The following is a 385,974-nucleotide window of genomic DNA, read 5'->3' as shown; positions in this document are numbered from 1 at the left end:
GTACACGGCCTTCATTCCACTCGCCTATAGGCTTTGCAGCTTTATCTTTGGCTGTGATCAGATCATACAAGGAACCAACTGTACGATTGCCATCTCGGCCTTTTTTAGCATCCGGATGTTTATCGTCGTCCAGTACCTGAAACTCAAGTCCAAAAGCAGACCCTTTGGGTTTAGGTTGTTGTTCTACTACAAAATATTTAACACCACTATTGGCACTGTCTGTTAATTTAAATTCAAAACGAAGGTCAAAATTGGTATACTCATCATTTGTCACAATGTCCCCTCCATGTTGGGACTCTGCTCCATCTGATGCTTCCACAGTGAGTGTCCCATCTTTTACTGTCCAGCCTTTTTCTGGAAATGTTGTCATATAAGCTCCGCGCCAGCCATTCGTTGTTTTTCCGTCAAACAATAATTTCCATCCTTCTTTGGTTTCCTGTTCTGTTAGCTGATTAAAAGAATCGTTGGAGGCCGTGGTCGTTTGTGTTACTGTATCAGCAGCTGCCTGTGTTGTATCTTCTTCCTTTTTTTCATTAGAAGAACAGGAAAACATGCTGATAACACTCAATGAGAATACAGTGATTTTAATGCCGTTGATAAGATACATAGTGAATTAGGGAGTATAGCGTATATTAAAACTGAGCACCTACTTTTGATTGCAGATACTCTTTACTGATTTTGTTGCATTGCAATGCTGTTCGGGAGGGATCAGGTACTGAATCTAGTTCTATCACAGCCCATCCTTTGAACTTAATATCATTCAATGTTGAGAAAAAGGCTGGCAGATCCATATTTCCCTGGCCTAATTCTACAAACTGATACGATTTGGGATCGTCTGTATGATTCGGATTAGGACGCTTTACATCTTTAATATGTAGAGTGTGTAAGATACTTTTATAGTCACGGGCTGCTTTAGCCGGATCTCCGCCTCCTTGCCAGTAATGGGCAATGTCTAACAGGAATTTGATATACTTGGGATTGGTATTTTGAAGAATAATATCTACTTCTTGAGGTGTTTCTCCTAACTGGTGCATGTGATTATGATACACAGCTTGTATACCTTCATCTGCTGCCCGTTTACCTACTTCATTCAAAAGCTGAGCATATCGCTTGAGTTGCTCAGTAGTTGGCTGGCGATCTTTAGGACGGGAGCTGTTGGTAAGCTGGATCGCATGACCTCCCAAAGCTTTTACAAAACGGGCATGATTCACATGCATCTCCAACTGGCTTTTCTCTACTGCCGGATCTATATCTACGTTGCCACTTGAAAACATGGCTAGCTGGAGTTTGTGCTGTGTCAACAGTGCTTTTAGTTCGTCAACCTTATCTTTATACTCTTTGTATGAATTGGCTCGTATCTGAATTCCTGTAAGCCCCAATGAAGAAATATCCTGAATAGCTTGTTTATCGTTTCCATTCCAGGTAATGGCTGAGCAGGCAAATGAATACAAAGGTTTGGGTGCTGCAAGCAGGGACGGCGATATAGCACCTACTGCGGTGTATAGTCCTGCCTGTTTCAGAAAATTTCTACGGGAAATAGATTGAAGTGTCATGGGTAATGAAGGGTATGAATTAAATAAACTTAGACTATGAAAGATTCTAAAAAATATACTGTATAGTGAATTACTACCTTTTGTCTCTTAGTGCATGATTTGCTGGTAAAAGAATAGTTTTAACGGTTTTCACCTTTATCCATAGTATGTAGTCTGTTTTGCTACATTTTTACCAAACCTTTGATTTCGCTAAATGAGAAAAACAGGTGTATTGGACAATTGAATACTAAAAATTGCAATTATCCTGTAAACAACAAATGATTTATTAAAATTATTATTTTTTATTGGATAAATAGCGGAGTTTCAGAGTGTAATTTTATAAGGAGCCAGTTATATAAAAAAACAACGCCCTCTTCCAGATGAAAAGGGCGTTGTCTATATGTTATTCTACGTTGTTATTTCATATTATCGTAAAATTCCCTCAGTTTGGGACTAGTCTCTTTCGAACGAATATCATTGCGTATTTCCTTTACACCTTCAACTTCTTCAAACAATCCCAATGTTTGATAGGCATTAAAGCGTACAAATTCATTGCTGGAGTTACGGGCAATGTTTTCCAGATAGCTGATACCTTTTTTCTGAACATCTCTAGATTGTTTTTGCAGATAGTCTCCATATAGTTGGGTGAATGGATACAGGAAGTTCATATCTGTACGATTGAATTTCTCTGTAAACCAATCAAATAGTTCCGGATTGCCTGTTTGTGAGTAATAAGATGCCAGAGCCAATACAATGTCATTGTTGGTATACTTCCTGAAACTAGCCAGTTGTTGCTCAGCATCAGCAGGTTGGGTGCGCAGATAGCCAATAAGGGCTGTGGCTACTACATAATAGGATTTGTCGGCAAGTGCCTGGCGGAATACATCCTGGTATTTATCTGCCTGCCATTTGATTAGCTTGCCCAAGGCTTCTGCACGAACATACGAACGGGTGTCCTGTATTGCAATCTTTTTAGCCAGCGTCTCAAAATCAGGGCTGACTTCTGACGGAATGTTTCGCACTGCCATTTGGCGGATTACCCATGATTTGTCGTTTAGGGCATCTTTGGCTAATTGTTGTATAGCCTGACTTCTGCTACTCAGAGCAGGGGTTTTGGATTTTGTTTCAGCATCCTCTTCTTCCTCGTCTGTCAGGATTTTAAACAATTCATTGAATGATTCATACCGAGCCAGAAACTTGTCTGAATGATAATACTGATATACCAGTTCACTTTCTGATTTAGGATGAGTAACCTGAGCTGCTAGAAGTTGCGTTTCTGCATCAAACAAAACAAGGTCTGGTTTGGCTGCTGCCGGAAACTCGAATACCTGCTCAGATTGATTGATGGTGATTTCATGTGTAGTCTTTTTACCTCCAGTCCAGATTTCTACCTGCACTGGAAGGCGGTAAACTTGAGATACATCTTCATCGCTAGGAGATTGGCTTACCTGTAGCTGCACTTTTCCATTGGCATATTGATGGGCTACTTTTACTTTAGGATGACCTGCAGTCAGAAACCATTGATCAAAAAACCAGTTTAGATCTTCTCCTGTTACTTCTTCAAATGCTTTGCGCAGGTCATGAATTTCTACTTTAGTGAAAGCATTACGTTTCAGATACAGGTTCAATGATTTAAAAAAGGCTTCGTCTCCTACATATTTGCGAAGCATATGCAGTATAAGCCCTCCTTTCTGATAGGAATGAGCATCAAACATGTCTTCTTTATCTGCATAATAATAGCGAATCAGTGATTCCTGTTTGCCTTCTGCTTCTGCCAGATACTGTTCCTGATCTGCCTGCAAATGGTAATCTGCTTCATTCCGACCTTGTTTGTGTTCGATCCATAAATACTCCCCATAAGTAGCAAACGACTCATTAAGAGGTAAGTTAGACCAGGATTCGCAGGTTACCAGATCCCCAAACCAATGATGAAACATTTCATGGGCAATCACATCATCATTAGTGTCGTCAATAAGTTCGCGGTCATCTTTTTGTACATAATCTCCAAATACTACAGCTGTGGTATTTTCCATAGCTCCTGATACATAATCATGCACAACCACCTGAGCAAATTTGTCCCATGCATAGGGATAATCCAGTACTTTGGAGAAGAACGTAAGCATCTCTGGTGTACGGCCAAAAATATCTTTGGCATATTTGCCGTACGATTTGTCGACCCAGTAGCTAAGTTCAATATTGTTCCACTTGTCTTTAACTACTGCAAAATCACCTACAGCCATCATAAACAAATAGGGTGCATGTGGTTTATCTTGTTTCCAATAATCGGTACGCGTACCATCCGAATTTTGTTTGGATGAGATCAGAAGCCCATTGGACAGTGTTGCATAGTTTTTGTCAACAGTGATATAAATTTCCTCTGTACAGCGTTCGTTAGGTGAGTCAATAGTCGGAAACCAGCAGGAAGAAGCCTGAGTTTCCCCCTGTGTCCATAACTGACGGGGTTTATTGGGATCTTTGCCATCCGGATTGATAAAATATAATCCTTTGTCCTCTGTAATAGCCGCACTACCTCCTTTGGGTAAATCATTGGGTTTGGCTACATATTTGATTTGTATTGTAAACTTATCATTTCGTGTTACAGGCTTAGCCAGTTTTATTCCTATGATTTTTTGGTCATAGCCATAGTGAAGTCGGATAGCTTTTCCTGCTTCCAGTAAATCAATACTTTGTATATCAAATCCTTTGGCATCAAGATACAAAGAGTCCTGTGTATAGAAATGAGGTTTAAGTGTAAGTGTCGCGGTTCCCAGCAGGTGTTGTTTGTTCCAGTCAAATCGTACATCCAGGCGTGTGTGAAGCAAGTCGTGTTTGCGCGTACGTTCGGGTTGATAAGGATACATTTCCTCTGGTTCTTTTTTCTCTTCGGCTTCCGCTGAATCAATTACGGCAGATGCCACCGAGTCAATAGCTGCTGTATCAGATTGCGTTTCTTTGGTAGAAGCGGAAGGTTGTTGTGAAGATTTGCAGGCGTCAAAATAAAAAATCAGCGATAGAAAGCTGATTGTAACAAACAGTTTTTTGTGCATTGGATTTCTTTCATTTATTTGGCGTAAATATAGTAAGGAGACTGAAGACCAAAGCCAAACCACTGCCTAAAATAGAAAAAATGTGTCTATAGCTTCGGAAAATGTCATATAGACAGACAAGTAATGCGTTTATCTATCTTTTTATCAACAGGAAAACCGATTTTATGCTGAAAATTGTCGTTAACAGCCAACATACATTTGAACTGAATGAAAATGCAGCACAGGATATGGATCTTATGGAGACCCATCCGGGGATCTTCCATATTCTCAAAGATAATCATTCCTATAATGTAGAAGTAGTAAAGGCTGACTATGCAGAGAAAACCTTTGCTGTAAAAGTGAATGGGCAGGTATATGAAGTGAAAGCCCAGGATAAATTTGATCTGTTATTACAGCGGCTTGGTATGGGCAATGGAAGCAATAAACAGATTAAAGAACTGAAAGCTCCTATGCCGGGCTTGATTCTGGATATCAAGGTAACGGAAGGACAGTCGGTTCAGAAAGGCGATCCTCTGATTATTCTTGAAGCAATGAAGATGGAGAATATTATAAAAGCCCCAGCAGATGGCGTCGTAAAGTTAATCAAGGCAAAGAAAGGAGAAACTGTAGAGAAAAATCAGATTTTACTTTCCTTCTAACGTTCTTACTTATTTTTTTGATACAGGATGACAGATAGCAATAGAAAGAAATTACCTTTTTCTGCCCATTAAAAAACACGCAACCGACTTTCAACTTTTTTATTATCTTTGCGCGGCTTTATTGGAAGCTATTCTGCAACCTTATTATCTCTTACTTCATCTTAAGTCATTCCAGACCTCACAGGTCAAAACTAATTGATCGAATGAAATACAAACGGATTCTACTGAAACTAAGCGGCGAAGCTCTGGCCGGTGAACAAGGCTATGGTATTGATTCTAAACGGTTAACCCAATATGCACTGGAAGTTAAAAAAGTAGTAGATGCAGGTGTGGAAGTGGCTATTGTAATTGGAGGTGGTAACATTTTCAGAGGTGTGGATGGTGAAAACTCTGGCATTGATCGTGTTCAGGGAGATTATATGGGGATGCTGGCTACTGTGATTAATGCTATGGCTGTACAGAGTTCTATGGAGAGTCATGGTATTTACACACGGTTAATGTCTGGTATTCGTATTGATCAGGTATGTGAGCCTTTTATTCGTCGTCGGGCTGTACGTCACCTGGAAAAAGGTCGTACTGTAATCTTTGGGGCAGGGATTGGTAACCCTTATTTCACGACAGATACTACTGCCAGCTTACGGGCTATCGAAATCGAAGCCGATGTAGTGTTGAAAGGAACCCGTGTAGATGGGATTTATACAGCTGATCCTGAAAAAGACCCCACAGCAACCCGCTATGCACATATTTCGTTTGAAGAGGTATATGCAAAAGGGCTTAATATCATGGACATGACTGCCTTTACACTTTGCAAGGAAAATAACCTTCCTATCATTGTATTTGATATGAATAAAGCTGGTAACCTGTTTGATCTGGTAAGTGGAAAAGATGTAGGTACCTTAGTGACCATGAACGGAGAATAACTAACTATCATTGCAAATTACTTATACAAGGACTTAAAACCTGGTTTTTAAATTTATAACTAATAAAAATGGAAGAGATACAGTTTTATCTGGATGAGGCCAAAACTGATATGGAAAAATCCATGCAGCATACAATCATAGAACTATCCCGTATCCGCGCAGGCCGGGCTACAACCAATATGCTTGATGGTATTGTGGTAGAATACTATGGTAGTCCTACCCCTCTGAATCAGATGTCATCTGTAACTGCACCAGATGCCCGAACTATTGCTATTAAGCCATTTGACAAAAAGATGATTGGCGAGGTAGAAAAAGCAATCCGTAATAGTGATCTGGGGGTGAATCCGCAGAATGATGGAGAAATGATTCGGATTAACATTCCTCCCTTGAGTGAGGAACGCCGGAAAGAGTTGGTAAAACGTTCACGGAATGAAGTGGAAAGTGGTAAAGTAAGTATTCGTAACGTGCGGAAAGAAACGAATGAGGCCTTACGGAAATTATTAAAAGAAGGTGCCTCTGAAGATGATATCAAACGTGCTGAGGAGAAGGTACAGGCATTGACTGATCAGTATATTGCTAAAGCTGATGAGTTGTCTGCAAAGAAAGAAGCCGAAATAATGACTATCTGATGGTATTTCGATCTATGGATACATACAAAGAGCCAGTGTATACTGGCTCTTTGTATGTATAGCAATGAGGTAATTAACAATATTTTGCCAGCATTGTTGCCATTTGCTGTTGTAGTTTTTGCGCTTCAGCAGCAGCCTGGCTGGCGAAGTCTTCACCTGAAGATGCATATAGAATAGAACGGGACGAATTTACCAGTAGTCCACATTCTTTATTTAGTCCGATACGGGATACTTCCTCCAGATCCCCTCCCTGAGCACCTACGCCGGGTACGAGCAAAAAATGACCTGGTAATAGTTGTCGGATACGTCCAAACTGTTCTGCTTGGGTAGCACCAATGACATACATCATTTTATCAGCACCTGCCCATTTCTGAGAGGTTTCAATAACTTGCTCAAAAAGAGGCTGGCTACTTTTTAGTGGAAGCGTCTGAAAGTCGTGACTGCCTGTATTGGATGTTAAGGCAAGAAGTATGACCCATTTGTCTTCAAATGCCAGAAATGGTTCTACAGAATCTTTTCCCATATACGGTGCTACCGTAATAGAATCAAAATTCATCTGTTCAAAGAATGCCCTTGCATAGAGTCCGGATGTATTGCCAATATCTCCCCGCTTGGCGTCTGCAATCGTAAAAAACTCTTTGGGAATATATTCTATCGTTTTTTGCAAGCTTTCCCAGCCTTTGGCTCCATGTGCTTCATAGAAGGCTATATTGGGTTTATAGGCAACACAATAATCAGCTGTAGCATCTATAATTTGTTTATTGAATTCAAAAATAGGGTCGCTGGTACGTTGTAAATGGGAAGGAATTTTCTGGATGTCTGTATCCAATCCTACACATAGGTATGACTGTTTTTGTTGTATGTGGCGAAATAAGTCTGATTTATTCATGTTGCTACTTGGATGTTATCTACTGAACTTAAAAAAAACGTTGCCACAAAAATAAAAAGTCCGGCGTTGCGACCGGACTTTTTCAGAATAATATTACTATTTATTATGGAGAGCACCCCGGATTAGTTACGTAGGTCTTCTACTTCTACTCCTTTGTATTTTGTTTTGTCAAATACAAAAGTCTTATCATCTACAGCTGTAGGAGTAAAATTGGTAATAGTATAGTTATATTTATTACCATTTCTTTCAAATGTCTTAAAGCTTTTAATGCTTTTGTCTTTTTTGTTAACGATTATTCTGATTTTATTTACCTGACTGTTTTTATTATCAGGAGTCAAATCAATTACATCATCTACTTTGTTACTTTCTTTGGCTACCAACGTATATTTGTAGCCTTTTTTATACACGTTATAGATGTTAGATGGTGTAATATCATCTTCATCTGGTTCGTAATCTGTAATAGTTACTTCATTAGCATCTTTCAAATAGGTCCATACAGTACTACCATTGTTTATTACTTCCTGGCTACCTAGTTTCAGATAAAATTTGCTGTCTTTAACAACAATTTCGCCTGTTGCGTTCTCTTTTATACCACTACCTGGGCTTTCCATAGAATAGGAAAAAGTCGCTTTGAAGCCTTTAACAGATTTATATTTACTGCTCATTGCTTCTAATATCTCCCCAGCTTTAGGATCATTGTTTTGTGCCTGAGCTACCGAGAAGCTCATCCATACACTCACTGCGAATAAGAATAAACGTTTCATTTTTTTCGAGTTTTACTGCGCAAATATACTACGTTAGATAAGAAAGTAGTGAATTGGTTTAGTTAGATATATTATTTGTGTTACAAAAAGCTTGCCGTTATTTTAACAGGTACTAAAAGTTGGCTTTTATTTCCTATCATCATTCATTTTGTTTAGTAGTTGTTCCAGTGAGTATTCATCTGAGATAAGTACTTCGCGTGCTTTACTACCTTCAAACGGACCTACTATACCTGCGGCTTCTAACTGGTCAATTAACCGGCCTGCACGGTTATACCCCAGTTTCAGACGACGTTGTAATAGTGAAGTACTTCCCTGCTGATGCTGAACAATAATCCGGGCAGCCTCTTCAAACATGGAATCCCGGTTTGCCAGGTCTATTTCTTCTTTTCCTCCGCTGTCATCACCCTCAAATTCAGGAAGCTGATAGGCATTTGGATACCCCCGTTGTCCGCCTACGAAATCACAGATTCTCTCTACTTCTTCTGTTTTTACAAAAGGACATTGTAAACGAATAATTTCCGAACCCATCATTAACAACATATCTCCCTGGCCAACTAGCTGATCTGCACCACCTGTATCCAGGATTGTACGTGAGTCAATCTTTGATGTAACCTTAAACGATAAACGTGCCGGAAAGTTCGCTTTGATAATACCAGTAATAACATTAACAGATGGACGCTGAGTTGCAACAACTAAGTGAATACCAATAGCACGGGCTAATTGGGCCAGACGCGCAATAGGTTGTTCTACTTCTTTTCCTGCTGTCATCATCAAATCTGCCAACTCGTCAACTACCAATACGATATAGGGTAAAAAACGATGCCCTTTCTCCGGATTTAACCGACGTGTCACAAACTTTGTGTTATATTCTTTCAGATTCCGGCATTCTGCATCCCGCAATAGGTCATAGCGAAGGTCCATTTCTACACAAAGCGAATTCAATGTATGAACAACTTTCTTTGTATCTGTAATGATGGCATCTTCATCACCTGGAAGCTTTGCCAGGAAATGGCGTTCTATTTTATTAAATAGAGTTAATTCTACTTTTTTAGGGTCAACAAGAACAAACTTGAGCTCCGAAGGATGTTTTTTGTAAATTAATGAAGCCAGCACAACATTTAATCCCACAGACTTACCCTGACCAGTAGCTCCTGCCATCAGCAAGTGTGGCATCTTGGAAAGATCCGTTACAAAGACTTCATTTGAGATAGTTTTTCCCATCACAACGGGTAAATCCTTGTCACTTTTCTGGAAGGCTGGTGATAGCATAACAGACTTGATACTCACCATTTCCCGCTTTTTATTTGGAACCTCAATACCGATGGTTCCTTTACCTGGAATCGGAGCAATAATACGTATACCCAAAGCCGCTAAGCTAAGTGCAATATCATCTTCCAGACTTTTGATCTTCGAGATCCGGATACCCGCTTCCGGAATGATCTCATACAGTGTTACGGTTGGTCCAATGGTTGCTTTGATTGAGGCAATCCCTATTCCATAGTGGCCTAAGGTTTCAACAATCTTATCTTTATTCGCTTCCAGTTCTTCAACAGACACATGGGCTTTTTCTATAGGTTGTTCGTCCAACAGATCTAATGATGGATATTGGTAATGTGCCAGATCCAATGTTGGGTCATAGTTAGGCAAGTCTGGAGGAAGAGCATCCTTATCAAATGGAAGGACAGGAATATTCTCTGTGATTGGAAGCGAGTCTTCTATCTTAAAAGGTATCTCCGTTTTGATCGGACTTCCTGTTGTAAGTGGTATATCTGCTATATTGGGTTGTTCAATGCTAAATGCGACTTCTGTTGTCGGCTTGCGGGGAATATCCCGTTTAGGTGTGGTAAGGTTGGTTTCAAAATGCATAGACTGTCCAACTGGTTCCACCTCTGGTTTTTCTACAGCTATCTTTTCTACCTTATCTACTGCCACAGCAAACTTTGCCAAATCCGGATCATTGTTCGTAGGGATGCTATTCCATTGGCTTGGCACTACAACAGGAACTTCAGGTATATGTACCTCTTCTTTTCCAGCTTCTTCAATTTCACGAATCGTTTCATTGATTTTTACATTGAAGCTGCGAATCGTTGTAACATTAAAGAAGTAAATGATAAATACCACCAGTGCAAAGGCAATTAGCAGGAGAGTGCCCCATCCCAGCAGATCATGGCTAAACGAGGCTAATTCGTATCCTATCCCACCACTCAAAAAGCCTAGCCACTCCTGTTGTTGAGTTGTCAGAACCAAATAACCTAACAACGAACTAAGCCAGATGGCTGTAAACAAGGAAAATTGAGTCATCCGTCCAATCGGGAACAACTCACGTTTGAATACAATTTTGTATCCACCAAGAAACAGGATAGGAATAAGCAGAAAGGCTGCTATACCAAACCATTTATAAATAAGCCAGTGCGCCAGGAATGCTCCTGTAACCCCCAGCCAGTTTTCGGTTTCGGCTCCAGCTTCACGAATAGGGGTTTCGTTGACTGATCCTACCATGCTTTGGTCTGCTTTGCCTGTAAACAAATACGAAATGAATGCAATCGAGAGAAAAAATGATAGAAACAGTAGCAACAGACCGAGTGAAAGCTTCATTCGGGGATCACTAAAGGCTGCTGTCATTCGTTCCCAACGGTTGTTTCCACGACGTTTGGGGGTGCTTTTTTTCTCTTCAGGCTCTTTCTCTTTGCGATAAGAGTTTCCGTTATTGCCTGACTTGTTGTAAGTGTTTTTTGCCATCTGTCCTCACTCCAAAATCTTTTTCTACAAAAAGAAGTTTGTTATATAGTATTAAAATATTCTTTGAAATCTATCTTTCTATAAAGAGATCCATTGTCATCAAAAGAGCTATTATAGATTTTTATATACATCCGGATTGTGCTTTTCCATCCAGTTTTCGGGACGGGCAGCTACTTTAAATCCGTATTTTTCATAAAGTGTATGTGCATCTGATGTAAGTAATACCCACCGGCGAAGACCCTGCAATTCAGGATGAGAAGTTATCGTTTCTACCAGCCATTTGGATAAACCATTTTTTCGGTATTCCTCCTGTATGAATACATCGCCTAAATAGGCAACTGTGGCAAAGTCTGTAATGACACGTGCAAAACCTACCTGTTGTTTCCCCTGATATACACCAAAACAAAGTGAATTCTCAATAGATTTTTGAACGGTCTGATAGGGAATATTAATGGCCCAGTAAGATTTCGTACTCAGAAAATGATGGATTAAAGGAATATCCAATCTGGTTTTGTCTGTACTGATGGTGTACTCACCATTTTCAAGTTGCATAGATTTGGTTTCGGTTTGTGTATGTTGGTTTGTGCTCTTCTGATATAAACAAAATTACATATTATTTTTTAGGATTGCCCGATTAATCTTCTTGGCAATGCCCGGCCCTTCATAGATGAATCCTGTATATAACTGAATCAGTGAAGCACCCGCTGCCAGTTTCTCCTGTGCATCTTCTGGAGATGCAATACCACCCACACCAATAATAGGAAATGTTCCTCCGGATTTTTGATGCAGGTAACGTATTACTTCTGTGGCTCGTTTGGTAAGTGGCTGTCCACTTACTCCTCCAGCCTCAGGGCTAGGTATAGCTGAAAGATCTGATTGTAAGCCTGAACGGCTAATCGTTGTATTGGTTGCAATTACACCGGCAATTTTGGTTTGCTGTACAATATCAATAATGTCGTCCAGCATTTTTTCTGTTAAATCTGGCGCTATCTTCAATAAGATTGGTTTAGGTGTTGGCTTACGATAATTTTTATCTTGTAAGGTTTGTAATAAGTTCATTAACGGTTCTTTATCCTGTAAATCCCTTAGGCCAGGTGTATTAGGTGAACTTACATTTACTACAAAGTAATCTACTTCATCAAATAAAACGTCAAAACAGATTTCGTAGTCTTTAACGGCATTTTCGTTTAGTGTATCTTTATTCTTTCCAATGTTCCCGCCTATAATTACCCGTTTACGTTGAGGGTTTTGTGCTTCTGCTTTGCGAATTTTTCGGATACGGGTTGCTGCTGCCTGTGCACCTTCGTTATTGAAGCCCATTCTATTAATCAATGCTTTGTCTTCCTTAAGACGAAACATGCGGGGTTTAGGATTACCTGGTTGAGCAAGGGGAGTAACCGTTCCGATTTCAATAAATCCAAACCCCAGATCTGCCAGTTCGGTGATTAGTTCGGCATTTTTGTCGAAGCCTGCCGCAATACCCACTGGATTGGGAAAACGAATACCAAATAGTTCTCTTTCCAGTTTGGGATGGGCTATATGATACAGTCCCCGGAAGATAGATGGTACCAAAGGTATCCGGAATAAGAACTTAACCAGATTAAAAACAGTATGATGCGCTTTTTCTGCATCCAGTAAGAAGAAGAGGGGTTGGAGAACATATTTGTACATGCCTGCAAAGATAATATTCCTTTGTGTTTATTGATGGGTGTGTGATCAGCTTTTGAGAAAAAGCTGATATTTTTAAAAACAGCACTATTTTGGTATGGTACAAAATAGCCCGGTATTATTTTTGAGGAAATTTAGATTTACATTTGTGTTTTCAGATAGACTATACGATTCGAATGAAAATCCTTGACTGGTATATTATTAAGAAATATCTCTCCACATTTATATTTGTAGTAGGGATTCTGATGGCGATTATTGTGGTGATTGACTTAGTGGAGAAAATGGATGATTTTATCAAACGGAATGCGCCATTAAAAGCTATTATTTTTGATTATTATCTGAATTTTATTCCATACTATGCCAACTTGTTGAGTCCGATTACGGTTTTTATTGCGACTGTATTTGTGACGGCACAGCTGGCTGCGCGTACAGAAATAATTGCCATACTCAGTAGTGGGGTAAGCTTTCGAAGAGTACTAGTTCCCTATCTGATTGGTTCTTGTGTGGTAGGCGCAATGATTTTCTACTTTACTGGGTGGGTGATCCCGAATGCAAATAAAACGAGACTGGCATTTGAGAAAAAATATACCAAAGACCAGTTTTATTTCAGTGGACGAAATATTCATCGTAAGGTTGCACCAGATCTGTATGTATACTTAGAAAGCTATGATAACAGTCGTGATATAGGCTATCGATTCACAGAAGAGAAAATTATAGGAACCGAAATGAAAGCAAAGCTTTTTGCTCAATCGGTTACCTGGATTCCTGAAAAGAATAAATGGAAGCTGACAGATTATCGCATTCATACCTTCGATGGTTTGAAAGAGACAATTTCTTCTGGAATACAGAAAGATACCATTGTTCCTAATCTGGTGCCTGCCGATTTTGGCAACAACTACATGCAATATGAAACCTATACCCTGACAGAACTGGAAGACCTGATTGGAGAATTAATTAAACGGGGAGATGATGGAGTAGAGATTTATCAGATTGAAAAGTATCTGCGTTTTACCAGTCCGTTTGCCATTATGATTCTGACTATGATGGGGGTAATTGTATCTGCCCGAAAAAGTCGGCAAGGTGTTGGTTTCCAGATTGCATTTGGGTTTGTACTGGCTTTCGCATACATTCTGATCTTTATTATGGGTAAAACACTGGCGCAGATTGGTTCTATTCCACCTATGGTGGCTGTATGGATTCCGAACTTTATATTTGCGGTCTTGAGCTTTATCTTGTATTTTGTTGTTCCAAGGTAGTATCTGATTTCTTTCATGAGATATATTGGAAACCCCTCTCTGTTGAGGGGTTCTTTTTTGGCTTTTAGCTATACAGTTATGGTAAAATATTTTCACAATAAATAATCTATGCAAGAATCTCCTGGTACATCTGGAACTCCATCACTACAGGACTATCTACAGTTGCATTTTCTGGTCATTATCTGGGGATTTACTGCTATTCTTGGCCGATTGATAACAATTCCTGCTGTGGAGTTGGTTGTATATCGTACATTGCTGGCTTCTATTTTGTTAGGAATTATTTGTGTCTATAAAAAGAAAGAGGTAAGAGTAGGATCGTCTGTTACTGTTCAATTCTTATTGACCGGAGGTGTAATTGCCCTTCACTGGATTTTATTTTTTGCTGCAGCAAGAGTGGCTAATGTGTCGGTATGTCTGGCTGGCATGGCAACCGGATCACTGTGGACTAGTTTATTGGAGCCGCTAGTACAACGTCGTAAAGTTAGATTGCTGGAAATAGGTCTGGGAATAATTGCCATAGCAGGCTTATATGTCGTTTTTCGTTTTGAGTTTACTCATGCATTGGGATTAGGAATGGCTGTAGTTTCTGCTATGCTGGCTGCTTTATTTTCTGTGATTAATTCCAGATTTGCTCATATATATGATGCGCAGGTAGTTACTTTTTATGAAATGATGGGTGCTTGTTTGAGTGCCTCAGTCTTGCTGCCTGTTTTTTCTGTACTTTTCTACAAGGGAGAACCCATCAATCTGATTCCTGTAGCATGGGACTGGTTATGGATTGTACTACTTGCCTGGGTGTGTACAGTATATGCGTATTCAATGGGAGTGAGCTTGTTACGTAAATTTACCCCATTTGCAATTAATCTGACTATTAATCTAGAACCTGTATATGGAATTGTTCTGGCAGTATTAATCTTTGGAGAAAAGGAGCGAATGACCCCTGGATTTTATGCTGGTACCGCTATCATCTTACTGGCAGTCTTGATTTATCCGTTACTAAAAAGATTTCAAACAAAGAATCTAACGCAAAATGTCTGAGTCGTTGGGATAACGAGAAAATAGTATCATTTTTGTGCCGCATTTTGCTTCCTAGTAATTATATATCTTTCTATTTTATGTCTCGCATTCTTACAGGCATTCAATCTTCTGGTCGTCCCCATCTGGGAAACATTCTGGGAGCGATTGCACCTGCAATCAAGCTTTCCAGCCAACCGGAGAACGAATCATTTTTCTTTATTGCTGATTTGCATTCGCTGACTTCGCTAAAAGACGGAGAAAAACGAAAAGAATATACATATGCCATTGCTGCCGCATGGCTTGCATGTGGATTTGATACCGAGAAAAATGTTTTGTGGAGACAGTCAAGAGTACCTGCTCATACCGAGTTAGCATGGTTTCTGAATTGTTATACACCTATGAACTGGATGTATACAGGCGCATTTGAAGAAAAGTCAGGTAGAGCCGAAACCAGTGCCAATGTCGGATTGTTTACTTATCCCATCTTACAGGCAGCTGATATACTATTATATGATGCCAATTATGTTCCTGTTGGAAAAGACCAGCAACAGCATCTTGAAATCACCCGGAATATCGCTAATACATTTAATTATCAGCATGGTGAGGTTTTTGTTGTACCTGAGGCAAAGATTAGCGAGGATGTAATGGTAATTCCAGGTGTTGATGGACAGAAAATGAGTAAATCCTATAATAACTATATTGATATTTTTCTGCCAGAGAAAGAATTACTGAAGGTAATAAAGACAATCAAGACGGATAGCACTCCATTAGAAGAACCCAAGAATCCGGATACGGACATTGTATTTAAGTTGTATTCCCTAATTGCTTCATCAGAACAAACAGAGGCCTTACGGCAAAAATATCTGGCTGGAAACTTTGGATATGGCCACGCCAAACAGGAACTACATGCTGTGATGCTGTCTGTTTTCGAAGAGCCACGTCGCAAATTTGCCTATTACATGGAGAATTTACTCGAACTGGAAAAAGAACTTCAGAAGGGAGAAGAGAAGGCTAAGGAAATTGCTGTCCATACATTGGATAAAGTAAGAAAGGTATTAGGGTATATATAAGATAGTGAAACCTGTTGAAAATGAAACAGCTGTCGTGGATGCCCATGACAGCTGTTTTGTTAGGAACCAATCAAACTTTCCTGTTAATAAATCACTTATAAACCTTTATTTTTAATATCTTAGTTAAGATTTACTACACGAGCTGTAGTAGTCTCAATCTTGAATGTTTTGCTTTGAGTTTCTTTACCATTAGAAATCTGAAAAGTATATTCTCCATCTGCTAATGTACTGAAGTCAAATGTCCGGATATAGCTAGAATTGTTTTTCGTTACTTCTGAGTAAATAGCTTCGTTTTTAGCATTAAGAATAGTAATAAACACTTTGTTATTATTATTGGCTGCTATGATTGTTTTAAATTTCAGAGAGTTTGGTAGTTGGAACACTGTTGACTGCAATGATCCGGCTGCTGCTGGCTCTGGACCTGTAGCACCAAAAGTTACCTGAGTAGCTGCTACTGCAACGGCTGCAACCAATGTTAAGACAGCTTTACGGATAGCGAAACGAAGACGATTGTTAGTTACCTGAGTTTTCATAGTTGTAGTTGTTAAATTGTTAGTTGTAGTTGAGATAGTAGTGTTTGAATTTAAAGAGATACTAGTGTCAGCTTTCATAGTTGTAAAATAATTTTTAAAAGAGTATTTTAAAGTTTTCATAGTTGCTTTCGGTAATAGATGTTTTCCAATCTCTGTGCCAATTCATAAGAATCTTTGTTTTTAGCTTAATTTCAAGGTTTTTTAATTTCCTTACTTTTTCGCTTCTGTCCGGTTTCAAGATTACTTGTTCGTTTTCGGACACATTGTTTATATTTTGCTTCAGAGTTCAGATCCAATCTTCAACCTGTTTTGAATATTTATGGCTATATGATGCAGCTGTAACCCTGTTTATTAAAGATTTTAGGGTAAGTGGTATAAAAAAAGGATAGAAGGAGTGAATAACTAGATGGATGGATTAATTAAAAAACATTACTTTTAAAACAGAGAGTCTTTTAAACTAAAATTACTTTCTATGAGGAAATAGATTCAAAAATAAATACCCTAAAACAACAAAGCCTTCTAGTGAAGGCTTTGTTGTTTTAGGGTATTTATTAATTGGATATGCTATTAGTTGGCACTTACACTTTTAATGGTATATTTAGAGCCTGACTTAGTAATTGTTGCAAAAGGACGAATAGTAGTTCCTTCCTGAGAAGCAGTATAGGTAGAGTTTATCTTATACGTTTTATTAGTAGATACCCCTGTTGTTACTATATCAAGTGTCCCATTTGTATAAGATGAATATACTTTTACACCTAGTACATATGTACCATCTACAAGTTTTGTTTCATCTTCTAACGTCGTTAAATCATTTAAAGTGAATGATTCATAAGAATCTTCATTATAAGATCTTAACATGATATTTGTGTTGTTACCTGAAATTTCAATCGCAGGTTGTTTATACAAATAGAAGTCCAAATCTGTGTCAGAGAGAGAGGTTGACTGAGTAGAATTGGTTGTTGCAATTAGCCATTGTAATTCTACCTTAACACCACTTTGATCTTCAATGACATTAGCAGGTACTTCATCATCTTTCTTACAAGAAGAGAACCCGATAAGTACAAAGGCAAGAATAGCTAGTTGAATAAATAAGTAACCCTTTTTCATAGTGAGATAATAGTTTAATAGTAACTGTTTAAATTGATTTAGTGTTAGGAAATTTTAACATTAAAACAAAAGTAACAGACTGAGCTGATGTATAAAAAAAGCTCTGAAAATGAGGCAGAAACTCTATGTAATAAATGATAATTGAAATAAATAAACCTACTTAATAATCACCTTTTAGTTTCTTATAGCGATTATTAAGTAGGTTTATCAGATTAACTACATGTTTTTTAATTGTATATAGTAATATTTTGATTATCAAAAAATTAACTCATGTTCATAAATAGATCCATATATATTATTTGGCTTATTTATTGATGGTATATGGAGATTTTAATCTTTTTTGGCTGATTAAAGCAAAGAAGGTTATCTTTTTTGAATGATTTATACACACGAAAGAATTCCCGAATCCTTGTCTATTTTCACTAGATAACTAGTAGAGAAATATTAATCTGCATAATATTTTTCTAACCCAGAGGCCGGTTTCCAGTCTGAGGTAGGTTCAAAGTAATTCCACAATAGGCGTGATATATTTCGTATTAGTACATATCCTGCATTAGTGTATTTCCAGCTTGTATCCTGTAGATTTTTTGTGATTATACAAAAGACATAATCACCGGAAGGGCCATTGACCAAGACAACTTCTGAGCGGGATTCATTGACAGCCCCTTGTTTTGAGGCTACCTGTATATAAGGAGGAATTTCGGAAAGTGCTTCTTCGTCCCAGTAAATTCGAGTCAGATTGCGGTAGATGCGTTCACTAGCTGCCGGACTAATGAGTTTGCCTTCCCGAATATTAACAAGCAAATCAGCCATTTCTCTTGGTGTTGTTTGCCCCCAGCCATAAACTTTTCGTGCATTCTCTCTGCCTGGTGTTCGGGAGTTTACGCGGGTATGTCGAAATCCGTAGTCTTCAAGTATTTTATTGATAGCAGTTCCTGTTCCTGCCAAGGACTGACACCATAGACTGGCTGTATTGTCACTAGTCGTAATCATCAGCATCATTACTTTGCTTAAGGTAATAACAGAACTGTCTTTAAACGACCCCAGAATATCTTCTCCTGCATATAGTAGCGAATCTTTGTATACAAGTTTGTCATGGTAGTGAAGTTCTCCTTTTTCGATTTTATCCATGATGCCAATGGTAATCGGCACTTTGATCATGCTGGCTGTAGGAAAAATGCTATCTGCATTCAGATAGGCTGTCTGACCAGTTTTCAGATTTCGAACATATATTCCTACTGTTCCTTTGAAGTCCTTTACTGCATCGGATAATTTCTTTTGTAAAATAGGGTCATTCTTTGGCTTGCTAGTTTGAGCCAATAGGCAAATAGGTAAACAGAGACTAAGGAAAAGAGACAATAAAATAATTTTGGATTTCATAATGGTTGTTTAAAAGGGATGTATCCAAATATAGCTACATCTGGCTGTACCTAAAAATGAATCTGAAATACATATGGTGAGAGGAAAGTAAAAGACTCAACTATTTTAACGTATGAAGTGTTGAGGAGACATGGGACAAAAGATTAAACTAAGTGTACTGGATCAGTCACCTGTCAGAGCTGGTGGCACTGCATCGCAGGCTATCAAAGAAACTATAGAACTAGCTCGTCTGGCTGATAGGTTAGGATATACCCGCTATTGGGTGTCTGAGCATCATAATATTACCAGTTTGGCAGGATCTGCACCAGAAGTATTGATTGCTCATCTGGCAGGAGAGACAAAACACATACGTTTAGGATCTGGAGGTATTATGCTTCCTAATCACAGTTCACTAAAAGTAGCCGAAAACTTTCGGATGCTGGAAACATTGTTTCCCGGACGTATCGACCTGGGATTGGGTAGAGCTCCTGGTGGAGATCGTATTACATCCAGTTTACTTAACCCTTCTAATACATTTAGCGAACAGGATTTTATCCAACAGATTGTAGATTTACAGGGTTTTCTCACTGATTCTTCAGATCCGGCTTCTGTACAGGCACATATCAGGGCTATTCCTATCGCAGATACTGTACCCCATTTGTGGATGCTTACTTCCAGTGGACATAGTGGATTGGTTGCTGCACATTTTGGTATGGCATTGTCTTTTGCACAGTTTATTAATCCAGTTGGTGGACCTCAGGCAGTAAAGGCTTATCGGGAAAGTTTTCGTCCCTCAGATCAGTTTGCACAACCATACGCCACTGTAGGAATATTTGTGCTCTGTGCTGATACCGAAAAAAAGGCTAGAGAATTACAGGCTGTTATGGATTGGCGTTTTCTGAGTATAGAGAAAGGTATACGATCCGGATTAAGTACCTATGATGAGGTAAAGAATATTCAGTATACACAGGCTGAACTGTCACGGATTCAGTTTAACAGAGCTCGGATGATTGCGGGAACGCCTGAGCAGGTAAAACAACAAATTGAGCAACTGGCTATGGATTATGAGGTAGATGAAATCGTTGCTGCAACCATTACCTATGATTTCGCTGACCGGATTCGCTCCTATGAATTACTGGCAGAAGCCTTTGAACTCACTCCTTATGTTGAAAAGGCTGAATGTTTCTCTTCTTAGAAAATATATCAGATAGTCCATGAGGATATGACTTCTTTAAGCTACTCCTTTTATGCTGCCGATAGCTGAACGTGGTTCTATGCAAAAACTTTTTTGAAGAAGACAAGGCTGGTCAACTTATCAGTGATCAACTTGCATATAACTCCAATCAGTTTTAATTGTAACTGGAGTTCCGATTACTTTTAGTTTGCGCATTGTTCACAGCAAGGCTCTTGTTTGGGTTTGTCTCAGTTGCCCCACCATAAAAGAAGGTTTTGACCATAACTCACGGCAGTTTTGAGTTTGACCGGAGTTCCAATCATTTTTTGTTTTGCGCATAACTCACGACAAAAATTTTTTTGACTAGAACTCTGGTCACTCTGGCTCTTGCGTATTATTCACCGCAACCAACAAAAGTGATCGGAATTCACCGCAAACAATCGGCTGTCGTGAATTAAACGCAAGGATGTTTTTGTTATAAATCCATACCTATTACTCCTCCACATCTATATTGCTAGAGAATACAGGTTAGTTCCAGATATGGTTTGCTTCCGTTAAAATGATAGGTTTCCCATCTGTTATCAGAATAGTATGTTCATGTTGTGCCACAAAGCTTTTATCCTTTGTGACCAGCGTCCAGCCGTCACCTTTATCATAGGCATGGGAGGCTTTTGTTGAAATGAATGTTTCAATAGCCACAACTGAATTCTTTTTAAATCGGGTTTTATTAAACCGATCGTAATAACATACAATATCACTAGGTTCTTCGTGCAGGCTCCGTCCAATGCCATGACCCGCCAGATTCCGAATAACTTTATACCCTGACATATGGGCTTCTTTTTCAATTAGGTTTCCAATATCTGCGATTTTAACCCCTCCCCGAATGTGTTGAATCGCCTTGTATAAAATCTTGCGGGAAGCCTCTACCAAATTGGTGTGATTGTGAATATCTTGTCCCAATACAAACGATCCTCCGTTATCTGACCAATACCCATTCAATTCAGCAGATACATCAATATTTACCAGATCACCTTCCTGCAATATGGTTTTCTCTGACGGAATCCCATGAGCTACTTCATTGTTGACACTAATACACGTCCAACCTGGAAATCCATAGGCAAGATTAGGTGCAGATCGGGCATTATAGTGCGAAAGAAGTGAACCGCCATACTCGTCCAGTTCTTTGGTTGACATGCCTGGTCTGGCATATTCCCGCATTTTACGAAGTGTGATACCTACCACTTCACTGATTTTTTGCATTCCGGCTAATTCACTCTCATTGGATATTGACATAAGGCTGGACGTTTGTTGAAAAAAAAGGAAAATGAAAAGATTATGAGTGTCTAATTTGATTAGTATACTGCTCAAAGCAGAAGATGAGCAAAATAACGGTCAAAATTAAAAACGACCACTATTCTGTTCAAAACCAAAAATGAACTAGATTCAGTTCAAAAGCTATTTGTAATTACATAAGTCATTCTGAATTTTGGATGAGAGTTTGTTTTACAAAACCAGCATCTATTCTTTTGAGAAATCTCTTTTCCTAGATTAGTCGATAGTCCCTTACATTCCTCTTCCCTAGGCTTCTTCATTTTTTGCTTGCCCAAAAAACGAAGCAAAAAAGGGCAAAAAATTCCAAAGCTTCGCCCCGCAGGGCTAACGCTAGGCCCGCGGAATTTTTATCCCTACGCACCTACACTGCCACACACGATTGAAGTCAACATAACTCTCTTTGTAAACTAACCATTGTTCTTACTTTTTCAATGACATCTTTTCCTCAAAATTCGGGATAACTCATATTGAACAGTATAGGGGGCAGTAGACAAGGTATTTCTCCTGTGTGCTTTCTTCCATAAAAAAGACCTAATCCATCCAGATTAGGTCTTTTTTATAAGGAGAATTAAGAGTTAGCTAAGTTTCTCCAATACACGTTTGAAGGAAACTTCTTCACTTATGATGGAACGCAATTCGCTGATGTGAACACGCTTTTGTTCTGTAGTATCACGGTAACGGATAGTTACTGTATCATCTTCTAAGGTTTGATAGTCAACTGCAATACAGAATGGAGTACCAATCAGGTCCTGACGAGTATATCTGCGTCCAATCGCATCACGTTCTTCATAAATGACATTAAAGTCATAACGCAGATCTTCCAGAATTGCTTTGGCTTTTTCAGGAAGACCATCCCGTTTTACTAATGGGAAGATAGCTGCTTTGATAGGTGCAATTGATGGGTGAAACTTCAGGAAGATACGTGTTTTCGGATTGCCATCTGCATCTACACCTTCGTCTTCTGTATAGGCATTGCTCAATACTGCCAGGAATAAACGGTCTGCACCTACAGAAGTTTCCACTACATAGGGAATGTAATTTCCATATGGCTTGCCATTTTCATCCAGATCATTATCGAAGTACTGTTGTTTCTTTTTCGAATACTCCTGATGTTTGCTCAAATCATGATTGGTACGAGAATGAATACCTTCAATTTCTTTGAAACCAAATGGGAATTCATACTCAATATCAACGGCAGCATCTGCATAAAAGGCTAATTTTTCATGAACATGCCACTTTAACTTTGCAGCTGGCAAGCCTAATGCTTCATGCCATTTGCGACGGGTTTCTTTCCAGTATTCGTACCATTGTTGCTGTGTTCCAGGACGTACAAAGAACTGCATCTCCATTTGTTCAAATTCACGCATACGGAAAATGAACTGGCGTGCTACCACTTCGTTTCTGAAAGCTTTACCAATCTGAGCGATACCAAATGGGATTTTCATCCGGCCGGTTTTTTGTACATTCAGGAAGTTTACAAAGATACCCTGAGCAGTTTCCGGACGCAGGTATATAGTGTCGGCATCTTCTGCCACAGCACCCATCTGAGTAGAAAACATCAGGTTAAACTGACGCACATCTGTCCAATTAGCTGTCCCAGAGACTGGACAAACGATTTTTTCTTCCAGAATCAGATTACGTACACCTTCCAGATTATTTGCTTCCAGCAAACGAGCCAGGCGATTACGCAAGTCTTGTCCACGGGTTTCATCACCTGCTTTTTCATATTCGGCTGCCTTATCTTCAATCAGCACATCTGCCCGATAGCGTTTTTTGCTGTCCTTGTTATCAATCATTGGATCACTGAATCCATCCACGTGACCAGATGCTTTCCAGGTTAATGGATGCATGAAGATAGCCGCATCTACCCCTACAATATTTTCGTTTAGCTGAGTCATGGCTTTCCACCACAACGCTTTCAGGTTGTTTTTCAACTCCACACCGTATTGACCATAGTCATATACAGCAGCCAGACCATCATAAATTTCACTGGATGGAAACACAAAACCATACTCTTTGGCATGTGAAATAATTTTTTGCAATGTACTTTCTGTAGTAGATTGTGCTTGCGGTTTTTGCATGTATGTAAAAAATTAGTAGTTTACGAAACCAATTGTATCTTTTGCCAAGAAAACATAGGGCGCAAATTTATAGACTTTGCGACAACATATTCTAATAATAAAGTAGCAATATTTGTGTTTCAGGCATTTTATTGTATTTTAGGGTATTCATAACCCAGTTCAGCGAAATTATTTTGCAGAATTATTTTGAGCATCGATAAAACCTTCCTAAATTTGCAGTCCTTTTTTGGAGGGAGGTTTTTATTCACATATTTATATACTGTTTGTCATGAGTGAGATTATTAAATCTATCGAGGCTGAATATACAGGACGCAAGGCTACTTTTCCTGAGTTTAAAGCTGGGGATACTATAAATGTTCACGTAAAAATCCGTGAAGGTAACAAAGAGCGTATTCAGCAATTCCAAGGTACTGTGATTCAGCGTCGCAACACCAGCACTACTGGAGAGACTTTTACTGTAAGAAAAGTTTCTAATGGTATAGGTGTTGAGCGTATTTTCCCAATTTTATCTCCAAGTATTGAGAAGATTGAACTGGTTCGTCAAGGTAAAGTGCGTCGGGCACGTCTGTTCTACCTGCGTGGTAAGCAAGGTAAAGCGGCTCGTATTAAAGAGAAAAAAACCGTAGTGGGGCAAGCATAGAAAAAAAATATTTGTATATTTGGGAAATTTCACCTAAGTTTTTTGCATAGTTTTCATAGTTGTAGTAGCAAAGAAGCCGTCTGATGGACGGTTTTTTTGTTTATATGCCTCATAGCCAGCCAGTTCTGTAGGAAGTAAACTGATTATGTATATTTTACCGGATACAGACTTTTGGATAAAATTGGCTTATTTTTAGTCTACAGGAATATTTTGCACCTTTGCGTACGAAATTTTTTTTCAGATTTTATGTTGCTTCATTTTTATAAATATCAGGGGACAGGAAACGACTTTGTGATCATAGATGACCGCAAACAAACCTTTCCAATAAGTCAGGAACTTGTTGCCAAATTGTGTGATCGTCGTTTTGGCATAGGGGCAGATGGGTTGATGTTATTGCAGAACCATCCGGAGTATGATTTCCGAATGGTGTACTTCAATTCAGATGGAAATGCCAGTAGTATGTGTGGCAATGGAGGACGTTGTCTGGTACGGTTTGCACATGCATTAGGGATCTTTAAAGAGACAACTACCTTCGAGGCTGTCGATGGATTGCATGAAGCATCTGTGAAGGATAATCTGGTGTATTTGAAGATGAATGACGTCCGCTATGTACAACGTGAAGCCGGATATGATTTCCTGAATACGGGATCTCCTCACTACGTCACCTTTATGGAACAGGTGCAGGCGATGACCCATGAGGAAGTTGTAAAACAAGGACGTGCTATTCGTTATAATGATTATTTTGGACCCAAAGGAGGCACAAACGTAAATTTTGTAGAGTTTCTGCCAGACAATAGTCTGTTTGTACGTACCTACGAACGAGGTGTAGAAGATGAAACCTATTCCTGTGGTACGGGTGTGACAGCCTGTGCGCTGGCAGCCAACTTTCATCAGTTAAAAAGTCCTGTGCAGATTCGTACAAAAGGAGGAGATTTACAGGTGGCCTTTAATCAGGTAGGAGAGCAGGAGTTTACAGATATTTATCTGATAGGTCCTGCAGAGAAGGTGTTTGAGGGTATGATTGAAATATGATTCTATAACAGTATAGATTGTTGTAAACGGGTTGATTTCTTTCCATGGTGAAGAAGTTAACCCGTTTTTTCGTTAAGAGTGGTCATTGTTTACATTCAGCTTAAACAGTTACTAATGGACAAACTCTTAATTTATGAAACTATTCGTCTATATCTTTGGAGGTGTCGGTGTGGCACTAGTAATTGGTTCTGTATTTAGTCTTATCCATTCCCGAAATTTCATTACAAATTCAGAGACATCAGAAGGCATTGTTACTCAGTTGAATTATCACAGAGATAGTGATGGAGGAGGTACATATTATCCGATGGTTCAGTTTAGAACTCAGACCGGAAATATTTTTACCGTTGCTGGAAACACAGGTTCTAATCCTGCTGCTTATTCTATTGGTGAAACGGTGAAAGTGTACTATGATCCTGAGAATCCAACTGATATTATGCTGCCTGACTTCTTTTCGATGTGGGGTGTTACACTTATTCTAGGAGGACTTGGGCTGGTGTTCTCTACAATAGGAGGAGCAGTTGGTTTCTCCATTTATAAGCAAAAAGTAAATACAGAATGGTTACAACAACATGGCGAGTCCGTTCAGGCGCAATTCAGTTCTATATCACTGAATACTAATTTGACAATTAATGGACGAAATCCTTTTGTTATCTACTGTCAATGGGTAGATACTTTATCTAATAAGGTTTATGTATTTCAAAGTAAAAATATCTGGTTTGACCCTGCCCCTTATATTTCTCAGACACAGTTAAAAGTATTGATAGATCCCAAAAATCCTAAAAAGCGACATTATGTAGATCTTTCTTTTCTGCCACAGGAAGCCTGATCGCTTATGTATAGTACCCCATTCCAGCAGAGGAAATGGGGTATTCTAATTACTTCTATTTTGACTCTCTAACAAAAACTTTTTTATCTTTTGAACCTAGCTTTCTTCATTTACTTTGATACAACAAACCTTGAAAGAATATTTTTGTCCTTCCATTTCGACACCTTTACTATCATCAATCAGGACATCTATTCCAAACGTAGGTGGATATTTGGAGCTACGAACTGAAACTTTTCTTTCATGTATGGATTGGTTAATAACTCCATCCAATCGAATACCGTAAAGCCAGAAAATCCGACGAATATAACCTGGAGTGCGATAGGAGGTTGTATATATCCAAGTTTGCCAGCCTTGAGCTTTACAAAACTCAAAGAGTTCTTTGGTTCCTTCTCTCAGTTGTTCATACGATATAACTCTGGCAAAAAAAGATCTTGTAGGCAACTCTGTCGGAAATCGGTATCTGGAACAGAGTAAGGTATCATCCAGATCAAAGGCGATGCGCATACAAATAGCTTTGTTATTTTTTTGTACTTACAAGCAATACTCCTGCCAAAACCAGAACAGTACCGATTCCCTCTCTTAATTCAACAGTTTCATTTAAAAAGAAATAACCCAGCACAATAGTAGAAACCGGACCTATGCTGGCTACAATGGCAGCTCTACCTGCGCCAATAATCTTTATTCCTGCGGTTACCAGAAAGGTAGGGATAACCGTCGAAAATATAGCCAGGGCCATTCCGTAATAATAAACCTGTGCCGGAAAATGCCATAACGATTCCGGATAAGAGATCAGATAGTGTAGAATCACTGCGAAAGAGGATACTATCATGGCATAAGCATTGAATCGAACGGCACCAAAGCGGGGAATCATACGACCACTACCTACCAGATAAATCGCATACGTTAGCGCACTTCCAAAGATCAGAAAGGCCCCCATCCATATATTAGTCTGCCTAAGAAAAGATTGTCCTGAAAACACGACCAGCATACCGGCATACGTAAGGACTAATGCAAACACCTCAGTACGGCCTATTGGTTTTTTGAATACTGACCAGGAAATCACAACAACCAACGTAGGGTATACAAACAAAATAAGCCTTTCCAGACCTGCACTGACATATTGTAATCCCCAAAAATCCAGAATACTGGCAGCATAATATCCAAGTACACCCAAGCCAGCTAACTTTCCATAGTCTGCAAATGTGAGTCTGGAATGAATCTTGGAGCCAATATCTTCGGTTAAAGCTGTTTTTTCTGCAACGCCACCTAGTTCTCTGCCTAACAAAGGTAGTTTGGGTAGCCATGTTTTTCGATTGATATATAAGGCAATGCCTAAAAAGAAAGGCAAAGAAAACACCATACGTAAACAAAGCAGAGAAACCGGATCTACAGGATATCGAAATGCCAGTTTGATCATCACCGCCTTTGCTGAAAAAAGCAGAGCTGAAAAAAAGACTGCAATGATGCCCAATAGGGGGTTTACAGAGGTAGTAGCAGACGCTGATTTAGTTGTCAAGGAAAAAGTATTTCAATGAATAAATTTGATAATTAGGTTACAAAAGGATTATTTCCAAAGTTCCAATATTTTTTTACTATTTTCGCCCCTTGCTACAAAGTGTTGTTTATAACAAAAATATTTGTTTTATCATGTGCTTCGTTGCACAAACCGAATAACCATTAATCTTGTACTTCATGAGTTTTAAGCGAATTAATGACATTACTGGCTGGGTAGTGTTTCTCATTGCGGCTGTTGTGTACACTCTCACCGTTGAGCCTACGGCTAGTTTCTGGGATTGTGGCGAGTTCATTGCTGCATCATACAAACTGCAGGTTCCTCACCCTCCCGGAGCACCTATATTTTTGATGGTTAACAGGGCATTTGCCTTGCTGGCTGGATCTGATGTAACTAAAGTTGCATTCTGGATTAATATGCAGTCAGTATTGACCAGTGCCGGAGCTTCTTTGTTTTTATTCTGGACTATTACTTTGCTAGGTCGTAAAGTCTTTAAAAAGTCCGCAGAGCAACTCGTATTTGGTGAAACTTTCCTTTTAATGGGAGCAGGTGTTGTGGGTGCTTTAGCCTATACTTTTTGTGACTCCGCCTGGTGGTCTGCTGTAGAAGCTGAAGTATATGCGATGTCTTCTTTCTTTACAGCGTTTGTTTTCTGGGCTATTCTGAAATGGGAGTTAATAGAAGATGAGGCAGCTGCTAATCGCTGGCTTATCTTTACAGCTTACATGATTGGTCTGTCAACAGGCGTTCACTTACTAAACCTTGTTGCCTTACCTGCTCTTGGATTAGTCTACTACCATAAAAATTATAAGTTCAGTGTTATGGGTCTGCTGGCTGCTCTGGCAATCAGTGGTGCTGTAATTCTGTTTATCATGCTGGGAGTTATCCCTGGATTACCAAGTCTGGCAGGAAGTCTTGAAATCTTCTTTGTTAACAGTTTAGGATTACCATTTAACTCAGGTATTATCTTCTTCGTCCTTTTGTTTGTTGGAGCCTTGATCTTTGGCATTTATTATACTCAAAAGCACCAGAAAGTACTTTGGAATACGGCTATCCTTTCATTTACGTTTATTATTATTGGCTACTCCTGTTACATGCTGGCATTGGTTCGGTCAAATTTTAATCCGCCAATCAACGAAAATGACCCCAGCAACGTAATTGAGTTCGTAAAATACCTGAAACGTGAACAGTATGGTGATCGTCCTTTGTTCTTCGGACCTACTTTCATTACACAATTAGTAGACACAAAACGTACTACTCCTGTATACCTGAAAGGTAAAGACAAATACGAAATCTATGATTATAAGATTGAGTATGTGTATGAAGATCGTGGACAGATGTTATTCCCTCGTTTGTTTAGCCGTCAGGACAATCACCCTCAGTTATATCGTCAGAAATTAGGGCTACGTCCGGATGAACGCCCTACCTTTGCTGATAATATTAAGTTTCTGTTCACTTATCAGATTGGATATATGTATTTCCGCTATTTCGGCTGGAACTTTATTGGTCGGGAGAGCGATATTGAAGGCGCAGGTACATTAACACCTGTAATGGTAGGAAAAGCAGTTCCTGCTGAAGTAGAGCATAACAGAGCTCGAAACAATTTTTGGGCATTGCCACTGATTTTAGGTGCTGTTGGATTGGTATTTCAATTTAATCGTGATAAGGAAGGTTTTGGTGCAACCTTTATTTTGTATTTCCTTACTGGAATAGCGTTGGTATTGTATCTGAACTCACCTCCTGTAGAACCTCGTGAGCGGGATTATATTTATGTAGGGTCGTTTTATGCCTTTACCATATGGATCGGACTGGGAGTAATTGCTTTTGGTGATGCACTACTTAAGTACCTGAAAAATTCCACTACAGTTGCTTTTGCTGCTACGGCTGTTTCTCTGATTGTACCAGGAATTATGCTTCAACAGGGATATGATGATCATGACCGTTCTGGACGCTATATGCAGGTAGATTGGGCAAAGAACTTGTTGAACTCCTGTGCTCCTAATGCAATATTGTTTACAGGTGGAGATAATGATACCTTCCCTCTATGGTACGTTCAGGATGTAGAAGGTTTCCGTACAGATGTACGGGTATGTAACCTAAGTTTGTTGGGAACAGAATGGTATATCAGTCAGATGAAGCGTAAGGTGTATGAATCAGAAGCATTGCCAATCTCTCTGGAAGAGAAAAACTACAAAGGGAAAAATGAGCAAATTCCAGTAATGGAGAATGAGGCAGTAAAAGGCGGTATAAATCTGAAACAATATATGCAACTGGTAAAGGATGAAAATCCAGCTATCCAGTATGCTTATGGCAGCGAAAAACTGACTATTCTACCTTCCAGAACACTGGTATTGCCTGTAGATGTAAATAAAGTACGTAGTATGGGGATAGTGAAAACTGAACTACAGGATTCTATTAAGTCTGAAATGGTGTGGAGTGTGAATCGTGGTGATTTGTTGAAACCAGATCTGATTATGCTTGATATGATTGCCAATAACAATTGGGAACGGCCTATTTACTTTAATACAACATTATCTCAATCCAGCTATCTGGGATTGCGTGAGTATATGCAGCAGGAAGGATATGCTATGCGTTTATTACCTGTTCGGGTACAGGGAGCACGTGATGGCTATGTAAACTCTGACATTATGTTTGATAATATGCTTAAAAAGACATTCTGGCGTAATACAGACAATCCTAAAGTGTATTATGATGCAAACTATCGTGCACTTCCTACTATTGTTCCTCGTCGTGCATTCCTTGAACTGGCAGAGCAATTAATGATGGAAGGTAAGAATGATAAGGCTCGTGAGGTTGCATTGTTCTGCTTGAAGGTATTACCAGATCAGACTATCCCATATGATCTATACACTACACCTTTGGTTTCTGTACTGTTAAAAACTGGAGAGGAGAAAAAAGGCATGGAGGTCGCAAAAATCATGGGAGATCGTGCTGTGAAAAATTTGGATTATTATATGCAGAATGATCCACAGAATGATGACTCTCGGTTAAGTATGTACATTCTGAGCCAGGTTGCCAATGCCTTAAAAGAAGCTGGGAAAAAAGAAGCGGATGCTTATGAAAAAGTATTAAATCGTTATGCTCCTGCTTTTGGCGGACAATAAATACAAGATTATAAATGATAAAAAAGCCCCTGATCTCAGGGGCTTTTTTATTTATCATCGCCGGAAAATGATAGCTAATCAGGTATGGGTAAAACGAAAGGCTTGCATCCTGCGTATAGCAGGAGCACAAGCCTTTGATATAAATGAATTTTTAGTTTATGAATCGCTGAATTAATTAATCATAATTCAGATTTGGGGCCAACCATTTTTCAGCTTCTTCTATGGTCATATTCTTACGTTGGGCATAATCTTCCAATTGATCCTTAGCCATCTTGCCAACTGGAAAATATTTTGCCTGTTCATGAGAGAAATACCATCCACTTACGGAACTTGCCGGATACATAGCAAAGCTTTCTGTTAATGTAATTCCAATCCGTTGTTCTGCGTCCAGCAGATCGAACAAGGTACGTTTCTCTGTATGGTCCGGACAGGCTGGATAACCAGGCGCTGGACGAATACCCTGGTATTCTTCTGCAATCAGATCTTCATTGCTAAGTTTTTCATTGGTTGCATATCCCCAGAATTCCCGACGAACACGTTCGTGCATGAGTTCTGCAAATGCTTCAGCCAGACGATCTGCCAATGCCTTAATCATGATAGAGTTATAGTCATCATGATCTTTCTCATATAGTTCGAGGAGAGCTTCGATACCAATACCTGCCGTAACTGCAAAGGCACCAATGTAATCTGTCTTGCCTGTCTCAAGAGGGGCAATAAAGTCAGATAGACAAATATTTGGGACATTAGATGCTTTTTGACCCTGCTGACGAATAAAGTGAAGCTTGTTTATGATAGCCTCTTGCTTCCGAACCTGAGCATCTTTTACTACATATTTTACATGTTTATGAGATCCATGTTTTTCACAAGGTACCTCTACCACTTCTTCTGCATAATCATAAAGAATCACATCATCACCAACCGCATTTGCCGGATAGAAACCTACTACAGCTTTTGCTTTGAGTGATTTATCTTTTATGATTTTTTGAAGCATTTGTTGTGCATCTTCATAAAGACGTTTCGCTTCTTCACCCACAACTGGGTTATCAAAGATTTTAGGATATTTGCCTTGTAGCTGCCATGTCTGGAAGAATGGAGTCCAATCTATGTATTTAGCAATTTCTGCAAGATCATAATCCTCAAAATAACGGTTGCCTAAAAATTTAGGTTGGTACATAGGAGATGCTTCCCAATCAATTTTCAGACTATTCTCACGAGCTTTTTCGATAGATACATAGTTCTTGTCTTTCTGACGATTCGCATGATCTGAACGAAGTTTGGCATATTCTCCTTTTATCTCCTGGAATATTTCTTCACGGGTTTGTTCATTCTGTACTAGCTTTCCTGCTACTGGCACAGAGCGACTTGCATCCAGCACATGGATAACCGGACCTGAGTAGTGAGGGTCAATTTTAACAGCAGTATGGATACGTGATGTAGTGGCACCGCCAATCAGTAATGGTATGGTAAATCCTTGGCGTTCCATCTCTTTTGCAACGCCTACCATCTCATCCAGACTTGGAGTAATCAAACCACTCAAACCAATGATGTCAGCATTTTCTCTACGAGCGGCTTCCAGAATTTTGTCTGTAGGTACCATTACACCAAGGTCAACGATTTCGTAGTTATTACAACCTAACACCACACCTACGATATTCTTTCCGATATCATGCACATCTCCTTTAACTGTTGCCAATAAGATTTTACCTGCTGAAGAACTTCCACCACCGCTTTTTTCTGCCTCTATAAATGGTAGCAGATAGGCTACCGCTTTTTTCATTACCCGCGCCGATTTTACAACTTGAGGAAGAAACATTTTTCCAGCGCCAAACAGATCGCCCACCACATTCATGCCATCCATTAGCGGTCCTTCAATAACTTTTAATGGACGATCTACTTGCTGACGAGCCTCTTCTACGTCCTGATCGATATAATCTACAATACCTTTTACAAGACTATGAGTCAGACGTTCACCTACTGTTCCGTTACGCCATGCAAGGTCTTCAACTTTTTCCTTGCCTTGAGCTTTTACTGTTTCTGCAAATGCGATTAGTCTTTCTGTTGCATCCTGACGGCGGTTAAGCAACACATCCTCTACGAGTTCCAGTAAATCTTTAGGAATGTCATCATATACTGCCAGCTGACCAGCATTGACAATGCCCATATCCATTCCAGCCTTAATTCCATGGTACAGGAAAGCAGAGTGCATAGCTTCACGTACATGGTCATTACCTCTGAAACTAAACGATATATTGGATACCCCACCTGATACTTTTGCATAAGGAAGGTTTTCTTTTATCCATTTGGTTGCATTAAAAAAATCAACCGCATAGTTGTTGTGTTCTTCAATACCTGTTGCAACTGTCAGAATATTAGGGTCAAAGATGATATCTTCAGGTGGGAAGCCTACTTCTTTTACGAGAATGTTGTATGCTCTTTCACAAATCTGAATCCTGCGTTCATAGGAATCTGCCTGTCCCTGTTCATCAAAAGCCATTACTACAGTCGCTGCGCCATAACGCAGTATCTTATGTGCATAGTCTTTGAATTTTTCTTCTCCTTCTTTTAGAGAGATAGAATTTACAATCGCTTTGCCCTGTACACATTTCAATCCTGCTTCAATAACCTCCCATTTGGAAGAGTCTATCATGATTGGAACACGGGAAATATCAGGTTCGGCTGCTATCAGATTCAGAAAAGTGGTCATCACTTCTACAGAATCAAGCATCCCTTCATCCATATTAATATCTATGACCTGGGCTCCACCTTCTACCTGCTGACGTGCTACACTCAGGGCTGCTTCATAATCCCCTGTTTTAATAAGTCGTGCAAATGCTTTTGAACCTGTTACATTGGTTCGTTCCCCAACATTGATGAAGTTAGTTTCTTTGGTTACCCTTAATGGCTCCAGACCTGACAGTTTCATTGTCTTGTCAAACTGAGGAAGAGGACGTGGCTGATAGTTGGCTGCTACTTTTGCAATAGCCTGAATATGATCAGGCGTAGTACCACAGCAACCACCTATTATATTGACAAAGCTATCTGACAGAAACCCTTCTACAATGGCTGCCATCTCATCCGGAGATTGATCATATTCTCCAAATTCATTGGGGAGTCCTGCATTAGGGTATGCAGAGGTAAAGAAAGGAGATTCTTTTGCTAATGTTTGGACATACGGACGCATTAAGTCTGCACCTAGTGCACAGTTAAGTCCTACAGAAAGCAACGGCAGATGTGATACAGAAGTTAAGAATGCTTCCGTTGTCTGCCCGGATAGAGTACGTCCGGATGCATCTGTGATGGTTCCGGAAACCATGATAGGCAAAGGCTGCTTATCTTTGTTATTGACAAAGAATAAATCAATGGCAAATAAAGCTGCTTTAGCATTAAGCGTATCAAAAATGGTTTCTACCAATAGTATATCCGCTCCACCATCAACAAGTCCGCGTACCTGTTCATAATAAGCGTCAACCAGTTGATCAAACGTAATAGCACGATAGCCAGGATTGTTAACATCTGGCGACAACGATGCCGTACGGTTGGTTGGCCCCATAGCACCTGCTACAAAGCGAGGCTTTTCAGGGTATTTTGCATTAAATTCTATAACAGCTTCTTTCGCTACTTTAGCCGACTCATAGTTTAATTCATATACCAGATCTTCCATATGGTAGTCTGCCATTGCGATAGAAGTACCCGAGAAGGTATTAGTTTCAATGATATCCGCTCCTGCTTCCAGATATTTGGTATGGATTTCCTTGATGATTGCTGGTTGTGTAATAGATAATAGGTCATTGTTACCTTTCAAATCATGGGGGAAATCCTTAAAGCGTTCTCCTCTGTAGTCTTCTTCTGTCAGATGATACCGTTGAATCATGGTTCCCATGGCTCCATCAAGTATGAGGATACGTTGCTTGAGAATATCGCGAATGTCAGTCATGTAGGTATAGGTATATGTTAATGTCGATGTATGGTATATATTCTTAGTATATTGGTAGAGGTTATTTCTTATGTAGGAATCCAATCGTTAGTGTAAAAGGCAGACATATAACTCTTAAAATTGTAAATCTCATAGGGGGCGAGTCCTTTCTGCTGATTATCATAGGGTATTTGCTCTTCTCTATCCAGACGCAAACCTAGTGTTTTAGAATTGAGTATATAGGCATCCAAAGCAAGTCCAGATTGTGGCCTGTATAAATACTTGTTCTGATCAAAAAGGTCAATAGGATAATTAGCTAAAATACCTCCATCTACCATCACGTTTACCTTCTGGCCAGGCGCAGGTTTTGCTATAGTATTACCAAGAGAATCTATAAACATGGCTTTAAAATACAGAGGTATCGACATGGAAATACGAACTGCATCTGATACTTTCATGGCTGGATAGATTTCGTATGACAACGCTTCGACCTTTTGTTGGGTAAGATTGGTGCCTGTGACATATAAATCCCTCATACCGTTTGGGCCTGCCATAGTATGTAGCTGGTCCAGTGTAATATTGTCAAGTCCTGTTTTGGCCTTTAGTTGTTCTTCCAGCCATTTTGTAAACTTTTCACTCCTGTACCAGTTATAATATTTAACAAGGCTATTACTATCACCTATAAATACGAAACGGCCATCGTTCATTTTTTTTACAGGCATAGCATAGATGAGTTGTCTGATTTCATCTGCCGAATATCCTACAGCCAGAAGAGCGGCCTGTATAGCTCCCGCTGATGTGCCACCTACCCGAGTAATCGAATCCAGTATACCCCTCTGCTCCGGTTCCTTAATAGCACCACTATAGGCTATACCCCGAATACCGCCTCCTTCCATTACCAGATTTCGATAAACGGCTGTGGCCTGGCCAAAGCATTGACCAGTTACATAATATGCAAAGAATAGGAAAAAGAGATATCTCATTCCAGTTATTTTTAGCGCCTATACGTATGCAGTTCCAGAGAGGAGGATCATTTGATGGGTTGCAAATGAGGCTTCTTCCTTATCTTTCCCCAAAAAATAGTTTGTTCTGGGGTGGAAAGTAGCACCTTTTTTTACGTTTCAGAGATGCAATTCTGGTAGTAGTAAGATATCTGAAACGAAAAACGGTTGCCAAGACATCATTGGGTCCATTCCCTCCGTCTTTCTGGATAAGCATTTGTGTACAAAGGTATATAATTAAAAGGAAGATAAAAAATAGATACATAGTGATTCATTTATACAAAAAAATCATGGTATCCACAGGAATAAGAACTATCTATGGGAATGTATCCAAAACAAAGGTGCTATTTTTGTTCTGATAGATGGCAAAGAATAGTGTGGATACATGTTGTTACATTTTAAACATCCTTCATTTTTTTTATTTATGAAATTAGGTGCCATCGATATAGGGTCAAATGCTGCCCGTATGCAAATCAGTCTGGTATTATATGATGGAGATAAAGTGTCTTTTAAACAGGTAGAGTACATTCGATTTCCACTTCAATTAGGGAAAGATGTTTTTCATTCTGGCGTAATTGGTCCTCAGCGCGAAGCAAATCTGACCAAGTTTATACATGCCTGTAAGTTGTTGTTTGAATTGCATGAAGTAGATCAGTTTCGTCTTTGTGCTACATCTGCTATGCGTGAAGCAGAAAACGGACCCGATATTGTAAAGCGGATTCAGGAAAAACTGAATATGCGTATTCAAGTCATCACAGGCAATCAGGAGGCTGAGTTGGTCAATAATGTAGTAGTACGTGAATTGGATACAGCTACTTATGTGCACATTGATGTAGGAGGAGGGAGTACTGAATTGAATGTATATGTAAATCAGAAAAAAATTGCAGCCCGGTCTTTCAAGATTGGCTCAGTACGATTACTGGAAGAGCCTAAAAAAGCTGCGCGTCAATGGAAGTCCATGAAAGAATGGTTGGAAGAAGAACTTAGAGGGCTTTCAGAGCCTATCTATGCTGTAGGAACAGGAGGGAATATCAGTAAAATTTATGAGATGGCTAAACTTTACCAGTTCACACAACAGAGTGTAAGTGGAATGGTAAGTCGGGACGATATTGCAACCATTCATGATTTTGTAATGCGGCATTCTGTAGAAGATCGGATCAATAAACTACGTTTGAACCCTGATCGGGCGGATGTTATTGTACCTGCAGCAGAAATATATTTATATGTAATGCAGTGTGCCAATGCTGATCTGATCAAAGTGCCTGAAATAGGTCTGATTGATGGGATTATACAAGGACTCTATGAGAAAATAAAAAAGTTAAGAGTATAAAAAAGTAAAAGCCCGTTTATTCTTCTTTACAAACGGGCTTTTACTTTTTGATAATAAGGTCTTATCGTCTTTTCCACTGGAGGAGTTTCAGTTTCCAGTAGAACCATGAATCTACATCGCCATTGTGTACATGGAACTCACTACGATAAATCTTGTCGAAAAGCTTAATCGCATCATCAAGCTGATTGTTTTTTAAATACGACCATGCTAGGTAATATTCAGCTTCCTGATAATAATCATATGTGTTTTCTTTTGCAGATAGATATAGAACTTGCTTAAAACAATAGATTGCAGCAGAGGCTTGATTTATGGCAAGGTATGCATTGCCTGCAAGAAACGTTTCTGTAAGACCTTTCTCTTTGCTTCCCTTATATAATTCTACTACACGCACATAGTTAGCATTAGCGTACTCTGTGTGAATAAGATATTCTGTTTTGGGATGTTTGGGGCCTGCTTCGCCACGAACTGCATCGGAGGTAAAACTACTAAAGTCATCGCTATACAGGCTATTGGGAGTCAGTGACATAAAACCAATAGCTGACCAGGCAACGATAAGGAACACAATAATAGCTGCTATTCGTAAATAAAAGCGTATATTTTGTGTAGATGTATCCTGATTCTTTTTCTGTAAGCTTACCATTTTCTTATGGATTTCTTTTAATTCTTCACGTTGTCCATAGCTGCGAATCAACGTGCTGGCTGTACGTATTGATGTTACTTCTTCCTGTAAAGAAGAGTTAATTGAGAGTTGGTCTTCAAACTTGGCTTTCTCTCCGGTATTGAGTTCATTACGCAGGTATGCATCTATGTATTCCCAGCGTTCTTGTTGTGTGTTATTCAGTTCCATATGCCAGTAGTTCTTTAACTGTGTTTTTCATACCCGGATTCGTATCAATCCAATCAATTAGCTTCTTCATGCACTTGTACTTCTGATTACGAACTACTTGTTCACTTTCATAATGCATACGTTCGTAGATTTCTTTCATAGAAAGGTTTTCGTAATAGTAGTAGACTAAAATCTTTTTACATGTTTCACCTAGCTGCTCTATTAATTCTAATACCTTCTGCTTAGACTCGTTTTTGATCAGTGCTTCCTGTAAATCTTCTGACTCTTTAGACTGGGGTTCGTATGATTCTGTATCACGGATAAACATACGGTCTCTTTTTTTAAGTTCATTAAGCCATATATTGCGGGCAATGGCATATAAAAAAGTCTTGATACTTGACTCTCCTCTGAATTTTTCACGTTCTACGAGATCAACAAAAGTGATGATCGTTTCCTGAAAAATATCTTCGGCATCTTGCTGACTCCCTTTATTCTTTCTAATGAAGTTAGTTAGATTCTCAAAGTGCTCCGTATATAAATAACTAATAGGTTGTTCAAGATTTCTTCCGAACTTGACTAGCTGTATAATTTCCTCATCCGAATATCGTTTACCGATTTTCATTGTGTCGGGTATAAGTTTGTAAATAGTGCTTAGTTAAATGTAACCCAAATTTTGAAAAAAAATTAAAAAAATCATGGAATCCTGTTTACTTTTTAGGCTAGACCCTCATTAAAACCTACTGGTTTTTGTATCTGAATTTTCTTTGAGTCTATTTTAACTTTGTTGGTTACAATTTGGAGCGGGTATTTTACCAATGTAGTATGATAAGAATGAATGAAGGGAAAAAAAGGATTTTCGAAGATTTGGTAAAATAACTATGAAAGCAAAAAATAATTCAGGCAAAGTTCGTGTGTTTTTGATTATTCTATTGGTGTGTTTCTGGGGTATTATGATTCGTCTTGTGATGATTGAAGATACATGGGTAATTGCACTTTTGGGATTTTTATCATGGACAGCGTTTTTACTTTTCTCAATGCGCAGGACTTTAATACAATGGATACAGCAGCCGCCTTCTCATCCACATAGAAATATTCGTGCAGACCGACCCTATCCTGCTAGATAAGGTATTACAGATCTGACAAGACAAATAGATTTCTTCATGCTTGATCAAAAAAATGCAAAGTCATTGACCTTGCATTTTTTTTATGGTTATATTTCGGCAAGATAGCTTTATCCGCCTTTTACCTGTTATTCTGAAACCTCTTATATCAGAATAGAGATATTTTTGCTGTGTTGAGGTAAAAGCCATGGATATTGTATAGCAAGTATATCCGACTGAATATTTTGCACTATATAATCTACTACTCATGTTTGTATTGTCAGAGACCCCTTCCATTGCTAATCACTTTATTGCTGAACTTCGGGATATTGATATTCAAAAAGACAGAATGCGTTTTCGGCGCAATATGGAAAGATTAGGCGAGATGCTGGCATATGAGGTCTCCAAGTCGTTGACTTATGAAACTGCTCAGATTCAAACTCCTCTGGGAGTATCTGAAACATTACTATTAGAACAGCAACCGGTTCTGGGAACTATCCTTCGGGCTGGATTGCCCATGTATCAGGGGTTTGTCAATGTATTTGATAAAGCAGAAAGTGCATTTATAGGAGCATATCGCGGAAAACCTAACGATGACTATTCGTTTGATATTGAAATGCAGTATACGGCCATGCCTGATCTTGAGGGAAAAGTGTTGATTCTGATAGATCCTATGTTGGCAACTGGTAAATCTGTGATCAGGACACTGACTTCATTACGTACATTTGGGAAGCCTGCCTCGGTGCATCTGGTATCTGCTATTGCTACTCATGAAGGTGTAAGTTATGTGCAACAATATTTCCCTGAAGCAAAATTCTGGATTGGGGCACTGGATGAAAGCCTGAATCACAAATATTATATTGTACCTGGACTGGGTGATGCTGGTGATCTGGCTTTTGGTGAGAAAATGTAAAATGTTATAAGTTTGTGAATTCTTGAAGTAAGAAAAGTCCATGACTAACAATCATGGACTTTTGCTACTGTCAGTTACTCAGATTGCGGTTCCTTTCACTGGCAACTACAACTAAACAAACGCTTAGTTTTTACCGTCTTTCCTATCTTCTTTTCTGTCACGTACATTTTCTCTGCGATCTCTTCTGTTTTCCGCTCTGTCTCGTACGTCTTCTCTACGATCTTTGCGATCCTCTGCTTTGTCTACTTTATCTTCTAATTTGTCAAGTTTGCCTCCATTGTGTTTGGCATCACGTACATCCTCTCTTTTATCTCTTTTGTCTTCTCTACGATCTGCACGATTTTCACGTCTGTCGGCTCTGTTTTCTTTCCGATCTGCTACATCTTCTGCCCGATCTATTTTGTCTTCAATCTTGTCTTTATTTATAGGTGTTGTTTGCGCCTTTAGTTCATTGGTAAAGAAAAACAATGCGATTAGTGCAAAACCTGTAATTAAAGATTTCATAAGGAGTGAATGTGTTTTCATAATTGTATTTTGTTAAATGATATCTGTTAGAGTGGTTTCAGCTAATAAGGTTTAATCAGAAGGTAAAAATTTAGTATACCCAAAAAACTATGGATATATAGTGCATTGTCATTTGGTCTGAAATGGCATGAGTCGGTTAGGCTTGTAAGAAAAGTGTACTCAGGTAAAAATTAGTAAGGTTGACGTCTAAGAATAGTAATCCCGGATATTGCTAATAATATAGTCCTGTGCTTCTGATGAAAGGCCAGGATAAAGAGGAAGACTAAGACAGGTATCTGCAATTAGCTCAGCAATAGGAAAGGAACCGGATTGGTAACCAAGATTCTTATAAGCTTGTTGTAAATGAGGTGGAACAGGGTAATGTATCATTGTACCTATTCCTTTTTCTGTTAGGTAGGATTGGAGGTCCTGGCGGTCTGATACCTTTATGACAAATAGATGCCATACTGTATGAGCTTCAGGAAGTATTACCGGAAGGGTGATTGAGGGGAGGTCAGCAAGATAGCGGATATAATAGTGGGCTAATTGCTGACGTTGTTGATTCCATTCTGACAAATAATGGAGCTTTACATGCAATAAAGCCGCTTGTAGCTCATCAAGACGAGTATTAAAACCCTGTATATCTGAGTAGTATTTCTGGCTGGAACCATAATTTTGTAGTTTACGCACCATTTCTGCCAGTTCTACATCCGGAGTAGTAATTGCTCCTGCATCTCCCAATGCTCCCAGATTTTTAACAGGATAAAAACTGGTGGCATTTATATGTCCCCAACTGCCAACAAGCTTGTTGGCATATTTCGCTCCCTGGGCTTGAGCGAAATCTTCGACGATCCACAGTTTATACTTACCTGCAATACCAGTAATAGCTTGCATATCACAGGGCTGTCCATACATATGAACTGCCATAATCGCTTTTGTGCGTGGAGTAATGGCTGCTTCAATGGCTGTTGGATTGATATTGTATGTATAAAGATCTGGTTCTACAAAGACAGGTGTTGCCCCAGTATGAGTAATGGCTAATACACAAGCTATGAAACAGTGGGCAGATACAATTACTTCGTCTCCTGGACCAAGCGCAAGTGCCCTTAGACTAACGTGTAAAGCATCTAATCCATTAGATATACCTATACAGTGATTCGTTTGACAAAATGCTGCAAATTCAGATTCAAAAGCCTTGACCTGCTCACCCTGAATATACCAGTGTGAATCAAGTACCAGAGTCATTTGTTCAATTAGCTGTTTTCGAATGTTCTGATGTTGATAAGCTAGAGAATAAAAGGGGATTTGCAAATCGTTTGTATTGGATTAAAAATAAAACAAAGAATAAATAGGCTACGATATACTAACGAAAGTGTACAAATTCAAGCATTTAGATAGCCTATAAAAAAGAGAAAGGAGGCAAAACCTGCGTTTTCCTCCTCTCTGAATATAGGGTAAGAATACCTTATGCTTGTTCTTCTGTAGCAGGTTCTGAAGATTCTGCAGACTCTTCGGCTGCTGGAGCTTCTTCCACAACAGTATTTTTTTTGATGATAGCTTCGGCACGAGCTTCTTTTTTCTTCGTTTCTTCTGCCAGACGAGCTTTCGCTGCATCATCTTTCTTCTTAACAATGCCTGCAACTTTGTTCTCAACCTGTTGTTCTTTCGATTTTTTCCAGTCTTCGAACTTTGCATCTGCTTGTTCCTGAGTAATAGCTCCTTTCAGTACGCCTACTTGCAGGTGTTTTTTCAACAATAAACCTTCATGAGAAAGAATAGTGCGAGCAGTGTCTGTAGGCTGAGCCCCTTTTAGCAACCAATCCAATGCGCGGTCTGTATTTAGTGTTACAGAAACCGGGTTAGTGTTAGGATTGTAGTTACCAATTTTTTCAATGAAGCGACCATCCCGTGGTGCTTTAGCGTCAGCAACGATGATATCATAGATTGCTAACTTTTTACGTCCGCGACGTGTTAATCTGATTTTTACTGCCATGTGTGTATTTATGGTTATCGACGGAACCCGTCCGTCATTTTTCGGGACGCAAAGATAGAATATTAAACTTATAAATTAAACTATATACCCTGAAAAAATATTTACAAGGTTGATATTCACTACTTTTGACTTCTGTAAATATCTGTTAATGCCTTTGTCTGAGCAATGGTGAAATCTACATTTTCAAAATACTAAATTTGATTGTTTAATAGAGTGAAATGGCAGGGGTATTCTGAAGCCATTTTTCTCTACTCTCATTTTCCTGTACAGGAGTAATAAGAATTTCTACACAACCGGATTTATCCACCAATGGGAATATCTGTAATACACAACCTATATATGCAAGTACATTGGCCAGGTAGTTTTGTAAAGGCTCTGTTCCTGTAATACAAGCGGCAAAATAATCTGTCAGTGAATGGCCTGTTACTTCTTCGGCAATGGCTATATAATCATCATGTGTATAGCCAATACCTGTTTTTCCAAATCGTTGCCAAAGCAATTGCATGACTGTATCAAGTGACTTCTGATCATTTGTGGATCTGCGTATTTCCATATCCAGAATAAAGGCAGCAAGGGCTCCTTTGTGATAAATAGATACTTTTCGATTGGGCACACCTGCACTATAGCCATCTACCCACAGATCAAAAGACGACTCAATTAAAGACAAGCGAGCTGCGTTACTTTGCATAAAATGCCGGTTAAAAGTACGGGTAATTTCGGCATAGTAACGGGAAGGATCGAAGAATCCGGATCTTGCCAGAAATAAATCTCCATAATAGGTGGTAACTCCTTCTGCTACATAGCCCGTTGGAAAATAGTTTTCCTGTGTGAGATCATAGGGTAATAATTCCTTAGGGCGTATTGTACAGATATTCCATGCATGGAAAAGTTCATGAGAGGCTAAGCCCATCAATTCTTCATAAAGTGAGTGGCCTATCTGTTCGGCAGGCCCTAGGGTCATCACTGTAGAGTTTCGATGTTCTACACCATGATAGTGTTGGTAAGGCAGTAGAAATAGTAAGAAATGATAATCTCTCTGGGGAAATTCGCCCATTGTATTAATTTGTACTTCTGTAAACTGACGAAAATCTTCCAGTGCTTTTTCCCAGTTTAACATTCCTTCGCCTCCTTGTACCCATATATGGAAAGGTATCTTATCTACGTGATATGTATAATGTTGCAGGCTGGCAGAGGCCATCATTGGACTGTCTGCAAGCTCATAATAATCTTTTGCATACAATGAATGAGGCTCTATAGCTTTTAGTCCACACCCAATTGTATAGGAGTTATTGAAAATGAGTTTAACCTGGCAAGGCTCATCCATTCGTTCTGTCACATAAAACAAACAGTTGATAAAGTTAATGTATACCAGATTTTCGTCAAGCCACGAATTACCTGCATCCATCTGTTGTGCATAATATTCATAGTTAACTGTAGCTTCTGTGTGACCATTCATATGGATGCGCCAGCGTTCACGGGTAATCTTTTCTATAAACAATGGCTCCTGGTTAGTAGTGTAGCTTCGGACAGATAAAATATTCTTAGCATAGTTAGATAGTTCATATCTACCCGGACGCCACGCCGGAAGTTGCAAATCAACTACAGGTGTATCTATCTGTTCAATGTGTAGGGTAATGTTTAGTATGTGTTCCGAGGCATTCAGGCAGTCAATAGTATAGTGCATAGAAGATTGGTTTTGAATAGGAAAGACAAAACAGAAAACAAAGATAAGGAGGTTTATGAACAAGGTGATACAGATGGAATAATAGATCTGATTACTAGCAATAACTTTTCCCAATTTTTAAAGGTTACATAATGTCTGATTATCCACTAATGAATAAAGAAGATCTCATTTTATTAAAACTATATTTCATCTCATAAACCCTATGTTTTTACTAATCCTTGGTTTAATCATTCTCATTATTGGATTTTCTCTTCCTGCTAAAAATCCTCGTGTTGCCGGAACCAGCATTGTACTAAAATGGATTGCGGCTGGTATGATCTTTATTGGAGTTCTTACCTCAACTATCAAACAAATTGATGTAGGGGAAGTAGGTGTTAAAAGTTTGTTTGGGAAGGTGCAGCCGGATATTCTGGAAAGCGGCCTGCATATGGTGAATCCATTTGTAGATATTACAACATTTGATATCAAAACCCAGAATTATACTATGTCAAGTGTACATGATGAAGGAGATCAGGCAGGAGGGGATGCTATCAGAGTACTTACTGCAGATGGTTTGGAAGTTGTGATTGACCTAACTGTACTCTATCGGGTAATGGATAAGGAGGCTCCCCGGATTCTGCGTGAAATGGGTACAGACTACCGGAATAAAATTGTACGTCCTATTACCCGTACCAAGATTCGTGACAATGCTGTTTATTATGATGCAGTATCGCTGTATTCTGTAAAACGTGATGAGTTTCAGGATCGTATCTTTAAGACAATCGAAGCCGACTTCAAGGCTCGCGGACTAATGCTTGAACAGCTACTGGTGCGAAATATTAACCTGCCTGAATCTGTAAAGCTGGCAATCGAATCAAAAATTAATGCGGAACAAGAATCACAGAAGATGCAATTTGTATTGGCTAAAGAACGCCAGGAAGCAGATCGTAAGAGGGTAGAAGCTCAAGGTATTGCTGATTATCAGAAGATCTTGTCTACTGGTTTAAGTGACAAACAACTGCAATATGAATTAATAAAGGCACAAAAAGATATTGCATTGTCTCCCAATGCGAAAGTGATTATACTGAATGGACGCAACAATACTCCTATTATGCTGGGTGATAAATAACTAGTTAATAAGCCTATAGCCAGAAATGAGAGAGTCTGGCTATAGGCTCTAATAGAAGCATATTTATTTTGATCCTGTATAGCTCAATCCAAGAGTAGAATTCAACTGAGAACTTTTTACTCCTGCTACATTATAACTCTCATAGGAATTATCCAGTGTTGAGGTAAGTGAAAAATGTTTGTTGAGTTTGAATACAAGTTGTGAGATGGAATTCCATCTCAGGTTTTTCTTATTGATTGCAGGCTGGAAGAATACAGTGCTTTGAATAGTTAATTTGTCCTTGATAATTTCTACCCGAAACCTGAAACGTGTTGAATTTCGTAATACGTTTAAATCTTCTGTGTCACCGGAAATAAAATCCGTTGCTTCACGCAGAAATGCATTACTTATAGAAACCTGGACTCGTGAGCTGGGTAACCGTTTGCCTCCAATAATCCGCCAGCCTACACCTACACCAATATTCAATCGATCATTGATTTGTCGCAGATTGCTTTGTTCATAAATGCCAAACAATAGTCCATACACATCATGTTGACTATAAAACCAGGTATTATTAAAATCAAAAAAAACTTCACGTTCCTGTAATACCTCATTGTTAGTACCATATTGAAAGCGGGGGGATGAGTAAAATCCCCAGATAGAATTTGGATTTTCATGATTTAAACCTAATCGTAATGTTAACAGTTTCCGGTTAACATTACCTGAATTAATCATCCCATCCAGACCTAAAACATAGGTCCAGCTAGGAGGTGGAGGGGGAGTTGGCTTTGCAGGAGGTTTGACTGTATCACGTTTGATAGTGTCAATTTTTATTGTATCTTTTTTGATAGTAGCATTTTTCTTAATAGACGCACTATCTATTTTGTATTGAGTACTGTCTACAATTTGTGCATGTGAGTAGGTAATAGCACTGCATATGCCGAGAAAGAGTATCAAAATAAATTTCATCTGAATAGGATAATTAAAGTCATGACTCCCTTGAGTGTATAAACTCAAAATGTCTCACAAAATAAATTAGAATGATTGATAACTATCTTAAAAATGACGACACAACTTTAGTGCCTGTTGATTTTATTTAGAAGAAAAGCCTGATTTACCGTTTGGAGGCAACTTCAACCCGTTTTCGTTTATAGAAAGATTCAGCTGTCATTTGCAGGTTGCGCAATGCTCCATAGATCTCTTCTGGCATACTGTTTCCATAAATGGCACGATCTGCGATCTGAAGCGAATCTGATAGCTTGGAATTAGAAATAATCTCAGTAATTTCTTTCGTAGTATAGGAACTATACGGCTTATCATGTAATAATTCCATATACTGTTTCCATAATACAACTGTCATTTCGACCGCAGAGGTTTCTTTTTGCTGGCGAACTTTACGGCGCAGTTTTTCATAATGACTCACAAAGCTGCGATGTTCTCTCCAGAGTCGATATAAACGGTATTGTCGTTTTATCTGACGTCCAAAAACTACATATAACAATAACAATAACAATCCTGATGCCAGGAAAATAACCAGTATCAAGCGATAATCAAGTGTTTGTGGTACTGGAATGTATTCAACATTGGTCTTGGGAGACAGAAAACGCGATGGTTGTCCAAGAAGTTGCTGTACAACAACTGAGTCTATGGTTGCATACACAGTTGTACAATCCTTTTGTTGAACAATATAAACAGGTAACTGGAGTTTTTGAATGGGCGCTATATTAAATGTGGTAAGGGTATATACTACACTGTCTATGCTGCCTTTGGCATCTGTACGTGTAGGAAAATAATCTTTATGATCCCATTCAAAAGGTGAGAAGTTGTATCCGGAATCTGGAAATATAACCTGCATTTCAGCTGGATGTCTGAAACTGAGTGTATATCTGATCGGGAGCCCGATTTTAGCACTGTCTACCAGAAACTTACCATGAGGTTTTAGCTCCTGAGCAAGACATGAGGGGAATAAGTGAAATAAGATTATAGTAACCGGGGCAATCCATTGTATTGATTTTTGATACTTGCCAAATAGAGATGTAATGGTATTTAGGTGTAACTTCTGCATAGACAAAAGGCCCTGACATTATGATTAGGTTGGAATATAAACTATTGATTTCGTACTCTAAATAGTCGCACTAGTGCTGGTACAAAGTCTTCATTGGTTTGTACTGCCAGATAATTTGCTTCATTCTGACGACAAATACGTTCCAGTTCCTGCTGCTGTTGCTGAAATGTACTACGCATACGTCTCTGAAAACGTGGAGATGAAGTATTTCTCCATACCATTTGTCCGGTTTCTTCATCATAAATAGGAATGATACCTAATTTAGGAAGCTCTGTTTCCCGTTTGTCCAATATATGGATCACGACCAGATCATGTTTTTTTGCCAGAGCTTTCAGCGTAGTTTCGTAATCACTATCAATAAAATCAGAGATAAGCACAATAACGCTTCTTCTGCGAATGATGTTCAAAACAAAGCCCATTGCACTACGGAGATTGGTTTTGGCAGAACGAGCTTCCAGTTTAAATAAGGTTGAGATCAGTAAATAACCTTGTTGAAGCCCTTTATCTGGTTTTACATATTTCTCTTTCTGATCTGAAAAACATACTACTCCCACCTGGCTTTGTTCCTGTAGGGCAGAGAGAGCCAGCACTCCACAGATTTCTTTGGCCAGATCTATTTTACTTTGTCCTTTTTTGCCAACTTGTTGTGACGCACTGACATCCAGGAGAAAAAATACGGTTTGTTCTCTCTCTTCCCGAAACAATTTTACAAATGTACCATGTCCTTTTGCACTGGAATTCCAGTCAATCGTACGTACATCATCACCATATTGGTAGGCTCTCAGATCATTAAATTCCAATCCGTTGCCTTTAAAAACAGAATGTAAGTCACCATGCATTTGTGTTGTTACAGCCTTTCGGATGCGAATCTGGAATTTACGGAGCCGGGATATAATGTCACGCATAGAATCGTCTGGATTTAAGCTGGCAAAGATAGATGGTTTTCATAGGTAAGAGATAGTATCGCAACGTAAATTTGAAGGAAATGGATATATAATGAAAAATAATATGCTTTACATGTTAAAAAATGCCTGTATCTGGAATAAAATTTGAGTGCGAATGCACGCGTCTATTCGCCAAATCTGAAATAGTATTTATAACTTTGTTGTATGAAGTATAAGAAAATAGTAGTAGGTATTACATTTTTGCTAAGTGCATGTGTTACAGATCCTAAGCCTCCTGCTGGAGCATTAAGTAAGGAGCAGATGGTTGCTATATTGGTAGAGGTGCATATTGCAGAGGCTAAAGCGCAGCAGGCTGGTTTCAGAACCAGTGACTCTACACAGTTTTATTACAAGTATCTGGAGAAAAAAATATTGAAGGATTTTAAAACAGACTCAACACAGTATCATGATAGCTATCGGTTTTATGTACAGCACATTAAGCTAATGAACGAAATTTATACAGCGGTAGTTGATACATTGACTGCAAGACAATCGGAAGGAAGGATGCCAGAAAAAATAAATCTGGATTCTGTACGAACCAAAAAAAAACTAAGAAAATATTTTAACTGAAACTATGTGAAAATCCCTGTTGTATGGGATAGGGAAGAATTATGTTATATCCTAAAAATTTAGAACAGAAGTTAGGCTTTGATCAGATTAGAGAATGGATCAAGCAAGAGTGTAGTGGAACATTAGGAAAAGCCTTTGTCGAAAAAATGCGTTTCTCCAATGACTACGATATGATAGATAAGTTGGTGCGGCAAACTGCAGAGATGAAGACAATCATGCTGCTTCATGTAGATGAATTTCCTTCCTCTAACTTTATAGATGCTGTACCGCATTTGGCAAAATCGGCTATCGAAGGGATGTTTTTGACAGAAGAAGAGTTCTTTGAGATAAAATTATCTTTACGTACAATTTATGATTGTCTGATTTTTTTTAAAAATCAGGAGGAAAATGTATTTCCTCAGCTTAAAGAACTAACTCAGGCTATTGATATTGATTCAACTTTACTAAAAGATATTGACCGGGTTATTGATCAGCGTGGTAAACTGCGCGATGATGCATCTCCGGAATTACAGGCTATTCGCAGACAGATTATTGCTGAACAGGCAAATCTGCGTAAAAAGCTGGAGAGTATATTGAAGCAATCCATCAATCAGGGATACACATCAGATGATGCTTCGGCAACAATTCGTAACGGACGTATGGTAATCCCGGTTGCAGCTGAACATAAACGTAAGATAAAAGGATTTATCCAGGACGAATCTGCTACTGGACAAACTATTTATCTGGAACCGGTTGAGATTTTCGATCTGAATAATGAGATTACCGAACTGGGGTATCGGGAGAAACGTGAGATAATTCGTATTCTAACACATCTGACAGATCGGTTACGCCCACATGTGCCTAATCTTAAGAAGGCTTATACATTTCTGGGACTAATAGATTTTATCAGAGCGAAAGCAAAATTTGCCCTTCGTACGCAGGCTAATCTGCCAATTTTCTCAAAGAAAACGATTTTGATTTGGGAAAACACGAGACATCCATTGTTGTATCTTTCATTTCAGAAACAAGGCAAATCAGTTATCCCGTTAAGTATCAAACTGGAAGAAAAGCAACGAATATTGGTTATCTCAGGACCTAATGCCGGAGGAAAATCCATTGCTTTGAAAACAGTAGGTCTGACTCAATATATGTTTCAGTGTGGCTTATTGGTATGTATGGACGACCATTCACAGATTGGACTGTTCCGTGATATCTTTATTGATATTGGCGATGAACAGTCGTTGGAGAATGACCTGAGTACCTATAGTTCACACCTGACAAACATGAAGTATTTTCTGCAACATGCAGACAAAAATACATTGTTCTTAATTGATGAATTCGGTACAGGTACTGAACCAGGTATGGGAGGAGCTATTGCTGAAACTATTCTGGATGCGTTGCAACAAAAGAAGGCTTTCGGTGTGCTAAATACACACTATGGTAATCTGAAAGCCTATGCTAATCGTACAGAAGGAGTTGCCAATGCTGCTATGCGTTTTGATGCAGAGCATCTGGAACCTCTGTACCAGTTGGAGATTGGCAGACCTGGAAGTTCGTTTGCTTTTGAAATTGCTCAAAAAATTGGATTGCCTCGTGAGATTGTCACAAAATCAAAGCAGAAAGTAGGCACTACGCAGGTTGACTTTGATAAGATGTTGCGTGAACTTGAAACAGAAAAACAAAAGTTTGCTGAACAGAATCGCGAATTGCAGGCCAAAGAAAAAACATTGAATGAAACTCTGGCCAAGTACAGTACATTGAAAAACGAGCTGGAGACAGGGCGCAAACAACTGTTAAATAAGGCTAAAGAGGATGCCCGCCGATTAGTCAAAGATGCCAACCAGAAAATTGAAACTACCATTCGGGAAATACGTGAAGTCAAAGCTGAGAAAGATCTGACTAAAATGCTGCGTCAGGATCTGGCAGATTTTGAGAAAAAATTGAAACCAGAAGATGTAGTAGTAGAACTGGAAACTGCACCTGAGATTAAAGTAATTGGAGGGACAATCGAAGAAGGAGACTTGGTGCGTATTAAAGGACAGAATACAGTAGGAGAAGTATTAAGCATCAAAGGAAAGGATGCTGAAATCAGAATCGGCGAACTAAAGTCCAATGTTAAAATCAATCGTCTGGAGAAAATAAGCCGGAAAGAATACCGTCAACAAACGGTGGAGAACCAGCCTCGGATGCAGGGAATTGATATGAATGAGAAAATGGCAAATTTCAGTACACAATTGGATTTGCGTGGCAAACGGGGTGAGGAAGCTTTGACCGAGGTTGATGCCTGGATTGATCAGGGTATTATGCTGGGGTCGTCAGAGTTACGTATTGTACATGGGAAGGGTGATGGTATTCTGCGTAATCTGATTCGGAATCATCTACGCCGTTATCGCGAAATTGCCTCTATGAATGATGAACATGCTGACCGAGGTGGATCTGGTGTGACAATTATTAAAATGAAATAAGGTACAAAGGTGGACTTACAGGTTCACCTTTGTTGTTTTGTATGGTTATAGTTTACTCAAAGTCCATCGCCATCCGAATGTCCGCACGGGAATACGGTGTGTCCTGCATGGCTACTTCCTGAAAACCAACGGTGGTATACAAAGCCAGGGCAGGAGCAAGCTTTCGATTCGACTCCAGAAACAGATGCTTAGCTCCGGTTTGTCTGGCTTTTTCGATAGCTGCCAGACACAATTTTTTCCCAATACCCAAGCCTCTTACATTTTCATCTACTGCCATTTTTGCCAGTTCCATTGTTGTATCATCTACTTTGACCAATGCAACTGTACCTACAACTGTATTATCTTGAAGTGCAAAAAGAATCTGGCCTCCATCATGCAGTATATGTTCATGTGGATGATCCAACTGTTCCAGATCATGTGGCTCAACTACAAAATATTTGGAGATCCAGGCAATGTTAAGCCTTTTGAAATCTTCTGCAAACTGTGGTTGGTAATCGAGAATTCGTATGGTTTCCATAAACTGAAAGGGTTTGATTTTATAAATGATGAAATTCCTTGAATCGAAGCAGATATTCTTTTTCTGTCAGTAGATCTTCAACCTCAGTTATGGCCAGTATTAGATTGTGTTGTCGGTTATTGATGAGATCTTCATTTACCTGACGGATTTTTTCCCAGATATCCTGTAGTTTGGGTAATAGTAATTTTCCTTTTTTAGTGAGAGTAAGGATACGTTTTCGTGCATCTGTTTTGGATTTAGCAGATGTAATCCAGCCTTTTTTCTCTAGTTCTTTAGCTAATTGAATTACTCCCGGATGACTAATGCCAAGGTTATCAGCAATCTCCATGATGCCTAATTCAGACTTTTGGCTGAGTATATAAAATAGAGGAAACCACTTGGGTTCAAAGTCCAAACCATAATCCTGGTATACACTATTGGCTTGTTTCATGATTTTATCACTGAGTCGCTTGAGCCGACTACCAAATGCCAATGCGCCCAGATCTTTCATTAAATCCATATTCGTAATTAATTACGTAACTAGTTACGAATATTTGAAAAAATATAATCATTGTCAAGTATTTGTAAGATATTTTAAAAGAGAAAGCAAGTAGTGCAATACATTTCATTATCAGATGTTGGGAAAAATTATATTTTCAATGCAACCTTCCAGTAGAAAGGCGCATTGAAGCAATACAAACCTAAACCAATACCAATGAAAAAGGCTTTACTGGAGTCGTGTAGACAAGGCAATATGTTTGCTCAGCGGCAACTGGTCGAGCTGTATTCCAATCGGTTGTATCGATTGTGTCTACGATATATGCGTAATGAATTTGATGCAGAAGAAGTGTTGATGAATGGATTCCTACGTTTTTTTGAAACACTCCATTCCTTCGAATACCGGGATGATAATGGTCTGGAAGCCTGGTTGAAACGAATAATGGTCAATGCGGCACTTATGTATCTGCGCAAAACAAAAAATTTGTCTTTGCTGATGCATGAAGAAGATGTGATTATTCCAGAAAATGCTACTGTTGAATCACAGTTGAACTCTGAAATGATCTACAGCCTTATTTTACAGCTTCCAACTGGTTATCGAACAGTTTTTAATTTATATGCCATTGAAGGATATTCTCATGCTGAAATAGCAGAACAATTGGGAATCAGTGAAAATACATCCAAATCACAACTCAGCCGGGCAAGAGCTTTGCTACAGAGCTGGTTAATAAAACAAGGTTATGAACATACCACCCGAAGATATTGACCGTTTGTTTCGTGATGCTGTCCATCAGATGGAAGACACCCCTTCTTCAACTAGATTTCGTCAGGATCGGTTCTGGCAACAGCTACAGCCTCAATTAGAGCCTAAAAGAACTTCTCGTAAAGTACTGTGGTTTCGCATTGCTGCTGGAATCGGTGTCTTTTTGCTGGTAACAACTGTGGTATGGCAATTTTATTTGCAGCAACAACAGTTAAATGTATATGCTATGGAGTTGAACCAATTAAAGTCAGCTTATTCTAAAGCTACGCTTAAGCTTGAAAAGAGTAATGACTCAACCTATACAGAAAGAGTTGTAACTAATAACGTAGAGAAAAAGGATACGCTATACATTATAAAAACTACTTCTATACCTCTAATACAAAAACAATTTATTGAGACACCTCTGGCTTTGGTTGATACAACATCACTGAAGGGTAGCGATTCTATACCTCAGAATGTTATTAAACCTTCCCAAATGGCAAAAGCACATAAGCCTTTCAGAGTAGTTCATGCCAATGAAGTACCGCGTTCTACAAATTATTCAGACATGCAGGACGATCCATCTTTTGTGGTAAAACAACAGGCTACTGACGATCATACACCCAAACTCACTATTACTCTTACCAGAAAACAGAATTGATTTTATGAAACATCTTTTGTGTTGTACTATGCTCATGTTGAGCATAGCCGGGATTTCATTTGCCCAAACCACTACTGATGATTGGCTTACAGATAAGCCTTCCTCTATAAAAAAGACCCCTTTTGTGAAAGAAGATCGGCAACTCATTATTCCATTGGAAAATGAGAATAAAGTAATAATAGGCTTACAGGACAATGCAGATCTATTGCGGTTTCGTAATGTAGATTCTCTATTAACAATCTTTCTGCAGGATCTGAGTCAGATAAAAGATTCACTAAGTTCCTCTACAGAATCCCTAAAGGTTCTATACAGATTAAAGAAACAGGAACGAAACATGCGTTTCTGGAGATATCCTATGAGTCATACACAAATTGACTTCCAGACTGATGAAAATTTACTAGTCAAAGCGGCACAGGATACCATTGTGATTGAACAGGGATTTTCAGTAATAAAACCCTTAACGCCTGGTGAAATAAGAAATAATGCGAAAGGAGAAGCTATACAGACACCCGCATCTATCAGCCGGCATTTTCGAATCTATTTTTTAGTTAACTCTTTGGATGATCTGGAAAAAATTATTCAGGGAAAATTAAATCCTAAGATTGAAAAGCTGATCAGCGACATGAAGAACACAGAAAAGAGAAGTGTATTTGATTCGCATGTATGGGCTTCTGAAGTAACATATACCGGAATGCAGACTCCTGCATCTGTAAGGATAAATAAACAACTTAAACCTGATCAGATTTTAATTATACCCCGTTTTGGTATGGGACTAGTTGGCAATACCATTATGCCTAGTATAGGAGCTAATGTTATCTTTTTGCCACAGATTCTATATAAAAGAGGGCTTGCCCATAGCACTACACAATCGGATGGTTTTCTGATTGGCTGGGAACGGTTCTTTGCGTTTGGCAGAGATGGGGATAATCAGATAACAATTCATTCCAATGATTTTCTTTCTCTGGGTATAGCAGGATTCAAATCCAGCGATATTCAAAGAAATAACTGGAATAACCGGAAGATTCAATGGGCTGAATTTAAGGTAGGATATCTGATCCGTCGACAGGGAGATTTTTTTCGTCCAAATACTTTCAGGATTTCTACAGCATTTTCGCCTTATATGTCCAGCAAAGGGTTGCAACGTTTGAGGCTTGAACCTGAATTGTATTTTAATGATCTCTTCAGACATGTTTATCCTGGGTTAAGACTTACATTAGGCTTCTAGCTTAACAAGATTAACCTTCAGAATATAATTCCTGCCAAACTTTCACTACAAGAAGTCACTTTTGTAGTGAAAGTTTTTGTTTGCGCATAGTTCCGTGCAAGCTATTTTTTAGCAAGGGCAAGCCAATAGCATTAATCAACAGATATTTTGCATAGTATTCATGGCAGTTTTGATTTTATGCAGAACTCTGATCATTTTTTATTTTGACCGGAGTTCCGATCATTTTTTCGCTTGTGCATAACTCACGGCAAAACATTTTTTGATCGGAATTCACCGCAAAAGTTGCTTGCATAGAATAATCCACAACAAAACTTTTGCTCGATCATGTCATAGTGGTAGGCAAGTCTCAAGCTATAATTCGAGACAACTCAGAGTGTAGAAATAATGCGAAGCATATTTTTGAAAGTTACATATTGATTCGCACAGGCAATTTACTGTATCTTTCGGGCATGAACGAGAATACTACTTTTCATTACGAGCGAAATTGTTCGCTGAAACCCTTCAATACTTTTGGCATAGAAGCACAGGCTCACTATCTGGCTAAGGCAGAAGATATAGAAACGCTGAGAGATATCATAACGGCTGAGCAGTTTCAAAATACTCCTGTATTATTTCTGGGAGGTGGTAGCAATGTGTTGTTTACAAAGAACTACTTTGAAGGATTAGTAGTATTGATGCAAATAAAGGGAATTAGTGTGCTGAAAGAAGATGATACGCATGTTTGGTTACAGGTAGGGGCAGGAGAAGTATGGCATGAGTTTGTCTTAGAGTGTATTAAGCGTAATCTGGGAGGGGTCGAAAATCTTTCATTGATTCCGGGAACTGTAGGTGCTGCACCCATGCAAAACATTGGAGCCTATGGGGTAGAAATCAAAGACACATTTGATTCTCTGGAAGCCGTAGATCGTAAAACAGGACAACTCAGACTATTTACAAATGCTGATTGTAAGTTTGGGTATCGGGAGAGTGTTTTCAAACATGAATTGAAAGATCAATATATTATTACTTCTGTTACATTCCGTTTGGTAAAAAATCCGACGACATATACTATATCATATGGAGATATACAGAAAACCTTACAGGAGATGGGAATGCAGACACCTTCATTGCGTGCAGTAAGTGATGCTGTCATTCATATCCGGCAAAGTAAATTGCCTGATCCTAAGCAAATTGGCAATGCAGGCAGTTTCTTTAAAAACCCTGTTATTTCACAGGATTTATTTGAAAAAATAAAGCAGCAAAATCCGACAATACCCTCTTATCCGGCAGAAACTGGTTATGTAAAAATACCTGCAGGCTGGCTTATAGAGCAAGCTGGCTGGAAAGGCTTTCGTGTAGGAAATGTGGGAGTTCATACACGTCAGGCTTTAGTCCTTGTTAATTACGGAAATGGTACTGGGGAAGAAATACGACACCTTTCAGAAATCATACAGACATCGGTTAAAGAAAGGTTTGGTGTTTTATTACATACTGAGGTTAATTTTATATAGAATTATTACCTGAGTAGTATAATAGCAATTATGCTGTCGTATTATTTGACCCTATGAGAAAGAGGGGTGTTTTGGTTGGTAATGATACGTTTATCAGATAGATTTTCGTTTGATTATCACATCAATTCTAAGATTCTGATTGGTTAGTAAGATGGTTATTGATTCAAAAAGGTAACAAGGTATATAAGGCAGTTAGTTTGTGGATTATTTCCTTTCTTCTATTTTTTTATTCGCATCTATTTATTCTCTACTAAAAACTTACGTTGTGTAGCATTTGCCTGAAAATGCTCTATCCGAATGTTTTGTACATTTGAGCGTTATTCAGGGTATAGATTTTGTTTCGTTAGGGGGAAAATCATATGACATAATACTTGAAGTGCTCCTTTCTATTGTTATTACAATATTACTGCCATGCCTTATCCGGTATTTGATGACGTTGTTATTGACACACAACAAAGTTTGGGAAGAGAAACTAGCACTTCCTCACATGATTCGTCTATCTGGCGTTTTTTACGCCACTGGATGCAGAGCATTTCTTCCAATGGACTTCAACCTTTCTATAACAATAGATTAAGAATCAGTATTACATTAACAAATTGGATTATTGTAACCTGCGTATTATTTACAATTCCTTTTTTGTGTATTGGACTGGAAAAGTCCTATTTGTTAGTAGCACTGCCTTTACTTAGCTGTTTGATCAGCTTTCTTATATTACGACGGGGAAATCATTTAATTGCCAGAGTTTTTCTTGTCAATGCATTACCTCTTTCTATTTATGTAATCGCTCTGGTTGCACAATTGCCTGGTACTATCCATACCACTATTACCAAGCCTCTGTTTTTTGCCTCATTGATTATTCCTTTGTTGATTTTTCGTGCTATAGAAACAAGGTATTTTATTGGAAGTTTAGTTTTTATTTGTGCTCTTCTCTTTTCAGTTGATTTTGCATTGACTGTGTTTCCATTTAAATTATTAAAAATAAATAGTATAAACCTACCTTTATTGCGTACTATCATTACAGTAGAAGGTGTTGCTTTTATTGTAATTGCATTAATCTATTACAAATATTTAATGGATAAAATTGCCAGGCAGAACTATCGTTTGCTCCAGGATATGCGTGGACAAAATGAAAAGATTCAGCAAACCAATGAAGAGTTAAAGGCATCGGCTGTACAATTGAAAGAATTAAATGAGTCAAAGAATCGACTTTTCTCAATCATTGCCCATGATTTGCGATCTCCTATGAATTCATTCAGAGGATTTTCAGGCTTGTTGGCTAGCAACATTGATTCTTTATCCAAGGAAGACATAAAAGTGTTGGTAAAAGGCATGAGTAAGTCTTTTAATAATGTGAATACTTTATTAGAAAACTTGCTGCATTGGTCTCGGGTACAGATGAATACTTTCAGTAGTCAGGCAGAAGTGGTTGATCTGGCTGTTCTGATTACAGATAATCTGAGTCTGGTTGAACCTACTGCTGCAGATAAATTAATAGTAGTGAAAGGAGATGTTGCAGAAGAACTCTATGCTTTTATTGATAAAAATATCTTCAATATTGTATTACGCAATTTATTGATGAATGCAATTAAATTCACGAACTCCAAAGGAAAAGTGGAAGTAAGAGCAAAACGAACAGGAACACAAATAATAATTGATATAATAGATAATGGTGTAGGTATGAGTCCTACTACATTAGGCAACCTGTTCAATTCTCAAAATCACAATCATTCTACTACTGGTACTGCCAATGAAAAAGGAACAGGGTTGGGACTGATGTTATGTAAAGAATTTATTTCTCAATGGGGAGGAGATATTAAAGCTGTCAGTAGCAAAGGTGATGGCAGTACTTTTTCTTTTACTGTTCCTGCCTATCAAAAAAGCTTGTTTGAAAACTAGGATATAGAACATATCCTAGTAATTGTATTTAGTACCCCACTGATTTTTAAGCTGTTTTCTAAGTTCATTTTCCCTTGTATTATTACCGGGATCATACAGTTTGACTCCTGAAATATCTGCAGGTAAAAATTCCTGATTTACAAAGTTTCCTTCATAGTCGTGGGCATATTGGTAATTTTGCCCATACCCTTGTTGTTTCATAAGTTTTGTTGGTGCATTGCGTATATGTAAAGGTACAGGCAGGTCGCCTTTCATACGTATCAGTTCATTTGCTTTTTTTATGGCAACATAGGAAGAATTACTTTTCACAGAAGTAGCTAAAAAGACTACACATTGTGACAAAATGATTTCTGCCTCAGGCATACCCACCATTTGTATCGCCTGCATGCAACTGGTAGCCAGCAAAAGTGCATTGGGATTTGCATTGCCAATATCCTCGGAAGCAAGGATGACAAGACGGCGTGCAATGAACTTAATATCTTCGCCTCCTGCCAGCATGCGGGCCAACCAGTAAACTGCTGCATTGGGATCACTTCCACGGATAGACTTGATGAAAGCGGAAATGATATCATAGTGTTGCTCTCCGCCTTTGTCATATAAAGCTACCCGACGTTGGGCTATTTCCATGACTTTATCATCTGTAATGACTATGTCTTGTCCAGTGGGAAAAGCATTGATTACCAATTCCAACAGATTTAGTAATTTTCGGGCATCGCCTCCTGAAATGTTTAGTAACGCTTCGGTTTCATGTACTTCGACAGTCTTTTCTGCAAGCAGTTTGTCTTTTTTGAGAGCAATATGAATCAACTGGATAAGATCTTCAGGAGTAAGTGCTTTCAGGATGTATACTTGTGAACGAGATAACAAGGCGGAATTTACTTCAAAAGAAGGATTTTCGGTGGTTGCGCCAATGAGGGTAATAGTACCACGTTCTACTGCTCCCAGTAATGCATCCTGCTGACTTTTGTTAAAGCGGTGAATTTCGTCAATGAACAAAATGGCTTTGCCATGTGCCTTTGCTAGTTCAATTACCTCACGTACTTCCTTGACACCTGAACTTATTGCACTTAATGTGAAAAAGGGTAACCCTGCCTCATGTGCAATTAAAGTAGCTAATGTTGTTTTACCAACACCTGGGGGACCCCACAAGATCATAGAAGGAATATGACCGGAAGCTAGTACCCGACGTAATACACTATTTTCACCTACTAAATGCGGTTGCCCTATTACTTCATCAAGTTTTTTAGGACGTATTCGTTCTGCAAGAGGTTGGGAACTCATTGGTATAATCTGGTTTTAAAGTAGATGGGTGCAAAGATACTATTTTCTGTAAATGCCCTTATTCTGTTTTTATCAGTGAAAACCGTATCTTTGCACCCTGAAATTTTGATTTGGTACGTTTACCATTCATACTAAACTTTTATACTAACATGACAACAGAACAACTCAAAGAGTTGAAAGCCCGTATCTCGGCTTTAAGGGGGTATCTTTGACTACGATCATAAGAAAGAAGAAGTTCAAAGCCTTGAAAAAATAACACTACAACCTGATTTCTGGAATAATCCGAAGGAGGCTGAGAAAATACTCAAAAGTATCCGTTCACTCAAGTTCTGGACCGCTGATTATGATGCTGTTGAAACGGGATATGGAGATCTGGAAACATTGTATGAGTTCTACCAGATGGGAGATGTAGCAGAAGAAGAAATTGATGCTGAATACGCAAAAGTTTCCAGATCCATAGAAGAACTGGAATTCAAAAAGATGCTTGGTGCTGAGGAAGATCAGCTAAGTGCAGTTGTGCAGATTACAGCAGGAGCTGGTGGAACAGAAAGTTGTGACTGGGCAAGTATGCTGATGCGTATGTATATTATGTGGGGTGAGAAAAATGGATATAAGGTGATTGAGCAAGACTTTCAGGAAGGGGATGTGGCAGGTGTTAAGTCTGTGACATTGCAGTTTGAAGGAGATCTGGCCTATGGGTATTTAAAAGGCGAGAATGGCGTACATCGTTTAGTACGTGTTTCTCCTTTCGACTCTAATGCACGGCGCCATACATCCTTTGCCTCTGTCTATGTATATCCTTTGATTGATGATTCCATTGAAATAGATGTTAAGGATTCCGATATCGAATGGGAAACTTTTCGTTCCGGTGGTGCTGGTGGACAGAACGTTAACAAAGTGGAAACTGCGGTTCGTTTGTATCACAAGCCGTCTGGTATTGTGATCAAAAACCAGGAATCTCGTTCTCAGTTACAAAACAAGGAAAATGCTATGCGATTGTTACGTTCGCAGTTATATGAACTGGAGATGCGTAAACGTATGGAGGCAGTTGCTGAGATTGAGGCTGGCAAGAAAAAGATTGAGTGGGGATCTCAGATCCGAAGCTACGTTCTGGATGACAGACGTGTCAAAGACCATCGCACAGGGTATCAGACTTCAAACACAGAAGCTGTATTGAACGGAGAGATTGATGAATTTTTGAAAGCCTGGCTCATGGAGCAATAACAACAGATACATTGACTATGAATAGAGCTGGTCAGCTATAGATGTAAAGTGAAAACTTCTGTAGCTGACTTTATTTTGACAGAACAGTTACGATTTTTTGATTAGGTGTTAACAAAAAATCAGAAATCCCGTTAAATGCATGTGTTTGCTCTTAGCAAAAGAAGAAAAGCATTTTTACGTTCTAACTACACTGCTTGTATTTTACAAACAACCCGATTATGAATAAATCTATTCTTTATACTTTCTTTCTGGGGATATTCCTGTTTGGAAGTGTTCAATACATCAATGCACAAAGTTTTACAATGGGGCCTAAACTTGGAGGGAATATCAAAGACCTTCAGGGAAAAGGAGCAACAAATTATAATGTGTTACCTGATTTTAATGTTGGTTTTTCCTGGAATTATACTGGGAATAGTAGTTTAAACTTTGGAGGTGAAATACTATACTCCAGACAAGGTGGCCGATTACGCAATACTGTAAAAGTTACATCTCGTACAACGCTAAGCTATATAGCAGTACCTTTACTCTTTAAATATTACTTTTGGTCTAAGACACGCAGTACGCCATTTCTTTTTGCTGGTCCTCAGTTTAGCTATTTGCTCGGTGCTCACAACTCATTAGCAGGTGATATCACTCCGCAATTTAAAAAAACAGATGTAAGTGCTATTTTGGGTTTTGGTATCCGGATGCAACTGGAAAAAATTTGGTGGGTAGTGGATGCACGGGTCGCACCGGGTATTACTAATATCTCACAGGCAGAGCCTACGGTTCGAAACTCTGTTGTATCTGTAAATACCTCTTTTGAGTTTGGATCAAAAAAAAGAGCCAGAAGAGGATTGCATTAAGAACTTTTTTTGTGAAAAGTCAATTTTCTGATACGGGGCAAGGCTTTCTGATAAAAGTCTTGCCCCGTATATATTTTATGGGCATTTTTACTTTATGCTCTATCCTATAAATGGATGATTAATTTTTAAACCTATGATAAAATGAGTGAAATAGTAGATATACTAGTTGTGGGAGGAGGGCCTTGTGGATTGGCAGTTGCCATTGAAGCTGTAAAAAGTAAGCTTAGTCATATTATTCTTGAGAAAGGCAGTATTACAGAGTCAATCCGTCGATATCCACGCCGGATGCGTTTCTTTTCAACAGCTGAAAATATTGAGATTGGAGGTATTCCTTTTCCTATTTCCAATGTTAAGGCAAACAGAGAAGAAGCACTACAGTATTACAGAAAAGTTGCCGGATATTTCGATTTGAACTTCAAGTTGTTTACTGAAGTAATCGGCATTGAAAAGAAAGATGACATTTTTCATGTATTCACAGCAAAAGGTGAGACATATTATGCAAAGAATGTGGTGATTGCAACTGGCTATTTTGATGTTCCTCGTAAGTTGAATGTGCCAGGAGAAGAGTTACCTCATGTGTCTCATTACTACGATGAACCTTATAAATACTCATATTCAAAAGTTGTTATTGTTGGAGGAGCTAACTCTGCTGTGGAGGCTGCATTAGAACTGTATCGGCATGATGTAGATGTCACTATTGTGCACAGAAATGAAGATTTAAGGCAAACTGTAAAATACTGGTTGATACCCGATGTGAAGAATCGGATAAAGGAAGGGAAGATCAAAGCTATTTTCAATTCAACTGTAAAATCGATTGCTTCTGACTCGTTGATTATTCAGAATGTTCACACTCAGGAAGAATCTACCTTACCTGCTGATTTTGTATTCATACTGGCTGGATATGTTCCTGATGTTAAATTGCTTTTTCGGTCAGGGATTCAATTAAATGATGTAATGGTTCCTAGTTATGATAATCAGACCTTTGAGACTAATGTAAAGGGTTTGTATGTGTGTGGAACTGTGGTGGCTGGTATTCATACAGAAAAAGTCTTCATTGAAAATGGACGTGAACATGCTCAGGCTTTGGTAGATCATATTGCGGGTCGTCCTGTTCGTCCTGTTAAAAATCTGATTATGCGGATATAAAAGTCAGCTGCCAGTTGGATGTATACTTTCCAAACTGGCAGCTATTACTTTATTTATCACACACCTGATTATTTTTTACCTGGCCTTTGATACGTTGTTTCAGTTGTAGCCGCACCTGCTATAACCGGAATATCCTTACTACTGGATGCTACACGAGCATGAATCTCATTGATCACATGCACAATAAAATTATGAGGAAGCAATTGGTCAAACGCAGCTCTTGCCATCTGGCATTTTTCCTGAAACGTTTCTTCCGTTAGTTTTGCATGGAACTGTTGAACTATCTCTCCAATCTGATCCAGTTTTGTTAGTGGGACAAATACACAAAAGTCTTCCCATTTTAAACCTTGTAGTGGTGGTAACTGTAGTTTTGTATCTATGATGACAGGGATACGCCCGGCTGATAATACTTCATAGGTACGAAAATCACCATTTGCATCGCCTCGCATACAAAGTATATACGCATGTTCCTGTGTACTGCGCAAATATTCTGCACGTGCCTTTACTCGTTCCTCCTCTGCCAGTACAAAGAAATGATCTCGCTCTACAAGATGAGATTTTAGATTACTAGCTGCTCTTACTGCTTTTAATACACGCTGGCGTAACAACCTTGGAATCATAAAGCGATATTTGATATCCAGGGTACGTCCTAGCGTACGGCTTAAAGCCAGCTTATAGATTACTGCATCTGGTACAGGGATGGGTTTGGTCAACTTGTTTATGGTACTGGAATATTTTGTATTGCCATCAAAGGCAATAGTTGGAGTAGCTGGTTTGGTAATAGGAGTGATTAAATGCCCTATGTCATATATCCAGGTTGGTATAGGGAGCAACTTTTCTCCTGGATACTGATAAACAGAAGTTGCAAATACAATTTCTCCTGGTTGTGGTTCATATTCCATTCCACCTGCAAATGTTACAACTGTTCGGCCAGTTGCTAATACCCTACGTATATAGTTACGTAGTTCACCTAGTCTCTTTTGAAACATCCATTCTTTTGCATCATGAGGTATTACTACCAGATTACCAGCATCTTCAATGTTTTTGAATCGATGTACTCTGACCAATCCAGGTAACACAGCTCTCAGTGGATTCCAGAAAAGTGTTTGTGTACTTGTGTCTGCTTCTGAAAGATGCATTAATAAAGGACATGGTCGTGCTGAAGGATTAGGGGAAAGCAATTCATCGCTGACCCATAAATCTAAGGGTTTTGTAGTTGAGTTGTGGTGAAATGTTGTCATAAACGGAAAGGTGTAATCGTAAGTATAGTTTGTTCATTCTAAAAATGCTCAGGAATCATAATGGGCACATATACAGATACCTGTGGTAAGTGACAGCACAGAGTACATTGCTGGATTTACCAGAAATTTTGCTGAAAGGTTTATAAATGATAACTAGATAAAATTTTTAAATACTGAACACCTGGTACACTCTTGCTGGAATCCTGTGGAGGATTTTTCTAAATACTTCTGCTTGGCTATACTTATTAACTGGAAGTTTCTGTGCAATTCAGATACTTTTAACTTGGGTAGAGTAGAATTGGGACTACTATTTTTGCAGAAATTCCTGCAAAAAAGAACCAATTTTAGGTATTGGTTTGTATCCTTGTTGAAATGTAAACATCTATATTTGCATATTCTTGTTTATTTCTTAATTCTTTAAGCGAAAGCAGGATTTTTTGGAGTTAAATAATTGATAATTAGTGTTTTTAGGTATTTATCAAATCATTTACAGCATATGAAAAAAATCTTTGTATATGTGTGTGCACTTTGTGTAGGATATGGAAGTCTTATGAGTTGTCAACCTGCTAACGAACAACAGAAAGCAGAAGAGTCTGAAGAAATGGATTTGCCAGCACCCATTGTTGTGAAGCCATCACTCGCTGCTCCTGATCAGTTTGAAAGTGTATTAACTTCCTATTTTATGTTGAAGGATAGTTTTGTGAAATCTGATACCTCTGAAATTAATCAGAAAGCTACAGATCTAATTGAGGCTACTAATAAGGTAGATACTACCAAACTAAACACAGAAGTTCAGACTAAATGGAAAACATCCAAAGCAATGATCATTCGCTCTGTCACAACATTGCAAACTGAAAAAGGGTTAGAAGACAAAAGAGCTGGTTTCGAAGATCTTTCCAAGATTATGTATGAGGTTGTTAATACCTATGGTGCCAAAACCACAGTCTATAAACAATATTGTCCAATGGCGCTGAATGATAAAGGTGCCTATTGGTTAAGTGTAAATAAAGAGATCAAGAACCCTTATTTTGGAAATAAGATGCTTGAATGTGGAGAGGTACAGGAAGTACTTACATTTGAGAAATAATTGTGTAGAGGTAGTATTGAGACATAGGACTCAATACTGCTATCTATTTTAGGCTGGCAGGTAGATAGAGAAAATCGCTCCCTGAGCAGGCGTACTAATGGCCTGAATATAGCCTCCATGATTGGTGACAACCCGCTTGCATACGGCCAATCCAACTCCAGTCCCTTTATATTCTTCCTGAGTATGCAAACGTTGAAATATAGTAAATATCTTTTCTGCATATTCCTGTTCAAATCCAATTCCATTGTCTGCTATCTGTATTTTATAAAAGGATCGGCTAATCATATTTTCGCTGAGGTTGAGCTCCTGGCTATTTGAGATTTGTGAAGAAATCTGAATGATAGGAGGCACCCCTGGCTTAGCATATTTTAAAGAATTCAGGAGCAGGTTTTGGAACAATTGCTGGATTTGTACAGGTTGTACTCTTAGTGTAGGCAGTTTATCAATAGAAATCTGGGCCTGTTGTTGTTGAATAGGCTCTGACAGATCCTCAAGCACTTGTTTGAGAAGTAAGTTTAGATCTGTACTGACAAAAGATTGATTTTGATTGACAATACGTGAAAAGCTAAGTAAATCTTCAATCAATTGTTTCATTCTACGACTCAGATCCATAATAGTATCCAGTGTACGATTGCCTTCCTGATCAAGTTTATCTTTTTGTTTTGTCTTAAGCATCGATCCGAAGGTCATAATCTTACGCAGAGGCTCTTGTAAGTCATGAGAGGCTACATAGGCAAACTGTTCCAGTTCTTGGTTAGAGCGGTTTAAAGCTTCTACTTTTAATTCTAGTTCTATTTGAGTTGCCAGTCTTCTTCTTAGCTCTTTATTAAGTATCAGAAACGAAAATATTAACAGGAATAAGGTAATTATTGCCAGAATAAGAAGAAAAACAGGTGCTGCAGCTTCACTGGCGTTTTTGATAAGTGTACGTTCTTCTTTGAGTTTCTGTTCATGGGCACGAATGGATCTTAACTTTGCTAATAGTAACTCTGTGGTTTTCCGATCATAAGAGATGTCTCCTCGAAATACAGTACTAGTTGGGGTATAAGTAGCCTGGTAGACAGCAACAAGAGAATCCAGATTGGCAAATCTTTGGTCAAGCAGTTGACGTAATGTATCCAGATTGTGTGTTTGTATTGGATTGTCACTTGTTATACTATCTGTCTGATGTAATTTGCTGTATGTATCCTTTTTGTATTGGTGATAGTTTATCAGATGTAGAGAGTCTCCTGATAAAAGATAACCACGTTGGGCGTTAACTGCTGAACGTAGATTTGTAAACATTTCTTCTACATAGAGCAGTGTTTGGTAAGTATGTTCTACCTTCTCAGAAGAGTTTACCAGATTCTGAATACGGTTGTAAGCAAGAATACTGATATTGATAAGAATAGTAACGCTTAATATAAAAGCAATGGTATTATAAACGGCATTTCTTCTCATAGTAATTGTACTGAACAATCAATACAGCCTGATGGCAATAGCTGGTCTGGGATAATAGAGATTCGTAGGACCCAAAATACAAATATTTCTACATTTTGTGTTTTGAGAAGGGTAATATATACAAAAGCTTGCTGATTATTACTCACAGCAAGCTTAATGATAAGAATACCGATAAAACAAAACCGCCAGCTGTATTGTTTAGCTGGCAGTTGTAATAATTAAGAAAAAATCTTACGATTTACATCAAAGGCCTCCAGATAGTCGGCAACTCTACGTACAAACATACCTCCCAATGAACCATCTACTACTCTGTGATCGTAGCTGTGTGACAAAAACATCAGATGGCGAATGCCTAGTGTATCCCCAAATGGAGTCTCAATCACTGCTGGCTTTTTCTGAATAGCACCAAATGCCATGATAGCTACCTGTGGTTGCATAATGATAGGTGTACCCATAACATTACCAAATGATCCTACATTAGACATAGTAAAGGTTCCGTCTGCCAGATCATCAACAGTAAGCTTATTCTCGCGAGCACGACGTGCCAGATCATTTACCTTTTTTGTTAAGCCTACCAGATTTAGCTGATCAGCATTTTTAATGACAGGTACAATCAGATTGCCACTTGGTAAAGCTACAGCCATACCAATGTTAATATCTTTTTTTACAATTATCTTATCACCTTCTACAGAGGCATTGATCATCGGATAATCTTTGATTGCCTTAGCAATTGCTTCTATAAATACAGGTGTAAATGTAATGGTATCACCTTCCCGTGATTTAAATTCCTGTTTTACCCGGTTTCTCCAATATACCATGTTGGTTACATCTGCTTCTACAAAAGAGGTGACGTGAGGTGAGATGCGTTTGGAATCAACCATACGTTGCGCAATCATTTTACGCATCCTGTCCATTTCAATAATATCTGCTCGTCCACTATACGAAACTGCTGGTGTAGAAACTGGTTGCACAGGCTCTGTCACTTTTATACTAGGTTGAACAGGCTCTATTGTTTGAGTAACAGGTTGTTTTACTTCTGTAACAGATTGCTTTACCTCTGGAGTCTGCACCACAGATGGTTTTTCTTCAGAAGCTTTTTCAGGCTGCGGAATTGTTTTTTCAGGTTCTGGAGTTATTGTTTGGGCTTCTGTTTTTACTTCGGCCTCAGGTTGTTTTACTGTTTCCTGTATAGTTGGTGTTGAAACTTCAGGTGTTGGTATAACAGGTGTTGGCACTTCTTTGGGAATAGACTTAACCTGCTCAATCAAAGACAATGTTTCATCGGCCAGAGAGGTAGTGTTGGTATTTTCAGACTGAGGTTCTATAATTTCTCCAAATGTTGCTTTGACAGAAGCTACTTCTGGTATATCAACTGTCGCAGGCGTTAAATCAGGAGAGGTAAAACCTGGATTTTTACTTTGAATATATTGCAGAATATCCTTTTTCGTCACACGATTATCTCCGCCACTACCCGGAATGCGTTCTAGTTCAGACATAGAGATGCCTTCTTCCCGTGCTATTGTTAAAACGAGTGGAGAATAAAATCTCCCAGCAACAGGCGTATCCAATAGTTGGAAAGATGGTCTGGAAGATAAACTATTGATCTTGGACTCTATGATTTGTATATGTTGTTCTACTTCTTCCACTGGTTCTTCCTGCTCAATCTCTGTTGTTGGAGCTGTAGAAGGATTTGTAATGGCTTCTGCATCAGCTTCTGTCGCAATAATAGCTATAGGCGTTCCTACCTGAACAACCGCACCGGATTGAGCTAGTATTTGTTTTAAAACTCCTGAATGTGTAGCTGGTACTTCTGTATCCACCTTGTCTGTGGCAACTTCCAGTACTGCTTCATCTTGTTCTATAGTTTGTCCTTCTTTCTTTAGCCATGCCAGGATTGTACCTTCTATGATACTTTCGCCCATTTTGGGCATAACCATTTCAATCAATGCCATATTTCAAAAATTAAAAATGATAGATGTAAGGGTGTTCTTCAAATGTAGCTACCTTCCCGTCGCAGCAAAAATACTATTTTTTTAATGTACCTATATAGTTAAGTTGTTTTTTGACTCAATGATTAAATTTATGCCAAATCTATAAGGAGGACGCTTTAGTGTCTGGATAAATATACATCTTAGCCTTTAAGGTGTAACCGTTTTTACAGAAGCTGGCAGATTCTGGCGTAACAGGTTCAGGACTGCCAATGTTGTGTACTGAATGTTTAGCAGACGATCCCTGAACAACTGCAGTTTTTTTGTAACGGTCTTATCCTTGTCTGCATATGCTATCCATATAGTACCTACCGGTTTGTCGGGAGTACCACCATCTGGGCCAGCTATGCCACTTGTAGAAATGCCAATATCTGTGTTAAGCTTCTTCCGAACGTTTTCTGCCATTTGGCGTACTGTTTCTTCACTAACCGCTCCATGTTGTGTTAATGTATCCGGTATTACATCCAACTGGTTGATCTTCATGGCGTTGCTATAGGTGATCATACCTCCTGTATAGTATCGTGAGCTGCCGGGAACTTTGGTTATTGTATGGGCGACGTATCCTCCCGTACAGCTTTCTGCAGTGGACAGTGTAAGATTTTGGTCAAGCAAGAGTTTGCCAATGACAATCTCTAATTCATCTTCATCGTAGCCATATACATATTCTGGTATGATAGTAAGCAGAGTGTTTACTTGTTGCTGTACTTCTGCCTCAAGTTCATTTATGGATGCGCCTGTTGCTGTCAGACGTAGTTTCACCTGTCCCATACTAGGCAGGTAAGCAAGACGAATATGTGAAGGTAATGCATCTTCCCATGCCTCGATTTGTTCTGCCAGAAAAGATTCCCCAATATCAATAGTCCGTATGTTTTTATGATAGATGGCTGGTGTTTGAAAGAATGCACTAAGATGTTCAAGTACCCAGTTTTCCATGATCCATTTCATTTCGTAAGGAACACCTGGCATAGATACAAAAATTTTACCCTTGTGTTCAAACCACATGCCTGGAGCTGTGCCAGCTTTATTTACGATACAAGTACAATTGGTCGGAACCATTGCCTGCTGGCGATTGAGCTCTGTTAGTTCAAAACCACGACGTGCAAATATCTCAGTGACATTGGCTAGCGCGTCCTTATTCAGGACCATTCCTACACCAAAATAGTTAGCCAGTGTTTTTTTCGTAATATCATCTTTGGTAGGTCCCAGTCCACCTGTAATCAGAATGACATCTGCCCGTGATTCTGCTTCCTTCAATATCTGGAGGATCTGAGCTTCTGTATCACCAACAGATGATTTACGAACTGTTCGGATACCAATTTTGGAAAGTTCAGCACTCATCCATTGGGTATTAGTATCTGTAATTTGTCCATACAGAATCTCATCACCAATGGTTACAACTTCAGCTAAAATGCTTTTCATACAAATGTGAGATGAATAATTCGGGTTTTAAAACTGGTTTAAGAGGTTGTCTAAATTGTTTTTAAAATAACGAAAAGAGCAGGTTTTAGAGCAAACTAAGTTATTTACCTATAAAGCAATCACAATATATCCAGCGGCTATGGGTCGAAAAATAGGCGAAGGCACAGTCTAAAATATACCTTTGCAGTCTTTAAAAACAATTTAACAACCTCTAAGATAGAGAATGAAGTATTTCTATTTTGTAGAATGCTTTCCAAAAATAGTATCTTTTCCACTTATCCTGGTGTATTTCCAAATATTTTGCAGTAGTGTACAGGTGATTAGTGCTACTAATGAAATAGCAAATTAACATATATCATTTTTACCGATAAAAAATGACGATTTACCCCTTTGGATTAGTCGTTTTACCGGAGGTATATATGCTCTATACAGGAGCATCCTTATCTTTGATATACCCTTTGCAATTAAGCCATACAAGATTAATAATGAGTGAAATAATTAACTACAACTATGAAAATTCTTTCTCTGCGTTCACTCCTCAAAGGCCTTATGATTTTTCTATCTGTAGGTGTTGCTGCCTACGCCTTTTCGTATTTTACTTTCAAAGAACAGAATCTACTGGCATCCAAGGCTAAAGAACTTCTGGCAAGTATATTCTACAGGACATCTTTTTACATACATGCTGGTTTTGGAGCAATAGCACTTTTTATTGGTGGATGGCAATTTATCAAACGCTTCAGACGTCGCTATACTGCACTACATCGGAATGCAGGCAAGGTCTATGTCATTGCAGTTATGCTAAGTAGTTTGGCCGGACTTATTATTGCCTTTAATGCTAACGGAGGAATAGTACCTGTTATAGGATTTATTTCTCTGGCTATCTTATGGTTAATTACTGACATACAAGCTTACCAGACAATCAGAGGAGGAGATGTGAAAGGACATGAGCAATGGATGATTCGTAACTATGCCCTTACCTTTGCCGCAGTTACCTTACGTCTCTGGATTCCTGTTTTACAGATATTTTTCAAGTTAACATTTCTGGAAGCTTATCAGATTGTTGCCTGGCTCTGCTGGATTCCCAATCTGCTGGTTGCAGAGGCAATTATTTATTCACTGCGGAAACCAAAACTACAACTAGCTGAAAAATGAAAGTTTTGCTCTGATGAATCTACTCAATAATTGATATTTATTTGATAGGGTTTCCATTAGAAGAAGAAAATACTAATCAGAACTCATATTATCTGGTAGCATCAAATTCTGATTAGTATTTCTTTCTGACGTATATCACATAACTCACAGAATGTGTTCCCAGTTAATTCTAATCCTTTAGTAATTCAATTTTTATCTTATCTATCCGCAAGGCTTTTTCTTTGTCAATGTCTACTATAGCCTTTCGAAGAGTCTCAATTTTTATTGGAATTCCTACCAGATAATCATATTCAAACTGATTTGTATCATTTATATCTATTTTAGCGCTTTCCATTGTCTTATCTGTGATAGGAGCATTCATTTTTCTAAATAGTTCTGTGAGCATCCGTCGGGTATCCTGTGGATTGAGCTTCATCTCCTGTAAAAGTGTAAAAATTGAATTCTCCTCATCTACACTTTTGATATAGAGTTTGGTATCTCCTCTGACAGGTGCACCACCAAACATATTGGGAATGGATTGTTCATAAATAAGTGGTTTATTGCGGGAAAACTGATAACCAAAGGGAAAGTGGAAATATTGTAACTCTTTGAATACAAATTGTTCAACTCCTTCTTTGGTGCTATAAGCAGATTCCAGTATCTGGATAGCCTTTTTGAAAGCTTCTTTTTCTGCTGCTGGTTTGTCTTTGTATAGTATCTCAGTTATGTCTGCAAACAAATCTTTCATCATTTTGCTCACTTCCTTCCAGTTTTCAATACTAATAAACTGACCTGTCTCAGTCGTTGTATAAATGAGCTCAGTTAGTTGATATTTTGATAAGGTGCTGACAAGCTTTTCTGGTATGTTATAATCTCTTCCCAAGTTGTTTTTATAAGACCACTTAATTTTGTAGGAAGATGCAGTGGAGTCAACAACCAGAAAATTAACTATATAGGAAGATGAATCGTTTTTGGCTAGTTCTTCCTTCTTCCATTGTTGTTGTACTTTGGTAATTTTAAAATTAAATGAATCACCTTTAGACCAATAAGAAACAAGAGAGAGGACAGATGTGTCGTTTTGAGAGAAGCAGGTGAATGTGACAAGTAAGAAAAGACAAAGAGATAAAACAGATTTCATTTATGAGTTTCCAAGGTCTAAAATTATATTTGGCAAGATAAGAATTTGGAACAAGATGTATTTGATGCCCAACAAACTTTTAAAAGACTGAATCAATTTTCTAACATACTAGTAAAATCCACAAACTATAATTTTTACACAATCCATGACTAGAATCTTCCCAAGTCTGCTTTTAATTTTATTTCTTTTTTCCTGTAATGAAAACCGTACAAAGACAGACAATATTCAGGTTGATAGTGCTCATACAAGCAATGATAAACAAAAAAGTGCACTTGCAGACAAGTTAGATGGACTTTGGATTTCAGAAAGCTATCTGAAAAATATTGAAACCAGGCAATCAATATATAAAAGCAGAGAATATGATAGTAAAGTTTTAGGCTTCTCTCTTGATAAAAGGACAATGTTATCAGACACTGCCATGTTGGAAGGTTTTACCACACACGAAGGAGGATATAGTAGCCCTATTAAATATGATACATCAAAAGGAAAGTTTGTTAATAACTTGGAAAAGCTTCCCCAATATGCCGCATTTCCAGATCCATTTGAGTTGAACTATGATAATGGGAATATGCTGGAAATGTTTTTCCCAAAAACAAATAAAATAGATAAATATAGAAAGGTTGGAACAAATCTTGACACAGAACTCCGAAGAATCTTAATTGCCGGAGATTATAAACTAGCAACTGATGGCTCTGTAATTCACTTTGACAGCAATGGTAAAGTGCAAAATTTTCAAGACTTCAAATCCTATGAGTTAGTATACGATTTTGGTGAGGGAATTGAATATGATGCTATTATCTTCTTTAAGGATGCCAAAGGAGGTAACTGGGTAGATGGAACAACCTATAAATTTGAAAAAACGGCCAACTCGTTACGTTTGCAATATGTAAATACCAATTGGGATACTATGGAACATAAGATTAGTGATGAAGTATTGGTACTTGAGAAAAAATAGGAGTGCCAGTGATTTGGGCAATCTACATTCCCTGTCTTTAGAATGGAATGCAGATTGCTATATGTCCTTTTAATAACGTAAAGGGTCTTTAGATATAAAAAGTATGAACGTGATGTGGAATATTCTTAAATGAAAATGGATTTGTGGTTTAATTTTTCTTTAAGGAGCCGAAAAAAGGTTAGACTATGAACTAAATATCCTGACGAGGATACTTCTTTACTAAGAATAAAGGATATATAGATATTTTGATAGTTTCATGAAAAAGAGTTTGTTAAGAATATTTTTAATTTACTTCAGTATTTGGGGGGCTATGTGTTGTGTATTTGGTCAGTATGAAGCTTCAAGTGATGGCTTTAACGAAATAGGCTTTCCTTTTGTATTTTTAAGAACGTTTGCAGGTAAATGTTTAGAGTGTGAACAGCTGGATATAGGATTTATTTTCTTGGGATTTTTGGCAGATCTACTATTGTTGTCGGGACTTTCGCTACTCTCTTATTATGTCTGGAATATATATAAAATGATTATGTAAAATTTATTAAGATTAAAGATTGTTTTTCCTCCTTTATCAGTAACGATATACTTTCATCTCTGAACCTATTTATTTACTATTCACTGAATTCCTTATTTTTCATGGGTAATCATAAAATGGAACAAAGTTAAGTTATCATCCAGTCGGATTTTTTTGACACTGTCTCCTTTGTTGACTACTTCCGTCCGTTTTTTTCTACAACTGACGTAGAAATGGTAAATCTTTTAATCTCTTCCTGTTGTATAAGCTTTTTATATCAACTGGTTGAGAAATAGATTCTTCCTGTTTGGTAAATAATACTAAAAGACCTTCAAATGTAAGATAGTGGTAAAATGGTATCATTTTTTATCTAACTGTAGAGTAATTATTGCTGAAAAAAGCATTGTAAATCAGCCTTTGTATCTTTTATAGAAATTCAGAAGCAGCATTCTGGAGTTTATATAAACGGGATTTTTTACTATAATTAATAGACAATACTTTTATAATTATGCAACTTACTATGAAAAAACTCGCATTTAGTTTATTGACTTTGATTAGTCTGGGCTCCTATTCCTATGCTCAGGATGGAGAAAAAGCAAGATTTGGTATCAAAGGAGGATTAAATTTGTCCAACTTTTATAAGACAGAAGTAGGAGATGAAAATATTAAAGCTGGATTTAATGTAGGTGTTTTTGCCAAAGCTCCTATTATTGAAGATGTATTGTCCATTCAACCTGAGGTATCTTATACAGTGGTAGGATCAGAAACACAGTATCAGAACTTTTTGCAAGGAAGTGGAAAATACCGCTTTAATTTAGGTTATGTACAGATTCCAGTATTGGCAGTAGTTAACATTGGTGCGTTCAACATACATGCAGGGCCCTATGCTGCCGTCTTAACAAATGTGAATGTAAAAGATGTGGACGATGATGGCACTGTTGATGGAGTGAAAGATCTGGACAAAGACAAATTCAATGGATTGGATTATGGTTTAGCAGGTGGAATTGGATTTGACTTTAAAGGTGCATCTCTGGGATTTCGTTACAACTATGGACTTCGTGAGGTAGGTAAAGATGGTGGAATCAGCCTTAATAGCTCCACTAATAGCAGTACAATATTGCGGAATTCTAAAAATAGTGCTTTTCAGGTATATGTCGCAGTTGGATTCTAATGCTGAATTGCTTATTATAAGAAGAGCCTGACATAATCAGGCTCTTTTGTATTCGAAATGTAGGAGAGATTTTTATTTTCTTTCAGGCTTGCTGAGCTGCCTGATACATACGGTTAAGCCAGTTTCGTACTTCAGTAGTTGTTAATTCTTTTTCAATAAGAAGATCTGCTTGCAGGTGGTTAAACACTCTTTGTAAATTAGTACTTCTCTGATAGCTCGGCTCGCCAAGTAGCACAATCCGATACCCATCTAACACACCAATATCTGCAGGTTTACCTTCACCCCATATCCAGTAGGTGGAGGTTGAATAATCTTTAGCATCAGGAAGTGATAACTGTTCTGTTATCACAGGCCAGTTATAGAGATTCCAGTGGCAAACCATTGAGCCATCCAGTGACTGTGGACCTATACCTCTGAACAAATCAGCATGAGCTTTTGAGATTCTAGGTGCTCCTTTATGGGGGAAAGTGTCCATAATAAGTGCCTGTAGCTGAAAATTATCAACCACTCCACTCATATAGCCAATAACACCTGTACTTGTAGAGGGTTCTATGATTACTATGGGTTCATGATGCAACACTTCAAATAATTTATTGAGCCAATAACACCCCTGGTTATATTCTGCCATTTCCCCAATGTGTTCCAGTGTATTTTCTGCAATGATACATTGAGAACGATCCAGTGAAAATATCGAAACGGCGGGAGTATACTGTTGTTCCAATGTATTCCAGGATATAATAGAATCGGTCATTTCATCCCAATATTTCTCTTTCAACTCTTCCAGCAGGTCATAGCCATCTTCTTCATCACTTTCCTCCTCGTCTGTGACAGGTGATTGTTTTGCCAGTTCTATTCTAAATTTTTGATAAAAGGGATATGCTGACTCTGTCAGATAAGCTAACTTTTCAATAATCCGATCACTAACCAGTTGTGGATCATGTCCTTGTTCTATCAAGTAACCACAAATCATCATGGCTGTAGTGCTTCTGCTCTCTTCTGCCATAAAGAAAAGATCTGATAGCGAACGTATGGATGTCTGTATTTCCTCTTCCTGAGCCTTGGTTACTGCTTCAAAAAAAGAACTGATTGTTGCTTTTAATACCTCTCCAGTAGCTTCCAGATCTGTTAATTGTTCCTTTAACTGTTCGGTGATTTGGGTAAGTGTAGGTTTTGATGATCCACCCAGGAAAGATTTGAATAAATTGGCCATAGAAAATAGATACGCAAATAGTGAGGGATTTCCTGAAGTTGTGCAAATATATAACTCTGGGTAATGAATAAGGTATAGGACGAAACAACATCATCTGGTAAGACTTTCCTTGTAAAAGGTATTTACATCTTTTCTGAATTGGATCAAAGAAGGTTTGTGAATATACATCATATGCCCAGATTCATAGAAAGTCATTTTTATATTTTTTTGTAAGGATTTATCCAAAAACATATGATTGAATGTATAGTCTGTAGCAAAGTAGGGTGTTGCCAGATCATAATACCCATTACATACGAGTATTTTCAGAAATGGGTTTTTAGTCATTGACTGACGTAGTGTTTCTGTTACATTCAGATACCGGTTTTGTACATTTGTATAATTCCATGGATGTACCCGTCCTGTTAAAACCTCATATGGCAGATCGTTCTCATAATTTAACTCACGTCTTACATAATCGTTAATGGCTGTGGTGTATGGACCATAGATTGCTGCATTATAGCTGGGATCAAATTCAAAGTGTTCACCTGCATTATCGTAGTCAATGCCTTTGAAGCGTCCATCCAGACGTCCGGACATTCGGCCTTCATTTCTTAACAGTTCTTTGGTAAATCGTAAGATTTCAATCCGGTAATGTGTTTGTTGAATATACTCTTTCGATAAACCTGTATAGCGGTTAAGCTTCTCAGTAAGTGATTGTTTTTCAGCATCTGTTAGTTTGTCCCCTTTCATCAGTAAAATACTATATTCTCCCATAGCAAACTGTTCTACTTCAGACAGTAATTTTTTCAGATCAGTATATTCTGGAGATAATTTTTTGTGGTACCAGGCAATGGCTGAATAGGTGGGTAGATATAAGGCAAAAGGTAGTTCATTGCCTTTGTCAAATAAGATTGTTTGAAAGTTAAGAACGGAAGAAATAAGTACAATGCCATTGAGATACAAACCATGACGATCTTGCAGATATCCTGACAAACCTGCGGAGCGTGTAGTCCCATAACTTTCACCTGCCAGAAATTTTGGTGAGCTCCAGCGTTCAAATTGTGATGTATATAATCGTATAAAATCTCCGACAGATGCGATGTCTTCATTGTAGCCATGAAATTCTTTGCCCTCTACACCTTCTGCTGGACGGCTATAACCAGTTGTTACCGGATCAATAAAAACAAGGTCTGTTTCATCCAGCCAGGTATATTCGTTGTCAATAACCTTGTAGGGAGGCGCCTCAGATTCGCCTGTATCTGTCATTTGAATGCGCCGAGGGCCTAATGCTCCCATATGGAGCCATACAGAAGAAGAGCCCGGTCCACCATTAAATGAGTAAGTAATTGGACGGGTGGCAGGATCTGTTACACCATCTTTGGTATAGGCAACAAAGAAAATATTGGCACGTGCCTTGCCACTCTCTTCCCGTAATATGAGATAACCTGTTGTGGCAGTATAGTTTATTGTTTTTCCATTAATTGAAATCTTATGTTTGGTAACAGACAATGGGTCATCAGATTTTATTTTATCCTGAGCTATAACTTGATTGATGATAAGAACAAGTAGGAAAGTTTTGAATATTAATAAGTGTTTCTTCATATGGTTTAGGAAGGTGGATAAGAGAATAGAACAAAATTAGCAAAGTTTGGAAAGGAACATTTTGTCTCAGCATATTTTATACTCCGCGAGGTATTACTTTTGTTGTCTCTTTTATAAATGGATATGACACTACGCATTTTAGGTTTCGTTATATTGATCTTAGTGATTGCTGTTGTTTTATTTTGGGGATGTAAGCCCGCCCGTTTGGAACCAAAGCAACCAGAAGAGAAATATACAGATACACAGGTGACAATTCCCCGATTGATCTCTGTGGTAAATATTCCTGTGACAATTTCTGTAGAAGAAATAGAACGTCAGGTAAATGCTCAGGTTAAGGATTTAATTTTTGAAGATAATAGCCTGGACGATAATGGAAAGGATGATTTACTACTTAAGGTTTGGAAACGGGAACCTATTCAGATAGAATCAGGGAGTGAAGTTTTTAGAATTACTGTGCCTTTAAAGATCTGGGCAAAGAAAGGAATTAAAGTATTGGGAATAACTACCTATAAGGAAACAACATTCTCTTTAAATGCCCGATTCGTTTCCACACTCCATGTAAATTCAGACTGGCAGGTGGTGACTTCAACCATGGCCGATGGTTACGACTGGATTGAAAAGCCTTATGTCCGATTGGGATTCATTGAAATACCTATTACAGGTATTATTAGCCAGATCTTGGATAGAGAGCAACAGAACATTGCTGGTCAGATGGATAATCAGTTAAAAGAACAACTGGCATTAAAAACCTATGTTCAGCAGGTGTGGCAGGCGATGCAGCAACCATTGCAAATCTCAAAGCAGTATGACGCCTGGGTCAAAGTGACTCCTCTGGAAGTCTGGATGACTCCATTGCAGGCAAATGAGACTACTGTAAGAGCACAGGTAGGAATTAAAGCTTATACAGAAACAATTATAGGAAAGAAACCAGTTGTTTCTTCATTGGCTCCTTTGCCGGCCTTGCAAGTTCATGAGCAAGCTGAGGAAGATTTTCAGTTGGGGCTTACCGGGGAAATTTCACACCAGGCAGCTACACAGATAGCTATATCAGAACTGGTAGGCAAAACATTTGAATTCCAAAATGGAAGCCGCAAGATTACTATTACATCACTGGATTTGTATGGTAATAATAGCAATCTGGTAATTAAAACGGGAGTCACAGGAAGTCTTGAAGGTACATTGTATCTGGTTGGTAAACCTTATTTTAATCCACAAACTCAATCCATCGAGTTGAAGAATATGGATTTCTCACTAGATACGAAAAGTAGATTAGTGAAAGCAGCTAACTGGCTGGCACATGGTACACTGGTCAAAAAAATGCAGGAAAATATAAAGATCCCATTAAAGTCTCAGTTAGAACTGGCCAAAAAGAATCTTCAGGCACAATTGGAAAATAAGCAGTTGATGAAAGGTATTTCCCTTAATGGGACCTTGGAGGAGTTTAGCCCCGGAGATGTTATTATTACTCCGCAGACAATTGTTGCTGTTGTGACTGCCAAAGGTAAATTGGATGTGAAAGTTGATGGACTTTAGATTTTAGCAGAAGCAAAAGGGCCTTAATGCATTGTGTATTAAGGCCCTTTTGCTTTATAAGGATAATTTCTACAGATGTAAGGATCCTCACTTTCTGTGATTCTATCTTCAAATTATGACTTTTATTACGGAACATTACAGGCAACCTGTTTCCGTTAAGTGTGAATTTTTCCTTCAGATATGTCCCATTACTTTTATCTTATTAATTATTTATTAAACTAGCTTCTACTCGAATGCGCAATCCTATACGTAGTTTTTCGCAACACGTCAAACGGACTTTCATCTTTAGTCTGTGTTTGATCGCGTTAATTACTCTGTTGGGTCATATATATGTACAATTTATACTGGAAGACAATGTTCGTCTCAGCCAGATTATTGGTCTTACTGAACGGCAAAGGGTTAAGGGCCAAGATATTGCACAAGTGACAGAACTGCTTGAGAAAGAGACTCGTAGTGAATATAATAGCAAACAATCCAATAAGTTGAGCCAGCTGGTGAACAATTGGTATAAGGTTCAGATTGGCTTACAGTATGGGGACATCCGCATAGGAACAACCAGATCGAAGAGTGAAGCTGCCGATCAACTTTTTGAAAGTGCGGAAGAGCCATTTAAAATTATCTACTATCAGGCACAAAAACTGATTCATCCTGAGAAATACTCTGAGGCTCAGTTGTCAGAGGCAGTCACAGTATTACTGAAAAATGAACCGGTTTATCAAAAAAGAATGACTGCTATTACATTGCAATATGAGAAGGAGTTAAGAGAGCAGACAGTATACTTACAACGGGTACAGTTTACCTTACTTGGTATGCTTTGTGTGGCCTTAGGCCTTATTGGTTGGTTCTTATATAAACCTATCGTAGGTAAGATGCAGTTTTACTTTAGCCAGTTGATGGATACTACTATTCTAACAAATGAGTTAAATCTGGAGCTGGAAGAGAAAAAGCAAGAACTGGAAGAGCAGAATCAGAAGCTGGAGGAAAAAACCTATGAATCTGAGCAGGCTCAGATTAAACTGGAAGAATTGTTTCTGAAACAACGGTCATTGATCGCTCAAAAGAAAAAAGATGCTCATAAAATTGAAGAAAAAGAGAAGTTTATCCGTTCTGTAACACAAGCAATGCCTGATGTATTGTATGTGTTTGACCTACTGGAACTAAAGTATGTTTTTACCAATAAGCAGATATCTAATGTCCTGGGTTATTCTACTGAAGAGATTCAGGATATGCATGGTGAGTTTCTTACTGAGTTGATCCATACAGATGATATGCCTGCTGTATTGGCATTACACCGGGAAGTTGCTTTGGCCAGAGATAATGAGATTTTCCCAATAGAATACCGTGTTCGTCATAAGTTTGGACACTATGTGTGGTTACATGCTCAGGAAATGGTATTTGAAAGAGATGAGCAGGGAATTCCTATATTACTGATGGGAGTTGCAAAAGATATCACTGAACAAAAACAAAATCTTAAAGCACTCGAGGTAAGTGAGGCTCGTTATCGGGCATTAATCGAAACGGCAGAAGATATTATCTATGAAATGGATGCCGATTGGAATATTACCTATGTGAATCCTGTAGCGGAACGGATTCTGGGATATTCTAAAAACGATTTTGCGAAGAAACGCCTCTGGAATATTGTAAAGACTGAGTATCGCCGGGAAATGGAGGATATCTATTTGAGAGACAAAGAAACTCGTTCAGTTATACCTTATACAGAGTTTCCTGTACGTACAAAAAGTGGCGAAGAAATCTGGTTGGGACAGAATACAACTATTGAATATGATGGTGATCTGGTAAAAACTATACGTGTAATTGCCAGAGATATTACTGGGCGTAAATCTGCCGAACTTGAACTTCAACAGAGTGAATTAAAGTATCGTTCTGCTGTTGAAAATATTGCAGAAGCAGTATTTCAGATTGATCGCGAAGGAAAGTTTATTTTCTTGAATCCGGCCTGGAGTATCACAACTGGATTTACCGTAGAAGAAAGTCTTGGAAAACTGTATACGGAATTTGTACATCCCGATGACCGCAAACTGGATATGGAGCATTTTCAGCCAGTTAATCGTCAGGAATGTGAGTTTACAAAACATCAGATTCGCTATCTGACTAAAGATGGAGGATACAAATGGGTCGAAATTTATGCCCAAGCTGTAAAAAGTCCAAAACAACGCGTACAAGGAGTTATTGGTACTATTACAGATATCTCAGAACAACGTAATAAAGAACAACGACTGATACAGGCAAAAGAAGAAGCAGAAGATATTGCTTTGGCAAAGCAAAACTTCCTGTCTATGATGAGCCACGAGATACGGACGCCTATGAATGCAGTAATTGGGATTACCCATTTGCTGCTACAGGAAGATCCGCGTCGTGATCAGATTGAAAACCTGAATATTCTAAAGTTCTCAGCTGATAACCTGTTGGTTCTGATCAATGATATTCTGGATTATAGTAAAATAGAGGCTGGAAAAATCAATCTGGAAGAAGTTGAATTTAAGCTGAAAGATCTGATTGTGAGTATAGAGCAATCTATGTTACACAAGGCAAGTGAGAAAGATATTGATTTGGATGTGTATCTGGAAGAGGGATTGCCTGAAAATGTAATCGGAGATCCTGTTCGTATTAGCCAGATACTCAATAACCTGGTAAGCAATGCAATCAAGTTTACCAATAGAGGATTGGTGCGTATCGAAGCGAAAGTAAATGCTGTGACAGATGAGTATGCAGATATTGACTTTGCAGTGAGTGATACAGGTATCGGTATTCCTACAGATAAGTTAGAGTTTATTTTTGAGAGCTTTACGCAAGCCAGCAGTGATACAACACGCAAATTTGGCGGAACTGGATTGGGACTTGCCATTACTAGACGCTTGCTCCAGATGCAGGGCAGTGATATTCAGGTAACTAGTGTAGAGGGACTAGGTTCGAAGTTCTACTTTACCTTACGATTGAAAAAAGGAAAAGCCCAGCAGAAACGTTATTTGTCTGCTTATACTACAAATACTTTCAGTGACTTGAGTCATATCCAGTTACTATTAGTAGAAGATAATGAAATTAATTTGTTGGTAGCTACTAAGTTTTTGAGTCAGTGGGGAATCATTCCTGACTATGCACTGAATGGAGTTGAAGCTATTGAAAAGATTAAGACAAAGCAGTATCATATTGTGTTGATGGATCTACAGATGCCGGAGAAAGATGGTTATGATGCTACACTGGAAATCAGAGCACTGGAAGATCCTTATTTCAAAAAACTGCCAATTATTGCCCTTACTGCATCTGTTATGAGTGATGTGAAGAGCAGGTTACTGGAGATTGGAATGAATGAATATATTTCCAAACCATTTAATCCAAGTGAGTTGTATGGTAAGATTCTGCGTTTTGCAGAGGAAGTACAGGATTTGGATGTAGTACCTCATATGCCGATGATTACTGCTGAACTGGTTGAAGATCCTTCGCTTGTGTGCTTTGAACGATTGGAAGAACTGACTAATGATAGTCCGGATTTCAAGCAGGAACTTGTTGAAAAATGTATTGAAGCTGTGGGTGAATTATCAGCTGTATATAGTGAAATCCTGACGGAAATGAGTTATGTGAAACTACGTCGACTTGAACATAAGATGCGGCCAACTTTTCACTACTTTGAACCGAACGAGCTGATCGCAGAAATTAAGAGAGGGCTTGCATTGTTGGCAGTAGAGAAAAAAGATCTAGAAGCACTATCTGTTTCTGCTCAGCGGGTGGAGCAACTTTGTCTTCAGATTGCAGATGAATTGAAAGCTTACTTATACGAAGGTGACAAACAGGTCACAGAAATAAAAGGCTAATCATACGTAGAGATTTAAGCCTCTCCCTCAAGTAGAAAGGAGAGGCTTTTTTATTTTTTATTTGTACGTAAATAGGCAATGATTGCCTGACGTATATCATTATGGAGGTCTTTTGAGTCGTTTTTGTCCGGACTATATACAATCTTGATATCTGAATTTCTGGAAGAAAGGAAATCCAGGTTTTTTTCCTGTCCTGTAAGCAAAAAATCAGATATGGCAATTCGATAAGTTTTCTGAAGATCAATAGGTTTTTGTTTTAGGAGCCATTCCTTTTTTGACTCATCATAGGTAATCTGATTATATAAAAGATACCCTCCACTTCCTTCATTAAGCTTTCCTGTTTCGAGGATTTTTTTTAGTAATCCACCAGGCATTTCTACTTCTAGAATCTTTCCTCCAAAAGGCAGTGCACGTAAAATGTCGTATTGGGTAATACGTCCTGTTAACTGGTCATCAATACGAATAGAACCACTATTAAGTATAACGGCATCTGCTTTTGGTGCCGCCGCTGCCATAGATTGAGTTATTAATTGTGTAAGATTGGTGGTATGATGGCGTACACTGCTTTCCCTGCCATCCAATAACTCCTGTGTATCAAGTAATACCTCACCAGGAGAGAAACCTAACTCATTAAAACTACGATCTGCAATCGCTGTCCACTTGTCTACTACACGTTGCGTTGCGGAATCCATAGGGATAGTAGCATTGACAGGAACAAGTTGTGATTGTACAGTAAGTTTCTTCTGTAACTTATCATACAGGATTTTGTGAACATACACTGTTTTTGCATTGGCATCAGCTTTTGCTACAAATGACTCCCCAACCTGATGATACATATGGTCATGATCATGTCCGCCCATAATCAGCCGAAGGGCAGGCACTTGTTTACTAAGTTCCAGATCATCGGCAATATTTAAATGAGTGATAGCTACCAGATAATCACAATGGGATTGTAAAGAATCTGCTAGTTTTCGTGCTATGTCAAAATAATGGGCATCGTATTTTACAAATTCTTTAGGATTAGAATCAATAACAAGACCAATCATTCCAATACGTACTTGTGTGCCATCACCATCCTTAAATTCAAGAACTCGGGTTACAGGCATAGGTTCATGTGTGCTGCCACTGATAAAGGGAACCAAGTCGCTCGTTGTTTTATGCCAGGCATTGGAAGATATCCATTGAAATTGAGATTCTGTCAGGCGTTTTTCCAGATCGTTTTCAGAAAGATCAAATTCATGATTGCCAAAAATTGCCAGATCAACACCTGCCGTATTCATAACATCAACCATCTGTCTGCCAGAGATGCGCTGACCTTCATATTTGAGTGTCCCTACAACTGAAGGATTCAGAAAGTCTCCGGCAATGAGACAACGTACATTCGGATTTTGTGCTGCCAGTCTCTTACGAATGGTTGCTACCCGACTGAGGCCACCTGTTTTACCTCCTTCCAGTGGTGAAATCTCATAGACATCATTCATCTGGAGAAAAACAACTTCTATCTTATTGTCATCAATAGATTTGTTGATGGAACCCGATTTTGAAGATTTACAGGCAAGGAATCCTATAGTACAGATGAAAAGGAATATAATCAGGTATCTTTTCATAAGAAAAAACTTTGGATAAATACTTTATTTATACTTACTGTGGCTGGTGTAGCAGGAGAGAGGTATACTCTGGATGCCGATCAATATAGGATCTTATAAAAGGACATTGCAGGGATACTTTCAGATGATTGGCCTTTGCATATTCTAATACATATTTTGCCAAAGTTGAACCTATACCTCGGCCTTCCAATTGTGGAGGAACTTCAGTATGTAAAAAGGTGATAATATCACCGGATAGTGCATATTCTACAATAGCAGTCTTGCCTTCCATGGCAAGCTCAAACCGATTTTCTGTTGTATTCTGACTAATATTTTCGTTCATTTCAGTTTTGTATTAGGCTGTAAAATTATCTTGATGTGTTGTAATGTTACAAAAACATACAAATAGTATCTGACAAAGGCGTGATTTTTGAGCAGATAGTTAAACTAATGCATGAATCTATTCCTTAAGTAATCAAAATATAAGCCTCTGAATTAATCAGAGGCTTGATGTGATGTTAATTTTGTTTCTTAACAAGATCTGTTAGCAGGTCTATCCATAGCGGATGTGTATTCAGACTTTCAACCAGTTGCCAGTGTTCCCCACCATGTTCTTCAAAGAGTTCTTTGTATTCTTCTCCTACTTCAATGGTAGTTTCAAGACAATCTGCTACAAAGGCAGGGGAGAATGCGAGTACTTTTTTGATGTTCCGTTTAGCGAGGTCTTTTACTACATCTTCTGTATAAGGTTGCACCCATACTTCTTTTCCCAACCGGGATTGGAAACATACTGTATATTTATCTTGCGGTATACCTAATGCAGTTGCCAGTCGGCGTGTAGTTTCAAAACATTGGGCACGATAGCATTGTTTATTGCCTGCATGCCAGGTAGCGCAGCAATCTCCTATGAGACAGGTTGTTCCTGATGCATCTCCTTTGCGTATTTGTCTTTCTGGCAGTCCATGATAGCTGAATACATAATGCTCATATGTATCTTCCTGCATATACCGTTTTCCAATTTCTGCAAATGCTTCAATAAATTTGGGATGATCCAAGAAGTAACTAATGAAATGCAGAGACGGAATAATTTGCCAGTCCTGAATAAGTTCCATGACTTTCTGATGTACAGAGCCGCTCGTGGCTGATGCATATTGAGGGAAAAGAGGAATCACAATAATCTTTTCAAGTCCACTATCTTTTAAATTTTCTAATGCACTTTTAATACTTGGATTCTGATAGCGCATACCTAATACAACTTTATATCCATCTCCAAGTTGTTGCTGTAGCAACTGTACCACATCTTCACTATAGTATTTTAAAGGAGATCCACGCTTAGTCCATAGTTTCTGATAGACCTTGGCTGATTTAGGAGCACGAAATGTTGTAATAATTCCATTTACCAGTAAAAAACGAGGGATGTAAGGGTAATCTATGACCCTGCCATCCATCAGAAATTCACGCAGGTATTTGCGTACATCAGATACAGAGGGACTATCAGGAGTACCTAGTTGTACCAGGAGAACCCCCGTATGGAGTTGGGAGTTCTTCAGTTGGGGTAAAGTATTGTTTTTTGATACAGAAGCAGTTGTGTCAACCATGAAAGAAGCATTCAGTTTGTATTTTCAAAATAACTGCTTTTTCATGAAAAATGTTGCGAAAAAATGGGGTATCTATATTAAAGTAAATCTACAAATGGAGTGTAAACGTTTTGAAGAATCTGCTACTTTCAAAACGTTTACTTGAATTATTAACTTCCAGATCTGTGTTGACCAAAAACTGCATCCAGTAACTGATTTATTTTTGCCATACTCATGGGTTTTTCTATGTAGGCAACTACATCCTCATATTGTTTGGCATGAGCTATGTCCGCTTCGCGACCTGAACTTGTATACATGACTATTTTGGACTTTCCTGTAAGACCATTGGCTTTCCAACGTCGTAAAAATTCAAAGCCATCCATGAGAGGCATGTTGATGTCAAGTAAAATAAGTTCTGGCAATGCATTCATATGCTGCATAATAAATGCCACAGCTTCAACACCATTCATGCGTACATGAATCTGATCTGTGACATCTGCTTTTTCCAGAAACAACCTTGTAATCAAATTACTGGCCTCGTCATCATCTACAATTAGAATGTAATTTAGTCTTGCCATTACGTTTAGGGGATTACTACGTGAAAGGACTCAAATTTTAACGTTGAATTGCTCAGAAAAAATCAAATTTTTGCTATATATACGATAAAAAGTACAAATGGTAAATGAATATGCCAGTTAAAGTATGCATATAATACAAATGGATCTGATTTATACTCATCTATTGATGTGATTCCAGTGTAAAATAAAATGTTGCACCTTTGCCTGGCTCTGATTCTGCCCAGATTTGTCCACCATGTTTATGAATAATACGTTGAGTGACTGCGAGTCCAATGCCTAAGCCCTGGAACTCATGCTCCTGATGCAGCCGTGTAAATAAACCAAAAAGTTTATCATAATGTCGCATATCAAATCCGCATCCTTTATCCTTTACAAAGTATACCGTTGCCTCCTGTGACACATGTGCACCTACGGTTATCCATAAAGTATCTTTAAGTTCAGAGTATTTAATGGCATTGGATAGTAAATGCTGGTATACCAAACGTAGTAACTCATAATCACCTCTGGCATGAGGTAGTGTATTGATTTCTATCTGTGAAGTCTCTCTGATAAACTTTTTTAAATCAGAAAGTACTTGTTTTACAAGTTCATTCAGATTGATATGTTTATAAAGAATAGGTGTACGGCTTATCTTGATAAAACTTAACAGATCATCCGTAAGCTGTCCCATCTTCCATGTATTTTGCTGTAGGATATTCAACATCTGTGTACTTTCCTGATCTAGATGAATGTGATTCTTCTCTTTTAATAAAGATGTGTATCCATTAATTGCCCGTAAAGGTGTTCTCAGATTGTGGCTGATTGCATAAGAGAACTCTGTAATTTCCTGTGCACTTTCTTCGAGTTTTCTGGCATGATCTTCAACGAGTTCTTTTGCTTTTGTTAACTCTGCCTCTGCTAACATACGTGCTTCATCTGTGTGATTTAATGAACGTATCACATTTAACAGCACTGCTATCATAAGTGTAATTACTCCTAGTGTATGAAGAGCTATTCGAAAGTCAGATCCATACAAACGTGTCCAGGACCCTACCAGTAATAGTAATCCCATGCCCACAGGAATAATAACCATAGAAGGAATGAGCTTTCGTGCTAATACCCCACCTGTATATGGACTAAAGATTTCTTTCATATAACCCGTATCTTTTTGAGACAAGAGTAATGCAATGGCAATAAGAAGAAAATTTAATGCGGTATTTGGAGCCATTGGAAAACGTTGTACAACAGAATGATGAATGTCTACCTGATATATATAGCCTATTACAGATAATAAAGAAATAAACATCCCTACCGCTAATGCATAGTTGGCAAGAGATTGTTTCTGAAGAATTGGTTTGGTGTACAGATATAATGAGAGGCTATTGACTAAAAAGCTAATAGCTGTTATAATAGACATTCTATTAGGTATATTGTACTTTATGTCTTCTCTGAGGCGGTCTCCATAGAAAATACTATCTATCCCATCAGGTATATCTGCTATGTATTGTACTATTTTGATACATCCAATACATATCACTAATCCCAGGAGAATAACTCCTGTGAACTGATAAAAGTGAGATGTAGAGTGGATGCTGATAAAGGCAATTCCATAGAAGATAAACAACACTGCTGTTGTAGGATTCATCGCTACTAACCCAGGAATAATCCTTCGTAAAATATCAACATTAAGCTGCCAGCCAGCTAGAGTAGCTAGAGCAATTCCCATGACTATATACATATAAAACTGGGGCAAAATCAAAAGCGATTTTTTCATGGAATTGCTTTGCTCTTTGTCTGATTACAGGTAGATTCTCTGACTATCTGTATTACTATCCTGAGTATAATTGCTATGGTTATGTACAATATTTATTAGTTTGGTGATTTGGGTATTATTAATTGGCTTTTCCAGATAGCCTGCTACATCTTTATATTGACACATATGAGAAATGTCTTCTGTACGAGCAGAATAGGTATAAATAACTATCCTGGATTTCCCTGTGAAATTATTTTTTTTCCAATAAGTAAGAAATTCAAACCCATCCATAACAGGCATATTGATCTCCAGTAAAATAAGATCAGGAAAAACAAAGTTGGTATGTGATAAAAGTGCAATTGCCTCCTCTCCATTACGTGCTGTATGGATATGTTCTGCAACAGATGCCTTTTTTAACATAATTCTGGTAATGAGATTGCTGGCATCATCTGCATCTATAAGCAAGATGTGATTAAGTACTTCCATCTGAACAGATTGTTAAGTGGATACACTATGGATCTGAAATATTATTTATCTGCTCCTGTATTTTAACCTTTAATTAACTAATGTTTTAGAAAGTAAAGGCCTTAGAAAAAATGTCACACTCTACTGACAGAAAAATGCTCGTTGAAAAGTAAAAAATACTGATTTTTTACAGGTTTAACTGGGATGGATTTGTTAGTTTGACTTTAAAAATAAATTATTGTGATGGATAATTTATGGTATAAAAGGTAATAAAAATTTAATAAAAAAAAGAAAGTCAAACAAGAAAAATTAGTTTTGGTTAGGTATTTTTAGGGCTGGAACAATGAGAGTTTGATATAACGTATTGATTTCTAGTATTTTACGGTATGGATGTTACCACTTTAAACTCTGTAGCTTATACTTATAATAATCTACAGAGTTTAAAGCGATAAATATATCTTTTGTAAAAGGTTTATTTGAAGTGATTTTATACTACATTCTATTCTTCAGATCATTTATAAAACTATGTATTGGAAGGTGGCTCATTTAACACCAGCCAGTAGAGACCCACTTGTCGTATGGCTTCTGCAAAGTTTTGAAAATCGACAGGTTTTACAATATAACTGTTGGCTCCCAAAGCATATGCTTTTTTTATATCAACATCCTCATTAGAAGATGTTAACACAACAACGGGAATATGTTTTAATTGATCATCTGTTTTCATACGAGCTAAAACTTCCAAACCACTTATTTTTGGGAGTTTTAGATCCAATAACATTAATCGGGGAATTTTACCTCTGCCGGAAGAGGCATACTCTCCTTCTCCAAAAAGGTAGTCTAAGGCAGCTTGCCCATCTTCAAGCAATTTGACTTCATTAACCAGATTGTGCTTTCTTAGAGATCGTAGAGCTAAGTCTGCATCTTCAGGTGTATCTTCTATATATAATACTTCCATACTTGTACAGTGGATAAGCATTTGAAGTGTTTAAATAAATGAAAGTTTGGATTTAAATATGGCTAATGTCTTTAATTATTTGATAGTTATATTTGGAAATTTAGATCAAATAATGTGCCTTGTAAGAGATGTAAAAGTATGGTGTGATATTAACAGAATAGAAAAGGTATCATATAATTAGTATTATTTACAGCTACAGCTTAAGGTGGAATAGTAAAATAAAAGCAGGATCCTTCTCCTAAAGTACTTTCTGCCCATATTTTTCCTCTGTGTTTTTGAATAACTCTTTGCACAATGGCTAATCCAACACCTGTTCCTTCAAATTCAGTGTTTTTGTGCAGACGTTGAAAAAGTTCAAATAATTTGGAATGATGACGGGCATCAAAGCCTACTCCATTATCTTTAATAAAATAAACAGGTTCATTTTCAATGATTGTATTGCCAACATGAATATGGGTTTCTGTACGTGGTCGACTATATTTCAACGCATTGGAAAGCAGATTTATGATAACCTGTCGAAGCATTACGATATTACCTGTAGTAGGAGGTAATGCATCAAGTTCAAAGTGAATAATACGTGATGGTGATTCTGTTTTGATAAGTGTTTGAAATACTTCTTGTACAAGCATTTCCATATCAATGCTATCTAGCCCTATTTCCTGTTTGCTAATACGGGATAGTTCCAGAATGTCATCAATGAGCTGGCCCATACGAGTGGTATTTCGGATGATAATGTCAATAACTGATTTTGCATCATCACTGAGTTCTTTGTAGTGGTCTTCCAACAAGATATTGCTATAACCAACTATTGCTCTGAGCGGGCTTCGTAAGTCATGTGACACGGAATAACTGAATGACTCCAATTCACGGTTACTGGCTTCTAACTGCTGGGTTCTTATCTTTACTTTTTCTTCCAGTATGTTATTTAACTTTGCCAGTTCGTCAGTTCGCTCCTGTACTTTGTTTTCAAGTGCTGTATTCACATCCTGTAATTGTTGCCATATTTTCTTATTTTCAGATATATCCCGTATAGCTGCAACAGTAAATACTCCTTCCTCTATATGTAAAGGGCTTAGTGCAATTTCTACTGGAAATAAACTTCCATCTTTACAACGAGCTTGTAACTCAATTCCCTTACCCATCATGCGTACTCTTGGTTTCTGTTCATATTCCCTTCTATGATGTTCATGAATAGAAGCATATTGTTCTGGAAGAAGTATTTCTACTTTTTGACCAATTAATTCCTGATATTCATATCCAAATAAATCTTTTGTCCGGGTATTGCTTAATTCAATAATGCCAGACTGATTAACAATAACCATTGCATCTGGAGCAGCCTCTAGTATTGATCTGAATTTTTGTTCTGATTTTCGTAGGGATTCATTAGTAGATTGCTGCTGAGTAAGATCTCGTACCACCTTGATAAAATTGCTTGCTTTTCCTTCTTTATCATGTATAGTGGTAAGTACTACATTAGCCCAGAAACGAGAACCATCCTTTCGGATTCGCCATCCGGAATGTTCTATTTTACCTTTTTGTTTTGCTTCTTCCAGTAGTTTCTGAGGTAGATTAGATGCTTTATCTTCATCTGGATAAAAAAGTTGAATGTTTTTTCCTATAATCTCATCTTCTTTGTAACCTTTCATCTTCTCAGCGCCTACATTCCAATTTAATATATTTCCTTCCAGATCCAATATCAGGATCGCATAATCCTCTACTTCTCTGACTAGGTTCTGGAATATATTATTACTTCGATGAAGATCTTGTTCTATAGATCGCAAACCGGAAACATTCTCAGAAAAAACACTTACAGTATCTGTTGCTATTGGTGAAATGTGTACATTATAAAATTTTTGATCATGTGTGGATTTTCTGATGACATTGGTTAATAAATCCGCTTGTTTTTGGTGTAACACATTCATGCATTTTAAAAGGAATTCTGTACTAACATCCGGAAGGATATCTATCAGTCTTTTGCCTATAATTAGTTCCTGATTTTTCTCCAAAAAGTTAGCATTGGTTTTGTTCATGTATGTGATTCGAAATGAATAAGGATCATTGTTTTTTTCCAGTTGTAGAACAAGGACCCCAATGGGAACCTGTTCCAGAATATTTTCCGTAGGTAAGGAGGCTAAGCGCGAGTACATCTTCGTGAATATGTTAGTGAATCAAGCCGAACCGAATGTATGTATAGTTGCTCAAAAAATAACTTTTAGGGTATTGCTAATCAGTAAGTTATCTTGCTGTAAGTAACAAATAATATACGATAAAAAATGAATACTACAAAAAATGTTTGGAAAGTGCTTTGTTGAATTGTTGTTATAAGGCAGATAAATTCTTTTAAGAAGAAAGATAATATTAATGAAATGGATCTTCTATCTAAGGGAATAACTTTTCAAAATGAGTGGCTTTTAGAAATGATTGGTGTAGTTGTACAGTGTATCGGATTGTTAATTATTTTTGTGACAGATGTATTGGGTGAAAAAAGAAATTGAACAACTGTCCATCATTAAACACTTACTGAAATGGACAGTTCTGTTAATCCCGTTGGCCTGTATTACAGGTACACTTGTTGCGTTGTTTCTATGGCTACTTGATAAAGCTACTTTTTATCGCTGGCACCATAGTTGGGTGCTTTATTTTCTTCCTATAGCAGGTATTTTTATCCATTTCTTATACAAATTTTCAGGAAAGAATGCAGAAGCTGGCAACAATCTGATTATGGATGAAATTCATAATCAGGGAGGAGGTGTGCCGGCGCGCATGGCGCCGTTGGTATTGGTATCAACCATTATTACACATCTTTTTGGCGGGTCGGCTGGGAGAGAAGGAACCGCAGTGCAAATGGGAGGAAGCATGGCTAATCTGCTGGGCAGATGGTTTGGATTAGGTCGTACTGATATTCGCATCCTATTGTTATGTGGTATTGCTGCCGGATTTGGAGCTGTGTTTGGTACGCCTGTAACTGGAGCAATATTTGCCATGGAGGTGCTGGTAATCGGGCGTATTCGATATGATGCGTTGATTCCTTGTTTAATTGCCGGTATTTTCTCTGATGTAGTATGTTCTGCGTGGGGTATTCATCATACCCATTATTCTATATCTTATCAGGAAAGTTCACGAACGTTTTTGCCATATGTTTCTTTGGATTTCCTGTTAATTGGTAAAGTAATTGTCTCCGGTATTTTCTTTGGTCTGGCAGCATATATATTCGCAGAACTGTCTCATACCATTAAGCAACAGGCTAATAGGTTTGTCTCACAAAAATGGCTCATTCCTGTAATTGGAGGTATATTAATTATTGGGCTAACCTGGTTGCTCGGTACAGATGATTATCTTGGCTTGGGGGTAATGGCGCGTACTGCTGATGGTTCCTCTATTATTAATGCATTTCATTTGCATGGTGTGACTACATGGAGCTGGCTTTGGAAGCTGATTTTTACTGCTATTACCTTAGGTATGGGTTTTAAAGGCGGAGAGGTGACGCCTTTATTTTTTATTGGTGCTGCCTTAGGTAACACATTAGCTGTATGGCTGGGAGCACCAGTGGACTTACTGGCTGGGTTAGGGTTTATAGCTGTTTTTGCAGGTGCTACTAATACTCCTCTGGCATGCACACTAATGGGAGTTGAATTGTTTGGCGGTGAATACATACTTTATTATTGTATTGTATGTTTCACAGCTTATTACTTTAGTGGGCATAGTGGAATCTATCAATCACAACGAATTGCAATTTCAAAAACAACGGCTCAGGTTCCGGATGAAGAGAAAACATTGAAGTACTATAAACATACAGAATCTAATCCTTCATAACTGACAATAGTTTATTTCAGAAGTTATAAAGTCTAAAAGCCTATTTGAGCTGATCTGATAACTATCACTGGATTTTATTTGGTACGGGAGCTGGTTTTTCGGGTTGCTTCATTGCCTAATTCGGCACATGATTCACAATACAGGTTTCTGAGTTCTTCATCATCAAAAATCTGAAAATTGATACGACATTCTCCAACAAATAAATCGCACCACTGTACCTGAGTTAATTTCTTCTTTGCCTCAATCAATAATTGAGTATAGGCTCTGTTAACCTGATAGTCTGGATGCACAAAGGCTATTTTTAGAAATTGAGAGTATATTAATCCATCAAAGCCTGTTTGGCTCAAATAATCCATAAGAATATTCACTGCATATTCTTCTTGCATGATGTGTATGAAGAAATTGGCAAGAGTAAGAGACTTATCCCGACTATTTATAATTTCGGGTTTATTTTGGTAATACCTATAGATAATCTTTGCACCTTCTGTTACTTGCTTTCTTTGGCCCCTGCGAGCATACTCAGGAATCATATGAATATAATATAAGGCTATTAACTTTTGCGTCCTTGCTTTGTAAGCTGGATTGGTAGATAGTTGTCTGATTTGTCTCAGAATTTTTTCACCTCCATAGCCTAGACCCATTATGTAGTCTGTATTATTTAACATAAAACAAATTGCATAGTAGCGCAGCTCTGGAGTGATTCCTTTCATTGACAGACTAGCCTTTACAATCTTCCATTGTCTGGCCCTGTTTTGTGGCTCCATACGTCTGTTACCATCTTGAGTCAGGTATTCAAAAGCAAGAGCGTTGGCAATCAGATTGCTATACTCTTTTCGATTAGGATAATTTACTGCCCACAACAATGAGTCTGAAGGTAGGCGATGTTGTTGCCATAGTTGGTAGTAATAATTTTGTATGTTAGCGGCTTCTCTGAAATCTTCCCTCTTCTGATAGTTCTGAAGATAAACAAGTGTATCCCGTACCAATACGTGGGCTTTCACATATACATGCGCATTGCGCTGTTCATTGAGATTCTTTTCCCAAATAGTTAGAACTGCAGGCTTTTGTAATTCCTGTTTAATGTCTATTCGGGTACATGTTTTCCAGAATTCAAAGTCAGTACCTCGTAACTGTGTATAGAATAAAGGCCAGTTTTCACCTGTCTTGATTTGAATATGGGTTTTCTGATTGGTGTACTGTTTTATATATGCAAGAATATTCTCTCCACGGGTGTGATAAAGCTTTTCATTTAGCTCGTTCAGTCCTTCTATAGAAGCAAATGCTGTGATTTGTATGCTATCAATTTGATAATTAAGAAGAGTGTCCCGAATCGCTATCATCTTTAGAGAGTCAGGGAGTGTATTATTGCGGATAAAGGGAACCTGAAAGTCAAAATGTTTTTCTTCAGGTTTAAAAGTATTGAAATGAGGAGTTGAAAAATTTGTTTCAATATTTACTGTATCTGTAAATGAGAAATCCCCACATGCATTAGAAAAGTGGATGGGTGTGAGAATACGTTTCTTATGAATAAGCAGAAAATTGACAGCTAAATACATCCCTGAGTCCGCCTGAGACCAATCGCCAATTTTGACGGTTGTTTCATCTGGATGCCAACGGGTTGTCCGAATAAACTTTTTCTTTTGCCGGGCTGCTGCCGAGAATTGAAAGCGTAATGGTTTTAATTTCTTATGTTGTTCTTTTTTAAATGAACGCTTTTGTGCTTTCAGATCACTAAGAAGCGCTTTTCTATATAAAGGCTTGAGTATTTGTCCCGAGATAGAAGAATTGCGGTTTCGTCTGCTCTGAGCTGTGTAATAGGTAGGGTTTCCACAATGATAAGGTTCATAATCTATAAGTTCTACTACTATTCCATCTTTACGATGTTTTAATAATTTTTTGAATAGTTCAGGAGTAGATGAGTAGAGCAAGATATCGTTTGATCTATAATCAGGACGCAGGTCAAGCTGTTCTTTAAACACAGATTTGACTAGTTCACTGGATTGAGTGATCTCATTTTTGATAGGCTTTAATTTCCAGGGTAGCTTTTCTTTTTTGTTTGTAAGGTCATACTTATTCTGAGTTGGTTTTTCTGTATGTGCTCTTATCGTATCATACGGGAACAAAGATATACTGGTTTCAAATGTATATTTGAATAGTACCTTAGCAAATACCTGAACAGCTATTAGATTTCCATTTTTTTGGTGAGGCACAATAGCTACACCTGTAATCTGATAATCCGGAGTGATAATGTTTTTGTAATGTCCTGGAGAATTTACCCATCCTTTTACCATTTTGCGTGCTGTCTCAATATATGTATTTTCCAGAGGATAGGAAAGAACATTTTCTCCTGTAAGGTAATTGCTGGCACCATAAAAATTGACCCGGTCTTGTGGTGTTTTTTTGTTTGCAGAGCTTTGATAATGACTAATAGAAGGTTTATTTTTTAAATACTCCCCTTGGTCCTGAGCTGCCAGATAAGCAATGCTATCAGATACTAACGGAGAAAGTCCTTTGGTTCTGCGAACACTGTCAACTTGAGTCTTGACCAGAAATTCCAGGTATTTTACATTAATAGAGGAACGGTGAATATGATCGAAAGCTGTCTGTGCCTTTGTAGGTATATGGGAAAGTAGAAAATAAAGAAGAAAGGTAATTGTAAAATAATAGTTGAGGGAAAGCATATATATGACTTCTATCAAAGTTTTATTAGAAAAGTTACGAAAAATAATTCATCTCTTGTTTTACTTTTGGCTTTCCTATCTATCTAATGTATAGGCATAGGATTTTAACAGACATTGGTAAATGTCCATTGGAAGGTTGATAGATGCATATAATTACATGATGGATCGAAATATATTTAGTTGTAATGGTAAATCTGAGTAATTATATTCTTACTAATTTATATACAGATATAGCCGTGCTTGCGTTTAATAGACATATTACACCAGTTGTAAACAAACCTTTGGTATTTTATCGTTATCTATATAAGATTGAATTTTTTAATTTTTACCTATATCCTAAAACGTAAGAGAATTATGAGATCTTCGTTAGTTTCTATTTTTAGCTATTGTTTGTTGGCAGGGATTTGCTGGCTGGGCCTTGTAGGCTGCTCTCCAAATCCATTGAATGATCTGAGTGCAGAAGATTCAAAAGTTTTTATTACTAACTATGATGATACTGTCAACTTCAGTAATTATCGGACTTTTAGTATTCCTGATTCGGTAGAAGTGATTTATAATGATAGATATGGCTTATCTGCTGATAATTTTGATCTAGCCTTTCTAAGTAGGATCAGAGCCACTATGCAAGATCGTGGATACACAGAGGTAGAGAGGGTTGACACTCCTGAGTTGGGAATTAATGTGATGTATGTGCAGCAAGTACAGACAGGCGTTACAGTGAATCCTTACTATTATGGTTCTGGATATTGGGGGTACGGTGGCGGGTATTATTATCCTTCTTATTATTCGTATTATCAGGTAAGTGATAGTTACTGGTATATTGAGCTGTTGGATCTAAAGAATGCGGCCCGTAATGGAAATAAAGTTAAAGTAATCTGGGCTGCGCAAGTCCGGGGTGATGGTTTGGGGACAAACCCTAATGGTATGATTGACGCTATATTTGCTCAATCTCCGTATTTGAAGAAAGAGTAGGGTAGGGAGATTCCTTTAATTATTTTCTTTTTATTTTTAGCAACCATATACATATGAAAAATAGTAAATTATGGATAGGGATTGTTTGTACATTCCTTCTATCTGTTGCTGGTTTTGCTCAGGCACCTGTAGTGCCTCGTGAAGCACCTCAAAGTTCTCCTTACCAAAGATATACTACCTATCAGGTCACTTTCCGATATGGATTGTTTAAACCTCAAAGTGGTTTAAGTGATTACATTGATGATATGGGAACACGGAATTATTCACTTGCCGGAGAGTGGGTATTAAACAAAAGTTTTGCTTTTGGGGCTCAATACACAAGCAACTATTTTCAGAAGCGACTACCCCGACAGGTTTATGAAACAACATCCGGAGCCCAAATCTCTGCTGTTCAAACCAAAACGTTCAGCATTCAGTCTCTGCAAGCCACTGGTAAGTATTATTTTGCTGATGTGACTGCTATTGTGCGACCTTACGTGCAGGCTGGCTTAGGAATTGCTTATGCAGATTATACCTATTATCTGGGAAGTTTGGAAGGCGATAGCCAGGGTAAATTTAACTTTGCTGCACAAGCAGCTATTGGAACAAGAGTATTATTTGGTCGAGAAAGCCATTTTGGACTAGATCTTCAATTAAACTATCAACACATACCGTTTTCATATAATGAAGTTTCCAATGCTAGTGTAGCAGGTGGCTGGGTTGGTATCTTTTATCGATGGTGGTAATATAAGAGCTATTGAGAAGAGTAAAAAAGTCTGACTACTGTAAAAAGTGGTCAGACTTTTTCTTGAATAGAGCACTCTGGTTAGTGCTTTGCTACTTCTCTGTTTTATTTTTTGAGTAATTCCTTCTAATTTGCAACCGATTTTTCCATTTAACAATAACTGTCTTGAAACTGCGAATCGGACAAGGATACGATGTCCATATACTCGTTGAGGGTATTCCTCTGGTATTGGGTGGTGTGCAAATACCTCATACCCATGGTCTAAAAAGTCACTCTGATGGTGATGCCCTTACACATGCCATATGTGATGCATTGTTGGGTGCACTGAGTTTACGTGACATTGGCTACCATTTTTCGGATAAAGATCCTGCAAACAAAGGACGTAATAGTCTTGAGTTTCTAAAGATTGTAATGGAGATGATTCGGGAGGAAGGATATGAGGTAAACAATATAGATGTGACAGTAATACTGGAAGCACCAAAAGTAAATCCTCATGTACCTGCTATGAAAAAAGCCTTGTGTGAAACCATGGCGATCAGAGAGGAAGATCTTTCTATAAAGGCAACTACATCAGAAGGAGTAAGCTTTGTAGGACGTAAAGAAGGAATAGCTGTTTTTGCTGTATGCCTTCTGTATAAAGTGACAGATAATTTCGGTGGAATGTAAGCACATCGTAAAACAGATTATAGCTTCAGACCCCGTACTTGTACGGGGTTATTTTTAATAAGAAAATTAGAAGAATTATGTCTCAACCAAGTATACCTCAGGGAACGCGTGATTTTGGGCCTGTTCAGATGGCAAAGCGTACCTTTATTTTTGATACCATCAAGTCTGTTTTTCAACGTTTTGGCTTTCAACCGTTAGAAACTCCTACTATGGAGAATCTGTCTGTATTGATGGGAAAGTATGGCGATGAAGGTGATCAACTACTATTTAAGATATTGAATTCTGCTTTAGATAAGAAAAAAGATCATGAGAAAGTTGCTATAAAAGCAGCATTTGATAAAGTGCTAGAGCAGTCTTATACCTCAAACCTGATTACAGAAAGAGGGCTTCGTTATGATTTGACTGTGCCTTTTGCCCGATATGTAGTAATGAATCGCAATGATATTGCATTGCCATTTAAAAGATACCAGATTCAGCCTGTATGGAGAGGAGATAGGCCTCAGAAAGGGCGTTATCGGGAATTCTATCAGTGTGATGCTGATGTGGTTGGTACAACTTCATTGCTTTGTGAAGCGGAGATTGTATTAATGCTGAATCAGGCTTTAACTAACTTAGGAATCAAAGACTTCACGATTAAAATCAATAACCGGAAAATTCTTACTGGTATTGCTGAATCAGTAGGCGCTACAGGAAAAGAGGGAGATTTGGCTGTCGCTATTGATAAGTTAGATAAAATTGGAAAAGAAAAGGTAGAAGCTGAATTACTAGAACGTGGATTTTCCTCAGAAAGTATTCAGAAGTTACAGCCTTTCTTTGCCATGAAAGGCAACTTCGATGTTCAAGTAGCCTTATTGGCAGACTTATTTCAGGGAAGTGAAACAGGGCAGAAGGGACTTCAGGAATTGAGTGAAGTTATACAGTTAGTAACAGCTTTTGGACTAACAGATACACATCTGGAGTTTGATGTAACACTGGCCAGAGGGTTATCGTATTATACAGGTGCTATTTTCGAAGTGAAGGCTGGAGGGGTACAGATAGGAAGTATTTGCGGTGGAGGACGCTATGATAATCTAACAGGTGCATTTGGTGTACCTGGTTTGTCGGGTGTTGGAATTTCTTTCGGAGTAGATCGTATCTATGATGTTATGGAAGAACTGTCATTGTTTCCTTCCAAAGATACTATCTCAACCAGATTATTGATCACTTGTTTTGATAAGGAAGCTTTTACATATGCTTTACCCGTATTGGCTAAAGTTCGGGAAGCAGGTATCAATGCTGAAATATATCCTGATATAGCCAAAATGAAAAAGCAACTGGACTATGCTGACCGTAAAAAGGTACCTTTTGTAGTAATTATAGGTTCAAATGAAATGGCAACAGGGAGGCTGGCATTAAAAAATATGACGACTGGTGAGCAAAAGTCACTATCTGTAGAAGAAATTATTGAAGTTATCTTATACACAGAACAATAAAATATTCGTTGTAAAGGATATAACTTACTATAAAATGCTTATAGTACTCTCTTCACCATCCAAGAGAGTACTCTTTTATCTTGTTAATTTGGAATGCAACTAATTGAGAAAGTCTACAGAGTAATACTGGATTTTACTACTAGAAAAGGTTTTGTTAAAAACCATCTGTATATAATTTCTCTTACAGTATTCTTAAGCGTAGCAGGTTCTAATATATATGCACAGCAACCTTGTTTTACAATAAGTGCCACTAAGGGATGTGTACCATTAACTATAACTGCAGATCCCTCTTGCGGAAACTACGAACCCCCTCCCAATCCGCCTGATAGATATAATTATGGGGATACAATTTCTGGAGAACGTTATGCTATTAGAAATAGAACACATACATATAGCAAACCTGGGATATATGGAATTTATCTATATGGACAGTTTAATGGAAGCCTTGATTCTACCAAGACTCCAATTTTCGTAGAAGTGTATCCAACACCAAAGCCACTTTTCAGTATACAACAGTGTTCAGGATTTGGCATTGCTGTGCAGATTAGAGATTCTTCTTATGTGGTTGGTAGTAAAGCGTATATCTATGATTCATATGTGATTGAATGGGGAGATGGGAATATACAAACTGTTTCTGGAGCAGGAACTTATAGGCATACCTATACAGGAAATACTTTGAGGACGGTTAAGGTTTCCGGACGTTATACTGATATTAATTGTGGGGGTAATGAATCAAAAATTGTGATACCTGAATCCTCTCTTGCAGTACCCGAATTGGTAAGTCTGACAACAAATAACAGTAATTCTGCTTTATTACAATTCAGAGGAGAGGCAGGTGTTACTTATCAAATTGAAAAACGGAATGAAAATAATGGTACCTATACACAGGTTGCCTCACAGACCAGTTCTGTAACAGGAGTAGTAGGTCAGGTACTAAATGACCCTCAGCCTGCTGTTTATCGGGTTGTGAGAACAGATGCCTGTGGTAATAATCTTATTTCAGAAGAGATAAGTAGTATTTTGCTTAATGCTATTGCCTCAAATAATCAAAATCAAATATCCTGGACAACTTATTCAACTGGAGCTGTTGCTACAAGTACTTTGCTGAGAGACGAGCAGATAGTACAGGATAATAGTGCACAAACAACAAGAAACTATACAGATCTGGCTATTATCTGCGGAGATACAAATTGCTATCAATTGATTGTAACTCTTACTAGTGGAGCTAAAGCTTTATCTAATAGCCAATGTATAAAGGCAATTTCTAACTCTGTACCTGCCGCAGTACAAAACATTACAGGTACTATTGTTGATAACAAAGTTAGAGTAACCTGGGATTCCCCCACAGGTTTGTATGTACCAGCAGAATATATCATTTATCGATCAGAGGATGGGATAAATTTCTCTCCTGCAGCCCGGATTTCTACAAACAGCTACGAGGAGGTGGTTAGACGTATGGATATTGTCAAATATTGTTATAGAGTTGGATATATGGACAAGTGTGGCAATATGTCTGATATTTCAGTTAGTGCATGTCCTATTCAATTGAAAGTAACGGAAGTTACTAATTCTGCCAATGAAGGATATGCGTTGACCTGGAGTGCATACAGTGAATGGCCAGAAGGAGTACAAGCATATGAAGTTGAGAAACTAAATGCCAGCAATGTTGTGATAGAGCAGCAAACAGTGAGTGGTAATGATCTAACCTTTCCTCATGATACAATAAACCAGCTAATACGATTTAGAGTGCGTGCTATTGGTGAAGGGCGGACAAGTGAATCAAATATTGTAGAAGTACTGCAGACTGCTCAAATTTTTGCTCCTACAGCGTTTACGCCAAATTTCGATGGTGTCAATGATATTTTTAAGATTCACAGCTTATTTGTACAATCCTGGAAGATTCTTATTTATAACCGATGGGGAGAAGTTGTATATGCCTCTGATGATAAGAATAGTGGATGGGATGGTAAAAATAAGCGCTCTGCTATTGTGATGGGAACCTACTCCTATTCCATTCAACTTGTTGACCAGATAGGGCGTTCTGTTACAAAGCAGGGCGCTGTATTAATTGTTAATTAATTAAGTTAGTAGACAAAAAATGTCTATAATAGCTTAATCTCTTTTACTATTTTTCTTTTCCTGTTTGGCTGCGCGTTTTTCCTTCAATGTTTTCGCAGGCTCTTTCTTTTTTTCTTTGGTAGGCGATTTATCTTTTGACATACTGTTAGTTTGTTTAAGTAGTGAAGAAAAAGATATTCTATCATCCCCCTTACAACGAACCTATCTATTGATTTATTGAAAGTGTATATAGAATAATTGTGTTTTATAATCAGATAAATGTAGTTCTGGAAATTTGTTATCTACTTTCGTTAATTTGTTAGATTTCTGTGCAATAAAAAAGCGCTACCATTTCTGGTAACGCTTTCTATCTTCTGGATAAGAAGATTAGTGTGCAGTAGTATCATGAGCTGCAGTATCTACAGTAGTAGCAGCTGTATCTGTAGTTGTAGCAGTATCTACAGTAGCTTCAGTAGTAGTAGCAGTAGTATCAGAAGATTCTGTTGTGTCAGTTTTACCTCCACAAGCTGAGAATACAACTGTTCCTAATACGATAGCAGCGATTGCAAATAAATTTTTCATTTTGGAAAAACGGTTAGGTTTAAAGTTAAAATCCGCAGTTTAATACCACGAACTAAAGAAGGTAACCCAAGCCATCTAAAAAAAAATATATTTTATTACAAAAATCAGCTTTGTAATAAATAATACAGTTTATAATAGATTTAATGCAATTTATTTGTTGTTCTTAAACGTTGCTCAATAAGAAGTCCATATTATTCAAAGTCAAAGTTGCTTAGTTTCGAAGGTGGCTGAGTTTTAAATTGTACTCCTGTTGCCACACTTCCTTTCCTATCTTGTTGTGTATATAAATTCTGGGCAGTTTCCTCTGTGACTATTTGGATCTCAGAATAGGTTGTTTTACCTGAAATAATAGCAAAACCATATACCCGGTTAGTTGTGGAGCAGTTTATACAAGTCTTGGTATTGGGAAGTGCCTTCTGCCTTGCTTCTGGAATTTCATTACCACAATGAATACAGTTCATAATTTTAAGAACAAATAACTAGGTATGCAAAAAAGAAAACCTCAAAACGATTTGTCCTGAGGTTTAAATATATTTTTCTAATAAGAATGTACTAACCTACACTGCCTTCTAAGCTAATTGCCAAAAGTTTTTGTGCTTCAACCGCAAATTCCATTGGCAACTGATTCAATACCTCTTTGGCGTACCCATTAACAATAAGTGCCACAGCAGCCTCTGTATCTATGCCACGCTGATTACAATAGAAGATCTGATCTTCACCAATTTTGGAAGTAGTAGCTTCATGCTCAACACGGGCAGTTGGATTTTTTACTTCAATATAAGGGAATGTATGTGCACCACATTTGTCACCCATAAGTAAAGAATCACATTGTGTAAAGTTACGGGCATTTTCAGCACGGCGATGCACTTCTACCAGACCGCGATACGAGTTTTGGCTTTTTCCTGCAGAAATACCTTTAGATATGATACGACTTTTGGTATTTTTACCAATATGGATCATTTTGGTTCCTGTATCAGCCTGCTGGTAATTGTTGGTTACTGCTACAGAGTAGAATTCGCCTACTGAATTATCACCTTTAAGGATAACAGACGGATATTTCCAGGTGATAGCAGAACCCGTTTCTACCTGAGTCCAGGAGATTTTAGAGTTGTTTCCTAAACAGATACCTCGTTTAGTAACGAAGTTGTAGATTCCTCCAACACCTTCCTTATTTCCGGGATACCAGTTTTGCACAGTAGAGTATTTTACTTCTGCTTTTTCTAAGGCTACAATTTCAACAACAGCTGCATGTAACTGATTCTCATCACGCATAGGAGCCGTACAACCTTCCAGGTAGCTTACATAACTGCCTTCTTCTGCAACAATCAGTGTACGTTCAAATTGACCTGTTTCTTTTGCATTGATTCGAAAGTATGTTGATAATTCCATTGGACAACGAACCCCTTTTGGAATAAAAACAAACGAGCCATCACTAAAGACTGCTGAATTTAAAGCAGAGAAATAATTGTCTTGTACAGGTACAACTGAGCCCAGGTATTTCTTTACTAATTCAGGATGCTCCTGAATCGCTTCACTCATAGAGCAGAAAATAATACCTAGTTCACTAAGTGTTTTTTTATAAGTTGTTGCAATTGAAACGCTATCAATAACTGCATCTACGGCTACCCCTGTAATTCTTTTTTGTTCATTCAGAGAAATACCAAGCTTTTCAAAAGTCGCTCTTAACTCAGGATCTATTTCATCCAGACTTTTGGGTTTCGCTTTTTGCTTAGGCGCAGAATAATAAATTACATCCTGGTAATTAATAGGAGGAAAACTGATATTGGCCCATTCAGGGGATTTCATCTCCAACCATTGACGATACGCTTTCAGACGCCATTCCAACATCCACGCAGGTTCATTCTTCTTTTCTGAAATAAAACGGACAATATCTTCACTAAGACCTTTGGGAGCTGACTCCGTTTCAATCTGTGTCTCAAATCCGTACTTATATTCAGATTGGGTAATATCCTCTAATAATTGTGTGTCTTTGCTCATGGTTAGCTATTTAGACTGAATCTAATCCTATTACAAATATAGCTGAAAAATAGTTTCAGGAGTTCTGCTGTCTTTAATTATTTTATAAAAGTAGGCATAAATACTGTAATCTGTTTTGTAAGTGTCTGTATTTGTGAAGATATAGTAAATGGCACAAAGTATAAAAATTAAAATGTAATGGGTCTGCTAAACCGTTCTTCCAAGGATATAAAAGTTTCTGTACGTTGAATACCAGGTACTTTTTGAATTTTATCACTAAGTACTTCACGAAGATGCTGCGTGTCTCTACAAATAATACGCGCAAAGAGGCTATAGATACCAGTTGTATAATGAATGCTTAATATTTCTGGTATTTTCTCTAGTTCCTGAGCAGCAGCAACATAATTGGAGCTCTTTTCAAGATAGATGCCAAGGAAGGCATTTATGTCCCAGCCAAGTTTGGCATAATCAACAATAAGTTGTGAGCCTTTTACTACTCCCATTTGTTCCAGCTTACGCATTCGCACATGAACAGTACTTCCTGAAACAAAAACTTTTTCGCCTATTTCTGTGTAGGGCATAGTAGCATCTTGCATAAGAAGAGATAAGATCTTAAGATCTATATTGTCAATTTCTGAATTTTGGGGCATAAAAAAGTAATTGAATTGCTATTTTGTTAATAAAGTGGATGTTAAATTAATAAAAATATATTTTTTTAGGAAAAATGGTGCTAAATTTGCAAAGAATTGGAGCGTGTATTACTTTTGTATTGTCCAAAGCACAAGAAGGCAGTGGATTTATACTGTAGGGTGACGAAATTGGCAGCCGTGCCCTCCTGTCTCGGGGGTGAGGAATCTGGGATAAACGCAGGGTAAAGCCGTCCTGATGTCAAAATTAGGATGACTGGGATTGACCACCAAACTTTGCTCTGTCGCTAACTACCTCGTGGAGGTTCGACCCCTTCTCCTACAGCTAGCTTTCTAAACATAAGCAATTGGTTTTTAGTTTGTTGATGAAGTATTAAACGCCAGTTTCAGTAGGACTGGTGTTTTTTATTGCCTCAACAAAAATCCCCCTGATGTTGGCATCTGGGGGATTTGTTTTTTAAACAAAATTATAGTTTTGTTTGAGCCTTTCCAGATCTATCTTAACAGATTCCATAGGGGTTTTATCGCCATACGACTCCTGCTCTATTACCCAATATTTTACAGCTGTATTCTTTTTGGCAAAGTCTAATATCTCTTTCATTCTCAGGCGACCATCACCTAGCAGAGTACTTTCATTTTTTGTTTTGTCCAGATCTTTTACATGCAATAATTCAAAATGTTTAGGAAACATCTTTAACCAACGCATAGGATCTACATTTGCTTCGGCCATATTACAGATATCAAGTTGCTGACATACATATTTTAGATTCAGTTCTTTCAACATGATATCATACAAATATTCATTATTGAATTTTTGCTCAAATTCATCATGATGGTTATGAAAACCAAATCGTAATCCTGCTTTGGAACAGATTTCGCCTACTTTATTATATACATCAAATCCTTTGCGACATTCATCTAATTTTGTCTTGTCATAGGCAAACCAGGGGCTTATAAGATATTTCTGACCTAAGATGTTCGCGTCTTCCATTACTCCCTTCCATTCATCTGACACATCCTTTTTAGTTACTTGCCAATCTGTTAATCGAAATACAACATGACTGCTGGGTTGAGTTAATCCCAAATCATCGAGAATCTTACGCAACTCTTTGGATGAATACCCATATATCTTTCGATTTTGATATACGGATTGTTCTAGGTAAGCAGCTGGTTCTACCTCCTTATAACCTATAGATGCCAATTGTTTTAGAGTGCCAAGTGGATCTTTTTTCATTTCATCCCGCACTGAGTACAGCTGTAAAGGGATATGGAACTTTTCTTTTTGTAAAAAAAGCTGTCTTGAAACAGCAGTTCCAGCTAGAAGAAACGAACCTTTTTTTATAAAGTTACGGCGAGAGGAATATGAATTCATAGGTATAAAGTTGAATGAATAGAACAATAGATTATATATTCAAATCTATTATTTTTATCCAGTTTATACATATTGTAGTCCTATTTTTTAAGAGTAAATGAAGTGTATGGACAGATTTATAGAGTAGTTATACATAAAAGCCTGATTTGTAAAAAGTATCATTAGCTTTTACAAATCAGGCTCGTATTGACAGATAGATATCTTTGTCTTACTATATTTTATTGAAAAGCAGTAGAAATTTAATACCCTTCCTTCTCATTAGGAAATTCACGATTCTTAATATCTCTCACATAATGAGACACAGCATCCGTAATAGAAGTATATAGATCTGCATAACGGCGAAGGAACTTGGGACTAAACTCTTTGTTAATTCCAAGCATATCATGCAATACAAGTACCTGTCCATCTACATGAGGACCTGCCCCAATACCTATAACTGGTATTCTGACAGATTCGGCTACTTGTTTGCCTAAAGTTGCTGGGATTTTTTCCAATACAACTCCAAAACAACCAATGTCTTCCAGTAGTTGTGCATCTGCCATTAATTTTTGTGCTTCTGCTTCCTCCCTGGCTCTGACAGCATAGGTTCCAAACTTATAAATCGATTGAGGAGTAAGTCCTAAGTGTCCCATAACAGGTACTCCTGCACTTAATACACGAGTGATAGATTCCTTTATTTCACTGCCACCTTCCATTTTTACTGCATGGGCACCCGATTCTTTCATAATCCGAATCGCAGACCGGAGTGCTTCTGACGAATTACCCTGATAGGAACCAAAAGGTAAATCTACGACTACTAATGCCCGCCTGACTGCACGTACTACAGACGAGGCATGATAAATCATCTGATCAAGTGTGATTGGGAGGGTTGTTTCATGACCTGCCATTACATTGGAAGCAGAATCTCCAACCAGTATGATATCCATTCCTGCGCCATCTACGAGACGTGCCATCGAAAAGTCATAGGCTGTCAGCATGGATATTTTCTCACCCCGCAGCTTCATTTCCTGCAATATATGGGTGGTAATACGTTTGATCTCACTATGTGTAGACATTGTATTCTTGTTTTACGCTTGGTTTATATTCTGTTTTTGAAACAGAAATACTCTGTTTGAGAGCATAAAAATAGAATCTTTTTGAATACTCAGTCTGTAATACCTGTGATTTTAATACACAATAATAAGTAAACGATTGTCTTATAGACGAATATCGATGTCTTTAGCTGCTTTCACTGCGGGGAAGTATGAAGCAACAAATGTAATAAGAGCAATTGTAATACCTGTTGCTACAAAGTCTGGCAATTGCATCTTTACTGGATAAGCATCCACAATTGCGCTTTCCATACCCATCTTAAAGATCCCAAACATTTGTTGTGCAAGGCATATCAGAAAACCTGATCCCAGTCCTGCCAGTGTACCAACTGTAGCAATAATAGCTCCTTCTGTCATAAAAACTCTTCTGATAAAATGAGGCGCGGCTCCCATCGCTGATAGTACTGCTACATCCTTTCGTTTATCTATAGCAAGCATCGTGAGAGAGAAGAATATATTAAAAGATGCTACTGCCAGAATAACAGAGAATGTGATATAGACAAATAGCTTTTCAATACGAATAGCTTGTAGTAAACTTGCATGTTGCTCATCTCTGTCTTGTACAAGATAGTTTGCCCCCAGAACCTTTTTGATCTGAGCTTTGATCTGATCTACATCTTCTCCATCTTTAAGGCTGATTTCCAGAGAGTTTCGTTTGTTTCCCATTTGCAGTAAGTCTGCTGCAAATGAGAGTGGAACAAATATATAATCTTTATCATAACGTTGTTCCAGTGCAAAAACTCCACCTGCACGGATAGAACTTTTGCGAATAGATTCTGGCGAACTGACATTTATGGTTTTGCGCGAATTATCAGGATACCATATCTGGATGGGATTCATTTCATCTTTAAGTGCAATGGACAGAATATATTGTACACCACTGCCTACAATTGCATAAGATTTGTCATTATATTTTAATCTGGCGTTGCCTGCAATAATCGCTTGGTCAAGCCCATTTTGCCGGATAAACTGATCTGGTACCCCACGCATTCGTGCAGGCATATGTCCCTTTCTATAGGATAGAAATACATTATCTTCAATGATTTCTGCAATAAAACCTACTCCTTCTACTGCCCGAATCTTTGCTAATAGCTGTGGTGTAACAGTAAATGATTTGCCATAGGCTGGCTTGATATTAATTTCAGAGTCAAATGTGCCATGCAGACTACGAAACAGGTCCTCTAATCCATTGAATACTGACAGAACAATTACCAGTGCCATTGTGCCAACTCCAACTCCGATCATTGAGATAATGGATATGATGTTGATGAAATTGGTTTTCTTTTTGGATAGAAAATAACGCCGCGCAATAAAATAGGATAAGTTCATTTCAGCCATTGAGATGCATAGTGGACCTTAAACAAAAAATATTATTCCTCCTCGTCTTTATCTTTAGATGCTGCCGGAATATTAAGACCTGAAATCAACGCATCCATTTTGGCTGCATATTCAGCTGTGTCATCCAGATAAAAAATCAATTCAGGAATAATACGAACCTGATGACGTATCTTGGCTGCTAAAGTTTGGCGAATCGCTTTGTTTTTCTCGTTAACATCCGCCAGACTTTGCTCTTTATTATCAGTCATCAAAAAGCTAAGGTATACTTTTGCTACACTTAAGTCAGGACTTACACGTACCTGAGTAACGGTAATCCATACATTTCCAAACAGACTTTTACTGTCTCGTTGAAAAATTTCTCCCAATTCCTTTTGGATTAAACGGGAAAATTTCTGTTGTCTTTTACTATCCATAGTCGCAAAGATAATGAATCTGTTAAGGATTGACGGTTTTAATAGTCATATTTATTGAATAGTTGCAATAAATATGGATTTTGCCGTTAAATAGCAATTAGGAAAACTATCTTATTGTGATTCTCTTCTTAATTTTGCGATTATCTTTTACTAAAGAATTTTTCCTGTGTTCATTACACCTTGTATATATAGGTAGGGTGTGAATACATTATATTATAGATATGCTTCGTTTTTTACTTACAGGTGGGTTTAGCTCTGTTTTTGTAGCCTGGTTTTTTCTGGTAGTTATAAGACTACCCTTGCTTATACATGGATTACCAATGATACAGCCTGAATTAAACTGGCTGCTAATAGGGGAGCGGTTGCATCGGGGATTTATGATCTACACGGAAACCTGGGATAGTCTCAGTCCTTTGTCTGCAGGTGTATATGCATTAATTGACATACTATTTGGTCGGTCTCAGCTTGCCTATCATATTATTGCTATGTTTCTGGTTATGATCCAGTCAGCTTATTTCAGTATGTTCTTACAACGACATGAATTGTATAATGACCGTACCCATCTGCCTGCACTATTGTATTGTCTGTGTGGTACTTTGTTTTACGATTTCTATACATTGTCGCCTGTCTTGTTAGGACTTACCTTTTTGCTGATCGGTCTCAATGCTTTATTTACACAGCTTGATAGAGATGATGTAGATGATGAAGTGTTTGGTATCGGGTTTTATCTGAGTATGGCAACACTTTTCTATATACCTTTTGGTTGGTTTATTATTTTTGCTTTTGTTGCACTTCTACTGTTATCTGCTGTTCGACTTCGTAAATTTCTATTGTTGGCATTTGGTTTTACATTACCTATTGCTATTCTTTTACTATCTTTTTATTTGGTAAATGAATATGATGCTATTTATTTTAACTGGATCGCAGTGTTTTGGCAACGATATAGTGTCATTTATACCGATTTCAAAACTTTTCTTATTATCCTGCAACCATTAGGCATATTATTAGTGTTGGCTGCTAGTCAGTTAATAGGAGGAAATACACGTTTTATCAATTATCAGATTCGTTGTCAACAGGCTATGTTCATGTGGTTGTTGGCGGCTGGAGTGTCACTTTTCTTTGCAGATGATTTTGCGCCATACATCTTTCTGGTTTTTGTACCACCTGTTGCTTTTTTTGGGACTTACTATTTCTCTATGGTCAGAAAGGCATGGTTGGGGGAGTTGGTATTTTGGTTAATGCTTCTATACATAGGATTTAATAATGTAGGCAAATTTTATTTTCCCTTATCTGCTACACTTTGGAATGACACTGCTCTTATCGTCAAAAAAAATCCGGAACATTATAATTTTCGTCAGAAGCGCTTATTGGTAATCGGACAAGGTTTAGATGAGTATAAAGATAATATTCCTGCTACTCCCTATCTTACCTGGCGTCTGGCTCGAAGACATTTTGAAAATCTGGATAGTTATACTACTATAATAGATGTGTATAATAACTTTCTTCAGGATCCTCCAGAAGTTATTGTAGATAAACACAATATAGTTCCTACATTATTTAAAAGGTTACCTGCTTTGGGAAAAGAATATTCCAAAGGAACAGACCCGAATGTCTATTTTCGGAAGAGTCCTGTCAAAGCAGCAGTACATTGATCTGCTAAATAGAAACAATAAATATACATAGCAGAGATAGATGCTGGTCGTAGTCGGGTACCTAAAATAAACTCCTAAACTATATATAATGGTTTAGGCAACTACACATTCTGGTTTTACCAATAGAAATTATCTAACCATCCTGCTACTTTATCTGTACTTTTTTAAGTGTCTCTTTCACATTTTAGTTAATATATATATTACTATTATTCAATAATGAGTAGAAATGCTGAAAAATATTTGTATTAAATAAATATTAAATATAATTTATGTCAAAAAAAGGTTTTGTGTAATGGATCAATTATTTTTGTACTTAATGTGTTCAAAAATAGATGAAATTAAGAATTCTAAATGTATGGAATTAACTTCTTAATTTTCATCTTTGGCTCTACTAATATTACAAATTCAGTATACTTTCATTAGCGATGAATAGCAAGAATACAGAATTATCTGAACAGGAATTATTGGAAGCATTCTTGAATGGGGATAGAACCGCCTTTACAACTATCTATCAACTATACTGGCACAAAATGTACATTGTTGCCTATAGAAAGCTGAAAGACAAACAAGCTGCAGAAGAGATTATACAGGATATATTTGTGAAGTTATGGAAGAATAGAGCAACCGTACATATTACAAGGCTGGACTATTATCTATTTACTGCTGTTAGATATTCTGTTATAGATCACATACGTTCTGAGATAGTTCAGGGAGAATATGAAGAATATTACAAAACATTTTTATCGTTAGAAGACTCAAATACAGAAAATACCATAGCTTTTAATGAATTGATTTCTACTATAACCAATGGTTTGGACATACTTCCTGAAAAATCAAGAGAAGTTTTTAGGCTAAATAGACTAGAACATTGGCCTGTTGCACAAATTGCTGAACATCTGGACCTCTCTGAAAAAGCAGTTGAATATCACCTGACCAAATCACTGAAATCTATGAGGGTATACTTGAAAGATCACCTATTTATCTTTCTTATTCTATTTTCTTCTTTCTTGTAAGACTACTATCTTCTTCAGATATGTGAAGAAGGTACATCAATTAGTGATTAATCACTTCTCTACACAAAAAAGTGTCTTGTAAGAGTCTGGTATATTATTTATATATCATATACACGCCGTTAAGTCCGGTTAACTTTTATCAGATCTTCCCCTAGCTTCATCGCTTTCGTCTACTATCCCAATTGTTTACTTGTAATCCAGAGATTAGCTGTTTATATAACTAATCTTTCAACTAGCGCAATTAAGTTATATATTTTAAAGAAAGTAGCATATTTATAACCGGTATTATATAAACTTTCCAAGAAAATATAAAAACATTTAGGATAATATTCAAGTTGTACGACTTCTATATATGAAAGGATAATCTGCTTTGCTCATCTATAGCTTTATGAATAAAATAGAATTTCATCAATTGCTACATCGATATCTTCAGGGTAGCTGTACCAAAGAAGAAATGTTGAAGATACATCGGTGGTATTCTCTTTTAGAAAATCAATCACAGTTAGATTTAACATATGAAGAAAAAAACGAGTTAGAGCATAGATTGTGGAGTAATATCAATAATGAAATCGAAGATTCAGAAAACGTTATCCCACTAGAGACTGGCAAACGAAAGAATCGCACTCTTATATATACTGGAGTTGCTGCAGCTTGTGTTTTGATAACTATTGCTTCTTTCTTTTTTTTCACAAAAAAGATATCTACTGAAAAAGAGATCTGTACGTTTGAAAAAAATGTAGAATTGATCTCACAGCAAAATCAAAGCCAAATAGTAAAAAAAATAGTCTTACAGGATAATAGTGTAGTACACTTATCTCCCAACAGTAGTATTTTATATCCTAAAATTTTTAATTCCCATAAGAGGGAAATTCAACTAACCGGGGATGCATTTTTTGAGATTGCTAAAGATCCGGAGAAGCCATTTCTGGTATACACAGGTCGCCTTGTGACAAAAGTATTAGGAACAAGTTTCTGGATTAAAACAAAAGATCAATCAAATTCTATTGAAGTAGATGTTGCAACAGGTAAAGTATCTGTATACGAAAATTCAGCCTATGAAAAGTCCAATACATCAGATGTAAATACCATAGCTAGAGATAAGCTTAGTAACAATGGTGTAATTCTCACTCCAAATCAAAGAGTTGAGTTTTTTGAAAAAGGCCGCCACTGGGTAACAGGACTCGTTGAAAAGCCTATTGAAATCAAAGAGATTAAGAATACACCTTTACCAGAAAAGTTAGTTTATAATGACAGACCTATTCTGGAAATATTAGGTAGTCTGGAACAACGCTATGGGATAGAGATTGTTCCGGCTAGTGAAAAATTAAACGCCTGCACCTTTACGGGTGACATTACTGAGATGCCATTATACGAAAAACTGGATTTGTTGTGTCAGTCAATTGGGGCAACTTATGAAATCAAGGGAACTCGTATACTAATCTCTGGAAATGGATGTGACTAAGTATCGATTTGCCTCGTATCTGTTCAATCAACGTTTATTAATCCATCACCTCATTCCAAATGATAAAATAACCTTCAACTTACTAGTAATGATAAGCTAAAAAAGCCAATAGTGCGCTACCACCATTGGCTTTTATGAGCCTTGTCTCAAAAAGACACATTTATCCTGCTAAGATAAATGAACGGCTCCCCTTTGTCCTATTTTTTCCACAAAACAGAAACAGTTAAAAGTATGAAAAGAATCCGACAATTGCAACCGTATGCATTATTCTGCATGCTTATGAAGATCTCTTTAACGCAATTATGTATAGCCTTTGTTTTTGCATCGTTCTCATATGCGCATGAGATAAAGGCTCAGGATGTACTGGAACGAAGTATATCATTGAAAATGGAGAATACCAATTTAAGAAAGGTATTAAGTTCAATTGAGGATCAGACAGGAGTAAAGTTTGTATACAGCCGAAAAACTATTAAAGCAGATCGGTCAGTGTCTATTCACACAGTGGACCAAAAGCTTTCTACTGTATTAACAACTATTTTATCTCCTCTGGATATCTCATATCAGGTTGTATCAGGACGCATATTATTGACTGCTGATCAAATCACTGCTATTGATGGTGGTATTTTTGAAGCAAGCGCCAATGTTGCTCCGGCTCTTACCGTAACAGGTAAAGTTACAGACGACAAAGGAGAAGCTTTACCAGGTGTAAGTGTAGCATTAAAAGGCACCACTACTGGCACAGTGACTAATACAGAGGGACAATATAGTATTACAGTACCTGATGGAAGTGGAACTCTGGTGTTTTCTTTTATTGGCTACACCACTCAGGAAGTTGCTATTGGTAATCGCACGACAGTTGACATCACATTAGGTGCTGACGTTACCGCCTTAAGTGAAGTGGTAGTAGTAGGTTATGGAACTCAGCAGAAAAAAGATCTGACAGGTTCGGTAGCAGTTGTAAATATTGAGCAGGTTACTAAGCAACCTACTGCACAGGTAGAAAATATGCTACAAGGGCAGGCAGCAGGGGTAACTGTATTAGGATCTGGTCAACCAGGTCAATCTCCCAGAGTTCAAATTCGGGGTTTTAACACTTTTGGGAATAACCAGCCTTTGTATGTAGTAGATGGTGTACCCACCCAAAATATCAATGACATTAACCCAAATGACATTGCTACCATGCAGGTATTGAAAGATGCTGGTTCTGCGTCTATTTATGGATCTCGTGCTGCCAATGGTGTGGTTATTATCACTACAAGAAAAGGTTCAAGCAAGATTAAAGTAAGCTATGATGCTTATTATGGGGTACAGACACCTAAAGGAGGCAATGTATGGGATATCTTATCTCCTCAGGGAATGGCTGATTTAAAGCGCTTGGCAAAAGTAAACTCAGGAGTTGCTACAAATGATGATCCTCAATATCGTGAGAATGGTAATTCATATGTTTTGCCAGATTACCTTGTTGGAGGAAATCAATTTGGTTTACAAGAAGGTGATCCTGCAGTAGACCCTAGTTTATATAGAGTGAATCCTAATTATACCAGTTCTGGTGAGTATAATGGCTTTTACCGGATTGTAAAAGCAAATAAAGCAGGAACTGACTGGTTCCATCAGATTTTCAAAAATGCACCTATTACCAGCCATAATCTTTCTCTAAGTGGAGGTGGTGACCAGGGAAGTTATTTCTTCTCTGTAAACTATTTTAACCAACAGGGAACATTAATCAATACCTATAATAAACGATATACAATTCGTTCTAATAGTCAGTACAATGTTTCCAAGAAGATTAGAATTGGAGAAAATCTTGGATTTTCAGCGACGGATAATCCAAGAGTAGCTACATTGGACGAAGGTAGTGCTGTAGGTCACGCATTCAGAGAACAACCTATAATCCCTGTATATGATATTGCTGGAAATTTTGCTGGATCTTTTGCAAAAGATATGGGGAATGCACGTAATCCGGTAGCTATTCAGAAGCGTACTGCGAATAATAAAGGTCTATCAAATAGATTATTTGGAAACGTATTCGGAGAAGTTGATCTTTTCAACGACTTTACTGCACGTACTAGTTTTGGAGGTGAGTTATATAACTGGAATAGTCGTTCTTTTGCTTATCCAGAATACGAAAATGCTGAGAACAATACTGCCAACTCTTATACAGAGCAAAATGGAAGTGGGTTTAACTGGACGTGGACTAACACGTTAAATTATCACCATAACTTCAATGAAATACATGATATTAAAGTATTAGTAGGTACAGAGGCATATAATGCCGTAGACAAAACTCTAGGTGGAACTACACAAGGGTATTTCTCATTTGATCCTAACTATACCAATCTTACTACTGGGTCTGCATCTCCTACTAATTATAGCTCAAATGTATCTAACTCTTTATTCTCATTGATTGGACGTGTTGACTACAATTTAAAGGACAAATACCTTTTGGGCTTTGTTATTCGTCGAGATGGATCATCCAAATTTGTGGATAACCGGTATGGTTGGTTCCCTGCTGTAAGTGCAGGCTGGAGAATATCGCAGGAAAACTTTATGAAGAATATTGGCTGGTTAACAGATCTGAAAATCCGTGGTGGATATGGTGCAATGGGTAATCAGTTGAATGTAACGCCAAGCAATGCCTTTACAACCTATGGTTCTAACCGTTCTGGTACTTATTATGACTTTGGCGGTACAAACAATACAACTGTGTTTGGTATAAACCGTACTCAGATAGGTAATCCAGGTGCTAAGTGGGAAAGTGTAATCAATGGTAATATTGGTTTAGATGCGACATTATTTAGTGGCGCTTTGGATGTTACAGTAGACTGGTACAGAAAAGAGATCAGAGATCTTCTTTACAATCCTGAACTTCCAGGCACAGCAGGCGCTGCTACAGTTCCTTATGTGAATGTTGGTCAAATGCGGAACCAGGGTCTGGATGCAGCAGTGACAGGGCATATCAATCTTACTTCTGATCTGAAACTGAATATTACTGGTACAGTAACTACTTACAATAATAAAATACTTAAAATCTCAAATGGTGCCCAATACTTTGATCAGGAAGGACGACGCTTTAATGGAAGTTTTATTGTCCGCAATCAGGTAGGAAGTGCATTAGGCTCATTCTTTGGGTATAAATTGAATGGTTTCTGGGATGATCAGGCTGAGATTGATGCTGCTAATGAGCAAGCTCGTAGTACTACTGGTGATGCAAATGCTGTTTATCAAGCAGATGTGAAGGTTGGACGTTTCCGTTATGCAGATGTAAATGGTGATGGACGTATTACAGAGGCAGATCGTACTGTACTAGGTAATCCTAATCCTAAATTTACCTATGGTCTGAATATCTCATTGAATTATAAGAATTTCGATTTCTTTATATTCCTATATGGTTCACAGGGTAATAAAATCTGGAATAACGTAAAATGGTGGACAGACTTTTATCCTAACTTCTTAGGTGCGAAAAGTAATACTGCCTTAAATGACTCATGGACTCCTGAGAACCATAATGCAAAAGCACCTATTCAGGAAACTACAGGATCATTTAGTACTACTAACGTTCCTAACTCTTATTATGTAGAAAATGGTTCTTATTTAAGAGCCAAAAACTTGCAGCTCGGCTATACATTACCTACTAGCTTATTGCAAAAAGTTCGTGTTGAGAGACTACGGGTTTATGTACAGGCTGCTAATCTTTTCACAATTACAAAATATTCAGGTGTAGATCCTGAGGTTGGCTTCACTAATTCAGATCGGACAACAACCTTTAGTATTGACGAAGGTACCTATCCAAATCAACGTCAATTCATCATGGGACTGAACCTTACATTTTAATCACTGAAAACTGAATTGAAATGAAAAAAGCAAAATTTATAGTAACTCTGGTTATAGCTGCTTCGATTCCATTATTTTATTCTTGTGGCGATAACTTTTTAGATAAACCTGCACAAGGCGCATTAAATAATGTACAATTAGGAACAAGAGCAGGTGTTGATGCATTACTAACAGGAGCATATGCTGCGCTGGATGGGTCCAGACAGGACAACCAAAATTTTAGTGGTAGTAATTCCTGGGAGGCAGCGCCTGATAACTGGGTGTATGGGAGTGTTGCCGGAGGAGATGCTCATAAAGGTAGTAATGGTGCTGATCAGCCTGCTATTGATGGAATTGCCAAATTTATCACAGATCCAAGTAATGGTTATTTAAATAGCAAATGGAGAACTGTTTATGAAGGAGTAAGCAGAGCTAATTCTGTGCTTGTATTTTTGAAGGTAGCAACGGATGTTACACCCGATGAGGCTAAGAGTTTCGAGGCACAAGCACGTTTTTTAAGAGCTCATTATTATTTTGAGCTAAAGAAAATGTTTAATAATGTACCTTGGATAGATGAGAATACAATTGATTATACCAAACCTACCCCTGAGTCATTTAATGTACCCAATACAGAAGACATCTGGCCTAAAATTGAAGCTGATTTTTTATATGCATATCAGAATTTGCCAGAAACCCAGTCTCAAGTTGGTAGAGTAAACAAATGGGCAGCAGGTGCATATCTTGCCAAAGCATATTTATATCAAAAGAAATATACAGAGGCAAAGCCCGTATTTGATGATGTAATTACCAATGGAGTTACTTCGAATGGGTTAAAATATGGATTAACTGATAATTATGAAGATAATTTCAATCCAGCTGTGGAGAATAATAAGGAGTCGGTATTTGCCATTCAACAAGTAGCTAATGATGGAACCAATACAATTGGTAATGCTAATAATGGCGGTATGCTAAACTTCCCATATAATAGTCCTTTCCGTTGTTGTGGTTTCTATCAGCCATCACAGGATTTGGTAAATTCGTTCCGTACTAACGCTACCGGTTTACCTTTCTTAGATAACTATAATGGAAATGCCGTAAAAAGTGATATGGGGATAAAATCAGATCAAGCCTTTACACCGGATGAAGGATCTCTGGACCCCCGACTAGACTGGACTGTAGGACGGAGAGGAATACCATATTTAGACTGGGGTCTTCATCCTGGAGCTAACTGGGTACGTGATCAAAGTTATGGAGGACCCTATGCTCCAAAGAAAAATGTATACTGGCAGGCTACACAAGATAAATATGCAGATCAGCATACGTGGGCTCCTGGTACAGCTATAAATATTTTAGTTATTCGATTTGCTGATGTACTACTAATGGCTGCAGAAGTGGAAGCTCAGCTAGGTAATCTGGATAAGGCACAAACATATGTCAACCAGGTTCGTGCAAGGGCTGCGAACCCAGCTAGTTTTGTTTATCAGTATAAGAGTAATTCTGCCCCAATGACTGGTTTTTCAACTACACCTGCTGCTAATTATAATGTATCACAATATCCAGCAGGTAATTTTGCTACAAATGGGCAGGCATATGCGCTAAAAGCAATTTACTTTGAACGTAAACTTGAATTGGCAATGGAAGGACATCGTTTCTTTGACTTAGTACGTTGGGGAATTGCTGAAACAACGCTAAATGCCTATCTGACTTATGAATCCACAGTGACCAGTGATCTTACTGGTGGTAAATTTACAGCACCACAAGATGAATATTATCCAATACCTCAACGACAAATCGATTTGCAAACAGTTAATGGTACATCGACTTTGACACAAAATGAAGGGTATAGATAAACAATAAATCATCGATAAAAAGGTAGCTTTTAAAGCTACCTTTTTTTATAACATAGAAGTTAAATGCAGACAAGTAGTAGTCATTTCTTTTTTATAAAAGAAAATCTGTTAGCCCATTTTATAGGATTAAGTATTATTATCTTATCTATTGCCGGATGTCAATCCAGAAAGAGCTCATCACCTGAAACACAAAGTGAGTTAACAAATGAACAGATGGTTCAAAAATATTGCTCTGGTTGCCATCTTCCGGTTTCACCTCTGTTAGCAGATAAAGATTCCTGGGAAAATCATATCCTGCCTGCCATGGCTCCCAAACTCGGAATTCCTGTACTAAGAGGAAATCAGTATTATCAGGTGGCCAAACCACAAAACCAATCTGCTATATCTTTTGAAGATTGGTTAAGGCTGGTTGCTTATTTCAAATCCATGGCTCCTGAAAAGTTGGATTCTGCCGAATTGCCTGTTGCACTTGAGAAAACATGGTCACTATTTTCCCTACGAAAACCTGATTCTCTGAAAAATACTTCTTTAACCACTTTTGTAAGTATCAACCCTTATACTCACCATATATACACGAGTAATGAGGAGGATAATAACCTATCGGTTTGGGATACCCAATTAAAGAAGAAGCATTCTGTTATTCTTTCCTCTCCTGTCACACATTCCATCCACCTGAATAAATATCAATCAGCTTTTGTCTGCATTGGATCTATGCTGGCTGTTGATGTACCTAATGGTAGTATGGTACAAACACATTTTGATCAACAAAAAAAGCTTATCCCTGAGAAATTATTTTCCGGTTTACTACGGCCTGTGCAAGCTGACTCTGGTGATTTTAATAAGGATGGGCGTCTCGACTGGATAGTATGTAGCTTTGGACATAATACAGGTAGCTTAGATCTGTTTACACAGAATGCCGATCATACGTTTACAAAAACTGCTATTCGGGAAGTTGCTGGTGCTACACAAACGGTAATTAAAGACTTTGACCAGGATGGCTGGCTGGATATTATGGCTCTTTTTGCCAGTGGAGATGAAGGAATCTGGTTATTTTCTAATGATCAGAAAGGAGGATTTACTTCAAAAAATCTTCTTAGGTTTCCACCTGTTTACGGTTCAACCAGCTTTCAATTAGTAGATTTCAACAAAGATGGAAAACTGGATATTCTATATACCTGTGGAGATAACAGTGACTATTCCAGAATAATAAAGCCTTATCATGGCGTGTACATTTATCTGAACCAAGACAATTTTCAGTATAAGCAAACCTATTTTTATCCGGTTAATGGCTGTACCAAGGCAATAGCAACAGATTTTGATCAGGATGGAGATTTGGATATTGCCAGCATTGCTTTCTTTGGTGACCTTGTGAATAAACCTGAAGAAACATTTATTTATTTCGAACAGACTCAGAGCTTACAATTTAGACCTTATGCAATCCCTGTACACCAATATGGTCGCTGGATATGTATGGATGTGGGAGATGTGGATGCTGACGGAGATGCTGATATCGTATTAGGAAATTATTCAAGAGGCTTTATTAACCAGAAAGAAACGAAGCAATACTGGAGTAAAAATCTTCCTTTTATTGTACTGGAGAATACAAAACAAAAACGGAAAGACTGACAAAACTTTCCGTTTTGTTTAAAAACAAGTATTAACAAAATGCGATTTTATCTACTCTGTTCTGATGGCGTCCACCTTCGAATGACGCAGTAAGGAATGTATCGACACATGCTTTAGCGTCTTCTACACTGATGAAACGTTCTGGTAGGCATAATATATTGGCGTTATTATGCTGACGGGCCAAGCCTGCCAACTCTGTATTCCAGCACAAGGCTGCCCGGATGCCCTGGTGTTTATTGGCTGTAATCGCTACTCCATTGCCACTGCCACATACCAGAATGCCAAAATTGAATTCTTTGTTTTCTACTGCCGTAGCCAGTGGGTGAACAAAGTCTGGATAATCCACCGAAGAAGTACTATAGGGACCAAAGTCTTTTACTTCAATACCCTTTGCTGCCAGCATTTCCTTAATGGCTTCTTTGTAGGTAAAACCAGCATGATCACCACCAATTGCTATTTTCATAAAAATGGAATCTGATAAGTATGGAAATTATGTTTTCGATGAACAAAGATATAGTTTTTCCAGTAATGGAAACATTTCTTTGTTGACAGATAGCTATGTATGGAGTATGAAAGCACAAAAGCCAGCAGTAGTGCTGGCTTTGTAGTTGTTGTTTATAAAAGGAGAATTAATTGCCTCCTAATGGAATAGCCCAGAACAGACTAAACTGGATAACACTGTTTTTAAAGTCAGGGTCGATAGACTGTCCCGAAAAATTACCAACTTTTGATATACCAGCAATGTAGCGGCCTTCAACACCTAAACCGATGTTGGATTGGTAACCTATACCTACTCCTGCAGACAGATCAAGATTTTTGGCAAAGTTACGAATGGTTTGATCTGGTACATCTTGTGACGTAAGAAATCCAACCTGTGGACCTGCTGTAATAATGAAACCACCATTGGTTCTGAATTTCAACATTACCGGAACTGTAACATAGTTGATTTTGAAATCAGTTTTTTGTCCATCATTGTCGATCTTGGCACCTTGTGTGGAAAATAACACCTCTGGTTGAAGGGCGAAGTTCTTTCCAAAGCCAAAGCTTAGAATTCCACCCAAATGATAACCGACAAGAGCCTGTGATTTGATGTTACCTCCTGTATAGTTGCTTATATTCAATCCTGCTTTAGGACCAAAGCTAAATGTCTGAGCAAATGAGATTACACCTACTAAAAGGAGTATGGCAGTAAGGGCTGTTTTTTTCATTTTTTAAAAGAATATAGGTGATTGAATGTGTCAGGATAATACCTGTAAAAAACTTAGGTTTATTTTATGTAACTAAAATAGTATGCCAGAACTATCTGACATTTGATACATGCAGTTACAAATTCTTTGCCAGAGTTTAGACAGCTAACGTATTCCTGGTTATCATTCTCCAGAAAAATAGACGAAGTGCAGCATAAAAATGCTTTTGAAGCCTTCCTTTTACACTATCTGCTTTATTGTTTTCTGTCTTTGTGCATTAATCTGAGTCCATATAAAATATCCCATAAGCCACAAAGAAATTACTGAAGGACCTAGCTGGCTATAAGGATGCCAGTCGGGTAAGATGGTTCCCATGAATGCACTTAAGAGTGCACTGAATGCAGAAAACATTTTGTATATATGTTCATAAATCCAACAGTTTTTGAGTTGATTGTGTAGCCAGAAATATTTGATTAGATCATATACTGTTACAATAACAATGGCTGCCAGGGTAGAATAAATTATAGAAGATGGCCATTGGGTTTCGGATTGCTTCTGCCAGACTACATAGCCTATACCCACTAACAATACTGTCAGTGCAATCATAACATCGGGCAGCGAACTCCGTTGCTGACGTAAACGCACAGTGCGATAACCTGCATACCCCACATACCCTGAAAGAAGAGTAAGCATAACCAGAAATGCATTGATACGAAAGAAAGATAAACCTACAACAGCTGATCCGACCACAATAGATAACAACCAGAGGAAATATCGTCCGTATCGTTTGTGTATCGAAGCTTTTTTATAATTGATAATAGCAATAGTTCCTATTCCCAAGCCCAGAGTACCTGCTATAACATGGAGTATAATAAGAGTAGAATGAATGGGTGACATATGGTTTCAGATAAAAGTTGAGAAAAGAGACTGAATGAAAATTACGTGCTCTTGTCTGTGTTATCAATGATTTAGTGACCAGCTACCCTGGTCAGTGACAAACATCTTTTGTCACTGGGATTCCTATTCAATAAGTTTTTCTAAATTGCTGTATGCTTATTTCTTCGTTTCTGAATCATATTATCATTCGAAATATTCTAGGGCTTACAGCTTTGCTTACTGTACATTTTATAGCGGATCAGGAAAATTTTTTTCGGAGGGAAGGTTCCAATCAGTGGATGCCTTATTTGTTTTTGGTGATGTTATACGGAGGGATGATAGTACATCATCGCATCTTGTTTGATCAGTTTTATCTCAAACAACGAAGAAAGATATACTGGATAGGGTTGCTTTTAGCATTGGCAGTTAGCTCTGTTAATATGCACTATATCCTGCAAAAAGGATTTAGTGTCGAGAATACTTTACCAAAATTAATAAGCTTTTGGGTCTATGTGCTAACCGGACTGGGTGTATATGTTCTTTTTCGCTATGTAAGATTGGATCAGCAACCGTCAGTATTTATACAAACTTCGGATTCGACCTCTAAAAGCGCTGATTCATTTACTTGTACAGTGGATAGTGAGACGATAACTATTTCGCATGCCAGTATTATATACATGGAAAGCATGGAGAATTATGTGAAAATTTATACCCCTTCAAAAACTTATGTTACACGCCTAACACTGAAACAGGCAGAAGAACGGTTGCCTAAGCCTTACTTCATTCGTATTAGCCGATCACATATTATACATAGAGCTTATCTTAAAGATCATACTCCTGATAATATAAAGGTAGGTGGTGAGAATTTCTCAATTGGGAAAGTATATAAGCGTCATGTTGCAGAATTACTAAGCAGTAAGTTATAGGTTGGTTGCTGAGTATACATTGTCTCTATTTATAATCCTTACAGAATATAAATTCTATCAGGCGAGGAGTAAAAATCAGCAAACTTATAGTTGAATAAACATACTTATGCCATCTGGTAGGTATGATTTTTTGCACAATTCGTAAAATGTTAATTTAAAACAAGACATTCTATGAATTATATAAAAGCCTTAGGAAGCGGATTAGCAGGTGCTCTTTCCGTAACCTTGATTAATGAAAGTGTACGACGTTTTGTTCCCAATGCTCCTCGTTTGGATTTACTTGGCTCACGTGCTGTCGAGAAATCTGCTTCTGCCATGGGGTATTCTCTACCATCTTCTGCCAGATATCCTGTTGCCATAGCGGGTGATTTGCTTTCCAACAGTTTGTATTATAGCATGAGTGGTGTTGGAAAAGAGAAAAATACTTTATTAAAGGGAGCACTATTGGGATTGGCTGCTGGTGTAGGAGCTGTTGCCTTGCCTGACAAAATGGGATTAGGCGAACAACCAACTAATAAAACAGGGCAAACACAATTGTTAACCGTTGCTTATTATCTGATAGGTGGCTTGGTTACAGCTGCAACAGCCCGTTTTCTAACAGACAGGTTTTTCAAATAAGTTATTTTTCTGAGTATGTATTATCTACGCTAATAGATGGATGGTACATACTCATGCTGAACAATCTTATACCATTCTACTTTTTTATCTGGCTATGAGTGAAATAAAAAACGATTACCTCTGGTGGCAAACAGGTGTAGTGTATCAGATTTATCCAAGGTCTTTTCAGGATAGCAATGGCGATGGAATTGGAGATTTGCAGGGAATACTAAAGCGTCTGGATTATTTGCAGTGGCTGGGAGTAGATGCAGTCTGGATTTCCCCAATTTATCCTTCTCCAATGGCTGATTTTGGATATGACATCTCAGACTATATCGGCATCCATCCATTGTTTGGTTCGCTGGATGATTTTGATAGGCTTATTCAGGAAGTTCATGCACGAAAGATGAAGCTGATTCTGGATCTCGTACCCAATCATACGTCAGATCAACATCCCTGGTTTCTGGAATCTCGTTCATCGCGGGATAATCCCAAGCGAGACTGGTATATCTGGAAAAATCCCCGGCCAGATGGAGGACCACCCAATAACTGGCTGAGTGTATTTGGAGGTAGTGGTTGGGAATGGGATGAAAAAACAGAGCAGTATTATTATCATGCTTTCTTGAAAGAGCAACCTGATCTGAACTGGAGGCATCCGGAAGTGCAACAGGCTATGTTGAACGTGATGCGTTTCTGGCTTGACAGAGGGGTAGACGGATTTCGGATTGATGTGATGTGGCATATGATAAAAGATCTCCAGCTACGGGATAATCCTGTTAATCCGGATTATCAGAATCATATGGCGACTTATGAACAGTTATTGCCTGTTTATTCAACAGATCAGCCAGAAGTGCATGAGATTGTGCAGAAGATGAGGAAACTGCTTGACTCTTATTCGGATCGGATGATGATAGGGGAGATTTATCTTCCTATTCAGAAGTTGGTTACGTATTATGGAATTGATGGCAAAGGAGCACACCTCCCTTTTAATTTTCAGCTAATTTCTCTACCCTGGGAAGCAAAAGTGATTGCTGCTGCTATAGATCAGTATGAAGGTGCTCTTCCAGCTAATGGCTGGCCTAATTGGGTATTGGGTAATCATGATCAGCCCCGTATTACTAGTAGGGTTGGCATCCAACAGGCACGAGTAGCAGCCATGTTGCTCCTGACTCTTCGAGGTACACCTACTATTTACTATGGTGATGAAATAGGTATGCGTGATGTACCCATTCCGTTTCAGGAAGTGCAGGACCCGCAAGGGCTAAATATGCCGGATAAAAATCTCAGCAGAGACCCGGCACGTACACCGATGCAGTGGGATGCCAGTTTACAAGCCGGATTTACAGAAGGTAAACCCTGGCTGCGTTTAGATAGAGCGTTTCAACGAACCAATGTACAGCTTCAGAAAGAAGATCCGTATTCTATGTTATTGCTCTACAAACGGTTAATTGACCTGCGACACATTGAGCCATCACTGACTGTAGGAGACTATACCCCTGTTTGTTCTGACAATCAGATGTTGGCCTTTACCCGGCATGCGGAAGGGCATCCAAAATTTCTGATCATTCTGAATCTTAGTCATCGGCCATGTTATTTTAAGCCATCTACCTTAACCTTTACAGGGACAGTTGTAATGGCCACTTCTCCAGAGTTGGAAGGCTCTGTTGTGGATGAAAACATTAGCTTAAGCGGAGACGAAGGTGTTATTATTCGTATAACTGATACTGGATTGTAGTAGCGATTGCTGAAATAAAAAATAACTAAACGAATTGAAAAGATAAGCGATCACTTATACGATCTGTTTTAGAGGTTGTCTGGAATTATTATTAAGGGCTGCAAAGGCATCTTTTAGGCTGCACCTTCGCCTATTTTTCGGCCCATAGCCACTGGCTATGTTGCGGTTGGATTACAGATAAATATCTCGGTTCGCTCTAAAATCTGCTCTTTTCGCCTCTTTAATACTAATTTAGACAATCTCTTATTTTAATTTTTTGAACTATAAATTCCTTTTGGAAAATTTTTAGAGATGAAATTCGTAGGTGCGGAGTACTTAGGTAACAATCGCTGTGCATTTACTGTATGGGCTCCACAGAAAAAAAGTATGACACTGCATTTTGTGTATCCCAAGGAACGCAAGATTGAGATGAAAAAAGATGGGCAGGGCTATTTCAACGTATTGCTTGATGAGGTGTCTCCTAGCGATCGTTATTTTTTTGCTCCGGATGGAGACAAAATAGAACGCTATCCAGATCCCGGCTCCTATTACCAGCCTGAAGGAGTAACGGGACCCTCTCAGGTAATTGATCATACAGCTTATCACTGGCAAGATCAGCAGTGGAGGGGTATTCCTTTTAATGAGTTGATATTTTATGAACTACACGTAGGACTATTTACTTCTGAAGGTACATTCGAAGCTATTATTCCTTATCTGGATGAGTTGGTAGCTATTGGGATCAATGCTTTACAGCTGATGCCGGTAAATCAATTTCCTGGTAGCCGTAACTGGGGCTATGACGGCGTGTACCCATATGCTGTGCAACATTCGTATGGTGGACCTGAGGGATTAAAGAAATTAGTGGATACTTGTCATCAAAAGGGGATAGCTGTTTTTCTGGATGTAGTCTATAACCATCTGGGACCTGAAGGAAATTATTTTGACAAGTTTGGACCCTATACTACTAATGCGTACTGCACACCTTGGGGAGATGCTATTAATTTTGATAAAGAGTATTCTGATGGAGTACGTGATTTTTTCTCAAACAATCCTGTATTCTGGTTTGAATTGTATCACATTGATGGACTTCGCTTTGACGCCATCCATCTGATGTATGATCATAATGCAGTTACTATCTGGGATGAAATACATGCAAAAGTTCACATGTGTGAACAGCAACTGGGAAGGCCTTTGTATATGGTGGCAGAAAGCGATTTTAATAGTCCCAAAGTGATGCAGGTTCCGGAAGTAGGAGGGTTGGGTTTCCATGCTCAATGGCTGGATGACTTTCATCACGCTATGTATGTGCTATTGGATAAGAAAGGGCTTCAACGGTATGAAGATTTTGGACACATGGAACAACTTGCCAAGGCGTTTAAGGAAGGATTCGTACATACAGGAGAATATGTAAAGGCTCGTAAACGTAGATATGGAACTTCCGCTGCAGGATTATCCGGAGATAAGTTTATTGTCTTTACAATGAACCATGATCAGGCTGGCAACCGGGTAAAAGGAGAGCGATTGAGTAAGCTGATTGACTTTGAGCGACTAAAAGTAGCGGCAGCAGGGATGTTATTATCACCTTATCTGCCTATGTTGTTTATGGGAGAAGAATATGCTGAGGATGTGCCATTCTTTTATTTTATTGATTATTCTGAGAAAGAATTGATAAAAGCTGTACAGAAAAGTCGTAGAGAACAATTGGCTGGTTATGGTGATGTTGGTAATCCTCCTGATCCACAGGCAGAAACTACTTTCAAGGCTTGCATATTGCAATGGGACAAACGAAGAAGTGGTAAGCATGCCAGTATGCTGGAATGGTACAAAACGTTGATCGCGGTGCGAAAACAATATGAAGTATTGCAGAACTATACAAAAAATGATTTGACAGTTACTGTACTAGGCCAATCAGGTATTGCTTTACTCAGACAAAGTAAGGATGGACTGCAGAAATTAGTGTGTTTGCTCAATCTGAAAGATGTGACTATAGAATATACATTTCCTAGTCTATCTGGATCATGGGACAAGTTGCTGGATTCTAAAGATACTCAGTGGCTTGAAAAAAAGCAAAAAGTAAAGCAGGCTCCCGCAAGAGCTAAGGCTGAAGAAACTATTCAGATACCATCCCTTTGTGTATTACTATATGAACAAAAAGTGGATGAGTAGTCATAGATAGAATCAGAAGGACTTTTAGATTTATGCTACAATGGATGTAAACACTAGTTTCTTTCCATTGCTTACATGCAAATTATAAAACAGACTGTCCTGTAGTAATAGAAAAATACCCTGCATACAAACAGCTATCCCAAAGCCTTCCCATAAGTTCTGGTAAAGTTCTATGGCTGACTGTTGTTTATATAACAAAATACCAATAAGGACATACATTACATCAAGAAGACTATTTAGTAACAACATTTTCTTTACATGTTGTTGTAGCTGCATTCTTTTGACAATGGTTTTTTGTCTAGCTGCACTTTTCCGGGTGTGCCAGTAAACAAAAGCTGCTACACCCGAATTAATTACTCCCCATACCAGGTTCATAAGTGAGAAAAAGTACATTTCCTCCTGTGCAAAAATACTACATAAAATTCCTGAGGTGATATTTAAAATGGCCCAGGTTAAGAGAACTCCTGCATGTATTTTACTTAGTTTGTTCATTTGTTTGTCAAATGGTATCAGACTAGCAGTAGGAGTCGCAATAGATATATGTATTGTCCAGAATAGCGTAAAAGGCAGATGAAACATGGTGAGAATCTTTAGAAAATAAAATTAGTTCTCTACCTGATGAATCTATATGATAACAATCATGATTTACACTAGTATTAAGCAAGGTTGGTCCAGGAAATAATAACGGCTAGATAAAGAATATTTCATCCAGTAGTTCGAGAAAGAAATGTAAACTTGGATTAGGGTTGTGCCTATCCCAAAGAGCTGTGATTTCTGCCCGTTGAGGTATATTGGCTAACTCAATAAACTTAACAGCTGCACTGGTGATATCTTTAAAGGATGTAGGAAGTAATGAAATTCCTAAGTGATGGTCAATCAGTTTTAATACCGTATGACCATGTACAGTTTCATGGGCTATCTGGGGGAGAAATCCTGCGTCTTCGCAGATACTCCACTGTAACTGATAGTATTGTTCACCATCTGCACGGGTTGGTAAAATAAACTTCTCATGAGCCACCTGGTGCATTCCTTCGAAGTTATTTTGATTTAAGTGATGTTCCTCCGGTAAGACCAGCGCAAAGGTTTCCTGAAAGATTAACTTTTCACCAAATCGTTTGTTGGCTGGTGGATTTCTTAGAAAAGCTACATCCAGTTCACCCTTTTGTATTGCCTGTAACTGAGAAGCAGAAGTCATCTCAGAAAGATATGTCTGGATTTCCGGATGCCTTTCATTGAGTACAGTTAACAGATCTGGTAGAAATGTGTGAATGCACGATCCTACATACCCAATGCGTATTTCTCCTTTCTGACCTTCTTCTACAAGTCTAACCTTATTTTTGGCTTCTTCGAGTTTTTCCAATGCTTGAATTATCTCATTCCTGAAAAAATCGCCTGCTATAGTCAGCTTTACTTTGCGTTTGTTTCGCTCAAACAACTGTACACCTAGTTCTTTCTCCAGATCCTGAATCTGTTTGGTAAGAGCTGGCTGTACAATGAATAATTTCTCAGATGCCTTTTTGAAGTGCAATTCTTCAGCAAGAGTAAGGAAATATTTTAGCTGACGTATCTCCATTTGATCAATAAAAGTGATTACTAATGCAAGAAAATACTATTTTTTATTATTACTCAAAAAAGCGTATTTTGTTTTAGCTCACCACTGAGGTCTACGAATAATTGATATCCAACAGTAAATACATATAAGAATCATTTTAAAGTTGTTTACAATGGCTTTATTATCCGTTCAAGATAAGTTACATTATATCAATCCTGAGTTACTGACCAGAGACTTGATAGAAAAAATGATAGATCAGCAAGCTAAGTTGATACTTTCAGATGACTCTATTGAAAAAATAACACATTGCAGAGCTTATCTGGATGATAAGCTTTTGCATTCTGATACCCTTTTTTATGGTATCAATACTGGTTTTGGTTATCTCCAGAATGTACAGATTGACAAAGAACAAATAGCCCATCTGCAATACAATCTGCTCCAATCACATGCCTGTGGACTAGGTGAAGAAGTGCCTGCTTCCATTGTAAAGTTGATGCTCTTTCTGAAAATACAGTCTCTGGCTTATGGACATTCAGGAGTACAGTTGCAGACGGTACAACGCCTCATAGACTTTTACAATTATGACATTTTGCCTGTAGTATATACTCAGGGATCATTGGGCGCTTCTGGTGACTTGTCGCCCTTGTCACATCTGAGTTTACCATTGATTGGACTAGGTGAAGTCTATTTTCAGCGAAAGAAATACTCCTCACAGGACGTGTTGACTAAGTTTGGCTGGACTCCGATAGAGTTATCTTCCAAGGAAGGAATTGCTCTGATCAATGGGACTCAGTTTATGTCAGCTTATGGATTACATTGTTTGATGCAGGCTGCCCGACTGATCAAATGGGCTGATGTGATATCGGCTATTTCCGTGGATGCTTTTGATGGCTCTGCTGAACCATTTCATGAAAGAATCCATTCCGTCAGACCGCACAAAGGCCAGATACAGACTGCTACCCGCTTACGTAATCTGTTAAAGCATAGCCCTATTTGTAACCTTCCCAAGAAACAGGTTCAAGACCCTTATTCCTTCCGCTGTATCCCACAGGTGCATGGTGCTTCCAAAGATGCTTTTGCTCATGTAAATGATATTATTTTACAGGAAATAAACTCTGTTACCGACAATCCCAATATCTTTCCGGATGATGATCTGATTCTTTCTGGAGGAAACTTTCATGGGCAGCCACTGGCATTAGGGTTTGATTATCTCTGTATGGCTATGGCTGAACTGGGAAATATCTCCGAACGGCGTACCTATCAGCTACTATCTGGTCAGCGAGGTTTGCCGTTGTTTCTGGTGAAAAATCCAGGTTTGCATTCCGGATTGATGATTCCTCAATATACAGCAGCAGGCATTGTCAGCGAAAATAAACAGCTTTGTACTCCCTCTTCTGTGGATTCTATTACTTCATCCAATGGTCAGGAAGATCATGTAAGTATGGGAGCCAATGGTGCGACGAAATGTCTTCGGGTTATCAATAACCTTGAAAAAGTGCTGGCTATCGAACTTTTGACTGCTACTCAGGCATTAGAATTCCGAAGACCCTTACAGACATCCGCAGTACTGGAAGATATCGTTGGGAAGTTTCGGCAACTAGTGCCTTTTAATGAGACAGATCGTGTATTATCAACAGATATGCATCGGGCCATTGAGTTTTTAAGAGCTTATCCTTTATCTGCTATAGACTAATATTCTCCACTTTTTTCAGAATACCTATATGGCTACAATGGTTAAAAATTATGACCCTGTACGTTATAAGACACCAACAGGATCTCAATTGCACTGTAAAGGCTGGATACAAGAAGCCGCTTTACGCATGTTGCTGAACAATATCAATCCGGAAGTAGCAGAAAGGCCTGAAGAACTGATTGTATACGGAGGAAGAGGGAAGGCCGCCCGAAATTTTGAAGCACTGGATCTGATTATTAAGGCATTGAAAGATCTTAATGAAGACGAAACATTACTGATCCAATCCGGAAAGCCTGTAGGAATTCTGCCAACACACAAAGATGCGCCTCGCGTATTAATTTCTAATTCGCAATTGGTACCCAATTGGGCTAATTGGCAGCATTTTAATGAATTGGAGCAAAAAGGGCTGATGATGTATGGACAAATGACAGCTGGTTCCTGGATATATATTGGCTCGCAGGGAATCGTACAGGGAACCTATGAAACGTTTGCTGCTATTGCCAGAAAACATTTTAATGGAACGTTAAAAAATACGTTATCTGTGACAGCAGGCCTGGGAGGAATGGGAGGAGCACAACCATTGGCTGTTACTATGAATGAAGGTGTGTGTCTGATAGCAGAAGTAGAGGAATGGCGTATTCTGAAACGACTGGAGACAAAATACCTCGATGTATTCTACACAGATATAGATGAAGCCATTGACAAGGCATTACTGGCAAAGAAACAAGGAGATACTTTGTCTATTGGAGTTCACTGCAATATTGTAGACTTACTTCAGCGGCTTATAGACCGGAATATCACACCAGATATACTTACCGACCAAACCTCTGCACATGATCCATTGATTGGGTACTTCCCACAGCATCTTTCTGTTGAGCAAGCGAATATAGTACGTCAGGATAACCCGGAGAAATACCTTGTGCTCGCATATGAGTCTATCGTAAAACATGTACAGATAATGCTGGAGTTACAACAACGTGGAAGCATAACCTTTGACTATGGAAATAATATCAGAGGAAGAGCATTTGAAAAGGGATTGACCAATGCGTTTGATTTTCCAGGATTTGTGCCTGCCTATATTCGTCCATTGTTCTGTGAAGGGAAAGGACCTTTCCGATGGGCTGCATTATCTGGTGATCCGGACGATATTCGGGTAACAGACGAATTGATACTGTCGTTGTTTCCTGAAAATGAATCTCTTCGAAGATGGATTACACTGGCTCAGAAAAAAATTGCCTTTCAGGGATTACCTGCCCGCATTTGTTGGTTAGGACAAGGAGAGCGGGAAAAGGCAGGACTTGCCTTTAACGAGCTGGTACGAACCGGTAAAGTAAAAGCACCATTAGTGATTGGTCGTGATCATCTGGATACAGGCTCTGTTGCATCTCCTAACAGGGAGACAGAAGCTATGCTGGATGGTTCGGATGCAGTGGCAGATTGGCCTGTACTGAATGCGTTGATTAATACTGCTGGAGGAGCAAGTTGGGTATCACTGCATCATGGAGGTGGTGTGGGAGTGGGATATTCCATTCATGCTGGAATGGTGATAGTAGCAGACGGTACAGAGGATGCTGCTATTCGTTTAAAAAGAGTACTACATAATGATCCGGGTTTGGGTGTGATCCGTCATGCAGATGCTGGCTATGATATTGCAAAAGATACCTCTAGAACGCATCGGCTAGACCTAAAAGAAAGGTTGAAATAACGTATCTTGTCCTCACCCCTGTTATTTACGTTTCCATGCTTATTATTAATATTAAACAACTCGTCGGCATACGAGAAGAAACCTCCCTGCTGAAAGGTAAGGCAATGGCCGAATTACCTTATCTTGACAATGCATTTTTACGAATTATTGATGACCAGATTGTTGAGTATGGAGAGATGAAAGATCTGTCAGAGAAAGGGTGGGATAATGAAGAGCAGATAGATGTTGCCGGACAGTATGTATTACCTGCCTGGTGCGATTCACATTCCCATCTGGTGTATGCCGGAAGCAGAGAAACTGAGTTTGTTGATAAGATCAAAGGAATGAGTTATGAGACCATTGCTAAAAATGGGGGAGGGATTTTAAACTCAGCCCGATTGCTGAATAACACGCCAGAAGAAGAACTCTTTCACCTTGCTTGGCAACGTCTGGAAGAAGTGAAAAAACTAGGTACAGGTGCTATTGAAATCAAAAGTGGTTACGGGCTTACAGTAGAAGGTGAACTGAAAATGCTACGTGTAATCCGAAAGTTGCAGAAAGAGTCAGATGTATTAATCAAATCCACATTTCTTGGAGCACATACCTATCCATCTGTATTTAAAGACAATCATCAGGCATATATCCAGCAGATTATAGAAGAGATGTTGCCTGTTATTGCAGAGGAGCAACTGGCTGATTATATAGATGTTTTTTGTGAACAGGGATTTTTTAGCGTTCAGGAAACCGAACAGATACTGGAAGCCGGAATACGTTTTGGACTGAAGCCTAAGTTACATGCAAATCAGTTACACGTATCAGGTGGAGTACAAACAGGAGTAAAATACAAGGCTATTTCGGTAGACCATCTGGAAAGTATAGGGGAAGCAGAAATTGATTGTTTAAAAGAGAGTAATACCATTGCGACACTATTGCCTTCAGCTGCTTTCTTTTTGAGGATGAGCTACCCGCCTGCTCGCCAGATGCTGGATGCAAATTTGCCATTGGCAATTGCTACAGATTATAATCCGGGATCATCGCCCAGTGGAAATATGCCCTTGCTGATAGCACTAAGCTGTATACAACTTAAAATGACACCTGAAGAAGCTATCAATGCTGCAACTATTAATGGAGCTTTTGCCATGGAATTGCATAACAGTACAGGAAGTATTAGCCGGGGTAAAAAAGCCAATCTGATCTTGACAAAGCCTATACCTTCTCTTGCTTATCTGCCTTATTCGTTTGGCTCTACTCTGATTGATAAAGTACTGTTACAAGGCAAATGGGTATGAAACATTTTTATTCGTATGAGGCTGTCGATAGCAAGCCTTATATCAGATATCGGGAAGGGGAAACGAAACTGGGTGAACAAATCGTAATTTCAAAAGCTGGCATTGCCAACAATTGCCAGTTTGTGCTACTAGGTATCAAAGAAGATATTGGTGTAAAAGCTAATCTGGGAGTTGGAGGTGCCAATACTGTATGGGATAGTTTCCTGTCTGCCTTTCTCAATATTCAAAGTACAGATTTATTTACCGGAAACGAAGTTCAGTTACTTGGGTATTTTGATTTTACAGAGCCCCTACATTCTTCAGAACCATATATATATCGTAAGCAAGTAGAATACATCGATAGCGAGGTTGAGGCTCTGGTTATGGATATTGTGAAACAGAACAAGATCCCAATTGTTATAGGAGGAAGCCATGCCAATGCTTATCCTATTATAAAAGGTGTTTCTTTGGGACTTCAACACCTACATACATTCTCTAATTATTCTCTAAATTGTATTAATCTGGATGCTCATGCTGATTTCCGGCGAAAAGAAGGCCGTCATAGTGGCAACGGTTTCCGGTATGCTTATGAAGAGAAGTTCTTAAAGAAATATGCTATTGTAGGCTTGCATGAAAATTACAATCCCCAAACTATTATCGCAGAAATAAAGCAAAATGCAGCTATATGGTTTTGCTTCTGGGAAGATATATTTCTGCGGGAAAAGTTATCTTTCAAGGATGCTGTATACTCGGCTATAGAATTTACCAACGGTACTCTGACAGGGATAGAATTGGATCTGGATTGTATTGAAGATGTATTGTCAAGTGCCATGACTCCTTCTGGTATTTCGGCTACACTCGCCCGGTGGTATCTATATACAACAGCCTTACAGTGTATGGTGGCCTATCTGCATATTTGCGAAGGAGCTACTCAGTTGGCAGATGGCAGGAAAGATCTTACCACTGGAAAATTAATCAGCTATCTGGTATCAGATTTCGTGAAAGGTTATCTGGAAAAATAATACTCCTCACAAAGGTTCTCTTTGTGAGGAGTATAGTAAAGGTGTCTAAGTAAAAGTGATAGCAATTTTGATTACTGAATCTTCACCGGGAAGACTACTTCTACATCTGTTTCTCCTTTCGTAATAGTATCACCTGCTGCTTTTTCCCCTGGTTTATGTTTTAAGGTAATTTTTAATGTGCCTTTAGATGCTGTAGTAGTTGCAATGGTAGATTTTAGACCTAATGGCAAGTTATTACTGTCTACGTCTGTAGTTGTTACAGTCAACTGTGCTCCTGTTGCCTGATAATAAAACTGGTGAGCAATTGCTTCCTCTTCGATCTCGGCTGTTACATTATATCCTTCTGCTGTAGAAGAAAGCGTTTCATTTAGGATCGTTAAAGCTCCTGTATAGCTTGCGTTAGCTTCAAGCACCAGGGTATCCGGCGTAATAGTACCACTTCCATCACCTTCCGGATCTTTAAAGGAAATACTTACAGGAGTCGAACTACCTGACTTAGTTAGTGATAACGTAACTGTTGTAATTAACTCCTGTTCTAAAGGTTCTGGATCATCTTCTTTGGAACAACTGCTGAACACAGCCAATGAAGCGATACCCGTCCATAGTAGCATGGTTTTGAATGTGTGGTTTGTCATAGCAATCTGGATTAATGTGGAACTATTGCAATTGTGTTGCAAATGTAAGGAAAGTTTTTGTTTGTGCTACATTGTTGCAATAAAATTCTAAAGAATAATTGTCTCACTACTCCAAATTTCTCTGAGCAAAGGCTGTGATTAGAAACTGAATTTTAACCGTATGATTATATTTCGACCAATCTCATCTGAGAAGTAGCGAAAACGGTTTAAATAGTCCCGGTATCGGACGTTGGCCAAATTCTGACCTGATACTCCAATATCAGCTATATATTTCCCAATAGGCCATGCAAAGCCCATATCTGTACTCAGTAGCATATAACCTACTGGAGGAGGCGCAAAGTCTCCTACATAAATAGTACGGGTAGCTCCACCTTCAGTAGTAGTGGTTGTATAAGTAGGAGGAATTCGCCTTTGTTTAGACACATTCAGAACACTAATAGCTACATATACATTGGTAAGTTTCTTCCATTTTTTTTTCTCAAAGCGGAGGGTGTTTTCGATCCGATCTGTTGGTATCCAAGGCAAATACTCATCCGTGGTTCTGTTCAATGCCCGTACCATGGCGAGTTTGCCTTGCCAGGACAGGTAAGGCAGAAACTGATATTTCAGAGTAGCATCCAGGCCTTTAAAGAGTGCATTGGTCTGGGTATAGGTATAAGCTGGAAATGCTCCACGGATGGTTACAATCGGTACAGAATCCGGTTTGAGATAAATATAGCCTGGCATATAATTGGAATATACACCAATATCTACACTGAGTTTATCTGTAGGTTTCCAGTTAAGACTAACTGTAGTATGATACGACTGCTCAATAGAAAGCGCTGAGTCTCCTTTTTCATAGGCAGCTGCTCCATGATGTACACCTGCACTATATAGTTCTGCAGCAGTAGGTGGCCTCCAGGCAGAAGAAAAGTTCAGATTAATACTAAGATTTTGATGGGGTTGATAGGTCGTACCTAATGTACCTGAAAAACTTGTATATGTATAACCAGGAGAGATTACACTTTGACTCCCTTGCTTTCTGCGATACACATCAAGATGCCTATAATCGTAGCGGAGGCCTGCTTCTGCCTGCCACTGGTTTTTAGCCCATTTTTCGATGATAAATCCACCTATACCCTGATTGTTAAAGTTAGGGATTAAGTACACATTCCCACCTACATTATTACCCTGATAGACAGTAGATACTCCTATTGTTCCAGTTGTATTGGGTAGTAAAGATTTGTGTTCCCACAGCAACTCATAGGTGTAAGTGTACAAACGGAATCGGATATTGGTACTTCGTACAGAAGGTGCATCGTATTCCTGCCGGAAATTATACTGATACCCGAATAATAAACTGAATTTACCCAAGGCCGGACTGATGTAGAATGCATTGGCTTTAGCCAGATTGTGAGAGATGTCCTGATAAGGCCTGCCTATACTATAGGAAAATTTGGATGATACCAGTGGACGGTCTGCATTGATGGCATTTTCCAGATCCGTTTGGTTGCCGATATGTGATCCGGTGAATATGCCTATCTTGGTTGAGAAATGGCTGAAAAATACATCGAAGCCATACTTAGCGGTTTTATACCCTGTTGCTGCAGAAACGTTTGCTTCCTCAAATTGGGAATTGGTAAGATAATAGTCTGGAGTACGTGAAGTACCTGCCTTTTTATACGTTCCCTGTACACGCCATCCTAAGCCATTTATTTTTTTTAATCCACCTTCCATCAAACCTGATACTGTCCCTTGACGGTTATTACTAAATGCGTGAAGGTTTATTTCTCCTGAAATCTTATTGGTTTGTGGCAGAGGATCTGGTTCTACCATAATCACTCCCCCTATAGCATCAGCCCCATATCTGACACTGGAGGCTCCTTTGATAATTGTAATTCGTTTGGCTACAAACGGATCTATCTCAGGTGCATGTTCGCTACCCCATTGTTGACCTTCTTGCCTGATACCGTTATTGAGAATCAGTACCCGGTTGCTATGCAGACCATGGATAACAGGTTTGGAAATACTGGGACCTGTTTGAATAGAATTCAGACCTGGCAGTGTCTTGACCATTTCACCCAGCGCTATGCCTTGTATACGTTCCAGATCCTTGCCTTGTAACGATTGTTGTGGTAGTAAAGTCGCATTTTCCTGATGAGTGCCTTGTACCACAACGGTTTCCAGCGTTTCTTCCATCTCGTCCAGATGAAAGTTAAGATTACCTTGCGACTTGGTTATCTGAATATAGGTAGAGTCTGTGTGGTGGCCTACATATTGGCAAATAACTGTATAGGTACCTGGACAAACATGATCAATATGATAGCGCCCTTTCTCATCTGTAGTAGTCCCTTGCTTTAGCTCAACAATAAATACAACCGCCCCTGGAAAAGGTTGTTGCTGGGAATGTACTACTGTGCCACTAACCGATAATTGACAGTTCTCCTGAGCTTGCAGGCTGTTACCGAATATTCCTCCAATGAATAGTAGTAAGCTGTAGAGGGCTATTCTTTGAAGTATCTTGTACGTATTCATTACCTATTGAAAATGCTATGCTTGATGGTCTGCTTCTGAGTAATATACAAATATACTGGTTTTTGCAACATGATTGCAATTTTACTTTTGAATGAAAAGAAATTATCTGAATACCTACTCAGAGTCTAGCTAGTCGGGTGGTATACTATAGCGTAGATAGGAAAAAGGAGGTAAGCGAGCCTCAAAGACTAAATATGATTTTCAAAAACGATGGGGTAAGCTGGGGAATGATGGGGTAGCATACGGGGAAGGGTTAACTACCTGATACAGAAGCGGGGTAAGAGGGGGAGCATTTTTGGCCGGAAACTCTTCTGGAAGAAACGGGAATAGTGGGGTATGTATATACTATATATAGTATTTTTTATATTATTCTCTATATACATATATAAGGGAATCCTACCCCGCTTACCCCCACCTCTGTATCAGGCAGTTAATATCACCCCAAAATCTACCCCGAACTTACCCCATCTTACCCCAAAAGTAGAAGAGCTATATTTTATCAATGGAAAGATAAAATCGACATTGCAGCTAGCAGAATTACAAATTTAAGGGGATGACAGATGAAAGTTTTCAGAATCATGGATGTAATGGGTATACACAGATGTCACAGAGTTTCCTTCCCCCATTGCACATTAGAATCAACTTCAGTATTTGACCGGAACTCCAATCATTTTTTCGTTTGCGCATAAATTACTACAAACAATTTTTTGAGCGTTATTCACTGAAATGTTTTGTTTGCGGTTAGTTCAACGCATCCGAACTGTTGCGGTGTATTCCACGCAAAAACGTTTGTGATCGGAATACACCGCAAACTCTCTTAAAGGTGGGTTATATCTAAAGTTCACCACAAAGTTGTCAATGCGTTGAATACACCGCAAAAAAGTTTTTGCATAGAATTAACCGCAAGATTTTTTTCGACCTAAGAAAAGCTCAAGCATAGTTTATACATTAAATTCAGGAGCATAAAATGATGACTAATACTTGGCTTATCCTTCCTGGCCTTTCCATAAAATGATTCCAACTATTGCAAAAAGCAAAAAGGCCTTCCCTATAAATCAGGGAAGGCCTTTTTGCTATAAGAATGAGATATAATTATTTGCTACTTGCCAATTTGCCTTGTTCCAGTGCCGCTGCTTTAGGGAAAGACTGTAGGGCTTTCTGGAATACAGGATCTTGTTCCAGGGTAATCTGATAATATTCATTATTTAAACCATCTTTCTCTGAACGTCTCCATACTGTACGTGCTATCAGTGCTTTTAACTGATTGGATAAGAATGCTTTGGAGCGCTGAAAGTCTTTATCGTTATACGTAATGTTGGCTTGGTTGGCCATCTTGATTACATCCTGTAACATGGCATCTGTGATGGTAACTTTTTTGCGAAAGTCTGCAAAACTCATTTTGTCAAGTTCTTTGCGATGGTCTGTAGCATAGTTAAGTGCATATTCCCGAACAATATTGCTGTTATACAACTCTGCAAGGTATTTGGTATTGTAGTTGGTATCCAGACTTACAAATACATCAGGCATGATTCCACCTCCACCATATACTGTACGACCTTTAGCTGTTTTGTACGTTTTAGATGTATTAAATTTAATACTGTCTGCATTAAAGAACTCTCCATGTTCATAGCGTTTTTCTATATCACGATCATAGTCATCTGTACCATCATGCGTATATTCTTTTTGAATGCTACGGCCACTAGGAGTATAGTATCTGGAGATCGTAAGGCGTAACTCAGAACCATCTTCAAGAGGGATTGGAGCCTGTACGAGTCCCTTTCCAAACGAACGACGTCCTACTACCAATGCTCTGTCATTATCCTGTAAGGCACCTGCTACAATTTCAGAGGCAGAAGCACTTCCTTCGTCCAGTAACACAATGATAGGGCCTTTTTCAAAGATACCTGGTTGAGAGGCATTTACTTTCTGATCATAGCGTGACTCTTTGCCATCTGTATAGACGATTAACTTGTTTCCTGCCAGTAGTTCATCAACCATATTGGTAGCTCTATCCATATAGCCACCAGGATTGCCACGCAGATCCAGTACGAGTTGTTGCATTCCCTGCTTTTTCAGATTCCCAAGAGCTTTCTTGAATTCATCATAGGTATTGGCTGCAAAGCGGCTAACTTTGATATAGCCAGTACTATTGTCAACCATATGTGATGACTCGATAGAGAATTGAGGTATTTTATCTCTGGTAATGTTGAAATAGACTACCTCTTTTACACCTTTTCTGACAATTCCTATTTTAACTTTTGAACCTCTGGGACCTCTCAGAGAAGTAAACACAAGATTGTTATCCAGACTCTTACCTGTAAGTTTTACCCCATTGGCTTCAACAATCTTGTCACCAGCCCGAATCCCTGCTGATTCTGATGGACCACCGACAAGAGGAGCAATCACAGACACAGTGTCCCGAAATATATTAAATTCAACCCCAATCCCATCAAAGTCGCTTTCCAGTTGTGCACGAGCCATTTGAATATCGCTGGCAGGTATATAGGCTGTATGAGGATCTAGTTTTTCCAGCATCTTCTCAATGGAGTAATCTACCAGCTTTTCAATATTGACAGTATCCACATAATCCCGGTCAATTAACGAAAGTATCTCCCGATATTTCTGATAACTTTTGGCCACATTACCATTATTACTGTTTCCTCCGACTTTTGCTCCCAGAAAAATCCCTCCAGCCAGAGTTACGGCCAGCAAAATAGGTAAACGCACATAAAAGCTGGAATTTCGTATTGTACTCATGTGTTTAAATAATTAAAATTAATACTTAATATCTCTACCATCTATTAGGTAAGCAGTTTGTATACAGAGTATAGTCTATGCTATTTCCATTTTGCCTTCCATTGTAAGTAAGGCTTTTCCATTCCATACGTTCTCCAAAGAAGAATGATTCAGACCTTAATGGCAAACTTAAGGCTAAATTTTTTAAGCTTGCGAATGTGAGCTATAATGTATCTATAAAAATAAAGAAAAAAGTGCAATGATAGTGGAGAAATTTGATAGACGGGATTCGCACGTTTTTTGCTGGCAATAAAAATACATAAGCTGCGTTTTTTTTCAATTAAACAATAAAGATATACATACAATGATTTTTATCATTGGTAGTCTTTTCTGTATATTGTTTTTTTGCAGGCTAAACCACTTCATTAAAAGATTTTTTTACCTTTGTAAGAAAGACAAGTACTTATGGAACATACCATTCTTCGCCGTACGATTACTGAGCTTGTAGATGATAACTATGTGTATGCACATGTGTTGTATTATTTTGGTATTCGGTTTTATGAGTATGCAGATGATACACTAGAGCAGGTTTGTCGGCGTCGGGGATTGAATGTTTCTCAGGTAGTGCATAGTCTGGAATATGCTTTACAGCAAAAAAATACGAAGTCAATTACACTGGAAACACTTCCTGTAGATTTGATTATAGAGTTTTTGCGCCATACTCATGCCGTTTTTGTAAAGCAAACTCTACCTTATATGGCACATCTGGTAGAGACGTTACGCTATGAATCATACCCATGCATAAAGGATCTACAACTTTTGTTCCCTCTTTTTGTAGAAGATTTTATACTACATATTCACGAAGAAGAGGATACACTCTTTAACTATGTAGCCTTACTTCAAAAGGCACAGCAACATAAAGTTTCTCTGGGAAAAGTATTCTTCGAACTGGAGAATAAGTCTGTACAGCATTTTGCGGACGATCATGAAACACATGACGATGAAATGGCTGGTATACGCGAAATTACCAATAATTATACTCTGCCAGCCGGAAGTAGTCAACATCTGAAGGTTGTTTTTGCTGAGTTGAAATCCTTTGAGACAGAACTGCACACACATGCCCGTATAGAAAACGAAATTCTGTTTCCAAAGGTGCTTGAACTAGAAAAAGAGGTACGGGAAGTAGTGAAGCAGATTGCTGTTTTAAATTAAAAAAGACCTACATAAGATTCCAGTATATACATTTCCAGAATCTTATTGATATACTATATGCCACGTATTTTAGCAATTGATTATGGCTTGAAGCGAACAGGACTAGCTGTAACAGACCCATTACAGATTATCGCTTCTCCATTGGATACAGTTGCTACTCATCAATTGATGGATTTCCTCAAATCCTATATGGTACAGGAGGAAGTAGAGAGCTTCGTAGTTGGGCAGCCAAAACAGACAGATAATACACCATCCGAAATAGCCCCTCATGTGGAAGGTTTTGTTAAGCGATTGAAGGCACAATTTCCTGAGACACCTGTTCACCGGGTAGATGAACGCTTTACTTCCATCATGGCTCAGCAGACTTTAATAGCTGGTGGAATGAAAAAGAAAGATCGTCAGGATAAATCGAATATAGACAAAGTCAGCGCTGCGATTATTCTACAATCTTTTATGGAATCGAGAAAATAACAGACCTGTCTACTGATTTCCTTAAACAGAACTATCCTAAAATCTGTTGAAAGAAGAGAATGCTTATGAAAGACAGATTACTGAATCTTAATACATACCCATGTTGCTTCTGCTACCGGGACTTCATCCACATAAGCAACACCTGATTGTTTTACGATCTTAGTACTTATTTTAAGATTTTTAATAATCATCTTGACTGTCTTTCCAAATTCTACACCTGCGTGAAAACACGCCATTTCAATTCCTGCCAGGCCAAAAAGTCCTTCTGTTGCGTTTATTTTACGGGCTCCGGCTCCACCACATTGAGCCATTGACTCAATTAAAATCATTCCAGGTACATAAGATGTTTCCGGAAAGCTACTGTTGAGAAATGAATCAGAACTGTCGAATTGCTTTATTCCGATTACTTCTTCCAGTGTGGCCGAGATAATAGAATCTACATAGAGAAATGGATCCCTATGAGGTAATAAACTTTCAATTTCCTTCATATCAGTGTAGAGTATTAGTTGCTCATAAAAACAAACGAATACAGTAATATATCTAGCTATACCAAATATATTAAAAACATGCTGACTTTCAAATTATCCTTTTTTTTCCTGCCCGCCTTTTTTTGCCTATCTTTGCAAAAACGTTTTCTACTTATTTAGTTTATGATTTATCCTATTACAGCGTATGGCGACCCTGTTCTGAAAAAAGTCGCACAGCCAATTGAGAAAGGAACTGATATTAAAAAGCTGGTAGATGATATGTATGAAACCATGTACAATGCCAGTGGTGTAGGGTTGGCTGCCCCTCAGATAGGAATGAGCGTCCGAATATTTGTAACAGATGGTAGCCCTATGGATGAGGAAGATGAGGTATTACAGAAGTTTAAAAAGGTGTTTGTAAATCCAACAATTCTGGAAGAAACAGGTGACGAATGGGCTTTTGAAGAGGGTTGTTTAAGCATTCCGGGTATCCGTGCTGATGTAAATCGTCCCCCTAAAGTGAAGATTCACTATTTTGATGAGAACTGGAATGAGTATACAGAAGAATATGAAGGTATTCCTGCCCGGATTATTCAGCATGAATATGACCACTTACAGGGAGTATTGTTTGTAGATAAGGTGTCTGCTATGAAGAAGCGCTTGATTCAATCAAAGCTGGCTGACATTAGCAAAGGTAAGGCTCGGGCTGATTATCGCTTACGTTTTGCCAAATAATAATTCAGTATCTACCTTTATCTGTTGGTTGACACCTGGATAAAGGTAGATTTCTACTGTATGAGTATCATATGTATCGGTATGTATATAAGACCCAGGAGCTATCAGAACATCCATACTGTTTCAGGAGTGACACAATAGTCCAGAGGAATATCATATTGATCTATATCCTCTATTTTTTCTAGGGGAGAATTGTAAGATAATCCTATCTTTACTACATCCGGACGGCATTGTGCCAGAAACCGATCATAGAATCCTTTTCCATAACCTACACGATATCCTTGTCGATCATAGGCTAAGAGTGGGACTAATACATAATCTATCTGTGTGGTTTCTATTTTTTCAATAACTTCCGGCTCCTGAATACCCCAGTCTGATACTGTAAGAACTGTATCCTGTGCTAGCAAACAGCTAATTATTGAAAGGGATGCTGCATCTGTTTTGGGTATTACAATCTGAGTATTCGGAAAGTCTTGCTGGAGCCTTCGTATAATAAGCCAGGTATTTATTTCATTGTTTTTTACAATAGGTAAAAAGCAATGTATTGTCCGGATAGTCTGAAAGTTGAAAGTCAGAAATAACTGATCAGAAATTTGTTGACTTAAACTCTGTACCTCCTGCTGGGATAATTTTTTCTGATTGGTAAGATACGTACGACGTAAACTGGCTTTTGTATTAATGGCTGTAGTAGTTATCTTTTCTGGCATAGTGCAAATTTAATCTTTACTCTCCTCAATAGATAATTTGACAACATCAATATGTGAATCCTTCATTGACAGGATTGTAAATGTAAAAGGAGATAGATGAATTTGTTTATTTACAGAAGGAAGATCTTCATAGATAGAAATAATTAGTCCTCCTAATGTACCGTATTCGCCCGTTGGAAGGTTTAAAGTGTATTTATCATTCAGATAATCAATCTCATGACGTGCACTCAATAAATAGGTCGACTCGTTTAGCTTTTCCTCCACCCAGTCTTCACTTACATCGTATTCATCCTGGATTTCACCTAATAGTTGTTCAATAATATCTTCAATACTAACCAAACCAGAAGTACCCCCATATTCATCTACAACCACTGCCAGACTCTTTTGTGATTGTGTTAATTCTATTAACACATCTGTAACAGGAGTAGTTTCGGCTACAATTTTTACAGGTGTCAAAAGCTGTTGAATATCCTTCGGCTTTTTAAATAACTCTATCGCATGACAATACCCAATGATATTATCAATAGAGTCTTTGTATACCAACACCTTGGAATGTCCGCTCTCTACAAATTTCCTTTTTAACTCACTCATGCCCTCTTCGATATCTATTGCAGAAATTTCTGTTCTGGGAATCATGCAATCTCTTACCTTGATTCGTTTAAATGAAAGTGCGTTGTTAAAAATCTGAGTATCTACCTCATCTTCTTCTTTGGCTGTTTCCGTATAGTCCAGCTGTTCCAGATAAACAGTTAATTCTGTCTGGCTAAACAAGGGTTGTATGTCTTTTTCCGGAATACGTAGTACATGCTTGATTATCCATCGGGAGATAGTAGCCATACCTGTCATAAAAGGATACAGAAGAATATAGGCTACTCGAAAAGGAATGATCGCAATTTGTAACCAGTGATGAGGATTAACCAGAAACAAGAATTTTGTGAGGCACTCTACAACAAGATAATACCCTGTAAATATCAGAAGTAAGGATAGTGGTAATAGAATGTAACTGTGATTATATGAGGTAGTATGGAGAAAATCTTTTAACCAGGGATATAGTTGACCGAATGCTAGTATCGTATAGGCTACAGTTGAAAGAATCTTTCCTATTAATGTTGTACCAATCAATCCGGAAGTGTTCTTTACAAACCGGGATAATACCTTGCCTGAGTATAGACCCTGCTCTTCCTGTAACTCTATGTGAAGTTTGCTGGCAGAAACAAAAGCAATTTCAATACTGGTGAAAAAAACAGCAGATACTAATGCTAGAAATATACCCAATACAGAATTCATGAAGTGTCAGATAATATATTCTAAATACACTAGAGACAGCATATTAATTATTATTTTTTCTTTCTGGTAGTTTTTGATTTTAGCTGTGGTGGTTCTTTACTTGTCTGCTGAGCTGCCTGCTTTGTTCTACGCCATTGGTATCCATACAATAAGATCAGAGCCAGCATCAAAATCCAGTAACTCTGGGCAAAGCCTCTTAACAGGATTTGGTGCAGGCCAATAAGCAGAAGTGCAAATGCCGGATATAATAAAAGTACGTCAATAAGTTTCACTGTAGGTATTGATGTATAATGAATAAGGAAATAGATATTTGTACAATTACTGTTTACACAGATATCTATTTCTCCATTAAGATAAAGAGTATAGTATTATTGGTCTACTGAAAAGACTCCTGAAATTTTACGCATTTTATAAGAACTAAAATCCTGCTTTGCTTCCAGACCTGTTCCTTCTATCCGCTCTTCTGGAGTAATAATTGTAACAAACTTATCTGTGTATAGTTTTTTAGTATCTGGATTCCAATCAAGGCGTTCTGTTTTCAATGTCTGATTCTTTTCCAGATTGGTAACTATTACATTCCCAAGCGCAATATGTACATTAGTTGCCCGATATTGAACGCCCTTATTGGCTCGTAGTGTAGTAGTTTTAATACCATTTTTATTATAAAATTCAATAAAGATTCCTTTGGTAAAATGCTGATCCTCGTTTTGCATAACCAATAATTTAGGTGCCTGCAACCGAACACTTAATCGGGCCGAATCTGTCATAATCAGCTCCATGTTATCCTCTTCCCGTTTAGGCCCTTTGTATTTGCCTGTTTGCTGGGCAGGAGCCTCTTCTTCACAGGAAGTCATTAAAACACAAAATACCAACCCCAGGGTCAGTATTTTGCTTTTTGTTAGTGTATTTTTCATAGCGATATGTATATGGACGTAAATAGCACACCAAATACCATGCCTTAATCAATCTTATACCTGCGGAACCAGTCAAATGCGCTGATACTAAAGTCAAATACGATTTTGAAGTAGTTCTCTTTAACCATTGCTTTGTCTCCACGCTGACCCAGAACAAACGTTGCATTCAGATAGGAAAGCGCACTTCGATCCTGAGTAGTAACTGGGAAAGATGCCCCAAAACTTATGCTTCGGTCTGATAATTGTTTATCATTATATTTGATTGGCATCTGACTGTAGTTAAAACCTGCCCTGAGTGTTACACGTTTCAGATAACTGTTAACAGAGTTGATGTCGGGAGTATATTCGGCTCCTACGCCAAATCCATAAGCTGATGATAGTGAATCTGTATTATAGGAGATATCGTAACCTGACCAGTTTTTGTAATAAAAGTCTCCAGATACAGCCCATTTGAATGGTTTCTCGATATTAAATCCTGCTCTGAATCCCCCTGGCATCAATACCCTTCCTGATTCATTTTTTACCAGACTATCTTGTCCGAAGGGCCCTGATTCTCCATTGTCTGAACGATTTTCCAGTACTTGATCTCTTTTAAGATTAATTCTTCCCGGTATATCATAAGTACCTGCAAAACTCACATACACAATTTTTAAACTATCTCTCTTGTCGTAGTTAACTCGTTTACGATAAGCAAAACCTGGTTTGAAGGTAAATCCGGATGCTGTAATATTCTGAGTATACGCAGAGGTAAAAGGAAGTCCATGAACTTGACTGATATTCTCCTTAGTCGTAGCTCCAAAAATATAAGAGGTTTGCAACCCAAGATATAACTGGTTCTTTAATAGGCTAAATCCATTATTCCAGTTTAAACTGGTAAATCCTCCTTTACCTAGATAACGTGTGGTTGCAGTATAAGCCGTACCTGCTAATATTCTCGTGTCACTAATGTCATAGTTTACAGAACTAAGAGGAGACAAAACCAATCCAGTTGTCCAGTAACGCGCTACAGGAAGTGCCAATGCCAGATTATTTAGGGTACCGCCCGTTACTGTCTTGGATGCATCACTTGTACTCATTTTTTTATACTGACCTATCACGCCAACTTCCAGTGTAACACTTCTGTTTCTGGCCCATAAAGCAGGATTCATATTGTTGATAAAGAAACCATTGGAATAAGCCACACCCGCACTTCCCATCGCTTGCTGAGGTCCAAAGGCAGGGTTTACAATATCTCCGATTCCTAATTGAGAATAAGGAGAACTTCCCATATTCTGGGCCTGTAAAACAGTATTACAAAGAATAAAAGCAAAGACAAAAGATAATCTGAGAAAAAAACGCATGTGAAATAGGTTCAGAGTTCAGGATTTTAGAATAAAAGTATAAGAATCAATACTTTAGTAAGAAAATGAATCACTATACTTCTATGTTAGTATCTCTTTAAGTTGTCAATAGTATGATTTAGAATATGATTTAAACCAATCAGAACTAATTCCGAAACAACAAATATCGGAGTTTTAAGCTGCCTTTCAAAAAAATGTGCATCCCCCCCACAAATAATTACATTACTAACAGAATATTGCTGTTTGTATTGTTCAATAATACCTTCAATTTCTGCTGTCATACCCTTGATCACGCCACTTTGCATTGCTTCCAGTGTAGTAGTACCTGTAAGAAATACCTCTGGGGTTGGTTCCAACAAGGGTAATTTACGAGTAAACGTATGCATGGCTTGAAAGCGCATATGTAATCCAGGTGATATACTTCCTCCTCTATAATCTGTGCCATTTTCCAGCCATTCATATTTAATACATGTACCAGCATCAATAACCAGACTGGATTGATTAGGATAGAGTGCCTGAGCTCCAGCCACTGAGGCTATCCGGTCTGTTCCAAGTGTGTGTGGAGTTTTATAATGATTGGTAAATGGCAACGGCAACTGACTGTTCAGAACCCAAATAGCAGGAGTTATATCTGAAAGAGTTTCTTTCCATGTTTCAGCATCTCCTGTAACGGATGAGATTAATATAAAGTCGGGCTTCATCTCCGTTGCTATTGCTGGTAATTCGCTGGGATCAACCCTCTTATATATATAGTGAGAAGAGTCTGCTCCGAAATAACCTATTTTTGCAGAAGAATTACCAATATCAATAACCAGATTCATATATAATTTCAGGATCACATTTCAGTAGCAGATGATATGTGATTGTATGCTGAATGAGATCTTTCAATGAGACTACAACAATAAATCAGGCATGCCTTACTACTATTTTACCAGTTCTTAGAAAAAAACGAATTAAACTTTGAGTTACCTCACGCTTACCTGTTGTGAATCTTTTGTTTTATGTATTTTGCGCCTACTTTCACTGACAAAGCTACTACCTTTGTTCCGGATTTAAATAATTTTAACAACTTTTAACCTTGCACCTTATCTACATGAAAGTTCAGGTATACTGTTCTTATTTTTTACTATTGTTCTGTATTGGATTTTTTTCCTGTAGCACTGAGACCAAAAACGAACAAAAGGAGGATGTTGTTGCGGTTGACTCCATCTCCCATAAAGATTCAGTAAAGTCAGAACCTGTGATAGAGCCTATCTCTTTTGATCGTACAGATGACTATACCTCCCGAATTATTGCAGGTATGAAGGATGGAGATACTAACCCTTATAAAGCTGTGAGTGAATCAGCTTCCTGGAAGAAATTTGCTGCAACGATGGATAGCAGTTGGGCTCGTGTCAACAGACAACGCCTAGATAAGATGCGTAGCTGGTCAGAGGCCGAACTGGCAAACTTATCTGCTACAACTGTCTTCTATCCGTTTTCCGGGCCTGATTTTATTCACGCTACTACTTTTTTCCCTGGGGCAGATAAGTACTATTTATTTGGTCTGGAACCAATTGGTGATTTACCCAATCTCAACACTAAGTCAGAGAAGGAGGTTGCCGCCTATTGTGAAGCTATGCAGGGGGCCTTAAGAGATATTTTTCAACGCAGCTATTTTCTGACAAAGAAAATGTCGACAGATATGCCAAAGATAAATGGAGTAGTACCCATGATCTGTACCTTTCTTGTACGTACGAATCATATAGTTACAAAAATACAACCCTTATTATTGATGGAGAATGGGCAGACAATGAACTGGGTTGGTACAGCAAGCGATTCTCCTAAAAAGTTACCTCGTCTGGTTCGTATTGATTTCCTGGATACAGATATGCGGAAACCTAAATCCGTGTATTACTACTCTGGAGATCTTTCGGATAATGGAGTTAAGGTGAAACCGGCTATAAAAGCTTTTCTGGATGCTTTGCCTGAGGGATGTGTTGGGTATTTGAAGTCTGCCAGTTATCTGATGCATTATGAGTCATTTTCAACAATCAGAAATGCAATGCTTGAAAAATGTAATGCCATTTTGCAGGATGATACAGGAATTGCCTATAAATATTATGACCCTACCCAATGGAATGTACAACTATATGGAGTATATACACCTCCAATTGAAGAGTTTAAAGGTCGTTTCCAGAAAGAACTTGATCGTGATTACAAAGATAGCAGTCGGGTTAAATTCTTACCATTTGAAATAGGGTATCACTGGGGGACACATAAGGATAACCTACAATTGGCAACAAAGAAATGATTATAGTAAACTGCATAAAAAATCCATTGCACACCTGCGATGGATTTTTTTATGCATCGAGATCTTTATAAAAAATATTTTGTCTTTTGTTTATAAATAAACGAACATTCATTTATATTTGTATTCAATGAGAACAAGAGACGAAAATAAAGAAAGCATAGTAAAGGTAAAAGCATTAGAAATGCTTGTGAATGAGGGTTTTGATGGGTTTAGTATGCAGAAGCTGGCTAAAGCAGCTGGAGTATCGCCTGCTACTCTCTACATTTATTATAAGGATAAAGATGATCTGATTGTAAAGTTGGGGATAGAAGAAGGAAAGAAAATGATTGCCGCCACATTTGAGAACTTTTCTCCTGAGATGCCATTTGCAGAAGGATTACGAGTTCAGTGGTATAACCGGGTTCGGTATTGTATGGAGCAGGGTATTTCAACCTGTTTCTTTGAGCAGGCTAAGCATTCCCCTTATAGAGATAAAATAAGTGCATCTATTACAGAAGATTTTAAAGAAGTGATGGGGAAGTTTATACAGAATGCGATAGAGAACAAAGAATTAGTCACTGTGCCTGTTGAAGTGTTTTGGTCTGTAGCGTTTGCCCCACTTTATAATCTGATCCGATTTCACCAAAATGGTAAGAATATGGGGAACCGGGATTTTAGCTTAACGGATGATTATATTGAACAGACGCTTACCTTGGTCATAAAGGCATTAAAACCATAAATGTATTCAAGATAGAAATTCATTTATCCTGAATACCACTCATGAAATTTTTTTTTCAGATGAATAATAGTCAGAGTAAATTGAAATTTGATAGATAGGTGTGGTCTATCTACCATGTAGTTCAAAATAAGTAGCCTCAGTAAAATAAGTCAGTAGTTTATAAAGTAAAGCATCTATCTGATACGTCTTCCCAACAGACAAGTACTACCTGTTACCTATCAATATAGACTGATTGTTGATCAGATGTGATTTACATTTTTTATGTATACCAATGCCTCATTGTAAATTTTATCAGTTATGACTATCACTACAACGCAAAATGACATTTTAATTTTTCGGACCAATATCCGGAACAAAAAAGATCTGCTGACAATAACGCCTGTCCTGAATGCTGATACCCGAATCCTTCATTGGAATATAGCTCAGGATGATACAGACAGGGTATTACGTGTGAAATCCAATTCATCTGTTTTGTATCCGCAGGATATTATCTTCTTACTAAGAGAAGCTGGCTTCTTCTGTGAAGAATTGCCAGACTAAAAACTTAAATACACCTGTTCATGGAAAATAAAGCTACATCTAAGGAAAAAAAATTTACCAGCTATCAGATATTTATTATCGCCATACTAGCTATTCTTCAGTTTTCAATTATTCTGGATTTTATGGTGCTGTCACCTTTGGGTGCACAGCTAATGAAAGAGCTTACTATTTCGACCGAGCAATTTGGCTGGGTTGTCTCTGCCTATGCTTTTAGTGCAGGTGCTTCCGGATTACTGGCTGCAGGATTTGCAGATAAGTTTGATCGTAAAAAATTACTCCTGTTCTTTTATGCTGGTTTTATTATCGGAACGCTATTTTGTGGAATGGCACCTGATTATCCGGCTCTCTTGGCTGCTCGTGTTGTTACAGGCATTTTCGGTGGAGTAATAGGATCTATCGGGTTTGCTATTATTACAGACTTATTTCCATTGGAAGTGAGAGGACAGGTAATGGGATTTGTACAAATGGCATTTGCGTCCAGTCAGGTTATGGGTATCCCTGTGGGTTTGTATCTGGCCAATCACCTGGGATGGCATTCGCCCTTTTTAATGATTGTAGGAATAAGTATATTGATATGGATCGCTGTGTTTTTATATATGCAGCCAATAGACGTCCATTTAAAAAATCGGTCAGACAAGAACCCATTCCTACATCTGGCCCATACAGTCTCACAACCTGAATATCTGAAAGCATTTGCTGCTACAGCTCTTCTGGCAACAGGTGGATTTATGCTTATGCCATTTGGAAGCGCATTCAGTGTGCATAATCTTGGGTTATCGCTGGATGATCTGCCTATGATTTATATGGTTACAGGTATCTGTGCCATGATAGCCGGACCCGTTGTTGGAAAAATCAGCGACAAAATTGGTAAGTATAAAATGTTTTGTATTGGTTCTGCCATAAGTAGTGTGATGATATTTATTTATTGTCATTTAGGAATTACTCCTTTGTGGACAGTTATTCCAATCAATGTGATTCTCTTTGTTGGAATCTCTTCCCGTATGATTTCTTCCTCTGCTTTGGTGAGTGCAGTGCCCTTACCTCAGGATAGAGGTGCTTTTATGGGTATCAACTCTTCTATACAGCAGATTTCAGGAGGAATAGCCTCTGCTGTGGCAGGTTTAATCGTTTTTCAACCATCGGAGAATGCTCCTTTAGAACATTATGATCTTTTAAGTTATGTAGTGATTGGTTCTATTCTGGTTACAGTAGCTATGATGTATATGATTCATATATATGTTGCCAGGAAGCTGGCAATGGTTCCGGTGCCAAAACCTGCTTTGTAGTTAAGTAAAGAACTCTTTTCGCCACTCTGTTTTTGCTTATTCGTAGCAAAGACAGAGTGGTTTTTTGTGGGAAAGCTCTCTGTCAAGAGAGTGATTACTTATAAAAAACGTTATAGTTATATCTACATATATGTATTTATGCATGTAGTATGGTATCTTTGAGGTAGTAATTTTATTTTCTCAAAGATAGTTAAATCCGCAACATGCTAAGCAAAAACATTTTTTACCCAATTGCCTTATTACTACTCTTAAGTGGAACTTTATTAAATTGTTCCAAGTCAGATGAAGCACCATGTGTTACCTCACCGCCGACCTTGGTGTTTGCTCTGTTAGATAGTACAAATCAATCTATTATTACGGCAGATAATCGTGGATCTCTCAAGATCTCATATACAAATAAGGTTGGCTCCAAGGTCTATCTTTCTGATGTAACTGCTGTGAAACCTACCGATTCACAACTATTTTATGGCAGTAGTTATTTGATTATAACTACTGCCAGAGGAGAAAGTATTTCTTCATTTGATCTGGAAATTTCCGGAAAAGTTATAGGTACTCTTTCGGTTGATACTTATCAGAGTAGCAATAATTGTGGTAGTTGGGTATATGCTTCTGCTTTACGGTTTAATAATACTCCGGTTAGTCTTACAGATGGAATATATATGATCAAAGTTAACTAATTGATAGGTAGAGTATTTTGTTTTTAATTAAGTGGTTGTTTTATACATAGGGAACAAATAATATAATTGGAAGGGTTACCCTATTAATTCTTTGATTAGAAATTTGTTCTCTATGAGTAATTCCCCTACAGGCTTTCAGAAAATAACCGCTATTCTGCAAAAAGCTGGATTGGACGGTTTTTTGCTAGCACTGCTGTCAATGATTGGCTTGGCCTATCTGTTTCCTTATCCAGGTACCAAAGATAGCCCATTTCATCTGGATGAGATAGCAAATTATGGTGTGTCGTTGATTTTTTTCTTTTATGGTTTGCGTCTAAGCCCAGAAAAATTAAAAGCAGGATTAAGCAACTGGCGGTTACACACACTTATACACTTTACTACGTTTATACTTTTTCCCTGCCTGATTCTATGTTTGCAAAGCCTTTTTAAGGCTCAGCATGGAGCGGTGCTGTGGCTGGCTATATTCTATCTGGCTACTCTTCCTTCTACTGTTTCTTCTTCTGTTGTTATGGTATCAATTGCTGGAGGTAATATGCCGGCAGCTATTTTCAATGCCAGCATTTCAAGTTTACTGGGTGTATTTATTACCCCTTTGTGGATGAGTTCCTTCCTGAACGCCAATTCTGGAGAGTATCATTTAGGTGATGTGATTGCTAAGTTGGCTTTACAAGTATTATTACCTGTTGTATTAGGCGTATTGTTACATTCCCGATGGGGAGAGTTTGCTGAGAAGAATAAGCAAAAGCTTCGTATGATGGATCAGACCATTATTCTGATGATTGTCTATACTTCATTTTGCGAATCTTTTTCTGAAGGAATCTTCCATAGTTATACGTTGATAGATATTTTTCTGTTGGGAGTAGGCATGCTGGCTTTATTCTTCCTGGTATTTTCTGTAGTACATCTAATTAGCAAGTTATTGAAATTTTCGCCAGAAGACCGGATTACTGCTTTATTTTGCGGCTCAAAGAAATCACTGGTACATGGTACCGTTATGTCTAAAGTATTATTTCCGGATGTAGCAATGGCTGGCATTATGCTGTTGCCATTGATGCTTTACCATGCTTTACAATTGTTGGTAGCAAGTATTATAGCACAATCAATTGCTAGAAGTAGGGAAGATAAAAATAAAAAAGCTGCTTAAATCAATTCATTTGTATACTTTGCCTGCTAGTATTTTTTAGTTGGTTTTATTGGCTTTATTATAAACACACATTACTGTGAGCTTTGATTGATCAAAACTCATAGTAAATTAGCAAAAGCTGGCTTCGTATACTTTATTTTTATCTCGTGGTAGGGTAAAGGTAAATACACTGCCTTCTCCTGGTATACTTTCAATATGCAAATGGCCATTATTTAATGCCAGGAATTCCAGACAAAGATGTATTCCAAGTCCTGTACCTTTCTCTCCCGATGTGCCCAACGTAGAATAAAAACTTGTAGGATTTAATATTTTCTTTCTGACATCTTCATCCATGCCTTGTCCTGTATCGTGGACAGATATAGAAATATGACTTTCTTTCAAGATTGCACAAATTCGGATTGTATCATTTTTTTCGCAGAACTTGATAGCATTACTAACTAGATTACGTAGAATAGTTTCAATCATATCAGGATCTGCATAGCCTTTTAAGGAAGATTCTATCTCGGTCGTAATGCTGATTTTTTTCTGGCTAGCTTGGATTTCCAATATTTCAGTACTTCTATGTATAACTTCCGCTATATCAAATGTTTTAGGGTTTACCTGAAAGCCTTCAAGCTGACTTTTGGACCAGATCAATAATTTATCCAATAATTCTGAAGATTTGCTTACTTGTGCACCCAGTTTCTGAACAACAGTCTGCATTTCCTGAGGGTCTAGCAATTCTTCTTCAAATAAAGTGATGGTACCTTCAATAGACCGGAATGGGGCACGTAAATCATGTGCAATAATATTGAATAGTTTATTGAGGGCTGCATTTGCTTTTGTAAGGTCTTCTCTTTGAATAGAAATCTGATCATTTTGGGATCTGATTTCTTCATTTTGCGCTTCTATCTCCTGTTGTTGCAGAGCCATCGTCTGATTCATCTTTTTCTGACGTTTGTAGGTAATGCGATAGAAGACTGTAGTTGCAATAAACAGTAGGAGTAATCCCAGAATAAACCTACGCCTTGTCGTATTACGATCAAACTCTTCTTCTTTAAGCTTTTTGTCCTTTAACAAAGACTGATTAATAAGGTCTTTCTTTTCCAGTTGATAATTGTATTGTAATTTTTCAATCTGGAGTGCTTGTTGGACATTATTTAGGCTATCATTCAAAGAAATATACAGATCCTGAAAATGTACTCCTTGTTTGTAATTCTCCTGTAATGTAAATATGTGAGCCAGCTGTTTGTAACATTTTACCTGCCATCGGCTGGACTTTGTCTTTTTTGTGAATGATAAGGCCTCAAAAGCTTGAGCTAACGCATTTTGGAGTTGATTGTTCGCAAGAGAAATTTCGCTTTGATAATAGTATATCTGAGTAAGTATTGAATTACTATGATTTTGCTCTGCTATTACTGATGCTTTAGTAAGATAACTGGTTGCTTTTTTATATTCTTTTTGACGAATATATACATTGCCAATACTGGTTTGAGTGCCTGCTATCAACCAAGAGAGTTTTAGTTGCTGAGCTATTTCCAGTGACTGTTCATACATTTGCAAAGCATGCGCATACTGTTTTTGCTCAAGGTAGATATCTCCAAGGTTAGATAAGGCTATACATGTTCCTTCAGGGCCATCTGATAAAGGTTTCCATATATTGATGGCTTTGAATAAGTTACTTTGAGCCTTATCCCATTCTTTCAGATCCATGTATACACTTCCTATGTTGTTATAGCAAGCACCTACAAAAAATGACTCATGTATTCGTTCATATAAAGGAATAGCTTTTAGGTAATATTCAATAGCTTGAACACTTTTACCTTTATGTGCATAGGAAATTCCGAGATGTCGGTAGGCTGAGGCTTCTCCTAAAGTATATTTTAGTTGCAATGATAAACGTAATTCTTCCTGAGCAATTATTCTAGCCTGTTCATGGTCGGAATAACGGTATTCATTAAATAATAGCCGAAGCACCTCTACTTTGTTGGTATCTTCTGGCATAGTTTTCAACACGGTTTGCAAACTATCTGTGAGATGCTTGTTTTGTGCATAACCGGATATGTTGGATAAGAACAGAGCGAACAGGATAAAGCAGGTGAATCGTATAAGATTGACTATAATCCCTACTTCTGTCTTATATGGCAAGGTATAAGTTTGATATAAGGTGTATCTTTTAGAGGTCATTTCATTTTCAACAATGCTGTATTTCTTGCTCTATATTTATTTTCAGCTGATTGCTAATGATAGTTATCGATTTGGAACCTCATTAGTGGTATAACAAAAAAGATATGTATGTAATAATGCTGTTTGGAAAAACTTTCTGTAAATCCTTGTTCTCTTCTTTCCTGTATACTACACTTATTGTGATGAAGTGTAAGATCTACTACTGGATATATTCTATTGTTCTGGGAAAGAAGAGATAAACTTACTATTCTGTTCAATAAGATACTATTTAATACCTTCACTACTTAAATGGAAGTGTGGCTGGATTTTATAAGCTTTAGGTGAGTAGAATACCTGCTATACAAGTGCATTTTTGTGGGTGCTCACTCGGGTTGATATAACAAATAAACTCTATATTTTTATTTTATGCTAGTGTAAATCAGCGATTTACTGCCATAAGTAATATTAAATAGATTATCGATAAATTAGTAGGCATGCAGAGGGAAATTTTGGTGAAGTAAACCTGTTTTTATCCCGGAAAAAATAAGGATCACTAATAGTATATTTAGTGGATAGTAATGGTTAGACAGAGAAGATTGTTAAACTGATTTCCATTGACAAGTTTTGATTTCGGGAGACTGAGAGTCTTCCTGATAGAAAAAATTCGGTTTACGAACTGAAGTTTTCCATGTAGCATGAAAAACTTCAGTTGTAGATCCTGAAATAGGAGGAACAATCCAATCCCAATCTGCAAATACTTCACGCTGATTTTTTTGTTCCAGATCATTATGTGTCATAAATTGATCTGATGCTGTATGATGGTCTACTATTTTGACTCCAGCTTTTTGATAAGAGTGTAATATAGCAATATTAAGTTCGATTAGTGCACGATCTTTCCATAAAGTATGATTGGAAGAAGTATCCAGCCCCATTTTCTGAGCTATTGTAGGTAAAAGGTTATATCGTTGTGTGTCACCCAGATTGCGAGCTCCTATTTCGGTTCCCATATACCAACCATTAAAAGGAGCTGCTGTATATTCGATTCCTCCCATTTCCAACTTCATATTTGATACAACAGGTACGGCATACCAGCGAAGATGCATATCTGTAAACCATTTGTAATCAGGATGGGAGATTTGAACCTCCTTTATTTTTTCCTGTGGGATAGTAAACATACATGGTTGCTGATAGGGTAGTTGTATGATTATAGGTAAAACATCAAAAGGGGTTTGTGAACTTTGCCAGCCTAACTGTAGGCATTTTTTTGTGAAAGCATGTTGAGCCGGATCACCGATATATGTATGGGTATCCATTCTATAATATCCTGCATATCGGATTAATTGGTGGTTGAGTATACGAATACCTGCTTCTTGTGAAGGGTGTTTGGGAGGAAAGATGCTGATTACAGAACGGATATTACCATCATTAGTAGCATAATCAAGATGATCAAGTAAAGCAGTAAATATATCGTGTTCATGTTGCAGATGCCTCATATCTCGAACCTTAAGTGATTTCCAATATAGCCGGCCAATGCATCGGTTGCTATTCCGCCAGGCTAATTTGGCACCATACTCCAACTCCTCAAATGTATGGATATAAGTGCCTGTGGTATTTATATCATCAACCACCTGGTTAAGTCGTGTATTGAGATTTGCTGTTATTGCGAGTTCTGTATATGTCTGGGTAATAAATTCTACCGCTTCTTGTTTCAAATAATCGGGATGCATGCTTTATCAGTGGTATTCTGAGTGAAAACCAGAATAGTTTTGATATAGTTTCGAGACAGAAGGAGTGGCAAATATTGTTTGGAATAACTATTTGTTAATCAGATATAAATAGAAAAATAAATCTGGTGCTTCAGGCATAAGTTGTATTGCCAGAGAAAAAATCCTATTCAAACAATACATAATTACCAAATTGATCTGTTGGCTGAGATGGAAGTGTAACTTCAAGCGTATTAAGATCTAGTTGATTAATCTGGCCCGAAACAGGGAACAAACGGAGCTGATCACTAGAATAGGGTTTAATAAGAGGAAGTATTTCTTGTAGTGTAGTCTCTGTTTTTAACCAGGCCTTTTCCTGTTCAAGCGGAAGGATAAGAGGTATTTTGGTAGAGATAGGAGCAATTAGTTCATTGGCATCTGTGGTAATCATGGCACATGAGATCTGGTTGTTGTTTTGTGAGTCATATTGCCATACACCTGCAAAGGCAAATGGTATATTCCACTTAAGTGTAATACGGTAAGGAATACGACTTTTATAGGAGACTTTTTTCCAGAGATAAAATCCATCCGCAAGGATAATGCAACGTTGTGTGAGTAACTGGGTTGTTTGAGGAGTTGTCTTTTGAGTATCCTGTTTGATAAATACCTTGTGGATTGGTGTTTTTCTGTTCTCTGAAATACCCCATATCGCTTTTGTCAACTGTTTAGGCTGCAGATCAGTAATAACAGATATAGTATTTCCCGGAGAAATATTGTATTGAGGTTCTATGGTTCCTGGGACCTTTATCTCAAAACGACGTATAATTTTTTCTTTTGGAAGACTAAAGGAATAACGATCGTACATACACTCACAAATATTCAATAAGACACGGTTCAACAAAGCCATAAAAATACAGAAAATATGGATACCTCGTTGAATTAACAACTTCACTCATCGTAATAACTTTATTAACAAAATAATTTGTCTTTGGTTGCCATAAAAAGCGATTTACTTAAACTGTTTGTTTACATGAAGCGATGATTAAGTACTTATACTTGTTTTTTATATATGTAAGTTTTTCTAAAACTCAGCGGCTGGTAGTGTAAGCTAATTCATATAAACGAATGAAGTTTTACTAATGAGAATTTATCCTTTTTTCGGGTATATAGAGTATGCTTAGTTTTAATTAATTGATATACAGAGTGTTGTATTGGTATTTTTAACCTTTAATATGATAAAGTTATCTGGTATAAAACATGTTTATTGTACTAAAAAGAACAGTCTCATCGGAAAAACTTTTACGTTAATCGATAAGAAAGATAGTAAAAGCAGGATTTTTATACCGATTATTAGATGTTTAGATAGTTATAATGCACCTATCACGTATAGTCCAATTACTAGTTAACTACAACTTCTTACAATTTGTGAGATATTTGTCTACAGGAATAGACAAGAGTGAATCATATTATATTTTAACTATGAAAAAACTAGTACTGACAATTGGTATTGCTTTAATTAGCTGTGTAATAAGCATTGCTCAACACGCTGAGTTAATGATGTTTTCAGGAGAGATTAAGGTAGATAAGCTAGAAAAAGAGGAGATTTACAAACAATTATCTTCCTGGCAGCAAGAATATATGCCTAAAGAAACCATACGAGAATCTGATAGAGGAGCAGGAGAAATAAAGGGAACATCTTATCTGGTCTATAATAGTAATGTACACGCAGCAAGTGAAGTTACTAAAGGTTTTATTTTGTTTGACTTTAAGTTTGTGGCTATAGAAGATGGTTTTCGTTATCAGATAACAAATTTTAGACATGAAGGAAAGATACGATTTCATACCATTCTGATGACTCCTAGCTTTCCCTATAAGATTAATGCAGTAGAGAAACCTTGGTATGATCTGGTTTGGAAAGATATAAGGACACAAATAAATCAACAAATGCCCAAGATGGTAGCTTCTGTAAAGGATGTTGTAGAGAAAGCTGCGTTGTTGGCTAAAAACGAAAATGAAGCAAAGGATACTCTACTAACTCAGATGGGAAATTAATATATATGATTCAATGTTGATTAATATAATTAATTGGAAAGCTTTATAGTTTCTACTATAAAGCTTTTTTGCATTTGATAATGAGTGAGTTATGAGTGAATATTAAAATGGAATAAACTAATTCTGTAATGTCTATAAAAAAAGTAGACAAATTGTTTGTTATGTTATAAACTGACTATATATTTGTGACATAATCCTGCTAATTAATACCACCATTAATTAGTTAATTTATACAGAGGAAGGGAGAGAACAGGCTCGCAGAACTTCCAGCAACTTTCTGACCACCCGGAAACAGTGCTACATCCTGACCGAATAGGTAAATATAAATTAACAATCGTATGCTAAAAACAACTTATTACTCTACCTGCGGACGAATGTGTTGCTACTGAGATAGATACATTTTTTCTGTATCACATTAACAACACAAGAGGTTAGACCTCTACTCAGACACTATATCTATGTTTAGATAGCCTGAACATACTAACTCTTATGAAGAGAAAGTTCTATTATGTCTGTTCCATATCTTTTCACTTATTATTCTTTAGTACAACTTTATGGAAATATACTTCGATAATGCAGCTACAACACCTTTAGATTCGCAGGTATTAGAAGCTATGTTACCTTACTTAGGTAAGCATCATGGTAATCCTTCATCAACACATCAATATGGAAGACGGGCTAAAGACGCAGTAGAATCAGCCAGGAATACAATCGCTACTCTGTTACATGCTTCACCTGAAGAGATTTTCTTTACATCTGGAGCCACAGAAGCAAATAATCTGGCATTGGCAGGGAGTATTCACACGTTACGTTTCCGGCATTTTATAACAAGCCCTTTAGAACATGATTCAGTGTTAAAAAGCCTGGATTTTTATCGGAAGAATTATCAGATAAGAGTTAGTCTGGTTGAGACAGATGCATGGGGTAGAGTTAATCTTGGGCACCTTCAATACTTATTACAAAAGAATCCAGCATCCTTTGTAAGTCTGATGCACGGAAATAATGAAATTGGGAATCTGAATGAAATAGAAGAAATTGGAAATATATGTCGCACCTATAAAGCTGTTTTTCATTCTGATACGGTTCAGACATTAGGGAAAAGGCAGTTAAATCTATCAAAGGTCCCTGTTCATTTTTTAGTTGGTTCAGCCCATAAGTTTCATGGGCCCAAAGGAATTGGTTTTCTCTATGTAAATAAACAGATCCATTTGCAACCATTGATACATGGTGGCTCTCAGGAAAAAAGTTTGAGAGCGGGTACTGAAAATGTTGCTGGTATTGTAGGTTTGTCAACCGCCTTATCACTTGCCTATGAGAACCTGGATGACACACAGAAATATCTGCAAAAATTAAAAGGTTATCTTATCCGAAGATTGAAGGAAGTATTTCCTCAACTTACCTTTAATGGAGATAGCGATCAACAGGATAAGAGCCTTCCCTCTATTGTTAATATCGGGTTTCCTGCTTTAGGTGATAGAGCTTTGGTAGATATACTGAATGAAAAAGGAATATATGTATCAGGAGGAAGTGCTTGTTCAAATCTGGTAGAGCATGGTTCACATGTACTTAGACAGTTGGGGCGTAATCTGGAACTAGAGAATATTCGCTTCTCATTTAGTAAATACAATACCTTGGCAGAAGTGGATTACTTGGTTAAGGTTTTATCAAATATTTATGAACCCCAAAATGTATTACAGTATGCTGGTGCGGTTAAGTGATTGTTTTTTAGTGCTTTATATAAAAAGTGAAAATTTTTTATGATAATCTCTATAAAATCTATAGGAATTATGTATTTTTGTAAAGTGAGATGAAAAGATCTGTTTTAAATACCCTGAGCAATGGCTAAATAGAATAAAAAATATATGGTGGTAAATGTATTCTTCTTATTCTCAGGCTGTTGCCAGGGTATTAAAAACTGAAAGAAGATTATCCACTTATATTTCAATAAAGGTCTTGTTTACTATGAAATTAAATTATCTGGCATTTGCAATTCCCATTTTCTTATTGTTTACAGCATTAGAATATTGGGTCGCAAGAAAACAACAGAAAGAAGATTATTTCCATTTTGACAGGTCTATTGTCAATATAAGTATTGGCATTGCTGAAAGACTTGCAGATTTATTTACAGTTGGTATTTTCTATTATTTCTATACATACATACACACTCACTTTGCTTTATTTGATATCAAACCAAGCATATTATTGTGGCTGGCATTGTTCCTATGCACTGATTTTGTCTGGTATTGGTATCATCGTCTGGCTCATGAAATTAGCTTATTATGGAGTGTACATGTAGTACATCATCAAAGTGAAGATTTTAACTATACTGTTTCTGCACGTATTACTGTTTTTCAGGCATTGGTTCGGGTTGTTTTTTGGTCTGTACTACCCTGGATCGGGTTTCCACCAGAGATGATTACAAGTATTTTATTAATTCATGGTGCATATCCTTTCTTCATTCATACACGTACTATTGGCAAACTGGGAATACTGGAATATATATTGGTAACTCCTTCTCATCATCGGGTGCATCATGCTTCAGATGAGCATTATCTGGACAAGAACTATGGAGATGTTCTTATTATCTGGGATAAGATTTTCGGGACTTTTGTTGAAGAAAAGGAAGAACCTCATTATGGTTTAACGAAGCCATTGAACAGTCATAGCTTTTTATGGCAGCACTTCCATTTTATACTGGAACTAATGTATACAGTCAAACATACCCAAGGGTGGGGCAATAAAATAAAAATCATTTTTGGTGGTCCTGATCTGGTTCCTGAATATGTAAGAGAGAAATTGGAACAAAGATTCCTTTTTAATAAGTCAGTAAATGCTAGTGGTATACGATTTAAAAATTATGTCATATGGCAGATTGGAAGTGTACTTCTTAGTTTGTTTCTGGTTATTTTATTTGAGCATCAGATTTCACTTAGCCTACAGATAGGAGTAGCACTATTAATAGTATTGACACTCATTAATTGTGGTGCCATTCTAGAACAGCGGACATGGGTCTTTTACCTGGAATATACGCGGTTGGCAACAGCTACATTATTTGCCTATATATATTTTGGGCCAACAAGTATAGTTGTATTTGGTAGCCTGTTTGTAGTAACTCTGATCTGCTTCTTTACTTGGTTTGAAAAACAGTATCTGCGTTTGATCTATGGTTCTGCTGTTGCATCTTAATTCTTATGTGAGGTTTATGTTACATTATTTTGCCTCTTATGCATGCTATTGTTGTTGGTGATTGCCAACTAAATCTAGCATTATTTTAAACAGGAAATCTGAGGGAGTTGTCGGAGAACTGTTTTTCAGTCCTATATCTAAGGACATTATTTATAAACTTATCTGTAGACTTTAAAAAACGACATATATGCAATCTCATATAAATGCCCGATCTCTTCCTTTTATTCCTGATTTTCAACCTGAATTTGCATTTGAAAACTCAATAGCGGATTATTCAACACGTTTTTTTGCTGAAAAGACTCTTATCCCTCAACCACTAACAGTTGGCGAAAAAGCTCCTTCAGCTGAATTATCACGTCAACAAGGTGTATGGCAACAGCTACCTGGACACTTATTCTCTCATTCAACAGTATCTATTGCTGACTTGGTTGAGTACAAACCACTGGTTATTAGCTTTTATACTCCAGCGTGGGGAGAATATAGCAAGTTACATCTGGACTTATTAGATAGATCACATCAAAAAATTTCAGGGCTTGGAGGACAACTACTTGTACTAACTCCTTTGGAGACAGATGAAATATCCAAGCTTATCAAAGAGACCGGATTACAGTTTAACTTCATTCATGATCAGAATAATCAGGTAGCAGAGCGGTTTGGGGTATATTCCTCTATTTATCCTTTCTGGCAACGTATTTCTGGTATTAATGGAGAAGTACCATTTCCTGCTACATTTGTAATTGCCTCGAACGAAGTTGTCGTGCATAGTTTCTATACGGAAGATCTTAGTAATCTTTATGATATTCGAGAGGTCCTTACTGCTATCTATACAGTGAGGGATATTCGACAAAGTGCCTGATAAAAAGGGAATTAGGCCTTTTTATTTTTAGGGATGTTTTGCGCTTAGTAAAACCACAGATGCCTCATCTGTGGTTTTATTGTTTAAAAGCATTAAACGCTGTAAAATAGCTGGTTATAGTTCCTATTGAATTGATAAAAATGCGAATTTCTATGCATTATATTGTGGATGTGAACAATTGCACGTTTCTTTGAAAGTTGAAAGTCTGACAAATTGTTTGTCAGAATATAGTAACATAAAATTATCTGTGAGAAAATCAAACTAAAAACCACTATCAATTTTATTTCTGAGTCTTATTCTATGAATGCAGAATCGTATTTAAACTATCATCTGACGCAGCTTCCTGAAAGAGCTGTGAAACCTCGTGAGGCAGGTTTGACAATGGTTATGGATAAGGGAATGAGTTTGCGGGAGGCAAGTGATTTTATAGAAAAAGGATCTGAATTGACAGATCTTGTAAAATTAGGCTGGGCTACTTCTTATCTGACACCTAATTTAAGGAAGAAATTGGCTTTATACAGAGAGGCAGGATTACCTGTATATTTTGGTGGAACCTTATTTGAAGCATTTGTTATTCGTAATCAATTTGATGATTATCGAAGATTGCTGGATGAGTTTGGTATGACTCATGCAGAGGTATCAGATGGATCTATTGAGATGCCTCATCAGGAGAAATGTTATTATATAGAAGCTCTGTCTCAACAGGTAACAGTCATCTCTGAAGTAGGATCAAAGGATGGAGAAAAGATAATTCCACCTTATAAATGGATTTCTATGATGAATGCCGAAAAGCAGGCAGGAGCATGGAAAGTAATTGCAGAAGCCAGAGAATCTGGAACTGCAGGTATTTTTAGAAGTAATGGGGAGGTTCGTCCTGGTCTGGTAGATGAAATCTTATCTCAGATCCCACCAGAATATATCATCTGGGAAACGCCACAAAAAGCACAACAGGTTTGGTTTGTAAAATTGTTGGGGGCAAATGTGAATCTGGGAAATATTGAACCAAATGAAGTTATCTCTGTAGAGACAATCCGATTAGGGTTACGAGGTGATACTTTTCTTACGTTCATTAATTAGTATGAAATAATTACATTAAATGCAAAAGGTTAAGTAAACTCCTACTTAACCTTTTGCATTTAATGTAACTGATCAATCCATTTGGTAACAAAGAAAAATAGTGTACATGTAATCAGAGATATTGTCAGATTTAGAACAGCCATAATAATTGTGTACTGTATTATATTGGACAGTATATAGCTTTCAGATATATCCAGTGTAATTACCAGATTGTAGATCTGGAAGAACAACAGAGGTAATATTGAAAGTTGAATAGTGAACAATACTACTACCTCGTAGGTAAGAGCAATTCTTTCCTGTTTTTTTAGATAATATAATCCTATTAACAGAATTAGAGAGAATGAAGCCAGCATAATAATTAACCTGCTAGCACCTTCCATTTGAGCTAGAAATCCAGTTCTCAGATAATTGAATACAATAAGTACCACAGTATCTGCAAGAACAAATCCCCATCCTTGATTCAATACTTTTGCGGCAAGCAATTTACGCTCAGCTAAGAATTTCAAAACCAATCTGCGTTAAATAGTAGAGTATACCTATAAGGCCTTCTTTTTCTAAAACTTACGTATGAAACTTTGGGCTGGTTTTGTATGGGAAATATGTCTTTACAGACTAAAAGAATATTTCTTTGTGAAAAGTGTTTGTAGAGGTACTACAGACAGCAATTTCTATAGATATAGATGGATTTCCAACGTTATGTAAGATATTATTTCTTTTTTATGATTTTTTTGGAGAAAATAAGGATAGATGCTTGCTAACTGATATTGGTAACAGTACTAGTAATAGAGGAGATGTAAGGTGAGACCCTACTAATAAGCTAAAAAACAGTATATTGTTACTGCTGATGCTGATGTTGGTACACTATCAGCATCAGCAGTATAAGACTCTTATCTATCTTTTATATTAGCTATGTCTGTTTGAAGTTGATAGTCCATTGTCTGGTGTGAAATGGATCGTATCGAAAGTTGGTAGACAATGCTTTTTTGTTTTGCATGAATCAGAAGCGAGTATTCTCCGGCTGGTAAGGCGCTAATATCCAGTTTCTGATTATACGTAGTATCAAATAAAGATTTCTCAAAGAAGTATTCTTCCTTATCATTCATTAGCCTCATATAAATGCGCTTACTTGCAGGGTTTCTGATTTGAATATATAACTTTTTGTTTGATGCTAGAAGACATTCAATTTGTTGAGATCCTTGGAGTGTATCAGTCTTTTGTTGACTTAACGTTTTTAATCGTTCACTTGGCTTATGTCGTGCAGATGTAAGTTGATCGGACAATATATAGCCATGTAGTTGTTCTCCTAATAATTTATTTCTTATTAATTTATGAAGAGTACTATCCAGTAAACGAGTGTTTCGTGTGTTAAGTTTGATATACCGACCCTTCAAAATTTCTCTATAAATCAGATTATCATCCTCATCAAAGAATTTAATTGTTGTGGTAAGAGTTTGGGCATCTGTTCGTACTTCCCAATGAGCACCAGACGAATCGATACGAGCCCAATCCATATCTTTGTCCTGTGCATAAGAAACTTCCGGATAAACAAATAGGAATGCCAGTATAAACCAGCAATAGAGGAGTGTTTGTTTTATAGTTTTCATACAGTAAAATGATGGGAAAGTTGTAGATATTTACTGTGTAAGTTGTCAAAACATTTGCCAAAGGGTGGAGAAAATAAAAAAATGAGATAAAAAGTAATATTTAAAGAGTTGAATGAAATACTTTTCACTGAAAAGTAAATTTTACAATTTTTTTTCTTGTAAACTGTTTCTATTTTGAGAGATATAAATGGGAGGCCTAGTTTGTCTGTTTGAGAACTCCTTAGTTTAGTTGTCCGCTAGTGAACGCGTTGTTGTTCATTAGCGGACAATATTGTTTATATAATTTGCTGTATATGCGTGTTTTAGCCTTAATAGAAGGCTGTTTTCATTTTGGCAAGGCATTTGTTTAGCAAATATGAAGATAATAAATCTGGAGCCATGAATAGAGACTATCTGGGTGAATTTGAAGAACTGATATTATTGACTGTTGCTTTTATGGATGGAGCAGCCTACGGTGCAGCGATCCATCAGGACATTCGGCAACGAACTGGACGATCTGTTCAGTTAAGTGCAGTGCATATTGCCTTGTATCGGTTGGAAGAAAAAAAACTGGTTACCTCTGAGATTGGTGGAGCAACCGCTCAAAGAGGTGGTAGAAGGAAACGATTCTTTACAATTACGCACGAGGGGAGGCATATTCTGAGTGAAATCCGTCAGGTGCGTGAACAACTCTGGCAACTGATTCCCAAGATGATCTAAGCTGCTACTATGGAAGACATACCACAGCCACCTAAATGGATAGACCGCATCATCAGATGGCGTTTGTCTGACACCAACTATGAAGATATGTTGGGTGATTTGCATGAATTATATGAGATATGGGTTGCTGAAATAGGAGTAAAGAAAGCTCGCTATCAGTATATACGTCAGGTATTTGGGTTTATAAGGCCATTGCCAGTTAGAGAACAAAAACAATTATCAGAGCTTCCTCCCTCTCTGTTATACACATCATTTAATCCAAGTCCAATGAGTATGATTCGTAACTACTTTAAAGTCTCCTTTCGGAATCTGACCCGAAACAAAGGATATTCTTTTATCAACATTGGTGGACTCTCTATAGGGATGACTGTGGCTATGCTTATCGGACTATGGGTCTATGATGAAATATCATTTAATTCATATCATGAAAATCATGATTCTATTGCTCGAGTACTTCGAAATGGTACTGCCAATGGGAAACATTTACAGTACAATACTTACCCTATGCACTAGGAGAAGAACTTAGAACCAAGTATGGAGCAAACTTTAAACAGGTACTTATGGCTTGGCCTGTGCAGGATCATATTCTTTCCATCGAAGATAGAACTCTTTCACAGAAAGGTGAATTTATTGATGCTAGTGCACCTGAAGTATTTTCTCTGAAAATGCTAAAGGGAAACTACAATGGTTTGAAAGACCCTCATTCTATGTTGATCTCTGAGTCGTTTGCTAAGGCTTTATTTGGAGAGCAAGACCCTATGGGAAAAGTATTGCAGATCAAGAATTATAGTGCAATGGATGTAAAGGTAACAGGTGTGTATAAAGATCTGCCTCACAATTCACATTTTGCAGGAGTACAATTTTTTGCACCCTGGGATTTGTTTGTCTCTGTTAATTCCTGGATGACTACACAAGGGTTTAAAAATAACTTTCTGGACATTTATGTACAGCTTACTCCTCATACTACGTTTGAAAACGCCTCGCTTTCCATCAAAGATGCCATTCTAAATAATATCAGAGATGACAAAGAACATGTAAGCTTTAATCCTCAGATCTTTCTTCATCCAATGAACAAATGGCATCTGTATTCGGAATGGAAAAATGGAGCAAACATAGGAGGAATGATACAATACGTGTGGCTGTTTGCTATCATTGGTGTATTTGTATTGGTATTGGCCTGTATCAATTTCATGAACCTGTCAACTGCCAGAAGTGAGAAACGCGCTAAGGAAGTAGGCATCCGTAAAGCAATTGGTTCTGAGAGAACACAGCTAATCTGGCAGTTTTTTAGTGAGTCGTTTCTTGTTGTAGTATTGGCCTTTGTGATTTGCTTGGGTCTGGCAAGCATCGCGATCGGTTTCTTTAACGATTTGGCTGACAAGCAGATTGTCATGCCTTGGAGCAATACATGGTTTTGGCTGATCTCACTGATATTTATTCTGTTTACAGGCCTGATTGCTGGTAGTTATCCAGCCTTATATTTATCTTCTTTTCATCCGGTTAAGGTATTAAAAGGAACATTTCGGGTAGGTAGATTTGCCTCTATTCCACGTAAAGTCTTGGTTGTTGCACAGTTTACAGTTTCCGTCACTCTTGTTATAGGAACCTTGATTGTGTATCAGCAAATCCAGTATGCTAAGAACAGACCGGTTGGGTATAAGCGGGATGGTCTCCTGATGGTTCAAATGAAGACAACCGAATTCTATACTAAGTATGATGCAATTAAAGATGAATTAAACAGGACAGGAGTTGTTGCTGAAATGGCTCAATCTTCCAGCCCTGTTACAAATATCTGGTCAAGTAACGGCGGATTCTCTTGGCGAGGCAAAAATCCTTCTTTACAGACGGATTTTGCAACGTTGACAGTTGCTCCTGCCTATGGAAAAACAGTAGGATGGCAATTTGTAGCTGGTCGGGATTTTTCTCAGGAACTTGCCAGTGATTCTACCGGATTTGTGATCAATGAAGCTGCATTGAAGTTTATGGGCTTGAAACAACCCATTGGAGAAGTAGTTACCTGGGCACCTTCTGGTAGTGAAGCAAAGAACTATCGCATTATTGGTGTTATAAAAGATATGGTGATGGTTTCTCCTTTTGATCAAGCGGTCCCTACTGTTTTTTATCTGGATGGAAATCTGAACTGGATCAATATCAGATTTACCCCTTATGCAAATACCAGTGAAGCATTGAGTAAGATAGAAGCTGTTTTTAAAAAACTCGTTCCTTCCGCTCCATTCAACTATACATTCGCTGATCAGGAATATGCATTGAAATTTGCAGCAGAAGAACAAATAGGGACATTGGCCTCTGTATTTGCTACGTTAGCCATTTTCATTTCCTGTTTAGGTTTATTCGGATTGGCTTCTTTTGTAGCTGAACAACGGACCAAAGAAATAGGTATCCGCAAAGTATTAGGAGCCACTATCCTCAGTCTATGGCAATTACTTTCTAGGGAGTTTATTGTATTAGTATTGATTGCTTTTGCGATTGCTACCCCTTTAGCCTGGTATTTTCTGAATGATTGGCTGGCAAAGTATCAGTATCATACTCAGATATCCTGGTGGATTTTTGCAGTGACAGGTATGGGGGCTTTGCTGATTACTTTGATGACCGTGAGTTTTCAGGCTATCAAAGCAGCACTTATTAATCCTGTCAAGAGCTTGAGAAGTGAGTAAAAGAGAAATAATACTTCTTTAGCAAAATAACTTACTTATTTCTATGAGTTCCGAACAAAAAACACGGCCTCCTCGATGGGTACAGAGGTTGCTTCAGTATCGCTTACCTACAGGATTGTCTGAAGAGGTTCAGGGCGATCTGGATGAACTCTTTGACTTGTGGGTAGATGAATTCGGTATTCAAAAAGCTCGCTGGAAATACATTGGGCAGGTTCTCGGATTTCTCAGACCCTTGCCAGAAAGAAAACAATCCTATATACCAAGAGATGTTTTGCCACCATCTCTTTTAACTACACCTTCCACTATAACTCAGATAAGTATGTTCCGTAACTACTTTAAGATCGCCTTTCGGAATCTGACCCGAAACAAAGGATATTCCTTTATCAATATTGGTGGACTCGCTATAGGGATGGCTGTGGCTATGCTTATTGGGTTATGGATTTATGACGAAGTTTCGTTTGACAGATATCATAAAAACTATGATCGCATTGCACAAGTAGTACAAAATCAGACTATTGATGGACGAGTGCAAACCTGGTTGGGACAGGCAATGCAATTAGGGCCTGCCATTGAAAGTTCTTATGGAAATTACTTCAAACATATAGTCCGAACTTCATGGCCTGGCGATCATATCCTTAAGGCTGGAGATAAGACACTGGTGAAGAGTGGTATTTATATGGAACCAGGTGGTCCGGAAATGCTTAGTCTGATCAAGATAAAAGGATCAATAGATGGTTTAAAAGACCCCTCTTCGGTTTTATTGGCTGAAACTGTTGCTCAAGCTATTTTTGGAGATTCAGATCCTATAGGGAGGTTAATAAAGATTAACAATAAGATGGATGTAAAGGTAACAGGAGTATACAAAGACCTTCCTGTCAATTCTACGTTTGCTAATATAACATTTATTGCTCCCTGGGATCTGCTTATTAGTAGTGAGAACCTGAAAGATAAGGTAGGCTGGGGTAATAGCTGGTTTCAGACATTTGTACAAATTGCGGATCACACAGACATAAATCAGGTTTCTGAAAAAATTAAATATGTAAAACGTGATAATATAAAAGGTGAAGATGACCTTCGGTTTAATCCAGAGATTTTTCTACATCCAATGAGCCAATGGCACTTGTATTCTGAATTCGAGAATGGTGTCAGTGTAGGAGGAAAGATTCGGTTTATATGGCTGTTTGGTATTGTTGGGGCATTTGTATTGGTACTAGCCTGTATCAATTTCATGAACCTGTCAACTGCTCGCTCTGAAAAACGTGCAAAAGAAGTAGGTGTTCGAAAAGTTGTTGGCTCAGATCGTGGTCAGTTAATCAGCCAGTTTTTAGGTGAATCACTATTGGTGGCATTTTTAGCTCTGGTTATTGCAATACTTTTGGTAGTCCTTACTTTGCCTTTGTTTAATGAGATAGCAGATAAAAAAATATCCATTTTATGGGTAAGTCCCTGGTTCTGGCTGTCATGTATAAGCTTTTGTTTGTTTACAGGGCTATTAGCAGGTAGTTATCCAGCCTTATATTTATCTTCTTTTCATCCGGTTAAGGTATTAAAAGGAACATTTCGGGTAGGTAGATTTGCTGCTGCTCCACGTAAAGTACTGGTTGTAGTACAATTTACTGTCTCAGTATTTCTGATTGTAGGGACTTTGGTTGTATTTCGGCAGATTCAGTTTGCGAAAGATCGTCCACTGGGTTATGATCGAAAAGGGTTGCTGACTATTCCTATGAAAACTCAGGAGAGCCATGATCATTATAACGCTTTCCAAAATGACTTAATGAACACCAGAATGGTGAGCTCAATGGCTCAGTCCGAAAGTGCTATTACCAACGCATGGGTTACCAACGGAGGCTTTCAATGGAGAGGAAAAGATCCAGGTTTACAGGATGAGATTGTCACCGTAGGAGTTACCCATCAGTTTGGAAAGACAGTAGACTGGAAGATAAAGTCAGGAAGAGACTTCTCAGAGGCATTTTCTACAGATTCTTCCGGATTTATTCTCAATGAAGCGGCTGTAAAATACATGGGATTTAAACAACCTCTTGGAGAAGTAGTCAAGGCGTTTGGTGGGCAGTATACTGTTATAGGAGTGGTAAAAGATATGGTTACCCAATCTATCTATGATCCTATTCGGCCAACTATTTTCTATATTGATACCTTCAAACGACTAAGCTTGATTGATATTAAAATCAGCCCGCAGGCCAATACTTCTCAAGCTATTGATAAAATTAAAACGTTGTTCCTGAAACACAATCCAGCTACCCCTTTTGACTATCGATTCGCAGATGAAGAGTTTGCTGCTAAATACAAAGAAGAAGAACGTATAGGTAAACTAGCCTCTGTATTTGCAAGTCTTGCCATTTTCATTTCCTGTTTAGGTCTATTCGGCTTAGCGTCGTTTGTGGCCGAACAACGCACAAAGGAAATTGGTATTCGTAAAGTATTAGGAGCTACAGTAATCAGTTTGTGGCAATTACTTTCCAGAGAATTTGTATGGCTAGTGCTGATCGCCTTTATAATTGCAACTCCTATTGCCTGGTATTTCCTCAATAGTTGGTTGCAGGATTATCAATATCGTACCAACATTCCCGGATGGATCTTTGTCGCTACTGGGTTGGGTCTTCTCTTGATTACCTTATTAACGGTAAGCTTCCAGGCTGTTAAGGCGGCTTTAATCAATCCAGTGAAGAGTCTGAGAAATGAGTAATTACAGACACTGCTTCTAAGCTAATCGAACTGTCTTTATGGCGCATGAACAAAAACCACAGCCACCCCGCTGGGCTCAAAGAGTACTTCACTACCGTTTGCCAGAGGGCTTATCAGAAGAGATACAAGGTGATCTTGATGAACTCTTTGACGTGTGGGTGGAGGAAATGGGTGTTCCGAAAGCTCGCTGGAGATACATTAGGCAGGCACTTGGATTTCTCAGACCCTTACCGGAAAGAAAAGATTATTATATGCCAACCAGAGGTAATATATCTCCACCACTTTTAACTACATACTCATCCATAAATCAAATAGGTATGCTACGCAATTATATCCGCTTTGCCTGGAGAAATCTTGCAGGCAATAAAGTGTTTTCTGCTATCAACATTCTGGGATTAGCTTTGGGCATCGCTACTTGTCTGATAGTTGCTTTGCTGGTGATTCATGAAGAGAGCTATGACACCTATCATTCAAAAGGCGACAGAATTTATAGAGTGGAAAGCCGAAATATAAAAGAAGGGCATACCTATCCAGGTAACTATACTGGATTAGTGCATGCCTTGCGTAATGATATACCAGAAATCGAGGTTGTAGCACCTATGTACAAAAGGGGTGGTGTAACTATTCAGGAACCCATATCTGGAACATTGTTTAAGGAACCAGTTGTGTTTGCTGGAAATGAGTTATTTCAAACCTTTGACTATACATGGATTGCTGGTAATCCTAAAACTGGTTTGTCTCAGCCTAATACTATAATTGTAACCCGTTCACAGGCTGAAAAAATATTTGGCACAACTCAGGTATTAGGTAAGATACTACAATATGATAGCAAACACAATTTGATGATAGTAGGCATAGTGGAAGATTATCCTGTTACAACGAGCTTTCCATTTGATATGCTGATCTCATTTGCATCTATTTCAGAGATAATGCCTGATTTTGATCTTAACAAATGGAATGGGTGGGGCGATGATTTTCAGATATTTGCTCTAATGAAAGAGAGTGTTGACCCACAACAAGTGAGCCGACATTTTCCTGAGATCATTACAAAATATATGGGGAAAGAAGCTGTGGCTGAAAAACAGTTTTTATTAGCTCCTCTACATGAATTGCATTATACATCCAGTTTCAGTGGGCACACTGCAAATCCAACATTTCTTAAGACTTTACTTTGGATAGGTATTTTTGTTTTGTGTATTGCTTGCATCAATTTTATCAATCTGACTACTGCACAGGCTATTAAACGGGCTAAGGAAATTGGAGTACGTAAGGCTGTAGGTAGTAATCGCTTGGCTCTTATATATCAGTTTCTGATCGAAACTGCATTGATTGCATCAATTGCCATTCTGTTTGCAACTCCTATTGTATACGGCCTGTTACCTGTAATAAACTCCATTCTGGGTGTAAGGCTTTCGATTACAGATCTTTTCTCCTGGCAGACAGGCGCTATTGTAAGCTGCTTGTTTGTAGCAACCGTGTTGCTGGCAGGTGCCTATCCTGCATTTTATTTGTCGGCAATGGCTCCAATATGGGCTCTAAGAAGCAATAACAAGACGATTACAAATCGAGGATTTACTTTACGTCAGGGGTTGGTAATAGCTCAGTTTACAGTATCACTGGTTCTCATTAGTTGTACATTGTTGATCCGGCAGCAACTTTCTTTTTTTCAGAATGCAGATCTGGGATTTAATAAAAACGCCATCATTACAGTAGGATTACCTGATAATAGTCCTGCAAAGCTTCAATTGTTACGTACACGGTTACTGCAGTCAGCTCAGATTAAAAACGTGAGTTTTTCCTTCAACAGTGCCTCTGCAGAAAGTAACTGGATGCAAATGATGGAGTATCGACTGAAGGATACTGTGGTCCGGATTAAAACCCAGATGAAAATGGTTGATGCGAATTATATTGATACATATGGCATTCAGTTGCTGAAAGGAGAAGTTTTCCGTGAAGGAGATACATTGCCTAAAGTTATTGCTAACGAAATATTTCTTCATCGGATGGGCGTACAGCGGCCTCAGGATGCAATCGGACAGGTTGCCTTTTATGGCGACAGTCAAGAATCGGTGCCCATTGTAGGTGTAGTAAAAGACTTTCATGTCAATTCCCTGCACCAAAATATTGATCCTACCTTGATGATGGTGGTTCCCAAACATTTTTATCAGGGAAGTATCAAACTGCAAAGTGAACAACTGAGTAGCCAATCTATTAAGGAAACACTGGCGTATATTGAAAAGATCTGGACTGCCACTTTTCCCAATCACCTATTTGAATATAGCTTCTTGGATGACACACTAAATCAGGCTTACCAGAACGAAATACGTACTGAACAGATGATAGAGGTGTCTACCTTTCTGGCAATAGTGATTGCATGTCTAGGTTTGTTTGGATTAACTCTTTTTACTACACAGTCCAGAATCAAGGAAATCGGTATTCGCAAGGTGTTGGGAGCTACAGTATCCAGTATTATAGTGTTGTTATCCAGAGATTTTGTAAAATTGGTTGCTATTGCTTTATGTATTGCGACTCCGATTGCCTGGTATATGATGAGTCAATGGCTACAAAGCTTCGCTTTTAAGATTACGATTGTTTGGTGGGTATTTGTAGTAGCTGGTGGAGGTATACTGATTATCACACTTATAACCGTAAGTTTTCAGGCTATCAAAGCTGCCTTAACCAATCCTGTCAAAAGTCTGAGGACAGAATAACTCTTGGGAGCAAAGGATATTTTCAACCAAGTCCTCTTTATCTGTTTAACAGAACAGATAAAGAGGACTTGGCTTATTTAGAAGTGAAAATGTTTTCTTAATACTTATCGTGTTTACTTTGCAGTTCTCCCCATTCTGACATGTCATTTGGGATTGATTTCATTGTTTTCCCAGATCACTTAATTCGTATAACTACATCATAGCAAATGACAGGATAGTTGATTTTAAAATCTGCTCCTACCTTATGCCACAAGTAAAATCTGAGAAATAGTGAAAATAGTATTAAGACAGATTAATAATGTATCACTATTTTATCAGGTAAATATCTTTATTTGATAAGGATATATGTCTATCAAACCACTGCCTAAGTGGTATTTTTTAAGTCTGTATCTGACAGATGAATACGCTGACTACATTATAGGCTTTGGTTATACCTATTTCTTTATTCTGTTATCTTCATACTTCTAAAAGTCAGAGCATATAATCCAGCGACTAGTTTCTACCTGTTGTGGGATGAGTTTGACTGTTGTCACTTACTATGAGATATTTTATTGTTTGTATTGTTGTGTTGTGTGTACTTTTGGAGGTGCAGGCACAGCAAATTGGTAACCATCAGGCTCCAGGAGTGGGGAATCCTCTTATTCCTGGCTATTTTGCAGATCCTACCGTCAAAAAATTTGGTGATACCTACTACATCTATGCTACCACTGACGGAAATGGAGGTGGTTTTGGTCCTTCACAGGTATGGGTGTCAAAAGACTTTGTCAACTGGACTATGCAGCCTATGAACTGGCCTACTACTCCACATTTCTGGGCACCAGATGTAACACAAGGCAATGATGGAAAATACTATATGTATTATTGCCAGCCTACAGTTGAAATCTATGGAGCTTCCGGAAAAACGCCTGTAGGACCCTGGACACCATTGTATGAAGATGAGAAGCCTATTGTCAAAAACTATCAGGTTACAGATGTGATTACATTGGATGGACAAACTTTTCGGGACGATGATGGAAAATTTTATATGTTTTGGGGGACATGGGGCATTTACCCCAATAGTGGGTGTGGAATAGGCTTGCTGAATGATGATATGAAAAGCTTCAGTAAAATGATCAAGTTGCCTAATACTATCGCAAAAGATTTCTTTGAAGCCCCTTTTATGTTTAAACGTAATGGGATCTATTATTTACTGTATTCTTCAGGCCGTTGCGAAGACCATACCTATCGGGTACAATATGTTTTTAGCAAAACGGGACCTATGGGGCCATTTGAATATGGCAAAACAAACCCGATTCTGGTCACTAACACAGATGGTACAGTGCATGGACCGGGACATCAGTCTGTGATTGAGCATAAAGAAAGCTATTACTTAGTTTATCATCGGCATAATAATCCCCATTCCAATGGCGGATATCACCGTCAGGTATGTGCTGACAAAATGGTATTTGATGCTGAAGGAAATATTGAGAAAATAGTACCTACTCATACAGGCATTGGCCCTCTAGGGCCATTAGAAGAAACAGCTCCTAATCTGGCTTTTGCAAAGTCAGTAACAGCTTCCTCTTATTATGATGCAGATTTCAAACCAGAGTTTGCGGTAGATGATAACAACGGTACTTTATGGAAACCTCGTGATAATACCAGTGATACATGGTTACAGATTGATCTGGGAAGTATACAACCTGTAAAACGTATTCATACACAATTTGAATATGCGACATGGTATTATCAATATCTATGGGAGTATTCACTGGATGGAAAACAATGGACTGTGTATATCGATCAGCGGAAGAATACAAAGGTAGGTAGTCCAATGGTAGATGTAGGAAATGTAAAAGCCCGTTACCTACGATTAACCATTACAGACACCCAATATCCTGGTTTAAATAAAGCTGTCTGGAATATTAAAGTCTATTCTACAGATAGACAGGTAGTAGCACCTGGTCAGCAACCTGTTATGGCTGCTCATCAACCAGTGACCCGGAAAGGGTTGTTACTGGATTTAAGTGTAGACTCATTACCATTAGGAAAACTAGTCCATGAGTGGAGTAATACAGGAAATCTGGAAGGTACTATACATGTTGCATCAACCCGTATTCCGCATGTAGACCTGATTGCAGGACGAAAGGCTCTTATATTTTCAGGGAGAGAATATTTTCAATCAAGTGTGAATGCACTGCCCTCATTAGCTGGAAATAGTCCATGGACAGTAGCTATGTGGATATATAATCCGGAAATAGGAGAGGAGGAGCCTGTTGTTTGCTGGACACCACGAGGTGGACGTGACCTGAGTAACGTATCAATAGGGTATGGCCGTAACCGGAACTGGGGAGCTGTGGCACATTGGGGATGGCCGGATTTGCCTTATAAATCCTTGCCGGAAGCAACTCAATGGCATCATATAGCTATTACGTTTGATGGTACTATGGAACGTATATATGTGGATGGGAAGCAGGATCAGGAAGATCGCCGGATGTTATTTGTACAATCAGATCAACCATTGGTAATTGGTGCAAATGGAGATAAAACTGCTTTCTTTTCCGGTGCACTCTCTTCGTTGAAAGTCTATGATAAGCCTTTGTCTAAAGACGAGGTAATTGCATTGTCACAACAGGAAAATGAATCGCATGTATTGGTAAGTTTAATGGCAACCAAATTGGTTTATGGCTCTACCTCCAAGATTGTAAATGAAGGGTATGGAGCAAGTGAATTCATTGTGAATAAAGGATCTGTAGTTGTAAAAGATCTCAATGAAAAGATAGCCATTGTAATACCTCCTGGCATTTCTTTGGACTGGAAAGGACAGGCAGTCTCCAGATTACAGAAGAGCTATTCAACTATAATGGTTGCTATGTCTGGTAAAGGATGGATACAACAGATTGAAGTACATCAGAATCAGACAATAAAAAAATATATCAATGGAGTTCTTACTAAAACACAACCTATTTCTGGTAGTGAAAATTCTTTGTCGGGTATTTCACTAAGCAATCTAAATCTCACATCTTATCAGATATATGATTACCCGTTTGCTGAAGGAGAGATTAAAACATTCTTTACAGAATGGAAAAACTCTTCTGTTAAACTGGCAAAGCCATTCTTCCAATTAAAGCCGAAAGCCATCAGTCCTCAAATGGTTCAAATGTCTGCAGGTAATACAGCACCTGGAGTACAATACTGGTTTGAAGAGACTGGTACTAAAAAAGCCAGTGGCTGGCTGGATGACCCTGTGTATATGGTATATGGGTTACAACCTAACCAGAAATATAACTACACAGTGAAAGTACGGGATGCGTTTGGCAATGTATCATTGGCGTCAGATCCTGTTTCTGTAAATACGATGACTAACCAATTTATCATTAAACAGGATGTATTTGAGACGGAGAAAGATTTTCTGAAAGAAGGAGTTAATACTACTATATGGGATGGATATATAGGAAAGAACTTGGATGAGACTGCTTTGGCTATTACTAGTAAAGCCGATCACTTACATTTGGAATCAAGTGACTCCAGATGGGATGAAACAACTCCTAAGGGGCCATTTCTATATAAGAATGTGACTGGAGACTTTGTGGTACAAGTAGAGATTGTCGATGTGAGTGGATTAAAAGAGAAAAAAGCAAATGGAGCCAATGATGTAGGACTTATGGTCCGCTTACCTCAAGAAGACAGAAAGACTGGAGAAAGTCTGATTCAGAGCAGTATTTTTCCGGGGTGGGGAGTAGGAAATATGGTTACCAACCTTTCTGTTAAAGGACGAGAACAAACCAACAATCAGTCTGCCTGGGAATTTGACCAATATTTACAGATACAACGTATGGGGGACTCCTTTTATCTGCGTAGTAGTAAGGACGGTATTCTATGGAAGGATTTACCTGGGAGCCCAATACAACGTCCTGACTGGACTGGTAAGTCAGTTCAGGTTGGTTTATATCAGGCTACCTATGGAAAAAGGCAGGGATATGGGGAATTCCAGAAGTTTGAATTAATCATTCCTGTTAAGATTTCACGATAAGTAAAAATGACATATATATAACAGGATAGTCCATTCAACTGCCTTGTTTTTATATGTATGTTTATTTTTCATATTTTTTCAAAAACGTAAGTCGCTGGCTTACCTGCCTGATCCATTCTCGCGCCATAAGTTCATGTCCGGGTACTGTAGGGTGTATACCATCCCAGATCCAGTAATCTAGAGGCGCCCGCTTAACTGCCTGATCGAATACAGGCTGGAAGTTTACAAGAACTGCCTGATATTCATTGGCCAGCTTTTCCACTACTTTTTGCCGGGCCAGAACATCTTCATGCCATCGTATCCATTGTTCTTTTACTTTTTTGAGAGGTAGTACAAATGGAGAGCATAGTACAAAAATAACATCCGGAAATTTCTCTTTCGTTTGGGTTAGTAACATACGATATATACTCTCAAATTTATCTATCGTAATGCCTGGTTTCTGGCCAATTGCTGCATAGCTATCATTGATCCCTATTAGAATGCTGAGTACATCTGGCTGTAGATCCAATGTATCAGTTTGCCAGCGGAGGGCTAGATCTGCTACTGTATTGCCACTAATACCTCTATTGAAAAATAGCAGATTTTTGTCTGGAAAATCGGCCCCTACACGACTGGCAACCGAAAAAGCATACCCATGTCCCATGATATGATTAGGATCATCATTACGGCCACGATTGCCATCTGTAATCGAGTCTCCCTGAAATAGTATAACTAATCCTTTTTTAGGAGGTATATGTCTAAATGCGTTTTCAGATGCGAGAGAAATAGGCGAAAGGCCAGAGGTTAAACTTACTCCTGCAAAGGTTATTTTCTTAAGAAAGCTTCTTCTTGTATTGGTTGAAGTGGTACTAGTTATATCCATAAAGGTAGATTTTCTCTTGAGACAGAATCCTGAAATGTATTTTTATTCTTTATCTGCTTGGCAAACTTGTGTATACATATCATCAAAATCTTTATTTTTAAGTTCTACTGCCAGCTTGGAATGCTTTTCTTCTATACCTTTCAGTAAATGAATACAAAGTTGAATAGAATCCTCATCCAGATCTCCTAAAACCATCTCGCTGGCTTTTGAAGCATACTCATAGCAATCTGCCAGTGTTTTCTTTCCTTTCTCTGATAAACTAATAAGTTTAGCTCTTCCATCTCTTTCATCTGCACGTTCCTGAATCAGGTGTTCTTTCTGTAGGCGTGTTATAGCTTCCATGCCTGTTGTATATTCCATCAACAAATAATTGATCAGTTCTGTTTTACGTACTTCACCTAAAAATGCGAGCCCGTTAAGAAAATAAAACAAGTCAGGAGAGGGTAAATTTGTCTTGTTCATTGCTGCCTTGTGATAAAGGCTAAATGCACTGGTTATACGCCCTAGCGTTTTAAGCAGCAACCCTCTGCTTTGAACACCTGCTGGGTGGGATTGTTTATTTTGAGAAAGGTAGAATCTGCAAAAGTCATCCAGATTTGAATTTGGGTGCTTCTGTTCAAATGCGTCCCAGGCTATTAGAAGTTGTACTGCTTTATTCATATTACTAAAGATATATCGAAAACGATGTAAATATACAAAATAAATAGTGAAACTATTGTATTTTATATCTAAATGGATGTATATTTGTGTGTTATACATCTATTTAGATATAAATATGAGCCGTAAACTAATTTTTGGTATTTATCCGGGTGGGACTTCCGGTACAGAAGCAGGATTAACTATAGCAAAGCCAGATAATGCTATTCTAGTAAATGATGCTTTGGCAAAGTTGCAGGGTAGTCATTCTCTGTTTTTGGTAAGATGTTATACTAGCTTTGGTAGTGCTAATGAATGGACTCCAGCAAATCCCCTACAATATGTTAATAATGGAAGGAAGATGGATTTAGTAGTAGGATACCAATCCAAGGACGGTGATGTAGAGGGATGGATAGATTTTATAAGAAATATAATTAACCAGTATGGGAGATATTTAGCAAAAGTGCAGATTACAGAAGAGCCGAATCTGCACAATATCCCTGTTGTAGATGGGGACTATCCTAGAGTCAGGGAAGCGGTGGTTGAGGGGGTAATTGCTGCAAAAGAAGTAATTCGAAAAATAGGATTAAGTATTGAGGTTGGCTTTAATGCTGTTCCAACATTCGATCCTGCAAATGATTTTTGGAGAGAGATTGGCCGATTAGCTACACCTGCATTTTATGAATCGCTGGATTATGTGGGATTAGATTTCTTTCCGGATGTATTCCGTCCTGTGGCTCTCGATGAATTGAAAGAGGCTGTTTGGTTTGTATTGAATCATTTCAGGTATACCAGTATGGCAGAGGCAAATATTCCATTTACAATACCTATACATATTACTGAGAATGGATGGGCAACTTCTCCTGAACGTTCAGCAGAGAAACAGGCAAAGGTACTTGAATGTGTGATACGGGCGATTCATGAATACCAGATAGAAATGAATGTGACGCATTATGAGTTGTTTGGCCTCCGAGATGCAGATTCTCAGAACCCTAACATATTTCATCAGTTTGGTATTATGCAGGATGACTATTTACCAAAACCTGCCTTTGCTATGTATCAAAGACTTATAGCCGAATTGGGCAATAGAGATATTTCTTTGTGATAAGCATACTTGCCAGATAATTGTGTCTGACAAGTATACAGGCTGAGTTATGTAGTTGGACTCTGGTTAAATTTATCCAGCAGATAGGTATAAAAGTGATCTTTGTTAACTCCTGTCGCAATCGTAACCCACTGTCCGGAACCTGGTTTTCTATAAGTTCTACCCGCACCTGGTCCGGAAGATAAAATGTCTATTTCAATAGTTTCTGTAGTAAAGGCTTCCGGAATAGCCAGATAGCTGGTCGCTAATACATCCCACATAAAATAAGTATAGTCATAAGATGGGATGGTATCTATGGTAGTTGCCCAGAATTGTCCAGCCAGGTCTGAATAAAAGTGATTGGATTGTAATGCCAGACGTTTCAAAAAATCAAATGTTACAGGAACTGCATTCGTTGCATCCAATGGAATAAATGTAAGCGGCAAAGAATATTGCAGAAGCTTGGCAGAAGAAATAGGGTCCCAGAATACATTCCATTCGGCTGTTCCATCATGGTTAAAGGTTCTTACGTTTCCAACCACATCTATTGCTCCTGCCATCCATACTACACTACCTATTTTTTGTGCCAGAGATGGCTCTTGCGCCAGTACCTGGACTAAGTTGGTACAAGGACCTGTCAGCAATATGCTTACAGGAGCTTCTGCCTCTTTTAACTTTTGAGTGAGCAATACCTGGCTTGATACAACTGTAGATACAGAAGCCGTGGTATCAATATTGATAAGTAAAGGAAGCGCATTTAATATTTTGGGTCTGGCCCTCCACTCTGAAGGAAATGCATTAATACCATGTAAATTGCCCAAGCCAACAGGTATATCTAATCTACCTGCTTTTGACAATAGTTTTAATGTAGTTTCTACTGCATTTTCTCCATAACAATCTGCAGGTGTGATAGAAACCCCTATTAGGTCAACATGATCCATCAAAAGTAGTAATACCATAGATAGAAAATCATCAGCAGAGCCATCGTGATCTAATAGAACAGAAATTTTAGCAGAAGTTGTCATGCTCATTGAATAAGTTGGTTCGTAAAGTGGAATGGTATATCAATTAGTAATAGGCAGACGTAAATAACTTAGCTAAATAGGAAAAATAATTGATAGTATTCTTATCTTTTTCTATCTGTGGATCTGTATAAGGTTAATTGTAGATTCTCTTTTCTCTAAAAAATAAAATCGCCTTACCGATAATCCTTAAGTAAAGGGTGTTCCTGTATTTTCTATTGCAATTATTCTATAGATTATAGTATTTATTACTTGGCTGTAGAGAATAGCTATCTGAATAAGATCTAAATTCTATTAAGGCAGATTATTTATATACTATAAAGTTTGAGGTAAGATTTTATATGAATAAGAGGTTATTATTTATATAGAAAATATGAAATTGAAACATGAAAGAGTCTAATCTCTTTGTTGTACAGACAAATTAAGTAAATTTGCTAACAGTAACTGTTGGTATAGTAGTCCAAATGCAGTTGTTTTTTAAGTCACACTATCTTTCCTCGCTGTTACTATGATTATTATGCAGAAAATGACAATCCATCCGGGGCTGATCATAAAAAGTTATTTAACTCAGGGACAGATTTCTTCATCGTTCGCAGCTCAGAAAATGGGTATGCACGCAAGTCAGTTTTGTGATATACTGAATGGGAAGAGAGATTTGAATAGCCGTGTTGCCTTATTATTGGAACAGGAGTTCGGTTATTCGGCACGAGAGTTAATGCATTTGCAGGCTGAATATGATCTGGAAAAAGAACGGAACCTGTTGACTAAGCAGGGATTATTACCGTAACTTCATCTTTGTTTAAAAGAGAACCCTCCCTTATCCAGTCATATTGATCGGATAAGGGAGGATATAAATTTTGGGGATTATTTTAATTCTTTGATTTTAATATTTCTTAGATAGATAGGTGCTCCTGCATGTTTACCTTGAAAACCAATATGGCCTTTTAGTGGTAGTTCTGCCAGCGGATTGCTTAACCAGGATGGGATTTCGCTGCCATCTGGATTGGTTTTACCAGAAGTGAATTTGCTCATATCACATTCATTTACCAGTTCTCCATTTAATACTACCCAGATTTTTCTCTCCACACAGGTTACCGTATAGTGATTCCACTCACCTGCTTTCTTCACTGCTTTTTTGCTTGCTGCCTGGTGCCCAAATACAGCTCCACATTGCCAGTTGGCAGGGGCTTTAGACCATTGTTCTGAATAATCATCTGCTATTTGTATTTCTACGGAATTTGGTATCCAGTCTTCCAGATTACTGGTGTGCACAATTACTCCACTGTTAGTTCCGTCTGCATTTTTAAATTCGAGATCCAGTATAAAGTTCTCATACATATTTTTGCTCCAAAGGGCCTGATCTTCCGTTGCAGTAAATACTCCTTCTGATACACTCCATATTCCTTTAGGATAAATAGCATTGGAAAGGTCTGCTGTAAACAGATCATGCCAGCCTTTTTGAGTGATATTTGGATGTTTGGTGTAGGCTTTCTGCGCAAATGAGGTGTACACACTACATAGAATAAGAACAATAAGAAAGCTTTTTTTCATGAAAGTAAAGTAGAAATTAAGTTAGTGCAACAAAAATAGAACTCCTTTTACTATTTGAGAAAAGAGTTTACACTTTTGTATATAGCTTTTTAATTTTTGGCACTATTCCTGTGTAGACTTATATAATTTATTGAGGTATTGGCGATTTAAGTAGGTATTTGGTTTTTTATAGCGATCTGAGAAGAGATTCGAAGTGATTTTGGATTCACAAATAAGTAAATAAATGCAGCAATAATAATTACCTGAAAGTTGCTTGAGTATTTGTTTGGCAAGTTTGAGAGCTGAAGGAGAAAATACTATAAATAGGGATAATGCTAATAAAAAATATAATATTCTCTGAATAATTCTCCTATTTGATGTATCTTTCGGGGAAATAGGAAATTTTTTTGTTAACATCTTCTCTACCTTTTCAGATGAGGCAGGTAAGATTAACAAAAAAGGATATTTCTGTTACGAAAGACATTTTTGGAGTGTCTGAACAAGGCCTATATAAAACCAATCTCTTTATTACAACTCCTAAACAATGAAAAGAAGAGCAGCCCTGAAAAATGTGGCAGTGGCTTTTGGCGGACTGGTAAGCCTTCCTGCCTGGGCCGAAAATTGGAACGAAAGATCTGTATCCCTTAGTTCATCGTATTTTTCTCCTAAAGAAAGTGTGTTACTGGCGGAAGTTGCCGAGACAATCATCCCGGTTACAGATACGCCTGGTGCAAAAGAATTGGGCGTACACAATTTTATTCAGAAGATCGTAGCCGATTGTATGGATAAGAAGAACCAGGAATTTTTCGCCAGTGGTTTGGCTGCTGTAGATACAGCGGCGCAAAAGAAGTTTACCAAGTCATTTGCTTCCTGTGATACCGGACAACGAATCAGTGTATTAAACGAAATGGAAGCCAGCCCTGATCAGAAGGGTTTTTATTCAATGGTAAAAGGGCTGACCATTCGTGGATATCTGACTTCTGAATATGTGATGACTAATCTTACCCACTATGAAATGGTTCCCGGTCATTATTATGGCTGTGTTCCTGTTTCTCCTAAAAAATAATCTACCAAAGAAATGGCAAATATCGCAATAGATGCAATAAAAGAAGTTACCTACGATGCTATTGTAATCGGATCAGGTATTAGTGGTGGCTGGGCTGCAAAAGAACTAACAGGTAAAGGGCTTCGGACACTGGTATTGGAACGTGGAAGAGATGTAAAACATATAGTGGATTATCCTACTACAGTGACTAATCCATGGGAATTTGAGCACAGAGGACAATTGCCTCTTGAAATTCGTGAACAGAATCCTATTGTGAGTAAGTGTTACGCTTTTTATGAGGGTACTACACACTTTTTTGTAAAAGATGCTGAACATCCGTATGTACAGGAAAAACCGTTTGACTGGATAAGAGGCTATCAGGTAGGAGGGAAGTCTTTGCTTTGGGCTCGCCAAACACAACGGTGGAGTGACTTTGACTTTGAAGGCCCGGCTCGGGATGGATTTGCTGTAGACTGGCCTATCCGATATGCTGATCTGGCTCCCTGGTATAGTTATGTAGAGAAGTTTGCAGGTATCAGTGGAAACAAAGATGGATTGGCTACATTACCGGATGGCGAGTTCTTACCTCCTCATGAGTGGAACTGTGTAGAAAGCTATTTTCAGAAGCAGGTGGCTGGCCATTATAAGGATCGTCATGTAATTATGGGACGTGCGGCTCATATTACCAAGCCTCAACCTATTCACTTTCAACAAGGTCGTGCTCAATGCCAGCATCGTACCATTTGTGAACGTGGTTGTCCGTATGGCGGGTATTTTAGCAGCAATGCTTCAACTATTCCGTGGGCTGCTAAAACTGGTAAAATGACACTACGCCCTAATTCAGTAGTGCATTCCATTATCTATGATGAGAAAAAAGGCAAAGCGGTAGGAGTAAGAGTAGTAGATGCTACTACTCATAAAATGATGGAGTTTTATGCACGTATTATCTTTGTGAATGCTGCTGCATTAAACACCAACCTGGTTTTATTAAACTCTACTTCCAGTCGTTTTCCTAATGGATTAGGCAACGATAGTGGTGTATTAGGAAAATATGTAGCCTTCCACAATTACAGAGCACGTATCTCTGGCGAATATGATGGAATGCTGGAATCTACTACAGATGGTCGTCGCCCAAATAGCCCTTATATACCACGGTTCCGGAATGTATATAAACAGGAGATGGACTTTCTGCGTGGATATGCGGCAGGATTTAGTGCCGGACGTATGAGTCATACCAATCAGGATGGGATTGGTGCAAGCCTGAAAGCGAATCTGGTGAAACCTATTCTGGATGGATGGTATGTAGGCTCTCACATGATGGGAGAAACCATTCCAAAAGAAAGCAATTTTGTGGCACTAGATGGCAATCTGAAAGACCCATTTGGCATTCCTCAATTGCGTATTTCTGTAGGATATGATGACAATGATGATAAAATGGTGAAAGATTATATTGAGCAGATGACGGAGATGTTTACCATTGCTGGTTTCAAAAACATCAAAGCTACAGACTCCAAACAAGCTGCAGGATTGGATATTCATGAAATGGGAGGTGTGCGTATGGGAAAAGATCCTAAAACGTCTATCCTGAACAAATGGAACCAAATACATGCCTGTAAGAACGTATTTGTAACAGATGGAGCTTGTATGACTTCTACTTCCACACAAAATCCATCATTGACCTATATGGCTATGACTGCCCGTGCTGCTGACTATGCCGTAAAAGAAATGAAAAAAGGTACTATATAAGATAAATGTAAAATCCTTAACAAAGCGTCCTGCCAGTACTATAGTACTGGCAGGACGCTTTGTTTTATCTGTTTTTTCGTATAAGTTCCAGATGTATTTTTTTCTTGATCACAACTTTGTTTCGATCTCTTCTTCTCATCATTTACATAAATTTTATTCATGAAAGGAAAATATCAGAATTCTGATAATGCTTCTGAAATAGTAGCTTAGTGACTCCATCTCTGGATTATCAAAATTTCAGTCGTCTTGTCCGTTGAACAGAACTTTGCTCAACTACTTTTATGACCAGAATGTTTTTTGTATAAGCGCCTTGGTTGAAAAGTAAAGAAGTATTTTAACAAGATAGTTTGTTGGTCAGATAAAGGATGGATTCGTCCTTCTACTTGCCGGTTCGATAACAGATTCTCATTCCATACAAGGTAGAGATCGTGCCCATCTCCAAAATTATATCGGAAGCGGGCATTGGTAAAGAACTTTTGTTCATTGCTATTGTATTGAATATTTAGACTCGCTGAAAAATGAAGATCTAGAGCATAACTAACTTTCAATCTTCCAATGTGAATGGTATTGTATAAATCTTTATCTGGAAAACGAAGGTAGGTAAGATCATATCCTGTCTGTATCTCCAGATGTTTGCCCATGCTGAAAATAGGGCTGAAGCTGAAGAAAAATTTACGACCCCCATAAAAGCTACCTTCTCCTATTCCAACTGGTAACCTAATCTTATGGGCAAGTGGAGGTAAAATAAGCAAAGATGCTGAGGAGAAGTTATAACGCCCTGGTACAATAACTACCTTTTTGCCAAACTCTAATGTGTCTGTAAGATACTCGTAATAGGTTACAACAGATACATTCCAACTGGTTCCCAGAAATGTATTGGCATTCCATGACATTCCTGCTGTAAGACTTTCTAATTTCCCTGTTTGTGCATTCCAGTAGCTATTACCTTGAGCCAGTGTCCATCTCTGGTACTGGAACAGACCTTTTCGACCCTTGGAAAACTTGCCAAAATGAAGTGCACCAGCTATTGCGTGAAAGTTCGTTCGATCTACAAATCCAACTTCCGGATTAAAGTCTTTTCCTGAGAATATATAATTGAGACGGTGTATCCATCCTGTTCTCTTCCGATTTTCCCACAGTACAGATAATCGACTTTGGCCTATGGCATTTGCTTTTGATTTACCTGAAGTATAGGTTACTGTATTAGCCAGTGAAAATAAGAGATACTGATTTTTGACAATGTTGAGCAGTGCATCTGCTCCATAGGTATAATTCTGTTCTTTGGCACTAATACGACTGGTAAACATCATTCCTGCAAAGCTTCGATCATTTACTACTTTATGTCTGAGGCGAAATACACCAAAATTCTCTGTAGCTGATGTGTTGGCAGCCTCTGAGGAAGAAGATGTTGATTGCATTGTCAATAAACCAATATCTGTTCGAGTTCCTAACTTGCCTGTAAGACGAAGGCCGCCATAAATTTGAGTAAGCTTACCATCATCGATTCCAATGCGTCTGCTGTAAAATAATTGGCTTGCATCACCCAGATTAAATTCAAATAACCCTGCTTGTTCCTGAAAGAATAACCGTCGTTCGGGAAAGAAAAGGCTAAACCGACTTAGGTTTACCTGTTGTATATCTGCTTCCGCCTGGGCAAAGTCTGGATTAATAGTTGCATCAAGTGTCAGATAAGGCGAAACTCCAATTTTAGCATCAAGGCCAAGTTGTATAGTATTTTTTCGATCTGGTATAAAGTTATTTTTATTTTCATGCCATAGTTGTTGTCGGGAGGTACTTGTAGCTATGTATGGAGTGAGCAGAAAAAGAGAAGGATGGGGGAGATCCTTAAATAGGACGGGTTGTTTAACAGATGGTTTGGTAATCGCATCAATGACATTGCGTGAAATCGCAGGAAATTGATGATATTCCTGTATGTATTGAATGGCACGAGTAGCACTAATAGCCATTTTTACTTCCCCATTGGCTCCTTCACGAAAACGAAGATTATATAAAGGAATCTTTAATTCAAAGAACCAACCTTCTTTGTTTATTACTGTTTTTGCTTCCCAAATCATATTATAGGCACTGTTAAACGTACTGCTTCCCAGTTCGATTGCGTCATTTGAAACCGCCATATCATAGCGACTCCCCAAGGGATAAATAGAAAAAACGAGTGCATTCTGATGGTCGAAGCGAGAGTCAAACTGAATAGTTACCCAGTCATCTCCACGCCAGCCATCACGTGTTAATGTACGGGCTACAATGGTGCTGGAGTCTTTGGTGTAACATCTGCCAGCAACATAGACAAACTGGTTGTCGTGTGTAATAAGCAGTTCTGTTTTTTCAGTTGGCGAAGTACCCCATACAGGTTCAAACACTACAAATGGAAAGGGAGGAATAGTTTGCCAGGCAGCTTCATCACTGAGACCATCCAGTATAATGGATCCTTCCAGTTTTTGAATCTCTAAAGGAGGTTTACTAAAATAGGTTGTGTCCTGAGCATATAATACTCCTGTGAACCCTATTAGAAGGAGTGTAAGCAGATAAGTTGTAGTATGCATTGTTTTACCGTTTTTCAGCAAAAGAATGCGTCATTTATGGCTCTGAAAAATCAGACAGGGAGAGAGGTTGCAATTACAGGGTATTCGGTGAAGTGGTTTTATAACGACGGCTCATGCGAAGCTGATCACCGGTGGTTAGGGTGACTAGTGCATCTCCACTGGACTGGGCCTGTATTTTATGAACATACTTGCGATTGACAATTATAGAACGATGTATTCGTTGAAAATCGACAGGATCAAGTTGTGTTTCCAGTGATCGAAGAGATTGGTAATTGACAAATTTTCCAAGTTCGGACACAAATGTTACAGTGTTGTTGTCAGACTCTATCCAGAATATCTTCTGTGTAGGTATATGTGTGGTGACAGATCCATTTTTGACAGAAACGGTAGTTATAAAGGAAATGTTTTCAGAATAGGATTCTTCAGATTGAAAATTTATGGAAGAAGTTGTATCATAAGATGATTGAAATTGCAATGACATGTAGGTAAGTCCAACTATACACCAATAGCAAACGAAGTTAATCAGGATGTTATTTTGAAGTACATTAAATGTCCAACTTGTTTGATTGTCTGTGCACCCAAAGACTAAGCATAAAAATGCATTGATACTAAATCGCACAAAAATCTGATTGATAATGCATACCACAAGACCTGCCAGCAGACTTTTTACCCAAAGGAATTGTTTGCTAAAGTAGCGTTGGGTTTGTTTGCTAAGGAAGGGTATTGCTAGAGCCCAAAAGATCATACCACTAAGCCAGGTAACAAAGGTTCTGACTGTGCAGATATCACCTATTTTTACCTGAAAGATATACGCAAGTCCAGCAGAGAGAGACAAAAGAATGGCAATGATTCCCAGACAATTACGGGATATAATATTTGAAGGAACCAAGTGACTGTTTGCTAACATTGGCTGAATATAGAGTAGAACAAGGTAAAAGGAATACCCTTCAAAATAATAGAAAATAGTACTGGATTTTTGGAAAAATGAACAAACGGTGCAAACACAGGATGAGGAATAAATGGAGTGTCTGATCTCCAGATAATAGAATTATGAGGGAGCGGTTATTCAATAAAATGTAAGAAGTATTCTAACTTATTTATTTTATAACAAAAATAAATAAGTTAGAATACCTGTAAAAGAGAAAATGTCTACCCTATCACAAGGTAGAAGGACATATATAACTAGTCTTAGGTATGTTGGTTTGTGCAATGGCTTTAAATCCACCAGCCACATCAATGACCTGGTCATATCCTCTGGCTTTGAGAATCGAAGCAGCAATCATAGACCGATATCCTCCTGCACAATGAATATAAACGGGCTCTGCTTTGGAAAACTCAGCCATATGTTCACTCAGATAGGCTAACGGTACATTCTCCGCTCCTTCCATATGCTCTGCTTCATATTCACTTTGCTTACGCACATCTTTTACCTGTAAGTTACCGTTCTGAAAGCGGGAAGCAAATTCATCGGCAGAGATTGATTCAATCTGATCGATTTCTTTTCCAGCATCTTTCCATGCCTGTATTCCTCCCTGCAAATATCCCAATGTATGATCATACCCTACTCTGGACAAACGAGTAACCACTTCTTCTTCTCTGCCTGCTTCCACTACCAGCACAATGGGTTGATTGATGTCAGTGATCAATGTGCCTACCCAGGGCGCAAAATCGCCATCAATGCCAATGTTGATCGAATTGGGGATGAAATCGTCTTTGAATACCTGAGGCTTTCGGGTATCGAGAATCAAAGCATGCTGTTCGTTGACGACTAGTTCGAATGTATCTGCATTCAGAGGAGTCAATCCTCGCGATACAACCTTTTCTACACTTTCATACCCTTCTTTATTAAGCTGCACATTCTGTGGGAAATAGTAAGGAGGAGGCAATAATCCATCGGTTACTTCTTTGATAAACTGCTCCTTGTTAGTAGCTTTCAGAGCATAGTTGGTTTGTTTCTGATGGCCCAGCGTATCGGAAGTTTCCTTACTCATATTCTTACCACAGGCACTGCCTGCTCCATGGGCTGGATAGACAATCACGTCATCAGGTAAAGGCATCAGTTTAGTGTGTAATGAATCATACAGATACCCAGCCAGATCTTCCATGGTCAAACTTGATTTCTGAGCCAGATCCGGGCGTCCTACATCCCCAATAAAAAGGGTATCTCCGGTAAAGACTGCCTGATAGTTGCCTTGAGCATCAATCAACAGAAAACAGCTCGATTCCAAGGTATGTCCAGGGGTGTGAAGGACACGAATGGTCAGTTCTCCGAGTTGAAACTGTTGATTATCTTTAGCAATGACGGCTTCAAAAGCAGGATTGGCATTAGGTCCATAGATGATAGAAGCTCCGGTTTGTTTGGCCAGATCCAGGTGACCGGAAACGAAGTCTGCATGAAAGTGAGTTTCAAAGATGTATTTGATGGTAGCTCCGTTGCGTTTGGCTCGTTGCAGATAGGGTTGCACCTCCCGCAAGGGATCGATTACAGCCGCTTCTCCCTTGCTTTCGATGTAGTAAGCTCCCTGGGCTAAACATCCTGTATAGATTTGTTCTATTAGCATGGTTAGGTTTTGTTTGATGAAGAATGACACATTTGGATATCTATAAATACTATGACCGAAATACTCTCAAGCCATAGATAGCTACTCTCAAATTGGTTTATCGTTTACTAAAAGTCGTTATGATTCTATGATTGTAAGACTGTTTATGTAGTAATTATCATTATTTCAGAAATAACTCTTTTACAATTATATAAAGACCCATTACTAACACAAACCAGCCAAAAGCAGGTTTAAGCTGTGTACCACTAATTTTAAAAGAAAGCCGGCTCCCAATCAGAATTCCAACCAGTGAAATAGCTGAGAATACAAGTAAAAATTTCCAGTCAATTACATCGCCCCAATGAAGACTGCCTATAAAACCAACTAATGCATTTAATGCAATAATAACCAGAGAGGTTCCAATAGCTTGTTTCATGGATAGATGCGTTAACAAAACCAGAGCAGGTACAATAAGAAATCCACCACCTGCACCGACCAAACCTGTTATTCCACCTACCAGTATCCCTTCCAATATAATTACTGGATAACGCAAAGATGCCTCTTCCTGTTCCTCTTTTTGCAATAGCCTTGGTTTATGTATCATAGAATAAGAAGCTAGTAGCATAACTATAGCAAAGAATATGAGTAGAAAAATAGATTTTGTTACTATAAAGTGACCTATAGTTCCCAATGTTTCAGGGATCAGTGGTACTATTAGATGTCTGGTAGTATAAACACTCAAAAGAGAGGGAATACCAAACAGCACTACAGCTCGCCAATGAATATTGCCACGCGAAATATGACTAAATGAACCTATCAGACTGGTTAAGCCAACAATGAATAATGAATAAGAAGTTGCTACAACACTGTCTATGGCAAAAAGATATACTAGAATAGGAACAGTGAGAATCGATCCTCCCCCTCCAATCAATCCAAGAGACATTCCCATTAATAAAGCACCCAAATAACCAATGGTTTCCATGCTTATACAGCAATATAGTATCAATTAAAAAATAGACAGTATTATCTACACTAATTTTATAGAGATTATCGATTATATGAAGAAGTTTTCATATACTAAAGCAAAAAAACAGCTGTTTTTATAGCTGTTCTTTCGCTTTACAGATTACCTACAGAGAACAATCACAATTTTCAATACAAGCAATCAATTTCAGTATGTCCTTATTTTTAAGAGAATAATAGACATTCTGCCCTTCTTTTACATGGTGAAGAATTCCTCGTTGTTTCAGTACAATCAAGTGGTGAGATAAAAGTGATTGCTCACAGTCCAGAATCTCACACATGTCATTCACACTCATACGTTCCTGTGTGCCTAATAAATCGATCACTGCCAGACGTGTAGGATGCGCAACTGTTTTCAGAATGGTTGCCACTTTTTCCAGTCTTTCTCTATTGATCTGAATAGTTGGTTTCATCTGTGCCATAATAGTCTAGACAACTTCTTTAGCACAAAGGTATATAGTAAAGTGTATATGAAGAAACATTCATGTATATTTTATGAGAGATGGTTGTTGGCATAGTCTTTTATGTATAGTAGGCTAGAGAGTGATCGAGTTTTATAAAACAAAGAACGACTATGGCAGCAATTATTATTATTCTCTCTATACTCACTGTAGGTGTATATATAATAAACGTTAGTTTATTGTCCCACAAAGACAACTATAATCAATCAGATTTTAAAACATATTGGAATGGAATGCGGGAAAAGCAAGGCCGCTACACTACTGCTACTCGCAGAAGATAATACCCACAAAGAAATAAATATGGTAGAGGGGAATACTGGCAGTTTGACTCTTGTTAAAAGAGAGTCAACTGCCAGTTTTGTTTCCAGCGAGATTGAGTTGATAATTTTATAATGCCTTCTTTATAAGGCAGTTGCTGATTTGTTGATACAGGGTCTGCTATACCACACCAGGGTTCCAAGCACACAAAGTTCGCGTCTTTAGCTCCCCAGATTCCAAAGAAAGGAAATCCCTCAAATGCTATTTCCAGCCCATGTTCCGTTTTAGCAGAAAGTAACGATATGCGGGATGACTGCAAATGCTTGAATACCAGAGCATCTTTGTAGAATAAAGATTTTTTCAGAGGTAATGCATCAGTCTCTCCTAAAAATGGTTCGGGTCTGTCTTCTATTAAACCGTCAGCTGTGATAGGCCACACATTTAACATCTCTGTTTTTTCAAATTGCAGAAAATAATCCTCATATGTAGTGTCAGGAACCAAAGGGACATTAAAAGCGGGATGGCCTCCCACAGAAAAATACAGATCTTCACTTGCTGGGTTTACAACCTCATATGTAACAAGTACACGATTATCCTGAAGTTGATAGTGTATTAGAAACTCGAATACAAAAGGGTATATTTCCAATGACTCCATATCAGAAGTCAACGCGAACGTAATGGCATCTTCCTGTTGTTGGGATACAATAAAAGAACGATCTCTGGCAAACCCATGACGGGAGAGATGATATGCTTTATTATTAAAGTAGTAAGTGTTTTGTTTGAGTGTACCTACTATCGGAAACAATACAGGCGACTTTTTGGCCCAGTAGGCAGGATCTGCCTGCCACAGGTATTCCAGTTTATATTGTTTATGAAAAATACTGCTTAGCTCGGCACCTTTGGGATTAATAGTTATTTTGAGTAACTCATTTTCAATTGTATACATAGATAGTTAGTATTAGTGATAAAGACAGATTGGCGCTAAAAATAAGTAAATCTTTGAGCATCTATGCCACCTAACTGTATTTTTAACCACAATGAAGTGGATTTTTCAAGGTACGGCATATGAAGGGTATGTTTTTTTAATTGGTCTACAGACTGTACCTTTGCAGAATATTTGTGTCCTTCTCTTATTTGACTTTTATTTCCATTCCTGATTGTGAGTCGCTCTTTACTTTGGATTAAACGACTATTTCTTTATGGCGGTAGTACACTAATAGGATTAGCCGTACTGCTAACTATAATTATACAGGTTTATCAGGATGATATTATTCAGAAAATTATTGTAGAGGTTAACAAGGGTCTGAAAACCAGAGTTGAAATTGCGAAGATAGAAGTGTCTCTCTGGCAAAATTTTCCCCATCTTTCTATTGTTTGTCAGAATATTCGTATACAAGGATCTCTGCCTGCCCGTTCTCAACAACTGGCTCAGGCAGGAAACTTATCCTTTTTGTTTAGTTTAAGTAACTTGTTTGGAGATGATCTGGCTATAGACCAGATTATACTTCAGGATGCAGACGTACAGTTATATACAAATGCAAAAGAGGAAGTGAACTATGATATTGTTAAGTCTTCTTCTGATAAACAGTCTTCCTCTTCCAACGATGTACAATTTGATCTGAGACGTATTCGTCTTCAAAATGTGAAGTTCTCATATATAGACCAAAGTATAGCACAGGATCACAGGTTTCTTATCCAGAAAACAGATGCCCGTTTATTTGTAAAAAATGAAGATTATCTGATTTATCTTAAAGGAGATCTGCAAAGTCAGTACGTACGGACTGGAAAAGACGCTTATTTTGTAAATAAACAGTTACATCTTAACAGTGAGATGCAGTATGATTACAAAAAACGTAAACTTCTGATTCAGCCTTCACAAGTGTTTGTCAATTCTTCTGAGTTTCAGGTAATGGGTTATCATGCGGCCAAACCACACTCTTTTATTGATCTTCAGATTGAAGGAAAAAAGACAGATATACAAACTATAACCTCATTGCTACCTGAATCTATTTCTAAAACCTACGCATCTTATCAGAGTCAGGGTGAGATATACTTTAAAGGGTCTGTAATAGGATATATAGAAGGACGTTCTATCCCAAAAGTAGATGTGCAGTTTGGTTGTCGTAATGCATCTGTATATGAAACAAGGCTAAAGAAGCGAATAGAACAGGCAAACCTGACTGGTGCATATAGTAATGGAAATAAGCAAAACCGATCTTCTTCTTCACTAACACTGAAGAATATACACGGTAAACTGGATGGAAGATATTTCTCTGGAAATGTTTCACTGCAAAACTTCGATAATCCCCACCTGGCTTTTGATTTTAAAGGTGCCTTAGATGTAGGTGCAGTTACTGCATTTTTTCCTTATGGTATCAGGGATGGTTCCGGATTACTTACCGCTGATGTCAGATTTGAGGGAAATTTAAGTGATTTACGTAGCCAGTTACAGCGACGTTTTATCAGAACTTCCGGGACTATTCAGTTAAACAATGTGGCATTTACATTGACTCAGCGGCCGCTTCGTTTAACACAACTTACAGGTGATTTCTCCTTCAATCAGAGTGATCTGATTATTCAACATTTTTCGGGGTATGCTGGGAGCTCTGATTTCAAGTTAAAAGGTAGATTTGAAAATATCTTATCCTATTTGTTGCTGGATGATCAGGCACTAAGAATAGCTGCTGATCTGCAATCTGGATTATTGAATTTAGATGAACTACTTGCCGAAAATCCGGCAAAAGTTGCACAGTCTAATACTCAGTATCGTTTTCGACTTTCCCGCCAGTTAGATCTGGCATTGGCATATCAGGTAAATAAAATGCATCTTCGGCGTTTTCAGGCTCAGAATATACATGGAGATCTGGATGTGCATGACGGGATAGCCCGCAGTAAAGGTATACAGCTTCAGTTAGCCGATGGGACTATGAATCTGAGTATAGGTATGGATGCCAGAGAGCCGGAACAGGTACAACTGAGCACTAATGCAGAACTGAATAATATTCAGATTGATAAGGTCTTTTACATGTTTGAAGATTTTGGCCAGGATTTTATTCGGTCACAACATGTACGTGGGAAGGTAAATGCACATATACAAACATATCTGGTGTTAAATGAACATCTGATTTCTGACAACAAAAAACTGGTAGCAGAAGCCTTTACCACTATTAGGGAGGGGCAGTTGGTCAACTTTGAACCTATGCAAAAGTTGTCCCGATTCATTAAGGCAAGTGAACTGGCTAATCTGAGGTTTGGGGAGATGCAGAACAATATTCACATAGAAAAAGGGAATGTGTTTATTCCCTTAATGGAAATTAATTCCAACATCGCTAATATATCAGTACAGGGTACACATTCGTTTGATAATGTAATGGATTATCATTTACGTATACCTTTAAAAACATTTTTTCAAAAACGGAAGACAGTTGAAACATCTTCGCAGGCTTCTGGTGGCACCAATCTTTTTCTGCGTATTAATGGCACTGCCGATAATTATAAAATTGGGTATGATAGCAAAGCAATGCGGGACAAAATGAAATTAGACATGCAGGCCCGAACAACAACAGAAGAAAAGAGTAACACCCGCCAGAGTTTTCTGGCTCCAGCTAAACCTACTAAAGTTCCTCCTCCCAAACCTAAAGAGGAAGAATATTTTGATTTCTGATGGAATGTTTCTGAGTGATTAATTTTCAGGTTCTTACTGTTGATGTAAAAGATGAAATTTGACAAAACTGTCAGGTTACTGAAACTAAATTTGGCCATCAACCTGTGATATGATAGCTTTGCATACTATTCGAAAACTTTCGACCATTCAAAACCGTTTTTTTAAAGTCACATTTAATTTTCTCCAATGAACTTTGAAGTTCTGCTTACTACTGAAGGATTGGTCAGTCTGTTAACTCTGACAGCGTTAGAGATTGTACTAGGGATTGATAATATTATTTTTATTTCTATTCTGGCTGACCGTTTGCCTCGTGAAGAGCAAAAGAAAGCTCGGTCAACAGGTATTATACTGGCACTTTTTGTTCGTATCGCACTTCTTTTCGGCATATCCTGGCTGGTAAGTCTGAAAGACCCTATAATTACCTTATTAGGACACGGATTTAGTGGCAGAGATTTGATATTGTTATCAGGAGGATTATTTCTTCTGTATAAAAGTACAACCGAGATCCACGAAAAACTGGAGGGGGAGGAAGAAACCGTATCTGAAAGTAAGCGTAGGCTGAGTTTGGCTTCCGCTATAGTTCAGATTGTATTAATAGATATTGTTTTTTCATTCGATTCTATTCTTACCGCTGTTGGTTTGGTAGATCAGGTAATCATCATGGTTACTGCAGTTGTCATTGCATTAATCATTATGCTAATTTTCTCTGGTGCTATTGCCGACTTTGTGAATAAAAGGCCAACCATTAAAATGCTTGCTTTATCATTCCTTGTAATGATTGGCGTTTTACTGATTGCTGAATCTTTTGGGGCACATGTACCTAAGGGATATGTATACTTCTCTATGGCTTTTGCTTTAGGTGTTGAAATCCTGAATCTGCGTATGGCTAAGAAAAGCGGACGTCCTGTACGATTACACAGTCCGTACCGGCAAACAGCTCAAGAAGAGGAGGATAGCAGGGAGATGCCCAAAAAAGGTAAAGATCCAATTGAAGCAAAATAATATAAAAGATCCCTCTGAAAGTAAGTTTGGAGGGATCTTTTATATATGGGTAATTTTATTCCTCACTTTCAATTTTACCAATTTTGAACCGGAGTACTCCAAAAAGAGCTGATATATACGGATTTTTCTCTGTGAGCCAGCCATTGACACTCCGTGTCCCAAATCCAAATTCATAAGTGCCAAAGTCAAAGTTAATGCCAACTGGTACATTTATGCTATAGCCAGCTCCCGAGGTAACCCCAGTATTGATTCGAATAAAAGATACAGGTTTGTATCCAATGCCTATACCTGCATAGTATTCAGGCAGATTACCTGCTACATCATTTAAAGGAAGAGCAAAGTCAACTCCCATATCTATTTTTTCATTTGGCGAGAAACCTATTCCTGCACGGAGTTGTGTTGGCAACGAAGCCGTATAAGTACCTCCTGACTGATAAGTAAGCATCCCATCTCCTAAAACTGTAGCAGCCTGGCTAAAAATATTAAATGTTTGCATCCCATCAGATTGTATAGGTTGTAATGGTTGATCTTGTGCCTGTAACAAATTATTTTTCCATTTTATATTTCCTATATCTGTCACAGACAAACTGGCTTTCACTTTCTCTCCAATCTCTGCTGATAAACCAATATCAAATCCATGTCCTGCACCTGCGGGCTTGTAAAAAGGAAAGTTCCCTTTTTCTGAAACATAATTAAAGTTAGGATCATTTGTTGGCAGATCTCCATAATCAACGCCAAAGACAGCAGACATTGCATTGTAAGCCCGCAATTTACCATCCTGTGCAACAAAGTCCAGAACACCGATCCCTTGTACATACTTGTATCCTAGGCCAACTGCCAGTTTCCAGTCATCTTGGTCAAGTACAGTTACACCATATGCAAAATTCCATTCAGTAAATGCTGCAATTTGTAGCTTGCTTCCTGAAAATGCACTGGATACAAGAGGTTCATTGTCCAGTACCTTATCCTGAAAGGTTGGGTCCTGATAGATAGAAGCATTTTTTCCCAAAAAAAGGATTTCTGCAAATGTTTTGTTGAGGCCGATGTGAGTGAGTACTCTCTGTCTGTTACTAACCGCAACGCGACCAACTTTAGGTATTTGAATAGAGAAACCCCAAAGAGTTACATCTGTAGTTAAGTTGAGTGCATTTGTATTGGCAAAGGCATCTACAAACGATTGTCTTTCTTCAGATGTAGGAGTTTCATCAATAGCCGTAACAAACTTGTTGAGTTGAGACTGAGTCAATGACCTGGAGCCTAGACCTGCACCAAGTTCTCCAAATGAAAAGGCAATTTTATAAGTATGTTTGAGTCCGAGACTAGCAGGATTAATGCCGATACTTTGATAATCTCTGGTAAATGCATTTACAGCTCCACCATGAGTTGTAAATACGCTTTTTTCATTCTGAGCCCAAACAGTGACATGAGCAAAACTGAGAAAGATTACCGAAAGTAAAATTGATTTCATGGAAGAGGCAGTTAAAATGAGTGAGTAGTATTTGTTTTCTCTGCTCTGTAGGGTAAAGAAAGAGTACCTTTCTATTTTTGTCTGTGTTATTTTAAAAAGTAAACACAGATATAGAAAAGCAAAAGCCTCGCTTTGGGCGAGGCTTTTGAACACTTTAAAAGAGTGTGAGCACTATTGTGGGAACACAGGTTTTACATTCATGTTATAGAATATAAATGAATAGATATCTGCTGTAGTTTCAATATTCTTTTGTGTATTGGATGCTCCATGTCCTGAGTTTACATCTACACGAATAAGAACAGGAGCAGTTCCTTTTTGTTTTTCCTGTAGTGTAGCAGCATATTTAAACGAGTGAGCTGGTACTACCCGGTCATCATGATCTGCTGTTGTAATCAAGGTTGCCGGATAAGCTACTTCTTTTATATTATGGATAGGAGAGTAACCATATAATACTTTAAACTCTTCAGCATTGTCGGCAGAGCCATAATCTGCAATCCAGTTCCATCCAATCGTAAATTTGTGGAAGCGTAACATATCCATTACACCTACCTGAGGGATGGCAACTTTAAATAGGTCTGGTCTCTGATTAATTACCGCACCAACAAGCAAACCTCCATTTGAACCTCCCCGGATCGCCAGTTTTTCTTTTGATGTGTATTTTTCACTAATCAGATATTCCCCGGCACTGATAAAATCATCAAAAACATTTTGTTTTTTAAGCTTCATTCCTTGTTCATGCCACTTCTCTCCATATTCGCCGCCACCACGTAGATTAGCCTGTGCATACACGCCTCCCTGATCCAGGAAGGGGATTAAGAACGGACTGAATGATGGGTTAAGGGTTATATTAAAGCCACCATATCCATACAAAAGTGTCACATTGTTACCATCAAGTTTCATTCCTTTTTTATAGGTAATGAACATAGGTATTTTGGTATTGTCTTTACTGGGATAAAATACCTGTTTGGTCTCGTAATCTTCTGGATTAAATTGTATTTCTGGCTTTCTGAATACTTCACTCTTCTTAGTCGCAATATCATATTTGTAGATAGTGGGAGGGTAAGTAAAAGAAGTAAATGTGTAAAACACAAAAGTATCATCTTTGTCTCCTCCAAATCCACTTGCTGTACCAGGGCCAGGCAGCTGGATCTCATTTTCCAGATTACCCATTAGGTCATACACAAACACATGGCTGGTTACATCCTGTAGATAGGAAACAAATAGTTTACCTCCTGCAATGGTAGCATTGGTTAAAACTGCACTTCTTTCAGTGATAATAGTTTTCCAGGTACTGGTTTCTGTATTAAATCGGGCAATTTTGTAGTTAGGAGCTCCATCATTGGTTAATACAATCAATTCTTTGCCATCATTGTCAATTACATCATAACTGTTATTGGTAATTTCCTGAATCATAGGTTCAAACCGACCTTTGAAATCATCCATATAATAAACAGCATTTCCATCCAGCCCTTTGCTTCTGTCACTTATATTCAATATAACAAATTTCTCGTCTTCTGTTGTTTGGGTAATATGGAATCGCTGAAGATTGTTTTTGTCTTCGAATACAAGCTTATCTGCAGATTGATCTGTACCTACCTGATGAAACCATACCTGATGATTTTCATTTTTAGCAGCTAGTTCACTACCTTCTGGTTTCGGATAACGGCTGTAATAGAAGCCATTTCCCTGCCATGAAATTCCGGACACCTTTACCCATTCCAGCTTATCTGCCAGATTCTGTTTGGTCTTTGTATCCATTACATAGTATTCCTGCCAGTCAGATCCCCCTTTTGAAAGACCAACACCTGCATAGTTTCCATCTTTGGAAAGAGAAAAGTTAGTAAGGCGTGTAGTTCCATCCGGAGAGAGTTTGTTTGGATCAATTACCAGTTCTGGCGCACCTTCCAGTCCCTGCTGCCGATAAAGAACAGACTGATTTTGTAATCCATCATTTTTATAAAAGTAAAACCATTCACCTTTGCGAAATGGCGCAGAATATTTGGGATAGTTATATACCTTTTCAATTGCTTTTTGAAAGTCTTTTCGGTAAGGAATTTTATCCAGATAGCTGAAAGTTACTTTGTTCTCTGCCGTAACCCAATCCTTTACAGCTTTGGCTGTATCATTCTCAAGCCATCGGTAAGGATCAGCTACAGTTGTACCATGATATGTATCAGTATGTTCAATCTTCTGAGTTTTGGGATATTGAAGCTTATCGGAAGATACAGGAGTAGTCACAGGCGTTTTTTTAGTTTTTTTTGCAACTGGCTTTTTTTGTTGACTATGCACTGCAAATATAGTAGACAGCATTGCCAGAGTGAGAAAGAGTCGTTTCATATAGTTTGGATTAAAGATGGAATGCAGGCGGGAATATAAATAGCTTTGCCAGATTTGAAAAGGAAAATTATATGAAACTGCAAATATTTTCGATAGAGCAGGAGATACTAACCGACCTGCAAATTAATTGTTTTATGAAATATTAATTTGTAAAACAGAACTTGAGAAATATGAAAAATGCTGGTAGCATCAGATCTTTTCTTCCTGCTGAGTGGAAATGTTTCTACAGTTTTTCGGTGTAGTATACTAGCTATTTGTACAAATAGAAACAGAATACATGTGGTTGAAAATAGGATAAATGTATCCATAATGTGTCTTTTAGCTATGAATACAGGTAGTTTGAGGTAAGTAGAGAGCTCTGTGGGAATACTTTTTTCACAGATTTTTATGAAAGATTGAAAATACAATCTAGAATCGTTAATCTTAAACTAAGGAATAATTATGAAAACGCAAATCTTATTAACAATGGCATTGGGAGGGTTATTATTTGCATGTGATCCATCACCCAATCGTGAAGATACAAAGAAAACTACTGAAGATCAGAATGAAGAACGGATTGAGGCTACCTCTTCTGGAAATGTAGCTGATAAAAAAGAAGATGATGCAGAGTTTATGATAGAAGCTGCCAGTGGTGGAATGCTTGAAGTTCAATTAGCAAACATGGCACTTCAGAAAGGCTCTTCTCCTAAAGTGAAAGAATTTGCACAAATGATGATTAAAGATCATGGAAAAGCCAATAAGGAACTAAAGGCGTTGGCTGCTTCTAAAAATATTTCTTTACCGGAAGCATTGATAGACAAACATCAACAAGTAGTAAATGATTTGAAAGATAAATCTGGTAAAGACTTCGATGATGCTTATATCAGCAAAATGAAAAAAGATCATAAAGAAGATGTAGAAGAGTTTGAAGAAGCTTCTCAAGAAGCTACAGATCCTGAAATCAAAGCATTTGCAACGAAGACACTTCCTGTATTGAAGAATCATTTGCAACATGTAGAACAGATGGGTGTAACCAGAGAGAATATGTAGTGAATAGTAATTAGTTATAATTAATTTAGATCGCCTCTTGTACCTCTAGTATAAGAGGCGATATGTTTATAAGTGTTTCTAAAGTTACAGGTAAGAGATAGAAATATAGGTAAGACTGGATATTATTTAGGAAACGTATATATAATATAAAGAAATGGCTGCTCAGATTGATAAATTTCTCTCTGGCAGCCTGAAAAAATGGCAAAAGGATAATTAACTTAATTCTTAGAAAATATAGAATCTGTATCGTAGATGAAACCTGTAAAAATAGAATGTTTGCAGCCAGATACAGGTAGAATATGACCTTTTTCTGCACTAAGACTAGTAAATTGATTAGACATATCAGAAAATAACTCTGTTATATCCATATTAGTGTACTGATGGGCAAAGCAAAGTAGATCGAAATGTTTTGATAAATAGTTTGGTACATATAATAACCATAAACAATTTTCTCCCATTACCACTTCACTTACCAGAAAGTATACATGGAAACTCCCTTTCTCATATGTCACCAGTGATAACACATTGGCTTCCTGTTCCGAAGATTCAAGAATTTTTTTATAGAGAGAAGGGTGTTGAAACAACCAGTCTGCTATTTGTTCTTGATTCTCACAAGCATAATATCCTTCCTGAACTTCATATAAGTCCAATACTTTGTTACAGACTGCCATGTTTATACCTTTGGGAAAAGTTTTTTACACTAATGTATCTTTTATATATAAAAAACTGTGCCACGCATACGAAACAAAGGGCAATAAATGGTTTTTCTCTGCTGTTTGGTAAAATAAGTATGGTTTGTTTTTATAAATAATTGATTATGAGGTAAAAAAAAGTGTAGGTGAAATATGCTAATATCCTGATAACGTGGGATAGGAAAGATAAATAGATTAGTGTTAGACATCTTCTTCAAGGAATAATTTCTACACTCTACAAAAGTGATTTACTCCACACGTGGTATTTCTATAGCTGGTTAAAGCACTGCCTATCCGATCTTAACAGAATGAAAGTGACTATGAGTTATGATTTACTATAGGTAAGTTTTGCTAAGTTTATTGTTTTGTATCTACTTTGTAGCTGAGTATATATTCTTTTTCTGATACAGAAGCTTTTAACTGTCTAACTAGAGCTTTTGTATCAATTTCTGATCTTTTATGTCTTTATCTGCCAGAAGTGACTATGATGCGTATGTAGTTTTGCGCAATCATGACTTTAGATTATTTCTCGCCATGCGGTTCTTTTTAACCTTAGGAATTCAGATTCAAGGTACTGTTGTTGGCTGGCAAATATATGAAATGACAAAAGATCCTCTTTCTCTTGGACTCATAGGATTAACAGAAGCCATACCATTTATGGCCCTCATTTTATATGGAGGACATCTGGCAGATTTGTATAGTCGGAAAAAACTGATTGTGTATACTCTGATGGGGTATCTAGTAGGAGCAGGATTACTATTTTTATTTACATTACAACCGGGCGACTTCCTCCATCAATATGGCACATTTCCTATTTATGCCGTTATCTTTATGACAGGAATCGCCCGTGCCTTTAGTGGCCCGGCAGTAAGCTCTTTTATGCCTGAGCTGGTAGAAAAATCCCAGTATGCGAATGCTGCTACATGGAACAGTACTTTCTGGCAAACCGCCGCTGTTTCAGGACCTGCATTGGGTGGATTTATTTATGCCATTGCACAGAAGTGGCTTCCACATGTTTTTCATTCCAGTAAAACAGCCTCTAATTTTAATTATGGTACAGTAGTCTCCTATGGCGTAGTCGTTTTATTAGTGATTGTGTCTATTGCTTGTGTATTGTTTATCACTAAGAAGCCTATAGAACATAAGATTACGCAAGAGACTTTGCAGGAACGCCTTGGGGCTGGGTTGCGCTTTGTCTTTCGGAACCAGATTATCATGGGGGCATTATCATTGGACATGTTTGCCGTATTTTTTGGTGGAGCAGTTGCTCTCTTACCCATATTTGCCGAGAAGATTCTAACAGTTGGATCACAAGATTGGGGGATTCTTCAGGATGGTGCTACACGGTTAGGATTGCTTCGGGCTGCACCTTCTGTAGGAGCGGCAGTAATGGGATTAGTGCTTGCACATCGACCTCCTTTATATAATACCGGAAAAAGATTATTTGGATATGTAGCCGGTTTTGGTTTATGTATGATCTTATTTGCTTTATCTGAAAATTTCTATTTATCTTTTCTGATATTAATTGTGAGTGGTGCTTTGGATGCTATGAGTGTTGTTATCAGAGGTACTATTCTACAATTAATGATTCCCTATGAAATGAGGGGGAGGGTTTCTGCTGTAAACAGTATTTTTGTTGGGTCATCCAACGAAATTGGTTCTTTTGAATCAGGGTTAGCGGCCAAGCTTCTGGGTCTTGTTCCATCTGTTGTTTTTGGAGGAACTATGACTCTGGGAGTAGTTGGCCTAATGAGCCGGGTGCTACCTCAATTACGTGATTTTGAATTAGCTAAGTATACTGTTTCTGAGGCAGATGAAAATAAACAATCTACATGAAAGGTATTTTTACTTTTGGTAAACTAGTAATATTTTGGATTGTATACGTTGGACATATTGATTCGTTAAAGGCTGCTGATATCCCTATTGTTTTAACTAATACGGAGGAATCTGTCAGGATTTATAAGCATCTATCTTATCTGGAAGATGCAACTCATGTATTTACTATTGATAGTCTCTTGCAGTCCCCTCATTCTTTTTCTTTTACTCCCTTCACAACCGATCGACTTCCTGATCTGGGTTCTACCGCATCTGCGATCTGGCTGCGGCTTACAGTTGTAAATCAAAGTAACAAAGACTGGGCATTGGAGATTAGCAACCCTTTACTGGAGGAAGTTAACTTTTATAAAACTTCGGGAACTACTATTATAGGTGAAAGGCAGGCTGGCTTTTTCTATCCGGATGCAAAGCAGGATATTAAAAGTAACTTCTACATATTTTCTCTCTTTTCTCCTGAGTATTCATCGAAAGATACTATTACATGTTATATACGTATAGTGAATAGTATGCCAATGCAACTTCCGATGCAGATTGCAACTATCCGAACATTATATGAGGAAAATCATCCTATCGATGTGGCTAATGGGGTATATTTAGGTATTATACTGGTTATGGTATTATACAATCTGTTTATATATACCAGTGTTCGGGATAAGACTTATTTGTTTTATGTGGGGTATGTGTTATGTTCAGGTATAGTCATCGCTGATTTTCAAGGATATGTATTTGATCTGGTATGGAAACACACTTTTAAATTGTTTCCCGTGTTTGACTATGTACCTGTGATGTTGGCTAATATTCTGGGATTGTTGTTTGCCTGGAATTTTCTGGCTACACCATCCAATACACCCAAAATGCATAAAGGAATACAAATATTGTTGATTGGTACTGTATGCGTATTGATCATGGGGTTTGGAATTACAATTTTCAGACTTTCATTCTATAAAGTATGGTGTGAACTGGCTATTCAGGTAGTTGTTTTTTGTTCATCTGTGTATATGTTAGGAGTTGGTGCACTTTTGGTTAGCAGAAACAAACGCCCAGCAGTTTTTTATGTATTGGCCTGGACAGTTTTCCTGGTAGGTACAATAATTTTTATTCTGCAGATTGATGGTTTTATTCCTAATACCTTTTTTACTGAGCATTCTGTTCAGATAGGTTCAGCTGTAGAAACTATTTTGTTGTCGCTGGCTTTGGCAGATCGGATTAATACATATAAAAAAGAGAGAGAGGATGCGCAGCTACAATACATTAAACAATTGCAGGAGAATGAACATGTGAGAAACCGTATTGCCCGTGATTTGCACGATGACATTGGATCTACACTAAGCAGCATTGCCATACTTAGCCAGGTTGCCAGACAGCGGTCTCTGAAGTCTGAGTACTCTGGGGATATCCTGGAGAAGATGAGTAACAGTGCACAAAAAATGATGGATTCACTGCATGATATCGTATGGACAACACAACCAGCCAACGATTCGCTTAACAGCATTACAATACGTATGCGAGAGTTTGCAGGGGAGGTACTAGAGGCAAAAAATATTTTATATGAAATCAAGGTTGATGAAATTCTATTGCCCTTGAAGTTACCGACCAAGCGGCATTATGATTTTTACATGATTTTTAAAGAATCTATCAACAATGCAGCCAAGTATTCGGAAGCTACACACATATTGGTAAATCTGGATAAGGTTAACGGGCATCTCAGATTACAGATCCAGGACAATGGCAAGGGATTTGATATAGATCAGATAAAGCCAGGTAATGGACTTAAAAATATGCAGAAAAGAGCTTTTCAACTGGAAGGTAATTTACATCTGTCTTCTAATCTGGGTAAAGGGACTTTTATAGAGATTTCGATTCCAATCACCCAATGATGTGATGGATTGGTAATACGTAGATGTGTACTTTTGTAACCACAAACTTCTAATTGACCAAAGGTCCAAGGTTTGTAATTTTGCCTCTCTGATAGAAGAAAATATATAGTTGATTTTTATCTTTTTATTGTGCTACTGCCGAGTTTATCCACCGCTATGCCTGTTCGTGTCGTTTTATATGAAGATAACCTGGATTTAAGGGATAGTCTTACCGTCCTTCTAAAAGGAACAGATGGTATCGAATTCCTGGATGCGTTCCCTAATTGTGAACATGTAATTGCACAGATTGGAAAATTGCAGCCAGACCTGATCCTGATGGATATAGATATGCCTGTAGTAAACGGTTTGAGCGGATTACGAACAGTTAAAAAGCATTTTCCGGAAGTAAATGTACTGATGCTGACTGTCTTTGAAGACAATGAGTATATTTTTGATGCAATTTGTGCAGGTGCAGTTGGCTATCTTTTAAAAAAGACACCTCCCGCACGTTTGATTGAAGCTATACATGAAGCACAAAGCGGAGGTGCCCCTATGACATCAAGTATAGCCCGAAAGGTATTACAGATGTTTCCACAGACTCCTGTCAAAAGTGAGGTAGATAATCCACATAACCTCACAGATCGGGAAAGAGAAATACTGGCTTTACTAGTCAAAGGCAATAGCTACAAAATGATTGCTGCAGCTTGTTCAATTAGCCTGGATACAGTGCGGTCTCATATCAAAAAAATTTATGAGAAGCTACATGTGCATTCTCAAACTGAAGCAGTTGCAAAAGCAATTCAACAACGACTTGTGTAGGTTCGTACAGATTTTATTTTGTTCTGCGCAATATTATCCCCTTCTTTATATCCTCATTTATTACATATCAGGCAGAAGTATATTACTTTGAGACAATATACTTCTTAGCTCAATTATGAGTTATAGCATGCTATAATATCACCCGAATATGTGATTGACAGCCAGTAATTTTTGTTTTTGTTTTGTATTGTGCATGAAGGCGTTCAATTACCGGGACTATATCTGTATTCAGGATTTGCATTTGAGTTTGTTTATATAATGTTAATAAAGGCAAAAAAACTTACATAGATCAGGTTACATCTGTTGACGCTTTTTTTACCAACCTACATAAGCTATTTATCAAACACTCATTTCACTACACAAAAACTATGACCAGCCAACAACCCCTCTCAATAACAACAGAAATTGAACCGAGTTCTATGGACCTTCAATACTGGGATCAGTTCTATGTTTCACATAGAAGTGAATTCTTAAAATGGGCATACAAACACTATCACTTACTTCCTGAAGAAGCGGTAGATGTTTATCAGGATGCCATTGTAATTCTGTATGAAAATGCTACAAGTGGCAAACTGGACCATCTGCAATGCAGTGTGAAGACCTATTTCTTTGGAATTGCAAAGAATCTTATCAGTACTTACCTGAAAAAGAAAATCAAGGAAAAAGAAAAATATGAAAAACTGCCTGAAAACCTGAGTTTGCTGGAATCATTGGCTGTAACAGAACGCAACAATGACTGGATGGAATATTCTATTGAAGTAGTCGGAGATGCCATTAAAAAGCTATCAGGTAAGGGACAAGCTATTCTGCATTTGTTCTACTATGAGAAAATGTCTCTTAAGGAGATTACACAGGTATTGGGTTATAAAAGTGAGGATGTAGTGAAAACTACCAAGATGCGTTATATGAAGATTTTAAGAGAAATTATAGAATCAGAAATTCAATATTCATAAATAATCCCTAAAAATATAACAGTTGTATTGCTCATAAAGGATTTGGTCGAAAACACAAATTCAGCTTGAGTTGTATTTAGTGAATTTTATTACATTTGGTAGCTTAAGCGAAAGGTAACGCCAATCGTTTAGCTACCATTTTTATTTTAATTATGACTTACATAAGCCTTTGTTGTTGAGAAAATTAAATAAGCATATGTTTTGTATTGGCCTTTCCAATATCAAACAAACGGATGCGTTTTTATTATAAATGTTACATATATTTCCTAAGTCGTATCAATAATCAGCTTTGACTCTGTACTACCTAATGAGAAAACTCTACTTCCTCAGTTACTTCCTTACCTTCTTTCTTGTAGGGTTGAGTGCTTCTGCGCAAACAGTCTCCAATATCAGGGCCGAAAGTATTGGCAACCTGGTGATTATATTGTATGACCTTGCAGGTAGTATAAACGGGCAATTATATCGGGTAAGTGTATATAGTTCAAAAAACGATATGCAGGAAGCCCTCTTGTATGTGAGAGGTGATGTTGGAGAAAACATTGCTCCCGGTAAGAACAAGCGTATTGAATGGGGGGCCAAAAAGGAAATAGGAAATTTTGATGGGACTTTAAATTTTAAAATAGAGGCCGTACTAACCTTTTCTCCTATCGTACTCAAAACTCCTTCTAAAGAGACCATTGCCAGAAGAGGGCGTAATTATGAAATTACATGGGCAGGGGGAGTGGAAAAGGAAAATCTTCAATTGGAACTCTGGAAAGATAGTACCTTACGTTTTATTATAACCCGTACTCCTAATGAGGGAAAATACACTTGGGAGATTCCAATAGACCTTCTACCCGATGATGTCTACAAAATTCGGTTAATGAGTGTAAATGCTCCCACTAATTTTCGATTTAGTGAACCATTTGAAATCAGGCGAAAAATCCCTCTGGCATATAAGCTTGCTCCTGCTGGTGTACTAGCTGGAGTTGGAATCTATCTTTTGTTACAAAAGCCTGCAGAACTACCTCCTATTGATAAGCCAGATGGACCTCCTGATGATCCTAAATAACATACAAGTCTCGCTATAAAAATCTGATCAGAACCTATTGCCTGGCCATGGCCGCAACCTATGAAAAAGTATTTACTACCTATATTAATTTTGCTTTTGAGCTATATACCAGCTTTGGCTCAAAAGCCTGTTGTTTCAACCTATAGTCCTGCTAATGGTGCCACCAATGTGCTGACTTCTCAAAATCTGGTATTGACTTTCAATACTACAATGAAAAAAGGAAGTAGTGGGAAGGTTATACTGTATAATGGCTCTACTAAGGTAGATAGTGTCGATGTGCTCTCTTCTGCAGTTACTATATCCGGTTCCCAGGTTACCATTAATCCTGCCAATGATTTACCCAAAGGACAGACAATTGCTATCCAGATTACGACAGGTGCATTTTTGAGTGCTGTAGATTCTGTCTATACAGGTATTACAGATACTAATACCTGGAAGTTCACAACTGATGGAACTAACCCCACTGCTGTAACTTTTACTCCTGCAAATAGTTCGGTTAATGCTGCTGTGGATGCTAATCTGCGTATTGTTTTCAGTGAAAAGATTCGTAAGGGTACAGGTACTATTACTATCGGTCGACAGATATTATTGTTAAATCAGACGCTGGAAACAATCAATGTCGCTACTGCCCCGGATTCGGTGGTGAGTATTGTAAATGATAGTATTCTGGTAATTAATCCTGTGAATAATTTCCCGTCACTGGCTCAAGTTACTGTTGGAATTTCTGCCACTGCAATTCAGGACTTATCTAGTAATTCCTATGCAGGGCTCTCAGGTTTGCAATGGACTTTTCTGGTTGTAGATATCACTTCTCCTGGCAGATTGACCTATACTCCTAAAAATGGAGCAACTAATGTTGCCGGAACAGCTAACCTGATTTTATCTTTTGATGAAAAGGTTAAAAAAGGGACAGGCAATATTGTCATTCGCAATGGAGCTGCTATTGTTGAAACAATTAATGTAGCTAGCGCCCCTTCAACAGTTCTTTCTATCACAGACAGTATTGTTACAGTTAATCCTGTAAACAATCTGCCTGCTGCTGGAAATATTACAGTTTCTATTCCTTCTGGTGCATTTGAAGATTTAGCAGGAAATAACTATGGTGGGAATTTACTGGATAGTTGGAGCTTTACTGTAGATAACACAGTTCCTACTTTGATTACTGGTAGTTTATCTCCAGCTAATAGTGCAACCAACGTTTCCGCTAATGCTAATTTAATCTTCAGACTTTCGGAGAAGGTACAAAAAGGAACAGGTAATATTGTTATAAAAAGCGGAGCGACAACTGTTGAGACGATCGCAGTAACTGCTTCAAATGTAACTATTACTAATGACAGCATCATTACAATTAACCCTGCAACTGATTTTCCATCTTCTGGGAGTATGAGTATAACACTGGAATCTGGAACATTTGAAGATTTAAGCGGAAATAAGTTTGCTGGCATTTCTACTTGGGCATTCCAGGTCGCAGATATTGTGGCTCCTACTCTGATCGCTACTAGTTTGTCTCCTGCAAACAATGCAACCAATGTAGCGGCTAACTCTAATCTGGTTTTTCGTTTGTCAAAAAAAATACAGAAAGGGACAGGTAACATTGTCATCAGAAATGGATCAACTGTGGTTGAAACCATAGCTGTAACGGCATCGAATGTGACAATCACTAACGATAGTATTGTAACCATCAATCCTGCCAATGATTTCCCATCCTCTGGAAACATAAGTGTGAGCATTGGGGCAAACACATTTGAAGATTTAAGTGGGAATAAGTTTGCTGGTTTTTCTACCTGGTCATTTCAGGCTGCTGATATTATAGTGCCTACTTTAGTAGCAAACAGTTTATCTCCTGCCAATGGAGCTACAAATGTTGCTGCCGATGCCAATCTGGTTTTCAGACTTTCGGAGAAGGTACAAAAAGGAACAGGCAACATTGTCATCAAGCAAGGCAACACAATAGTAGAAACCATTGCCGTAACAAGTGCATTGGTGACCATTGCCAATGATAGTGTCATCACAATCAATCCAGCTAATAACTTCCCATCTTCAGGAAGTGTGAGTGTTGAAATTGCTGCTAATACATTTGAAGATTTAAGTGGAAATAAGTTTGCTGGTAATACTGCGGCTACCTGGACTTTCCAATCTGCACTTGTAGATGCTACCATTCCTGTCATTGTAGCGGGTAGTTACTATCCGGTACAAAATGCAATAGGTGTTCCAGTAGATACAATTCTCAGATTCCGTTTTAGTGAAAAAGTAAAAAAAGGAGCAGGAAAGATAACTATTTTCAATGGTGCAGCCATTTATGAAACAATCAATGTAACAGATCCGATTGTAACCATTTCCAATGACAGCATCATTGCTATCAATCCGATTAATAATTTTCCTTCACTGGCAAAGATTTCTCTTGTTTTGGATGCAGGATCATTTCAGGATCTGGCTGGTAATGCCTATGCTGGTAATAGTGCTTCTGCCTGGAGTTTCCAAACAAAAGATGTTCTGCCTCCAAATCGTTTAAGTTATACTCCAAGAGTTGGAGCAACCAATGTACTGGCAAGTTCAAACCTGATTTTATCTTTTGATGAAAAGGTTAAAAAAGGGACAGGCAATATTGTTATAAGAAATGGAGCTGCTATTGTTGAAACAATCAATGTTGCCAGTGCCCCTTCAACAGTTCTTTCTATCACAGACAGTATTGTTACAATTAATCCTGTAAACAATCTGCCTGCTGCTGGAAATATAACAGTCACAATTGCTTCTGGTGCATTTTCAGATCTGACAGGCAATGTTTATGGTGGCAATAGTTCAGATGCATGGAGCTTTACAGTGGATAATACAGTTCCGGCTTTGATAACTAACAGTTTGTCTCCTGCCAATGGAGCTACCAAAGTGGCTGTCAACGCCAATCTGGTTTTTAGACTTTCTGAAAAAGCACAGAAAGGCACTGGCAATATTGTTATCAGACAAGGGAGTACAGTGTTAGAAACCATTGCCGTAACTGCCTCAAATGTGACAATCACTAACGACAGTATTATCACGATTAATCCAGCTAACGATTTTCCTTCTTCTGGAAACATAAGTGTGAGCATTGGGACAAACACATTTGAAGATTTAAGTGGAAATAAGCTTGCTGGTTTTTCTACCTGGTCATTTCAGGCTGCTGATATCATAGCACCTACTTTAGTAGCAAACAGTTTATCTCCTGCTAATGGTGCAATCAATGTCGCTTCTGATGCTAACCTAGTGTTTCGTTTGTCTAAGAAAGTACAGAAAGGCACTGGTAACATTATTATCAGGCAAGGGAGTACCATATTAGAAACGATTGTTGTGACAGCATCGAACGTGACAATCACCAATGACAGTAGTATTACGATTAATCCAGTTACTACTTTTCCATCATTAGCTTCTGTTTCTGTAGTTGTAGAATCAGGTGCTTTTCAGGATTTATCTGGAAATGTTTTTGCTGGGATTGCTTCAGGTGCATGGAACTTCCAAGCAGTATATATTGATACTACACCTCCTTTTATTGTAGCGGGTAGTTACTATCCGGTACAAAATGCAATAGGTGTTCCAGTAGATACAATTCTCAGATTCCGTTTTAGTGAAAAAGTAAAAAAAGGAGCAGGAAAGATAACTATTTTCAATGGTGCAGCCATTTATGAAACAATCAATGTAACAGATCCGATTGTAACCATTTCCAATGACAGCATCATTGCTATCAATCCGATTAATAATTTTCCTTCACTGGCAAAGATTTCTCTTGTTTTGGATGCAGGATCATTTCAGGATCTGGCTGGTAATGCCTATGCTGGTAATAGTGCTTCTGCCTGGAGTTTCCAAACAAAAGATGTTCTGCCTCCAAATCGTTTAAGTTATACTCCAAGAGTTGGAGCAACCAATGTACTGGCAAGCTCAAACCTGATTTTATCTTTTGATGAGAAAGTTAAGAAGGGAACCGGAAATATTGTTATAAGAAATGGAGCTGCTATTGTTGAAACAATTAATGTAGCTAGCGCCCCTTCAACAGTTCTTTCTATCACAGACAGTATTGTTACAATTAATCCTGTAAACAATCTGCCTGCTGCTGGAAATATTACAGTCACAATTGCTTCTGGCGTTTTTTCGGATTTGACAGGCAATGTTTATGGTGGGAATAGTTCAGATGCATGGAGCTTTACAGTGGATAATACAGTTCCGGCTTTGATAACTAACAGTTTATCTCCTGCCAATGGAGCTACCAAAGTGGCTGTCAATGCTAACCTGGTTTTCAGACTCTCCGAAAAAGTACAGAAAGGCACTGGCAATATTGTTATCAGACAAGGGAGTACAGTGTTAGAAACCATTGCCGTAACTGCCTCAAATGTGACAATCACTAACGATAGTATTGTAACCATCAATCCTGCCAATGATTTCCCATCCTCTGGAAACATAAGTGTGAGCATTGGGGCAAACACATTTGAAGATTTAAGTGGGAATAAGTTTGCTGGTTTATCAAGCTGGTCATTTCAGGCTGCTGATATTATAGTGCCTACTTTAGTAGCAAACAGTTTATCTCCTGCCAATGGAGCTACAAATGTTGCTGCCGATGCCAATCTGGTTTTCAGACTTTCGGAGAAGGTACAAAAAGGAACAGGTAATATTGTCATCAAGCAAGGCAACACAATAGTAGAAACCATTGCCGTAACAAGTGCATTGGTGACTATTGCCAATGATAGTGTCATCACAATCAATCCAGCTAATAACTTCCCATCTTCAGGAAGTATGAGTGTTGAAATTGCTGCTAATACATTTGAAGATTTAAGTGGAAATAAGTTTGCTGGTAATACGACGGCTACCTGGACCTTCCAGATTGTCGATTACATAAATCCTACTGCCATTTCATATGACCCTGCTGATGGTGCAACAGGCGTTATGCCTACTGCTAAATTAAGGATTGTATTTAGTGAGAAAGTAAAAAAAGGGGCGAGTGGAACAATTGTCTTAGATAAAGGATCTGTTAGTCAGGGTATTCCCGTTACCGGAAATGCAGTAGTAGTACAAGATAGTATTGTAACCATTACTCCACCACTAGCATTGCCTGTTAATACCTATGTAAGTGTTCAGATTACATCAGGATCATTTCAGGATCTGGCTGGTAATGCCTATGCTGGAATTCCTGTGAGTGACACTACAACCTGGGGATTCAAAACAGTTTCAGATACGATACCACCTACTTATACACAATTACAGCCATTGGATAATACTACCAATGTAGCAGCCAATGCCAAACTAGTTATCACATTTAGTGAGAAAATAAATAAAGAGTCAAATGGCTCTATTCTCTTAGTCTCTTCTTCTGGTGATTCACAGACTGTGCCTGTAAATAGTTCCACTGTAGTAATTAGTGGTACTAACAGTAATATTGTCACAATTACGCCTCCTAAGGCTTTTAATTCTGGTGCTAATATATATGTGTTAGTAGTTCCTGGATCATTCTCGGACGATGCTGGAAATACTTTTGCAGGTATTACCGATGCCTCCAAATGGAATTTTAAAGTTGCAGATACTACTCCTCCTACTCTAAGTGACACGAACCCATCCAATGGTGCTACCAATGTAACAGCTAATACAAGTCTGGTGATGACATTTAGTGAGGCTGTTAAGAAAGGGACTGGAAATATTACTATTTCACAAGGTGTTGGTAATCCAACATTGACTATTGATGTCACAGACAGCAGATACGTTACGGTTACAGACAATACAGTTGTTATCACATTACCATCTGCTCTGGTTTCCGGCGCTACTGCTTCCATACAAGTTCCTGCTACTGCTTTTGCAGACCTTTCCGGAAATGCTTTTTCGGGTGTTGCTTCTGGGGCATGGAGATTTACTATTGCAGATACTCAGGCTCCGACAATTATTGCCAATGGATTAGATCCGGCAGATAATGCTACCAATGTTGCCCGCAATAAGACCCTGAGAATAATTTTTAGTGAAAAAGTTAAAAAAGGGACAGGCTCTATCCTTATCTCTGAAAATGGAACTCCAACCAGCATCGCAATATCGAATTCCAATATCACAATTGCTGACAATGTGGTATCTATAAATTACTCAGCTATAAAGTCAGGTGGTTTTGCTTCTGGTGCTTCTGTATTTGTTCTGGTACCTTATGGTGCCTTCGCCGATTCTACTGGTAATTTCTTTACAGGTATTGCAAATACAACAGACTGGAATTTTACAATTATAGATAATACCAAACCTGACTATACTCAATTATCACCAGCTAATACTGCAACGAATGTTGCTTCTTCCACTAATCTGGTTATTACCTTTAACGAAGCGGTAAAGGCAGGTACTGGAAGCAATAATAAGATCAGGATATATCAGGTAGGTATTTCCAATCCTATAGAAACTATCTCTGCTAATACTACAAGTAAAGTACTAATTACAGGTAGTACTGTAACAATTCTAAACAATGCACTTCCAACTTCGGGAGTCGAAATATATGTAACTATAGATGCAGGCGCATTTACTGACAATAATGGGAATTCGTTTGATGGTATTTCCTCTGCTACAGAATGGCGATTTAAAGTATCAGATGGCAAAGCCCCTGCTATTTCCACACTAAACCCTATAAATGGTAAAGGAAATGTGGGAGTAAATGATCCATTGATTATTGTATTTGATGAGGCTATTCAAAAAGGCACATCTGGTAAAATTCTGTTGTTCTCATCTAAAAATGCCAATCAGACTATTGACATAAGTCAGGTGACGCTAACAAATGCTACCACTGCCAGAATTCCACACAGTAGTTTTCTATCGAATGATACTATCTATGTGTTGATATTTCCTGGTGCATTTACAGATTTGGCAGGCAATAGTTTCGAAGGAATCAGTAGCGATCAGACATGGCGCTTTACTACTGCAGATATTGTTGCACCGGAAATTGCTTCTTTGAGTCCTATTACTACTGCTTCAGGAGTGGCAGTAAATACGAATCTGGTTATTACTTTTAATGAAGCTGTAAAGAAATCGGGTACAGGGGCTGTTTCTATTTACCAAGCCAGCAATAATACATTGCTACAAACTATATCTGTAGCTGATACGTCTTTGCTACAAGTAAATGGAAGTGTTGTTACAGTTAAATTGAGTGCTAATCTGCCTACAGCAACCAGTGTTTATGTATTGATAGATAGTGGTGCATTCACAGATCTGGCCGGAAATGCCTTTGCAGGAATAAAAGATCCGGGTAAATGGACATTTACTACTATTGATACCAATGCGCCAGTCATTACTGTATACTCACCAACGTTGGGTGCAACCAATCAACCCACCAATACTAATTTAAGCTTTACCTTTAATAAAGATATTCAGATTGGTAGTGGCAATATTCGATTAAAGGTTACAGGTATTACTAATGATGTGGTCATTCCTGTTTCAAATTCTGCTGTATCGGTTCGGAGTGATAAACGAATTGTGGATGTGATTCTATCCAGTTTCTTTCCCAATGGTATTCCTTCCGGAGCAACAGTGTCTGTTACAATGGATGAAGGTACATTCGTGGATCTGGCAAATAATAATAAGTTTGCAGGGATTGGCAGTGGAAGTCCATGGAAATTTACAGTAAATGATGTTATCCCTCCAACTCTGAATACCTTTACTCCTACAGACAATTCAATTAATGTCCCTGTTAATACCACTCTGAAACTGACATTTTCAGAAACAGTCAAAGCAGGAACCGGAAAAATCTCTATTTATCAGCAGAATAATTCCACACCGATAGTAACGTTAAATGCCAGTGCGGGTAGTGGTTTGCCAGGTAATACCATCACTTATACACTACCAACCTTACCTTCAGAAACATCTCTGTATGTTTTGATTGATGGAAAAGCATTTACAGATCTGGCTAACTTGCCTTATGCTGGTATTAGCAGTACTACGGTCTGGAACTTTACGACTGGCGATATTACTGCACCTACGGTAAGGACATATTCTCCAACACCTGGAGAAACAAATGTAGGTGTTAACAGGGAGTTAGTACTTACATTTAGCGAACAGGTAAAAAAAGGAGCAGATGGTGATATAACTGTAAACAATGGTGGTGAAATACAGCGTATCAATATCAACAATGTTACATTTGGTACAACCGGAATCGTAACGTTAAACAGAAGCTTCTCATTCAAGTCCGGACAGAAAGTATATGTATTGATTCCGGAGGGACTGATCACTGATTTGTCTGGCAACAGTTATGCTGGAATAACCAGTGATACAGTATGGTCATTTACAGTTATTGATAATGAAAAGCCTACTATTGTTTCACTTTCTCCAACTATTGGAGCAACTAATGTAGCACCCGCAACAAGGCTAAGTATTACTTTCAGCGAACCGGTCAAACAAAATAGTGGGACAATTACTATTTTATCTCAAGGTAGTATTATTATTCCCAATCCGAATGTTATTTTCTCTAACGATAATCGGACCATTACCTTACCCAATAATGACTTTATAGCTGGTACTGTTACTGTAATTATTCCTGCCGGAACATTTACAGATTTAACAGGGAATGCATTTGATGGTATCAACAACTGGAGTTTTACAGTAGCTGATATTGTGGCTCCTACCGTTACATCAACAGATCCAAACAAGAATGAGACCAATGTACAGCCTAATGTGACTATACTTGCTGCATTTAGTGAGGCGATCAAGAAAAATACAGGTAAGATCATTATTGAGCCTGCCGGAGGAACTGCCCAGTCTATAGATATCACTAGTAGTTGGGTTACCATAATTGGGCAAAATACGATCTCTATCCAATTACCGCAAAATTTGCCTTCAGGAGCTAAAGTGACAGTGACTATACCAGATGGGGCTTTCCTGGATGTAGAAAACAACCGATCTGTAGGGTATCAGTGGAGCTTTACTGTGGCAGATGTGGAACCACCTACTATAACTACACTTTCACCAGATAAGGAAGAGCAGAATGTAAGTCGGAACAAAATACTCACTATGACTTTTAGCGAGAATGTATTTCCTGGAGAAGATACAATTAGCGTGTATGTAAATCAGGTTAAAAAATATACAATCGCTGTGAGTTCTCTGAATCCTGCAGGGAAGATCGTTACTATCCCGATTTCTGCTTCATGGCCATCCAATGCTGATGTATATGTATTAGTACCTGCTGGGTCCTTTAAAGATGCTGCCGGAAATAAATTTGCAGGAATTACTACTTCCACAGGCTGGCATTTTACTATCGAGGATTATATCTTCCCAACTATTACTGACTATTCTCCTCAGAATCCTCCAGATGCGCCTGTAAACTCAAATGTGACACTTACATTTAGTGAAGCAATAAAAAGAGGTACTGGAGCTATAGTACTAAAGCCTGTTTCAGGAACAAGTCAGACAATTGATGTGACAAATACAACTAAAGTCAGGATATCCGGAAATACGGTGACCATTGATCCGGATGATTTTGGCTCTAATTCAACTATTGAAGTAACAATACCTGTTGGAGCCTTTACTGACCTGGCTGGCAATGCATTACAGACTGCAAAGGTCTGGACTTTTAAAGTAGTGGATACGGATGTTCCATTTGTTGTAAAATATTCACCTGAAGATGATTCTACCAATGTACCAGTAAATGCACTGTTAAAGCTAACATTCAGCAAACCGGTTAAGAAAAATACAGGTAGTATTCGTGTAGTTGTTAATGGTACAGCGTATCCGATTACAGTGAATGATCCAGCAGTTAGTATTTCTTCTGATAATAAAACTGTAACCATTAATCCATTCACAAGTAATCTTCCTTCATTCCCATCGGAAGCCTCTGTGTATGTTACGATGCCTGCCGGAGTGTTTGTGGATCTAAGCAGCAGTGCAAACCCATATTCTGGTATTTCAAGCCAGACTACTTGGAACTTTAAGGTAGTTGATATTATAGCTCCAACAGTGAAAACGCTTTCACCGGACAGACAAGCTACAGGTGTAAAAACAGATGAAGTGATCTCAATTACGTTTAGTGAAAGCATACGGGTTGGTGTTGCCACAGATACTATTACTATTACACAGAGTACAGGTAAGGTAGAGAAGATTTCTGTTACAGACTCCAGAGTTCAAATTAGTGGAACTGTAATGAAAATTTCACATACAACCCTATTTGATTCTGACGCTACAGTTACTGTACAGGTACCAGCTTCTGCTGTGGAAGATCTATCAGGTAATCGGTTAACAAGTCTGATTGGATGGAGCTTTAAGGCAGCAGATATGATCAGGCCTACAGTTGATCGATTGTCTCCAACTATTGGTCAGAGTGGTGTTGCTACAACTGCACCACTGATTATGATTTTTAGTGAGAGAATTAAAAAGGGAACTGGTAAGATTATTCTTACGCAAGTTAGCAATCAGCAAGGTGGAAGTACTGACGCAATATCTGTAACTAGCGATTCTGTACAGATTACTACCATTACCGTTGGAAATAAAACTGTATCTCAGGTGAGTATTTTGCACAAGGAGTTCTTGTCAGGTGCTACTGTAAGTATACTTATGTTTGATGATGTATTTACAGACCTTTCGGGTAATACCTATGCCGGACTAACCACAGCAGATAGTTGGAAATTCTCAGTTTCGGATGTTGTATTACCTTACATTGCCAACAAAACTCCTGAAGATGAAGCCACTCGGGTTGCTGCCAGTACTGAAATGGTCATTAATTTCTCAGAAGCTATGAAAAGAGGAAAAGGAGAAATTAATCTGTTCTTAAAAACCGCTACTGGTACTACTGGACGTGTTATCAATGTGGCTGATACTAATCTGGTGAGAATGAAAGATGGAGAATCTACTGTGATAATTCGTCAGTCAACCGCTTTCCCTTCCAATGCCAGGGTAACAGTATATATACCTGATGGTGCGTTTACCGACCTGGATGGAAATGCTTTTGGACTGAAAGATACATCTGCGTGGAACTTTACAATCGTAGATTACACCAATCCAATTGCTCTGACATTAGATCCACATAATACCGCATCAGATGTTGGTCAGGATAAAATACTAAGTATTACATTTGACAAGCCTGTAAAACCAAATATTGGATTTGTTCGAATCTTTAGAACAGGTGTGGCAGATGCCTTGTATACCATCAATGTAACAGATGCAACACAGGTTTCGATCAACTCTTCAAATCCCAATCAGATATTGATTAATCCAGGGCCTAATGGTTTGCTCCCTTCTGGTAGTACTTTATATGTAACTGTTGATGCGGCCTCTTTTGTAGACTTTAGTGGAAATGAATTTCTGGGTATAGGAGTAGATGCCTGGAAATTTACAGTTCGGGATGTGATACCTCCTCGGGTTCTTACTTATAGACCAACCAGCGGAACACAAAATGTTGCACCTGATACACCATTAGAGTTGACCTTTTCAGAAACTGTGAAAGCAATTGCTAACAAGCGTATTTATATTTATGTCAATGGTGTGGTGAGAGATAGCATACTTGCTACTGCAACACAGATTACTAATGGAACAAAAGTGACTATTCCGGTGCGTTCCTTCAACTCTGAAGACAAAGTATACATTCGTATGGCTGAAGGAACTTTTGAAGATTTGGTTGGAAATAAGTATGCGGGCATCAATGATGCATCTACCTGGAATTTTACAGTTGCAGATGTCAATGCGCCTACTGCCACTGCCTTTATACCTACCAATGGCAGTACATATGTTAAAATTGATGCTGTTCTTTCCATTACCTTTAGTGAGACAATTAAAAAAGGATCAGGAATCATTCTTCTGAACGAAGTAAGTAGCACCCTTTCCACAACACAAACTATTGCTGTGGATGATCCGGCAGTAGTGATTGCAGCCAATGGAAGAACTGTATATATTACACCTCCGGATGGGTTACCTTACAAAAGCAATATCTCTGTTCAAATACCTTCTGGTACTTTTATGGATCTGGCTGGCAACGCGTATAAAGGTGTTAACTCTGAGGCTACAGATAAGCAATGGAGCTTTACTACCGTTCCACCTCCAGATAATGATCCTCCTTTAGTGAGTAACCTTTCACCGAAAGACAATGCTGTAGATGTTCCTCTGAACTCTCAATTGATTATGACTTTCAACGAACCAATCTTCAATAATCAACAGGGATCTATTACTATAGGGACTCAGACATTGAATTTTAAAGATGCAGGATCATATCTGAAGTTTTCGAACAATCTTCAAACAGGATCTTATATACTGACTATCACACCTCCTGCAAAATTACCTCCTAATACGAATGTGTCTGTACAAATTAGCAAAGGTGCTATTGTAGATAGTGTGGGGAATCAATTTGCAGGGTATGTAAATGATCAGGAGTGGAACTTCCTTACTGCTGATCCTTCAGACACAATTGCGCCTATTGTTCAGATACTGGATCCAGATGATGGCTCTTCCAATGTAAAAGTCAGCCAGAATATGAAAATTGTATTCTCAGAGCGTATTCGTAAAGGGAAAGGTAATATCATTATTAACAACAACAGTGTAGAAAATGTGATTCCTGTGAGTAGTTCACAAATTACGTTGAATAATAATGTGGTGACAATAAATCCAGATCATGATCTGGCTCCTGGTGCTAACATAAACGTAATTGTTCCAAGTGATGCCTTTACAGATTTAGCGGGTAATCAATTTGTCTACAAAGGTAAGGCTGGGATTCCAGATCCACAGGACTGGAACTTTAGTACCTTTAACAGCACGGTAACAACTGCGCCTTTTGTAAAACAGCGGATACCTGATATCAATGATACAGTAAGTGCCAACACCGTGCGTCTGGCATTGATATTCGACAGAAAGATGAAGAAGTATGAAGGGGTAATCCGGGTTCTTGTAAATTCTACTGTTAATGCTATTGATGTAGAAGGTTCTGGTGTTGAAGTGGATGCCACTGATTCAACAAAAGTATACATCAACTTTCCGTCAGGTTTTCCTGTAGGTGCTACTGTAAAAGTTATTATTCCTTCCAGTGCGTTTGTTGATACCAATGACAATAGCTTTGCTGGTTTTAATGATAGCGATCCATGGACATTCTACATTGAAGACAAGGATGCGCCTACCGCTGGTATGTATTATCCTGCAGTTGGTAGTATAGCGGCACGTAATACAAATCTGATTTTGACATTTAGTGAATCTGTGAAAATAAACGAGGCACTTAAAAACTCTACAAATGTGACAATTATGCAGAGTGATGCCTCTCTATATCGTATTTCATTCAGTGATACACAGAGATTACGTGTTGTTAATAATACATTAATTATTAATCCGGCTAATGATTTACCTCAGACCAATGAGACCTTTGCTGTATTAATAGACCCCAATAGTATTACAGACCTGTCAGGTAATCCGTTTGCTGGTATTACGGATAAGAAAACATGGTACTTTACTGTAGGATCTTTTATTGATAATATTGCACCTGGACTTATATCCTTAAATGCACTGGACCCGGCTCCTAATGTAAAAGGTGTAAGCCGGACTGCTACCTTGAAGGCAACTTTCACAGAACCCATTCAGAAAGGAACAGGTTCTGTTACTTTAGTTGTTGATGGAGTTCCTACTGTACTTGATATAAGTAGCTCTCAGATAACTATTGCAGACAATCAGTTAATTATAAAACCATCTGCTGCATTTGAGCCTTTGTCTAAAGTATATGTTCTGATTGGAAATGGGGCTATAACCGACCGGGCCAACAATGCATATACAGGGATTTCAGATCCTACCTCATGGAGCTTTACAATAGAACAGGCTCCTCCAGTAGAGTTGACTGTGTCAGAAGAAGAATTGCTGGTTCCAGATACTGTTACTGCTATGGAGGTACAGGCTCAGTTGTCACAGAGATTACCTGGTATTAGTGCAAAAATGTATTATCGGGGAATTACAAGTGCTGATACAACTGCCTGGCAAACTCAGGAACTGACTTTACAAGGCCTGTCTTTTACAGGTACAATAACCCGTGAAATGATAGATCCGGATAAAATCGGATTAGAATATTATTTTGAGCTTACATTTGACAGTACACTTAATAGTAATCCTTCTCAGACTAATATCTTATACGCCTATCATAAGTTTACAAAATCTGGTCGCTTGTTCTCTGAGGGAGGAAGTTTGAAAGCTGGTAGTAAAACGAAAGAATATGATATTATCTCTATACCTCTGGAGTTGGAAAAAACAGATATAAGTGATGTATTTGGAGATGATCTGGGATTCTATGACATTAAGAAATGGCGGATCTTTCATTACAATACAACAACTATGGAGTCGCAGGAATATCAGAATGGTTTAACCCAAATTGAACCTGGGCTGGGATATTGGTTTTTGTCCAGAAATCAGGCTGGAATTGATACATTGGATACAGGGCCTGGTACGCCTGTACGTCGGAACCGAACTAACTTGTTCCCGATCTTTCTGACTAGAGGCTGGAATCAGATTGGTAATCCGTATCGTTTTGATGTTTCCTGGGATGATATACAAAATGCCAACAGCAGTCTGGATACAACAGTACAACTGTTCACGTATGATGATGGATATCTGAATAGTACGGTATTGCCTAAATATAGAGGTGGATTTGTATTTGTAGAAGAGGATACACGTATTGTAGTTCCAACTACGCTAAATCATGCTATTAATAGCGGACGGACAAGTTCGGAGGTAAAATCAGCCTTTACTCAGGGTGCTTTATGGGAAATAAACTTTTCTGTAAAAGCTAATGACATTTCGTATAATCTTGCTGGATTAGGTATGCATGAGCAAGCTGCAGAAGGAAAAGATAAACTGGATCGTATTGCATTGCCACGTTTACCGCAATATCTGGATATACGATTTGAGCATCCGGAATATTTTGCAAAGTATTTTACCAAAGATATGGTGTCTGTAAAGGAAAACTTTGTTTGGGAATTTACTGTAGGTTCGGGGCTGGGTAAACAGGATGTTATATTCTCGTGGACAAACAAACTGCCTGAGAATACCAATAAGAAATGGATCTTGTTTGATGTTCAGCAAAACAAAGTGATAGACCTTACCACCTGGAAAGAGTACAAGTTTGAATTGGGTAAGTCTGCTATATTCCGTATGTATTATGGTACTGCCGAATATATTCAGGAAAATATCAAACCTGAGTTTGGTTCTCTGGGTCAGATTTATCCGAATCCATTCCATCAGACTACAACTATTCCATTTGCCCTGGCTGAATCAGACCAATCTTATCAGGTTCGTATGGACATTTACACTATTACAGGGGTGAAAGTTGCCAGCTTGGTGAATAGTACATTTGAGACTGGTTTACATGAAGTGACTTGGAATGGAAAAGGAAATGATGGAAATCGGGTAGCTGCAGGTATGTATGTTTGTCAGATGGAGGTTATGAGTGTAACCGGCAAGGCTATATACCGTAAAAAGGTTATCGTGCAATAATATAAGCGGGGTTAGCCAGTTTGACTGATCCCGCATGATAGTTACTTTGCAACACTTTGGCTATAAATAAAGTCAGCGTGTTGCAAAATTTCAGGCTTACATACAATAAATAAGTATAGAATTCGTACCATATAGAACTCTATCTTCAGAAAGGAGATAGCCACAACAACCTGCATGAAAATTTATTACCTATTTATACTGATACTGGTCACTTTCATGGAAAGACTGCATGCGCAGACTGTTAGTGGAAAAGTTGATAATGTTGTGGTCAGTGTTGGAAAAGATCGGACAGCAGGAAAGCCTGCACTAGTTTATACAAATATTATGTATAAAGATGAAAACAGTAATCAGTTGCTGGAGGCTTGGGAAAAAGGGAACATTTCATTTACGATAAAGAATAACGGAAAAGGTACTTCCCAGCGTTTGATTGTAAGTGCCGAAACTGCTAATGCAGATGAAGTCAAAGGGTTAGTTTATCCTACAGTAATACAGATTGACTCAATGGCTCCTGGCAAACAGAATACTGTTAGTATTCCAATAGAAGGAAGCCTTAATCTGTCAGCAGGAATTGCGACAGTAACAGTAATGATTCGGGAAGAATATGAATATGACCCGGATGAGATTACATTGGATATCACTACTGACGAGTTTAAGGCTCCTAAATTACAGATTACAGCCTATCGGTTAGATGCTGAACAATACCTGAATCTGGCTAATGTACCTGTGAAGTTACGTTTGGTTTTACAAAACAAAGGTCAGGGCCCCGCATCGGATACACGTCTGGATATTTATTTACCCGACTATGCTAAACCTATAGACCGTCCTGCATTTGTACTAAACAATGTTGGACAAACGGAATCAAGAAATATAGAATTTAACTTTTCTGTTCGGGCAGACAGAATGATGGATGAGATACCTGTAAGAGTTGTCGTTATTGAGAGACACCAGAAATATGGATTGGATACGATATTGAAACTGCGGGTAAATACTATATCTGGAAATAGAAAGTAATCCTGACTAATCTGAATCTTTTCCATTGAAAGAGTAGTGTTTTTGCTACTCTTTTTTATTTATATTACATCCTGGTATACAAAATTGTATACTCTTTCAAAAACGATAATCGCTTAAAATGAATGTGTTATTTTCTGTAGCTATCCTATGCGTATAATTATTTGCTTTTGAATATTTTCAAAAAAAGTATTTTCTTACATGAAGTTTTCTCTTTTTAGGAAAATAACTAACAGTTTAGTCTCTTAAATCAAAACACAAAGATCTGCTCTCGCTCACTATGAAAAATGTATTCTTACTAGTAGTCACTGTATTTGCTGCTTTTGCCTGTACTACTGTAAAAGATTCTGATGATTATAAACTATTGGCCGCACGGACTGCATCTCTGGAAGAACAGATTCGGGATAGAGAAAAAGAAGTTGAAGAAGTAACTGCCTCCATTGGTAAAATTGACAGTAATCTTATGAAAATATCCGAACATGTAGAGATTATGGATGGCGTTAAACTACGTGAGATGGTTAAGAAGCCTGGTGAGATTGATCTAATGATAACAGAGATTGGAGATTATGTGAAGCAAAATAATGAAATGATAGCTACACTGGAGAAGAAAGTAAACGAATCCAAGACTATCAATTCCGGATTGAAAACTATGATCGCGATGAAAAATACGCAGGTAGAAGAGAAAGAGAAACAAATTCAGGAGTTATTGAGTACAATTGAGAAAATGCAAAGTGAGTTTCATGGACAACTGGCGCAACGTGATTCAACCATTGCCAGAGTCCGGAATGAAATTAATCAGACTCAGGTGCAACTCGAACATACCAAGGAAGATGTCAGGATAAAAGAAGAAGAGCTGAATACCGGATTTGTTACCTTCGGTTCAAAACAGGAACTGGCGCAGAAAGGGGTGATTCAATCAGGTGGAAAAGTTATTCTTAATAATCAACTGGATGCAGAGGATTTCACACCTGTAGACATTAAAAGTACCAACGAAGTAAAGATTGGGGTAACCAAACGCCAGAAATTAGTGACTTCACATCCAACCGATTCTTACTACTTTATTAAAACAGATGGAAGTACCTATCTGAAAATTGTAGAACAGGAAAAGTTCTGGAGTGTGTCCAAATATCTGGTAGTATTAACTGAGAATTAAACCATACTATTATTTCAAATAAATTTGAGATCCTTCTTGCCTGACGATGTAAGAAGGATTTTCTTTTTAATAGGGATACGCATTATTAGAATTGAATGGTTGTTGCATGAAAAGGGAACCAGAGACAAGAAAAGAAATGTTACAAAATATAAGCTAAGCTGTTCAAAATCTTAAATCAACATGAGGGCAGAGATACGTTAGTTTACATAGTCGGTGTGAGCAATGTATTTGTGAATGAGATATCAGAAAGCTTGGTGCGATGTTATATATTTGTCCTTTACTTTAGTAGAAACCAATTGCTGTTTATATTCAACAACTCATCATCAATGAAACCTCGTTTTTTGTTATTTTTCTTTTTGGTCGCTTATGGCTGGTGCCAGGCCCAGATTGAACGTCCTGTTACCTGGGAGTTTACGGCAAAAGCAACCAGTGCACAGGAGGCTACACTTACATTCACGGCAACTATCAAAGAAGGCTGGCACGTATATTCCCAGTTTATCGAAGATGGTGGGCCTGTACCTACATCCTTTACATTTACTCCCTCTAAAGACTACCAATTAGTGGGAAAAGTTGAAGAGAAATCAACTCCAATCAAGGCGTTTGACAAAACCTTCAATATGAATATTACCTGGTTTGCCAATAAAGCTGTATTTACACAGAAAGTTAAACTCAGCAAAGCTACCAAGGTACAAGGTTCACTTGAGTTCATGGTATGTGATGATACAAAGTGTTTACCTCCGGACCAGGTAGAATTTGCAATTGCTGTAGAACCTTTGAAAGGAACTTCTGATGAAAAAACAGCAGATACCAAAGTAACTACTGAGACTACTACCAATGCAGTTGCAAAACAGGCGGAACCCAAAGCACCGGAAAAAAATACAGTTGCAGAAAGTCAGACAGATACAGGTGCTGTAGTAACTACAGAATCTACAAACGGAGGAGCATCTACTTCAGAGGAAGTAGTAGAAAGCCAGCCTGTACAACAAACTCCAGTAGCAACTGTAGGGGCTCCACAGGAGCAATCTCTCTGGATTACATTTGTGGCTGGATTGCTGGGAGGGTTTGCTGCTATTCTGATGCCTTGTATTTTTCCATTACTACCCCTTACTGTAAGCTTCTTTACCAAACAAAGTGGTTCCAGAGCCAAAGGTATTCGCATGTCTATGCTGTATGGCATCTCTATTATAGTTATTTATGTATCACTAGGATTGCTGATTACAGTATTATTTGGGGCAGATGCTTTAAATGATCTCTCTACCAACGGTATTTTTAACTTTTTCTTCTTTGTACTGCTGGTTGTATTTGCAGCCTCTTTTCTCGGAGCATTTGAGATTGTCTTACCTTCTTCGTGGGTTAACAAGGCGGATATGCAATCTGAAAAAGGTGGCTTATTGGGAATATTCTTTATGGCTGCTACTCTGGCATTGGTTTCCTTCTCCTGTACAGGCCCTATTATTGGTACCTTGCTGGTACAGGCTGCTTCTATGGGACAATTGCTTGGACCTGCTGTAGGAATGTTTGGATTTGCTTTTGCATTGGCTTTGCCTTTTACATTGTTCTCTCTGTTCCCTTCCTGGTTAACTTCTTTACCAAAAGCAGGTAGCTGGCTGAATACTGTAAAAGTAGTATTAGGATTTCTGGAGTTAGCTCTTGCATTGAAATTTTTATCCAATGTGGATCTGGCATATCACTGGGAATGGTTTGATAGAGAAGTATTCCTGGTATTATGGATTGTAATTTTTGGTTTGTTAGGCTTATATCTGCTGGGTAAGCTAAAATTATCGCATGATGGAGAGCAAACCGGAATTTCTGCTGTTCGTTTATTTTTGGCGGTTGTGACGCTGGCATTCAGTTTATATATGATTCCTGGCTTATGGGGTGCCCCTTTAAAAGTAATTGCAGCTTTTTTACCTCCTCAACATACGCAGGACTTTGACTTATATACGAATAGCCTGGGGGGAGGAAGCCAGCCTTCAGTGGCTAGTCATGCACCTCGTAAATACAGTGAAATATTCCATGCTCCTCTGAAGCTCGATGCATTCTTTGATTATGACGAAGGAATGGCTTATGCCCGTCAGGTAAACAAACCCGTTATTATTGACTTTACTGGACATGCTTGTGTCAACTGCCGGAAGATGGAAGCTACTGTATGGCCTGATATGGCTGTATTGGGACGATTACGGGAAAAATATGTATTGATTCAGTTATATGTGGATGATAAGACAGAACTTCCTGCCAATGAACAGTATGTATCTAAATTTAGTGGCAAGAAGGTGAAAACCATCGGTAACAAATGGAGTGATATGCAGGCAACACGTTTTAATGCAAATTCACAACCTTATTATGTGTTGCTGGATGCACAGGAACAGGTACTAGTGACTCCACAAGGTGCAAATTATGATGTAACCAACTTTATAAACTTTTTGGATCTGGGATTAAAGAATTATTCAGAAAAGAAAATCGCCAGTCTGAAATAAGGTCAAAACGATCTTTTATAAGAAAGCCACATGTATCGTGTTACATGTGGCTTTTTTGTTAGATTGTGTGAACAATAAAGTTTAAGACAACGAGATTAGAAATATACCAGCTAATTGTATGATCCCTATTCGGAAGTTTATACAGGACGTTTCCTTTGATAGAATAGATAGTTATAGAATCAATCATCAGCCTGAAATACATTGTATACTAAAATTTGATAAATATGAGATTTTAGATTCTTTTGGAAATAAACTGCCCAATAGTATTGTGGGAAAGAATCTGATTAGTAATACAACTGCCGAACACATTACTTCATTAACAGACCCAAAGCTAATTGATAAATTCAGGAATTTGTTTGTGGAAGACTCAGTGAAACCGCTGAATCAGGAGACTCCTCTCTATAAAAATTCTCTCTTGTTCTACAAGGGTAATGTAGTTGTAGGTGGAATAAACGTTTCATTTAACCAAGGTATACTTTGTACTATCAATCATGAATTTCTGAGTATAACACAAACAGACTTTGGTAAGCTCCGGGCTTTCTTTTTTGCGGATTTAAAGCATAATCCATATGAAGCAGTATCGTATTTCGGTAATATAGCTAACAAATGGCAGGAACATCTCTTTCCTGACTTCTATTTTAATCCACATTGGAAATTGTACGAAACAACAATTGGTACCCCCATACTTTGTCTGAATACAAATCGTGCTAAGTTACAGATCGAGACTGAAGAGGGGGTATTAATTTCTCCCGCTCAGTTAAAAAGGGCGACTTATGTAAAATACTATCCTTTTGCTCAAAAACGAAAAATGTTTGAGATGATTTTTTCATTATATAATGAAATGCGTTCAGACTATGATTTGCCTGAAATTAAAGGTGATATTGAATCCATACTACCATTTTTTGTAAGATTAAATAGTGTAACTATTCCTGTTAATGACAAGGATGATATTTTACTGAGCTTCAGCAATTGGGATGAAGAACACGGGCTTTATATCAGAATAAATGAAGTAGGAGATAAAATGGAATTTGATTTTTAATAAACCCTTCTATCTGCCTTTTCAATAAAACCACTCCACATACTCTTCTAATTTCAGGAAGGTTCAATTAGGTATCAATAAACCTGTAATGCGCAAATTAACCAATTGGACTCACCCATTTTCAGGGATATTATCCTTGTATCCCTTGTTTGTAAGATTTTATGGCATTTTAACAGGATGTCTTTTACTAAAAAGGCTGTTTTAAAGTATATAAAGTCACTAACTCCTACCCATAATCTTACTAAGCAAAGACAGAGATTATATAAATCCTATTTTGTATTTCAATATTGAGCAGTATTTCTATTATAGAATGTGAAATTAATCACCATTGCGATGTAATGTATTACTACTAATGGAGAGATATGAGCTTTGTTAACAGAGTAAAATAGTTGATAATCATGTGAGTATGTAATTGTGTTACGGGCTTGTTTTAGGAAGGGATATAAAGAGCCGTATCTTTGATGATGAAAAGTCTCTAAAGAAACATGTAAAATAGTCGTTTTTATTTAAAACAAAGAATTACTCTTTTATGAGATCACTCCATTTTTTTCTCCTGCTATGTGTACTTTTATTGTTCAACGCCTGTCGAAAAGATGCCGTTGACAAGGAAATTGTTGATCCTGATCCGGTTACGCCAGATTTAGGTGTGAAAGTGACTTCAACTATTACAGGGTTTGTAGTAGATGAAACAAATAGTCCTGTTGGTTGGGCTACTGTTAACGTAGGTGACAAATATATCAAAACAGATGAGTATGGCTATTTTAAAATAGCTAACGTTTCTGTAGCACAGATTGCCGGTCTGATTAAAGTAACAAAAAGTGGATATATAGACGGATACAAGACAGTCATGCCTTCAGCGAACAAAGAAAGTTTTGTACGTATTAAACTGGTACCCAAAAAAGAAATTGGTACAGTAGAAGCTGTTTCTGGTGGTACTGTTACTACTACAGATGGAGGAAAAATTACTTTACCTGAAAATGGTGTTGTAAATGCTTTAAGTGGTGCCATATATAGTGGAAATGTACACATAACTGCTAGTTGGCTGAATCCTGCTAGTACAGAAGATTTACAAATGAACATACCAGGTGATGCAAGAGGTACAGACAGCAGTGGTTATTTAAAGGCATTAAAAGCATACAGTACAATTGCCGTTGAACTTACTGCCGATAATGGACAATTGTTACAGATTGCAGATGGCAAGTCTGCTACTATCAGTCTTCCAATACCTTCAGGTTTATCTGCTGAAGCACCAGCCACTATTGACTTATGGAGATTTGATACAACAACAGGATTGTGGAAAAAAGAAGGTTCGGCTACCAAAACAGGTGATGCCTACGTGGGTACTGTTTCTCACTTCTCTTTCTGGGAAGCAGCAGAAGGAGTATCGTTTGTCAATTTATCCGTACGAGTTGTAGATGCTTCGTCGCAACCTTTGGCGAATGTACCTGTTAGCATAAACATCGCCGGACTGCCTAAAAATGCAGGACATGGTCGTTTGGGATTTACAGATGCCAACGGATATATCAGTGGAGCTGTTTTTGCCAATAGAGATCTGGTACTGGATATTCTTACTCCTTGTGCTATTTCTGCTTATTCGCATGATTTTTCTACTACCTCTGTAGATCTGGATTTAGGTACACTAACAGGTAATCTGGGACAAAGCCAGGTAACCATTAGTGGTACTGTATCCAATTGCGAAAACCAACCTGTTGCCAGTGGACATGTACAAACCTATGATGGTGGCTTTTACAACCGGATCGCAATCAGTAATGGCAATTTTACCTATACAGGATTGGCCTGTACGAATACAGATGTCAATGTGGTAGTAGTTGATAATGCAAACTATCAGCAAAATACACCTAAAACAGTAACGCTGCATTCAGGAGTGAACAATCTGGGTGCATTAACTGCTTGTGGGACAAGCACACTGGGTGTTATTACTTACACCTATGATGGCATAACTACAACTATTGCAGAACCTACAGATACAATAGGCGCTTATCTGGCAACTCCACAAAATATCTGGACACAGATTGTTACATTGAGTGATGGGGTAAATAACAGTCAGAAGATGTCATTTCAGTTTGATGGTGGTACAGCCCTTAATTCACAACATGCTATAACTGATGTGTTCTGTAATGCTTTTCCAAGTGGAAGAGGCTATTGGGCTACTCCTATTCAGCTCACTATTACAGAGTATGGAAAGGTAGGTGGTTTTATAAGTGGTAACTTCAGTAGTCAGATGTTGGATTTTGGCGATAACTCTTTGCATACGCTAAGCTGCACCTTCCGTGTCAGACGAAATAACTAAAAGTTGAAATGAATAAAAAAACACTCTTTATTTAATACAAAGAGTGTTTTTTTTATATACATATATTACCCTGATTTCTGAAAATCCAAGATACAATAAGGTACAAAGAGAGCAAAGATCACCTCAATCACGAAAGGTAGTGTAGGTGCGCAGGGATAAAAATTCCGCGGGCCTAGCGTTAGCCCTGTGGGGCGAAGCTTTGGAATTTTTTGTCCTTTTTTGCTTCATTTTTTGGACAAGCAAAAAATGAAGAGGTCAGTGGAAGAACAATGATTGGCACAACAAGCAAACTTGGATATAGAAATCAATACTACTACATCACCTCAAACCTTCCATTCGTCAAAAATAATTGTGTGAGGCCATCCATAACATAGCTTTGTAACAAACACTGCTACTACACTATGAACTCACGACAAGTCTACCTGGATTGGTTACGTATCTTTGCCATTATTGGTATGTTATTCTTTCATTCTGCAATGGCTTTTGTGGCTGAAGAAGGTTGGCATATCAAAAATAAAGATACCAGTAATCTGTTACTCGAGTTTAACTTCTGGCTCAGTCGGTTTCGGATGCCACTACTGTTTTTTATTTCAGGTGCTGTCGCCTGGTGGATTATGGAAAGCAAAACGGTTTCCTCGTTTATTGGCTTGCGATTTAGACGGTTATTTCTGCCACTGGTTTTTGGGATATTGGTCGTTGTGCCACCACAAATATACATGGAGCGGCTTACCCAGGGGTTCAAAGGTAACTTCTGGGATTTTTATCCTACTATGTTTAGTGGCAACGTCTATCCTAAAGGCAATATCAGCTGGCATCATTTGTGGTTTGTAGCCTATCTGTTTGTGTATGATGTAATGCTGGCTCCTTTTTTTGGATGGTGTAAAAGGCCTGCTGGAAAAAGATTTCTCCAGAAACTGAATTGGTTTGCCTCAGGACTACGTATATATTGGTTAACTGTTCCTGTCATTGTCTTGTTTAGCCTGTATTGTATAGACTATCCCCAAACACACGATCTGATACACGATCCCTGTTATTTTGTATACTGGTTGTTCTTTCTGCTGGTCGGCTATCTGTGTATGGCTAATCCTGTGTTGCTGGGCTCGCTGGAGCGTAATCGCAGACTTTCCCTTACACTGGCATTTTTGAGTATTGTCTCTATTAATTACCTGCGTTGGAATGAACTGGAGCCATTTGACCTACTGCCTGGCTGGCGAGCAGATGTACGAACCTATCTGTATCTGGCACTTTATCCCTTTACTGCCTGGACATGGGTATTTGCTATTATTGGCTATGGCAAACGATATCTGAACAAACCGAATGCTGCCTTAAACTATCTGAATGAAGCAGCCTATCCGTTCTATATTCTGCACCAGACAGTTATTATTGTCATTGTTTATTATGTAGTACAGACTACTGATACTATTGGGTCAAAGTTTCTGTTTACTTCCTTTGTTTCTTTGCTGATTTGTATGCTGATTTATCATACTTTAATCCGACCATTTGGATGGATGCGATTTCTGTTTGGGATGAAACCTCAGAAATTATCTTCTAAGGAGCCTGTACAGACAAGACAATTGGCAGAAGCAGATTAGCAGATGTTGTATTATTAAAAATACCCAATGAAGTTTTTTCGGACATATCTTTTTCCTGCATTCTTTGGATTGTTGATTTACATCTGCATTCGGCTGGTGAATGATGTGATTTCAGATACGAAGTTCTGGAAGAGAGCCTGGGAAATTAATGCCATTGAGATCTTTTTCAGCATTGTGGTAGGGTATATTTATGATCTGATTGTCCGGCACTTTGTGCATAAGTTCAGCAGACAACAGTATGCTGCTTTTACTGCTGGTATTCTTCTTAAGGAATTTGCTGTTGTGTACTTGTATTGCTTCATGATTTTGTCTGTGACTATGATACCCATGGCTGCACTTACAGACGACGGGCTTCAGATGTATGATGTCATTAATATCAATCTCATTCCTGGGTTATTCGTTTTGCTATATTATGCAATCGCAAGAGGAATGGTATTACTAAAATATACCTATGAGCAGAAAGTGAAGATTGAAAAGATGCAGAACGATCAGTTACAAACAGAGTTGAAGTTCCTGAAAGCTCAATACCATCCACATTTTCTGTTTAATGCACTGAATACAGTGTATTTTCAAATGGATGAAGATGTGGCAGGAGCTAAAAAGACACTAGAGAAGTTTTCACAGTTGCTTCGCTATCAGTTATATGATCAGCAGGTAACTGTGTCTGTAGAACGGGAAATTGCCTATCTGCATAATTTTATAGAGTTGCAACGTATCCGCAGTAGTAGTCGTTTGCAGCTTCAGGTAGAGATTGACGAAAGTTTAAAAGAGCAACAGATCTATCCATTACTCTTTTTACCTTTGGTTGAAAATGCATTCAAATATGTAGGAGGAGATTATCAGTTAGTCATTTGTCTGAGACAGCAAGTCAATGGAATTAGTCTTGAAGTTGACAATTCACTACCCTTGCTGGTGTCTTCTGTAGAAGGAGTAAAACAACGTTCTGGTGGAATAGGGTTAGATAATCTCCGCCGCCGCCTGGAATTATTGTATCCTAATGCACATGCATTGGAATTATCCCGGACAGACGCGTTATTTAAAGCCCGGTTATTTATTCAAACGCACTAAATACATTTCTATCATGCGATGTATCATCACTGACGATGAACCTTTTGCTCTTAAAGGAATAAAAAGCTATGTAGAGAAGATAGACTTTTTGCAATTGGTAGGTACCTGTGAAGATGCTCTTCAGTTAAACTCGTTGCTTAAACAGCAACCAGCAGATTTGTTGTTTCTGGATATTGAAATGCCTCTATTATCAGGTATTGACTTTCTACAACAATTGATCAATCCTCCAATGGTCGTTTTTACAACAGCTTATGAGCATTATGCATTGAAAGGATATGAATTGAATGTGGTTGACTATTTGGTAAAGCCTATTCCTTTTGAACGATTTTTAAAGGCTGCCAATAAGGCTTACGATCTTTTTCGTTCACAAAGTCAGGTAACACCAGAACCTGACTTTCTGTTTGTAAAAGTGGATGATAAACTCATTCGGGTAGAACATGATGCTATTTTATATATGGAAGCCCGTGAGAACTATGTAATGATTTATACTACTACACAGAAGCTGCTGGTACACATTACATTAAAATCCATAGCAGAACAACTACCTGCCAGTCAGTTTATACAATGTCATAAGTCATATGTAGTCAATACCCGAGCCGTAGTACAGGTAGAAGGAAATGTTTTATTTCTAGGCAATGCGCATATACCTATGTCTAAGATACTTCGTGATGAGGTAATCAATCGGATTGTAAATAATAGGTTAGTGAAGAAATAACTTTAGGGATTGAGAATAACGCCTTAGCACAAGAAATTATACATATCCAATAAGAACTTCTCCTTGTCCTCTTTAAAAAACTCCTTTCTCCGTCCTCCTGAAAGGATCTTCCCGCCCTGCCTGCCACACATCAGCGTGGGCGGGACAGGTGTGACAAATAGAGCCATCTCTGGTTTCTGTGAGAAAAAAATGCACTCCAAAAGTAAAATCCGTTGATCTTATCAAGAATAATAAAGGTAGAGGCATACACTTATTCTGATTGCTTTCTTTTCTGAAAAGTTATAAAATAGGCTAAGAGATATGATTATCTTTGAGTATAGGTAATATACACCTTCCTCCCATTTTTTACTAGAAGTACATACATACTTGAAAACACATTGGCGATGTTTATACATTCACCGACAGGATCACCCTTTCTTTCACTCCATGTGTCAAGTTTGGCAGAAGTGAATCTTCGGAATGATAAACGCTTTGTGGGCGAGGCGGATGTGCAAACAACATAAAACGTGGCGACTTTTCATTTATTCCTGATGAGGAATACGATCCAGTGAGAGGTTTCTCAGAAGCCTGGTTTGGTTGAGTACTGTTTATAGTTTGTACAGATGCTTTCTCTATCTGCTTTACAAAATTCAGAGCCTTGAATAGTTCAAAGTCCATGAATTCGTATTGCTCTTCCTGTTCAAGTCTTTTCCATATATCATAGGCTGTTTTAATGCGAATCCGTACCTGATCCCGCTTTAGTTCTTTTACTATATACTTAGCTGCATTGTCTTTATCCTTTTTCTTTTCCAGCACAGCCAGGTGGTACTCATTGCGTTTGTATTTCGCATTAACCTCTTTATACTCTTTTTCCGCTTTTTTGAGTTGCTTGTTACGTTCTTTGGAAACAGGCTGGGCTTCCAGTTCTGTTTTTTGCTGCGTTGCGTGTGCCAACAGTTTAGTCAGAAGAGTTTGATTGGCAAGTGATTGTTCCTCATCTTCCTGAATGGCTCGGATGCGTTGCTCCATCCGGAATAGTTCATGGTTAAGGCGGGCTTCATAGACCATCAGGCGGTAATATTCAGATTTGTATTTGCGGATAGCGGTTGTATTGGTATGATAACGAGGCATATCTTTATGTTAGAGTACTGATGTTTTTTACGTGATTTATTTATCCTAAAGATACAAAAAATAATAGTGCTATTGAAGGCGTTTTAGCCATTGCTTGATAATTTTTTATTTTTGATTATCAGTTTGTTATGTTTTTCTTTTTTTCTTTTTACTAGTAAGGGTTTGTATAGATATATTACTATCTTTGGAAAAGCTGTAATACCCTGCATGACAAGAGGATAGCCAACCTATGGCTATTTGTTTCGTATAAGCCTCAAAATCAGACTTTTATTAATGTGTCACCAAACCTGTAATTTTTTACAGGGTAAAATCCTTTTTACTACTATGGAGATGAACAGAACATTTCGGTTTGTACTTGCCCTTCTGATAGGAGGTGTAGTACTTTATTTGGCTTATCATTTTGGACTTATCGTAAATCCGTCTCCCAGGTAGTTCTTCTTTTGCTTGCTACAATTGCAAGTAGCATACAGTACCCTCTCAATGCTGGATTCCTGTATGCTGGCAAGTAGTTGGCTGTGTCTTAAGGCGTGTGATAGTTTGTAAGGATTGTCTTTAGTGTTCTGCCTTCTTCTTTTTGGATCATATCAGTAAATGCATCAGAAGGTATTTGCTTCAGAAGCTGGCTGCAATAGCCTGTGACAAGCTGAGTAATGACTTTGTAACTCTTTTTTGTCGGACAGCCTCCTGATTGCTTCACTATGGTAGGGAATGCTGAGAAATCGCCATGGGTGGTATTCAGGATTTTATAAATCTGTTTAGGGCCCTGTAACAATAAATTAAAATTATATACAGAATCGATAGTTGCCTGGCCTTCGGTTGAACTGCTTTCCAGACGCAGATAAGGAGTTTTGTTTGAAACAAAATCATGACTGATCTGATTAAAAAGGCTATCCTCTTTGGCATCTGTGCCATAATGGTGAAATTCTGACCCATCCAGAGATATCACTGCATCGATGTCGGTATATGTCATCCCTAGCACTACACCCGCCAGGCCTCCCCAGCTATAACCAACTACAGCTATTCGTGAAGAGTCAACCTCTGGCAGTTTTTTTAAATATTTTAGTCCGAAAGCTGCATCAGAAACCTGTTCCATCAGATCGGCTTGTTGCATGGTCATATCGCCTGGGTAGCGACCAATAGAATTGAATGATACAACAATATAACCATTCCTTGCCAGTTCTTCCAGTAGTTGGATGTTCTCATATCCCATTCCATTGTAACTAGCCATATATAACACCAGCGGAAACTTACCTGCGGCAGCTATAGCGTTTTTTCTGGAATGACTCGGTGAGGCAATGATCTTTTCGACAGAGGAACAATGGAAAAAATCAGCCAAACTTTTGGCTAACTGTGTGGAGAATCCATCACCTGCATGAGAATCTGTGTAAAAATTAGCCCGTTGCTCAAATAAGGAAAGCATGTTTCCAAACATCAGAATAGAATCTGCCCGTGAACTATCTGCGGGATACCAGATGTCCAGATCAACAGGACGATAATACAGATAGTGAGTTTGGGGGCCATCTGACTTATACAAACGAGAGCTATCTGTGATTCGTATAGTCTTAAAGCCTGAAACATAATAGATACGTTCCTGGGAAGTTTGACAGGCTGACAAAAAGATACTGATACATATAATTACACAGGAGGAAAATAACTTCATAGGGAAAAGGTTTGGAAAGTGTGTGAAAAGTAAAAACCGAAATTGCAAAATTGCCTGAAGGAGTGCCGGGTTTTAACTTTCTTTAACCTATGAGGCTATTTTTATACGGTTAATCAAGGTGAACTGTTAAAAAAATTAACCTTTTAATGGCTGTTTAGTTGTAATTGGCATGGCTTTTGGAGAAAGGATGAAGTTTTATGAAATGACTTTATATAGAATCGGGATTGGTTGAAAAGAGAGAATATTTGTGTTTATATAGGTAATAATTTATTGGGAGATTTAGACTAAGTTTCCAACTTAGCTAGATAATTAGTTATATTTGGGTATCAGTTTTGGCTGATTAATAATGTCTATTGAATATATTAATGTTTTTTGGGCGCTGAGCTACTTATGAATAACAAAGATTCTTTATTGGTCTATCTGGCCGATGATGACGAGGATGATCGGATGTTTTTTACTGATGCTGTAAAGCAAAACTCCCGGTCAATCCATGTAGATAGTAGTACCAATGGTGAGCAATTACTGCAAAAAGTGTTTAATCAGGATTTATTGCCCGACGTTGTATTTTTAGATTTAAATATGCCCAGAAAGAATGGTTTGGAGTGTCTGCAAGCCATTCGTGCCAATAGTACAACACAACATATCCCAATTATTATCATTTCGACTTCTTCGGCCATCGAAAATATACGAAAAGCTAACTCGTATGGGGCTAATTTCTATATACAAAAACCAGATGATTTCTTTGAGCTGAAAAGATTAATAGAGATAGGGATTCAATTCTCACTGGCAGAAAGAAAAGAAGAAGATGTCTTTTTACTCAACGAGGTACTTTCTGCTTAAATAATAGGGCAAATCAAACAATAGAATACACCTGCTGCGCAACCGTAAAAGTGGCATGGTTTTTTAAATACAGGGTGTATGAGTCGGATTTTATTTAGTGTTGTCCTGATCATAGAAGTGCTACAGCATAACTCAGATATAACTTATATAGAATTGATTTCCTTACATTATAACTAGAGAAGTCTATCATTTTTAGTCGAAGAGTATTGTTGTAAAGATAAACTACTTATCCTGCCTTTTTCTGATTGCTTGGGAATATACATATCCTGAGTTTGACAAAAATATCTGCTCTGAAATGAAAAAAGTATACAGAAGTTATGCCAGAAAATCTGGTTGCCTCTGCTTCAAAAAAGAGGCTTAGATGTATAGACAATAATTCAATCAGGAATGAATAAAAAAATAATTGTAGATATTCAGAATAAGACTTCTGTCTCTATCGACTCTTGTGAAAAAGAACCTATCCATATTCCGGGAAGTATACAGCCTCATGGGTATTTACTGGCAGTTACAACCGATACACATATAATTACCCATTGTAGTGCCAATGTTGAAAAATTCCTTCACCAGTCAGTAGAACAGGTGCTGGGGGCTTCACTGGAGACTCTGTTTACAAGTCAATATGCATCTATCGTTTCCTTTCTGGAAAATGAACAGGCAAGGGCCAACAGTACTCTGTTGGTAGAGCATCACAATGGTTTTGGGTATTGCCATTTATCTGTTTACAAGAGTAACGAGTTATATATACTGGAGTTCGATCAGTGTTCTGACCTGGCAGAAGATCTGTCAGCCGCCAGAGCTGGTATCAATGAACTCCTTATGTTGGTACAGAAGCCACAAAGTATACAGGCGTTGTGTCAGGCTATGGCTGTTTATGTACAGAATAAGCTAGGATTTGACCGGGTTATGATTTACCGGTTTCATCCGGATTATACTGGTGAGGTGATTGCCGAAGCTGTACATGAAGGAATGGAACCTTATCTGGGATTGCGTTATCCGGCAGGTGATATTCCCCCTCAGGCCAGGGAGTTGTATGTACGTAATAAGATACGGATCATTGCCAATGTGCAATACCAGCCTGTCCCTCTTTTTACGTATGTGGAAGGGGATAAGACTCCTGAGCAACTGGACCTTTCTGATTCTTTTCTGCGAAGTGTATCTCCTATACACATTCAGTACCTGAAAAATATGGGAGTGGCAGCCTCTTTTTCATTGTCTATTATAAAAGATAACAAATTGTGGGGTCTCATTGCCTGTCATCACAACACACCTAAATATGTAAGTCCCAGCCAGCGACAAGCTGCCTTACTGTACGGTTTGGTGCTGAGTTCGCAGTTAGACGTATATGAGCGGGCTGAATCCCTGCAACTGATTGCCAGAGTAGACGAAGCACTGGATGTCTTGTTGAAGAAACTACAGCGGGAAGGTTTAGATGTGAACAGACTTATCATAGATCCCTCACTGGAACATATATCAGGTGCTACAGGAGTTATTGCACTGATCAAGGGCCGGGTTTATCGTAGTGGGCATACGCCTTCAGAGGAAGAGACATTGAATCTGCTTACCTTTCTGCATAGTCATGCTTCCAGTGGAACGTTGGTCACACAAAAACTGGTTGATATTTTTCCGGAAGCAGAATCTTATGCGAATCTGGCATCGGGAGTTATTTACCATCGGCTGACAAAATCAACGGATGATGCCATTGCCTGGATAAAACCTGGGCTGGATCATGTGATTACCTGGGCTGGTAATCCTGATAAAGCTGTAGAAAAAGACAGTGAGACACAACAGCTCAGGCCACGCACGTCTTTCGCTGCCTGGCAACAAATAGTAAAGAATGAAAGTGATCCATGGCATAACCATCAGATCAATGCTACCTATCTGTTTGCCTCTTCTTTGCAGAAATACCTGCATCTGTCATATCTGAAGAAAGAAGAAGAGAAACAGCGGTTGCTGGCTGAAGAGTTAAAGAAATCCAATGAAGAACTGGATAATATAAACTGGATTAATGCACATGATTTGAAGGAACCTCTTCGTAAGATCCGCGTATTTATTTCCAGAATGCTTCAGGCAGAAGATCTTCCAGAGAAAATTGGAGAGGATTTGATGAAAGTAAATAAGTCTGCCATACGTATGCAGGCACTGCTTGAGGATATTATGAATTATGCACGGGTAGCAGCACGAGAACAACTGCATAGCCAGGAAGCAGATCTAAATGTGGTATTACTTGATGCATTGGATAATTTTTCAGACGAAATACAGTCCAGAAATGCCATAGTATTTGTAAATCCTATGCCTGTGATCTATGGTAATGCCTTTCAGTTGAGACAGCTGTTTACCAACCTGCTTGGTAATGCCCTGAAATTCACTCCTTCAGATAAAACACCTGAAATTATTGTGTCACATCCGCAAAGTCCTACTGATGAAGTGACCGAAGCAGATCTGGCTCAATTTTTCATTGTCACTGTAACAGATAATGGTGTGGGATTTGATGAACAGTATAAGGAGCGCATTTTCAAGTTGTTTCAGCGACTGGATAACAACGTGCATGGTACAGGGATAGGGCTAGCCATTTGTCGTAAGATTATGGAAAATCATCAGGGAAAGATTGAGGTAAGTAGTGAGCCCGGAATTGGAACTACTTTCCGGTTGTATTTTCCCCTTGAGTTTGTCAAACCTACTACGCTTACTAGCTAATTTATAAAAGCTAAAGCCCTATCTGGGGCTTTAGCTTTTATATTTATATTATGGTTATTGACTTACTGCTTAATCACCTTCTCTATCTTAACACCCTTCGTTGTTAACACCTGAACGAAATAAAGTCCTGAAGGTAATCCGGATGTGTTTAGTTGAGTTTTCTGATTAGAAGGATAACTAGTTTGCAGGATTCTTCCCTGTCTGTCAAAAAGAGCAACCGATGTAATGAGATTGTTGCTGCTTATTATAAGCCGATCCTTTACTGGATTTGGATACATATGGGTACTGTGGTCAGAAGCAGACTCTGTAGCCAGTGGCAATGCATAGATTGTTCTTGCCAGATTGGTTTCAATCGGTGCATTGTAATCGAAAAAGATATTTGCCTTATTCGTTACCTGTGTACCTGTAGATAAAGTGGGCAATGTTTTAATCTTAAACAATATATTGCCTTTGCCTCCTGCTTTCGGATTACCGGAAGCAGCTGCCAGTTCAATATCCTTGAAAATAAATTCCACTGTATCTCCTTTAATCTGTGCCCGAAATGAATGTGAGGCATCCAAAACCTGAAGTGTATTAATATCAAACTTTGTAGGGTCAATGACATCTCTTACCAATACATGGACAGCTGACGCATTTCCGATATTTTCAAACTCAATGTTGTAATGCAGATAGTTTCCAATATTTTCCGGATCTACTCTATCTCCTTCCAGACAAGTTTTGGCATTTGGGTCCATTGAGTTGATTACCTTCTGATTTAAGATAAATAGGTTATCTTCTGGTGTGGTATCACCTTGTGGAGAGTCAATACTTGCTGTAAAACCAAGTATATCATCTGCGTTCAATGATGGAGTTTCCAGTGGTGAGTTCAGATTTAATCTAATTGAAATTCTTCGTATTTCGAATGGAGCCAGATTGGTGTAACTCCATACTAACTCATTATCTGACTGACTGCTAATAGCAGGATCTGCAGTGACAAAATCAGTTCTCTGGTTGTCAAATAGGAGATGGATATTACCCGAAAAGGATTGATTGCCTTTGTTTTTATATACGATTGTATAACCTGCATCAAAGCCCGGTCTGGCTGTTCCAAAAGGGGTAATTGCAATTTCCAAATCAGGATGGACGCCCTTGGCCGTCATACAGAAATCCTGCGTTTGTGTTGACTTGTTTAGTATCGGAAAATCAAAAGTTGCTGATGCTGGTGTGATCGTGAAGTAATCCGGATTTTCCAGTTCTGGTGTTACGGTAAATAGTCCTGCGCCAGTGTAAAAAGAAGAGTTTGCTGCTGGATTGATCAAAGATGCCTCACTCTGCCCATCACCAGAGAGACGGAACTTTACGCCCAATGCGGATAAATCTGTTATTCCACACCCATTGTTATCACTATCAAAGCGTGTGTGTACTGTAATAGTATTAAAGTTATCTTCTCCAGGAACGAAATAACAATGAGAGGTGGCAACAGTTGTTTTGTTTTCAGACGCTGTGATTTGTTCCAGTATCTGCGGCAACTGAGATTCATCTGCACAGATCGCTTCCAATTTGGGACTTTCCTCAAGTACGAGGCTTTCGTTAGCTCCATTTTTCATAAAGATAGAGGTAAGATTAGGGCCACCGCATTGGAGATAGGTCATCGCTATGTTTTTACTTACATCCAGTGTGATGAGTGGATTATCATAACAGATTAAGATGCCAAGTTCCAGATTCTTGGTTAGATCCAATGTTTTTAGCGATGTCTCTGCACAAAACAGACTTTTTAACTTTACCAGTTTGGAAATATTTAACGGCTTTGTGAGAGGATTATTCGTAATATCTACTCCTGTCAGAGACGTATTTACTGAGAAATCCAGAGAATACAATTTGTTGTTAGTAGAAACAAATGTCTGAAGGGCAGGTGATTGAGAAAGATCAATATTGGTAAGATTATTATTGTGACACCGCAAATGTTCCAGTTTTGGCAGTTCTCCCAAATAAAGAGAATATAGACTATTGTTAAAACAATGTAGCTCCTGTAAATTGATCAGTGTTTCTACATTGACATTGGTTAGTTTGTTGAATGAGCAATCCAGATAGTTCAGTGCATTTGTGTTTACTGGAAAATATATCTGCTCCAGTAAATTATTGTTACACTCTAATCGCTCAAGTTTAACAAGCTCCTGTATATTCAGTAGAGTTAAAGAGTTATATGAGCAATTCAGGTATTTTAGATTGATAAATGCTTCTATTCCTGTGAGATTAGAGATCTGCGCTGAATCAAGAGAAAGAGTAGTAACTGTCAATGCTTCTGTTGATTGAATTTCTCCATCCAGATTGGCATCTGCACCTGATAAAAATAACTGGGCTTTGAAGTTTTCATCCGGAATATTGACAATTTGTGCGTTTGCCATTCCGGCCAAAAGTAATAGAAATAGTAGTAGTTTTCTCATGTTTTTGATTTAAAATACCAGACTAAGTTCATCCGTTTTTGGGTAATGTGTAGGCTATTTATCTATTATAAGGAGTTGTTATGTTGCCTGTATGTTAATGCTTGTTGAATAGTAATAATATAAAAGTGATGTAGGATATACTATAGAACTGATACTAACTAAAAAAGCCTGGAAACATTCTTATTTACATCTTACCTTATATTGACAATCAATTTCTCTTCCATTTAAGATTGTTTTTAGCTGTTGTATCTCTATTAGACCTCTGTATATAACTGTTTTTAAAAGGCATTTGTAAAAATAGCCCTACGTGTACCTATCTGCAGCGAACAGCTTTTCGTTACAGGATGGATGTAAATATCTGATAATTTTCTAATTGTTTGTATGTTACTATGTGTATAAATACATAATGTGACTTCTACACATTTTCGCGTCAACTTTGGAGACCTGCTATAATAATAGATTGGGAGGGGGTAGGTTGGTAATAACATTTCTCAAGACGCTTGCATTAGATCAAAGCCAATTAATGAATAAATATTCAAGTCCCAGCCAGGTTACACAGGATACACATGGTTATACCTTAGGTTACACTTTAATTTGTTGACAATGAGATAGGTAACACTGGTTACGCATTTTTCCCATTTTTCGCAAAAGTTCCCAGAAACAATAGCGTAATAGCTATACTCCCTTTATATACTATTATATTATAATATATAAATACACGCGTATAGAGAATTAGTGTAACCAGTGTAACTGGCCTAATTCACAGATTTTTAGAAGTGTAACTATTAAGTGTAACCATGTGTAACTAGGTGTAACTTGCCTTATTGTCAATTATTTACCACATGCTGGGGATTGCTTATAAGACTCTTGTGTCTAATAACTTTGAAAGAAGTAGTCAGAATCGTAGGCAATAGGGAGAAGAGAGACTTTTAGTCTGTGACTCTGACTATATAGAAGTACTTATAGACGCTTATTCTGATCGCAGGGACTTTACAGGATTCATTAAGGCCGCTTTGATAGACTGAAAGCTTACGGTTAGGAGTGCAATAAGAATTGCCAGGAGACTGGCTGCTGCAAATACCCACCATGAAAGAGCAATCTTATACGCAAAGTTTTCGAGCCAGTTGCTACAAACATACCATGCAATAGGGATGGCAATAAGAATAGCCACCATAACCAGTTTCAGGAAGTCAGAAGATAACAGTGTTACAATACTACTGATGGAAGCTCCCAGCACTTTCCGGATTCCAATCTCTTTTGTACGTTGTTCAGCAGTAAAGGCAGCCAATCCAAACAATCCTAAGCAAGCTATAAAGATGGCAAGGCCTGCAAAGAAAACCGCCAGTGTTCGTACAATTGTTTCACTTTGATACAGTCGGTTATATTCTGCATCCACAAAAGAATATGTAAAGGGGTATTTTGGATTCATTTTAGCACAGATAGCCTGCAAGCTTGCTAATGCCTGTTGGGTTTGCCCCGGTTGAGTACGAATCAGAATATTGTCATAGTTCCAGGTCTCTGCCAGTCGGATAATCAGTGGCCGGATAGGCACATGCAACGAATTAAAATGAAAATCTTCGATAAGACCTACAATCTTGCCAGGTTGCTTACCAAATGTTAGTGGTTGTCCAACAGGGTCTTTATATCCAATGCGTTTAGCAGCAGCTTCATTGATCAGGTAATTGGTCGTATCTGTGCCATAACTAGGTGAGAAATCCCTGCCCTGTAGTACTTTGATTTTCATGGTTTTGGTAAAATCATAGCCTATCCAGGTATTATTAAACTGAATAGCTGAGGTAGGGTCTTTTCCAATCCAATGTACACCATCTGTAGTATTTCCATTATACAAAGGATCAGTTTGCATATGGGTAACCGATTGGATACCCGGCATTGAAAGGAGCTCCTGTTTAAAGGCTGTATATTTTTGGGCAATCTCCCCTTCGCCCTGTATCCTGATCAGATTTTCGCGGTCATATCCCAGATGTTTGGTTTGGATATAGTCCAGTTGTCGATAAATGACCAGAGTACCAACAATAAGCAACATAGAAAGTACAAACTGAAATACCACTAAACCCCGACGAAACAATAACGCACCGGAACCAAACCGTAATTTGCCTTTTAATACATTGATAGGGTTAAGAGAGGAAAGGAAGAGTGCCGGATAACTACCCGCTAATAAGCCCATGACCAAAAGAATACCTGCTAGCACCAGACCAAAGGCCGGATCGTGAAATGGTAATAGTAATTCCTTGCCTGTTAACTGATTGAAAGCTGGAAGGATAATAGATACCAATACTAATGCAACAACCAAGGCTAAAAAAGTAAGAAACATAGCTTCTCCTAAAAACTGTGCAATCAATGCAGCACGGGGAGCACCTACTACTTTTCGTACGCCTACTTCACGGCCCCGGTTTACAGAACGGGCTGTTGCCAGGTTCATAAAATTGATAGAAGCAATTAGTAACAGGAACACTGCCACTATAGAAAACAATTGTACATATTCAATCCGACCACCAGCCCGATGCCCATCTTTAAAGTCAGAATACAGGTAGGCTTCTGTTTCAGGTTGCAGAAACAGCTCAATGTTAAACGTTGGCCCTATATCTGTATTCCGCCCTTTGAGAAATGTTTTGAGCTTGGCATTTAGCAAGGCAGGATTAGCATCCGGACGAAGCTGGATTCGAGTGCCTGGACCCGCATTACTCCAGTCCATGAGCCAGGTTTCGCGTTGCAAATACTGTTTCCAGTTGCGTAAGAAGTCATAAGGCTCAGGTGAGTTAGCAGGGAGGTTCTCAAATACAGCGGTGATCTGATGATCAGCATAGTTATCAAACCGGATTGTTTTTCCTACTGCTTTTTGTGGCGTGCCAAAATAAATCTCAGCGAGTTTACGGGAAATGGCTACGCTATTAGGGGTAGTTAGTGCAGTTGTTGCATTTCCGGCAAGAACAGGTATGCTATACATGATCAGCCAGTCTGCACCTACAAAATGCCCTTTTTGTTTGGTACTTTTGCTACCAACACTAAGCAGATGTGATTCTGGCCCAGAAAATCCGGCAGCATACTCTATTTCTGGAAACTGTTTTTTGAGTTCATCCGCTAATATACCGGGTGTATCTTCGTCTGTTACAATCCGCCCATCTGCAATCTCATGTTCCATAATCCGATACAGGCTGGCACCATTGGGATAGTGAGTTCCTATACTGACTTCATCCTGTATCCATAGAAAAATAAGCAGGCTGGATGCAATGCCTAATGCCAATCCCAGGATATTGATCACTGAGAAAGCTTTGTTCCGCAACAGATTGCGAAAAGCAACTTTGATATAGTTAGAGAACATACAGCAGCTTTATGGAAAAACAGGTGAAAAATCATCTTTATGATAGTATTGACTACGCAAACATTTTGCCAGAGCTTCTCTATGCGGTTTCAGGCCTAAATTGATTACTGATAGAAAGTCGAATGTTCACTTTCGGACATAGTATGTTCACTAGTGAACTAATAGGCTCAATGATAAACTATTGCATTTTTTGATGATATACTTTTGTGCTATTTATATAATTGTCTTTATAACCTATCTCTTAATTCACTTTATATATGAGAAAAACCCTTACAGTTTGTGTGTTATTTCTTTGTTGCTTATCTGGTTTTGCACAGTCCAAACCGTTAGATCAAATGACGATTGGTCAGATTGATTCAGTTAGAAGAAGTATAGATAAGAAATATACAGAGCTTGATTCTTTACGAAATGTATATAAGCTGGATTCCTTGTCGTATGAATTACATAAATTAGAACTGGAAGTCTCAGGGAAAGATAAAAATTATACGGCATTTATGGTGTTTACCCAAACATCATTTAACAAGGTATCTTCTTTTAATCAGGAATTGCAGGGATTAGGTTTTCCAACATTGACGACTCATTCAACAGGTATAGGATTTGGAATGGCTATTAAAAGAAAACGTCTCCTGCATGAAGGTTTTTTAGTGGTAAATTTTAATAATAAAGTAAGTAAAGGAGATGACAAAGTCTGGATGAGTGGAGAAAATATCTTTAATTATCAGCTAGGATTCGCTGTATTGAATAGGAAACGCTTTCAACTGTATCCTTTTGCCGGCATTAGTTATGGCCTTGTTTCCATCGAATTGAGAAAAAAAAGAAATATGACCGATCCAAATTCATTAGAAGGAATTGCACAGGCAATAAATGAGGCTCGTATTTCGAAAAATGAAATACAGATAAGTACAGGTCTGCAATTAGATTACCATTATAGTTTTAATAGTGGCTTATCTGGTTTGATCATTGGATTAAAATACGGACTTTCCCGAGATGTCTTATCGGATAATTATGCAGCCAATGGTACAAAAGTGAACTATAATCCTGATATAATTTATAGAAATACTTTTTTGGCGCTATCTCTTAAGATATATTGAAAATAAAAGACTGCCATTCAGTGATTGTAATTATATATCGCTGAATGGCAGACAAATCAATATAATGGCATAATACCTTTCAGATTCAGAGTGTATCTACTTTGGTTTTCAGCCATAAATCTAACTACAGATTTATGGAGTTACACTAAGAGCTATTTACTATACTGTACCTCTGTCAATGTTTCTGAAAAAGTTATTCACCGGTATTAAAGTCCTTAAATCCTCTGGGTACATAACGGATATCAAGAAAATCAACTACACACTTAGGGCCTTTGGGAGATTGAGCATAGAAGCCAATCTGCATGGGAGCTGTTGTTGCGTAAGCAAACGTGCGTAAGATGTTCCAGGTTTTGCCGTCTGTGGAATAATAAAAGCAGAATACTTTTCCTGCTTTGGCTACTTTCAGGTATATTTCCTTGGCAGCTACCTGTATATGGTAATTATCGTCAGTCTTTTTGTCTTTGATTACAGAAGAACCTACTCCGATGTGTTTCTCATCCAGTTTTTCGAACAAAAGTTTTGCCCAGTTTTCGCCATCACTGTACAGGAGAATAGCTCCTCCATCATACATCGAATTGAATGGAGTTTTAACTTTTGCTGAAAAAATAAAGTTAGAATCAGGTTTAAATAATAGCTTCGGTGCATTGTTGGTGTAGTAGGAGCCATCTACAAACGTATAAAGGTCTGTACCTTTGGCCGCAGTAATTTGTAGCGAGTTAGGTGAGGTAACTTTGTACAGCTCTGGTTTATCAACCCATGTCCAGCTATAAGGTACACTTTTGATTTTTACACTATCCCCAGGTGAGGATACAGGCAATGCATAAGATACCTGGCAATACAACAGCAACAATGTGCTGCAGATGCATACTAATTTGTTCATAAAAAAGATGTGTTGTAAGTGAGTGTGATCTATCTCTTATACCCTAATTGGGAGGGTACAAAACCCTTCGATTAGAAGGTTGACAAACATAGGTAAAGTTTTTGACAATGGATGATAGATTTTTGAGTGAATGACTAGTTTTTTTGCAAAAAAAAGCAGAAATAGGTTGTTTTATTGTGTATTTGACAATTAATAAGTTTGTTTTTTGTGAAAAGTCATTCGTTTTCTGATTTTTTCTATAAAAAGTGAATGGTTGAGAAATATGGTTGTAATTAACATTATAGACTCTATACTATGCTTTTTCTGAGGACTACTTCTCTTTTACTTCTTTTGCTTATTGTAGGTTCTTTTGCCCAGAGGGAAAATACCTGGACTATGTTGGATAAAGGTTTGGACTATGCTGAGCTGGCTGCTCCTGTCAAATCCATTTATGGGGATTCAAAGATTACTGTACTCAGGATTGATCCTAAGAGCTATGAGTTTTTTCTGGAGTGTGCTACCGATCCTAAAAATAAGCGTATTACCCACACCCTGGCCGAATGGTGCAAGCAAAAGAAGTTTATAGCAGCTATTAATGCAGGTATGTTTGATGGAAATGACCCTACACAGCCTGATCATACATTTATGTGTAACAGAGGGTATATGAAAAGCTTTGATCATGTGAATAGCAGCAAAATGACAAACGATAAAACAGTAATCTGTTTTAGTCCAAAAGGCAAATCAATGCCCGCTTTTCAGATTGCAGATATTCAGAATTGCGAAACTTTTGCCAACCTGAAAGCCAAATACAATTGCCTGATTCAGGGTATTCGTATGATAGACTGTAAACAGCAAATACGCTGGCAAAAGGATAAAAAGAAATGGAGTGTTTGTGTGATGGGAATGGACAAAGCAGGAAATGCATTATTTATTCACTCCCGATCCCCTTATACTATGTATGAGTTTATTAGTATGTTACAGCAACTACCTTTAAACTTAAAAACACTGATTTATCTGGAAGGAGGTCCGGAAGCATCCCTGTATGTATCTTCAGGGAGCAAAACCGTGCAGCGATTTGGTAGCTATGAAACGGGCTTTAACGAAAATGATGGGAACGATCATTTCTGGAAGCTGCCTAACATTGTGGGAATACGAAAGAAACCCTGAGACTTTGCCCACTAAACTGTACACAAAATCCTGGTGGTACAATTGTAGACTTAGCACTTCTTATCAAATGGTAGTACTTTATACATGAAACGATCTTTTCACTTTCTTACTCGCAAGCTACATCGGTATCTGGGTCTTGTATTAGGCATTCAATTCTTGTTCTGGACCATTGGCGGACTTTACTTCAGTTGGTCTGATATGGACGAGGTGCACGGGGATCATCAACGGAAAGCCGCTTCTCCGGTACCTGTTAATGGGGCAATCGTGTCTCCGGTACTGGCCTTGCAAAATCTTCGCAACGTTCGTCCCGTCGATTCTGTTACTTCACTTTCTCTTATTCAGATACTAGGCAAACCTGTCTATCAGATCAAATGCCAGGCACATGGCACACATCAAGCAAAGACCTATCTGGCAGATGCATTAACAGGGAAGTTACGAAGCCCTCTTTCAAAAGAAGAAGCGATACAGGTAGCTCAACGACAGTTTACTATGCCTGCATCTGTGGTTGCAGTTGAATACCTGACTACAACAAACGGCCATCACGAATACAGGGAACAACCCCTGCCTGCCTACGCCATTACCTTTGATCATCCTTCACAAACTACAGTATATGTTGCCGCCGAATTAGGCACCGTGCAAAAGTTCCGCAATAACAAGTGGCGTGTTTTTGATTTTCTCTGGATGTTACATACAATGGATTACCAGAGCAGAGACAATATAGGCAACTGGGCTTTACAGTTATTTTCGATCCTGGGTTTGCTTACTATTATTTCAGGCTTTGTTTTGTATTGGATAAGCTCCAAACAAATTCGAAAGCTAAAAATGGCTTGATGTAAAGGTTTCTGTTAGCTGCCAGTTTCTGGTAGTATGAGTCTATCCAAACCCTTTTCTGTAAAGGTTTGGATAGATTATTAATGTGTCGACAATTTTTTTATCATTTCATCTGAGACAGGATCTGAATAGACTCCAAATGCATTAATAAGAGTACCTTTTATAGTATCTTCTTTCGCTGATATGGCGTAAATAATATTCTCATCTCCAGGATCTGTTTGTCCTTCAAAACGAAATACCTTATCAATCTGAAAGTCGGCAGGCGTAAGTTTCTGATGGTTTTCACCAAATCGTATACAATCAGTATCTAGATTGAAATCGTGTTCATAACCTGCCTGTTTAAGCCAGGTCAATGCTTCTGTCATGGTATCAAAAGCAGGGGAAGTATTTTGTTGATCCATCATCGTAAATAGGTTGAAACTATGTATATGAATAACTCAAATTTTATGCCTATACGTGTAATATATTGATAGTCATTGTTTTTTTGTGATAAGGGTTATTTAGGAACTACGATATATCGTATTTTTATGCGTCTGTCTCATTCTTGTAGCGAGATTGTATACCTATATTGCGTCATATTGACATTTATTTGTATATTACAAGTTAGACATAAATGCATAGAGCCAGAAATGACTGAATTATAAATAAAAAAAGAAGAAGATTGTATATAGTAAGAATCTGTTTTCCTATGCATCTATTCAATCCCTGTTCTCGTAAAGTACAACTACATTGCAGGTAGGGACACCATTTATTTTTTTATCTTCCATAGACCACACAAAAACATGAAAGAAAAAGCTATCAGCCTTACTGATGGTTCAGAGCTATCTATTGCTTCTGAATCTCATATCCGAAAAAGAGAGGTATTGAAGATACAACTACCAAAGGAAGTTTCTGCTTCTTTTCTACTTAGATTTTCTCAGGATATGGCTGCTGTGCAGAGTAAAAGAGAATTTGTGGCAACCATGCACTCTTATCTAAAGCAGTTGTTGTCCTATGAAGATTTTCTGGTCTGTACTCTGATTGATGGGAATACACGCCATCGTACCTTTTTTTATTCTGTGTCAGCTGAATCCAATGAAGGATACCCCATAGAGGATGGTTTTTTTCCCATTGTACTTCGTGCCCAACAAATACTACAGTTTGATCTGGAAGAAATACATCAAACCGGGCAGGTTGTGCCTTCTTATATAAAGAATAAATATCAAAAAGGGATCAACCTGATTGTTACAGTACCTCTACGTGTACGAAAAGAGGAAGTGGGAGTCTTATTTCTGCTTTGTAAAGACACGAATAAACTTGATCCCACTGTACTTAATCTGTTGCAGGCAATGTCTTATTCCATTGCTTTTACAGTTGCAGGTATTTTAGCCAGTGAGGAAATTGAACGAAGAGAGAGGGAAAAGAGACTTTTGTTATCCTTTAGTCAGGAAATTGCGGCGATCCGTTCCAAAAAAGATTTGCTGGAAGTAGCGACTCAGCAACTTAAAGAAATGTTTTTCTGTAAGGATGCGACTATTTATAGTATTCCGGAAATCTTCAATCAAAAGCTTGCACACATTTCCTCTGTTGATTCTGAATGTATATTGGCTAGAATACTGGAATCAGAAAAGCCTGTCATTTTTTCTGTGCATGAACTCAATGCCAAAGATAAACTTTCGGACTATGGACATTCATTAGTCAGAGAAGGAGTAGATGGATGTATGGCCATGAGGCTTATCTATGGAAATCGTAGGATGGGTATAATTACATTGTTGGCAGAGAATAAAAAGATATTTCAGGAAGAGCAATATGGCCTGATGATAAGTATTGCGGCTCAACTGGCTGGTATGCTAGCCAATATAATGGCCAATGAACGAATCGAGAATCAATTGGTAGAGATCTGTCGCTATAAAGAACAACTAGAAGAGAATATTTATCTTCAGCTAGAAGAGAATATTTATCTTCAGCAAGAAGCCAACACTATCTGCAAGTTCTCTGAAATTATTGGAAACAGTGCACAAATGCAGCAAGTATATACACTAGTTTCTCAGGTTGCAGATTCAACGGCAACCGTTTTGCTGCTGGGTGAATCTGGAACAGGTAAAGAGATGATAGCCAAAGCTATCCATACTGCTTCTTCCCGGAGAGATAAGCAAATAATTAAAGTGAATTGTGCTGCACTGCCACTAACGTTAATAGAGAGCGAGTTATTCGGTCATGAGAAGGGAAGCTTTACAGGAGCAGTAAATCGCCGGATTGGTAAGTTTGAGCAAGCTAACCAGAGTACTATCTTTCTGGATGAGGTTGGGGAGTTGCCACCAGAGGTGCAGGTTAAGTTACTGCGTGTCTTACAGGAGAAGGAAATAGAGCGTATTGGAGGAGATGCTACGATCAAGGTAGATGTACGGATTATAGCAGCAACGAATCGTAATTTAGAGAAGGAAGTAGCGGAGGGTCGTTTTCGGTTGGATTTGTATTATCGGTTGAATGTATTTCCGATTACTCTTCCGCCTCTGAGAGAACGCAGAGAGGATATTCCACTTCTGGCAGAATATTTTATGGCACGTTATGCGAAAAAGGCAGGAAAACGTATTACAGGTATTGCAAAGAAAGTAATCGAATCTATGGTGTTCTATCCCTGGCCTGGTAATGTACGTGAACTGGAGCATATGATGGAAAGAACCGTATTGCTCACAAATGACTTTGTTATAAAACAAATGGATCTTCCTAGAATTATGCCTGAGGCTACGGGTATAAACACAGATTTTACACAGATAAAACCTTTACAGGAAATAGAGCGTGAATACATACTTCATGTTGTAAAAGTGTGCAACGGCCGTATTTCAGGCCCACATGGTGCTGCTATCAGACTGGGACTTCCTTCTACAACACTGCTATCAAAAATGCAAAAGCTTGGAATCAGGAAAGAACACTTTGTGGAAGAACAACGATAAACATGTGCCATCCTAAATTTTGAATGGCTTGTTTGTTCTTTTTCTAGCTCTCTTTCTGTTTCTTATGTCTCATGTTTTTCTGAAAAAAGGTCTATAGATAAAAAACACCCTAGAAAACCTCTCACTGAAAGAAACGCACCTCCTCGCTGTCCTCCTGAAAGGACCTCGTGACAAATAGAGACATGATTGGTATATGAGTGAAAGAATATTCTCCAGTCGGAAAAGCCGCCGGTCTTGTCACGAGATCTTTTCAGGAGGACAAAAGGGGTTGAGAAATGAAAAGCTAAGGACTTGAAAATTAAAAGGATATGGATGAGGTAAGAGACTGGCCTCGCAGCAGGAGGGGTATTAATGCACTTACACCACCTGCCACGATTAAAGGAAGCATCTCTCTTTTTGTCGATTTTATTTATTGCTTTTCTGAAACTTGAGTTCACTTCCTTTTATTTATATCCTTGTTTTATTCCTAACTTTTTCATTTTGGAATATAATGTTGCTGGCGGAAGATTTAATATTTCTGCAGCTCCTCCCAGTCCAAATACCTTTCCTCCGCAGATTTTTAGTGCATTCAGAATATGGTCCCGTTCCATCTCGTCCATAGTCTTTATGTGAGTAGGCTGTTCCTGTGATGGAAGAAAAGAGACTGCTGGTAAGGGGATTTCTTCGATCTGTGATCCAGTGGCAAGTAATACACTACGTTCCATTAGGTGTTCCAATTCACGAATATTGCCGGGCCATGAATAGTTGTTTAACTGATTCACGGCCTGAGGAGAAATTGTATCAATTCTTTTCCCGGTTTTTGCACTAAACTTTTCGAGAAAGTATTCTGCCAGAAGTGGAATATCCTCTCTGCGTTCTCGCAAAGGTGGAAGAGTAATCGGAAATACATTCAACCGATAATATAAATCCAACCGAAAACGACCCTCCGCTACTTCCTTCTCTAAATTACGATTCGTTGCTGCTATAATCCGTACATCTACCTTGATCGTAGCATCTCCTCCAATACGCTCTATTTCCTTCTCCTGTAAGACACGCAGTAACTTAACCTGCACCTCTGGTGGCAACTCCCCAACCTCATCCAGAAAGATAGTGCTCTGGTTAGCTAATTCAAATTTACCAATCCGACGATTTACTGCTCCTGTAAAGCTTCCCTTCTCATGACCAAATAATTCGCTCTCTATTAATGATATGGGTAATGCTCCGCAATTGATAGTAATCATGGGTTTCGAACTGCGAGCCGATCGCTGGTGTACTACTTGTGCAATACGTTCCTTACCTGTTCCAGATTCACCCAGGATGAGTACAGATGTATCTGTAGGGGCAACTATTCTAACTTTTTCAAGGCTATTCATAAAGGATGGACTAGTCCCTATAATCCCTTCAATAGATAAATTTTCAGAGAGAGAAGAGGCTGTTGGTTCTATTTCTATAGTGTATCGATAGCGTGCTATCTCAAGCATCACCAGCAGGTCCCGTTCCCGAAAAGGTTTTACCAGAAAGCCATATGGTTTCGTTTCTTTTACTTTTTCCAGTATAGATTGGTTGGTATTGGCAGATATATAGAGAAAAGGAATATTTTTTTGTTTTAGGTCTCTGGCCAGGTCAATGCCTGTCAGTTGACCTTTCAATATAATATCCAGTAATACCCAATCCGGTTTTTTCTGATCAATCAGTTTCTGTGCCTGTTCAACAGATGAGGCAATTCCACTGGTTTCATATCCTGCTTTCTGGAGAATCAGGCGGAGATCATTGGCAACAATAAACTCATCTTCTACAATTAATATCTTTTCTTTCTTTTTCATTTTACTGACTAAATAGGCTGATTCCCCCCATGTTCCAGTTCCCGATTGATTTCAAAAGTGATTTGTAAGGCTACCCCGTTCCGGGAATTTACCTGAAATGTTCCTCCCAACTGTTGAGTCAGTCCACGCATAAGGCTCATGCCCAGAGATTCTGTGTTTTCTATATCGAGGCCGGCTGGAAGTCCAATGCCATTGTCTTTAATGGTAAGCTGACAAAGGGACGGGTTAGTTGTTTTAAGCGAAATTCGAACCTCTCCACGCTTCTGATCTGGAAATGCATACTTAATAGTATTAGTTACAGCTTCATTTACGATTAGTCCTAATGGCACAGCTTGTACTACATCTATCTGAATGGAGTCAGTGTCCAGTATAAAATGAATCTTGCTATGGATACTGAAACATTCCTGCATGTATAATACTAATTCCTGTATATACCAGTGCATATCTATAGAAGCCATATTTTCGGACTGATATAGCTTCTGATGAATAAGAGACATGGCATACATACGGTGCTGACTGTTGCGAATGGCCTGGAGGGCATCTTCATTATTGAGATAGGCCGATTGCGTATTTAGCAGGCTAATTACAATCTGGAGATTATTTTTTACCCGGTGATGGATTTCTTTGAGCAGCCATTCTTTTTCTGACAGTAGTTTTTTCAAAAGCTCATTCTGTTCATTAATCTCTGCCTGTTTGATTTGTAGTTGAAGATTGCTGTGTTGTTTGAGCCGATATCGGTTGTAACTCAATCCCAGTAGCAGCAAAAGCATGACAGAACCTCCAATAACGATGTTTTTGGTTACCTTCTCCTTTTGTATGGTAGCATTCTGAATAATTCCTTCTTTTCTGAGTAATTGTATGTCTTTTTCTTTATTGTCCAGGTCATATTGTAGTTGTAATGCGGCCAGTTGTTTTTCTTTCTCTTCGCTATGGATAGAATCGGTAAGTGTTTTGTATAATTGAAAATGTCTGAGTGCAGATAGGTATTTGCCTGTTGAGGAATCAGTTTTTGCCCAATATAACTCCTTATCTGCCATCAGTTCCTTATTACTTTCTCTTGCTTCCAGGAAGGCATGATAGGCATTGAGATATTCATAGGTCTTTTCGTATTGAGTTGCTTCAAAATAAAATCGGATGGTTGCTTTATAGATGAACGGACCCGCAGTCCCCAGATCAGGCATCATCTTTCTGTAAGCAAGTAATTGATTTATGTATTTTTCCGCTTCTGCTGGCTTTTGCTCATCCAGATAGAGTTGAGCAAATGTATAATATGCTGCTATTTTTACTGAGGATTCTTTAGAGGGATAATCTGTTACTAGTTTATGCAGTATGGCTAGTGACTCTTTGGTCTTTTTTATTCTTCGTAAAAAGGTGATTTCATTAATTTTAATTTGTGTAATCGCAGCTGTATCCTTATATCTGGTAGCAACATCTACTGCTTTCTCAAAGAAAGTGTATGCAGATTCATTGTTATGCAGTATATAATATGACAGTGCAATACGATGATAAATAGTGAAAAGTTGGGGACTGGTATCATGATCATTTTCAGCTGCTTTTAAGGCCATCAATCCATATTTTAATGAAAGTACATGATTGCCTTTGTGACCATATACATAACCCAGTAAGCTATATAATCCCTGAATCTTCTTGTGTTCGATTGCTTTAAAAGTAGCAAGGGCTTTATGTAGATAAAACAATGAAGAGTCAAAATCTTCCTTCACATTGTAGAGGTCCCCAAGATATTCCAGTGCTTTTGCAGTCTTTAATCTTAGTTGAGTTGATTCCAATAGTAAGACACTGCTACGATAATAGTTGATTTTTTTCAGAAGGTCTTCTCCTTCAATAGTGTAAAAAGAAGCTAAGGACATATAAGAATCTGCTTCCTGCTCCTTTAGGTGATTTTTTTGCGAATATAGTAGTGCCTCCTGGGCTTTCTTTCTTGCCTTATCCAGTTGTTTTTGTTCATGAAAGATTTCTCCTTGTAGCCATAGGACAGTGCCTTTACCCTGTATATAGTTGAGTTTATCACTTACTATACTAGCTTGTTTCAGTAAGAGTTGAGCACTATCAATATCTATTGGTAGCTCTCCTGGCCTATGGAGGTAGTGCAAACTCAGTGCAAGCAGCAAATCAGCTTGTTCTGTACTGGTACTACTTTGGGTTAACTTTGCGTGTATGTCTGTACTATTTTCAGGTACCTGAGTGTAGGCCGTAAATTTACATGTCACTAACAGGATGGCTATCAGCAAAACTATTCTATAATATGGAAATGAGCCTGGATATGTCATCCTGTTATATACATGTATTGCTACAAAGTACTACGAGTTTTGGATTATTAGCAATAGTATCTAAAATAGCGGTAGAGATAATGGTATCAAAATACCCTGTCACGGGCTAGCAACAGGGTACGTAAACCTATAGTATATATTCTGAGATTACTCAAGATGAGCTCTGAGCATCCAGGCCATCTTCTCATGAGTTTCTAATAGACCTGTAATGTAATCACTGCTACCTACATCACGCAGTGTGTTGGCATAACTATTAATATTACCTCTCAGATGCATAAGAATACTTTCATGATCTGCCAGAAGTTCCCGGATATACCCAAGACTATCATTTTTCTCACGAGACTGCTCTGTTAGATGGGTAAGCTGAAGAAATTCTTTTAACGTGGCAGGTGGAAAATGCCCCAAAGTCCGGATACGTTCTGCTACCTGATCAATAATCTCGTCCAGTTGTGTGTATTGAGTCTCAAAGAACAGGTGTTTGCTGTGAAAGTCAGGACCTGTAACACACCAATGGGCTTTACGTGTTTTGGTGTACAATACATATTCATCTGCCAGGATCTTTGCCAGTGAATGAGCTACTTCTGCCTGATAGTCGGCTTTAATTCCAATTGTTGCTTCCATATGAGTATGAAAAGAGGTTTGGGTTAAATCTGCCTATCCTATTTTCAAATTGAATGCCATTAATGTAGTGTATTGGTAGCCAGTTATTTACTATCGGAAGAGGAATTCTATAGTGACGATATTTCGTAAATTTATGAAGAAGATATGAATTCAGTGCCTACCTATAGGTATTAGATATGATTGCCTAAAATGGCAATATCTGGTGATAATAGAAATGTATTTACCGGATCTAATTGTTTGATTTAGTAGATAATAGAATAGAGTTTAACTGCTGATAGCAGTGTAGCGTTTTTAGCAGAGAGGGAGACTAGTAAGAAGCTCATTGTGGATTATATAGACTATCTGATAATAGGGAAATGCTTTCACTGTGGCAAACAAAAAAGCCACGTGGCTTATGCGTGGCTTTTTTGTGTATAAAATTTGCTTTTCAAAGCTTTTTTAGTGGCATCCAGAATCAATTTAAAATCGATAGCCTTGTATGTGATGGCGTCAATAGCTACTACAGATACCAGCAAGAATAATACGGTTAAAACAGCTTCCATAATTGGAATAAAGTTATTGTGATAAATGATTAAAGTTTCTAATTATTTAACTAGAGCGTAATTGAAAAAGTTCAATTTTTGCTTTCCTGTTTTGATAATGCAAAATTATAATGTGTTTGACTAATTTCAAAATAGATGTAAGATTATTTTAAGTTGTAAAGTCTTTGTTTATTGTATTATTCTAATGTGGTGTGAATGTTATATGCTTTATATTGCTTTTTTTAAGCGTTTTTTGATTTGTTAGATTGTATAGAGATGCCTGATTTTTTACAATGGTTTTATTGGGAGAGTACAAGTTATTTTATGTTTATTGTATTAATCTAATTTGACGATGGGATTAAAATTAGTTTTTGTCGAGTATGATTTATTTGTATAGTTATATTTTAGCCGGTCTTGAGCCCCAAAAGTACAGGACAATTTTATGACTCAGGAGATAGATTTTTTTTGAAAAAAAAGTAGGAAATCAAAAAAAGTGGAAAGATGGAGACTAAAAAAGGTGAGAATTAGTAAGATTCTCACCTTTTTTAGTAGTCAATAGAATACTATATTGGTTTTTAACTTTTCTGAAGAATAGATTTGAGAGGAATAGCAAATCCAAATAATATAGATTTCTCTAGAAAGAAGAAGTGATGACCTGCTTTATCCACTCTGTGATTGGCTGTAGTAATTACATTAGGCATACTAATCAATCCTCCTTTAAGCTGCGGCATCAGAAAGACTCCATGAAAGTTGAAGCTTAAGCCCAGATTAGTAGATAACCCAAATCCTGAAACATGCCATTGATCATTACGGTCATAATTAAACAGCTTCACATTTGTTTTAGGAATCATTATGCCCGCACCCAATCCATTTACCAGATCAATAGACACTTTACCATTTTTGGATGAACTTAATCTGCGATAATGACTCAGTTCTGCATTGATGTAATTTAGTCCATCTGTGTGCTCAAATGTCAGGAAATCGTCAGTCAACTGAATAGGTTGATTAGTATATGTTCCGTTAAATTTAGGATCCTGGCCTGCAATAGATCCTGTAATATTTACGATCTGGTTCTGATCCATAACATATTTCATATGGTCAAAACCTACAGATATACTCCACTGATTGGATATAAAATAACCAATGCGGTAATCATATTGAGGAACTGTAAATGAGGCTGGATCAAAATATTCTTTCACATCAAAAGGAGTAGGACGGTCATGAGCTACTACTTTGTCCAGTGTAAAATTATAACCTGAACCACTAAAGTGGATATTGCTTTTTGTATAAGCCGCCCAGTTCCAGCCCCAGTAGCCGAAAATCCTTCCTTTTCGGGGAACTGCATCTTTAAAGATAGATTTTGTTTGTGCGTTAGCGTAAAGAGTAAGGATGCAAAGGAAGATGGTTAGAAATAAACTTTTTTTCATGATTTTGTATGGACGATGGTTAATGTAGTTATTCTGCAGCGACTGAGGCTAAGGCAGAAATAGAATAGTGGAAATTGTTGTGATATTGTATTTACAGGAAATACAAGTTAATTTGTTAAAGGTGCCTTGGAGCTAAGTAATAGAAAGGCTAGTATTTATTGGAAGGCAAAGAAAAAATATATTTTGGAGTCAGCCAAGAATGGATTTGTTTAGCAAATTTTACTTTGCAGATAAGTATTTGTCTGTGAATCTTCTATGTGATGAAAAAAAGTAATAAAAAAACAGAGGTCAGCATAACTCTACATTTGCTGACCTCTGTTTTTAAAGCTTTGAAGGGATTAAATAGATTTACTAAATACTTGTTGGGTAGATTGACTTTGCCAGTAATGTTCATCCAAATGCATGGCAATATTGCGTATAAATAGCTTACCTGTTTGAGTGACCTGTATATGATGAGAATTGAGTTCTACTAGTCCATCCTCTTCCAATACTTTGAGTCGTATGAGTGCATCTTTCATATAGGGAGGGGTCTCTTCTATCCAGGATGTGTTATGTTTGCACATTAGGTTTAGAATGTGTTTTCGGACTGCCAGATCTTCATCTGTAAGCATATGACCTTTGGATATAGGCAAACGGCCTTGTTCTACTTCATGCATATAGTCCTCTACCTCTTTGCTGTTTTGGGCAAATGCAGTCCATGTGTCAGAAATGCTGGAAGCTCCCAATCCTACAAGCAATTCAGTAGACTGAGTTGTGTAACCCATAAAATTTCGATGCAGAGTTCCTTTCTGATGTGCTTTGTATAATTCATCAACCGGAAGAGCAAAATGGTCCATTCCAATTTCGTGATAACCTGCTTGTAGTAACAATTCTCTGCCTAATTCATACAAAGCTCGTTTTTGATCAGACTGAGGTAGATCTGCTTCTGTATAACGACGTTGTGCCGGACTTTTCCAGGGTACATGCGCATAACTGTAAAATGCGATACGTTCCGGACGTAATTTCTGTACCCGATCAATTGTCATACGGATACTGTCTGCTGTTTGAAGAGGAAGTCCATAAATAATATCTGCATTAATTGCTGTATATCCTATTTGTCTGGCATCTTCAAATACACGTTTCGTTTGCTCAAACGTCTGTGGACGATTGATGATATACTGTACTTTTTCATCAAAGTCCTGGACTCCTACACTCAATCGGCAAAATCCTAAGTGATAAAGAGTTTGTAGTTGTTCTTTCTTTGTGTAATTGGGATGTACTTCCAGACTAAATTCAGGATGGGAAGGGATATAGGAAGTACTTAGTATATTTTCGATTAGGTATTGCAGATGAGATGCGGAGAAAAATGTTGGAGTGCCTCCACCTAGATGTATTTCACTTACTATAGGTTGTCTGCCAAATAACGTATGGTATAGTTGCCATTCTTTTAGTAATGTATCGATATATGGTTTTTCGACCGCATGATTGGCTGTGATACGTTTGTTGCATCCACAATACGTACATAGCTTCTCACAATAGGGGAGATGAATGTAAAGACTGATACCTTTGGAATAGCTACGATCAAACGCCTGTCTTACTGAATCTTCCCAATCTATATTGGAAGGTGTATCTTTCCAGTAAGGTACAGTGGGATAGCTAGTATATCGCGGACAAGGAATGTCGTATTTTTGAATGAGAGAACGAATGTCAGAGCTAATCATAGTACTATAGATTAATGATAATCAAAGGTACTGGTGAGGCACTTAACAAAGGATGAGAGAAGTCAGTAATTCTTATGATAATAACTAGCAAGATTACATTAGAAATGAAGAATCTGCTGATTGTGGGAAAGGGATAGAAATACAAAACCCTGCTTGCAGCAGGGTTTTGTATTCCGGGTATAGTTTGATTTATTATTTATTAACGCCTGTAACGCGAATCTCTGTACGACGGTTTTGCTGATGTTCTTCTTCTGTTTCTGCTTCCTTAATTAAAAGTGCTGTTTCTCCATATCCTTTAGCTACAATCCTATTAACATTAATTCCTTTGGAGATCAGATATTGCACAGCTGAGTTTGCACGACGTTGTGAAAGTGCCAGGTTATAATCATCTGATGCACGGGCATCGGTATGTGAACCTAGTTCTACAGAGATGCGAGGGTTGTCATTAAGGAACTGCACGACTTTGTCCAATTCAATTGCTGCATCTGGACGAATCGCATCTTTATCCAGATCATAATAGATATTCAATACCAGTGTAACTCCTTTTTCTTCACGATTAAGAGGCACTTTTACATAGAAAGTAGTATCTGTAACAGGTTTTATCAGCATCTCCTGAGGAATGGTACGACCTGACATAGAGAATGGTTCACGATTGGTTAGATAATCTGGCTTAGCTGCTATTATCATATAATTTTTACCTTCCTGTACTGGAAACTTAAATGTTCCATCATCTTTAGTGGTCATCTCACCAATCTGCTTATCTCCTTCCATGAACTGAATCTTAGTGTTTCCTAACACTACATCGCCCGTTGGTCCTTTAGTGATTGTAGTACCTGCTAAGAAGTAATTAACAATTTTGTAACCAGGATTTTTATCTTCAAAATAATAGATGTCATCATCCCCTTTACCACCTTCACGATTAGAGGAAAAGTACCCGGTAGTTGGAGTTTTAAATATAATACCAAAATCATCACCGGTAGAGTTCATGGGTACACCCATATTGGATAGGGTGATCTCTCCAGATTTACGAATGGCTACAAACATATCCAGTCGACCTAAGCCAGGGTGCCCATCTGATGAAAAGTATAATTTACCATCATCTGATACATATGGAAACATATCGTTGCCTGGGGTATTGATTTTGGTACCCATATTGGTTGGCTTACCGAAGCGTCCACTGGCATCGGCTGTTGCCCGCCACAGATCAACACCACCTAAACCTCCACTACGATTAGATGCAAAGTATAATGTTTTGCCATCTGTAGATAGAGTTGGCTGCGCATCCCATCCATTGGGATCACTTATTGGCATAAGTTCTGGATTAGTCCACTGGTTATCGCGGAAGTAGGAGATGTATAAATCCATGTCTTTACGTCCACGAGTACGTCCACCCAGATTGCCTCTGGCGAAGATCATCATTTTGCCATCTTTGGAGAAGGTTGGTGTACCTTCGTTTACATTGGCATCGTAAATTTTATCGCTAAATAACTCTGGTTTTTGTAGTGAAGTGGAATCTGCTAACTTGGATTTATACAGACCAACCATACCCAGTCCATTGGCTTCATAGGCCTTTTCCTTACGGGATGCTGTGAAAATGATATTTTCTCCTTGTAATACAGGTGAGAATTCCGAAGCAGTGGTATTTAACGCTTGTACATTCTGAATTTCATAGAATGTTTTTTGTGAAGCTGTTTTTTCTATCTCAGGAAGACTTTCAATTTCTTTTTTGGCTAATGCACGAAGTCTCAAACTTTTAGCTGTTTTCATATAATCTTCGAAAGCAGCCTGAGCTTCTTTGTATTTTCCATTTGCCTTCAACGAATAGGCATAATAATACTTAACAGTATCGTCCCTATTGCCAGCAGCGATAGCATCCTTATAAAAAGGTTCTGCTTCTTTGATTCTGTTGGAATACCAATACGCAGAAGCAATGGAAGTATTTATTTCCAGTGGTTTGAATGAAGCATTTTTCGCTTTGGCTTTTGTGAAGTTGTCAATGGCAGGTTGATATTTGCCGGCTCTCATCTGTTGTACTCCTTTTTTGTAGAGTCGGGACGCTGAATTACAACTGGCCAGTAACAGTATTCCAAAGACAAAAAATATAGGTATAGATTTGCGTAGCATAGCGCACTAGTAATTTTTTTCCGAAAAATAGGGTTTTATACCTGAAAAACGACGAATTAGGTTGTAAATTATATGAAGCTGATTTTTAAATTATTGCTTCGTCATTCTTCTCTTAGATAATCTAAAATTTCTGGAAATCCTTACCGCCAGGAATTCCAGAAATCTATCTATGCTGATACTGCTTTCGGCTTGAAATAACGGGAAAGCCAAGTATTGCCCGCTGGTTTTAACCATTCTGTTTGCAGTTGATCAATGGTATTTACCAGATTGTTGAATGATGGTGTGTCAGAGGTAATTTGCTCGGATTCTACAGCTTGCTTCATATCCTTCAACGCAATCAACTGAACTGTGTCGTTTATCAGAAATGCTTGTTGTGTACGATCAAAGAAGGAAATCTGGTACTGTTGTTCCATGTCCTGCATGAACCGAACTGATTTATCAATAGAACATCCACTGGCTGCATTGTATCCTTCATCAACAGCCAGAATCAAAAACTGATGGTGAACAATCTGACAAGATGCTTTTAATGTCTGGTTATGTACAGTCCAGGATACCAGAAAATTTTGTGTATCTGCCAATATATTTCTCTCCTCGTCACTTGTAAATGGACGACCTGCTTGATACACCCATACACGGGAAGTGTCAGGCATCTGATTGAATTCTATAAACATAAGACTTTTACTTTTTTGCTAATATATTGATTTTTCTATAGAATGAGAAAAATACATAAAGTGTTCCCGTTGCAGTTCGGAATGATCAGCAAATGAGTGATTCCTTGAGTTCATCTGAAAAAAAGCTTCATCACTAAACAGACATTTATTGCCTAATACTCTACTATCTGTACAAATAATTGACAATAGATTAAAGTAAATATCGCAAGAAATGGGTTTTTATCGAAAGCACGATGTCTGAATTTTGGCTCGTTCATTTTTCAAGTCAACCCTATGCATCAGATCTGTAATCCCTCTATTTTGTATTTTGGTACCCCGGTAGTTCTTATCAGTACGTTGAATGAAAACAATTCCTATAATCTGGCACCTATATCTTCAGCTTTTTGGTTAGGCTGGCGCTGTATGATTGGCATATCTGCTTTATCCAAAACCACTGAAAATCTTCTACGTACTGGAGAATGTGTTTTGAACCTACCTTCTGTGAATGAAGTTGCGGCTGTAAACCGTCTGGCTTTGACTACCGGGGCAAAGCCTGTTCCCGAAGGCAAACTAGCAAAAGGGTATCGGTTTGAACCTGATAAATTTGAAATTGCAGGACTTTCAGCTGTTGAGTCTGAGATTGTAGTCGCTCCAAGAGTATTGGAGTGTCCGGTACAAATGGAAGCGCAATTAGTAGCTACTCATCCCATTGCCGAAGAAAGCTCTACACAACGTGGAAAGATTGTAAGCATAGAGCTGAAAGTAGTTCGAGTATATCTGGAGGAGTCGATTCAGATGAAAGACAATCCTGATCGTGTTGACCCAGATAAATGGCGACCATTGATTATGAGTTTTCAGCAATTTTATGGATTAGGAGAACAGGTACATCCATCAATATTGGCTCAAGTTCCTGAACAACTTTATCAGAGTTCTGACTGGAAGGCAGCCCGAGAACTAAGTGTAGAATAAGAATTTACTTCCATATTCTTAAAAGTACCATGGTATAAATTCCTAACATTCCTGCAATAAATAAGAACAGTTCAAACTCTGTTTCTGGAAATCGGGCAGATTGTGCCAGGAAAGCTGCTGCCAACAGTAGTAGAATAATACCACTGCTAAAGGTCAAAATAATTTTCTGGGCATAATTGAGCCTTGTTGGTAAGGCTATGAAGGTAGGCTCTTTTGCTGGATTATGTGAAAATTCCTGAGAGGACCCTTCTTCTGCTTGAGCAAAATCCCATATAAAGTTTAATTGTTCAGAAAGAACTTTTACTGTATAGGCTCTGGGGAGTACATCCGCACTTTCGATTCGCTGAATAGACCGCAGACTGATACCTGTAAGGTTGGAAAGTTCTTGTTGGGTATAGCCTTTTGCCTGACGTCCGTCTCTTACCTTTTGGGCGATTGTTTCCTTGGCTGTAGTATCCATAGTTTAGGTAGTAAAGATGATGACAATATACGTCTTTTGTACGCCATTTGTCAATGGCGTTTTATTTGGAGGGTAGTAAGGATAGATTTGTTTCGCTGGGGCAGCTGTTACCCGGATTTATTAATTTGACAACTCATTAAATTACTATGACAAATTCATCTTTACTGCAACGCTGGACGATATTTAATAAGCCGGCTCCTCTGATGGCCTTTTTCAAGGTTTTTCTGTATTGGATAGTAGTTGAACTTATTTTATTAGGTAGTGGATTCCTTGCTTCTTTGTTTCCTCTACCTATAAGTCGTTATGGATTTGGTTTATTTGGATGTCTGGGAAGTACACTGATTACGCTATGGTTTATAAGAAAAGATAATCAGTCATTTCAAAGTATGGGATTTCAGTATCAATCAGGTACTATTCCCCGATTTCTACTAGGTTTCTTTTTGGGGTTATTGGTGATGCCTGTGGTAATAGCGATTGTTTTGCTAACAGAACCTGTACAATTGATATCTGTAGATACAGCCAATATGGAATTGTTTATTGTGTCAGCAATAAGCCTTATACCTATGGTGTTTGCTGAAGAAGTTGTCTTTAGGTTGTATTCCCTAAAAACACTACAACCTTACTTTGGAATATGGACTACTCAATTGATCATCGCATTTGTTTTTGGTCTCTATCATTTGTTGTATGGATGGAGTATTGTGGATGCAATGGTGGGTACCTCACTTTGGTCATTGGTATTTGGTCTTTCAGCTGTACTGTCCCGGGGGATTGCTGTATCAACTGGGATTCATTTTGCAGTAAATATAGGGCAGATTTTAGTAGGGAAAAAGCAAAGTTTATGGACTTTGAAACCGATTCACTCTGCTACAACGGACTGGGAGAAACATGTGCATAGTACAGCTTCACTGATTGGTTATGGCATTGTAGTATTGTGGATCATAGTTTTGGTTGTATTGATTCTTAAAAAGAAGAGATTAAAAGAAATAGCTTAGAGGAATAGAATAGATACTTTTGTTAAATACTTCTTGCGCTGTTTATCCTTACAAAAATAAACCCTGAGAAGAGAGTTAAACTCTACTTCCCAGGGGGTTTTTAGTTGTTGGTTGATATTAAATTGTTGGCTTTATAATGACCTATCAATTAGTTCTGCCAGATCATATACTTTAACTTCAGTTTCCTTCTCTTTGTTTTTAATTCCATCTGCCAGCATCGTCATACAAAATGGGCAGGCAACAGCTACAACATTCGGATTGGTGTTTAGTGCTTCTTCAATACGTTCAATATTGACTTCCTTGTTGCCAGGTTCTGCTTCTTTAAACATCTGACCACCACCTGCACCACAACACAAGCCATGTCGACGGCTGCGTTTCATTTCCACAAGTTCTGCATCTAATGCCTGCAATACTTCTCGTGGAGCTTCATATACATCGTTGGCACGACCCAGATAGCAGGAATCGTGGTAGGTAATACGTTTGCCTTTGAATTCCCCACCTCCCTGTAATTTTATTTTACCTTCATTGATTAATTGTTGTAAAAACTGGGAATGATGAAGTACTTCATAATTTCCCCCTAAAGCAGGGTAATCATTTTTCAAAGTATTGAAACAGTGGGGACATGCTGTTACGATTTTCTTAATATTATAACCATTCAAGACTTCTATATTTTGTATGGCCAGCATCTGGAAGAGGAATTCATTCCCTGCCCGACGTGCAGGATCTCCTGTACAACTTTCTTCTGTACCAAGTACCGCAAAACGGATACCTAGTTTATTTAAGATTTTGGTAAAGGCAATAGTTACTTTTTTGTATCGATCATCAAAAGAACCGGCACAACCTACCCAGAAAAGAACTTCGGGTTCTTCTCCGCGGGCCATCAACTCAGCCATGGTAGGAACTTGAAAATTTATGGTTTCACTCATATCTATAGTAGAATGTTTTGTTCACAATATATGTAAGCAATCATACACACTGAATTGTTATTTTATTGACCGGATTTGAGTTGGTCTGCCCAATTAAATCTATCTGATGGAGAGAATTTCCAGGGAGCCATATTATTTTCTTCATTTGAAAACATAGCATTCCATGAACCTGGAGCAGAAGACTCTTCCATAATCATATAGCGACGTAACTCAAGGATGATATCTAGTGGACTAATACTTACCGGACAGACTTCTACACAAGCATTACAGGTAGTACAGGCTAGAAGTTCTTCACGTGTTATGTAGTTATCCAGCAAAGATTTCCCATCTGTAAAAGCCTCTTTACCAGATTCTATTTGTTGTCCAACCTCTTCCATACGATCCCGGGTATCCATCATGATTTTACGTGGGGACAAAAGCTTGCCCGTAATATTAGCTGGACATTCGGAAGTACAGCGGCCACATTCTGTGCAACTATACGCATCCATCAGATTTTTCCATGAAAGATCATTGATGTCTTTGGCTCCAAAGCGACCAGGAGTTGCATCGGCAGATTCTGTACTTACCGAGGTGTCACTGTTACCATTGGTTGTTTCTGGTAAGCCCAGCATCAGACGAACTTCTTTGGTTACAACAGGCATGTTGCGCATTTCTCCTTTGGGAAGGAGGCGGGCAAAATAGGTGTTGGGAAATGCCATTGCAATATGTAGATGCTTGGAATAGGTAACATAAATACCAAAACCCAGAATACCCAGAATATGGAACCACCAGGCAAATCGTTCATACACGACTAACGCTGTTGTATCCCAACCTTCAAAAAGGCTGGATAGAATGCCACTAAACCAGAAAGAACCTATCCCTGCAATATTGTAATGTTCTACTCCTCTTTCACGTAATACTGTATCTGATGCATTCCAGGTGAGAAATGCCAGCATAAGCAGAATTTCAAATGTCAGAATCAGATTGGCATCTGTAAGAGGCCATTTGGTTAGTTCCCGTGCATGAAGACGTTTGACACGTAGTATATTCCGTCTTATCAGAAAAATAGCACAGACTACAATTACTCCCACCGCTAAGAACTCAAAGAAGTTAATCAGAAATGTATAAAATCCTCCCAGGATAGGTGCGAAAAGCCTGTGTGTGCCTGCAATACCATCTATGATTATTTCCAGTACTTCAATATTAATGATTAGAAATCCTACATAAATCACAAAGTGCATTAATCCTACTAGTGGGCGGTCAAACATTTTCTTTTGACCAAAGGCAATAAGAAGTGTATTTTGCCAGCGTTGAGATGGATTGTCTTTGATGACTTCATCTTTACCCAATCGAATGTTCTGGATAATCCTTCTGATGCGTTTGTAGGCAATGTATCCTACAGATGCCAGGCATATGATGAAAATAATCTGTTCGATCATAAAAATTATAAATAAATAAGTTGTTGATAGTCAGATTTTTGTACTTTTTCCTGAAAAAAAATATAAAATTTATTTACAAAAGTTTTGCATCTGAAAAAATATCCTCTACTTTTGCATCCTCATTCGGCGGTGATGTAGCTCAGTTGGTAGAGCAAAGGACTGAAAATCCTTGTGTCGGCGGTTCGATTCCGTCCATCACCACTCCAACCCTCTAACTTTAAAAGTTTAGAGGGTTTTTTATTTTTATCGACTAAGTTCAGTAGGTTCATTCTCCTTTATCCTTGACTAGTTATATATATTGTATCATTATTCCAGACAAAAGTAGTACTTTTTCTGAATAATTAGTATGCTTGCATACTTTTTTTGTGTGAAAGATTCTATCTTATTGACAGATAGAAGAATTGCCTATATTCAAACAAAAAAGAATATTCAAAAAATCTATTCCTATTAAGAACATTATATTATTAGTTGACAAATGAGATACTTTAGACTATTTCATAATGTGTCACAACCAATAGGATTAGTTTTGGAACGTGAATCTTGCATTAAGACAAAATCCAATCAATTTGATATAAAGGTAAGATACATATTCTGCTTTCCGTTTATAGAAAGTTTCTTTGAGTATGAGAGTTTTTTGATTTTTTTAGACTAGGAAAATAATTTTATCAGGAATTAGTTAGTAGTTTTAAAAGGTAGTTCCTAATATGTCATTTATCTGAAGGGTAGTAAAGCAATAAACAAGTGTAAAAAGAATTGACAAAGACTACCTGTTATCAGTGAATTCTAAAATTTTGAGCCATTGGATCGTTTTCAGATTACAACTTCCGCATCTCCCTGGTTTATAGTAGTATGTCTGGCTGTAGGTGCTATCTATGCATTTATTTTATATCAGAAAAAACCTATCTGGGGAGTACAACTAAACTGGGCATTGGCTGTTTGTCGCTTTGTCGTAGTAAGTATATTGTGTTTTTTACTAATGGGTCCTCTGGTTCGGCAGTTCATGCATATATATGAAAAACCAGCTGTTGTAATTGCCGTAGACAACTCCGAATCAATTAAGCTTACAGGAGATAGTACTATTTTGAATCAGCAGTTACAACAAATCAAAGACTTGGCTGGACAGCTTCAAAAGAGTAATGTAGATGTTGAAGTTCAGATGCTGGATAAAAATGCAGAAGTTACTACTTTAAATAGTGGACTGTTTACGCAAGCCGCAACTAATCTGAGCCAGTTACTCAATACCGTTCAGAGTAATTATGAAAACCGTAACCTTGCCGGTGTTGTCCTTTTTACAGATGGTATTTATAATCAGGGCATTTCACCAGAGTACCAATCCTACAATTTCCCTATCTATCCCATTGCAGTTGGAGACACAGTTCCTCGCAGAGATGTGAATCTTAAAGTGTTGTATTTTAATAAAATTACCTATCTGGGAAACAAATTTCCTATTGTTGCAGAGATTCATAGCAACGGATATGCTGGCAAAGTAGTAAATGTTAATTTGAAACAGAACAACAAAACCCTGGCTACCAAAACAGTTTCTTTTACAAAAGAAAAAGATATTCAGGAGATTACTTTCTATACTGAAGCAAATGTAAAAGGTATTCAACACTTTGTTGTAGAGATAGCTCCTTTACAGGGAGAATTTACTTTACAGAATAACGCTAGGGATGCTTACATAGAAGTAATTGATGGAAAAGAGAAAATCCTGCTCGTTGCAGCAACTCCACATCCAGATATCAAAGCTATTAAATCTGCTCTGGAGAAAAATGACAATTATGATCTGGATATTGTTATTGCCGGGCAAGGCTCTCCAAAGGAGCCGCGTTATGATGTCGTGATTTTGCATCAGATACCAGATAATCTGGGTGCTGGAATAAACATTGTGAAAAAGTTTCTGGATCAGAAAGTTCCTGTGTGGTATATTCTAGGTAGTCAGGTTAATATTCAGCAGTTTAATAATATGAACAACACGGTTAAGGTTGTTGCCAGAAGTTTTCAGACTGACCAGGTGTTCCCTTCATTTAATAATAACTTCTCTATTTTCAAATTTGAAGAAAGTAACGCTGCTGTATTACAAAAAATGCCACCTGTTACGGTTCCTTTTGGTGATTTTCATCTCATGCCCAATTCAGATGTAATTCTCTACCAACGTGTAGGAAGTGTAGTGACCAATAAGCCTTTGTGGATAGTTAATACTAACTCAACTCAAAAAACAGCAGTCATGCTGGGAGAAGGATTATGGGAATGGCGTATGGAAGAGTATAATCTTACAGAAAATCAAGTTTCTGTCGATGAATTGATTGGGAAAACCGTACAATATCTTTCTTCAAAAGACGACAAACGTAAATTACGTGTATATCCAATTACAGATGAGTTCCTAGATACAGATCCTGTTGTTTTTGAAGCAGAGGTTTACAATGATATTTATGAGCAGATCTATGGCCAGAAAATAGATCTGCAGCTTACAAATGGTGAAGATAAAGTTTCATCCTATTCTTTTACTACTGCAGAAGGAAATTCCCGGTTTGAATTAAGTAGTTTGCCCAAAGGTGTGTACCGATACAAAGCTTCTACTGTTCTGAAAGGTAGAAGCGAGCAGGTAAGTGGTGAATTTGTTGTAAAGGATCAGCAACTGGAAGCATTAAATACCACTGCAGATCATGGCTTATTGCATAAGCTGGCAGCACAGACCAATGGTCGGTTTTATCAGGCCAATCAGATTAATCAACTGATACAACAGCTTACTGCTACCCCTCCACCAGAACGTGTTCAAAGTAGAGAGGAGACATTGGAAATGATTAATCTGAAATGGTTATTTTTTGTATTGGTGTTATTGGCTGCTATCGAATGGGGAACCCGTAAATATATGGGAGCCTATTAAATGATAATCTGTGATTATAGTATTGTACAGATAGTATGATTACAGGTATATTCTCTTAGTACCATCTTCTTATTTTCTGATGGACACTATACACCTGAAGGATTATCTATTATAATAGATAATCCTTCAGGTGATTTCTTTTATTGCTCTCCTTCTATACAACCCTCCCTAAGTCACCTGGAAGGAAATCTTAAACAAGACTTATTTATCTGTCACAAGCCCTCCAAAGTAAAATTGCTGATTATCAGTATTGTCATCCATCTGGCCTCTGAAATGATTTTCTAAATAAGTATCCTTTATTTAGAATAATTAAAAATAACTTGCACATATGCGAGGGCATCTCTAAGTTTGTGCTGTTTGGAATTAGTCTAAATAAGTATATGAAACGCCCAAGACTCTGTTTACTCTTTTTTGGAAGTTTGTTAGCCATCTCTACCTCTTGGGCTCAGTCACAAAAAACAACTGAAGAAAAGAAAACAGGTAAGATAGATAGTATACAACAGCTTCAGGAAATTGTGGTAACGGCTACACGGAGTGAACGCCAACTAGGAGCACTTCCTATGCCTGTAACGGTAGTTTCTGGTAAGCAGATTCAGAAGATGGGATCTGTGCGATTGAATGATGTACTACAGGAGCAAACAGGGCTTATGCCTGTTACAAATCATGGCAATGGAATCCAGATACAAGGGTTTGATCCTGATTATACATTGATATTAGTCGATGGGGAACCATTGATAGGACGTACTTCCGGTACATTGGAATTGTCCAGAGTAGCAGTTGGTAATATCAAACAGATTGAAATTGTAAAAGGTCCTGCTTCCAGTTTGTATGGTAGTGAAGCATTAGCTGGGGTTATCAATATAATTACAGAGAAACCTGAAGGGCTAAAAGGTTCACTAAAAGGTCGGTATGGAACCAACGAGACAATTGACCTCACAGGTGATTTCTCCTATAGGTATAGAAAACTGGGTGTATATACTTTTGTTAATCGGTATCATACAGGTGGATATGACTTTACACCTGCTGAATATGGGAATACTGTAGATCCTTTTACCAATTATACCTATAATACTAAGCTAACCTATGATTTCTCTGAGAAAGTAAAGCTTTCACTTTCAGGAAGATATTTTACAGAATCTCAGACATCCGCTTCTGTCGTTTCTTTGGAAGGAGCATCTGATACAATTAGCGGTACTGGCAAAGTGACAGATTGGAATATAAATCCTACACTGACAGTAAAGTTTGCACCTCGGTTTAAGACAAACTTCCGCTTATATGCCTCCCGGTACCACACATCTTCGCTACTCAGCTATGAAAAAGATAATTCTGTATATGACGAAACTTTCTTTACACAAACATTCTTACGACCAGAAGTAATTGCTGAGTTTTCTCCTGTAAAAAAACATACGATTACTTTTGGCGGAGGGGGGACACGTGAGTCTGTTTTTGCAACGCGCTATACAAACAAAAAGTATTTTTCAACAGTATATGGGTTATTCCAGTATGAATGGCTAGCTAATAAAGATCTGACTTTAATTGCAGGTGGACGTTTTGATCATCATAGCTTATATGGTGGACAGATAAGTCCAAAGTTATCTGGTCAATATGAAATACTTCCCTGGTTAGCCTTCCGTGCCTCATTGGGTACAGGTTTTAAGGCTCCTGATTTCAGACAGGTATATCTCAACTTTACTAATTCAACAGTTGGTTATTCCGTATTCGGGATTGAAGAGCAGAAAGCTGGTATTGATACCTATGAGGCGCTGGGGCAAATCGCACGCTACCTGGTAGATTCAACATTGCTAAACCAGACAGGCCGACTCAAGGCTGAACGATCTGTGGCGTATAATGCCGGATTTAAAATTACTCCAATCCCACGTGTAATGGGGAACATAAACTTTTTCCGGAATAACATCCAGAATCTGATAAATACCCATCCTCTTGCTGAAAAAACAAATGGACAATACATCTATGGCTATCAGAATATATCCCGTTCTGTCATGCAGGGTATAGAAACTGATTGGACATATCAGTTGAATAAACATCTTTCTGTATCGGCGGGCTATCAGCTTTTGTATGCTTATGATCAGGATGTACTGAATCAGATTGCCGAAGGCAAAATATATATCCGTGATCCTAAAACCCTGAAAACTTCCCGAATGAAGAAAAGTCAATATGGAGGTCTGCTTAACCGATCAAGACATTCTGGTAATATCAAGTTCTTTTATGAAGATACCCGCACAGGGATATCGGGCAGTGTAAGAGGTATTTACAGAGGCAAATATGGACTGGCAGATACGGATGGCAATGGAGCTTTGAATGAGGGTGATGAATATGTAAAGGGATACATGCTCTGGAATATTGCTATGGCTAAAACATTTCGGAAGATGCTGACTGTACAGGCGGGTATTGATAACCTGTTCAATTTTAGGAATACAGCACAGATTACAACGATTCCTGGAAGGATTGTATACACAAGTTTGCAATTCGTACTAGCGAAGAACCAATAAACTATTTAATCAACAAACGAAACCAGCGAATACAGATGGTTTTAATTACAAAAGATGATCGTACTGCCATTACTCAGATTGAATTTGGCAAAAATATAACAGTGCTGGATACGGAAGGGTATCTGTCTATATCACAGATGCTAATTGACAAGAGACAGCCTTTTGGATTATTGTTTCATTATACTGAACAGTATCTGAAACATGATAGACTGGCCCTGCAAATCCAGGACGGATGGTTCAAAACACATGCATTACCTACACATGTTAACTGCTTTGGATTAGCTATAGTAGCAGAAACAACAGAAACTCTTGGGTATGCAAAACATTTCCAGCGAAAGCTGATAAAGAAATTTTTGGGTTGCCAGACCACTTTTTTCAAGACAGTAACTGAGGCTGAAAACTGGCTGATGCTTCAAAAACAGACACTGTCTGTATAACTCTAAAGCACTAAAGTAATTTATATTTTATCATACAAACCTCGTTTATTTTATGAAAAATCCAATTGTTGCATCATCACTTCTTTTACTGGTAAGCTTTTCACTTATTTTTTCTTCCTGTAATAATGACGATGATGATCCAACGCCTGCAACACCTCTGGAAGCAACCACTTTCAAAGATCTGAATGCTACATCTACAAAGCTTTATACTTTCTTCAGTTTTGCAAAAGGAGATACTATTTCTCGGGCAGATTCTGCTACTAATAAATGGGATATCGCCTTCAAAAGGACAGGGATTATCTTTAATTCTGGAGTAAGTGGTCCTGGTAGTGCTGCTGCTAGTTTACAAACAGGTGTATTTGATGAAATTGCTTCTGTTTCTGATACTGTTACTTTCAAACAGGATAGTCAAGCAGGATTAGTGCTTTCTTCTGGTAAGAGTTGGTATAGTTATGATCAAACAACTCATATTGTTACTCCTATTGCTGGTAAGTTCTTACTTATCAAGACCGCAGATGGCAAATATGCTAAGGTGGAGATCCTAAGCTATTATAAAGGAGCACCTGCATCACCTGATGCTACTAAAGCTGATGAAACCAGTTTTTATACATTCCGCTATGTATATCAGCCTAATGGTACTAAGACATTGGAATAAGGTATTGGTAACTTATTCTTCTGATACCTTGCGTTTCAGGAGAGCTTCCAAAGACATCAAATTGTTTGGTTAATAGATATAGGTTTTCTTCATATCAAAAGCTAGTAAACAAGTTAAGCTCACTGAGATTATACCTGTTTTTCTTTTATATACTAAGGTCGTGTCTATAAAAGATCTGGAACTGAACATAGGTCTTAAAGCCTGAAAGAATCAACACTTCCCATTTATACCGTATGAAAAAAATAGTTCAATGTTTGCTGGTAGTTACAACTCTGTTGATGGGTTCTGCAACATGGGCACAACAGAAAATTGTATCCCTGAATGGTGCTGTGACAGAGATTTTATGTGAACTGGGGCTACAAAATCAGATTGTAGGAACAGATATCACTAGTAACTATCCTGCAGAAATGCAAAAGAAGCCGAAAGTAGGTCATAATCGTACTATAGGAGCAGAAGCTGTGCTGGCTTTACAACCTACACTAATCGTGGGGATCAAAGATAAGGATGGAAAACCAATTGATATTAAGCCCGAACTGGTTGGACAGTTTCAGTCTGCAGGAATAAAAACGATTCTATTTGAATATGACTACTCAATTGATGGAGCCAAAAAACTGATTCAGGGAGTAGCTGAATATTTTAATCAGAAACAGAAGGCTGTTGCCTTGATTAAGAAGATTGACGAACCATTGGCAAAGGTAAAGAAACCTGCCAAGGCTCCTAAAGTTCTCTTTATCTATGCACGTGGTACTGGTACTATGCTGGTGGCTGGTTTACGCACAGCACCCAAAACAATGATTGAACTGGCTGGTGGGCAAAATGCGACCAATGATTTTGAAAACTTCAAACCACTAACAGCAGAAGCGCTGGTAGCTGCTAATCCGGATGCCATTTTATTATTTGATAGTGGCCTGGAAAGCTTAGGAGGTATAGATGGACTACTGAAAGTACCAGGAATTGCTCAAACCAATGCAGGTAAACACAAACGCATCTGGCAGATGGATGGGCAGTTCTTAACAGGATTTAGCCCAAGAGCAGGACAGGCAGTTTTAGAGCTGAATACTAAAATGACACAAATTACACCATGAGCATTACTGCCGAAAAGCCTGCCACAAACCTTATACAGATAAGAAAGCCTTTTCAACAATCAGTAATTCTCACATTATTGGTTGTTGGATTGGTTGTTTCTGCCTGTATATCGGCTTGTGTAGGTGCGGTAAAGATTTCTTTATCTGAGTTGTACTACATATTTCTGAATCAGTTGGGTATAGCCAATCAGCATTTTGAGGAACAACAACAACTGATTCTGACTGTCATAAGATTACCAAGAGTATTGCTAGGTGTAATGATTGGTGCAGTATTGGGGATTACTGGTGCCGCTATGCAGGGGTTATTCAGAAATCCATTAGCAGACCCTGGCCTTATCGGAATTTCCTCAGGTGCTTCCTTGTTTGCGGTGTCTGCAATTGTTTTAGAACTAAAAATTCTTAGTGATTTGTCCGGCTGGGTAGGATTATATGCCCTATCCGCATTTGCCTTTGTGGGTGCTTGTTTGGCAACCATTCTTGTGTATCAAATCTCGAGATCTGGAGGTAAAATACATATCTCCACTATGCTTCTGGCTGGTATTGCTGTCAATGCGCTGACAGGAGCACTAACAGGTCTGTTAATTTATCTGGCCAATGATGCACAGCTACGAACCATTACTTTCTGGAGCTTGGGTAGCCTGGGAGGGGCAAACTGGCCTGTAGTATGGGTGTTGTTGCCTTTTGTTTGTATAACCTTATTTGGTCTGCCCAGATTGGGTAAGGCCTTAAATGCCTTTTCACTAGGTGAAAGTCAGGCCGAACATCTGGGAATCAATGCTGCCAGTTTGAAACGTCAGGTGATTCTCTTTTGTACACTTGGAGTAGGGGTATCTGTTGCCATGGCTGGCCTTATTGGTTTTGTAGGATTGGTTGTGCCACATATGATCCGATTACTGGTTGGTGCCAATCATCGTCTGGTATTACCAGGGTCTGCTTTGTTGGGAGCTATTGTATTGACGCTGGCTGATTTAACTGCCCGTACCATTGTCGCTCCAGCCGAGTTGTCCATTGGTATTCTGACAGCTTTGCTGGGAGCCCCCGTGTTTTTGTATATCCTTTTAAAGGAACATAAGAGATAATATTTAAGCTAATTACCTGTTTCAATAAACTATTTTAAATGCGCTTTACACATGATTAATGTAGAAAAAGTCGGATACCATATTGCTGGAAGACCTTTATTACAGAATGTGTCCTTTGTGGCAGAGACAGGGCAATTACTGGCTATTATCGGAGCAAATGGCGCAGGAAAATCAACCTTGCTGAAAATTCTGAGTAAAGAATTAGCACCAGATTCTGGTAAAGTAGAGATGAGAGGTGAGAATCTGAAATCAATTCGTAACAATCAGTTAGCTCGTTTTCGGGCAGTATTGGCACAGAATAATGCATTGGCTTTTAACTTTAATGTATCTGAACTGGTCATGATGGGGCGTTATCCTCATTTTGATGGCAGCCCTTCCAAACAAGATCATGAGATTGTAGAGTATGCTTTACAACAGACAGATATTATCCATTTAAGAGACAGGATATTTCTTACACTTTCTGGTGGAGAGCAACAGCGGGTATTGCTGGCTAAAGTTCTGGCTCAGCTTACAGATATAGAAGATATATATGGTCTTCCTCACCCTGCACCTCAGCCTAAGTACTTGCTTTTGGATGAGCCAATTACAGGGTTGGATTTGTATCATCAGCATAATCTGTTGGAGATTATCCGAACACTTACTCTCCGTAACTTTTGTGTGATTGCTATTCTGCATGATCTGAATCTGACTATGCAATATGCAGATCAAGTTTTGATTCTTAACAGTGGGAAGACAATAGCCTTCGGAAAACCAGTTCAGGTAATGACGCCTGCCAATATTTTTTCTGCTTTCCATATTTCGGTAGATATCATTCATCCTCCTGAATATACTCATCCTTTTATTGTCCATAGCCGGTCTTTTTCTGAACAACCACTGCTGGAAGAAAAATGGGAAAGATCCAATGGACAATCCCAAGGCTTTTATCTATAAACTGAATCAAGAATATGAACAGGTAGTAACTATCACCTGAAATTTATTTATACATCTTAATCTTTGTATATCAATGCTGACAACTGAATTATCTCTGAGAGATCGATATGAAAGTTTTAAAAATGAAAATCCTAAAGTACGGATTCGTGATGCTGCCAAACAGTTGAATGTTAGCGAAGCCGAACTTGTAGCTACAGGACTTGGCAATACCGCTACTCGTTTGACTGGCGATTTTCGAGACTTAATGAAAGAGGTGCCGACCCTGGGACAAGTGATGGCATTAACTCGCAATGACTCCTGTGTTCATGAACGGCATGGTGTGTATGAAAAGGTGTCTTTTAAGGACCTGACAGGCTTAGTGCTGGGAGAAGACATCGACCTGCGTTTATTTATGCAGCAATGGCAATTCGGTTTTGCTGTGAATGAAAATGACCGGCTTAGCCTTCAGTTTTTTGCCCGAAATGGTGAAGCTGTGCATAAGATTTACATGACTGAACATAGCAATATAGAGGCTTATAATCAGCTGATAGACAAATATCGTGATGCAGAACAGTCTGATATACTGCAAATCTCTCTAAAGCCAGAACCTGATGCTGAATTGCCCGATGCAGACATTGATGTTGAAGGATTCCAGCAGGCTTGGCTGGCAATGACAGATACTCATCAGTTTTTCGGATTACTGAAAAAATATCAGGTATCCCGTACACAGGGATTGCGTTTAGCACCAAAAGGATACACCCGTTTACTATCTCTGGAAAGTTTACGTAACATTTTTCAGGCTGCCTCTGAAAGCAGTTTGCCTATTATGATTTTTGTGGCTAGCCAGGGATGTATTCAGATTCATACAGGTACTATTGAACGCCTGATGCCAACAGGCCCATGGTTTAATGTACTGGACCCGATGTTTAATATGCACTTGCGTGAAGATCATATTCACCAGATATGGGTAACCCGCAAGCCAACTGAAGATGGCATTGTGACTGGTCTGGAATTATTTGACAAAGATGGAAACAACATTGCTCTCATTTTTGGAAAGAGAAAACCAGGTATTCCCGAAAAAACAGAATGGACTCAACTGGTAGAATATTACCAGTCCTGATAGGAAAACAGACAAAAGCCCTATTTACTGTTAATTCAGTAAGGGCTGTACTATTGAAATTTTTCTCTGCGACTCATCAACACTATGGATCAGCCCTTACTGAAAAAAAGACTACTGGAGATCAAAGATATTTTTACTCAATATCTGGAAAGCCAGCAGCAACGCAAAACTCAGGAAAGATATAAGATTCTGGAAGAGATTTATGTTAGTGACAAACATCTTACAGTTGATGATCTATATCAATTATTAATAGAGAAGAAGTTTCGGGTTAGTAAAAGCACTGTGTATAATACACTTGATCTGCTGGTAACATCGGGATTGGTTCGAAAGCATCAGTTTGGCAATCACCTCACTGTATACGAAAAATCGATAGGATCTCGCCAACATGATCATCTGGTATGTCTGGATTGCCACAAACTTACTGAATTCTGTGATCCTCGGGTGCAGCTTATTCAGAATATGGTGGGCAATGTACTTCATTTTGATATTCATCAACATGACTTATTACTGTATGGGCATTGTATTCAGGAAAATTGTCCGCACAGATTGGTAGATATACTTCTGGCTCAGAACAAAGCAAAGGAATGACAAGAGTATATCTGAAATAGATTTAATTAAAATTAAATGTAATTGCTTATGTGTCAAACTAATTCACTAAAACTGCTGGTGCAAGCACCTAACGGATATATCGGACGCTGTGAAGGCTGTGGATATTATAATGTGGCATACAAAAATATGCTGTTTATTTTCAGTGAAGCAGAATTGATCTCTTTCCAGCAGGTTCTGTGTGAATTTATAGGAGGATGGTGCCTGAGTTATCCTACTTCGCTGGGAAAGGAAGTAGGATTGAAAACGCCAGTTCCACACTTCTATCTGATGTTTTCACATAAGGAATACGAAGAATTACATACCATGCTTGAACAAACCAATTTTTGGTTTGATACGCGCCATAATGTGAACAAAAATCTAAACTAATACTATGTGGAGTTCTGTGCCGCTCTCTAGTATTCCTCTCACTCATTAAATTGTCAAAGGAACAGACTATCTCCGGATGGTCTGTTCCTTATCTCTAAAGTAATAAACCACAAAACATGAAATTCATTTTTACATTTAGCCTATTCTTATTTGCACACATTGTTTTTGCTCAGAATGGTATACTGTCTGGTACCGTGTCCGATGTGAAAGGGAAACCTGTAGAACTTGCCAGTGTTACATTAAAAAATACTAAAATGGGTGTATCTACTAAATCAGATGGTTCATTTACACTATCAGTACCAGCTGGGGATTATACAGTATTGGTCTCAAGTATAGGCTATGAAGTATACCAGCAACCTGTACTTGTTAAAGATAATGAGACTGTAACTTTATCTATCGCATTAAATGAAGCTGCTGAGACATTGCAGCAGGTTGAGATTACAGGTCGTAAAGAAACCACCTATAAAAATGACGCTACATTTGTGGCTACTAAGTCTTCAACGTTAATAAAAGACATTCCTCAGTCTGTAAGTTATGTGACTAAGGAGATATTACAGGATCAGGGAGTTTTCAGAGTAAACGAAGCTGTAAAAAATATAAGTGGGGTGAGTCAGTTTACTTTCTATAATGATCTTACCATCAGAGGACATCGGGTGAGTGGAAATGATAACTATGGTTCATTGGTAAATGGAATGCGATCATTTGCCAGCTTCTGGAAACAAGGGCTTACACCACACCTGGAACGAATTGAAGTACTTAAAGGGCCTGCCTCTGCCTTATATGGAAATACTTCTCCTGGAGGAAGTATAAACCGGGTTACTAAAAAACCTCTTGCTGAAAAACGGCAATCATTGAACTTTCAGATGGGCAGCTTTGATACATTTCGTGCAACAGCTGATTTTACAGGACCTATGAATGAGGATAAAACGTTGTTGTATCGTTTAAATCTTGGATATGAAGATGCCCAGTCATTTCGTGACTTGCAATTTGATAAAAATGTTATTGTTGCTCCTTCCTTTACATTCCTTCCTACTGAGAATACTCGTGTAAATTTTGATCTGGTATATCAGCAATCCAAAGGTCGTTTGGATCGGGGACAAGCTGTATTAGGAGATGGAGATATTTATTCGTCCTCTATCTCCAAATCATTGAGCCGGGTCAACGACTATCTGAAAGAAAGTTCTTACCTGGTAACAGTATCGCTCAATCATCGCTTTTCCAAAGCGGTAAGCTTTAATATGGCTTATATGAAAGCTGGCTTTGAGGAAGATCTGCTGGAACATCGTTCGGCTAATACCTATGGAAAAGATAGTGCGGGGGTAAATATTCCTAATCTTGTAGAGATGCAGGTTTTTATCCGCAACCGTAAATGGCACAATGATAATCTGACCAGCTACTTTAATATAGATTTTAGAACGGGACCTCTGGAACACAAAGTTGTAGCAGGTTATGACTATGCTCAGGAAGTACTGGCTGCCGGTGGATCTCAGCTTGTCGCAAGAGGTTATCGGAATGCGTCTAATACAGGAGCTATTAATAGCTATGATCCGAAGAAGAAGTCCAACTATCTGCTAGATGCTAAGGGTAATCCAGTGCCCAATGTAGCACACATGGATTTAACAGCAGATAATCCATACTACCTGGCAGATATGAGTAAGTACTTTTATTCACGTACCGATTATGCACCAACCCTTTACTCTTCTCAGGGAGTATATATTCAGGATCAGATCCGTTTCAGACGCTTTCAGTTGTTGCTAGGGTTGCGTCAGGATTATTTCACAGATATTCTGGATTATAAATTATCTTCTGAAGAAACAATCAAACAATCTGCTTTGATTCCACGGGTAGGCCTTGTATATACAGTGAATGATCATATCAATGCGTATGCAACGTATGTAGAAGGATATCAGCCACAACTGGCTACTACAATTGCTACTCCTAATGCTGGTGGACCTTTTGATCCGCTAATTAGTAACTTAAAGGAAGTTGGTTTGAAAACAGAGTGGTTTGGCAAACGGTTTCTTGCCAATCTTTCTGTCTATCAGTTAGAAGTTAACGGGGCATTGTATAATGCGGGAGATACTTCTAATCCAGATTTACTTTCTCAGATAGGACAGGAGGTATCCAAAGGAGTAGAGATAGATCTGCTTGGACAGATTGCTCAAAACTGGAGCCTTTCTGTATCCTATGCTTATAATGATGCAACATTTACCAAAAGTGCCAACCCGGAAGAGATTGGCAGACAAAAGCCGAATGCCCCTAAACATCAGGGTAATATATGGACAAAGTATGTGATTGCCAATGGTCCGTTAGCTGGACTGGGTGTTGGATTCGGGGCAAACTTTGTTACTGAACGTTTGGGATCAATTGTGGCTGCTGGTGCAGAACCTTTCATTCTGCCAGGATATGAGTTGATTAATGGTGCCTTATATTATCAGGTTGCTAAATTCAGAATTCAAGTCAATGCCAATAACTTGGCTAATAAAACACATTGGGTAGGTGGATATGATCGTATCCGGTTATTTCCTGGTTCACCCCGCAGCTTTCTGTTAGGAGTAGGTTATACATTTTAACATATGACACTCAAGAAAATACTTGGTCAGATACATCTCTGGCTCGGACTAGCGTCCGGGCTAGTGTTGTTTATAGTAAGCACTACCGGAGCATTGTATGCGTTTCAGGAAGAGTATGATAGTTGGACTAAGCATGACCTGTTGTTTGTGAACAGGCCTGCTAATGCAGTCCGGCTAAGTCCGGAAAGATTACTACAAATAGCAAAGACTGCTTATCCGAAAGAAAAGCTTGCTCAGGTGCGTTTACGAAACAATCCGGTTAATGCGTCTGCGATGGTCTATACCAATAAGCGGGGTATTATTTATATCAACCCGTTTTCAGGCGAGGTGTTAGGTAACTATGCATTGCACCAGGATTTTATGGCTCTGGTATTACAGATACATCTGAATCTGTTGCTGGGTGAAGTAGGAGAAGAGATCATTAAATGGAATGTGCTGATCTTTATGATTATGCTCCTTTCCGGACTCTATCTGTGGTTCCCATCCAAACGAAATCAGTTGAAGTCAGCCTTTAAAATGAAATGGTCAGCTTCCTGGAAACGCATCAACTATGATCTGCATAATGTCTGGGGATTCTATATGGTGTGGATTTTACTGCCTATTGCCTGGACTGGAATTTTCTGGGTGTTTGATAGTGTGCCTGCCACTATTTATAAACTGGATGGTACAAAAATGACATACAAGAAAAAAGTAGCTTCTACTTATCGTCCTGTTGCTAAACAATGCTCTCTCGATTCTCTCTTTACCATAGCCGAATCGTATGGAGAGTATGCGTATGCCAGTATTCAACTGCCCAAAGACAGTGTTGGTACATTTCGCTTTGTAGTGCGATATCCCTATCAGTTTATCAGAAAACAGAATGTCCTGACATTTGATCAATATTCCGGTGAGTTACTATTGGAAGAACTGCATACCAACTATGCAACTGCTGATAAAATCCGTGTATCCAACTATGATTTACATACAGGCCGGATGTTTGGCTTCCTGGGAAAATTTGCTGCTTTTATCGGGGGCTTATTTGGGGCAAGCCTTCCTGTAACAGGCTTTATGATTTGGTGGAACCGAAAGAAAAAAAGTAAACAACCCTCCGGTTCTGGAAAGATGCGATCCCGTCGACTTGCCCCGGTACCTTAATCCTAAAGCATCAGGATAGTGCGGATTGGATAGCCTTTTTCAGGCTATCCCTGGACTCCTGTTGCCTATTTTATCCATTTTCAATCTATTTTATTCTTCAAACCAATGAAACATTTGTATGCATGCATGCTGATATTGGTCAGCCTGGCAACTTACGCTCAAAAAGGAACTATACATGGTATTGTAAAGACAGTAGAAGGGCAACCTGCTCCTTCTGTAACGGTAGTATTGAAAGATACCAGAATAGGGACAGTAACGGATGAAAAAGGGAGTTATACATTGCGGGCAAATCCTGGTACCTATACACTTCAAACGTCGATTGTAGGATTTACTCCGCAAGAAAAAGAAGTAACAGTAGAGGCCGCTAAAACCACGCAGATAGATGAAATACGTTTGCAAGAATCTGCTGAACAGCTGCAGGAAGTGATCGTTACCAGCAATACAAATAAATTCGCTAACAAAGAAAGTTCGTTGGTATCTCGTCTTCCTATTAAGAATCTGGAAAATCCTCAGGTGTACAATGTGGTTTCCAAAGAGTTAATGGAAGAGCAGGTTATTACAGATTACAAACAATCACTGCGAAACGTACCCGGAGCCGCTGTTGCATTTGGTGGATATAGCAATGGATTTACGTATTCTATTATTCGGGGTTTCTGGACAGGTGCCCGTATGCGAAACGGACTTGCCGCTCAACAGTACAATGGAATAGACCCTGTAACTGTTGAACGTACAGAAGCAATCAAAGGGCCATCCGGTACATTGTTTGGTTCCAGCCTGATTTCCTTTGGGGGACTTACAAACCTCGTTACAAAACGTCCCCTGGAAACATTTCAGGGAAATGTAAACTTTACGACAGGCAGTTGGGGACTTACGCGTCTGGCTGCAGATATCAATACCCCACTAAATAAAGAAAAAACATTATTGTTCCGTCTCAATACAGCTTTTCATAGTGAAGGAAGTTTCATGGATTGGGGAGGACAGAGACGTTTTGTAGTAGCCCCTACATTAACCTACAAAGTAGACAACAGACTTACATTAAATTTTGAAGCAGAGATATTGCGTTCTGCATTGACCTTATTACCCATCCAGAATTTCTCAGGTGTTTCCGTTAAAAATATCAAAGACCTGCCTATCCGATACAATCAGTCTCTCAATTCTGATGATATGATGAATCGTGGCGGCAGTGAGGTTTTTTATGCTCAGGCTGTTTATAGGCTATCAGGTAACTGGACGTCCAATACATTATTTTCATCGGCTTCAAATCATGACGATGAGTTTGTGGCACAATGGAATAGCTGGCGAAATGATTCGATTGTCAGCAGAAGTGTAGAGACTGTACAGGGTGGAACAACAGATATGCAGTTTCAGCAAAACTTTACAGGTGATTTCAGAATAGCAGGTATTCGCAACCGTATAGTGATAGGGGCTGATGTATATTATTCAAAGAGTGTCAATAGTGTATTTGTAAATAATGCCTTTAATACACGCATGCCTTACGATACTATTAATGTACATCGTTTGTATGGCCCTGTATCGCTAGATAGAGTAAAAACGCTGAGATCTTCTCTCATCCATGCAAGACAATCCTCCAAAACTTATATATACAGTGCTTATATCTCCGATGTAGTAAATATCACAGAGCAACTGATGGCTATGTTGAGTCTGCGGGTAGACAGATATGACTACAAAGGAACTGCCGTAATGTACTCTGACTATAGTGGAGGATATGCTCAAACTGCATTGTCGCCTAAGTTTGGTCTGGTGTATCAGCCTGTAAAAGATCAGGTAAGTGTATTTGCCAATTATATGAATGGTTTTCAGAATAACGGTCCGGTTAGACAACCTGATGGAAACATCACAAACTTCAAACCGCAAAATGGCAATCAGTGGGAGGTAGGTGTGAAGATGGATGCCTTCTCTCATAAACTAAGTGCTACAATCAGCTATTACAACATTGATGTCACCAATGCAATCCGTCAGGACCCCTCTCGTGCAGGATATTCTATTCAGGATGGAAAACAGCGAAGCAAAGGGTTAGAGGTTGATATTATCGCTGAGCCTATTACAGGTTTATCTGTTATAGCAGGTTTTGGAACCAATGAGTATAAATATATAAAAGCTGATGAAGGCACTGAAGGTACTACCACAGGGTTGCCTGGAACATTTGTAAACTTTTGGTTGAGTTACAAAGTGCCTCATGGAGGTGCGAAAGGATTGGGGGCAGGTTTTGGTGGTAATTATGTAAGTGAAGCATATACACATAATGAAGGCGGCTCTCTTACACTACCGGCCTATACACTGATAGATGCTACAGTATTTTATGATCAGCCTAAATGGAGATTCGCTTTTAAACTGAATAATCTCACAGATCAGAAAATGTGGGGATTGAACAATAATCCTATGAACCCCAGAAATATTGCAGCCTCAGTTTCTTATAAATTCTGATTCGTCAATGCTATGATAGGGACATCTCTGTATGTCCTTATCATAGAAAAACTCTTCTATCAATTACACTTTATACAAACCAATGAAACATCTAAATCTAGTATTGTTGCTATTGTTTAGCATTAGCGTATATGCCCAAAAAGGCATTTTGAGGGGAACTATCAAAACAGTTGAAGGGCAAGTCGCTCCCTCTGTTACTGTAACTTTAAAAGGAAGTAATGCTGGAACAGTAACTGATGAAAAGGGTAACTACACATTGCGGGCTAATGCAGGTACCTATACTCTTCAGGCTTCTATTGTAGGTTTTACCCCGCAGGAAAAGGAAGTAACAGTAGAGGCTGGCAAAACTACGCAAGTAGACGAAATACGATTACAGGAATCTGCCGAACAGTTACAAGAGGTAGTTGTTACTGGTAATACCAATAAATTTTCCAAAAAAGAGAGTCCTTATGTATCCCGTTTGCCTATAAAGAATCTGGAAAATCCTCAGGTATATAATGTGATAGGAAAGGAACTAATTACTGAACAAGTTATTACCAACTTTAATGATATTGTGAAAAATAGTCCGGGAATAGATAAGCTATGGTCCGCTACTGGTCGTGGAGGAGATGGCGCTGCCTATTTCTCTATCAGAGGCTTTGCTGTACAACCTTCTATGATAAATGGTATAGCTGGCTTAACCAATGGAGGACTTGATCCTGCCAATATAGAAAGTGTAGAGGTAATCAAAGGACCTTCAGGAACATTATTTGGTAGCAGTTTGGTATCTTTTGGTGGGTTGATCAATATAAACACCAAAAAGCCCTATGAAACTGCTGGAGGCGAGATCTCTTACACAATGGGTGGGTATGATCTGAACCGTTTGTCTGTTGATGTAAACACACCTGTTAACAAGGAAAAAACATTATTGTTGCGTGTAAATGGCGCTTATCAATATGAGGGTAGTTTTCAGGATGCAGGTTTTAAAAGAACTATGTTTGTTGCTCCTTCTATTTCATACAAAGTAAGCAATAAATTATCCTTTCTTTTGAATGCTGAGTTTTATAACTCAGAAGCTACCAATCCATTGATGGTGTTCCTGAATCGTGGACGTGAATTAATCGCTAAGACACCTGCTGAGTTAAACATGGATTATTCACAATCGTTTACCAGCAATGATATTACACTGAAAAATCCAACAGTGAACCTATATGGCCAGATGAACTATAAGTTATCTAATAGCTGGACATCACAGACTTCCTTTTCACGAAGTATCCGTAAATCAGATGGTTTGTACTCGTATGCTATGTTTATTGGAGCCGATGATGATACACTTTCCCGATTTGTAGGTTTACAGAATTCCATTGGTACTACAACAGATCTCCAGCAAAATTTTATAGGGGACTTTAACTTGGGTAGCATGCGAAATCGTATCGTAATGGGTATAGATATATTTAATTCGCAATTGAATGATGCCGCAACTTATACCTATTTTGATAAAGTATCTGTACATGGAGATCCAGGATACTCGTTACTGACAAAACAGGCTGTAGATGCAAAAGTTTCACAAGATCCCTATGTCTATAAATACATTTATAACACCTATGTATACAGCGCCTATGTTTCAGATGTATTGAATCTAACCGAAAATTTGTTGGCAATGGCAAGTGTTCGGGTAGATAGATTTGATAATAAAGGTGTAAAGGATGTATCTACAAATACAAAAAGTGGAGATTATGCACAAACAGCTGTATCTCCTAAACTTGGCTTGATCTATCAGGTGGTGAAAGATCGGGTTTCGCTTTTTGCTAATTATATGAATGGTTTCCAGAATGTGGCACCTTCTTCTCAGCCAGATGGAAGTATTCGTGTATTTAAGCCTACACAGGCAAATCAGATAGAAGGAGGAGTAAAGCTGGAAGCATTAAAAGGCAAACTGGTTGGAACTATTAGTTACTACAATATTTATGTAAGCAATGTAGTTCGCGCAGATAATAACGGACCTGCAGGTACTACCATTCAGAATGGAGATATGTATAGCCGCGGATTTGAGACAGATATTACTTTTAATCCGGTTACTGGCTTACATATTATTGCAGGATACAGCCACAATGAAAGCATCAATGAGAATACAGATGCTATTGACCTGAATCGTCGTCCTATCAATGCGGGGCCTAAGACACTGGCAAATCTTTGGTTAAGCTATGCGATTACTAATGGCAATGCTAAAGGATTGGGATTTGGTGTAGGTGGAAATTATGCAAGTGAAAATAAAGTATCCAACAATGCTACTATAGGAGTATTTACAGTACCTTCCTATACTATCCTGAATGCAACGACATTTTATTCTGTGAGATCGTTTCGATTTGCTTTGAAACTAGACAATATAACCAATCAACACTATTGGAAGGGATGGTCAACCATTGAACCTCAGATGCTACGCAGATTGTCTGCAAATGTGGTTTTTAAATTTTAATATTCTACTTTACATGAACCAGCCTAACTTCTCAGGAAAAAAAGTTACAAAGAGAGAAAAGTCTAATTCAATCATGTGTGGTCGTGTAGGTGCGTGTGGATAAAAATTCCGCGGGCCTAGCGTTGGCCCTGTGGGGCGAAGCTTTGGAATTTTTTGCCCTTTTTTGCTTCATTTTTTGGGCAAGCAAAAAATGAAGAAGCCACAGGAAGAACCATGATTGGGAATCTGAGAAAATATAGGAAGAACCCTTTCAGAAATAAGTTAGAGCCTACAATCTCTTAATGGTGTAGGCTCTATTTTTTTCAGATATGATAAACACACAAATTTGGGCTGAATCATGTGTGAGACAATTATATAAAATGTATTTTCAGTGAGGGTGCAGTTGATTTCATAAAACGCCTTTATCTTTGTCGGAAATCAAAATGACTCATTGCTTTGAGAAAGTACTCCATCATTATTCCACTATACAATCGCCCTGATGAGATTAGGGAGTTACTTGAATCCCTAACCAAACAAACCTATACAAACTTTGAAGTTTTGGTGATAGAAGATGGCTCCAAAAACGATGCAAAGGAAATTGTTGCATCATTTGCAGACCGATTGGAGGTGCGGTATTTTTTCAAGGAAAATAGTGGACAGGGGTTTACGCGTAACTTTGGGTTTGAGCACGCCACCGGAGATTACTTTATTATTTTTGATTCAGACTGTATTATTCCTACCCATTATCTGGCAGCAGTAGAAAAAGATCTCAATGCCTACGGATACGATCTTTATGGTGGTCCGGATGCAGCTAGCCCAGATTTTAATCAGGTGCAAAAAGCCATCAGTTACGCCATGACCTCTCCTTTCTCAACAGGTGGAATACGAGGGAAGAAGAAAACGCTGGGAGGAAAGTTTCATCCCCGGTCGTTTAATATGGGGCTTTCCCGGAAGGTATATGAGAAAGTGGGTGGGTTTATCATTACCCGTATGGGAGAAGACATTGAGTTCAGTATCCGGATTATCCGGGCTGGATTTCAATCCGGATTGATTCCGGATGCCTATGTATATCACAAACGACGCAGTACATTCGGTCAATTTTTTAAACAGCTTCATTTCTTTGGACGGGCACGTATCAATATATCCCGTTTTTTTCCTGAAGAACTCAAACTGGTACACTGGTTTCCTGCATTATTCTTTCTGTTCTGCTGCTCATTAGTGTTATGGCTTGTGGTTCAATTGCTTACAGGATGGCCCCTGTTTACCCTTGCGTGTTGGATTTTGCTGTTATATGTAGGTTTGATTTTTCTGCACGCCACTGTTCAAACCCATAGTATCTGGATTGGCCTATTGAGTATACGGGCAGTGTTTACACAGCTTACCGGATATGGCATTGGCTTTCTGACAGAAGGATGGCGTAAGTGGTTTAAATCCTGATCATATAGTTTTACGATAGACTATAGATTGGATCATTCGGGCATAGAATAGCTTACTATGAACAGGATGAAGAGATAAAGATTCCAGTATATCTATATAGGATTCCAGTTGTGAGGCTTGTACCTGACTGACTATCCGAAAAAAGGTGTACATACTTTTCATCAGTGTACGTGCTATCCAGGTCTTATTCTGAGGTGCAAAGTCTGCTACCATCCATAGCCCATTCGATTTCAGAGATGCATAGAGCCTTTGAATTAATGTATGCAAGGTTGGTTTATCAAATAGGTCAAAAAGGAAAAAGGTAAGGACAACATCAAACTGATTCTCCTTTACTACTGGGTGATTTTCATCTCCTTCTATCCAGTGAATGGGAAGCATAGAGAGATTGGAGATTCGTTTTCGAGCTTGCTGCAACATCTTTTCTGACTTTTCTACATACCAGATAGCTTGTGGCTTTCGCTTAAGGATATCTGGTAAAATTTTACCTGTACCTCCTCCAATAAACAAAATAGTAGCATTTTCAGGAATGAGATGCAGAAAAGCTTTTTGAGCTTTCAAAAGGGTATTACCAAAGATAAGTGTACTGAGTAGATCATAAACAGGAGCAATGCCATTGAAGTTGTTTTTGGATTGTGAAGGCATCTGTTATATTTAAAGTAAAAGGTTGAATGAATACGGTTAACCAGGAAATAATGGTTCAATAAATTAAGATCATATAAAAATAAAATGAGATATATCCTTCTTTTTTGCCTATTGTTACAGATTGCTTGTCATTCAAATCCAGTTTCAAATGATCGTTTTTTTGATGAGATAGACTTAGGTTCCTCTGGGTCTGAGAAAAGATTATTGATAGAAACCTATTTTGATGAATGTGGTGAGTGGGGTGGACATAGAGAGATGATGACAATTTATGCAAAAAGGGACATGAATTTTTATTTGGATTATGAGAAGTATAGAATTACTTGTGGTTCTGCGTATAATGATCAGAAAGTAGAATATAAAAAAACACTGAAACTTGATGCATCAAATAAGAAATCAATTACTGAATATATACAATATATGGTTAACGCAAAGATAGTTGAGCATTATCCTGGTCATGCAGGATATACATTTAACATACTAAAATCTGATTCTACATTATTAATTAATGTCTATAGTCAGGATCTATCGAATATAGAAAGTTACCAGCAATTGCAGAAAGGTTTGAATTTACCAATAACAATAGTGAGAGAAGAGGAATAGTAAAAGTCCTTGTTTTGTCTAACAAGGACTTAAAGGATTTATGAGTGTAAAGTTTTTTGTACAGTAACCACAACATACTTGGATGAAGGGGTCATACTTCCATCGGCGTAGGAACTGACTGGAACCAATGGGTTTGCCTCCGGATAATAAGTTGCCACACATCCTTTGGGAATATCATAAGGGACAACCTTAAAGTTGTGAACCTTTCGTTGACTGCCATCCGGAGCATAACTGGTAATGTCTACCCGGTCAAAGTTCTGAATTCCACGTTGTTCCATATCTTCCGGATGCATAAAAATAACATCCCGCTCTCCATGAATATTCCGATAGCGATCCTCCAGTCCATAAATCGTTGTATTAAACTGATCATGTGATCGGATGGTTGCCATCGTTAGTTGACCAGGCTGCAATTGCAGATTGGGTAGTGCACCTGAAGTGAACTGAGCTTTTCCTGACTTTGTATTCCAGACGCGTTTGGATGAGGCCGGACGCAAATAAAACCCACCTGGTTGCTGAATCAATTGATTGTAGTTGGCAAACTCTGGCAATACCTCTGCAATTTTGGTTCGGATCAGGCTATAGTCCTTCACCAGAGTATCCCAGGAAACTTTTGATTGAGGAAGGGTTGCTTGTGCCATACCTGCAATGATCGTACATTCTGATTTCAGGTGTTCAGAGGCAGGTTTATTGTGTCCTTCACTGGCATGGACCATACAATTGGAGTCTTCGACGGTAATCTGCTGGGATATCCCGTTCTGAACATCGATTTCTGTTCTGCCAAGACACGGAAGAATCAAAGCTTCTTTACCTGTCACAAAATGGCTATGGTTGGGTTTTGTGCTGATATGAACAGTCAGATCACATTTACGCATACCTGCTTCTGAATAGGCCGTGTCTGGTGTGGCAGAGATAAAATTACCTGCTAAACCAATAAAAACACCTGCTTTACCTTCATACATAGCATTCATAGCTTCTACCGTATTGTAGCCTTTCTGCGCAGGAGGAATGAATCCAAATATTTTTTGAATACCCTCCAGTAATTTTTTAGGAGGGTTGTCTGTAATTCCAACGGTTCTGTTGCCCTGCACGTTGCTATGGCCGCGAACAGGTGCAAGTCCCGCACCCGGACGACCTATATTGCCTTTCAGCAAAGCCAGATTGACAAGATACTGAATCGTAAGTACAGCATGTTTGTTTTGAGTGACTCCCATGCACCAGCAGAAGATTGTATTCTTTGAGTTGAGATAGGTCTGAGCCGCTTTTACAATCTCTTCTCTGGATATACCTGATTGAGACAGAATCTCTCCCCAGGATGTATTTTCAATATCCTCTTTCAGTGCTTCAAAACCAACTGTGTGCTGCTCGATAAATTCTCTGTCGATCTGTCCGGGTTGTTTGGCTTCAGCCTCCAATACATATTTAATTAATCCCTTAATTAAGGACAGATCTCCACCAATGTGTACCTGCATATATTGAGTCGCAATCTTTGAAGATCGTTGCAGCAATAGTTCAGTTACGTGTTGAGGGTGAATGAACGATTCCAGTGCTGCTTCTTTGAGCGGATTTACCGCAATGATATTACATCCCCGTTGATTGGCTTTTTCCAGGTCTGTAAGCATACGGGGATGATTGGTGCCAGGGTTTTGGCCAAAAATAAAGATGGTATCCGCTTTCTCATAGTCTTCCAGCTCAATGGTACTCTTACCAACTCCTACCACTTCAGCAAGTGCTACACTGGTAGCTTCATGACACATATTCGAACAGTCCGGCATGTTGTTGGTGCCATACTCACGGGCAAACAATTGGAATAGGAAGGCAGATTCATTACTGGCTCGCCCGGAAGTATAAAATAGAGCCTGATTGGGATCTGGTAATTTATTCAAATGCTGGGCAATTTTTTGAAAAGCATTTTGCCAGCTAATAGGTTCATAATGGTCTGTAGCTGCATTGTACCACATAGGTTCGGTAAGCCGACCTTGTTGTTCGAGCCAGTATCCATCTTTTTTGTAAAGTTCAGATACTGTATACTTCCGAAAGAAATCTGCATTGGCTCGGATTTTCGTTGTCTCAGAAGCTATGGCTTTGGCTCCATTCTCACAAAACTCAGCAAAGTGAGTCTTCTTTGGGTCTGGCCATGCACAGCTAGGACAATCTACACCACCATGTTTATTTAGCTTTGCCAATACCGGAGTAGCTGTCAACAAAGATTTATTCTCTGACAGTCTTTTCAAAACTGTCGTTAATGCGGCAAAATTTCCTGCTGGATGTTTATACGGATGAGGTTTATTTGTGGTTGACATGATTTATTATTCTTTAAAATCTTATTTAATTAATTGAAATTCTGGATGATCTAGCCAGCTTTTCATAAAGAGAACATCACATATATTGTAAACCCAGTGCCGGTTGCCCTCAGTATGATAGTGAATACAGATTATAGTACCTGGTATTTCTCTAATCATTTCAGTATAGTAGTGTTCGACTTCGTTCCAATTTGCTTTTTCAATAATCCACCAGAAATCATTTTCCTTATAGGCTTTCTCCGGCAGTAATTCTCCTCCAAAATCAATAATGCCATTTAGTTTATTGGCAATGTATAATACGATCTCTCCAAGCATCCTTACGTTTGTCCTAGATGTAACTGCAGAGAAGTCTATTGCAGTTACAGGTATACTATGAAACACTTCATTAATCTGATTGCATTCATCTGAAGAATAACTTGCCTCGTCATTGATGTTGAAAATAGTATATGTAAAGGATTGGTATTCTTCGTGTTGTTTTCCTCCAATAGCAAAGGTGTTATTAACAACAAAATAGTTGTTATCCTCTATAATTATTGCTGTTTTACTAAGCATATCATCCAATATCTTTTGTTCAGAAGATGTCCATTCTCGATCAATAAGTATTGTCGCACTTGCACCTGCCATCGTGATCTTTTTCTAATTCTAAATGAGAATACTTGTTTTAACTCTTTCTGTATGTGTATACACTGTAGCCCGGTCATTCCTGCAAAAGGCAATCAACGTTATTCCTTTGTGCTGACAGGTTTCTACTGCTAGTGATGACGGCGCTGACACAGAAAGCAGAAAGGGGATACCTGCCTGCACACATTTGGCTACAATCTCATACGAAATACGTCCACTCACACACAAGATTCTCGCCTGTTCCAATGTTTGTTGAGTAAGCAGTTCTCCAATCGCTTTATCAACTGCATTGTGTCTCCCAATATCCTCCTGAGCAGAGAGTAATAGTCCCTCTCCATTAAAAATACCTGCTGCATGAGAACCTCCTGTCTGATCAAAAAGGATTTGATGATTGCGTAACTGTTCAAATAAGGATGGGATCAAATCCATAGTCAATTCACCTGTTGCCAAAACGCCTGTTGGAATTTCAATGTCACAGAGTTCTGTTTTACCACAGATGCCACAGGACGAACTGGACGCAATACTACGGTTAAAGATATGCTTCTTTGTTACGATTTCTTTCGGGAGACCTATATCTATAGATTGAACCAGCCCATTGGCTCCAATAGTCTCCTGAAGAGACAAAATATCATTCATTCCTGTAATGATTCCTTCTGTAAAGAGTAAGCCAGTTGTTAACCAGGCTTCACTTCCTGGTGTCCGCATGGTAACAGTATATGGCCTGTGATTAATCTTAATTTGCAGAGCAGCCTCTGTTAGCAGTTTTTCTTCTGTTTCCTGATATTTTCCTGCTTCAAATCGATAGGCTGGTATAGATGGATATAGTGTCATGTCTTACTCAGTTGGTTGCTTGTTATACTGTAAAGCTACTTTTTTGGTAAAATGTTTGAATGATTGTCTTATAATATTTTGTGATGTGGAAAGATAGGCCAAATTTTCTCTTAACAATTGTTTGATTTTTAGAATCAGGTTTTGTAATCTTGCGCCATGAAAAATTGTTCTGGCAACATATCTTCATTTACTGGCATTTTTTCAATAGCAATAACCATTGCTATCACTACTATTATTACTACAATCCGCCCCTAGGCGGAACTATACTACATATTGCCCCTTCCTTTATCTGCTTAATCTAAGCAAAGATTTACTGATTGAATCGGATTGTCTACATAGTATATATCTGATCTGTATTCTTTCCATCTTATTAACTCACTAATATGCAAAATGTTGCAGATGATCTGTTGACTATTGTGCAACAGGCAATACCTTTACTTCTGGCTGTTTCAGCGGAACAGGCTTCGTATAAGCCATCATCTGAAAAATGGTCGAAGAAAGAAATTCTGGGTCATTTGATCGATTCAGCTTGCAATAACCAGCAAAAGTTTGTCCGGACAATGGCACAAGAGCATCTGGATTTTGTAGGTTATAAACAAAATTTCTGGGTAAGTGCCCAACAGTATAATAAGGCGGAATGGAATAGTTTGGTGACATTCTGGAAAGAATACAATCACCACATTGCTCATATTATTGCATTTGTAGATCCAGGTGTTTTATCTCATACTATTTCGATTGAAGGCACCGGGCCATTCACACTGGAGTTTATTATGAAAGACTATGTGGAACATCTGAAACATCATTTAAAGCAGATTTTACCTGAAGGAGATTGGAAGAGTGGCTTTATAAATGTATACAACGCTTGATCACAGACTAAAAATTAAAATAGTTAACAGAAATTAACGTGGTATATGGATGAAGTGTAACTACAATAGCTAAACCATCCATAAATTATTTCACTCACTCATTGAATTTTATGAAAGTTCTCAAATTTGGTGGTACCTCAGTAAAGTCGGCTGAAATGATGAAGCAGGTCGGCGAGATTGTTAAAAATGCGCGTGCAGAAGGTCAGGTGGCAGTAGTGGTTTCGGCTATGTCTGGCATTACAGATCAACTGATCAATGTCAGTACACTGGCTTCTCAGGGAAATGATACATATCAGCAGACACTAAAGGAGATTGAGAAGAAGCACTTACAGTGTATTCAGGAATTGCTGCCCCCTCAGCACCAGACACGTACTGTGGCAACCATCAAAATGACATTGAATGAACTGGAAGATGTATTACAGGGATTATTTCTTCTAAAAGAAATTTCTCCCAAAAGCCGTGACTTTGTCATGAGTTTTGGTGAACGTATGTCATCGGCTATTATTACTGAATACTTTAAAACGATCGGGTTAGACGCATTATTGGCAGATGGCCGTGAGTTGATTGTTACAGATGATAACTTTGGCAATGCGGTTGTTGATTTTGAAGAAACAGACAAACGCATCCGCAAGTATTTCTCCCGTACAGATAAACTGATTGTGATGGGTGGTTTTATTGGTGCTACTGTCAATAATGAAACTACTACATTGGGTCGGGGTGGCTCTGATTATACCGGATCTATTATTGCAGCAGCTTTACAAGCTAAAATGCTGGAAATATGGACAGATGTAGACGGAATGATGACAGCTGACCCACGGAAGGTGCGCAGAACCATGGTATTGAAACAGTTGTCATACATTGAAGCACTGGAACTGTCTCATTTTGGGGCTAAAGTATTGTATCCACCTTCAGTACAACCTGTCCTTGCCAAAAATATTCCGTTAAAGATCAAAAATACATTTAATCCTGCTGCTGAGGGAACACTTGTAGCACGAGAGAGTGTAGACAACGGTTCACCGATCAAAGGTATATCCTCAATTGATACCGTTGCCTTGATCTCCCTGAATGGTAGTGGTATGGTGGGTGTATCTGGATTTGCCAAACGTTTGTTTAGTGCTCTGGCTTCCGGACGTATCAACGTAATTCTGATTACACAGGCATCATCAGAGCATTCAATCACTGTAGCTATCAATGCCAGTGATGCTGCTAAAGCCAAGACCTTAATTGAAAGCGAATTTGTACAGGAACTAAAAAGCAATGCATTGGAACCTGTAGTTGTTGAGCAGGATCTAAGTATTCTGGCTATTGTAGGTGAAAACATGCGCAATACCCCTAACGTATCAGGAAAGCTGTTTTCATCACTAGGCCGGAATGGGGTAAACGTTCGTGCCATTGCCCAAGGTAGTTCTGAGAATAATATTTCGTTTGTAACACAAAATGCAGATTCCCGCAAAGCACTGAATATTGTACATGAGGCCTTCTTTTTGTCAGACACACGAGTGCTTAATATTTTCCTGGTTGGAGTTGGTACAGTAGGAGGGACGTTACTACGTCAGATGCGTGAGCAACAGGAGTACTTCCTACAGGAATACAATCTGGAACTGCGCGTAACAGGTATTGCCAACAGCCGGAAAATGTGGTTTGATGAAAATGGTATCCACCTACCTGACTGGAAAAATGTGTTGGATAACAATGGAGAGGCTATGTCTCTGGGCGGATTTGCAGGCAAAATGCATGAAATGAATCTGCGTAACTCCATTCTGGTAGATTGTACCGCCAGTGAAGATGTGGTAGATCTTTACGAAGAATCATTGCAGCGAGGTATCTCTATTGTAACTCCCAACAAGGTAGCTTGTTCCGGAAGATATGATTTATACAAACGTCTGAAACAAACTGCTACTCAGCGTGGAGCTAAGTTTTTGTTTGAAACCAACGTAGGGGCAGGCTTACCCGTAATAAAAACCTTAAATGACCTGACTCAGAGTGGTGACAAAATCTTGAAAATTGAGGCCATTCTATCAGGTACATTGAACTTTCTGTTTAATGAGCATAAAGCAGGCGTTTCATTTAGCTCTGTCGTAAAGAAAGCAAAAGAACTGGGCTATTCTGAGCCAGATCCACGGATTGATATGAATGGACTGGATGTTGCCCGTAAAATATTAATTCTGAGTCGTGAGGCAGGAGCGAAGAAAGAAGCAAAAGATGTAGTGAGTGAAAACTTCCTTCCGGAAGAATGTCAGAAAGCTACTTCTATAGAAGATTTCTTTACCGTTTTGCCTAAGTATGATGACTATTTTGAAACGATTCGTTCGGATGTAGAGAAAGCAGGAAACCGTCAACGATATGTCGCTGTCTATGAAAATGGAAATCTGAGTACAGGATTACGTGTAGTAGGGCCAGATAGTCCGTTCTATCAGGTAGAAGGTAATGACAATCTGGTATTGTTCTGGACAGAACGGTACAAAGTGCGACCTTTGATTGTGAAGGGTGCAGGTGCCGGAGCCGAAGTAACTGCTGCCGGGATCTTCGCTGACATTATTCGTATTGCAAATTTCTAATAATCTATAAGTTTTGTAGACTTAGTAAAGCCCGAATAAGAGTAAATAGTATCTTTGGCAATAGATAGTTCTCTGGAAGTTTGATTTTCATGCTTCCAGAGATTAGTTAGATACCAGGACGCTATAAATACCTAATCTATATGGATGAAAGTAACAAACTTCCATTTAATCCGGCTTTACAGGAATTGACTCAATACCTGCGTGATTTCAGTTCAAATGCTGAGATTGTGCTTTGGAATCGTATCAAAGATAAGCAGTTGGGTGTTGACTTTTCCTGGCAGCATCCTATTGGCGATTTTGTCTTTACCTTCTTTTGTAAAGAGAAAAGGCTGGCAATTGAAATTGAATCCGATGCACACACACATCCAGATGCTTATTTCTCCTCAGTACAGAAGCAGGAAGCTCTGAAAGATTATAATATTCGGGTAATTCAGCTTAGAGAAGAAGATATTGTGAAAGATGTTGAGAAAGCAGTTAAGCTGATTAAGTCGTCTTTAACTTGATACAATCTCGTTGTAGAATTTATGTATCAAAGATGGATGCTTGTTGCTTTAAGCTTATGTATGGCCTGTAAAACCATCGATGATCGTAAGCTTTTGACAGTAAAAGAGGAATACGTATATTTTAATAATATTAAGTTTCAGGTAATAGATAGTTCACAAAATTCTATTGTGGATCTATGCAAACTAATCACAGATACCAGTCTTAAGTATTATTTGAAAAATAACTTTAACAGATATTGCATTCTTTCAATAAGTAATGAATCAACAGTCCCTGTACAATTGACAGCTACTGATTCTTGTTTTGTAGTTACATCTGCATATATGAAAGGAAGATACTTGGGAAAACAGCCTGGTGATTCTATCACATATATAGGATATGATCACTTCCAAATATGCATATTTAATACACCATGGACTCCTGTTGATTATAGGCTTTTACCTAAAAAGAATGTCTATTTTTATTTACCATATATCACAAACTATCCAGATACGCTTAATTCAAAACTTAGAGGAAGAGGTGTACCTGCTGAAATGCAAAAAGTTGATACCTGTGAACTAGTAATATATTATGAATTGGATTCATTAGAAAAGAGTGTAGTTCACGGAATTGGTATCGTAGGAAGGATACATCATTCAAAGCCTGAGAGATTTCAACTTATTGATATTACATCGCGTGAAATTAATTCATATAATAAGTAACATTCTTAAGGTGATTAAACTATTTATTTCTTGTATTATTACTTACTCATTTACCATTGGATAGCTTACATATTTTTGCCCCTGCAACTGTAGCCAACGTCGCTGCCGGATTTGATATTCTGGGTTTTGCCCTTAATGCCCCTGGCGATGAAATTACCATTCGTAAAACAGACACTCCAGGTATTACGATCCATAACAAAACTGAATTTGCCAGCATGCCGTTGGCACCTGAAAAAAATACAGCAGGGGTTGCATTACAGGCATATCTGCAACATCTGGGTAGTGAACATGGATTTGAAATTACCTTTCTCAAGAAAATAAAACCAGGTAGTGGCATTGGAAGTAGTGCTGCCAGTTCAGCAGCAGCTGTTTTCGGAGCTAATGAATTGTTGGGACGTCCGTTAGAACGGAAAGATCTGGTGCAATTTGCTATGCAGGGAGAGAAGCTAGCCAGTGGCTCTGCTCATGCCGATAATGTGGCACCTGCCCTGATGGGTGGATTTGTATTGGTTCGCAGCTACAATCCACTGGATCTGGTGACTATACCTGTACCAGAAAATCTGTATGCCAGTGTGATTCATCCTCAGATTGAATTAAAAACAGAAGATTCTCGTCGGGTATTGCGTAAACAGATTTTACTGAAAGATGCCGTAGTACAATGGGGAAATACTGCAGGGCTTATTGCTGGTTTGTTTAAAGGCGATTATGAACTGATCGGTCGGTCACTGCAGGATGTGATTATAGAGCCTATTCGTTCGTTATTGATTCCAGGATTTGAATCTATTAAGACAGCCGCTTTACAGGCGGGTGCTTTAGGATGTAGCATCTCTGGTTCAGGACCCTCTATCTTTACATTAAGTACATCAGAAGCTACAGCACAGACTGTCGCAAAAGCCATGCAGCAGATGTGTAGCCAGCAAGGCATTGAAAGCGAAATCCATGTTTCGCCTATTAATACACAAGGGCCGAGGATTGTACAATAATTTAGGCACTGGATTTTTGTCTGACTCAGCTTTTGTATATTCTTTAGAACTAGCAATAATCCTTTAGTAAGACCTATGCCTCTGGAAAAATATCTTATCTGTATTGCGTGGTTATTTCTTCAACTAACTAATAGTTTTGCCCAGGTTCCAAACGATAATATTGAAAATCGTTTGGAACTTACGCTTAATCAGTGGCATTCTTCCCGAACAGATAAATGTACTGTACAGTGGAAATGTGTAGATGAAGCCTTAACAGGAAAATGTATTGACTATCATAATGATCAATGGTTTTATTTCACTACTTCACAGGTCAAAGGTCCTGTTTTTGTCAACATTTCAAAGCAGGCATGTGAAGATATCCGGGGGGTGCAGCTTGTAGTAATAGATGGTACACCTTGCGAAACCAAAACGTATCAGATATTGGCTTGTGCCTCTATGGCTAATCAGGATGATATCTATGTTCAATTAGATTCATTAAAACCTAATCATACGTACCTGCTCAATGTGGACGGGTATCTTCACGATTATTGTAAGTTTGACATTCAGGTAAGTGATCATTCCATTGGAATTCCTATGAATCACAAAGCAATGGGAACTGCGAAGGGAGAGGTCCAGGGTAAAGTCGTCAATCTATCGTGGACCGTAGATGAAGATATCGCTGCTCAGGTAAATGAGTTTCATATTCTCCGGCGCCGACAGGCAGATGTACGCTCCCAGATTGTCCAAAAGATACCTCTAACTAAAAATGCTGCAGGTGGTTTTGTTGATCATTACGAAACACAGGATACATTAACTAAAGCAGGTACCTATGCCTATAAGATTCTCGGCCTGACTACAGAGGGAAATACAGTATTGATTGGTTCATCGCAACAGCAGATAGATCAACGCAGCGTCAGTAATGCCTATGTCTCCATACCTCTGCCGTTTAAAAAAAACAGCAATGTTACCCTCCTTATTTACAATGCTGTCAATCATGTGCTGCTAGATAAGACGGGGCTAACCTTGTCTGAAAACAATCAGACTGTTCGTTACTTTGCTGGTTATCTGACTGAAAAAGGCATCCATAAGATACAAGTGAGAGCCGTTGATAGCAAAACTGGGCAGGCTCAGGATTTTTCTTTTGACATTACTTCTTCTCAATAGTATATTTCCAGAATAAAGGGGCTCAATAAAAGTTTGCAGAATTACTTCGTATTTCTGTTTTGCACCAAAGATCCTTATCCAAACTAAAAACCAATCCAACCTCAATCTAGCCTGTATGAAAAAACGCTATCTGATTTGGTTCGCTGCACTTGCATTGGCAGCCTGTACCTCTAAATCGACTGATACCAGCCAAACCACTGCTATGACAGAAACAAATCCCAAGTTAACCAAGCTGTTTGACGAGTATTACGAAGAACGGCTCAAGTTTTTCCCATTGGAAGCTACCTCTCAGGGCGATAATCGCTACAATGATCAGCTTCCTAATGATATATCACAGGAGTTTATCGGACAGACCAAAAGCTTCTATGAAAAGTATCTGAGTCAGCTACAAGCAATCTCCCGTGATTCGCTAAGTGACCAGGATAAGATTGGTTATGATGTATTAGAACGTGATCTGAAAATACAACTGGAAGGCATTCCATTTCATACAGAAGAAATTCCTTTCCAGCAATTCTGGGGACTTCCTTTGCAAATGGGTATGCTGGGTAGTGGAGATGGGTCACATCCTTTTCATTCTGTGAAAGATTATGATGACTGGTTAAAGCGGGCTGCCTCGTTTACTGTGTGGGCAGATACTGCTATTGGTAACTTCAAAAAAGGAATTGCTGACGGTGTGGTGTTACCTAAGTCACTGGTTGTAAAAATGATTCCTCAGATGAATGATCTGGTAGTAGCTGATCCTACCAAAAGCATTTTTTATGGACCTGTCAATAAATTTCCGGAAGATTTCAGCGACGCAGATAAAACGCGTTTGACAGAAGCCTTTAAGAAAGCTATAACTACTCAGATTGTACCTGCGTATAAAAAGATGGGTGATTTTCTAAAGAACGAATATCTTCCCAAAGCCCGTACCACATCTGGTATAGGAGTATTACCTAAGGGCAAAGAGTTGTATGCCTATTATGTGCGTTTTTGGACTACCACTAATAAAACACCGGAAGAAATATTTGAGTTGGGAGAAAAAGAAGTTGCCCGAATTAAGGGAGAGATGGAAGCTGTAAAGACTCAGGTTGGTTTCAAAGGAGACCTGAAAGCTTTCTTTGACCATTTGAAAGACGATCCAAAGTTCTATCCATATAAAACACCTGAGGATGTACTAAAGGCTTTTCAGAACATTCATGACAGAATAAAGCCTAATGTAGCAAAAATCTTTAACAAGACTCCTAAAACCCCTTTTGAGATCCGTCGTACAGAAGCGTTTCGTGAAGCTTCTGCCAGTGCAGAATATCAGCCTGGTTCAGCAGATGGTAGCCGTCCGGGTATCTTCTATGTACCTATTCCGGATGCAAAGAAGTTTAATGTAACCTCAGGTATGGAGTCATTATTCCTGCATGAGGCCATTCCCGGACACCATTATCAGATGTCTTTACAACAGGAGAATACAGCCCTTCCTAAGTTTATGCGTTTTATGTTTAACAGTGCTTATGGGGAAGGTTGGGCATTGTATACAGAATCTTTGGGGAAAGAACTGGGAGTATACACAGATCCGTATCAGTACATGGGTGCGTTGGGTGATGAAATGCACCGCGCTATTCGTCTGGTAGTGGATGTGGCTATTCACACCAAAGGCTGGACACGTGAGCAAGCCATCAAGTACATGATGGACAACGAACCTATTGCTGAACAAGGTGCTGTTGCCGAGATTGAACGCTACATGGCTGTTCCCGGACAGGCATTATCCTATAAGATTGGTGCATTGAAAATTCGTGAGTTGCGCGCGAAATACGAAAAAGAACTTGGCAACAAGTTTAGTCTGGCTGCCTTCCATGATGAGTTTTTGAAGGATGGTTGTCTGCCACTGGATGTACTGGAACGGAAGATGGATGCCTGGGCTGCTGCTCAGAAATAATAGACTTAGTGATTTAACTAAAAGCCTCGGTTACGTTTAATGCAGAACCGGGGCTTTTGTATTTGGGAATAGCCTATAGCTTCTTGAATGTTTTATTCTTATCTACTGTGAGGTATATATATATGTATAGTTTGCCTGTGTTTGATGTATGGTTTTGATGTATGGTACGTTGTCTGCTCAGACAATGGAAACAGTATAGCATACTTCGAAAGACACTCCTCATCCTGTTATCCGAAAGCTCCAGATGGTGGAAATATCCACTATCTGAAAGCTATTCCTGTTCGGTTGTATTGTGATCCGGATATTAACTGGATTATTGAAAATCGTAGCGGGAACTACAGGTATAGGAATGCTGCAGATTTATCCGAGTGTATTTATGCAACTTAAAATTTTAGGAAATACCAAAGCTGATAAATTCAGCTGAATTTATCAATCGCCTTGGCAAAGGATATCTGCCAGATGGCAGACGACATCCTCATGCTTTTCCATACTTGATCCAGATGAGTTTATCGAATGGGCTATAAAATGTCTTTAGGAACAAGACTTTGAGCTAAACCTTCTCGTTTTTCTATCTAGTGTTAAAAATCTAGGAGGGACAATCATTAATGAAGCATTGGTTAATTATTGTAGTTACGCTCCTCACTATAAAACTCTTTAACAATAAAGATGGGTCTTTGTTGAGTTTCTTTATAAATCCGGAAAACGTATTCCCCCAAAATTCCCATAAATAGAAGTTGAATAGACCCCAAAAAGTATAAGCTAAGTAAAATAGAAGACCAACCGATAATGGCTATACCTATTATTTTACTAATAAGCGTATATAGCCCTGCAAAGAAAAACAAAATCATACCAATAAGACCTGTATACAAACATATTTTGATGGGAAGGTCTGAAAAAGAAAAGATTGCATCCAGAGCTAAATTAATTAACTTAAGAGTGCTCATCTTAGCTTCTCCATCTTGTCTGTCTTCCCGATCATAGTAGACAAATCCTTGAGTAAAGCCTATAAAGAAACGTAAACCTGGAAGATATCTATTCTTTTCTGTAAGTGATAAGAAGGCATTTAAGGCTTTCCGATTCATGATAGAAAAATTACCCACATCATTTACATCACTTATTTGTGAGAAACGCTTAAATACAAAATGAAAAAGTTTGATTAATGCCTTTTTGCCCCATTGTTCTTTCCGCTTTTGTCTTTTACCATGTACAATATCTAACTGTTCAGACAATAACTTCTGATGCATAGATGCCAGTAATTCTGGGGGGTCTTGGAGGTCGCCATCCATCATCGCAATATATTCGCCTTTTGCATGTTGAAGACCTGCTGTATAAGCAGCTTGGTGTCCAAAATTGCGTGAGAGAACTAATACTTTAAATCTGGTGTCTTTCTTATGGAATGATTTGAGGATTTCCAAACTTCTATCCTGACTGCCATCATCAACACAGATAATTTCAAAATCTTCTGTAATGGTAGATAATGCCTGAGTACACCTATAAAAAAGCTTCTCAATTAGCAGTTCTTCATTATAAATAGGTATAACTAAAGATATCATTGTATCGGTATATCATTTAGAAGCTACTAGAAGCAAGTCTTTTCCTATAAACGGTTTTACAAGTAGCTTCTCAATTACATTGGAGACTGGTACTAAATAGGTATCGTAAATACTTACTGCTTTGCTATTAAGAGTATCATTTTCCTTGAAGAAAAACTTATTGTAGTATGCAGCAAAATAACCTAAGAAGTCGTGATATCGTAAAGAGTCAATAGTAAAGCCAGCCTGAAGAGCTTTATTTTTTAAGTCTTTAAGATGATATCTGCGGAAATGCCCTATCTGTTTATCAAATTGAGAATATAATTCCTGACGAGCTGGAACATAAATAAATATTTTACCTCCACTAGTCAAAGATTGATGCATTTGCTTTAAAATTGCCAGATCATCCTCTATATGTTCAAGTACATCAATCGCAAAAATAAAATTGACAGGGTAGGGCAACTCGTCAAGTGTGTGAAAAGCAGTATGATTTTGTGATAGTTTCAGGCAATAGTCTTCATCTAAATCAGTGGCCAATGTCTGGATATATTGCTTATTTCGAAATCGATTTATGAATTCGCCACGTCCAGCTCCAAATTCTAATAATTTAACTTGAGAAGTTAACTTATCAAGATTAAAGGAAGTCGTTATCAACGATTCAACTGCTTTATTCCGTTTCACGGCAAATTTAGACATCACATCAAGGACATCATCGCCTGTATACACAAATTCATTAGTCATTTGAAAAGTTTTAGAAGTGCAATATTACAAATTCTATTACAAAGCATGCAAACAATCTGACAAAGATGCCATATTTATATATTATAAGATGTTAAATAGAGTTATTTATTGGCGTTTTTGGGTATAGTGGATTACTGAGAGATATTTTTAAAGGAGCAAATGGGATATATTCTGTAGCAATCCGAACCTTTTTTTAGGGACGTAGCCACCCACTATTCACTGAAGAATAGGTAAAGGAGTAACACAAAAGATGCCTTTGAAACCTTTACAAAATAATCTAAGAGGCTGTCTTAAAATAGTTGTTAGCAAAAAAAGCATTGAAAAAATGTTGCTTTAAAAGATCAGATCCTCAAAGCTGGTTTCCAATCTGCGTCGAAGAATCAAACTGGTTTGGGGTGACAGAGGCTATCAGGGAAACGAACTGGTTCAATGGGTCAAACAGCTCTGCAATTGGCCGTGACAGATAGTGAAGCGAAATGAAGCTCAATCCGGATTTGTGGTTTTGCGCAGACGATAGGTAGTAGAAAGAATCTTTGCTTGGTTATCTTTTCACATACGACTCAATAAGGACTATGAAAAGACAACCCAAAGTAGCGAAAATCTGATTTACATTGCTGCTAGTGATATGATATTAAGAAGACTCTAAAACTATTTTAAGACAAGCTCTAAAAGCTTCGGTTACGTTTAATGCAGAACCGGGGCTTTTGTATTTGGGAATAGCCTATAGCTTCTTGAATGTTTTATTCTTATCTACTGTGAGGTATATATATATGTATAGTTTGCCTGTGTTTGATGTATGGTTTTGATGTATGGTACGTTGTCTGCTCAGACAATGGAAACAGTATAGCATACTTCGAAAGACACTCCTCATCCTGTTATCCGAAAGCTCCAGATGGTGGAAATATCCACTATCTGAAAGCTATTCCTGTTCGGTTGTATTGTGATCCGGATATTAACTGGATTATTGAAAATCGTAGCGGGAACTACAGGTATAGGAATGCTGCAGATTTATCCGAGTGTATTTATGCAACTTAAAATTTTAGGAAATGCCAAAGCTGATAAATTCAGCTGAATTTATCAATCGCCTTGGCAAAGGATATCTGCCAGATGGCAGACGACATCCTCATGCTTTTCCATACTTGATCCAGATGAGTTTATCGAATGGGCTATAAAATGTCTTTAGGATTGGCTAAGTACCTTCTTTCCAGGAATGATTTTGTTTGTGTGTAAAAAAACGCCTCGTTCTAGCAACTACTGCTAAAATGAGGCGTTTTCATGACCAAATAAATATATTTTTTGTTACTCGGTTAATTCTTTATCAGCTTCTGAGTAGTAACCTGACCACCTGACTCCAACCGGATAAAGTATATACCAGCTGCATGTTTACTCAAATCATAGCCTACAGTGTATTGACCTTTTGTCATATTTTTATGTAATAGCAAAGTTCGATTTCCCTGCCCGGAATACAATGCCAGGGTTACGGGGCCTGATTGATTTACTGTGTACTGTATAGTGACCTGTCCAGTAGAAGGATTAGGATAAAGTGTTATAAGATTATCGGGATTACCTTCATTCATGGCTATTCGGGCCGAACTACTGGTGCCATATACTTCAAGTTCATACATAGAATATCCATACTGTGTAGATCGTTTGGTACCATATATCCGGATGTACCTGCCAGTACCATTCAAGCCTGTATGATCATTGATCAGCTGTGTATTACCCACAATAGGTGCTTTCAATGATTGCCAGTTTACAGTATCATTAGAGATCTGAAGCTCATAATCCACTGCACGGGCATTTTCCCAGGTTATCTTTACCCGATTGATTGAATAAACCGCTCCAAGATCTACATAGATCCATTGTGGGTCACTAAACGCGCTGGACCATCGGGTACCTGTATTTCCATCTACGGCTTTTGCTCCTAGCAATGAGCCATTCTCTACTGAGGAGGTCGTTGTTTTTTTATTGAGTGCCAGATTGCTCGCTCCGTTACTTACAATTGTGAGAGTCACTGGTGAAGAGGTAGAAGTAGCCCCTGTATTATCAGTAGCCTGAGCTGTAAGCGTATACGTACCTGCATTGATATTGGTCCATGTATAGGTATAAGGTGCAGAAGTAATAGTTGTTAGTGGCGTTGTACCGTTGTAAAAAACAACTTTTGTTATACTGCCATCCGTATCAGATGCTGTTGCTGTCAGGGTTGCACTTCCAGGTGCTACTACTATAGTATTTGTAGTTGCCAGACTTACAGATGGTAAGTTGTTTCCAGAAGCTGATGTAAATGCTATATAATTCAGGTTTATATCATTGCTTTCAAAAACAACCCGAAGCACTTTTGTACCAACTGTAAGGGAAGGCGTTGTAACAGATACAGTTTGCCAGCTTTGAAATCCGCCTGTATTGGGAACATTGATTGTACCAGATATATTTTGCCCATCCAGTTCAATGTGCATAGTTTTTCCAGCAGCTGTAGTGGCTATACGTGTCTGTAGTGTATAAACACCTGCCGACGTTATATTTACAGTATATTCCAGCCATTCGCCAGTTGCTACCCAGCCAATATTGAAACCACCTTCAGAGCAACCTTCTATATCTACATCTTCAGTTGTTCGATATCCATTGCCCGAATTACCTGTACTTAGGTCATTATAGGCAATAGATTGTCCTCCTGTATCAAAGTCTTCAGCTTCGATCTTACCGGGAACAGACCAGGGTAACCCTCCATATGGATTTTGAATAGAAGAAGTGACAGCATAGTTGGCCGTATAGGTTGTATTTACTGCTGGAACACGAATTGTCTGACTGGCCTGACCTCCATGTGTCCAGCTTGAGAATGCATAATTATTATTGCCAAGAACCTGAGGCGTGATGGCTTGTAAATTGATTAAGCTATTGACAACCAGTGTTTTGGTAAATGGCGTAGTGCCTTGAGCTGCTAGCACAACCTGTAATCCTGGAATATTGGCTACAGCAGTTATATCTACCTTATTCGGATAGACATCTACAGAATCCTGTCCTTTACGTCCGTTAGCATCTGTTGCTGTCAGGATAATTCTGAGCCAGATATTAGGGGATGTTTCACCACCATTGTCAGCAACAAATGATCCGGATGTTACACCTGATGGGACTACAGGCCCGGGATGCCAGTGTTCACTGGTAGGGCTATCTTTATGGAAGAACCGTACCTCCCAGGAGAGTGCTGATGCAGACAAGTTTCCATCTTCCTGATCTGTGGCAGTACCTGCATAATTAATTACATCTCCTACACTCCATTTGGTCGTTGTCAATGGCAGGGTAATGTCTGCAACAGGTTTGGCATTGAAAGGTTGTATGGTTAGTGTTGCATTGTTGCTAGTTGCACTACCGTTGGCATTGGTTACAATACATCGATAGGAAGCTGCATCCGCCAGTGTTGTTACTGAAATGGTATAGCTGGCAGATGTTGCCCCGGAAATATTCACTGCATTTTTTTGCCATTGATAGGTAAAAGGTGTAGCTCCAGACACACTTACAGTAAAGGTTACTGGGTCACCAGCGGTAATAGTCTGGCTAGTAGGCTGGTTAACGATAACAGGTGCTTGTGTATTATCGTATTCCAGCCGCCATAGACTACCTGTGTTACCATATTTAAAATAATAGATATTACCATCTATACCCACACTAGTGCCCAGTATAGATCCAAAGCCTGAAGGTGCAAATTCTTGCCACTGGCCTTGTACAGGATTAGCTGCATCAATGCTACGCATCCAGCCAGAACACCAGTCTGTAAAGTAAAACCGGTTTCTGTATTGAGCTGGATAGTTTGTGGATGTAGGATTGAAAAATGTTCCGGATGTAATAGCACATCCCCAGTTTGAGTGTCCGTAATAAAAGGCAGCTGTGATGGTGTTAGCTGGTTGTTCCGGGCCTGAGCGTCCATTCTGATCCCACCCATAATTATAGTTTTTGGCTGGATCTGGATTCGTCACATCATCAATCTCTTCATAGTTGCCACCTACATTCATGACAAATATTTTTTGAGAAAGCGGGTCCAGACTCATTCTCCAGGGGTTTCGCATCCCAATGGCCCAGATACTTCTTTTTTGCCGGCTGGCTCCTGCTTCGTTGTAATAAGGATTTCCGGGAGCTGGCTGACCATCTTCTGTTAGGCGAAGAATTTTACCTCTGTAAGTATCCAGTTTGGCAGATTCCGCGGAAGAGTTACTTTCTCCTATCGCTATATAAAGTAGTCCGTTTTTAAATAAAAGAGCACCACCATTATGGAAACCATTAATGATTGGATCAAACTCCATGACTCTGTTTATAGAGGTCACCTGGTTGGATGCATTAATTACAATGACATCCAGATAGTGGAGAGTCATAGCGGCATTAGTGTAGAATATATAACACTTTCCATTTTGAGAAAAGTTGGGGTGTAAGGTAATGCCTAACAGACCTTGTTCGGAGGCTGTGGTTGTGGAAACGGTATGAACCGTACTTACTGTATTATTCTGAAAAACCTTGACAATACCTGCCCGCTCTGCAATAAAAATCCGTCCGTCTGGCGCGTGTGCCATGGCAGTTGCTTCCCGGATATTATCAGCAGTCAATTTCTTCGCTGTAAAACCTGTTGGTAATTGAGCAAATGTGTGATGGGTATACAGTATTGAGAGCGCAATCAGTAGGTAAATACTTTTCCTGAAAACACGTGTTGTTGAAAAAAGTTGTCTTGGGGTATGACGTGAGCATCCCATGACTTTGTAAAAAAGACTCATAGATTTTACTGTTAAAAAATTAAAAGATAGAATGAGGATAGCTCTCTGTTTGCTGAGAGTTCGTATTCCTTTTTAAAAAATAAAAAATGGAACAGCTAAATAAAAAAAATGTAACTCCTTCTACGGAGATATGAGGGCAAAAGTTTAGTGTAAAGACTTTATGTAGAAAAATAATAGTGAGTAGTTTCTAGCTATCTTATGCATATCAGATAGTTATATAGATTGATAAATAGAAAAATACCTCTGCTACGAACGAAGTTAGTGGTAACAGAGGTATATACAAAATTGTCACTATGGATTGTTTTACTTTCCTACTACATTCAACTCTATATAGGTAGCCTTATCAGGTGAATGATAAATCCGTTGTGTTGCTTTCTGATAGTCAGAATCCTTAGCATCATAAATATTCTCTACATATTTCTGAGGATTGCGATCTACCAGTGGGAACCATGTACTTTGAATCTGAATCATAATGCGATGCCCCTTTTTAAAGGTATGATTGATATCGGGCATCACAAAGCTTACTTCTGTAGGTTGATTAGGTGTAAAAGGTTCCGGTTTTTCATATGAGTTACGGAAACGGGCACGGAATGGCTCTCCACGAACCAGCATCTGATAACCTGCTGTTGGGATTTTTGCTTCTTTAAACTGAGCAGCTGTGTCCGGATACACATCAATTATTTTTACAATGAAGTCTGAATCTGTTCCGGAAGTAGATACGTGCAGACTTGGTTTTACCTGACCTGCTATAGTAATATCTTCTGTCAAGGCATCTGTCGTATATACTACTACATCTGGGCGACGGGCTGCAAACCGCTGGTCATCTGTCATGTATTCGCGTGTCATTCCTGTTTTGATTTCTTCAATAAATGGAACAGGATGTGCCGGATCACTTACATATTCGTCATAGCCACCATCACCATCGGCTGTTGGGGTAGCAAAGGCTAGCTTATGATCTCCCTGTAAATACAGCCGTTTAGCTTGTGTGTTTTTAGGAGGCCACTGATCATAGGTACGCCACTGATTGGAACCTGTTTCAAATACATACGCTTCTGGTAGTTTTGGATCAGCCTTTCCTTTGAGATGGTATTGAAAGAATTTGAATTCAATGTTTTCACGATAGAAAGGAGATGTCTTTTGTACAAACGATGCATTACCTAAGAAAGAACCATCTGAACGAGCCCAACCACCATGAAACCAAGGACCCATTACCAGCATATTGTTAGCTCCCGGATTATTCTTTTCAATTGTTTTATAAATTTCCAATGCGCCAAACAAGTTTTCCGCATCAAACCAACCTCCTACAGTCATCACAGCTGGCTTTACATTTTTCAGATGCGGACGTACATTTCGTGCCTGCCAGAATGGATCGTAATTGGGATGTTGCCTGAATTCGTTCCAGAATGCTACACTATCTTTGTAATAGACAGAATTGATATGACTCAGCGATCCCAGATTCAGGAAGAACTGATACCCATCCGGTGTACCATGATTGAACCGGTAAGGGCTAGTTGGACGGGGTTGTGGACGAGGCTTTCCAAAGTTAGCCATGAAATTGAAAAAATGCGGCAAAAAGAATGCACCATTGTGGTGAAAGTCATCTCCAATGAACCAGTCTGTAACAGGAGCCTGTGGCGAAGCAGCCTTCAACGCCGGATGATTACTTAGCACCCCCATGGTGGTATAAAACCCAGGATAGGAAATACCCCACTGACCAAACTTGCCATTGTTATTTTTTACATTCTTCAAAAGCCACTCAATGGTATCATAGGTATCCGAACTTTCATCAATATCCTTCTTACCCTTCTTGGCAGGATTGTGGGGACGAACATCCATAAACTCGCCTTCTGACATGTATTTCCCCCGTACGTCCTGATAGGCAAAGATGTACCCATCTTTTACAAAGAAGTCAGAAGGTCCCATAGATGTTTTATATTCATTTTCTCCATAAGGCCCCACACTGTAAGGTGTACGATTCAGCATGATGGGATATTTTTGTGAGGCATCCTTAGGACTGTAAACAATGGTGCACAGCTTTATCCCATCCCGCATGGGAATGTAGTATATTGCCTTTGTATAGTTATTTTTTATGTAAGCTGCAATATCTTCCTGTGCATATACATCAGATGGTATAAATGAGATACTTACAAGAAGAGCAATAAGTAAGTAGTAGGTTTTTTTCATATGCAGTTAGTGGTGTATGGTTGTTTGCAAGCCACAATATACACTTTTGTGTGAAAAATATCCTAATCCACAACAAGACGCTGCTTTTACTTTGTTAATAATACTCCATATAGATTTGCTCTACCATATAAAGATGCCTTGGTGCCTACTTTCTCAAGGGTAGTATATCCTGCTTTTGTAGCCAGTTTTTGGAGAGATTGAAAGCTGACAGGATAAGGAACCCAGGGATTGGCTTTGTCCGTATCGTATTCAACAAGCAATAGCTTATGAGAAGGTTGCAGAAGAGAAGACTGAATGGTTTGGAGAAATGATAAATGATCGGCTACATAATGTAATGAGTTAGCCATGAGTATGCCATCCAGTAGGGATGGAAGGGAGAATGATTGTGTAAAGTCTTTTACCATCTTTTTTACCAGAACATTTTGGTAGTTATCAGGGATTGTATCTAAAGCCATCGCATCTTTATCAATGGCATAAATGGTGCTTTGGGGAGGTAGTAGATGAGTCAAGGCTTTGGTAAACAATCCTGTTCCACATCCCAGATCAGCCCATATTTGAGGTTCTGTTTGACGAATAGCTGTTGTATAAATCAGGTTAATTGCTTCGGAAAGTTCCATAGGAGTAGGAGTTTGATTAAAGCCAGCCGTATGTATATATACAATCCTGATGTATATATAGTATGCCGGAATAGGCTGGCAAGACTAAAAGTAATAAGGGAAACGAACACACCTATATCATATTTTATACCTTTGTCAGATACCTTATTATTATCTTTGAAACCACAGGAACATATACCTATTTATCAATTGGACGGAGATACAATCTTTGTCTATACCTCTGATGACCCTGCATTTCATGGGTTTGGAGGGAGCCACCGGAATGACTTTTTTGAAATAATCTGGTTTACTTCAAACGCTGATGTTCACTATATAGATTTCACACCTCACCCAATTCTGAAAGATACTGTATATCTTCTGGGACGCAATCAGGTACATGCGATTCCAGGCAGTAAGCCAGCTGCACGGGTTATTGCTTTTTCCCGTGAGTTGATGTATGCTATTGAAGAAGATCATCTGCGTTATCTGTTTTTGCCATTTACCAATGACGGAATTACTATTCCTCCAGATATGGTTGAGCCAATGGCTCATCTGTTTGACCTGATGCATCTAGAATGTAAAACGAAAGCAGATATTGGTGTACTACACCTGTATTTGCGACTCTTTTTGATCCATCTGTATCGTTTTAGTCAGACGTTGTCTTCATCCATTGCACTACATGATGAACGGGTGAAGAAAATTTATATTCTGATAAGTGATCATTACAAAGAAGAGAGAAATGTAACTTTTTATGCCAATGCAGTAAATCTTACGCCTAAGCGACTCAATGAAGTATTAAAGGAGCGATTAGGTGTAACTGTAACTCAGATTATTCATACATATCTGGTTATTGAAGCCAAGCGCCAAATATTAATTGGTAAAAGAACATTCAAAGAAATTGCATTCGAATTAGGCTTTAGTGAGCAAGCCTATTTTAGCCGGTTCTTTAAAAAACAAACTGGTATTACCCCTGAAACCTTCCAGCAGGTAGCCTTAGGGATATTCCGATAAGCAAAGAGTGCCACGCATGCATATACGTTATCTTATTCTATAATTTTTCTGGAAAAGAAATTTAGAAATCAAGAAAAAGGCCTCCTTTTTGTACTCTTGGGAGGATCTCCTTTTCCTTTTTTTCTTCTGTAATAGCCACACTCTTCCTATCCTCCTGTAAGGATCTCTTGACAAATAGAGTTGTCTGCGGTTTCTGAGAGAAAGAATACGCTCCTGTTGAAACGGTTGTCGGTCTTGTCATGCCTGTCTGTATAGAGGCTTAAAGTTCCTTTCAGGAGGGCAAGAAAGGGTGAGAGGGTACAAAAAAGAGATTTTTCTTTAAAATCCTAAAACTGTAAAAGTATCAGACAAAATAAGTATATACTTAGCTTTAATAGATTTGTTGTATACTGATCGGTTTGTATTTTTATCGATGTTAATTATTTGATTATTAAGAAAATATTTTCTTTTTTGTTTAAGTGCTGTAATGAGGTTCTCTCGCCGTTTGATTTTGTTTTCCTATGTTGAAACTATTTTGATCCAGTTTTTATTTGTATTATAAGATACCGAGTGGTATTATTGTGCCGATTTAGAGTGAGGCTACATGCTACTATCCAATTATAAATAAAATCAGTACAGTGTTATCCGATAAACATATACTATGAAACGAGTTGTAATAACAGGATTAGGAGCGATTACTCCCCTGGGTAATTCCGTAAGCGAGTTCTGGCACAATATTGTGGCTGGTAAGAGTGGAGCAGATTATATTACCCATTTTGACGCATCACGATTCAAGACGCATTTTGCCTGTGAGGTTAAAGGCTTTGAACCAACTGATTATATAGAGAAAAAAGAAATAAAAAAGTATGATCTGTTTACCCAGTATGCTATTGCTGCTTCAGATCAGGCAATTCAAGATGCAGGTTTTGATTTTACAACCATGCCAGATGAAGAGAAATATCAGATAGGGGTAATCTGGGCTTCTGGTAATGGGGGTATAGGTACATTTGAAGATCAGGTGCGTGAATATTATCAGGGTGATGGGACGCCACGTTTCAATCCTTACTTTATTCCCAAAATGATTGCAGACATTGCCGCAGGAGTTATCTCTATTCGTCATAAGTTGTATGGTCCCAATTATTGTACAGTTTCCGCCTGTGCTTCTTCCAATACAGCTATTATCAATGCCTTTGATACAATTCGTCTGGGAAAGGCCACCGTTATGATTGCGGGCGGATCTGAGGCACCGATAACTCCCGCATCGGTAGGCGGTTTTAACGCCGCTCAGGCATTATCTAAACGAAATGACTCTCCACAAACTGCTTCCAGACCATTTGATCAGGATCGGGACGGATTTGTAATCGGAGAAGGGGCAGGAGCATTGGTGCTGGAAGAGTATGAACATGCCAAAGCCAGAGGAGCTACTATCTATGCGGAAATTGTTGGAGGAGGGATGGCCGCTGATGCATATCATCTTACAGGCACATCACCAGAAGGATTAGGTGCTGCCTTAGGTATTTCCAAAGCTTTACAGGATGCAGGGCTTTCTCCAGCAGATATAAATAACATCAATACCCATGCTACCTCAACGGGTATTGGCGATGTGAGTGAACTTGTAGGAATCAAGCGTATATTTGGGGAACATAAAGTAAGTATCTCTGCAACCAAATCGATGACAGGTCATTTGCTGGGGGCAGCAGGAGCTATTGAAAGTATTATCAGTGTATTATCTGTAAAACACGATATTATCCCTCCAACCATAAATACAGAAAATGTAGATCCAGAACTGCCAGAGGGATTAGATATTGTGATAGGGAAAGCAAGACATACACCAGTCAATTATGTACTTAACAATACATTTGGATTTGGAGGACACACGGCCACTTCTATTTTTAAAAAATATCATTCCTAGTGAGCTATTGTAGGAAGAGTGTTATAAATCAGTAACGTCATGTCAAAAGCGGAACAAACAAAGGCGTTTATAATAGAAAAGACTGCGCCTATCTTTAATTCAAAGGGCTTCTGGGGAACCTCTCTGAGTGATCTGACAGAGGCAACCGGACTTACCAAAGGGAGTATATATGGCAATTTTGAGAATAAGGAAGATGTAGCTATCGCTGCCTTTGAATATAATGTAAATAAGTTATCTAAAAATATGGATGTGGCTATCCATAATGCACAATCTGCTACAGACAAAATGCAGGCCTTTACGGATTTTTACAGATCTATCTGGAAAGGTGTCTCTACCAGTGGAGGATGTCCAATTCTGAATACAGCTGTGGAAGCAGATGATAATCTGCCTTTTTTGAAAAAACGTGTGCAAAATAGCATAAAAGGTATTGCTACCCGATTGATACGTATTATGGACACTGGAAAGGCAAACGGAGAATTCCGAAATGAGATAGACTCATCTACCTATGCGTATACCTTTATTGCCATGGTAGAGGGAGGAATTATGTTATCTAAAATTACTGGCCAGCAAGTGCATTTGTTTACAGTGCTGGATAAGATTATGAGTATTGTACAGGAAGAATTGAAAGTTAAAACTCTTTAATAAAGAACATCTATAATAGCGTCTGGAGAAATAAGATAGGGGAAGAAGTGGGAGAATAGTGCTAGATAAATCTATATTGTTTATAGCCCATCTACTGGCTGATTTTGTAATCCGCTGGTATATGGGCTACTTTTTTGTCACTAAATGCTTGTTGTATATAGGATTACATTTTTGTTTGGTTGTATTATTCTATTAAATGGTTTGTTGCTATTGGTTTTTTGTGAGTGCTAACTCTCTAGCTAGTTATAGCTTTCTGGAGTTAGTATGAAAAGGAGATAAGAGGGAATGTTCAAATTGTCCAAGGAATCCGGCAAAAAGTATTCGTTCTGCTGCAATTGTCAGACGTACATTTGTCTTGTTAGTACGACTTAGCTGTACTAGATAACTAAAGAAAATCTATTTTTCTTTTTATCCCTGTTCATAATTAAACATTCAAAACGTATGAAAATCCTTGAAAATAGAGTTGCTATTGTAACCGGTGCGGGTTCTGGAATAGGCAAGGAAATTGCCATTAAATATGCTGAAGAAGGAGCAAAGGTAGTGGTGAGTGATATTAGCGAAAAAGGTGCAAATGCTGTTGTGGAAGAAATTAAAAAGAAGGGGGGAGAAGCCATCTTTATAAAAGCAGATACCAGCAAGCCAGAAGATAATGAAGCCTTGGTAAAACAAACTGTAGCGAAATATGGCGCTTTGCATATTGCCTGTAACAATGCAGGCATTGGCGGTCCGGCATCTCCTGTAGGTGAGTATCCATTGGATGGTTGGGAAAAAGTAATTGGCGTCAATCTGAATGGTGTATTTTATGGGATGCGCTATCAGATTCCTGCTCTGCAGGCAAGTGGCGGCGGAGCAATTGTAAATGTTGCTTCTATTTTGGGACAAGTTGGTTTTCGTAACTCTGCAGCGTATGTAGCTGCCAAACATGGGGTAGTAGGCTTAACACAAACTGCCGCTTTAGAGTATGCTTCTCAAAATATTCGTATCAATGCCATTGGACCAGGATTTATCAAAACTCCTTTACTGGATGCTAATTTGTCTCCCGAAGCAATGAATGCGTTGGTTGGCTTACATCCCATAGGACGTTTGGGTGAGTCGGCAGAAGTAGCGGAACTAGCCCTGTGGCTAAGCTCATCCAAAGCATCTTTTGTGACTGGTTCTTACTACAATATAGATGGTGGATACCTAGCTCAGTAACATTTTATAGACGAGCTTGGATACTTCTATTCAGGCTCTTATCAGATTGACAGAGGGTATTATGACAAAGGAACTAATCATTGAAGGTGCACATCGGCTTTTCCTGCAATACGGAGTTAAAAGTGTGACAATGAGTGATATTGCCAGCAAGCTAGGTTTATCAAAAAAAACATTGTATACCTACTTTGATAACAAAGATAGCCTCCTTAATGCTTGTATGGAGACATGGATTGTTTCTCTCGAAGAAAAAATTCAGCTTCTCAAAAAGACATCAGAAGATCCGCTTATTGTTGTGTTCCGGATATTGACAGTTGTACTGGCTGCTCTGGCAGAGTACAAAAGTCCCTATCTCTTCGATGTGCGAAAAATTCCAAGTGCCAAAGAAAGACAAGAGAAGTACAGAACTTATTTCTGGATGCAACATGTCATGCCACTGTTACAGGATGCCCAACAGCATAAAATTCTATCCAACTCTGTTGATCTGAGTTTTCTGTGCTCTGTATATCAGACAGTCATAGAGAAATTTATTGCTGAAAATGCACAGATTCATGCTCGTTGGGATTTACTCGAACAATACCAGACAGTTCTGTTGCTAAGCCTTAATGGTTTTCTTACTGTGCCCAGATCAGGACAATGGATTCGCGAGCTGGACATTCTGCCTGAATCCTAACAGTCAATACTGACTTTCTCAAGGATAAAACTAATTCGAATGAAACGATAGAAAATAAAACCGTTGTAATTACCGGGGCCCATACAGAATCATAGCAAATGGCTGATAGGATAGCTTTCTGCCTTTATTGCACCTAACTATAGATGTACTTCTGAGAGCAAAGTATATAAAATAGAAATAAAAAATAGCATGACTTCATTCAGGAGTCATGCTATTTTTTTACAAGTAATCTCCCGTTTTATTTAGATACTGTCTTGTTCGTTTTTGAATTGGGAATGTCCGTAAATGAACAATTTATTTTCCGATAGTTTGCTAAAATCTGCTTTTAACGCCCTTCTAACCAAATAATTTGTTTTGGCAGAGGATTTGTACGAGAAAATGTAAAGTAATAGAGATTCAGGACTACACTAATCAGCCTTCATACGTCACTTACATTTATAGGTATGAATTCTTTCAATAACCCTTTACCCGAAACACCCAAGCCGCCACAATGGATCAAACAACTCTTAGGTTGGTTCCATCCTGACGAAACACTGGAAGAAGTAGAAGGTGATCTGGATGAATTATATAAGTATTGGTATACTCGCTCTGGGAAGTTCTCAGCCAATGTGCATTATTTTATAGATGTAGTTTCTGTATTGCCTCCATTCGTTCGCCGACGTTCAACTAAACATGCCTATTCTACACCTTTACTATCTCAGACTATGTTAAGAAATTATTTTAAAATTGCATTTCGGAATTTGACCCGTAACAGGGGATATTCCTTTATCAATATTTTTGGATTGGCTACAGGGATGGCTGTGGCTATGCTTATCGGACTATGGGTTTATGATGAACTGACTTACAATACATACTACCAGAATCATAAACGCATTGCGAAGGTGATGCAAAGCTTTACATTTAATGGAGAGTCTGGCGCAGGTGAATATATGCCGGCTCCATTGATTGAAGAACTTCGTACAGTGTATAAAGATGACTTTACCTATGTAGTCCCTTCCTCATGGACAGGAGAACATATTCTGGCTTACAAAGACAATAAGTTTACGAAGACAGGGAATTACATAGGCCCACAAGCTCCAGAGATGCTGAGTCTGAAAATGCTCTCAGGAACTCATGCAGGGTTAAAAGATCCCTCTTCCATTCTTCTTTCAGAATCGGTTGCAAAAGTATTATTTGGGGAGGAAGATCCAATGGGTAAAATTGTAAAACTTGACAATCGCCTCAATGTAAAAGTTACAGGAGTCTATGAGGATATGCCTTTCAATACAGAGTTTAAAGACATTACCTTTATGGCTCCCTGGGATTTATATGTTTCTACACAGGGTTGGGTAAAACGAGCTATAGATAACGCTGAATGGGACAATAACTCCTGGCAATTGCTTGCACAGGTAGCTCCCAATGCAGATCTTGAGAAAGTATCTGCAAAAATTAAAGATGTTAAAGTTAAGCACAGACCTGAATTAGCTACTTTTAAAATACAAGTCTTTTTACATCCTATGAGTGACTGGCATCTGTATTCAGAATGGGATAAAAAAACAGGTAAGCAGGGTGGACGGATTCAGTTTGTATGGCTTTTCAGTATCATAGGCATATTTGTATTGTTGCTGGCATGTATCAACTTTATGAATCTGGCTACGGCCCGTTCTGAAAAAAGAGCCAAAGAAGTGGGTATTCGAAAATCCATAGGTTCTATGCGATCACAATTGATTGGGCAGTTTTTTGGTGAATCTCTATTGGTAACACTGGTTGCTTTTGCCATATGTGTTCTATTGGTTGCTCTTGCCTTACCTACATTCAATACTATTGCAGACAAACAGATTACGATGCCCTGGTTCAATCCTGTATTCTGGTTAGCAGGTATTGCATTCAGCGTATTTACCGGATTGATAGCAGGAAGCTATCCTGCCTTGTATCTTTCTTCTTTTGATCCTGTAAGTGTATTGAAAGGAACCTTTCGGGCAGGAAAGCTAGCCAGTATGCCGAGAAAAGTACTGGTGGTTGTGCAGTTTACAGTTTCTATTACCTTGATTATCGGAACGCTTATTGTGTTTCTGCAAATTCAATATGCCAAAAACCGACCTGTCGGATATGATCGGAGTGGACTGATTACTGTTACCATGAACACTCCAGAGTTGTACAATAACTATAATGCATTACGGGATGAATTACTAAAAACCGGAGCTGTGATTGACATGTCAACTTCTTCGGCTCCTGCCACTGATCTGAATTCCCAGAATGGGGGATTTGAATGGGAAGGCAAAGACCCGAATTTTAGGGAAGCTTTGGGAACTATTGGTGTCTCTCATGATTTTGGAAAAACAGTAGGTTGGCAGTTTGTAGCAGGGCGGGATTTCTCAAGACAATTTGCCAGTGACTCATCTGGTATGGTCCTCAATGAGACCGCCATCCGGTATATGGGATTAAAAGACCCAGTTGGAAAAACAATCAAATGGAGAGATAGGCCTTTTATTGTGGTTGGAGTGATCAAAGATATGGTGATGGAATCTCCTTTTTCTCCTATTTCTCCCACTAGTTTTATGCTTAATTACGGATGGGCAAATGTGATTAATATAAAGCTGAATCCCACATACAGTGCCAGAGAATCATTAGCTAAAATAGAAACAGTATTTCACAAGTTTAATCCAGGTAGTCCTTTTGATTTTAAATTTACGGATCAACAATATGCACTGAAGTTTGCAGCAGAAGAGCGAATTGGTACACTGGCATCTATTTTTGCTGGCTTGGCCATATTCATTTCTTGCTTGGGATTATTTGGAATGGCCTCATTTGTAGCCGAGCAACGTACCAAAGAAATAGGCATTCGGAAAGTATTGGGTGCTTCTGTTTTAAATCTATGGAAACTGCTTTCCCAGGATTTTGTAGTATTGGTATTGATTGCCTTCTGTATCGCAACACCTATCGCCTGGTATTTCCTTACTAACTGGCTGACAAAGTATGAATATCGGATCGAAATCTCTTGGTGGGTATTTGCCATAACAGGTCTAGGAGCTTTGCTTATTACTTTGCTTACTGTAAGTTTTCAAAGTATTAAAGCCGCTTTGACTAATCCTGTAAAGAGTTTGAGAACAGAATAAACTTTTAGACAATAGCATTGAAAGCTATGTATAGGCAGGCTGGAAAATATCCAGCCTGTTTTATTGTGTCCCCTCTAACTGAGACATCGATTTTATCTGACTGGATTTTTTCAGACTACAATAAATGCAAGGTGAAAACGCAAAATGGTTATTCAGGAAATTTTTAAAAACAATCTTATTCTCTGGATGAAGGACTATAAGCTGAGGATTAGAAAAAAATATTGAAAAATATTTTATTGACATTCAATGTGTTGTGGTGTTTTTGTGAAAAAAACTCAATTTTTTTTGAGTCAGGTATTGCATTGTGAATTACGACCGCTATATTTGCAGTCCCAATCGCAACAAGCGGGAGTAGCTCAGCTGGTAGAGCGCGACCTTGCCAAGGTCGAGGTCGCGGGTTCGAACCCCGTCTCCCGCTCACTGAATGTCGAGTCCCGGATCTTTTTCGGGACTTTTTCTTTCAGCAGTTATGCCTATGCATAATTGAAGCCGGGGTGGTGGAACTGGTAGACACGCAGGACTTAAAATCCTGTGAACGTAAAAGTTCGTACGGGTTCGATTCCCGTCCCCGGTACAACATAATGTATAATTAGTTGTGGAAACCCCTCTATTCACTGAATAGAGGGGTTTTTTATTTCTCTTGTACCCTTCTATCCCATACTCCGGAGGATTTTGTCCCTTATTTGTCTCCTAAATTTCGTTTCATTGATCACGATTATAAAGAAAAACGAAATCTGTATATTAATCGAGATGTGTAAGTGTAAAGATAAATTTGCTTTTAGGTGCAAAATGAATCTCTACTGTTTGACCAACACGGATTTGTTGCCACTTATCAAAGGATGCATCAAATTCTGTTTGTAGTATAGTGAAATAATAGGAGCTATTGTATCCGAATGAATCTTCTCTTTTACTGGTTATTGGCCCTTTGTAAACAACTTTTTGATTACTTCTCAGGTCTTTGTTAATAGTTATTCTGCGTTTAAGGATACTATATGAGAATGCAGAAAAGAAGATAAGATCTATGAGAATTGAAAAAATCCTGGCGATAATATGGTCTATATAGAAACCAAACCAGATAAAGGAACCTAAGAAAATTAAAAGGAAGATGTAAAAGAAAAGAGGTATTTTTCTGCTCTCTTTTAATCTTTCTATTTCATTCTCATTCAAAGGCTGGTGATATTTTTCCAGATTAATTTGATAGTCCGATTCACTCATAAATATTATTTCTAAAGACAAAGGTATCAGAACCAGACAGCCGCTTTGTGTAGATTAGACCATCTGATTTCCAGCACAATAATAGTGATGATATAAATGGATACAATGATAAATAGGATAGTTATACTCTAGCCCTTATTTCTTTAGAAGTTTCTGTAAGGAATAATAGGTTTCTGATTGCCTTACACTCCAGTAGCTAAAAATGAGCATATTTCTGTTATAAGTTCAGTTTCATTTACTGCTCTGCCTTCTTTTATAATTTGAGATTTAGGAGTGTTTGTATTAATTAGTAACTCCAAATCAAAATCATATCGCATGTCATCATCATTGAGGTAGTTATATGTGGAAATATAGATAAGGCGATTTTCTTTTCTCAAACCTATTGCGCAAAGATCTGCTTCCCAATAGTCAACTATTTTTAAAGAGTTGGCTTTAAGGTGGGAATCTAATTTTTTCATCAACTCAAGTATACTTTTATCCTTTTTCATGTTTCGAAAATTTTCGTTCATCTAGTAAAGTATGCTCATTCAAATGCAAGCAAAGTTTATCTACTCTACCTGGAAATAGATAAAAAAGAGTAGACTTGCATTTAACCATACAATTTTGATACATTTTGACATGGAAGCAAGAAACTCATTGGCCTATTATGTTCTGGACGTATTCACAACAGAGAGTTATAAAGGAAATCCTTTGTCTGTTGTATTTACAGATGGTAATTTAATCCATTCCCAATATGAAAATATCTCACGGGAATTTGGCTACTCCGAAACTTCATTCGTGTACTATTCTATAGTGCAAAAGATGCTTCAGGTTCGTTCGTTTACTCCAATTGGAGTAGAAGTAGGAGGGGCCGGACATAACTTATTGGGAGCTGTCAGTGGGGCTTTGTTAAAAGGACTCATTAGTGAACATACACTCTCGTTAACGGTTCTGATGGAGAACACACCTATTGCGATCACTGTAGATAATCTGACCCAAGGATTACCTGTTGTGAAAATGAGGCAAAAACCTGTACAGATTGGACAGGAGCTAGCTTTTGATCTTCTTGCGAAAGCGTTGGGGTTAAGTGAGAAAGATCTTGTTGTTCGTCAACTTATCCCAACCATAGCACAAACAGAAGTTGCACATGCGATGATACCTGTTTCAAGTATTAATCTGCTAAATAGTATTAAACCAAATGCCAATGCATTGATTGAACTCTCAAAACAATTTGATTTTGAAGGATTCTATTGTTTTGCTTTTCCTGAGTCAACAGAAAGTTATATTGTACAGTCCCGTTTCTTTAATCCATTGATTGGGATTGATGAAGATGCTGCAACAGGCACTGCTGCCGGGCCATTAGCTGGTTTCCTGTGTAATAACAAAGTCATCCAGCAAGATCAGGAATCTCAGATTTTACAGGGAGTAAAGTTAAATCAACCTTCTTTAATCAATGTCGTTGTAAAAGAGGATGGAATTTATGTGGGTGGATCTTCTGTGGTTACTATGCAGGGAGTAGTCTATTTGTAATATATGTGGCAGCTTTAGTCACTCTTTATAGTTGAAATGTTTTTATAGTACAAAAATAGAATGGAAAGAAAATCAGGCATAACGCTGGAAGAGTATAACCCTGCATGGCACATAACATTTGAACAACTCAAGTCTGTTTACCAGGAATGTCTGCAGGATTTAGTAGTATCTATTGAGCATGTTGGCAGTACTTCTGTAGTAGGATTAGCGGCAAAACCGATTATTGATATTGACTTGGTTGTTGAGAGCAAAGAGACAATGAACAAGGTTATTGAAAAACTGATTCACTTAGGATATCGGCATCAGGGAGACCTTGGCATTACAGGACGAGAATCTTTCAAAAGATTATCTGACACTATCCCACTAGTAGCAGATAGACGGACATGGCCATCACACCATCTATATGCTTGCCTGCAAGGTAACACCGGTTTGCGTAATCACTTGCAATTCAGAGATTATCTAAGGCAGCATCCTGAAAAGATCTCTGAGTATGCCAAATTAAAAAGAGAACTGGCAACTCTATATCCTTTTGACATGGATCAATATGTAGCTGGAAAAACAGGCTTTATTACAGAAATCCTAAAGCAAACAGGTATTACCCAAACCGAGATAGACCAGATTGTAGAGCAGAATAAAGTAAAATAAAGTTTGCCTTGACATAATAATCGATAATTTCAGTAAGTTGCCTTCCTATTACCGATATATGAAATCCAAAATATCCAAAGGCAAAGTTCAACTAGTAGTGCTATTTGCGGCAGATATACTTCTCTCATTTGAAATTATTCTGGCCTCTTACTTTCAGGATGGACATCCAAATTTAATTTCAAAAATAATTCGGACAGCAGTTGCTATTTTTATGATGGTACTGACGTATGAAGGATTTCGGTTTGCAAAATGGATCTTGACAGGAATGTATCTTTTTGGAGCTGCCTTCTTATATAATTCTCAGTTTGCCAATCTTGATTTATCTCATAAAGTTTTCTCTATGACTTTCTTTTTTATTGCCTTTTACTATTTTTCTGCTTTTTACCTGCAGTTCTCTTCTAGTATAAGTGAGTTCCTGTATGATCAGAGTCAAAAAAGAAAAGGCTCTTGATCACAAAAGTTAGTACATAGAAAATCTGAGGTAAACTTGTATATATCTATTTCTATGTGATTTATAACATAATTTAATGTTGTACAACAATCTTAAATATACGCTTACTTTTAGGAGCAAAATGTATTTCTACCATTTGGTCTGTCTGAATGTCATTCCAATCTTCAAGAGAGAGGGTAAACTCGGTTCTAAGTATTGTAAAATGATAGGTAGTATTCTCGCCAGATGAATCTTCTCTTTTACCTTCAATTTTTCCTGTATATACAATCTTATATCCATTTCTGATGTCTTGTCTGTAATCTTTACTCTTTTTGGCTATATAATAGATACAAGTGCCGAACGCCAAAAGACCTCCTACTCCTGCTATAAATTGATCTAACAACTCTTCTATAGTTATAATTAGAAGAACAGCAAGACCAGCAAATAATATAATACAGATGATAATGAAAATATAAAGCTCTAGCTTGTATTTTAAGACGTTGTGTTCTTCCTGTTCTAAAGGTTGGTAATAATTTTCTACTATAATAGGATCAATCATATAGGAGAGTTCTATGTTATCACAAAATAAAAATATGTGTCACAGGAAAATGGTAGCTAGCTATTGTAATGCATTTTCCAGATGCAGTAACTTAAAGGCTGCTTCCTTGTATCGTTCCATATGTTCCTGATATAGATCAGGGTCTTCAATCATACTGAGGAAATAATATGCACCATCTGAAATCACAAAGATCAGATCAGCCGTTTGAGCGGGGTTTTCACAGACAATTAATTGTTGGTCTACACAAGCCTGAATAAGGTTTTCCAGCCATTGGCGTAGTAACAAATGTAATTCCTGAAATTGTTGTTTGATGAGTTTGTTGCGGAATATAAGAGCAAAGCAATTATAGAAAATACTGTCGTCAATGTAGTTGTTCCATTTTCGGGAGAATATATTGTTCAACACATCAATCAATCTGTTTAGGCTATCTACATGTTCCGGTTCAGCCAGATAAATATTCTGATACCCCGCAATGATGAAATCAATCAACCCCAGTAGTAATTCTTCCTTCGTCGAAAAATAGTGAACTACCAGACTTGGATGCATGTCCAGTTCTTTGGCGATTTTTCCGAAAGAGATATTTTCTATTCCTTCTCTTTTGGCTATTTCATAAAATGCCTCAATGATTTTTTTCTGCTGATCTTCTTTTAAGCTTTTTCTTCCCATTGATCGGTAGTGTTTTCGAATAGATAGAGGTAGATGAACATAAGTTTCCCAAATAGTCTGTGTTATTTCCAACGCTGTTACTACCCAAAGGTAGCTACAAATCATAATACAGCCAATCACTCTATGTCTCTAAAGCTGCTGTAAATAACAGATAAAATTAATTTAACAAAGGGCAAAAGCTCCTGTTTTGACGTCTGACTTTTATAAAGTTTTGGAAATATCTGACCAAATGTAAACTTATAAATAAGCAGTTTTTTGATGATAGGTAGCATAAACGTGATTATATGTGAATATACACTGTTTTCTGTCTTTGTTATGTGGGTAATGGTTTGCTTAACTAAAGCATAAAAATAAATTGACTGAATGTTCAGTTTATTAATGGATAGGTAATCAACAGGTAATATTGGCGAACTACTTTTGCGCAAACCCAAAAACAAACATGAAAACACTTTACCTATCTTTATTGACATTTTTGTTGTGTCATGTCCTGATGGCGCAACAGAAGATTTCAGGAACAGTCAAAGACGACCAGGGAGAGGCTCTGATTGGAGTTTCTATTCAGGTAAAAGGAACCACTACCGGAACCCAGACTGATGCAAATGGGCATTATAGTATAAATATTCCCGGAGCAGAATCCGTATTGGTATTTTCCTACATTGGGTTTGTGAAGCAGGAAATCGCAGTAGGGAACCGCAAGTCCATTGATGTACTATTGAAAAATGACGCTTCTGAATTGTCAGAAATTGTTGTAGTTGGATATGGAACACAGAAGAAAGTAAACCTTTCTGGTGCAGTTGATCAAGTTAGTGCCAAAGCACTAGCGAGTCGCCCTATCTCAAATACAGCTCAGGGACTTCAGGGAATGGTGCCCAACCTGAACATTGACTTTGGTTCCGGTGCTCCAGGAGCGGCGGCTAATATCAATATCCGTGGTATTACATCTATCAATGGTGGTAATCCATTAATTTTGATTGATGCTGTTCCATCCGATGCAGTTGAACTAAACCGTTTGGCTCCACAGGATGTAGAGTCTATCTCTGTTATCAAAGACGCTTCAGCCGCAGCTATTTATGGGGCACGTGCTGCATTTGGGGTAATTCTGATTAAAACCAAAAGTGGTAGCCAGGAAGGCGTTAGCGTGAGTTATTCAAATAACTTGTCTTTTAACAAACCGACTGTATTACCCAACAAGATTACAGACCCTTATATCTACTCACGTTTACTGGAGTTGTCAACTAACAATACTCCCTGGGACAACGTAAACTACAGTGATCAGTTCTATCAATATGCCAAAGAACGTTCTGATGATCCTTCGATTCCAGGAGTACGCATCAATCCAAGCGATAACAAGCTGTGGGAATACATGGGTAACCGTGACTGGACCAGATATTTCTTAAGTGATTATACCTTTTCTCAGGATCATGCTGTATCTATCAGTGGTCGTTCCAGTAAAACACAATACTACATTTCTGGAAACTACAACCGTCAGAATGGTATTCTGAAAATTGCGGAAGATTATTTTGATCGTTATAGCTTGAGAAGCAAAGTAAATCATCAGATTACCTCATGGATTTCATTTGGAAATAACACCTATCTGACCTTTACCAAACGGCAAACCCCTTCCAATTACTCTATCTCCAGTATTTACAACTTGTTTCCTACTGATTATGACATTAACCCGGATGGAACCTGGGCAAATACATCGGTTGGTAGAACCGGAGCTCAGCTGACAGAGGGAGGAAAATCTTCTGGTAAGTATTTTAGCTTGCAGACACAATTCAATGGGGAAGTCTCTCTGATTAAAGACGTACTGAAGTTCAATGCGGACTTTACCTATAGAAGAGGGGCAAGAGATTCAAGTTATTATCAAACCCCTTACAAGATTGGCTATGGACCTAATGATGTTCGTCAGGAAGGAAATAGCTATGCCGGAAAATACAGCCAGTTTGATAATTACACAGTCCTGAACACCTATGCCACATTCACACAGAAATGGAGTAGACACGAGTTTACAGCGTTGGGTGGATTTAACCAGGAATATTTTCGGACAGAAGGTAACGAAACCAGACGAACCAATCTAATCTCTCCATCCTATCCGACCATAGGGCTGGCAACAGGTGAACTTACAGCGGGGCAGAGTATCAGTGACTGGGCTATTCGGGGATGGTTTTATCGTCTGAATTATATTTTTAATGATAAATACATCGTCGAGTTTAATGGCCGTTACGATGGTAGTTCCCGATTTCCATCCAACAAACGGTATGGATTCTTCCCTTCAGCCTCTGCTGCATGGCGTGTAGATCAGGAAGCATTTATGCAAGGATTACAACCTGTATTAAGTAACTTCAAGTTACGTGCTTCATATGGATCATTGGGTAACCAGTCTGTATCTAATTATGGATACATTTCTACACTGAATTCCTCATTGTCTAACTATCTGATTGGAGGAACGCTGCCTTTGCAAGTATCAACTCCTGGATTGGTAAGTCCTGACTATACATGGGAAAAAGTTACTACTCTTAACTTTGGAACAGACATTAGTTTGTTTAACAACAAGATCAATGTAGCGTTTGACATCTATCAGCGTAATACCCGTGGTATGCTTACACTGGGACGTGATTTGCCAGATGTACTAGGAGCTGCTGAGCCTAAAGAAAACGCAGCCGATCTGAGAAACCGTGGCTGGGAATTGTCTGTCAACTATCAGAACAGTTTCAAAACTGCTAAAGACCCAGTTACTTTCAGTGCAACATTCATCTTATCGGATAGCCGTTCGGTAATTACCAAGTTTGACAATCCGAACGAGAATTTCTCTCAATATCGTAAAGGGATGGCACTGGGTGAGATTTGGGGATTGAAAAGTGATGGATTGTTTAAAACCCAGGAAGAAATTGACGCATTAAATGAATCCTCAATTATTCCATGGGATGCATTGGCTATTGTACCAGGCTGGCCTAAGTACAAAGATCTGGATGGGAACAATGCTATTGAAACAGGTTTGACTGCCAAAGATCCTAAAGATCTGTCAATTATTGGTAATACTTCTCCACGTTACCGTTTTGGTATAGATCTGAATGCCAGCTGGAAAGGGTTTGATGTTCGTGCCTTTTTCCAGGGAGTAGGTAAACGGGATTATTATCCGCTTGATTATTTATACTGGGGCTTTTACCAACAACCTTATGCTGGTGGGTATGAACACTTGCTCGATTTCTACAGACCAAACAATGATAGTGAAGTTGACATGAGCAAACACTCTCAGTCATATATCAATGCAGGCCTTGCTAACCAGAACCTGGATGCTAAATACCCAATCCTGCAAGCATGGCTGGCGGATGTTAATCTGGGAACTACACCTGGTAATGCCAAAGGACTTGCAATCCCACAAACAGGTTATATGCTGAATGGAGCTTATCTGCGATTTAAAAACCTGACGGTTGGATATACACTTCCTTCTGTCCTTACAAAAAAATGGCATCTGGCTAATGTACGTTTCTATGTGAGTGGAGAAAACCTCTATGAGTGGTCTGCGCTGAAGAAATTCTATGATCCGGAGGCAATCAATGCCAATGCCGGTATTGATCCTTCCAGCAATACGAATCGGAATGGCAACGGATATGCATATCCTTGGCAAAGAAGATACTCCTTCGGCTTGAATGTGACTTTCTAACTAAATCAAACCATGAAACGAATACATACATATATAGTAGGGATGGGTTTAGCAGCACTTAGCTTCTCTGCCTGTAACAATGATTTTCTGGACCGTCAACCCTCAACTTCCATTGGTAGTGATAATTTCTTCAATGGAGAGCAGGATCTTAAGTTGTATATCAATAACATGTACAATTTTCCTGGTTGGGGCATCTATAATGATGACCAATCCACTGACAATGCAGCTACAACAGGAGCAACTGAGATTAAACTGGTGATGGGTGGTAACCCTACTGCATCTGCATTTCCAAATGGCTGGAATTGGGAACAGCTTCGAAGTGTAAACTATTTTCTGGCAAATTTTAGAAAAGCCCCCTTGTCAGAGGATGTCCTGAATCATTATGAAGGATTAGCTCGCTTTTTCAGAGCTCAATTTTATGTAAATAAAGTAAAGCGGTATTCTGACGTTCCCTGGTATGATCAGGTGATCAACACCAATGATACCGAACTACTGATGAAGGAACGAGACCCTCGTTCTCTGGTCGTAGAGAAGATTATGGAAGACTATGCATTTGCTGCAGAACATGTAAATGAAACTTCAGAGTCAGGTGCTGTTAATCGCTGGATTGTGAAAGCCTATCAGGCAAAGTTTGCCTTGTATGAAGGTACATACCGAAGATACCATTCCGAGTTAGCCCTAGAAAGCACTGCATCACAGTTCCTGCAACTGGCAGCCGATGTATCTAAAAATATTATGGATGGAGGTAAGTTTAGACTCTACACAACCGGAAGCCCGACACAGGATTACATGAATCTGTTTGTTCAGCAAAACCTGAATGGCAATCCTGAAGTACTACTGGCTACCTATAGTGAGAATGGCATCCGTAATAGTGGCTGGAATGAGACTGTATTTGGAAATTATGAAGTGTCTCCTACCAAAGATCTGTTACAGGATTATCTCATGGCAGATGGATCGTATTATACTAACCAGCCAGGATATACTACATTTCCGTTTGTCAAAGAATTTGAAAATCGTGACCCACGGTTAAGTCAGACGTATGCGTATCCTGGTTTTAACCTCTTAAACGTAGATACCTACTCGCAGGGAGGTGGTTTGTATGTACAGCAACTGGCTAAAAACTTCACAGGATATCATCAGATCAAAGGATTTGTGAATGATCCAAGTACTGTGGTACAAAACAATCTGGATATTCCGGTATTGCGTTATGCTGAAATACTATTAACCTATGCAGAAGCAAAAGCTGAACTAGGTACCCTGACACAGGGTGATCTGGATCAAAGTATCAATCTGCTACGCAACCGTGTAGGTATGCCTCAACTTTCCCTTACTCCGGCTGTTGATCCGGTACAGGATGCAAAGTATCCGAACACAAGTACAGCACAGCGACCTGTTTTGTTGGAAATCCGTAGAGAACGTCGTATCGAAATGGCACTGGAAGGTTATCGTTACGATGATTTGATGCGTTGGAATGCAGGAAAACTTCTGGAAAAAGAACAGGAAGGAATCTATTTTTCTGGCCTGGGCAAACACGACCTCACAGGCGATGGTGTTCCGGATATTATTTTGCTGAACAACAATGAATCAATTCCTGCTGTAAAAGAAAAGAATACATTAGGGAAAGATTTCATCTATTACCGGACTGGATCTATCGGACAGGATGCTGGGGTCTTCCTAAAGAATGGTACGTCCGGAACTGTTCAAACTTCCACCGATAATGGTACATTTCAGGAGCCAAAGTCTTACTATCGTCCGGTTCCCCAGAATCAGGTATTGCTTAATCCTAATCTGAAGCAGATCTTTGGCTGGTAAACGAGATTATACACTAGAAAACAAACCTAATGAAAATGAGTAAGAAATATATCGCTATTGTTATGCTGGTCTTTATGGCCAATATAGCAATGGCGCAGAAGAAAAAGGCTGTATTTGTAATAATTGACGGTGTTTCCCGTGACATCCTGGATAAGGTGCCAACGCCTTATCTGCATGAGATTGCCAAAGAAGGAGGCTTGATCAATGCCAACCAAGGTGGTGAACTGAATAGTTACACGCAAACGCCTACTATCTCTGCACCCGGATACACCAATGTGTTAACCGGAGTGTGGTTCAACAAACACAATGTACCTGACAATGACATCAAGGCTCCTAACTATCACTATCCAACCATTTTCCGTTTATTTGAAAATCAGTATCCTGATAAACAAACCGCTGTGTTTTCAAGCTGGGAAGATAACCGGACCAAACTGATAGGAGAGGGATTACCTCAGACCAATGGTATCAAGCTAGACTATCACTTTGACGGTCTGGAGCTGGATACGGTAAAGTACCCACATGATAAACAGCGAAAGTTTATGTCTGATATTGATCAGGCTGTTACCGATGAGGCTGCCCGTTATATCAAAGAGAAAGGCCCCGATTTGTCATGGGTATATCTGGAGTTTACGGATGACATGGGACATATGTATGGTGACAGTGAAAAATACAATGATGCCGTAAAAGCTGCTGATAAACGCATTGGCCAACTCTGGGATGCTATCAAACTCAGACAAAAGGAGAATAAAGAAGAATGGGTAATCATTGTGACTACCGATCATGGACGTGACGCCAAAACCGGAAGAAACCACGGCGGTCAATCTGAACGGGAACGTGCTTCCTGGATTGTAACCAATGCAAAGCCATTGAACACCTATGCAAAAGGATCACCTGTAAGTGTAGTGGATATTCTTCCCACTCTTGCCCGTTTTCTGGATGTATCCTTGTCTGCTGACGAACTTCGTGAACTGGATGGTGTACCTCTGGTAGGTAAAGTATCGCTGGTTCAGCCTAAAGCCATTAAAACTGCTAAAGCGCTGGACGTAAGTTGGAAACCTATAGATACGGAAGGAAAAGTGAAAGTATGGATTACTACCAGCAATGGCTATAAAGAAACCGGAAAGTTTGACACCTATACACTCTTAGGTGAAGTACCAGTAAAAGATGGAAAATTTGCAGTAGATTTGAGCAATGTACCTGCTTCAGACTTTTACAAGGTAGTGCTGGAAGGCAAGTACAACACAGTAAATCGCTGGATCACTAAATAAGGAATTACAATTATTCTATGTACCAGACCAACCTCAAACTTATCTTTGATATACTCGGTTGGTTTGGTGCATTACTTTTTCTGATCTCCTATTTTTTACTCATTAGTAAGAGATGGACCTCTACTTCTTATCCTTTTCATCTCTGCAATATTCTGGGTGGTATTTTGGTTGGCGTAAGCGCTATCTATGACATCTCATATCCTTCTGCATTTATTAACATCACCTGGACCCTGATCGCTTTGTATGGTTTATATCAGGATCAGATCAAAAACAGTAGCAGTCGTTTCTGGAAATAAAATAAATTCTGCTATTCTTACAGTTGCTGCTCTATTACTTGTTTAAATAGCTGAATTTGATCTGTTTATGTTTAATTCATATAGGAATCTGATGTTTTCTTCCTCCCATTTTGGGAAATAGTCACTTTCCTCTTCTCGTCAAAGCTGTATCTATCCTGCTTCAGAAAAATTTACAAATGCTTGTGTATATGCAAAGCTCTCCCTTACTTTGCTCTGTTTATAATTAATCTAAATAATAATAAGCCTCTAACTTTTCTAGTACATGAGCAAAACAAACCACTACCCATTTTATTGTAAAGTAATAGCCAGTCTTTTAATTGTAATTCTGACAAGCATTATCACCCTTCAGGCTCAGACTGGAAAGGGTACTATTACAGGTACTATTCGATCTGGTAAAGGAGAGCCTTTATCTGGTATTAATGTCGGATTGGAAGGAACTGCACTTGGTGAAGCTACTGATACACAAGGCAAGTTCACAATCCGGAATGTTGAAGAAGGCAGTTATACTCTTGTTGCTTCTGGTGTTGGCTACACGGCCAGTAAACAAAATGTAACAGTGCAGGCTGGCAAAACAACCCGGTTAAGCTTACAGATTGATGAAAGCACTCATCAGTTAAATGAGATTGTCGTTACTGAAACCAATGCCTTTGCGAGAAAAGAGACAGAATATGTAGCTCGGATGCCTTTAAAGAATATGGAGAATCCTCAGGTATATACTGTAGTAACCAAAGACATTATGAAAGAACAGGTAGTTACTGAACGAACTGACATTTACCTGAATGTTCCCGGTGCAGTTCCTAACTTCCTGGCTGGTGGTTCTCAAGGCATGAGTATGAGAGGCTTCGCCTCTACTGTTGGTATGCGTAATGGTATGGTAACCAGTGCCGTTGTTCCTCTCAACCCCATTATTCTTCAACGTCTGGAAGTTCTCAAAGGACCAACAGGAACATTATTTGGCGGAAATCGCAATGTAACCTTTGGAGGTGTCTACAATTATGTTACTAAACAACCTTTTGAAGAGTTTGCAGGTGAGGTAAGCTATACAACAGGTAGCTTTAACCTTTCCCGTATAACAGCAGACGTTAATACTCCTCTTACCAAAGACAAAGCAGTTCTGTTTCGTTTAAATGCTGGCTGGCAATCAGAAGGATCTTTTCAGGATCAGGGGTATTCTAAAAACTATACGTTTGCTCCCAGCTTTTCATACCAGGCCAGCAAGCGGTTAAAGTTTCTGGTAGATATGGATTTTACAAGAGGAACATTTACCACCACTGCTATTTCTATTGGATCTTTGAGCAGAGTTACTGCCAGAAGCTTTAAAGACCTGCCTCTTCAATATGACCGGTCTTATATTAACGATGGCATTGATATCAACAATGGAATCAATAATATCCAGGCTCGTATAGAGTATAAGATAAGTGACCAATGGACATCCCAGACCAATTATCTGTATTCAGAAGGCTTCTATAAGAATTTCCTGTGGACTACATTAAGCATGCAGACTGACTCTACGTTTCTGCGTACAGTACGAAACCAAAAACCGGAAACGTTTGGGAATACACAGTTTCAGCAAAACTTCATAGGAGATTTTATGATAGGATCTTTCCGGAACCGGATTGTAGCTGGGTTTGATTATAACAACAACTACAATAAGTTAAACCGGGTAACCCTAACCTATGACACAGTAAATGTGAACCGACCATTACCTAATATCAATGCTGATAAACTGGATGAATTGGCTTATAAGAGAGGATTTACTAGTACGGCTACTCAGACAAACAGCTATGGTTTATATGCATCCGATGTATTTTCAATTTCTTCCCGACTTATGATCATGCTAAGTTTACGGGTAGACAGATTTTCCACAGATGGGACGTATACAGTCGCAACCGATCAACGCAGTGGAGCCTACAAACAAACGTCCTTATCTCCTAAGCTGGGTATTGTTTACCAGCCAGTAAAAGATCGGGTTGCTGTATTTGCAAACTATATGAATGGATTTAACAATCTCGCTCCTGTTTTACAACCCGACTCTACCTTACTAATTCTCAAGCCTCAGTATGGAAATCAGTTTGAAGGAGGGGTAAAGCTGGATATGGTACAGAACAGACTGAATGCAACAATTAGTTACTATAACATCAGCGTAACAAACTCCACCCGTACCGGAGATGTCAATGGCAGAACGTTTATGTATCAGGATGGCACACAAAGAAGCAAAGGAGTGGAAGTAGAAGTGATTGCCAATCCGGTGAATGGCCTGAACATTATTGCCGGATATGCCTATAATGAAAATGAATATACCAAGTCGGTTGCTTCTCTGGAAGGAAAGTCATTAGTAGCAAGTCCTAAACATGTTGGTAACATATGGGCAAGCTACCATATGACAAAAGGCGCTGTGCAAGGACTAGGATTAGGTATTGGGGCTAACTATGTAAGTGATGCCTGGCTGGAAGCTACCAATACATTTAAACTTCCTGGCTATACACTTGTTAATGCAACGCTTTTTTATGACCAACCCAGATATCGTCTGGCTATCAAAGCAAACAACCTACTGGATCAACAATACTGGAACTCAAACGGTACACCTCAGAAACCGTTTAATATTCTGGCGAATGTTGCCTTCCGATTCTGATTATACCTCTGTAGTCAGTAGCCTTTAAAAAGCCGTGTTGGTCTTATAACCAACACGGCTTTTTATTTTGATGTTTTCTGCCATTCATCTAGTGTATACTTATCCTTTACACAACTCAATAGCTCTGTTGTATAATCTTTCATAGGCTTCTGACAATATAATACTGCATTGGCTGGAACAAGAACAATTAGTTGATGATGGCTGATTAGAAAGCAAGCTTCTTCTTCAATTAGCTGATTAAGGATATGACGAAAGAACTTCTCATAAAATCTTATAGAATCAGATCGTTGTGCTTCTAGTGTATGTACACAATGCTGAATATATTCCAGCTCTTCATGCATCATATCCCAAGCCTTTTTAGTAGGGCAAAAACCTGGATTCTCCAGTCGATTCATAATTTCCTCAAACTGACAGAGTAAGGTATCTAAAGGATAATTGTATTGATTGTATACTGCTGTCAACTTCTCATTAAAATAAGCAGGTCGGGGACAGTAATATTCAATCGTATCTGGCTCATAGGTCCCAATTTGCCCATAGATAGTTCCCTCTGTTACACAACTTATATACAACCATATGACAAAGAATAATCTGGTTAAAAATGAATTCATACTTGAAACAGCGCTTTTTCTAAAGGTAAAAAATGTCTGTTTGTATAATGGAAATTTAATATACTTTAACAAAAGTAGTTAGTCTGATTTCAATTCAAGTAGTTTTTGGCTCTTAGAAAGATACTATACTGTTTCAGTACTTTTGTTTCCTGAAAACTCATTCTTGAAGGTAAAGCCTTCATCTTTTATCACCATTTAGACTGAATAAGTGTAATGAGAACAATTATTTTATCAAGAAAATATTTGTTAATAATAGGATTTATCTGAAAAAATATTGTATTGTATTATTCAATAGTTTAATTTTAAGTTTTGGATTGTTTATTTGGCCTGTCTGTGTGAAAAATATATGTCTACGCAACCTGAATATTTTTCCAACGAAGATCACATTTACTGGATGCAGTTTCGACAGGGCGATGCAGCGGCCTTGGGAGCATTAGCTCAAAAATACTATTCTACTCTGTTTCATTATGCAACGCGTTTCTCGAAGGAATCTGCGTTTATCGAAGATTGTATACAGGATGTATTACTTCGGTTATGGGATCGGCGTATGTATTTGAGAGAAACTCCTTCTGTAAAGTTCTATCTGTTGAAAGCCCTGCGACATCAATTGGTTAAGTCTCTTCAGAAAAAATCATTGGAGAATTATTCATTGGATGAAGAACAGATAAATAATAATGAAGAGTCTCTTGAAAGCCAGATTATCTCTCAGGAAGATTGGCAGTTAACCTCTCTTTTACTACAAACGCATATTTCAGGGCTTTCCAAACGTCAACAGGAAGCTTTGTACCTGCGCTATTATGAGAATCTTAGTTACGAAGAAATCGGACAGATGATGGGAATTGCTCCTCAATCGGTTGCTAATCTGTTACAGTATTCGCTCAAAAAACTTCGTGATTGCTGGCCTATTATGTTGTGGGCTACCTTCTGTTATCTTATAGAATTTTAAGATACTCTAACCAAAAGATTTAGTTTATTAAATTCTTTTTATCATAGCTACACATATCACGTATGTGTAGCTTTCCTGTTTTGTATATACAATGATCACTATATCTTATATTGGATCAGACATAACGTCTGATGACATCCAGAAATCTGGTGCTATATCTTCTACATTGAAAAAAAATAAAAAATTTTTTTCAATACATGAGTATAAACCTTCACATAAAGGATAATCGTAATAGATAGTACACAAAGTTGGCCTTTTTTATGAAGGATTATAAATTTTATAAGGAAGAAGATTTTATCGAAGACGAAGATTTTCGATCCTGGGTATATTTTACTACTCCAGAGACGGAATCTTTCTGGCAAGAGTGGATAAATCTGAATCCAGAGCAGCAGGAAACGATAACAACAGCTCGCCAATGGCTGCTGGATATTCGGGGAGAGCAATTACCCCTACCAGAAAAATATGTGCATACTAAAGTAACACAGTTGCTGGGCGCTATCGAACAACGTTCCGAGCCGGATTCAAAACCTGTCAGACAGATAGGTAGAGCATGGTGGATTGCTGCAGCTTCTGCTATATTTCTCATTGGGGTAAGTGTGTGGTTATATCTATATGAATCTGGAAATAGGCAGCAACCTATACTAGGAACATTATTTGACGCAATACATACCTTTGATCGTCAGGAAGAACGTGTTGTTATTAACACTGAGAAAAGGCCTAAGGTAATCATTCTAAGTGATAGCAGTCGTGTTACACTCTATCCTGATAGCCGTCTGGTTTATCGTACTCTATTTGATGAAAAGAAAAGAGAAGTTAAATTAAGTGGAGAAGCCTTTTTTGAGATTACCAAAGATCCTAACAAGCCTTTTTTGGTATATGCCAATGAAGTGGTTACAAAAGTACTTGGGACTAGTTTTCATATTAAAGCTCATGAAAGCGATAAATTGGTAATTGTTAGTGTACATACTGGAAAAGTATCTGTCTTTCAAAATACAACTACTCCTATAAACTTGCCAGAAGGGAAAACGACTGCCTTGTTATTAAGACCCAATCAGCAGGCTACTTTTTTCAGAAAAGAAGCTCGTCTGATACGTACACTCATTGACAAGCCTATGATTCTGGATTCACTGGTATTGCCTCCAAATTTTACATTTAAACATACTCCTATTGCAAAGGTATTTTCTACATTAGAAAAAGCATATCATGTAACGATTGTCTATGATAAAGACAAGATGGCAACCTGTACATTAACAGCTCGCCTCAGTGATGAGTCATTGTATCAGAAGTTGGATTGGATATGTGCAGGAACTAATTCTACATACCAGATTGTAGACGGACAAATAGTGGTTCAAAGCCAAGGTTGTCAGTAACTAGTTGGTAATAGTTATTTATAGATTAACCATGAAATCAATCAACACTTTACCTGTTATTATCTCACTTATTTAACTACAAAACTGCCTATGATGTAAGCCTACTGCTTCTACACTAAAAACCGCTGATGCTTCCAACATCAGCGGCCATCAGTTTTCCCGTCCGATGTCGCCAAACAATCGTCCTTTTTGAGGATGACGGGATTCTTTTTGCCAATTCTTAAGAACTAACAAAATGCACGAAAAATTATGAAAAACAAACGACACTTATGTGATTCCGTCTTAAAAATTATGCAAATCAGTATTTTACATGTCTTTACAATTGTTGCCTTTGCTGGAATTGCATTGGCTAGTGAAGGCCAGGGACAGAATCTGCTGGATCGACGTATTACGATGAACAGTCAGAATGAGAAAATGGAAAAGATACTGGATCAACTGGAACAGGTAGCAGGTGTACGCTTTCTGTATAGTCCGGAGTTGATTCAGGCAGATCGCAAGGTAACTGTAAAAGCCCGTAATGAAAAGTTGATGGATGTACTCGATCATATGCTTACACCGTTACAGCTTTCTTATCGGCTATCAGGACAACAGATTATTATTAAGCCAGTAGAAGAGGGTGGTTCTTCTGAAAGCCGTTCTGCTATAGAGGAAAATAATGAAAGTGTTGCTGTTACGATATCAGGTACAGTTACAGAAACAGATAAGGGTGATCCTTTACCAGGGGTAAGTGTAAGTGTAAAAGGTTCTACAACAGGTACGGTGACCAATGCTGATGGCAAGTATACATTGAATGTAGCAGATGGTAATGTAACATTGGTTTTTAGCTTTATAGGATACCTGACAGAAGAAGTTGCTGCTGGTGGGCGTACAACAGTTGACATCTCTCTTAGTCCGGATATTACCTCTCTGAACGAAGTAGTCGTAGTGGGATACGGTACACAGGAAAAGAGAGAATTAACTAGTTCAGTAGTGACAGTAACAAGCAAAAATTTTGTTCCGGGAGCTTTCAACAGTCCCCTACAAATGATTGATGGCAAAGTGCCTGGTGTAGTTCTATCTACACCTGCGGCGGCTGACCCTAATGCAAGCCCTGATATTCAGGTGCGTGGTGCTTCCTCTCTTGAAGCAGGTAATGGTCCTCTAATTATTATAGACGGAATGCCTGGTGGTAATTTACGTAACATAGCCCAACAGGATATTGAGTCTATTACCGTGTTAAAAGATGGTGGCGCTGCTGCTATTTATGGTTCACGTGGTGCTAATGGGGTAATTCTGGTGACGACTAAAAGAGGTAAAGCTGGAAAAGTATCTGTGAGTTATGACAGTTTTATTGATCATGATGTAGTAGCTGTCAAACCAGATATACTCTCTCCGGAAGAGTTTATTGAAAAAGGAAGAGATCAGGATCGTGGTGCTCGTACCAATTGGTATGATGCCTTGATCAGAAAGAACAACTTTGGACAAAACCATTCTCTTTCTATAGGTGGAGGTAGTGAAAACTCAGTGTTTCGTATTTCTGGTAACTATCGTACCAAGTCAGGTATTGATATTGCCTCTGATCGCAAAGAGTATGGGATACGTGCTAACTTTCAGCAAAAAGCACTGGATAACTTGTTGGAGATAAATGGGAACTTTTCTTATCGGGTAGCTAATGAGGAATATACTAAATATGAGGTATTTCAACAAGCTATAAAATTAAATCCAACCTTGCCTATTATGGATCCAGATAATCCCACTCGTTTTGGGCAAGTATTTGGATACGATACATTTAATCCAGTACAAGATCTGAAAACACGTGAAAACGGAGCTGATCAGACCTATTCCATTGTGGACTTTACAGCTATTCTGAAACCTTTCAAAAGCTTTAATACGCAACTTAAGCTAGCTCGTCAGTCTCAGGATGAAGATAAACGCGAATACTACAACTCACAGTCCAAAGAATCCATTGATAATAATCGAACAGGAAGAGCCCGATTACAAAACCAGAAGTGGACAGATTGGACATTGGAATGGACTGGTAATTATTTTGCCAACTTTGGTTTGCATGATATAAAAGTATTGGGTGGGTATTCCTATCAGGAATTTAACAGAAAGCTATTCTGGGCAGAAAATGCCAACTTCCCATCTGATGCATTTGGCTACAATAACCTGGACGCAGGTAAATGGAACTTAGTAGACGGTCGTTTGGGAATGGACTCTGAAAGAAGCAAAGAAAAAGTGATTGCCTTCTTTGGTCGAGTGAATTATGATTTTAATGATACCTATCTGTTTTCAGGAACATTACGTTATGAAGGGAATACAAAATTTGGTGCCAATAATAAATGGGGACTTTTCCCTGCGGCTTCTGCAGCATGGCGTCTTTCTAAGTTGCCTCTTTTCCAGAGTGTTCCAGTTATCAATGATCTGAAACTACGTGCTTCTTATGGAGTTACTGGTCGGTCGGGCTTTCCACGGTATTCTGCGTTGGCAAAATATACAGGTTTTGGTCGCTGGCAAAATGATGAAGGTGAATGGATTCAGGTGTATGGTCCGGCAAACAATCCCAACTACAACCTACGTTGGGAAAGACAAAACTCTTACAATCTGGGACTTGACTTTACATTATTCAATAACCGTCTGAGTGGTAACCTGGATTTGTTTGTTCGTAAGGCTACAGATGTTATTTCCAACTATGATGCTCCTGTTCCTCCTTATCTGCACGATCAGATATTTACAAATGTAGCTTCTACCAGTGCCAAAGGAATAGAGCTGGGTATTACCTGGAATGCAGTAAAAACAGATAACTTCAATTATACTACTAACCTGACCGCGTTTTATATTAAATCTAAGCTTGATAAGTTTTCCAATGGCACCTTTAATAAAGGTTTTATGGATCGCTTTAACTTACCTTCTCCTGGTAATCCCGGACCTGCCCAACGGTTGGAAGATAATACAGAAGTAGGAAGTTTTTACGGATATAAATATGCAGGTGTGGATGAAAATGGAAACATCCTTATCTGGAAAGGTGGCACACCAGGAACAGAAGCTATTCTTGCCTCAGCAGGCTCATCAACAGACAAAACGTATCTGGGGCATGGTGCACCTCATTATGAATTGACCTGGGGTAATACATTATCTTATAAGGGATTTGATCTGACTTTATACTTCCGGGGACGTTTTGACTACAAGATTCTAAACCTGTACCAAATGTATTATGGTCTGGTGGCAGAGCCAGGAGTCAATCTGTTGAAAGATGCCTATGAACGTAACGGAGATATCAAGTCTGGTAAAGTTATGACAGATTACTTCCTGGAAAAAGGTGACTTCTTTAAACTGGATAACCTGACTTTGGGATGGTCACCAAAAATTCAGAATAAGTACCTGAGCCAGTTTCGCATCTATGCCACTGTTCGCAATGTATTTACGCTGACCAAATACACAGGGCTAGATCCAACTTCTGTTCAGATTGCAGGCTTAGAACCAGGTATCGGCTCTCTGAATGTATACCCAGTTACCCGTAACTTCTCATTGGGTGCACAAATTACTTTTTAAAACGACCTAACTTTAAAAATACGAACAATATGCATAAACGTATTCTCTTGTGTGTGTTTTTGCTGCTGGCTGGCGCAGCCCCTTCCTGTACCAATCTGGATGAGGAAGTATTTGATACACTGACAACAGACATTTATTATCAGGATAAAAACTCTGTCATTGCAGCCCTAGTTCGTCCTTATGAACATGGACACTGGGTAGGCTGGGATGGAGACCGCTGGATTTTACAAGAATTGACCGCAGATCATTTTGTATGGACCCAGAAAGGAAAACATGGATACGATGGAGGTGACTGGATACGTTTGCATGGCCACAACTGGAATGCAGATGATAATCATATCTATGGAAGCTGGGTTGGTCCCTTTCAAGGCATTGGACAATGTAATGTATTCTTACAGGACTTTAAAGGGCTTGATTACAGTAAGTTAGGATTGACTGATACAGATAAGGCTCAGCATCTGGCAGAATTACGTACTCTCAGAGCCTGGTTTTATTTATTCCTGATCGACTTCTTCCGCACTGTCCCTATTGTAGAAGATAATGTAACCCTAAAACCTCAATCTACTCCGCAGGAGGTATTTGCATTCATTGAAAAAGAATTAAAAGAGTCACTTCCTGGACTACCTCTGAATGGACGTGCTGGAAGATGGGATCAAGGTGGTGCTGCCTCCTTATTGTTACGCCTGTACATGAATGCAGAGAAGTGGACTGGAACAGCCCGCTTTACCGATGCCGCTCAGATAGCTCAGGAGATCATTGATGGAAAGTATGGTAACTACAGCATTGATCCTGATTACAAAGGACCTTTCCGTTCAGGTATTAAAGGGTATCGTTCTCCAGAAAATATCATGGAGTTTCCACATGCCAAAAATATCTATGAATTTGGATGGATGTACAATGCCACCATGCATTACCAGGCTCGTTATGGATTGGACAATGATTGGGGTGGATGGAATGGTGTTCACCTGACTCCTTCCCGTGATCTCACAGGAAGTCTGTACAACCATAAACTAGGCATGCCTTATGAAAAATATGCAGATGGAGACAAACGTAAACAGCCCTTCCATACTACTGGAACCGGAGGTGCATATGAAGGCTTCTTTTTAGTAGGTCAATTGTATGAATTTAACAAGGCTCAAAAGTTCGGATATGATAGTACAAAAGCAGTTAATGGTACAGAAGAATGGAATGGCAAGCCACTACAGTTTGTAGATCAGGTAGGTCGTTTCTCAGAAGGTGCTACCGGACTTGCCAAAGGTTCACATGTAAATACAGGTGAAGAAAATTCTGGTGTACGATTGCTGAAATTCCCTTGGTTACCACTTTCCGAAAATCTGTTTCAGTTTAACTCTGCTACTGAAATTCGCCTTGCAGAAATTTACTATTCATTGGCAGAATGCAAATATCGTAACGGAGATAAAGCTGCAGCGGCAAAGCTACTGGATGCCGTACGTAAGCGTAACTTTGAGCCAAGTGCATGGCCTGCCCAAAGTTACGAAGCGAATCTGGCTAAACTCACAGATGACGAGTTTGTAGATGAGTTGGGTCGGGAGTTTTTGGGTGAACGCCACCGTAGAACAGATCTGGTGCGTTGGAATCGTTTTGGTGAAGAGTGGTGGGATAAACCTAAAGATCCTAAGGATCTGTCTGTGTTTCCAATTCCAAACCGGGCTCTAAACGCCAATCCATTGCTTAAACCTAATGATCAATAATACCAATTTTTTGAGTAAGTAATCTTAGTACTCTAGGGGTTAATTAAAAGTAAAAGCGTCTTCTTTACTGGAAGGCGCTTTTTTTATGGATTTACATCAAGTCTGTCTACCTCTTTCAAAAATAAGATAGTAACAGGTTAATATGTTTGGATAATTTTTTATCTTCCTTTCAACTTTCTATTACTTCCTTATAATGAAATCTTTCTTTGTTCCGGTTATTTGCTTCTTGCCTCTATGCTTTCTACCTGTTTTTGCTTCTGCTCAAACTAACACAGATAAGATAAAGGTGTATCTTTTAGGTACGTTCCATTTTGGTAAAACCTCCGATAAACACTCTACCTCCTTTCCTGACTTAAATTCTCCCAAACGTCAGAAGGAGCTGGATCAGATTGCTGACGCGATTAATCGGGCTGGGATATCCAAAATTTTTGTAGAGCGTTCCTATTTTCTGCAAACAGCCTTAGATTCATTAGGTGAACTCTACATAAACAATAAACCAATGGATAGCCTGGAGAAACGAAACGAGATTTATCAGGTCGCTTATCGGGCTAAGCGTAAAAATAAGGCAATTCAGGTAGTTGCTACAGATCGCAAGATGGAACTGCCATATGCTGATCTGGATGAATATGAATCCATGAATCCGGATAGCAAATTCGGAGGGGAATTTTTTAAAGAATCCTACATTGTAAAACAGAAAAGGCTGAAATTGAATGAGTCAACACTACAGGAGTACTACCTAAGTATCAATAGCGAAGCGAGTCGGAAATCAAGCCAGGCTGATTTTCTGCATTATGCTCTTTCGTATGGAGATAAATCTGATTTTACAGGTACAAAGTTTACTACCAGCTGGTATGAACGTAATCTGATTATCTTTACCAATATTCTACGTCATCTGGATCCAAAAACAGACTCGGGTATTTTGGTATTATATGGCTCCTCCCATACAGCGGTACTTCGCCAATTTTTCGAAAATCATGACCGATTTCAGATTGTAGAGCTGGATAAACTTTTCGGAGAAGCACGTAAATAAACTTAACTTTGTACTACATAATCCGACTTTGAAGGTACAAGCTGACCTGAAAGTTAGCCAAAGGGAATGTCATCAGGAAGCGGATATCTTCCCTTTCTCTATTTTTTTGATTTCATTTATCCAGCTATCTAAGTTGATGTACTCCAGACTATCTCTTTGTCTCAGCTTTTTACCGCGTGTCAGATGGTATTTGGCTTTTTCATAATTACCTTGTGTCAGATATAAGGCTACAACTTCCTTAAGTTTTTCAATATCCAGATAATCGAAGTTGTTCAGCAACTGTGAGATACGATCTTGCTGTTTCTTGGCAGATTGACATTTAAGGCAGTATATTCTTGTTGCCTGTACCCAGAAATTCAAGTGATCATACCAGTACTGTTGTTCGGATTTAGTAAAGACAAAGGTTTCTTTACATACTCTGCATTCTTTTTCCTTATCAAAGTAAGCAAAGTGTGGGGGAGCGTGACAAAACAACTGTTTCGTTGGATCTCCTTTGATTGCTTTTCCGTTTTGCAGACATTCGTCACATGCCCAATCCATACTATCAGATTGTGTTGAAGCCCAATAGTAATTACCAAGCACCTCACCTGTACTACTTTGTATTTTATTTGGGTAATTTCGAATTAAGTGCCGAAGTTGTTCTGAAAAAATACGACATTCAGTAATATGCCTGCTTTGCTGACAAGAGGGACATTGTAGTATTGACCTTGATTTGTTCATTATCACTATGTATATATATACTAATCAGGAAGAATAAATAAAATTACAAACAAGGCGTGAATAAGCGTATTTACTCTAATTAGAAAATAGATATAGTATATACAAAAAAGACTTTTGAATACCTTCTATACATTTGTAAAGCGTATTCAAACATAATGAATCGATCACTCAAAATTATCCTTATCATTTTATCCTACTATCAAATTAATGTAACTCCATCCATGGCCAAATCAAAAAAAAGCCTTTCCAAAATCAAAGAAACATATCCCAAAGAACATTATAAGTACATGGGATTTCTGACTGAGTATATTGCAGATAGCGGTGACAGTACTAAAGGACTTACTGAAAAAAAAGTAGTTGAGATAGAGGCTCAGCTCGGGGTCACTTTTCCGGTCAGCTATCGGGAGTTATATTTACTATTAGGAGGTAATTGGGCATTTAACATTGTAGGGGTAAATGATTACCGATTTCCTGAGTTCGAAGAAATGAGAGCTTATGCGAAATGCTATTTTGAAGCATGTGAGCAGGATAGCGAGATCAAATCAGACTTGGTTTTTACGGATAACTTGTTCGTGTTTTCCGTTTTTAAACAAAACGGCTTTTTTAGTTTCTTCTATCTGGATGAGGGAGAAAATCCTGCTATATATGAATATGAAGGAGGAAATGGATATTATAAGATAGCAGAAGACATGGCAGACTTTATTATTAATAAGGTAGGTTGGTATGAAGGATATCTTATTGGCAAGAGATGGGAAGAAGAGAAAAATAAGAAAAGAATATGAATTCACTAGACAACTCTTGGTGGTATAAAAAACACAAGGAATACATTTCAGTTAGTTATTTTGAACGGAAGTTACTAATTGAACACATTAAACATCAGTCCAATTTAAAGAAGAATAGATATACTGACTCAAAGCTAGTATTCAACTGGAATCTTGCCCAGGAAAAATATGCATTCTTTTTTGATTATCAGGGTGGAGATGATGAGATAGCCACGTGGTTGCTAAATAGTCGGTTCGTAGAATCAAAATCTGTACTTATGGACATTGATCATAAACTTGTGATTGAAGTAGAAACAATGTACTATATCCGTAACTGGTATGATTTCTATGCAGCTACAGCTTTTATGGGTCAACTCCTCTGTAATGAGACTTTCAATCTGGTGATGGAACTTAAAGAAGATGACGGAATACTATTTAGCAATTTTGAAATTAAGACTTCTAGTGCTTGTATATAGCTATAAACCTTTCTTGGCGCTTAGCATCACCCATTTGCATTATAGGATCTCTGTTAAGGTAAATCGAGAATAGTCCCTACGCCTGCATACAGATAGTTTTTTCCAAAATGTTGCTGTAAGGCTGAAAAAGTAACTTCACCAGTACAATGTCCGGGTGCTATATTTTTTATCTTCCATTTCTCAAGCAGTGCCTGGGCTAATCGATTGGCTTCTTTCTCATCTGCATTTACCATATGCAACCCGCCAATCACTACATGCACAGGTTTCTCAGGTATAGTCATTGAAGTAAGGATAGTTTCAATTCCCGGATGTGAACATCCTACCAACAACACCTGCCCTTGTGGGGTATCAATAGCTAAGGAAAGTTCGGGAGTTTCGCTGAAAAATTTGGTTTGTGAAATATTACGTACCAGTCGAATGCCCGGCATCAGTTCTGTGACACTGTCAACTCTGACCAGGTTTGCAGACTTCCATGGGCTACCATGTGGTATTTGTTTAGGAACCTTGCCTTTAAAATAACGCATGTGAGCTGGCAGGCTATCCACAGGTCGCCGGAAGAAAGCGGGAGGAGTAGGCCCGCCGAAGTATTCATCATTGGGAGTATAAATCTTAACTTTTGGATTTATTTTCAATAAATGATGCAATCCATCTGTATGATCTCCATGACGATGCGAAATAACTACCAGGTCGAGCCGTTTTAGATCCACATTCAGTGTTTTTACATTGTAAGCAAACGATTCTGAATCGTTGCCTGTGTCAAAAAGAATGCGTTTACCATTGTATTCAACGAGGGCTGCAAATCCCCAGTCCTGTTTAAGTGCATCAGATTTGCCAAACGCATCAACCAGAATAGTAACACGGTTTTGGGTCTGTCCCCAACCTATACCACATACTAGTATCAGAAAAAAAGTACACACATGGGTTTTGTATAACTGGCTCATAAGCAGTAGGTTTTTGGAAGGATGTCTAGTAGCAATATAAGTAAAAGTGCTAAAAGTTAATGACTTTACCATACTGTCCTGATTACCATTTTGTTGTGTGATGATCTGATAGCAATAAAGTATTACTATGTCCTGTACTACTTATGACAGTAATATACAAGTCACAATAGTTCAATACAGAGAAAATAGAGTAAAACAGGTGTGAGAGTAAGTAAATAAGATCCTAACCAATAGCCTATTCGTTCGGATAGGTATCACTATAACTTTCCTCCACAATTTACCTCATAACTTACAGTCTCCATATAGTAAAGTGAATCTTTCTGCTGCTTATTAAAGTAGGTAACATCAAACCGTATCTCCTTTTGTATTCTGTTTTGAGTTGGCATATCCATTTCCGGATCTATCTCGCAATCAACAATAAAATTCATTTTCGCTGTATTATTGTCAAGAGGTAATGGATGGTTGTAGGCTTCAATTGAAGTCAGCGAATATTGACTGTACAATTCTGCAGGGAAAGAAATGACCAGATGTAGTGTATCTCCTGGCTGGTAAAAATCTTTGTCCTTTTGAAAATCGAGCTGAGGTTTGGGTGAGTTTGAGATGGCTGTTGCTAACGTATCTTGCTTGGATTGATCTTTGGGAGTACAACTATATAGGATGAGTAGAAGGTATACGTAGTATTTCATTTGGTATATATTTCTTGGGCATTTATGTTGGGTCTTCTTACTTACACACTCAACTAATACTAATAATTGGCTATGCTACATAGCATACGTATTTGAGGTGTGGTAAAGCTATGTATTTTTTTGATTTATTGCCTGTTTGAATTTTTAGGCCTTTATTGGATGTCAGAGATAGTATTAGGAGGCGAATGTGTAGTAAAATTAAGGGCTACAAAAAATGGAATGTAAATAGTTGTTTCATCAGTCATATTTATACGTACATACTACCATCATTATTCCTAACTTATTTCTGATAAATGCCCACACCCCTATGGAATAACGGCAGGTTGTATTGCTTAGTTATGTCCGTCACTTAAGAAGGTATATATGATTCTTCCCTGCTGCTCTCTGATTTTGTAACCTTTATCCTTTTAAACAATGGATAAACTGAAGAAAGCTTTCGACTTTATCTGTAAGTTGGTTGCTTTAGCTTATTATTTGTGCCGCTTTTAAGTGATAACACGAATCAGAGAATATCCAATGAGGCTCTATGCCCCGTTTTTATTGTCTATTTTGTCAGGCGTATTTTTATTAATTGTATTTCTTAAAAGTAATAAGGCGATTTTCATCAGCATCTAGTGCTAGTTTTGCATGTTTTCTACTGTCTTCATTTACAGTTAATACGACAAGTTGTGTTTCAGTAATATCTTCAATAGCATATATTGGCTGGAGAAAATGTTTTGAAAGAAGTATAATATGCATCTCTCCATTACTAATTTGTAAAGTGAAGCTACCTTCATCAAATGATTTATTTACTTCTTCATTACTTACTTCATAAATTTCGTACTCTTTTGGCTCATTGAATATGCAGCGTATGATTTTTTTGTCTGTGGATCTTGTCCAGGTATTATATAAGAGTTCAAATGTTTTTGCTTCTGTCATTTTGTGATGATAAATCAAATGAAAACCAGACAGGCTAAAAAATGATGCCTGTTTGTAGTGTAAAGAGCTATTTTCCCTATAAGGGAAGGATTTTTGGATTCGTTTTTCGCTGCTCTAGTAATTTGTTATCTTTTTGCTTTCTTTATAAGAGCAAATCTTTCTTTGCATAAGAACATACACCAGTAAGAGAGGCTAAACACGAATGGAAACAGAAAGAATAGTAAAAAGTGCAGGTCGAATCAAAGAACAAATAATTTTTTGGTATTTAAGCTATTGCAGACTTGAACAGGATGTAATTACAGGAAAGGAAGGCTGTACCTTATTTTATAAAGTACCAGACTTGGAAAAAGAGACTATCTTAAGCAGGATTAAGTTATCTACCTACGAATTACCTGTATTGCTGACAAGAGTAAGAGAAGAAGAATGGATTCTTAACACAACTGAACACTTTATCCAGATAAAGAAATCTTCTTTGGAAAAAATCCCATATGAACAATTTCGTTTTCATGCAGGACCATTATGGAAAGAAGAAACTACACTAAGAAAGACAGGCATTTTACTTGGTCTGCAAAAGCCATCTGTCAATCCTAAAATAGAAGGTAAAATACTCCCGTTCGGTATCATGTCTACTGATGAGAAAATCAAATATTGGGATATTCCAACAGGAAATACTATGTACACCTTTTGGAATGTAACCAAGAAATGCGAGTTAATTGGTAGAAAATACCAGATTGAAGAATATAGAAATTGAAGAATATCGAAAGTAGATCTGAATAGTTATTCTATGAGTCACATTTACGACTATCAAGGTCAGACAGCTACAATAAAAGCAGGCAAAAAAGAAATCTATTTTGAGGTGTTAGATATTAGTATTCAAGGGGGGCCTATTCCTGTAAAAGAAATCATTTCTGATCAGATCATCGACTCTCATACCTCAATTGGGATCATGCTTACAGTAAGGAATAAAGGGCATCTGCTTACAGATAAACAAGTAGCAGCTTTACTTAATCCGCCTCTATTTATCAAGATACCCGATGTATTGGAAGGACAAGGCAGGGTATGGACATATGAAGACACACATATATGTTTCTATTTTACTGGAGGCATTACCAACATAAATGTAAAAGTAGTAGAAGCTATCAATGAAACCATTCATAAGCTTGTAGAATTAAGAGATGGACAAACCGGATAGATATATTTCACCGTTTACCAGCGTAGATTAAGCAGACTATAAGAAAGAATTAACGCCCAGTCAGTTTACTATGAAAATACTATTCAGGGTTGCATCCATATTAACCTTGCTAACCTTGCTGATGCTGGCCTTCAGACAGTATGATAAATCGGCTACCAGGGAAACGAGAAAAAGAGCCAAACACCTCGAAAACAACATTGTCTTTGAAGGACGCATAATTGATTTTGCCCAATCCAACAATCATGCATTCGGTCTAATCCGCATACAAGTAAGCAAGTCCAATGTCAAACAATTCCACCAGAGTTTACGTGCAGGCAGAGTTCTTCCAGATACGATGTGGTATCCTTACCGGATTCAAGACAACATCGCAGAAATATACTCTACGATCAGCAACCGAAAAGTCGGAGAGATGGTGAAGGTTATATCCAACCAGCAAACGATCTATTACAACCCATCCACAAGCAAGGAAACAGGCGCACTGTCCATGATAACGTATTCAAGGGATATAGACTTTATAAAGGAACATACTGTTTCTAAGAGCACGCCACCTTTACAAAGCAAATGAGCCTGCAACCTACATGCATCGACATTTAGGTTAGGGTTAGTATGGATTTACGTTATCTGGATTCGATAAGCTTATTGGTTCACTTCCACAACTTCAGTAAAGCGGGTAAATGGTGAGATTTCACAATTTAATGAGATGATCCAACTTTGGTTTATGTGTCCCATTTTGGGGAAAGTAGAAAATAAGAGTATAGCTTAAATAGTGCCCTGATCTAATGAGAACAATATACACGGTTACTATCAGCACCTTTTCTCATTAATGGCATGGAACCAGTAGCCCTATCGGTTCTTTTACAAATAGTAAGCAACTTATCTTTATTGTCAGACTGAATGTTTATTCGTATACTATATCCGTTATTATTTCTTTTGGTGTCTGTCGCTCATGCTCAAGCGCCAAAAGAAGCCCCCAAATACACAAAGGCTGTTTTACATTTTAAATCCCTTTTCAATGAAGGTAAATACGACAGTATTTTCTCTCTGTTTTCAGCTGACATGCAAGCGCAATTTCCCATAGATAAAACAGTGGACTTTCTGAGTGCGACCAAAAGCGTTTCCGGTAAGATGGTGTCGGCCAATTTTGAAAGTTATGAATCGTCCTATGCTATTTATAAGGCCCAGTTTGAAAGAAGGGTCTATTCCTTCTATATTTCACTCAACAACAGTCAGATTAATGGACTTCTGTTGCAGCCTTACATGCCAGCCAATCTTCCTAAACTAAACCGGAATCTATCAAAACTAATCCTACCCTTTAAAGGTAGATGGACAGTGCTTTGGGGTGGGGATACAAAAGAACTCAATTATCATGTGGAGGTAGCCATGCAAAAAGGAGCCTTTGACTTTATTGTTACCGACTCAACTGGCAAGTCTTACAGAACCGATAGTAAGACAAATCAGGATTATTATGCATTTGGAAAAGAGATTCTTGCGGTCTGTGATGCACAGGTCATAATGGTAGTTGACGGCATTAATGATAACGTTCCTGGTACAGTAAATCCACTGTTTGTTACGGGTAACACTGTTATCTTAAAAACAAGTAAGAATGAATTTATTGTGTATGCTCATTTTCAGAAACATTCAATCCTGGTAAAGGAAGGTCAAACGGTCAGACAAGGTGATTTGTTAGGTAAGTGTGGAAACTCAGGTAATTCGACCGAACCTCATTTGCACTTTCACATGCAGAATGTAGAAGATATGAATGTTGCTACAGGAGCAAAATGCTACTTTACGAACATCATTGTAGATGGAGTCAAAAAAACAGAGAGTTCACCCATTAGAAATGAAAGAGTGGAAAACCAAAACTAATTCTGCAAATGTGCAAGGGTTGGTTAACCTGTTTTTAGACCACCTTCCCAGGTCAAAGTGCATATATATGGTTTGGTAAAGTGTTCTGAGTGCAATTCGAATGGTACTCAAATTTGTTTAGGATGACATAGTCAAACGTGTTTTATCCTCCATTTTCTGCTCGATAATTTCAGACAATAACCTATATTCTTCGGCTGTCATTCCTGCTTTGGGCAACAATAAACTCTGGGACTCATTGAGATGAGTGTCTGAGAGAATAATAAAGGTTTCTGAAATGAGATATTGTTGAAAAGTACTCCAAGGAAATATATGAGGAACTGTATCCTCATAAAGCGTTACCTGTAAATCGTCTATCTCCAGAATGTAACTTTTCACTTTTGATTTGTGGGCAATCCAATCTTCGACAGCCTTCTTTTTCGGACTTTGTGCTGATAGAATCTTACGCTTTGCGTTATAATGGGGTATATAAACACACATGCCCAAAATCAGAGTAAGCATACCTATTTGCAGACAAACAGGATAAAAGAAGGAAAGTAAAAACAAAATGGATGTCAGGCCAAAAAATAGTTTAAAGATAACTGCATATACACTATGAATCTTATTAAATAACTGTATACCCTTGTCCCATCCTATTTGATATATGGCTCTGATTTGATCTGGTACAAACTTGATGTGAATTTTTAGTGGCAGTTCTATTGGCATATAAAGTAGAAAGGTTCATGTGTCCCATTTTCGTGACAAGACGCTTTTGGGATACTATCATGTTTGATCAGTCCAGAGTAGTGAGTTTAAGAATATGCTTGCTTTTGGGTGCCAGGTGGATCTCCACCATTTGATTTACTTGTAGTTCTTTCCATTCAGTATAGGAAAGGTCGAATTCTATCCTAAGTATAGTGAAATAATAATTCCTTTCCCTGCTAAGTGATGATTCTCGTTTACGTTCTATAACTCCTGTATAGACTACTTTGTATCCATTATCAATATCTTCTCTAAATGCTTGTCTTCTTCTATAAATACGAATGACAAAACCCAGAGATGCAATAGAGAAAAGAATACATCCCAGGATTTTATCATATAAGGAGTTGATGTATACAAGTGTGCATATCCAAATTCCTATAAAGAACAGTAGAAAAATAGAGGTTGAAATGGGAATTACCCTGTCTTTTCTAAGGATATCGATTTCCTCTTCTTCTAAAAGCTGGTAATACTTTGTCAAATCGATTGGATTATTTGCTCTCCACATACGGACTATATTTTATCTCTTGTCAGCAAATCAAGCCAAAAGGAGTTAGATTTGGTAATGGATTGTGCCTGTGAAATTACATGAAGCCTACCTTTGCATTGCAACTGTATATATAGGGTCTGCAAAGGTGCAAGGGTCGGCTTGAAGAGTAAAATCCTATGATTGTGACGGTGGTCTGAGTACAATTTGAATGGTATAGACTGTAATATTTACTTTTGTTTTTTGGGAGCATCAAAACTGAGTATGCTATCATTGACAGTAGTAGTAATCACCAAAGTGCAATCTCGATTATTGATTCTACACTGATGAGAAAAATACTTTGTGCAAATGGAATCAATTTTATTGTATTTGATGAGCCACTTTTTATTGGACAAAACTGAATCAGTGATAGATTGGTACAATCGACGTATTACTTCAGGGTTTTTATCTTCCATCGGCTCTGGGGACCTAATCTTTTGAATATACTGATTGATTTCGTTATAACTCCTTTCAGCTTCCAATAAGCATGTTATTGAAGAATCCAAGTGAGTATGAATAGGTTGATAATTGTAAATTTGAAATTCTCTTACGAGATCAATCGAGCTGGGATGAGTTAATATGCTGTCGATACCTTTGTGAACTTTGGCTTCACTGATTGCTTGAAAATTTATTGCTTGTGTTTTTTGTTTTTCCTGCTGTTTGGAGTTACAGCTAGTGAGCATAAACCCTTTTATAAGTAGACAGAGGACGAGCAGTTTTTTCATGGATGAGATATAGAACAATCACCATTAATGCTATTTGCTCTCAAAAGGAAACACATAGTCTATACTTACTTGTATTAACACTGGTTCTTACCCTTTGGTTTCAACATACCCTGCATTAATTCAATAGCAGAGGGAACATGTTGCATCTGTATCCGCTGCTCTATTACCTTCCTGGAAAACTTGCCTCTGGTGCCTGTCAGACAGATATAATCCTCTGGATGAGAGTGGAAGCTGTAGGTTTTTTGTTTTCCTCAGCCTAATTAAATTTAAAAACTGCCAGTACGATAATTAGTAAAAACACAAACAAGTGAATTGTATGAAATATGTTTAGTTTAGTTACAATGGATTTGATTGTTAAATTTACCTCACTATCCTGATCAGATAGGCTATTTCTTAACTTTTTCATCTGCGGACTTCCGACCAGCATTCCATTTAGCGGAAGTAGCAAGATAAGCATCAGTTTTAACTTAAGCCATGTCTGGTGCAAAAAAACGCCTTCCGTTATCGCCATCAGACCACTCCCGGAAAGTACCAATAGTACTCCACCTGCTAGTAAAATTTTTTCAAGGCCGGACATGAGTTTTAAAAAGCTTGCTGATGCTACTCCCTTTGTCTTAAACAAACTTATAAAAGTGCGGAAAACGACAAATTCTGTTACCGTAGTACCGGCCATTAGCACAAGGCCGGAAAGATGCATAACCACAAGCAATTGTCTTATCAGTAGTGTATCCATCAGGAAGTTGCTTTGTTAGTGTCACTGAACAATAAAAAACTGGTGATGATCATGTAAACGGCTGTAAGGCCATGGACCAACATACGTGGCAGGTCCAATCCGTTATTTAGATAGATCTGCAGACAGTCCATACAAGGGATGATGATTGCTGCTGTAAAAACATAAGCAGTTGCTTTTTTCATCCGGCCTAGCAACAAGGCTAAAAGGGCTAATCCTGAATACATATCGCGGATTCCCTTTATCCTGCCAAAAGCAAGGTCTGACTGGCTGCATACCTGTATACCGAAGTCTTCGACACTGACCCGAGGAAGTAGAATAAACCTGAGGCCGATGAATAGAATTCCCAGTGCGATGAAAAGGGTCATCCAATAGGATAGGGATCGCAAGCCCCATTGGGTCATTACATTTTCTGTTTTCATGTTATGATCGATTTATAATACAAATCTCACTAACAAAAAACAGGCAGTCATTCACCCAGGTTAATTAATTCGTTCCGGCCAATCTTTTTCTGATGCGGCTCAGTGACTGGGGCTTTATTCCAACATAGGAAGCAATGTAATATTGTGGGATGCGCTGGGCTATATCCGGAAACCTTTCAAAAAAAGTCTGGTAGCGAAGTTCGGGTGGGTCGTTATAGAGTGAGCTTATCTGCTTGATGGCATCCACATAAACCTCTCCAATGGCCAACCGCCCAAAGCGTTCACCCTGTTTTACTTGTGCATAAAACACTTCCATATTGGCATGGCTGATGGTATAAATGGTAGAGGCTTCCAGGGCTTGAATGTTAGTCAGGGATGGCTGCTGGGGAAGAAAACTGGCGTAATCACAAACAAATTCGCCCTCTTTGTTAAAATAGACGGTTTTTTCTTCTCCGTCGATACTGGCATAATACCGAACAAGGCCCTGGTCAATAAAAAATATGTTTTTGCAAACATGACCTGCCTCTAGCAAATGCTCACCCTTTCTCAATTTTTGCTTGCGAAATAAAGTACTAATGATGGCTTCATCCTCTAAAGAAAGAGGAATATACTGCTGAATGGTTTTAAGAAGAAGCTCCATAGTCAACCCTAATCAAGCGATTGCATTGTAACTGTCCGATCCGGACCGTTGTTGTTAATTAGCCTAAATATAATACCTCGTTATTTGTAAACAAAGGTGATCTGAGTAGAACGGATTCAGTAGCTTGACTACTTCCTCAGCTATTAGTTTGATGTCGTCTGGATGCAGGCAAGTGTGGGATATGTCAGTGGAATACATAATGATTGGGTTGCTGTAACGGAATTGTAGTGTAACAAGGGTATGCGTCTGATTCACAGCGTCTTTGCTGGATAGATTAAATGTAATACTTTGCGGGTTTTAAGGAAAGATGGGTAGTTCGGATGCTTACCCGTATTTGCTAGTTAGGTGAATTTTAAAACCTTTCCTGTTGTATACAGGAATCGGATGGATACAAAAGTTACATGAATGTGGACATCAAGAATTTTATTGGCAGAGGACTCATCTATTTAGGAATAGTACTGTTGCTCTCCTGCTCTGAAAATAAATATTTTGAGAAATCTATACAGGAAGAATACTATAGAAATGGAAAATATGGTGTAGATGTCATTTCTATCCGAGACAAAAATACGTTTAAGGCGATGGCGTATGCGTATGCTCGTTGGGATGCGTTGAGTGCCTATTTGTACGATGGATCATTACAGATAGACAATAATCTGGTCGAAAACGCGATCCGACCCATCGCTTTAGGAAGAAAGAATTACCTGTTTACGGGTAGTCATCAAGCGGTTCAACGGGCTGCAATGATTTATTCCTTCTTTGCTATTTGTAAGAAAAAGAATGTCAATCCTTTTGTATGGTTGAAGTATACGCTGGAAAATATCTCTTCGATTAATCACAAAAACCTCACCGATCTATTTCCCCAAAACTATAAACAAATTATCCAAACTATCAATATGTAGTTCGTCGGGCGCATACCTACCCTGCCTGATGATGTATCAGGGATTGTTTTTGACTGAATCAAAAACAATCCCCGTAATATTTGAATAATTATGATTCTTCCTAACTATTAAATCATTATAGTATACTCTTAACAATATTCCACTTTTCTAATGTTATTTCTACGTCCAACAAAGGAGTTATGAATGCTGTTACTGGTATAGGTTGTGTTCGTCTCATTTTACATCGTTTTCCAATCTCATCCTCATTAATATTATATTTAGGAAGAGTCATAGATAAAGATTCTGATACATTTGGAAGGCCTAGAAGTTTAATAATTACTTCAAAGATGGCGTTATCTTTATTGTAATAATGAATAAGATAAATCATAGCACATCCTAGTTCAAATGACTTATTAAATAAAGGATACTCATCAATGAGTCTAGTTAAAAATTTATTCAATGCATTTGAATAATCATCTTTAATAAAAGCCTTTATATTCAGACTTTCATGGAGTAGCATAGTAGCTAACCAAAGCCCAGAATCTCTACTAAGGCATACGGCAATAGCAAGAGGGTCTGGCCTCGCAAAGAAATACTCAATGATATTTTGAGAATAGGGTAAAGTAACTATATATTCTGCGCACAAATATTCTTGCAATGTCAAATGGCTAAATTCAAATGTCCTGTATCCTATCTCTGCTATCAATCCATTGTGGGATTCTATTTCTGAAATTACATCTGCCATTTCATCTAGTGGCAAATCATATCTTTCATGAATTAATTTATAAATTTCAGATAACTTGTTTGTAGAAAAGACATTAGCTTTTATTTGGTAAGTTATATAGAATGCGAACTCTTGTAAAAAGTCTAACTTTTTCCTTACATTAAATCCTGAGTATTTAGAAACTCTATTTATACTTCTATGCTCATCCCAATCCCTAATTATAAGGTATACGGCTTCTCTATAAACTTCATAAGGGCTAATTGGTAGAACTTCCTGTTTCTCAAAGAGAATTAGTAATAGAGTTAGAAATATAGGCCTATTTGCCAATTCATGGTATGGCTTCTTTAATAATTCTGTTACAAACCTTTGGTGATGTTCCCCTAACCATTTTTCTGCAATTATACTTACATCATCTATTGTAATTGGATGAATCTCATAGGTGTCAAACCCATCTAATATCTTATTATTTAAGGTAGAAGTTCTTGACGTGAGAATTATTTTTGCATTATTTAACTTCAACCCCAATTGAGTAATATCACCTAATATCTTTTTTTGAGCTGTAGGTAATAGCTCGTCAAAACCATCAAGGAATAATATTGACTTAGTATCATTTAGGAAGTCGGCTACAAATGGCTCAATTAAAAGGTCAGAGTCTTTAATATAATATTTCTTGATTGATGTTGGATACTTATCTTCTGTTCCATCAGCATTTATCTTTGTTTTCTCTGTTCTAATAATTCTACTTTCATATGAAAAACCAAATATATCTAAGATCGCAAAGTAGATACTACTTGAACTGTCTAGCTCTCTTAATCTAATTAATACTGGATTGGTGAATTCAACTTTATCACTTGCATCCGAAAAAAACTTATTGATGAGCCTTTTAATTGTCGTAGTTTTTCCAGACCCAGGTTTTCCAAGTAAGAGAGTATTGTTTCTACTATTAATTAATTCAAGCTCATTTAAGAATTTTTCATTTTTGTCCTTCCCAAACTTAGAAATCCTTGTGGAAATACTTAGTTGAATTGTTGAATCATTCACCTGCTTGTTTTGACTTAGGCCAATAAAGGGAATATCTGCTGCCCAATTCGTAACTTCAACATAATGGTTATTAAATATTTTGGTTAGATTATTTTCATTATAACTTAAAGAGTGAGTTTCTTTTCTATCATTTATAAACTTTCTTCCAGAGTCTAGAGATTTCTCAACAAAGTATTCTAATGCTTTTTGCCCAATGAGGGATGAAATTACTGATATTAATGGCATACTATTTCCTTTTCTAAGTTAAGTCATACACTATAAACGAATGATATTTGAGTGCTAACTATTTATTAGATAAAAGCTTATCAGTAACCCTTACCGCTGAGATAAACTGTTCTGAAAGCACACTGGATTTAATATAGAAGGCTATATAAATCAAAGCGTACATTCCCATTAAACAGATGCATTTCGTTACAGATTCTGACCATATCCTTATTGACCAGAAAAACATAATAAGTGAGACTGTTTCGAGGCCATTGGTAAAATCCTTTAATACATACCAATAATCAATCTGACTATACTTTTCTGCTACCTGTATTTTCGTTACTCTCTCCCAAAAGTCCTCTCTATGTTTTTGGTAAGTTGTATCTTTATAATCTTTAACTTCAATAGTTTCAATATATAAAAGACCTGAAATTCTATCTGCCCACAATATTTTATTTAACGAAAGATTCTTATTGGCTTTTTCACCTAGTCTTTTTCTGCAAAAGTAATATTTCATGACATCAATACTTTGCATTAAATATCCTAATATGTAACAACCGCCAATAGCCAAACCAGAGGTAAGAAATTCATTTCCCGAAAAAAAGGAAGAATGTTCTAGAATAAAACAATTTATAGTCTCAAACTCAATTGGCAGGACAAAAATGAAGAATGATAAGCCTGTAAAAACGTAAACGAGAATATCTCTGAGCGTAAATTTTAAATCCATATGTTTTTCTCCCAAAAAGAGAAAAATGTATTTTATTGTCAATACCTCAAATGAGGTATTTTTTATAGTATTAAAGCCACATTTTATTATTTAGAATGTATGAGATCATCGCTTGGGTAATGGAATATTCTTTTGCTAGTTCTTTCTGAGTAATATTTTCATTCTCATAACGGTGAAGTATAACATTAACAGTCTCTTTATTGAGTTTAGTAGTAGATCTATTCCTTATATTGTCTTTATATTCCATCCAACGCAGATTGGATATTTTATTGTTGGTTGGATCATGGTTGATATGATCACAATGAAAATTTCCAACTGGACGTTTTGTAAAGCTTTCTAGAACAAGTAGATGAATCAAATGGCAGTCACTTTTTTTTGTATTTTTGTTGTATATCGAAACTGTCAGGTAGCCCGAATTGATTTTTACTTTTGTTCTGTGTTTGGTACTTCCTTTTCTTCTTACGTTTCCCCGATTTGACACCTCATAGCTTTGATGCTGCATTATAGTTTTCCATACCTCTTTCATAATATATAAGTCTTTTACACTATATATCTGAAATGGAAAATGACTTTTTCTCACTTTTATATAGTTACTGAAAAGATTTATTTCTTATTTCAGTATAAATTATATAAATACATTGTATATTTATATTTGTTAAATCTATTTAGGATATGTCAAGTTATTATAGTGGAAGTCAAGCATTGACATTGAATATGCTTGAGGTGCATTTTAGTAAAGATACAGTTCAAATTTATGTAACTGAGTTTGTCGAGAATGTAATCGATGAATATCGGGAGTCATTTACACAGTATAGCTTCTATAGAAATTCAAATTTGATTTATGCATGGGCATTAGTGGAAGATCCTGAACTGACACTGCCAGATGAATTTGAACCAACGATAATTAATAGAAAGAATCATACATTAGTCTATAATAAAATAGTTGAAGAGGCTTTTGTGTATATTATCAGAAAGAATGGCAGAGCGATACGCCCTAAAAAGAATTCATCAACATGGGAGTTAGAATTATCGGGATACATTGATTTTAATGGGCTTCAAGTTGTTCCAACTCTAAACTTTAGTTTCCATCCTTTATACTCTGTAAAAACTAGTAAACTTATTCTTGGCTTATCAATTAGATATTCCCATAAGTTTAGATTTACTATCTCAGAATCCGAGATAAAAAGCCTTAATGTTGATACAAGAGATTGGATGAGAAATACTGAAGGAGAAGTAGCCCCATCTTTACCCAATGTATTAAAGTTTATTGAAGGTACAAATCAACAGTCAGCATTCAATAAACATGCAAAGGAGGTTAATACAGATGTATGGGCTTATGCAAAGTTGATATCATTTCATAAGAGTTTAAATACAATTTCTGATGAAGATAAAAAAAAGAATAAAAAACCATTTAAAGACAAATTATTCTTACCAGATGGTCTCCTAATAAAGGAGTTTGCCTTATACCATCTCAATAACTCCAATTTTAGCAGCTCAGATATTTATAAACCACGATATTATTATTATCAAGATAGGAGAGGAGAAGGAAGATTTTTTCAGGAGGAAGTCAAAAAGCAAAAGCCTTATTCATTTGAAAAGTTCAATAATAATGAAGATTTGAATATTCTTGTATTAACAAAGAATACATATGAAGGTACTACAGGAGAATTTATTAAGAAGCTAGAAGATATTTTACGTACTACCTTCCATTTATATAAAATCAAATGTGAGATTATTCCAACTGAATTTGCTAGTCAAAGTTATATTGATGTTATCAATAATAAACTATCTGATAAACAGTATAGTTTAGCCATTGTTATTGTAAATGAAGAAGATAAAAATAAATATACAATTCCTGACTCACCATATTATTCTTCAAAAGCAAAACTATTAAATAGAAAAATACCTACACAAAAGTTAACCATTGAAACTTTAAGAAAACAGGAAACAATTTCAATGGAGAATATTGCTCTGAATATTTATAGTAAATTAGGGGGTGTTGCTTGGGCAATTGAACAAACTCAGAAAGAAAGAATTGAAATAATTATAGGTATCAGTTCAACAATCGATCTTAATAAGAATAGAATAATTGGGTTTGCAAATATTTTCGACTACAATGGGAATTATCTGGTTGGAGATTGTAGCCACTTAAGCACACAAGAAACATATGTTGAGAATCTGAAAACTTATTTGGTTCAGGTTATTAGGAATGTGATTGAAATTAAAAATATTGGTAAGCGAGATAGGCTAAGATTGATATTTCATTTAAGCAAAGAAGCAGGAAAAGAAACTGAATTAACGGCTATTGATTATGCACTAAGTCAATTTAGAGATTATCAGATTCAATTTGCAATAGTCCATTTGAGCTATACTCATAATTTCAGGATCTATGCTAATGAAGGGGCAGCGGAAGTAAAAAGAGGAACATTTGTCCAGATATCCACGCAGCAAGCCATTATGCACTTTGGGAACAAAACTAAGATCCCTGTCCTTGCAAGATTAGATAAGCGTTCCCAATTTAAAGATATCTATGATATAGCCAAACAAGTGCTACACTTTACTCATCTCTGTTATCGAAATTATAGGGCAGCTAATGTACCGGTAACTATAAAATATCCTAACCTGATGTCGAAGTTAACCCATGAACTCATGCAAGTTCCCAACTGGGATAGTCAGATGTTGAATAGGATTAAGGATCAGCTTTGGTTTATTTAATAATATGAGTTCAATTCTATTAGAAGATATAAAGAGAAAGGAAGAACATCTCTTAAATGAAGTTAGTGATAAAGAGCGTTTCTTTTATTTGTACCTGACAAAAGGAGAAATTTCAGCAAATTTCAGTGATTTAGGCCCAATAGATAAAGTATGCCTGGCTGCATTTACAAAAATACAAAATCAGGATTTAGATGCTATTGTTGAGAGAAACAAGAATGCGAGACCTGTAGCAGGTTCTCATTTTTCATACAATCTAATAAGTCTTTGTGCATTTGCTATTTATGATAGAAGGATAGTAGATAGCCATGTGAGAGATTATTTTCAGAAACATGGACTAAAAGATAAGTTTATTATTAACCATCTTTTTGGAAATTCATTTATTCTAAAAAATGAGAATACTACTTCTATTCCATCCATTGACGCTTTAATTGATGATATTTTTCTGAAAAATCAGTTTGAAGATGCGCTTGCGTTAATAATTAAGGCATTGGAAGATTGTTCAGATCCAATAGAATTATTCATCATAAGACAATCTTATTCTAAGATATCTCAGTTTCATTCTAATCCAGCAATTGAGAGAGAAAACAGATTGTTGAAAGAAGAGTTAGCATTATTTACATCTTCTGTAAACCGTAAAGCTGATAGATTTGTAGGTATACTAACCTTATCATTCTTACCTTTTTGTTTCTTAATAATAAAATGGTGGGATGAAAAAGGATTAGAATCTATATTCACCGCATGGGCAGCAGCTATATATATTCTTGAAATTGGATTATATCAGGTATTAAAGAAAAGATTTTCTCTTGACGAATTTTTAGAAAAGCTCAGTTTAAGAGTTGTTAAATGGTGGTTTAAGGTTCATAAATTAGATTATAGAATTGTGCGGAAGTTACTAGAAGAGAGAGAAGTTTAATTTATGGTCTCAATGTTTATTTTTGGGGAGAGATATAAAAGTCCAGATCCTAAAAGAGGGTCTAAGTATGTATAAATAATGTTTCTTCCTGTCATTTTTATATGTTGAATGACTGGATGATCTTTTAAGCCTACAATTCTAGAGAATGAATAATATCTAGGATTAAAATTATTTAAAAACAAGTGCCAAGAGTAAGCTAAACATTTTTAAAAGTTTGCTAAACAATTTGTTTAGCAGGAAATAAAAAAAGCCTCTCAGTTGAATCTAAAAGGCTTTTGTATTAAAATTAAAGTGCTCCCGAAGGGAGTCGAACCCCTATCATCAGAACCGGAATCTGACATTCTATCCATTGAACTACGGAAGCAAATGGAGCGCAAAACTAGGAAAAGTTTTGTAATATGTAAATAGTAACAAGGTATATTTTTTCTTAGAGCCGTTTTGGGAAGGCAAAGTATAGCCGTCTCTAGTAGAATCTAGAGAAAATTGAAATGAAATCTGAAAGTAGTATGGTCTATAATCAGACTGCTGCCACGGATACCAGATCAACGGTGGACTGTCTGGAAGAGGTGCAGAGAGATACCGCGTTTGTGAAACGATTGAGTATAGAAATCCCTATGGAGTCAAATCGCGGTGATGTGCTTACGGTATAGCTGTATCTGGGTGTAGAGGCAACGGTTGCAAATGCTGGTGAAGCAGGTGTTGCAGAAGTGCCTGAACGACTGAGTTCAGCTTCACAGGTTGGGGCAGCAGATTGTTTTTGAGAGACTTGCACTTGCTTCACGAAGTGTAGGGCCTTGAACATCTCAAAATCCATAAACTCATACTGCTCTTCCTGTTCCAGTCTTTTCCAGATGTCATAGGCTGTTTTAATACGAATACGAACCTGATCGCGCTTCAGTTCCTTCAATATATACTTAGTCGCATTGTCTTTGTCTTTTTTCTTATCCAACACAGCTAAATGAAGGTCATTACGTTTGTATTGCACATTTAGATCCTTCCATACGGATTCCGCTTTCTTCAGCTGTTTATTTCTTTCTTTAGAGGCAGGTTGTGCTTCCAGTTCAGCTTTTTGCTGAGTGGCCTGAGCCAGCAGATTTGTTAAATGGATGTGGTTAGCCTGAGATTGTTTCTCATCTTCTGTATTCTTTTTGATTCGTTTGAGCATATGGTGAAGCTGTTCATTCAGACGAGCTTCTTCTTTCATGAGACGATAGTACTCAGATCTGTATTTGCGAATCGCAGTTGTATTGGTATGATAACGAGCCATATATGAATCTGGTTGAAGTATTCCTTGTTAGAATTTGTTACTCTACAAAATACAAAAAAATGAAATGTTGTATTGTAACTATTCAAAGAATCTATAGTTTGTTTCATTGATTAATTATCTGCGTTTACAATGGGTTATGTAAGGATTTGTTCTTCAGTATAGACTTCTATAAATTTTCCAAAGGGGCTATGGTTTGTTTGTATTTGTTTCATTAGCAGACAAACCATTATAAATGGCTCCGATTTCCTGTTTCTTACGTTCGCCGTAATGGGTAGTATGCAGCTTTTCCATCTTTACCAATAATTGATAAAGCATTTCTTTCTCTGTCTCAGACAAAGGATGAAACACTATTTCACTTACCTGATAGATATTTCCATACAGACTCTGTAGTTCTTTTCGTCCTTCGGCTGTGATCTCAATCCGTTTGGAGCGCTTATCGTGTTCGTCCGGATATTCTGTAAGCAAACCTCTTCTGACCAGCCGTTTGATTACTTCTATTCCTGTCGGAAATTCGGAGATACAATGATGAATCAATTCACTTTTGGTAGGGCGGTCAAGTAGAATGGCATAGGATAGATAAACAAAATCTTCAATACTACTCATCTCTGTATGCTCAATGGCTTTACGCCAATAGAAAGAGACAAATCCAGTCAACCGTCCGAATACACGACCTAAGGCACTGATGATGTCCGTACTTTGTTGGGTGCCCGTCTGTACCGGAGCGTGGGATACCGTAGTTTGCTCTGTAGCCAGGTAAAAGCGACAAAAGTCTGCAAGGGTGCAATCAGGGTTTTCCTGCTCATACGCATGATACCTGTTCATGAGTTCTACCAACTGATTGTTCTGTCCGGACGCCATCGAAATATTTTTTTATTCTTTTTAAAAACAAAATTCAACTGGAAAAGTTATGATAACATAGTAAAATGTAGAGTAATACTTTGTAAATATTGTTTTATTGAGTTAGTATTTACCCTGTTTAAAATTCTGATCAACAGAATGAAATTGCTGGTGGCAAAAAACAATTCTATAAAGTTTCATCACGTTGACGACAATCTTTATTCCCTAAGCTAACTATCAAACATACTACCAAATGAAAGAACCGCCAAAACCTACAGCAATGATTGTAAAGCTGGAAGAGGTAAACAAGGTATATCAGATAGGTGACAACCATATTGTGGCATTGCAGAAAACCTCTCTCGAAGTGAACACCGGAGAAATGCTACTGATTATTGGTCCTTCCGGTTCTGGCAAAACTACCTTGTTGTCACTAATTGGCTGTGTGGTTTATCCTACAGAAGGACGCTTATGGGTAGATGGAAAAGAGATAACGGGGATGAAGGAAGACGACCTGGCGAATCTGCGTTTACAGACCATTGGCTTTGTATTTCAGCAGTTTAATCTTATAGCTCCGTTGACTGCCGAAGAAAATGTTCTAATGCCACTGGTTTTACAGGGCGTACCTGACAAAGAAGCTAAAACCAGAGCACAAAAAGCATTGGAGATTGTGGGTATGACAGACCGAAGCAAAAACCTGCCCCGACAGCTATCCGGAGGGCAACAACAGCGGGTAGCTATTGCACGGGCTCTGGTAACCAATCCCAAGCTGATTCTATGTGATGAACCTACGGCTGCTCTGGATAAAGACTCACTGGATGTTGTGATGAAGGAACTACGAACATTGGCAGATGAAGGAAAAGCAGTAGCGGTGGTAACCCATGATCCCCGCCTGATGTCATATGCCCATCGGGTAGTAGAGGTGAAAAACGGACAGGCATATGAGTTACAAAAACAGAACGGAGAATTTCGCATTGAAAACCATTGATACAACTACTATTCATGAAAATGATTTTTCCGGAAAAAGTTAAAATTCTTCTCCTGTTGCTGACTACAGTTATGTGTCTGACAGCCTGTGGAGGCAAAAAGGATGAAGAAAACGAATCGCGTGCTGTAACTACAAAGCAGGTGGTAGCTGAAGTAGATACCATTATCGGGGTTGCCAACATTGAGCCTGTTGGTAAAATATTGCCACTCAGTGTAGAGGTGAGTGGTATTGTGGCTGAGATTTATGCCGATGCCAACCAATCGGTTGACAAAGGTGATCGGATCATTGCATTAGACCATCAGGTGCAGCAGATGCAACTGGAGCAGGCTAGAAGCAAACTTGGGACACAGCAGGCTGTTATTACCTCCGCACAGGCTACATTGGCTTCTCAGGAAGTAAAGCTGGCAAATGCCAGAAACACTTACGAACGTGACCAGCGGCTTTTTAACGGAGGGGCAGAAACTCAGCAGACACTTGATGACAGTAAGACCCAATATGAACAACTTCGCAAAGATGTAGACGCTGCTCGTGCTACACTGGTGCAACAACAGCGTAGATTAACAGAACTACAGACCGATCTGGCCTATAATCAGGCATTGCTTGATCAGCGGTTTATCAAAGCTCCTGCCCGTGGCATGGTACTGTCTGTTGACACGAAAGTTGGAGAAAGTGTCAGTAGTGGTACGTCGTTAGGCGATTTTGCACCAGAGGGTGGATTGATGGCAGTGACGGAGATTGACGAGTTGTTTGCCCCAAAAGTGAAAGCTGGGCAGTCCGCTTTTATTCGTCCACAGGGAGGGACTGAAATTCTGGCAAAAGGGAAAGTATTTTTTACCTCTTCCTACCTGAAAAAGAAGTCGCTGTTTGCTGACAAAGCTGAGAATCTGGAAGACAGGCGGGTGCGTGAGGTCCGTGTCCGACTGGACTCTAACTCTCGTATTCTCATTGGAAGCCGGGTAGAATGTGTGATCAAAATGAAATAACTACAGGTATTATAGGTAAAAGAATGTCGGGAGGTGAAGACACTGACTGGTAATCAATGAGGTATCACGAAACGCCATAACCATGCTCAAAATTGCATTAAAATTTATTTTGTATGATAAACCCAAGTCTATTGGGGCATTGGCAGGTACTATCATTTCTATTTTTCTGATAGGCCAGAATATCGGGATCTTCATTTTCCTGACCAATTCCATGAGTGCACTGGTTCGGAATAATGCGGATTACATCTGGGTAGTAGACAGTAAGACTACGAACGTAAACTCATTGTCTTTGCTTGATACCCGGTTGGGACATGAACTGGAATCTATCAAAGGGGTAAAGAAAGCTTATCCACTTGTGATAACAGGAGGAAGTGCCAGGTTTCCCAATGGAAAGTCTGCTGCACTTACCTTGATTGGCTCTCAGGCACCCGCATTTGCAGGTGGCCCCTGGAATGTATTTATTGGACAAAAAGGCTTGTTATTGCAGGAGGGAGCCATATTTACAGATTTCTTTGATAGCAAGATACTGGGTGACGTGGCGTTAGGTGATTACTTCGAGATCAATGGAAAGAAGGTGTTTGTAGCTGGCCAAACTCGTGGTGTCCGATCATTTGGGGGGGTATATGCCTTTACCACACTGGAACGTGCCCGTTATCTGGGAAAGGTATCTCCTTACAAAGCCAATGCTTTTCTGATTGAATGGAACCCTTCAATCCAACCAGAAGAAATTACTGCCCGCATCAATTCCGGTATTGCAGGAGTAAGAGCATGGGAGAGTAAGGAGTTTACCTATCAGACCATTCTGACAGTTGTCAAATCCAGTGGCATTGCCATTTCTTTTGGTACAATTATCCTGTTTGCGCTAATAGCCGGATTAGTGATTATTGGGTTGACACTGTATTCGGCTGCTATAGACCGTATCCGGGATTATGGCACTCTGAAAGCCATAGGAGCTACCAATAGTTATATCCGTCGTCTTATTCTGACACAGGCACTGGTATTCGGGCTGGCTGGATTTGTAATCGGATATTTGTTTATCCAGGGTTTTCGTGTTGGTATCGCCAATGCCGGAACCATCTTTAGTTATCCCTGGTGGTTACAGATCATATTCTTTGTTCTTACCCTGTTAATCTCACTAGGAGGAAGTTTGTTTGCCATTCGTCGGGTGGCCAGTGTAGAACCTGCTCAGGTATTCAGATAAATAGGTTGTTTGGATTAATCATTCATGATATGAAAAAAATTGTGTTTACAGGAATATGGATGGCTTGTGTGCTGGCAGGAAATGCACAGGAGGTACGCAGAGTATCCGCCACTGAAGCTCTTACTATTGCAGAGCAGAACCGAAAAGATATACGTAACCAGGCAATTAGTGAAAGTATAGCTACAAATGAAATAGCCAAAATAAATGCCAGAAAAGCTCCACAGGTTACCGCATCTCTGGACTACCGATATAATATGCAGTTACAACGTAGTGTATTGCCTGCAGGGACCATACGGCCTGATGCGCCAACAATTATTCCATTAGGCACTAAATACAATATCACAACTGGAGTCAATGCTAGCTATGATGTATTTAATCCTGCCAATCGGTCGGATATAAAGTATGCACAGAAGAGTATAGAACTGGAAAAGGCCAATACCAAAAAAGCGGTCGTAGATGTACGTCAGGCTGTGTTGCAGGCCTACTATGATGTATTGCTAGGGCAGGAAAAGGTCCGTTTTTCTTCCGAAAACCTGAAGCGTACAGAACAATATTATCAGGAGGGCCGTGTAAAATATGAGAATCGTACCATTCTGAAAAGTGATTTGGATAGGTTACAGCTTGACATGCAGAATGCACGTATTACCTATGAAGAAGACCGTAAAAATCTGCAGCTTGGTCAGCTATACCTGGCTAACCAGATGGGACTGGAACCGGAAGCCCGTGTTGAGGCTTCCGAAACGCTGGAAACCATTTTGCAGGGTTTGCCTGAGGTAAATAATATTCAGCGTACTTCGGAACAACGTGTAGAGATAACACAGGAAAAACTAAAACTGGAACAGAATCAACTTGACTATACACGCCAAAACAAAGCCTACTGGCCTACAGTATCTGTTTTTGCCAGCTGGAACGCACAACATTTAAATAACAATTTCGGTCCCTTTGATGCCAATACCTGGTATCCATACAGTTATGTAGGTTTGAAGGTCAATGCTACCTTGTTTGATGGATTGCAAAAAGAACGTAGCAAAACAGAATATCGTTTTCGGGCTGAACAAAATCAGAACACATTGGCAAAGTTACAATCAGATCTGAACTATGAGTGGGAAAGTGCCAAAGTCGAGTTACTAAACATTCGGGAAAAGCTGAAAACGGCTCAGGAAAATTACCAACTGGCACAACAGGTTGTACAAACAGATAGCCTGCGGTTCGGGGAAGGTAAGATTACGGCTGCAGAATTGAAAAATACGGAGTACTCACTAGCGACAGCACAAAACAATCTGATGGCCAGTTACTATAATTTTTTGGTTGCCCGGCTAAAGTATAAAAAAGCAATCGGAGAGTTATAATACCTATGTAGCAAACCTGGTATATGTCTGCTACACAGGTTCTGTATGTTATCTTCTGCGGAAGCTGTTCCGCAGTTTAATTTCAGTTAGTTTACGCTTGGTATCCAGTGGAAAGTCTCCTTTCATCACCCAGTCGTAGAACGCAGGTTCTTTGTCCAGCACTTCTGTGACCAATCTGTCTTTGTGTTTGCCAAAGTTGAAGATCTCCTGTCCCTTATCATTTAATACCATGCGGCCTGCCAGATCTACCAGTTTATGGGCTGTGATCTCATGCAGCTTCTGCATATCATTGTGTACAGGCGTATAGTCTTTGCCATTTTCATCTTTGATTGCCACTCCACTATAGCGTTCTACCTGAGCACACAGTACTTCAAATGTGGCCACTGTATCTGCTTCTGCACTATGTGCATTTTCAAGTTCTTTCTGGCAATAGAATTTATAGGCAGCAGGCAAACTGCGGGGTTCCATCAGATGGAATATTTTCTGGGCATCAATGATTTTACGGCTATCCAGATTAAAATCAAGATCCACCCGTAGAAATTCTTCAACCAGAAGAGGAATGTCCAGACGTAATACATTAAAGCCTCCCAGATCCGCTCCTTCGAAGAACCGGAATATATCATGGGCTACTTCTTTAAAGGTAGGCTTGTCTTTGATGTCTTCATCATAGATACCATGAAACACACTGCTCTCAGGAGGAATCGGAATGGTTGGGTTAATACGCCATGTTTTGATATTCGTTTCGCCATTGACCAGGGCTCTGAGTACACTGATTTCTACAATCCGGTCTTTGACAACGTTTGTTCCTGTGGACTCTATATCAAAAAAGGCGACTGGTTTTTTTAGCTTTAGAGAATGCATGTGCGTTTTTTTAGGATACCAGATTGGATTTGAACCTGCAAGATGAATTAAGTACATGCTTACATCTTGCAGGTTGTTTTTAGGCAGAACCTTTGTATGGCAGTAAGGGTTCTATGCAAAAAATTAAAGAATATGCTCGCTTAAGTTTTTCATGTCCAGACCATTGTAGTTACCGGAACTCATCATTAAAAGATTTGTATCTTGCCAGCTTTGTTTCAGTAAGAATTCTTTTAATGCCTCACTATTCGTAAATACCTGAAGGTCAGGTCTGTTAAATGCTATTTTGATATCTTTCTCACTAAGAGGCTCCAGTCGTTTGTGTTCTACTGTATGCGGATTGTAGTAGGCAACTGCAACATCTGCCATATTGAATGTATCCTTATATTCTTTCAGGAAAGTTTTGTTCAGACTGCTGAATGTATGAAGCTCCATACAGGCAACCAGTTTACGTTTGGGAAACTGTGCTTTTACCGCTTGTGTTGTAGCTTCTAATTTGGAAGGTGCATGGGCAAAGTCCCGGAAGAAGGTAGTGGTAGCATTACTACCTACAATTTCCAGTCTGCGGGCAGCTCCCTTAAACGAGGAAACAGCCCTATAGAACTCAGCTTCTTCTATTCCGATCCGTTCCAGCACGGTTTTAGCCCCACTGATATTGCGCATATTGTGTTCACCGAATATGCTTACCGGAATTTCTTCATTGTCAGATGTAAGCAGATATGTTTTACCATCTTTGATGCGATGTGGATGGGTATCATATTCCTGACGTGCTACATCTTCACGTTCTTTACGACAGATTACAGTAACCAAATCATCATTTTTATCAAAAATCAATGAGCCTGCTTTAGGTGTGGATTCTGCAAAGAGTTCGAATTGCTTCACATATTCATCAAAATCCGGATACACATTGATATGATCCCAGGCAATGCCACTCATGAGCCCAATATGGTGCTGATAATACAAGAACTTGGGCTTGCGATGGATAGGAGAGGCAAAGTATTCGTCGCCTTCAATAATAATAATTGGCGCATCGTCAGTGAGTTGGACCATTGTCTCAAATCCTTCTATCTGAGCCCCTACCAGGTAATCAAACTTCCGTTTCAGGTGTTTTAATACATGCAGGATCAGAGAGGTAATCGTAGTTTTTCCATGACTCCCTACAATAACAATACGTTGTTTGTTTACAGAATGCTCATAGACGAACTCCGGATAAGAATACACTGGCAAACCAAGTTCCTGTGCTTTTTTCAATTCAGGATTGTCTTCACGAGCATGCATTCCCAGAATGACAGCATCCAAACCCGGATGAATCTTTTCAGGATACCATCCTTCTTTCTCTGGCAACAGCCCATGCCGTTGCAGGCGACTTCTGGATGGGTCCAGGATTTCATCATCAGATCCTGTTACAGTAATTCCTTTCAGATGTAGTGCTATGGCCAGATTGTGCATAGCTGCCCCGCCAATAGATATAAAATGTATATTCTGTAATTTGTCTTTCATGAAGTTGGTCTCTAAATAGCTTTCAAAATTTGGCCTGTCTTTTTTACATACAGGCTGATAGTAAAGCAGATCAGCATTTCATTTTTGAAACAGGGTGCAAAAATAGATAAGTCTGTCAGATTTACCATAGCTTGGTACGAATGAAAAAAAAAATTGTTATAGCCGCTTTTTCAGGTTATATACCTATATTTGTAAAATTTTTCTAGCTGAAATTACCTGTTTTTCATTTGGATAAGAAGAAATTGATTTCCTCTATACCTGTGGGCACAGTATTTTCAGTCATCAACAATACTAAAATAGTTTCTTAAAAAGTAATAGTTACCCATTTAGTATTCTTTATTCTTCTTAAATGATTAGCCGAAGTTCCAATCTCAATGGCGTGAATTATGAGATTCGCGGACCCATTTATGAGCAAGCTGTCGCACTAGAGAAAGCCGGTCATTCCATTATTAAATTACATATTGGCAATCCGGCACCGTTTGGTTTCAATACCCCGGCGCACATTCAGCAGGCCCTTATCGATAACCTGGCCAAAGCCCAAGGCTATGCGGCCTCAAACGGTATTCTGGAAGCCCGAGCGGCAGTCGCGAAACATTATACACAGAGAGGAATACAAGGCATCACGGAAGATACTGTTTTCATTGGAAATGGTGTCAGTGATCTGATCATGTTAAGTTTACAGGCATTACTGGAAAGAGGCGATGAGATTCTGCTTCCAATGCCTGATTATCCTTTATGGACATCAGCTGTTCGTTTGTGTGGTGGAAATGCAGTTCATTATATATGTGATGAACAGGCTGACTGGATGCCTGATCTGGAAGACATTCGTAAGAAAATTACGCCTAAAACCAGAGGATTGGTAATTATCAATCCCAATAACCCAACAGGTGCTGTATATACACGAGAGACACTGGAAGGTCTTTTACAAATAGCCAGAGAGCATAATCTGATCATATTCTCTGATGAGATCTATGACCGGATTCTGTATGATGATGCCAAACATATCTCTATTGCATCCTTAGCCGATGATGTGTTGTGCCTTACAATGAGTGGCCTGACCAAAAACTACTTTGGCGCAGGGTTCCGGGCGGGCTGGCTGGTACTGAGCGGCAAAACCAAAGAGGCACAGGATTACATGGAAGGTCTGATGCTACTTGCCACTATGCGTGTGTGTAGTAGTGTTCCTGCACAGTACTGTATCAAACCTGCTCTGGAAGGATACCAGCATATTGATGATCTGGTGTTGCCAACCGGGCGTTTGTATCAACAGCGGGATGCTGCTGTGCAGGCCATTAATGCGATTCCCGGACTGAGTTGTGTAACTCCCAAAGGTGCTTTTTATCTGTTTGCGAAAATAGATACATCTGTCTGTCCTATTGAGAGTGACAAACAGTTTGTGATGAGTGTACTCAAAGAAGAGAAAGTACTGGTAGTCCAGGGGTCTGGTTTCAATTACCATACATCTGATCACTTTCGTGTAGTATTCCTGCCTTCTGTAGATCAACTGACCGAAGGAATCTCCCGTATAGGAAAAGTGGTAGAACGTGTAGCCATGACAGAAAAAGTATAGACCAAGATAAATCTCGATTTATATTTTACAGATCCTTCTGTTGGAGTAATGTTTCCAGCAGAAGGATTTTTTTTATAGTACTAGGGCATGCTTTTTTAGATAAGGTAATAATATACCAAACCTCGTTTATATGGCTACTGTAAAACAGTCTAAAAACTACAGCACCAACCTGGATGCTACCATAGAGATACTTAACAGAGATGCCGGCGTTTCGGCAACCTTAGCTATTCGGAATGTAATAGATTGGATCAATACACTTTCTGTAGAAGGCTTGATACCAGTAGCTAATCAGCTGGAGCAACTGGAAGACTTACTTTCTGCCCCTGAACGCGATGCTGTCAAGATTGCAGATTGTATGGAAACGTTAAGTAAACTCACGCTGGAAGCTGCTTCTATTGAAGATGGTGCCCAGGGAGATAAGATCCGGGAACTGGCTTATACACTGCAACGGGCTGCAAAAGTGATCCGGGAGTAATAACCTGCTTATTCTCTGTTAAAAACTTCTACTTACTTCTTATAATTTTTTATCGCCCAAACCATCAAATTTACTTTCTTTGCATTATTGTCCATTAAAAATCTAAGAATACGCAATGAAAGTAACTGTAGTGGGGATCGGGTTGATTGGAGGCTCGATTGCACTGGCACTTAAAGAAAGTGGTTTTGCCGAAACTGTTATTGGAGTAGATAACAAGTCAGAACATATAATCAAGGCTCTGGAGTTAAAGTTGGTTGATAAAGTGCTTTTATTGCCTGACGCTATTAAGCAGTCTGATATTGTCATTCTGGCTACTCCTGTAGATTCATTGCTGACGCTGCTGCCACAAGTGTTGGATCAGGTGGATAACCAGATTGTAATTGAAGTAGGTTCTACCAAGAAGCTGGTAGTAGCCAGTGTGAAGAACCATCCAAAGCGGAAAAATTATGTAGCCACTCACCCAATGGCAGGAACAGAGTACTCTGGCCCGGAAGCCGCTATACGAGGGTTATTTGCTGGTAAATGTTCTGTTTTCTGCGATGTAGAAGATAGTGATCCAACTGCCGTAGAGACCATCAAACGATTATATGAAGAGGGTATGAATATGCGGATTGTGTATCTGGATTCAGTATCACACGATGTACATACAGCGTATATATCCCATATCTCACACATTTGTTCATTTGCCTTAGCACAAACCGTATTAGATAAAGAGAAAGAAGAAGCCCGTATCTTTGAGCTGGCCAGTGGTGGTTTTGATTCTACTGTACGTCTGGCAAAGAGTTCCCCTGATACCTGGATACCAATATTCCGGCAAAACCGTGAGAATATTATTGATGTGCTGGATGAATATATCAATACTCTCCTCACATTCAAAGGTCTGATGTTAAGTGGAAGCTACGATACATTTCATAAAAAGCTGGAGCACGCCAACGACATCCGCCGGATTTTGAAGTGATATCTAAATCAATACTATAATTTCAGCATCCATGTTTTGTGGAAAATATGGATGCTGAATAAAATATCTGACTTACAAAGTGTGTATCTATCTGTTTAGTTTGCTTTTCTATCTTGCACACTATCCAAAAGTTCTTTATCCAGAATGGGTAGTAATGGCTCAATCAGAAACGGCTCTAATGGACGGTAATCTATAGCTTGTTTAAAATACTGTTTAACAGCATATTTAGCATCTGAAATCTGGTGTATGGTAGCATATGCAACAGCAGCTTTTAAGTGAACATTCCAATCCAGCTCACATTGGGCAGACTCATATAGTTCTAAAATCTCTTTGATATTGTCATAACTATTCAGATAATGAAAGATATGACCAATTTTAGCTGCTTTATTTTTTTCCTTTAGCAAGTTTTTATTTCCCTGGCTTATCCATTTTTCGATATCTGCCACTCTATAATGCATAGTTTGTTGAAAGTACAAAACTCGGTGAAATTCAGGTGCAAAAAGAAGTTGTTTAGTAGCAGCCTCTTCGTATTCTTTGAGTAAACGTTTGCTGTACAGGTGGGAGCTGATATTGTTCTTTCTACTCTCTTGAATAGTATGGAACCATTCTGTCAATTCAGAAAATCTGTTTTCTCTACCTGCAGCAATAAGTAAAAGTGCGAATAGATCTGTGCTATCTTTACTATAAGGATAGTGTTTATCTTCTAGAATCGCATCCAATGAAATAGAATACACACGATTCCAGTCAAGATCAAACACGGCATCTCGTAAACTGTAATCAACTATTGGCCTGGGAGTAGGTATTTCTAACCCTTTGGTTTGTTCTTCCAGAAAAGAATATTCTGAAGTAAAAAAGTCTTTCAACGAATCATATATTTCTTCACCAGGTATCCAGCTTGCAAACTTCCAGTAGCTCCATGATTCAGATGCACTATGAGGAGGAATTAATAAAAAGTATTGCTCTTCATGAAGACCTCCAATGAGGATACTTGCAGCGAGTCCTTCATGTACCTCTTCGGGTTCATTCCATATATCAATCAAGTCATCGTCAAGAACTTTTAAGTAGTCAATTTTATCAGTAGGGAGGAATGTGCAGCTAACACAAGTTGTTTGAGAAAATCCATTGCTGATTTTTAGAAAATCTTTGTAATCTTGAGGTAGATTGATTTGCAGTCTTCTTTCAGCTTCTTCTATTTCCTGGTCTGAGGCACCTGAGAAGCCAAGCCATTCGGATTGGATTTGTTCTTCACTAAAATCAAAACTATTTGATAATAAAGCTTTCTTGGAGATGGCTTGCAGGAGTTCTTTCATTGGTTGGTAAGAGTTAAAAATATTTACCAGAGGCTTGAGCAGTGAATATAGCTGATTACTCAGGTTTGATCTTTACTATCTGATCCCCCTTTCAGTACAACCAATTCACTATCCATTCGCTTTTTTTAAGTTTGACTTTTTGTTGTTTACCTGTCCTTGAAATGCGACATAACCTTCCTTTGGAAGTCGTGTTTTAACAAGATTATCTTCTAGTTCTATTGATAAAAGTGATTCTAAGCCACCATCATAAGGCTTTGCTAATAAATATTGGCTGGATATCTCAGATTCTTTAATAATCAGGTTAGCTGCATTAATGAAAAATGTGTGCATGGCAGGAAGAATAAAAGAATCTGCGGATTAGTATCATTTTAACTGTCTTATTTGTTTAAAGAGGTTAACTAACTGTTGCTAATTTGTTATTTCTGTGATAGTTGGTGAGTCAGCGTTATACGTATTGATTTCTGATTCTTCTGATGATTTTGGCCAAATAGAATCAGGGAGCAAAGGTTTGCCTAACTGACCAATATAATTTTTAGGAAACTCTTCCTGAATACCTAATTTTTCAGGTTCGTGATCAGGACAAATATAAGTACCAAACAGAAGATCCATAAGAGGCGAAATATTGGCATAATTTCCTGCATCTTTCTCAAGAGAATGATGCCAGTGATGAAGTTCTGGAGAGCCAATGAGCATTTTGAGTGGGCCAATAGGTAATCGCACATTGGAATGAATATAGATTGCCCAAATACCTCTGAATGCTATAATCCCCGCCAGCACATCCAGATCGAAACCCATGATAAATGCAGGCAGGTTGATAATGCCTATTGTATAGATAGAATCAAGAGGATGTTCTCTATGGGAGGCGAGCCAGTCTAGGTGTTCAGAACTATGGTGTACTTTGTGAAATCTCCATAGAAAACCAATAGAGTGCTGAAGTCGATGTCCCCAATAAACAAATAAATCACTAAAGAAAATTACCTCTACTGCCTGTAACCAGATCGGTTGCAATTGTATTGTTTTTCTAAAACCTGTAGGAGTAAAATCTGCAAGCCAGATATTAAATTTGTTGAGAGCCCACAATACAATTCCATTCCAGAATAAATACTGTCCCAGAAAGAAACACATATCCAGAATCCAGTCCTTCCGAAAGATCTTCTGTCCCTGTTTTGCCGGAAAAACTTTTTCCATGGGTATAAAGACCAGACTTAAGAAAATCAGACTGGCACCGGTAGTTAGTAGTAAATCAAGGAATGCCATGATTATTTTCTTTTTATATCCTTATTTTTTATTGTGTCCGGCTTGAATAAGTCTGATATGGATTTCCTTGAAGAAGGAGGTGATAGTATGATTGTTTTGGAACTACTCATAAAGTGTCTATGAACTTCTTCCAAATGTCTTTGAATTTGTTCTGCAGAATCTGATTTTTGTTTGGATAGAACAGATTTAGACATGGATGTATCCTTTTTTAAAGAGTCAGAATATACCTGTCTGGCTGACTTGCGGGGTAAAACCATAGATTTTGATGAGGACATAATCAATTCTTTAGAAGAAGTGTCCATTACAATTTCCTGACTGGAATTCTTTTTTATTGAATCAGATGATGTGTTTACAGTTCTAAGCTGGACAACATCTGGTTCAAATTTTCCCATACTATATAACAGAAATACAATGATAAGCGAAATGAAACTTAAGAGAGTTAGTGCTTTTAGTATGTAGGAGTATTTCATTATCAGTTTTTAGATGATGAATAGTAGCAAAAATGATCCTTTATTGTACAAACTGTAATTTTCTAAAAAAAAGTATAAAATCTCTTATTGTAAAAATACTTTAGGCTTTCATGCAAAATGGGCCTGAAGCCTGTAATTGTTTGCAAAAATACTGTATTTGAGTAAAATAGTAATACTATCTGGTTGGTCGAAAAACATATGTACTAAATAGAAGAATATTAGTTGATAGCATATTCGCTTTAAACCACAGAATATCAAAGTTAATTAACTAATCATAAGAGCCTCTTAGAGTTATCTCTTATATTAGCTTGTTTGAAACATGAACATTATAACAAAGAAACAAATGTCAAAAAATGATATAAATAAAATTAACTTGAATAACGCTGACATATGTATAGTTTTCAGTATGGGCTATATTAATTAAATTTCTGATAATTTAGGTTCGCACTTATTTTAACCAATGGACTTGTTTAGTTGAAGACAGATCTGAGATTGATTAAAGTGGAGGCTAAATATAACCAGGATTTGAAATGGAGAGATTTATAGTCAAATCGTATCAAAATTCGTTTGTAACTGTCCATCCAGGCAAAAACGGTCTCAATTTTCTTGCGAAAACTATAAATGTATTCTCCTAAATAGCGTTGCTTTATTTTCTTGGTATTGCGTTTGTTCCTGGGAATATTGGCGATCATTTTATGAGTAGTTTCAATCTGCTCAATAAATGTTGCCAGATCAAATCCCGCATCTGCATTACGGTGTGAGTACTGTATATCAATCGTTGCTTCTTTAAGAGTTTGTAGCAAAATATCCATGTTTTCAACTAACTCAAAACTATCATTATGATTTCCATCTATACAGTCAGAAATAGCCAGGATATGATA

Annotated in this window: 304 protein-coding genes, 4 tRNA genes, 1 pseudogene and 2 riboswitches; of the genes and pseudogenes, 169 read left to right on the top strand and 140 right to left on the bottom strand. The window is 38.3% G+C overall.

Features of this window, described 5'->3' with window-relative positions:
- From QNI22_RS24725 to QNI22_RS24715, 3 genes are all read right to left on the bottom strand, one after another.
- On the bottom strand, positions 1 to 607 hold a 607-nt coding region (locus QNI22_RS24725; RefSeq protein ID WP_314514669.1), incomplete at its 3' end, for a 3-keto-disaccharide hydrolase.
- 25 nt (positions 608 to 632) lie between these two features.
- Entirely contained in the window at positions 633 to 1,553 is a 921-nt protein-coding gene (locus tag QNI22_RS24720; RefSeq protein ID WP_314035199.1) for a sugar phosphate isomerase/epimerase family protein, read from the bottom strand.
- A gap of 395 nt (positions 1,554 to 1,948) precedes the next feature.
- Positions 1,949 to 4,579 (bottom strand): M1 family metallopeptidase, encoded by a 2,631-nt coding sequence (locus QNI22_RS24715; RefSeq protein WP_314514666.1) that lies wholly within the window; start codon positions 4,577 to 4,579, stop codon positions 1,949 to 1,951.
- Positions 4,580 to 4,743: 164 nt separating this feature from the next.
- Between QNI22_RS24715 and QNI22_RS24710 the strand changes: the two genes are divergently transcribed.
- From QNI22_RS24710 to frr, 3 genes are all read left to right on the top strand, one after another.
- The gene (locus QNI22_RS24710; protein ID WP_314514663.1) at positions 4,744 to 5,217 is read left to right on the top strand and encodes an acyl-CoA carboxylase biotin carboxyl carrier protein subunit; all 474 of its coding nucleotides are present in this window, start codon (positions 4,744 to 4,746) and stop codon (positions 5,215 to 5,217) included.
- 203 nt (positions 5,218 to 5,420) lie between these two features.
- Complete coding sequence (gene pyrH, locus QNI22_RS24705; protein ID WP_314514660.1) at positions 5,421 to 6,137, top strand: UMP kinase; 717 nt, start codon at positions 5,421 to 5,423, stop codon at positions 6,135 to 6,137.
- A 68-nt stretch (positions 6,138 to 6,205) separates the two neighbouring features.
- Positions 6,206 to 6,766, top strand: a complete 561-nt coding sequence (gene frr / locus QNI22_RS24700) for a ribosome recycling factor (protein WP_314514657.1) — start codon at positions 6,206 to 6,208, stop codon at positions 6,764 to 6,766.
- Between the two features lie 73 nt (positions 6,767 to 6,839).
- Here the strand turns inward: frr and pyrF are convergent, their stop codons facing one another.
- The 5 genes from pyrF to QNI22_RS24675 all read right to left on the bottom strand — a co-directional run bounded on the left by pyrF (position 6,840) and on the right by QNI22_RS24675 (position 12,829).
- Positions 6,840 to 7,655: an orotidine-5'-phosphate decarboxylase gene (gene pyrF, locus QNI22_RS24695; RefSeq protein ID WP_314514655.1), complete on the bottom strand. Its 816-nt coding sequence runs from the start codon at positions 7,653 to 7,655 to the stop codon at positions 6,840 to 6,842.
- 122 nt (positions 7,656 to 7,777) lie between these two features.
- Entirely contained in the window at positions 7,778 to 8,419 is a 642-nt protein-coding gene (lolA1, locus tag QNI22_RS24690) for an outer membrane lipoprotein periplasmic chaperone LolA1 (protein WP_314514652.1), read from the bottom strand.
- A gap of 126 nt (positions 8,420 to 8,545) precedes the next feature.
- Positions 8,546 to 11,158, bottom strand: a complete 2,613-nt coding sequence (locus QNI22_RS24685) for an FtsK/SpoIIIE family DNA translocase (RefSeq protein WP_314514649.1) — start codon at positions 11,156 to 11,158, stop codon at positions 8,546 to 8,548.
- Positions 11,159 to 11,269: 111 nt separating this feature from the next.
- Positions 11,270 to 11,710: a GNAT family N-acetyltransferase gene (locus QNI22_RS24680; RefSeq protein WP_314514644.1), complete on the bottom strand. Its 441-nt coding sequence runs from the start codon at positions 11,708 to 11,710 to the stop codon at positions 11,270 to 11,272.
- Between the two features lie 54 nt (positions 11,711 to 11,764).
- A complete protein-coding gene (locus QNI22_RS24675) occupies positions 11,765 to 12,829 on the bottom strand; it encodes a quinone-dependent dihydroorotate dehydrogenase (protein ID WP_314514642.1) in 1,065 nt (354 codons plus the stop codon).
- 173 nt (positions 12,830 to 13,002) lie between these two features.
- On the opposite strand from QNI22_RS24675, the gene QNI22_RS24670 reads away from it, so the two are divergent.
- From QNI22_RS24670 to trpS, 3 genes are all read left to right on the top strand, one after another.
- A complete protein-coding gene (locus QNI22_RS24670; protein ID WP_314514639.1) occupies positions 13,003 to 14,082 on the top strand; it encodes an LptF/LptG family permease in 1,080 nt (359 codons plus the stop codon).
- Positions 14,083 to 14,190: 108 nt separating this feature from the next.
- Entirely contained in the window at positions 14,191 to 15,120 is a 930-nt protein-coding gene (locus tag QNI22_RS24665) for a DMT family transporter (protein WP_314514637.1), read from the top strand.
- A gap of 77 nt (positions 15,121 to 15,197) precedes the next feature.
- On the top strand, positions 15,198 to 16,169 hold the full coding sequence (gene trpS, locus QNI22_RS24660; RefSeq protein WP_314514634.1) for a tryptophan--tRNA ligase: 972 nt from the start codon (positions 15,198 to 15,200) through the stop codon (positions 16,167 to 16,169).
- Positions 16,170 to 16,288: 119 nt separating this feature from the next.
- On the opposite strand, the gene QNI22_RS24655 is transcribed toward trpS, so the two are convergent.
- The 3 genes from QNI22_RS24655 to QNI22_RS24645 form a co-directional block, all read right to left on the bottom strand.
- Positions 16,289 to 16,702 (bottom strand): hypothetical protein, encoded by a 414-nt coding sequence (locus tag QNI22_RS24655; protein WP_314514632.1) that lies wholly within the window; start codon positions 16,700 to 16,702, stop codon positions 16,289 to 16,291.
- Between the two features lie 567 nt (positions 16,703 to 17,269).
- The gene (locus tag QNI22_RS24650) at positions 17,270 to 17,809 is read right to left on the bottom strand and encodes a hypothetical protein (protein WP_314514629.1); all 540 of its coding nucleotides are present in this window, start codon (positions 17,807 to 17,809) and stop codon (positions 17,270 to 17,272) included.
- Positions 17,810 to 18,253: 444 nt separating this feature from the next.
- Complete coding sequence (locus tag QNI22_RS24645) at positions 18,254 to 19,189, bottom strand: serine hydrolase (protein ID WP_314514627.1); 936 nt, start codon at positions 19,187 to 19,189, stop codon at positions 18,254 to 18,256.
- 130 nt (positions 19,190 to 19,319) lie between these two features.
- Here QNI22_RS24645 and QNI22_RS24640 point away from each other — a divergent pair, with 130 nt between their 5' ends.
- Positions 19,320 to 20,363 carry an LLM class flavin-dependent oxidoreductase gene (locus QNI22_RS24640; protein ID WP_314514625.1) on the top strand — a complete coding sequence of 348 codons (1,044 nt, stop codon included), beginning with the start codon at positions 19,320 to 19,322 and terminating at the stop codon, positions 20,361 to 20,363.
- Positions 20,364 to 20,870: 507 nt separating this feature from the next.
- On the opposite strand, the gene map is transcribed toward QNI22_RS24640, so the two are convergent.
- Both map and QNI22_RS24630 read right to left on the bottom strand, forming a co-directional pair.
- Positions 20,871 to 21,635: a type I methionyl aminopeptidase gene (gene map / locus QNI22_RS24635; RefSeq protein ID WP_314514623.1), complete on the bottom strand. Its 765-nt coding sequence runs from the start codon at positions 21,633 to 21,635 to the stop codon at positions 20,871 to 20,873.
- A 614-nt stretch (positions 21,636 to 22,249) separates the two neighbouring features.
- Positions 22,250 to 23,755, bottom strand: coding sequence for a glycine--tRNA ligase (locus tag QNI22_RS24630; protein WP_314514620.1), 1,506 nt, complete (start codon positions 23,753 to 23,755; stop codon positions 22,250 to 22,252).
- 268 nt (positions 23,756 to 24,023) lie between these two features.
- Here QNI22_RS24630 and rplS point away from each other — a divergent pair, with 268 nt between their 5' ends.
- From rplS to QNI22_RS24615, 3 genes are all read left to right on the top strand, one after another.
- Positions 24,024 to 24,395, top strand: a complete 372-nt coding sequence (gene rplS, locus QNI22_RS24625; RefSeq protein WP_314514616.1) for a 50S ribosomal protein L19 — start codon at positions 24,024 to 24,026, stop codon at positions 24,393 to 24,395.
- Between the two features lie 246 nt (positions 24,396 to 24,641).
- On the top strand, positions 24,642 to 25,427 hold the full coding sequence (gene dapF / locus QNI22_RS24620) for a diaminopimelate epimerase (RefSeq protein ID WP_314514614.1): 786 nt from the start codon (positions 24,642 to 24,644) through the stop codon (positions 25,425 to 25,427).
- 133 nt (positions 25,428 to 25,560) lie between these two features.
- The gene (locus QNI22_RS24615; RefSeq protein WP_314514610.1) at positions 25,561 to 26,253 is read left to right on the top strand and encodes a DUF3592 domain-containing protein; all 693 of its coding nucleotides are present in this window, start codon (positions 25,561 to 25,563) and stop codon (positions 26,251 to 26,253) included.
- A gap of 96 nt (positions 26,254 to 26,349) precedes the next feature.
- On the opposite strand, the gene QNI22_RS24610 is transcribed toward QNI22_RS24615, so the two are convergent.
- Positions 26,350 to 26,757, bottom strand: coding sequence for an HAD family hydrolase (locus tag QNI22_RS24610; RefSeq protein WP_314514607.1), 408 nt, complete (start codon positions 26,755 to 26,757; stop codon positions 26,350 to 26,352).
- Between the two features lie 13 nt (positions 26,758 to 26,770).
- Positions 26,771 to 27,769: a DMT family transporter gene (locus QNI22_RS24605; RefSeq protein ID WP_314514605.1), complete on the bottom strand. Its 999-nt coding sequence runs from the start codon at positions 27,767 to 27,769 to the stop codon at positions 26,771 to 26,773.
- 176 nt (positions 27,770 to 27,945) lie between these two features.
- Here QNI22_RS24605 and QNI22_RS24600 point away from each other — a divergent pair, with 176 nt between their 5' ends.
- Positions 27,946 to 30,891 carry a glycosyltransferase family 117 protein gene (locus tag QNI22_RS24600; RefSeq protein ID WP_314514603.1) on the top strand — a complete coding sequence of 982 codons (2,946 nt, stop codon included), beginning with the start codon at positions 27,946 to 27,948 and terminating at the stop codon, positions 30,889 to 30,891.
- A complete protein-coding gene (locus QNI22_RS24595) occupies positions 30,866 to 31,066 on the top strand; it encodes a hypothetical protein (protein ID WP_314514600.1) in 201 nt (66 codons plus the stop codon). The genes QNI22_RS24600 and QNI22_RS24595 overlap by 26 nt, the downstream gene beginning before the upstream one ends.
- On the opposite strand, the gene metH is transcribed toward QNI22_RS24595, so the two are convergent.
- Both metH and QNI22_RS24585 read right to left on the bottom strand, forming a co-directional pair.
- Positions 31,067 to 34,825 carry a methionine synthase gene (gene metH / locus QNI22_RS24590; protein WP_314514597.1) on the bottom strand — a complete coding sequence of 1,253 codons (3,759 nt, stop codon included), beginning with the start codon at positions 34,823 to 34,825 and terminating at the stop codon, positions 31,067 to 31,069.
- 68 nt (positions 34,826 to 34,893) lie between these two features.
- Positions 34,894 to 35,787 (bottom strand): patatin-like phospholipase family protein, encoded by an 894-nt coding sequence (locus QNI22_RS24585; RefSeq protein ID WP_314514593.1) that lies wholly within the window; start codon positions 35,785 to 35,787, stop codon positions 34,894 to 34,896.
- 76 nt (positions 35,788 to 35,863) lie between these two features.
- A riboswitch (SAM riboswitch) is annotated at positions 35,864 to 36,021 on the bottom strand.
- Positions 36,022 to 36,229: 208 nt separating this feature from the next.
- Between QNI22_RS24585 and QNI22_RS24580 the strand changes: the two genes are divergently transcribed.
- Positions 36,230 to 37,135: a Ppx/GppA phosphatase family protein gene (locus tag QNI22_RS24580; RefSeq protein ID WP_314514591.1), complete on the top strand. Its 906-nt coding sequence runs from the start codon at positions 36,230 to 36,232 to the stop codon at positions 37,133 to 37,135.
- Between the two features lie 61 nt (positions 37,136 to 37,196).
- Here QNI22_RS24580 and QNI22_RS24575 read toward each other — a convergent pair whose 3' ends face one another.
- Positions 37,197 to 37,982: a tetratricopeptide repeat protein gene (locus QNI22_RS24575; RefSeq protein ID WP_314514589.1), complete on the bottom strand. Its 786-nt coding sequence runs from the start codon at positions 37,980 to 37,982 to the stop codon at positions 37,197 to 37,199.
- A complete protein-coding gene (locus QNI22_RS24570) occupies positions 37,969 to 38,583 on the bottom strand; it encodes an RNA polymerase sigma factor (protein WP_313986306.1) in 615 nt (204 codons plus the stop codon). The genes QNI22_RS24575 and QNI22_RS24570 overlap by 14 nt, the downstream gene beginning before the upstream one ends.
- A 256-nt stretch (positions 38,584 to 38,839) precedes the next feature.
- Here QNI22_RS24570 and QNI22_RS24565 point away from each other — a divergent pair, with 256 nt between their 5' ends.
- Together QNI22_RS24565 and upp are read left to right on the top strand one after the other, a co-directional pair.
- The gene (locus QNI22_RS24565) at positions 38,840 to 39,085 is read left to right on the top strand and encodes a hypothetical protein (protein ID WP_314514587.1); all 246 of its coding nucleotides are present in this window, start codon (positions 38,840 to 38,842) and stop codon (positions 39,083 to 39,085) included.
- A gap of 244 nt (positions 39,086 to 39,329) precedes the next feature.
- On the top strand, positions 39,330 to 39,974 hold the full coding sequence (gene upp / locus QNI22_RS24560) for a uracil phosphoribosyltransferase (protein ID WP_314514584.1): 645 nt from the start codon (positions 39,330 to 39,332) through the stop codon (positions 39,972 to 39,974).
- Between the two features lie 123 nt (positions 39,975 to 40,097).
- On the opposite strand, the gene QNI22_RS24555 is transcribed toward upp, so the two are convergent.
- The 4 genes from QNI22_RS24555 to QNI22_RS24540 form a co-directional block, all read right to left on the bottom strand.
- On the bottom strand, positions 40,098 to 40,478 hold the full coding sequence (locus QNI22_RS24555; RefSeq protein WP_314514581.1) for a hypothetical protein: 381 nt from the start codon (positions 40,476 to 40,478) through the stop codon (positions 40,098 to 40,100).
- 207 nt (positions 40,479 to 40,685) lie between these two features.
- Entirely contained in the window at positions 40,686 to 41,789 is a 1,104-nt protein-coding gene (locus tag QNI22_RS24550; RefSeq protein ID WP_314514579.1) for a DegT/DnrJ/EryC1/StrS family aminotransferase, read from the bottom strand.
- Between the two features lie 154 nt (positions 41,790 to 41,943).
- Positions 41,944 to 42,471: a 30S ribosomal protein S16 gene (locus tag QNI22_RS24545; RefSeq protein ID WP_314514576.1), complete on the bottom strand. Its 528-nt coding sequence runs from the start codon at positions 42,469 to 42,471 to the stop codon at positions 41,944 to 41,946.
- Positions 42,472 to 42,676: 205 nt separating this feature from the next.
- The gene (locus QNI22_RS24540) at positions 42,677 to 44,155 is read right to left on the bottom strand and encodes a M61 family metallopeptidase (RefSeq protein WP_314514574.1); all 1,479 of its coding nucleotides are present in this window, start codon (positions 44,153 to 44,155) and stop codon (positions 42,677 to 42,679) included.
- 202 nt (positions 44,156 to 44,357) lie between these two features.
- Here QNI22_RS24540 and QNI22_RS24535 point away from each other — a divergent pair, with 202 nt between their 5' ends.
- The gene (locus QNI22_RS24535; RefSeq protein ID WP_314514571.1) at positions 44,358 to 45,263 is read left to right on the top strand and encodes a prohibitin family protein; all 906 of its coding nucleotides are present in this window, start codon (positions 44,358 to 44,360) and stop codon (positions 45,261 to 45,263) included.
- A gap of 63 nt (positions 45,264 to 45,326) precedes the next feature.
- Here the strand turns inward: QNI22_RS24535 and QNI22_RS24530 are convergent, their stop codons facing one another.
- The 3 genes from QNI22_RS24530 to QNI22_RS24520 form a co-directional block, all read right to left on the bottom strand.
- Positions 45,327 to 46,211, bottom strand: a complete 885-nt coding sequence (locus QNI22_RS24530) for a DUF481 domain-containing protein (RefSeq protein ID WP_314514569.1) — start codon at positions 46,209 to 46,211, stop codon at positions 45,327 to 45,329.
- A 145-nt stretch (positions 46,212 to 46,356) separates the two neighbouring features.
- Positions 46,357 to 47,307 (bottom strand): hypothetical protein, encoded by a 951-nt coding sequence (locus QNI22_RS24525; RefSeq protein ID WP_314514568.1) that lies wholly within the window; start codon positions 47,305 to 47,307, stop codon positions 46,357 to 46,359.
- Positions 47,308 to 47,348: 41 nt separating this feature from the next.
- Positions 47,349 to 48,212, bottom strand: coding sequence for a DUF58 domain-containing protein (locus QNI22_RS24520; protein WP_313986324.1), 864 nt, complete (start codon positions 48,210 to 48,212; stop codon positions 47,349 to 47,351).
- Between the two features lie 204 nt (positions 48,213 to 48,416).
- Here QNI22_RS24520 and QNI22_RS24515 point away from each other — a divergent pair, with 204 nt between their 5' ends.
- On the top strand, positions 48,417 to 48,821 hold the full coding sequence (locus QNI22_RS24515) for a DUF4296 domain-containing protein (protein WP_314514566.1): 405 nt from the start codon (positions 48,417 to 48,419) through the stop codon (positions 48,819 to 48,821).
- Positions 48,822 to 48,862: 41 nt separating this feature from the next.
- Positions 48,863 to 51,265: an endonuclease MutS2 gene (locus tag QNI22_RS24510; protein WP_314514564.1), complete on the top strand. Its 2,403-nt coding sequence runs from the start codon at positions 48,863 to 48,865 to the stop codon at positions 51,263 to 51,265.
- A gap of 52 nt (positions 51,266 to 51,317) precedes the next feature.
- On the opposite strand, the gene QNI22_RS24505 is transcribed toward QNI22_RS24510, so the two are convergent.
- A complete protein-coding gene (locus tag QNI22_RS24505; protein WP_314514561.1) occupies positions 51,318 to 51,782 on the bottom strand; it encodes a GNAT family N-acetyltransferase in 465 nt (154 codons plus the stop codon).
- 19 nt (positions 51,783 to 51,801) lie between these two features.
- Positions 51,802 to 52,281 carry a MarR family winged helix-turn-helix transcriptional regulator gene (locus QNI22_RS24500; protein ID WP_313986331.1) on the bottom strand — a complete coding sequence of 160 codons (480 nt, stop codon included), beginning with the start codon at positions 52,279 to 52,281 and terminating at the stop codon, positions 51,802 to 51,804.
- A 195-nt stretch (positions 52,282 to 52,476) separates the two neighbouring features.
- Here QNI22_RS24500 and QNI22_RS24495 point away from each other — a divergent pair, with 195 nt between their 5' ends.
- The 5 genes from QNI22_RS24495 to QNI22_RS24475 all read left to right on the top strand — a co-directional run bounded on the left by QNI22_RS24495 (position 52,477) and on the right by QNI22_RS24475 (position 58,273).
- Complete coding sequence (locus tag QNI22_RS24495) at positions 52,477 to 53,025, top strand: RNA polymerase sigma factor (protein WP_314514559.1); 549 nt, start codon at positions 52,477 to 52,479, stop codon at positions 53,023 to 53,025.
- Positions 53,000 to 53,662, top strand: coding sequence for a hypothetical protein (locus tag QNI22_RS24490; RefSeq protein WP_314514558.1), 663 nt, complete (start codon positions 53,000 to 53,002; stop codon positions 53,660 to 53,662). The genes QNI22_RS24495 and QNI22_RS24490 overlap by 26 nt, the downstream gene beginning before the upstream one ends.
- A 4-nt stretch (positions 53,663 to 53,666) precedes the next feature.
- Positions 53,667 to 54,887 (top strand): hypothetical protein, encoded by a 1,221-nt coding sequence (locus tag QNI22_RS24485; protein ID WP_314514557.1) that lies wholly within the window; start codon positions 53,667 to 53,669, stop codon positions 54,885 to 54,887.
- Between the two features lie 449 nt (positions 54,888 to 55,336).
- The gene (gene murB / locus QNI22_RS24480; RefSeq protein ID WP_314514554.1) at positions 55,337 to 56,377 is read left to right on the top strand and encodes a UDP-N-acetylmuramate dehydrogenase; all 1,041 of its coding nucleotides are present in this window, start codon (positions 55,337 to 55,339) and stop codon (positions 56,375 to 56,377) included.
- 411 nt (positions 56,378 to 56,788) lie between these two features.
- Positions 56,789 to 58,273 (top strand): HAMP domain-containing sensor histidine kinase, encoded by a 1,485-nt coding sequence (locus QNI22_RS24475; RefSeq protein WP_314514552.1) that lies wholly within the window; start codon positions 56,789 to 56,791, stop codon positions 58,271 to 58,273.
- Between the two features lie 15 nt (positions 58,274 to 58,288).
- Here QNI22_RS24475 and QNI22_RS24470 read toward each other — a convergent pair whose 3' ends face one another.
- On the bottom strand, positions 58,289 to 59,554 hold the full coding sequence (locus QNI22_RS24470; RefSeq protein WP_314514549.1) for a replication-associated recombination protein A: 1,266 nt from the start codon (positions 59,552 to 59,554) through the stop codon (positions 58,289 to 58,291).
- 149 nt (positions 59,555 to 59,703) lie between these two features.
- Between QNI22_RS24470 and prfB the strand changes: the two genes are divergently transcribed.
- From prfB to QNI22_RS24455, 3 genes are all read left to right on the top strand, one after another.
- A protein-coding gene (gene prfB / locus QNI22_RS24465; RefSeq protein ID WP_314514546.1) for a peptide chain release factor 2 occupies positions 59,704 to 60,778 on the top strand; the annotation gives its coding sequence in 2 pieces (ribosomal slippage) (positions 59,704 to 59,763 and positions 59,765 to 60,778; 1,074 coding nt in all).
- Between the two features lie 218 nt (positions 60,779 to 60,996).
- Positions 60,997 to 61,623 (top strand): porin family protein, encoded by a 627-nt coding sequence (locus QNI22_RS24460; RefSeq protein ID WP_314514544.1) that lies wholly within the window; start codon positions 60,997 to 60,999, stop codon positions 61,621 to 61,623.
- Between the two features lie 141 nt (positions 61,624 to 61,764).
- Positions 61,765 to 62,769 carry a YpdA family putative bacillithiol disulfide reductase gene (locus QNI22_RS24455; RefSeq protein WP_314514542.1) on the top strand — a complete coding sequence of 335 codons (1,005 nt, stop codon included), beginning with the start codon at positions 61,765 to 61,767 and terminating at the stop codon, positions 62,767 to 62,769.
- 68 nt (positions 62,770 to 62,837) lie between these two features.
- Here the strand turns inward: QNI22_RS24455 and QNI22_RS24450 are convergent, their stop codons facing one another.
- On the bottom strand, positions 62,838 to 64,010 hold the full coding sequence (locus tag QNI22_RS24450; RefSeq protein WP_314514540.1) for an exostosin domain-containing protein: 1,173 nt from the start codon (positions 64,008 to 64,010) through the stop codon (positions 62,838 to 62,840).
- 496 nt (positions 64,011 to 64,506) lie between these two features.
- Here QNI22_RS24450 and QNI22_RS24445 point away from each other — a divergent pair, with 496 nt between their 5' ends.
- A complete protein-coding gene (locus tag QNI22_RS24445; RefSeq protein WP_314514537.1) occupies positions 64,507 to 65,097 on the top strand; it encodes a DUF3347 domain-containing protein in 591 nt (196 codons plus the stop codon).
- A gap of 48 nt (positions 65,098 to 65,145) precedes the next feature.
- On the opposite strand, the gene QNI22_RS24440 is transcribed toward QNI22_RS24445, so the two are convergent.
- The 3 genes from QNI22_RS24440 to QNI22_RS24430 all read right to left on the bottom strand — a co-directional run bounded on the left by QNI22_RS24440 (position 65,146) and on the right by QNI22_RS24430 (position 69,944).
- Entirely contained in the window at positions 65,146 to 66,537 is a 1,392-nt protein-coding gene (locus QNI22_RS24440; RefSeq protein WP_314514535.1) for a sensor histidine kinase, read from the bottom strand.
- Between the two features lie 218 nt (positions 66,538 to 66,755).
- A complete protein-coding gene (locus QNI22_RS24435) occupies positions 66,756 to 68,489 on the bottom strand; it encodes a 2-oxo acid dehydrogenase subunit E2 (RefSeq protein WP_314514533.1) in 1,734 nt (577 codons plus the stop codon).
- 186 nt (positions 68,490 to 68,675) lie between these two features.
- Entirely contained in the window at positions 68,676 to 69,944 is a 1,269-nt protein-coding gene (locus QNI22_RS24430; RefSeq protein ID WP_314514532.1) for a competence/damage-inducible protein A, read from the bottom strand.
- 510 nt (positions 69,945 to 70,454) lie between these two features.
- Here QNI22_RS24430 and QNI22_RS24425 point away from each other — a divergent pair.
- Positions 70,455 to 71,096: a DUF2306 domain-containing protein gene (locus QNI22_RS24425; RefSeq protein ID WP_314514530.1), complete on the top strand. Its 642-nt coding sequence runs from the start codon at positions 70,455 to 70,457 to the stop codon at positions 71,094 to 71,096.
- Positions 71,097 to 71,265: 169 nt separating this feature from the next.
- Here QNI22_RS24425 and QNI22_RS24420 read toward each other — a convergent pair whose 3' ends face one another.
- Entirely contained in the window at positions 71,266 to 72,213 is a 948-nt protein-coding gene (locus tag QNI22_RS24420; RefSeq protein WP_314514528.1) for a hypothetical protein, read from the bottom strand.
- Positions 72,214 to 72,358: 145 nt separating this feature from the next.
- Between QNI22_RS24420 and QNI22_RS24415 the strand changes: the two genes are divergently transcribed.
- The 3 genes from QNI22_RS24415 to QNI22_RS24405 all read left to right on the top strand — a co-directional run bounded on the left by QNI22_RS24415 (position 72,359) and on the right by QNI22_RS24405 (position 74,847).
- Positions 72,359 to 73,168 (top strand): hypothetical protein, encoded by an 810-nt coding sequence (locus tag QNI22_RS24415; protein WP_314514525.1) that lies wholly within the window; start codon positions 72,359 to 72,361, stop codon positions 73,166 to 73,168.
- A 256-nt stretch (positions 73,169 to 73,424) separates the two neighbouring features.
- Positions 73,425 to 73,697 (top strand): hypothetical protein, encoded by a 273-nt coding sequence (locus tag QNI22_RS24410; protein WP_314514522.1) that lies wholly within the window; start codon positions 73,425 to 73,427, stop codon positions 73,695 to 73,697.
- A gap of 499 nt (positions 73,698 to 74,196) precedes the next feature.
- Positions 74,197 to 74,847 (top strand): porin family protein, encoded by a 651-nt coding sequence (locus tag QNI22_RS24405; protein ID WP_314514521.1) that lies wholly within the window; start codon positions 74,197 to 74,199, stop codon positions 74,845 to 74,847.
- Between the two features lie 82 nt (positions 74,848 to 74,929).
- Here the strand turns inward: QNI22_RS24405 and QNI22_RS24400 are convergent, their stop codons facing one another.
- Together QNI22_RS24400 and QNI22_RS24395 are read right to left on the bottom strand one after the other, a co-directional pair.
- Entirely contained in the window at positions 74,930 to 76,057 is a 1,128-nt protein-coding gene (locus tag QNI22_RS24400; RefSeq protein WP_314514518.1) for a hypothetical protein, read from the bottom strand.
- A 90-nt stretch (positions 76,058 to 76,147) separates the two neighbouring features.
- A complete protein-coding gene (locus QNI22_RS24395; protein WP_314514515.1) occupies positions 76,148 to 77,638 on the bottom strand; it encodes a S10 family peptidase in 1,491 nt (496 codons plus the stop codon).
- 123 nt (positions 77,639 to 77,761) lie between these two features.
- On the opposite strand from QNI22_RS24395, the gene QNI22_RS24390 reads away from it, so the two are divergent.
- On the top strand, positions 77,762 to 79,171 hold the full coding sequence (locus tag QNI22_RS24390) for a DUF4403 family protein (protein WP_314514513.1): 1,410 nt from the start codon (positions 77,762 to 77,764) through the stop codon (positions 79,169 to 79,171).
- Between the two features lie 233 nt (positions 79,172 to 79,404).
- Positions 79,405 to 83,001 carry a PAS domain-containing hybrid sensor histidine kinase/response regulator gene (locus QNI22_RS24385; protein WP_314514511.1) on the top strand — a complete coding sequence of 1,199 codons (3,597 nt, stop codon included), beginning with the start codon at positions 79,405 to 79,407 and terminating at the stop codon, positions 82,999 to 83,001.
- A 50-nt stretch (positions 83,002 to 83,051) separates the two neighbouring features.
- Here QNI22_RS24385 and QNI22_RS24380 read toward each other — a convergent pair whose 3' ends face one another.
- The 8 genes from QNI22_RS24380 to QNI22_RS24345 form a co-directional block, all read right to left on the bottom strand.
- Positions 83,052 to 84,608, bottom strand: coding sequence for a bifunctional metallophosphatase/5'-nucleotidase (locus QNI22_RS24380; RefSeq protein ID WP_314514508.1), 1,557 nt, complete (start codon positions 84,606 to 84,608; stop codon positions 83,052 to 83,054).
- 34 nt (positions 84,609 to 84,642) lie between these two features.
- Entirely contained in the window at positions 84,643 to 84,930 is a 288-nt protein-coding gene (locus tag QNI22_RS24375; RefSeq protein ID WP_314514505.1) for a GNAT family N-acetyltransferase, read from the bottom strand.
- 175 nt (positions 84,931 to 85,105) lie between these two features.
- Positions 85,106 to 86,185 carry a ferrochelatase gene (gene hemH / locus QNI22_RS24370; protein ID WP_314514503.1) on the bottom strand — a complete coding sequence of 360 codons (1,080 nt, stop codon included), beginning with the start codon at positions 86,183 to 86,185 and terminating at the stop codon, positions 85,106 to 85,108.
- Between the two features lie 149 nt (positions 86,186 to 86,334).
- Positions 86,335 to 86,742, bottom strand: coding sequence for a response regulator (locus tag QNI22_RS24365; protein ID WP_314514502.1), 408 nt, complete (start codon positions 86,740 to 86,742; stop codon positions 86,335 to 86,337).
- Positions 86,743 to 86,902: 160 nt separating this feature from the next.
- Positions 86,903 to 88,495 carry a sensor histidine kinase gene (locus QNI22_RS24360; RefSeq protein ID WP_314514501.1) on the bottom strand — a complete coding sequence of 531 codons (1,593 nt, stop codon included), beginning with the start codon at positions 88,493 to 88,495 and terminating at the stop codon, positions 86,903 to 86,905.
- A 24-nt stretch (positions 88,496 to 88,519) separates the two neighbouring features.
- Positions 88,520 to 88,960 carry a response regulator gene (locus tag QNI22_RS24355; protein WP_314514499.1) on the bottom strand — a complete coding sequence of 147 codons (441 nt, stop codon included), beginning with the start codon at positions 88,958 to 88,960 and terminating at the stop codon, positions 88,520 to 88,522.
- A 502-nt stretch (positions 88,961 to 89,462) separates the two neighbouring features.
- On the bottom strand, positions 89,463 to 89,894 hold the full coding sequence (locus QNI22_RS24350; RefSeq protein ID WP_313986379.1) for a response regulator: 432 nt from the start codon (positions 89,892 to 89,894) through the stop codon (positions 89,463 to 89,465).
- A gap of 200 nt (positions 89,895 to 90,094) precedes the next feature.
- Complete coding sequence (locus QNI22_RS24345) at positions 90,095 to 92,041, bottom strand: PAS domain S-box protein (protein WP_314514497.1); 1,947 nt, start codon at positions 92,039 to 92,041, stop codon at positions 90,095 to 90,097.
- A 331-nt stretch (positions 92,042 to 92,372) separates the two neighbouring features.
- Between QNI22_RS24345 and QNI22_RS24340 the strand changes: the two genes are divergently transcribed.
- Positions 92,373 to 93,707, top strand: coding sequence for a voltage-gated chloride channel family protein (locus tag QNI22_RS24340; RefSeq protein ID WP_314514496.1), 1,335 nt, complete (start codon positions 92,373 to 92,375; stop codon positions 93,705 to 93,707).
- 74 nt (positions 93,708 to 93,781) lie between these two features.
- Here the strand turns inward: QNI22_RS24340 and QNI22_RS24335 are convergent, their stop codons facing one another.
- Positions 93,782 to 96,406 carry a CAP domain-containing protein gene (locus QNI22_RS24335; RefSeq protein WP_314514494.1) on the bottom strand — a complete coding sequence of 875 codons (2,625 nt, stop codon included), beginning with the start codon at positions 96,404 to 96,406 and terminating at the stop codon, positions 93,782 to 93,784.
- 336 nt (positions 96,407 to 96,742) lie between these two features.
- Here QNI22_RS24335 and QNI22_RS24330 point away from each other — a divergent pair, with 336 nt between their 5' ends.
- The 5 genes from QNI22_RS24330 to QNI22_RS24310 all read left to right on the top strand — a co-directional run bounded on the left by QNI22_RS24330 (position 96,743) and on the right by QNI22_RS24310 (position 102,301).
- Positions 96,743 to 97,360, top strand: a complete 618-nt coding sequence (locus tag QNI22_RS24330; RefSeq protein WP_314514491.1) for a DUF4136 domain-containing protein — start codon at positions 96,743 to 96,745, stop codon at positions 97,358 to 97,360.
- Between the two features lie 53 nt (positions 97,361 to 97,413).
- Complete coding sequence (locus QNI22_RS24325; RefSeq protein WP_314514488.1) at positions 97,414 to 98,085, top strand: hypothetical protein; 672 nt, start codon at positions 97,414 to 97,416, stop codon at positions 98,083 to 98,085.
- A gap of 164 nt (positions 98,086 to 98,249) precedes the next feature.
- Complete coding sequence (gene ispF / locus QNI22_RS24320) at positions 98,250 to 98,750, top strand: 2-C-methyl-D-erythritol 2,4-cyclodiphosphate synthase (RefSeq protein WP_314514484.1); 501 nt, start codon at positions 98,250 to 98,252, stop codon at positions 98,748 to 98,750.
- 77 nt (positions 98,751 to 98,827) lie between these two features.
- Positions 98,828 to 100,222, top strand: coding sequence for a histidine--tRNA ligase (hisS, locus tag QNI22_RS24315; RefSeq protein WP_314514481.1), 1,395 nt, complete (start codon positions 98,828 to 98,830; stop codon positions 100,220 to 100,222).
- 93 nt (positions 100,223 to 100,315) lie between these two features.
- Positions 100,316 to 102,301 (top strand): T9SS type B sorting domain-containing protein, encoded by a 1,986-nt coding sequence (locus tag QNI22_RS24310; RefSeq protein WP_314514478.1) that lies wholly within the window; start codon positions 100,316 to 100,318, stop codon positions 102,299 to 102,301.
- Between the two features lie 366 nt (positions 102,302 to 102,667).
- Here the strand turns inward: QNI22_RS24310 and QNI22_RS24305 are convergent, their stop codons facing one another.
- From QNI22_RS24305 to rbfA, 8 genes are all read right to left on the bottom strand, one after another.
- On the bottom strand, positions 102,668 to 102,862 hold the full coding sequence (locus QNI22_RS24305) for a hypothetical protein (RefSeq protein ID WP_314514475.1): 195 nt from the start codon (positions 102,860 to 102,862) through the stop codon (positions 102,668 to 102,670).
- Between the two features lie 191 nt (positions 102,863 to 103,053).
- Entirely contained in the window at positions 103,054 to 103,323 is a 270-nt protein-coding gene (locus QNI22_RS24300) for a TraR/DksA C4-type zinc finger protein (protein WP_314514474.1), read from the bottom strand.
- A 91-nt stretch (positions 103,324 to 103,414) separates the two neighbouring features.
- Positions 103,415 to 104,860, bottom strand: a complete 1,446-nt coding sequence (gene sufB / locus QNI22_RS24295) for a Fe-S cluster assembly protein SufB (RefSeq protein WP_314514471.1) — start codon at positions 104,858 to 104,860, stop codon at positions 103,415 to 103,417.
- Between the two features lie 167 nt (positions 104,861 to 105,027).
- Positions 105,028 to 105,489, bottom strand: coding sequence for an Lrp/AsnC family transcriptional regulator (locus QNI22_RS24290; protein WP_313986399.1), 462 nt, complete (start codon positions 105,487 to 105,489; stop codon positions 105,028 to 105,030).
- A 454-nt stretch (positions 105,490 to 105,943) separates the two neighbouring features.
- Positions 105,944 to 106,858 carry a sugar phosphate isomerase/epimerase family protein gene (locus tag QNI22_RS24285; protein ID WP_314514470.1) on the bottom strand — a complete coding sequence of 305 codons (915 nt, stop codon included), beginning with the start codon at positions 106,856 to 106,858 and terminating at the stop codon, positions 105,944 to 105,946.
- Positions 106,859 to 107,097: 239 nt separating this feature from the next.
- Entirely contained in the window at positions 107,098 to 107,913 is an 816-nt protein-coding gene (gene panB, locus QNI22_RS24280) for a 3-methyl-2-oxobutanoate hydroxymethyltransferase (protein ID WP_313986402.1), read from the bottom strand.
- Between the two features lie 141 nt (positions 107,914 to 108,054).
- Positions 108,055 to 109,278, bottom strand: a complete 1,224-nt coding sequence (locus tag QNI22_RS24275; RefSeq protein ID WP_314514467.1) for an ABC transporter permease — start codon at positions 109,276 to 109,278, stop codon at positions 108,055 to 108,057.
- Positions 109,279 to 109,319: 41 nt separating this feature from the next.
- Complete coding sequence (rbfA, locus tag QNI22_RS24270) at positions 109,320 to 109,700, bottom strand: 30S ribosome-binding factor RbfA (RefSeq protein ID WP_314514466.1); 381 nt, start codon at positions 109,698 to 109,700, stop codon at positions 109,320 to 109,322.
- 221 nt (positions 109,701 to 109,921) lie between these two features.
- On the opposite strand from rbfA, the gene QNI22_RS24265 reads away from it, so the two are divergent.
- The 6 genes from QNI22_RS24265 (at position 109,922) to QNI22_RS24240 (ending at position 121,113) form a co-directional block, all read left to right on the top strand.
- A complete protein-coding gene (locus QNI22_RS24265; protein WP_314514465.1) occupies positions 109,922 to 111,352 on the top strand; it encodes a DUF6427 family protein in 1,431 nt (476 codons plus the stop codon).
- A 425-nt stretch (positions 111,353 to 111,777) separates the two neighbouring features.
- Entirely contained in the window at positions 111,778 to 112,365 is a 588-nt protein-coding gene (locus tag QNI22_RS24260; RefSeq protein ID WP_314514463.1) for an RNA polymerase sigma factor, read from the top strand.
- 388 nt (positions 112,366 to 112,753) lie between these two features.
- Complete coding sequence (locus QNI22_RS24255; protein WP_314514462.1) at positions 112,754 to 113,827, top strand: FecR family protein; 1,074 nt, start codon at positions 112,754 to 112,756, stop codon at positions 113,825 to 113,827.
- A 231-nt stretch (positions 113,828 to 114,058) separates the two neighbouring features.
- Entirely contained in the window at positions 114,059 to 117,658 is a 3,600-nt protein-coding gene (locus tag QNI22_RS24250; protein WP_314514459.1) for a TonB-dependent receptor, read from the top strand.
- 20 nt (positions 117,659 to 117,678) lie between these two features.
- Positions 117,679 to 119,487, top strand: a complete 1,809-nt coding sequence (locus tag QNI22_RS24245) for a RagB/SusD family nutrient uptake outer membrane protein (protein WP_314514457.1) — start codon at positions 117,679 to 117,681, stop codon at positions 119,485 to 119,487.
- 63 nt (positions 119,488 to 119,550) lie between these two features.
- Positions 119,551 to 121,113: an FG-GAP repeat domain-containing protein gene (locus QNI22_RS24240; protein ID WP_314514456.1), complete on the top strand. Its 1,563-nt coding sequence runs from the start codon at positions 119,551 to 119,553 to the stop codon at positions 121,111 to 121,113.
- 31 nt (positions 121,114 to 121,144) lie between these two features.
- Here QNI22_RS24240 and rpiB read toward each other — a convergent pair whose 3' ends face one another.
- Positions 121,145 to 121,576 (bottom strand): ribose 5-phosphate isomerase B, encoded by a 432-nt coding sequence (gene rpiB, locus QNI22_RS24235; protein ID WP_419836243.1) that lies wholly within the window; start codon positions 121,574 to 121,576, stop codon positions 121,145 to 121,147.
- Between the two features lie 4 nt (positions 121,577 to 121,580).
- Here rpiB and QNI22_RS24230 point away from each other — a divergent pair, with 4 nt between their 5' ends.
- The gene (locus tag QNI22_RS24230; protein WP_314514454.1) at positions 121,581 to 121,721 is read left to right on the top strand and encodes a hypothetical protein; all 141 of its coding nucleotides are present in this window, start codon (positions 121,581 to 121,583) and stop codon (positions 121,719 to 121,721) included.
- A gap of 21 nt (positions 121,722 to 121,742) precedes the next feature.
- Here QNI22_RS24230 and QNI22_RS24225 read toward each other — a convergent pair whose 3' ends face one another.
- Complete coding sequence (locus QNI22_RS24225; RefSeq protein ID WP_314514453.1) at positions 121,743 to 122,321, bottom strand: porin family protein; 579 nt, start codon at positions 122,319 to 122,321, stop codon at positions 121,743 to 121,745.
- A 219-nt stretch (positions 122,322 to 122,540) separates the two neighbouring features.
- The gene (locus tag QNI22_RS24220; protein ID WP_314514452.1) at positions 122,541 to 123,197 is read right to left on the bottom strand and encodes a DUF2306 domain-containing protein; all 657 of its coding nucleotides are present in this window, start codon (positions 123,195 to 123,197) and stop codon (positions 122,541 to 122,543) included.
- 152 nt (positions 123,198 to 123,349) lie between these two features.
- Here QNI22_RS24220 and QNI22_RS24215 point away from each other — a divergent pair, with 152 nt between their 5' ends.
- The 4 genes from QNI22_RS24215 to treZ all read left to right on the top strand — a co-directional run bounded on the left by QNI22_RS24215 (position 123,350) and on the right by treZ (position 128,579).
- Complete coding sequence (locus QNI22_RS24215) at positions 123,350 to 124,102, top strand: LytR/AlgR family response regulator transcription factor (protein WP_314514450.1); 753 nt, start codon at positions 123,350 to 123,352, stop codon at positions 124,100 to 124,102.
- Positions 124,103 to 124,273: 171 nt separating this feature from the next.
- Positions 124,274 to 124,720: a hypothetical protein gene (locus QNI22_RS24210; protein ID WP_314514449.1), complete on the top strand. Its 447-nt coding sequence runs from the start codon at positions 124,274 to 124,276 to the stop codon at positions 124,718 to 124,720.
- Positions 124,721 to 124,814: 94 nt separating this feature from the next.
- Positions 124,815 to 126,434 carry an alpha-amylase family glycosyl hydrolase gene (locus QNI22_RS24205; protein ID WP_314514447.1) on the top strand — a complete coding sequence of 540 codons (1,620 nt, stop codon included), beginning with the start codon at positions 124,815 to 124,817 and terminating at the stop codon, positions 126,432 to 126,434.
- A gap of 291 nt (positions 126,435 to 126,725) precedes the next feature.
- Positions 126,726 to 128,579, top strand: coding sequence for a malto-oligosyltrehalose trehalohydrolase (gene treZ, locus QNI22_RS24200; protein WP_314514446.1), 1,854 nt, complete (start codon positions 126,726 to 126,728; stop codon positions 128,577 to 128,579).
- Positions 128,580 to 128,609: 30 nt separating this feature from the next.
- On the opposite strand, the gene QNI22_RS24195 is transcribed toward treZ, so the two are convergent.
- Both QNI22_RS24195 and QNI22_RS24190 read right to left on the bottom strand, forming a co-directional pair.
- The gene (locus tag QNI22_RS24195; protein WP_314514445.1) at positions 128,610 to 129,158 is read right to left on the bottom strand and encodes a DUF6992 family protein; all 549 of its coding nucleotides are present in this window, start codon (positions 129,156 to 129,158) and stop codon (positions 128,610 to 128,612) included.
- A gap of 109 nt (positions 129,159 to 129,267) precedes the next feature.
- The gene (locus tag QNI22_RS24190) at positions 129,268 to 130,152 is read right to left on the bottom strand and encodes a LysR substrate-binding domain-containing protein (protein WP_314514444.1); all 885 of its coding nucleotides are present in this window, start codon (positions 130,150 to 130,152) and stop codon (positions 129,268 to 129,270) included.
- Positions 130,153 to 130,303: 151 nt separating this feature from the next.
- Between QNI22_RS24190 and hutH the strand changes: the two genes are divergently transcribed.
- From hutH to QNI22_RS24170, 4 genes are read left to right on the top strand one after another with little or no spacing between them, the layout of a single operon-like run.
- Positions 130,304 to 131,824 carry a histidine ammonia-lyase gene (gene hutH / locus QNI22_RS24185; protein ID WP_314514443.1) on the top strand — a complete coding sequence of 507 codons (1,521 nt, stop codon included), beginning with the start codon at positions 130,304 to 130,306 and terminating at the stop codon, positions 131,822 to 131,824.
- Between the two features lie 28 nt (positions 131,825 to 131,852).
- The gene (gene hutU / locus QNI22_RS24180) at positions 131,853 to 133,529 is read left to right on the top strand and encodes a urocanate hydratase (protein ID WP_314514442.1); all 1,677 of its coding nucleotides are present in this window, start codon (positions 131,853 to 131,855) and stop codon (positions 133,527 to 133,529) included.
- A 35-nt stretch (positions 133,530 to 133,564) separates the two neighbouring features.
- Positions 133,565 to 134,797, top strand: coding sequence for an imidazolonepropionase (gene hutI, locus QNI22_RS24175; RefSeq protein WP_314514441.1), 1,233 nt, complete (start codon positions 133,565 to 133,567; stop codon positions 134,795 to 134,797).
- Positions 134,794 to 135,798, top strand: coding sequence for a formimidoylglutamase (locus tag QNI22_RS24170; protein ID WP_314514440.1), 1,005 nt, complete (start codon positions 134,794 to 134,796; stop codon positions 135,796 to 135,798). The genes hutI and QNI22_RS24170 overlap by 4 nt, the downstream gene beginning before the upstream one ends.
- 71 nt (positions 135,799 to 135,869) lie before the next feature.
- Here QNI22_RS24170 and QNI22_RS24165 read toward each other — a convergent pair whose 3' ends face one another.
- The 3 genes from QNI22_RS24165 to QNI22_RS24155 all read right to left on the bottom strand — a co-directional run bounded on the left by QNI22_RS24165 (position 135,870) and on the right by QNI22_RS24155 (position 141,704).
- Positions 135,870 to 136,433, bottom strand: coding sequence for a hypothetical protein (locus QNI22_RS24165; protein ID WP_314514438.1), 564 nt, complete (start codon positions 136,431 to 136,433; stop codon positions 135,870 to 135,872).
- 138 nt (positions 136,434 to 136,571) lie between these two features.
- Complete coding sequence (locus tag QNI22_RS24160; RefSeq protein WP_314514436.1) at positions 136,572 to 138,947, bottom strand: TonB-dependent receptor; 2,376 nt, start codon at positions 138,945 to 138,947, stop codon at positions 136,572 to 136,574.
- Positions 138,948 to 140,039: 1,092 nt separating this feature from the next.
- Positions 140,040 to 141,704 (bottom strand): S41 family peptidase, encoded by a 1,665-nt coding sequence (locus QNI22_RS24155; protein WP_314514435.1) that lies wholly within the window; start codon positions 141,702 to 141,704, stop codon positions 140,040 to 140,042.
- Between the two features lie 444 nt (positions 141,705 to 142,148).
- Between QNI22_RS24155 and QNI22_RS24150 the strand changes: the two genes are divergently transcribed.
- Together QNI22_RS24150 and ruvX are read left to right on the top strand one after the other, a co-directional pair.
- The gene (locus QNI22_RS24150) at positions 142,149 to 142,895 is read left to right on the top strand and encodes a hemerythrin domain-containing protein (protein ID WP_314514433.1); all 747 of its coding nucleotides are present in this window, start codon (positions 142,149 to 142,151) and stop codon (positions 142,893 to 142,895) included.
- A gap of 57 nt (positions 142,896 to 142,952) precedes the next feature.
- Entirely contained in the window at positions 142,953 to 143,366 is a 414-nt protein-coding gene (gene ruvX, locus QNI22_RS24145) for a Holliday junction resolvase RuvX (protein WP_314514431.1), read from the top strand.
- Positions 143,367 to 143,443: 77 nt separating this feature from the next.
- Here the strand turns inward: ruvX and QNI22_RS24140 are convergent, their stop codons facing one another.
- Complete coding sequence (locus QNI22_RS24140; protein WP_314514429.1) at positions 143,444 to 143,854, bottom strand: 3-hydroxyacyl-ACP dehydratase FabZ family protein; 411 nt, start codon at positions 143,852 to 143,854, stop codon at positions 143,444 to 143,446.
- Positions 143,855 to 144,016: 162 nt separating this feature from the next.
- On the opposite strand from QNI22_RS24140, the gene def reads away from it, so the two are divergent.
- Positions 144,017 to 144,568 (top strand): peptide deformylase, encoded by a 552-nt coding sequence (def, locus tag QNI22_RS24135; RefSeq protein WP_314001793.1) that lies wholly within the window; start codon positions 144,017 to 144,019, stop codon positions 144,566 to 144,568.
- Between the two features lie 104 nt (positions 144,569 to 144,672).
- Here def and QNI22_RS24130 read toward each other — a convergent pair whose 3' ends face one another.
- The 6 genes from QNI22_RS24130 to QNI22_RS24105 form a co-directional block, all read right to left on the bottom strand.
- Positions 144,673 to 145,275, bottom strand: coding sequence for a 5-formyltetrahydrofolate cyclo-ligase (locus QNI22_RS24130; protein ID WP_314514427.1), 603 nt, complete (start codon positions 145,273 to 145,275; stop codon positions 144,673 to 144,675).
- Positions 145,276 to 145,284: 9 nt separating this feature from the next.
- Entirely contained in the window at positions 145,285 to 146,562 is a 1,278-nt protein-coding gene (locus tag QNI22_RS24125) for a hemolysin family protein (RefSeq protein WP_314514425.1), read from the bottom strand.
- A 50-nt stretch (positions 146,563 to 146,612) separates the two neighbouring features.
- Positions 146,613 to 146,834, bottom strand: a complete 222-nt coding sequence (locus QNI22_RS24120) for a hypothetical protein (protein WP_314514423.1) — start codon at positions 146,832 to 146,834, stop codon at positions 146,613 to 146,615.
- 96 nt (positions 146,835 to 146,930) lie between these two features.
- Positions 146,931 to 147,476, bottom strand: coding sequence for an LPS export ABC transporter periplasmic protein LptC (gene lptC, locus QNI22_RS24115; protein ID WP_314514422.1), 546 nt, complete (start codon positions 147,474 to 147,476; stop codon positions 146,931 to 146,933).
- 44 nt (positions 147,477 to 147,520) lie between these two features.
- Positions 147,521 to 148,816: a BamG family beta-barrel-assembly machinery protein gene (locus tag QNI22_RS24110; protein ID WP_314514421.1), complete on the bottom strand. Its 1,296-nt coding sequence runs from the start codon at positions 148,814 to 148,816 to the stop codon at positions 147,521 to 147,523.
- 86 nt (positions 148,817 to 148,902) lie between these two features.
- Positions 148,903 to 149,637, bottom strand: coding sequence for a type III pantothenate kinase (locus QNI22_RS24105; RefSeq protein ID WP_314514419.1), 735 nt, complete (start codon positions 149,635 to 149,637; stop codon positions 148,903 to 148,905).
- A 272-nt stretch (positions 149,638 to 149,909) separates the two neighbouring features.
- On the opposite strand from QNI22_RS24105, the gene QNI22_RS24100 reads away from it, so the two are divergent.
- From QNI22_RS24100 to QNI22_RS24075, 6 genes are all read left to right on the top strand, one after another.
- Positions 149,910 to 151,109 carry a hypothetical protein gene (locus QNI22_RS24100; protein ID WP_314514418.1) on the top strand — a complete coding sequence of 400 codons (1,200 nt, stop codon included), beginning with the start codon at positions 149,910 to 149,912 and terminating at the stop codon, positions 151,107 to 151,109.
- Between the two features lie 127 nt (positions 151,110 to 151,236).
- Positions 151,237 to 151,827: a TetR/AcrR family transcriptional regulator gene (locus QNI22_RS24095; protein WP_314514417.1), complete on the top strand. Its 591-nt coding sequence runs from the start codon at positions 151,237 to 151,239 to the stop codon at positions 151,825 to 151,827.
- Between the two features lie 297 nt (positions 151,828 to 152,124).
- Complete coding sequence (locus QNI22_RS24090; protein WP_313986460.1) at positions 152,125 to 152,367, top strand: hypothetical protein; 243 nt, start codon at positions 152,125 to 152,127, stop codon at positions 152,365 to 152,367.
- A gap of 20 nt (positions 152,368 to 152,387) precedes the next feature.
- Positions 152,388 to 153,653 carry an MFS transporter gene (locus QNI22_RS24085; RefSeq protein WP_314514415.1) on the top strand — a complete coding sequence of 422 codons (1,266 nt, stop codon included), beginning with the start codon at positions 152,388 to 152,390 and terminating at the stop codon, positions 153,651 to 153,653.
- 203 nt (positions 153,654 to 153,856) lie between these two features.
- Complete coding sequence (locus tag QNI22_RS24080; RefSeq protein ID WP_314514414.1) at positions 153,857 to 154,330, top strand: hypothetical protein; 474 nt, start codon at positions 153,857 to 153,859, stop codon at positions 154,328 to 154,330.
- A 112-nt stretch (positions 154,331 to 154,442) separates the two neighbouring features.
- Complete coding sequence (locus QNI22_RS24075) at positions 154,443 to 155,474, top strand: bile acid:sodium symporter family protein (RefSeq protein WP_314514413.1); 1,032 nt, start codon at positions 154,443 to 154,445, stop codon at positions 155,472 to 155,474.
- A 108-nt stretch (positions 155,475 to 155,582) separates the two neighbouring features.
- Here QNI22_RS24075 and QNI22_RS24070 read toward each other — a convergent pair whose 3' ends face one another.
- The 3 genes from QNI22_RS24070 to QNI22_RS24060 form a co-directional block, all read right to left on the bottom strand.
- Positions 155,583 to 157,457 (bottom strand): tetratricopeptide repeat-containing sensor histidine kinase, encoded by a 1,875-nt coding sequence (locus tag QNI22_RS24070; protein WP_314514411.1) that lies wholly within the window; start codon positions 157,455 to 157,457, stop codon positions 155,583 to 155,585.
- Positions 157,458 to 158,218: 761 nt separating this feature from the next.
- Positions 158,219 to 159,346: a nitric oxide synthase oxygenase gene (locus QNI22_RS24065; RefSeq protein WP_314514410.1), complete on the bottom strand. Its 1,128-nt coding sequence runs from the start codon at positions 159,344 to 159,346 to the stop codon at positions 158,219 to 158,221.
- A gap of 163 nt (positions 159,347 to 159,509) precedes the next feature.
- A complete protein-coding gene (locus QNI22_RS24060; RefSeq protein WP_314514409.1) occupies positions 159,510 to 160,187 on the bottom strand; it encodes an SOS response-associated peptidase in 678 nt (225 codons plus the stop codon).
- 614 nt (positions 160,188 to 160,801) lie between these two features.
- Here QNI22_RS24060 and QNI22_RS24055 point away from each other — a divergent pair.
- The 5 genes from QNI22_RS24055 (at position 160,802) to QNI22_RS24035 (ending at position 166,493) form a co-directional block, all read left to right on the top strand.
- Entirely contained in the window at positions 160,802 to 161,374 is a 573-nt protein-coding gene (locus QNI22_RS24055) for a DUF4468 domain-containing protein (protein ID WP_314514408.1), read from the top strand.
- A 225-nt stretch (positions 161,375 to 161,599) separates the two neighbouring features.
- Positions 161,600 to 161,703, top strand: a riboswitch (SAM riboswitch).
- Positions 161,704 to 161,928: 225 nt separating this feature from the next.
- A complete protein-coding gene (locus QNI22_RS24050; RefSeq protein WP_314514407.1) occupies positions 161,929 to 163,092 on the top strand; it encodes a cysteine desulfurase family protein in 1,164 nt (387 codons plus the stop codon).
- Between the two features lie 244 nt (positions 163,093 to 163,336).
- A complete protein-coding gene (locus tag QNI22_RS24045; protein ID WP_314514406.1) occupies positions 163,337 to 164,560 on the top strand; it encodes a sterol desaturase family protein in 1,224 nt (407 codons plus the stop codon).
- Between the two features lie 187 nt (positions 164,561 to 164,747).
- On the top strand, positions 164,748 to 165,416 hold the full coding sequence (locus tag QNI22_RS24040; protein WP_314514405.1) for a redoxin domain-containing protein: 669 nt from the start codon (positions 164,748 to 164,750) through the stop codon (positions 165,414 to 165,416).
- Between the two features lie 300 nt (positions 165,417 to 165,716).
- Entirely contained in the window at positions 165,717 to 166,493 is a 777-nt protein-coding gene (locus tag QNI22_RS24035) for a phosphosulfolactate synthase (RefSeq protein WP_314514404.1), read from the top strand.
- Positions 166,494 to 166,552: 59 nt separating this feature from the next.
- Here QNI22_RS24035 and QNI22_RS24030 read toward each other — a convergent pair whose 3' ends face one another.
- Both QNI22_RS24030 and QNI22_RS24025 read right to left on the bottom strand, forming a co-directional pair.
- Positions 166,553 to 166,999 (bottom strand): hypothetical protein, encoded by a 447-nt coding sequence (locus QNI22_RS24030; RefSeq protein WP_314514403.1) that lies wholly within the window; start codon positions 166,997 to 166,999, stop codon positions 166,553 to 166,555.
- 381 nt (positions 167,000 to 167,380) lie between these two features.
- On the bottom strand, positions 167,381 to 168,097 hold the full coding sequence (locus QNI22_RS24025; RefSeq protein WP_314514402.1) for a hypothetical protein: 717 nt from the start codon (positions 168,095 to 168,097) through the stop codon (positions 167,381 to 167,383).
- 378 nt (positions 168,098 to 168,475) lie between these two features.
- On the opposite strand from QNI22_RS24025, the gene QNI22_RS24020 reads away from it, so the two are divergent.
- From QNI22_RS24020 to QNI22_RS23995, 6 genes are all read left to right on the top strand, one after another.
- Complete coding sequence (locus QNI22_RS24020; RefSeq protein ID WP_313986485.1) at positions 168,476 to 168,796, top strand: PadR family transcriptional regulator; 321 nt, start codon at positions 168,476 to 168,478, stop codon at positions 168,794 to 168,796.
- A gap of 9 nt (positions 168,797 to 168,805) precedes the next feature.
- Positions 168,806 to 169,309, top strand: coding sequence for a permease prefix domain 2-containing transporter (locus QNI22_RS24015; RefSeq protein ID WP_314514401.1), 504 nt, complete (start codon positions 168,806 to 168,808; stop codon positions 169,307 to 169,309).
- Between the two features lie 47 nt (positions 169,310 to 169,356).
- The gene (locus tag QNI22_RS24010; protein WP_314514400.1) at positions 169,357 to 171,471 is read left to right on the top strand and encodes an FtsX-like permease family protein; all 2,115 of its coding nucleotides are present in this window, start codon (positions 169,357 to 169,359) and stop codon (positions 171,469 to 171,471) included.
- Between the two features lie 43 nt (positions 171,472 to 171,514).
- Positions 171,515 to 174,175 carry an ABC transporter permease gene (locus QNI22_RS24005; RefSeq protein ID WP_314514399.1) on the top strand — a complete coding sequence of 887 codons (2,661 nt, stop codon included), beginning with the start codon at positions 171,515 to 171,517 and terminating at the stop codon, positions 174,173 to 174,175.
- Between the two features lie 37 nt (positions 174,176 to 174,212).
- Positions 174,213 to 176,885, top strand: a complete 2,673-nt coding sequence (locus tag QNI22_RS24000; protein WP_314514398.1) for an ABC transporter permease — start codon at positions 174,213 to 174,215, stop codon at positions 176,883 to 176,885.
- Between the two features lie 538 nt (positions 176,886 to 177,423).
- Positions 177,424 to 180,897 (top strand): family 43 glycosylhydrolase, encoded by a 3,474-nt coding sequence (locus QNI22_RS23995; RefSeq protein WP_314514397.1) that lies wholly within the window; start codon positions 177,424 to 177,426, stop codon positions 180,895 to 180,897.
- Positions 180,898 to 180,958: 61 nt separating this feature from the next.
- On the opposite strand, the gene QNI22_RS23990 is transcribed toward QNI22_RS23995, so the two are convergent.
- Both QNI22_RS23990 and QNI22_RS23985 read right to left on the bottom strand, forming a co-directional pair.
- Positions 180,959 to 181,759, bottom strand: coding sequence for an SGNH/GDSL hydrolase family protein (locus tag QNI22_RS23990; RefSeq protein WP_314514396.1), 801 nt, complete (start codon positions 181,757 to 181,759; stop codon positions 180,959 to 180,961).
- A gap of 42 nt (positions 181,760 to 181,801) precedes the next feature.
- Positions 181,802 to 182,419, bottom strand: coding sequence for a MarR family winged helix-turn-helix transcriptional regulator (locus QNI22_RS23985; RefSeq protein ID WP_314514395.1), 618 nt, complete (start codon positions 182,417 to 182,419; stop codon positions 181,802 to 181,804).
- Between the two features lie 115 nt (positions 182,420 to 182,534).
- Between QNI22_RS23985 and QNI22_RS23980 the strand changes: the two genes are divergently transcribed.
- Positions 182,535 to 183,500: a glycoside hydrolase family protein gene (locus QNI22_RS23980; RefSeq protein WP_314514394.1), complete on the top strand. Its 966-nt coding sequence runs from the start codon at positions 182,535 to 182,537 to the stop codon at positions 183,498 to 183,500.
- A 47-nt stretch (positions 183,501 to 183,547) separates the two neighbouring features.
- On the opposite strand, the gene QNI22_RS23975 is transcribed toward QNI22_RS23980, so the two are convergent.
- Complete coding sequence (locus QNI22_RS23975; RefSeq protein ID WP_314514393.1) at positions 183,548 to 184,504, bottom strand: nucleoside hydrolase; 957 nt, start codon at positions 184,502 to 184,504, stop codon at positions 183,548 to 183,550.
- Between the two features lie 514 nt (positions 184,505 to 185,018).
- Here QNI22_RS23975 and QNI22_RS23970 point away from each other — a divergent pair.
- Positions 185,019 to 185,288 carry a HigA family addiction module antitoxin gene (locus QNI22_RS23970; protein ID WP_314034517.1) on the top strand — a complete coding sequence of 90 codons (270 nt, stop codon included), beginning with the start codon at positions 185,019 to 185,021 and terminating at the stop codon, positions 185,286 to 185,288.
- A gap of 77 nt (positions 185,289 to 185,365) precedes the next feature.
- On the opposite strand, the gene QNI22_RS23965 is transcribed toward QNI22_RS23970, so the two are convergent.
- Positions 185,366 to 186,052, bottom strand: coding sequence for a 3-keto-disaccharide hydrolase (locus QNI22_RS23965; protein ID WP_314514392.1), 687 nt, complete (start codon positions 186,050 to 186,052; stop codon positions 185,366 to 185,368).
- A 523-nt stretch (positions 186,053 to 186,575) separates the two neighbouring features.
- Between QNI22_RS23965 and QNI22_RS23960 the strand changes: the two genes are divergently transcribed.
- Complete coding sequence (locus QNI22_RS23960) at positions 186,576 to 187,097, top strand: gluconate 2-dehydrogenase subunit 3 family protein (protein WP_314514391.1); 522 nt, start codon at positions 186,576 to 186,578, stop codon at positions 187,095 to 187,097.
- A gap of 12 nt (positions 187,098 to 187,109) precedes the next feature.
- Entirely contained in the window at positions 187,110 to 188,822 is a 1,713-nt protein-coding gene (locus QNI22_RS23955; RefSeq protein WP_314514390.1) for a GMC oxidoreductase, read from the top strand.
- A 269-nt stretch (positions 188,823 to 189,091) separates the two neighbouring features.
- Here the strand turns inward: QNI22_RS23955 and QNI22_RS23950 are convergent, their stop codons facing one another.
- From QNI22_RS23950 to QNI22_RS23930, 5 genes are all read right to left on the bottom strand, one after another.
- Positions 189,092 to 191,383 carry a carbohydrate binding family 9 domain-containing protein gene (locus QNI22_RS23950; RefSeq protein WP_314514389.1) on the bottom strand — a complete coding sequence of 764 codons (2,292 nt, stop codon included), beginning with the start codon at positions 191,381 to 191,383 and terminating at the stop codon, positions 189,092 to 189,094.
- 73 nt (positions 191,384 to 191,456) lie between these two features.
- Positions 191,457 to 192,290, bottom strand: coding sequence for a LytR/AlgR family response regulator transcription factor (locus tag QNI22_RS23945; RefSeq protein WP_314514388.1), 834 nt, complete (start codon positions 192,288 to 192,290; stop codon positions 191,457 to 191,459).
- Positions 192,291 to 192,540: 250 nt separating this feature from the next.
- On the bottom strand, positions 192,541 to 193,944 hold the full coding sequence (locus QNI22_RS23940) for an MBL fold metallo-hydrolase (RefSeq protein WP_314514387.1): 1,404 nt from the start codon (positions 193,942 to 193,944) through the stop codon (positions 192,541 to 192,543).
- Between the two features lie 160 nt (positions 193,945 to 194,104).
- Positions 194,105 to 194,905: a sulfite exporter TauE/SafE family protein gene (locus QNI22_RS23935; RefSeq protein WP_314514386.1), complete on the bottom strand. Its 801-nt coding sequence runs from the start codon at positions 194,903 to 194,905 to the stop codon at positions 194,105 to 194,107.
- A 148-nt stretch (positions 194,906 to 195,053) separates the two neighbouring features.
- A complete protein-coding gene (locus QNI22_RS23930) occupies positions 195,054 to 195,368 on the bottom strand; it encodes an ArsR/SmtB family transcription factor (RefSeq protein ID WP_314514385.1) in 315 nt (104 codons plus the stop codon).
- 152 nt (positions 195,369 to 195,520) lie between these two features.
- Here QNI22_RS23930 and QNI22_RS23925 point away from each other — a divergent pair, with 152 nt between their 5' ends.
- Positions 195,521 to 195,688, top strand: a complete 168-nt coding sequence (locus tag QNI22_RS23925; protein ID WP_313986515.1) for a hypothetical protein — start codon at positions 195,521 to 195,523, stop codon at positions 195,686 to 195,688.
- Between the two features lie 53 nt (positions 195,689 to 195,741).
- On the opposite strand, the gene QNI22_RS23920 is transcribed toward QNI22_RS23925, so the two are convergent.
- On the bottom strand, positions 195,742 to 196,611 hold the full coding sequence (locus QNI22_RS23920; protein WP_314514384.1) for an aldose 1-epimerase family protein: 870 nt from the start codon (positions 196,609 to 196,611) through the stop codon (positions 195,742 to 195,744).
- 213 nt (positions 196,612 to 196,824) lie between these two features.
- Between QNI22_RS23920 and QNI22_RS23915 the strand changes: the two genes are divergently transcribed.
- Both QNI22_RS23915 and QNI22_RS23910 read left to right on the top strand, forming a co-directional pair.
- Positions 196,825 to 199,329: an AsmA family protein gene (locus tag QNI22_RS23915; RefSeq protein WP_314514383.1), complete on the top strand. Its 2,505-nt coding sequence runs from the start codon at positions 196,825 to 196,827 to the stop codon at positions 199,327 to 199,329.
- Between the two features lie 186 nt (positions 199,330 to 199,515).
- Positions 199,516 to 200,331 (top strand): TerC family protein, encoded by an 816-nt coding sequence (locus QNI22_RS23910; RefSeq protein WP_314514382.1) that lies wholly within the window; start codon positions 199,516 to 199,518, stop codon positions 200,329 to 200,331.
- 55 nt (positions 200,332 to 200,386) lie between these two features.
- Here the strand turns inward: QNI22_RS23910 and QNI22_RS23905 are convergent, their stop codons facing one another.
- Both QNI22_RS23905 and QNI22_RS23900 read right to left on the bottom strand, forming a co-directional pair.
- Entirely contained in the window at positions 200,387 to 201,799 is a 1,413-nt protein-coding gene (locus QNI22_RS23905) for a DUF5723 family protein (protein WP_314514381.1), read from the bottom strand.
- A gap of 171 nt (positions 201,800 to 201,970) precedes the next feature.
- On the bottom strand, positions 201,971 to 204,136 hold the full coding sequence (locus QNI22_RS23900) for a prolyl oligopeptidase family serine peptidase (RefSeq protein WP_314514380.1): 2,166 nt from the start codon (positions 204,134 to 204,136) through the stop codon (positions 201,971 to 201,973).
- A gap of 441 nt (positions 204,137 to 204,577) precedes the next feature.
- On the opposite strand from QNI22_RS23900, the gene QNI22_RS23895 reads away from it, so the two are divergent.
- Positions 204,578 to 205,165, top strand: a complete 588-nt coding sequence (locus tag QNI22_RS23895; RefSeq protein WP_314514379.1) for a DUF4142 domain-containing protein — start codon at positions 204,578 to 204,580, stop codon at positions 205,163 to 205,165.
- A 218-nt stretch (positions 205,166 to 205,383) separates the two neighbouring features.
- Here QNI22_RS23895 and QNI22_RS23890 read toward each other — a convergent pair whose 3' ends face one another.
- On the bottom strand, positions 205,384 to 205,836 hold the full coding sequence (locus tag QNI22_RS23890; RefSeq protein WP_313986526.1) for a hypothetical protein: 453 nt from the start codon (positions 205,834 to 205,836) through the stop codon (positions 205,384 to 205,386).
- Between the two features lie 480 nt (positions 205,837 to 206,316).
- Here QNI22_RS23890 and QNI22_RS23885 point away from each other — a divergent pair, with 480 nt between their 5' ends.
- From QNI22_RS23885 to QNI22_RS23820, 14 genes are all read left to right on the top strand, one after another.
- Complete coding sequence (locus tag QNI22_RS23885) at positions 206,317 to 207,693, top strand: MFS transporter (RefSeq protein ID WP_314514378.1); 1,377 nt, start codon at positions 206,317 to 206,319, stop codon at positions 207,691 to 207,693.
- Entirely contained in the window at positions 207,690 to 209,570 is a 1,881-nt protein-coding gene (locus tag QNI22_RS23880; RefSeq protein ID WP_314514377.1) for a sensor histidine kinase, read from the top strand. The genes QNI22_RS23885 and QNI22_RS23880 overlap by 4 nt, the downstream gene beginning before the upstream one ends.
- Positions 209,571 to 209,726: 156 nt before the next feature.
- Positions 209,727 to 210,368 (top strand): response regulator, encoded by a 642-nt coding sequence (locus QNI22_RS23875; protein ID WP_314514376.1) that lies wholly within the window; start codon positions 209,727 to 209,729, stop codon positions 210,366 to 210,368.
- Between the two features lie 368 nt (positions 210,369 to 210,736).
- On the top strand, positions 210,737 to 211,321 hold the full coding sequence (locus tag QNI22_RS23870) for an RNA polymerase sigma factor (RefSeq protein ID WP_314514375.1): 585 nt from the start codon (positions 210,737 to 210,739) through the stop codon (positions 211,319 to 211,321).
- A 307-nt stretch (positions 211,322 to 211,628) separates the two neighbouring features.
- On the top strand, positions 211,629 to 212,372 hold the full coding sequence (locus QNI22_RS23865; RefSeq protein WP_314514374.1) for a Ser-Thr-rich GPI-anchored membrane family protein: 744 nt from the start codon (positions 211,629 to 211,631) through the stop codon (positions 212,370 to 212,372).
- A gap of 60 nt (positions 212,373 to 212,432) precedes the next feature.
- A complete protein-coding gene (locus QNI22_RS23860) occupies positions 212,433 to 227,783 on the top strand; it encodes an Ig-like domain-containing protein (RefSeq protein ID WP_314514373.1) in 15,351 nt (5,116 codons plus the stop codon).
- Positions 227,784 to 227,999: 216 nt separating this feature from the next.
- On the top strand, positions 228,000 to 228,794 hold the full coding sequence (locus tag QNI22_RS23855) for a COG1361 family protein (protein ID WP_314514372.1): 795 nt from the start codon (positions 228,000 to 228,002) through the stop codon (positions 228,792 to 228,794).
- A 277-nt stretch (positions 228,795 to 229,071) separates the two neighbouring features.
- On the top strand, positions 229,072 to 229,944 hold the full coding sequence (locus QNI22_RS23850; RefSeq protein ID WP_314514371.1) for a Cbp1 family collagen-binding glycoprotein adhesin: 873 nt from the start codon (positions 229,072 to 229,074) through the stop codon (positions 229,942 to 229,944).
- 326 nt (positions 229,945 to 230,270) lie between these two features.
- Positions 230,271 to 232,421: a protein-disulfide reductase DsbD family protein gene (locus QNI22_RS23845; protein ID WP_314514370.1), complete on the top strand. Its 2,151-nt coding sequence runs from the start codon at positions 230,271 to 230,273 to the stop codon at positions 232,419 to 232,421.
- A 118-nt stretch (positions 232,422 to 232,539) separates the two neighbouring features.
- Positions 232,540 to 233,460 (top strand): hypothetical protein, encoded by a 921-nt coding sequence (locus QNI22_RS23840; RefSeq protein ID WP_314514369.1) that lies wholly within the window; start codon positions 232,540 to 232,542, stop codon positions 233,458 to 233,460.
- 529 nt (positions 233,461 to 233,989) lie between these two features.
- Positions 233,990 to 235,771: a carboxypeptidase-like regulatory domain-containing protein gene (locus tag QNI22_RS23835; RefSeq protein WP_314514368.1), complete on the top strand. Its 1,782-nt coding sequence runs from the start codon at positions 233,990 to 233,992 to the stop codon at positions 235,769 to 235,771.
- 401 nt (positions 235,772 to 236,172) lie between these two features.
- Positions 236,173 to 237,363, top strand: a complete 1,191-nt coding sequence (locus tag QNI22_RS23830) for an acyltransferase family protein (protein ID WP_314514367.1) — start codon at positions 236,173 to 236,175, stop codon at positions 237,361 to 237,363.
- A 27-nt stretch (positions 237,364 to 237,390) separates the two neighbouring features.
- Positions 237,391 to 238,431, top strand: a complete 1,041-nt coding sequence (locus tag QNI22_RS23825; protein WP_314514366.1) for a sensor histidine kinase — start codon at positions 237,391 to 237,393, stop codon at positions 238,429 to 238,431.
- The gene (locus tag QNI22_RS23820; RefSeq protein ID WP_314514365.1) at positions 238,367 to 239,146 is read left to right on the top strand and encodes a LytR/AlgR family response regulator transcription factor; all 780 of its coding nucleotides are present in this window, start codon (positions 238,367 to 238,369) and stop codon (positions 239,144 to 239,146) included. The genes QNI22_RS23825 and QNI22_RS23820 overlap by 65 nt, the downstream gene beginning before the upstream one ends.
- Positions 239,147 to 239,533: 387 nt before the next feature.
- Here the strand turns inward: QNI22_RS23820 and QNI22_RS23815 are convergent, their stop codons facing one another.
- Both QNI22_RS23815 and QNI22_RS23810 read right to left on the bottom strand, forming a co-directional pair.
- Positions 239,534 to 240,256 carry a hypothetical protein gene (locus QNI22_RS23815; protein ID WP_314514364.1) on the bottom strand — a complete coding sequence of 241 codons (723 nt, stop codon included), beginning with the start codon at positions 240,254 to 240,256 and terminating at the stop codon, positions 239,534 to 239,536.
- Positions 240,257 to 240,776: 520 nt separating this feature from the next.
- Positions 240,777 to 241,916, bottom strand: a complete 1,140-nt coding sequence (locus QNI22_RS23810) for a dienelactone hydrolase family protein (RefSeq protein WP_314514363.1) — start codon at positions 241,914 to 241,916, stop codon at positions 240,777 to 240,779.
- Positions 241,917 to 242,306: 390 nt separating this feature from the next.
- On the opposite strand from QNI22_RS23810, the gene QNI22_RS23805 reads away from it, so the two are divergent.
- Together QNI22_RS23805 and QNI22_RS23800 are read left to right on the top strand one after the other, a co-directional pair.
- Complete coding sequence (locus QNI22_RS23805) at positions 242,307 to 242,756, top strand: response regulator (RefSeq protein WP_314514362.1); 450 nt, start codon at positions 242,307 to 242,309, stop codon at positions 242,754 to 242,756.
- A 387-nt stretch (positions 242,757 to 243,143) separates the two neighbouring features.
- On the top strand, positions 243,144 to 245,450 hold the full coding sequence (locus QNI22_RS23800; RefSeq protein WP_314514361.1) for an ATP-binding protein: 2,307 nt from the start codon (positions 243,144 to 243,146) through the stop codon (positions 245,448 to 245,450).
- A gap of 62 nt (positions 245,451 to 245,512) precedes the next feature.
- Here the strand turns inward: QNI22_RS23800 and QNI22_RS23795 are convergent, their stop codons facing one another.
- Positions 245,513 to 247,873, bottom strand: coding sequence for a DUF7619 domain-containing protein (locus tag QNI22_RS23795; protein WP_314514360.1), 2,361 nt, complete (start codon positions 247,871 to 247,873; stop codon positions 245,513 to 245,515).
- Between the two features lie 970 nt (positions 247,874 to 248,843).
- The gene (locus tag QNI22_RS23790) at positions 248,844 to 251,213 is read right to left on the bottom strand and encodes an ABC transporter permease (RefSeq protein ID WP_314514359.1); all 2,370 of its coding nucleotides are present in this window, start codon (positions 251,211 to 251,213) and stop codon (positions 248,844 to 248,846) included.
- Positions 251,214 to 251,470: 257 nt separating this feature from the next.
- On the opposite strand from QNI22_RS23790, the gene QNI22_RS23785 reads away from it, so the two are divergent.
- Positions 251,471 to 252,304: a hypothetical protein gene (locus QNI22_RS23785; RefSeq protein WP_314514358.1), complete on the top strand. Its 834-nt coding sequence runs from the start codon at positions 251,471 to 251,473 to the stop codon at positions 252,302 to 252,304.
- A 193-nt stretch (positions 252,305 to 252,497) separates the two neighbouring features.
- On the opposite strand, the gene QNI22_RS23780 is transcribed toward QNI22_RS23785, so the two are convergent.
- Positions 252,498 to 253,184 carry a DUF1349 domain-containing protein gene (locus QNI22_RS23780; RefSeq protein ID WP_314514356.1) on the bottom strand — a complete coding sequence of 229 codons (687 nt, stop codon included), beginning with the start codon at positions 253,182 to 253,184 and terminating at the stop codon, positions 252,498 to 252,500.
- A 294-nt stretch (positions 253,185 to 253,478) separates the two neighbouring features.
- Here QNI22_RS23780 and QNI22_RS23775 point away from each other — a divergent pair, with 294 nt between their 5' ends.
- Together QNI22_RS23775 and QNI22_RS23770 are read left to right on the top strand one after the other, a co-directional pair.
- A complete protein-coding gene (locus tag QNI22_RS23775) occupies positions 253,479 to 254,330 on the top strand; it encodes a phosphodiester glycosidase family protein (protein WP_314514354.1) in 852 nt (283 codons plus the stop codon).
- Between the two features lie 84 nt (positions 254,331 to 254,414).
- Entirely contained in the window at positions 254,415 to 255,161 is a 747-nt protein-coding gene (locus tag QNI22_RS23770) for a PepSY domain-containing protein (protein ID WP_314514353.1), read from the top strand.
- A gap of 80 nt (positions 255,162 to 255,241) precedes the next feature.
- Here QNI22_RS23770 and QNI22_RS23765 read toward each other — a convergent pair whose 3' ends face one another.
- Positions 255,242 to 255,565 (bottom strand): phosphoribosylpyrophosphate synthetase, encoded by a 324-nt coding sequence (locus tag QNI22_RS23765; RefSeq protein ID WP_314514352.1) that lies wholly within the window; start codon positions 255,563 to 255,565, stop codon positions 255,242 to 255,244.
- 378 nt (positions 255,566 to 255,943) lie between these two features.
- Here QNI22_RS23765 and QNI22_RS23760 point away from each other — a divergent pair, with 378 nt between their 5' ends.
- On the top strand, positions 255,944 to 258,094 hold the full coding sequence (locus QNI22_RS23760; RefSeq protein ID WP_314514350.1) for a sigma-54-dependent Fis family transcriptional regulator: 2,151 nt from the start codon (positions 255,944 to 255,946) through the stop codon (positions 258,092 to 258,094).
- Between the two features lie 443 nt (positions 258,095 to 258,537).
- Here the strand turns inward: QNI22_RS23760 and QNI22_RS23755 are convergent, their stop codons facing one another.
- The 8 genes from QNI22_RS23755 to QNI22_RS23720 form a co-directional block, all read right to left on the bottom strand.
- Positions 258,538 to 259,896 carry a sigma-54-dependent transcriptional regulator gene (locus QNI22_RS23755; protein ID WP_314514349.1) on the bottom strand — a complete coding sequence of 453 codons (1,359 nt, stop codon included), beginning with the start codon at positions 259,894 to 259,896 and terminating at the stop codon, positions 258,538 to 258,540.
- Between the two features lie 8 nt (positions 259,897 to 259,904).
- A complete protein-coding gene (locus tag QNI22_RS23750; protein ID WP_314514348.1) occupies positions 259,905 to 262,184 on the bottom strand; it encodes a tetratricopeptide repeat-containing sensor histidine kinase in 2,280 nt (759 codons plus the stop codon).
- 147 nt (positions 262,185 to 262,331) lie between these two features.
- Positions 262,332 to 262,805 carry a Dps family protein gene (locus QNI22_RS23745; RefSeq protein ID WP_313982528.1) on the bottom strand — a complete coding sequence of 158 codons (474 nt, stop codon included), beginning with the start codon at positions 262,803 to 262,805 and terminating at the stop codon, positions 262,332 to 262,334.
- A gap of 392 nt (positions 262,806 to 263,197) precedes the next feature.
- Positions 263,198 to 263,347, bottom strand: coding sequence for a hypothetical protein (locus QNI22_RS23740; RefSeq protein ID WP_314034968.1), 150 nt, complete (start codon positions 263,345 to 263,347; stop codon positions 263,198 to 263,200).
- Positions 263,348 to 263,901: 554 nt separating this feature from the next.
- A complete protein-coding gene (locus QNI22_RS23735; RefSeq protein ID WP_314514346.1) occupies positions 263,902 to 264,753 on the bottom strand; it encodes a hypothetical protein in 852 nt (283 codons plus the stop codon).
- Between the two features lie 338 nt (positions 264,754 to 265,091).
- Entirely contained in the window at positions 265,092 to 266,453 is a 1,362-nt protein-coding gene (gene hemN, locus QNI22_RS23730) for an oxygen-independent coproporphyrinogen III oxidase (RefSeq protein ID WP_314514344.1), read from the bottom strand.
- A 192-nt stretch (positions 266,454 to 266,645) separates the two neighbouring features.
- Complete coding sequence (locus QNI22_RS23725; protein WP_314514343.1) at positions 266,646 to 268,577, bottom strand: CHU_0125 family OmpA-like outer membrane integrity protein; 1,932 nt, start codon at positions 268,575 to 268,577, stop codon at positions 266,646 to 266,648.
- A gap of 167 nt (positions 268,578 to 268,744) precedes the next feature.
- Positions 268,745 to 269,248, bottom strand: coding sequence for a hypothetical protein (locus QNI22_RS23720; RefSeq protein WP_314514342.1), 504 nt, complete (start codon positions 269,246 to 269,248; stop codon positions 268,745 to 268,747).
- Between the two features lie 273 nt (positions 269,249 to 269,521).
- Here QNI22_RS23720 and QNI22_RS23715 point away from each other — a divergent pair, with 273 nt between their 5' ends.
- Positions 269,522 to 270,196: a flavin reductase family protein gene (locus QNI22_RS23715; RefSeq protein WP_314514340.1), complete on the top strand. Its 675-nt coding sequence runs from the start codon at positions 269,522 to 269,524 to the stop codon at positions 270,194 to 270,196.
- A 4-nt stretch (positions 270,197 to 270,200) separates the two neighbouring features.
- Here the strand turns inward: QNI22_RS23715 and QNI22_RS23710 are convergent, their stop codons facing one another.
- Positions 270,201 to 270,656 (bottom strand): helix-turn-helix domain-containing protein, encoded by a 456-nt coding sequence (locus QNI22_RS23710; RefSeq protein WP_314514338.1) that lies wholly within the window; start codon positions 270,654 to 270,656, stop codon positions 270,201 to 270,203.
- A 146-nt stretch (positions 270,657 to 270,802) separates the two neighbouring features.
- On the opposite strand from QNI22_RS23710, the gene QNI22_RS23705 reads away from it, so the two are divergent.
- The gene (locus tag QNI22_RS23705; RefSeq protein WP_314514336.1) at positions 270,803 to 271,648 is read left to right on the top strand and encodes a CPBP family intramembrane glutamic endopeptidase; all 846 of its coding nucleotides are present in this window, start codon (positions 270,803 to 270,805) and stop codon (positions 271,646 to 271,648) included.
- Positions 271,649 to 271,779: 131 nt separating this feature from the next.
- Here QNI22_RS23705 and QNI22_RS23700 read toward each other — a convergent pair whose 3' ends face one another.
- Together QNI22_RS23700 and QNI22_RS23695 are read right to left on the bottom strand one after the other, a co-directional pair.
- Positions 271,780 to 272,574 carry a (Fe-S)-binding protein gene (locus QNI22_RS23700; RefSeq protein WP_314514334.1) on the bottom strand — a complete coding sequence of 265 codons (795 nt, stop codon included), beginning with the start codon at positions 272,572 to 272,574 and terminating at the stop codon, positions 271,780 to 271,782.
- Between the two features lie 62 nt (positions 272,575 to 272,636).
- Complete coding sequence (locus tag QNI22_RS23695; protein WP_314514674.1) at positions 272,637 to 273,998, bottom strand: 4Fe-4S dicluster domain-containing protein; 1,362 nt, start codon at positions 273,996 to 273,998, stop codon at positions 272,637 to 272,639.
- Positions 273,999 to 274,120: 122 nt separating this feature from the next.
- Between QNI22_RS23695 and QNI22_RS23690 the strand changes: the two genes are divergently transcribed.
- The 16 genes from QNI22_RS23690 to QNI22_RS23615 all read left to right on the top strand — a co-directional run bounded on the left by QNI22_RS23690 (position 274,121) and on the right by QNI22_RS23615 (position 295,669).
- Positions 274,121 to 274,193, top strand: a tRNA-Phe gene (locus QNI22_RS23690).
- Between the two features lie 598 nt (positions 274,194 to 274,791).
- Positions 274,792 to 276,876 carry a VWA domain-containing protein gene (locus QNI22_RS23685; RefSeq protein ID WP_314514332.1) on the top strand — a complete coding sequence of 695 codons (2,085 nt, stop codon included), beginning with the start codon at positions 274,792 to 274,794 and terminating at the stop codon, positions 276,874 to 276,876.
- A gap of 380 nt (positions 276,877 to 277,256) precedes the next feature.
- Positions 277,257 to 279,386 carry a TonB-dependent receptor plug domain-containing protein gene (locus tag QNI22_RS23680; protein WP_314514330.1) on the top strand — a complete coding sequence of 710 codons (2,130 nt, stop codon included), beginning with the start codon at positions 277,257 to 277,259 and terminating at the stop codon, positions 279,384 to 279,386.
- Positions 279,387 to 279,421: 35 nt separating this feature from the next.
- Positions 279,422 to 279,823 carry a hypothetical protein gene (locus QNI22_RS23675; RefSeq protein ID WP_314514328.1) on the top strand — a complete coding sequence of 134 codons (402 nt, stop codon included), beginning with the start codon at positions 279,422 to 279,424 and terminating at the stop codon, positions 279,821 to 279,823.
- A gap of 52 nt (positions 279,824 to 279,875) precedes the next feature.
- A complete protein-coding gene (locus tag QNI22_RS23670) occupies positions 279,876 to 280,478 on the top strand; it encodes an HmuY family protein (protein ID WP_314514326.1) in 603 nt (200 codons plus the stop codon).
- Positions 280,479 to 280,711: 233 nt separating this feature from the next.
- A complete protein-coding gene (locus tag QNI22_RS23665; protein ID WP_314514324.1) occupies positions 280,712 to 281,563 on the top strand; it encodes a heme/hemin ABC transporter substrate-binding protein in 852 nt (283 codons plus the stop codon).
- Positions 281,560 to 282,642: a FecCD family ABC transporter permease gene (locus tag QNI22_RS23660; RefSeq protein ID WP_314514323.1), complete on the top strand. Its 1,083-nt coding sequence runs from the start codon at positions 281,560 to 281,562 to the stop codon at positions 282,640 to 282,642. Before QNI22_RS23665 ends, QNI22_RS23660 begins: the two co-directional genes overlap by 4 nt.
- A 51-nt stretch (positions 282,643 to 282,693) precedes the next feature.
- Positions 282,694 to 283,572 (top strand): heme ABC transporter ATP-binding protein, encoded by an 879-nt coding sequence (locus QNI22_RS23655; protein ID WP_314514322.1) that lies wholly within the window; start codon positions 282,694 to 282,696, stop codon positions 283,570 to 283,572.
- 73 nt (positions 283,573 to 283,645) lie between these two features.
- Positions 283,646 to 284,671 (top strand): hemin-degrading factor, encoded by a 1,026-nt coding sequence (locus tag QNI22_RS23650; RefSeq protein WP_314514321.1) that lies wholly within the window; start codon positions 283,646 to 283,648, stop codon positions 284,669 to 284,671.
- Positions 284,672 to 284,755: 84 nt separating this feature from the next.
- Entirely contained in the window at positions 284,756 to 285,259 is a 504-nt protein-coding gene (locus tag QNI22_RS23645) for a Fur family transcriptional regulator (protein ID WP_314514320.1), read from the top strand.
- Between the two features lie 48 nt (positions 285,260 to 285,307).
- Entirely contained in the window at positions 285,308 to 285,646 is a 339-nt protein-coding gene (locus tag QNI22_RS23640) for a DUF6686 family protein (protein ID WP_314001390.1), read from the top strand.
- Between the two features lie 116 nt (positions 285,647 to 285,762).
- A complete protein-coding gene (locus QNI22_RS23635) occupies positions 285,763 to 288,219 on the top strand; it encodes a TonB-dependent siderophore receptor (protein ID WP_314514318.1) in 2,457 nt (818 codons plus the stop codon).
- A gap of 3 nt (positions 288,220 to 288,222) precedes the next feature.
- Positions 288,223 to 289,353: a PepSY-associated TM helix domain-containing protein gene (locus tag QNI22_RS23630; RefSeq protein WP_314514317.1), complete on the top strand. Its 1,131-nt coding sequence runs from the start codon at positions 288,223 to 288,225 to the stop codon at positions 289,351 to 289,353.
- Positions 289,354 to 289,458: 105 nt separating this feature from the next.
- The gene (locus QNI22_RS23625) at positions 289,459 to 291,798 is read left to right on the top strand and encodes a TonB-dependent siderophore receptor (protein ID WP_314514316.1); all 2,340 of its coding nucleotides are present in this window, start codon (positions 289,459 to 289,461) and stop codon (positions 291,796 to 291,798) included.
- 82 nt (positions 291,799 to 291,880) lie between these two features.
- Complete coding sequence (locus QNI22_RS23620; RefSeq protein ID WP_314514314.1) at positions 291,881 to 294,253, top strand: TonB-dependent receptor domain-containing protein; 2,373 nt, start codon at positions 291,881 to 291,883, stop codon at positions 294,251 to 294,253.
- A 435-nt stretch (positions 294,254 to 294,688) separates the two neighbouring features.
- Positions 294,689 to 295,669 (top strand): glycosyltransferase, encoded by a 981-nt coding sequence (locus QNI22_RS23615; protein ID WP_313982572.1) that lies wholly within the window; start codon positions 294,689 to 294,691, stop codon positions 295,667 to 295,669.
- Here QNI22_RS23615 and QNI22_RS23610 read toward each other — a convergent pair whose 3' ends face one another.
- Entirely contained in the window at positions 295,670 to 296,311 is a 642-nt protein-coding gene (locus QNI22_RS23610; protein ID WP_314514313.1) for a class I SAM-dependent methyltransferase, read from the bottom strand.
- 84 nt (positions 296,312 to 296,395) lie between these two features.
- Between QNI22_RS23610 and QNI22_RS23605 the strand changes: the two genes are divergently transcribed.
- Positions 296,396 to 296,911, top strand: a complete 516-nt coding sequence (locus tag QNI22_RS23605; protein ID WP_314514311.1) for a hypothetical protein — start codon at positions 296,396 to 296,398, stop codon at positions 296,909 to 296,911.
- Between the two features lie 38 nt (positions 296,912 to 296,949).
- Here QNI22_RS23605 and QNI22_RS23600 read toward each other — a convergent pair whose 3' ends face one another.
- The 3 genes from QNI22_RS23600 to fdhD are packed head-to-tail and all read right to left on the bottom strand — an operon-like array spanning position 296,950 to position 300,663.
- Positions 296,950 to 299,211: an FdhF/YdeP family oxidoreductase gene (locus QNI22_RS23600; RefSeq protein ID WP_314514309.1), complete on the bottom strand. Its 2,262-nt coding sequence runs from the start codon at positions 299,209 to 299,211 to the stop codon at positions 296,950 to 296,952.
- Positions 299,212 to 299,232: 21 nt separating this feature from the next.
- Complete coding sequence (locus QNI22_RS23595) at positions 299,233 to 299,835, bottom strand: DUF6368 family protein (RefSeq protein WP_314514308.1); 603 nt, start codon at positions 299,833 to 299,835, stop codon at positions 299,233 to 299,235.
- Positions 299,836 to 299,853: 18 nt separating this feature from the next.
- Positions 299,854 to 300,663: a formate dehydrogenase accessory sulfurtransferase FdhD gene (fdhD, locus tag QNI22_RS23590; RefSeq protein ID WP_314514306.1), complete on the bottom strand. Its 810-nt coding sequence runs from the start codon at positions 300,661 to 300,663 to the stop codon at positions 299,854 to 299,856.
- A gap of 383 nt (positions 300,664 to 301,046) precedes the next feature.
- Here fdhD and QNI22_RS23585 point away from each other — a divergent pair, with 383 nt between their 5' ends.
- From QNI22_RS23585 to QNI22_RS23550, 8 genes are all read left to right on the top strand, one after another.
- Positions 301,047 to 301,529, top strand: coding sequence for a DinB family protein (locus QNI22_RS23585; RefSeq protein WP_313982582.1), 483 nt, complete (start codon positions 301,047 to 301,049; stop codon positions 301,527 to 301,529).
- Between the two features lie 110 nt (positions 301,530 to 301,639).
- Positions 301,640 to 304,087: a bifunctional aspartate kinase/homoserine dehydrogenase I gene (thrA, locus tag QNI22_RS23580; RefSeq protein ID WP_314514305.1), complete on the top strand. Its 2,448-nt coding sequence runs from the start codon at positions 301,640 to 301,642 to the stop codon at positions 304,085 to 304,087.
- 140 nt (positions 304,088 to 304,227) lie between these two features.
- Positions 304,228 to 304,590 (top strand): endonuclease domain-containing protein, encoded by a 363-nt coding sequence (locus QNI22_RS23575; RefSeq protein ID WP_314514304.1) that lies wholly within the window; start codon positions 304,228 to 304,230, stop codon positions 304,588 to 304,590.
- A 21-nt stretch (positions 304,591 to 304,611) separates the two neighbouring features.
- Positions 304,612 to 305,289 carry a hypothetical protein gene (locus QNI22_RS23570; protein ID WP_314514303.1) on the top strand — a complete coding sequence of 226 codons (678 nt, stop codon included), beginning with the start codon at positions 304,612 to 304,614 and terminating at the stop codon, positions 305,287 to 305,289.
- A gap of 56 nt (positions 305,290 to 305,345) precedes the next feature.
- Positions 305,346 to 306,272, top strand: coding sequence for a homoserine kinase (locus QNI22_RS23565; protein WP_314514301.1), 927 nt, complete (start codon positions 305,346 to 305,348; stop codon positions 306,270 to 306,272).
- Positions 306,273 to 306,347: 75 nt separating this feature from the next.
- Positions 306,348 to 307,415, top strand: a complete 1,068-nt coding sequence (locus QNI22_RS23560; RefSeq protein ID WP_314514300.1) for a hypothetical protein — start codon at positions 306,348 to 306,350, stop codon at positions 307,413 to 307,415.
- Positions 307,416 to 307,530: 115 nt separating this feature from the next.
- Positions 307,531 to 309,324 carry a DUF885 domain-containing protein gene (locus QNI22_RS23555; protein WP_314514298.1) on the top strand — a complete coding sequence of 598 codons (1,794 nt, stop codon included), beginning with the start codon at positions 307,531 to 307,533 and terminating at the stop codon, positions 309,322 to 309,324.
- Between the two features lie 144 nt (positions 309,325 to 309,468).
- Positions 309,469 to 309,711: a hypothetical protein gene (locus tag QNI22_RS23550; RefSeq protein WP_314514294.1), complete on the top strand. Its 243-nt coding sequence runs from the start codon at positions 309,469 to 309,471 to the stop codon at positions 309,709 to 309,711.
- A gap of 230 nt (positions 309,712 to 309,941) precedes the next feature.
- On the opposite strand, the gene QNI22_RS23545 is transcribed toward QNI22_RS23550, so the two are convergent.
- Entirely contained in the window at positions 309,942 to 310,877 is a 936-nt protein-coding gene (locus QNI22_RS23545; protein WP_314514297.1) for a glycosyltransferase family 2 protein, read from the bottom strand.
- A gap of 12 nt (positions 310,878 to 310,889) precedes the next feature.
- Complete coding sequence (locus QNI22_RS23540) at positions 310,890 to 311,597, bottom strand: class I SAM-dependent methyltransferase (protein WP_314514296.1); 708 nt, start codon at positions 311,595 to 311,597, stop codon at positions 310,890 to 310,892.
- A gap of 529 nt (positions 311,598 to 312,126) precedes the next feature.
- Between QNI22_RS23540 and QNI22_RS40355 the strand changes: the two genes are divergently transcribed.
- The 3 genes from QNI22_RS40355 to QNI22_RS23530 all read left to right on the top strand — a co-directional run bounded on the left by QNI22_RS40355 (position 312,127) and on the right by QNI22_RS23530 (position 312,769).
- A complete protein-coding gene (locus QNI22_RS40355; protein ID WP_419836244.1) occupies positions 312,127 to 312,243 on the top strand; it encodes a hypothetical protein in 117 nt (38 codons plus the stop codon).
- Between the two features lie 146 nt (positions 312,244 to 312,389).
- Complete coding sequence (locus tag QNI22_RS23535; protein ID WP_314514294.1) at positions 312,390 to 312,632, top strand: hypothetical protein; 243 nt, start codon at positions 312,390 to 312,392, stop codon at positions 312,630 to 312,632.
- An 11-nt stretch (positions 312,633 to 312,643) separates the two neighbouring features.
- Positions 312,644 to 312,769, top strand: coding sequence for a hypothetical protein (locus QNI22_RS23530; protein ID WP_314514293.1), 126 nt, complete (start codon positions 312,644 to 312,646; stop codon positions 312,767 to 312,769).
- Positions 312,770 to 312,904: 135 nt separating this feature from the next.
- Here the strand turns inward: QNI22_RS23530 and QNI22_RS23525 are convergent, their stop codons facing one another.
- From QNI22_RS23525 to QNI22_RS23515, 3 genes are all read right to left on the bottom strand, one after another.
- Complete coding sequence (locus QNI22_RS23525; protein ID WP_314514292.1) at positions 312,905 to 316,354, bottom strand: PQQ-dependent sugar dehydrogenase; 3,450 nt, start codon at positions 316,352 to 316,354, stop codon at positions 312,905 to 312,907.
- A 303-nt stretch (positions 316,355 to 316,657) separates the two neighbouring features.
- Positions 316,658 to 318,538: a CocE/NonD family hydrolase gene (locus QNI22_RS23520; RefSeq protein WP_314514291.1), complete on the bottom strand. Its 1,881-nt coding sequence runs from the start codon at positions 318,536 to 318,538 to the stop codon at positions 316,658 to 316,660.
- A gap of 86 nt (positions 318,539 to 318,624) precedes the next feature.
- Positions 318,625 to 319,155, bottom strand: a complete 531-nt coding sequence (locus tag QNI22_RS23515) for a class I SAM-dependent methyltransferase (RefSeq protein ID WP_314514290.1) — start codon at positions 319,153 to 319,155, stop codon at positions 318,625 to 318,627.
- A 156-nt stretch (positions 319,156 to 319,311) separates the two neighbouring features.
- Between QNI22_RS23515 and QNI22_RS23510 the strand changes: the two genes are divergently transcribed.
- From QNI22_RS23510 to QNI22_RS23475, 8 genes are all read left to right on the top strand, one after another.
- A complete protein-coding gene (locus tag QNI22_RS23510) occupies positions 319,312 to 320,145 on the top strand; it encodes a helix-turn-helix domain-containing protein (protein WP_314514289.1) in 834 nt (277 codons plus the stop codon).
- 640 nt (positions 320,146 to 320,785) lie between these two features.
- Positions 320,786 to 322,036 (top strand): beta-ketoacyl-ACP synthase II, encoded by a 1,251-nt coding sequence (fabF, locus tag QNI22_RS23505; RefSeq protein WP_314514288.1) that lies wholly within the window; start codon positions 320,786 to 320,788, stop codon positions 322,034 to 322,036.
- Positions 322,037 to 322,075: 39 nt separating this feature from the next.
- On the top strand, positions 322,076 to 322,678 hold the full coding sequence (locus tag QNI22_RS23500; protein ID WP_313982605.1) for a TetR/AcrR family transcriptional regulator: 603 nt from the start codon (positions 322,076 to 322,078) through the stop codon (positions 322,676 to 322,678).
- A gap of 441 nt (positions 322,679 to 323,119) precedes the next feature.
- Complete coding sequence (locus QNI22_RS23495) at positions 323,120 to 323,872, top strand: SDR family NAD(P)-dependent oxidoreductase (RefSeq protein ID WP_314514287.1); 753 nt, start codon at positions 323,120 to 323,122, stop codon at positions 323,870 to 323,872.
- A 61-nt stretch (positions 323,873 to 323,933) separates the two neighbouring features.
- Positions 323,934 to 324,542 (top strand): TetR/AcrR family transcriptional regulator, encoded by a 609-nt coding sequence (locus QNI22_RS23490; RefSeq protein ID WP_314514286.1) that lies wholly within the window; start codon positions 323,934 to 323,936, stop codon positions 324,540 to 324,542.
- A gap of 443 nt (positions 324,543 to 324,985) precedes the next feature.
- Positions 324,986 to 327,637: an ABC transporter permease gene (locus QNI22_RS23485; RefSeq protein ID WP_314514285.1), complete on the top strand. Its 2,652-nt coding sequence runs from the start codon at positions 324,986 to 324,988 to the stop codon at positions 327,635 to 327,637.
- A gap of 345 nt (positions 327,638 to 327,982) precedes the next feature.
- Positions 327,983 to 328,055 (top strand) — tRNA-Gly (locus QNI22_RS23480).
- A gap of 70 nt (positions 328,056 to 328,125) precedes the next feature.
- Positions 328,126 to 328,211, top strand: a tRNA-Leu gene (locus tag QNI22_RS23475).
- Between the two features lie 167 nt (positions 328,212 to 328,378).
- Here QNI22_RS23475 and QNI22_RS23470 read toward each other — a convergent pair.
- Positions 328,379 to 328,852 (bottom strand): hypothetical protein, encoded by a 474-nt coding sequence (locus QNI22_RS23470; RefSeq protein WP_314514284.1) that lies wholly within the window; start codon positions 328,850 to 328,852, stop codon positions 328,379 to 328,381.
- Between the two features lie 182 nt (positions 328,853 to 329,034).
- The gene (locus QNI22_RS23465) at positions 329,035 to 329,340 is read right to left on the bottom strand and encodes a hypothetical protein (RefSeq protein ID WP_314514283.1); all 306 of its coding nucleotides are present in this window, start codon (positions 329,338 to 329,340) and stop codon (positions 329,035 to 329,037) included.
- A gap of 130 nt (positions 329,341 to 329,470) precedes the next feature.
- On the opposite strand from QNI22_RS23465, the gene QNI22_RS23460 reads away from it, so the two are divergent.
- From QNI22_RS23460 to QNI22_RS23450, 3 genes are read left to right on the top strand one after another with little or no spacing between them, the layout of a single operon-like run.
- On the top strand, positions 329,471 to 330,361 hold the full coding sequence (locus tag QNI22_RS23460; RefSeq protein WP_314514282.1) for a PhzF family phenazine biosynthesis protein: 891 nt from the start codon (positions 329,471 to 329,473) through the stop codon (positions 330,359 to 330,361).
- Positions 330,362 to 330,421: 60 nt separating this feature from the next.
- The gene (locus QNI22_RS23455) at positions 330,422 to 331,006 is read left to right on the top strand and encodes a GrpB family protein (RefSeq protein WP_314514281.1); all 585 of its coding nucleotides are present in this window, start codon (positions 330,422 to 330,424) and stop codon (positions 331,004 to 331,006) included.
- Positions 331,007 to 331,064: 58 nt separating this feature from the next.
- Entirely contained in the window at positions 331,065 to 331,457 is a 393-nt protein-coding gene (locus QNI22_RS23450) for a hypothetical protein (RefSeq protein WP_314514280.1), read from the top strand.
- 73 nt (positions 331,458 to 331,530) lie between these two features.
- Here the strand turns inward: QNI22_RS23450 and QNI22_RS23445 are convergent, their stop codons facing one another.
- Together QNI22_RS23445 and QNI22_RS23440 are read right to left on the bottom strand one after the other, a co-directional pair.
- Positions 331,531 to 331,995 carry a hypothetical protein gene (locus tag QNI22_RS23445; RefSeq protein ID WP_314514279.1) on the bottom strand — a complete coding sequence of 155 codons (465 nt, stop codon included), beginning with the start codon at positions 331,993 to 331,995 and terminating at the stop codon, positions 331,531 to 331,533.
- Positions 331,996 to 332,055: 60 nt separating this feature from the next.
- Complete coding sequence (locus QNI22_RS23440) at positions 332,056 to 332,661, bottom strand: TetR family transcriptional regulator (protein ID WP_313982624.1); 606 nt, start codon at positions 332,659 to 332,661, stop codon at positions 332,056 to 332,058.
- Between the two features lie 439 nt (positions 332,662 to 333,100).
- Between QNI22_RS23440 and QNI22_RS23435 the strand changes: the two genes are divergently transcribed.
- From QNI22_RS23435 to QNI22_RS23415, 5 genes are all read left to right on the top strand, one after another.
- Complete coding sequence (locus QNI22_RS23435; protein WP_314514278.1) at positions 333,101 to 336,328, top strand: SusC/RagA family TonB-linked outer membrane protein; 3,228 nt, start codon at positions 333,101 to 333,103, stop codon at positions 336,326 to 336,328.
- A gap of 12 nt (positions 336,329 to 336,340) precedes the next feature.
- Positions 336,341 to 338,140: a RagB/SusD family nutrient uptake outer membrane protein gene (locus QNI22_RS23430; protein WP_314514277.1), complete on the top strand. Its 1,800-nt coding sequence runs from the start codon at positions 336,341 to 336,343 to the stop codon at positions 338,138 to 338,140.
- A 35-nt stretch (positions 338,141 to 338,175) separates the two neighbouring features.
- Complete coding sequence (locus tag QNI22_RS23425) at positions 338,176 to 339,408, top strand: alkaline phosphatase family protein (RefSeq protein WP_314514276.1); 1,233 nt, start codon at positions 338,176 to 338,178, stop codon at positions 339,406 to 339,408.
- Between the two features lie 17 nt (positions 339,409 to 339,425).
- Positions 339,426 to 339,704 carry a CBU_0592 family membrane protein gene (locus tag QNI22_RS23420; RefSeq protein ID WP_314514275.1) on the top strand — a complete coding sequence of 93 codons (279 nt, stop codon included), beginning with the start codon at positions 339,426 to 339,428 and terminating at the stop codon, positions 339,702 to 339,704.
- Between the two features lie 262 nt (positions 339,705 to 339,966).
- Positions 339,967 to 342,336 (top strand): TonB-dependent siderophore receptor, encoded by a 2,370-nt coding sequence (locus tag QNI22_RS23415; RefSeq protein WP_314514274.1) that lies wholly within the window; start codon positions 339,967 to 339,969, stop codon positions 342,334 to 342,336.
- A gap of 62 nt (positions 342,337 to 342,398) precedes the next feature.
- Here the strand turns inward: QNI22_RS23415 and QNI22_RS23410 are convergent, their stop codons facing one another.
- A complete protein-coding gene (locus QNI22_RS23410; protein WP_314514273.1) occupies positions 342,399 to 342,944 on the bottom strand; it encodes a hypothetical protein in 546 nt (181 codons plus the stop codon).
- Between the two features lie 346 nt (positions 342,945 to 343,290).
- Between QNI22_RS23410 and QNI22_RS23405 the strand changes: the two genes are divergently transcribed.
- The 5 genes from QNI22_RS23405 to QNI22_RS23385 all read left to right on the top strand — a co-directional run bounded on the left by QNI22_RS23405 (position 343,291) and on the right by QNI22_RS23385 (position 351,533).
- Positions 343,291 to 343,890, top strand: coding sequence for an RNA polymerase sigma factor (locus QNI22_RS23405; protein WP_314514272.1), 600 nt, complete (start codon positions 343,291 to 343,293; stop codon positions 343,888 to 343,890).
- Positions 343,891 to 344,150: 260 nt separating this feature from the next.
- On the top strand, positions 344,151 to 345,260 hold the full coding sequence (locus tag QNI22_RS23400) for a FecR family protein (protein ID WP_314514271.1): 1,110 nt from the start codon (positions 344,151 to 344,153) through the stop codon (positions 345,258 to 345,260).
- A gap of 291 nt (positions 345,261 to 345,551) precedes the next feature.
- Positions 345,552 to 348,791: a SusC/RagA family TonB-linked outer membrane protein gene (locus QNI22_RS23395; RefSeq protein ID WP_314514270.1), complete on the top strand. Its 3,240-nt coding sequence runs from the start codon at positions 345,552 to 345,554 to the stop codon at positions 348,789 to 348,791.
- A gap of 29 nt (positions 348,792 to 348,820) precedes the next feature.
- Positions 348,821 to 350,503, top strand: a complete 1,683-nt coding sequence (locus QNI22_RS23390; protein WP_314514269.1) for a RagB/SusD family nutrient uptake outer membrane protein — start codon at positions 348,821 to 348,823, stop codon at positions 350,501 to 350,503.
- 193 nt (positions 350,504 to 350,696) lie between these two features.
- A complete protein-coding gene (locus QNI22_RS23385; RefSeq protein ID WP_314514268.1) occupies positions 350,697 to 351,533 on the top strand; it encodes a DUF5694 domain-containing protein in 837 nt (278 codons plus the stop codon).
- Positions 351,534 to 351,605: 72 nt separating this feature from the next.
- Here QNI22_RS23385 and QNI22_RS23380 read toward each other — a convergent pair whose 3' ends face one another.
- A complete protein-coding gene (locus QNI22_RS23380) occupies positions 351,606 to 352,073 on the bottom strand; it encodes a zinc-ribbon domain containing protein (protein ID WP_314514267.1) in 468 nt (155 codons plus the stop codon).
- 401 nt (positions 352,074 to 352,474) lie between these two features.
- Here QNI22_RS23380 and QNI22_RS23375 point away from each other — a divergent pair, with 401 nt between their 5' ends.
- The gene (locus tag QNI22_RS23375) at positions 352,475 to 353,035 is read left to right on the top strand and encodes an SMI1/KNR4 family protein (protein WP_314514266.1); all 561 of its coding nucleotides are present in this window, start codon (positions 352,475 to 352,477) and stop codon (positions 353,033 to 353,035) included.
- A complete protein-coding gene (locus tag QNI22_RS23370) occupies positions 353,032 to 353,490 on the top strand; it encodes a hypothetical protein (RefSeq protein ID WP_314514265.1) in 459 nt (152 codons plus the stop codon). The genes QNI22_RS23375 and QNI22_RS23370 overlap by 4 nt, the downstream gene beginning before the upstream one ends.
- A 53-nt stretch (positions 353,491 to 353,543) precedes the next feature.
- Here QNI22_RS23370 and QNI22_RS23365 read toward each other — a convergent pair whose 3' ends face one another.
- From QNI22_RS23365 to QNI22_RS23355, 3 genes are all read right to left on the bottom strand, one after another.
- The gene (locus QNI22_RS23365) at positions 353,544 to 354,431 is read right to left on the bottom strand and encodes an MBL fold metallo-hydrolase (RefSeq protein ID WP_314514264.1); all 888 of its coding nucleotides are present in this window, start codon (positions 354,429 to 354,431) and stop codon (positions 353,544 to 353,546) included.
- Positions 354,432 to 354,688: 257 nt separating this feature from the next.
- Positions 354,689 to 355,117 (bottom strand): hypothetical protein, encoded by a 429-nt coding sequence (locus QNI22_RS23360; RefSeq protein ID WP_314514263.1) that lies wholly within the window; start codon positions 355,115 to 355,117, stop codon positions 354,689 to 354,691.
- Positions 355,118 to 355,684: 567 nt separating this feature from the next.
- Positions 355,685 to 356,035 (bottom strand): hypothetical protein, encoded by a 351-nt coding sequence (locus QNI22_RS23355; protein ID WP_314514262.1) that lies wholly within the window; start codon positions 356,033 to 356,035, stop codon positions 355,685 to 355,687.
- A gap of 202 nt (positions 356,036 to 356,237) precedes the next feature.
- Between QNI22_RS23355 and QNI22_RS23350 the strand changes: the two genes are divergently transcribed.
- From QNI22_RS23350 to QNI22_RS23335, 4 genes are all read left to right on the top strand, one after another.
- Positions 356,238 to 356,786 (top strand): hypothetical protein, encoded by a 549-nt coding sequence (locus QNI22_RS23350; protein ID WP_314514261.1) that lies wholly within the window; start codon positions 356,238 to 356,240, stop codon positions 356,784 to 356,786.
- 33 nt (positions 356,787 to 356,819) lie between these two features.
- Positions 356,820 to 357,227, top strand: a complete 408-nt coding sequence (locus tag QNI22_RS23345) for a hypothetical protein (RefSeq protein ID WP_314514260.1) — start codon at positions 356,820 to 356,822, stop codon at positions 357,225 to 357,227.
- A 70-nt stretch (positions 357,228 to 357,297) separates the two neighbouring features.
- The gene (locus QNI22_RS23340; protein ID WP_314514259.1) at positions 357,298 to 357,792 is read left to right on the top strand and encodes a hypothetical protein; all 495 of its coding nucleotides are present in this window, start codon (positions 357,298 to 357,300) and stop codon (positions 357,790 to 357,792) included.
- Between the two features lie 329 nt (positions 357,793 to 358,121).
- Positions 358,122 to 359,093 carry a peptidoglycan DD-metalloendopeptidase family protein gene (locus QNI22_RS23335; RefSeq protein ID WP_314514258.1) on the top strand — a complete coding sequence of 324 codons (972 nt, stop codon included), beginning with the start codon at positions 358,122 to 358,124 and terminating at the stop codon, positions 359,091 to 359,093.
- Positions 359,094 to 359,210: 117 nt separating this feature from the next.
- Here QNI22_RS23335 and QNI22_RS23330 read toward each other — a convergent pair whose 3' ends face one another.
- The 6 genes from QNI22_RS23330 to QNI22_RS23305 form a co-directional block, all read right to left on the bottom strand.
- On the bottom strand, positions 359,211 to 359,795 hold the full coding sequence (locus QNI22_RS23330; RefSeq protein WP_314514257.1) for a YcxB family protein: 585 nt from the start codon (positions 359,793 to 359,795) through the stop codon (positions 359,211 to 359,213).
- A gap of 67 nt (positions 359,796 to 359,862) precedes the next feature.
- Positions 359,863 to 360,336: a hypothetical protein gene (locus tag QNI22_RS23325; RefSeq protein ID WP_314514256.1), complete on the bottom strand. Its 474-nt coding sequence runs from the start codon at positions 360,334 to 360,336 to the stop codon at positions 359,863 to 359,865.
- Between the two features lie 209 nt (positions 360,337 to 360,545).
- Positions 360,546 to 361,079, bottom strand: coding sequence for a hypothetical protein (locus tag QNI22_RS23320; protein ID WP_314514254.1), 534 nt, complete (start codon positions 361,077 to 361,079; stop codon positions 360,546 to 360,548).
- 256 nt (positions 361,080 to 361,335) lie between these two features.
- On the bottom strand, positions 361,336 to 361,812 hold the full coding sequence (locus QNI22_RS23315; protein ID WP_314514252.1) for a DUF2214 family protein: 477 nt from the start codon (positions 361,810 to 361,812) through the stop codon (positions 361,336 to 361,338).
- Positions 361,812 to 362,231, bottom strand: coding sequence for a DUF4267 domain-containing protein (locus QNI22_RS23310; RefSeq protein WP_314514250.1), 420 nt, complete (start codon positions 362,229 to 362,231; stop codon positions 361,812 to 361,814). Before QNI22_RS23310 ends, QNI22_RS23315 begins: the two co-directional genes overlap by 1 nt.
- Positions 362,232 to 362,295: 64 nt before the next feature.
- A complete protein-coding gene (locus QNI22_RS23305; protein ID WP_314514248.1) occupies positions 362,296 to 362,871 on the bottom strand; it encodes a Crp/Fnr family transcriptional regulator in 576 nt (191 codons plus the stop codon).
- A gap of 566 nt (positions 362,872 to 363,437) precedes the next feature.
- On the opposite strand from QNI22_RS23305, the pseudogene QNI22_RS23300 reads away from it, so the two are divergent.
- Positions 363,438 to 363,770, top strand: a pseudogene (locus tag QNI22_RS23300) (IS66 family transposase); the annotation flags it as partial.
- A 115-nt stretch (positions 363,771 to 363,885) separates the two neighbouring features.
- On the opposite strand, the gene QNI22_RS23295 reads toward QNI22_RS23300, so the two are convergent.
- The 3 genes from QNI22_RS23295 to QNI22_RS23285 form a co-directional block, all read right to left on the bottom strand.
- A complete protein-coding gene (locus QNI22_RS23295) occupies positions 363,886 to 365,739 on the bottom strand; it encodes an NACHT domain-containing protein (RefSeq protein ID WP_313982656.1) in 1,854 nt (617 codons plus the stop codon).
- Between the two features lie 58 nt (positions 365,740 to 365,797).
- Positions 365,798 to 366,445: a hypothetical protein gene (locus QNI22_RS23290; protein WP_313982658.1), complete on the bottom strand. Its 648-nt coding sequence runs from the start codon at positions 366,443 to 366,445 to the stop codon at positions 365,798 to 365,800.
- Between the two features lie 70 nt (positions 366,446 to 366,515).
- Positions 366,516 to 366,971: an HNH endonuclease gene (locus QNI22_RS23285; RefSeq protein ID WP_314514247.1), complete on the bottom strand. Its 456-nt coding sequence runs from the start codon at positions 366,969 to 366,971 to the stop codon at positions 366,516 to 366,518.
- A gap of 146 nt (positions 366,972 to 367,117) precedes the next feature.
- Here QNI22_RS23285 and QNI22_RS23280 point away from each other — a divergent pair, with 146 nt between their 5' ends.
- Both QNI22_RS23280 and QNI22_RS23275 read left to right on the top strand, forming a co-directional pair.
- The gene (locus QNI22_RS23280; RefSeq protein WP_313982662.1) at positions 367,118 to 369,160 is read left to right on the top strand and encodes a Piwi domain-containing protein; all 2,043 of its coding nucleotides are present in this window, start codon (positions 367,118 to 367,120) and stop codon (positions 369,158 to 369,160) included.
- Positions 369,161 to 369,164: 4 nt separating this feature from the next.
- Positions 369,165 to 370,073 carry a hypothetical protein gene (locus QNI22_RS23275; RefSeq protein ID WP_313982664.1) on the top strand — a complete coding sequence of 303 codons (909 nt, stop codon included), beginning with the start codon at positions 369,165 to 369,167 and terminating at the stop codon, positions 370,071 to 370,073.
- 292 nt (positions 370,074 to 370,365) lie between these two features.
- On the opposite strand, the gene QNI22_RS23270 is transcribed toward QNI22_RS23275, so the two are convergent.
- The 3 genes from QNI22_RS23270 to QNI22_RS23260 form a co-directional block, all read right to left on the bottom strand.
- A tRNA-Arg gene (locus QNI22_RS23270) sits at positions 370,366 to 370,437 on the bottom strand.
- A 153-nt stretch (positions 370,438 to 370,590) separates the two neighbouring features.
- Positions 370,591 to 371,340 carry a hypothetical protein gene (locus QNI22_RS23265; protein ID WP_313982727.1) on the bottom strand — a complete coding sequence of 250 codons (750 nt, stop codon included), beginning with the start codon at positions 371,338 to 371,340 and terminating at the stop codon, positions 370,591 to 370,593.
- A 186-nt stretch (positions 371,341 to 371,526) separates the two neighbouring features.
- The gene (locus tag QNI22_RS23260) at positions 371,527 to 372,198 is read right to left on the bottom strand and encodes a MarR family winged helix-turn-helix transcriptional regulator (protein WP_314514245.1); all 672 of its coding nucleotides are present in this window, start codon (positions 372,196 to 372,198) and stop codon (positions 371,527 to 371,529) included.
- 259 nt (positions 372,199 to 372,457) lie between these two features.
- On the opposite strand from QNI22_RS23260, the gene QNI22_RS23255 reads away from it, so the two are divergent.
- The 4 genes from QNI22_RS23255 (at position 372,458) to QNI22_RS23240 (ending at position 376,695) form a co-directional block, all read left to right on the top strand.
- The gene (locus QNI22_RS23255; RefSeq protein ID WP_313983113.1) at positions 372,458 to 373,162 is read left to right on the top strand and encodes an ABC transporter ATP-binding protein; all 705 of its coding nucleotides are present in this window, start codon (positions 372,458 to 372,460) and stop codon (positions 373,160 to 373,162) included.
- A gap of 14 nt (positions 373,163 to 373,176) precedes the next feature.
- On the top strand, positions 373,177 to 374,145 hold the full coding sequence (locus tag QNI22_RS23250) for an HlyD family secretion protein (RefSeq protein WP_314514244.1): 969 nt from the start codon (positions 373,177 to 373,179) through the stop codon (positions 374,143 to 374,145).
- Between the two features lie 82 nt (positions 374,146 to 374,227).
- Entirely contained in the window at positions 374,228 to 375,346 is a 1,119-nt protein-coding gene (locus tag QNI22_RS23245; RefSeq protein ID WP_314514242.1) for an ABC transporter permease, read from the top strand.
- 29 nt (positions 375,347 to 375,375) lie between these two features.
- The gene (locus QNI22_RS23240; RefSeq protein ID WP_314514241.1) at positions 375,376 to 376,695 is read left to right on the top strand and encodes a TolC family protein; all 1,320 of its coding nucleotides are present in this window, start codon (positions 375,376 to 375,378) and stop codon (positions 376,693 to 376,695) included.
- Positions 376,696 to 376,743: 48 nt separating this feature from the next.
- On the opposite strand, the gene QNI22_RS23235 is transcribed toward QNI22_RS23240, so the two are convergent.
- Together QNI22_RS23235 and QNI22_RS23230 are read right to left on the bottom strand one after the other, a co-directional pair.
- Positions 376,744 to 377,556, bottom strand: a complete 813-nt coding sequence (locus QNI22_RS23235) for a 3'-5' exonuclease (protein ID WP_314514671.1) — start codon at positions 377,554 to 377,556, stop codon at positions 376,744 to 376,746.
- A gap of 123 nt (positions 377,557 to 377,679) precedes the next feature.
- Positions 377,680 to 379,053 carry a UDP-N-acetylmuramate--L-alanine ligase gene (locus QNI22_RS23230; RefSeq protein ID WP_314514240.1) on the bottom strand — a complete coding sequence of 458 codons (1,374 nt, stop codon included), beginning with the start codon at positions 379,051 to 379,053 and terminating at the stop codon, positions 377,680 to 377,682.
- Between the two features lie 349 nt (positions 379,054 to 379,402).
- On the opposite strand from QNI22_RS23230, the gene QNI22_RS23225 reads away from it, so the two are divergent.
- The 3 genes from QNI22_RS23225 (at position 379,403) to QNI22_RS23215 (ending at position 382,056) form a co-directional block, all read left to right on the top strand.
- Positions 379,403 to 380,623 carry a pyridoxal phosphate-dependent aminotransferase gene (locus tag QNI22_RS23225; RefSeq protein WP_313997261.1) on the top strand — a complete coding sequence of 407 codons (1,221 nt, stop codon included), beginning with the start codon at positions 379,403 to 379,405 and terminating at the stop codon, positions 380,621 to 380,623.
- A gap of 130 nt (positions 380,624 to 380,753) precedes the next feature.
- Positions 380,754 to 381,098, top strand: a complete 345-nt coding sequence (locus QNI22_RS23220) for a hypothetical protein (RefSeq protein ID WP_313997263.1) — start codon at positions 380,754 to 380,756, stop codon at positions 381,096 to 381,098.
- A 115-nt stretch (positions 381,099 to 381,213) separates the two neighbouring features.
- Positions 381,214 to 382,056, top strand: coding sequence for a prephenate dehydrogenase (locus QNI22_RS23215; protein WP_313982739.1), 843 nt, complete (start codon positions 381,214 to 381,216; stop codon positions 382,054 to 382,056).
- A 95-nt stretch (positions 382,057 to 382,151) separates the two neighbouring features.
- Here the strand turns inward: QNI22_RS23215 and QNI22_RS23210 are convergent, their stop codons facing one another.
- From QNI22_RS23210 to QNI22_RS23190, 5 genes are all read right to left on the bottom strand, one after another.
- Positions 382,152 to 383,366: an SMI1/KNR4 family protein gene (locus QNI22_RS23210; RefSeq protein WP_314514239.1), complete on the bottom strand. Its 1,215-nt coding sequence runs from the start codon at positions 383,364 to 383,366 to the stop codon at positions 382,152 to 382,154.
- Between the two features lie 108 nt (positions 383,367 to 383,474).
- Positions 383,475 to 383,696, bottom strand: coding sequence for a hypothetical protein (locus QNI22_RS23205; RefSeq protein WP_314514238.1), 222 nt, complete (start codon positions 383,694 to 383,696; stop codon positions 383,475 to 383,477).
- 78 nt (positions 383,697 to 383,774) lie between these two features.
- On the bottom strand, positions 383,775 to 384,623 hold the full coding sequence (locus QNI22_RS23200; protein WP_314514237.1) for a sterol desaturase family protein: 849 nt from the start codon (positions 384,621 to 384,623) through the stop codon (positions 383,775 to 383,777).
- Positions 384,624 to 384,625: 2 nt separating this feature from the next.
- Positions 384,626 to 385,015: a hypothetical protein gene (locus QNI22_RS23195; RefSeq protein WP_314514236.1), complete on the bottom strand. Its 390-nt coding sequence runs from the start codon at positions 385,013 to 385,015 to the stop codon at positions 384,626 to 384,628.
- A gap of 548 nt (positions 385,016 to 385,563) precedes the next feature.
- Positions 385,564 to 385,974, bottom strand: a 411-nt coding sequence (locus QNI22_RS23190) for a transposase (protein WP_336620946.1), incomplete at its 5' end; no start/stop codon positions are given.

The sequence above is a fragment of the Xanthocytophaga agilis genome, assembly GCF_030068605.1.
GTDB classification, from domain to species: Bacteria; Bacteroidota; Bacteroidia; order Cytophagales; family 172606-1; genus Xanthocytophaga; species Xanthocytophaga agilis.
Note: the sequence above shows the minus strand (reverse complement) of the source record. Positions and strands in the feature narration are given on the sequence as shown.

Coding starts and splice junctions, on each gene's coding strand:
- trpS (WP_314514634.1), top strand. CDS start 15,198: ATGTCTCGCATTCTTACAGGCATTCAATCTTCTGGTCGTCCCCATCTG.
- QNI22_RS24585 (WP_314514593.1), bottom strand. CDS start 35,787: ATGAGATATCTCTTTTTCCTATTCTTTGCATATTATGTAACTGGTCAA.
- QNI22_RS24245 (WP_314514457.1), top strand. CDS start 117,679: ATGAAAAAAGCAAAATTTATAGTAACTCTGGTTATAGCTGCTTCGATT.
- QNI22_RS23530 (WP_314514293.1), top strand. CDS start 312,644: ATGCCAAAGCTGATAAATTCAGCTGAATTTATCAATCGCCTTGGCAAA.
- QNI22_RS23865 (WP_314514374.1), top strand. CDS start 211,629: ATGAGAAAACTCTACTTCCTCAGTTACTTCCTTACCTTCTTTCTTGTA.
- QNI22_RS23635 (WP_314514318.1), top strand. CDS start 285,763: ATGAAATTCATTTTTACATTTAGCCTATTCTTATTTGCACACATTGTT.
- QNI22_RS23340 (WP_314514259.1), top strand. CDS start 357,298: ATGAAAATACTATTCAGGGTTGCATCCATATTAACCTTGCTAACCTTG.
- lolA1 (WP_314514652.1), bottom strand. CDS start 8,419: ATGAAACGTTTATTCTTATTCGCAGTGAGTGTATGGATGAGCTTCTCG.
- QNI22_RS24170 (WP_314514440.1), top strand. CDS start 134,794: ATGAAACATTTTTATTCGTATGAGGCTGTCGATAGCAAGCCTTATATC.
- QNI22_RS24140 (WP_314514429.1), bottom strand. CDS start 143,854: ATGAAGGAAATTGAAAGTTTATTACCTCATAGGGATCCATTTCTCTAT.
- thrA (WP_314514305.1), top strand. CDS start 301,640: ATGAAAGTTCTCAAATTTGGTGGTACCTCAGTAAAGTCGGCTGAAATG.
- QNI22_RS24510 (WP_314514564.1), top strand. CDS start 48,863: ATGTTATATCCTAAAAATTTAGAACAGAAGTTAGGCTTTGATCAGATT.
- QNI22_RS23780 (WP_314514356.1), bottom strand. CDS start 253,184: ATGAACAAATTAGTATGCATCTGCAGCACATTGTTGCTGTTGTATTGC.
- QNI22_RS23200 (WP_314514237.1), bottom strand. CDS start 384,623: ATGGCATTCCTTGATTTACTACTAACTACCGGTGCCAGTCTGATTTTC.
- QNI22_RS24305 (WP_314514475.1), bottom strand. CDS start 102,862: ATGAAAAATTTATTTGCAATCGCTGCTATCGTATTAGGAACAGTTGTA.
- QNI22_RS24580 (WP_314514591.1), top strand. CDS start 36,230: ATGAAATTAGGTGCCATCGATATAGGGTCAAATGCTGCCCGTATGCAA.
- QNI22_RS23540 (WP_314514296.1), bottom strand. CDS start 311,597: ATGACTAATGAATTTGTGTATACAGGCGATGATGTCCTTGATGTGATG.
- QNI22_RS24640 (WP_314514625.1), top strand. CDS start 19,320: ATGGGACAAAAGATTAAACTAAGTGTACTGGATCAGTCACCTGTCAGA.
- QNI22_RS24260 (WP_314514463.1), top strand. CDS start 111,778: ATGAATAGCAAGAATACAGAATTATCTGAACAGGAATTATTGGAAGCA.
- QNI22_RS23885 (WP_314514378.1), top strand. CDS start 206,317: ATGTCTTTATCTGCCAGAAGTGACTATGATGCGTATGTAGTTTTGCGC.
- QNI22_RS23215 (WP_313982739.1), top strand. CDS start 381,214: ATGAAAGTAACTGTAGTGGGGATCGGGTTGATTGGAGGCTCGATTGCA.
- QNI22_RS24630 (WP_314514620.1), bottom strand. CDS start 23,755: ATGCAAAAACCGCAAGCACAATCTACTACAGAAAGTACATTGCAAAAA.
- QNI22_RS23365 (WP_314514264.1), bottom strand. CDS start 354,431: ATGAGCCAGTTATACAAAACCCATGTGTGTACTTTTTTTCTGATACTA.
- QNI22_RS23765 (WP_314514352.1), bottom strand. CDS start 255,565: ATGATGGATCAACAAAATACTTCCCCTGCTTTTGATACCATGACAGAA.
- QNI22_RS24055 (WP_314514408.1), top strand. CDS start 160,802: ATGAAAAAACTAGTACTGACAATTGGTATTGCTTTAATTAGCTGTGTA.
- QNI22_RS23575 (WP_314514304.1), top strand. CDS start 304,228: ATGGATGAAAGTAACAAACTTCCATTTAATCCGGCTTTACAGGAATTG.
- QNI22_RS24070 (WP_314514411.1), bottom strand. CDS start 157,457: ATGCCAGAAGATACCAACAAAGTAGAGGTGCTTCGGCTATTATTTAAT.
- QNI22_RS23720 (WP_314514342.1), bottom strand. CDS start 269,248: ATGTTTATAGAATTCAATCAGATGCCTGACACTTCCCGTGTATGGGTG.
- QNI22_RS24085 (WP_314514415.1), top strand. CDS start 152,388: ATGGAAAATAAAGCTACATCTAAGGAAAAAAAATTTACCAGCTATCAG.
- ruvX (WP_314514431.1), top strand. CDS start 142,953: ATGCCACGTATTTTAGCAATTGATTATGGCTTGAAGCGAACAGGACTA.
- QNI22_RS23770 (WP_314514353.1), top strand. CDS start 254,415: ATGAAACGATCTTTTCACTTTCTTACTCGCAAGCTACATCGGTATCTG.
- QNI22_RS24230 (WP_314514454.1), top strand. CDS start 121,581: ATGGAATCTGATAAGTATGGAAATTATGTTTTCGATGAACAAAGATAT.
- QNI22_RS24360 (WP_314514501.1), bottom strand. CDS start 88,495: ATGAAAAAATCGCTTTTGATTTTGCCCCAGTTTTATATGTATATAGTC.
- QNI22_RS23490 (WP_314514286.1), top strand. CDS start 323,934: ATGACAAAGGAACTAATCATTGAAGGTGCACATCGGCTTTTCCTGCAA.
- QNI22_RS23960 (WP_314514391.1), top strand. CDS start 186,576: ATGAAAAGAAGAGCAGCCCTGAAAAATGTGGCAGTGGCTTTTGGCGGA.
- QNI22_RS23630 (WP_314514317.1), top strand. CDS start 288,223: ATGACACTCAAGAAAATACTTGGTCAGATACATCTCTGGCTCGGACTA.
- QNI22_RS23435 (WP_314514278.1), top strand. CDS start 333,101: ATGAAAACACTTTACCTATCTTTATTGACATTTTTGTTGTGTCATGTC.
- QNI22_RS23715 (WP_314514340.1), top strand. CDS start 269,522: ATGCATCAGATCTGTAATCCCTCTATTTTGTATTTTGGTACCCCGGTA.
- QNI22_RS23255 (WP_313983113.1), top strand. CDS start 372,458: ATGATTGTAAAGCTGGAAGAGGTAAACAAGGTATATCAGATAGGTGAC.
- QNI22_RS24650 (WP_314514629.1), bottom strand. CDS start 17,809: ATGAAAAAGGGTTACTTATTTATTCAACTAGCTATTCTTGCCTTTGTA.
- QNI22_RS23935 (WP_314514386.1), bottom strand. CDS start 194,905: ATGGAAACCATTGGTTATTTGGGTGCTTTATTAATGGGAATGTCTCTT.
- QNI22_RS24045 (WP_314514406.1), top strand. CDS start 163,337: ATGAAATTAAATTATCTGGCATTTGCAATTCCCATTTTCTTATTGTTT.
- QNI22_RS24545 (WP_314514576.1), bottom strand. CDS start 42,471: ATGGCAGTAAAAATCAGATTAACACGTCGCGGACGTAAAAAGTTAGCA.
- QNI22_RS23280 (WP_313982662.1), top strand. CDS start 367,118: ATGTCAAGTTATTATAGTGGAAGTCAAGCATTGACATTGAATATGCTT.
- QNI22_RS24460 (WP_314514544.1), top strand. CDS start 60,997: ATGAATAAATCTATTCTTTATACTTTCTTTCTGGGGATATTCCTGTTT.
- QNI22_RS23755 (WP_314514349.1), bottom strand. CDS start 259,896: ATGAAAAAGAAAGAAAAGATATTAATTGTAGAAGATGAGTTTATTGTT.
- QNI22_RS24665 (WP_314514637.1), top strand. CDS start 14,191: ATGCAAGAATCTCCTGGTACATCTGGAACTCCATCACTACAGGACTAT.
- QNI22_RS24455 (WP_314514542.1), top strand. CDS start 61,765: ATGAGTGAAATAGTAGATATACTAGTTGTGGGAGGAGGGCCTTGTGGA.
- QNI22_RS24285 (WP_314514470.1), bottom strand. CDS start 106,858: ATGAATTCATATTCCTCTCGCCGTAACTTTATAAAAAAAGGTTCGTTT.
- QNI22_RS24685 (WP_314514649.1), bottom strand. CDS start 11,158: ATGGCAAAAAACACTTACAACAAGTCAGGCAATAACGGAAACTCTTAT.
- QNI22_RS24505 (WP_314514561.1), bottom strand. CDS start 51,782: ATGGAAACCATACGAATTCTCGATTACCAACCACAGTTTGCAGAAGAT.
- QNI22_RS24430 (WP_314514532.1), bottom strand. CDS start 69,944: ATGAAAAGCATTTTAGCTGAAGTTGTAACCATTGGTGATGAGATTCTG.
- QNI22_RS23930 (WP_314514385.1), bottom strand. CDS start 195,368: ATGGCACAGATGAAACCAACTATTCAGATCAATAGAGAAAGACTGGAA.
- QNI22_RS23230 (WP_314514240.1), bottom strand. CDS start 379,053: ATGAAAGACAAATTACAGAATATACATTTTATATCTATTGGCGGGGCA.
- QNI22_RS24600 (WP_314514603.1), top strand. CDS start 27,946: ATGAGTTTTAAGCGAATTAATGACATTACTGGCTGGGTAGTGTTTCTC.
- QNI22_RS23985 (WP_314514395.1), bottom strand. CDS start 182,419: ATGAATAAAGCAGTACAACTTCTAATAGCCTGGGACGCATTTGAACAG.
- QNI22_RS24035 (WP_314514404.1), top strand. CDS start 165,717: ATGAATGCAGAATCGTATTTAAACTATCATCTGACGCAGCTTCCTGAA.
- QNI22_RS24615 (WP_314514610.1), top strand. CDS start 25,561: ATGAAACTATTCGTCTATATCTTTGGAGGTGTCGGTGTGGCACTAGTA.
- QNI22_RS23370 (WP_314514265.1), top strand. CDS start 353,032: ATGAATTCACTAGACAACTCTTGGTGGTATAAAAAACACAAGGAATAC.
- QNI22_RS23740 (WP_314034968.1), bottom strand. CDS start 263,347: ATGGAAGCTGTTTTAACCGTATTATTCTTGCTGGTATCTGTAGTAGCT.
- QNI22_RS23285 (WP_314514247.1), bottom strand. CDS start 366,971: ATGAAAGAGGTATGGAAAACTATAATGCAGCATCAAAGCTATGAGGTG.
- QNI22_RS23460 (WP_314514282.1), top strand. CDS start 329,471: ATGGAAGCAAGAAACTCATTGGCCTATTATGTTCTGGACGTATTCACA.
- QNI22_RS24515 (WP_314514566.1), top strand. CDS start 48,417: ATGAAGTATAAGAAAATAGTAGTAGGTATTACATTTTTGCTAAGTGCA.
- frr (WP_314514657.1), top strand. CDS start 6,206: ATGGAAGAGATACAGTTTTATCTGGATGAGGCCAAAACTGATATGGAA.
- QNI22_RS23810 (WP_314514363.1), bottom strand. CDS start 241,916: ATGAAGTTATTTTCCTCCTGTGTAATTATATGTATCAGTATCTTTTTG.
- QNI22_RS24005 (WP_314514399.1), top strand. CDS start 171,515: ATGAGTTCCGAACAAAAAACACGGCCTCCTCGATGGGTACAGAGGTTG.
- QNI22_RS24485 (WP_314514557.1), top strand. CDS start 53,667: ATGAAACATCTTTTGTGTTGTACTATGCTCATGTTGAGCATAGCCGGG.
- QNI22_RS23875 (WP_314514376.1), top strand. CDS start 209,727: ATGCCTGTTCGTGTCGTTTTATATGAAGATAACCTGGATTTAAGGGAT.
- QNI22_RS24570 (WP_313986306.1), bottom strand. CDS start 38,583: ATGAAAATCGGTAAACGATATTCGGATGAGGAAATTATACAGCTAGTC.
- QNI22_RS23620 (WP_314514314.1), top strand. CDS start 291,881: ATGAAACATCTAAATCTAGTATTGTTGCTATTGTTTAGCATTAGCGTA.
- QNI22_RS23595 (WP_314514308.1), bottom strand. CDS start 299,835: ATGGCAGGTGCAAGTGCGACAATACTTATTGATCGAGAATGGACATCT.
- QNI22_RS23330 (WP_314514257.1), bottom strand. CDS start 359,795: ATGCCAATAGAACTGCCACTAAAAATTCACATCAAGTTTGTACCAGAT.
- QNI22_RS23980 (WP_314514394.1), top strand. CDS start 182,535: ATGAGCCGTAAACTAATTTTTGGTATTTATCCGGGTGGGACTTCCGGT.
- QNI22_RS24490 (WP_314514558.1), top strand. CDS start 53,000: ATGAACATACCACCCGAAGATATTGACCGTTTGTTTCGTGATGCTGTC.
- QNI22_RS24325 (WP_314514488.1), top strand. CDS start 97,414: ATGAAAAATAGTAAATTATGGATAGGGATTGTTTGTACATTCCTTCTA.
- rbfA (WP_314514466.1), bottom strand. CDS start 109,700: ATGGATAGTAAAAGACAACAGAAATTTTCCCGTTTAATCCAAAAGGAA.
- QNI22_RS23660 (WP_314514323.1), top strand. CDS start 281,560: ATGAGCATTACTGCCGAAAAGCCTGCCACAAACCTTATACAGATAAGA.
- QNI22_RS24445 (WP_314514537.1), top strand. CDS start 64,507: ATGAAAAAAATCTTTGTATATGTGTGTGCACTTTGTGTAGGATATGGA.
- QNI22_RS23375 (WP_314514266.1), top strand. CDS start 352,475: ATGGCCAAATCAAAAAAAAGCCTTTCCAAAATCAAAGAAACATATCCC.
- QNI22_RS24040 (WP_314514405.1), top strand. CDS start 164,748: ATGCAATCTCATATAAATGCCCGATCTCTTCCTTTTATTCCTGATTTT.
- QNI22_RS24405 (WP_314514521.1), top strand. CDS start 74,197: ATGAAAAAACTCGCATTTAGTTTATTGACTTTGATTAGTCTGGGCTCC.
- QNI22_RS23870 (WP_314514375.1), top strand. CDS start 210,737: ATGACCAGCCAACAACCCCTCTCAATAACAACAGAAATTGAACCGAGT.
- QNI22_RS24535 (WP_314514571.1), top strand. CDS start 44,358: ATGTTTTTACTAATCCTTGGTTTAATCATTCTCATTATTGGATTTTCT.
- QNI22_RS24020 (WP_313986485.1), top strand. CDS start 168,476: ATGAATAGAGACTATCTGGGTGAATTTGAAGAACTGATATTATTGACT.
- QNI22_RS23910 (WP_314514382.1), top strand. CDS start 199,516: ATGAACTTTGAAGTTCTGCTTACTACTGAAGGATTGGTCAGTCTGTTA.
- QNI22_RS24710 (WP_314514663.1), top strand. CDS start 4,744: ATGCTGAAAATTGTCGTTAACAGCCAACATACATTTGAACTGAATGAA.
- QNI22_RS23445 (WP_314514279.1), bottom strand. CDS start 331,995: ATGATTGATCCTATTATAGTAGAAAATTATTACCAACCTTTAGAACAG.
- QNI22_RS24355 (WP_314514499.1), bottom strand. CDS start 88,960: ATGGAAGTACTTAATCACATCTTGCTTATAGATGCAGATGATGCCAGC.
- QNI22_RS23455 (WP_314514281.1), top strand. CDS start 330,422: ATGGAAAGAAAATCAGGCATAACGCTGGAAGAGTATAACCCTGCATGG.
- QNI22_RS23335 (WP_314514258.1), top strand. CDS start 358,122: ATGTTTATTCGTATACTATATCCGTTATTATTTCTTTTGGTGTCTGTC.
- QNI22_RS23380 (WP_314514267.1), bottom strand. CDS start 352,073: ATGGATTGGGCATGTGACGAATGTCTGCAAAACGGAAAAGCAATCAAA.
- QNI22_RS23725 (WP_314514343.1), bottom strand. CDS start 268,577: ATGCTACGCAAATCTATACCTATATTTTTTGTCTTTGGAATACTGTTA.
- QNI22_RS24025 (WP_314514402.1), bottom strand. CDS start 168,097: ATGAAAACTATAAAACAAACACTCCTCTATTGCTGGTTTATACTGGCA.
- QNI22_RS24255 (WP_314514462.1), top strand. CDS start 112,754: ATGAATAAAATAGAATTTCATCAATTGCTACATCGATATCTTCAGGGT.
- QNI22_RS23535 (WP_314514294.1), top strand. CDS start 312,390: ATGTATGGTTTTGATGTATGGTACGTTGTCTGCTCAGACAATGGAAAC.
- QNI22_RS23710 (WP_314514338.1), bottom strand. CDS start 270,656: ATGGATACTACAGCCAAGGAAACAATCGCCCAAAAGGTAAGAGACGGA.
- QNI22_RS23665 (WP_314514324.1), top strand. CDS start 280,712: ATGAAAAAAATAGTTCAATGTTTGCTGGTAGTTACAACTCTGTTGATG.
- QNI22_RS23735 (WP_314514346.1), bottom strand. CDS start 264,753: ATGAAAAAAAGTTTATTTCTAACCATCTTCCTTTGCATCCTTACTCTT.
- QNI22_RS23805 (WP_314514362.1), top strand. CDS start 242,307: ATGAATAACAAAGATTCTTTATTGGTCTATCTGGCCGATGATGACGAG.
- QNI22_RS24240 (WP_314514456.1), top strand. CDS start 119,551: ATGCAGACAAGTAGTAGTCATTTCTTTTTTATAAAAGAAAATCTGTTA.
- QNI22_RS24275 (WP_314514467.1), bottom strand. CDS start 109,278: ATGAACTTATCCTATTTTATTGCGCGGCGTTATTTTCTATCCAAAAAG.
- QNI22_RS24420 (WP_314514528.1), bottom strand. CDS start 72,213: ATGAAATCTGTTTTATCTCTTTGTCTTTTCTTACTTGTCACATTCACC.
- QNI22_RS23195 (WP_314514236.1), bottom strand. CDS start 385,015: ATGGGAAAATTTGAACCAGATGTTGTCCAGCTTAGAACTGTAAACACA.
- hutI (WP_314514441.1), top strand. CDS start 133,565: ATGCTTATTATTAATATTAAACAACTCGTCGGCATACGAGAAGAAACC.
- QNI22_RS23450 (WP_314514280.1), top strand. CDS start 331,065: ATGAAATCCAAAATATCCAAAGGCAAAGTTCAACTAGTAGTGCTATTT.
- QNI22_RS23265 (WP_313982727.1), bottom strand. CDS start 371,340: ATGGCTCGTTATCATACCAATACAACTGCGATTCGCAAATACAGATCT.
- QNI22_RS23310 (WP_314514250.1), bottom strand. CDS start 362,231: ATGAAAACAGAAAATGTAATGACCCAATGGGGCTTGCGATCCCTATCC.
- QNI22_RS23355 (WP_314514262.1), bottom strand. CDS start 356,035: ATGACAGAAGCAAAAACATTTGAACTCTTATATAATACCTGGACAAGA.
- QNI22_RS24435 (WP_314514533.1), bottom strand. CDS start 68,489: ATGGCATTGATTGAAATGGTTATGCCCAAAATGGGCGAAAGTATCATA.
- QNI22_RS24075 (WP_314514413.1), top strand. CDS start 154,443: ATGAGTAATTCCCCTACAGGCTTTCAGAAAATAACCGCTATTCTGCAA.
- QNI22_RS24610 (WP_314514607.1), bottom strand. CDS start 26,757: ATGCGCATCGCCTTTGATCTGGATGATACCTTACTCTGTTCCAGATAC.
- QNI22_RS24210 (WP_314514449.1), top strand. CDS start 124,274: ATGAATTATATAAAAGCCTTAGGAAGCGGATTAGCAGGTGCTCTTTCC.
- QNI22_RS24130 (WP_314514427.1), bottom strand. CDS start 145,275: ATGCCAGAAAAGATAACTACTACAGCCATTAATACAAAAGCCAGTTTA.
- QNI22_RS23385 (WP_314514268.1), top strand. CDS start 350,697: ATGAAATCTTTCTTTGTTCCGGTTATTTGCTTCTTGCCTCTATGCTTT.
- QNI22_RS23965 (WP_314514392.1), bottom strand. CDS start 186,052: ATGAAAAAAAGCTTTCTTATTGTTCTTATTCTATGTAGTGTGTACACC.
- QNI22_RS24540 (WP_314514574.1), bottom strand. CDS start 44,155: ATGCACTATACTATTGACTGCCTGAATGCCTCGGAACACATACTAAAC.
- QNI22_RS23975 (WP_314514393.1), bottom strand. CDS start 184,504: ATGACAACTTCTGCTAAAATTTCTGTTCTATTAGATCACGATGGCTCT.
- QNI22_RS23670 (WP_314514326.1), top strand. CDS start 279,876: ATGAAAAATCCAATTGTTGCATCATCACTTCTTTTACTGGTAAGCTTT.
- QNI22_RS23560 (WP_314514300.1), top strand. CDS start 306,348: ATGCCTCTGGAAAAATATCTTATCTGTATTGCGTGGTTATTTCTTCAA.
- pyrH (WP_314514660.1), top strand. CDS start 5,421: ATGAAATACAAACGGATTCTACTGAAACTAAGCGGCGAAGCTCTGGCC.
- QNI22_RS24375 (WP_314514505.1), bottom strand. CDS start 84,930: ATGAACGAAAATATTAGTCAGAATACAACAGAAAATCGGTTTGAGCTT.
- fabF (WP_314514288.1), top strand. CDS start 320,786: ATGAAACGAGTTGTAATAACAGGATTAGGAGCGATTACTCCCCTGGGT.
- QNI22_RS24495 (WP_314514559.1), top strand. CDS start 52,477: ATGAAAAAGGCTTTACTGGAGTCGTGTAGACAAGGCAATATGTTTGCT.
- QNI22_RS23835 (WP_314514368.1), top strand. CDS start 233,990: ATGAGATCACTCCATTTTTTTCTCCTGCTATGTGTACTTTTATTGTTC.
- hemH (WP_314514503.1), bottom strand. CDS start 86,185: ATGGTTGACACAACTGCTTCTGTATCAAAAAACAATACTTTACCCCAA.
- QNI22_RS23525 (WP_314514292.1), bottom strand. CDS start 316,354: ATGAGTCTTTTTTACAAAGTCATGGGATGCTCACGTCATACCCCAAGA.
- QNI22_RS23350 (WP_314514261.1), top strand. CDS start 356,238: ATGGAAACAGAAAGAATAGTAAAAAGTGCAGGTCGAATCAAAGAACAA.
- QNI22_RS23420 (WP_314514275.1), top strand. CDS start 339,426: ATGTACCAGACCAACCTCAAACTTATCTTTGATATACTCGGTTGGTTT.
- QNI22_RS23785 (WP_314514358.1), top strand. CDS start 251,471: ATGAGAAAAACCCTTACAGTTTGTGTGTTATTTCTTTGTTGCTTATCT.
- QNI22_RS23425 (WP_314514276.1), top strand. CDS start 338,176: ATGAGTAAGAAATATATCGCTATTGTTATGCTGGTCTTTATGGCCAAT.
- QNI22_RS24595 (WP_314514600.1), top strand. CDS start 30,866: ATGCTCCTGCTTTTGGCGGACAATAAATACAAGATTATAAATGATAAA.
- lptC (WP_314514422.1), bottom strand. CDS start 147,476: ATGAAAAATACACTAACAAAAAGCAAAATACTGACCCTGGGGTTGGTA.
- QNI22_RS23395 (WP_314514270.1), top strand. CDS start 345,552: ATGCAAATCAGTATTTTACATGTCTTTACAATTGTTGCCTTTGCTGGA.
- QNI22_RS23570 (WP_314514303.1), top strand. CDS start 304,612: ATGTATCAAAGATGGATGCTTGTTGCTTTAAGCTTATGTATGGCCTGT.
- QNI22_RS23800 (WP_314514361.1), top strand. CDS start 243,144: ATGAATAAAAAAATAATTGTAGATATTCAGAATAAGACTTCTGTCTCT.
- QNI22_RS23655 (WP_314514322.1), top strand. CDS start 282,694: ATGATTAATGTAGAAAAAGTCGGATACCATATTGCTGGAAGACCTTTA.
- QNI22_RS24010 (WP_314514400.1), top strand. CDS start 169,357: ATGGCTTGGCCTGTGCAGGATCATATTCTTTCCATCGAAGATAGAACT.
- QNI22_RS24265 (WP_314514465.1), top strand. CDS start 109,922: ATGCTTCGTTTTTTACTTACAGGTGGGTTTAGCTCTGTTTTTGTAGCC.
- QNI22_RS23745 (WP_313982528.1), bottom strand. CDS start 262,805: ATGGAAGCAACAATTGGAATTAAAGCCGACTATCAGGCAGAAGTAGCT.
- QNI22_RS24100 (WP_314514418.1), top strand. CDS start 149,910: ATGAAAGTTCAGGTATACTGTTCTTATTTTTTACTATTGTTCTGTATT.
- QNI22_RS23880 (WP_314514377.1), top strand. CDS start 207,690: ATGAAAGGTATTTTTACTTTTGGTAAACTAGTAATATTTTGGATTGTA.
- treZ (WP_314514446.1), top strand. CDS start 126,726: ATGAAATTCGTAGGTGCGGAGTACTTAGGTAACAATCGCTGTGCATTT.
- QNI22_RS23440 (WP_313982624.1), bottom strand. CDS start 332,661: ATGGGAAGAAAAAGCTTAAAAGAAGATCAGCAGAAAAAAATCATTGAG.
- QNI22_RS24440 (WP_314514535.1), bottom strand. CDS start 66,537: ATGAGAAGAAATGCCGTTTATAATACCATTGCTTTTATATTAAGCGTT.
- dapF (WP_314514614.1), top strand. CDS start 24,642: ATGTTGCTTCATTTTTATAAATATCAGGGGACAGGAAACGACTTTGTG.
- QNI22_RS23830 (WP_314514367.1), top strand. CDS start 236,173: ATGAACTCACGACAAGTCTACCTGGATTGGTTACGTATCTTTGCCATT.
- QNI22_RS24565 (WP_314514587.1), top strand. CDS start 38,840: ATGAAAGCAAAAAATAATTCAGGCAAAGTTCGTGTGTTTTTGATTATT.
- QNI22_RS23485 (WP_314514285.1), top strand. CDS start 324,986: ATGAATTCTTTCAATAACCCTTTACCCGAAACACCCAAGCCGCCACAA.
- QNI22_RS23760 (WP_314514350.1), top strand. CDS start 255,944: ATGAAAGAAAAAGCTATCAGCCTTACTGATGGTTCAGAGCTATCTATT.
- QNI22_RS24365 (WP_314514502.1), bottom strand. CDS start 86,742: ATGGCAAGACTAAATTACATTCTAATTGTAGATGATGACGAGGCCAGT.
- QNI22_RS24520 (WP_313986324.1), bottom strand. CDS start 48,212: ATGCGTGACATTATATCCCGGCTCCGTAAATTCCAGATTCGCATCCGA.
- QNI22_RS24125 (WP_314514425.1), bottom strand. CDS start 146,562: ATGAATTCTGTATTGGGTATATTTCTAGCATTAGTATCTGCTGTTTTT.
- QNI22_RS24575 (WP_314514589.1), bottom strand. CDS start 37,982: ATGGAACTGAATAACACACAACAAGAACGCTGGGAATACATAGATGCA.
- sufB (WP_314514471.1), bottom strand. CDS start 104,860: ATGAGCAAAGACACACAATTATTAGAGGATATTACCCAATCTGAATAT.
- QNI22_RS23250 (WP_314514244.1), top strand. CDS start 373,177: ATGAAAATGATTTTTCCGGAAAAAGTTAAAATTCTTCTCCTGTTGCTG.
- hisS (WP_314514481.1), top strand. CDS start 98,828: ATGTCTCAACCAAGTATACCTCAGGGAACGCGTGATTTTGGGCCTGTT.
- QNI22_RS23705 (WP_314514336.1), top strand. CDS start 270,803: ATGACAAATTCATCTTTACTGCAACGCTGGACGATATTTAATAAGCCG.
- QNI22_RS24155 (WP_314514435.1), bottom strand. CDS start 141,704: ATGAGTACAATACGAAATTCCAGCTTTTATGTGCGTTTACCTATTTTG.
- QNI22_RS23260 (WP_314514245.1), bottom strand. CDS start 372,198: ATGGCGTCCGGACAGAACAATCAGTTGGTAGAACTCATGAACAGGTAT.
- QNI22_RS24555 (WP_314514581.1), bottom strand. CDS start 40,478: ATGAAATCTTTAATTACAGGTTTTGCACTAATCGCATTGTTTTTCTTT.
- QNI22_RS23680 (WP_314514330.1), top strand. CDS start 277,257: ATGAAACGCCCAAGACTCTGTTTACTCTTTTTTGGAAGTTTGTTAGCC.
- QNI22_RS24105 (WP_314514419.1), bottom strand. CDS start 149,637: ATGAATCTGGTTATTGATATTGGTAATTCTTCTGCAAAAATAGGTTAT.
- QNI22_RS23970 (WP_314034517.1), top strand. CDS start 185,019: ATGCAGAAAATGACAATCCATCCGGGGCTGATCATAAAAAGTTATTTA.
- QNI22_RS23815 (WP_314514364.1), bottom strand. CDS start 240,256: ATGCCTCGTTATCATACCAATACAACCGCTATCCGCAAATACAAATCT.
- QNI22_RS23795 (WP_314514360.1), bottom strand. CDS start 247,873: ATGAGAAAACTACTACTATTTCTATTACTTTTGGCCGGAATGGCAAAC.
- QNI22_RS23905 (WP_314514381.1), bottom strand. CDS start 201,799: ATGAAATCAATTTTACTTTCGGTAATCTTTCTCAGTTTTGCTCATGTC.
- QNI22_RS23410 (WP_314514273.1), bottom strand. CDS start 342,944: ATGAATTCATTTTTAACCAGATTATTCTTTGTCATATGGTTGTATATA.
- QNI22_RS24425 (WP_314514530.1), top strand. CDS start 70,455: ATGAAAATTCTTTCTCTGCGTTCACTCCTCAAAGGCCTTATGATTTTT.
- QNI22_RS23315 (WP_314514252.1), bottom strand. CDS start 361,812: ATGGATACACTACTGATAAGACAATTGCTTGTGGTTATGCATCTTTCC.
- QNI22_RS24110 (WP_314514421.1), bottom strand. CDS start 148,816: ATGCGTTTTTTTCTCAGATTATCTTTTGTCTTTGCTTTTATTCTTTGT.
- QNI22_RS23220 (WP_313997263.1), top strand. CDS start 380,754: ATGGCTACTGTAAAACAGTCTAAAAACTACAGCACCAACCTGGATGCT.
- QNI22_RS24330 (WP_314514491.1), top strand. CDS start 96,743: ATGAGATCTTCGTTAGTTTCTATTTTTAGCTATTGTTTGTTGGCAGGG.
- QNI22_RS23955 (WP_314514390.1), top strand. CDS start 187,110: ATGGCAAATATCGCAATAGATGCAATAAAAGAAGTTACCTACGATGCT.
- QNI22_RS23855 (WP_314514372.1), top strand. CDS start 228,000: ATGGAAAGACTGCATGCGCAGACTGTTAGTGGAAAAGTTGATAATGTT.
- QNI22_RS23290 (WP_313982658.1), bottom strand. CDS start 366,445: ATGGATTTAAAATTTACGCTCAGAGATATTCTCGTTTACGTTTTTACA.
- QNI22_RS24015 (WP_314514401.1), top strand. CDS start 168,806: ATGGAAGACATACCACAGCCACCTAAATGGATAGACCGCATCATCAGA.
- QNI22_RS24310 (WP_314514478.1), top strand. CDS start 100,316: ATGCAACTAATTGAGAAAGTCTACAGAGTAATACTGGATTTTACTACT.
- QNI22_RS23995 (WP_314514397.1), top strand. CDS start 177,424: ATGAGATATTTTATTGTTTGTATTGTTGTGTTGTGTGTACTTTTGGAG.
- QNI22_RS23945 (WP_314514388.1), bottom strand. CDS start 192,290: ATGTTAGCAAACAGTCACTTGGTTCCTTCAAATATTATATCCCGTAAT.
- QNI22_RS23820 (WP_314514365.1), top strand. CDS start 238,367: ATGCATTGGAATTATCCCGGACAGACGCGTTATTTAAAGCCCGGTTAT.
- QNI22_RS24345 (WP_314514497.1), bottom strand. CDS start 92,041: ATGTACTCGCGCTTAGCCTCCTTACCTACGGAAAATATTCTGGAACAG.
- QNI22_RS23555 (WP_314514298.1), top strand. CDS start 307,531: ATGAAAAAACGCTATCTGATTTGGTTCGCTGCACTTGCATTGGCAGCC.
- QNI22_RS23625 (WP_314514316.1), top strand. CDS start 289,459: ATGAAACATTTGTATGCATGCATGCTGATATTGGTCAGCCTGGCAACT.
- QNI22_RS23925 (WP_313986515.1), top strand. CDS start 195,521: ATGGCAGCAATTATTATTATTCTCTCTATACTCACTGTAGGTGTATAT.
- QNI22_RS24065 (WP_314514410.1), bottom strand. CDS start 159,346: ATGCATCCCGATTATTTGAAACAAGAAGCGGTAGAATTTATTACCCAG.
- QNI22_RS23610 (WP_314514313.1), bottom strand. CDS start 296,311: ATGCCTTCACAATCCAAAAACAACTTCAATGGCATTGCTCCTGTTTAT.
- QNI22_RS23225 (WP_313997261.1), top strand. CDS start 379,403: ATGATTAGCCGAAGTTCCAATCTCAATGGCGTGAATTATGAGATTCGC.
- QNI22_RS24450 (WP_314514540.1), bottom strand. CDS start 64,010: ATGACAACATTTCACCACAACTCAACTACAAAACCCTTAGATTTATGG.
- QNI22_RS24000 (WP_314514398.1), top strand. CDS start 174,213: ATGGCGCATGAACAAAAACCACAGCCACCCCGCTGGGCTCAAAGAGTA.
- QNI22_RS23245 (WP_314514242.1), top strand. CDS start 374,228: ATGCTCAAAATTGCATTAAAATTTATTTTGTATGATAAACCCAAGTCT.
- QNI22_RS23895 (WP_314514379.1), top strand. CDS start 204,578: ATGAAAACGCAAATCTTATTAACAATGGCATTGGGAGGGTTATTATTT.
- QNI22_RS23210 (WP_314514239.1), bottom strand. CDS start 383,366: ATGAAAGAACTCCTGCAAGCCATCTCCAAGAAAGCTTTATTATCAAAT.
- QNI22_RS23890 (WP_313986526.1), bottom strand. CDS start 205,836: ATGGCAGTCTGTAACAAAGTATTGGACTTATATGAAGTTCAGGAAGGA.
- QNI22_RS23750 (WP_314514348.1), bottom strand. CDS start 262,184: ATGACATATCCAGGCTCATTTCCATATTATAGAATAGTTTTGCTGATA.
- QNI22_RS24390 (WP_314514513.1), top strand. CDS start 77,762: ATGACACTACGCATTTTAGGTTTCGTTATATTGATCTTAGTGATTGCT.
- hutH (WP_314514443.1), top strand. CDS start 130,304: ATGGCTTTATTATCCGTTCAAGATAAGTTACATTATATCAATCCTGAG.
- QNI22_RS24680 (WP_314514644.1), bottom strand. CDS start 11,710: ATGCAACTTGAAAATGGTGAGTACACCATCAGTACAGACAAAACCAGA.
- QNI22_RS23920 (WP_314514384.1), bottom strand. CDS start 196,611: ATGTATACAATTGAAAATGAGTTACTCAAAATAACTATTAATCCCAAA.
- QNI22_RS23640 (WP_314001390.1), top strand. CDS start 285,308: ATGTGTCAAACTAATTCACTAAAACTGCTGGTGCAAGCACCTAACGGA.
- rplS (WP_314514616.1), top strand. CDS start 24,024: ATGAGTGAGATTATTAAATCTATCGAGGCTGAATATACAGGACGCAAG.
- QNI22_RS23605 (WP_314514311.1), top strand. CDS start 296,396: ATGAGATATATCCTTCTTTTTTGCCTATTGTTACAGATTGCTTGTCAT.
- QNI22_RS23345 (WP_314514260.1), top strand. CDS start 356,820: ATGAGTCACATTTACGACTATCAAGGTCAGACAGCTACAATAAAAGCA.
- QNI22_RS23860 (WP_314514373.1), top strand. CDS start 212,433: ATGAAAAAGTATTTACTACCTATATTAATTTTGCTTTTGAGCTATATA.
- QNI22_RS23900 (WP_314514380.1), bottom strand. CDS start 204,136: ATGAAACGACTCTTTCTCACTCTGGCAATGCTGTCTACTATATTTGCA.
- QNI22_RS24655 (WP_314514632.1), bottom strand. CDS start 16,702: ATGAAAACTCAGGTAACTAACAATCGTCTTCGTTTCGCTATCCGTAAA.
- QNI22_RS23515 (WP_314514290.1), bottom strand. CDS start 319,155: ATGGAACTTTCCGAAGCAATTAACCTGATTTATACAACAGCTATTCGT.
- QNI22_RS23295 (WP_313982656.1), bottom strand. CDS start 365,739: ATGCCATTAATATCAGTAATTTCATCCCTCATTGGGCAAAAAGCATTA.
- QNI22_RS23205 (WP_314514238.1), bottom strand. CDS start 383,696: ATGCACACATTTTTCATTAATGCAGCTAACCTGATTATTAAAGAATCT.
- QNI22_RS24530 (WP_314514569.1), bottom strand. CDS start 46,211: ATGAAATTTATTTTGATACTCTTTCTCGGCATATGCAGTGCTATTACC.
- QNI22_RS23275 (WP_313982664.1), top strand. CDS start 369,165: ATGAGTTCAATTCTATTAGAAGATATAAAGAGAAAGGAAGAACATCTC.
- QNI22_RS23390 (WP_314514269.1), top strand. CDS start 348,821: ATGCATAAACGTATTCTCTTGTGTGTGTTTTTGCTGCTGGCTGGCGCA.
- QNI22_RS24060 (WP_314514409.1), bottom strand. CDS start 160,187: ATGTACGATCGTTATTCCTTTAGTCTTCCAAAAGAAAAAATTATACGT.
- QNI22_RS23675 (WP_314514328.1), top strand. CDS start 279,422: ATGGTTTTAATTACAAAAGATGATCGTACTGCCATTACTCAGATTGAA.
- QNI22_RS24410 (WP_314514522.1), top strand. CDS start 73,425: ATGAAAAAGAGTTTGTTAAGAATATTTTTAATTTACTTCAGTATTTGG.
- upp (WP_314514584.1), top strand. CDS start 39,330: ATGTTTGTATTGTCAGAGACCCCTTCCATTGCTAATCACTTTATTGCT.
- panB (WP_313986402.1), bottom strand. CDS start 107,913: ATGTCTACACATAGTGAGATCAAACGTATTACCACCCATATATTGCAG.
- QNI22_RS23495 (WP_314514287.1), top strand. CDS start 323,120: ATGAAAATCCTTGAAAATAGAGTTGCTATTGTAACCGGTGCGGGTTCT.
- QNI22_RS24160 (WP_314514436.1), bottom strand. CDS start 138,947: ATGAATACGTACAAGATACTTCAAAGAATAGCCCTCTACAGCTTACTA.
- QNI22_RS23545 (WP_314514297.1), bottom strand. CDS start 310,877: ATGATATCTTTAGTTATACCTATTTATAATGAAGAACTGCTAATTGAG.
- QNI22_RS24150 (WP_314514433.1), top strand. CDS start 142,149: ATGGAACATACCATTCTTCGCCGTACGATTACTGAGCTTGTAGATGAT.
- QNI22_RS23430 (WP_314514277.1), top strand. CDS start 336,341: ATGAAACGAATACATACATATATAGTAGGGATGGGTTTAGCAGCACTT.
- QNI22_RS24205 (WP_314514447.1), top strand. CDS start 124,815: ATGAGTGAAATAAAAAACGATTACCTCTGGTGGCAAACAGGTGTAGTG.
- QNI22_RS24350 (WP_313986379.1), bottom strand. CDS start 89,894: ATGGAAGTATTATATATAGAAGATACACCTGAAGATGCAGACTTAGCT.
- QNI22_RS24380 (WP_314514508.1), bottom strand. CDS start 84,608: ATGAAAAGATACCTGATTATATTCCTTTTCATCTGTACTATAGGATTC.
- QNI22_RS23845 (WP_314514370.1), top strand. CDS start 230,271: ATGAAACCTCGTTTTTTGTTATTTTTCTTTTTGGTCGCTTATGGCTGG.
- pyrF (WP_314514655.1), bottom strand. CDS start 7,655: ATGAATAAATCAGACTTATTTCGCCACATACAACAAAAACAGTCATAC.
- QNI22_RS24475 (WP_314514552.1), top strand. CDS start 56,789: ATGCCTTATCCGGTATTTGATGACGTTGTTATTGACACACAACAAAGT.
- QNI22_RS24400 (WP_314514518.1), bottom strand. CDS start 76,057: ATGGCCAATTTATTCAAATCTTTCCTGGGTGGATCATCAAAACCTACA.
- QNI22_RS24080 (WP_314514414.1), top strand. CDS start 153,857: ATGCTAAGCAAAAACATTTTTTACCCAATTGCCTTATTACTACTCTTA.
- hutU (WP_314514442.1), top strand. CDS start 131,853: ATGGCTACAATGGTTAAAAATTATGACCCTGTACGTTATAAGACACCA.
- QNI22_RS23840 (WP_314514369.1), top strand. CDS start 232,540: ATGATCCCTATTCGGAAGTTTATACAGGACGTTTCCTTTGATAGAATA.
- QNI22_RS24675 (WP_314514642.1), bottom strand. CDS start 12,829: ATGTACAAATATGTTCTCCAACCCCTCTTCTTCTTACTGGATGCAGAA.
- QNI22_RS23465 (WP_314514283.1), bottom strand. CDS start 329,340: ATGAAAAAGGATAAAAGTATACTTGAGTTGATGAAAAAATTAGATTCC.
- QNI22_RS23400 (WP_314514271.1), top strand. CDS start 344,151: ATGAAGGATTATAAATTTTATAAGGAAGAAGATTTTATCGAAGACGAA.
- QNI22_RS24225 (WP_314514453.1), bottom strand. CDS start 122,321: ATGAAAAAAACAGCCCTTACTGCCATACTCCTTTTAGTAGGTGTAATC.
- def (WP_314001793.1), top strand. CDS start 144,017: ATGATTTATCCTATTACAGCGTATGGCGACCCTGTTCTGAAAAAAGTC.
- QNI22_RS24500 (WP_313986331.1), bottom strand. CDS start 52,281: ATGGATTTAATGAAAGATCTGGGCGCATTGGCATTTGGTAGTCGGCTC.
- QNI22_RS23325 (WP_314514256.1), bottom strand. CDS start 360,336: ATGTGGAGAGCAAATAATCCAATCGATTTGACAAAGTATTACCAGCTT.
- QNI22_RS24415 (WP_314514525.1), top strand. CDS start 72,359: ATGACTAGAATCTTCCCAAGTCTGCTTTTAATTTTATTTCTTTTTTCC.
- QNI22_RS23600 (WP_314514309.1), bottom strand. CDS start 299,211: ATGTCAACCACAAATAAACCTCATCCGTATAAACATCCAGCAGGAAAT.
- QNI22_RS23235 (WP_314514671.1), bottom strand. CDS start 377,556: ATGCATTCTCTAAAGCTAAAAAAACCAGTCGCCTTTTTTGATATAGAG.
- QNI22_RS24470 (WP_314514549.1), bottom strand. CDS start 59,554: ATGAGTTCCCAACCTCTTGCAGAACGAATACGTCCTAAAAAACTTGAT.
- QNI22_RS23645 (WP_314514320.1), top strand. CDS start 284,756: ATGGATCAGCCCTTACTGAAAAAAAGACTACTGGAGATCAAAGATATT.
- QNI22_RS23850 (WP_314514371.1), top strand. CDS start 229,072: ATGAAAAATGTATTCTTACTAGTAGTCACTGTATTTGCTGCTTTTGCC.
- QNI22_RS23790 (WP_314514359.1), bottom strand. CDS start 251,213: ATGTTCTCTAACTATATCAAAGTTGCTTTTCGCAATCTGTTGCGGAAC.
- QNI22_RS23415 (WP_314514274.1), top strand. CDS start 339,967: ATGAGCAAAACAAACCACTACCCATTTTATTGTAAAGTAATAGCCAGT.
- QNI22_RS24385 (WP_314514511.1), top strand. CDS start 79,405: ATGCGCAATCCTATACGTAGTTTTTCGCAACACGTCAAACGGACTTTC.
- QNI22_RS23775 (WP_314514354.1), top strand. CDS start 253,479: ATGCTTTTTCTGAGGACTACTTCTCTTTTACTTCTTTTGCTTATTGTA.
- fdhD (WP_314514306.1), bottom strand. CDS start 300,663: ATGACACTATATCCATCTATACCAGCCTATCGATTTGAAGCAGGAAAA.
- QNI22_RS23240 (WP_314514241.1), top strand. CDS start 375,376: ATGAAAAAAATTGTGTTTACAGGAATATGGATGGCTTGTGTGCTGGCA.
- QNI22_RS23990 (WP_314514396.1), bottom strand. CDS start 181,759: ATGGATATAACTAGTACCACTTCAACCAATACAAGAAGAAGCTTTCTT.
- QNI22_RS23520 (WP_314514291.1), bottom strand. CDS start 318,538: ATGAAAAAAACCTACTACTTACTTATTGCTCTTCTTGTAAGTATCTCA.
- QNI22_RS24250 (WP_314514459.1), top strand. CDS start 114,059: ATGAAAAGAATCCGACAATTGCAACCGTATGCATTATTCTGCATGCTT.
- QNI22_RS24195 (WP_314514445.1), bottom strand. CDS start 129,158: ATGTTTCATCTGCCTTTTACGCTATTCTGGACAATACATATATCTATT.
- QNI22_RS24215 (WP_314514450.1), top strand. CDS start 123,350: ATGCTTATTTCTTCGTTTCTGAATCATATTATCATTCGAAATATTCTA.
- metH (WP_314514597.1), bottom strand. CDS start 34,825: ATGACTGACATTCGCGATATTCTCAAGCAACGTATCCTCATACTTGAT.
- QNI22_RS24290 (WP_313986399.1), bottom strand. CDS start 105,489: ATGCCCCAAAATTCAGAAATTGACAATATAGATCTTAAGATCTTATCT.
- QNI22_RS23320 (WP_314514254.1), bottom strand. CDS start 361,079: ATGAAAAAACTGCTCGTCCTCTGTCTACTTATAAAAGGGTTTATGCTC.
- QNI22_RS24095 (WP_314514417.1), top strand. CDS start 151,237: ATGAGAACAAGAGACGAAAATAAAGAAAGCATAGTAAAGGTAAAAGCA.
- QNI22_RS23305 (WP_314514248.1), bottom strand. CDS start 362,871: ATGGAGCTTCTTCTTAAAACCATTCAGCAGTATATTCCTCTTTCTTTA.
- QNI22_RS23500 (WP_313982605.1), top strand. CDS start 322,076: ATGTCAAAAGCGGAACAAACAAAGGCGTTTATAATAGAAAAGACTGCG.
- QNI22_RS23950 (WP_314514389.1), bottom strand. CDS start 191,383: ATGCATACTACAACTTATCTGCTTACACTCCTTCTAATAGGGTTCACA.
- QNI22_RS23650 (WP_314514321.1), top strand. CDS start 283,646: ATGCTGACAACTGAATTATCTCTGAGAGATCGATATGAAAGTTTTAAA.
- QNI22_RS24720 (WP_314035199.1), bottom strand. CDS start 1,553: ATGACACTTCAATCTATTTCCCGTAGAAATTTTCTGAAACAGGCAGGA.
- QNI22_RS23470 (WP_314514284.1), bottom strand. CDS start 328,852: ATGAGTGAATCGGACTATCAAATTAATCTGGAAAAATATCACCAGCCT.
- QNI22_RS24050 (WP_314514407.1), top strand. CDS start 161,929: ATGGAAATATACTTCGATAATGCAGCTACAACACCTTTAGATTCGCAG.
- QNI22_RS24090 (WP_313986460.1), top strand. CDS start 152,125: ATGACTATCACTACAACGCAAAATGACATTTTAATTTTTCGGACCAAT.
- QNI22_RS24220 (WP_314514452.1), bottom strand. CDS start 123,197: ATGTCACCCATTCATTCTACTCTTATTATACTCCATGTTATAGCAGGT.
- QNI22_RS23940 (WP_314514387.1), bottom strand. CDS start 193,944: ATGCTAATAGAACAAATCTATACAGGATGTTTAGCCCAGGGAGCTTAC.
- QNI22_RS24670 (WP_314514639.1), top strand. CDS start 13,003: ATGAAAATCCTTGACTGGTATATTATTAAGAAATATCTCTCCACATTT.
- QNI22_RS24525 (WP_314514568.1), bottom strand. CDS start 47,307: ATGCAGAAGTTACACCTAAATACCATTACATCTCTATTTGGCAAGTAT.
- murB (WP_314514554.1), top strand. CDS start 55,337: ATGAACGAGAATACTACTTTTCATTACGAGCGAAATTGTTCGCTGAAA.
- QNI22_RS23550 (WP_314514294.1), top strand. CDS start 309,469: ATGTATGGTTTTGATGTATGGTACGTTGTCTGCTCAGACAATGGAAAC.
- QNI22_RS23700 (WP_314514334.1), bottom strand. CDS start 272,574: ATGAGTGAAACCATAAATTTTCAAGTTCCTACCATGGCTGAGTTGATG.
- QNI22_RS23585 (WP_313982582.1), top strand. CDS start 301,047: ATGCAAAATGTTGCAGATGATCTGTTGACTATTGTGCAACAGGCAATA.
- QNI22_RS24715 (WP_314514666.1), bottom strand. CDS start 4,579: ATGCACAAAAAACTGTTTGTTACAATCAGCTTTCTATCGCTGATTTTT.
- hemN (WP_314514344.1), bottom strand. CDS start 266,453: ATGATTAGCTCTGACATTCGTTCTCTCATTCAAAAATACGACATTCCT.
- QNI22_RS24300 (WP_314514474.1), bottom strand. CDS start 103,323: ATGAACTGTATTCATTGTGGTAATGAAATTCCAGAAGCAAGGCAGAAG.
- QNI22_RS24190 (WP_314514444.1), bottom strand. CDS start 130,152: ATGGAGATACGTCAGCTAAAATATTTCCTTACTCTTGCTGAAGAATTG.
- QNI22_RS24645 (WP_314514627.1), bottom strand. CDS start 19,189: ATGAAATCCAAAATTATTTTATTGTCTCTTTTCCTTAGTCTCTGTTTA.
- map (WP_314514623.1), bottom strand. CDS start 21,635: ATGTCAATATCCAATGAGAGTGAATTAGCCGGAATGCAAAAAATCAGT.
- QNI22_RS23825 (WP_314514366.1), top strand. CDS start 237,391: ATGAAGTTTTTTCGGACATATCTTTTTCCTGCATTCTTTGGATTGTTG.
- rpiB (WP_419836243.1), bottom strand. CDS start 121,576: ATGAAAATAGCAATTGGTGGTGATCATGCTGGTTTTACCTACAAAGAA.
- QNI22_RS24395 (WP_314514515.1), bottom strand. CDS start 77,638: ATGAAGAAACACTTATTAATATTCAAAACTTTCCTACTTGTTCTTATC.
- QNI22_RS23405 (WP_314514272.1), top strand. CDS start 343,291: ATGTCTACGCAACCTGAATATTTTTCCAACGAAGATCACATTTACTGG.
- QNI22_RS24165 (WP_314514438.1), bottom strand. CDS start 136,433: ATGACAAACCACACATTCAAAACCATGCTACTATGGACGGGTATCGCT.
- QNI22_RS23360 (WP_314514263.1), bottom strand. CDS start 355,117: ATGAAATACTACGTATACCTTCTACTCATCCTATATAGTTGTACTCCC.